Annotated in this window: 293 protein-coding genes, 2 tRNA genes, 3 rRNA genes and 3 pseudogenes (1 of these 301 cut by a window edge); 129 read left to right on the forward strand and 172 right to left on the reverse strand. The window is 68.9% G+C overall.

The features are described 5' to 3' along the window. On the forward strand, window positions 1–658 hold the 3' portion of the coding sequence (locus CFREN_RS11310) for an isopenicillin N synthase family dioxygenase (protein ID WP_209651936.1). It extends 359 nt beyond the left edge of the window; only the last 658 of its 1,017 coding nucleotides appear in the window; the start codon falls outside the window, past its left edge; it ends in the stop codon at window positions 656–658. An 18-nt stretch (window positions 659–676) separates the two neighbouring features. On the opposite strand, the gene CFREN_RS11315 is transcribed toward CFREN_RS11310, so the two are convergent. The 4 genes from CFREN_RS11315 to purD form a co-directional block, all read right to left on the reverse strand. Then, window positions 677–1,357, reverse strand: a complete 681-nt coding sequence (locus CFREN_RS11315) for a potassium channel family protein (protein WP_246580228.1) — start codon at window positions 1,355–1,357, stop codon at window positions 677–679. Window positions 1,358–1,403: 46 nt separating this feature from the next. Then, on the reverse strand, window positions 1,404–2,783 hold the full coding sequence (locus tag CFREN_RS11320) for a TrkH family potassium uptake protein (RefSeq protein ID WP_246580229.1): 1,380 nt from the start codon (window positions 2,781–2,783) through the stop codon (window positions 1,404–1,406). A 33-nt stretch (window positions 2,784–2,816) separates the two neighbouring features. Next, window positions 2,817–4,001 (reverse strand): pyridoxal phosphate-dependent aminotransferase, encoded by a 1,185-nt coding sequence (locus CFREN_RS11325; protein WP_209651934.1) that lies wholly within the window; start codon window positions 3,999–4,001, stop codon window positions 2,817–2,819. 99 nt (window positions 4,002–4,100) lie between these two features. Then, window positions 4,101–5,387 carry a phosphoribosylamine--glycine ligase gene (gene purD / locus CFREN_RS11330; protein ID WP_209651932.1) on the reverse strand — a complete coding sequence of 429 codons (1,287 nt, stop codon included), beginning with the start codon at window positions 5,385–5,387 and terminating at the stop codon, window positions 4,101–4,103. Between the two features lie 840 nt (window positions 5,388–6,227). Between purD and CFREN_RS11335 the strand changes: the two genes are divergently transcribed. The 3 genes from CFREN_RS11335 to CFREN_RS11345 are packed head-to-tail and all read left to right on the forward strand — an operon-like array spanning window position 6,228 to window position 8,598. Next, window positions 6,228–6,638 (forward strand): HIT family protein, encoded by a 411-nt coding sequence (locus CFREN_RS11335; RefSeq protein WP_209651929.1) that lies wholly within the window; start codon window positions 6,228–6,230, stop codon window positions 6,636–6,638. Beyond that, on the forward strand, window positions 6,638–7,813 hold the full coding sequence (locus CFREN_RS11340) for an esterase/lipase family protein (RefSeq protein ID WP_224370517.1): 1,176 nt from the start codon (window positions 6,638–6,640) through the stop codon (window positions 7,811–7,813). Before CFREN_RS11335 ends, CFREN_RS11340 begins: the two co-directional genes overlap by 1 nt. Further along, window positions 7,810–8,598 carry an alpha/beta hydrolase gene (locus CFREN_RS11345; RefSeq protein ID WP_209651927.1) on the forward strand — a complete coding sequence of 263 codons (789 nt, stop codon included), beginning with the start codon at window positions 7,810–7,812 and terminating at the stop codon, window positions 8,596–8,598. The genes CFREN_RS11340 and CFREN_RS11345 overlap by 4 nt, the downstream gene beginning before the upstream one ends. A 33-nt stretch (window positions 8,599–8,631) precedes the next feature. Here the strand turns inward: CFREN_RS11345 and CFREN_RS11350 are convergent, their stop codons facing one another. The 6 genes from CFREN_RS11350 to CFREN_RS11375 all read right to left on the reverse strand — a co-directional run bounded on the left by CFREN_RS11350 (window position 8,632) and on the right by CFREN_RS11375 (window position 15,247). Further along, complete coding sequence (locus CFREN_RS11350) at window positions 8,632–10,371, reverse strand: pyruvate dehydrogenase (protein ID WP_209651925.1); 1,740 nt, start codon at window positions 10,369–10,371, stop codon at window positions 8,632–8,634. Window positions 10,372–10,499: 128 nt separating this feature from the next. After that, the gene (locus tag CFREN_RS11355; RefSeq protein ID WP_224370521.1) at window positions 10,500–11,336 is read right to left on the reverse strand and encodes a PaaI family thioesterase; all 837 of its coding nucleotides are present in this window, start codon (window positions 11,334–11,336) and stop codon (window positions 10,500–10,502) included. 105 nt (window positions 11,337–11,441) lie between these two features. Continuing rightward, a complete protein-coding gene (locus CFREN_RS11360; RefSeq protein ID WP_070520660.1) occupies window positions 11,442–11,864 on the reverse strand; it encodes an arsenate reductase/protein-tyrosine-phosphatase family protein in 423 nt (140 codons plus the stop codon). Window positions 11,865–12,082: 218 nt separating this feature from the next. Then, window positions 12,083–12,814 (reverse strand): hypothetical protein, encoded by a 732-nt coding sequence (locus tag CFREN_RS11365; RefSeq protein WP_209651923.1) that lies wholly within the window; start codon window positions 12,812–12,814, stop codon window positions 12,083–12,085. Between the two features lie 185 nt (window positions 12,815–12,999). Continuing rightward, window positions 13,000–14,874, reverse strand: coding sequence for an AMP-binding protein (locus CFREN_RS11370; RefSeq protein WP_141742981.1), 1,875 nt, complete (start codon window positions 14,872–14,874; stop codon window positions 13,000–13,002). Window positions 14,875–15,171: 297 nt separating this feature from the next. Then, window positions 15,172–15,247 (reverse strand) — tRNA-Thr (locus tag CFREN_RS11375). 213 nt (window positions 15,248–15,460) lie between these two features. Here CFREN_RS11375 and thrE point away from each other — a divergent pair. From thrE to CFREN_RS11395, 4 genes are all read left to right on the forward strand, one after another. Continuing rightward, window positions 15,461–17,062: a threonine/serine exporter ThrE gene (gene thrE / locus CFREN_RS11380; protein ID WP_070520655.1), complete on the forward strand. Its 1,602-nt coding sequence runs from the start codon at window positions 15,461–15,463 to the stop codon at window positions 17,060–17,062. Between the two features lie 208 nt (window positions 17,063–17,270). Next, a complete protein-coding gene (locus CFREN_RS11385) occupies window positions 17,271–17,630 on the forward strand; it encodes a hypothetical protein (RefSeq protein WP_209651922.1) in 360 nt (119 codons plus the stop codon). Between the two features lie 5 nt (window positions 17,631–17,635). Further along, complete coding sequence (locus CFREN_RS11390; protein WP_209654502.1) at window positions 17,636–19,135, forward strand: alpha,alpha-trehalose-phosphate synthase (UDP-forming); 1,500 nt, start codon at window positions 17,636–17,638, stop codon at window positions 19,133–19,135. A gap of 32 nt (window positions 19,136–19,167) precedes the next feature. Then, entirely contained in the window at window positions 19,168–19,629 is a 462-nt protein-coding gene (locus CFREN_RS11395) for a hypothetical protein (RefSeq protein WP_209651920.1), read from the forward strand. A 10-nt stretch (window positions 19,630–19,639) separates the two neighbouring features. Here the strand turns inward: CFREN_RS11395 and hsaB are convergent, their stop codons facing one another. Next, the gene (gene hsaB, locus CFREN_RS11400; RefSeq protein WP_083291303.1) at window positions 19,640–20,197 is read right to left on the reverse strand and encodes a 3-hydroxy-9,10-secoandrosta-1,3,5(10)-triene-9,17-dione monooxygenase reductase subunit; all 558 of its coding nucleotides are present in this window, start codon (window positions 20,195–20,197) and stop codon (window positions 19,640–19,642) included. Between the two features lie 70 nt (window positions 20,198–20,267). On the opposite strand from hsaB, the gene otsB reads away from it, so the two are divergent. Beyond that, window positions 20,268–21,047, forward strand: coding sequence for a trehalose-phosphatase (gene otsB / locus CFREN_RS11405; protein ID WP_070520699.1), 780 nt, complete (start codon window positions 20,268–20,270; stop codon window positions 21,045–21,047). Between the two features lie 12 nt (window positions 21,048–21,059). Here the strand turns inward: otsB and CFREN_RS11410 are convergent, their stop codons facing one another. Beyond that, the gene (locus tag CFREN_RS11410) at window positions 21,060–22,196 is read right to left on the reverse strand and encodes a LacI family DNA-binding transcriptional regulator (protein WP_224372199.1); all 1,137 of its coding nucleotides are present in this window, start codon (window positions 22,194–22,196) and stop codon (window positions 21,060–21,062) included. 147 nt (window positions 22,197–22,343) lie between these two features. Here CFREN_RS11410 and CFREN_RS11415 point away from each other — a divergent pair, with 147 nt between their 5' ends. From CFREN_RS11415 to CFREN_RS11425, 3 genes are read left to right on the forward strand one after another with little or no spacing between them, the layout of a single operon-like run. Further along, complete coding sequence (locus CFREN_RS11415) at window positions 22,344–23,342, forward strand: metal ABC transporter solute-binding protein, Zn/Mn family (RefSeq protein ID WP_209651915.1); 999 nt, start codon at window positions 22,344–22,346, stop codon at window positions 23,340–23,342. Further along, complete coding sequence (locus CFREN_RS11420; RefSeq protein WP_209651913.1) at window positions 23,343–24,044, forward strand: metal ABC transporter ATP-binding protein; 702 nt, start codon at window positions 23,343–23,345, stop codon at window positions 24,042–24,044. A gap of 20 nt (window positions 24,045–24,064) precedes the next feature. After that, window positions 24,065–25,042: a metal ABC transporter permease gene (locus CFREN_RS11425; RefSeq protein ID WP_209654500.1), complete on the forward strand. Its 978-nt coding sequence runs from the start codon at window positions 24,065–24,067 to the stop codon at window positions 25,040–25,042. A gap of 107 nt (window positions 25,043–25,149) precedes the next feature. Here CFREN_RS11425 and rlmB read toward each other — a convergent pair whose 3' ends face one another. Both rlmB and cysS read right to left on the reverse strand, forming a co-directional pair. After that, complete coding sequence (gene rlmB / locus CFREN_RS11430) at window positions 25,150–26,097, reverse strand: 23S rRNA (guanosine(2251)-2'-O)-methyltransferase RlmB (RefSeq protein WP_070520635.1); 948 nt, start codon at window positions 26,095–26,097, stop codon at window positions 25,150–25,152. Between the two features lie 124 nt (window positions 26,098–26,221). Then, a complete protein-coding gene (cysS, locus tag CFREN_RS11435) occupies window positions 26,222–27,625 on the reverse strand; it encodes a cysteine--tRNA ligase (protein ID WP_209651911.1) in 1,404 nt (467 codons plus the stop codon). Between the two features lie 353 nt (window positions 27,626–27,978). Here cysS and CFREN_RS11440 point away from each other — a divergent pair, with 353 nt between their 5' ends. Then, window positions 27,979–29,400 (forward strand): HNH endonuclease signature motif containing protein, encoded by a 1,422-nt coding sequence (locus tag CFREN_RS11440; RefSeq protein ID WP_209651909.1) that lies wholly within the window; start codon window positions 27,979–27,981, stop codon window positions 29,398–29,400. A gap of 20 nt (window positions 29,401–29,420) precedes the next feature. Here CFREN_RS11440 and ispF read toward each other — a convergent pair whose 3' ends face one another. Genes ispF through CFREN_RS11455 form a run of 3 tightly spaced genes read right to left on the reverse strand, consistent with a single transcriptional unit; the run spans window position 29,421 to window position 31,239 of the window. Further along, window positions 29,421–29,921: a 2-C-methyl-D-erythritol 2,4-cyclodiphosphate synthase gene (gene ispF, locus CFREN_RS11445; protein ID WP_209651907.1), complete on the reverse strand. Its 501-nt coding sequence runs from the start codon at window positions 29,919–29,921 to the stop codon at window positions 29,421–29,423. A 1-nt stretch (window position 29,922) separates the two neighbouring features. Next, a complete protein-coding gene (ispD, locus tag CFREN_RS11450) occupies window positions 29,923–30,657 on the reverse strand; it encodes a 2-C-methyl-D-erythritol 4-phosphate cytidylyltransferase (protein ID WP_209651905.1) in 735 nt (244 codons plus the stop codon). Window positions 30,658–30,669: 12 nt separating this feature from the next. Next, window positions 30,670–31,239: a CarD family transcriptional regulator gene (locus CFREN_RS11455; RefSeq protein ID WP_070520623.1), complete on the reverse strand. Its 570-nt coding sequence runs from the start codon at window positions 31,237–31,239 to the stop codon at window positions 30,670–30,672. Window positions 31,240–31,409: 170 nt separating this feature from the next. Between CFREN_RS11455 and CFREN_RS11460 the strand changes: the two genes are divergently transcribed. From CFREN_RS11460 to disA, 3 genes are read left to right on the forward strand one after another with little or no spacing between them, the layout of a single operon-like run. Next, window positions 31,410–32,159, forward strand: a complete 750-nt coding sequence (locus tag CFREN_RS11460; protein WP_209651903.1) for a hypothetical protein — start codon at window positions 31,410–31,412, stop codon at window positions 32,157–32,159. Between the two features lie 5 nt (window positions 32,160–32,164). Then, a complete protein-coding gene (gene radA, locus CFREN_RS11465) occupies window positions 32,165–33,547 on the forward strand; it encodes a DNA repair protein RadA (RefSeq protein WP_209651901.1) in 1,383 nt (460 codons plus the stop codon). Window positions 33,548–33,566: 19 nt separating this feature from the next. Then, on the forward strand, window positions 33,567–34,613 hold the full coding sequence (disA, locus tag CFREN_RS11470) for a DNA integrity scanning diadenylate cyclase DisA (protein WP_246580141.1): 1,047 nt from the start codon (window positions 33,567–33,569) through the stop codon (window positions 34,611–34,613). Window positions 34,614–34,625: 12 nt separating this feature from the next. Here the strand turns inward: disA and CFREN_RS11475 are convergent, their stop codons facing one another. Further along, a complete protein-coding gene (locus tag CFREN_RS11475; protein WP_209651897.1) occupies window positions 34,626–35,291 on the reverse strand; it encodes a hypothetical protein in 666 nt (221 codons plus the stop codon). 5 nt (window positions 35,292–35,296) lie between these two features. Beyond that, a complete protein-coding gene (locus CFREN_RS11480; RefSeq protein ID WP_209651895.1) occupies window positions 35,297–35,920 on the reverse strand; it encodes a carbonic anhydrase in 624 nt (207 codons plus the stop codon). Between the two features lie 45 nt (window positions 35,921–35,965). Between CFREN_RS11480 and CFREN_RS11485 the strand changes: the two genes are divergently transcribed. Both CFREN_RS11485 and CFREN_RS11490 read left to right on the forward strand, forming a co-directional pair. Next, complete coding sequence (locus CFREN_RS11485; protein ID WP_280528208.1) at window positions 35,966–36,877, forward strand: HhH-GPD family protein; 912 nt, start codon at window positions 35,966–35,968, stop codon at window positions 36,875–36,877. A 67-nt stretch (window positions 36,878–36,944) separates the two neighbouring features. Next, the gene (locus CFREN_RS11490) at window positions 36,945–38,204 is read left to right on the forward strand and encodes a lipase family protein (protein ID WP_209651891.1); all 1,260 of its coding nucleotides are present in this window, start codon (window positions 36,945–36,947) and stop codon (window positions 38,202–38,204) included. Between the two features lie 4 nt (window positions 38,205–38,208). Here CFREN_RS11490 and CFREN_RS11495 read toward each other — a convergent pair whose 3' ends face one another. The 3 genes from CFREN_RS11495 to CFREN_RS11505 form a co-directional block, all read right to left on the reverse strand. Further along, window positions 38,209–38,754 (reverse strand): pirin family protein, encoded by a 546-nt coding sequence (locus CFREN_RS11495; protein WP_244979476.1) that lies wholly within the window; start codon window positions 38,752–38,754, stop codon window positions 38,209–38,211. A gap of 175 nt (window positions 38,755–38,929) precedes the next feature. Beyond that, on the reverse strand, window positions 38,930–39,100 hold the full coding sequence (locus tag CFREN_RS11500; RefSeq protein ID WP_209651886.1) for a DUF4236 domain-containing protein: 171 nt from the start codon (window positions 39,098–39,100) through the stop codon (window positions 38,930–38,932). A gap of 1 nt (window position 39,101) precedes the next feature. Next, window positions 39,102–41,816 (reverse strand): ATP-dependent Clp protease ATP-binding subunit, encoded by a 2,715-nt coding sequence (locus CFREN_RS11505; RefSeq protein WP_209651884.1) that lies wholly within the window; start codon window positions 41,814–41,816, stop codon window positions 39,102–39,104. Window positions 41,817–42,034: 218 nt separating this feature from the next. Here CFREN_RS11505 and mgtE point away from each other — a divergent pair, with 218 nt between their 5' ends. The 5 genes from mgtE to CFREN_RS11530 all read left to right on the forward strand — a co-directional run bounded on the left by mgtE (window position 42,035) and on the right by CFREN_RS11530 (window position 49,103). Continuing rightward, a complete protein-coding gene (gene mgtE, locus CFREN_RS11510; RefSeq protein WP_209651882.1) occupies window positions 42,035–43,444 on the forward strand; it encodes a magnesium transporter in 1,410 nt (469 codons plus the stop codon). Between the two features lie 129 nt (window positions 43,445–43,573). Then, entirely contained in the window at window positions 43,574–44,299 is a 726-nt protein-coding gene (locus tag CFREN_RS11515) for a flagellar basal body-associated FliL family protein (RefSeq protein ID WP_209651880.1), read from the forward strand. A 127-nt stretch (window positions 44,300–44,426) separates the two neighbouring features. Next, the gene (ald, locus tag CFREN_RS11520; RefSeq protein WP_209651878.1) at window positions 44,427–45,530 is read left to right on the forward strand and encodes an alanine dehydrogenase; all 1,104 of its coding nucleotides are present in this window, start codon (window positions 44,427–44,429) and stop codon (window positions 45,528–45,530) included. Window positions 45,531–45,697: 167 nt separating this feature from the next. Beyond that, on the forward strand, window positions 45,698–47,548 hold the full coding sequence (locus CFREN_RS11525) for an AMP-binding protein (protein WP_209651876.1): 1,851 nt from the start codon (window positions 45,698–45,700) through the stop codon (window positions 47,546–47,548). Window positions 47,549–47,678: 130 nt separating this feature from the next. Then, window positions 47,679–49,103 carry a purple acid phosphatase family protein gene (locus CFREN_RS11530; protein WP_209651874.1) on the forward strand — a complete coding sequence of 475 codons (1,425 nt, stop codon included), beginning with the start codon at window positions 47,679–47,681 and terminating at the stop codon, window positions 49,101–49,103. A 156-nt stretch (window positions 49,104–49,259) separates the two neighbouring features. Here the strand turns inward: CFREN_RS11530 and CFREN_RS11535 are convergent, their stop codons facing one another. Continuing rightward, a complete protein-coding gene (locus CFREN_RS11535) occupies window positions 49,260–50,471 on the reverse strand; it encodes an acyl-CoA dehydrogenase family protein (protein WP_209651871.1) in 1,212 nt (403 codons plus the stop codon). A gap of 36 nt (window positions 50,472–50,507) precedes the next feature. Further along, the gene (locus CFREN_RS11540; RefSeq protein ID WP_070520578.1) at window positions 50,508–51,932 is read right to left on the reverse strand and encodes an acyl-CoA dehydrogenase family protein; all 1,425 of its coding nucleotides are present in this window, start codon (window positions 51,930–51,932) and stop codon (window positions 50,508–50,510) included. Window positions 51,933–52,281: 349 nt separating this feature from the next. Between CFREN_RS11540 and CFREN_RS11545 the strand changes: the two genes are divergently transcribed. After that, window positions 52,282–53,478, forward strand: coding sequence for a metallophosphoesterase family protein (locus tag CFREN_RS11545; protein ID WP_244979475.1), 1,197 nt, complete (start codon window positions 52,282–52,284; stop codon window positions 53,476–53,478). A 61-nt stretch (window positions 53,479–53,539) separates the two neighbouring features. Here the strand turns inward: CFREN_RS11545 and lysS are convergent, their stop codons facing one another. From lysS to CFREN_RS11560, 3 genes are all read right to left on the reverse strand, one after another. Continuing rightward, entirely contained in the window at window positions 53,540–55,090 is a 1,551-nt protein-coding gene (gene lysS, locus CFREN_RS11550) for a lysine--tRNA ligase (RefSeq protein ID WP_035124204.1), read from the reverse strand. Between the two features lie 4 nt (window positions 55,091–55,094). Further along, a complete protein-coding gene (locus CFREN_RS11555) occupies window positions 55,095–56,213 on the reverse strand; it encodes a carbohydrate kinase family protein (RefSeq protein ID WP_209651869.1) in 1,119 nt (372 codons plus the stop codon). A 115-nt stretch (window positions 56,214–56,328) separates the two neighbouring features. After that, window positions 56,329–58,470 (reverse strand): PhoX family protein, encoded by a 2,142-nt coding sequence (locus CFREN_RS11560; RefSeq protein ID WP_070520567.1) that lies wholly within the window; start codon window positions 58,468–58,470, stop codon window positions 56,329–56,331. Window positions 58,471–58,700: 230 nt separating this feature from the next. Between CFREN_RS11560 and CFREN_RS11565 the strand changes: the two genes are divergently transcribed. Further along, window positions 58,701–60,380 carry a dihydroxyacetone kinase subunit DhaK gene (locus CFREN_RS11565; protein ID WP_209651867.1) on the forward strand — a complete coding sequence of 560 codons (1,680 nt, stop codon included), beginning with the start codon at window positions 58,701–58,703 and terminating at the stop codon, window positions 60,378–60,380. Window positions 60,381–60,416: 36 nt separating this feature from the next. Here the strand turns inward: CFREN_RS11565 and CFREN_RS11570 are convergent, their stop codons facing one another. The 16 genes and pseudogenes from CFREN_RS11570 to CFREN_RS11645 form a co-directional block, all read right to left on the reverse strand. Next, complete coding sequence (locus tag CFREN_RS11570) at window positions 60,417–60,656, reverse strand: helix-turn-helix domain-containing protein (protein ID WP_052054514.1); 240 nt, start codon at window positions 60,654–60,656, stop codon at window positions 60,417–60,419. Continuing rightward, window positions 60,656–61,372, reverse strand: coding sequence for a hypothetical protein (locus CFREN_RS11575; RefSeq protein ID WP_209651864.1), 717 nt, complete (start codon window positions 61,370–61,372; stop codon window positions 60,656–60,658). Before CFREN_RS11575 ends, CFREN_RS11570 begins: the two co-directional genes overlap by 1 nt. A 505-nt stretch (window positions 61,373–61,877) precedes the next feature. Beyond that, window positions 61,878–62,303, reverse strand: coding sequence for an aspartate 1-decarboxylase (gene panD / locus CFREN_RS11580; protein ID WP_035124213.1), 426 nt, complete (start codon window positions 62,301–62,303; stop codon window positions 61,878–61,880). 347 nt (window positions 62,304–62,650) lie between these two features. After that, a pseudogene (panC, locus tag CFREN_RS11585) lies at window positions 62,651–63,508 on the reverse strand (pantoate--beta-alanine ligase); the annotation flags it as partial. 108 nt (window positions 63,509–63,616) lie between these two features. Further along, window positions 63,617–64,522 (reverse strand): Rossmann-like and DUF2520 domain-containing protein, encoded by a 906-nt coding sequence (locus CFREN_RS11590; RefSeq protein ID WP_209651862.1) that lies wholly within the window; start codon window positions 64,520–64,522, stop codon window positions 63,617–63,619. 7 nt (window positions 64,523–64,529) lie between these two features. Next, on the reverse strand, window positions 64,530–65,849 hold the full coding sequence (locus CFREN_RS11595; protein ID WP_209651860.1) for a DUF6779 domain-containing protein: 1,320 nt from the start codon (window positions 65,847–65,849) through the stop codon (window positions 64,530–64,532). After that, window positions 65,846–66,352 (reverse strand): DUF3180 domain-containing protein, encoded by a 507-nt coding sequence (locus CFREN_RS11600; RefSeq protein WP_209654495.1) that lies wholly within the window; start codon window positions 66,350–66,352, stop codon window positions 65,846–65,848. Before CFREN_RS11600 ends, CFREN_RS11595 begins: the two co-directional genes overlap by 4 nt. A 5-nt stretch (window positions 66,353–66,357) precedes the next feature. Beyond that, complete coding sequence (gene folK / locus CFREN_RS11605; protein ID WP_209651858.1) at window positions 66,358–66,900, reverse strand: 2-amino-4-hydroxy-6-hydroxymethyldihydropteridine diphosphokinase; 543 nt, start codon at window positions 66,898–66,900, stop codon at window positions 66,358–66,360. Beyond that, on the reverse strand, window positions 66,897–67,283 hold the full coding sequence (gene folB, locus CFREN_RS11610) for a dihydroneopterin aldolase (RefSeq protein WP_209651856.1): 387 nt from the start codon (window positions 67,281–67,283) through the stop codon (window positions 66,897–66,899). Before folB ends, folK begins: the two co-directional genes overlap by 4 nt. Before the next feature lies 1 nt (window position 67,284). Beyond that, window positions 67,285–68,253 (reverse strand): dihydropteroate synthase, encoded by a 969-nt coding sequence (folP, locus tag CFREN_RS11615; RefSeq protein ID WP_483400419.1) that lies wholly within the window; start codon window positions 68,251–68,253, stop codon window positions 67,285–67,287. A 5-nt stretch (window positions 68,254–68,258) separates the two neighbouring features. Continuing rightward, window positions 68,259–68,891 (reverse strand): GTP cyclohydrolase I FolE, encoded by a 633-nt coding sequence (gene folE, locus CFREN_RS11620; protein WP_083291660.1) that lies wholly within the window; start codon window positions 68,889–68,891, stop codon window positions 68,259–68,261. Continuing rightward, the gene (gene ftsH, locus CFREN_RS11625) at window positions 68,888–71,518 is read right to left on the reverse strand and encodes an ATP-dependent zinc metalloprotease FtsH (RefSeq protein ID WP_083291658.1); all 2,631 of its coding nucleotides are present in this window, start codon (window positions 71,516–71,518) and stop codon (window positions 68,888–68,890) included. The genes folE and ftsH overlap by 4 nt, the downstream gene beginning before the upstream one ends. Before the next feature lie 108 nt (window positions 71,519–71,626). After that, on the reverse strand, window positions 71,627–72,211 hold the full coding sequence (gene hpt / locus CFREN_RS11630; protein ID WP_070523321.1) for a hypoxanthine phosphoribosyltransferase: 585 nt from the start codon (window positions 72,209–72,211) through the stop codon (window positions 71,627–71,629). 147 nt (window positions 72,212–72,358) lie between these two features. After that, a pseudogene (gene tilS / locus CFREN_RS11635) lies at window positions 72,359–73,399 on the reverse strand (tRNA lysidine(34) synthetase TilS); the annotation flags it as partial. A 34-nt stretch (window positions 73,400–73,433) separates the two neighbouring features. Next, complete coding sequence (locus CFREN_RS11640) at window positions 73,434–74,711, reverse strand: amidase family protein (RefSeq protein WP_209651852.1); 1,278 nt, start codon at window positions 74,709–74,711, stop codon at window positions 73,434–73,436. A 124-nt stretch (window positions 74,712–74,835) separates the two neighbouring features. Continuing rightward, window positions 74,836–76,332 (reverse strand): D-alanyl-D-alanine carboxypeptidase/D-alanyl-D-alanine-endopeptidase, encoded by a 1,497-nt coding sequence (locus tag CFREN_RS11645; RefSeq protein ID WP_209651850.1) that lies wholly within the window; start codon window positions 76,330–76,332, stop codon window positions 74,836–74,838. A gap of 104 nt (window positions 76,333–76,436) precedes the next feature. On the opposite strand from CFREN_RS11645, the gene CFREN_RS11650 reads away from it, so the two are divergent. Then, window positions 76,437–76,910: an inorganic diphosphatase gene (locus tag CFREN_RS11650; RefSeq protein WP_070521532.1), complete on the forward strand. Its 474-nt coding sequence runs from the start codon at window positions 76,437–76,439 to the stop codon at window positions 76,908–76,910. A gap of 237 nt (window positions 76,911–77,147) precedes the next feature. After that, complete coding sequence (locus tag CFREN_RS11655) at window positions 77,148–77,618, forward strand: carboxymuconolactone decarboxylase family protein (RefSeq protein ID WP_070521535.1); 471 nt, start codon at window positions 77,148–77,150, stop codon at window positions 77,616–77,618. Window positions 77,619–77,621: 3 nt separating this feature from the next. On the opposite strand, the gene CFREN_RS11660 is transcribed toward CFREN_RS11655, so the two are convergent. The 4 genes from CFREN_RS11660 to CFREN_RS11675 all read right to left on the reverse strand — a co-directional run bounded on the left by CFREN_RS11660 (window position 77,622) and on the right by CFREN_RS11675 (window position 81,972). Further along, a complete protein-coding gene (locus tag CFREN_RS11660) occupies window positions 77,622–78,704 on the reverse strand; it encodes an ABC transporter ATP-binding protein (RefSeq protein ID WP_209651848.1) in 1,083 nt (360 codons plus the stop codon). Window positions 78,705–78,749: 45 nt separating this feature from the next. Next, window positions 78,750–80,078, reverse strand: coding sequence for an ABC transporter substrate-binding protein (locus CFREN_RS11665; RefSeq protein ID WP_244979473.1), 1,329 nt, complete (start codon window positions 80,076–80,078; stop codon window positions 78,750–78,752). Between the two features lie 134 nt (window positions 80,079–80,212). Continuing rightward, window positions 80,213–81,049: a carbohydrate ABC transporter permease gene (locus CFREN_RS11670; protein ID WP_209651846.1), complete on the reverse strand. Its 837-nt coding sequence runs from the start codon at window positions 81,047–81,049 to the stop codon at window positions 80,213–80,215. Beyond that, window positions 81,046–81,972, reverse strand: coding sequence for a carbohydrate ABC transporter permease (locus tag CFREN_RS11675; RefSeq protein ID WP_224370576.1), 927 nt, complete (start codon window positions 81,970–81,972; stop codon window positions 81,046–81,048). Before CFREN_RS11675 ends, CFREN_RS11670 begins: the two co-directional genes overlap by 4 nt. Before the next feature lie 228 nt (window positions 81,973–82,200). Here CFREN_RS11675 and CFREN_RS11680 point away from each other — a divergent pair, with 228 nt between their 5' ends. The 3 genes from CFREN_RS11680 to CFREN_RS11690 all read left to right on the forward strand — a co-directional run bounded on the left by CFREN_RS11680 (window position 82,201) and on the right by CFREN_RS11690 (window position 87,196). Next, window positions 82,201–82,494 (forward strand): rhodanese-like domain-containing protein, encoded by a 294-nt coding sequence (locus CFREN_RS11680; RefSeq protein WP_209651842.1) that lies wholly within the window; start codon window positions 82,201–82,203, stop codon window positions 82,492–82,494. A 143-nt stretch (window positions 82,495–82,637) separates the two neighbouring features. Then, window positions 82,638–83,222, forward strand: coding sequence for a MarR family winged helix-turn-helix transcriptional regulator (locus tag CFREN_RS11685; RefSeq protein ID WP_224370578.1), 585 nt, complete (start codon window positions 82,638–82,640; stop codon window positions 83,220–83,222). Then, window positions 83,219–87,196: a Pls/PosA family non-ribosomal peptide synthetase gene (locus CFREN_RS11690; protein ID WP_209651839.1), complete on the forward strand. Its 3,978-nt coding sequence runs from the start codon at window positions 83,219–83,221 to the stop codon at window positions 87,194–87,196. The genes CFREN_RS11685 and CFREN_RS11690 overlap by 4 nt, the downstream gene beginning before the upstream one ends. 150 nt (window positions 87,197–87,346) lie before the next feature. Here CFREN_RS11690 and ppk2 read toward each other — a convergent pair whose 3' ends face one another. Beyond that, a complete protein-coding gene (gene ppk2 / locus CFREN_RS11695; protein ID WP_035120693.1) occupies window positions 87,347–88,246 on the reverse strand; it encodes a polyphosphate kinase 2 in 900 nt (299 codons plus the stop codon). Window positions 88,247–88,396: 150 nt separating this feature from the next. Between ppk2 and CFREN_RS11700 the strand changes: the two genes are divergently transcribed. Then, complete coding sequence (locus CFREN_RS11700) at window positions 88,397–88,873, forward strand: DIP1984 family protein (protein ID WP_209651837.1); 477 nt, start codon at window positions 88,397–88,399, stop codon at window positions 88,871–88,873. Between the two features lie 361 nt (window positions 88,874–89,234). Then, window positions 89,235–90,551, forward strand: coding sequence for an ISL3 family transposase (locus CFREN_RS11705; RefSeq protein WP_209651834.1), 1,317 nt, complete (start codon window positions 89,235–89,237; stop codon window positions 90,549–90,551). A 130-nt stretch (window positions 90,552–90,681) separates the two neighbouring features. Here CFREN_RS11705 and groL read toward each other — a convergent pair whose 3' ends face one another. Continuing rightward, window positions 90,682–92,307: a chaperonin GroEL gene (gene groL / locus CFREN_RS11710; protein ID WP_209651832.1), complete on the reverse strand. Its 1,626-nt coding sequence runs from the start codon at window positions 92,305–92,307 to the stop codon at window positions 90,682–90,684. A 238-nt stretch (window positions 92,308–92,545) separates the two neighbouring features. On the opposite strand from groL, the gene CFREN_RS11715 reads away from it, so the two are divergent. The 8 genes from CFREN_RS11715 to CFREN_RS11750 all read left to right on the forward strand — a co-directional run bounded on the left by CFREN_RS11715 (window position 92,546) and on the right by CFREN_RS11750 (window position 101,627). After that, complete coding sequence (locus tag CFREN_RS11715) at window positions 92,546–93,976, forward strand: dipeptidase (protein ID WP_209651830.1); 1,431 nt, start codon at window positions 92,546–92,548, stop codon at window positions 93,974–93,976. A 357-nt stretch (window positions 93,977–94,333) separates the two neighbouring features. Beyond that, window positions 94,334–94,843 carry a 2-isopropylmalate synthase gene (locus tag CFREN_RS11720; protein ID WP_371327342.1) on the forward strand — a complete coding sequence of 170 codons (510 nt, stop codon included), beginning with the start codon at window positions 94,334–94,336 and terminating at the stop codon, window positions 94,841–94,843. A gap of 100 nt (window positions 94,844–94,943) precedes the next feature. Continuing rightward, on the forward strand, window positions 94,944–97,922 hold the full coding sequence (locus CFREN_RS11725) for a Na+/H+ antiporter subunit A (RefSeq protein WP_209651828.1): 2,979 nt from the start codon (window positions 94,944–94,946) through the stop codon (window positions 97,920–97,922). Further along, a complete protein-coding gene (locus CFREN_RS11730; RefSeq protein ID WP_209651825.1) occupies window positions 97,919–98,416 on the forward strand; it encodes a Na(+)/H(+) antiporter subunit C in 498 nt (165 codons plus the stop codon). The genes CFREN_RS11725 and CFREN_RS11730 overlap by 4 nt, the downstream gene beginning before the upstream one ends. Next, the gene (locus tag CFREN_RS11735) at window positions 98,406–100,091 is read left to right on the forward strand and encodes a Na+/H+ antiporter subunit D (RefSeq protein WP_281420817.1); all 1,686 of its coding nucleotides are present in this window, start codon (window positions 98,406–98,408) and stop codon (window positions 100,089–100,091) included. Before CFREN_RS11730 ends, CFREN_RS11735 begins: the two co-directional genes overlap by 11 nt. Further along, window positions 100,088–100,876, forward strand: coding sequence for a Na+/H+ antiporter subunit E (locus CFREN_RS11740; protein WP_209651821.1), 789 nt, complete (start codon window positions 100,088–100,090; stop codon window positions 100,874–100,876). Before CFREN_RS11735 ends, CFREN_RS11740 begins: the two co-directional genes overlap by 4 nt. Continuing rightward, a complete protein-coding gene (locus CFREN_RS11745; RefSeq protein ID WP_052054194.1) occupies window positions 100,876–101,271 on the forward strand; it encodes a monovalent cation/H+ antiporter complex subunit F in 396 nt (131 codons plus the stop codon). Before CFREN_RS11740 ends, CFREN_RS11745 begins: the two co-directional genes overlap by 1 nt. Further along, window positions 101,271–101,627 carry a monovalent cation/H(+) antiporter subunit G gene (locus CFREN_RS11750; protein ID WP_209651818.1) on the forward strand — a complete coding sequence of 119 codons (357 nt, stop codon included), beginning with the start codon at window positions 101,271–101,273 and terminating at the stop codon, window positions 101,625–101,627. Before CFREN_RS11745 ends, CFREN_RS11750 begins: the two co-directional genes overlap by 1 nt. Before the next feature lie 273 nt (window positions 101,628–101,900). On the opposite strand, the gene CFREN_RS11755 is transcribed toward CFREN_RS11750, so the two are convergent. From CFREN_RS11755 to CFREN_RS11770, 4 genes are all read right to left on the reverse strand, one after another. Further along, window positions 101,901–103,097 carry a glutamate--cysteine ligase gene (locus tag CFREN_RS11755; RefSeq protein ID WP_209651816.1) on the reverse strand — a complete coding sequence of 399 codons (1,197 nt, stop codon included), beginning with the start codon at window positions 103,095–103,097 and terminating at the stop codon, window positions 101,901–101,903. 139 nt (window positions 103,098–103,236) lie between these two features. Next, window positions 103,237–103,836, reverse strand: coding sequence for a hypothetical protein (locus CFREN_RS11760; protein WP_209651814.1), 600 nt, complete (start codon window positions 103,834–103,836; stop codon window positions 103,237–103,239). A gap of 106 nt (window positions 103,837–103,942) precedes the next feature. Then, window positions 103,943–104,713 (reverse strand): LytR C-terminal domain-containing protein, encoded by a 771-nt coding sequence (locus CFREN_RS11765; protein WP_209651812.1) that lies wholly within the window; start codon window positions 104,711–104,713, stop codon window positions 103,943–103,945. Between the two features lie 122 nt (window positions 104,714–104,835). Further along, window positions 104,836–105,189 carry a DUF3263 domain-containing protein gene (locus CFREN_RS11770; RefSeq protein WP_209654489.1) on the reverse strand — a complete coding sequence of 118 codons (354 nt, stop codon included), beginning with the start codon at window positions 105,187–105,189 and terminating at the stop codon, window positions 104,836–104,838. A gap of 102 nt (window positions 105,190–105,291) precedes the next feature. Between CFREN_RS11770 and CFREN_RS11775 the strand changes: the two genes are divergently transcribed. From CFREN_RS11775 to CFREN_RS11790, 4 genes are all read left to right on the forward strand, one after another. After that, window positions 105,292–105,909, forward strand: a complete 618-nt coding sequence (locus CFREN_RS11775; protein WP_070523445.1) for a peptide deformylase — start codon at window positions 105,292–105,294, stop codon at window positions 105,907–105,909. Further along, window positions 105,906–106,982, forward strand: coding sequence for an N-acetylglutamate synthase, CG3035 family (locus tag CFREN_RS11780; RefSeq protein WP_209651809.1), 1,077 nt, complete (start codon window positions 105,906–105,908; stop codon window positions 106,980–106,982). The genes CFREN_RS11775 and CFREN_RS11780 overlap by 4 nt, the downstream gene beginning before the upstream one ends. Window positions 106,983–107,145: 163 nt before the next feature. Next, window positions 107,146–107,610, forward strand: a complete 465-nt coding sequence (locus tag CFREN_RS11785; RefSeq protein ID WP_209651807.1) for a hypothetical protein — start codon at window positions 107,146–107,148, stop codon at window positions 107,608–107,610. 6 nt (window positions 107,611–107,616) lie between these two features. Next, window positions 107,617–108,159: an RNA polymerase sigma factor gene (locus CFREN_RS11790; RefSeq protein WP_209651805.1), complete on the forward strand. Its 543-nt coding sequence runs from the start codon at window positions 107,617–107,619 to the stop codon at window positions 108,157–108,159. A gap of 203 nt (window positions 108,160–108,362) precedes the next feature. On the opposite strand, the gene CFREN_RS11795 is transcribed toward CFREN_RS11790, so the two are convergent. Genes CFREN_RS11795 through CFREN_RS11805 form a run of 3 tightly spaced genes read right to left on the reverse strand, consistent with a single transcriptional unit; the run spans window position 108,363 to window position 113,714 of the window. Next, window positions 108,363–110,381, reverse strand: coding sequence for an Hsp70 family protein (locus CFREN_RS11795; RefSeq protein WP_209651803.1), 2,019 nt, complete (start codon window positions 110,379–110,381; stop codon window positions 108,363–108,365). A 34-nt stretch (window positions 110,382–110,415) separates the two neighbouring features. Next, complete coding sequence (locus CFREN_RS11800; protein ID WP_244979471.1) at window positions 110,416–111,858, reverse strand: dynamin family protein; 1,443 nt, start codon at window positions 111,856–111,858, stop codon at window positions 110,416–110,418. Next, complete coding sequence (locus CFREN_RS11805; protein WP_209651801.1) at window positions 111,858–113,714, reverse strand: dynamin family protein; 1,857 nt, start codon at window positions 113,712–113,714, stop codon at window positions 111,858–111,860. The genes CFREN_RS11800 and CFREN_RS11805 overlap by 1 nt, the downstream gene beginning before the upstream one ends. A 199-nt stretch (window positions 113,715–113,913) precedes the next feature. Here CFREN_RS11805 and CFREN_RS11810 point away from each other — a divergent pair, with 199 nt between their 5' ends. Beyond that, window positions 113,914–114,771, forward strand: a complete 858-nt coding sequence (locus tag CFREN_RS11810) for a hypothetical protein (RefSeq protein ID WP_209651799.1) — start codon at window positions 113,914–113,916, stop codon at window positions 114,769–114,771. A 193-nt stretch (window positions 114,772–114,964) separates the two neighbouring features. After that, window positions 114,965–115,459: a hypothetical protein gene (locus tag CFREN_RS11815; RefSeq protein WP_239253186.1), complete on the forward strand. Its 495-nt coding sequence runs from the start codon at window positions 114,965–114,967 to the stop codon at window positions 115,457–115,459. A gap of 18 nt (window positions 115,460–115,477) precedes the next feature. Here the strand turns inward: CFREN_RS11815 and CFREN_RS11820 are convergent, their stop codons facing one another. After that, a complete protein-coding gene (locus CFREN_RS11820) occupies window positions 115,478–116,179 on the reverse strand; it encodes an RDD family protein (RefSeq protein WP_209651796.1) in 702 nt (233 codons plus the stop codon). A gap of 126 nt (window positions 116,180–116,305) precedes the next feature. On the opposite strand from CFREN_RS11820, the gene CFREN_RS11825 reads away from it, so the two are divergent. After that, the gene (locus CFREN_RS11825; RefSeq protein WP_209651794.1) at window positions 116,306–117,103 is read left to right on the forward strand and encodes an exodeoxyribonuclease III; all 798 of its coding nucleotides are present in this window, start codon (window positions 116,306–116,308) and stop codon (window positions 117,101–117,103) included. A gap of 4 nt (window positions 117,104–117,107) precedes the next feature. Here CFREN_RS11825 and CFREN_RS11830 read toward each other — a convergent pair whose 3' ends face one another. Next, complete coding sequence (locus tag CFREN_RS11830) at window positions 117,108–117,791, reverse strand: ArsR/SmtB family transcription factor (protein WP_070523469.1); 684 nt, start codon at window positions 117,789–117,791, stop codon at window positions 117,108–117,110. Window positions 117,792–117,955: 164 nt separating this feature from the next. Here CFREN_RS11830 and CFREN_RS11835 point away from each other — a divergent pair, with 164 nt between their 5' ends. Continuing rightward, a complete protein-coding gene (locus tag CFREN_RS11835; protein WP_209651792.1) occupies window positions 117,956–118,924 on the forward strand; it encodes a DMT family transporter in 969 nt (322 codons plus the stop codon). Here the strand turns inward: CFREN_RS11835 and CFREN_RS11840 are convergent. Continuing rightward, window positions 118,857–120,059, reverse strand: a complete 1,203-nt coding sequence (locus CFREN_RS11840; protein WP_209651790.1) for a multidrug effflux MFS transporter — start codon at window positions 120,057–120,059, stop codon at window positions 118,857–118,859. The two genes, CFREN_RS11835 and CFREN_RS11840, sit on opposite strands and share 68 nt — an antisense overlap. Before the next feature lie 100 nt (window positions 120,060–120,159). Here CFREN_RS11840 and CFREN_RS11845 point away from each other — a divergent pair, with 100 nt between their 5' ends. Beyond that, a complete protein-coding gene (locus CFREN_RS11845) occupies window positions 120,160–120,675 on the forward strand; it encodes a MarR family winged helix-turn-helix transcriptional regulator (RefSeq protein ID WP_070523477.1) in 516 nt (171 codons plus the stop codon). Between the two features lie 6 nt (window positions 120,676–120,681). Here the strand turns inward: CFREN_RS11845 and CFREN_RS11850 are convergent, their stop codons facing one another. From CFREN_RS11850 to thiE, 4 genes are read right to left on the reverse strand one after another with little or no spacing between them, the layout of a single operon-like run. Beyond that, window positions 120,682–121,518, reverse strand: coding sequence for a thiazole synthase (locus CFREN_RS11850; RefSeq protein WP_209651788.1), 837 nt, complete (start codon window positions 121,516–121,518; stop codon window positions 120,682–120,684). 4 nt (window positions 121,519–121,522) lie between these two features. Beyond that, window positions 121,523–121,732: a sulfur carrier protein ThiS gene (thiS, locus tag CFREN_RS11855; RefSeq protein ID WP_070523480.1), complete on the reverse strand. Its 210-nt coding sequence runs from the start codon at window positions 121,730–121,732 to the stop codon at window positions 121,523–121,525. Between the two features lie 26 nt (window positions 121,733–121,758). After that, window positions 121,759–122,847, reverse strand: coding sequence for a glycine oxidase ThiO (gene thiO, locus CFREN_RS11860; RefSeq protein ID WP_209651786.1), 1,089 nt, complete (start codon window positions 122,845–122,847; stop codon window positions 121,759–121,761). After that, entirely contained in the window at window positions 122,844–123,623 is a 780-nt protein-coding gene (thiE, locus tag CFREN_RS11865; RefSeq protein WP_209651783.1) for a thiamine phosphate synthase, read from the reverse strand. The genes thiO and thiE overlap by 4 nt, the downstream gene beginning before the upstream one ends. Window positions 123,624–123,655: 32 nt before the next feature. On the opposite strand from thiE, the gene CFREN_RS11870 reads away from it, so the two are divergent. Next, window positions 123,656–123,970: a hypothetical protein gene (locus tag CFREN_RS11870; RefSeq protein ID WP_070523488.1), complete on the forward strand. Its 315-nt coding sequence runs from the start codon at window positions 123,656–123,658 to the stop codon at window positions 123,968–123,970. A 109-nt stretch (window positions 123,971–124,079) separates the two neighbouring features. Next, entirely contained in the window at window positions 124,080–124,796 is a 717-nt protein-coding gene (locus CFREN_RS11875; RefSeq protein WP_209651781.1) for an Abi family protein, read from the forward strand. A 36-nt stretch (window positions 124,797–124,832) separates the two neighbouring features. On the opposite strand, the gene CFREN_RS11880 is transcribed toward CFREN_RS11875, so the two are convergent. After that, window positions 124,833–125,345 carry an NUDIX hydrolase gene (locus tag CFREN_RS11880; RefSeq protein WP_209651779.1) on the reverse strand — a complete coding sequence of 171 codons (513 nt, stop codon included), beginning with the start codon at window positions 125,343–125,345 and terminating at the stop codon, window positions 124,833–124,835. Window positions 125,346–125,476: 131 nt separating this feature from the next. Here CFREN_RS11880 and CFREN_RS11885 point away from each other — a divergent pair, with 131 nt between their 5' ends. The 4 genes from CFREN_RS11885 (at window position 125,477) to CFREN_RS11900 (ending at window position 131,196) form a co-directional block, all read left to right on the forward strand. After that, a complete protein-coding gene (locus CFREN_RS11885) occupies window positions 125,477–127,078 on the forward strand; it encodes a GlnX family signal transduction membrane protein (RefSeq protein WP_209651777.1) in 1,602 nt (533 codons plus the stop codon). After that, entirely contained in the window at window positions 127,078–128,112 is a 1,035-nt protein-coding gene (locus tag CFREN_RS11890) for a glutamate ABC transporter substrate-binding protein (protein ID WP_209651774.1), read from the forward strand. The genes CFREN_RS11885 and CFREN_RS11890 overlap by 1 nt, the downstream gene beginning before the upstream one ends. Beyond that, complete coding sequence (locus tag CFREN_RS11895) at window positions 128,109–130,466, forward strand: serine/threonine protein kinase (RefSeq protein WP_209651772.1); 2,358 nt, start codon at window positions 128,109–128,111, stop codon at window positions 130,464–130,466. Before CFREN_RS11890 ends, CFREN_RS11895 begins: the two co-directional genes overlap by 4 nt. 61 nt (window positions 130,467–130,527) lie before the next feature. Continuing rightward, window positions 130,528–131,196 carry a L,D-transpeptidase gene (locus tag CFREN_RS11900; RefSeq protein ID WP_083291694.1) on the forward strand — a complete coding sequence of 223 codons (669 nt, stop codon included), beginning with the start codon at window positions 130,528–130,530 and terminating at the stop codon, window positions 131,194–131,196. 133 nt (window positions 131,197–131,329) lie between these two features. Here the strand turns inward: CFREN_RS11900 and CFREN_RS11905 are convergent, their stop codons facing one another. Together CFREN_RS11905 and pta are read right to left on the reverse strand one after the other, a co-directional pair. Next, the gene (locus CFREN_RS11905) at window positions 131,330–132,526 is read right to left on the reverse strand and encodes an acetate kinase (RefSeq protein ID WP_070523501.1); all 1,197 of its coding nucleotides are present in this window, start codon (window positions 132,524–132,526) and stop codon (window positions 131,330–131,332) included. A 3-nt stretch (window positions 132,527–132,529) separates the two neighbouring features. Then, the gene (gene pta / locus CFREN_RS11910) at window positions 132,530–133,843 is read right to left on the reverse strand and encodes a phosphate acetyltransferase (RefSeq protein ID WP_224372208.1); all 1,314 of its coding nucleotides are present in this window, start codon (window positions 133,841–133,843) and stop codon (window positions 132,530–132,532) included. 525 nt (window positions 133,844–134,368) lie between these two features. Here pta and CFREN_RS11915 point away from each other — a divergent pair. Then, window positions 134,369–135,733: an FAD-dependent oxidoreductase gene (locus CFREN_RS11915; protein WP_209651769.1), complete on the forward strand. Its 1,365-nt coding sequence runs from the start codon at window positions 134,369–134,371 to the stop codon at window positions 135,731–135,733. Between the two features lie 44 nt (window positions 135,734–135,777). Here the strand turns inward: CFREN_RS11915 and CFREN_RS11920 are convergent, their stop codons facing one another. The 7 genes from CFREN_RS11920 to CFREN_RS11950 form a co-directional block, all read right to left on the reverse strand. Next, window positions 135,778–136,500, reverse strand: a complete 723-nt coding sequence (locus CFREN_RS11920; protein ID WP_070523507.1) for a sirohydrochlorin chelatase — start codon at window positions 136,498–136,500, stop codon at window positions 135,778–135,780. After that, on the reverse strand, window positions 136,497–137,723 hold the full coding sequence (locus tag CFREN_RS11925) for a sulfate adenylyltransferase subunit 1 (RefSeq protein WP_209651766.1): 1,227 nt from the start codon (window positions 137,721–137,723) through the stop codon (window positions 136,497–136,499). The genes CFREN_RS11920 and CFREN_RS11925 overlap by 4 nt, the downstream gene beginning before the upstream one ends. Then, window positions 137,723–138,646 (reverse strand): sulfate adenylyltransferase subunit CysD, encoded by a 924-nt coding sequence (gene cysD / locus CFREN_RS11930; RefSeq protein WP_070523589.1) that lies wholly within the window; start codon window positions 138,644–138,646, stop codon window positions 137,723–137,725. The genes CFREN_RS11925 and cysD overlap by 1 nt, the downstream gene beginning before the upstream one ends. A 26-nt stretch (window positions 138,647–138,672) precedes the next feature. Continuing rightward, window positions 138,673–139,380, reverse strand: coding sequence for a phosphoadenylyl-sulfate reductase (locus tag CFREN_RS11935; RefSeq protein ID WP_244979470.1), 708 nt, complete (start codon window positions 139,378–139,380; stop codon window positions 138,673–138,675). Further along, the gene (locus tag CFREN_RS11940) at window positions 139,377–139,577 is read right to left on the reverse strand and encodes a hypothetical protein (protein WP_083291696.1); all 201 of its coding nucleotides are present in this window, start codon (window positions 139,575–139,577) and stop codon (window positions 139,377–139,379) included. The genes CFREN_RS11935 and CFREN_RS11940 overlap by 4 nt, the downstream gene beginning before the upstream one ends. Further along, window positions 139,574–141,250, reverse strand: coding sequence for a nitrite/sulfite reductase (locus tag CFREN_RS11945; protein WP_070523514.1), 1,677 nt, complete (start codon window positions 141,248–141,250; stop codon window positions 139,574–139,576). The genes CFREN_RS11940 and CFREN_RS11945 overlap by 4 nt, the downstream gene beginning before the upstream one ends. Window positions 141,251–141,411: 161 nt before the next feature. Continuing rightward, entirely contained in the window at window positions 141,412–142,347 is a 936-nt protein-coding gene (locus CFREN_RS11950; protein WP_209651762.1) for a sulfite exporter TauE/SafE family protein, read from the reverse strand. 99 nt (window positions 142,348–142,446) lie between these two features. Between CFREN_RS11950 and CFREN_RS11955 the strand changes: the two genes are divergently transcribed. From CFREN_RS11955 to CFREN_RS11965, 3 genes are all read left to right on the forward strand, one after another. Continuing rightward, window positions 142,447–143,835 (forward strand): FAD-dependent oxidoreductase, encoded by a 1,389-nt coding sequence (locus tag CFREN_RS11955; protein ID WP_209651760.1) that lies wholly within the window; start codon window positions 142,447–142,449, stop codon window positions 143,833–143,835. 56 nt (window positions 143,836–143,891) lie between these two features. Continuing rightward, window positions 143,892–144,395 carry a phosphoribosyltransferase gene (locus tag CFREN_RS11960; protein WP_035122316.1) on the forward strand — a complete coding sequence of 168 codons (504 nt, stop codon included), beginning with the start codon at window positions 143,892–143,894 and terminating at the stop codon, window positions 144,393–144,395. Window positions 144,396–144,634: 239 nt separating this feature from the next. Beyond that, a complete protein-coding gene (locus tag CFREN_RS11965) occupies window positions 144,635–145,759 on the forward strand; it encodes a class II histone deacetylase (RefSeq protein WP_209651758.1) in 1,125 nt (374 codons plus the stop codon). On the opposite strand, the gene CFREN_RS11970 is transcribed toward CFREN_RS11965, so the two are convergent. The 9 genes from CFREN_RS11970 to CFREN_RS12010 form a co-directional block, all read right to left on the reverse strand. Next, window positions 145,756–146,670 (reverse strand): helix-turn-helix transcriptional regulator, encoded by a 915-nt coding sequence (locus tag CFREN_RS11970; RefSeq protein WP_209651756.1) that lies wholly within the window; start codon window positions 146,668–146,670, stop codon window positions 145,756–145,758. The two genes, CFREN_RS11965 and CFREN_RS11970, sit on opposite strands and share 4 nt — an antisense overlap. Window positions 146,671–146,685: 15 nt before the next feature. After that, window positions 146,686–147,897 carry a formate-dependent phosphoribosylglycinamide formyltransferase gene (gene purT, locus CFREN_RS11975; RefSeq protein WP_209651753.1) on the reverse strand — a complete coding sequence of 404 codons (1,212 nt, stop codon included), beginning with the start codon at window positions 147,895–147,897 and terminating at the stop codon, window positions 146,686–146,688. A gap of 50 nt (window positions 147,898–147,947) precedes the next feature. After that, a complete protein-coding gene (locus CFREN_RS11980) occupies window positions 147,948–148,940 on the reverse strand; it encodes a nucleoside hydrolase (protein ID WP_209651751.1) in 993 nt (330 codons plus the stop codon). 124 nt (window positions 148,941–149,064) lie between these two features. Next, window positions 149,065–149,910, reverse strand: coding sequence for a metal ABC transporter permease (locus CFREN_RS11985; RefSeq protein WP_209651749.1), 846 nt, complete (start codon window positions 149,908–149,910; stop codon window positions 149,065–149,067). After that, window positions 149,903–150,616 carry a metal ABC transporter ATP-binding protein gene (locus CFREN_RS11990; RefSeq protein WP_070523525.1) on the reverse strand — a complete coding sequence of 238 codons (714 nt, stop codon included), beginning with the start codon at window positions 150,614–150,616 and terminating at the stop codon, window positions 149,903–149,905. The genes CFREN_RS11985 and CFREN_RS11990 overlap by 8 nt, the downstream gene beginning before the upstream one ends. Window positions 150,617–150,667: 51 nt before the next feature. Then, window positions 150,668–152,086 (reverse strand): metal ABC transporter substrate-binding protein, encoded by a 1,419-nt coding sequence (locus CFREN_RS11995; RefSeq protein ID WP_083291700.1) that lies wholly within the window; start codon window positions 152,084–152,086, stop codon window positions 150,668–150,670. Between the two features lie 51 nt (window positions 152,087–152,137). After that, the gene (locus CFREN_RS12000; RefSeq protein ID WP_209651746.1) at window positions 152,138–152,869 is read right to left on the reverse strand and encodes a ZinT/AdcA family metal-binding protein; all 732 of its coding nucleotides are present in this window, start codon (window positions 152,867–152,869) and stop codon (window positions 152,138–152,140) included. Window positions 152,870–153,170: 301 nt separating this feature from the next. Continuing rightward, window positions 153,171–153,314: a hypothetical protein gene (locus CFREN_RS12005; protein WP_168161404.1), complete on the reverse strand. Its 144-nt coding sequence runs from the start codon at window positions 153,312–153,314 to the stop codon at window positions 153,171–153,173. A 107-nt stretch (window positions 153,315–153,421) separates the two neighbouring features. Further along, window positions 153,422–154,711: an adenylosuccinate synthase gene (locus CFREN_RS12010; RefSeq protein WP_209651744.1), complete on the reverse strand. Its 1,290-nt coding sequence runs from the start codon at window positions 154,709–154,711 to the stop codon at window positions 153,422–153,424. 51 nt (window positions 154,712–154,762) lie between these two features. Between CFREN_RS12010 and CFREN_RS12015 the strand changes: the two genes are divergently transcribed. Then, a complete protein-coding gene (locus tag CFREN_RS12015) occupies window positions 154,763–155,587 on the forward strand; it encodes a hypothetical protein (protein ID WP_209651742.1) in 825 nt (274 codons plus the stop codon). Window positions 155,588–155,902: 315 nt separating this feature from the next. Here the strand turns inward: CFREN_RS12015 and CFREN_RS12020 are convergent, their stop codons facing one another. Together CFREN_RS12020 and CFREN_RS12025 are read right to left on the reverse strand one after the other, a co-directional pair. Then, window positions 155,903–157,258, reverse strand: coding sequence for an FUSC family protein (locus CFREN_RS12020; protein WP_246580143.1), 1,356 nt, complete (start codon window positions 157,256–157,258; stop codon window positions 155,903–155,905). Beyond that, entirely contained in the window at window positions 157,255–157,665 is a 411-nt protein-coding gene (locus CFREN_RS12025; RefSeq protein ID WP_070523600.1) for a DUF3151 domain-containing protein, read from the reverse strand. Before CFREN_RS12025 ends, CFREN_RS12020 begins: the two co-directional genes overlap by 4 nt. Window positions 157,666–157,885: 220 nt before the next feature. Here CFREN_RS12025 and CFREN_RS12030 point away from each other — a divergent pair, with 220 nt between their 5' ends. After that, window positions 157,886–158,290 (forward strand): helix-turn-helix domain-containing protein, encoded by a 405-nt coding sequence (locus CFREN_RS12030; RefSeq protein ID WP_070523536.1) that lies wholly within the window; start codon window positions 157,886–157,888, stop codon window positions 158,288–158,290. A gap of 48 nt (window positions 158,291–158,338) precedes the next feature. Then, window positions 158,339–159,352: a DUF3039 domain-containing protein gene (locus tag CFREN_RS12035; protein ID WP_209651740.1), complete on the forward strand. Its 1,014-nt coding sequence runs from the start codon at window positions 158,339–158,341 to the stop codon at window positions 159,350–159,352. Window positions 159,353–159,361: 9 nt separating this feature from the next. Here the strand turns inward: CFREN_RS12035 and CFREN_RS12040 are convergent, their stop codons facing one another. The 7 genes from CFREN_RS12040 to CFREN_RS12070 form a co-directional block, all read right to left on the reverse strand. Further along, a complete protein-coding gene (locus tag CFREN_RS12040) occupies window positions 159,362–160,276 on the reverse strand; it encodes an ornithine cyclodeaminase family protein (protein WP_070523542.1) in 915 nt (304 codons plus the stop codon). Then, window positions 160,267–161,478: a glycoside hydrolase family 76 protein gene (locus CFREN_RS12045; protein ID WP_209654483.1), complete on the reverse strand. Its 1,212-nt coding sequence runs from the start codon at window positions 161,476–161,478 to the stop codon at window positions 160,267–160,269. The genes CFREN_RS12040 and CFREN_RS12045 overlap by 10 nt, the downstream gene beginning before the upstream one ends. Before the next feature lie 63 nt (window positions 161,479–161,541). After that, on the reverse strand, window positions 161,542–162,225 hold the full coding sequence (locus CFREN_RS12050; protein WP_070523548.1) for a TrmH family RNA methyltransferase: 684 nt from the start codon (window positions 162,223–162,225) through the stop codon (window positions 161,542–161,544). Beyond that, complete coding sequence (locus CFREN_RS12055) at window positions 162,222–163,022, reverse strand: lysoplasmalogenase (RefSeq protein ID WP_209651738.1); 801 nt, start codon at window positions 163,020–163,022, stop codon at window positions 162,222–162,224. The genes CFREN_RS12050 and CFREN_RS12055 overlap by 4 nt, the downstream gene beginning before the upstream one ends. A gap of 2 nt (window positions 163,023–163,024) precedes the next feature. Further along, window positions 163,025–163,579 (reverse strand): orotate phosphoribosyltransferase, encoded by a 555-nt coding sequence (gene pyrE / locus CFREN_RS12060; RefSeq protein WP_209651735.1) that lies wholly within the window; start codon window positions 163,577–163,579, stop codon window positions 163,025–163,027. Further along, entirely contained in the window at window positions 163,576–165,234 is a 1,659-nt protein-coding gene (locus CFREN_RS12065) for a TtfA family protein (RefSeq protein WP_209651733.1), read from the reverse strand. The genes pyrE and CFREN_RS12065 overlap by 4 nt, the downstream gene beginning before the upstream one ends. 25 nt (window positions 165,235–165,259) lie before the next feature. Continuing rightward, window positions 165,260–166,087, reverse strand: a complete 828-nt coding sequence (locus tag CFREN_RS12070) for a sulfurtransferase (RefSeq protein ID WP_209651731.1) — start codon at window positions 166,085–166,087, stop codon at window positions 165,260–165,262. Window positions 166,088–166,156: 69 nt separating this feature from the next. Here CFREN_RS12070 and CFREN_RS12075 point away from each other — a divergent pair, with 69 nt between their 5' ends. Then, entirely contained in the window at window positions 166,157–166,966 is an 810-nt protein-coding gene (locus CFREN_RS12075; RefSeq protein ID WP_209651728.1) for an SDR family oxidoreductase, read from the forward strand. Between the two features lie 498 nt (window positions 166,967–167,464). Here the strand turns inward: CFREN_RS12075 and clpB are convergent, their stop codons facing one another. After that, window positions 167,465–170,062, reverse strand: a complete 2,598-nt coding sequence (clpB, locus tag CFREN_RS12080) for an ATP-dependent chaperone ClpB (RefSeq protein WP_035122349.1) — start codon at window positions 170,060–170,062, stop codon at window positions 167,465–167,467. A 253-nt stretch (window positions 170,063–170,315) separates the two neighbouring features. Between clpB and CFREN_RS12085 the strand changes: the two genes are divergently transcribed. After that, a complete protein-coding gene (locus CFREN_RS12085; protein ID WP_209651726.1) occupies window positions 170,316–171,596 on the forward strand; it encodes an FAD-binding oxidoreductase in 1,281 nt (426 codons plus the stop codon). A gap of 37 nt (window positions 171,597–171,633) precedes the next feature. Then, on the forward strand, window positions 171,634–172,527 hold the full coding sequence (locus CFREN_RS12090) for a fructose bisphosphate aldolase (protein ID WP_168161406.1): 894 nt from the start codon (window positions 171,634–171,636) through the stop codon (window positions 172,525–172,527). 89 nt (window positions 172,528–172,616) lie between these two features. On the opposite strand, the gene CFREN_RS12095 is transcribed toward CFREN_RS12090, so the two are convergent. Next, entirely contained in the window at window positions 172,617–173,456 is an 840-nt protein-coding gene (locus tag CFREN_RS12095) for a carbon-nitrogen hydrolase family protein (protein WP_209651724.1), read from the reverse strand. A 120-nt stretch (window positions 173,457–173,576) separates the two neighbouring features. Between CFREN_RS12095 and CFREN_RS12100 the strand changes: the two genes are divergently transcribed. Continuing rightward, window positions 173,577–173,870 (forward strand): hypothetical protein, encoded by a 294-nt coding sequence (locus CFREN_RS12100; protein ID WP_209651722.1) that lies wholly within the window; start codon window positions 173,577–173,579, stop codon window positions 173,868–173,870. Further along, a complete protein-coding gene (locus CFREN_RS12105; protein ID WP_209651719.1) occupies window positions 173,852–175,288 on the forward strand; it encodes an alpha/beta hydrolase in 1,437 nt (478 codons plus the stop codon). The genes CFREN_RS12100 and CFREN_RS12105 overlap by 19 nt, the downstream gene beginning before the upstream one ends. A gap of 68 nt (window positions 175,289–175,356) precedes the next feature. Here the strand turns inward: CFREN_RS12105 and CFREN_RS12110 are convergent, their stop codons facing one another. The 4 genes from CFREN_RS12110 to dnaK form a co-directional block, all read right to left on the reverse strand. Further along, on the reverse strand, window positions 175,357–175,698 hold the full coding sequence (locus CFREN_RS12110) for a heat shock protein transcriptional repressor HspR (RefSeq protein ID WP_239253106.1): 342 nt from the start codon (window positions 175,696–175,698) through the stop codon (window positions 175,357–175,359). A 141-nt stretch (window positions 175,699–175,839) separates the two neighbouring features. Beyond that, entirely contained in the window at window positions 175,840–177,051 is a 1,212-nt protein-coding gene (gene dnaJ / locus CFREN_RS12115; protein WP_209651716.1) for a molecular chaperone DnaJ, read from the reverse strand. Between the two features lie 43 nt (window positions 177,052–177,094). After that, complete coding sequence (gene grpE / locus CFREN_RS12120) at window positions 177,095–177,718, reverse strand: nucleotide exchange factor GrpE (protein ID WP_070523575.1); 624 nt, start codon at window positions 177,716–177,718, stop codon at window positions 177,095–177,097. A gap of 2 nt (window positions 177,719–177,720) precedes the next feature. Beyond that, window positions 177,721–179,568 carry a molecular chaperone DnaK gene (dnaK, locus tag CFREN_RS12125; protein WP_209651714.1) on the reverse strand — a complete coding sequence of 616 codons (1,848 nt, stop codon included), beginning with the start codon at window positions 179,566–179,568 and terminating at the stop codon, window positions 177,721–177,723. 528 nt (window positions 179,569–180,096) lie between these two features. Here dnaK and CFREN_RS12130 point away from each other — a divergent pair. From CFREN_RS12130 to CFREN_RS12140, 3 genes are all read left to right on the forward strand, one after another. Beyond that, window positions 180,097–183,570 (forward strand): (Fe-S)-binding protein, encoded by a 3,474-nt coding sequence (locus tag CFREN_RS12130; RefSeq protein WP_209651712.1) that lies wholly within the window; start codon window positions 180,097–180,099, stop codon window positions 183,568–183,570. Window positions 183,571–184,085: 515 nt separating this feature from the next. Continuing rightward, a complete protein-coding gene (locus CFREN_RS12135; RefSeq protein ID WP_209654482.1) occupies window positions 184,086–185,327 on the forward strand; it encodes a pyridoxal phosphate-dependent aminotransferase in 1,242 nt (413 codons plus the stop codon). A gap of 12 nt (window positions 185,328–185,339) precedes the next feature. Continuing rightward, a complete protein-coding gene (locus tag CFREN_RS12140; RefSeq protein WP_244979469.1) occupies window positions 185,340–186,761 on the forward strand; it encodes a YibE/F family protein in 1,422 nt (473 codons plus the stop codon). Window positions 186,762–186,787: 26 nt separating this feature from the next. On the opposite strand, the gene CFREN_RS12145 is transcribed toward CFREN_RS12140, so the two are convergent. Then, window positions 186,788–188,131, reverse strand: a complete 1,344-nt coding sequence (locus tag CFREN_RS12145; RefSeq protein WP_070520421.1) for a UDP-glucose dehydrogenase family protein — start codon at window positions 188,129–188,131, stop codon at window positions 186,788–186,790. Between the two features lie 764 nt (window positions 188,132–188,895). Continuing rightward, the gene (dcd, locus tag CFREN_RS12150; protein ID WP_070520406.1) at window positions 188,896–189,468 is read right to left on the reverse strand and encodes a dCTP deaminase; all 573 of its coding nucleotides are present in this window, start codon (window positions 189,466–189,468) and stop codon (window positions 188,896–188,898) included. Window positions 189,469–189,621: 153 nt separating this feature from the next. Between dcd and CFREN_RS12155 the strand changes: the two genes are divergently transcribed. The 6 genes from CFREN_RS12155 (at window position 189,622) to CFREN_RS12180 (ending at window position 195,846) form a co-directional block, all read left to right on the forward strand. After that, window positions 189,622–189,695 (forward strand) — tRNA-Gly (locus CFREN_RS12155). A 163-nt stretch (window positions 189,696–189,858) separates the two neighbouring features. Then, complete coding sequence (locus CFREN_RS12160; RefSeq protein ID WP_209651710.1) at window positions 189,859–190,380, forward strand: GyrI-like domain-containing protein; 522 nt, start codon at window positions 189,859–189,861, stop codon at window positions 190,378–190,380. A 132-nt stretch (window positions 190,381–190,512) separates the two neighbouring features. Beyond that, window positions 190,513–191,118, forward strand: a complete 606-nt coding sequence (locus tag CFREN_RS12165) for a class I SAM-dependent methyltransferase (RefSeq protein WP_209651708.1) — start codon at window positions 190,513–190,515, stop codon at window positions 191,116–191,118. A gap of 142 nt (window positions 191,119–191,260) precedes the next feature. Further along, complete coding sequence (locus CFREN_RS12170) at window positions 191,261–191,767, forward strand: universal stress protein (RefSeq protein WP_209651706.1); 507 nt, start codon at window positions 191,261–191,263, stop codon at window positions 191,765–191,767. A 270-nt stretch (window positions 191,768–192,037) separates the two neighbouring features. Continuing rightward, on the forward strand, window positions 192,038–192,232 hold the full coding sequence (locus CFREN_RS12175; RefSeq protein ID WP_070520400.1) for a DUF2613 domain-containing protein: 195 nt from the start codon (window positions 192,038–192,040) through the stop codon (window positions 192,230–192,232). A gap of 23 nt (window positions 192,233–192,255) precedes the next feature. Continuing rightward, window positions 192,256–195,846, forward strand: coding sequence for a DUF3367 domain-containing protein (locus CFREN_RS12180; protein ID WP_209651703.1), 3,591 nt, complete (start codon window positions 192,256–192,258; stop codon window positions 195,844–195,846). On the opposite strand, the gene CFREN_RS12185 is transcribed toward CFREN_RS12180, so the two are convergent. Further along, window positions 195,756–197,036: an acyltransferase family protein gene (locus CFREN_RS12185; protein WP_209651701.1), complete on the reverse strand. Its 1,281-nt coding sequence runs from the start codon at window positions 197,034–197,036 to the stop codon at window positions 195,756–195,758. The two genes, CFREN_RS12180 and CFREN_RS12185, sit on opposite strands and share 91 nt — an antisense overlap. Window positions 197,037–197,129: 93 nt before the next feature. Here CFREN_RS12185 and pgfA point away from each other — a divergent pair, with 93 nt between their 5' ends. Together pgfA and CFREN_RS12195 are read left to right on the forward strand one after the other, a co-directional pair. Then, window positions 197,130–198,284: a cell envelope lipid trafficking protein PgfA gene (pgfA, locus tag CFREN_RS12190; RefSeq protein ID WP_209651699.1), complete on the forward strand. Its 1,155-nt coding sequence runs from the start codon at window positions 197,130–197,132 to the stop codon at window positions 198,282–198,284. A 162-nt stretch (window positions 198,285–198,446) separates the two neighbouring features. Further along, window positions 198,447–200,231, forward strand: coding sequence for an MmpA family trehalose lipid delivery protein (locus CFREN_RS12195; RefSeq protein ID WP_209651697.1), 1,785 nt, complete (start codon window positions 198,447–198,449; stop codon window positions 200,229–200,231). Here CFREN_RS12195 and CFREN_RS12200 read toward each other — a convergent pair. After that, entirely contained in the window at window positions 200,221–201,381 is a 1,161-nt protein-coding gene (locus tag CFREN_RS12200; RefSeq protein ID WP_209651694.1) for a glycosyltransferase family 4 protein, read from the reverse strand. The two genes, CFREN_RS12195 and CFREN_RS12200, sit on opposite strands and share 11 nt — an antisense overlap. A 101-nt stretch (window positions 201,382–201,482) precedes the next feature. On the opposite strand from CFREN_RS12200, the gene CFREN_RS12205 reads away from it, so the two are divergent. The 4 genes from CFREN_RS12205 (at window position 201,483) to CFREN_RS12220 (ending at window position 207,303) form a co-directional block, all read left to right on the forward strand. Continuing rightward, window positions 201,483–202,352: a class I SAM-dependent methyltransferase gene (locus CFREN_RS12205; protein WP_209651692.1), complete on the forward strand. Its 870-nt coding sequence runs from the start codon at window positions 201,483–201,485 to the stop codon at window positions 202,350–202,352. 178 nt (window positions 202,353–202,530) lie between these two features. Continuing rightward, window positions 202,531–203,766 carry an acetyl-CoA C-acetyltransferase gene (locus CFREN_RS12210; protein ID WP_209651690.1) on the forward strand — a complete coding sequence of 412 codons (1,236 nt, stop codon included), beginning with the start codon at window positions 202,531–202,533 and terminating at the stop codon, window positions 203,764–203,766. Window positions 203,767–203,824: 58 nt separating this feature from the next. Beyond that, window positions 203,825–206,029, forward strand: coding sequence for a 3-hydroxyacyl-CoA dehydrogenase NAD-binding domain-containing protein (locus tag CFREN_RS12215; RefSeq protein WP_070519827.1), 2,205 nt, complete (start codon window positions 203,825–203,827; stop codon window positions 206,027–206,029). A gap of 455 nt (window positions 206,030–206,484) precedes the next feature. Continuing rightward, window positions 206,485–207,303: a GDSL-type esterase/lipase family protein gene (locus CFREN_RS12220; RefSeq protein WP_209651688.1), complete on the forward strand. Its 819-nt coding sequence runs from the start codon at window positions 206,485–206,487 to the stop codon at window positions 207,301–207,303. Between the two features lie 141 nt (window positions 207,304–207,444). On the opposite strand, the gene CFREN_RS12225 is transcribed toward CFREN_RS12220, so the two are convergent. The 6 genes from CFREN_RS12225 to CFREN_RS12250 form a co-directional block, all read right to left on the reverse strand. Next, on the reverse strand, window positions 207,445–208,659 hold the full coding sequence (locus tag CFREN_RS12225) for a globin domain-containing protein (protein WP_070519831.1): 1,215 nt from the start codon (window positions 208,657–208,659) through the stop codon (window positions 207,445–207,447). A gap of 185 nt (window positions 208,660–208,844) precedes the next feature. Next, window positions 208,845–209,285 carry an RrF2 family transcriptional regulator gene (locus CFREN_RS12230; RefSeq protein WP_209651686.1) on the reverse strand — a complete coding sequence of 147 codons (441 nt, stop codon included), beginning with the start codon at window positions 209,283–209,285 and terminating at the stop codon, window positions 208,845–208,847. 346 nt (window positions 209,286–209,631) lie between these two features. Beyond that, window positions 209,632–211,470 (reverse strand): phosphoenolpyruvate carboxykinase (GTP), encoded by a 1,839-nt coding sequence (locus tag CFREN_RS12235; RefSeq protein ID WP_209651683.1) that lies wholly within the window; start codon window positions 211,468–211,470, stop codon window positions 209,632–209,634. A 110-nt stretch (window positions 211,471–211,580) separates the two neighbouring features. Then, window positions 211,581–212,063, reverse strand: coding sequence for a DUF6802 family protein (locus CFREN_RS12240; RefSeq protein ID WP_209651681.1), 483 nt, complete (start codon window positions 212,061–212,063; stop codon window positions 211,581–211,583). Between the two features lie 37 nt (window positions 212,064–212,100). Further along, window positions 212,101–213,120: a hypothetical protein gene (locus CFREN_RS12245; protein WP_209651679.1), complete on the reverse strand. Its 1,020-nt coding sequence runs from the start codon at window positions 213,118–213,120 to the stop codon at window positions 212,101–212,103. Further along, window positions 213,117–213,650 (reverse strand): hypothetical protein, encoded by a 534-nt coding sequence (locus tag CFREN_RS12250; protein WP_209651677.1) that lies wholly within the window; start codon window positions 213,648–213,650, stop codon window positions 213,117–213,119. The genes CFREN_RS12245 and CFREN_RS12250 overlap by 4 nt, the downstream gene beginning before the upstream one ends. Window positions 213,651–213,818: 168 nt before the next feature. On the opposite strand from CFREN_RS12250, the gene trmB reads away from it, so the two are divergent. From trmB to CFREN_RS12280, 6 genes are all read left to right on the forward strand, one after another. Continuing rightward, window positions 213,819–214,691, forward strand: coding sequence for a tRNA (guanosine(46)-N7)-methyltransferase TrmB (gene trmB, locus CFREN_RS12255; protein WP_371327313.1), 873 nt, complete (start codon window positions 213,819–213,821; stop codon window positions 214,689–214,691). After that, entirely contained in the window at window positions 214,688–215,344 is a 657-nt protein-coding gene (locus CFREN_RS12260) for an NYN domain-containing protein (RefSeq protein ID WP_209651675.1), read from the forward strand. Before trmB ends, CFREN_RS12260 begins: the two co-directional genes overlap by 4 nt. 7 nt (window positions 215,345–215,351) lie before the next feature. Continuing rightward, complete coding sequence (locus tag CFREN_RS12265; RefSeq protein WP_209651673.1) at window positions 215,352–217,934, forward strand: MMPL family transporter; 2,583 nt, start codon at window positions 215,352–215,354, stop codon at window positions 217,932–217,934. After that, the gene (locus tag CFREN_RS12270) at window positions 217,931–219,100 is read left to right on the forward strand and encodes a lysylphosphatidylglycerol synthase transmembrane domain-containing protein (protein WP_209651671.1); all 1,170 of its coding nucleotides are present in this window, start codon (window positions 217,931–217,933) and stop codon (window positions 219,098–219,100) included. The genes CFREN_RS12265 and CFREN_RS12270 overlap by 4 nt, the downstream gene beginning before the upstream one ends. Before the next feature lie 65 nt (window positions 219,101–219,165). Next, complete coding sequence (locus tag CFREN_RS12275) at window positions 219,166–219,519, forward strand: DUF3054 domain-containing protein (protein ID WP_209654478.1); 354 nt, start codon at window positions 219,166–219,168, stop codon at window positions 219,517–219,519. 114 nt (window positions 219,520–219,633) lie between these two features. Beyond that, complete coding sequence (locus CFREN_RS12280) at window positions 219,634–221,235, forward strand: peptide MFS transporter (protein WP_209651670.1); 1,602 nt, start codon at window positions 219,634–219,636, stop codon at window positions 221,233–221,235. Window positions 221,236–221,345: 110 nt separating this feature from the next. Here CFREN_RS12280 and CFREN_RS12285 read toward each other — a convergent pair whose 3' ends face one another. From CFREN_RS12285 to CFREN_RS12335, 11 genes are all read right to left on the reverse strand, one after another. Next, the gene (locus tag CFREN_RS12285; RefSeq protein ID WP_209651668.1) at window positions 221,346–222,074 is read right to left on the reverse strand and encodes an RDD family protein; all 729 of its coding nucleotides are present in this window, start codon (window positions 222,072–222,074) and stop codon (window positions 221,346–221,348) included. Window positions 222,075–222,202: 128 nt separating this feature from the next. After that, a complete protein-coding gene (locus CFREN_RS12290; protein ID WP_070519405.1) occupies window positions 222,203–223,753 on the reverse strand; it encodes an acyl-CoA carboxylase subunit beta in 1,551 nt (516 codons plus the stop codon). Between the two features lie 5 nt (window positions 223,754–223,758). Further along, complete coding sequence (gene pks13 / locus CFREN_RS12295) at window positions 223,759–228,726, reverse strand: polyketide synthase Pks13 (RefSeq protein ID WP_209651666.1); 4,968 nt, start codon at window positions 228,724–228,726, stop codon at window positions 223,759–223,761. A 33-nt stretch (window positions 228,727–228,759) separates the two neighbouring features. Then, the gene (locus CFREN_RS12300) at window positions 228,760–230,595 is read right to left on the reverse strand and encodes a FadD32-like long-chain-fatty-acid--AMP ligase (RefSeq protein ID WP_070521902.1); all 1,836 of its coding nucleotides are present in this window, start codon (window positions 230,593–230,595) and stop codon (window positions 228,760–228,762) included. A 480-nt stretch (window positions 230,596–231,075) separates the two neighbouring features. Then, complete coding sequence (locus CFREN_RS12305; RefSeq protein ID WP_209651664.1) at window positions 231,076–231,996, reverse strand: cutinase family protein; 921 nt, start codon at window positions 231,994–231,996, stop codon at window positions 231,076–231,078. A gap of 5 nt (window positions 231,997–232,001) precedes the next feature. Beyond that, complete coding sequence (locus CFREN_RS12310; protein ID WP_083291482.1) at window positions 232,002–232,565, reverse strand: DUF732 domain-containing protein; 564 nt, start codon at window positions 232,563–232,565, stop codon at window positions 232,002–232,004. Continuing rightward, a complete protein-coding gene (locus CFREN_RS12315) occupies window positions 232,562–234,631 on the reverse strand; it encodes an alpha/beta hydrolase-fold protein (RefSeq protein ID WP_209651661.1) in 2,070 nt (689 codons plus the stop codon). Before CFREN_RS12315 ends, CFREN_RS12310 begins: the two co-directional genes overlap by 4 nt. Before the next feature lie 518 nt (window positions 234,632–235,149). Then, entirely contained in the window at window positions 235,150–236,184 is a 1,035-nt protein-coding gene (locus CFREN_RS12320; RefSeq protein ID WP_209651659.1) for an alpha/beta hydrolase, read from the reverse strand. A 416-nt stretch (window positions 236,185–236,600) separates the two neighbouring features. Continuing rightward, on the reverse strand, window positions 236,601–237,569 hold the full coding sequence (locus tag CFREN_RS12325; RefSeq protein ID WP_209654476.1) for a decaprenyl-phosphate phosphoribosyltransferase: 969 nt from the start codon (window positions 237,567–237,569) through the stop codon (window positions 236,601–236,603). Between the two features lie 89 nt (window positions 237,570–237,658). Then, complete coding sequence (locus CFREN_RS12330) at window positions 237,659–238,240, reverse strand: phosphatase PAP2 family protein (protein ID WP_224370741.1); 582 nt, start codon at window positions 238,238–238,240, stop codon at window positions 237,659–237,661. Window positions 238,241–238,301: 61 nt separating this feature from the next. Then, a complete protein-coding gene (locus CFREN_RS12335; RefSeq protein WP_209651655.1) occupies window positions 238,302–240,308 on the reverse strand; it encodes a glycosyltransferase in 2,007 nt (668 codons plus the stop codon). A 354-nt stretch (window positions 240,309–240,662) separates the two neighbouring features. Here CFREN_RS12335 and CFREN_RS12340 point away from each other — a divergent pair, with 354 nt between their 5' ends. Beyond that, a complete protein-coding gene (locus CFREN_RS12340) occupies window positions 240,663–242,666 on the forward strand; it encodes an N-acetylmuramoyl-L-alanine amidase (RefSeq protein ID WP_209651653.1) in 2,004 nt (667 codons plus the stop codon). 135 nt (window positions 242,667–242,801) lie between these two features. On the opposite strand, the gene glf is transcribed toward CFREN_RS12340, so the two are convergent. Continuing rightward, window positions 242,802–244,004 (reverse strand): UDP-galactopyranose mutase, encoded by a 1,203-nt coding sequence (gene glf / locus CFREN_RS12345; RefSeq protein ID WP_209651650.1) that lies wholly within the window; start codon window positions 244,002–244,004, stop codon window positions 242,802–242,804. Between the two features lie 367 nt (window positions 244,005–244,371). On the opposite strand from glf, the gene CFREN_RS12350 reads away from it, so the two are divergent. Then, the gene (locus tag CFREN_RS12350; protein ID WP_246580144.1) at window positions 244,372–246,639 is read left to right on the forward strand and encodes an N-acetylmuramoyl-L-alanine amidase; all 2,268 of its coding nucleotides are present in this window, start codon (window positions 244,372–244,374) and stop codon (window positions 246,637–246,639) included. A gap of 93 nt (window positions 246,640–246,732) precedes the next feature. Here the strand turns inward: CFREN_RS12350 and CFREN_RS12355 are convergent, their stop codons facing one another. The 4 genes from CFREN_RS12355 to CFREN_RS12370 form a co-directional block, all read right to left on the reverse strand. Then, window positions 246,733–247,554: an HAD family hydrolase gene (locus tag CFREN_RS12355; RefSeq protein WP_209654474.1), complete on the reverse strand. Its 822-nt coding sequence runs from the start codon at window positions 247,552–247,554 to the stop codon at window positions 246,733–246,735. Window positions 247,555–247,638: 84 nt separating this feature from the next. Beyond that, window positions 247,639–248,562 (reverse strand): lysophospholipid acyltransferase family protein, encoded by a 924-nt coding sequence (locus CFREN_RS12360; RefSeq protein WP_209651645.1) that lies wholly within the window; start codon window positions 248,560–248,562, stop codon window positions 247,639–247,641. A gap of 3 nt (window positions 248,563–248,565) precedes the next feature. Continuing rightward, window positions 248,566–249,843 carry a serine--tRNA ligase gene (gene serS / locus CFREN_RS12365; RefSeq protein ID WP_209651643.1) on the reverse strand — a complete coding sequence of 426 codons (1,278 nt, stop codon included), beginning with the start codon at window positions 249,841–249,843 and terminating at the stop codon, window positions 248,566–248,568. Window positions 249,844–249,969: 126 nt separating this feature from the next. Beyond that, window positions 249,970–250,620 carry a LysE family translocator gene (locus CFREN_RS12370; RefSeq protein WP_209651641.1) on the reverse strand — a complete coding sequence of 217 codons (651 nt, stop codon included), beginning with the start codon at window positions 250,618–250,620 and terminating at the stop codon, window positions 249,970–249,972. 165 nt (window positions 250,621–250,785) lie between these two features. On the opposite strand from CFREN_RS12370, the gene CFREN_RS12375 reads away from it, so the two are divergent. Both CFREN_RS12375 and CFREN_RS12380 read left to right on the forward strand, forming a co-directional pair. After that, window positions 250,786–251,868 (forward strand): septum formation family protein, encoded by a 1,083-nt coding sequence (locus CFREN_RS12375; RefSeq protein ID WP_209651638.1) that lies wholly within the window; start codon window positions 250,786–250,788, stop codon window positions 251,866–251,868. An 83-nt stretch (window positions 251,869–251,951) separates the two neighbouring features. After that, complete coding sequence (locus CFREN_RS12380) at window positions 251,952–252,296, forward strand: metallopeptidase family protein (protein ID WP_070521868.1); 345 nt, start codon at window positions 251,952–251,954, stop codon at window positions 252,294–252,296. A 26-nt stretch (window positions 252,297–252,322) separates the two neighbouring features. Here CFREN_RS12380 and CFREN_RS12385 read toward each other — a convergent pair whose 3' ends face one another. Further along, window positions 252,323–253,099 carry a histidine phosphatase family protein gene (locus CFREN_RS12385; RefSeq protein ID WP_209651636.1) on the reverse strand — a complete coding sequence of 259 codons (777 nt, stop codon included), beginning with the start codon at window positions 253,097–253,099 and terminating at the stop codon, window positions 252,323–252,325. Beyond that, window positions 253,096–254,031: a prephenate dehydratase gene (gene pheA / locus CFREN_RS12390; protein ID WP_070521913.1), complete on the reverse strand. Its 936-nt coding sequence runs from the start codon at window positions 254,029–254,031 to the stop codon at window positions 253,096–253,098. The genes CFREN_RS12385 and pheA overlap by 4 nt, the downstream gene beginning before the upstream one ends. 37 nt (window positions 254,032–254,068) lie before the next feature. Here pheA and CFREN_RS12395 point away from each other — a divergent pair, with 37 nt between their 5' ends. Together CFREN_RS12395 and CFREN_RS12400 are read left to right on the forward strand one after the other, a co-directional pair. Then, window positions 254,069–255,520 (forward strand): amidase family protein, encoded by a 1,452-nt coding sequence (locus CFREN_RS12395; protein WP_070521865.1) that lies wholly within the window; start codon window positions 254,069–254,071, stop codon window positions 255,518–255,520. After that, the gene (locus tag CFREN_RS12400) at window positions 255,517–256,314 is read left to right on the forward strand and encodes a CPBP family intramembrane glutamic endopeptidase (RefSeq protein WP_070521862.1); all 798 of its coding nucleotides are present in this window, start codon (window positions 255,517–255,519) and stop codon (window positions 256,312–256,314) included. Before CFREN_RS12395 ends, CFREN_RS12400 begins: the two co-directional genes overlap by 4 nt. 65 nt (window positions 256,315–256,379) lie before the next feature. On the opposite strand, the gene CFREN_RS12405 is transcribed toward CFREN_RS12400, so the two are convergent. The 3 genes from CFREN_RS12405 to CFREN_RS12415 form a co-directional block, all read right to left on the reverse strand. After that, window positions 256,380–256,970, reverse strand: coding sequence for a M23 family metallopeptidase (locus CFREN_RS12405; protein ID WP_209651634.1), 591 nt, complete (start codon window positions 256,968–256,970; stop codon window positions 256,380–256,382). A gap of 320 nt (window positions 256,971–257,290) precedes the next feature. Further along, window positions 257,291–258,751 (reverse strand): hypothetical protein, encoded by a 1,461-nt coding sequence (locus tag CFREN_RS12410; protein ID WP_070521856.1) that lies wholly within the window; start codon window positions 258,749–258,751, stop codon window positions 257,291–257,293. A 36-nt stretch (window positions 258,752–258,787) separates the two neighbouring features. Next, entirely contained in the window at window positions 258,788–259,615 is an 828-nt protein-coding gene (locus tag CFREN_RS12415; protein WP_209651632.1) for a fructosamine kinase family protein, read from the reverse strand. Window positions 259,616–259,683: 68 nt separating this feature from the next. Here CFREN_RS12415 and CFREN_RS12420 point away from each other — a divergent pair, with 68 nt between their 5' ends. Then, entirely contained in the window at window positions 259,684–261,162 is a 1,479-nt protein-coding gene (locus tag CFREN_RS12420) for an LCP family protein (RefSeq protein ID WP_244979468.1), read from the forward strand. A gap of 41 nt (window positions 261,163–261,203) precedes the next feature. Here the strand turns inward: CFREN_RS12420 and CFREN_RS12425 are convergent, their stop codons facing one another. The 4 genes from CFREN_RS12425 to CFREN_RS12440 are packed head-to-tail and all read right to left on the reverse strand — an operon-like array spanning window position 261,204 to window position 266,308. Continuing rightward, entirely contained in the window at window positions 261,204–262,133 is a 930-nt protein-coding gene (locus CFREN_RS12425; RefSeq protein WP_209651630.1) for a DUF5926 family protein, read from the reverse strand. 49 nt (window positions 262,134–262,182) lie between these two features. Continuing rightward, window positions 262,183–263,214, reverse strand: coding sequence for a glycerophosphodiester phosphodiesterase (locus CFREN_RS12430; protein ID WP_209651628.1), 1,032 nt, complete (start codon window positions 263,212–263,214; stop codon window positions 262,183–262,185). Continuing rightward, entirely contained in the window at window positions 263,214–264,317 is a 1,104-nt protein-coding gene (locus CFREN_RS12435) for a hypothetical protein (RefSeq protein WP_209651626.1), read from the reverse strand. The genes CFREN_RS12430 and CFREN_RS12435 overlap by 1 nt, the downstream gene beginning before the upstream one ends. Next, complete coding sequence (locus tag CFREN_RS12440) at window positions 264,314–266,308, reverse strand: pyruvate kinase (RefSeq protein WP_209651624.1); 1,995 nt, start codon at window positions 266,306–266,308, stop codon at window positions 264,314–264,316. Before CFREN_RS12440 ends, CFREN_RS12435 begins: the two co-directional genes overlap by 4 nt. A 209-nt stretch (window positions 266,309–266,517) precedes the next feature. Here CFREN_RS12440 and CFREN_RS12445 point away from each other — a divergent pair, with 209 nt between their 5' ends. After that, window positions 266,518–267,294 carry a 2'-5' RNA ligase family protein gene (locus CFREN_RS12445; protein WP_244979467.1) on the forward strand — a complete coding sequence of 259 codons (777 nt, stop codon included), beginning with the start codon at window positions 266,518–266,520 and terminating at the stop codon, window positions 267,292–267,294. 76 nt (window positions 267,295–267,370) lie between these two features. Here CFREN_RS12445 and CFREN_RS12450 read toward each other — a convergent pair whose 3' ends face one another. Next, window positions 267,371–268,339 (reverse strand): L-lactate dehydrogenase, encoded by a 969-nt coding sequence (locus CFREN_RS12450; RefSeq protein WP_209651622.1) that lies wholly within the window; start codon window positions 268,337–268,339, stop codon window positions 267,371–267,373. A gap of 257 nt (window positions 268,340–268,596) precedes the next feature. On the opposite strand from CFREN_RS12450, the gene CFREN_RS12455 reads away from it, so the two are divergent. The 3 genes from CFREN_RS12455 to CFREN_RS12465 all read left to right on the forward strand — a co-directional run bounded on the left by CFREN_RS12455 (window position 268,597) and on the right by CFREN_RS12465 (window position 271,152). Beyond that, window positions 268,597–270,429, forward strand: a complete 1,833-nt coding sequence (locus CFREN_RS12455) for an alpha/beta-hydrolase family protein (protein ID WP_244979466.1) — start codon at window positions 268,597–268,599, stop codon at window positions 270,427–270,429. Between the two features lie 160 nt (window positions 270,430–270,589). Further along, window positions 270,590–270,760: an antitoxin gene (locus CFREN_RS12460; RefSeq protein ID WP_083291475.1), complete on the forward strand. Its 171-nt coding sequence runs from the start codon at window positions 270,590–270,592 to the stop codon at window positions 270,758–270,760. 188 nt (window positions 270,761–270,948) lie between these two features. Next, window positions 270,949–271,152 carry an antitoxin gene (locus CFREN_RS12465; protein WP_070521833.1) on the forward strand — a complete coding sequence of 68 codons (204 nt, stop codon included), beginning with the start codon at window positions 270,949–270,951 and terminating at the stop codon, window positions 271,150–271,152. Window positions 271,153–271,199: 47 nt separating this feature from the next. Here CFREN_RS12465 and msrA read toward each other — a convergent pair whose 3' ends face one another. Continuing rightward, window positions 271,200–271,817: a peptide-methionine (S)-S-oxide reductase MsrA gene (gene msrA / locus CFREN_RS12470; protein ID WP_209651611.1), complete on the reverse strand. Its 618-nt coding sequence runs from the start codon at window positions 271,815–271,817 to the stop codon at window positions 271,200–271,202. A 323-nt stretch (window positions 271,818–272,140) separates the two neighbouring features. Here msrA and CFREN_RS12475 point away from each other — a divergent pair, with 323 nt between their 5' ends. Beyond that, the gene (locus tag CFREN_RS12475; protein WP_209651608.1) at window positions 272,141–272,743 is read left to right on the forward strand and encodes a superoxide dismutase; all 603 of its coding nucleotides are present in this window, start codon (window positions 272,141–272,143) and stop codon (window positions 272,741–272,743) included. Between the two features lie 590 nt (window positions 272,744–273,333). On the opposite strand, the gene CFREN_RS12480 is transcribed toward CFREN_RS12475, so the two are convergent. Next, window positions 273,334–274,719 carry a GntP family permease gene (locus CFREN_RS12480; protein WP_070521597.1) on the reverse strand — a complete coding sequence of 462 codons (1,386 nt, stop codon included), beginning with the start codon at window positions 274,717–274,719 and terminating at the stop codon, window positions 273,334–273,336. After that, window positions 274,720–275,268 carry a gluconokinase gene (locus CFREN_RS12485; protein WP_070521600.1) on the reverse strand — a complete coding sequence of 183 codons (549 nt, stop codon included), beginning with the start codon at window positions 275,266–275,268 and terminating at the stop codon, window positions 274,720–274,722. Between the two features lie 204 nt (window positions 275,269–275,472). Here CFREN_RS12485 and CFREN_RS12490 point away from each other — a divergent pair, with 204 nt between their 5' ends. Next, window positions 275,473–276,339, forward strand: a complete 867-nt coding sequence (locus CFREN_RS12490; RefSeq protein WP_244979465.1) for a crotonase/enoyl-CoA hydratase family protein — start codon at window positions 275,473–275,475, stop codon at window positions 276,337–276,339. A 41-nt stretch (window positions 276,340–276,380) separates the two neighbouring features. Here CFREN_RS12490 and CFREN_RS12495 read toward each other — a convergent pair whose 3' ends face one another. Then, on the reverse strand, window positions 276,381–278,195 hold the full coding sequence (locus CFREN_RS12495; RefSeq protein ID WP_246580145.1) for a TM0106 family RecB-like putative nuclease: 1,815 nt from the start codon (window positions 278,193–278,195) through the stop codon (window positions 276,381–276,383). 99 nt (window positions 278,196–278,294) lie between these two features. Between CFREN_RS12495 and CFREN_RS12500 the strand changes: the two genes are divergently transcribed. Together CFREN_RS12500 and CFREN_RS12505 are read left to right on the forward strand one after the other, a co-directional pair. Further along, window positions 278,295–279,047, forward strand: a complete 753-nt coding sequence (locus CFREN_RS12500) for a DUF6474 family protein (protein WP_070521606.1) — start codon at window positions 278,295–278,297, stop codon at window positions 279,045–279,047. Window positions 279,048–279,254: 207 nt separating this feature from the next. Further along, on the forward strand, window positions 279,255–280,955 hold the full coding sequence (locus CFREN_RS12505; RefSeq protein ID WP_070521609.1) for an alkaline phosphatase D family protein: 1,701 nt from the start codon (window positions 279,255–279,257) through the stop codon (window positions 280,953–280,955). 158 nt (window positions 280,956–281,113) lie between these two features. On the opposite strand, the gene CFREN_RS12510 is transcribed toward CFREN_RS12505, so the two are convergent. Beyond that, window positions 281,114–282,430, reverse strand: a complete 1,317-nt coding sequence (locus tag CFREN_RS12510; protein WP_070518955.1) for an ISL3 family transposase — start codon at window positions 282,428–282,430, stop codon at window positions 281,114–281,116. A 322-nt stretch (window positions 282,431–282,752) separates the two neighbouring features. Here CFREN_RS12510 and CFREN_RS12515 point away from each other — a divergent pair, with 322 nt between their 5' ends. Both CFREN_RS12515 and yidC (CFREN_RS12520) read left to right on the forward strand, forming a co-directional pair. After that, window positions 282,753–283,106: a histone-like nucleoid-structuring protein Lsr2 gene (locus CFREN_RS12515; RefSeq protein ID WP_209651606.1), complete on the forward strand. Its 354-nt coding sequence runs from the start codon at window positions 282,753–282,755 to the stop codon at window positions 283,104–283,106. Between the two features lie 145 nt (window positions 283,107–283,251). Further along, a complete protein-coding gene (yidC, locus tag CFREN_RS12520; RefSeq protein ID WP_209651604.1) occupies window positions 283,252–284,613 on the forward strand; it encodes a membrane protein insertase YidC in 1,362 nt (453 codons plus the stop codon). Here yidC (CFREN_RS12520) and CFREN_RS12525 read toward each other — a convergent pair. Further along, a complete protein-coding gene (locus CFREN_RS12525; RefSeq protein ID WP_070522968.1) occupies window positions 284,555–285,166 on the reverse strand; it encodes a TetR/AcrR family transcriptional regulator in 612 nt (203 codons plus the stop codon). The genes yidC (CFREN_RS12520) and CFREN_RS12525 overlap by 59 nt on opposite strands. A gap of 382 nt (window positions 285,167–285,548) precedes the next feature. Here CFREN_RS12525 and CFREN_RS12530 point away from each other — a divergent pair, with 382 nt between their 5' ends. Continuing rightward, window positions 285,549–286,526 carry a PDDEXK-like endonuclease domain-containing protein gene (locus CFREN_RS12530; RefSeq protein ID WP_209651602.1) on the forward strand — a complete coding sequence of 326 codons (978 nt, stop codon included), beginning with the start codon at window positions 285,549–285,551 and terminating at the stop codon, window positions 286,524–286,526. A gap of 224 nt (window positions 286,527–286,750) precedes the next feature. Here the strand turns inward: CFREN_RS12530 and CFREN_RS12535 are convergent, their stop codons facing one another. The 3 genes from CFREN_RS12535 to CFREN_RS12545 form a co-directional block, all read right to left on the reverse strand. Continuing rightward, window positions 286,751–287,044 carry a GlsB/YeaQ/YmgE family stress response membrane protein gene (locus CFREN_RS12535; protein ID WP_070522962.1) on the reverse strand — a complete coding sequence of 98 codons (294 nt, stop codon included), beginning with the start codon at window positions 287,042–287,044 and terminating at the stop codon, window positions 286,751–286,753. A gap of 243 nt (window positions 287,045–287,287) precedes the next feature. After that, window positions 287,288–288,190, reverse strand: a complete 903-nt coding sequence (locus tag CFREN_RS12540; protein WP_070522960.1) for a universal stress protein — start codon at window positions 288,188–288,190, stop codon at window positions 287,288–287,290. 122 nt (window positions 288,191–288,312) lie between these two features. Beyond that, window positions 288,313–289,371 (reverse strand): LLM class flavin-dependent oxidoreductase, encoded by a 1,059-nt coding sequence (locus tag CFREN_RS12545; RefSeq protein WP_342356248.1) that lies wholly within the window; start codon window positions 289,369–289,371, stop codon window positions 288,313–288,315. Window positions 289,372–289,388: 17 nt separating this feature from the next. Here CFREN_RS12545 and CFREN_RS12550 point away from each other — a divergent pair, with 17 nt between their 5' ends. The 3 genes from CFREN_RS12550 to CFREN_RS12560 are packed head-to-tail and all read left to right on the forward strand — an operon-like array spanning window position 289,389 to window position 293,914. Beyond that, complete coding sequence (locus CFREN_RS12550) at window positions 289,389–290,405, forward strand: pseudouridine synthase (RefSeq protein WP_246580146.1); 1,017 nt, start codon at window positions 289,389–289,391, stop codon at window positions 290,403–290,405. A gap of 45 nt (window positions 290,406–290,450) precedes the next feature. Beyond that, on the forward strand, window positions 290,451–291,215 hold the full coding sequence (locus tag CFREN_RS12555; RefSeq protein WP_209651600.1) for an ABC transporter ATP-binding protein: 765 nt from the start codon (window positions 290,451–290,453) through the stop codon (window positions 291,213–291,215). Continuing rightward, window positions 291,212–293,914, forward strand: a complete 2,703-nt coding sequence (locus CFREN_RS12560; RefSeq protein ID WP_209651598.1) for an ABC transporter permease — start codon at window positions 291,212–291,214, stop codon at window positions 293,912–293,914. The genes CFREN_RS12555 and CFREN_RS12560 overlap by 4 nt, the downstream gene beginning before the upstream one ends. A gap of 98 nt (window positions 293,915–294,012) precedes the next feature. Here the strand turns inward: CFREN_RS12560 and CFREN_RS12565 are convergent, their stop codons facing one another. From CFREN_RS12565 to CFREN_RS12585, 5 genes are all read right to left on the reverse strand, one after another. Then, window positions 294,013–294,468, reverse strand: coding sequence for a DUF2871 domain-containing protein (locus tag CFREN_RS12565; RefSeq protein ID WP_209651596.1), 456 nt, complete (start codon window positions 294,466–294,468; stop codon window positions 294,013–294,015). A gap of 204 nt (window positions 294,469–294,672) precedes the next feature. Continuing rightward, window positions 294,673–294,789: ribosomal RNA gene (rrf, locus tag CFREN_RS12570) — 5S ribosomal RNA — on the reverse strand. A 159-nt stretch (window positions 294,790–294,948) separates the two neighbouring features. Then, a 23S ribosomal RNA gene (locus CFREN_RS12575) occupies window positions 294,949–298,032 on the reverse strand. 369 nt (window positions 298,033–298,401) lie between these two features. Further along, window positions 298,402–299,922, reverse strand: a 16S ribosomal RNA gene (locus CFREN_RS12580). The 16S, 23S and 5S rRNA genes sit together here, the layout of an rRNA operon. Before the next feature lie 430 nt (window positions 299,923–300,352). Next, window positions 300,353–301,555: an MFS transporter gene (locus CFREN_RS12585; protein ID WP_209651594.1), complete on the reverse strand. Its 1,203-nt coding sequence runs from the start codon at window positions 301,553–301,555 to the stop codon at window positions 300,353–300,355. A gap of 150 nt (window positions 301,556–301,705) precedes the next feature. Here CFREN_RS12585 and CFREN_RS12590 point away from each other — a divergent pair, with 150 nt between their 5' ends. Continuing rightward, window positions 301,706–303,214: an NYN domain-containing protein gene (locus CFREN_RS12590; RefSeq protein WP_209651591.1), complete on the forward strand. Its 1,509-nt coding sequence runs from the start codon at window positions 301,706–301,708 to the stop codon at window positions 303,212–303,214. A gap of 109 nt (window positions 303,215–303,323) precedes the next feature. On the opposite strand, the gene CFREN_RS12595 is transcribed toward CFREN_RS12590, so the two are convergent. Beyond that, window positions 303,324–304,271, reverse strand: coding sequence for a PspA/IM30 family protein (locus CFREN_RS12595; protein WP_209651589.1), 948 nt, complete (start codon window positions 304,269–304,271; stop codon window positions 303,324–303,326). A 173-nt stretch (window positions 304,272–304,444) separates the two neighbouring features. On the opposite strand from CFREN_RS12595, the gene CFREN_RS12600 reads away from it, so the two are divergent. Further along, window positions 304,445–305,524, forward strand: a complete 1,080-nt coding sequence (locus CFREN_RS12600) for a serine hydrolase (RefSeq protein WP_209651587.1) — start codon at window positions 304,445–304,447, stop codon at window positions 305,522–305,524. A gap of 71 nt (window positions 305,525–305,595) precedes the next feature. Here CFREN_RS12600 and trxA (CFREN_RS12605) read toward each other — a convergent pair whose 3' ends face one another. From trxA (CFREN_RS12605) to CFREN_RS12650, 10 genes are all read right to left on the reverse strand, one after another. Further along, window positions 305,596–306,030 carry a thioredoxin gene (gene trxA, locus CFREN_RS12605; RefSeq protein WP_209651584.1) on the reverse strand — a complete coding sequence of 145 codons (435 nt, stop codon included), beginning with the start codon at window positions 306,028–306,030 and terminating at the stop codon, window positions 305,596–305,598. 161 nt (window positions 306,031–306,191) lie between these two features. Continuing rightward, window positions 306,192–307,046 (reverse strand): fumarylacetoacetate hydrolase family protein, encoded by an 855-nt coding sequence (locus CFREN_RS12610; protein WP_070523842.1) that lies wholly within the window; start codon window positions 307,044–307,046, stop codon window positions 306,192–306,194. Continuing rightward, window positions 307,043–308,215, reverse strand: coding sequence for an acyltransferase family protein (locus CFREN_RS12615; protein ID WP_209651582.1), 1,173 nt, complete (start codon window positions 308,213–308,215; stop codon window positions 307,043–307,045). Before CFREN_RS12615 ends, CFREN_RS12610 begins: the two co-directional genes overlap by 4 nt. 167 nt (window positions 308,216–308,382) lie before the next feature. Then, window positions 308,383–309,912: a replicative DNA helicase gene (gene dnaB / locus CFREN_RS12620; RefSeq protein ID WP_070523836.1), complete on the reverse strand. Its 1,530-nt coding sequence runs from the start codon at window positions 309,910–309,912 to the stop codon at window positions 308,383–308,385. Window positions 309,913–310,499: 587 nt separating this feature from the next. Further along, complete coding sequence (rplI, locus tag CFREN_RS12625; protein WP_070523833.1) at window positions 310,500–310,952, reverse strand: 50S ribosomal protein L9; 453 nt, start codon at window positions 310,950–310,952, stop codon at window positions 310,500–310,502. Between the two features lie 60 nt (window positions 310,953–311,012). After that, a complete protein-coding gene (locus CFREN_RS12630; protein ID WP_070523830.1) occupies window positions 311,013–311,606 on the reverse strand; it encodes a single-stranded DNA-binding protein in 594 nt (197 codons plus the stop codon). 100 nt (window positions 311,607–311,706) lie between these two features. Beyond that, window positions 311,707–311,994, reverse strand: coding sequence for a 30S ribosomal protein S6 (gene rpsF, locus CFREN_RS12635; protein ID WP_209651580.1), 288 nt, complete (start codon window positions 311,992–311,994; stop codon window positions 311,707–311,709). 255 nt (window positions 311,995–312,249) lie between these two features. Continuing rightward, window positions 312,250–312,429, reverse strand: coding sequence for a hypothetical protein (locus CFREN_RS12640; protein WP_232247031.1), 180 nt, complete (start codon window positions 312,427–312,429; stop codon window positions 312,250–312,252). A 148-nt stretch (window positions 312,430–312,577) separates the two neighbouring features. Continuing rightward, the gene (locus CFREN_RS12645) at window positions 312,578–315,004 is read right to left on the reverse strand and encodes a transglycosylase domain-containing protein (RefSeq protein WP_425321477.1); all 2,427 of its coding nucleotides are present in this window, start codon (window positions 315,002–315,004) and stop codon (window positions 312,578–312,580) included. Window positions 315,005–315,030: 26 nt separating this feature from the next. After that, complete coding sequence (locus tag CFREN_RS12650; RefSeq protein WP_035121674.1) at window positions 315,031–315,402, reverse strand: DUF5318 family protein; 372 nt, start codon at window positions 315,400–315,402, stop codon at window positions 315,031–315,033. Between the two features lie 179 nt (window positions 315,403–315,581). Between CFREN_RS12650 and CFREN_RS12655 the strand changes: the two genes are divergently transcribed. From CFREN_RS12655 to CFREN_RS12670, 4 genes are all read left to right on the forward strand, one after another. Beyond that, the gene (locus tag CFREN_RS12655) at window positions 315,582–316,664 is read left to right on the forward strand and encodes an inositol-3-phosphate synthase (RefSeq protein WP_209651578.1); all 1,083 of its coding nucleotides are present in this window, start codon (window positions 315,582–315,584) and stop codon (window positions 316,662–316,664) included. Between the two features lie 342 nt (window positions 316,665–317,006). Next, complete coding sequence (locus CFREN_RS12660; protein WP_209651576.1) at window positions 317,007–317,498, forward strand: MarR family winged helix-turn-helix transcriptional regulator; 492 nt, start codon at window positions 317,007–317,009, stop codon at window positions 317,496–317,498. 103 nt (window positions 317,499–317,601) lie between these two features. Then, window positions 317,602–318,513: a universal stress protein gene (locus CFREN_RS12665; RefSeq protein ID WP_209651574.1), complete on the forward strand. Its 912-nt coding sequence runs from the start codon at window positions 317,602–317,604 to the stop codon at window positions 318,511–318,513. Window positions 318,514–318,671: 158 nt separating this feature from the next. Then, the gene (locus tag CFREN_RS12670) at window positions 318,672–319,088 is read left to right on the forward strand and encodes a hypothetical protein (RefSeq protein ID WP_209651571.1); all 417 of its coding nucleotides are present in this window, start codon (window positions 318,672–318,674) and stop codon (window positions 319,086–319,088) included. Between the two features lie 580 nt (window positions 319,089–319,668). Here CFREN_RS12670 and leuS read toward each other — a convergent pair. Together leuS and CFREN_RS12680 are read right to left on the reverse strand one after the other, a co-directional pair. Beyond that, window positions 319,669–322,602: a leucine--tRNA ligase gene (gene leuS / locus CFREN_RS12675; protein ID WP_209651569.1), complete on the reverse strand. Its 2,934-nt coding sequence runs from the start codon at window positions 322,600–322,602 to the stop codon at window positions 319,669–319,671. A 67-nt stretch (window positions 322,603–322,669) separates the two neighbouring features. Beyond that, complete coding sequence (locus tag CFREN_RS12680) at window positions 322,670–324,442, reverse strand: ATP-binding protein (RefSeq protein ID WP_209651567.1); 1,773 nt, start codon at window positions 324,440–324,442, stop codon at window positions 322,670–322,672. 239 nt (window positions 324,443–324,681) lie between these two features. Between CFREN_RS12680 and CFREN_RS12685 the strand changes: the two genes are divergently transcribed. The 6 genes from CFREN_RS12685 (at window position 324,682) to CFREN_RS12710 (ending at window position 334,391) form a co-directional block, all read left to right on the forward strand. After that, window positions 324,682–326,253: a type I restriction-modification system subunit M gene (locus CFREN_RS12685; protein WP_209651565.1), complete on the forward strand. Its 1,572-nt coding sequence runs from the start codon at window positions 324,682–324,684 to the stop codon at window positions 326,251–326,253. Further along, window positions 326,250–327,380 (forward strand): restriction endonuclease subunit S, encoded by a 1,131-nt coding sequence (locus CFREN_RS12690; RefSeq protein ID WP_209651563.1) that lies wholly within the window; start codon window positions 326,250–326,252, stop codon window positions 327,378–327,380. The genes CFREN_RS12685 and CFREN_RS12690 overlap by 4 nt, the downstream gene beginning before the upstream one ends. Before the next feature lie 112 nt (window positions 327,381–327,492). Further along, window positions 327,493–331,203 (forward strand): DEAD/DEAH box helicase family protein, encoded by a 3,711-nt coding sequence (locus tag CFREN_RS12695; RefSeq protein ID WP_209651560.1) that lies wholly within the window; start codon window positions 327,493–327,495, stop codon window positions 331,201–331,203. 54 nt (window positions 331,204–331,257) lie between these two features. Beyond that, a complete protein-coding gene (locus CFREN_RS12700; RefSeq protein WP_209651558.1) occupies window positions 331,258–331,917 on the forward strand; it encodes an SdpI family protein in 660 nt (219 codons plus the stop codon). Window positions 331,918–332,091: 174 nt separating this feature from the next. Beyond that, a complete protein-coding gene (locus CFREN_RS12705) occupies window positions 332,092–333,087 on the forward strand; it encodes a bile acid:sodium symporter family protein (protein WP_209651556.1) in 996 nt (331 codons plus the stop codon). A gap of 191 nt (window positions 333,088–333,278) precedes the next feature. Continuing rightward, window positions 333,279–334,391, forward strand: coding sequence for a DUF695 domain-containing protein (locus CFREN_RS12710; protein ID WP_209651554.1), 1,113 nt, complete (start codon window positions 333,279–333,281; stop codon window positions 334,389–334,391). Window positions 334,392–334,676: 285 nt separating this feature from the next. Here CFREN_RS12710 and CFREN_RS12715 read toward each other — a convergent pair whose 3' ends face one another. The 4 genes and pseudogenes from CFREN_RS12715 to CFREN_RS12730 all read right to left on the reverse strand — a co-directional run bounded on the left by CFREN_RS12715 (window position 334,677) and on the right by CFREN_RS12730 (window position 338,066). After that, a complete protein-coding gene (locus CFREN_RS12715; protein ID WP_035121659.1) occupies window positions 334,677–335,027 on the reverse strand; it encodes a branched-chain amino acid transporter permease in 351 nt (116 codons plus the stop codon). Window positions 335,028–335,179: 152 nt separating this feature from the next. After that, window positions 335,180–335,857, reverse strand: a pseudogene (locus CFREN_RS12720) (AzlC family ABC transporter permease); the annotation flags it as partial. A 55-nt stretch (window positions 335,858–335,912) separates the two neighbouring features. Then, window positions 335,913–336,476 carry a YqgE/AlgH family protein gene (locus CFREN_RS12725; protein WP_246580230.1) on the reverse strand — a complete coding sequence of 188 codons (564 nt, stop codon included), beginning with the start codon at window positions 336,474–336,476 and terminating at the stop codon, window positions 335,913–335,915. A gap of 174 nt (window positions 336,477–336,650) precedes the next feature. Further along, window positions 336,651–338,066: a CCA tRNA nucleotidyltransferase gene (locus CFREN_RS12730; protein WP_070523853.1), complete on the reverse strand. Its 1,416-nt coding sequence runs from the start codon at window positions 338,064–338,066 to the stop codon at window positions 336,651–336,653. Window positions 338,067–338,181: 115 nt separating this feature from the next. Here CFREN_RS12730 and CFREN_RS12735 point away from each other — a divergent pair, with 115 nt between their 5' ends. The 8 genes from CFREN_RS12735 (at window position 338,182) to CFREN_RS12770 (ending at window position 349,691) form a co-directional block, all read left to right on the forward strand. Continuing rightward, a complete protein-coding gene (locus tag CFREN_RS12735; RefSeq protein WP_209651550.1) occupies window positions 338,182–339,303 on the forward strand; it encodes an NUDIX hydrolase in 1,122 nt (373 codons plus the stop codon). Between the two features lie 23 nt (window positions 339,304–339,326). Continuing rightward, window positions 339,327–342,041 carry a hypothetical protein gene (locus tag CFREN_RS12740; RefSeq protein WP_209651548.1) on the forward strand — a complete coding sequence of 905 codons (2,715 nt, stop codon included), beginning with the start codon at window positions 339,327–339,329 and terminating at the stop codon, window positions 342,039–342,041. After that, window positions 342,034–345,654, forward strand: a complete 3,621-nt coding sequence (murJ, locus tag CFREN_RS12745; RefSeq protein ID WP_209651546.1) for a murein biosynthesis integral membrane protein MurJ — start codon at window positions 342,034–342,036, stop codon at window positions 345,652–345,654. The genes CFREN_RS12740 and murJ overlap by 8 nt, the downstream gene beginning before the upstream one ends. A 74-nt stretch (window positions 345,655–345,728) precedes the next feature. Then, window positions 345,729–346,370, forward strand: coding sequence for an RNA polymerase sigma factor SigM (sigM, locus tag CFREN_RS12750; RefSeq protein WP_246580147.1), 642 nt, complete (start codon window positions 345,729–345,731; stop codon window positions 346,368–346,370). Beyond that, window positions 346,367–347,026, forward strand: a complete 660-nt coding sequence (locus CFREN_RS12755) for a hypothetical protein (protein ID WP_141742937.1) — start codon at window positions 346,367–346,369, stop codon at window positions 347,024–347,026. Before sigM ends, CFREN_RS12755 begins: the two co-directional genes overlap by 4 nt. A 109-nt stretch (window positions 347,027–347,135) precedes the next feature. Beyond that, complete coding sequence (gene trxB / locus CFREN_RS12760) at window positions 347,136–348,071, forward strand: thioredoxin-disulfide reductase (protein WP_209651541.1); 936 nt, start codon at window positions 347,136–347,138, stop codon at window positions 348,069–348,071. Between the two features lie 38 nt (window positions 348,072–348,109). Then, window positions 348,110–348,433 (forward strand): thioredoxin, encoded by a 324-nt coding sequence (trxA, locus tag CFREN_RS12765; protein WP_209654462.1) that lies wholly within the window; start codon window positions 348,110–348,112, stop codon window positions 348,431–348,433. Between the two features lie 70 nt (window positions 348,434–348,503). Continuing rightward, window positions 348,504–349,691, forward strand: a complete 1,188-nt coding sequence (locus CFREN_RS12770) for an N-acetylmuramoyl-L-alanine amidase (RefSeq protein WP_209651539.1) — start codon at window positions 348,504–348,506, stop codon at window positions 349,689–349,691. Here CFREN_RS12770 and CFREN_RS12775 read toward each other — a convergent pair. From CFREN_RS12775 to rpmH, 8 genes are all read right to left on the reverse strand, one after another. Continuing rightward, window positions 349,649–350,659: a hypothetical protein gene (locus CFREN_RS12775; RefSeq protein WP_209651537.1), complete on the reverse strand. Its 1,011-nt coding sequence runs from the start codon at window positions 350,657–350,659 to the stop codon at window positions 349,649–349,651. The genes CFREN_RS12770 and CFREN_RS12775 overlap by 43 nt on opposite strands. A gap of 9 nt (window positions 350,660–350,668) precedes the next feature. Then, complete coding sequence (locus CFREN_RS12780; protein WP_209651535.1) at window positions 350,669–351,958, reverse strand: ParB/RepB/Spo0J family partition protein; 1,290 nt, start codon at window positions 351,956–351,958, stop codon at window positions 350,669–350,671. Window positions 351,959–351,972: 14 nt separating this feature from the next. Further along, window positions 351,973–352,899 (reverse strand): ParA family protein, encoded by a 927-nt coding sequence (locus tag CFREN_RS12785; protein WP_070519615.1) that lies wholly within the window; start codon window positions 352,897–352,899, stop codon window positions 351,973–351,975. A gap of 280 nt (window positions 352,900–353,179) precedes the next feature. Then, window positions 353,180–353,782, reverse strand: coding sequence for a 16S rRNA (guanine(527)-N(7))-methyltransferase RsmG (gene rsmG / locus CFREN_RS12790; protein WP_244979582.1), 603 nt, complete (start codon window positions 353,780–353,782; stop codon window positions 353,180–353,182). Between the two features lie 543 nt (window positions 353,783–354,325). Continuing rightward, the gene (gene yidC, locus CFREN_RS12795; protein WP_209651531.1) at window positions 354,326–355,534 is read right to left on the reverse strand and encodes a membrane protein insertase YidC; all 1,209 of its coding nucleotides are present in this window, start codon (window positions 355,532–355,534) and stop codon (window positions 354,326–354,328) included. Window positions 355,535–355,597: 63 nt separating this feature from the next. Then, a complete protein-coding gene (gene yidD, locus CFREN_RS12800) occupies window positions 355,598–355,906 on the reverse strand; it encodes a membrane protein insertion efficiency factor YidD (RefSeq protein WP_083291200.1) in 309 nt (102 codons plus the stop codon). After that, window positions 355,869–356,243, reverse strand: coding sequence for a ribonuclease P protein component (gene rnpA, locus CFREN_RS12805; protein WP_070519619.1), 375 nt, complete (start codon window positions 356,241–356,243; stop codon window positions 355,869–355,871). Before rnpA ends, yidD begins: the two co-directional genes overlap by 38 nt. Window positions 356,244–356,258: 15 nt before the next feature. Beyond that, entirely contained in the window at window positions 356,259–356,396 is a 138-nt protein-coding gene (gene rpmH, locus CFREN_RS12810) for a 50S ribosomal protein L34 (RefSeq protein WP_035121629.1), read from the reverse strand. Window positions 356,397–357,131: the final 735 nt, after the last annotated feature.

Genomic DNA, 357,131 nt, shown 5'->3' on the forward strand with positions numbered 1-357,131 from the left:
CCACGACTACGAAATCCTCATCGGGCCGAACCTCTGGCCGGAGGAACTCCCCCGCTTCCGCGAGGCGATCATCACGTACCGCGAGCGACTCCACGACGTCGCCCGCTCCCTGCTCCACGAGTGGCTGGCGGCCCTCGGGCAGGATCCCGGCGCCCTCGACGACGCCTTCGCCGACCCCGACACGCTGATCAAGGTGATTCGCTACCCCGGCCGCTCGGAGGACGAGGGCCGCCAGGGCGTCGGCGCGCACAAGGACTCCGGCATCCTCACTCTCCTGTTGCTGGCGCCGGGCAGCACGGGACTGCAGGTGAAAACGGACTCCGGTTGGCGCGACGTGCCGCCGCGCGAGGGCAGCCTGGTGGTCAACATCGGCGAGATGCTGGAGCTGGTCACCGACGGATACCTCAAGGCCACGGTCCATCGCGTGCTGTCGCCGGAGCCGGGTACCACGCGCCTGAGCATCCCCCTGTTCTTCAACCCGAATTACTCCGCCACCCTCGAGCGCCTGCCCCTGCCCGCCGAACTGGCCCGCGAGGCGACGGGGTACCGCAGCACCGACGATGACGTGCTGCACCGGACCTACGGGAAGAACACCCTGAAGTTCCGGGTGCGCTCCCACCCCGACGTCACGGCGAAGCACCACCCTCACCTGCTCTGAGCGGGTGTCCGCCGCCTCTCACCTCCGCGCGGCGAACTTCTCCAGTTCGTCGACGGGCCCGGCGGCGATGACGAGGTCACCGGCCCGGAGCACGTCATCTGCGATGGCCCGTCGGAAAGCCTCGCCGCGCGGGCGGATGGCCAGGATCTGCACCGGGGAATCGCCGCGGGCGTTGACCTCGCCGACGCGGTGGTCGAGCACGGACACCGGTGGCGCGATCTTCGCCACGGCGAAGCCCCGCTCGAATTCGGCGTACTCCTGCACCTTGCCGCCCATGAGGTGGGCCACGCGCCGCCCCATGTCCGACTCGGGTCGGATGACGTGGTGCACGCCGATCTGGCCGAGGATCTTCGCGTGCGCCTGGTTGTCCGCCTTCGCCCAGACGCTGGGCACGCCCATGTCCACGACCGCCGAGGCGGTGAGCACCGACGCCTCGATGTTGGATCCGATGGCGATGACCACGCGCCCCGCGTCCGCGACCCCCAGTTGGCGCAGCGCCTCGGGGTTGGTGGTGTCGGCGGTGACCACGTGGTCGAAGGTGGTCGCGCATTCCTGCACGACCCGGGGGTCGGCGTCGACGCACAGCACTTCGACGCCGCCGTCGACGAGTTCTTCGCCGAGGGCCTGGCCGAAGCGGCCCAGGCCGAGGATCACGACGAGTCCCGAGCCCGGCTCGGAGCGGTGTCCGTGGTGGGACACGGATTCGGCGGTTTCGTCTGCCGCGCGGTGTCCGCGGCGGAATGCGTTAGCCAATGAAGGGACTCTCTTCCGGGAAGTCGTACAGGCGGTCGCGGCTGCGGGCGGCCAGCGCGGTGGCCAGCGCCAACGGGCCGACGCGCCCGGCGAACATGAGCGGGATCAGGATGAGTTGGGCCGCCACCGGCAGTTGAGCGGTGATGCCGGTGGACAACCCGACGGTGGCGAATGCGCTGACCACCTCGAACAGGATCTGGTCGGAGGTGAATTGCGGCGCGAGGATCAGCAGCGCCATCGTCGCGGCGACGACCAGGGTCAGGCCGGCGGTCAGCACGGCCAGGGATTGCCTGACGACGCGTCCGTTCAGGCGTCGGCCGTGCGAAACCACGGAGGGGTCGCCCCGCACTTCTGCGATGATCGCCGCGATGAGCACCGCCGTGGTGGTGATCTTCACTCCGCCGGTGGTGCCGCCGGAGCCGCCGCCGATGAACATGAGGATGTCCGTGCCCAGCAGCGTCGCCGGGCTGAAGTCCGCGTAGTCGACGGCGTTGAAGCCTGCGGTGCGGGGGCTGACCCCGGCGAAGAACGCGTTGAGCAGCCGGACCGGCCAGGAGCCCAGATGGCCCAGCGCCCCGTTCCATTCGCCCAGCGCCACGAGCGCCGTGCCGGCGGGCACGAGGATCGCGATGCCGATGAGCGTGAACCGGGCGGTCAGGCTCCAGCGTCGGCGCGGACGGCCGTCGATGCGGGCGCGGAACCGGCGGGCTATCTCCAGCAGCACGGGGAAGCCGAAACCGCCGATCATCAGCGCGAACGCCAGCGGCAGCAGGATCCACGCGTCGGCGGCGAAACCGATGACGTTGTCCGTGTACAGCGCGAATCCGGCGTTGTTGAACCCGGAGATGGCGTGGAAGACGCCCTCCCACGCCGCACGCCCCCAGCCGTAGCCGTACCCGACGTGGAAACGCACCGTGAGCACAGCCATCACCAGCGTTTCGACGAGCAACGTGAACAGCACGGTCGCCCGTACCACCCACGCGACTTCGCCGAGGTCGATGCCGCGGCCCTCCGCAGTCGCGCCCAGTCGGCGCCGAAGTCCCAGACGCCCGGCGGTGAGCAGGGCGAGCAGGGACGCCATCGTCATGAAGCCGAGGCCGCCCAGCTGGATCAGCGCCATGATGGTCACCTGCCCGGCGGCCGACCAATGCGTCGCGGTGTCCACCGTGATCAGGCCCGTCAAGCACGTCGCCGACGTGGCGGTGAACAGTGCGTCGGACAAGGGTGTCGATGCGCCGGACGCCGACGACCAGGGCGCGGCCAACAGGGCCGTGCCGACCACGATGACCCCGAGGAAACCCAGGGCCACCGCCATGGTGGGGCGCAGGTGCCTGCGGCGCCGCCCCACGCTCAACGTGATGCTCACCGCGATGACGTTAGACCCGTCGCGGACGCAAGGGAAGAGCTATTTTCCGTTGAATTCGCCGATGCGCCGACAGGCCTCGGCCATATCCTCCGTCGATCCGGCGAAGCACAGCCGCACCCACCGGTGGCCGGACACGGTGTCGAAGTCGACGCCCGGCGCGACGGCGACTCCGGTGGCGTCGAGAAGCCCCCTCGCCCAGGTCAACGAATCATCGGTGAGGTGCGAGACGTCGGCGTAGATGTAGAAACCCCCGTCCGGCGGGGCGAACGTGCCCAACCCGGCGTCGGGAAGCCGCTCGATGAGCAGTTCGCGGTTGGCGGCGTAGCGGCGCACATGCCCGTCGAGCTCGGCGATGGACTCCGGGTGGAACGCCTCGATGGCCGCGACCTGCGACACCGCGGGCGGGCACACCGTCAGGTTCGCCGCCAGCCGGTCGCAGGGGCCGCGCAGCCATTCGGGGATGATCAACCAGCCGACGCGCCACCCCGTCATGGAGTGGTACTTGCTCACCGACCCCACGACGACGGCGGCGTCGCTGAACTCCCGGGCGCTGACGCATTCGCGGCCGTAGGAAATGCCGTGGTAGATCTCGTCGCTGACCAGCAGGACGTCGTTTTCCTCGCACCAGCGGGCGATGCGTCCGAGCTCGTCGGCGTCGATGATGGTGCCGGTCGGGTTGTCGGGGCTGGTCACGATCACCGCCCGCGGCGTCCGCTCCAGCCCTTCGAGCAGTTCGACGGTGAGCTGGAACCGCGTCTCCGGCCCGCAGTCGATCTCCACGACGTTGGCGCCCAACGCCTTGAGCGTGTTCCGGTACGCCGGGTACCCCGGCCGCGCCAGGACGATGCCGTCGCCGGGATCCAGCGCCGCCAGGAACAACGTCACGAACCCACCGGACGAGCCCGTCGTGACCACCACGTCCTCCGGCTCCACCGCCCGGTACGTCCGCGCTCCGTCGGCTCCCCCGCGCGCGGCCATCCGCCGGTTGTGGTCATCGGCGATCGCGCGCTTCAACTCCGGAATGCCGGTCGCCTCGGTGTACCCGAGAATCTGCGACCCCACCGCCGACTGCACCGCCTCCAGCGCCCGCCGCGGCGCGGGCGTCGACGGCTGCCCCGCGCACAGGAACAGCGCGTCGCCATGCGTCCGTTGCCTTTCCTGCGCCGCCGCCAACACATCCATCACGTGGAACGGGGCTACGTCGGACCGCTTCGAAGGCATCATGACCCCAGCTTATCGCTGCATGACGCCGCCCCCGTCCCCAGGTTGCACGACCCGGAGGCGGGGGCGTCGTCAAGCAAAAAACGGCGCGGGCGCCGACCGTCACTCCGGAATGGTGATGCGACCCTCCACCGCAGGCAGCGCAATGTCGGTACGGTAGTGCGAACCCTCCAGCTCAAGGGTCGGCAGCACAGCGTAGGCGCGCTCGCGGGCCTCCTCCAGCGTCGCGCCGACGCCGACGACGTTGAGCACCCGACCACCCGACGACACCAGGTTGCCCTCCTCGTCGCGGGCCGTGCCGGCATGGAGCACGCCCTCGGCCTCGCGGCCCGGCTCGGCGCCGCCGATGACGTCGCCCGTGCGGGTGTCCTGCGGGTAGCCCTTGGCCGCCAGCACCACCGTCAGCGCGTAGCCGTCGCGCCACTCCAGCTCCGGCTGCTCCGCCAGCGTGCCCGTCGCCGCCGCGTACAGCACCTGGGCCAACGGCGACTCGAGCAGCGCCAGCACCGCCTGCGTCTCCGGATCACCGAAACGGCAGTTGAACTCCACCACCGACGGGCCGTCCGCACCCCACGCCAGCCCCGCGTACAGCAGACCCTGGAACGGGCAACCCCGGGCGACCATCTCCTTGGCCACCGGCACGCACACCTCATCGACGATGCGCTGCACGCCGTCGTCCGGCAGCCAATCCAGCGGGGCGTAGGCGCCCATGCCGCCGGTGTTCGGACCCTCGTCGTTGTTTCCGACGCGCTTGTGGTCCTGCGCCGGCTGCAACGGCACCACCGTCTCACCGTCGACCAGGCAGAAGAGGCTGACCTCCGGGCCGTCGAGGAAGGACTCCAGCAGCACCGGGTTGCCCGCGGCGAGGACGTCGACGGCGTGGGCGCGCGCGGCGGCGCGATCCGGCGTGACCACCACGCCCTTGCCCGCGGCCAGACCATCGTCCTTGACCACCCACGTCGGGCCGAAACGGTCGATGGCGGCGTCGATGTCGGCGTCGGACGCGCCCGGCTGAATGGCCTCCGCATGGGCGGTCTTCACGCCCGCCGCGGCCATGACGTCCTTGGCGAACGCCTTCGACCCCTCGATGCGGGCGGCATCCTTGTTCGGGCCGAACACCGGGTATCCCTTCTCCCGCAGCGCATCGGCCACGCCCGCCACCAGCGGAACCTCCGGGCCGATCACCACCAGATCCGGGTCGATCTCATCCGCCAACGCGGCGCACGCGGCCGGGTCGTCGACCTGCACCGGATGCATCGTGGCCAACTGGGACATGCCGGCATTGCCCGGCGCGACGTGCAGATCGGACTCGCCGACCTGCGGGTCCTTGCTCATGGCGTAAAGGAGGGCGTGCTCGCGGGCACCGGAACCGATAACGAGGATGCGCATGCCCGTGATTCTACGCACCAGGTCGCGGCCCACATTTCCGGCTCCCCCGCCGCCACCGGCCGCCCGCGCACTCCCCCCATGTGCCGCGGGCGGCCGCCCGTCGGGTGAGCGGCCCGGTTTTCGGCCATCCGGCGAGATTCCCCCATCATCTCCGGACGCCGACCGGGCGGTGTCCGCGACCGATCCCCGTCTTCGACCATCGCTCCCCCGGCGCATGGCCCATCGAGGAATCCGTCGCGCTTTCCCCTCCCGAAGCGCGGGTGCCCCACCCCCGGGTCACGCCCCGGCGGCGACGTGCGGTGGACGGTTCCCATCCGGTCACCGCCGTATGCCGCCGGGGCTTCTCGCACCCGCCGCGACCCTCTTACCTCGGTCGCCCCACTGGCTCACCCCGCGGACAATCTTGTCCGCACCGACTGATCGGCGCATGCGATCGACGGGGGCGATTACCCCCGCCACTCCGGTTCCGTCACGGTGGCGGCACGCATTCCACCTCAAGCACCCATCGCGCTAACCGATCGGCGCGATTCCCGCACGTCAATACCCCGCACTGCGACTTCATACTGCAGTTTTGCTGCAAAACAATTCACGGAGACACCCCCGAATTAGGTGTCCGGCACCGCCCGAATTCACACACGCCCCACCGGCCACCACGCACATACCGGGAAAGAAGGCCGCAAAGCCACGCAGACGGGCCGTCGTCACGCACAACGAAGCACCGCGAATGGGGCCGCGAAAAATACCCCCGCAGAACGAATTACACGGACGTGGTTCACCGCCGCCCGCGACCGGGCACGATTGCCCTGCACCCGCCCCGGGTTCGCCGCTACCCTGGGCGGCATGAGCACCGTCTTCACGAAGATCATCAACGGCGAACTGCCCGGACGTTTCGTCTACCGGGACGACAAAGTCGTCGCCTTCCTGACCATCGAGCCGGTCGCCTACGGCCACACCCTCGTCATCCCCGTCGAGGAAGTCGACAAGTGGACCGACGCCGACCCCGCCCTGTGGGCCCACATGAACGAGGTTGCGCAGAAGGTCGGCCAGGCCGTCGTCGAGGCGTTCGACGCCCCGCGCGCCGGCTACCTCATCGCCGGCTTCGAGGTCCCGCACGCGCACATCCACGTCTTCCCGGCCTCCGACATGAGCGGCTTCAACCTGGCCAACGTCAACCGCGACCCCGACCCCGCCAAAATGGACGAGGCCGCAGACAAGCTCCGCAACGCGCTGGGAACCACGGAACTGGCGTAATGGCCGACCAGAACCCGCAGGTCCCCTACGCCACGTACCGCACGCGGCGCGGGATTTTCGAGGATGATTGGCGGGCGACCGTGTCGCCGCAACGCCCGTGGCCGATCGTGCTGCTCCACGGCACCGGCCACGCCAAGGGGGTGTGGGAGGACCTCGGGGCAGAACTGCGCAAAGACGGTTGGGCGGTGTTCGCCCCCGACTACGGCTACCGGGCGACCGGGCCGCTGACGGAGTCGATGGACCAGCTCGCCGCGTACATCCGGCAGGTGCTGGCCGCCACGGGCGGGCGGCGCGCCATCATCGTCGGCCATTCGCAGGGCGGACTGCTGGCGACGCTGCTGTCGTTCCACCACCCGCAGATCACACGGCACGTCGTGTGCCTGGCCGCACCCAACCACGGCACTTCGCTCGGCGGCGTCGCATCCGGGCTGCTGAAGATCCCGGGCACGAAATCGCTGGTCAACAACTTCGTGCAGAGCTACTGGGGACAGTCCGGCCTCGAACAGCTGACGGGATCGCCGCTGCTGGAGGACATCGCGCAACGGGACGTGACCGCACCGGGCGTGACATACACGTGCCTCGCCAGCCGCACGGACCAGCTGATCAACCCGCCGTCGTCGTGCTTCCTCGACGACGGCGGGCAGGGAACGGTCGACAACATCTGGGTGCAGGACCGGTTCCCCCAGGCGGTGGTGCTCCACGAGCACGTGGCCACCGACCGCCGCGTGCGGGCGCTGGTGCGCGAACAGCTGCTGCTGCTGGTCAACGAGTCGTTCACGGGCGGCGCGTTCGTCGCCGATGGAAATGACGACGACGGCGACGGCGGCGCCGGGGCCAGCTCGGATGAGCGGGCCGATGCGATGCGCGAGGAGTTCGGCGGCGACGACTCAAACGACGGTGGCGGCGGACCGAACTTCGCGTCTCTGCTGTCGGCGCTGATGTACCGCGAGGGTTTCGCCGAATGGGCCGAACGGTCGGGCTTCGCGGAATGGGCCGAGCGGGCGGGCTGGTCGGGTCTGCAACAGCTGACCGAACCGAAGGGCACGGGCCCGAAGTTTTCGTGGAACTGGGGTGACGGCTCCGATTCCCGCGACGGCAGTGGCGAGGATGACGGCGACGCCGACGACGCCGCCGATGGCACCGCCGACGATCCGGACGACGCAGCCGACCGGTGAAGCCGCTGCTGCTGGCCTTCCCGCCGACGGGTTTCATCCCCGACGGCGTGCTCGACGTCTCGGCCGCATCCGCCGCCCCGCTCGCCGAGCCGCCGACCGCACCACCCGTCGTTTGCCTGCACGGGACGGTGGCCAACGGCGGCAATTGGGCGGCGTTGGCGCAGTTGTTGCTCGCACGGGGGCGTGTGGTGGTGACACCGACGTACGGCAATCGGGGCACGGCGCCGCTGGCGGACAATCGTGCGGAGGTCACCCGCATCGTCCGCCGCACCCTCGAGTTGACGGGTGCCGACCGGGTGGACCTGGTCGGGCACTCGCAGGGCGGACTGTTGGCGGGTCTGGTGGTCGCGGATGCGCTTGACGACGACGTCGTCCGCCGCGTCATCTGCCTGTCGGGGACTCACCGCGGGGTGCGCATGCCCCGTGGGGTGCCGATGTCGGCGATCTCGGCGACATTCGGGCCCGCGTTGGCCGATCAGGTCCGCCTTCGACGGCAGCTGCTCGCCGGGTCGGGGCTCCCCGAGGTCGCGCGGGCGGTCCGCGACCGCCTCAACGCAGACGGCGCCGCCGGCGGCACCGTTGGCGATGGTGCCCGGCTACCCCGGTGGTTCGACCTGGTCAGCGACGCCGACCACGTCGTGCCGCCCGACTGCGCGCTCACGCCCGACGAATACCCGGGCGCGACGACGATCCGTCTGGAGGACCGCCTCGGCCGCGGGGTGGCCCACCACCTGCAGCCCCACGACCGCGGCGTCGCCGGGCTGGTCGCGGAGCTGCTGGGCTGAGGTCGGCGCCCGCCCCTTTCGCCCCCTCCCCTTCTAAGGCCGGGGAATGTTGCGCAGGTTGGTGCGCGCGAGTTCGACCATCTTGCCCACGCCGCCGTCGAGGACGGTGCGCACGGAGGCCTTGGTGAACCCGGCGACCTGCTCGAGCGAAATCTCCGGCGGAATCGACAGGGCGTCGGCGTCGGTGACGACGTCGACGAGCACCGGCCCGTCGAATGCCAGGGCGTCGGCGAGCTGCTCGCGCAGGCGCGTCGGGTCGGTGATGCGCACCGACCGCATGCCCAATGCGGAGGCGACGGCCGCGTAGTCGACGTCGTCCTGGTCGGTGCCGAAGTCGGGCATGCCCTCGACGAGCATCTCCAACTTCACCATGCCCAGCGACGAGTTGTTGAACACGATGGTCTTCACCGGCAGGCCGTTGCGACGCACGGTGAGCAGTTCGCCGAGCAACATGGACAGGCCGCCGTCGCCGGACATCGAAATCACCTGGCGGTCGCGGTCCGGGCCCTGGGCGCCGATGGCGTGCGGCAGGGCGTTGGCCATGGTGCCGTGGCGCCACGAACCGAGCACCCGGCGGCGGCCATTGGGGGTGATGTAGCGGGCGGCCCACACGTTGCACATGCCGGTGTCGACGGTGAACACCGCGTCGTCGTCGGCGAGTTCGTCGAGCACGCGGGCGACGTACTCGGGGTGGATGGGGGTCTTGTCCTCGATGCCGCTGGTGTACGCCTCGATGACGTGCTCGAGCTGGCGTTCGTGGTGGCGGAGCATCTTCACCAGGAAGGAGTCGTCGGTTTTCTCGGCGACGAGCGGCAGCAGGGCGCGGACGGTTTCCCCGACGTCGCCGTGGACGGGGTGGGCGACGGTGGTGCGGCGGCCGAGGTTGGCGGCGTTGGCGTCGATCTGCGCGACGTTCTTCGTCGGCAGGAAGTCGGTGTAGGGGAAATCGGTGCCGATCATGATGAACAGGTCGGCGTCGTCCATCGCCTTCTGCAACCCGCCGTAACCCAGCAGGCCGGACATGCCCACGTCGTGGGGGTTGTCGTGCTGGATGATCTCCTTGCCGCCGAGCGAATGCCCGACGGGCGCGTTGAGGCGGCGGGCCAGCGCGAGCACGTCGTCGCGTGCGCCGGCGGCACCCGCGCCGACCATGAACGTCACCGTGTCGGCGTCGTTGATGGCCCGGGCCAGGTCGTCCACCTGGGCGGGGTCGGGCTTGACGACGCCTGCGGCCGGCACGATCGTCGACCCCAGGGCGGGCACGTCGACGGCGTCCTCGGCCGCCAGATCACCCGGCATGACCAGCACCGACACGCCATTTCCCGCCATCGTCGACTGGATCGCCCCGTGCAGGACCTTCGCGCCCTGCTCGGCCGAATTGACCATCTCGCAGTAGCCGGAGCACTCGCCGAAGATCTGCTCCGGGTGCGTCTCCTGGAAGAAGGAGGACCCGATCATCTGCGACGGGATGTGCGATGCGATCGCCAACACCTTGGCGCCGTTGCGGTGCGCGTCGTAAAGCCCCTGGATCAGGTGCGTGTTGCCGGGGCCGCACGACGCGGCGCACACCGCCAACCCACCCGTGATCAGCGACTCCGCACCCGCGGCGAACGCGGCGGACTCCTCGTTGTGGACGTGCACCCACTCGATGTCGTCGCTGCGGCGCACCGCGTCGACGACCGGGTTGAGGCTGTCGCCGACCAACCCGTAAATGCGCCGCACCCCCTGCGCCGCGAGGGTCTCCACCAGTTGACGTGCGTAGTTTCCGCTCATGCCGATCCGCCTTTCGCTCGTATCCACTGCACGGCACCGCATGATCCGGCCAATGGTGGTGACCGGCATTCATCGGTGTTCGCCACCGTACTCTCGACGGCGAATTCCCGCAGTGGGACGAAAGGCTGTCAGTACTTGCCCAGCGACTCCCGGGCGTCGATGACCTCGGCACGCAGCGACATCGCGGCGGACCCCGGATTATCGGACGTCAACGCCTCGATGACGACGTCGGGCAGCCCCGCCGCCCGGTAGTCGTCCAGCGTCACCGCACCGTACTCGAGCACCCCGTCGAGCCACGCGACGGCGCGGGCCTCGGGTCGCACGCATCGACGGGCCATGCGCTCATGCTCGGTCAACAGCTCGCGGTGCTCCGCCCCACGCAACCCCAGACGGGCCAGCGTGCGGCCCGCGGCGATGAGGTTCTCGCCCGCGACGTGCTCGATCTGCGCCGGATTCGGCGGCGGCTTGCCCACGCCCCGCCGGCGCACGTACAGGTCCTGCTGCCCGATGCCGACGATCCCGCCGTCCTTGTCCCGGATGACGGACGTGTAGGGGACGACCGTCGAAAAGCCGCCCTCGGTCTCCGCCAGGATCTGCTCGATCAGCTCATCACTGGCCTCCACGTCCAGGTAGGCGCCGCGACGACCCGGTCGGATGTACTCGAACGAACCCGTACGCGTCCACGCCTCGTAACGGTCGACGCCCAGGCGCTGCATGACCAGCGTGCCGAAAAGCACATCCGTCATGGAAAACAGCGTGCCGCCGAACGCCGCACCATGCATGTTCGCGTTGAGGCGATTGAGGCGCAGCTCCAGATGACCCCGCGACCAGTCATCCGCGATGTGCGTGATGCGGATGCCCATCGCGATCAGCGGCGGCCACGCATTGAGCAGATGGCGCAGACGGTTGGGCGTCAGCTTCGTTCCCGCGGCGTTGACGAGCACGCGACGGAGAGATGGTCCCATTTTCATGGGTACCCAGCGTAGGCTACGCGACCGTCACCCGAGGCGAAGGGGCCGAAATCACGGGCCGACGGACGGAAGGAAAGGCGGGACGCCGGTGTCGACGCCTCAGTGGGCCGTCGGATCGTCGCCGAGCTCCTTGAGCACGCCGATGATCCGCTCGCGCAGATCGTCGCGCAGCCGGCGGTAACGCTCCACGCCGCGAATGCCGTCGTCGGCGGGATCGCGGATCTCCCAACGCTGCGTGGCGACGTCCGGGGCGACGTGATCGGAAACGTCGATGTCGCCGAGCACGACGACGACGTCGGCGCGGTCGGCCAACGACGCGGTCAACTGCAGCGGATCACCGTCGCAGCGGGCCCCGATCTCGGCGCACGCCAGGCGCGCGTCCTCGTCCACGCCGCGATCGTCCGGGTCGACGTCGATGCCCGCGGAAAAAACCGTCACGGAGGGGGCGACGTGGCGCGTGAGCCCCTCGGCGATGCGCGACATCCCCATGTTCGATCCGCTGACGTACAAGATCTCCGACATCTTTACGCACCCTGCCTTCCGCATGATCGGAATATTCGGATTCCCCGTGCGGGCGCATGTCGCCGCAGCGGTGGCGGCGGAGACGGTGCCGGTGCGATGCCGGTGCGATGCCGGTGCGACGACCCCCGGTCGCCCCCTTCCGTCCGCGCCCCAGCATAGGTGCTTTCGACATGTGCAGCACCCGGAGCAGCCGGCGCGGGGAATCGGGTGCGGGCGAGTTACGGCTCCGCGGACCAGAGGGTGACGATCGACCCGTCTTCGGCGGTGCAGCGCAGCACCTTCTCCGCGACCGGACGGCACCGGTAGGCGTGGCCGGCGGCGTTGACGTCGCGGGCGGTGCCCAGCAGATCGCCGTCGCCGTCGGCCATGATCAGCGCGCCGGTCAACCGCAGCGCGTCGGCGCACAGGCGCTCGGAGTCGGCTGCGGTGGCGTCACCGTCGGCACCGGCCTCGAGGGTCACGCCCACGTGGCTGAGGCCGAACCCATTGCCGGTGAGGCACACCAGGACGTCCTCGCCCTCGATCTCGATGACGTCGCCCTGCACGGCGTAGCCGGTGCGGCCACTGCTGCCCTTGCCGGACTCGGGGGTCGGCGAAGGAGCATCGGCTCCACCAGCACCGGCGTCACCGGCACCGCCGCCGTCACCGGAATCGCCGTCGGCATCGGCCGCGCCGCCATCGCGTCCCGCCGAGGACCCCGGCGCCGACGATCCGGACGACGAGGAGCCGAAGAAGGTGGACTCGTAGGCGACCTCCGAAGCGTCGTCGGCGCCGCCGGAGTTCTGCCCCACCGCGGCCCCGACGAAGAACCCGCCGCCGGCGAGCACGAGGGCCCCCAACACCGCGCCCACGACGGTCCGCGCCGTACGACGCCCGCCGTCAACGCCGTCGGCCGCCGAAATGACTGCGGGCTTCCTGGCGATGATGTTGTCAGAGTCGTTGTCCGACATGCGTCCTCCCTGGTTCTCGCGCCGGCGGGGTGGGGTCGTCACCCCACTTGAGCACGCTCCAGCTTACGCCAAAACCAATAACGGAAGAAACGCAAGTGACGGATGTGACCAACGAAAGCCCTCCCCCGAGCGCACGAAACACCTCCGGCGATCGGGGAAGGGCGGCCGTCGTCAAGCAAAAACGGCTAATCCTTCTCCCAGTACTCCCGCTCGCGGCGCAGCTCCACCGGAGCCTCCGGATCGGTCTCCGCCTCCGGACGCGCCAACTCACTGTTGCGCAACTCGACGCGACGGATCTTGCCCGACGCCGTCTTCGGCAGATCGTCCGAGAACTCCAGACGACGCACGCGCTTGAAACCGGCCAGACGCTCGGCGGTGTGCGCCATGATCGACTTCGCCGTCTCCAGGTTCTCCTCCGCGCCCGCGGCCAGGCGGACCACGCCCTTCGGCACCGCCAACCGCAGCGGATCCGGCGACGGAATCACCGCCGCCTCGGCCACCGCCGGATGCTCCAACAGCACCGACTCCAACTCGAACGGCGAAATCCGGTAGTCCGACGCCTTGAACACGTCGTCGATGCGCCCCTCGAACGTGATGTAGCCGTCCTCGTCACGGATGCCCCGGTCACCCGTGTGATAGTGCCCGCCGAACATCACCGCGCCCGTCTTGTCGGCGTCCTCGTGGTAGCCCGGCGTCAGGAACAGCGGATGGCCGTCCATGACCACGCAAATCTCGCCGTCATCGACGAGCTCGCCGGTCTCCGGGTCGACCAGCACGATGTCGACGCCCGGACAGGGCCGCCCCATCGACCCCGGACGCACCGCCTGGCCCGGCGAGTTGCACACCAGCGCCGTCGTCTCCGTCTGCCCGTACCCGTCGCGGATGGTCACGCCCCAGTCCCGCTCCACGCGGGCGATGACCTCCGGATTCAGCGGCTCGCCGGCGCCGAGGGCCTCGCGGGGCACGCGGGACATGCCCGTCATGTCGGCCTGGATGAGCATGCGCCACACCGTCGGCGGCGCGCAGAACGTGTCCACGCCGCAACGCTCGAGCTGGCCCATCAACGCGCCGGCCTCGAAGCGGTCCGTGTTGTAGATGAAGATGCACGCCTCCGCCGACCACGGCGCGAACACCTGCGACCACGAATGCTTCGCCCACCCCGGCTGCGAGATCGACATGTGCACGTCGCCGGGCTGCACGCCGAGCCAGTACATGGTGGTCAGCGTGCCCACCGGGTAGCTGGCGTGGGTGTGCGCGACCAACTTCGGCTTCGACGTCGTGCCGGAAGTGAAGTACAGCAGCAGCAGATCATCGGGGCGGGTCGGACCGTCGGCTTCGAATTCGTCGGAGGCGATGTAGGCCTCGTGGAAGTTGAGCACCGGGATGGCGGGCATGCGGCCGTCGCCGGTCATCGGCTCCTCGTCCTCGTCGGCGGCCAGCAGGATGACGTCGCTGTCCGCGGGAACGTCGGCGAAGCGGTCCAGGTAGCGGCGGGAGGTGACGGCCATCTTGACCCGCGCGCGCTCCAGACGCTCCGGGGTTTCGGCGGCGGGCAGCTGGATCGACGCGGGGCTGACGACGGCGCCGAGCTTCATCGCGGCGAGCAGCGTCTCCCACAGCTCGACCTGGTTGTCCAGCATGAGCATGATGCGGTCGCCGCGACCGATGCCGAGGCTGCGCAGGTGGTTGGCCACGCGGTTGGAGCGGCGGCGCATGAGGTCGAAGGAGTAGATCGCCTCGGAGCCGTCGGGCTCGACGATCCACAGCGCCGGCTCGGGGTTCTGGTAGGCGATGACGTCGAACCAGTTGAGCGCCCAGTTGAAGTCCTGCAGTTCAGGCCATTCGAAGGCTTCGCGGGCGCCGTCGTAGTCGGTGCGGGTGGCCAGCAGGGTGTCGCGGGCGGCGCGGAAGGCCTCGCTGTCGCGGGTGTGGCCCGGGGTGCTCAGGCGGTCGTCCTTTTGCTGCGGCGCCTGCACCCGCTTGGGGTGGCGGGGCTGATGCGGGGCTCCGAAGTGGGCGGTGCGATCGAGGCCGGGGGCGGGGGATGCGGAAGCGTTCATGTCGGGTCCTTGAGCGTGAGGCGGTGGGGCCGGACGCCTTGCCGGACGGTGACCCGCCAACGTGGCGCGGATCACAGGCAGTGCGTGGCGAACAGTATTAGGTGAATCCCCATTAACCGGCAAGGTTTCGTTCACTGAACTGTTTTCGGGGGTGGACCATCAATTACCGACGAGTGAAAAGTGTCCCAGGTCACACGTTTTTTGCTTTACGACGCCCGCCTCTCGACGGGGGTGCCCCACCGTGGCAGACCGAAACGAATGCAGACCGGGACGATCACCGTCCCGGCCTGCATGCTTTGGGGCCGGAGACGGGACTTGAACCCGCAACCATCCGCTTACAAGGCGGGCGCGCTGCCAATTGCGCCACTCCGGCATGAAACGGCATTCTACCCGGTCGCACCATCGCCCCGGGGACGCACCCGCATCCGCACTTCGCCCACGTCAGCGGGCCGCGGTCACCGCCCCGACCGGGCGGGTGTCTACGGGCGAATGCGCATGTAGACTCCCCGCGACGCGGAACCACCCGCCACTAAGACGCGACGAGACACGGGGATCCCCACCACGGGACCCCCGGGGACGGAGGAACATGGCCGAGGACCAGCAGGCGACCACCGCCGCGGCGATCCCCGGATTCGCCGGAGCGTTCCGCACCAAGGTGCGCAACGCCCTGTTCGGACCCCAGTCGACGGTCGACCTCGTCCAGTCGACCCGCACTCCCCTGCCCCTCGCCCCGATCGACTACACCGACCCCGACCAGGTCACGTCGGTGCTCGACCTCGCCGCCCAACTCGGCGGGCTGCTGCTGTCCTGCGGCTCCGGCAACTCCGACACCGTCCTGCAGATCAAAGCCGTGACCTCGGCCTACGGCCTCACCCGAGTGCAGGTCGACATCACCCTGACGTCCGTGACGGTCTACCACCTCATCGGCGCCCGCCGAACGCCGGTGACCGCCATGCGCGTCGTCGACGCCCCCTCCGTGGACTTCCACCGACTGCGCAACGTCGACAAGCTGCTCCGCGCCATCCGCGGCGGCCAGGTCTCCCTCGACGACGCCATCGAACGCGCCGACGCAATCGAAAACGCCCCTCCCCTGTACCGGCTGCGCATCATCTACCTCGGCTGGGCCGCCATGGCCGCCGCAGTGTCGATCCTGCTCGGCGGCAGCGCCCTCGTCGGGGCGATCGCGGCGGTGGTCACGGCGATCATCGTCGCCACCATCGGCGAACTCAACGTCCGGGCGTTGCCACCGTTCTTCCAGAACGCCACCGGCGGATTCATCGCCACCTTCATGGCCGCCCTCGCCTACGCGGGGGCGACGTGGGCGGGCATCGAGATGCAACCATCGCGCGTCGTCGCCTCCGGCATCATCGTCATGCTCGCCGGCCTCACGCTCGTCCAATCCCTCCAGGACGGCATCACCGGCGCCCCCGTCACCGGCTCCGCGAGATTCTTCGACACGATGCTGCTCACCGGAGGCATCATCGCCGGCATCGCCATCGGCTTCGAAGTCACCGCCTTCATCGGCATCCCCCTACCGCCCATCGGCGCCGCCGCCGACCCCAACTTCACCCAGTCCACCGTCCGCGTGCTGGCCGGAACCGCAGCCAGCGTCGCCTTCGCCCTGGCCTCCAACGCAGGCGGAAAGGCGCTCGCAGTCTCCGGCGCGACCGCCCTGATGGGCTCGATGCTCTACTACTGGATGCTCCTGCCCGTCGGCGTCCACCCCGTCGCCGCAGCCGGCGCCGCCGCCACCGCAGTCGGCCTCGCCGGCGGCCTGCTCTCCCGCCGCTCCTCCATTCCCCCGCTGGTCACCGCCATCGCCGGCGTTACCCCCTTCCTGCCCGGCATGGCCATCTACCGCGGCCTCCACGCCCTGCTCAACGGCCAACCCCTCAACGGCTTCACCGCACTCGCCGCCGCCCTGGCCACCGCCACGGCACTGGCCGCCGGCATCGCCCTCGGCGAATGGCTGGCCCGCCAGATGCGCCGCCCGCCGAGCCTGATCCGCCACGGCGACGTCAAACGCCCGAAGGTCCAGCGCCGTCGCCGCCGCCAAGCCGCCGGCACCGACTCCGCCGACGGCACCGCCAACCCCACCGACCCCCGCACGCGCCTCAGCCGCAGCGCCCGCGCCAAATTCGGCCGCCGCTACGGACGCGCCCCCGGCGACGACGGCGTCGAGTGGTAACACGCCGAACGCGAACCCGACGGACGTCGCAAAGCAACGAAGCCACGCGAGCCGCAGGCGAGAAACCGCCCGGCTCACCCCGGAAAGCCCACCTTGGTACACTGGAAGGCCTGTAATGGGGCCACCGGCGAGGCGGACGACCGGACCCCGGGGGACGAGCCCGACCCCACCCGAACCATTCGCAGACCGCCACGAGCCAGGAGGATCCGTGCCACCCAAGGTCACCGACACCCGCACCGCCCAGAACGAGGCACTGCACCAGGTCGAGGCCGAAACGGCGGCGGGCGCGCGACGAATCGTCGCGACGTTCTCCGATGACTTCCACGACTGCGTCACCCTCATGTGCATGCTCGGCGTCGAACCCGAGGGCCTGAACTACAAGAAGGTCCACGAAGAGCACCTCGAGGCCACCGCCCCGAAGACCGCCAAGCGCACCCGCAAGTCGACGAAGAAGGCCGCCAAGAAGACCACCAAGAAGACGACGGCGAAGAAGACCACGAAGAAGACGACGGCCAAGAAGGCCACCGCCAAAAAGACCACCGCCAAGAAGACCGCGAAGAAGGCGTGACCCCCATGGGCCGCGAACGCTCGGACTTCGTCGTCGTGGCCAACCGGCTGCCCGTCGCCCCCGTCGACGACCCGACGGCCCCCGGCGGCGTGCGCTGGGAAGCCAGCCCCGGCGGCCTGGTCACCGCACTCACCCCGGTGCTGCTGCGCAACAACGGCGCCTGGGTCGGCTGGGCCGGCAGCGTCTCCGACGCACCCGACGCCCCCGACGTGCCCGAGGCCATCGACACCGACGAAGGACTCCACCTCTTCCCCGTCGAACTGACCGCCGACGAGCACGAAAAGTTCTACGAGGGCTTCTCCAACGCCACCCTGTGGCCGCTGTACCACTCGCTCATCGTCGCCCCGACCTACGACGGCGACTGGTGGGAGTCGTACCGCGAAGTCAACCTCCGCTACGCCGAAGCCGTGTCGCGCCGCGCCGCGGACGGCGCCACCGTGTGGGTGCAGGACTACCAGCTGCAGCTGGTGCCGGGCATCCTCCGCCAACTGCGCCCCGACCTGACCATCGGCTTCTTCCTGCACATCCCCTTCCCGCCGTCGGAGATCTTCCGCCAGCTGCCGTGGCGCGAGGAAATCGTCCGCGGGCTGCTCGGCGCCGACGTCATCGGGTTCCACCTGGACACGTGCGCTGACAACTTCCTCGACCTGTGCCGCCGCGTGTCCGGCGAGGCCGGCTCCCACACGGGACTGCCCGACACCCTCTCCGTGCACGGCCGATCGTCGGTGCGCACGGCCACCGGGTCGATCACCGCCCCGGACGGCCGGACGGTGCGGGTGGGGTCGTTCCCCATTTCCATCGATTCCGGCGACGTCATCGCCAAGGCCGCCGACGCCGACCGTGACGGCGTCCGCGCGCTGGCCGGCGACCCGCGCACGCTGCTGCTCGGCGTCGACCGGCTGGACTACACGAAGGGCATCCTCGTGCGGCTCGAGGCATTCGAGTCGCTGCTGGAATCGGGTGCGCTGGATCCGTCGGAAAGCGTCCTGGTGCAGGTGGCCACCCCGTCACGCGAACGCGTCGACGACTACCGCCGCACCCGGGCCCGCGTGGAACACGCGGTCGGGCGCATCAACGGCCGCTTCGGGTCGCTGGGCCGCCCGGTGATCCACTACATCCACCGGCCCGTTCCCTTCGACCAACTGCTGGGCCTGTACGCGGCCGCCGACGTCATGCTGGTCACCGCGCTGCGCGACGGCATGAACCTGGTGGCCAAGGAGTACGTCGCCTGCCACCCCGACGGCACCGGGTCGCTGGTGCTGTCCGAGTTCACCGGCGCCGCCACGGAGCTCGACGGCGCGCACCTGTGCAACCCGCATGACCTGGAGTCGGTGAAACGGGCGATCATGGCGGCGGTCAACTCCCTGGAGCACCACCCCGACGACGCCCGCGACCGCATGGCGCGCCTGCACGCCCAGGTCCGCGACCACGACGTCGACCTGTGGGCCCGCAGCTTCCTCGACGAGCTCACCCGCGCCCACGAAGCTTCGGAGGCCGGCCGATGAGGCGGGCCGGACGCGCGATCGCCGTTTTCTGCGTGACGACGGCCACCGCGCTGGGTCTGGCGGCGTGCGGCGCCGGAGACGGCCCGGGTGAAACCGCCGACGACGGCGTGGGCGGAGACGAGCGGATCGTCGGCAAGCGCTGGCAGGTCACCGAGGTCTACGACGACCCGACGCTGCCCCACGGGGTGCCGGAGGGCACCGTGCCGCCGGTGATCGTGTTCGGCCGCGAGTCGTACACCGGCGACGGCGCGTGCGGCTCGTTCCAGGGCACGCTGACCTGGCGCGACCGCGGCATCGTCCACGTCGGCGAGCCGGAGACCGTGCGCGAGACCGGCTGCGACGCCGCGGCGCGGACCTACGACGAACGCCTGCGGGCGCAGCTGCCCGGCGAATTCGTCGTGGGCGCCCCCGACCCCGACCTGCGGATGACCGCCGTCGGCGACTACCCCGCCGGCGAGGCCGCGCCCGGGTGGGCGGCGGTGTCGAGGGGATAGCGGAGCCGGGCTACACCGAGGGGCGCTGGCGCCAGCTCTCGCCGGCCGGGGCGTCCTCGCCTGCGGCGACGACGTTGGCGTACGACCCGCGATGGTACAGCAGCGGCCGCGAATCCGACCGATGCCCGATCTCGGCGACGGCGCCGACGACGATGAAGTGGTCGCCAGCCTCGTGGACCGCCTCGATGGTGCAGTCGATCCACGTGGCGCAGTCGCGCAGCAACGGGTTGCCCAGGTCGGAGCGGATCCACTCGCCGTGGGCGAACTTGTCGGGGCCGCGGCGGCCGAACGCGGCGGACACGTCGCGCTGGTCCTCGGTGAGCACGTTGACCGAAAACCGACCGGTCGCCTCGATGCGGGGCCACGACCGCGACGTCTTCATCACCGTGAACAGCACCAGCGGCGGGTTCAGGCTCAGCGAGGAAAACGACTGGCAGGCGAAACCGACCGGTTCGCCGTCGTCGGAGGCGACGATGGTCACGCCCGTCGCGAATTCGCCGAACGCCTTGCGGATGGACATCTCGTCGAACGTCTCCATGGGGGCGGGGCGGGGGTCGGTGTGCGTCATGGGCCGCACTTTACCCATGGCCGCCTCCAACCGCGCCGCCGGGGCGGGACCGTTGCGTAGGCTGGGTGACGTGAGCAACAAGTCACCGTCCCAGTCCGCCATCGACGCCGTCGCTTCGGCCGACACCGTTTTGGTCGCGCTCGACTTCGACGGCACCCTGGCGGATCTCGGCGACGACCCGATGGCCGTGCGCCCCCGCGAAGGCAACCTCGAGCTGGTGTCGCGCCTGTCCGCGCTGCCCCGCACCGAGGTGGTCATCCTCTCCGGGCGGCAGCTGCGCGACCTGCGGTACCTGTCCGGGATGGAACACGTCGCCCGGCTCGTCGGCAGCCACGGCGCCGAACCTCAGGACGGACTGGCCCTGTCGGAGGCGGAGTCCGCGCTGCTCGAGGCCGTCGACCTGCGGCTGCGCGAAGTCCTCGCCGACGCCGACGACGATCGGGTGTGGGTGGAGCGCAAACCCGCCGCCCGCGTCCTCCACGTGCGGCTGCTGGAGGATGCCGTGCGCAAGCGCCGCGTCCTCGACCACGCCATGTCCTTCTTCCGCCCCATCAAGGGCGTCCACGTCACGGAGGGCAAGGACATCCTCGAGCTCGCCGTCCTCGACGTGACCAAGGGCAGCTACCTCGAGGCCGCCCGCGCCGAATACGGCGCCGACGCCGTGCTGTTCATCGGCGACGACGTCACCGACGAAACCGCCCTGCGCTGCCTCACCCACGGCGACCTGGGCATCAAGGTCGGCTCCCCCGACGACGGCCCCAGCGCCGCGAAGGCGTTCCTGCCCGACACCGCGGCCGTGACCGAATTCCTCCGCCGGTTCGCCGACGCCCGCGAAGCCCAGGTCTCCTAGTGTCCCGGCCTCCTAGTTTCGCGGCACACCCGTCGTCCTGCCCGCCAGGAACTCCGTGGGCAAAATGACCTTCGTTTCCCCACCCGACAACGCGGCGCCGGCGGCACGGCCCTTGTCCCGGTTGGGCTGGATGATCGTGGTCACGCCCATGTGGCGGGCAATGTCGATGCCGTCGAACCCCGTGACCGACAGATCCTCCGGAACCCGGATGCCGTTGTCCCGCGCATACCGCAGCACCCCGAGCGCCTGCGTATCCGTCGTGCACACCACCGCCGTGAGATTCGGGTGGGCGGTGAGCAGCTCACGGGCCGCGTCGTAGTTGTTGGCGGGGTCGTTGAGGTGACGCTCGACGATCGGCACGTCCGCCGCGTCGACACCCGCCTCCGCCAGCGCCTCCAACGCACCCTCCACGCGCGACCGCTGCACGTGATGACGCGCCCCCGCCAACCGCTCGGCCGTGACCGCACCATCATTCCGCCGCCGCGACAACCGCACCGACAGCACGCCCACCTCGCGGTGCCCCAACTCCGTCAAATGCCGCACCGCCGGCTTGATCGCCTCACGATCGTCGATGCCCACGAACGGCACCCCCTCCACGCCCGTCGGCTGATCGCAGATCACCGTCGGCAACCCACGCTCCAACACCGCCCGCAGGAAGGGATCGTCCTCCGCCACCGAATACACGACGAAAGAATCCACCACCGCCTGGCGGATCAACAACCGCGGATCCGACCCCACCGGCGAAGGGCCTTGCGACGAGCCGTCGTCACGCACATCCCCGGACTCCCCCTCCGCCGACGACGCCGGAATGACCAGCAACGAATCCCCGCGGCGCCCGCACTCCTCCGACAGGCCCGCCAAAAAATCCACCGACGCCGGATCATCGAACGCGAAAGACAACTGCTCCGTGAACAACACGCCCACCGCACCGACCCGACGCATCCGCAAACTCCGCGCCATCGGATCCGGCCCCGGATACCCCTGCGCCTCCGCCTGCGCGAGAATCCGCTCCCGCAACTCCGGCGACAACTGATCCGGCCGGTTGTACGCGTTCGACACCGTCGTCCGCGACACCCCCAACTCCGCCGCGATCGACGCCAACGTGCCCCGGGAACGACGGCCCCCACGCCGGGCCCCGCCTCGGACCACCGGCGCCGAACGGCCCGAACCGGACTCGGACGGGTCTGCGGAATCTTCGATGCGCACGCACTTGAATGTACTCGAAGCCCCGGATCGCCGGACCCCACCACAAACCCAGTTGGCAATGGTTTTCATTGTCGCGTTAGGATGCGCCCCATGAAAAACCCCTTCCTCCGCTCCGCCCTCGCCGCCGCAGCCACCGCGGGCCTGACCATGGGCCTCACCGCCTGCTCCGACGACGGCACCACCGACGCCGCCGGCGATTCCGACGACGTCGTGAAGATCGTGACCTCCACCAAGGTCTGGGCCGACGTCGCAGACGCGGTCGTCGGTGACGCTGACGGCGTCGAGATCCAGCCGATCATCGAATCCAACGACCTCGACCCGCACTCCTACCAGCCCACCGCCGCCGACATGGCGCTCGTCGAACAGGCCGACGTCCTGCTCGCCGGCGGCGGACACTACGACGCCTGGCTCACCGACGCCGCCTCCTCCGACTCCTCCGCGATCATCCTCACCGCCATCGAAGGCGACGGCTTCGACGGCCACGGCCACGGCGAGGACGATCACGGGGACCACGACCACGACCACGCCGCACACGAGGACGAGGACGAGGCCGAAGCCGACGACCACGCCGGCCACGACCACGACCACGGTCATGACCACGAGGTCAACGAGCACATCTGGTACAACACCGACGCCGTGACGTCCCTCGCGTCGACTCTCGCCGACGAAATCAACGCCCATTGGGATCTCGACGCATCCGACGAGGACGTCGTCAAGCGCATGGAGGACATCGAGGACCGCAAGGCCGACCTGCCCTCCGCGAAGACCGCCCAAACCCACCCCCTCGCCGACGACATCATCGCCGACACCAAGATCGAGGACATCACCCCCGAGGGCTACCGCTCGGCGACCCTCAGCGAATCCGAGCCCGCCGCCGCCGACGTCGCGGAAATGCTCGAGCTCATCGAATCCGGCGACCTCGACTTCCTCATCGACTCGCCCCAGACCCGCAACCACGTCTCCGAGCGGCTGATGCAGGCCGCGCAGTCGAAGGGCCTGCGCATCATCAACGTCTACGAGTCGCCGGACTCCAACGAAAACTTCTTCGATCTGTACGACCGCATCCTCGACTCCCTGGAGAAGAAGTAGGTGCATCCGCTCACCTTCGCCGGCGCGGCCGTCGCACCGCTGTGGTCCGACCTCGACCTGCAGGTCCGGCCCGGGGAATTCCTCGCGGTGCTCGGCCCGAACGGCGTGGGTAAGTCGACCCTGATCGGCGCCGCCCTCGGCACCCGCAAACTCACCGCCGGCACCGTCCGCACGGCGTCGACCGTCGGGTACATCCCGCAGCAGCGCATGTTCGACCCCGACCTGCCCATGCGCGTCCGCGACCTCGTGGGGCTCTCGTCCGCCCATGGCGTGTTTCGCCGCAGCCCGTCGCGCGCCCGCATCGACGAGGCGCTGGCCGAAGTCGGTGCGGAGGGCATCGCCGACCGTCGCGTCGGCACCCTGTCCGGCGGCCAACAGCAGCTGGTCCGGCAGGCGCAGGCCATGGTCAACGATCCCGCGTTGCTGCTTTGCGACGAGCCCCTCCTCAGCCTCGACCCCGCCGCCCAGCGAGCGGCCGTGGAGCGGCTCGACCGGCGCCGCCGCCTGCACGACACCGCCGTGGTCTTCGTCACCCACGGCATCAACCCGATCCTGGGCTACTGCGACCGGGTCCTCTACATCACGCCGCACGGGCACAGGGTCGGGCCCGTCGAGGAGGTCATGACGTCCGAAACCCTGTCCGAGCTGTACCGCACCGAAATCACCGTAGCGACCGTCGGCGGAAAGCTGGTGGTGGTCTGATGGGCGGAGCGATGGGGTGGATGAACACCTTCGTGGCGGACACCCAGACGTTGCTCAACGTCGGGTTCGTCCAGTCGGCGTTGATCGCCGCGGCGCTGCTGGGCCTGGTGTCCGGCGTGATCACTCCGTTGGTGGTCATGCGCCAGATGAGTTTCACCGTGCACGGGACGTCGGAGCTGGCGCTGATGGGTGCGTCGGCGGCGCTGCTGGCCGGGGTCAGCGTCGGCGGCGGTGCGATCGTCGGTTCGGTGTTGGCCGCCGTGGTTTTGGCCTTGTTGGGGATGCGCGGCGGCCAGGACGCGATCGTCGGCGTGGTCTTGAGTTTCGGCATGGGCTTGTCCGTTTTGTTCATCCACCTGTATCCCGGGCGCACGACCACCGCGTTCGCCTTGTTGACCGGCCAGATCGTCGGCCTGTCCAGCGCGTCGGTGTGGTTGTTGGCCGGCGTGGCGGCGCTGGTGATCACCGTGGTGGCGCTGTTCTGGCGGCCGTTGCTCTTCGCGTCGGCGGACCCCGTGATGGCGGCGGCGTCGGGCATCAACGTCCGGGCGATGTCGGTGTTGTTCGCCGTGCTGATCGGCCTGACCGCCGCGCAGGGCGTGCAGATCGTCGGCGCCCTGTTGATCATCTCCCTGGTGATCACCCCGGGCGCCGCCGCCGCGTACGTCACCGCGTCGCCCGTGAAGGCGGTGGTGCTGTCGGTGATCTTCGCCGAGGTCGCCGCCGTCGGCGGTGTGATCCTGTCGCTGGCGCCGGGCATGCCGGTGAGTGTTTTCGTGACCACGATTTCGTTCGTCATCTACCTGGTCTGTCGCTTCCTCGGTTGGTACCGGGGCCGTGCCGCCACCCGCGACGAGGTCTCCGCCGGCCGTTGGGCCTCTCCCCCGACGGCCCCGACTGCCCCTACTGGCTCGGCTGCCCCGGCCATCCCAGATGGGCCGACCGGTGGCCCCCTCGATGACCACCCCGATTGGGCAGGGCGCCATCCCGCTCCCTGATCCCCCCTTCCTTCACTCCGAGTCGTGCCCCCACTCCACCCCGCGCCGGGGCCGGCCGATTGTCCCTGCGCTCTGGTTCGACCTCCTTCGACCTATTTCGCCGCGGTCTACTTCGACGCGGCCGCCCGGCGCTGGCGCGCGAACTCGCTCAGCGTCACGCCCGCCGCAACCGACGCGTTGAGCGATTCGACCCATCCCGCCATCGGGATCGACATGATCGTGTCGCAGGTCTCCCGGACCAGACGCGACAGCCCCTTGCCCTCCGAGCCGACCACAACCACGGTCGGGGTCGTGCCGTCATAGGTGTCCAGGGTGTGCTCGCCACCGGCATCGAGGCCGACGACCTGGTAGCCCGCCTTCTGGAACTGCTTCAGCGAACGCACCATGTTCGTCGCCCGCGCAACCGGCAGTCGAGCGGCCGTACCGGCGGAGGTACGCCACGTGACGCCCGTGACCGCCGCGGACCGCCGCTCGGGAATGACCACGCCATGCCCGCCGAAGGCGGCGGCCGAACGAATCACCGCACCGAGGTTGCGGGGGTCGGTGATGTTGTCCAGGCACACGATCAAGCCGGGTTCGCCGGAGTCGACGACCTTTTCCAGCAGATCCTCCACCGCCATGTACTTGTACGGCGGGATCTGCAGGCCGATGCCCTGATGCAGCGAGTTGCCGGTCATCCGGTCCAGTTCATGTCGCGGAACCTCGCGAATCGGAATGGCCCGATCGTTGGCGATGCGCACGGCCTCCTGCAGCCGCTCATCGTTGTCCGTGCCCAGCGCCACGAACAGGGTGCTGCCCGGGACCTTGGCGTGCAGGCACTCGACGACTGGGTTGCGTCCGACCACGAGCTCGGTGCCGTCCGACACCTTCTCGTGGCGGCCTTGGTCACGGCGGCGCTTCTGCTGCGCCTGCTTGTAGGCCTTGTGGTAGACCCGGTCCTCCGCCTTCGGGGTCGGCCCCTTTCCGCGCAGGCCTCTCTTCTGCCCGCCGGAGCCCCCGGCGTCCTTCTTGTTCGACTTGCGCACCGCGCCCCGTCGCTGGGAATTGCCCGCCATCGTTCAGCCTCTCGCCTTCGTCGCGTTCGCCGCGTTCGTTCCGGTTGTCGTCATCGTTCCGTGTGGCCGTCGTTTCATGCGGCCGTCGTTTCGCGTGATGCCCGTTACCCTCGGCCGTTTCCCGTCAGTCCCCCAGCGACCACTTCGGCCCGTCGGCGGTGTCGGTGACCGTGATGCCGGCTTCGGTGAGACGGTCCCGCACGGCATCTGCGGCGGCCCAGTCCTTCTCCGCCCGCGCGGTCTTGCGCGCCTCCAGTTCATGGCCGACGAGAACACCCAGGGCGTGCATCGCCTTGTCGTCATCGCCTCCTGACGCGGCCCACTTCTCCGACAGCGGGTCGAATCCCAGCACGGACGCCATGGCCCGCACGGATCCCGCGGTCTTCTTGGCCTCCACGTCATCACCGTCGGCAAGCAACTGGTTGCCCGCGCGGACCGCATTGTGCAGCTCGGCCAGGGCCCGCGGCACGGCGAGGTCCTCATTCATGGCGGCGTCGAAAGCCTCGGTGCGCTCGCCGATCTCGACCTCACCGAACTTGTCCGCGGCGCGATTGAGGAACGCCTCGATGCGCCGGTAGCCTGCGGCGGCCTCCTGCAGCGCCTCCTCCGAGTACTCCAGCACCGAACGGTAGTGGGCGCTGCCCAGGTAGTACCGCAGCTCGACGGGGCGCACCAGCTCGAGGATGTGCGGCACGGACAGCACGTTGCCGAGAGACTTCGACATCTTCTCGCCGGACATCGTCACCCAGTGGTTGTGCATCCAGTACCGCGCGAAACCGTCGCCGGCCGCGTGCGACTGGGCGATCTCGTTCTCATGGTGCGGGAACTGCAGATCCAGCCCGCCGCAATGGATGTCGAACTCACCGCCGAGGTAGTAGGTCGCCATCGCCGAGCACTCCAGGTGCCAGCCCGGCCGGCCATCGCCCCACGGAGTCGGCCACGACGGCTCACCCGGTTTGGCGGACTTCCACAGCGCGAAGTCGTGCGGCCCCCGCTTGCCCGGGGAATCCGGTTCACCCTGCTCCATTTCATCGACGCGGTTGCCGGACAGCGCTCCGTAGTCGCCGCCCTCCGAAGACGCCCACGCATCAACGTCGAAGTACACGTTGCCGTCGACGTCGTACGCGTAACCGTTGTCGATCAGCCGTCGCATGTACTCGACCATCTGCGTCACGTGGCCGGTCGCACGCGGCTCGACGCTCGGCGGCAGCACGCCCAGCTGGTCGTACGCCCAGGTGAACTCGCGCTCGTAGGTGGAAACCCATTCCCACCAGGGGCGACCGTGCTCGGCGGCCTTGGTCAGGATCTTGTCGTCGATGTCCGTCACATTGCGCACGAACGCGACGTCGAGCCCCTGCGCCAGGAGCCAGCGCCGAAGAATGTCGAACGCGACGCCCGAACGCACGTGGCCGATGTGCGGCATCGCCTGCGGGGTGGCTCCGCACAGGTACACGGAAGCGTGCCCCTCGCGGATGGGCTCGAAATCTCGCAGCTCACGGGTGGCGGTATCGAAGATTCGGAAGTTCACGCCCCTGAGTGTAGCGGTCGCGCGGGAGTCTCCCGAACACTTGCGCGGCGCATGACCGGGGATCTCGGCTGCTGGGACGACAGTTGTTCACCCGCGGTTCGCGGGGCGTTCGATAAGGAGCATTTACCCCGCAGGCATCAGCTATCGGTGCGCGTGAACAGATTCGCTTTACGACGATCATGCGCCCCTTTCGCCACTTGCGCCCCAATTGTCACCCATCCAAAAGCGACCGCCAAACACCGAATGAACGTTCGATTAATTTCCGATTCGCACTTGCGAGCGACCGCAACTGCCCTTAACATCGGAGCCAGAGAATCCGGCATGCGCCATACAGCGAGGGGGGACGGGCGGCCATGGACGACAAGATCAGCAGGCGAATCAACGACCGGAGCGGACTGACGGGCAGGGCACAGGCCACCACCGAAGAGTTCATCGCATTGTTGACGACAGCCACTGAAGCGCTGACCGTGCTCGCCTATCTGTACGAATCAAGCGAACTGGCGGCAGCCACTCTGATGCGGCTCATGCCCGCGCTCAAGAGGTTCGAGACTGCGCGACGCGGGCTCGCGGTCATCGACGCGCGGATAACGGCAACGGTGGCAGCCGAGCAGATGTCGCGAGTGCTGGGGACGACGCGTCCCGACGACTTCCTCGTCGAAGAGCTGAAACTGACGCGACACGAGGCAACGACGCGGGTGCGGGCATCCGCTTTCCTCAGCGAACACCCGGAGATCACCGCATCCGCCCACGCCGCCCTCCGCGCCGGCAACATGACCATGAAAGGCATCTCCGACATGGCGAAGGAACTCGACGCACTGGACGACCGGGTGGAACGGACCCCAGCGGATATCGCCGACGAAGTGATCGCCCGCTCCCCCGCCCACGGCCCGCATGGAGCTGGCCCGCTGTGCCGCGCACTGGTGAAGGAACACAACAAATGCTTCCCGCGGGATCCGAATGCGGCGCACCGGAAACGCAGGCTGAGCGTCGGCAAGCAAGATGGGGACGGCGGAGCCAAGATCAACGGATACCTCGACGCGGCGACCCTGGCGCTGCTGGAAGCATGGCTGCTCGCACACGGCGTGAAGAAGGGAAGCCACGACGACGGACGGACACCGGCCCAACGCAATGCGGACGCGATGGACCTGGCCCTGCGGGCGGCGCACGAGGCCCGCCCGCGGGTCAAGGGCAAACCGATGTGCACGGTCATCGCCGCGCTGAACGCCGACGACTTGGCGGCGGCAACCGGAACATCCCCGAAAAACCAGCAATCACCACCGATACACCGGCCGGCGACGCACCCCACCCGCGTCACCGTGAAGGCGGGTTCCGGCATCGAGCTGGGACTGATCGACCTGCTGAGGCTCGGGCTGTCAGAGGAGATGTACGCCGCAGTATTGGACCCGGACGCACCGACCGTGGATGCGCAGCTGAAACTCGGGCGAACGAAGCGGTCCGCGACGCTGGAACAACGTATCGCTCTGCAACTTCTCGACGGCACCTGCCAGCACCCGGGTTGCCGACGGCCACCTGATGCCTGCGACGCACACCATCTCGTCGCCTGGCTGCTGGGCGGAGGCACGGACCTGGAAAACCTGACCCTGCTATGCCGGCGACATCATTCCGATAACGACGACACTCGGGCGGATCCGCGGCGCGGACACATGACGCCCAGGACGGAACACCCTCGAGGCCGAACCGGATGGGCCCGACCGGCCGGACCGGACGGAACGCGCCAAGTTCGCTTCAACAACCGGAGCGGAGCCGCGGCATGAGGGCGCAGATCGGGGCGGAACTACTCCGCGTCGGCCCTCTTCCAGACGACCGCGGTACCCACGGCGGCGACGCCTTCGCCGCGACCGGTGAAGCCCATGTGGTCGGTCGTCGTGGCGGACACGCTGACCGGGGCGCCGATGTAACCGGACAGGACCTTCTCGGCCTCCTCGCGGCGCGGCCCCATCTTCGGGCGGTTGCCGATCATCTGGGCCGCGGCATTGCCGATGACGAAACCGTTGTCCTCGAGCAGCTGGCGACACTCCTTGAGCAGCTGCTCCCCGGAAACGTCGTCGTACTCGGGCAGACCGACGCCCACGAAACTACCGAGGTCGCCGAGGCCGGAAGCGGAAAGCAACGCATCGACGATGACGTGGGCCACGACGTCACCGTCGGAATGGCCCTCGCACCCGTTCTCCCCCTCGAAAAGGAGGCCGGCCATCCAGCACGGCTTCCCCTCCTGAACCTGGTGCGCGTCCGCGGCGATGCCCACGCGCGGAATGATGATGGGTGCGTCGGTCATGTCATTCTCCGGAAATCTCGAACTCGGTGGACTCGGCCTCTTCGGCGATCTGCGTCGCCAACGCCAAGTCGAGCGGGGTGGTCACCTTGAAGGCCATCGGGTCGCCCTGGACGACGTGGACCGGGACCCCGAGACGCTCCACGAGGGACGCGTCATCGGTGGCGTGCCGGGCTTCATCGGCGGGACGGTTGAAGTGATCCTCGTACGCACGGCGCAACAAGGGCAGGCGGAACCCCTGCGGAGTCTGCACCGCACGGAGGGAAGAACGGTCGGGAGTGCCCACGACCACATCGCCTGCGACTTCCTTGATCGTGTCCGCGACCGGAAGGACGGGAATGACCGCGTCACTGCCCCCGAGGACGGATCGAACGACGCGGGCGATCATGCCCGGAGGAGTCAGGGCGCGAGCGGCGTCATGCACCAGGACGACGCCGTCATCGGGCATGGTGCGCATGCCCTCCCAAACGGAATCGATGCGCTCTCCACCGCCGACGATGAACTCGACGTCGGTGCGAATCCGGCCGGCGGCTTTGGCCCGGCGGAAAAGCTCACGGGCATACCCCATCATGTCGTCGGAGACGATGACGGCGATGTCGTCGACGGCCTCCGACCGCTCGATCGCCGCGACGGAACGTTCCACCAGGGAACGGCCGCACAGCTGGACGTACGCCTTGGGGATGGGCTCCCCGAGCCGCGTGCCGCGACCGGCCGCGGCGACGAGGGCGGTGACCCGCATTCCCACCGGGGCCTAGGCCTCGGCGTCGAGGTCGACCGCGTCCGCAGCCTTGGGCTCGGCGGAGTTGGCGGCCTCGTCGGCCAGCGCCTGGTGACGCTCGATGGTGGCCTCGATGCGGGCGAACAGCTCGGTGGTCTTCTCCTCGTCGACGCCCTCGGCAAGGGAGAGCTCACCGACCAGCACCTGGCGGGCCTTGCTCAGCATGCGCTTCTCGCCGGCGGACAGGCCACGGTCCTGATCGCGGCGCCACAGGTCGCGGACGACCTCTGCAACCTTGTTGATGTCGCCGGAACCGAGGCGCTCCTGATTGGCCTTGTAGCGACGCGACCAGTTGCCGGCTTCCTCGACGTCGGTCTCGCGGAGAACGGAGAAAACCTTGCGCAGCCCCTCCTCGCCCACGACATCGCGCACGCCGACCAGTTCGGCGTTCATGGCCGGAACCTGAATGTTCAGGTCACTCTGCAGAATCTGGAGGACGAGATACTGAACGGGCTCCCCGTTCAGTTCGCGCTCGATGATCTGCTCGATCTTCGCGGCCCCGTGATGCGGGTAGACGACGGTATCGCCGACGCTGAATTCCATGTGGTGTCCACGCCCCTTTCAACGGCCCTCCACCCTATCATGACCCCCCTGCAAAGTACCGCTAGTATGAGAAGAGCCTTTGAGGACACTAAGGTGGGTTCTCAACTGCAGAACCCAGTTTTTCAGACCCCAATCCTCAAGTTGCCCTAGATGATGGAGGACACGAACTCATGACCCTCAAGTCGGTTGTCCGCCGCGGTGCCCTCGCCACCGTCGCCGCCGCTTCCGCCGTTGCGCTCGCCGCCTGCGGCGCCGGCCAGATTTCCCAGACCGCCAACCAGGTCGCCGCCGTCGACGGCGCGCAGAACGTCCAGGAGGCCATCCCGGGCGGCATCGCCATCCGCGACGCGCACATCGTCGTCGACCCGGACACGGGTGACGCGGCGCTGAAGTTCTCCGCCACCAACCAGGAGCGCTCGAACGACGCCGCCTACACCCTCCGATCCGTCGAGGTCGAGGGCGCGGGCAAGGTCGACCTGACCCCGGTCACCTCCACCAAGAACTACGAGTCCGCCGCCGACGGTGACCTGGCCATCCCGCGCGACTGCCAGCTGGTCGCCGACTACGCCGGCGCCGTCGAGCAGTACTCCGAGGTCGCCGAGCACAACGCGGCGTGCATCACGTACGTCGCCACCTCGCTGGACGCCGAGACGCTGGTGGGCGACAAGGCCACCGCCGCCGGCGAGAACCGCAACGTGACCTTCACGTTCGATGGCCCGGAGGGCACCGAGACGATCGAGATGTTCGTGACCATCTCCGCCTACGTCCCGGAGGCCGGCGCGGTCGACCGCGGCGCCGACGGCCTGGCCGAGGGCGCCGAAGCTGCCGAGGCCTCGAAGCCGGCCAACGGCGCTGCCACCGACGCCGACGCTGACAGCCCGGCGGCCGAGCAGGCCGTCGGCCAGATCAACCAGCAGTAGGCTCCGTGGCGAAGGGGCCGTCCTACCGCTGCTCCGCCTGTGGCTGGCGGGCGTCCAAGTGGGTGGGCCAGTGCCCTTCGTGCGGGGAGTGGGGTTCTTTGACCGAGGCCGCGGAACCGGCCGGACGATTGCGTTCGGCCGGGTCCGCGGTCTCTTCCGCGTCCGGGCCGCCGGCGGTCGCGGCGACGCCGATCACGGGGGTCGATCCGGGGTTGGCGAAGGCCGTGCCCACGGGCATCGGCGAGTTGGACCGGGTGCTGGGCCGCGGCGTGGTGCCCGGGTCGGTGGTGTTGCTGGCGGGCGAGCCGGGGGTGGGCAAGTCGACGCTGCTGCTGGAGGTGTCGTACCGGTGCGCGTCGGGTGAGCTGGGTCCGGCGCTGTACGTGACGGGCGAGGAGTCGGTGGGGCAGGTTCGGCTTCGCGCGGAGCGGACGGGGGCGCTTCACGACGATTTGTATCTCGCCGCAGAGTCCGACGTCGGGGAGGTCATCGAGCAGGCGTTGGCGGTGAAGCCGGGGCTGCTGGTGGTCGATTCGGTGCAGACGATGCAGGCCGCCGGGGTCGAGGGCACTCGGGGCGGCGTGGCGCAGGCGCGGGCGGTGACGGCGGCGTTGACGGCGCTGGCGAAGGAGTCGGGCATCGCGGTGCTGCTGGTGGGGCACGTGACCAAGGACGGCACGGTCGCGGGGCCGAGGACGATGGAGCACCTGGTCGACGTGGTGCTGAACTTCGAGGGTGACCGGCATTCGGGGCTGCGGTTTTTGCGGGGCCTGAAGAATCGGTTCGGCGCCACCGACGAGGTGGGGTGTTTCGAGCAGACGGCCGACGGCATCCGGGAGGTCGAGGATCCGTCGGGCCTGTTTTTGCATCACCGCTCCCCCACCCCGGGTACGGCGGTGACGGTGGCGATGGAGGGCCGTCGGCCGATGTTGGCGGAAGTGCAGGGCTTGGTGGTGTCGGGCGAGGAGGCGAAGGGCAACCGTCGCAACGTGTCCGGCCTGGATCAGCGGAGGGTGCCGATGGTCGCGGCGATCGTCGCGCAGCACGGCCCGGACATGCGGGGGTTGGCGGCGCGGGAGCTGTACGTGGCCACGGTGGGCGGCATGACGTTGGTGGAGCCGGCGTCGGACCTGGCGGTCGGGGTGGCGTTGGCGTCGGCGGTGCGGCAGCGGCCGGTGCGGGAGAACATGGTGGTCATCGGCGAGTTGGGGCTGGCCGGGGAGGTTCGCCGTGTCCCCGACATCGGGCGGCGGCTGAAGGAGGCGGCGCGGATGGGCTTCACTCGCGCGGTGGTGCCGGCGGAGACGGATTCGTCGCTGGCTCCCCGGGGGCTGTGGCTGGTGCGGGTGGGAACCATCGCGGAGGCGATCGACACGGCCCTGGATTAGGTGGCGGTAAGCTGGCGTGGTGTCCGAACTGAGCCATGACCTGCTGAAAACCCTCGCCCCGGGGACCGGTATCCGCGACGGGCTGGAGAGGATCCGCCGGGGGCGGACGGGCGCGTTGATCGTGCTCGGCTTCGACGATGACATCGAGGCGCTGTGCGACGGCGGGTTCGAGATCGACGTGGCGTTCGCGCCGACGCGGCTGCGGGAGCTGTGCAAGATGGATGGCGCGGTGGTGCTGTCGACCGATGGCACTCGCATTCGGCGGGCGAACGTGCAGTTGGTGCCGGATCCGTCGCTGCCGACGGACGAGTCGGGGACGCGGCACCGGTCGGCGGAGCGCACGGCGTTGCAGACGGGGGTGCCGGTGATTGCGGTGTCGCAGTCGATGAACATCATCACGGTGTATGCCGATGGGGTGCGGCATGTGTTGAAGGATTCGGCGGAGATTCTGTCGCGGGCGAATCAGGCGCTGGGTACCGTCGAGAGGTACCGGGCGCGGCTGGACGCGGAGTCGGAGGAGCTGTTCGAGGCGGAGATGGCGGGGTTCGCGTCGGCGTCGGAGGTCGTGGGGGTGCTGCGGTTGTCGGAGTTGCTGCGGCGGGCGGCGCAGTCGGTGTCGCGGGACGTGGTGGCGTTGGGGTCGGATGGGCATCAGCTGGACGTGCAGTTGCGGGAGCTCGTCGCCGACACGGCCCCCGATGCGCGGTTGTTGCTGCACGATTACCTGGTCACGGCTTCGGGGCTTCCCGACGAGGCCGACGTGGACGCCGCGTTGGCGGGTCTGGCGGAGTTGCCGGATCCGGATTTGCTGGGGCCGAGGGCGGTGGCGCAGGTGTTGGGATTCCCGACGGACGCGGAGTCGTTGGACGAGCGCGTCGATCCGCGTGGTTATCGTGCGCTGGCGCGGGTGCCCCGGATGCAGTATTCGCTGATGGACAAGCTGGTGGCGCGGTTCGTGACGTTGCCGTCGTTGTTGCGGGCGCAGACCGAGGATTTGGCCGCGTTGGAGGGCGTGGGCCCGTTGTGGGCGCGGCACGTGCGGCAGGGGTTGGACCGGTTGACGTAGCCGGGCGGCGGGTCAGCGGATGTTGAACGTGTAGGGGTCGGAGTTGCGGTCGCCTACGAGACCGTAGACGAGGTAGCTGCCGGAGCCGACTTCCTGTCGGTCGGATTCGGTGCACTTGCCGGGCGCGGAGCTCTTGCGGGACCAGTTGACGTCGTAGACGGCTTCTTCGCCGGCTTCGATGGTTTCGGTGCCGCTGCCTTCGGAGTCGTGGCAGTCGAGGTCGGACCAGATGCGTTCGTAGGTGACCATGTCGTAGACCTCGAAGCGGAGGGTGTCTTCGTCGAGGTCGATTTCGCAGTCGCCGCCGGTGGGGTTGGCCAGGGTCAGGGCGAAGCGGGGGTTGGTGGCGCCGTAGTTGGGGCTGTCGGCGGTGACGGTGAGGATGAGGTCGCCGAGTTCGCAGGTGTCCTTCGCCGCGGCTTCGGAGGTTTCGGCCGTGTCGGTGGTGGTGTACGGCTCGGAGGAGTGTTTGCCGGGGGCGGAGGTGTTTTCGACGCCGTCGTCGCGGGTGACGGTGACCGGTTCGCTGGTGTCGGCCGCTTGGTCGGTGTCCTGGTCCGAGCCGCCGGCCACCCATCTGATGATGCCCGCGATCACGAGGATCAGGGCGAGCAGCAGAACCAGCGCGGCGATTCGCCGGCGCCGGTAGATCTCGGGGGGCAGCGGTCGGTTGGTCACGCCATTCAGACTAGCGGGTCGTCGCTGACTCCCTTGGTCACGACGACTTCGGCGCGTCCGTCGCCGAGGTGGTAGCGCATGCCGACGACGCCGACGGTGCCTTCGGCGAGGCGGGTTTTGATTTCGGGCGACCGGTCGATGATGTGGTTGACGATTTCGCGGACGTGGCGGCGTTCGAGTTCGTCGGAGGTGTTTTGGCCGTCCTTGCGGGCGGCGAGGAGGGAGGGGGTGACCTTTTCGACGAGGACGCGTTGGAATCCGCCGGGCAGGTCGCCGCCGTCGAGGGCGGCGTGGGCGGCTTTGACGGCGCCGCAGGATTCGTGGCCGAGGACGACGACGAGGTTGACGCCGAGGGAGTCGACGGCGAATTCGAGGGACGCCAGTACGGACAGGTCGGTGATGTGGCCGGCGGTGCGGATGACGAAGACGTCGCCGAGGCCTTGGTCGAAGATGATTTCGACGGGGACGCGGGAGTCGGAGCAGGACAGCACGACGACGGCGGGGTTTTGGCCGGCGGTCAGCTTCTCGCGGCGGGAGGGGTCCTGGTTCGGGTGGGCGGAGTGGCCCGCCATGAACCGGCGGTTTCCCTCGAGCAGTTGCTTCCAGACTGTTTCAGGGGTGCGTGGCATACGATCCATTGTGCTCGTAGTTCGCAGAATGGAGTGAATCGTCTTTTGAAATCAACGCATTCCGGGGGTTCGTCGGCAAGCGGGGATTGGCGGGGTGGCCTCGTGGATTGGTTTCGGGTCAATGCCCGGGATTTGCCGTGGCGGGAGCCGGGTACGTCGGCGTGGGGGGTTTTGGTCAGTGAGGTGATGAGTCAGCAGACGCCGGTGGCGCGGGTGGCGCCGGTGTGGCGTCGGTGGATGGGGTTGTGGCCGGGGCCGGAGGAGTTGGCGGCGGCGCCGGCGGATCTGGTGCTGCGGGAGTGGGGGAAGTTGGGGTATCCGCGGCGGGCGTTGCGGTTGCGGGAGTGTGCGGCGGTGATCGTCGCGGAACATGGGGGTCGGGTGCCGTCGGATGTGGGGGCGTTGTTGGCGTTGCCGGGGGTCGGGGATTACACGGCGCGGGCGGTGGCGGCGTTTGCGTTCGGGGCGCGGACGCCGGTGGTGGATGTGAATGTGCGGCGGGTGTTGCGGCGGCATCGGCAGGGGGTGTTTTTGCCGGGTCCGCATAGGCGGGCGGATTTGGATGTGGTGGAGGGGTTGCTTTACGACGATCCGTCGGCTGCGGCGGAGTTGTCGGTGGCGTGGATGGAGTTGGGGGCGACGGTGTGCCGGACGTCGCCGGCGTGCGGTGAGTGTCCGGTGCGGGGGTCGTGTGCGTGGGTGGCGGCGGGGTCGCCGGGGCCGTCGGAGGAGGAGTTGGCGGCGGCGAAGCGGCGGGTGCAGAAGTTCGAGGGCACGGATCGGCAGGTGCGGGGGAAGTTGTTGGATGTGTTGCGGGGGTCGGAGTCGCCGGTGGAGCGGGCGGTGCTCGATGCGGTGTGGCCGGATGCGGCGCAGCGGTCGCGGGCGTTGTTTTCGCTGCTCGATGATGGTTTGGCGGTGCAGGAGGCCGATGGCCGGTTTCGGTTGCCTCGGTAGGGCGCGGCGGGCGGCGGTGTTCGAACGGCATGGTCGGGTGGTCCGGGCGGGAGGATAGGCTGGCGTCATGAGCGCTTCGATGGTGGCGGGTGGCCCGATGCGGCGCCGCCTGGTCGCGGCGTTGCTGGTGGTGGTGGCGTGTTTCGGGGTGGCGGCGTGTTCGGGTGGCGGGTTCGAGGGGGCCGATGCGGGGCGGGCGAAGCCGCCGCCGGTGGTGCGGGAGCCGGGCACGGTGGTCACGGAGATGCCGTTGTCGGTGGAGTCGCCGAGCGTGGCTGCGGCGCGGAGGATCGTGTACGCGTCGACGGATGCGCATGGGGCGTCGAACGTGGTCAGTGGTTCGGTGTTGGAGCCGACGGCGAAGTGGACGGGTGATGGGCCGCGGCCGTTGTTGGTCATCGCCCCGGGGACGCAGGGGTCGGCGGATAATTGTGCGCCGTCGTTGACCATGCAGTTCGGCACCGCTCCCCCGCCGCCGTCGACGCATTTCCTGGATTTGGGGTGGGCGGTGGCCATCACGGATTACGAGGGGTTGGGCACTCCGGGCGGGCACACGTATCTGGTGCGCGAGGCGCAGGGGCATGCGGTGCTCGATGTGGCGCGGGCGGCGGAGTCGTTGTTGCCGCGGGAGTCGGAGGAGGCGGAGGAGGCGACGCCGATCGCGCTGTTCGGGTTTTCGCAGGGCGGTGCGGCGACGGCTGCGGCGGCGGAGTTGGCGGCGGAGCATGCCCCGGAGCTGAACATTCGGGCGGTGTATGCGGGCGGGGTTCCGGCGGATGTGCCGTCGACGGCGGAGGAGATCGACGGGTCGGCGTTGTCGGGCGCGATGGGGTATGCCCTCAACGGGCTGGTCACGGCGTATCCGGGGGTCGGCGAGGAGGTCACGGCGATGCTCGGGGAGGAGGGCCGCAGGTTTCTCGACGACACCGCCGCCCAGTGCGTCGGCGCGACGTTGGCGTTGTGGGGGCACCGCGATTCCTCGGATTTCACGCGCGACGGGAAGTCTTTTGCGCGGCACCTGGGTTCGGAGGCCGGGCCGGGGTTGAGGGCGGCCGTCGACAAGCAGAGGTTGGGTACGGTCGCGCCGGAGATACCGGTGTTCGTGACGCACAACGTGCAGGATGACGTGATTCCCGTCGAGGGTGCGCGGCGGCTGGTGCGGGATTGGTGCGAAGCCGGCGCGAACGTGACGTACGTGGAGGTCGACGAGGATCTCGGCGAGGCGTCGCATGGGCTGGCGTGGCAGCTGACGCGGGATGAGTCGTTCGGGTGGTTGGTCTCCGTGATGGGCGGCCCGGATGCCCCGGGGGCGGAGGGGACGTGCTGAGGGGCTACTTGTTGCGGCGCGGACGGAGTTTCACCGACGGCATCGGCGGCGCCGGGATCCGGTCGATTTGGGCGCGGGTGGGTTCGCCGTCGAAGCCGGGGTAGCCTTCGACGACGCCGAAGCGGGAGGCGCGGGTCTCGACGTTTTCCCAGTCCTCGCGGGCGGAGCGGACGGCGGATTCGTCGTCGCCGACGAAGTTCCAGAACATCAGCAGGTCTTCGCCGTAGGGGTCGCCGGCCAGGAGGATCAGGACGGCGCCGTCGCGGCCGGCGGTGATGGTCGCCTCGGAGACGACGGCGCGGGTGGTGAAGTGGTGCAGGCCGCGGTCGGCGTGGCGCACCCGGCCGGAGAACAGCCACGTACAGGTGGCCAGGTGGGTGTGCGGGTGCGGGGCGATGTCCATTGCGGGTTCGGTGGGACCGAAGTGGTCGGCGAAGATGAAGGGGCCGACGCTGGTGCGCTCGATGTGCGGCAGGGTGCGGCGCACGGTGATGGAGCGGTAGCCGCCGAGGGGGACGTCGCGGGGCTCGAGAACGGCCATTGTTGTCATATCACTCATTGTGCCGGAGCAACCGCCGCTCGGCCAGGCTTTCCGGCTTCCCGTCCGCCCCATGACACCCGACCGCACACGCGAAAAGCGCGGCTACGCATCCAGTGGATGCGTGCCGCGCTTTCAGGTTCCCCGGGGGCTTTGCGACGACCAGGTGGGCGTCGTCAAGCGCCTATTACTTCCAGCGGCCCCGGAAATTCAGGCCCTTGCCCAGGCGGACGGAGAATCCGCCGCGGCTGTTGACGGTCACCGGCCCGATGCGCTTCGAACCCGAAACCCCGGACTTCGACCAGTTGAGCCAGGAATCCTTGCCGACCTTGGTGCGCTTGCGGAAGTAGATCCCCATGTCAGGCGTCCTTCCCGGCGTCGCCCTCGGCGCCCTCGGCACTCTCGGAGCCGGACTCGCCGTACTTCTCCTTCAGCGTCGCCTCCTCGATCGCGGCTTCGGCGGCGTCGATGACGTCGCCGGCGCCGGAGTCGATGGTGCCCTCGGCGTTGCCCATGGCCTCCAGGCCGTCGAGCTCGTCGGGCACGTCGGCGCCGTCGGTCGAGGTGGTGGTGAAGGTGAACGTGGCGTCGGTGCCCTCGGACTCGCCGTCCCAGCCGTCGACGTCGACGCGGACGGTCTCGCCCATGCCGATCTGGCCGTACAGGATCTTCTCGGACAGCTGGTCCTCGATCTCGCGCTGAATCGTGCGGCGCAGCGGGCGGGCGCCCAGCACCGGGTCGAAGCCGCGCTTGGCCAGCAGGTTCTTCGCCTTGTCGGTGACCTCCATGGTGATGCGCTTTTCCTTCAGCTGCTCCGACACGCGGGCCAGCATCAGGTCGACCATCTCCACGATCTCCTCGCGGGACAGCTGCTTGAACACCACGATCTCGTCGATGCGGTTGAGGAACTCCGGACGGAAGTGCTTCTTCAGCTCGTCGTGGACCTTGCCCTTCATGCGCTCGTACTGGCCGTCGGCGTCCTGCTCGCCGACGCCGGAGAAGCCCATGCCGACGGCCTTCGAGATGTCCTGCGTGCCCAGGTTCGAGGTGAAGATGAGCACCGTGTTCTTGAAGTCGACGACGCGACCCTGCGCGTCGGTGAGGCGACCGTCCTCGAGGACCTGCAGGAGGGTGTTGTAGATCTCCTTGTGGGCCTTTTCGATCTCGTCGAACAGCACGACGGAGAACGGCTTGCGGCGGACCTTCTCGGTGAGCTGGCCGCCCTCCTCGTAGCCGACGTAGCCCGGAGGAGCGCCGAACAGGCGGGAGGCGGTGAAGCGGTCGTGGAACTCGCCCATGTCGATCTGGATGAGCGAATCCTCGTCGCCGAACAGGAACTCCGCCAGCGCCTTCGACAGCTCAGTCTTACCGACGCCGGACGGGCCGGCGAAGATGAACGAACCGGACGGGCGCTTCGGGTCCTTCAGGCCGGCGCGGGTGCGGCGGATGGCGCGGGACACGGCCTGCACGGCCTCGTCCTGGCCGATGATCCGCTTGTGCAGCTCCTCCTCCATGCGCAGCAGGCGCGAGGACTCTTCCTCGGTGAGCTTGAACACCGGGATGCCGGTCCAGTTGGCCAGCACCTCCGCGATCTGCTCCTCGCCGACCTCGGTGATGGTGTCGGACTCGCCGGAGCGCCACTTCTTCTCCTTCTCGCGGCGCTCCTCCCCCAGCTTGCGTTCGGTGTCGCGCAGGCCGGCGGCCTTCTCGAAGTCCTGGGCGTCGATGGCGGCTTCCTTCTCGCGGCGCACGTCCGCGATCCGGCCGTCGATCTCCTGCAGGTCCGCCGGGGCGGTCATGCGCTTGATGCGCATGCGGGCGCCGGCCTCGTCGATGAGGTCGACGGCCTTGTCCGGCAGGAAGCGGTCGTTGATGTAGCGGTCCGACAGGGTCGCCGCGGCGACGAGCGCCTGGTCGGTGATGGACACGCGGTGGTGCTGCTCGTACTTGTCGCGCAGGCCCTTGAGGATCTCGATGGTCAGGTCGACGCTCGGCTCCGGCACGTTGACCGGCTGGAAGCGGCGCTCCAGGGCGGCGTCCTTTTCGATGTGCTTGCGGTACTCGTCGAGCGTGGTGGCGCCGATGGTCTGCAGCTCGCCGCGGGCCAGCTTCGGCTTCAGGATCGACGCGGCGTCGATGGCCCCCTCGGCGGCACCCGCGCCGACGAGGGTGTGGATCTCGTCGATGAACAGGATGATGTCGCCGCGCTGGTTGATCTCCTTGAGCACCTTCTTCAGGCGCTCCTCGAAGTCGCCGCGGTAGCGGGAACCGGCGACGAGGGAACCCAGGTCGAGGGAGTAGAGCTGCTTGTCCTTGAGGGTCTCGGGCACGCGGCCGTTGACGATGTCCAGGGCCAGGCCCTCGACGACGGCAGTCTTGCCGACGCCGGGCTCGCCGATGAGCACCGGGTTGTTCTTCGTGCGACGCGAGAGCACCTGCATGATGCGCTCGATTTCCTTCTCTCGGCCGACGACCGGGTCGAGCTTGCCTTCGCGGGCGGCGACGGTGAGGTTGCGGCCGAACTGGTCGAGCACCAGCGAACCGGCCTGGTGGTTGCCGTCGGCGACGCGCTGGCCGGAGGTGGCGCCCACGGGACGCTGCTCCGGGCCGCCGCCGGCGCCGTCGGAGTCGCCGCCCTGGAAGCCGGACAGCAGCTGGATGACCTGCTGGCGCACGCGCGGCAGGTCGGCGCCGAGCTTGACCAGCACCTGCGCGGCGACGCCCTCGCCTTCGCGGATCAGACCGAGCAGGATGTGCTCGGTGCCGATGTACTTGTGGCCGAGCTGGAGGGCCTCGCGCAGCGAGTACTCCAGGACCTTCTTCGCCCGCGGGGTGAACGGGATGTGCCCGCTGGGCGGCTGGGCGCCGCGGCCGATGATGTCGACGACCTCGGAGCGCACGGCTTCCAGCGAGATGCCCATGGACTCCAGGGCCTTGGCGGCGACGCCGTCGCCCTCGCTGATGAGGCCGAGCAGGATGTGCTCGGTGCCGATGTAATTGTGGTTGAGCTCGCGTGCCTCGTCCTGCGCCAGGACGACGACGCGCCGGGCGCGGTCGGTGAACCTCTCGAACATCATTCTCCTCGGTGTCGTCCGGAATCCATATGACGGTTTCACTGAAGCTTAACGACGGCTCGCCCGCGTTTCGTCCCTTCGGGCGTACGCCCATAGCGAACAGGGCCTGAACTGGAGTTTAACGGCGGCCCCCGATCCACGCCGACTCGTCGCAAAGCAGCCGCGGGTTGCCGCGCATCCGCCCCCGCCCGACGTGCCGTGCGGATAGTGTCTGGGGCATGGCCTCTTCCCACACCGGACTCGAGTTCGACGTTCTCGCCGACCACCTGGCGCTGATGCTGGCGCAGGAGGATCTCGTCTCGATCGAGAAGGTGATCCGCGACATGTCGCCGTCGGATCTGGTCGACGTCCTCGAGCGCGAGGACCCCGACGACCGGGCGATCATCTACCGTCTGCTGCCGCGCGAGGTGGCGGTGGAGGTGTTCGAGCGGTTCTCCCCGGGCATGCGCGCGGACCTGCTGACGGGGTTGCGCGACGAGCACGTCGTCGGCGTTTTCGAGCACCTCGACCCCGACGACCGGGTGTCGCTGGTCGACGAGCTGCCCGCGACGGTGTCGGCGAAGCTGTTTTCGGGCCTGTCGGAGAAGGAGCGGGCGCTGACCGCGCCGATCCTCGGCTACCCGTCCGGAACCATCGGGCGTCACATGTCCACCGAATACGTGCGACTGCGGCCGGGGATGACGCCGCGGGAGGCGTTCGACCACGTTCGCGCCAGCGGCGACGGCGCGGAGACCGTGTACCTGCTCATGGTCACCGACGACCACCGCCGGCTCGAGGGCGTCGTGGGAATGCGGGACCTGATTTTCGCGCTCGACGGGGATTCGGCCGACGGTGATTCGCGTGACGACGACCCCGCCGCGGAGCCGATCACCGTGCGGGACCTGATGAAGTCCCCGGAATCCGTGACGGCGTCGGAGGACGCCGAGAAAGCGGCCCGCCGGGCGGTGCGCACCACCCACCTGGTCACGCCCGTGGTCGACGAGGAGAACCGGCTGATCGGCATCCTCACCGTCGACGACGCCAACCGCATCATCGACCGCGCCGACGAGGAAGACGCCGCCCGAGCCGGCGCGTCCGAGCCGCTGGACCGCCCGTACCTGATCACGTCGGTGACCACCCTGGTGCGGTCGCGCATCGTGTGGCTGCTGGTGCTGGCCCTGTCGGCGATTCTCACGGTGCAGGTGCTGGAGATGTTCGAGGACGCCCTGGCCACGGTGGTAACGCTGTCGCTGTTCATCCCCCTGCTCACCGGCACCGCCGGCAACACCGGCTCGCAGGCCGCGACGACCGTGACCCGCGCGCTGGCCGTCGGCGAGGTGCGGCTGCGCGACACGTGGAAGGTGGCGTGGCGCGAGGTCCGCGTCGGACTGACCATGGGCGTGCTGCTCGGCATGATCGGCGCCGTCGTCGCGGGGCTGGTCTACGGCATGGACTTCGGGCTGATCATCGGCCTGACGCTGGTGTCCATCTGCACCATCGCAGCCACCGTCGGCGGCATCATGCCGATGGTCGCCCGCGCCATCAAGGCCGACCCGGCGGTGTTCTCGACGCCGTTCATCTCCACGTTCTGCGATGCGTCCGGTTTGATCGTGTACTTCCTCATCGCGAAGGCGGTGCTGGGGATCTAGGGCGGTTGCCCTGTGCCGCACCCCCGATCGTCGGAGTTTTCGGAAACCCCGAACTGCGGTGGCGGAGAAAACCACTAAATTGTGCGGGTAGCAAAACCCGGTTCAACGCGACGAGTCCCGGAGAGAGACATGAGCAACGACGCACCCGATTTCGACAACCGCTACCAGGGCGGCGCCTCCGGTGGTTCCCCCCAGTCGCCCGATTACGGCAACCCGTGGCCCAATGCGAATGGCGGCTCCGACGCACCCGCCGCCAAGGGGTCGGACGAATCTGCGGGCGCGCGGGACGCGGGGAAGTCCACCGCCGACAAGTCGAAGCTTCCGCTCATCTCCCTGGCCGTCGTGCTGGCCATCGCGGTCATCGCGGGCGGCTTCTGGGCGTTGTCGGGCAAGTCCTCCGATGACTCGGACGGCGAGGACGTCGGTAGCCTCCAGGCCGAGAACGCGCGCCTGAATTCGGATAACGACAGGATCCGCGAGTTGGAATCCGATCTCGAGGCCGCGCAGACCGACAAGCAGACGGTCACCGACCAGCGCGACGCACTGATCAGCGCGTTCGGCGGCGTCAATCCCTGTTCCGTCACCAACTTCGGAACTCCCGAAGGCACGCACTGGGGAGATTCCCCCGAAATGGGGCTGGGCTGCTCCTACACAAAGGAGGGCAAGACCACCCTGGTCGTGACGGTGGCCTCCGGCACCCCCACTTCCTACGGAGAGTTCATTAAGAACCACGGCGAAGAGGGCTACATGCTGTCGTCGAGTTACGGCAAAATGGCCGTCTACGTGTGGCTTGCGGGGTCGGGGTCGGAGGCCGAACAGAAGGCGCACGAGATCATGGAGTGGCTCACCACGTGACCCGGCCCGGCGCGGAGTGCCCCGCATCCCCCTGTTGGTGATCCGGGCCCCGCTCGCGCCATGATTGGGGGAAGACCAATCGCCGGGCCCCTCCGCCCGGCGAGCCGCCACGGACCAGGAGTCACCAATGCGCATCGGAATCCCCCGCGAGATCAAGAGCGGCGAGCATCGCGTCGCAGCGAGCCCGTCGGGGGTGGCGACGCTGACCCGGGCCGGGCATGAGGTGCTCGTGGAGGCCGGCGCCGGCGAAGGTTCGTCGATGCCGGATCAGGCCTACGTCGACGCCGGGGCAACGATCGTCGACACCGCCGCCGAGGTGTGGGCGAAGGGCGATTTGCTGCTGAAGGTCAAGGAGCCCATCGGCCCGGAATTCGACCTCATGCGGCCGGATCAGATCCTGTTCACCTACCTGCACCTGGCGGCCGCCCCGGAGTGCGCGCGGGCGCTGCTCGACGCGGGCACGACGTCGATCGCCTACGAGACCGTCACCGACGATTACGGCGAGCTGCCGTTGCTCACCCCGATGAGCCAGGTCGCCGGCCGTCTGGCGGTGCAGGTCGGCGCGTACCACCTGATGGGCCATTTCGGCGGCCGCGGCATTCTGCTGCCCGGCGTGCCCGGCACCCGCCCAGCGCGCGTGACGGTCATCGGCGCCGGCCAGGTGGGTGCCTCCGCCGTGGCCATGGCGCATGGCCTGCGCGCCGACGTCACCGTCCTCGACCTGAATCCCCGCGCCCTCAAGCGCATCGACGACATTTACCGGGGCACCGTCGACACCGTTTTCTCCACCGCCCACGAGATCGAAAGGGAGCTGCTGGAGTCCGATCTGGTCATCGGCGCGGTGCTCGTGCCGGGCGCGAAGGCCCCGACGCTGGTGCCCGACGAGCTTGTGGCCCGCATGAAGCCGGGGTCGGTGCTCGTCGACGTGGCCATCGACCAGGGCGGTTGTTTCGAGTCGTCGCGGCCGACCACCCACGATGACCCGGTGTTCAAGGTCCACGACAGCCTCTTCTACTGCGTGGCGAACATGCCCGGCGCGGTGGCCAACACGTCGACGCAGGCGTTGGCCAACGCGACCCTTCCCTACGCTCTGGCCCTGGCCGAACACGGTTGGCCGGGTGCCGCGAAGGTCATGCCGGGGCTTTCCGACGGACTGATGACCCACGAGGGCGCCCTGCGCAACCGGCCCGTCGCCGAAGCCCTCGATCTGGACTACGTCCCCGCGCAGTAGGCCACCTTCCGGATGCCGGCCGCTGGGCGCGGCGGCCGGGCCGTCGTCAAGCAAAAAGGCCGCCCCGGAGAGATTCGGGAGCTTTTCCCGCGAAAACCCTCCCAGTGACGAAGGTCACGTATAAGGTTCATTTCCAGAAGGAACCCATACGAGGAGGCCCGAGCCAGATGTCCGAGAAGATCGACGTCCACGCGACGACCAACGCGCACACCGCCGACGTCGGCGCCGCGGAGAAGTTCCGCATCCGCGCCAAGCACTCCCTGCGCGGCACCACCGACCTCATCAAGGGTCTGGCGCCCGTGACCAAGGCCGGCGTGCTCGGCGCCATGGGCCCCGCCGCCATGGGCAAGGCCGCCAACTCGATCTACCGGTGGGACTTCCTGCCCTCCGGCCTGCTCGGCATCGCCGCAGCCCGCGACCCCCACCACACCGCCATCATCGACGACGGCGGTTCCATGACCTACTCCGAGTTCCACGACAACGCCAACCGCCTGGCCCGCGCCCTGCGCCACGGCGACATCCGCCCCCGCGACCGCATCGGACTGCTGTGCCGCAACCACCGCGGCTTCCTGCTCGCCCTGTGCGCGCACGGGCGCCTCGGCACCGACCTCGTCCTGCTCAACACCGGCGCCTCCGCCGAGCAGACCCTCGCCGTCATCCGCGAGCAGAAGCTCGACTTCCTCTTCATCGACGAGGAATTCACCCACCTGCTGCCCGAGAACTTCGACGACTGCCCCGTCGCCGTGTCCTGGCTCGAGAATTACCAGGACGCCTCCTGCGTCCGCGAAGGCTGGACGTCCATGCGCGAAATGCTGCGCACCGCCCCGCCGGAGTCCTGGCCCACCGCCGACCTGCCGACCCGCCCCCGCCGCGGCCGCGTCATCGTCCTGACCTCCGGCACCACCGGCACCCCCAAGGGCGCCCGCCGCCCCGAGCCGAAGTCCTGGATGCCGGCGTCGTCGATCATGAGCCGCATCCCCCTGCGCCACAACCGGCCCGCGTTCCTCGCCGCGCCGCTGTTCCACACCTGGGGCTTCGCCACCGCCCAGCTGTGCATCGCCCTGCGGTCGACCATGATCCTGCGCCGCCACTTCGAGCCGTCCGACGCCCTGCGGATCATCGAAGCCCACAACCCGCACACCATCTTCCTCGTGCCCACCATGCTCCAGCGCATGCTCGAGGTCATGCCCGACGACTACGACGTCGCCGGCTCCCCCCTGGAGGTCATCGCCTCCTGCGGTTCGGCGATCCCGGAGCACGTGGTCAAGCAGGCGCTCGACCGCTTCGGCCCGGTTCTCTACAACCAGTACGGGTCCACCGAGGTCAGCTGGGCGACCATCGCCACCCCCGCCGAGCTCGCCGCCAACCCGACCACCGCGGGCCGCGCGCCGCTGGGCACCCGCATCTCCATCCGCGACGACGAGGGCAACGCCCTGCCCGAGGGAGAGACCGGCCGCATCTTCGTCGGCAACGGCATGCTCTACGAGGGATACACCCGCCCCGGCGCCGACAAGGAGATCATCGACGGCATGGTCTGCACCGGCGACCTCGGCCACCTGGAAAACGGGATGCTCTACATCTCCGGCCGCGAGGACGACATGATCGTCTCCGGCGGCGAGAACGTCTTCCCCCGCGAGACCGAGGACGCCCTGTCCGAGCTGCCCGGCGTGCGCGAATGCTGCGTCTACGGCGTGCCCGACGAGCGCTTCGGCCAGGCTCTGGTGGCCTGGGTCGTGCGCGACGACTCCCCCGAGGGTCGCGAGCTTGACGACGAGGCGATCCGCTCCCACGTCAAGCAGCGCCTCGCCCGCCACTCCGTGCCCCGCGAGACCGTGTTCATGGACGAGTTGCCGCGCAACGCGGTCGGCAAGGTCGTGCCGCGGATGCTGCCGAAGCCGTGGGAGGGTGACAACGCCGCTGATGCCGCCGCCGCGACCCCCGCCCCCGCCGCGGCCGCCGCCACCGCCGCCTCCGGTGACCAGCTCGTCGGCCAGGATCGTCTCCGCCCGGCCGGCTAGTCCCGCGCACCCCGAGGGGTGGTTTCCTCCGCACGATGAAACACCATGTCATCATGTGTTCACGCGGAGGAGACCACCCCTTTATCGTGGCGTGACCGAGCCGTCATCATCGCAGGTTAGCGTGCGTTTCATGACGATTTCACGCCGCGCGTTCCTTTCCGCTGCCACTCTCGCGGCGGGCAGCCTGGTGCTCGCCCGCCCCGCTTCCGCCCTTCCCGAAGGTCTCCCGCCGGGGTTGATGCCGGGGTCGCTCGACCCCGCCACGATCGAGGGCGGCATCCAGGCCGCCGACCTGGAGGTCGCGACGGTCACCGACACGTCCGTCGCCTTCACGTGGGCGACGTATGCGCCGGGCGTCCTCACCCCGTACGGGTTGGCGCAGCCGACGGTCAACGCCGGCGAGGAGGTCCTGATCGGCCCGGCCGACGGCGGCGCGATGACGGTGGTCCACGCCGATGACACGCCCCGCGGCTACCACCACGTGATCGTCGACGGCCTGGAGCCGGGCCGCGCGTACCGCTTCGAGTGCCGTTCGAACGGGGTCCGGGCCGTCCCGTCGCTGGCGACCACGCACCGCCCGTCGTCGCCCGAGATGACCGGCACGTTCACCACGTTGACCCCGCCGCCGGGCCGTTCGCTGGGCACGATCGCGATCACGAACGACACGCACATCGGCAAGCCGTACCACGACGGCATCAAGATCGAGGGCATCGGCCTGCGGGAGGCCGAGGGCGCCCGCCGCTTCCCGACGATGCAGCTGGAGGAGCTGCTGGCGGGCGTCGCCGGCACATCGGCGGCGGCGATCGTGGTCAACGGCGACTGCACGGACGGCAACTCCGCGGAGCAGGCGGCCGAGTTCAAGCGGATCATGGACGGTTTCGGCGCTCAGAACTCCCGCTGGTTCGCCACGCGCGGCAACCACGACAACTACGAGCCGGGGTCGACGAGCGCCCGCGGCGACATGGCGGAGGTCCCGGACCACTTCGGCACCGTGGGCCCGGCCCGCCAGCAACATTGGGCGGCCCACGTCGGAGAACTGCGCCTCATCGGCATCGACTCGTCGACGGTCCACGACGACGGCGGGTACATCTCCCCGGAGCAGCTGGATGCGGTGCATACGGAGTTGCTTGACGACGCCGACCGTCCGACCTTCGTCTTCGCGCACCATCCGATCACCCGCGATGCGGCGTACACCAACGCCGGCGGCCCGGGCTTCATCGTTCCGGAGGATCAGGCCCGTCGCCTGCAGGACTCGTTGGCGGGCACGCCGGGTGCCGCGGCGATGTTCGCGGGGCACACCCATCGCACGCGCCGCGGCCGCGCGGACGTCGGTCACGTGGACTTCTGCGAGCGCGGGGCCTGCCTCGGCTACCCCGGCGGTTACACGCTTCTCGACGTCCGCGAAGGCGGTTACATGGTCACGTTCCACCGCACGCCGGCGCGGGAGTCGCTCGATTGGTCGGCGCGGACGCGCTGGTCGCTGCTGGGCTTCGAGCCGGAGTACATGCTGGGCTCGGTGGACGACCGCAACTACTCGGTGCACCGCGGCTTCTGACCCGGGCCCGCTTTCCGACGGTTCCGATCCGACGAGTGTGCGCCCCGGGGCATGGGGCGCACACTCGTCGTTTCGTCAACCCGGTCGCCGTCGTAAAGCGAAAGGCCACGGCGGGCACGCGCATGGCGCCCTCCGTGGCCTATCGGGGTGTCGTCGTTACTTGAGTTCCTTGGAGCTCAGGCCCAGCACGCGGCGGGCGACGACGAGCTGCTGGATCTGCTGGGTGCCCTCGAAGATGTCCAGGATCTTCGAGTCGCGGGCCCACTTCTCCAGCAGGTTGCGCTCCGAGTAGCCGTACGTGCCGGCGAGCTGGACGGCGCGCAGGGTCACGTCGGTGCCCATGCGGCCGGCCTTCGCCTTCGACGCGGACGCCTCGAGGGTGTTCGGCTGCTTGTTGTCGGCCATCCACGCGGCGCGCAGGGCCAGCAGGTACGCGGCCTCCCAGTCGGACTCGAGCTTGATGTACTCGGCCACGGCGGCGTGCTGGGTGTGGGCGGGCTTGTCGTAGTCGATCTCCAGGCCGGCCTCCTCCAGGATGCGGCGCAGCTCCTCCAGCGCCGCACGGGCGACGCCGATGGCCATGCCCGCCACCAGCGGACGCGTGTTGTCGAAGGTGGCCATCGCGCCGGCGAAGGACTTCTTGACGTCGATCTCCGGGGAACCCAGCAGGTTCTCGGCCGGAACGCGGACGTTGTCCAGGCGCAGCACCGCGGTGTCGGAGGCGCGGATGCCCAGCTTCTCCTCCAGGCGCTCGACGGTGAAGCCCGGGGTGCCCTTCTTCACCAGGAAGGACTTGATGGCCGCGCGGCCCAGGGACTTGTCCAGGGTCGCCCACACCACGACGGAGTCGGCGCGCTCACCGGAGGTGACGAAGATCTTCTCGCCGTTGATGACGTATTCGTCGCCGTCCTTGCGGGCGGTCGTCGACACGGCCGACGAGTCGGAGCCGAACGACGGCTCGGTGATGGCCATCGCGGCCCAGGTCTTGCCGAAGCTCTCCAGCTGCTCGTCGGTGGCGACGGCGGCCAGCGCGGAGTTGCCCAGACCCTGGTACGGCAGCGACAGCGTCAGGCCGACGTCGCCCCAGCAGGTCTCGATGACGTTGAGCAGCGACGCCATGTTGCCGCCGTTCTTGACGCCGGTGCGCTGCTTCTTCTTCTCGTCGCCACGGCCGCCGGACGCGCCGGAGAAGGCGTTGCCGCCGTCGGCCATGCCGTCCATCATCGACGCCAGGGTGTCGAGCTCACGCGGGTACTCGTGCTCGGCGAGATCGTACTTACGGGAAATGGGACGGAAGATCTCCGCCGCGGCCTGATGCGCCTGAGCGGCGCCCGCCCGGAGGAACTTCGGCAGTTCGAGGTTGATCATTTCGGATCCTCTTTCAAATCTGAAGTGTCTGGCGGTTTACAGGACGACGATGCCTTCTGCGACGCCGACGGCGCGCAGATCGCGGTACCAGCGCTCGACCGGGTGCTCCTTGACGAAGCCGTGGCCGCCGAGCAGCTGGACGCCGTCGGAGCCGATCTTCATGCCCTTCTCGGTCGCGAAGTTCTTGGCCAGCGCGGCCTCGCGGTCGAAGCGGCGGCCCTGGTCGGCGCGGGAGGTGCCGCGCAGCAGGATCATGCGCAGGCCGTCGAGCTCGATCTTGATGTCGGCGACCATGAAGGCCACGGCCTGGCGGTGCGAGATCGGCTCGCCGAAGGCCTCGCGCTCGTTGACGTAGGGCACGACGTAGTCGAGGATCGCCTGGCTGGTGCCGGCGGCCAGCGCGGCCCAGCCGAGGCGGGAGCGGCGCAGAACGTCGCGGTACTCGATCTCGGCCTGCTCCGGGGAGATCTGCTCGCCGCCGAGGATGGCGTCGGCGGGGACGCGGACGTCCTTGAGCACGAGGCGGCCGAGCGCGGCGCCGCGAACGCCCATGGACGGGTCGGCCTCGACGTGCAGGCCCTCGGTGTCGGACTCGACGATGACCAGGGCGGGGCGGCCGTTGAGGTTGACGCCGACGATGAACAGCTCGGCGGCACCGGCGTTGGGGACCATCGACTTGACGCCATTGAGGACGATTTCGTTGCCCTCGCGGCGGCCGGTGGTCTCCGGCTCCAGCGGGTCGAAGAGGGGGCGCGGCTCGGAGAGGACGACGGCGGCGGCCGGGACGTCCTCGCCGGCGAAGGCCGGAAGGTAGGTCTTCTGCTGGGCGTCGGAGCCGTGGGCGGTCAGCGTCGCGGCGACGCCGGCGGGGGCCAGCACGGTCAGGGCGAGGCCCATGTCGCCGTAGGCGAGGGCCTCGGCGACGAGCGCGTTGGTGGTGACGTCCTCGCCGGTGGCGATGCCCTCGAAGGACTCGGGGACGTTGATGAGGGAGACGCCGAGCTCGGCGGCCTCGGACAGGAGGGTCTCCGGCGGGGTGGCCTCGTGGTCGCACTTGGCGGCTGCGTCGCGCAGTCGGGACTCCGCGAACTCCTTCACCGTCTCGACGATCATCTGCTGATCTTCGGTCGGGGTGAGGTCGAAGAGCTTCTTCGACGGGGTCTTGGCCGGTTCGGCGGAGGCGGCGTCGTCCGGGGCGGCGGCCTGCGCGTCGCGCGCGGGGCGCTGCGGCTTGCCGGAGCCGGCGACCTTCTTGAACTGGCGGTTGGCGGCGCCCAGGGTCTTGAACCCGGACTTGGTGGACTGGTAGATCACGCGGTCGATCGTCGGCTGGAGGTCGTACTTCTGGGCGAAGTCGGAGCCGGTGATGGACGTGATGAACCGCATTGCCGCACCAATGGCGTCTCGGCCCGGGTTGTTGCGGCCGACGGTCGAATCCTCGCGGTTCTTCTTCTCGCTCATGGGTTCATGGCCTTTCGAGTCAGAACTGTTACTGGCATAACGATAAAGCCATCTCGTGATCGTTGTCACATCTTTCGGCGGATCCGCCCCAATATTGGCACTATTGCCGCCCCCGTAATGCACCCCCGCAAAACACGAGGTCAACGTCATATTTCGCTTTACGACGATCCCGGGAAACGGCGTTATCGCAGGTATGCCGCGTACTGCCGTCGTTTCATGACCCTTCGTACGCGCCGAGCGACCGTGCTTCCGCCGATGCGAATGGGTTCACCCGAAGGCGACACCGATGCCAACGACAGGACACGTGGCGTCCACCTTTCGTTTGCCTCCGGTCGTTAGCGTCCGGTTCATGGGCACTGAAACGAGCGTCGGCTACACCACCGGAAGCGTCGGAAGCACCGTCGGATCAGGTGCCGGGCCCGGCGCACGCCCCATCAGCAGGCGGGCGGCGCTGGCCGGAGGTGCCGCGGGCATCGGCGCGCTGCTGGCGGCGACCGTGGTCCCGAAGGCCCGGGCGGCGCGCACCGGCGGCATCGAGGCCACCGACCTGGAGGTCGTCACCGTCACTCCGACCTCGGTGACCTTCGGTTTCGCCTCCTACACCGCGCCGCATCCGGCCTACGGCCCGTTGCGCCCGACCGTCCCCACGCTCGGCGAGGTCGCGTTGGCCCCGGCCGATGACCCGATCGTCGCCGCCGATCCGGTGGGTTCCGAGGCCATCGCGGGACCGGCCGGTTCCTGGATCCGCCCCGGCATGCCGGACCTTCCGGTCGTCGCCTCGAGCGATTCGGAGACGGGCTTCCACTTGATCACCGTCGACGGTCTGGAACCCGGCCGGGAGTACGTCTTCGAGTGCCGATGCGACGGCGTGCCGGCCACTCCGGGGCTGATGACCACGAACAAGCCGGACTCCCCCGAGGTGTCGGGGCGCATCACCACCCTGACTCCCCCTCCGGGCGAGCACGTGGCCACCATCGCGGTCCTCAACGACACCCACATCGGCGAGGAAAAGCACGGCCTGATCCTCGGCGATTTCCCCGAGGCGATCGTGCAGGAACCGGGCCTGCCGCCGTTTCCCGAGGTCATGTTGGCCGCGGCGCTGGCCGAGATCCGCGATCGCGGCGTCGGGCGCGTCTTCGTCAACGGCGACACCACGTCCGAAGCACGACCGCACGAGATGTGGCGCACCGACGTCGGTGGCCTGCGGGTCATCGGCCTGGACTCGTCCATGCTCGACGAATCCGGCGGCCGCATCGAGGACGACCAGTTCGCCGCCCTCGAATCCGAGCTCGCCGCCGACGCGGCGACGAACGTCGATTTCGTGGAATTCGGTTCCGCCGCCGGCTACCCGGGCGGATACACGCTCATCCACCTGCACACGGGCGGCTACCGGGTGAACTTCCACCGCACCGGTTCCCCCGAGGCGCTGCACTGGTCGTCGCGCTCCCGGTGGGCGATGTACGGACTCAACCCCGAGTACACCCTCGGCTCCACCGCCCACCGCAATTACGTCGTCGAACGCGACCTGTCGGGTCTCGCCCCATAACGCGAAAACGACGGACCGGCGCGAACGCCGGGCCGTCGTCAAGCGAATCCGTGCAGCGGACCTAGTTCTGCTCGGGCTTCACGATCGGGAACAGCACCGTCTCGCGGATGCCCAGGCCGGTGAAGGCCATGAGCAGGCGGTCGACGCCCATGCCCACGCCGGTCGTCGGCGGCATGCCCTGTTCCATGGCGTGGAGGAAGTCCTCGTCGAGGACCATCGCCTCATCGTCGCCGCCGGCGGCCAAGCGGGCCTGGTCCTCGAAGCGCTCCCGCTGGATCACCGGGTCGACCAGCTCGGAGTAGCCGGTGGCCAGCTCGAAGCCGCGGACGTACAGGTCCCACTTTTCGGTGACGCCCGGCTTGGAGCGGTGCTGGCGGGTCAGCGGGGAGGTCTCCACCGGGAAGTCGCGGACGAAGACCGGGCCGTCGAGCTGGTCCTCGCACAGCAGCTCCCAGATCTCCTCGACGAGCTTGCCGTGGCCCCACCCGGCGTTGGCGGGCACCTCGAGGCCGATGACGTCGGCGATGGCCGTGAGTTCCTCGACGGTCGAGTCGATGGTGACCTCCGGCTGGCCCGGGAACTTCCGGGCGAGGGCCTCGTTGAGGGAGGGATACATCTCCAGCTGCTTCCACTCGCCGCCGAAGTCGTACTCGGTGCCGTCGGCAAGCGTCACCGTCGTCGAGCCGAACACGGCGACGGCGATTTCCTGGATGATCTCCTGCACGGTGCGGGCGGAGTCGTCGTAGGTGCCGTAGGCGTCGTAGTACTCGAGCATGGCGAACTCCGGCGAGTGCGAGGAGTCGATGCCCTCGTTGCGGAAGTTGCGGTTGATCTCGAAGACCTTTTCCAGACCGCCGACGACGCAACGCTTGAGGTACAGCTCCGGCGCGATGCGCAGGTACAGGTCCAGGTCCAGCGCATTGGAGTGCGTGACGAACGGGCGGGCCGCGGCGCCGCCGTGCAGGGTCTGCAGCATCGGGGTCTCGACCTCCAGGAAGCCGCGGCGTTCCAGCGCGTGGCGCAGTTCGCGGATGACCTTCACGCGGGTGATGGCGTTGGCGCGGGCCTCCGGGCGCATGATCAGGTCGGTGTAGCGGTGTCGGACGCGCTGGTCCTCGCTCATGTCGGAGTGGGCGAACGGCAGGGGGCGCAGCGCCTTCGACGCCATGGTCCACTCGGTGGCCATGACGGACAGTTCGCCGCGGCGCGACGCGATGACGCGGCCGGTGATGATGACGAAGTCGCCCATGTCCACGTCGGCCTTCCAGGCGGCCAGCGCATCCTCGCCGACCTCCTTCAGGCTGAGCATGGCCTGCAGCTGGGTGCCGTCGCCCTCCTGCAGGGTGGCGAAGCACAGCTTGCCGGTGTTGCGCACGAAGATGACACGGCCGACGACGGTGACCACGTCCTGGGTCTCCTCGCCCGGCTCCAGGTGGCCCCACTGGTCGCGGACCTGCGCCAGCGTGTGGGTGCGCGGCACCTCGACCGGGTAGGCCTCGACGCCGGCGGCGAGCAGCTTGGCGCGCTTGTCGCGGCGGATGCGCAGCTGCTCGGGCAGGTCGGTGGCGGACTTCTGGTCCTGGTTGGCGGTGGTGTTCTTCGCGTCAGTCACGGTTTCACAGGGTAGCCCACCGCTTTACGACGGCCCATCCGGGCGCGCTGCACCCGTCGCCCCGGGGTGCGGCGGTCAACCCAATTCGGCCGCCGTCGGGGGGGGTCGCGCCCGGACGGGACACGGTGATCGCCGCCGCCCGGACCGCACGGTCGAGGATCGGGGCCCACTGTTCCGGGCCCCATGCGCGGACGACGTCGGCCGGCGACGCATCAGAGGGGGCGTCGTGGGAGGTGCGGTCGGCGGTGCGGTCGACGTCGTGCAGTCGGGCATCGATCTCGGCGACGATCGTGCCCATCACGGTGTCGCCCGCCCCGATCGTGTCGGCGACCTCCACCGTCGGCGCCGCCATCGTCGCCGCCCCGCCGGGGGTGAACGCCGTCGCGCCATCCGGGCCCTCCGTCAGCACCACCGCGCCGCCGAACTCCACGGCGATCTCCGAGCAGGCACGGTGGACGTCGAGGCCCGGGTCGTCGTAAAGCCACGCCAAATCCGCGTCGGAGAGTTTGAGCACCGTGACGTGCGGCAACCACGACCGGAACCGCTCCCGGTACCGGGCGGGGTCGGAGATGATGGCCGGGCGGACGTTCGGGTCGAGCGCGACGACGCGGCCGCGGTCTGCCTCACGGAACAGGATGGTCTCGTAGACCGACGCACCCGGCTCGAAAACCAGCGAACACGTGCCCAGGCACACCACGTCGGCGTCGATCGGCCCGGGGTCGGCGACCAGCCGGTCGGCCGAGCCCGCCCAGTGGAAGTCGTAGGTCGCCGACCCATCCGCGTCGATCTGCGTCACCGCCAGCGTCGTCGGTTCGCCGCCGCGCTGCACATGGGCGACGTCGACGCCCGCCCCTTTCAGTCGCTCCAGCCCGGCGCGGCCGTAGGCGTCGGTGGACACCCTCGACAGGAAGGCGACGTCCGCCCCCTGGCGGCCCGCCGCGATGGCGACGTTGAACGGACCGCCACCCAGGTGCGGGCGCAGATCGGGGCCCGCCGGCGCGGTGCCCGTCGCACCGGCCGCCTCCCCAGCCCCGGCGGCGCCGCTGTTTCTTCCGTCGCCACCCGGCCCCGTTCCCGCCACGGGCACCAGGTCGACCAACATTTCTCCGCCAACGACGATCATGGCCCCACCTTAGAGAAGGTGGGGCCATGAACGGGAGCTCATCGACGCGCGATCATCGTGGCGTCACGCCGGGTTCACGCAGCGTCACGCCGGGATGGCGCGCATCGGACGCCGTTTAGACGCCGATCTTGCCGCCGTCGGACTTGACCACCTGCACGACGGCCGGACGCGGCTGGGCGTCGCCGCCCTCGGGCCAGTGCGAGATCGGGTTGTCCGGGGTGGCGTCGTCGTCCTCGCCCGGGTGCTGGACGTTGACCATGACGCGGTTGCCCTCGACGATCGGGCCGCAGGTCTCGGCGCCGACCGGCACGGTGAGGAAGCACTTGACCTCGCCGCGACGCTCGCCCTCGACGGCGACGGCGTACAGGCCGTCGTTGGAGTCCAGGGCGTTGCCGTCGGTGGAGATCCACAGGTTGCCGTACTCGTCGAACGCCAGGTTGTCCGGGCAGGAGATCGGCGAGACCGACTCCTTGTCGAAGCCGCCGAAGTAGGAGTACGCCTCCTCCGGGTCACCGCAGACGAGCAGCAGGTTCCACTTGCCGGTGGTGCCGGCGTGGTCGTCCTCCATCTCCAGGACGAGACCGTTCTTGTTCTCGGTGACCGGGGCGACCTCGGTCGGGCCCTCGTAGGGACGGCCGGCGCCGTCGGTCTCCTGGTCGATCTTGTTGTCCTGGACGCCCTCGTGGCCGCCCTCGGCCATGCCGCGGTACTTGTTGTTCGTCAGCGCGGCGTAGACCTTGCCGGTCACCGGCGACGCCTCGACGTCCTCCGGGCGGTCCATGCGGGTGGCACCGACCTTGTCGCCGGCCAGGCGGGTGTAGATGCAGACCTCGGCGGCGTCCATGCCGTCGACGTGGGACTCGCCGGAGCCGTCGGCCTTTGCGGTCATCAGCGGGATCCACTCGATCTCGCCGTCGAACTCGCCGTCCTCGGGCAGCTCGCCGGAGCCGTCGATCTCGTCCTCCGGGGAGTTGCCGTGGAACTTGGCCACGTACAGGGTGCCCTCGTTGAGGATGCCCATGTTGTGCTCGAGGTCGCCCTCCTTGACCTTGCGCGAGGAGACGAACTTGTAGATGTACTCGAAGCGCTCATCGTCGCCCATGTAGCAGACCACGGTGCCGTCGTCGGTGACGTGGATCTGGCCGGCCTCGTGCTTGAAGCGGCCCAGAGCGGTGTGCTTGACCGGGGTGGACTTCGGGTCGGACGGGTCGATCTCGACGATCCAGTAGAAGCGGTGCGGCTCGTTCGGCTCCTTGGAGACGTCGAAACGATCGTGGTACTTCTCCCAGCCACGGTCGGACAACTCGTTCTTCAGGGAGTAACGGGAGTACTTGTCCAGCAGGTCCTCGTCATCGACCTTGTCGACGCCACCGAAGTACTGGTCGACGTTCTCCTCGCCGGAGAGCATCGTGCCCCACGGGGTGATGCCGCCGGAGCAGTTGTTGAAGGTGCCGATGACCTTCTTGCCGGTCGGGTCCTCCTTGGTCTTGAGCAGATCATGACCGGCGGCGGGGCCGGTGACGGTGAACTCGGTGAAGCCGGTGATGCGGCGGTTGAGCTCGTGGCCCTTGATCGGCTTGAGGAAGCCCTTGTCGTCCTCCTCGACTGCCAGCACGGTGTGGCCGTGGGCGGCGATGCCGATGTTGACCTGCTCCTCGGTGGTCTTCTCGACGTCCCAGTCGCGGAACATCATCGGCTCGGTGGTGTACTCGTGCGAGCAGACGTAGACGAGGGTGCCGTCGGCGGCCTCGAGGACGCCGGCGAAGTCGTTGTTGAAGCCGAACTGCTTCTTCTGGGCCTCGGCGGTCTGCTTGTCGAAGTCCCACTCGGGGGCGCCGTCCTCGACTGCGTCGCCCCAGGCGATGAGCACGTTCTGCTCGTAGCCCTCGGGGACGACGACCTCGTCCTTCTCGTTGGGCTCGACGACCGGGAAGCGCATGCCCTCGAGAGACTCGCCGCCGCCGTTGCCGTTGTCGCCATTGCCGCCGCCGTTGCCGGTCGCACCGCCGTTGCCATCGTCGGAGGTGCAGGCGGCCAGCAGGGACGCGCCGCCGAAGGCGACGGTCGCGGCACCGCCGGCCTTGAGGGCCTGGCGGCGGCTGTAGGCGCGCTTGGCGACGTCCGCGAAGTACTCGTTGGTCGAGAACTCGTTGGGGGCGTCGTCACGGCAGGCGTTGCCGCACTTGTACGTGCAGGTCAGGGAACTACGGGACGACGCGAACGGATTCTTCAGCAGGTTCTTGCGGGTCAGCGCCACTGCGCACCTCATTCATTTCTCGGCTGGATTCATGGGGTGGGCCCCGCCGCCAAAGGAGGTACGGCAGGACCCGGGCACCGGGTACGTTAGGGGCGGCGGGTGGCGCTGCGGTGAGTCGAAGGTGACGCCGAAGTTAACGCTCGGTGATGATTCGCATCGACGGGAACTGCCACCGTCGGCCCTTCCGCCGAACCCTCGATTGACCGGCGATTCACCAGTACCGTCGTGGCATGGGTGCATTCTTCGACGACGCAACGACTCCGTACCGACTGGGCCTGGCCGGAATGGTCGCCGGTCGCTCCGACATCGCCTGGCGCGACCGGGGATTTCTCGAACTGACCGACCGCGATGGCGGCGTCGCCGTCATTTCGGGCGGCGGCTCCGGGCACGAACCGCTCCACGCCGGTTTCCTTGGCAAGGGCATGTTGCACGCCGTGTGTCCGGGGCACATCTTCACGTCGCCGAATGCGCGGCAGATCCTCGAGGCCACCCGCGCCGTCGACGATGGCTCGGGCGTCGTCCACGTGGTGAAGAACTACACGGGCGACGTCATGAACTTCGGCGTCGCCGCCGCGCTCGCCGCGGAAGAGGGCATTCGGGTGGAGACCGTGCTCGTCGGCGACGACGTGGCGACCGATCTCGACGACGACGGCGAAAGTGACGGAGACAACGGCAACGGAGGCGGAGCCGACTCCGACGACGGCTCCGGCGGCTCCGGCGGCCCCGGCCGTCGCGGGACGGGGGCGACGATCCTGGTGCAGAAGGCCTGCGGGGCCGCCGCGGCACGGGGCGCGGACGTCGAGGTCGTCGCCGATGTCGGCCGCAACGTCGCCCGGCGCGCCCGGTCGATCGCGATGTCGTTGGGCGGTGCCCGCACGCCCGGTTCGGAGGAGTCGTTTTCCCTGGAGGACGATGAAGCCGAGTTCGGCGTCGGCATCCACGGGGAACGGGGCGTCGACCGGCGCAAGCGGATCGACGTCGCCGACGCGGTGGCCGAGATGATCGCCGAGATCCACGAGGCCGCGGGCTCCCCCGATCGCGTGCTGGTCCTGGTCAATGGGCTTGGCGGCATCGCCGGCCTGGAGCTCTCGGCGATCCTCGCCCTGGCCTGCGGCGAGTTGGAGGAGCGGGGCGCGGTCGTCGAGCGGACGATGTGCGGCGACTACATCACCGCCTGGGACATGGCGGGGTTCTCGCTGACGGTGCTCGGCGTCGACGATGATCTCCTCGACCTGCTCGATGCCCCGACGGACGCACCGGCATGGGATGCGCCGGTGCCGTATGCGGGCGTGCCCGAGATTTCCGAGGCCGCGCTCGAGGAGTTGCCCGCCGCCGATTCGGGCCCGCGGCAGCCGGAGTTGTCGGCGTGGATCGAGCGGGTGCTGGACGCCTTCGACGAGTTGACGGCGTTGGACCGGAAGGCCGGCGACGGTGATTTCGGGGTGAACATGCGCGAGGCGCTCGGCGCCTTCGACCTGCCGTTGCGAGGCACCGTCAGCGAGGTGCTCCACGCGGTGGGCGAGTCGTACCTGGTGCGGGCCGGCGGCACGTCCGGGGCGGTGTTCGGGTTGTTCTTCGAGAAGATGGGCGCCAAGGCTGGCGACGCCGAGTCGTTCGCCGACGTCGATGTCGCGGCCGTCGTTCGCGCAGGCCTCGATGCGATCGTGGAGTTGGGTGGCGCGAAGGTCGGCGACGGCACCGTCGTCGACGCCATCGAACCGGCCGTGTTGGCTCTGGAGGACGGTGCGACCGCGGCGGAGGCCGCGTCGGCGGCGGTCGAGGGCGCGGAGGCCACGGCCGATCAGGTGGCGGGCAAGGGCCGCGCCAGCTACGTCGGCGAGGCCGCCAAGGGAGTCATCGACCCGGGCGCGCTGATCATGGGCTGGTTCTTCGAGGAACTCGCCCGCTAGCCGGAGTCCCGGCCGGATTCGCCTGCGGTTCGTGCTTTACGACGGCTCGACGGTGAACAGGTCGCCCGGGGAACACGACAAGGCGTCGCAAAGCAACGTCAACGTGGAAAACCGGACGGCCTTGGCACGGTCGTTCTTCATCACCGACAGGTTCACGGTGCTGATGCCGACCATGTCGGACAACGCCCGCAGCGTCAGCCCCCGCTCCTCGAGCAGACGGTCGAGGTGACAGCGGACGCGATGCCCGTCGGGGGCGGGAGATTCGGGCGGGACCATCAGACCAGACCCTCCGTGTCGCGCTCGAGGACGCTGGCGCGGCGAATGGCGACGCCGACCAGCGACAGCGTCATCACCAGCACATACAGGACGATGAAGTCGTTCGTGTCGAGCGCCGGAATGCTCATCCACGGCCGCCCCAGATCGCGCAGCACCATGTTGCCGCCGAGCATGCCCACGAAACCGGGCACGAACATGTAGAACAGCAGCGCCCACGACATCGCCGCCACCCACCTGTAGGAACCCAGCGTGAAGAAGTCGCCGCGCAGGAAATTCCGCGTCAGCCCCGCCCCGCAGAGCACCACGACCAACAGCGCCGCGACGGCCAGCCAGTGGGCGGTCCACAGGAAGTTGGCGGCGCCGTCGGAGATGAGATCGCGGGCGACGGCGCGACCGTTGTCGACCGCAGCATCGCCGGCGACGCGTCCGACCTTGCCCGGCACTCCTTCCCCGCGAGTGAACGGGCGCAGCGCGTAGCCGAGCAGGAGAAGCAGCGCCAAGCCCAGCGCGAAGGCAGTGGCGTAGATGTCCCGGCGATCGCCGCGCGGCGACCTCGCCTTCGGGTAGCGGCGCTCGCGAGGTTCGCGGTCGCCGCCATCCATGTCGCGGCGCGGGTCGGGTCGCGGACCACGGCGGCCGCCGGAGTGCGGATCGGGGCTCGGGCCGGGTCGCGAATCAGGGTGTCGGCGTCGGGATTCGTCGTTCCAGGCGGACATTGTGGCCTCCTCTGACCTTGAGGTGAGAGTATCGAATATCGATACCCTATCGACATTCGTTACCCTAGCGGCCATCGTCGAGGAGCGCAACGATTTTCGTTACGTTTTTCCGAATCGCCCTTCCCCGACACCACCCCGACGCCTCCCCTTCTCCCAACCCTTCCCGGCCAGTCCCCTAAAACCCCGCGAATCCCCGCGAACCCCCGCGAATCCCCCAAACCACGGGGTCCAAAACACGGGGTCACCACCGCCCCCGTGGTTTAGGGCCGAAAAACGACCGACCCCGCAGTTTGGACCCCGTGGTTTGGAAAGCTCGCGGCCGACCCCGCAGTTTGGACCCCGTGGTGTGCGGATACGGCGGCGGGCGGGCGGGCGGCCGGGAACGACGAAACCCGCCGTCCACGGCGGGGCGGCGGGACGGCGGGCGTCGTCAAGCAAAAACGGAAAAACCACCGGCGACCGCAACCACCCGGAACCACCCGGGCCGCCGGTCATCGACCCTCGACTACCCCGAAAACTCGTCGGGCTTGCGGGGATCCCACAGGCCGGAACCGACCGGCACGTTAGCGGGATCATCGCCCTCGGTGACGATGCGGTTGTTCTCGTCGACGAAGATGACGTGCGGCTTCCGCGACCGCGCCTCCTCGTCGGTCATCATGCCGTAGCCGATGATGATCACCAGGTCACCCGGCGAAATCAGTCGCGCGGCGGCACCGTTGATCGAAATGATCCCCGAGCCGCGCTCACCGGTGATGCAGTACGTGGTCAGGCGATTGCCGTTGTCGATGTCGACGATGTCGACCTGCTCGCCCTCGAGCAGATCGGCCGCCTCCATCAGGTCGGCGTCGATCGTGCAGGAACCGACGTAATGCAGATCGGCCTGCGTCACGGTGGCGCGGTGGATCTTGGACTTCAGCATCGTGCGGAACATCAGCGGCCTCCCTCGGTCGCAGTGCCGGATCCGGTGACGTCGGAATCGGCGGGGTTGGAATCGGCGGATTCGGATTCGGGGCGGGCGGTCGCGGCGCCGTCGCCCTCCGAAGCCGGACGACGCACCGTACCACCCTCGGCACCGTCGGCGCGAGAATCCGCTCCCCCCGCGGCGAATCCGGCGTCGCGCAGACCGTCGCGGGCTTCGCGGGCCTCCCGCTCGGCGCGGACCTCGTCGACGCGGGCCTTGAGCTTCTTCAGCTCGGCCATCTCCTCGTCGGTCAGCGGCTGGTCGTCGAGGCCGGCGGCCGACAGCGCGGCCTGGGCGATCTCGCGCTCCCGCATGTCGCCGAGCACCACGCCGACGTTGTCGATCAGTCGAGTCGCCCCGACCTTCGCCGCCACGAGCAACCGCGCCTCTCCTTCCTCGGGCGCGGGGCCCAGGCCGGCGCCGCGCAGCTCGAGGTAATCGACGTCGACCTCGGGACGCTCGGCGAGCACGGCCCGCGCGGTCGACAACACCGCCTCGGCACCGTGGTCGCCCACGTGCGCGCCGGCGATCAGCGCCGCCGACAGGGTCACGGCCAGCTCGCGTTCCTCCTCGGAGAGGTAGCGGTTGCGGGAGCTCATGGCCAGGCCGTCGGTCTCGCGGATGACGGGCACGCCGTGCAGCTGCACCGGCATGTTCAGGTCGGTGACCATCTGCTGCATCAGCGCCAGCTGCTGGTAGTCCTTTTCGCCGAAGACGGCGTCGGTGCAGTTGGTGATGTTGAACAGTTTGTTGACCACGGTCAGCGCGCCGGCGAAGTGTCCGGGGCGGGTGGCCCCTTCGAGTTCGTCGGCGAGCGGGCCGGGCTGGACGGTGGTGCGGAACCCGTTGGGGTACATCTCGCGCGCGGTGGGGGCGAAGACGAGTTCGCAGCCGATGGCCTTGAGCTTGGCCACGTCGTCGTCGAGGGTGCGCGGGTAGGCGTCGAAGTCTTCGCCTTCGCCGAATTGCAGGGGGTTGACGAAGATGGACACGACGACGACTGCGCGCGGCAGCGATTGTGCGGCGCGGACGAGTTCGAGGTGGCCTTCGTGCAGGGCGCCCATGGTGGGCACGAGCACGACGGGTCGCCCGGTTTTGCGCATGGCGCGCGTGACCTGCGAGATGCCCGCGATGGTGTCGTGGACGGTGATGTCTCCGGCGGTGTAGCCGCTCACGTTTCCTCCGAAAATGCGCGAACGCCCGTCTGACGTTCGTGGTGCGTCCCCCCGAGGGGTCCCGGGGGAAACTCCCGATAGACGGTAGTCCCCCGGCCGCAGTCGATCCTAGTCGGCCCCGGTGGGCCGGTCGTCCAGTTCGCGCAGGAGGTGGGTGGATCCCTTCATTTCGGCGATGCGTCGGGCCAGTGCGCGGTAGGCGGGGGTTGCGCGGGGCAGTTCGTCGTCGATGACGTTGAGGTGCTTTACGACGGTGCCGGCGTCGTCGCGGGCCGCCGGCCCGGTCAGTGCCCGCGGGCCCCACTTCAGTGCGTTGTCCAGCGAGGCTTCCAGCAGCGGCCCGAGGAGGGCGGCCGCCTGGTCGCGGGCGGCGCCGGGCGAGTGCGTGGCCGACGGGTCGCCGCCGTCGGAGATGGCGCGGGCGAGGAGGTCGACGGCGTCGGCGACGACGGCGCCGAGGTGGTTGGAGCCGTGGGCCATGGCCGCGTGGTACAGCGGGCGGCGGCTTTCCGGGATGGGGATGGCGCGGCCGCCGATTTCGGAGATGAGCAGTTCGGCGACGGTGCGGGACAGTTCGTCGCCGACGGTGACGCCCCACGGGCAGCCGGTGAGCCGGTCGGTGTCGTCGGGCACGCCGGCGAAGGTCATGGCCGGGTGGGCGGCGATGGTCAGCGCACCGGTCAGGGCGATGGGGTCGAGGACGGCGCGGCCGCGGGAGCCGGCGACGTGGACGACGATGCGCCCGGCCCCGACGTGCGGCACGATCTGCTCGACGACGTCGGGCAGTTCGGGGTCGGGCACGGCCAGGATGATGAGTTCGGCGTCGCGGGCGGCGGAGACGACGTCGGTGATGCGGGCCTGGGGCAGGCGCAGCGCAGCGCGGGCGCGGGAGGCGTCCGATCGGGCGACGGCGGCGGTGACGGCGTGGCCGGCGCGGGCGAGCGCTTCGCCCACGGCGGTGCCGACCGCCCCGGCGGAAATGACGGCGACGGTGAGTCGGGGGGCTCCCGGCACTGGTGGTCTACTCCCCGGCTTCCCGGCGCTCGCGCATCTGGGCGAGCAGCTCGGCGACGGTCAGGCCGCCTTCGTGGTCCTCGGCGCGACGGCGGCCGCGGCGACCGGACGGGGCCGCGTCGGCGGGAGCGTCGGACTGCTCGCCCTGCGGGGCCGACTCGGGCTGCGGGGCCGGTTCGGCCTGCTCTGCCTGCTCGGCGTGCGTGCCCCAGGCAGCGCGATCATCGCGCGCGGCATGGGCGGCGTAGGTGCCCGGCTCGGTGATCTTCGGAGCGTCGGCGGTCGCGGCGTCGGAATCGGCCTGCTCGTCCTCGACGCGCGGCAGCACGGCCGTCGGGCGGGACTCGGCGGCGTCGGGAGCGTCCGGGGTCTCCGGGGCTTCGTGGGCGCCATGAGCACCGGGGGCGGGGCGGAACTGGCTCTTGGTCTCGGCCTTCTCCTCCGACTCGGTCTGCCACGGCACGGCCTTGAAGGAACCGGTGTTGAAGCCGCCGCCGAAGGTGTGGCCGGGCACGCCGTTGTCCACGACGGGCACGTCGACCGGCTCGCGGCCGTCCTCTTCGCGGGACTCGAAGGCCTCCTTTTCGTCCCACTCCTCGGGCACGCCGGGCACCGACGGGCCATGCGGACCGTGGTTGGTGTGGGAACCGACCGAACCGTTGGCGGTGGCTTCGGCGCGGTGGGCGGTGGCGCGCGGCTTCGGGCGCTGGTGCGACTCGGGATCCTTCAACGGCGACGACGACGGCGCGTCGAGCTCGCGGAGGCGTTCGGCGCGGGCGCGCAGGGCGATGCGTTCCTCGTCGAGGTCGGCGCCGAGCAGTTCGGCGAGATGCTCGCGCAGCGCGACGATCTCGGCGCGCAGCTGGGCGATGGTGTCGTCCGACTTCGCGTCGAGGGAGTCGAGGTAGTTCTGCTCGAGGATGAGCTCCTGCTCGCGGTGCGTGGCCAGCTCGCGGTCGAGCTCCAGGCTGTGCATGACCTCCAGGTCGGCGATGCGCTCGCGTTCGGCGGCGAGCTGGCGGCGGTAGCGGGTGACCAGCAGGGCGCCGATGACCGCGGCCCACAGGCCGGCCAGCACGGCGATCTTCATCCAGCCGGTGGAGTCGGTGAACAGCATCACGACGCTGGCGATGACGGCCAGCGCGATGAGCGCCACCATCATCCCCGTGGCCACCTTGTCGGTGGTGTCACCGTCGCCGGCCGCGACGGGGCGGTCGGCGGAGGCGGTCCCGTCGGAGTTGTCGCCCCACTCCTCGACGCGCCCCGAGTCGGCCACGTCCGAGTGCTGCCCGTTTCGGTCCACGTCGAAATCCTCCGGTTGAGTCATGTCCCCCAGCCTACCGACGGCGGAACGGGTTCCCCTCCCGACGCGGCGGGCGGGTCGTCATCCGGGGGAACCTGGCACGATCGTTCGAGCCACAATCCGCCGGCCGCGAGGGCCACGCCGCTCACGGTGCCCACCACCAGGACGGGGCCGTCTTCGGCGGCGGCGGCCAACTCCGCCCAGCGGGGAATCGCCCACACGAGCGCACCGGCGTACAACCCCGTGAGCACGGCGCCGAGCCACGCCGACGCGGTGCCGACGATCAGCCACCTCGCCATGACCAGGGGCTGGATCTGGCTGGAGTCCTGGCCGACGCGGCCGTCGTCGAGCGCGAAGCGGATCCGGCGGGCGGCGGCGACGCACGTCACGGCGAGCACCCACGGAAACAGCAGGTCCCACCAGCTGCGCGGGCCGATGTCGCCGTGGAACCGCCCGTAGAGCAGGTATCCGGCCAGCGCGAACACCAGCGCGGCGACCAGCAGCGACGCCGGCGGCGTCGGCTTCATCTGGTTCACGGCCCCCACCCCCGCGGGTCGCGGCGCACGGCGGCGACGTCGTCGGCATCGAGCTTTGCGACGAGGTCCGCCACCGCCTCCCCGCCCAACCTGGCTCCGGGATCGGCGTCCAACCACGGGACCAAAACGAAGGCCCGATCCCTGGCATGGGGGTGCGGCAGGGTCAAAACCGGGTCGGCGGAGACGATCTCGCCGTCAACGACCTCCCGGTCGGGCGCCGGGGAGGCCGGGGCGTCGTCAAGCGGGACGACCTGGACCACGTCGACGTCCAACGTGCGCGGACCCCACCGCACCTCCCGGACGCGGCCCGCCGCATTTTCCAGCGACTGGCCGAAACGCAGGAGCTCCAGGGGCGTGCGGTCGGTCTCGACGATGAGGACGGCGTTGAGGAAGTCGCCCTGCTCGACGCCTCCCCACGGGGGCGTGGAATACACGGCGGAACGGGCGACGGTGACGTCGGCGAAGGCGTCGGCCACCGAGCGCAGCGCCGCCCGGGCATCGCCCAGGTTCGCGCCGATCGACAGCACCGCCCGAATCATCGACGCGTCTTCCTCGACCGGCGCGCCGTCACCGCGACGTCGCCGAACTCCAGCGGAATCGGCGCCTGCGGTTTGTGCACGGTCACCTCGACCGCGTGCAGCAGGAGCGCCCCGTCATCGTCGGCGGCGAAGATCTTCTCCGCGATCTCGACGGCCACCGTCTCGATGAGATCGCGCGGCGGCCCGGCGATGACGTCGTGCGCGATCCGGGCGACGGCGCCGTAATCGACGGTGGCGGCCAGATCATCGCCGGCTGCGGCGGCGGAAAAATCGAGCCACAGGGTCACGTCGCAGATGAAGTCCTGGCCATCGCGCTTCTCATGGTCGAAGACGCCGTGGTTTCCGCGGACCTTCAGGCCGGTCAGTTCGATGCGGTCGGCCATCTCAGCGCCCCTCCCCCTGCACCATCGGCTTGTTGCCGCCGCCGACCGGGTAATCGCCGTCGGCGGTGACGCCCGCGGGCGCACGACCGGCGGTCCAGGCGGCGGCGACGTGGACGGCGTCGCGGCTGGCGGCGGCCTCGTGGACGCGCACGGCCCACGCCCCGGCGGCCGCGGCCAAGGCGGAGATCGCCGCGGTGGCGTCGTCGGCGTCGCGCGGCGGACGCGGCCGGCCATCGACGACGGTGGCGGTGAACCGCTTGCGGCTCGCACCGACCAGCACGGGCAGACCGTCGGCGACGAGGTCGGGCAGCGCGTGCAGCAGCGCCCAGTTGTCGTCGGCGTTTTTGGCGAAGCCCAGGCCGGGGTCGACGATGATCCGCTCGGTCGGGATGCCCGCCGCCACCGCCCGATCGGCGAGGCGGCGCAGGTGGTCGCGGACCTCGGGGACGATGCCGCCGGCCGACGGCTCCGCGCGCCCCGACGCCGATCCGAAACGGTCGGTGCGCCAGTGCATCAGGCACACCGGCACCTCGCCGGCGGCGCAGACGTCGAGGATCCGGGGGTCGGCGAGACCACCGGAGACGTCGTTGATGAGCGCCGCACCGGCCTCGATGGCGGCATCGGCGACGGAGGCGCGCATGGTGTCGACGCTGACCGGGATCCCGGCGGCGGCGAGCTCGCGGACGACGGGCACGACGCGGCCGAGTTCCTCCTCGGCGGCGACGCGCACCGCACCGGGGCGGGTGGATTCGCCGCCGACGTCGATGAGGTCGGCGCCGTCGGCCAGCAGCCGGTTGGCGTGGGCGACGGCGACGGCCGGGTCGTTCCACATCCCGCCGTCGGAGAAGCTGTCCTCGGTGACGTTGACGATGCCCATCACCAGGCAGCGGTCGCGCTCCGGCAGGGTCGGGTGGCCGGGTCGAGCGGGCTGTGCGAGCTGAGTGGGCTGTGCGGGCTGAGTGGACGCCATCGCGATCAGCGCCCCGTGATCAACGACATCGCCTCGGCGCGGGACCGGGCGTCGGACTTGAACCCGCCGCGCACGGCCGAGGTTATGGTCGTGGCGCCGGGCTTGCGGATGCCCCGCATGGCCATGCACAGGTGCTCGCATTCGATGACGACGATCGCCGACGTCGGCTGCAGCTTTTCGACGAGCGCGTCGGCGACCTGCCCGGTCAGGCGTTCCTGAACCTGGGGGCGCTTGGCGTACAGGTCCACCAGGCGGGCGAGCTTGGACAGGCCGGTGACGCGGCCCTCGGGGCCGGGGATGTAGCCGATGTGGGCCTTGCCGAAGAACGGCACCAGGTGGTGCTCGCACGTCGAGTAGATCGGGATGTCCTTGACCAGGACCAGCTCCTGGTGGCCCTCGTCGAAGGTCTTCTCCAGGACCTCGGACGGGTCGACGTGGAGCCCGGCGAAGACCTCGCGGTAGGCGCGGGCCACGCGGGCCGGGGTTTCCCGCAGACCTTCGCGGTCGGGATCCTCGCCGACGGCCAGCAACAGCTCGCGGACGGCCGCTTCGGCGCGGGCCCGGTCGAACGTGCCGGAGTCGGCGTGGTCGGCGGCGATGTCCGGGTGGACCTCATCGTCGCGGTGGTCGTAATTCATCGCGGGTCCTCCATTCCGCTGGTGCCCGCATCGGGGGTCTCGTCGGGGCGCGGCGGCGTCGGTTCGGAGCCGTCCGTGGCTCGGTGCCGGCCGCCACCGGAACCGGGCTCGGGGATGCGTCGCGTCGGCTCGGAGTCGGCGCCGAGCGGGCGGCCCTCCGGCGCCTCGTCGCGCGTGTCCGGGGTTTCCCGGTGCTCCGGCTGCTCGTGGTCGGGCAGGCGGAAACCGCGCGGCTCGTCGGCCTGCCCCGGGTTCTCCCACCCGGACGGTGCCGGGTAGTTCGCCGTTCCCGGATGCCCGCCGGGCGTTTTGTTCCAGCCCTGCTGGCCAGACTGGCTCCAGGGTCCCTGCTGGCCCGGCTGTCCCGGCTGGCCCTGTTGACCGGGCTGGCCCGGCTGTCCCTGCGGCCCGAACGAACCGGGACGGCCGTAGGGGGCCTGCGGACCACGCGGGCCGTTGGCCGGCGGCGGCCACCCGGGCACGGTCCAATCGGCCGGCGGCGGGGTGCCGCCGTAAACCGGCACGGAGGGTCGGCCGGTCTGACCCGGCAGCCCCTTCGGGCCACCCGGTGCGGCGGGGTTGCCCGGACCGGCGGCACCGTCGCCGTCTCCGGCACCCTCACCGGCACCCGACGGGCCGTCCTGACGGCGCGGGCGAACCGGCGCGAAGATGTTCTCGCGGCGCGGCGGCTCTTCGCCGCGCTCGATGGCCAACTCGACCGGAGTCTTCACCGGCTCGCGGCCGTCGCGCGGGTGACGCTGATCGGTGTCCAGGAAATCCAGGCGCTCCCGGATGCGGACGTCGGTGAACATCGCCTCCAGGTCCGGACGGCGCAGGGTCTCCTTCTCCAGCAGCTTCTCGGCGAGCAGGTCGAGGGTGTCGCGGTTTTCCCTGAGAATGTCGTACGCCTCGTCGTGCGCCTTCGAGATGAGCCCCCGCACCTCCTCGTCGATCTTCGCCGCCACCGCGGGCGAGTAGTCCAGGGTCCCGGAGCCGCCGCGACCGACGAACGGGTCGCCAGCCTCCTCGCCGTATTTCACCGGGCCCAGCGACGCGGTCATGCCGTACTCGGTCACCATCGCCCGGGCGATCTTCGTCGCCTGCTCGATGTCGGCCGACGCGCCCGTCGTCGGCAAGCCGAAGACCAATTCCTCGGCGGCACGGCCGCCCATCGCGAACACCAGGCGCGCGAACAGCTCGGGCAGGTTGTACATGCCCTTGTCGTCCTCGGGCACCGTCATCGCGTGACCGCCGGTGCGGCCGCGGGCGAGGATGGTCACCTTGTACACGCGCTCGATGTCCTTCAACGCCCACGCGGCCAGGGTGTGGCCGCCCTCGTGGTACGCCGTGACCTTCTTCTCCTGCTCGGAAATGACCTTCGACGTGCGGCGCGGGCCGCCGACGACGCGGTCGACCGCCTCCTCCAGCGCATCGGCGGTGATGATGTCGCCGTTGACGCGGGCGGTGAGCAGCGCCGCCTCGTTGAGCACGTTCTGCAGATCGGCGCCCGACATGCCCGCGGTGCGCTTGGCCAGCGACTCCAGATCGGCGTCGGGGCCCAGCGGCTTGTTGCGGGCGTGGACCTCGAGGATCGCCTTGCGGCCGGCCAGGTCGGGGGCGCCGACGGGAATCTGACGGTCGAAACGGCCCGGACGCAGCAGAGCCGGGTCGAGGATGTCCGGACGGTTCGTCGCCGCCATGATGATGACGCTGGAGCGGTCCGAGAACCCGTCCATCTCGACGAGCAGCTGGTTGAGGGTCTGCTCGCGCTCGTCGTGGCCGCCGCCCATGCCGGCGCCGCGCTGGCGGCCGACCGCGTCGATCTCGTCGATGAAGATGATGCAGGGGCTGTTTTCCTTGGCCTGGTTGAACAGGTCGCGCACGCGCGACGCGCCGACGCCGACGAACATCTCCACGAAGTCGGAGCCGGAGATCGTGTAAAACGGCACGCCCGCCTCGCCCGCCACCGCACGGGCCAGCAGGGTCTTGCCGGTGCCGGGCGGGCCGAACAGCAGCACGCCGCGCGGGATCTTCGCGCCCAGCGCCTCGTAGCGGGCGGGGTTCTGCAGGAAGTCGCGGATCTCGTCGAGTTCCTGCACCGCCTCGTCGGCGCCGGCGACGTCGTCGAACGTGTTGGTCGGCTCCTCCTTGTTCAGCAGCTTCGCCTTGGAGTTGCCGAACCCGAACATGCCGCCGCGGCCGCCCTGCATGCGGCTGAACAGCCACATGATCAGGACGAAGAAGATCAGCATCGGCAGCAGGAACCCGAGCGTGGACATCAGGAACGAGTCCTGGGTGACCTTCGTCGTGTACTTGTCCATGCCCTCGGCGCCGGAGACCTTCTCGAAGATCCGGTCGGAGGCCCGCGCCGGGTAGTTGGTCATGACCTCCTTGACGTCCTCGGTCTCCTCGACCTCGATGCCCTCCTTCAGCGTCAGGCGCAACCGCTGCTCGCGGTCGTCGATCTGCGCTTCGGCGACGTTGCCTGCGTCGATCTGCTGCAAGGCGATCGACGTGTCGACCTCGCGGAACGACCGCGTGTCATCGGTGAGGGTGGTCACCGCGAAGATGAGGAGGAGGAAGATGCCGACGATGCCGGCGGTCCGGAAGACCTTGTTCTTGTCCATTGAGGGGCGTGGCCTTGGCTTTCTCGGGTTCGGGGGCCGTGTGCGACGCGACCGCCGCGGCGGGGTGCCGCGGCGGGTTCGTCGTGAAGCGGTGTTCTGGCTCTGGTTCTAGCTCTGGTAGACGCGCGGATGCAGCGTGCCGACGTACGGGAGGTCGCGGTAGCGCTCGGCGTAATCCAGGCCGTAGCCGATGACGAACTCGTTGGGAATGTCGAAGCCGATGTCGGCGATGTCGAGCTTCGCCCGCAGGGCGTCGGGCTTGCGCAGCAGGGTGATGACCTCCAGGGACCGCGGGTTGCGGTTGCGCAAGTTCTTCACCAGCCACGACAGGGTCAGGCCGGAGTCGATGATGTCCTCCAGGATGATGACGTCGCGACCCTCAATGTCGCGGTCGAGGTCCTTGAGGATGCGCACGACGCCGGACGACGACGCGGAGTTGCCGTAGGACGACACCGCCATGAACTCCATCTGGGTCGGGCATTTCAGCTCGCGGGCGAAGTCCGTCATGAAGAACACGGCGCCCTTGAGCACGCCCACGAGGATGAGGTCCTCCTCGGCGTCGGCGTGGGTTTCGTTGACGCGGGCGGCCATCTCGGCGATGCGCGCGCGCAGTTCGGTCTCGGAGATCAGGATGGCTTCGACGTCGTCCCCGTACGGGTTGTCGGGAACGTTGAAGTCCTTGACGTCATGCATGCGGTCGTCCTTTCCGCGCTGGCGCGCCGGCGGTTGCTGCCCGGGATCCCTGCTCCGATCGTGCGGGGATCCCTGCGTGGTTGGGGCGGGGCCGGTGCAACCCCGCGACACTGCCAGAGTGCCACCTTTTCGGTGCACCTCCAACCTGCATCCCGGCTGATCGGGGGTTTCCGCCGGGGGCAGGGCGACGCCGCCGCGGCCTCGGTGGTCGCCGACGAGCCGGTCCAGCGCCCGGACGTGGGCGGTGGTCAGGGCCGATGCGCCGTTGGCTTCGGCCCATTTTTTCAGGATGCGGGTGCGCACGGCGTCGGGTTGCGTGACGACGACGCCGACGTCCAGGTCGACCGCCGTGCCGTCGGGGCCGCCGTGGCCCGCCTGCGCCAACGCATCGTCGGCGAGGGAGTCGAGGACGGCCGAATCGGCGCGGACGAGGTCTGCGGTGCGCGCGAGGTTGGCGGCCACGCCCGGACCGAGAAGCTCCTCCAACATGGGCAGGGCGGTGCGGCGGGCGCGGACGCGAGCGTGGCGGGGGTCGTCGTTGTGCGGGTCGTGCCACGGCTCGAGGCCGAGTTCGTCGCAGGCGGCTTCGGTGTCGGCGCGGCGCAGGGCCAGCAACGGGCGGAGCACCCGGACGCCGTCGTCCCACGTGCGGTCGGGCGCCATGCCGGACAGGGCGGAGGGGCCGGCGCCGCGGGCGAGGCCGAGCAGCACCGTCTCCGCCTGATCGTCGAGGGTGTGGGCCAACAGCAGCGGGGCGTCCGCCCGGTGGGCGACGGCGTGGAGCGCGGCGTGGCGGGCGGTGCGGGCGGCGGCCTCCGGCCCCTGCCCCGCCCCGTCGGTGCCGCCGGGCACGTCGACGCGGACGACGTCGGCGGTTGCGCCGAACCCCCGCGCCGTCTCCGCCGCGCGGCGGGCGACGTCGGCCGAACCTTCCTGCAGCCCGTGATCGACGACGACCGCGTGCACCGACTCCGCGCCGATCCCCGCCCCCAGCGCCTCCGCAGCGCACGCCGCCGTCAGGGCCAGGGAATCCGCCCCTCCGGACAACCCCACCACCACCCGGGGCACCCGGGTGTCGCCGAAGCGCGGACCGTCGTCACGCACGAGCCCGCCGAACACTGGCCGCACGGCCCGCCGGACCCGCAGAAACGCGGGACTGCGGCGGGGCCAGAACGGGGCGGCGGTCATGCGGTCAGGCTACCGGGCACGTCGCGCGGACCGACTACGCGCCGCCGCCGACGACCCCACCCGCCGCGATGCGGTCCATCGCCGTGAGCAGCACGCGCTCCTGCGTCATGCGGGCGACCACCTGCACCGGCACGCCCGTCACCGGCTCGACGACGACGCCGGCCGGGAAGCCCAGCAGGTTCCACACGGACACGAAGGGCGCGAACCGCATGTTGGCGAGCATGTTCGCCGACCACGGGCGCGAGTTCCACGGGCCGGTCGACGGCGGCTCGGTGGCCAGCGCCGGGGTGATCAGGACGTTGTCGCCCGGCAGGAACTTCTCCATCTTCGACCGGGCCCGCACCACCTGGCGGTCGGAGATCGACCAGCGCAGCGATCGGCCGATGCGCGCGTGGACGCGGTTGCGCCACTCCAGGTGGTCGGGCATGCCCTCGTCGGCCAGCGAATCGGCCACGCCGGCCGACCAGCGGGCGAGCATCGGCAGCGGGTTGAGCGGGTACGGCGCCTTGGCCTTGCGCACGGGGAAACCGGCGTCGCCGAGGGTCTTCGCCGCCTGGCGCGCCGCCTCCTTCCATTCCTCGCGCGCCCCGAAACCGGCCACCGGCGACGACAGGTCCAGCATCGCGCCGAAGTTCTCCGGCAACGGGGCGCCGACGGCGTCGACGTGACCGAGAGTCAGCTCCCGCATGAGCAGCGTCAGGTCGTCGTTGTCCTGCGCGATGACGCCCTGCACCGCCATGCCGTACCAGTCGTTGCGTCCGTTGCGACCCGGGACGATGCCGGGCGTCGACTTGATGGTGGACAGGTTGCACGCCGCCGCGGGGATGCGCAGCGATCCCATGCCGTCGTTGCCCTGGGCGAAGGGCACCATGCCCGCCGCCACCGCCGCCGCGGCACCTCCCGAGGACCCGCCGGGCGAGAGCCCCGGGCGGACCGGGTTGCGGGTGATGCGGCCCGGCGCGTCGGTGGTGCCCCACGTGCAGAACTGCGGGTTGGCGGTGGTGCCCACCGGGATCGCGCCCGCCTGCACCAGGCGCTGGACCACGTCGTTGTCGCGGGCGGTGTTGTCCTTCAGGGCGAAGGGCACGCCGGCCAGGCCCAGGTCGGCGAGGTCCGGGCGGGCGGCCAGTTCGCGGGCCTCGGAGATCGCCCGGTCGGCCCACACCTCCGTGAAGGCGTTGACCGCCCCGTCGACGGCGGCGATCCGATCGAGGGATTCGCGCACGGCCTCCTCCGGGGTCATCCGCCCGGCGCGCACGCGGGCGGCGATGTCCCGGGCGGTGGGCTGGGGCAGCGGCTGGATGTCGTCCATCGTCTCTCCTGGGTGTCGGTGTTTGGGCCCACCGTAGACCAGTTCGTTTCACTCACGATTGCTTTTCGACGGATACGTGGAGCGCCAGATGCGCGAAAACGCGAGCGGTCGGGAGGTGACGGGGTCAGGCGATGTCGTGGAGGCCCGTCGCCGCGGCGTCGGCGGCGGCGCGGGCGGGCAGCAGCGACGCCTCGTTGGAGAGCAGGACGAACGTCAGCACGACGCCGCCCTGCGTCACCGTGTACCCGGCCAGCGCGGAGGTGCCGTCGAGCGTGCCCGTTTTGGCGCGAACCCAGCCGGCGCCGTCGGAGCCGGAGTATCGCTCGGCGAGGGTGCCGGAGACGCCGCCGACCGGCAGCGCGTCGAGCAGCGGGCGCAGCTTCGCGGTGAGCTCGTCCGCATCGTCCGCTCCATCACCTTCGGCCGCTCCGGTCCCTTCGACCCCGTCGATTCCCGGGTGCCGGCCGGTAGCGGCGAGCAGCACCCGATCGAGCTGCGCGGGGGTGACGCGGTTGTCCACGCTCAGGCCGCTGGAGTCGGCGAGGTTCGCGGCACTGGAACCGGTGTTTTCCAACGCCAGCCCATGCTCGGCCAGGACGTCGGCGACTGCCTTCGCCGCGCCGGCGAAATCGGGGGTCAGGCCACGCGAGACGGCCACCTCGCGGGCCAGCGATTCGGCCAGGACGTTGTCGGAACGGGTCATCATCTGGTGCACCCGCTCGGACAACGGGGCGGACTCGACCTCGGCGAGCACCTCGGGTTCGCCGCCGAACCTCGACTGCGCGGTCTCCTCCGGCGCCAGCACCTCGACGTTCGCCACCCCCATGGCGGTCGCGAGGGCCTGACCGGCGCCCGCGGCGGGCTCCGGGGTGCGGCGCGCATCCTCGCGGTCGAGCGACAGTCGGGCACCGTCGACCATCACCGGCTCAACCGGCGCGATGTACCCGTCCTCGATGCCGTCGCGCTCCCACGTGGAATGGAAGGTGTCGCGGAACAGCGAACGATCGACGTAGACGGTGGACGCGCCCGCATCCTGCGGCACCGGCTGCCCCTCGGCGACGCCCAGCGAGGCGCGGACCTCCTCGGCGATCTCGGCGATCGACGCGGCCCCCGGATAGAAACCCGCGCCGTCGACGCTCAGCGTCGGATCCCCCGCACCGACCAACACCACCCCGTTCTGCTCCGGGTAACGCACCACCCGGGTGGCCACGGTCTTGTCGTGGTCGAGCTCCAGCAGCGCCGCCGCGGCGGTCAGGATCTTCAGCGACGACGCAGGCCGCGACGGCTCCGCCGACCCCTGCTCCCACAGCACGTCGCCCGTCCGCGCCGACGACACGACCGCCGTCAACCGCCCCAGCGCCGGGTCCTTCGCGGCGGCGTCCATCACGGCCGCCACCTGCGCCGCCAACTCCGACTCGTCGGCGATCGGCTCCCCCGACGAACCGTCGTCAAGCTCCTGCGACGCGCCCGCCGCCCGCAACGGAGCCTGCACGCCCGGGACCTGCGGAGCCTCCGCCACCGTCACCCGATTCGCATTGACCGCCATGCCCGCCACCACGATCACGCACACCACGACGGCGAACGCGGCGATGGACAACATCCACCCGACGGTACGGCTCACGGGGCTCCTCCGGAGGTATGGGCAACGGCAACGACTAAGATGGATCCACTGTAGGCGCCCGCGCCGGCGCATCGCACGACACCACACCAGAGGAGCAGTCCACAATGACCATCGAGGTCACCATCGAGATCCCGAAGGGCCAGCGCAACAAGTACGAAGTCGACCACGAGACCGGCAAGGTCTACCTCGACCGCTACCTGTTCACCCCCATGGCCTACCCGGCCGACTACGGCTACATCGAGGACACCCTCGGCGAGGACGGCGATCCGCTGGACGCGCTGGTCGTGCTGCCGGAGCCGGTGTTCCCCGGCGTCATCGTCAAGGCCCGCCCGGTCGGCGTGTTCAAGATGACCGACGAGGCCGGCGGCGACGACAAGCTGCTCTGCGTCCTCGACGACCCGCGCTTCGACCACTTCCAGGACCTCGGCGACATCTCCCAGTTCACCCTCGACGAGATCGAGCACTTCTTCGTGCACTACAAGGATCTCGAGCCGGGCAAGGAGGTCTCCGGCTCCGGTTGGGGCGACAAGGCCGAGGCCCAGCGCATCCTCGACGAGGCCATCGAGCGCCACAAGTAGGCGTCTCCCCGGGGCTTGCCGTCCTGAGGGACCGGCCTCGGGATCACCCGCCGCATTCCATCGCGAATGCGGCGGGTTTCGCCGTTTTCGGGCGGGGGTATCCGGGCCGGGGGCGGCGCACCCCCGGGGAAATAATGCCCCGGGGGGTATGATTGACGCAGTCGAAGGCGGCGCACCCGGAACCCGCGCCGCCCCACTCACCACTCCCCGCTCCCCCACTCCCGAAAGGACCACGCGATGAGCGACACCACCATGGACCGACTCCCCCTCGGCGACGTTTTCAAGGAGGCTTGGAAGGCCCAGGCAGCCCAGACCCAGGCGATCTGGAAGAAGGCCGAGGAACTCGGCGTCGGCCGCGACCTCATCGAATTGGTCTACGTCCGCGCGTCGCAGATCAACGGCTGCGCGTTCTGCCTGGACGTCCACGTCCGCGAAGGCCTCAAGGCCGGCCTGAGCACCCTGAAGCTGTCGGTCACCCCGGCGTGGCGCGAGGCCGGCGCGGTGTACGACGACGTCGAGCGCGCCGCCCTGACCATCGCCGAAACCGCCACCGACCCGGTCGCCGCGCACGACAACGTCGAAGAGTACGACGCCGCCCGCGCGGTGCTGGGCGACGACAAGGCCGCGTTGCTGGCCTGGGCCGCGATCTGCATCAACGGCTGGAACCGCATGCACGCCCTGAGCCGCACGCCGGTCGAGGGCGCGTAGCGGTCAGTCGCTGATCCGCTCGCCGGACTCCCCGTCGAACAGGTAGATCCGGCGGGCGTCCGGCACCACGCGCAGCCCGTCGCCCGCAGCGACGCCGTGACCGCGGTCGCGACGCACGGCGATCTTCTCGCCGCCCTTGCCGACGCCGTGGACGATCGACTCCGCGCCGAGCTCCTCGACCTGGGTGACGTCGATGGTCACGCACTGGTCGGCGGGATGCGTCCCATCCGCGTCGACCGCCACGTCTTCCGGACGGAAGCCCACGGTGACGCGGCGGCCGTCGTCCTGCCGCGCCCCCAAGGGCACGACGGCGCCGCCGTCGAGAACCACGACGTCGTCGCGGACCACGCCCGGCAGCAGATTCATCGACGGCGATCCCATGAACCCCGCGACGAAGGCGTTGACCGGCCGGTCGTACAGCACCGCGGGAGTGTCCACCTGCTGCAGGACGCCGTCGAGCAGCACGGCGACGCGGTCTCCCATCGTCATCGCCTCGACCTGGTCATGCGTGACGTAGACGGTGGTGGTGCCCAGGCGCCGCTGGAGGGCCGAAATTTCGCCGCGGGTTTCCACCCGCAACTTCGCGTCGAGGTTGGACAGCGGCTCATCCATGCAGAACACCGCGGGTTCGCGGACGATCGCACGTCCCATCGCCACGCGCTGACGCTGGCCGCCCGACAGTGCCGCGGGCTTGCGGTCCAGGAGATTCTCCAGCTGGAGGATGCGGGCGGCTTCCTTCACGCGCTGCTCGATCTCCGCCTTGGGCACCTTCTGATTCCGCAGCGCGAATCCCATGTTCTTCGCGACCGTCATGTTGGGGTACAGCGCGTAATTCTGGAAGACCATGGCGACGTCGCGGTCCTGGGGGCGAACGTCGGTCGCGTCGAGCCCGCCGATGTGGATGCTGCCGCGGTCGACGGGTTCGAGCCCCGCCAGCATCCGCAGGGACGTCGACTTGCCGCAGCCCGACGGTCCGACCAGCACCAGGAACTCGCCGTCGGCGATGTCCAGGTTCAGGGAATCGACGGCGGGCTTGCCGTCCTTGGCGTAAATGCGCGTGGCTCCGTCGAAGATGACGCCCGCCATGTTTCCTCCTCGTTGTCTTCTCTTGTCGCCGAAATACCCGCCGAACTACAGGTGCGGCTCGATGTCGCGCTCGTAGGCGGTGGTCAGCTCCTCCTCGAGCGACGACAGGGTCGGCTCGATGGCGGCGCCGGTGAGCAGGATGGTCTCCAGCGCGTCGCCGATCTTGCGGTCGCCGTTCGGGATGAACACGCGGGCGTTGTCCTGCGGTCGGGTCTGCGGCAGCTGCTCGACGGCGGTGCGGAAGTTCGGGTTTTCGTCCATGAACTTCTTCTGCTCCGGGTCATCGACGGCGTCCTTGCGCACCGGCATGTAGCCGACGTTGCGGGACCAGTACGCGGTGTTTTCGGTGTTGGTGATGAAGTCGATGAACTTCGCCGCGTTGTTCTGGCGCTCCTCGGAGATGCCGGCGGGGATGGCCAGGCCGGCACCGCCGGTCGGGCAGCCGCCGTCGCCGTTGGGGTTGGGCAGGAAGGCGGTGCCGACCTCGAAGTCGGCGGTGTCGTTGATGCCGGCCAGGTCGCCGGTGGAGGCGACGATCGAGCCGAGCAGGCCGGTGCCGAATTCGTTGGCGAGGTCGTTGGACACGGTCGCCCAGCCGTCGTCGACGGTGGACTTGAGCCACTCGACGGCGGCGATGGTCTCGGGGCTGGTCAGCTTCATGTCCCAGCCGTCGGAGTAGGCGCCGCCCTTCGTCCACAGCGGGCCGGAGAAGGTCCAGGACAGGTAGTCGACGGCGTTGCCCCAGCCGTGGGCGCGTTCGCGGCCGGACAGCTTCTTCTGCAGGGTCTTGCCCCACTCGGTCATCTCGTCCCAGGACTCGGGGCCGCGGTCGGGCAGGCCGGCTTCCTTCCACAGGTCCTTGTTGTAGTAGAACAGCGGCGTCGATCGGGCGAACGGCATGGCGAAGTGCCCGTCGTTGAGCGCGTAGTCCTCGTAGAGGCTGTCGACGTAGGTGGAGGTGTCCACGCCGGCGCGCTCGGCGACCTCGTCGATGTTGGCGATCTGGCCGTTGAGGGCGAAGTTGAACCACCAGACGTCGGACAGGACGACGACGTCGGGCAGGTCGGTGCCGGACAGGGCGGCGTTGAACTTCTGGCCGAGTTCCTCGTAGTTCTTGCCGCCGTCGACGAGGCGGACCTTGAGGTCGGGGTTTTCCTTCTCGAAGCGGGCGATGAGCTCCTCTTCGATGGCCTTCGAGCTGGCCGGGTGGTTGGACCACCAGACGATGGTGTTCGGGTCCCCCTCTGCACCACCGTCGCCGCCGCCGGTGCCGGCGCATGCGGTGAGGGCGGCGCCCGCGCCGGTCAGGCCCAGCAGCGCGAGGAAGGTGCGGCGGTTCATGCCGTTCGGGGTGCGGTTGATGCGGTCGTTCATCGTGGTTCCTTTCGGGGCGACGTCCGGGAGGCGTCGTCGTCAAGCAAAGTGGTGCGGGGTTTTCGAGGTTTTCGGGCTTTGCGACGCCCGCGTGGGCGGGGCAGGACCCGGGAAGGTCGGTGCGGCGGCGGTGGTCATCCCTTCACCGCACCCGACGTCAGGCCCTTGATCATGTATTTCTGCAGGGCGAGGAACAGGAGCAGGACGGGGATCATGGTCATGATCGTCGCCGCCATGACGGGCCCCCAGTTGGAGACGCCATCGTTGTTCTGGAGCATGGTCAGGCCCACCGGCAGGGTGGCCGACGCTTCGGTTTCGGCCATGAGGAACGGCCACAGGTACTGGTTCCACTCGTTGACGATGGTGATCATCGAAAACGCCACGAGCGTGGGCAGCGAGATGGGCAGCAGCACCTGGAACAGCAGCCGGAACGGGCCGGCGCCGTCCATCCGGGCGGCTTCGACGATCTCGTGCGGGATGGACATGAAGTGGTTGCGCATGAGGAACGTGCCGAAGGCGATGCCCGCCAGCGGGATGATGATGCCCTGGTAGGTGTCGCGCCAGCCCAGCTGGCTGACCAGCGCGTAGTTCGAGATCACGGTGACCTCGCTGGGCACCATCAGCGCCGAAATGACGATGATGAAGACGAGGTTGCGCCCCGGGAAGCGGAGGATCGCCAACGCGTAGGCCGAGATCACGCCGAGGACGATCTTGATGGTGCACAGGATCACCGTGATGATGATCGAGTTGCGGAAATACGCGAAGAAGGGCACCCGGTCGGTCGCGTCGGCGTAGTTCTGCGGGTACCACTCCTCGGGGAACCAGCGGACCGGGATCGAGTAGATGTCGCCGTGCTGCTTGAGGCTGGCCAGGACGATCCAGATGAGGGGCAGGCCGATGAAGGCCACCGCCAGGGCCATGCCCAGGTAGCCGACGATGCGCCAGACGATGCCGCGTTCGGTGCCGATCATGCCCGCATGTTCTCCTTGTCCATGTAGCGCACCTGGATCAGCGTGACCACCAGGAGGATGAGGAACAGGATGGTCGCGATGGTCGCGCCGTATCCCGCCCGGAAGTTGACGAAGGTTTCGTTGTAGACCTGGAACACCAGGGTCGTGGTGCCGTTGCCCTGCGGGCCGCCGCGGGTCATGGTGTTGATGATGTCGAACACCTGCACCGAGTTGAGGGTGACGGTGATCGACAGGAAGAACGTGGTCGGCCGCAGCTGCGGCAGCGTCACGCTGCGGAATCGGGTCCAGGCGCCGGCGCCGTCGATGGCGGCGGCCTCCGACAGGTCCCGGCTGAGCCCCTGCAGCGCCGCCAGGTAGATGACGAAGGTGTAGCCGAGGTTCTTCCAGACGAAGGTGAACGTCACCATGAACAGGGCCCACGACGGGTTCTGGTAGAAGTTCGGGCTGTCGACGCCGATGCGGCCGAGGAGGTCCTGGACGAGACCGAAGGTCGGGTCGAAGACGAATTGGAAGGCCACGCCGATGGCGGCGCCGGAGATGACGAAGGGCGCGAAGACCATCGACCGCACGGCGTTGCGGCCGCGCAGTTTCTGGTCGAGCAGCAGCGCCAGGATGAGGCCCAGGACCATCGATCCGATCACGGCGAAAAAGGTGAAGACGACCGTGTTGAACAGGATCTTCGGCGTGTCGGCGCGGGTCGCCCATTCGACGTAGTTGTCGAAGCCGATGAAGGTCGACGTCGGCGACGAGATGTTCCAGCTGAAGAAGGACAGCCGGATGTTGTCCAGCAGCGGCCGGTAGGTGAAGATCGCCAGGAGGATCAGGTTGGGGGCCAGGAGTGCGGCCGCGAGCAGCCATTCGCGCCTGCGCGCGGTGCGGGCTTTGGCCTCGAGCCCTGCTTGATCGATCCCGTTGTTTGCCACAATTGGCCAGTCTGTTCCGCTCAAGTGAAATCCACGCAACGGGCGGATGAACATTGGCGGGCAAGTCGGCGACCCACGATGAAACTCCGGTGCCATTCACATCACCATCCGCGCCACCATCCCCACCCCGCAGCCTTCAACCGACGACCCCGCCCCACGGCCGCCCATCGCGGCGCGCCACCATCCCCACCCCTCCCCTCCTCGACCCTTCCCCCTACAATCGGCGCCATGGAATTCATCCCCGTCAGAGAAGTTCCCGACGACGCGCAGATCATCGACGTCCGCTCGAAGATGGAGTGGGACGAGGGCCACCCCGTGGGGGCGGTGCACATCCCGATGGAGGAGATCCCCTCGCGCTACGGCGAGTTCGATTTCGATCGCGACATTTACCTGATGTGCAAGTCCGGCGGCCGATCGGCGCAGGTGTGCCGATGGCTGGAGATGAACGGCATCGACGCGATCAACATTTCGGGCGGCATGATCGACTGGGAACATGCCGGTCGCCCGATCGAAAAGGGCTGACCGGCCGCCCGGTTTCGGGCACTTGTTGCGTCACGACGGACCGTCGTAAAGCGGCCCACCCTGCAGGTTTGCCCCCGACGACATCGTTTCGGTGGGGGCCTCCCCATTATTGGCCCGATCACTCATGTGCCTATAATGGGTGCATGCCAACGAAAAAAGATTCCCGAGATGTCCGCTCGGGCCCGATCATGCCCGGGGCGGTGACCTCAACTGCGGCGTGGGCGGTTCAGTGCCTGGACGCCCGGCTGCGGACCGCGATCGACGGCGTCCTCGCCGACCGCGCCACCGACCTCGCGCTGACCGTGCGCGGGTACTGGCTGCTGGAGGCCATCGGCCCCGCCCCCGCCCACTCCCAGAGCGAATTGTGCGACCTGCTGGGCATCGACCGGTCCGACATGGTCCGACTGGTCGACGTCCTCGAAGGCGCCGACCTGGTCGAGCGCGTCCGCGACACCGCGGACCGTCGCCGCCAGCTCATCGGCCCCACCACCGTCGGCGCGACGCTGCGCGATTCCATCCGCGACGGCATCGCCGACGCCGAGGCCCGCGTCTTCGCCGACGTTCCCGCCGCAGCGCGCGAGGCCCTCACCGCCGCGCTGAGCGCACGGCCCTCCGATGAGGGAGAATCCCCGGATGGGCGCGACACCGCGGCCGCCGCCCCCGAACCTCCGAAGAAACAGAAGAAGAAGCGGAAGAAAAAGAAGAAGAAGGGTGGCAAGCGCCGGTGACCGACCTCGCTGATCAGATTCCCTCCCAGTACCTGCGCGGAGACCTGGCCGCCCCCGAACGCACGCTCATCGACATCCTGCGGGCCACCGCCGCCGAGCATCCCGAAGCGGCTGCGCTCGACGACGGCGACGTGGTGATGACCTACTCCGATCTCCTCGCCGAGATCGACGAGACCGCCGCGTGGCTGGGGTCGAAGGGCATCGGCGCAGGCGACCGCGTCGGCGTCCGCATGCCGTCGGGCAGCCGGGAGCTCTACGTCGCCATCCTGTCGATTCTCGCGGCGGGCGCGGCCTATGTGCCGGTCGACGCCGACGACCCGGACGAACGCGCCGAGATGGTCTTCGGCGAAGCCGGCATCGCCGCCTGGTTCGGCGCCGACGGCCTGCACCTCACCCCGGGGCACGTGGCCGCGGAGCCGGCCCGCGAGCCGACGCCCGACGACGACGCGTGGATCATCTTCACCTCCGGGTCGACGGGCAAGCCGAAGGGCGTGGCGGTCACGCACCGCAGCGCCGCGGCGTTCGTCGACGCGGAGTCCCGCCTGTTCCTGGCCGATCATCCCGATGGTCCGCTGGGCCCGGAGGACCGGGTCCTGGCCGGCCTGTCGGTCGCGTTCGACGCGTCGTGCGAGGAAATGTGGATCGCCTGGGCGCACGGTTCCTGCCTGGTTCCGGCGCCGCGGTCGCTGGTGCGGTCCGGCATGGACCTGGGCCCGTGGCTGATTTCGCGGTCCATCACGGCGGTGTCGACCGTCCCGACGTTGGCAGGCCTGTGGCCCGCCGAGGCGTTGGATTCGGTGCGTCTGCTCATCGTCGGCGGCGAGGCCTGCCCGGCGGAGCTGGTCGAGCGCCTGTCCACGCCCGAGCGCGAGGTGTGGAACACCTACGGCCCCACCGAGGCGACGGTCGTCGCCTGCGCCGCGGAGCTCAAGCCCGGCGAGCCGGTGACCATCGGCGTGTCGTTGGACGGCTGGGATCTCGTGGTCGTCGACGGCGACGAGACGCCGGTGGCCGTCGGCGAGGTCGGCGAGCTGGTCATCGGCGGCGTCGGCTTGGCCCGCTACCTCGACCCCGAGAAGGACGCCGAGAAGTACGCGCCGATGCCGTCCATCGGTTGGGATCGGGCGTACCGCACCGGCGATCACGTGCGGCTGGAGCCGGAGGGCCTGCATTTCGTGGGCCGCGTCGACGATCAGGTGAAGATCGGCGGCCGCCGCATCGAGCTCGGCGAGGTCGAGGCGCACCTGGCGGCGTTGCCGGGCGTGACCCAGGCCAGCGTGCAGGTGCGCCAGACCGCGGGCGGCCAGGACATTCTGGTCGGTTACGTCGGCGCCGGCGGCGATGCCGCGAACGTCGATCCGGAGGCGTCGCTGGAGCGTTTGCGCGCCGAGATGCCTGCGGCGATGGTGCCGCGTCTGCACGTCATGGACGAGTTGCCGGTGCGCACGTCGGGCAAGGTCGACAAGGCTGGCCTGCCCTGGCCGTTGCCCAACGACGGCGCCGGCGACGCCGATGACGCCGAGTTGGCGGGCATGAACCCGATCGAGGCGTGGTTGTCGGGCATTTGGGCGGAGGTTCTCGCCGTGCCCGCGCCGGGTCCGGCGGCGGATTTCTTCGCCCTCGGCGGCACGTCGTTGGCCGCGGCGACGGTGGTGGCCCGCATGCGCGAGCGTGCCCCGCAGGTTGCGGTGCGCGATCTCTACGATCACCCGCGTCTGGGTCGGCTCGCCGAAGAGCTGGAGTCCCGCGGGTTGTCGCTTGACGACGGTTCGTCGGAGGGTACGGCGGACGCCGAGCCGAAGCGCGTCGTCAAGCCCGTGCCGCGTTCGACCCGCCACGCCCAGTCGCTGTCCATGGTGCCGCTGCAGACCATCCGCGCGGCGAAGTGGATGACGTGGCTGGCGGTGCTCAACGCCATCGCCCACGGGCTGGGGTCGCAGTTCGCGCTGCCCGTGCCGTGGTGGCTGGCGGTGGTGCTGGCGGTGCTGTTCATCACCCCGCTGGGCACGCTGCCGCTGACGGCGCTGGCCACCCGCGTGCTCATGCGCGGAGTGACGCCCGGCGATCACCCGCGCGGCGGAAAGGTCCACATGAAGCTGTGGGCCGCCGAACGGCTCGCCGACGCCTCGGGGGCGCGCGGGGTCGGCGGCGCCCCGTGGATGCTGTGGTACGCCCGCGCGCTGGGCGCGACGGTGGGAAAGGGCGTGTCGTTGCACACCCTGCCGCCGGTGACCGGCTTCATCGAATTCGGCGACTACTCTTCCGTCGAACCGGAGACGGACATCTCCGGGTACTGGGTCGACGGCGACGTCGTCCACGTCGGCCACATCACCATCGGGGCCGAGGCCCGCGTCGGCGCGCGCTGCACCCTCATGCCGGGCACCGTCATCGGCGAGGCCGCCCACGTCGAGGCCGGCTCGTGCGTCACCGGAGTGAAGAAGGTCAAGGCCGGCGCCCGCTGGTCGGGTTCGCCCGCCCGCAAGGTCGGCCGGCCGAAGCGCCGCTTCCCCGTCGAGGTTCCCCCGCGCCGCGCCCACTGGCTGCCGATCTACGGCCTCTCCGCGCTGATTTTGGCCCTGGTGCCGGTGTCGGCGCTGGCCGCGGCCGCCGCGATCATCGGGTTCGGCGCGTCCTCGGCGACGACGTGGCCCGGCGCGATCGGCCTGGCCTTCGTGTGGACCGCGCCCGCCGCCATCGCCGCATTCGCCGTGTACGCGCTGCTGACGCTGATCCTCGTGCGACTGCTGTCCATCGGGCTCAAGCCCGGCGTGCACCCCGTCCGATCCCGGGTGGGCTGGCAGGCGTGGGCCACCGAACGCCTCATGGACGCCGCCCGCACCGACCTGTTCCCCCTCTACGCCTCGCAGCTGACCCCGTGGTGGCTACGCGCGCTGGGCGCGGAGGTCGGCCGCGACGCCGAGATCTCCACCGCCGTGGTGCTGCCGAAGTTCACCGACATCCGCGAGGGCTCCTTCCTCGCCGACGACACCATGGTCGGCGGCTACGAGCTCGGCGGCGGGTGGATGCTGCTCGAGCAAACCCGCATCGGCCGCCGTTCCTTCCTGGGCAACTCCGGCATCGCCGGGCCCGGCCGCAAGCTGGGCAAGAACTCCCTGGTCGCCGTACTGTCGTCGACGCCGAAGAAGGCCAAGGCCGGGTCGAACTGGTGGGGTTCCCCGCCGGAGCGCCTGCGCCGCGTGACCGTCAAGGTCGACGGCGGCGAGGACCGAACCTACAGCCCGGGCTTCGGGGTGAAGGCCGCCCGCGGTGCGGTGGAGACGCTGCGCCTGCTGGCCCCCGTCACCTCGCTGGCCCTGGCCGTGCTGGTCCTGCTGGCGATGCAGGGCACCGCCCTGGGCGTCGCCTCCCTCATCGGCGTCGGCTCCGGCCGGGAACTGCCGTCCCTCCTGCTCGGCCTGGTCGCCGCGTGGTTCATCGGTTCCCCCGTGCTGCTCATCGCCGGCATGCTGGCGATGCTCATGACCGTCGCCATGAAGTGGATCTGCGTGGGCACCCACGAGAAGGGCGAGCACGCCCTGTGGAGCCGCTTCGTGTGGCTCGACGAACTGCAGGACACCTTCGTCGAAACCGTCGCGGCCCCCTGGTACCTCGTGCCCGTCACCGGCACCGGCGGCATGAACCGCGCGATGCGCTGGCTCGGCGCCGACATCGGCCACGGCACATGGCTCGAGTCGTACTGGCTGCCGGAAACCGACCTGTGCCACATCGGCGAAGGCGCCACCGTCGGCCGCGGCTGCGTGGTGCAGACGCACCTGTTCCAGGACCGCGTCATGAGCCTCGACACCGTCGAACTCGCCCCGGGCGCCACCCTCGGCCCCCACTCCGTCGCGCTGCCGGCCTCCCGCCTCGGCGAGTCGACCACCATCGGCCCCGCGTCGCTGGTCATGCGTGGCGACGTCGTCCCCGCCGACACCCGCTGGCAGGGCAACCCCATCGAGCCCGTGAAGGAATAAGGGACAGAGAACGGGAAGCCACCCGGGAGCCCAGGCGCCCGGGGGACCCCGGACCTCGAACCCGAATAGCGAAACCGGCCCCCGCACCGAATGGTGCGGGGGCCGGTTCGTCGTCAAGCGGCATGCAGGCCCGGAACGGCCCGAACGAAATCAGTCGCCGATCTGATCGCGACCGCGCAGCACGATCTTCGGATCCGGCTCGCCCACGAGCTCATGATCCTTGTTCGTGTACTCGAACTTCGACAGCACGTAACGCATCGCGTTGATGCGGGCACGCTTCTTGTCGTTGGACTTGATGGTGATCCACGGCGACTCGTCGGTGTCCGTGTAACGGAACTGCTCCTCCTTCGCGCGGGTGTAATCATCCCAGCGATCCAGCGACGCCAGGTCCATCGGCGACAGCTTCCACTGACGCACCGGGTCCACCTGACGGATGGCGAAACGCGTGCGCTGCTCCTTCTGGGTCACCGAGAACCACAGCTTCGTCAGCGAAATGCCCGACCCCAGGATCATGTTCTCCAGCATCGGCACCTCGCGCAGGAACTCCGCGTGCTGCGACTCCGTGCAGAAGCCCATCACGCGCTCCACGCCCGAACGGTTGTACCAGGAGCGGTCGAAGAACACGATCTCGCCCGCCGCCGGGAAGTGCTGGATGTAGCGCTGGAAGTACCACGACGTCGACTCACGCGGCGACGGCTTCTCCAACGCCACCGTGCGGGCGCCACGGGGATTGAGGTGCTCGTTGAAGCGCTTGATGGTGCCGCCCTTGCCGGCGGCGTCGCGCCCCTCGAAGAGGATGATGTGCTTCTGCCCGGTCTCCTTGGTCCAGTTCTGCCACTTCAGCAGCTCGATCTGGAGCGCGCGCTTGACCTTCTCGTACTCCTTGCGCGTCATGCGCTCGTCGTACGGGTAGTTCTCGCGCCACGTCTGCACCGGCGCGCCGGACGGGGTGATCAGCACCGGATCGTCCTCGTCGGAGTCGTCGACGACGTAGCCCTCGGTCGCCGCCAAATCGACGATGTGGAAGTCCTCTTCGTTCGTGTCAGCCATACCTCATATCCTACTGAACATCGCCACCGCGCGTCCCCCATGCGGGTACCCTTACCAGCAATTTCCCGGCAGCCCATGTTTCGCGCCGCCGAAATCGGGGAAACGCGGCGAACAATGACCGTCGGCGAACGCCGGGCGTACGATGTGGGCATGCTGTTGTCCGAAGCTCTCGCCGCGCGGTCGGAGGTCGCCGACCGTCTCAACGAAATGAATCGACGCGTCGCGATGGTCGCCCAAGTTCAGGAAGGCGACGACCCCGACGAGGACCCGCAGGCCCTCATCGCCGAAGCCGAACGCCTGATGGAGCGTTTCGAATGGCTCGTGCGCTCCATCAACGCCACCAACTCCGCCACCGCCTTCGACGGCGGGACGCTCAGCGACGCGCTGGCCAAGCGCGACCACCTGCTCAAGCTGCGGCGGTTCTACACCTCCGTGGCGGACGAAGCCTACGGTCGGCAGAACCGGTACTCGGCCTCCGAAATCCGCTTCGTCTCCACCGTGGACATTCGGTCGTTGCGCAAGAAGGCGGACCAGGCCGCGAAGGAGCACCGAGCCCTGGACACCCGCATCCAGCAGGTCAACTGGGCCACCGAACTCATCGAGGCCGACGGCAAGCGGGCCGAGTAAAGTAGCCCGCAGAACTGAATAAGTCGGTAGTTGCATCCGGATCGTCGGCGAGCGCGAAGGCCCGTCTCCGGCCCATGGAGACACCACGATCACTGCCCTGTATTGAGGCCGCAGGGAAATTTTTTCACGGACGGTCCTCGTCACCATTTACACGGGCACGGTTCATCGTTCATTTTTCACCACCGTGCGCTGAGGCATCCGATGCAACGAGGGTGGGTTCGGGGACTTATAACGGCTCATCCGGATCTGGAGTGCGTAATTAGCGGGAAGTGATATGTCGGGGTGGCACAACATGTAGGGGCCCTGGCCGGTACAAGATGAGAGTTACCACACAACCATCTGACCGAACCAGGACCCTACGATGCAGCCTACGTTCAACCTCGTCGCCGACACCATTTGCCGCACCGCGGAGCTGGGATTAACGATCACCGATGCCGCGGATGCCGGCGAGTTCACGGTCATCAGTGCTCGTCCCATCGACTCCTGCGACAAGTGCCCGGGCTGCGGACACACAGGCCGGCTGCGTGATCACGTCGTGCGCCGGCTGACCGATCTTCCCGTCGTCGGCTTCCCCACCAGGTTGCAGGTACGCGTGCCGCGGTTCCTGTGCCTGAATCAGTCCTGTGCCCAGCGGATCTACCAGGGCGAACTGGCCTGCGCCGAACGCGGGCGCACCGTCACTCGCCGGGTGACCCGCTGGATTCTGCAACGGTTGGCGATCGACAAAATGGGTATCTCCGCCACCGCCAAAGCCCTGGGCTTGGGCTGGGACCTGGTCAACGACCTCGCCCTGGATGCCTGCCGGCACCTGGTCTATGACGACCCCGGCCACCTTGCCGGGGTACGCGTGCTGGGCGTGGACGAGCACGTGTGGAAGCACACCCACCGGGCCGGTGAGCCGGACTCGTTCGTCACCGTGCTCGTCGACATCACCCCCGTCATCGACGGCGCCGGACCGGCCCGGTTGCTGGACATGGTCCCGGGTCGTAGCGCCGCGGTACTGAGCGATTGGCTCGGCCAGCGTGGGCAGGGCTTTCGCGACCGGGTCGAGGTTGTCACGATGGATGGGTTTGCCGGCTACGCCACCGCCACCAAACAGGCCCTGCCGCGGGCGCAGGCGGTGATGGATCCCTTTCACGTGGTGCACCTGGCCGCCGACAAGTTGACCGTGTGCCGGCAGCGCCTGCAGCGGATGACCACCGGGCGGCGGGGCAAGAAAAACGATCCGTTGTATAAGAACCGGAAAACCCTGTTGACCAGGATTGACTTCCTCACTGATCGACAGCATCGGCGACTCGAGCAACTGTGGGCCACCGACGAAGACTACGTGGCTTTGGAGGTGACGTGGTCGGTGTATCAGCAGATCATCGCCGCCTATCAGTACCCGAAGAAAGCCGAGGGCAAGAAGCTGATGCAGAAGGTGATCAGCACGCTGCGTTCATCGACGATGCCGAAGGGGTTAGAGGAGATTAAGCAGCTGGGAAACACGCTGTACCGGCGCCAGAAGGACGTGCTGGCGTATTTCGATATCGGCGCGTCCAACGGGCCCGTCGAGGCGATCAACGGGCGCCTGGAGCATCTGCGCGGCATCGCTCTGGGGTTCAAGAACCTCGGGCACTACATCTTGCGATCCTTGATCCACTCCGGACAGCTGCACACCAAGATCAACGCACTCTAAATCCTGAAGAGCCCTTATAACTTCCGTCACACGGGACTTCGATCACGTGGGACGACAAAAGCGCCGCCGGGGAATCATTCCCCGGCGGCGCTTTTTCGGGCTGGCCACGCGGTGGCCGACGGACTTGCGCTTAGAAGCCCATGCCGCCCATCTCGTCGCCGCCCGGCATGGCCGGCGCAGCCGGCTCCGGCTTGTCGGCGACGACGGCCTCGGTGGTCAGGAACAGAGCCGCGATGGACGCCGCGTTCTGCAGCGCCGAGCGGGTGACCTTCACCGGGTCGTTGATGCCGGCGGCCATGAGGTCGACGTACTCGCCCGTGGCGGCGTTGAGGCCCTCGCCCTTCGGCAGGCCCGACACCTTCTCGGACACGACGCCCGCCTCCAGGCCGGCGTTCAGGGCGATCTGCTTCAGCGGGGCGGCCAGGGCGGCGCGGACGATGCGCACGCCGGTGGCCTCGTCGCCGGACAGGCCCAGCTCGTCATCGAGCACGTGGGCGACCTGCAGCAGCGCGGAGCCACCGCCGGCGACGATGCCCTCCTCGACCGCGGCCTTGGCGTTGCGGACGGCATCCTCGATGCGGTGCTTGCGCTCCTTGAGCTCCACCTCGGTGGCGGCACCGGCCTTGATGACGGCGACGCCGCCGGCCAGCTTCGCCAGACGCTCCTGCAGCTTCTCGCGGTCGTAGTCGGAGTCGGAGTTCTCCAGCTCGGCGCGGATCTGGTTGACGCGGCCCTCGATGGAGGACTGGGCGCCGGCACCCTCGACGATGGTGGTCTCGTCCTTGGTGACGACAACCTTGCGGGCGCGACCCAGCAGCGGCAGGTCGGCGGTCTCCAGCGACAGGCCGACCTCCTCGGAGATGACCTGGCCGTCGGTGAGGATGGCCATGTCCTGCAGCATCGCCTTGCGGCGGTCGCCGAAGCCCGGGGCCTTGACGGCGACGGACTTGAAGGTGCCGCGGATCTTGTTGACCACGAGGGTGGACAGGGCCTCGCCCTCGACGTCCTCGGCGATGATCAGCAGCGGCTTGCCGGTCTGCATGACCTTCTCCAGCAGCGGCAGCAGGTCCTTGATGTTGGAGATCTTGGCGGAGACCAGGAGGATGTACGGGTCCTCCAGGACGGCCTCCTGGCGCTCCAGGTCGGTGGCCATGTAGCCCGAGATGTAGCCCTTGTCGAAGCGCATGCCCTCGGTCAGCTCGAGGTCCAGGCCGAAGGTGTTGGCCTCCTCGACGGTGATGACGCCTTCCTTGCCGACCTTGTCCATGGCGGTGGCGATGAGCTCGCCGATGGCCGGGTCGCCGGCGGAGATGCCGGCGGTGGCGGCGATCTGGTCCTTGGTCTCGATGTCCTTGGCGGTGGCCAGGAGCTCGGCGGTGACGGCCTCGACGGCCTTCTCGATGCCGCGCTTGATGCCCATCGGGTTGGAGCCGGCGGCGACGTTGCGCAGGCCCTCGGAGACGAGCGACTGGGCCAGGACGGTGGCGGTGGTGGTGCCGTCGCCCGCGACGTCGTCGGTCTTCTTGGCGACCTCCTTGACCAGCTCGGCGCCGATCTTCTCGTAGGGGTCCTCGAGCTCGATCTCTCGGGCGATGGACACGCCGTCGTTGGTGATGAGCGGGGCGCCCCACTTGCGCTCCAGGACGACGTTGCGGCCCTTGGGGCCGAGCGTCACCTTGACGGCGTCGGCCAGCGTGTTGAGGCCCGTTTCGAGGCCGCGGCGGGCCTCTTCGTCGAATGCAATGATCTTGGCCATGAGGCTGCGATCCTCCGTTTGGTGGTCGACGACACTTTGACGGTGCTGGCCCGGCGCCCGCGACGGCATGCGGTCGCGGGAAGTGTCACCCGCGGCCTCGACCGGCCCAGCTGTTTCATTTCACGTTGTTGGCACTTGCTCAACGCGAGTGCTAATCCCCGTTTCTAGCACTCGCCCCCTGCGAGTGCAAGATGTGGGCGCCGTGGCCGACCGGGCCGACGCGCCTATGCTGGCGCCCATGAGCGATACCGCGCAGCAGAACCCGAACGCCCCGTCCCCGGACCTCGTTTCCGCGATCCGCGCGAAGGTCGAGGCGGATGCGGAGACCATCAAGAAGGAATTGACGGAGCTCGTCGCGTTTCCGTCGGTGCACGGCGAGGAGGACACGAAGCAGGCGTGCCGCGATGCCGCCGCCCATGTGGTGGAACTGTTCGCGGATGCCGGCGTGGATCTGGATTCGCATGTGACGGTCGACGGTTCCATCGCACTGACCGGTCACATCCCGGCTCCGGAAGGCCGCCCGACGGTTCTCCTCTATTCCCACTACGACGTGCAGCCGGCGGGCGACGTGTCGGAGTGGACGGCGGATCCGTGGACCCTCGACGAGCGCGATGGCCGGTGGTACGGCCGCGGCACGGCGGATTGCAAGGGCAACGTGGTCATGCATCTTGCGGCGTTGCGTGCGTTGCGGGCGCTGCGGGCGCTGCGGGAGCTTGACGACGACCCGGCGTCGGCGGTGGAGCTGCCGGGGATCCGGGTCGTGGTCGAGGGCTCGGAGGAGCGGGGTTCGGCCGGGCTGGAGGACCTGACGCGCACGCGGCCGGAGCTGTTCGCCGCCGACGTCATCCTCATCGCCGACGTGGGCAATGTGGCGGTGGGCCGTCCGACCCTGGTGACCACGTTGCGCGGCACCGCCGACGTCGACGTGACGCTGGAGACGCTGGCGGGCCCGGTGCACTCCGGCATGTTCGGCGGCGCCGCGCCGGATGCGCTGGCGGCGATGATGCGCCTGCTCGATTCCCTGCGCGACGACACCGGGGCGACCCGCATCGACGGCCTCGACTGCGATCAGACGTGGGAGGGCCTGGGCTACGACGCCGACACCTTCCGCGGCGACGCCGGCGTGCTCGACGGCGTCGATCTCGTCTCCGACGGCTCGGACGCCTCGGTGGCGGATCTGACCTGGGCGCGCCCGGCGCTCATAGTCACCGGCATCGACTGTCCGCCGGCCACCAACGCCGTCAACGCCATCCCTTCGAAGGTCACCGCGCACCTCAACCTCCGAGTGCCCCCGGGCATGGACCCGCAGGAGGCGCAGGACAGGCTCGTCGCCCATCTCGAATCCCACGTGCCGTGGAACGCACGCATCGACATCCGGCGGGACGTCCTCGCGTCGTCGTTCAGCGCCGACGTCGAAGGCGGCGTCGTCAAGCACGTCGAAGCCTGCCTGGCCGCGTCCTACGGCCGCGAAACGGAACGCATGGGAGAAGGCGCGTCGATCCCGCTGTGCGCGACTCTGCTGGACGCCGTGCCCGACGCCGACATCGTCCTGTACGGGGTCGAGGAGCCGCAGTGCCGCATCCACTCCTCCGACGAGTCCGTCGACCCGCGGGAAATCCGCGACATCGCCGTCGCCGAAGCCCTCATCCTGGCCACCATCGGCCGCTGAGTCCGCAGAGGCCACGCTCCGGACGGCCCACCCGCACACGCCCGCGACCTGCGCCACACCCCGTTACGGGTGGAGCCCGGGTGTGATGTGGGGCACCTCCATTTGACGAGATTTGTTGCGGCCCACCCCCGAGGTGTTCTACGGTTGCCGACATGCAGAAGAACATTCGAATTACGCGAGTAGCGAAGGCTACGAGCCCCGGTGGAGGCATGGACTGACCCCTCCACACGGGGTCTCTGGCCGCTACACACCCACGCATCCATGGGTCGGTCCACCACCAAACTCTTCTTCTCAAGATTTTTCGAAGGACCGCACAGAATGTTCACCGCCCGCACCCACAAGAACACCTCGACGACGATGACTTATAGCGGGAAGCGCCCCTCCGCCCGGCCGGAGACGACCACCCGCACCTTCACCGAGGATCCCTTCCGCGCCCGCTTCGGCCACCGCCTGCCCCGGGGCCTGCGGCAGGAAGCGCGGGGCATGGACTGGCGCACGTTCATGACCACCTACTCGCCGACCGGCGGTTCGCTGGCCATCCGCGAATTCACCTCCGTCAAGGGCCTGGCGGGACGCTCCACCTACCGGGCGTCCATCACCACCGGCCGCGGCACCGACGCCGAGCGCACCGACATCCGCGAGGTCACCGCGATGGGGCCCGTCTCCGCGGTGACGAACCTGATGGCCGACGCCGGCTACCGCGTCGAAATCCTCGAGTTCCACCAGTTCGAGATCTTCGAGGCCACCGCGACCTTCCTGTACGCGACGCACAACAACAGCTCCGTCTGGACCATGGGCTTCGGCACCACCCCCGAGGCGTCGACCATGACCGCGATGACGTGCGCGGCCAACCGCCTGCACGGCTAGGTCGCCCCCTCCCCGGTCCCCGACTTCCGCATCACCCTCGGCGTTCGTCGAGGGTGATGTTTGTTGCGGACACGTACACCTTTTCAGCATTATTGGAGGAGTGACCGTCCTCCTGTGCCTCCTCATCGCCACCGCGACGCTGGCACCGTGGACGATTCGCCGACTGGGCTGCCGCGGATTTCCGCTGCTGGCCCTCCCCCTCGCGGCGGGGGCCGCGTGGACCGGTTCCCACCTGGTGCGCCATGCACTCGCCGAAACCGGCTCCGGACACCCCGTCCTCGTCGAGCGTTTCGAGTGGATGCCCGCAGTCCACCTGGACATCGTGCTCCGGCTGGGCCCGTTGGAATCGCTGTTCGGCACCCTGGTGCTGACCGTTGGCGTTCTCGTCCTGGTGTACTGCGGCGGATATTTCCACGACCCGCCACCCGGCAAGCGCCGCCGCCTCGGCTCCTTCGCCGCCCAAATGGTGCTGTTCGCCGCCGCCATGTACGGCCTCGTCGTCTCCGACAACATGCTGCTCATGTACGTGTTCTGGGAGATCACGTCCGTGCTGTCGTTCCTGCTGGTCGGTTACTACGCCGAGCGCGCCTCGTCGCGGCGCTCCGCCGGCCAGGCGCTGCTGGTGACCACGCTGGGCGGCCTGGTGATGCTCGTCGGCATCATCCTCATGGGTCACACCACCGGGTACTGGGAATTCTCCGCCCTCACCGCCCCCGGCGCGCTGTCCTGGGCAGAGCTCCACGACCCCGCCATCGCCACGGCCGTGGTGCTGCTGGTCCTCGGCGCGCTGACCAAATCGGCGATCGCCCCCTTCCACTTCTGGCTGCCCGGCGCGATGGCGGCCCCGACGCCGGTGTCGGCGTTCCTGCATTCCGCGGCGATGGTGAAGGCCGGCGTCTTCCTCGTCGCCCGCCTGTCGCCGACGTTCGGCGCGACCACCACGTGGCACCTGGCGATCATCCCGCTGGGCCTGGTCACCATGGTCATGGCCGGGTGGATGGCGTTGCGGCAGAAGGACCTCAAGCTGGTCCTGGCCTACGGCACGGTGTCGCAGCTGGGCTTCATCATCACCGTGACGTCCATCGGCACCCGCGCGGCGATGCTCGCGGCCCTGGCGCTGACGCTGGGCCACGCGATGTTCAAGGCGACGCTGTTCATGATCGTCGGCGCCATCGACCACACCACCGGCACGCGCGACGTGCGGCAGCTGTCGGGCCTGGGCGCGCGCCGCCCGCAGATGTTCATCATCGCGGGACTGGCCGCCGCGTCGATGGCGGGCGTGCCCCCGCTGTTCGGTTTCGTGGCCAAGGAGGCCGCCCTCGACGCGGTGCTCCAGGCCGAGCCGCTGCGCAGCATGCCCGGCGTGTTCACGGCCATCGGCCTGGTCGTCGGTTCGGTCCTCACCGTGGCCTACTCGCTGTATCTGATGCACGCGGCGTTCGCCACGAAGCCGTCGACGCACGCGTCGGGTGGCGGCATCTCGCAGGCGGTGGCGGACATGCAGCGGCCGAGCCCGCTGATGCTCGCCCCGGCGTGGCTGCTGGCCCTCGCCGGCGTGGTCACCGGCGTGCTGCCCCGGATCTACGACGCCGCGATCCGCCCCTACCTTTCCGAGGCCTTCCCGAAGGTCCCCGATGATTCCCACCTGGCGCTGTGGCACGGATTCAACGTGCCGCTGATGCTCACGGGGGTCATCCTGCTGACCGGTCTGATCATGCACTGGCAGCGCAAGCTCATCCGCGAGCTGCAGTTCGAGAAGCCGGCGCTGGGCGACGCCGACGTCGCCTACGACTGGATCCTCGACATGGCCCGCCGCCTGTCGCTGCGCGTCACCGCGTTCACGCAGCGCGGTTCGCTGCCGCTGACCGAGGCGACCATTTTGGGCGTCTTCATCCTCCTGCCGATCTCCGCGCTCGTCCTGGGCGGGCGCGACGACCTGCGCATGGAGCTGTGGGACACCGCCCCGCAGGGTGCGGCGGCGCTGCTGATCATCATCGCGGCGCTGGCGTCGACGCGGATGCGCAACCGTCTGTCCGGCGTGATCATGGTGGGCGTGACGGGCTACGGGCTGGCGCTGGTCTTCGCCCTGTACGGTGCGCCGGACCTGGCGCTGACGCAGCTGCTGGTGGAAACCATCACCATGGTGGTGTTCGTCCTGGTGCTGCGCACTCTGCCGCCGAAGACGTCGGATCAGCCGACCGGCCTGGAGCGCTCCCGCGCGTGGCTGGCCGTCGCCGTCGGCTCCACCGCCGCGATCATCGGCGCGTTCGCCATCGCCGCCCGCTCCAAGGCCCCGGTGTCCGACCCGATTCCGCGCATCGCCCTCGAGGAGGGCCACGGCGCCAACGCCGTCAACGTCCTGCTCGTCGACATCCGCGCGTGGGACACCTTCGGCGAGATTTCGGTGCTGGTCATCGTGGCGGTGGGCATCGCCTCGCTGGTGTTCCGCACGCACACGGTGCACAACCTGCCGCGCGTCACCACGCGCCGCACGCGTCGCGAGCGCAACCCGCGTTGGCTGTCGACCTCCGGGTCGCAGGTCGATGCCGGTCGCCGACCGCTGATGGTCGAGGTGTCCACTCGCTTCCTGTTCCCGTCGATGATGGCGCTGTCGCTGTACCTGTTTTTCGCGGGCCACAACGCACCCGGCGGCGGTTTCGCCGGCGGACTGGTGGCCTCGCTGGCCATCACCCTGCGTTACCTGGCCGGCGGCCGGTGGGAGCTGGCCGAGACGATCCCGTGGTCGACGGACAAGATCCTGGGCTCCGGCCTCGCCGCAGCGGCACTGGCGGTGTTCTGGCCGATGCTCATCGGCTGGCCGCCGTTGTCGAGCCTCGTCGTCGACCTGGAGCTGCCGCTGATCGGGGACATGCACCTTGTGTCGCCGCTGCTCTTCGACCTCGGCGTCTACCTCATCGTCATCGGCACCGTGACGTACATCCTGCGCAGCCTCGGCGGCCGCATCGACGTCGAGACCGACCGCCGCGCCGAACGCGCCCGCTCGAGGCGCGTGACGCTGACCAAGCTGGGGCGCACGCGCCAGTTCCGCTACAAGTCCGGGAAGGAGGCCGCGAAGTGATCATCAATTTCGTGCTGCTGGCGACGGTGGCCGTGCTCATCGCGACCGGCGTGTACCTGTTCCTGGACCGCGCCATGACGAAGATGCTCATGGGCGCCCTGTTGATGGGCAACGGCATCAATCTGCTCATCCTCATCAGCGGCGGCGGGCCCGGTTCCCCGCCGATCTGGGGCCGCGAGTCGCTCCCCTACTCGGAGACCGCCGATCCTCTGCCGCAGGCGTTCATCCTCACGGCGATCGTCATCACGATGGGCCTGTCGGCGTTCCTGTTGGCGCTGGCCTACCGCCAGCACCGCTACCGCGTCGGCGATCACGTCCAGGACGACCGCGAGGACCAGTTCGTCGCGATGCGCCGCCCCGACGACCCGTCCGCGGCTCCCGACCATGACCGGTCGGACGACCCGACGACGGGCCGCCCGACCGAAGCCGGCGACCAGTTCGGCCCGGCCAGCTTCGAGAAGCCCGTGGAGGAGGACGATTCCGGTGACGACTGAGCAACTGATCCTCTTCCTCATTCCCATGCCGGTGCTCATTCCGGCGGTCACCGCCGGAGTGGCCCTGCTGTTCTCGCGCCGCCCGCGCCTGCAGCAGCTGCTGAGCATCGCGGCGCTGGTGCTGCTGCTCGTGTTGTCCGTGTGGCTGGTGTACCTGGTGCAGGTCCACGGCATCCGCACCGTCCAGGTCGGCGGCTGGAATTCGCCGATCGGCATCACGCTGGTCGCCGACGGCCTGTCCACGGTCATGATCGCCGTGTCGCAGCTCGTCCTTTTCGCGGTCCATTGGTTCGGCATCGGGCAGGGTATCCGCGACGGCGACGACGACGACCCGATCTCGGTGTTCGTGCCCACGTACATGCTGCTCAACATGGGCGTGTCGATGGCCTTCCTGGCCGGCGATCTGTTCAACATGTACGTCGGTTTCGAGGTGCTGCTGCTGGCGTCGTACGTGCTGCTGACGCTGGGTGCTTCGGCGTCGCGCATCCGCGCGGGCGTGAGCTACGTGATGGTGAACCTGCTGTCGTCGATGGTGTTCCTCATGGCCATCGGCTTCGTCTACGCGTCGGTGGGCACCGTCAACTTCGCGCACGTGTCCATCCGCATGGAGGAGCTGCCGTCGGGCACCCGGACGGCCATCTTCGCCGTGCTGCTCGTGGCGTTCTCGGTCAAGGCGGCGGTGTTCCCGCTGTCGTCGTGGCTGCCGGACTCCTACCCCACCGCCCCGTCGATGGTCACCGCGGTGTTCGCGGGCCTGCTGACGAAGGTCGGCGTGTACGCCATCATCCGTTCCCGTTCGGTCATGTTCCCCGACGGCGCCCTGGATGAGGTGCTCATGTGGGCGGGCTTGGCGACGATGGTGATGGGCATCCTCGGCGCCATGGCCCAGAACGACATCAAACGTTTGCTGTCGTTCACCCTCGTGTCGCACATCGGCTACATGATTTTCGGCCTCGCCCTGGGCAACGAGCTCGGCCTGTCCGGCGCCATCTTCTACATGGTCCACCACATTCTGGTGCAGACCGCGCTGTTCCTGGTCGTCGGTCTCATCGAGCGCCAGGCCGGATCGTCGTCGCTGCGGCGACTCGGCAGCCTGGCCAAGGCCTCCCCGCTGCTGGCGATCCTGTACCTGATCCCGGCGCTGAACCTGGGCGGCATCCCGCCGTTCTCCGGGTTCCTGGGCAAGATCATGCTCATCGAGGCCGGCGCCCAGGTGGGCACCCCCACCGCGTGGGTTCTCGTCGGCGGCGCGATCCTGACGTCCCTGCTGACCCTGTACACCATGGTCATCGTGTGGTCGAAGGCCTTCTGGCGCGACCGCTCCGACGCCCCCGAGGGCGACACCGCCCTGGCGCGCGTCTCCCCGCTGCGCGAAGACACCCGCGTGGTGTCCCTGTCCGAGCGCGAGGACGTCGGCCGCATGCCCTTCGGCATGGTCGCCCCGACGGTCTTCCTCGTCGCCGCATCCGTCGCCGTCACCGTCCTGGCCGGCCCCCTGTCGGTCATCTCCGACCGTGCGGCCGCCAACGTCTCGGATGTCGACGGCTACCGCGCCGCCGTCCTCGGAGTCACCGGCTACGACGACCCGAGCGCCCTGCCCGAACCCGGCCGGACCCTCAACCCGACCGGCGCCGACGGCGTACCCGGGAATTCCGCCGAAGAGGAGGAACAGTGACCGTCGACAAGCGAAACACCGACGCCGCCACCCGCAGCCGAAGCGACAAGCGCCGCGAACGGCGACCGTCGTTCATCCTGTTCACGTGGATCGTGATCATGTGGCAGCTGCTCTGGGGCGAAGTCACCTGGGCCAACATCTTCGGCGGCATCGGCGTGGCGCTGCTGATCTCGATCTTCGTGCCCATGCCGCGACTGCCCGTCGGCGACATCCGGGTCGACTGGCCCGCCATGATCACCCTGTTCGCCACGTTCATCGTCGATTTCATCGTCGCGTCGTTCACCGTCGCGTACCTCGCGCTGCGCCGCCAGGACCCGCCCCCGTGCGCCGTCGTGGAAATCCCGATGCGCACCCGCGACGACCTGACCCTCGCGTCGGCCATCGCGCTGATCAACCTGCAGCCCGGCGGCCTGGTCATCGACATCGACAACCGCCGCAAGACCGTCACCATGCACCTGCTCGACGGTTCGTCGACCGGGCGCATCGACAAGACCGTCGCCCAGCTCGCCCGCCTCGAGCGGCAGGTCATCCGGGCCTTCGAAAGCCGCGAGATCGACGACGAACCCATGGTCGGAAGCCTCGGCCATGATCACGCCGTCATCCACGGCTCGACGAGGGCCAGCGGGGCAACCGACGCAACCGACGCGACCGGAGCGACCACGGTGGCCGAAGCGACCACGGTGGCCGAAGCGACCGACGCCACCACGGCTCACGGCGTCGCCGACGCCGGGACGGCTCACGACGCCGCCGACGCCGCCGACTCGCCGGCGCGGAAGGAGGACTGATGGACCCGCAGATCTACACCACCTTGCTGACCGTCACCGCGGGCCTGTACTTCGTGGCGGCGCTGACGGCGCTGGGGCGGCTGCTCGCCGGCCCGAACTCGATGGACCGGCTGGTGTCGCTGGAGTCGATGATCGCGATGACGCAGGGCATGCTCGCCGTGTACATCGCCTGGTCGATGGACACGTCGGTGGCGTACGCGATGCTGGTCATCGCGCTGCTCGGTTTCATTTCGTCGCTGTCGGTGGCGCGGTTCCGCGTGCCCGATCAGCGGCCGAAGGCGACCGCGCGCGGGGGTTCGCGTGATGCGGCGAGGGAAGCCGCCCGCGACGCCGCCCAGCAGGCGGTCCGCGAGGCCGATCTCAAGCACGTCGATGAGAAGGAGGACCATTTCTGATGCTCTTCGTCGACATCCTTTCCATCACCCTCATTCTCGGCGGCGGGTTCTTTTGCCTGGCCACGGCGATTGGGTTGGTGCGGTTCCGCGGCACGATCGATCGCATGCACGCGTCGACGAAGCCGCAGACGCTGGGCCTAACCATGACGATTCTCGGTGCGGTGCTGCACATTTTCGCCAATGGTGGCGGTGGCGTCACGGTCAACGGCGATTTGGGCATGATGGTGCTCATCGTGTTGTTCGCGCTGACGACGTCGCCGATCGTCGGCAACCGGCTGGGGCATGTGGCGCAGAAGGAGGGGCTCATCGACCGGGACGCGTTGTCCCGCGACGATGAGAGCGAGCCGCGGTTCTAGCTTTTTGCTTGACGACGGCCCCTCTCCCCGCCGTCCGCCCTCCACGCCATCGCGGTGTGGAGGGCGGCGCGCTTTCCGCCCACGAATGTGCGCAAACCGGGCCGCAGCGCACACTCGTCAGATCTGCAGCCCCAACAACCCCGACGAATGTGCACAAATCGGGCCGCAGCGCACACTCGTCAGATCTGCAGCCCCAACAACCCCGACGAATGTGCACAAATCGGGCCGCAGCGCACACTCGTCAAATGTGCAGCCCGCCAACCGCGGGGCTACCTACGCCTCCAGGGGCTTGCCCGCAGCCATCTCGCGCACCGCCAGATCCACGGCCGCGACCCACGGGCTGTGGCCGAGTTTCGCCTCGACGGCCAACACGTCCTCTTCCTCGGCAAGCGACGGCAACGCCCCCGCCCGACCAGCCGCCCGCCGCTGCCGCTCGTACCCGGCGCCGCCGCGGATGATGTCGCGCACGCCCTCGAGCTCTTCGGCGCACCCCAGCCTCTCGGCGATGGGCGCCAGGCGCGCGAGCAGGTCCTTCAAGTCGTCCTTCACCCAACGCTCGTTGGTGTCGCGGTCGACGATGATCAGGGCGTCCATGCCGTATCGGCAGGCGCGCCACTTGTTTTCGTCGTTATGCCAGTACTGCAGGGACGGCAGCTGGGCCCCGTGGTCGAGCATGTCGTCGTAAAGCACGACCAAGCAGTGGGTCAGGGCGACGATGGAGGCGAGCTCGCGCATGTTGGAGACGGCGTCGGCGACGCGGACCTCGATGGTGCCGTACTTCGAGGCGGGCCGGATGTCGATGTGCATGGAGCCGGTGTGGTTGATGACGCCGGATTTCCACTGATCGGCCATGTACGACTGCCAGGAGTCCCAGTCGCGGATGTCCGGCGGCAGGCCGGCGGTGGGCAGCTGGCGGTACAGGAGGGTGCGGTTGGAGGCGTAGCCGGTGTCTTCGCCGTTCCAGCCGGGCGACGACGCCGACAGGGCGAGCATGTGGGGCAGGTTGACCAGGAGGGCGTTGATGATGGGCCAGACGCGGTCGGCGGAGCGGACGCCGACGTGGACGTGGATGCCCCAGATGATCATTTGGCGGCCCCACCATTGGGTGCGGTTGATGATCTCGGAGTAGGACGTCTTTTCGCTGACGCGTTGTCCGGTGCCGCGGGAGAAGGGGTGGGAGCCGGAGGACCAGACGTCGACGCCGAGTTCGTCGGCGGCGGCGCGGACCATGTCGAGTTGTTCGCCGAGGTCGCGCATGGCGTCGTCGACGGTGTCGCAGACGTCGGTGACGAGTTCGACGGTGTTGGCGAGGAATTCGCGTTGGATGCGGTGGTCGGGGTGGTCGCGGGTGATGATGTCGAGCGCTTCGGCGGCGCAGGGCACCAGTTCGCGGGTGTCGCGGTCGACGAAGGCGACCTCCCACTCGACGCCGAGCGTGTGGCGGGGTGAGCCGGCGAATTCTTCGATCATTCGCTCATTTCACCACAGGTGGTGGCGGGTGGCGGGACATGGCCCCGGTTGGGCGGGTTTCGCACTCGCCGTCGGGTGCTTTACGACGACGCCGACGTGGTAGTCGTCGGGCCGGTCGGCGCACTCGCCGTCGGGTGCTTTACGACGACGCCGACGTGGTGGTCGACGAGGCGCTGGTCGAGGAGGTCGCGCTGGTCGACGAGGTGGTCGGTTCGGTCCAGTCGACGCTTTTGCCGCAGGCCAGGACGGTGTCGTCGGAGTCGGCGAGGACGACGGTGGAGAAGGAGTCGACGTCGGTTTCGACGGGGGTGCCCCAGACCTTGGCGGCGCCGTCTTCGGCGTGGATTTCGCCGATGACGCCGAGGCCTTCGTCGGTGTCCTCGCCGACGCCGGGGCAGCCGGAGGAGCCGCGGGCGATGACGCGGTAGGTGCCGTCGTCGAGGGCGGTGAAGGCGATCTCCTCGTCGGACAGGCCGAGCCAGCCGTCGGCGGACATGACCTTGACGTGGCCGAGGATGTGGGAGCGGCCGTCGTCGGTCATGCGGACGAAGTTGTAGGAGCCTTCGCGTTCGTCGAGTTCGGGGGCGTCGGGGTCGACGCTGACGGCGGCGGTGCTGGTGGTGGCGTCCGTCTGGTCCCCGCCGTCGCCGTTGCCGTCGGAGCCGCATGCCGCCAGGGCCAGCGCGGAGGCGGCCAGTGCGACGAGGGCGGGGACGGTGCGGTTGGTGCGGGGGTTCATGGCGTGGCGGTCTCCATCCTGGGTTCGCGGCGGGCGTGATCAGACTACTCGCCCCCGGGTCCGATCGCGGTGTCGGGCCCGGGGGCGGGTGGAGGGGTGACCGAGGTCAGTGGTTCGCGTCGGCGGCGGTGACGACGACGATGCCGCCGGGGGCGTTGGCGAGGCGGTCGTCGCGGGGTGCGACGTCCCAGCCGTTGGCGTGGGCGATGTCTTCGGCGGCGGCCTTTTCGGCGTCGTCGTCGGGGGTGTAGTGGACGGTGGTGCGTGCCCACACGCCGACTTCGCCTTCGGCGGCGTTGCCGGTTTCGCCGCGGCCCCAGCCTTCGCGGGCGAGGTCGTCGGAGACGCGGGCGGCGAGGCCCGGTTCCTCGGAGTTGTTGAGGACGGTGATGTGGAAGTCGCCGCGGTTGATGTCGGAGTGCTCGCCGTCGGCGCCCTCGTCGGCGTCCTCGTCGGCCCCGGGGGCGGGGGCTGCGGCGTCGGGGCGGCCGTCGGCGCCGGCACCGGCTTCGGCGTCGGGGTTCATGCCGGGTCGCTGGCCGGCGGGGGCTTCGGCGACGGTGCCGGCGTCGTCGCCGGTGCCGTCGTTTCCGGCGCGGTCGTTGCTCCATGCGTAGAGGCCCCAGCCCATGAGGCAGACGCCGATGAAGATGCAGATCATGGCCAGGCCGCGCAGGGGCATGCCGCCGCCGGTGTCGGTGGGGCGTTCGTCGTCGCGGAAGTCGTCGTCGTGGTCGTCGTACTCGCGATCGTCGCGGTAGTCGTCGTAGTCGGCGGCGTCGGCGGCGGGGGCTTCCCGGTGGTCGTCGTCCCAGTCGTCGGGGCTGCGGTGACGGCCGGGGCGGGGGAAGTTGCTCTGGTCATGTACGTCGGTCACGTGTCCATGGTAACGACCGAAAGCCCTAACTGTTAAGTAAAGGTTGAGGCAGCTGTGGCGGATGGGATTCCTGATCGCCCCTTTCCTCCCCCGAGTTCGCGCCACGCCCCCGCGAGCGGGCTTTACGACGAACCGTCGCGAAGCCTCTGCAGCCTGTGCACCGTGACGGGGTCGGCCGCCTCCGCCTCGGGGGTGCCCAGCAACAGGTTGAGGCGCTGGTGATAGCGCACGGCGCTCATGCCGAACTCGGTGCGGATGGCCTCCTCGCGCCGGCCTGCCTGGCGGGGCCCGCGCCGCACGATGGTCGACCAGCGCCGTTCGAAGGCCAGGGCGCGGTGGAGGAAGTCCTCGGCGGCGCTGCCGCTCTCTGCTCCCCCGCTCCCGGCTTCCCCGGTTACCGAGTCGTCGGTACCCGCGTGGACGTCGCCCGCGTCGGCGGTGCCCGCGTCAGTGATGTTTCCGTCCTCCCCGTCCATCCCTCCACTAAAGCACGCGGCGCGGCAACTCGGCCCGCACCCCGGCGCACGCGCCACGGGGACGGGCGTCATCGCCGTCGGCCCCGGCGGTAGGCTTTCCCCATGACCATCCTGCCCATCGTCGTTTGCGGCGATCCCGTCCTGCACAACCCGACCCGCCCCGTCGACGGCGACGTGTCGGACCTGTCGGAGCTGATCGCCGACATGTACGAGACCATGGACGCCGCCAACGGCGTCGGGTTGGCGGCGAACCAGGTGGGCCGCGACCTGCGTCTTTTCGTGTACGACTGCCCGGATGAGTCGGGCGAGTTCCAGCGCGGCTGCGTGATCAACCCCGTGCTGGAGACCTCGGAGATCCCGAAGAGCATGCCGGAGGACGACGGCTCCGACGACGAGGGCTGCCTGTCCGTGCCCGGCCTGAGCTTTCCGACGGCCCGCGCCGAACACGCCACCGTCACCGGACTGGATGAGCACGGCGAACCCGTCACGGTCGTCGGCACCGGCCTGTTGGCGCGCTGCCTGCAGCACGAGGTCGGCCACCTCGACGGCTTCCTCTACACCGACGTGCTGACCGGCCGGTGGAAGCGCCGCGCGAAGAAGGAGATCAAGCGCGCAGGATGGACCGAAGGCGGCATCACGTGGACGCCGGGAGTCGACGAGGACCCGTTCGGCCACGACGAGCCGAATTCGCTGGACAAGGGCCGGGCCGACGACGCATGAGCCTCCCCGAGTACCCCGACACCCCCGGCCTGCCGGCATCGCGGTGGGGCGCCGGCGACATCGAGGTGGGCCGCCGCGTCATCGTGCGCCGCGAGTTGACCCCGGAGGAGGCCGCCGCCTCGGGGAAGAAGGTCACCGACGTCATCGGCCGCGTCGAATCGGTGGACCCCTTGGTGGTGCGGCCGACGTCGAAAAGCAGCGACCGCCCGGACGGGACGCCGGCCGAACCCGTCGACTTCACGGACCACAAGGTGCTGGTGGTCAAGGCGCTGCCCGACCTCGTCGTGCGCAACTCCGACATCCGCGCGGTGGAGACCGCCACCGCGAAGGCGTTTCCCGGCATCGAGCACCGGTGGGCGGGCCAATGGCTGCTGCGCGCCGGCGACGGCATCACCGAGCGGTCGAACTCCGCGCTGCCGATCGGGCCGGCCGCGGGCACGTCGCCGGTGCCGCTCGACGACATCCGTGACTTCTACGCCCGCCATGGGCTGCCGGTGCGCATCGCCGTGCCCGACCGGATCTGCCGGCCGGCCGAGCAGCTCGTCTCCGGCGAGGGGTGGGAGATCGGGCCGGAGATCATCGTCATGACGCGGTCGGCCGACGACCTGCCCGAGCCGGTCACGCCGGAGTCGCTGCCCGGCATCCGCGCCGAGGTCCTCGACCAGCCGGACGAGCAGTGGCTGGCGTTGTACCACTTCCGGGGCAGGGCGCTGCCGCGGCGGGCGTTGCAGCTGCTTCGCGACGACATCGACGGACGGATGTCCTTCGGCCGCCTGGTGCTCGACGACGGCGACGGCGGGGCGCGGACGGTGGCCATCACCCGCGGCACGCTCACCGAGTCCGGCGACGGCCGGCGCTGGCTCGGGTTTTCCGCGGTGGAGGTCGCCCCCGATCTGCGGCGCCGGGGCCTGGGCACGTTGATGGGCCTGCACATGATGCATTGGGGTGCGGCCAACGGCGCCGACGAGTGTTACCTGCAGGTCGTGTCGGGCAACGAGGCCGGCATCGCCCTGTACCGGAGCCTGGGGTTCGGCGAGCATCATCGCCACCGGTACGCGGTGTGGAACGGCTGAGTGTGGAGCGGCTGAGTGTGGAACGGCTGAGCGCGTCCGCGCCGGAGTGGCCCGGTGCCGGGAACATTCGGGGCGGTCGCCGCATCTCATCTGCGACGGTCCATGAGTTCCGTCCCTTCGGGGGCGGTTCGTGGAATAATTCTCCTCCAGAAAGGGAGGTGCCATGCTCGACGACAACCAGCTCGATTTGAACCTGGCCGAATCCGCGCCCATGCACCTCGATTCGGATTTCTTCGACGGGATGCTCGATTACGCGTTCAGCGCCGATGCCCATGACGTCGACGATTCCATCGTTCCCGTCGATGCTGCGGCCGATGCGCCGGGCGACGAGGATCTCGATTCCATTGCCCTGGCCGACGACGCCGCGGATCCGCTTGACGACGCCGACGTGGATCCCGCCGCGCTTCCGGCGTCGCGCGGCGGGGACGGTGACGACGTCTACGGCGCCATCGATGATTTGCCCGGCGACCTCGACGGCTCCCCCGCAGGTGACGGCGGTGATCTCGGCGACGGCGCCGACCTCGACGGCATCGGCGATATCGACGGCCTTGATGTGGGTGCGTCGGACGGCGGGGACGTTGATCCGTTGCCGGGTGTCGGCGACGCCGATTCCGGATTGGAGTGGTGAGTCGGAATGAGCCGTGATCGCGATGTGGAGCTGGACCTGGTCGCCCGTGCCCGGGAGGGGGATTCCGGGGCGTTTCGGGAGCTGGTGTCGCCGCATCGCGATCATTTGTGGGCCGTCTGCCTGTCGATCACGTCGCATCGTCAGGATGCCGAGGATGCGCTGCAGGATGCTCTCATCGCGGGGTGGCGCAATCTCGATCGGTTCGAGGGGAATTCGCGTTTTTCCACGTGGATGCACCGCATCACGGCCAATGCCGCGTTGATGCTCGTGCGCAGGCGTCGCGACACTCCCGACGCCGACGCCGGTGATGACGAGGTCGATCGGGCGCCGGGGGTGTCCGAGCGCGTGACCACGGTCGAGGTGGTCCGGGCCGCGTTGGCGACGTTGCCGCCGGAGTTCCGGGAGGCCGTCGTGCTGCGCGAGTACGCCGACTTCACTTACCAGGACATCGCCGATCATCAGGGGGTTGCGGTGGCGACGGTGAAGACCCGCCTGAATCGCGGTCGCTCGAAGTTGAAGGCGGCGTTGGCGGAGGCGGGCGTCGGCTGAGAGAAGCTGACGCCGACCCCGTGGTTTAGCGATGCGGCGGACCGGTCGCGTCGCCGGACCAGAGCACGCGGCATCAGAGCACGGGGCGGTCGGTGTAGAGCACGTTGAAGCGTCCTGGGCTTCGTTCCTGCCTCAGCTAAGGAAGAAACCAAACCCAGGACGCTTCACGCTGCGCTTGCGGGTTAGAGCCCGCTACGCCTGAGCTACATCAAATCGCGCTTGGTGAGGAAGTCCCGCGCCTCCTGCTCGGTGTCGAAATGCCCGGACTGGTACACGTACTCGCCGGGGTTGTCGACGTAGAAGAAATACGAGAACGAATCGGTCACGTACAGGTAGATGGCCTTCTCATCGTCTTCCACCAGCGTCTCCAGCTCGGAGGTGGACATGCCGGCGGCGTTGCGCACCGCCTCGACGATCTCCATGCCCGGTGCAATGTTGGCGATGGTCAGGCCATCGCGGCTGTTGACCCAGGAACCGTAACCGCACAGGTAGCCCGGCACATTCTCCGCGCCCACGCCCAACCGGATGGAAGACTCGGTGGCGCTGCACTGGTTCAGCCCGTCGCCCAAGCCGTCCGGCAGGTGATCGAGAACCGCGAGGGTGCCGGTCTCGTAGTCCGACCGATCCGGCATGGGATCCGGCCACGGCGGGTACGACTTGTCGGAGCTGCCGCTGGCCGACGTGGTGGTTTCCCCACCGTTGCCGCCACCGCCGTCGCCGCCGTCGCCGCCGGACAACAGCGCCCACGCGCCACCACCGACGATGAGCAGCGCCACCACCGCGCCGATGGCGATGAGCGGCGTCTTCGAGCCACCCGACCCGCCGGACTTCGAACCAGACGAACTGGGCACCGCCCCGAACTGCTGCATCTGCCGCGTCTGCTGGTGCTGCTGAGGCTGCGGCTGCTGGGGCGGCCGGCCGTAGGGGTTCGGCGGACCGGCCTGCTGCTGCGGCGCCGTGTACGGCTGCTGCGGCATCTGCGGCTGCTGCCCCTGCCACTGCTGCGCCTGCCGCGGCTGCTGCTGGGCATCGGCCTGCGCCGACGGAGTCGGCGCCACCGGAGCCACCGCCATCGGGCCCGCACCCGCGGCGACCGCGCCCGGCGCGACCCACGTGGTCACGCCCGCAGCGACGTCGTCGGCACGGCGCGTCGGCCCCATGAGCGCACCGCGGCTGACGACGGTCTTCGGGTCGTCGAGCGTGGCCACCTGGCACAGTTCACCGAGACGGTCCTGGATGTACGGGATTCGCGCGGAACCACCGGTCAGGTACAGCGGCGTCGACGGATCCGGGCGCAGGCCCGCGTCGAGCAGCGTGGCGCGGGTGACGTCCAGCGCGCGGTCGACGTCGGGCTTGATCAACTCCTCGAACTCGCCGCGAGTGAGCATCAGCGTCGTCTCACGACCCTGCGCGGCGACGGTGATGGTCGCACGCGGCGCCTCCGACAAAACCTCCTTGGCCGTCTTGATCGCCCGGTCCAGCGCCAGCGACGGGCCCGTCGCACCCGAACGAAGGGCGCGCAGCAGCTCGGTGTCGTTCTCCTCGAGCTCGGCCTCCACCCACGACCGGATGCGTGCATCGAGGGTGCGACCGCCCAGCGAATTGTCGCCGCGGGCGGCGATGACCTGCAACGAACCATCGGCCGTCGGCGTCAGCACCGCCACGTCCAAGGTGCCGCCTCCGAGGTCGAACACGGCGACCTTCTGCCCCGGCGCCAACGGACGCTTGAAGGAGTACCAATACGTCGCCGCCCGCGGCTCCGACACCAGCGACATGCGGCGACGCTCGATACCCGCGCGCTCCGCGCCCTCGATGAGCCGCATCAACTCGGCCTGCCCCCAGCCCTCGGGGTGGGTCAGCACGACGTCATCCGGCATGGAACCACCGGAGAAACGGCGGGCCCGGTCGAGAACCGAACCGATGACCGCACCGATGACCTCCGACACCGGCGTGTTCGTGCCGGCCAGCAGCACGCTGTCCGACCCCACGGCACGCTTGGGCTCCGGAAGGAACGCGTCGGGCCGCGACTCCGCCTGGTTCATCGCGACGTGGCCGACCATGAGCCCCTGGCCATCGGCGAAAACGGCCGACGGCAACAGGTTGCCGTTGTGCGACAACGCCAACGCCTCCGCGGGCGGCCCATCCTTGCCCGCCCCCGCCGGACGATGCGCGGCGGCCGTGTTGGACGTTCCGAAGTCGATGGCCAAGCGCCAACCCGACATGGTCCCGTTCCTTTCGTCTACCTCAACGATTCGATCAGCTTAACAGCGTTGACACCATCGTGATCAGTCGAACGCGAGAGTCTTCCTCCGCCGCAGATCGTCCCAGAAGGCCCATCCGCTGCAACTCGTCGTACATCTCCCGGGCCCTCTGACGCACCTGCGAGGGATCGGCCGCAGCCGGCAAACCCACCCTCTCGGCGGGGTTCGACCCGGTCAAGGCGTCGTAAAGCAAAGGCATGAGCACCGAATCCGGCGACGTCGCCGCCAACCCCCGGTACGCGGTGAAGAGCATCACCGGCGCCATCGCCGGCTGATTGACCAACACACCGTGGATGTGCCGCACATGGGCCGACAGCTCATGGGAATAGCCGAGCAACTCCAGCTGGTGCAGCAGGCGGGCGGCGCGGCCCAACGCCGCATACCGCAGCAGGCCACCCTCGAGGACGCGGCGCAGGCGGGCGACGCCGGACCGGTCCTCCAACCATTCGTTGAGCGCCACCGCACCCTGCGCCGCCACACCCGCGCCCCGCACGACGCCGTACTCGCCCAGCAAATCGAGGGCCCGGTCCCGCAACCCCGCGTCGATGCGCTGCGGGGCCTCGGCCTCGAGCTCCTCGACGAGATCCTCCGAATCCAGGCGCCCGAGCTGCGCGACGGCGCGCGCCACCGGCTCAGTCACCCGGCCCGTCGCCGCCGACTCCGCCATCAGGCCCGACACCGGCACGACCTCGCCCATCAACGACCCCAGCCGACCGCGCAGCACACCGCAGTACCGCTCGGCGTGCTCGATCGGGTCGCGGCGGCCGAACGCGCCCTCGCCGAAGGAATCCGCGCGGGCCAGCACGCCGATGGTGTTGAGCGGGGTGAAACCCAGCTTGCCGATGAACTCCCGCTCATCCATGCGTGGCGACGAGTCGAACAGGAACACCGCCGCATCGGCGTCGACCGACGCATCACGCGTCTGGGCGTAGCCGTCGATGAGCGCCCGCTCGGTGGCGTCGCGGTTTTCCACGGTCAGCGTGGCGATGCCCGGGGTGTCGATGATGGTCATCCGCTCCACCGCCGCCGACGGCAGGAACCGCTCGACGAAGGCGACCTCCGGCACGGGACGGCAGACGTCGACGAGCACCCCGTCATCGAGGATGCCCCGGCTGCGCACGCCGTCGTTGCCCACGACCTCCGCCCGCGACGGGGCACCGTAGCGGAAGACGGTGACGGCGTTGGTCGTCTCCAGCGTGCCCGTCGCCGCGACGTTTTCACCGATCAGCGCGTTGACCAGGGTGGACTTGCCCGCCTTGAGCCTGCCGACGATGAGCACCCGAGGCGGCGAAAACAGGATCCGGCCCAGACGATTGGCGTGGTCGGGCAGATCGCCGCCGCCGGAGGCCAGCGCGTGGAGCGCCTGGTCGATCTCGTGCGTCACCGGATCCATCGACGGCTGCTGCATCTGCCCGGTGTGCGTGTTCCCCATGTTCATCAGCGCCCCACTCCCCGCAGCGTTCCGGCGGAGGTGGCGAGATCCGCGCGGACCTTGGCGACGATTTCCTTGTTCCGGTTGAGTCTGGCCAGCGTCTGCCGCCGCTCTTCCTCCGAGGCGCGGGCGGTGGCGCGGGCGTCTTCGATGCGGCGTTTGAGTTCGTCGCCCTCGCGACGCAGGCGTGCCCGGTAGCGCAGCACGATTTCGGTGCGCACGGTGGTCACCAGGGTGTCGATGTTGCGGTTGACGCTCATGCGCAGCGCCGCCACGGTCTCGCGCGTCCAGGTGACCAGGTGCTGCTTGCCGTTGCGCATCGCCCGGTAGGCCATGTTCACGCCGAGCCATCCGCCGCCGATGACCGCCGCGGGCAGGGCGATGGTGGCCAGGCCCATCGCCGCCAGCGCGCCGCCGCCGGCCGAGGCGATGGCGGGGCCGGAGATGATGCCCAGGGTGAGCATGCTCGGGTCGAGGAGGTTTTCGGTCTTCGACGCGACGGAATGCCGACCGTCGCCTGCGCCGCCGGGGGCGATGCTCAGCAGCGCCGCCCCCGCCATCGCCTCCCATTCGTGGTCGTCGCCGAACAGGGCGTTGGCCTCGCGGCGCAGCACCTCCAGCTGCCGGTTGACGGTCGACTCCGCCGCCGCGGACAGTTCCTCTTCGATGCGGGAGGTGAACACCTGCGGCTTCGACCGCAGCACCTTCATTCCGGAGTTGTTGATGGTGCGGATCCAGTGCTCGCGGATGCGGTCCATCTCGGCGTCGAAGTTGGCCATGATTGATTGCCTTGCGACGGAGATGTTGCGGGACAGGATCTGCTCCCACTCCTGGCCGTGGTCGCGCAGTCGGCGCAGTTCCTCGCGTCGCGCCTCGAGCTCGGGGACGACCTCTTCGGCGCGGTCGACGGCGGCGATGTCGGCGTCGATGGACGCGGCGACGCCTTCGAGCGCGGATTCGGCCATGGACAGCGCCGCCACCTTCGACAGCAACGCGCCCCGGGCCATTTCGGCGGCGATGTGGGCGCGCAGTTCGGCGACGCCGGAGGTTTTTTCCACGCGGGCGCGGCGATCGGGGTCGGCCATCTCCGCGGCGTCGACCGCGCGCAGGCTGGACACTCCGATGACGGGCACGTCGCGGCCCAGGTGCTCGCGGATGAGGCGGCGGTCGTCGTCGACGATGGCCCGCCAGCGGCGCAGGTTCTTGTCGGTTTTCGTCACCGCGACGACGACGGATCCGGCCGCCTGAGCCGCGCGGGCGAGGATGTCCATCTCCGGGGCGGTGATCGGCGTCGTGGCGTCGCACACCATGAGCAGCACGCCGGCGCCGCGGGCGCGTTCGAGCGCGATGTCGATGGCCTCCCGGTCCAGGCCGCCGGCGCCGGGGGTGTCGATGAACAGTGCCCTGGGCACGTGGTCGCCGGCCACGCGGACGGTGACGCCGGTGGGCAGTTCCGGGGTGTCGGGGTCGGAGACCCGGGCGCCGTTCATGGTCGTCCACTCACGCAACTCCGACAGCGGCGCCCGTTCGACGTAGTCGCCGAAGTTGAGGTCGATGACCTCGGTGTTCTCGTCCGACCGCAGCACCTGCACGGGAACGGAGGTGCACACGTCGACGTCGACGGGCAGCAGGTCGCGGGCGCCGGCGATTGCGTTGATCACGGAGCTTTTGCCGCGTTTGACCTCGCCGACGACCACGACGGTGCCGCGCAGGGTGGTGTCGGCCCACGTGCGGCGAATCGCTTCGGCCGCGTCGGCGTGCCCGTATCTGTCGAGGACCTTCAGCGCCGAGGACACGGTTTTCGCGGCCGATTCGACTTCGCGCCGCAGCGCGGTGCGCGCGTCTGCCTGCGTCGCCGTCATGTGCTTCCTCACGTAGGGGTCGATGGGGTCTGCCGCTCTCGGGGCATTCGTCATCATAGAAGGTGCTCCGGAAAATGATGCCCCGCGAAGATTGGTCGTGGATAATTTCCGGCGACGGGAACATTCCGCGAACCCGCCGCATCTCATCGTCGAACAACGCGGAAGACCACCGCACACGCGACCCGAGAGGATCAGGAAAATGTCCGGAAACGACAACCCCGCCGACCGCAACAACCCCGCCGACAACGCTCCCGCCGACGCCATCCCCGAGGACAAGGCCGTGCCGGCCGACGCCGCCGCCCCCGAGTCGGGCCTGGGCATCAGCCTGGACGAGGTGCTGGAGGAGTCCGCCAACGACGCGATGTCGGCGTCGGATTTGGACGGCGACGGCTCGATCGACCAGATCGTGCTGGACCTGGACAAGGACGGCTACGTCGACACCATCGTCACCGACATGGACGGCGACGGCGAGGTCGATTCCATCCAGATCGACACGACCAATGACGCGATCCTGGACACGACGCTGTCCAGCACGGAGGAGGTCGACGCGTTCCTCGACCAGGGCGCCGCCCCCGACGTTCCCCCGGCCGCTCCCGCCGCCCCGGCCGCCCCGGGCCCGGAGCGCGCGGCGGACGTGGACGCCGTCGACTACGACGTCTACGGCCAGGTGGAGGGCCCGGACATCACGATCGATCTGGACGCGGCGGAGGTCGTCGGGGCGACGGACACCACCGGCGATGGTGAGGTGGACACGCTGTCCCTGGATCTCGACGGCGACGGCATCGTCGACGCGGAGGCGCGGGGTGCCGACGGCGAGAACTTCTCCGAGCTGCACGTGGACACGTCCGGCGATGGCCGCATCGATCACGTGTGGTCGGACACGGATGGCGATGGCACGATGGACACCCTCGAGATCGACCGCGACAACGACGGCTACTCGGACATCCGGTACACGGACACCGATGGCGACGGCATCGTCGACATCGTGGAGGAGGATCCGAACTTCGGTGGCGCGGACGATCCGGTCGATCCGGGCGCCGACGGCCTGCAGGTGTAGTCCGGCCGGTTTTCACGGCATCTCGTTGCTTTGCGACGCCCCGGCGTCCCCGCTTCTTCGGCGGGGGCGCCGGTTTTTCGTCGTAAAGCAGGAACTTTCGCGGCGGCTAGCGGGAACTTTCGGGGCTGTCGGCGCATCTCATCCGTGAATGCGCCACAAGGCGACGGCCCAACTTTCAAGGAGCGGAAGAGAAATGTCGGACAACACGGTTTTCACGCAGTTCATCGAGAATCTCCGCGGCGACGACGCCGGCAAGGACGTGCCCGAGCAGTCGACGCCCGGGCAGGCCTGCGGGGAGTCGGGAACCCCCGAGGCTCCCGAAGTCGGCGCCGTGCCGCTCGGGGACATCGACGACATCGTCGATTCGGTGGATCCGGAGATGGTGGTGACGAAGTCGGACCTGAACCGGGACGGTGCGATCGACGAGCTGTCCATCGACCTCGACGGCGATGGCGTCGCCGACGTCACCATCGCCGATTACGACGGCGACGGGGTGGTCAACAGCGTCGATTACGATCTCGACGGCGACGGGGAGGTCGACGCCCGCGCCTACGATTTCGACGGCGACGGCGTGGCGGATTCGATCCTGTACGACACCACCGGCAACGGCGAGTTCGACACCCGCCACCATGATTTCGACGGTGACGGCATCGTCGATTCGATCAGCGTCGACCCCGGCGCCATGTGATCGGCCGGGGCGGGGAGGCTACTTCTCCTTCTTCTCCGTCACCCGCGTGCCGACGGCCCGTTCGTGTCCTCCGCGACCGAGCGGGTCGTTTCCCGCGCTCAGGCCGATCCAGGCCATCATGGCCAGGCTGATCATCCAGCCGAGGCCGGGGATCATGGACGGCAGGATCCACAGGTTGCGGCGAAGTCCGTCGGTGCCGGAGACGGGCAGGCCGTTGGGGCCGCTCATGTGCAGGCCGAAGATGTGTTTGCCGGGCGAGCCCTCGAAGACGGCGTCGCCCATGGCGCGGTAGCCGTAGAAGCCGGCGGGCCCGGCGAAGATGGCTGCGACGGCGCCGTAGGCCCATGCGTCGGGCGGGCCGAATGCGCCGAGCAGCACGAGGATGACGCCGAGCAAGCCCGCATAGACGATGGCGTCGACGAACAGGGCGCCGAACCGTGTGCTCAGCGGCGCGTTGACGGCGTCGGGGTCGTAGCCCAGCGCTTCGGCCGCGGCGACGGTGGCCGGGGTGATGTGGGGGTTGCGGGGCACGCCGAGCAGCGGGTGGTCGGCCGGCACGGGGGTGCGGGCGACGTGGGGCGCGGGGGTCGGCGCCGGGCCCGGTACGGGCGCGGGGACCGACGGAGTCGCGAACGGGTTGACGTCGAAGGGGTTCGCGTACGGGTCGGTGGACGGGTTGACCGACGTGGTGGGGTCGCCCTGGTTTCGCTCGTGTTGCATTGCGGTCGTCGTCCTTCCGTCGCGCGCCGGTGTCACCCCGTCCAACGTCGCAGGTGGCGCGATTGTTCCCGGAGCGATCGTCCCGGCGCGCGTCGCCTCGTCCGTGCCGCCGGGTACGGTTGCCGCATGCGTATTTGCGTCTGGAACGTCAATTCGGCCCGCACTCGCCTGGAGCGCATGGTGGGCGTGTTGGAGCGGCATGCCATCGACGTGTTGGCGGTGCAGGAGACGAAGTGCCGGGATGATCAGTTCCCGGCGGCGCGTTTCGAGGAGCTGGGCTACGAGGTCGCCCATCATGGGCTCAACCAGTGGAATGGCGTGGCCATCATTTCGCGCGTCGGCATCGAGGACGTCGAGGTGGGGTTCCCGGGGCAGCCGGGGTTCACGAAGGATCAGGAGCTGGAGCAGCTGGCGGAGGCCCGGCACATTACGGCGACGTGCGGGGGCGTGCGCGTCCACAGCGTGTACGTGCCCAATGGTCGTGCGGTGGGTGATCCGCATTACGACTACAAGCTTCGGTTTTTGGAGGCCCTGCGCGATGCGGGCCGTGCCGCGCTTGACGACGATCCGGCCCACAAGGCCATGATCGGCGGCGATTTCAACATCGCCCCGCGTGACGAGGACGTGTGGGACATGGCGTTTTTCGACGGCAAGACGCATGTCACGGGCCCGGAGCGGGCGGCGTTCGAGGCGCTGCAGGAGGCGGGTTTCCGTGACGTGACGCGCCCGCGCACCGAGGGCGAGTGGACGTATTGGGATTACCAGCAGCTGCGGTTCCAGAAGCGCCAGGGCATGCGCATCGATTTCCAGTTGGCGTCTCCGGCGTTGGCCGACACCGTCACCGGCGCGTTCATCGACCGTGAGGAGCGCAAGGGCAAGGGCGCGTCGGATCACGCTCCGGTCGTCGTCGACTACGACGTGTAGCCGACTACGCGGTGTAGAACTCGGCGAAGATCGCCTCGCCGGCGGAAGTCACGGCCAGTTCGCGGGATCCGGGGACGCTTTCGACGAATCGTTTGGAGATCAGTCCCTGCAGCAGCATCGCGCCGAGGGCACCGGCGAGGTGTTTGTCGCCGTGGCTCCAGTCGTCGCACATGAACGACCGCTTTCGGCCTGCGGGCAGGCCGGTGAGTCCCGCGCCGAGCCGGGCGAAGCATTTTTCGGCGTTGGGGCCGACGTCGACGACATCGCCGTCGACGACGATGGCGCGCTTGTCGACGAGTCCGCGGGTGAGTTTCACGCCGACTTCTCCGGCGAGGTGGTCGTAGCAGGACCGCGCGTGCGCCAGCCCCGAGTCGGCGTCGAGGGCGGGGTATTCGGGGGCGAGTCCGGCAGCGCCGAGCAGCGATGCCACCACCTCGCCGACGCGGGGGTCGGCGAGGCGGTAGGTGGCGGTGCGGCCGCTGCGGGTAACGCCGACGATGCCGGCGTCGCGGAGTCGTTTGAGGTGGTTGGACAGCGTCGATTCCCCGACGCCGAGTTGTTCGGCCATGATCCGCACGCGGGATTCGCCCTCTTCCAACAGCAGGCGGAGGATCATCAGCCGCACCGGCGAGGAGCATTCCGCCGCGATCGACGCGGCGAAGGCCAGGCCGTCGTCTTCGGTCTTCATGGCGGCTCCTTCTCCTCTTTCCTTCGTCCTCCTCGCCCCGCAGGGTCTGCGACGGGCGTTTGGGTTCCCCTCCCCCGCATCGGGGGACGGTCGCGTCCTTTTCACCTGGAACGGTAGACGCGCACCGTTTCGTCATGCAACCTTGCTTCACACTTCAGCAAACAATGAAGTATCGACGAAAGGCCGCCATGCAATCCGACTCCCGATCCGCCGCCCCGGCTTTCCACGGGCGGCCGATGATCCGTTTCGCCGTCCTCGCCGCAGTCTGGGCCACGCTATGGTCCGGTGCTTTCGCGGCGACGAAGATCGCCGTTTCCCAGTCGGCCCCGATGACGGTCGTCGCCATCCGCTGCACCGTCGCCGGCGCGCTGATGGTCGCGTTGTCGTGGCGGGCGACGGGCGGACCGCCGAAGAAGGGGCTCGGCGGGCTCATCATCGTCGGAGTCCTCAACAACACCGGCTACCTCGGGTTGATCGCCGCGGCGCTGCCCCACGTGTCGGTGGGCATGGCGGCGATACTCACGTCGACGATTCCCATCGTGGTGCTCGTCATTTCGGCGTTGCAGGGCGAGCAGCTGCGGATGGTCCAGTGGGCGGGGTGCGTCATCGGTTTCGTCGGCGTGACCGGTTCGGCGTTGACCCGCCTGGGTTCCGGCGACACCACGGGCGGCGGCATCGCCATCGGGTCGGCGGCGGTGGCGTGCCTGATCGCGGGCACGGTGCTCACGCCGAAGCTGGTTCCGCCGGGCAGTCCGTGGATGTCCACCGGCGTCCAGAGCCTCGCCGGCGGTCTGCCCCTGGCCGTCGGGGCCCTCATCTTCGACGGCGCCCCGGATTTCACGCCGCGGTTCTTCATCGCGGTGGCCTACCTCATCATCGGCGCGTCGGTGTTCGGCATGACGTTGTGGTTGATGATCATCCGCGAATTCGGTCCGGAGCGCGCCGCCGCCGCGCATTTCCTGCCGCCGCTGGTCAGCCTCGGGTTGGGTGTGGTGCTTCTCGACGAGATCCCGTCGGTGGCCGCAGTGGTCATGTGCGCGCCGGCGGCCCTGGGCGTCTACCTGGCTACGCGGCCTCCCGCTTCACCGCCCACGCGACACCGAGCAGGGCGACGGCGGCCGAGCACGTCATGACGGTGCCCATGGTCACCGCGGCGTCGGCGCCGAGGCCGACCAGCGGGGAGATGGCGCCGGCGACGACGAACTGGCCCGCGCCGAGCATGGCCGACGCCGCACCCGCGCGCCGCCTGGCCAGGCCCGTCGCGAGTGCCGTGGCGTTGCCCATGATGAAGCCCATCGCCCCCAGCGCCACCATCAGCAGCGGAGCGATGATCCACACAGTGGGGTGCAGGTGGGCGTCGGCAAGCAAAAACACGGACACCGCGAGCAGCGCCACGATGCCGGCGGCCAGCAGGCGCCGCGGGTCGACGGTGTTGACGATCCGCGCGCTGATCGCCGAACCGAGAACGATCATCGCCGACGACACGGCGAACAGCAGCGAATACGTGCCGACGCCCAACCCCAGCTGGCCCTGCATGACGAACGGCGAGCCGGAGATGTAGGCGAACATCGCACCGAAGCTGAACCAGAAGGCGATGACGTAGCCGAGGAAGCCGCGGATTTTCACGACCTCCGCGATGCCGCCGAACAGCCCCCGCAGGCCACCGGCACTGCGGTTTTCCGCGGGCAGGGATTCCTTGACGACGGCGGCCAGCACCACCAGGGCCGCGACGTTGAACACGCCCATGAACACGAAGATCGAACGCCAGCCGAAGGGCACCAGCAGCAGCGCGCCGATGATGGGGGCGAGAATCGGGGCGACGCCGTTGATGAGCATCATCAGGGAAAACGCCCGGGCCGCGGACTTGCCGGCAGCCAGATCCGCCACCACCGCGCGGGCCAGCACCACGCCCGCGCCGCCGGCGATGCCGTGGACGAACCGGCCGCCCCACATCACCCACACGTCCGGCGCGACCGCGCAGACGAACGCCGCGACCGCCGCCAACAACTGGCTGCCCAACAGGAGGCGGCGCCGCCCCATCGAGTCCGACATCGGGCCGATGAAGAACTGGCCCAGCGCCATGCCCGCCATGAACAGCGTCAACGTCAGCTGCACGCCAGGCTGATTCGTGCCCAGATCCCCCGCCATGAGCGGGAAGGCCGGCAGGTAGGTGTCGATCGACAGCGGGCCGGCCATCGTCGCCAAAGCCAGGGCCGCCAGGAGCGACAGGGGGACGCCCCCGTTTTTCCCGTCGATTTCCGCACGCATGTAACACACGACTTTCTACACTGAATATATAGTTGAGGGACTATTCCGGACCCCGCGGCCAGACCGCGGCGACCCTGGATCCGAGAAAGGAAAGTACACCATGGTTTCCGCTTCTCCCGCCGAGAACCCGGACTTCGACGAAGAGACGAAGGAAAACGTCCGACGCATCGCGATCGGGGTCTACGACTTTCTGGCCGCCACGCGCCGCCTCGGAGAGCGACCCAACCAGCGGCTCGACATTTCGCAGTCCGAGATGGAGGTCCTGCACTTCATCTCCACCCACCCCGGCTGCGGCGTGTCCGACATCGCGCGGCTGCGTTTCCTGCGCCCGTCCAACGTGTCGGCCACCGTGCGCCGCCTGCTGGACAACAACCTGATCAAGCGCGAGCACAACGCCGTCGACCGCCGCGCCCAGGACCTGTACGTCTCCGAAACCGGCAGCGCCCTGCTGGAGCAGATGATCGGCCACTGGGGTGCCATCATCGAACGCATCGTCCGCACCATGAGCCCCGACGAGGTGCGCCGCCTGGCCAAGGCCGTGCCCCCGCTGATCAAACTGGCCGAGCACTCCGAGACCTTCGTCGAGGAGCACCAGAGGCGGCACGAGACGTTTTAGGGGCTGCTACCCCAGGTCCTCGTAATCCGGCGACGACGCCAGGGCCCACGAGCGCTTGGGGATCCGCCCGGCGCGGTACGCCAACCGCCCGGCGGCGACGCCGTCGCGCATGGCGGCGGCCATGAGCACCGGGTCCTTCGCGCGGGTGACGGCGGTGGCCAGCAGCACGGCGGAGCAGCCCAGCTCCATCGCCCGCGCCGCGTCCGACGCCGTGCCGATGCCCGCGTCGCAGATGACGGGCACGCCGGCGCGTTCGACGATCATGCCCAGGTTGTGTTCGTTGAGGATTCCCTGCCCCGTGCCGATCGGCGCGGCCAGCGGCATGACCGCCGCGCAGCCGATGTCTTCCAGCCGCTTCGCCAGCGCCGGGTCGTCGTTGGTGTACGGCAGGACGGTGAAACCGTCGTCCACCAGCTGTTCGGCGGCGTCGACGAGTTCGAGGGCGTCGGGAAGCAGGGTCCGGTCGTCGGCGATGACCTCCAGCTTCACCCACGACGTGCCCAGGGCCTCGCGAGCCAGCTGCGCGGTGAGCACCGCCTCGCGTGCGGTGCGGCAACCGGCGGTGTTCGGCAGCGCCTCGATGCCCAGCTCGTCGAGCAGACTCAGCACGCCCGTGCCGCCGCCGGAGTCGACGCGACGCATGGCGACGGTGGTCAGCACCGTGCCCGACGCCTTCAACGCCTCGCCGAGCACCGCCTGATTCGCCGCGCCACCGGTGCCCATGATCAGCCTGGAGCCGAACTCGCGGCCGGCGATGACCAGCGGATCGGAGGTGGCGCCGACGGTGCCGTCGACGGTGGCGTCGACGTGTGCGCCGCTGCGGGAGTCGGCCTGCGCCGCCATGCCCCTACCCTCCCTGGACCGCGGTGAGCACGTCGATGGCGGACGGCTCGAGCTCCCCGACGGTGGAGCCCCACCGCTCGCGCGGCAGGACGACGCCGTCGACTGCGACGGCCACGCCACGGGAACCGCCGGCGACGTCGTCGACGATGGCGGCGATGGTGGCGTCGGCCGCGAGCTCGCGGTCGGCGCCGTTGACGGAAACGGTGCTGGTCATTGTGTCCTCGTTGCTTGATTCGATGCTCATGAACGGAAACGGTTCGGGTCCGCGCTCGCCACCTCGGGCAGCGGTTCGCCCTCGACGATGCCGCGCACGGCGTCGGCGGTGACCGCGGCCAAAAGGATACCGTTGCGCCCGTGGCCGCAGGCGGCGACGACCCCCGGCCGCACCTCGCCGATCAGCGGCACGTTGTCGGGCGAGTACGGCCGCAGCCCGGCGGAGACTTCGGCGAACGCGTAGTCGTCGATGCCGGGGAACACCATCGCCGCGTCGTCGAGCAGCGTCCGCGTCCCGCCGGCCGTCGCCTCCAGGTCGTGGCCGTGTTCGTATTCGGTCGCGCCGACGGCCAGCCCCCAGCTTCTGGGCACCAGGTAGCAGGGCCTGCCGTGCACGCGGGCGCGGATGGTGCGTTCGGGCCTGCTTTCCGACGACCCGCGTCGACGCAACCGCAGCACCTCCCCCTTGACCTCGCGAACGGGAACGTCGATCAGTTCCGCCGACCCCGCCCCGGCGGCGACCACCACGACGTCGGCGCCGACGCCCTCGCGCAACTCGTCGACGTCGGTGACGGTGCCGAGCACCCTGTTCACGCCCAATTCGCGGCAGGCGGCGCCGAGCTTCGACAGCAATTGACGGTTGTCGACGCTCCACTCGTCGTCGCACACCACCGCACCGCGCAACACCGGGGCCAGCGACGGCTCCAAGGCGCGCAGCTCGCGGCGGGTCACCCGGCGCAGCACGCCCGGGTAGTGCTCCTCGGTGGTGGCCACGATCGACTCCACGTCGGCGGCGTCGGCCGCATCGATGCCGGCGAGCACCGTGCCCCGTCCGGTGAGAATGCCCGACTGCTGCGTCGGCACCCCCTCCAGGTCCTCGAGCAGCGGCAGCCACCGACGCAGCGACGCGGCACCGAGGTGCAGCATCGCCTCCTCCCCCGGCCACGCCTCCGTATACGCACCGAACATGCCGCCGGCGACCCAGCTCGGGCCGGTCGCCGCACTCGGCGCCTGCAGCGTCACGCGATGGCCGGCGTGGGCCAACCGGAAGGCCGTGGCCATCCCGATGACGCCGTTGCCGACGACCGCGACGTGCAACGAATCGTTGGCGCTCATCGCGCGTCCTCCCCGGCGACGTCCTGCCCGCCGACGGACTCTCCGCCGACGGCCGCCCGCAGCGCCGCCGCATTCGCCCGCAACGCCTCATCATCGGCCGCACCGGTCAGGGCGCGCACCACCACGAGCTTCGATGCACCGGCCGCGGCGACCTCCCCCGCATTGGAGGGGTCGATGCCGCCGATGGCGAAAAAGGGATGCGCGTCGCCGTCGTCACGCACCACGCCCGCCGCGTGCCGGACCAGATCCAACCCCGCAGCCGGACGCCCCGGCTTCGTCGGGGTGGCCCACACCGGACCGGTGCAGAAATAATCCAGATCCGGATCATTCGCCGCCGCATCGACCTGACCCGCGTTGTTGCAGGACTTGCCCAACAACATGTCCGGGCCGATGAGCCGCCGGGCCACCGCCACCGGCAAATCCTTCTGCCCCGTGTGCAACACATCCGCACCGGCGGCCACGGCGATGTCCGCCCGGTCGTTGACCGCCAGCAACTTGCCGTGACGGTCGGCGACCTCGCGCAGCACCGCCAGCGCCGCCAACTCCTCCGCGGCCTCCATCGCCCCCAGACTCCGCTCGCCTGCGGACCCCTTGTCGCGCAACTGAATGATGTCCACCCCCGCCGACAACGCCGCATCGGCGAACCGGGCCAACTCCCCGAAATCCGGATCGATGTGACGGCGGGCATCCGTGACCAGGTACAACGAGGCCCCCGCGAGCGTCGCTCGGCGCCCGGCGCGCGGCCCGGAAACCCCTTCCGAAACATTGTTCAACATGCGCCCAGCGTAGCGCGGATACTCTGGGCCGCATGGACATGAAGTTGAAGAAGGCCGAAGACGTCAAGACCGCCCCGCTCATCGCGACGGGCCTCATCGGCGGATGGCTCACCGCCCGCGAAACCGGCATCCGCCCCCTCGGCGGCGTCATCCTCGCCGCAGCCGGCATCTACTCCGCCCGCACCTGGTACGCCCGCAAGGGCCCCCTGGCCACCGCCGGCCTGCTCGGCGCCTACATCGGCGCATTCGGCGCCTCCCACCCGGCCGCCAAGAAGATCGGCGCCTGGCCCGCCGTCCTGTCCGTCACCGCGGTGGCGTCGGGACTGGCGGCGATCGCTGATCAGTAGGTTCGCAGAAAACAAGCAGCCCCGGGAGCGCAAGCTCCCGGGGCCACCGAAAAGGAATGGCAATCGGCCTACGCCGACGCTCACTGATTGCGAGAGTACCACCACAGTGATGACAGGCCAACCAGAGCTCGAGAAATTCCTGGGAAGTGCGCGCTTCGCGCCGTACCTCACTGAAGCACACGGAAACATCGATCGGGCCCAGGAACTCTATCGATGGAACAACGAGCTTTCGGGCGCGGTCCATGCTCAGCTGTCTCACGTGGAAATCCTGACCCGAAATGCAATCGACGCTGCACTTGCGAATTGGTGCGGGTCCTTGAACCCAGGCCACGACTGGACGGCCCACCAACAAACTCCGACGCTGTTGTACGACCTCGGCGGCGACGCCATAAGGAGGGCCAGACGGGATGCAAAGCGCGAAGCAGCAAAGCGCCCTCACACTCATCCCCGCCACGGCGCAGTCGCCAATCACGACGACATCGTCGCGCAATTGACCTTCGGGTTTTGGCCCCGGATTTTAGGCGCGACAGATCCAAGCCTGACTCCGAAGGCGAAGACTCTTTGGACCGACGCGCTTTGCCAGGCGTTTCCGAACGCCTACACCAGCGATAAAGGCCGGGAATACGTCGGCAAGAGGCTCGAGCGGCTCCGGCAGCTACGAAACCGCGTTTCACATCATGAGAACCTCCTGCGCGTGAATCTCAATGACCGCATGAAAGACGTTGCCACGGCTTTGAACGCTATCGATCCCAACTGCGCATCCTGGGCCTTTCAGGGCAGCCGCGTCCGCTCCGTTGCCCGCGCAGATCCCCGGAACTTCTGGTGACCCCCTCCTAATTGCCGAATACCCGAAACCAGGCGGCTACGTGGCCTCCGGTACCCCGCGCAGCAGTTCCTCGGCCCGGCGGCGCACTCCCGGCCAGGACTCCGCGAACGCCGGCAGCAACGGCAGGTCGGCGACCTCATCGAAGGGCACCCACCGCAGCTCCAGCGATTCGGCATTGGGGAACGTCTCCAACTCGCCGTCGGCCACGGCGTAGACGGTCGTGTACGTCCAACCGCCGGCGAGCTCGGGGCGCTCGGGATCGGCCGGGAACGGCCCCGCGGTCACCTCGGCCCCGAGGACCCGCACCTGATCGGCCGTGATCCCGGTCTCCTCCTCCGACTCGCGCAACGCGGCCTCGGCGGCGGTTTCATGCGAATCGCGGGCGCCGCCGGGCACCCCCCACGTCAGCGGACACGACGTCCACTCCGCGCGATACTGCATGAGCACCCGACCGCCGGGGGCAAACAGAAGCAACCCCGCGGCGCCGAGTTTCCCCCACAATCGGGAGCCATCGGGGCCCGCGGCCCAGCCATTGCCGTCGTGAAGCATGGCCCCAGGGTACGCGGTCGCCGACGCCCCCCTCCCTGTGGTTTGCCTCACAAGGCATCGGGACTAACATCTGCACCAGAGTTGCCCCACGCTCGCGGGGCCGGATCTGCACCGACGGGAGGCGACGCGCAATGGCCGCAGATGCCGCCGACAAGCGGCGCCGTCCCCGCAGAACCAGGTTCACCGGCCGCCGCTCCCCCGGGGGCACCGAACTCGGATCGACGGCCCCGTCATCTGCGACGGCCGACGCTTCCGCAACGGCCACGGCACCCAAGACATCCGACGCACCCGCAACACCCGAATCGACGCCGCAGCCCGCCTCCGGCGACCCGCGGTGGACGCCGTCGACGACTCAGCCGCCGCAGACCTCCCCGCAGGACCAGCGCGACGCCGACGAACGCCTCGACGACCTCGAGCTGGGCACCGGCACGACGACGTTCGGTTCGATCGTCGGCGAACGCATCGCCCCGGCGCTGGAACTGCCGCGCCGGACCCTGTCCTTCCTGCTGACGTCGCCCGGTCGGCTGACGTTGGCGGCGGTGGTGCTCATCGTCGCGATCCTCGCCGCGGGCCTGTCCATGTCTCAGTCGGCGAGCAACAGGCAGCAGCAGCTGGCCACCGTGTCGTCGGCGTCGGAACCGCAGGCCAACGCGGCGCAGAACCTGTACTCGGCGCTGACCATCGCCGACGCCTCCGCCAACACGTCGTTCAGCCGCGGCGGCCTCGACAGCGCCCCCGAACTGCGGCAGCGTTACGACGACGCCATCGCACAGGCCACGCTCGCCGGAACCCGCGCGGCGGCCGGAATCACGGACGTCGACGGAGAGTCGATGGAACACATCGCCACCGTGCAACGGCTCATCCCCGTGTACACCGGCCTGGTCGAAGCCGCCCGCGCCAACGCCCGCCAGGGCCATCCCGTGGGCGTGGCCTACCTGGCCGAAGCCTCCGGCCTGATGCGCAGCGACATCCTCCCGGCCGCGGCCGCACTGTACGAGGACACCAGCCAATCCGTCGCCGACGACCGGGCGAAACTGACCGGCCTGCCGTGGGTGCCGCTGTCGGGACTGCTCGCCGCCGTGCTGATGCTGCTGTTCGTCCAATGGCGCATGACCCGCCGCACCGGGCGCCTGTTCAACACCGGCATGACCGCGGCGACGGCGCTGATGGTCATCGCGTTTCTGGCGGTGCTGCTCGCGCCGATGCTGTCGTGGAGCGGGTCGGCGACGTTCGGCGGCTCCTACTCGCCGGTGCAGACGCTGACCGAAGCGCGCATCACCGCGCAGCAGGCCCGCGCCGCCGAAACGCTGACCCTGGTCCGCCGCCAGCCCGGCGAAGTCGCCGCCTTCGAAGAAGCGGCGAAGAAGATCGACTCCCTCATCGAGGAATCCGGCCAAACCGGCGAAGGCGCCGAGCACGCGAAGGAATCGCTGCAGGAGTGGCGCAAGGGCCACACCGAAATGCGCGCCCGACTCGACCGCGGCGACTACGCCGGCGCCGTGGAGGCGGCGACGGTCGAAGGCGCCGAACCGCACTCGTCGGCCGACGCCTTCGGCGAACTCGACGCAGCGCTGCAGTCGGCGATCTCCGACGCCCGCCTGGACCTTCGCCGCAGCCTCGAAGACGCCCGCCAATCCTCCGCCGCCCTGTCGGCCCTGGTCACCCTGCTGTCCCTCGGTGCGGCGATCTGCGTCGTCCTCGGCTTCCGCCACCGCCTGATGGAGTACCTGTGATGCGACTCCGCCGATTCCGCGCCCCCTTCCCCGCCCCCGCACGAGCGGTCGGCGCCGCGGCCGCCGCGACGCTGCTGACGCTCACCGCGTGCACCCCGCAGGCCCCGCTGGTCGACGACCCCTACAACGAGATCATCGAACGCGCCTCCGGCGGCACTCCCCTGCCCCCGGAAGCCCGCTACGAGAAGGCCGACACCCGCCCGGCGAACCTGCCCGACGGCGCGGCCACCCCGCCGTCGCCGACCCCGGCGACCGGCCCCGTCGAAGAACGTCTGCCCGACATCATCGACCGCGGGCGCATCATCGTCGGCGTCGACCAGTCGCTGAACCTCCTCGGCTTCCGCGACGCCTCCACCGGCGAACTCGCCGGCTTCGAAGTCGCCCTGGCCCAGGAAATCGCCCGCGACATCTTCGACGACCCCGACGCGGTGGAATTCCGCTACGTCGACTCCACCGAGCGCATCGAGGCCCTGAGCAGCGGCCGCGTCGACGCGATCGTCCGCACCATGTCGCTGACTCCGGAACGCGAGGCCGTCGTCGACTTCTCCGCCCCCTACCTCACCGCGCGAGCGGGCATCCTGGTCCCGGCATCCGGTTCCGTCGACGAAACGGACGAGATCTCGTCGGCGGCCGACCTCAACGACCGTCGCGTCTGCGTCGCCGCCGAGTCCACCCCGGAGGAAATCGTCCGAGCCGAGGCCCCCGGCGCGACGCTGCTGCTGGTGCGCAGCTGGTCCGACTGCCTGGTGGCCATCCAGCAGCACCAGGTCGACGCGGTGGTCGCCGACGACACCATCCTGGCCGGCATCAACGACCAGGACCCCGGCACCACCATCGTCCGCCGGGGCCTGAGCACCGAAAGCTACGCGGTGGGCGTCGCCGACGGCAACGTGGCGCTGGCCGCCCAGGTCAATCTGACCATGGAACGCATCCGCGCCGACGGCACCTGGCAACAGCTCTACGACACCTGGCTCGGCGCCTTCCTGCCCGGAGGCCAACAGCCGGTGGGCATCTACCGGGAGGAGGACCGATGACCGACCGCGACGAATCCGCCCCCGCCACCGAGTCCGTCCCCGCGACCGAAGCCGTCGCCTTCGACCCCTTCGCCGACGATTCCGAACCCGGCACCGTCGCCACGCCATTCGACCCCTTCGCCGACGACGACGATGACGACGACTGGCCCACCGGCTCGTCGTCAAGCGGAACGACCACCCCCGTCGACCCGTCCGCCGAATCCCACCGCCGCGCCCTGGACACCTTCCGCGCCCGACGCGGCCGCGCCCGCCAGGGCCGCACCGTCGCCGACGGCATGGTGCAGCTGCCGTTCATCCCGCCGACCGACCCGCTCGACGCCGTCATGTCGCCGGAGAAAATCGCCGCCACCGGCAAACCCACCCCGACGCTGACGTCGGGCGACCTCGTCGCCGGCCAATACGAAATCGCCGGCCCCATCGCCCACGGCGGCCTCGGCTGGATCTACCTGGCCAAGGACCACAACGTGTCCGACCGCTGGGTCGTGCTCAAGGGAATGATGGCGTCGTCCAACGAACGCGACCTCGCCGTCGTGCAGGCCGAACGCGAATTCCTCGCGGAGATCACGCACCCGGGCATCGTGAAGATCATCAACTTCGTCGAACCCTCCGACGGCGAGACCGGCTTCATCGTCATGGAGTACGTCGGCGGCCCGTCGCTGCGGCAGCGCCGGCGCGCCCAGCCCGACGGCGTCATGCCCGTCGACATCGCCATCGGCTACGTCCTGGAACTCCTGCCGGCCCTGGACTACCTGCACTCCCGAGGCGTGGTCTACAACGACCTCAAGCCCGACAACGTGCTCATCACCGAAGACCAGGTCAAGCTCATCGACGTCGGCGCGGTCACCGGCATCGGCGCCTACGGCCACATCTACGGCACGCCCGGCTTCCAGGCCCCCGAGGTCGGCCGCACCGGCCCCACGGTCGCGTCGGACATCTACACCGTCGGCCGCACGCTGGCGTCGCTGATCACCGACCTGCCGGCGACCAACGGCGTCTACGACCCCGGCCTGCCCACGCCGATGGAGGAACCCATGTTCCGCCGGTACCTGTCGCTGTACCGGCTGCTGCTACGCGCCTGCAACGAGGACCCGGATGCGCGTTTTGCCAGCGCCGACGACATGGCCATCCAGCTCACCGGCGTGCTGCGCGAGATCCTGGCGGTGCGCGACGGCGTGCAGTACCCGCACATCGGCTCGCTGTTTTCCCCGCAGCGTTCGACGTACGGCACCAAGCACCGGGTGTTCCGCACCGATCAGCTGGTCGACGGCATCGCCCGCGACGTGATCATCACCCCCCAGGAGATCACCGCCGCCCTGCCGGTGCCGCTGGTCGACCCGACGGACCCGGGGGCTCGGCTGCTGTCGGCGTCGTCGTTCACGGAGCCCGGCGAACTCATCGACACCCTCACCGCCGCCATGCGCGACCCGGAGAATTCCACGTCGGTGGAGATTCCCCTGGCCATCGTCCGCGCGCAGCTGGACATCGGGTCCACGGAGGAGGCCCGCGACGATTTGCGGGCGGCTCCCCCGCGTCTGCGCAAGGACTGGCGGTGGGGCTGGTACGCGGGCATCACGGAATTGCTTCTCGACGACTACGACTCCGCCCTGGAGTCCTTCAACCGCGTGTTGACCATGTTGCCGGGCGAGCCGGCGCCGAAGCTGGCGTTGGCGGCGACCCTGGAGCTGCTGCAACAGCGGGCGGGGATCTCCCATCAGCAGGTGCTCGATCCCGTCACGGCGCGGGCGGTGGCGAACCTGGACCGGCAAATGGAGGACATCCCCGAGTCGATGCTGCGGCACCTGACGGATACGTGGACCACCACCGCCGCCGATCCGGTGTGCATGCGGTTCCACGCCACCCGCCTGTACGCGATGGTGTGGGCGACGAACCCGTCGACGGTGTCTTCCGCGTTCGGCCTGGCGCGCCAGTTGACGGTGGAGGGCCAGCAGGAGATGGCGATTTCCATGCTGGACCGGGTGCCGGCGGCGTCGCGGCATCACCGGCTGGCGAAGTTGACCACCATCCTGCTGCTGACCTCCGGCGCCCCGGAATCGTTGACGGAGTCGCGCATCCGCCGCGCCGCCCGTCGCCTGGTGGAGCTGCCGACGAACGAGCCGCGGATGGAGCAGTTGCGCATCGCCGTCATGGTCGCCGCCCTGAATTGGCTGCGCGCCAGCGGGTTGGATCATGCGGCCAGCCGCAACGAGCTTTTCGACGTTCCGTTCACCGTGGCGGGTCTGCGCGCCGGCCTGGAGGAGGGTCTGCGGCAGTTGGCCAGGTCGTCTCCGTTCCCCCGCCACAGGTACCGGCTGGTGGACATGGCGAACCTGATTCGGCCGCGCACCTGGCGTTGATCCCCACCCCCACGGTTTTCTCGGCTTTTGCGTTGGTCGTCGGCCCAGTAGAGTGCGCTCCATGACCGGAAAGCACCGCAAGCCCTCCCGCCTCCGCCGCGTGGCGCGCACCGCCGCGCCGCTGGCGGTCATCGCCGGCCTCGGCGTCACCCCGTCCGTCGCGGGCGCCCAGCCGCTGCCCGACTTCGGTTCCTCCGACGCGCTGCCGCAGGCCCCGACGCGCGCCGACATCGACGGTTTCATGGACCGCGCCCAGGTTCCGGGCGAGATCCGCGACGCCGTGGAGCCTTTCCTGCCGCCGGCCGAGCCCCAGCCGGCTCCCGCCCCGGCCCCGGCTCCCGCCCCGGCGCCGCAGGAGCGCGCCGCCGACCTGCCGCCGGAGTCCCCGTGCCCGGAGACCGCCCGCGCCTGCGTCGACCTGGCCGGCAACCGCACCTGGCTGCAGCAGGACGGCAAGCTGCTCTACGGCCCGACCATCATGTCGCACGGCAAGCCGGGCCAGGAGACCCCGAAGGGCACCTTCACCGTGACCCGCAAGGTCAAGGACGAGATCTCCTACGAGTTCAACAACGCCCCGATGCCGTACGCGGTGTACTTCACCAACAACGGACACGCGTTCCACCAGGGCTCCACGGACGTCCAGTCCGCCGGCTGCGTCCGCCTGCCCCACGACGCCGCGAAGTTCTTCTTCGAGAACCTCCAGGTCGGCGACGTCGTCTACATCTACTAGGACGACACCGCACGAAGGAAAACCCGCCGGATCGAATCCGGCGGGTTTTTGCTTTGCCCACGTCTCCTGGAATCCGCCCCGCGACCACGCGGAGTCGCGGGGCCGCGGGAGTGCGAAGCCGCTTCGGGGCCGACTACTCGGCGTAGGCCATGGCGTAGCGGGCGATGGCCAGCTCCTCGTTGGTGGGGACGACCAGAACCTTGACCTTGGAGTCGTCGGCGGAGATGACGCGCGGGCCGTCGTTCGGACCGGCGTTGCGCTCCGGGTCGATCTTGATGCCGAAGTTCTCCAGGTCCGCCATCGAGTCCCTGCGGATGCCCACGTGGTTTTCGCCGACGCCGGCGGTGAACGTGATGGCGTCCAGGCGGCCCAGGATGAGCATGTAGGAGCCGATGTAGCGGCGCAGCTGGTGCACGTACATCTGGTAGGCCGCCCAAGCGTCCGGGTCGTTGTCGTCCATGCGCTCCTGCAGGATGCGGAAGTCGTTGACGCCGGAGACGCCCTTCAGGCCCGACTGGCGGTTGCACAGGTTGTCGATCTCGTCGATGGACATGCCCTGGCGGTACAGGTGGAAGATGATGCCCGGGTCGATGTCGCCGGTGCGGGTGCCCATCATCAGGCCGGCCAGCGGCGTCATGCCCATGGAGGTGTCCACGGCCTGGCCGCCGCGCACCGCCGCACACGACGCGCCGTTGCCCAGGTGCAGCGTGATCTGGTTGACCTCGTGCGGCTCCTTGCCCAGCAGCTCCGGAACCTGGCCGGACACGTACTCGTGGCTGGTGCCGTGGAAGCCGTAGCGGCGCACCGAATTCTCGGCGGCGACCTCCGCGTTGAGCGGGTACAGCGCCGCAGCCGGCGGCATGTCGTGGAAGAAGCCGGTGTCGAACACCGCGACGTGCGGCACGTCCGGCAGCAGCGCGCGGGCTTCCTCGATGCCGACGATGTTCGCCGGGTTGTGCAGCGGCGCCAGCGGAATGAGGTCGCGGATCATCTCGATGATCTGATCGTCGATCAGCTGCGGCTTGGAGAACAGCTTGCCGCCGTGGACCACGCGGTGGCCGACCGCGGCGATGTCCACCGAATGCGGGCCGCAGTCGTTGTCGTCCATGAGGGCGAAGGCCTTGTCCAGGCCGTCGGCGTGGTCGGAGATCGGCTCGGTGACCTCGATCTTCTCGCCGTTGACCTTCAGCACGATGGTGCCGTTGTCCTCGCCGATGCGCTCGACGAGACCCGACACGTACGGCGGCTCGGTGGCGTCCTTCGACGGATCGACGAGCTGGAACTTGATGGACGAGGAACCCGAGTTGACTACGAGGGCGTGACGCGACATGGCTTAGTTACCTCCTGCCTGGATGGCGGTAATGGCGACGGTGTTGACGATGTCGGCGACCGTCGCGCCGCGCGACAGGTCGTTGACCGGCTTGTTCAGGCCCTGGAGGATGGGTCCGATGGCGAGGGCGCCGCCGCAGCGCTGGGCGATCTTGTAGCCGATGTTGCCGGCGTCGAGATCGGGGAAGACGAAGACGGTGGCCTTGCCCGCCACCGCGGAGTCCGGCATCTTCTTCTTCGCGGTCGAGGGGGAGATCGCCGCATCGAACTGCAGCGGGCCGTCGACCAGCAGCTCCGGATCCAGCTCCCGGGCCTTGGCCAGACCCGCCTTGACGCGGTCGACGTCCTCGCCCGTGCCGGACTCGCCGGTCGAGTAGGACATCATGGCCACCCGCGGCTCGATGCCGAAGTTCGCGGCGGTTTCCGCGGACACCACGGCGATCTCGCCGAGCTGGTCCGGCGACGGCTTCGGCAGCACCGCACAGTCGGCGAAGCCCCACAGACGGTCATCCATGACCATGAGGAACAGCGACGACACGGTCGACGCACCCGGCTTGGTCTTGATGATCTGGAACGACGGCTTGATGGTGTGCGCCGTGGTGTTGGCCGCACCGGAGACCATGCCGTCGGCGAGCCCCTTGTGGATCATCATCGTGGCGAAGTAGGAGATGTCGTTCATGGTCTCGCGCGCCTCGTCGAGCGTGAGGCCCTTGGACTTGCGCAGCTCCGCGAACTCCTCCGCAAAAGGCTCCAGGTGCTCCGAGGTCGTCGGATCCATCAGCGTCGCCTTCGACAGGTCGAGGCCGAGCACCCGGGCGCGGTCGCGGACGAACTCCGGGTCGCCCAGGATGGTCAGGTCGCAGATGTCGGCGGCCAGCAGCTCGTCGGCGGCGATGAGGATGCGGTCATCCTCGCCCTCCGGCAGCACGATGTGACGACGGTTCGCCTTCGCCTGCTGCAGCAGCCACCACTGGAAGCGCTGCGGCGTCATGATCACGTCGACCGGCGCCGAGACGGCGGAAGCCAACGCGTCGGCGTCGTCAAGCGCAACCACCGGCACGTCCAGCTTCGGCGCCTCTCCCACCTGCCCGGTGAGCACCACGGCCAGCGGCACCGCGTACCGCGCCCGCAGCTCGGCGACGGCCATGCGGATGCGGGTCAGCGCGGCATCGTTGGAGCAGCCCTCCCCATCGGCGACGAGAACCACGCCGGAACCGGTGACGGCGGCGACGCGGGCGTCGAAATCGAGGTTGCCGGTGGCGGTGAGCACCATCGCCTGATCGCCGGAGGCCCGCTCGGCCTCGACGGCGGTGACGATCTGACCGAGGGCGTGGTCCGGGTTGCCCACGACCTCATCGGCCGTCGCACCACCCGGGCCGCCCACCGCGTGCACCAGACGGGCGCCGCCCAATGCGGCGGACACCGCCTCGATGACGTCACGGTGGTCGCCGGCCTGATCGACGGAGGTGACGAGCACCGCCGTCGCCGCGTTCGAGTTCTCGGTCACGATGTGCGTCCTTTCCCATGCGCCGGGCTGGGCGCACGCCTGTGGACCCGGATTCCGATTCGCTGGCGCAAATCCCGGGATTTCAGTGAGTCATGATTCATTCCCTGCCGCGATTGTGAGTCACCTTACATAGCGGACGCAATCGCCGATGGCGCGCGGGTACCCCTGTAAGCCAAAATTTTTAGTATCTCCGCACGAATCGACCCCGGCCCGTGACCAGAGTCACACCCGAAAACACTCCGGGTTAGGTTCACCTCACCCAACGTGGTGGTTCCCGGACGACCCCATTAGAATGGTGCGGACATCACTCCCCGAGAAAAGCAGGTTCCACTGAGCATGTCCCGTCCCCTTCGCGTCGCCATCGTCGGTTCCGGCCCCGCCGGGGTCTACGCCTCGGATGCCCTCATGAAGTCCGGGCGCGAGGTCAGCATCGACCTGTACGAGAAGATGCCCGCGCCGTTCGGCCTGATCCGCTATGGCGTGGCGCCGGACCACCCGCGCATCAAGGGCATCATCCGGAGCCTCCACCGCGTCCTGGACAAGCCCGAGGTCCGCCTCATCGCCAACGTCGAATTCGGCAAGGACATCACCCTCGACGAGATGAAGGAGCTGTACGACGCCGTCGTGTTCGCCACCGGCGCCGTCGGCGACCGCGACCTGGACGTGCCCGGCGCGGATCTCGAGGGCCACCACGGCGCCGGCGAGTTCGTCGGCTTCTACGACGGCAACCCGCTGTTCAAGCGCGACTGGGACCTGTCGGCCGAGTCCGTCGCCGTCGTCGGCGTCGGCAACGTGGGCCTGGACGTCGCCCGCATCCTGGCCAAGACCGGTGACGAGCTGCACGTCACCGAGATCCCGGACAACGTGTACGAGTCCCTGCGCACCAACAAGGCCCGCGAGGTCCACGTGTTCGGCCGCCGCGGCCCGGCGCAGGCGAAGTTCACCCCGCTGGAGCTCAAGGAGCTGGACCAGTCCCCGACCATCGAGGTCGTGGTCAATCCCGAGGACATCGACTACGACGCGGCGTCGGAGTCGAACCGCCGCGAGTCGAAGATCGTCGATCAGGTGTGCTCGATCATCGAGAACTACGCCATCCGCGAGCCGAAGAACGCCCCGCACAAGCTGTACATCCACTTCTTCGAGTCGCCGGTGGAGATCCTCGGCGAGGACGGCAAGGTGTCGGGCATCCGCACCGAGCGCATGGAGCTCGACGGCAGGGGCGGCGTCCGCGGCACGGGCGAGTTCACCGATTGGCCGGTCGGCGCCGTCTACCGCGCGGTGGGCTACCGCTCGGATGCGCTGCCGGGCATTCCGTTCGACGACCGCAAGGCCGTCATCCCCAACGACGGCGGCCGCGTGCTGGAGGGCACCGACGAGGGTGCCGAGCACATCACGGGCCTGTACACGACGGGCTGGATCAAGCGTGGCCCGGTCGGCCTGATCGGCAACACCAAGGGCGACGCCAACGAGACCGTCGCGAACCTGCTGGAGGACTTCGACGCCGGCAACGTCTTCACCCCGTCGAAGCCGGGCGAGGACGAGGCGCTGGCGTTCCTGGAGTCCAAGGGCCTGCCGTACGTGACCTGGGACGGCTGGTACTCCCTGGACGCCGCCGAGCGGAAGCTGGGCGAGGCCGAGGGCCGCGAGCGCAAGAAGATCGTCGAGTGGGACGACATGGTGGAGGCCTCCCGCGGCGAGTAGCCGCCCGGCGTTCCCCGGTCCTCCCCGACCGCCCGCGTCCGCGCTTATGCGTGGGCGCGGGCGGGCGCCTTTTCCAGCCACCGCGCGACCACGACGTCGGCGAGCAGCTCCCCCAACGGTTCGCCGCAGGTGACGCCGGGCAGGCCGGCGGCGCGGTCGACGACCCGGTCCCACAGCAGCCCGGGGGCGGTGAACAGGGGCAGGATGACGGTGCCCCGGCTTTTGCGCGTGACGACGAGCCCGTCGACCGCCGATGCCGCCGAGGGCTGCCCGGAGCCGACGGAAAACGCCGCCCGCACGGTGCCGGGGAGCATGCCGTCGAGGTCGGCGGCGACGCGGTGGACGGCGTCGTTGGCGGCCTGATCGCCGGAACCGACCGCGACGAGGAGCACATCGTCGCGGGGGTCGGCGGCGGTGGCCAGGAACGACCGGACGACCGCCTTCTTCACCCCGGCGCCGAGACCGATGCCGTCGCGGACGTCGAGGCGCACGCCGCTGGCCTCCTGCGCCGCAGCGGCCTGCGCGGGCAAGTCGACGGTGCGGTGGAACGCCTCGGTGAACAGCAGCGGCACGATCACGGCGTCGCGGATGCCGCGGGCGGCGAACTCGTCGCACAGCGCACCCAGCGACGGATCGATGAGCTCGAGCCACGCCACCCGCACCTCCTCGGCGGCCACCCGGCCCCGGATGGCCCCGGCCAACGCGTTCAGGCACGGCTCGGTGCCCGGGTGCCGGGAACCGTGGGCGACGAGAATGAGCGCGGTCACCGCACCAGACCCGCCGTGAGAGTGTCGCCGGTGCCCGGCTCGACCAGCAGGAACGCACCCACGCGGCCGCCGACGCGGTAGCGCTCCACCGGCAGGGGCTGCGCCACCTCGACGGTGACCTCGGCGACGTCGTTGGCCGACAGCGAATCGGCCACGCCCGTCGGCTCACCGGTCTCGATGTCGATGAGCGCATCCACCGAGGCGATGCGGCCGCGGACCAGCGCCGCACCGTAACGCACCTCGACGACGCGGCCCACGGCCAGCGGGGCGTCGGCCAGCTGCACGGCGACGGCGGGAAACCGCCGGACGTCCTCCGGGCGCTCGCCCCCGGAGATGAGGTCGCCGCGGGCCAGGTCGAACTCGGCGTCGAGGCTCAGCGCGATGGACTGTCCCTCCGTCGCCGATTCGACGTCCTCGCCGGCGACGGTCAGGCGGCTGACGCCGGCGGTGCGCCCGCCGGGCAGCCCGACCGTGTCGCCCACGGCCACCGACCCGGCGGCGACGCGTCCGGCGTAGCCGCGGTACTCGGTGGCGGCGTCACGGATGACGTAGTCGATGGGCAGGCGGAAATCTCCGGCCTGCCCCTGACCGGTGTCCAGGTCCTCGAGGATCTCCAGCACGCTCGGCCCGCCGTACCAGGGGGTGTGCTTCGAACGGTCGACGATGTTGTCGCCCACGAGAGCCGACACGGGCACCACGCGGACGTCGTCAAGCGACAACCGCTCGGCCAGCGCGCGGACGTCGGCCTCGATGGCCCGGAAGGCCTCCTCGGAGTAATCCAACAGGTCGATCTTGTTCACCGCCACGATGACGTGCCGCACGCCCAGCAGCGACGCGACGGTGGCGTGGCGCTTGGTCTGCTTCACGACGCCGTTGCGGGCGTCGACCAGCACCACGACCGCATCCGCCGTGGACATGCCGGTCACGGTGTTGCGGGTGTACTGCTCGTGGCCCGGGCAGTCCGCGAGGATGAAGGAGCGTGCGTCGGTGGCGAAGTAGCGGTACGCCACGTCGATGGTGATGCCCTGCTCGCGCTCGGCGCGCAGACCGTCGACCAGCAGCGACAGGTCCGGGGCGCCCTGGCCGCGGGCGGCGGAGGTGGCGGCGACGGCCTCGTACTGATCGGCGAGGATGTTCTTCGTGTCGTGCAGCAGCCGGCCGACGAACGTGGACTTTCCGTCGTCGACGGAGCCGGCGGTGCACAGGCGCAGTGCGGTGGTCATCAGAAGTAGCCTTCCTTCTTGCGGTCCTCCATCGAGGATTCGGACAGTTTGTCGTCGGCGCGGGTCGCACCGCGCTCGGTCAGCGTCGACGCGGCGATCTCGGCGCGGATGTCGGACAGCTCCGTCGCCGTCGACTCCACCGCACCGGTGCAGCTCATGTCGCCGACCGTGCGGTAGCGGACGGTGCGGACCTCGACGGTCTCGCCGTCGCGGGGGCCGCCCCACTCGCCCGGCGCGAGCCACATGCCGCCCCGGTTGAACACCTCGCGCTCGTGGGCGAAGTAAATCGACGGCAGCTCGATGCCGCGGGCCTCGATGTAGGCCCACACGTCGGCCTCGGTCCAGTTGGAGATGGGGAACACGCGCACGTTCTCGCCCGCGGCGTGGCGGCCGTTGTACAGGCCCCACAGTTCCGGGCGCTGGCGGCGCGGGTCCCAGCCGCCGAAGGAGTCGCGCACCGAGAAGACGCGCTCCTTCGCGCGGGCCTTCTCCTCGTCGCGGCGGGCGCCGCCGAGGACGGCGTCGTAACGGCGCTCGGCGATGGTCTCCACCAGCGGCACGGTCTGCAGCGGGTTTCGGGTGCCGTCGGCGCGTTCGGTGAGCACCCCGGAGTCGATCCAGTCCTGGACCTTCGCCACCCGCAGGGTGATTCCCGGCTGGGCGGCGATCTTGTCGCGGAAGGCGATGACCTCGGGGAAGTTGTGGCCGGTGTCCACGTGCAGCAGCTCCAGCGGAATGCCCGCCGGCGCGAAGGCCCGCTTGGCCAGCTCGAGGACCAGAACCGAGTCCTTGCCGCCGGAGAACAGCAGGGCGGGACGGTCGAACTGGCCGGCGGCCTGCCGGATGATGTCGATGGATTCCGCCTCCAGTTCGGCGAGGCGCGGGTCGAGGGCCGTGGTGGTCGTGGTGGTGGTCGTGGTCATGGTGTTGTCCTTCGTCTGGGTCCGGGTCACGTGTGCAGTCCGCATTCGGTCTTCTCCGCCCCGGCCCAGCGGCCCGAGCGGGGGTCGGCGCCGGGGGCGACGCGCCCGGTGCAGGGGGCGCAGCCGATGGATGGGAAACCGGCCTTGGTGAGGGGATGGATGATCAGGTCGTTGTCGGCGATGAACCGATCGACGTCCTCGTCGGTCCAGGCGGCCAGCGGGTTGAGCTTGATGCGGCCGGTCTTGTCGATCTCCAGCACCGGCGTCTTCGCCCGCGTCGGCGCGTCGACTCGCTTGAGGCCGGTGACCCAGCCCTCGTACGGCAGCTTCATGCGGCCGAGCGGTTCGACCTTGCGCTGCAGGCAGCACGCGGTCACGTCGGTCCGGTACAGCTCCGGCACCGCGTCGTCGGCGGGGGTGACGGTGATCAGGCGGTTGTCGTACCGCTCGTCGACGTCCGCCGCCACCCGCAGGGTCTCCGGGAAGTGGTAGCCGGTGTCCAGGAAGATCAGGTCGGCGTCGGGGGCGTGGCGCGATGCCAGTTCCGCCAGCACCGTGTCCTGCATCGACATGGTCACCGCCAGCGGGGTGCGCAGGTGCTCGGCGCCCCATTCGAGGATTTCGCCGGCGGTGCGGCCCTCCAGCGAGGGTCCGTGGTCCAACGCCAGTTCCAGCAGGCGGCGGGCGGTGGCCGGGTCGGCGAGGACGTCCGTGTCCGGTGCGGTGGTGGTCATGCGACTCCCCTTTCGACGTGTCCGTGGAGTTTGACGGTGAACACCCGGCAGCATTCGCGGCATTGCCAGGCGTAATCGGTTTCGGCGTCGGGCCAGAGCTCTTCGCCTCCGCAGTACGGACAGTGCATCACCGCACCGCGGTTCGGGTTCGGGTGCGCGCTCCGGCCCGAGATGCCCAACTTCGCTTCGCCGCTCACTTCAGGTCCTCCTCCGCCGCGCGGGCGACCCAGTGGCGGAACTGCTCGCCTTCGGTGCGCTGCTCCTTGTAATTGACGATGACGCGCTCGATGTAGTCGCCGAGTTCCGCCGACGTGACCTTGTGGCCGCGCAGCTTGCGGCCGAAGTTCGCGTCGAGGCCCAGCGCACCGCCCAGGTGCACCTGGAACCCCTCGACCCGATTGCCGTCCTCGTCGGTGACGATCTGCCCCTTCAGGCCGATGTCCGCGATCTGCGTGCGGGCGCACGCGTTCGGGCAACCGTTGAGGGAGATGCCGATGGGCACGTCCAGATCACCGATGCGCTCCTCCAGCTCACCGACCAAATCGATCGCCCGAGTGCGGGTGGTCACCAGCGCCAACTTGCAGAACTCCAGGCCGGTGCACGAGATGATGCCCCGTCGGAAAGCGGACGGATTCGCCGACAACCCCAGCTCATCGAGCTCCGCGACGAAGGCATCCACCTGATCGCGCTCGACGTCGAGGAACACCAGCTCCTTCATCACCGTCGTGCGCACCCGGCCCACGCCGTACTTCTCCGCCAGATCCGCCAACTTCACCAGATCCGACCCCGGCACCCGGCCCACCGCCGGCTTGACGCCCACGTAGAACTTCCCGTCCTTCTGCTCGTGCACGCCGACATGGTCGCGATCACGCTCCCACGGCTCCGGGGCGGGGCCGTCGTCAAGCGAATAACCCAGGTAGTCGTCCTCCAGCACCTGACGGAACTTCTCGATGCCCCACTCGGCGACCAGGAACTTCAGACGCGCCCGCGTGCGCAGCCGGCGGTAACCGTAATCGCGGAAAATGCGCGCGACACCCGCCCACACCTCCGGCACCCGCTCCAGCGGCACCCACGCGCCCAAACGCTGACCCAGCATCGGGTTCGTCGACAGGCCGCCGCCGACCCACACGTCGAAACCGGGCCCGAGCTCCGGGTGGTTCACGCCGACGAACGCGACGTCCTGCACCTCATGCGTGACGTCCAGGCGCGGGCTGCCCGACACCGCCGACTTGAACTTGCGCGGCAGATTGTTGAACTCGTCGGTGGACAGGTACTCGTCCTTGATGCGGCGAATCGCCGGAGTGCCGTCGATGATCTCGTCGGCCGCCACGCCCGCCACCGGGGAACCCAGGATCACGCGCGGCACGTCGCCGCACCCGAAGTGCGTGTCCAGGCCCACGGCCTCCAGACGATCCCAGATCTCCGGCATGTCCTCGATGCGGATCCAATGCAACTGCACGTTCTGCCGGTCGGAAAAATCCGCCGTGTCACGCGCGAAATCACGGGAAATCTCGCCGATCGCCCGCAGACCCGCCGTCGTCGTCTGGCCGCCGTCGAGGCGGATGCGCAGCATGAAGTACTTGTCCTGCAGCTCGGCGTTGGTCTTCACGCCCGTGTGCTCGCCGCCCAGATCCTGCTTGCGCTGGGTGTACAGGCCGATCCACTTGAAACGCGGAGCCAGGTCCTCCGCCGGGATCGAATCGAAGCCCTCCTTGGCGTAAATGTCGCGCACGCGCTGCTGGACCGCCAGGCCGGCGTCCTCCTGCTTGATGCGCTCGTCGTCGTTGAGCGGTTCGCGGCCGTCGATGAGCCACTGGCCCTGCGGCTTCTTCACCTTCGGGCGGCGGGTGGTTTTCGTTGCGGTGGTCATGGGTGAATTCCTCGTTGCCTAAATGAGTGCGGTGTTTGAGGGATTGCGGTGTTTTAAATGAGTGCGGCGCCGGAACATGACGCCGTCACATGGGGGCTGGATTTTCTAGACTGATCGGTCTTTTAGCGCTCGGGCGGTTCAGATTTTCAGGAGCCGGACAGTCACCGCCCGGCCCGTGCCGCACCGGTCTTCGCCGGCTCGCCTTCGCCCGCATCGCCCTTTTCCTCGACCGGATCGAGCGTGACCCGGTGGCGCAGCCAGGGCAGCGTGTCGTGGCTGCGCGACCAGACGAGGATCACGGCGACGACCGCGACCCACCCGAGCAGCAGCGGCGTGACCGTGCCGAACAGGGTCCGCAAGTTCAGCAGCACCAGCACGCCGCCGATGACGATGCCCAGCGTCCGCGGATTGATGCGGCCGACGAGGAACGCGGCGATGGGCGCGGCGAGCACGCCGCCGACCAGAAGGCCCAGGATGGGCAGGGTGTGCTCGGCGAATTCCTCGCGCAGCAACGGCAGGAAGCCGAGCGTCGCGGCGACGGTGACCAGGAACTCCGCGGCGGAGACGGTGCCGATGATCTTGCGCGGCTGGTCCGCCCCGGCGCTGAGCATCGTCGACGTGGTCACCGGCCCCCAGCCACCGCCGCCGGTGGCGTCGAGCAGGCCGCCGGCCAGGCCCAACGGCCCCAGCTTGGACAGGCCCCACGACGCGGCGGCGGCGTTGCGGCGCGGCGGCAGGAAAGCGAATCGAACGAGCACCCACAGACCCAGGGCCAGCAGGATCGTCGAGGTGACGGGCTTGGCGGCGTCTCCGTCGAGGCTGGACAGGAAGGTCGCTCCAAGGAACGCCCCGATCGCGCCCGGCACGCCGAGCCGCAGTGCGCGGCCCCAGTCGACGTTGCCGAATCGCCAGTGCGACGCACCCGAAGCCAGCGTCGTGCCGACCTCGACCACGTGCACGACCGCCGAGGCGGTGGCCGCGCCGGTGCCGGACAGGATGAACAGAGTCGTCGCCGTCACGCCGAAGGCCATGCCCAGCGTGCCGTCGACGAGCTGGGCCCCGAGGCCGATCAAGACGAACAGAACGATTCTTTCCATGGCCCGAACACTAGACAGGCCGGTCTGTTCGATGTCGGGTTCGTGTCACCGTGAATCGAACCCCGGGATTTTCCGCCGCAACCCGGATCATCGGGAGCCATGACCATTCCCAACATCGACTCCCGCCCGCTGCGCGTCGCCGTCATCGGCTCCGGCCCCGCCGGCATCTACGCCTCCGACGCCCTCCTGAAGTCGGGCCACCCCGTGTCCATCGACGTCATCGAGCGCCTGCCCGCCCCGTTCGGCCTCATCCGTTACGGCGTCGCCCCGGACCACCCGCGCATCAAGGGCATCATCAAGAGCCTGCACCGCGTCCTGGACAAGCCCGGCGTCCGGCTGCTGGGCAACGTCGACGTCGGCCGCGACGTCACCGTCGCCGAACTGGAGAAGCTTTACGACGCCATCGTGTTCGCCACCGGCGCCACCGGCGACCGCGACCTGAACATCCCGGGCGCCGACCTCGACGGCCATCACGGCGCCGGCGAGTTCGTCGGCTTCTACGACTCGCACCCCGAATTCGCCCGCTCGTGGGACCTCTCGGCCGAGTCCGTCGCCGTCGTCGGCGTGGGCAACGTCGGCCTGGACGTCGCCCGCATCCTGGCGAAGACCGCCGATGAGCTGCTGCCCACCGAAATCGCCGACAACGTCCACGACGGCCTGTCCGCCAACGCCGCCCGCACGATCCACGTCTTCGGCCGCCGCGGCCCCGCCCAGGCGAAGTTCACCCCGCTGGAGCTGAAGGAACTCGACCACTCCCCCACCATCGAGGTCGTCATCGACCCGGAGGACATCGACTACGACGCCGCCTCGGAGCAGTCCCGCCGCGACTCGAAGATCGTCGACCAGGTGTGCTCGATCATCGAGAACTACGCCATCCGCGAGCCGAAGGGCGCGCCCCACAAGCTCCACATCCACTTCTTCGAATCCCCCGTCGAGCTGCTCGGCGAGGACGGCAAGGTCACCGCCATCCGCACCGAGCGCACCGAACTCGACGGCGAGGGCGGCGTCCGCGGCACCGGAAAGTTCACCGACTGGCCGGTCGGCGCCGTCTACCGCGCCGTCGGCTACCGTTCCGACGCCGTGCCGGGCGTGCCCTTCGACGACGACCGGGCCGTCATCCCCAACGACGGCGGCCGCGTCGACGGCCGCACCGGCCTGTACACCACCGGCTGGGTGCGCCGCGGCCCCGTCGGCCTGATCGGCAACACCAAGGGCGACGCCAACGAAGTCGTCGCCAATCTCCTGGCCGACTGGGAAAACGGGGTGCTGTCGCCGGCCGACGAGCCGTCGGAAAGCGCCGTCGACGACTTCCTGGACGCCCGCGGCATCGAATACGTCACGTGGGACGGCTGGTACGCCCTGGACGCCGCCGAACGCGCAGCCGGCGCCGCCGAGGGACGCGAGCGCAAGAAGATCGTCGAGTGGGCCGACATGGTCCGCCACGCGCGCGGCCACGCCGGCGTCCCGGTGGCCACCGTCACCGGATAGGGCACCCGCGGGGAGCTGGGCGGCGGCGAGGCACCCGGGGCCGCTAAAGTTGGTTCATGGCTTACCATGCGGATTCAACGGATCTTCAGCAGAAGGAAATCCTCACCTGGGAGGGGTTCGGCGACGCCTCGCGCGAACTGGCGCAGACCATCGCCGATGACGGCTACGAGCCGGAGGTCATCATCGCCATCGCCCGCGGCGGCCTGGTCGCGGCGGGCGCCCTGAGTTACGCGCTGGGGGTGAAGCTGTCCGACGCGATCAACGTGGAGTTCTACACCGACGTCCACGAGACCCTGCCGGATCCGATCCTCCTGGAGCCGCTCCTCGACGTCGAGTCGATCGCCAACCGCCGTCTTCTCGTCGTCGACGACGTCGCCGATTCGGGCCGCACCCTGAAGCTGGTGCTCGACATCCTGTCCGAGCCGGGCGCAGAGGTCCGTTCCGCCGTGCTCTACGAGAAGTCCGCCTCCGTGGTGAAGCCCGACTACGCCTGGCGCCGCACCGACGAGTGGATCGTCTTCCCGTGGTCGGCCGAGCCCCCGGTGACGCCGAACGCGTAGGTTTTTCGCCCGGCCTCGTGCCGGGCCCCTTTTTTACCCCGCCCCCTTTTTTTGCTTGACGACGGCCCGCCGTCCACGCGGACCGCCGCAAAGCGGGGGCACCCCTCCGCTAATCCACCGACACCGACACCGCCGCAGGGCGGGAAGACTGGGATTCAGTGTTTTTGCGGTATCCGCCAACGGGCCGCCACTCCTACGGTTGTTTTTGCCATCGGAAGCAACATCGAAGGAGCATCACCATGGCACGAAACGTCGGATACCTCTGGGACGCCCTCTACGGATGGGTCGACACCGGCAGCGGAGGTTTCACGCCCGCGGACCCCGCCGTCGGACTCCAGCCCATCGGCCACCACGTGGCCCACCCGGACACCAAACGCCGCTTCCACGAAGCCGTCCAGGTCTCGCCCCTGCGCACCCACCTCACCACCCTCGAGGCCCGCCCCGCGGAAGAAGCCGACCTGCTCCGCGTGCACGACGCGAAGCACGTCGAATCCATCAAAACCCAGTCGGACAACCCCAAGGGCGGGGATGCCGGCGACGGCGCCACCCCCTTCGGCAAGGGCGGATACGACATCGGGCTCCTCGCCGCCGGCGGCGCCATCGCCGCCACCGAAGCCGTCGTCGACGGCACCGTCGACACCGCCTACGCGCTCATCAACCCGCCCGGACACCACGCGGAACGCGCCCGCGGAATGGGCTTCTGCCTTTTCAACAACGCCTCCGTCGCCGCCGCGTACGCCAAGGAAAAGCTCGGGCTCAACCGGGTCGCGATCGTCGACTGGGACGTCCACCACGGAAACGGCACCCAGGACATCTGGTGGGAAGACCCCTCGGTCCTGACCATCTCCCTGCACCAGAACAAGTGCTACCCGCCCGAGTCCGGCTTCCGCGAAGACAACGGTGAAGGCGCCGGCGAGGGGGCCGCCCTCAACATTCCCCTGCCTCCGGGCAGCGGCAACGCCGTCTACGAACTCGCCATGGCCGACGTCGTGGTCCCCGCACTCCGGGCCTTCGAACCGGAGCTGATCATCGTCGCCAGCGGCTTCGATGCCTCCGTGATGGATCCGCTGGCACGGCAGATGGTGACGCAGAGCGGATTTAAGACGCTGACCGCCCAGATCATGGCCATCGCCGACGAGGTGTGCGGCGGCAAGGTCGTCTTCGTCCAGGAAGGCGGCTACAGCCCGTACTACCTGCCGGTCTGCGGAATCGGCGTCCTGGAGACCCTAACCGGAAAGGACAGCGGCTTCGGGGACCCCTTCGGCGTGCTGTTCTCCACTCAGGGCGTCGACGATCTCTTCGACCACCAGCGCGAGGAAGTCGCGGAGGCGGCCAAGCTCGTCGCGAAGGTCCCGACTCCCTAACGCACCGTTCCCGGGCGGCCGCGAGCGATTTCGCGAAGCGGCGCCCACCCCGGGTGCGGCACATACAACCCCGCGCCCAACGCGATGACCACGGCCTCCAGGCGGCTTTCCGCCCGGAGGCGCCTTCGCATCGAGCTCACGTGAGACTGGATGGTGCGGACGCTCAGATGAAGTCGGCGCGCCGCTTCACCGTCCGACGCACCACAACACAACGTGCTCAGCACCGCCAATTCCTGCCGGGACAAACCCGCCACGGCATCTGCGGCCGCGGGGCGCGCCTCGACCCGCCCGGGTTGGGTAATTCCGACCTCCACCAGGACATCCCCCACCCACCACAGGTGCTCGACGAACGCCAACGGCGAGCGCTGAAACTCCCTGAGGTGCCGCACGAAGTCGTCGTCCGCGAGCAGCTCGTCCTCCAGGCCGGACTCGTCGGACACCGGCCACTGCCGTTCCCCGGGATCCGGCATCAAAGCGATCAACTGCCCCAACAAACCCGACACCGCCAACGCGGCCCGCCGGGGCGCCCCCTCGAAGGCGCGGGGCTCGCGGCTCGAAAAGTGCGCAAGGCCAATCGGCGCCGACGCCGAGAACAACTCCAGCGTCATCCCTTCCGCGTATCCCTCCTCCGAAAGATGATCCCGGAACAGCGGCGACGACGTGAACCCGCTCCGGATCCCCGAGGTCGAAATCGTCGGAGGCAGGGGAGCGTCGTCACTCACATGCTGGGTGAATCCGCCCGACGTCTTCAGGGGGAACATGTGGGCCAGGGCCCATGCGGTGTTCGACGAGTACCCGACGCGGAAAAGCTCTCTCGGACGCCTCCCCCGTTCGACGCGCAGCAACTGCGCTGCGTCGAATGGGATCAACGGCTTGAGCAAGCCGAACGCCGATTGCAGCTCCCCGACCATGAGGGCCCCGCCCCGCTAGTCCACCGACACCGACACCGCCGCGGCCGCGCGCGCCGCGTTCTCCCGGGCGGAATCGACGTCCTCCGCGGTGGACACGACCACGCCCATGCGGCGGCGGTCGTGCGCCTCGGGCTTGCCGAAGATCCGCACGTCGGTCTCGGGAACCGCCAGGGCGTCGGCAAGCCCCGAATACGTCGGGGCGGGACCGTCGCACTTGCCGTACACCACGGCCGACGCGCCCGGAGACGTCAACGTCACGTCGATGGGCAACCCCAGGATCGCCCGCGCGTGGAGGTCGAACTCGGAGCAACGCTGCGTGCCCATCGTCACCAGGCCCGTGTCGTGCGGGCGGGGGCTGACCTCGGAGAACCACACGTCATCGCCGCGGACGAACAACTCCACGCCGAAAATGCCGCGGCCGCCGAGCGCACCCGTGATGCGGGCCGCCACCGACCGGGCGTTGTCCAGTGCGACCTGCGACATCGGCATCGGCTGCCACGACTCGACGTAATCGCCGTCGACCTGACGGTGGCCGATCGGCTCGCAGAACCACGTCGCCGGCTCCCCCGTCGCCGGGTCGATCGAGCGGACGGTGAGCAGCGTGATCTCGTAATCGAAGTCGACGAACCCCTCCACGATGACACGCCCCGACGACACGCGGCCGCCGCTCATCGCGTAATCCCACGCGGCGTCGACGTCGGAGGCGGTGCGAACCGTGGACTGGCCCTTGCCGGACGAACTCATCACCGGCTTGACCACGCACGGCAGCCCGATGTCCTCCACGGCGGCGACGAACTCCTCGCGCGTCGACGCGAACCGGTAGCGCGACGTCGGCAGCCCGACCTCCTCGGCGGCGAGCCGGCGGATGCCCTCGCGGTTCATGGTCAACTGCGCGGCACGGGCGGTGGGGATGACGGTGACGTCGCCGGCTTCCTCCAGCTCCACCAGCGCGTCGGTGGCCAGGGCCTCGATCTCGGGGACGATGAAATGCGGCCGCACCTGCGCCACCAGGGCCTTCACGGCGTCGGCGTCGGTCATGTCCAGCTCGTACCAGAAGTGCGCGACCTGCTGGGCGGGCGCATGGGCGTACCGGTCGGCGGCGTGCACCTCGACGCCGAGGCGCTGGAATGCGATGGCCACCTCCTTGCCCAGCTCGCCGGAACCCAGCAGCAGCACCCGCGTCGCGCCGTCGGTGTACGGGGTGCCGGTGGAAGTGGGGGTCAGCATGGGAACTCCTGTTTCGCGTGGGTCGATTGCCGCGTGGGGGTCGGTTCGCCTCAGTGGTTTCGGTCCTGGATCCATCCTAGGCGCAGCACCCGGTCGAATTCGGCGTGCACGTGGGCCGGGTCGACGTGCTTTACGACGATCGTCTCCCGGCCTTCACCCCCGTCGCCGTCGGTGCGGGCGATGGCGCCGCGGTCGCCGGCGACGGCGCGGAGGGTCATGGTCTCGGTGGTCGTTTCCACGGTCCCGCAGGCGACCATCGCCGCGAAAAGGTCGTGGACCTGGGCGAGGTAGCCGATGCCCTGGCCGCGGTGGAAGCCGAAGTAGAAGCGCAGCGCCTGCGCCACGACGTCGCCGAGCTCACCCGGGATCGCCCAGCGCTCGATGTCCTCCGGCCGGACGATGATCGTCTCGGTGACGTCGAGGGGGCAGAGGGTGAGAGGCGCAGGGGTCAGAGGCGAGGGGCTTGGCGAATCGGAGGCACGATCCCGCTGCGGTGCGAACACCTCGGCCACCGCGTCCGGGTCGACCCAGAAATTCCATTCCGCGGTGGGGGTGGTGTTGCCGGGGTGGTCGACCGCCCCGCCCATGACGGTGACCCGACCGAACTTCGTCGTCAGCTCCGGAAACCGCGCGGCGGTGGTCAGCGGCCCGGTGACGAGCAGGTCGGCGGGACCGGCGTCGAGCGCGATCGTCCAGGCGCCCGGCGCGGCACCGGTGGCGTCGCACGCCTCCACCGCGGCACCGGCCGACGGCGGGCGGGCGAATCCGAGGCCGAACTCGCCGTGGGTTTCCGGGGTGGTGGTCAACGGCACCTTCAGCGGCGCACCGAACCCCGCGGCGACCGGCACGTCGGAACAGCCGCACAGATCGAGGATCCACCGCGAATTGCGGGACGCCTGGCACACGGTGGTATTGTCGGCGGTGGTGGTCACGGCGGCGAGCTCGATCTCACCCGCCCGATGCAGTCCGGCGAGGTAGATCAGGGCGAGCATGTCGTCGATGCCGGTGTCGACGTCGGCGACGAGGCGGCGGATTTCGGTCATGCGCCAACCCTAGCCACCCGCGGCGAACCGGCGCCCGAACAGCGCCCGACCGGTGCCCCGACCGGCCCCGGGCCAGTGCACGACCGGCACCGGACCAACGCCCAGTCCTCTTGCCTCGCGAGAGCTACGTCGCAAGCGCCGGAACGGTGACGGCGGACCGTCGTGAAGCGGGACGGATCTTGCGGAACAACGCCGTCAACCCCATGCCCAACACAGCGGTGACCACGATCGCACCACCCGGGCGGACGTCGACGGAGTAGGAGATGACCAGGCCGGTCATGGTGTACACGACGCTCGCCGCAATCGACAGCCAGAACGACTGGGCGTAGCTGCGCGCGACAATCAACGCCGTCGCCACCGGCAACACCATCAGCGACACCACCAGCAACGCACCGATGACCTTCACCGCCAACGCAACCGTGATCGCGGCCAGGGCGGTGAACACGGCGTTGACCACTCCGACGCGATTGCCGGCCAGACGCGCCAAAATTGGGTCGACGACCATGTCCAGCAAACTGCCGTAACACACCACGCTCGTGGCCACGACCAGCGCGAACACCACGGCGGTGAGCCAAACATCGGCCTCGGTGACCGCCGAAATCGAACCGAAGAGGTACGAGTCGAACGAGCGCCCCGACGGCGCCAAATCCGACAGGATCACCGCCACGCCGAGCCCCGCGCTCAGCGTCACGGCCGTGGCCATGTCGCCGTAGTGCGGAAAACGCTTGCGGATGCCCTCGATGACGAACGCACCGAGCACCGCCACCGCGATCGCGCCGATGACGGGATTGAAGCCGGCGATGAGGCCCAGCGCGACACCCGCCAACGACGTGTGCGACAACGCGTCGCCCATCATCGACGTCCGCCGGTTGACCATCACGATGCCGATCAGCGGAATGGCGATGGCCAACATCAGGCCGACGACGAGGGTGCGGCGCACGAAAGCGAATTCGACGATCAAATCAAACATGGCGCAGCAGCCCTTCCTCCATCACGTACACCGAGTCCACGTTCATGTGCCCGGTCACGGTCTCCAGTTCGTGACTGACCATGACGATGGTCAGCCCGTTCTCGTCCCGCAGGCTCTGCAGCTGCCGGAGGAATCCGGCCAGGCTTTGCTTGTCGACGCCCACCGTGGGCTCATCCAGGACGAGGAGCCCCGGATCGTCGACGAGAGCACGGGCGATGAGGACGCGCTGCTGCAACCCGCCGGACAGCTCGCCGAAGGGCACGCGCGCATACTCGCCCAGGCCCATGTGGTCGAGCAGTTCGTCGGCGCGTTCGTAGTGGCGGCGGCGCGGAATCTTGACGAAACCGAAGTCGCGGGCCAGTCCCTGGACAACGAGCTCCCGGGAGGTGATCGGGAACGAAATCTTGTTGACGACGTTCGTCTGGGGGACGTAGCCGATGCCGCTCAGGCTGCGCCGGTTCGGCGCCCCGGTGCCGGCGAACGTCTCCTCCCCGAACAGCCGGACGTCGCCCGCCGTCGGACGGTTCTGGCCGATCAGGATCTTCAGCAGCGTCGACTTGCCGCAGCCGTTTTCGCCGGTGAAGGCGGCCACCTCGCCCGGCGCGACCGTCAAATCGACGCCGCGCAGGACGGGGAACGCACCGTAGGCGAACTCGACGCCGCGGGCCTCGATGACCGGACCCGCCGACGTTTCGCTAATGCTCATGACAACTTTCCCACACGCTATTTCGGTGATTCATGCACTTTCGGTGGCACGCTATTTCAGTGACTCGTACAGGTTTTCCAGGTTCATCCGCATGAAGTCCACGTAGCCGAGGCCGTCCACGTCGGATTGGCCGACTTCCGACGGATCCACGTACTCCATCGACGCCAACGGCAGGGTGCGGCCGCCGACCTCGTCGGCGATGGTCTTCGCCGACTTCTCCTCCTGGCCGTACTCGTAATAAATGATCTCGATGTCCATCGCGCGGACGGTGCGGATGGTGGTGATCAACGAACGCAGCGACGGCGCATCCGTCGAGGTCAGACCCTGCACCGGGTGCTGCGTCAGCTCGAAGTCGCGCGCCAGGTAGCCGAAGGCGTTGTGGCCGACGACGAAGTCGCGGCGGGAGACGGTCTTGAACCGCTCCCTGTACTCGGCCTCCAACGTGGTGATCGAGCTGACGAACGTGCCCTTCTGACGGCGAATCTCGTACTCGTCGTCGGGACGCAGCTCCACGAGCCGCTCGGCGATGGCGTTGGCGTAGCGTTTCGCATTGATCGGCGACATCCACGAATGCGGATCGAAGGAAATTTCGTCGGTGGCGGAGGATCCGCCCTCGATGACCGGCTGCATGACCAAAGGCTCGCGGTCCTTGTAAAGGTCATAGGACAAAATGTCCTCGCTGACGCGATCGGCCACGAACACCCACTCCCCGTCGTCGGGCACCGTGAACGTCACTTCACCCGACTCGTGCCCCATGCCGATGGAGTAGGCCCGATCCGGCTCGACGTCGATGTTGCGCCGCTGCGACACCGCGTCACCGGTTTCGCCGAGCGCCGCGCGACCCCGTTCCACGAGCTCCTTCTGCGAGGCATCCCCGTCCCTCGGGAAGAACGCCACCCGCATGGAGTCCTCGTGAGTGTGACCGAAGACGATCGAGTACGTCTCCCCCGCCTGCAAGGGGGTCGACGCCATGTACTGGAACTCGCCGAGCGCCGCCGCCCCTTTGTAGGTGATGAGCTCCACGTAATCGGAGAGGTTCAGCACCGGCACATGCGGCACGGCCTCCCTGACCTGCGGCAACCACGGCTCGAGGTTCGCGCCGTTGACCACCAGCAGGTCCGCCCGGGAGAGTTTCTGAATGTCCCGCGGCGTCGGCTCCCACAGATGCGGTTGCCCGCCGACCGTCATGAAACTGCGGACCTCCGCAATGTCCCCGGCGACGTTCGCCACGATGTCGGCGACCGGGAAGAAGGAGCCGTAGATCAGCGGACGCTCGTCGGCGGACTCGTCGGAAAGCGCGGATTCACCGACGCCGGCGGCATCACCGCCCGCGTTCTGCGCCGGAGGGGCGGCGCACGCGGCCAGAAGAATGGCCGCGACGACCCCCGCCACCACGACGAAAAGGCGCCGGGCGGCGGGAACGAGTGCGCCGGAGATTCCGGCGAAGAGCGGTCGAATGGTGCTCGGCATCGTTGAAACCACGTCTCGGGGAGCTGGGGGATCTAGTGGATCTGGGGGGATCTAGTGGTCGTGGTGGACCACGGACTCGACGATCTGGTCCTCGGTTGCGGTCTCCGGATCCACGAACGTCGGGTACCAATCGTCGGACTGGCCCTGCATGGACGGGTCGAGGATCTCCTCGATGCTGCTGCCGTAGCGCATGTGGAAGTGCGCCAGGGCCTCCTCGCCGTGCAGCGGCATCAGGGCGATGTACTCGTGGTCGGCGTCACCCTCGGCCTTGAAGATGAACCAGGTGAACTCGTGCTGGTCGGTCTTGACGTCGAGGGCCTTGTCGAAGGTGTACTTCACGGCCTCCTCGCCCGGATTGTCCAGGTCCATCGCGGACTTCACGAAAGTGATCTCGTCCTCGTCGACGACCAGCGCCTCGAAGTCGGCGCCGCGGCTCTCCTCCAGTTCGGCGAGCATCTCGTCGGTGGTCTCGCCGTGCTCCTCGGCCGCCTCGTCCATGGCCTCCCGGACGAAGTCCTCTCCGAAGTAGGAGTTGAAGCCGCGGAAGGAACCGTTCCAGTCGGACAGTGAAGCCTTCTTGGTGCTCTCGGTCACGCCCTCGCCGTACTCCGAGGCGGTGGCGGCCTCCGAGGCGGTTTCCGATGCCATTGCGCTTGCCGACGACGCGGCCTCCGAGGCGGTCGACGCGGCATCGGGGGTGTCGTCGCCGGAACAAGCGGCCAGGGTCAGCGACGTGGTGACGACCAGGCCCGCGATGACGGCCGAGAACTTCTTGGCGTGCATGTGCGTACTCCTTGTTGAAAATCGAAGCAGAGATCGAACAAAGGCAACGCTAACTCGCTGCATAACGGTTGCCTAGCCTTACCTGCCAACGGGGGTGGCGTGAGGCCCGGCCAGCCACCCGAGTTCGTCCGGCAACCCGGCCCCCCCCTGAACCGCTCCGTCAAACCACCCGAAAACTCGAAAGCCGAGCCCGGCGCACCCTCGACGGGGCACGCGAGACTCGGCCATGGCCGGTTTTCGGGGTTGGACGCCGGCACCTCAGCGCCGTGACGGAACCGGAAAAAGGATGGTCGTCCGGGAGTTACCCCTCGTACTTCTCCGGCAGCTCGCCGCGATATGCGTAATCCGAACCATCCCAGTAGAACGGCACCGGAACGTTGTACTGATCCGCGAACGCCAGAGGATCACCGGATTCCAGGAATGCCTTCGTGTCGTGGACGCCCACCTCGACTTCGTCGGCGCGGAAGAACCCCGATCGGACTCCCCGCCATCGACGGTCGGCCTGGGCGCACCTTCACGCTCTCAACATACCGGGGCGCCGCGACCAGCTGACTAGCTGTCCATCACGTCGTTGATCACGATGGTCTGATCACGGCCCGGGCCGACGCCGACGTAGGAGATGCGGGCACCCGAAAGCTCCTCCAGGCGGTTCAGGTAATCCTTCGCCTTCTCCGGCAGCTCGTCGAACGTGCGGCAACCGGTGATGTCCTCGTCCCACGCCGGCATCGTCTCGTAAATCGGAACGGCATGGTGGAACTCCGACTGCGTCAGCGGCATCTCGTCGTGGCGCACCCCGTCGACGTCGTAAGCCACGCAAATCGGAATCTCGCCGATGCCGGTGAGCACGTCCAACTTGGTCACGAACAGATCCGTGAAACCGTTCACCCGCGCGGCATAACGGGCCAGCACCGAGTCGTACCAGCCGCAGCGGCGCTTGCGGCCCGTGTTGACTCCGACCTCGCCACCGGTGGTCTGCAGGAACTCGCCCCACTTGTCGAACAACTCCGTCGGGAACGGGCCCGCACCCACCCGCGTCGTGTACGCCTTGATGATGCCCAACACGCTGGTGATCTTCGTCGGTCCGATGCCCGAACCCACGCACGCGCCGCCCGCCGTCGGGTTCGACGACGTCACGAACGGGTAGGTGCCATGGTCGACGTCGAGCATGGTCGCCTGGCCGCCCTCCATGAGGACGTGCTTGCCCTCGTCGAGCGCCGTGTTCAGCTCGTACTCCGCGTCGATGATCATCGGGCGCAGCCGATCGGCGTAGCCCATGAAGTACTCGAAAACCTCGTCCGGGTCGATCGCACGCCGGTTGTACAGCTTGACCAGGATCTGATTCTTCTGCGCCAACGCCGACTCGATCTTCTGGCGCAGGATGGACTCGTCGAGAATGTCCTGCACGCGCAGGCCGACGCGACCGACCTTGTCGGAGTAGGTCGGGCCGATGCCGCGACCCGTCGTGCCGATCGCCCGCTTGCCCAGGAACCGCTCCGTGACGCGGTCCAGGGTCTGATGGTACGGGGCGACCATGTGGGCGTTGCCGGAAATGCGCAGACGGGAGGCGTTCGCACCACGGGCCTCGAGGCCGTCGATCTCATCGAACAGCGCCTCGAGATTGACCACGCAACCATTGCCGATGATCGGCAGCGCGTTCTCCGACAGCACGCCGGCGGGCAGCAGCTTCAGCTCGTACTTCTCGCCGCCGACGACGACCGTGTGGCCGGCGTTGTTGCCGCCGTTGGGCTTGACCACGTAATCCACGCGGCCGCCGAGGATGTCGGTCGCCTTGCCCTTGCCCTCGTCGCCCCACTGTGCGCCCACCACGATGATTGCGGCCATGCCATTCACTCCAACAAGTCGGTTGATAAAACCCCCGGCTAGTGTAGTCGCATGCGGATTCTGGTGTTGCGATGCGGTGTCGGCGACATGCCCCTCCTGCCCGGGCGGCGTGACTTGGCGTTCCTCGACGACGTCGCAAAGCAAGTCCTGCCGCACGACGACAATCCCACGCCCGACGAAATCGCCAAAGGCAAGGAAGTCCCCCACCTCGGTGCCCCGCGGCCCGCGCCGCAGCGTCCGAGCGAACCGGTGCGCGTCATCGTCGTCGGGCCCGACGCGTCGCTGGCGGCGGTGGTCACCCACCTGATGCGCCGCAACCTGCTGTGGTTCGAGGTCGCGCACGTGCCCACCGCGCCGTCGCCCGCCGCGACGAACTGGGGCGTCGAAGGTTCCGGCGAGCATGGCCTGTCCATGGAGGAGGCCGAGTCCCGTCCCGTGCGCCCCGTGCCGTTGATCCGCGACGACACCGGCCAGGCGATCGTCGGGTTCGCGCTGCTCACCGAGCCGGGCATCGAGGGCACGTCGTCGCGTGGCGGCCTGCACGGCGAGGTGTGGGTCGACAGCGTCGAGTTGTTCTCCGGCGTCGCGCACGGCGTTCAGGTTCGTCCCCTGCCGGACGCGCCGGGGCTGGTCGCGGCCGAGTTGCCGCCGCCTCCGCAGCGTCGTCGCGGGTTGTTTCGCACGATGCTTTCCGACGACGACGGCCTCACCGACATGGCCGGAAACCCCCGCGCGCTCCATGAACCGGTGACGGGCCGGGCAGTGCAGGCGGGCGGCCCAGGGTTCCGGTACGTCCGTGATGGCGTCGAGGCCAAGAAGCCGCGGGAGAAGACCACCATTTACCGGCATCTGCTCGATTTGCAGCTGGTCCGGTAGACGGCCGGGGCAGCCACCCCACAACCGTGCGACGCAGCACCCTTACCCTCACCCTCCGCCGCAGCGTCCCCCACCCCGCCACCGATGCGCCCGCCGGCGAATACGACAAATGCAGCCTCACGCCAGATGAACGCCGGTAAAAGCCCAGGACGCAAAAACACGAGGCTGCATTTGTCGAGCAACGCCCCCGCGGGGCCCGGATTCGCCGGGGCGGCCGCACCTATCGGGGCGAGATCGGCCCGCCGGCGGGGGCGCGGGGCGCGGATTCGCCGGGGCGGCCGCACCTATCGGGGCGAGATCGGCCCGCCGGCGGGGTCAGTCCCCGTCCTCGTCGAGATCCCACACCTCCGGCGGCATCGCCGGCCGCGGCACCGTCGGCGGCAACGCGGCCACCGCCGACAAACGCGACAGACCGCACACCTGCAGCAAGTCGACCACGAGCGACCGGCACTGCGCGAAAATCACCACCTCCGACAACGACGCATCCTCCACGACCGACGGACGCATCCGGGCCGCGAGAATCCGCAGCTCCCGAATCGCCGCCTCGGGCGTCACCGGCTCCGCATCCTCCTCGCCCGACACCGCCGCGAACGTCGCCGTCTTCGAATCATCATGCGGCAGCTCCCCCCACTCGGGGATCTCGGCGAGAGACGGGGCGTCGTCAAGCAACCTGCGAACCGTATGCGCCGACTGGCTGACCCCCATCACCAGCGCGATCAACTCGTCGGACGCCGTGACGTTGTCCTCCGTCGCCGTCATCGCCCGCCGCGCCAGAACGCGAATGTTGCGCAACGCATTGTCCACCGGATGCACCAGCCGCGCCAACGACCGGAACTGCCGGCGGTGACTCCACAGCAACGGCGACAACTGCACCTGCTCGACGCCATCGGCGACGGTCCGGTCCATCAACGTCACATCCGCCTGCGACGCCCGCGCCACCTGCAAACCCGCGCGGATGCGATCGGCATCACGATCCTCCAGCCCACGGGCGACGTCGTAGAGGACGTCGGCGCCCAAATCCAGCACCGTCGCCACCGTCCGGCGGGCCTCCGACACCGGATTACGCGGAAGCAACGCCATGACCACCACGCCGATGAGACCGCCCACCAGGGCGTCGATCATCCGGTCGTAGGCCAGCGTCGACCCCGGCGGCATGATCGTCGCGATGAGCACCGCCGACGACGCCGCCTGATTGACCACCAACGGCCCGCGGCCGACGAACACGCCGATGATCATCGCCACCAGCACGCCGACCGTCAGCTGCCACACCCCCGGCCCCAACACCGAGAAGATGACGTCGCCCACGCCGACGCCCAACGCCGCGCCGAGCACCAGCTCCAGCGAAAACTTCAGGCGCGGCCCCTCGACCATGACGTTGAGGCCGATGAACGCCGCCATCGGGGCGAAGAACGGATTCTCGTGGCCCAGCACGTCCAGCGCGAACCAGTACGCCAGGCCCGCGGCCAGCGCCGCCTGGATGACCAGCAGCCACCGCGTGCGCAACCGCTCAACGCCATGGAGGAACCGGGTGCGCGGGCGCATGCGGCGGCGCAGCGCCATTGCGGCACGGGACGCCGGGTGCCGCAACGCCTCCAGGTATTCGGTGGCGTCGAGGCCGACGTCGCGCGGGGTGCGGCGGTCGTACCCGCCGTGGTCGTCGCCGGTGATCACAGGTTCGTGGCGGCCACCGCGGACTGGTCGCAATCCTGCAGCAGGGCGAGGCAGCGGTCGTATTCGTCGTCCTCGCCGATGGCGCGGGCGGCCTTCGCCAGCGCCGAAATCGCCCGCAGGACGCCGCGGTTGGGTTCGTGCGACCACGGCACGGGGCCGAAGCCCTTCCAACCGTTGCCGCGCAGCAGGTCGAGGCCGCGGTGGTAGCCGGTGCGGGCGAACGCGTAGGCGGTGACGTCTTCGCCTCGGCCCAGCGCCGCTTCGGCGAGGTCGGCCCAGGCGGCGGAGTCGCGCGGGCAGATGCGGATGACTTCGTCGGCGGGCTTGCCGGCGGCGCGGGCGGCGTCGGCGTCGGCGAAGGCGGGCAGGTGCACCGGGGGCGGCGCCATCATGTCGTTGAGCTTCATGTCGACCACTATGCCAGCGCCGACGGGCCGACGAGGGCGGCGACGATCCGGCTGTGGACGATGCATGCGGCACAGCTGTGGACAACCCGCATCACCAGTTGATGTTTTTCTGCCGATCAGTAAAATCATCTACGTCATTCAAATCATCTGCACGCGGCTCACGGCCCACTTCCTCCACCATCTCCGCATCATTCACCTCATCATTTAAAGAAGGCTTCTCATGCACACCACCGAACTGCGCGCGACTGCGGTCGAGACCACCGAACTCTCCGAGCTGCGAGCGTTCGCGCAAGCACTGCCTCAATCCCAGCTTCGCGTCATTCTGGAAAGCCTGGCTGCGAGTGTCGAAGCTGGCGAAGACCTGGCCCTTCTCGAGCTGAGCTCGGAGTTCACCCCCAATGAGGCGGCGAAACGCCTGAATGTGAGCCGTTCGTTCTTGATCAAGCTCATGGACGCGGGTGAACTCCCCTTCCATCACGTTGGACGCGATCGCCGCATCCTGGCCCGCGACATCGTCGCTTTTCAGAAGCAGCGCGAAAGCGACACTCGCCACTTCGTCGAACAGCGCTCACGACATCGGGATGCTCGCGCAGCAGCCATCAACGAGATGATGGACCTGGTGTAAGGACCAACTCCCGAGGAGCGATCCGCAGCACCCGATACCATCATCTCCATGAGTGTCATGCGCCGCCCACGCCCTACCCTCCGCGTTATCCGAGAGGACCTCACGGAGAGCTGGGAAGACCCGGGGATCCGCAGCCTCGCACCCAACGAACTTAGCCCCCTCGCGGACTTGCCCCATCCATTGCTTCGCTCCATCTCCGACCACTGCGCAGATCTTGATGACGTCAGAGAAGCGGGCAAAGGCTGGATCCGGTCCACCCCTCCAGAGTTCCGTTTGCGCGAGATCCGCATGAGCCAGTACAGGGCTGGCATTTGGGTGGATGATGGTGGGACACCTTGGATTTGCACGACCGGGCTCGCCAAAGGCAACCACGAGGACTACGAAGACTTTTACCGTGTTCGCGAGCGCACCCTCAAAAACGATGGACCAAGAACGCTTCGACCAACCGACGAAGATCGCCTCTTGCTCAAACGGGAGTGGGTTGCCGAGACACTGACCAAGCACGAACTTCGGCTTCAACGCGAGATCACCGCAGCTCTCCACGAGTTGACCGATGACAACGGCGGCGATCGTAGACTCCAGGTCCCCAACCCCCTGCACGAGATCAATCCCGAAAAGCAACCGAACGAAAAGCTATTCGAGATGCAGATTTCCATCGCCTTCGACGAGAAGTTGGGCAGCGTCGAAATCACCGCGAATTTCGTCGGGGACGTGCACTCTCAAGCGGGACGATCACTCAAAGCCCATGCCCTTTTGACCATTGAACGGCACGAAAACCCGAGGGTCACGGTGTACAAGGAGTTCCACGAGTTCATCATCGAGATCGAACCGTGGTTGCGGCATTTGGCGGACTTGGAAGAACTCAATGCGCGTTGCCAGGCGGTAGACACCCTTCCACCGCAGTCCTCACATTTCCTGCACAAGCCGGATATCGCGGACGGAACGGTCAACGGCGGCGCCCGACGCACCCTGTGCGGAATGTTCATCGTTCCGTTGAAGGATCCCGGAGACCTTCCCGTGTGCCCCAAGTGCGCGGAGTGGCACGCCTTGCTCCCTGAGTAGCCGGGGGCGTCAGGTGCGGGCGAGGATTTCCACGGCGACGGCGAGGTCTTCCCAGCTCATGCCGGCGGTCTTGAACACGATGGGCGCATCGGCGGCGGCGAGTTCCCGCGCCAGGCCTTGCTTGACGACGACGTCCCGGAACTCCGTCCAGTCGCCCCGTCGCAGATGGCCTTCTTCGACGGCGAGCAGCACGTCGCCGCATTCGGTTTCGGCGACGTGGCCGTCTTCGACGATGACGCGGGCGCGGCGCATCAATTCGCCGGGGAGCTCGCGCTTCTCGGGATGGTGGGCGCCCATGGCGACGACGACGGCATGGTCGGCGACGTCGGCGTCGTCAAGCACGGGCTCCGACGCCGAGGTGGCGCAGACGATGAAATCCGCGTCCGCCGGGAGTTCCGTGGCCACCGTGTGCGGCACGTCGCAGTCGATGTCGCGCGGGGTGCGGACGACGAAGGTGACGTCGACGCCCTCGCCATCCGGCCCCTCGCCGAACAGCTCCACCGCGCCGAGCGCATGGTGGACGGCCTGGGGGCCGGAGCCGACGATGGCCACCCGCAGCGGCCGGTCGGAGTCGTGCCGCGCCGCCACGATCTCCAGCACGCCGGCGAACGACACCGCCGGGGTGCGCACGTCCGTCAGGGCGGGCCCGTCGATCAGGGCGACGGGGGCCAACGACGGGCCGTCGAAAAGCAGGTACGCGCCTTGGATCCACGGGTCGCCGCCGACCGTGAGCAGCTTGACGCCGGCATGGTCCCGCGACGTCGACGGCATCCACAGCAACTGGCCGCCGGAGGGAACGTCGGCACCGCCGCGCGGAATGTCCGCCGCCGGGTCGAGCCCGTCGAGCAGAGCCTCGCGCAGCACGTAGGCCGCGCGGCCGACGGTCATGGCGGAACGCACCGCATCGGAATCGATTACTCGCATGAGGACCCCTTCCCCGGGTTCGACGAAAATCCGGAGCCTTCGGAATCGAGCTTCCGGCGGGCGTCATCGCCCACGCGGGCGGCGGCCTCCATGAGCATCCACCCCGACAACTGCACCGACAGGTCGCGCTCGCGGATGGCGCCCTCGCGCACCGCGCCGGCCACCGACGCCGCCACCAGGCCACCGGCCTGCGGGAACGTCGCGTCCTTCGTCCAATCCGCCGGGAACAACGGCAGACCATCGACTTCGAGACGGTGCTGCCACGCGCTGTTGGCCGTCGCCAGCACCAGACGGCGGGCGATGCGGGAGGCCGCGCGATCGGTGCGACCATCCGCCGGCAGCCGCACCGCCGCATCCGCCATGTAACGCATGAGAATTCCGTTGAACAGGCCGCCGTCACCGCCACCGCCGCCCTTGATCACGCCCTCCGGCGTCGCCATGTCCTTGGCCACCGAATGGATGAGGGTGTGCAGGCGTGTCAGGTACCGCGTCGACGCATCCCGGTCGCCGCGTTCGCGCAGGGCCAGGGCGACCTCCAGGCACGCGCCGATCATGACGCCCTGGTTGTACGTGTACCGGCCGCGCTCGACCTCGACGCCGCCCATGGACAGACGCTCGCCGTCGAGGATCAGCCCCGAATCGTCGACGAGGTTGTCGAAGACCCAGTCCACCAGCGCACAGGCCTCGTCCAACCGGCCCGCACGCGCGAAGGCGATGGCCGCCGGGCCGTTCGACGGCACGTTGAAGAACACGTCGCCCTCCCGCCACGGCAGCACGCCCGTCGACGGGTCGATGCCCTCCACCAGGGCATGCAGCAGCCGCCGCGTGGTGCCGCGCGCACCCCGACCGAGCTGCCCGGCGCGCCCCAGGGCCAGCACCATCCACGCGCGGTCGTCGTAGTACTTGTTCGACGCCAGCGGCGACAGGTTGCGGAGGCGGATGCCGCGGATCGTCGCCTGCACCGCCTTCGACTTCTCCCGCGACGGCACGCGCAGGGCGGCGTCGATGAGGCAGTCGAGGTAATGCGCCTGCCACCAGTAATGCCAGGTGAAAAACGCCTTGTGCGCCACCGGGGCGGGCCACGACGGCACCGCCAGGTTCGTGCCCGGCAGCCCCCACAGACGGGCCGCATGCCGGTCCCGGATCGCCTGCTCCGCGACATCGGCGCGGTAGGCCCAGTTTTCGGCCTCCGCGGGGGACATTCTGGTCACCACGTGGCACTCCTCTCCGGTCAATTCACGCTCATACTACGTGTCCGCCCGGATTCACCACGCGTCTTCGAGGTGCGCATGCGTTCGAATCCACGCATGCATGACGATCCCCGCCGCGACCCCGGCGTTGATGGACCGCGTCGACCCGAACTGGGCGATGGACACGGTCATGTCGGCGGCCCGCCGCGCCGTGTCGGTCACGCCCGGCCCCTCCTGCCCGAACAGCAGCAGGCATTCGCGCGGCAGCTCGGCGGTCTCCAGCGGCACCGATCCGGGCACGTTGTCGACGGCGATGACGGCCAGGCCTTGGTCGCGGGCCCAGGCGACGACCTCGTCGACGGTGTCGTGGTGGTGCAGGTGCTGGTAGCGGTCGGTGACCATCGCGCCGCGCCGGTTCCAGCGTCGCCTGCCGACGATGTGCACGGCCGCCGCGGCGAAGGCGTTGGCGGTGCGTACGACGGTGCCGATGTTGGAGTCGTTTTCGAAGTTCTCGATGGCCACGTGCAGCGGATGGCGGCGCGCGTCGATGTCGGCGACGATCGCCTCCCTCGTCCAGTAGCGGTAGGCGTCGACGACGTTGCGGCGGTCGCCGTCGTCGAGAAGCTCCGGGTCGTATTTCGGGTCCTCCGGTCGCGGCTGGCCGGGGTGTTCCTCTTCCCATGGGCCGACGCCGACGCGCGGCCGACCCCACTCGGTGGGGCCGGGGGCGGCGTCGGCGGGCGGGTTGTCCGCGGTCACTTCCGACCGAGCTCGAGGATGCCGTCGACGAGCAGCAGCTGGGCGGCGGTGTAGGTGTCCATGACGCCGGCGTCCAGGAGCTTGCCGACGACGCCCTCCTCCCCCACCAGCGCGCGCAGCATGAGCAGCGCGTCGGAGACGAGGAAGAGATTGCCGCCGTGCCCGATGCCGAAGCGCGGGTCGGTCTTGGCCAGATCTCCACCGGGCTCGACGTCGGCGGACAGGCCGTCGACCAGGGTCGAGTCGTCGCCAAGCATGGAGGTGCCGGCGAGCAGGAAACCGTAGCCGGCGGCGGCCGGCAGCAGGTCGGGGCGGGTGAACGCCGCGCCCACCGTCGACGCGGCCCACAGCGGGTAGCGCGTCAGGGCGCGGAAACGGTTGGGGCGGGCGCCGGCGTCGTGGAGCAGCGCGATGTACGCCAGCTGGTTGCCCGTGAACGCTGCGGCGCCCTTGTTCAGGTCGTTCTTGCGCGGCATGAGCACGAGGTCGCCGATCCAGCCGGCGGTCAAGCCGATGAGCAGGCCGGCGGTCACGGCGGGCCGGGTTTCGTGGCGGCGGCGCACCACGGAGGCGGCCAGCAGCGGCATGAGCAGCGTCTTCGACACCTTGCGGGACTTTTCCGCGCCCAGCGCCGAGGACACGACGTTGACGGCCGCGGCACCGACGTAGGCGGCGCGCTCGGGCTCGCGGGTCGCGCGGGACACGGCGGCGACCAGCGCGCCGGCGCCCTCGATGGTGCGGCGGACCGCGGCCTGTTTGAAGGTCTCGGTGCCGGTCTTTCCGGTCGTGGCGGCCATGTCTACTCCAATCCCAGGTCGGTCAGGCCGAGCAGGAAGCGGTATTCCAGCCCCTCGGCGCGGATGACGTCGGCGGCGCCGGTGTCGCGGTCGACGACGGTGGCCACGCCCACGACGTCGGCGCCGGCGTCGCGCAGGGCGGCGACGGCGGTCAGCGGCGAGTTGCCGGTGGTGGTGGTGTCCTCGACGACGAGGACCTTCTTGCCCACGATGTCCGGGCCTTCGATGCGGCGCTGCATGCCGTGCTTCTTGGCTTCCTTGCGCACGACGAACGCGTCGATGGGGCGGCCGGCGGCGTGCATGACGGAGGTGGCCACCGGGTCGGCGCCGAGGGTCAGGCCGCCGACGGAGACGTAGTCCCAGTCGGCGGTGAGTTCGCGCAGCAACTCGCCGATGAGGCCGGAGGCCTTGTGATGCAGCGTCGCGCGGCGCAGGTCGACGTAGTAGTCGGCTTCCTTGCCCGACGACAGCGTCACGCGGCCGTGGACGACGGCCAGCTCCTTGACCAGTTCGGCGAGTTCCGCGAGTTTCGTTGCGTCTACCTGGGGGTTGTTCATGACCGGTCGTCCTTTTCTGCTTCTGTTTCTGCTTCGGCTGCCGCGTCCGCGTCTGGTGCGGTGGCCCCGTCGGTGGTCGTGTCGGTTGCCGTTTCGGTTTCGTCTTCCGCGTCGGCGGTCGCGTCGCCGAAGATCCCCGCGGGGCCGGAGTCCGGGCGGATGATGCGCCCGCCGGTGACGGTGGCCCGGCTGTGCTCCGGGTCCTCGCCCAGGGCGGGCAGGTCGGCGCCGGATTCCCCGAGGTCCCGGAAGTCACCGTCGCCCATTCGCTTGCCGACGGATCGCGTGGGCGTTTCCAGCGGGTGGTCCGAGGCGGTCGGAGGCGTCCAGGCGGGTGCTTCCTCGGCGGGTTCGGCGACCGCCGTGGCCGGGGTCGGGGTCGTCGCGGCCGAGGGGTCTGGCAGGGGGCGCAGGTGCCCCGGGGCCGCGGTGTCGGCGCCGGCTGCGCGGGCGACGTCGTCGGCCGTCGGGCGGGTGGGGTCCCGGTGGGCGGCATCGAGTTCGCCGATGGATCCCGGCGACGGGGGCAACCGGCGGGCGATGTCGCCGAATCCGGCCAACGGCGTCAGCGCCGCGTCCCATTCGCCGGGGCCGGAGCCGTCGGCGAACGCGGCGATGGCCCATTCGCCCTCCGCCCATACGGCGGTGATGGACTCCGGGATGTCGCGCAGCACGCGGTGCGCGCGGGAGTCGAAGATGCGGTGGATGACCTCGGGGTCGGTGGCGGAGACGGTCACGTCGTCCTCCACCCCGACTTCGGGCAGGTCGGTGCGGCCGTCGCGGGAGAATTCCATGATCTCGTCGGAGGGCACCGGGCGGCGCAGCGCCAGCAACGTCACCCCGCCGATGTCGCACAGGTGCATCTCGCGGCCGTGGGCGAAACCGCTGACCACGTCGCGGGCGTCGCCCTCGGGCACGCGGCTCCACCACGACGCGATTTCAGTGTCGATCTTGCTGAAGTCTGCATTGCGGTCCAGCGCCCACGCCTTGCGCGCCCGGCGCGCCGCCAGCCCGCCCAGCGGACCGAGGTGCCGGAGATCGGCCCGGGTGGGAAACCTCGGCACGAACGACGGGCGCAAACGACGGCGGGGTGCGGCGGCGGGCTCGTCGCCGAGATCCAGGGGCTCATCGTCGGGGTCGGTGGACTCGGCCACGTCAGACTCAGCCCCGGACGCCTCTTCGGGAGCGGTCTCCGGCTCCGCCTCTACCGCGGTCTCCGGCTCGATGTCCGTGTCACGCTCGAGCTCAGGCGCAGCCGCAGTCTCGGGCTCGGGCCCCGACTCAGCCTCGTCCTCGGTCTCTGTGTCAGCCTCGATCGCGGTCTCGGGGTCGGGTTCGATCTCCGCTTCGCGCTCGACTTCGGACTCAACTCCGGCCTCCGTCACGCTCGCGGTTTCGGGCTCGGCCTCAATTTCCGTTTCGACTTCCGCCTCGACCGCGGCTCCGGGCTCATCGACCGGCCCAGACCGGGGCTGCTGCCTGCCGTCCGTTTCCGGCGTCTCCTCCATCTCCCCCGACCCGGAGGCCGTCTCCGCGGGCACCGACGAGACGTCGTCACGCGACGACGCGCCGGACCTGCGGCGCGAATCCAGGACGAACAACGCCGCCCCCGCGCACAGCAGCGCAATCCCGAGGAGAATGAAGAGATAAGTCATCGTGGGAACAGTCTATGCCGCTCCCTCACAGGCGGACGATGGGCCGCGCCGGATCACCCGCCCACTTCGACCAACCGCCGACGAACAACGACGCACCCGGCAAACCCGCATGGTGCATCGCCTGAACGAACAACGACGCGTGCAGACCCGAACCGGAGTACACGGCGACTTGCTCACCCGACGTCACGCCGATCTCGCCGAGCAACGCGCGGATCTCCTCCGCAGGCAGGAACTCGCCGTCCTTCTGCAGCGCACGGGCCGGAAGGTTCACCGCGCCCGGGATGTGGCCGGCCTGCAGATCCAGCCGCTCGGCGCGGCCCTGGAAACGCGCCGGCTCACGGGAATCGACGAGGATGCCCTTGTCCGGCCACGCGGCGACCTCGTCGACGTCGACGACCGGCAGGTTTCCCTCGGTGACGGTCATGTCGCCCGGCTGGGGCAGATTGCCCGGACCGCCGGCGGTGGCGAAACCCTCGGCCTCCCACGCCCGCAGACCCCCGCCGAGCACCTTGACGTCCTTGATGCCGGCCCACGTCAGAATCCACCAACCGCGCGACGCCAGCAGACCATCGCCCTTGTCGTAGAGGACCACCTCGTGGTCGTCGGTCAGGCCCCACCGGTCGACGGCGTCCTGGACCCGCGCCAGCTCCGGCAGCGGGTTGCGGCCATTGGCCCGGTCCGGGATGCCGACCAGGTCATACGTCGGATCGCAGAACAGCGCCAGGGGAATGTGCGCCATGGTGTAGTGGTCGTAGGCCGACCGGTCGCGCGACCATCGGACGTCGATGACCGCGGTGCGGCGGCCGGATTGGATGCGACCGTGGAGATCCCGTGCGGAGATGCAGGTGCTCATACCGGAGAGCCTAGAGGCGAACCGCCGAATCCGCCGCGCCGCAAGCGCACGGGCCGCTAACCTGGCGTCATGAACCACACGAAGCGCACCGCATTCATCTCGGGCGCGGCCCAGGGCATCGGCCGGCGCACCGCGGAGATCCTCCTCGACCGCGGCTGGACCGTGGGCGTGTACGACATCTCCGACGACGTCGCCTGGGCCGAGGGCCGACCGGGGGCGGTGACCGGGCACCTGGACGTCCGCGACGCCGACGAGTGGCGCGAGGCGCTGCGGTCCTTCGCGGAGGCCGCGGGCGGCGGCATCGACGTGCTCGTCAACAACGCCGGCATCCTCTACGGTGGCGCGTTCGAGGACGCGGACACCGACGTCGACGAGCGCATCATCGACGTCAACGTCAAGGGCGTGGCCTACGGCGCGAAGCTCGGCCTGCCGTACCTGAAGGAGTCCCGGGGCCAGCTAATCAACCTGGCGTCGGCCGCGGCGATCTACGGCACCCCGGACATGGCGACGTACTCGGCGTCGAAGTTCGCGGTGCGCGGCCTGACGGAGGCCCTGGATTACGAGTGGCGCCCCCACGGCATCCGCGTCGCCGCACTGTGGCCGCTGTTCGTGGACACCGGGATGCTGGACGGGGTGGCCACCACCGGCACGTCGCGCCTGGGCATCCGCCTCACCGCCGATGACGTGGCCAAGGCGGTCGTCGACTGCATCGACGCCGGGTACCGCGACGGCGAACGCCACACCCCCAAGCCCGCCAAGATCCACTACCCGGTCGGCCTGCAGGCGAAGCTGCTGTTCGCCGGGTCGTTCATGTCGCCGCCGTTCCTCACCCGCTTCGTCAACGGCAAGCTGACCACGAAGCGCAAGATCGGCTTCTAACCGCGGTCGGCCCCGGTCAGCGCTGCCGACCCCGGCCGATTACGGTCGGCTGGGCCGTGCCATGCGGCGACGCTTTACGACGGACCCCACCCGTCAAGCACCCGCCTGCGACAAGGGGCCGACGATCTCGCGGACGTGCTCGATCGCCCCGGCGAGGAACCCCTTGGCGAAACCGGGGTCGGTCAAGATGGAAATGATGATGTCGAGCATCCAAACGTCCTTTCATCGCGTGGTCGACCACGAGAAGTAGCACGTGAAACGGATGAATCCGGGGAACCACGGCCGTCCGTTCGAACGTGGCGGTGTTTCCGGACCGGTTGACGTTCACGGTGGAGAAGCAGGGGCGACGAAACGACGGGGCATGAGAAAGCGGGCCGGGTGCCTCCACCCGGCCCGCTTTCGCGTGCACTTCCAACATGCACTTCCAATCAGGTTCCCGGCTGCTCAGCCGGGCGGCGGGCCGTCGTCAAGCAACGCACCCGCCGGCAGCCGCGCCAGCTACTCCGCGGTGCGGGGCTCACCGCTTTCGTCGTAGCCCACGATGCGCAGGCCCGGCTCGTCGGCACCCGCGTCCTCGGCCACGGTCACCGCAACACGATCACCGTCACGGACGTCACCGGCGAGCAGACGCTTGGCCAGCTCGTCCCCGATGGCCTTCTGCACCAGGCGACGCAGCGGACGGGCACCGTAGGCCGGGTCGTAGCCACGCTCGGCCAGCCAATCCAACGCCGCATCGTCGACGTCGAGCACCAGACGACGCGCCGCCAGCCGGGCCGCCAACTGCGCGACCTGAATGTCCACGATGCCGCGCAGCTGCTCCTTCGACAGGGCATCGAAGATCACCACGTCATCGAGACGGTTGATGAACTCCGGCTTGAACGCCGCCTTCACCGCCGCCATCACCTCGTCGCGGCTGCCGCCGGCGCCCAGGTTCGACGTCAGGATCAGGATGGTGTTGCGGAAGTCCACCGTCCGGCCCTGCCCATCGGTCAAACGCCCCTCGTCCAGGACCTGCAGCAGCACGTCGAAGACATCCGGATGCGCCTTCTCCACCTCGTCGAACAGCACGACGGTGTACGGACGACGACGCACCGCCTCGGTCAGCTGACCACCGGCATCGTGACCGACGTACCCCGGAGGGGCACCGATCAGACGCGCGACGGAATGCTTCTCGCCGTACTCCGACATGTCGATGCGCACCATCGCACGCTCATCGTCGAACAGGAACTCCGCCAGCGCCTTCGCCAGCTCCGTCTTGCCGACGCCCGTCGGGCCCAGGAACAGGAAGGAACCCGTCGGACGATCCGGATCCGCCACGCCCGCCCGGGAACGGCGCACCGCATCGGAGACGGCCACCACGGCCTCCTCCTGACCGACGACCCGCTCGCCCAGGACCTTCTCCATGGACAGCAGCTTCTCGGTCTCGCCCTGCATCATCTTGCCGGCCGGAATGCCCGTCCAGGCGCTGACGACGTCGGCGACCTCCTGCGGCGACACCTCCTCGTTGAGCATCGACTCGCCCTGCGACTCCTCGACCGCGGTCTCGGCCTCGGCGAGCTTCTTCTCCAACTCCGGGATGCGGCCGTAACGAAGCTCCGCGACGCGACCGTAATCACCTTCGCGCTCAGCCTTCTCCGACTCCGTGCGCAGCGCGTCCAACTCCTCGCGGACCACGCGGACATCGTCGATCGACGACTTCTCGTTCTGCCAACGCGTCTTCAACTGCGTCAGCTTCTCGCGCTCGTCGGCGAGCTCCTCGCGCAGCTTCGCCAGACGCTCGGCGGAGGCGACGTCGGTCTCCTTCTCCAACGCCATCTCCTCGATCTCCAGGCGACGCACGATGCGCTCGGCCGAGTCGATCTCCTCCGGAGAAGAGTCGATCTCCATGCGCAGACGCGACGCGGCCTCGTCGACCAGGTCGATGGCCTTGTCCGGCAGGAACCGCGACGTGATGTAGCGGTCCGACAACGTGGCGGCGGCGACCAGCGCGGAGTCAGTGATGCGCACGCCGTGGTGCACCTCGTACCGCTCCTTCAGGCCACGCAGGATGCCGATGGTGTCCTCCACCGACGGCTCGCCGACGAAGACCTGCTGGAAACGACGCTCCAGCGCCGCGTCCTTCTCGATGTACTTCCGGTACTCGTCCAAGGTCGTCGCACCGACCAGACGCAGCTCGCCGCGGGCCAGCATCGGCTTGATCATGTTGCCCGCGTCCATCGAACCGTCGCCGGTCGCGCCGGCGCCGACGATGGTGTGGATCTCGTCGATGAAGGTGACGATCTGCCCGTCGGACTCCTTGATCTCGTCGAGCACCGCCTTCAGGCGTTCCTCGAACTCGCCGCGGTACTTCGCGCCGGCGACCATCGAACCCAGGTCGAGGCTCATCAGGGTCTTGCCCTTCAGCGACTCCGGCACGTCGCCCGCGACGATGCGGCGGGCCAGGCCCTCCACGATCGCCGTCTTGCCGACGCCCGGCTCACCGATGAGCACCGGGTTGTTCTTCGTGCGGCGCGACAGCACCTGCACCACGCGGCGGATTTCCTGATCACGGCCGATGACCGGATCGATCTTGCCCTCCCGGGCGCGGGCCGTCAGGTCCGTCGCGTACTTCTCCAGCGCCTGGTACTGACCTTCCGGGTCCTCGGTGGTCACCTTCCGGTTGCCGCGCACCGACGTCAGCGCGCCCTTGAGCGCCTCCGGCGTCGCACCGGCGTCCTGCAGCGACTTCGCGACGTCGGACTGGCCGGTGGCGATGCCGATGAGCAGAATCTCGGTCGACACGTATTCGTCGCCAAGCTCACCCGCAAGCTCCTCGGCCGCGGTGAGCGCATTGAGCGCATCGCGGTTGAACTGCGGGTTCGCCATGTTGGAGCCCTGCGCGCTCGGATAACCGGACACGATCTCGCGGGCACGGGTCAGCGCGCCGGTCGGCTCCACGCCGGCGGCGGTGAGCAGCGGCGCGGCGATGCCGTCCTCCTGCTCCAACAGCGCCACCAGCAGGTGCGCCGGGCGGATGTCGGGGTTGCCCGCAGCGGACGCGGACTTCAGCGCCGCCTGCAGGGCCTCGTTCGTCTTGGTGGTCGGGGTGAACGACATGGTCCTCGTCCTTTCGTGGGATGTTCGTACATGAGTCGATCGCGCTCAACCCTGTTCCGGGATTGCCACGATCCTAGCCATTCATGCCGTATAACGCGCCCAGACTTGAGCGTGTTCCACTCAAGTCTGCGAAACTCGGTGATTTACATCACACGACAGCGTCGAATCGGGCAGTCGTCCGGCAATCAACCGACCTCTTCCACCCCCCCCACCCTCTTCTCCGCCCCAGGTTCGCGTGCCACACTGGTCGACCATGGAACGAACCCGCCGCCTCATGCGCGCCGCCGCCGCGTTCGGGCGGCAAGCGCCGACCATCGGCCCCGAAGCCTTCCGGCGTCTGCTCGACGCCGAACCGCGCTTCCGCCACATGTTCGGCGGCTCGAAGACGGCGCTGCGGGACCAGTTCATGTCCGCCCTGTCCACGGCCCTCGTCACCCGCGCCGACGTCGGCCGTTTCCCCGCCGCAACCATCCGACGCCTGGAGCAGCTGGCCCGCGAGAACAGGAAGTTCGGCGTCGCCCCGCGCGACTACGCCACGTTGGCCGAGCATCTGCTCGACGTTTTCGGCGAGCGCCTACCCGCCGGCCCCGACTCCGGCGCGCAGGTAGACGCATTGCGCGAGATCCTCGACGAGGCCATGTCCCTCATCGCCGCCGCCGCAGTGGAGGCCGACCGCACCGACGGCCCCGCCACGTACGTCGGCCGGGTTCTCGAGGTGCAGCGCCGCACGCGCGACATCGCCATCATTCGCGTCCACTGCCCCGAGCCGATCCCGTTCACCGTCGGCCAGCACATTCCCATCCGCTCCCCGTTGGCGCCCGGCATTTGGCGCGACTACTCCCCGGCCGTGCCGCCGAATCCGGAGGGGCTGCTGGAGTTTCACGTCCGCATCGTCGACGGCGGCAAACAGTCGCGGCCGCTCGTCGTCGCGTCGCGCCCCGGCGACGAGTGGGTTTTCGGAACCCCGCGCGGCGACCTCGGCCGGGTCCTGGACGAGTACCGCGGTCCGCTTGACGACGACCCGCCACAGGGCCGTCACCACCTTCCCGAACCCGAACGCCGCGAATTGCTCATGATCGCCGGCGGCACCGGCCTCGCCCCGCTGCGCGCCATGATCATGGAATCCGCCGACTTCCCCTCGCCGCCGCCGATCCACCTCATCTACGGCGCGCGCACGCCGGGCGAACTGTACGACCTGCGGACGGTGTGGGAACTGGCGCGCAACCTTCCGAACCTGACGGTGACCACCGCCGTCGAAAAGCGAAACGACGCGCCGCTGACCGACCCCGGCCCGTTCAGCTTCCACCCGAACGCCCCCCTGCCCAGGTTGGGGGTGGCCGCCGACGTCGCCGCACGCATGCACCGCGGGGGCGAACTGGCCGGAAAAACCGTGCTCATCGCCGGTCGCGGCGAGATGATCAAGGCGACGCGTCAGCGCCTGGTCGCGGCGGGTGCGGATCCCCGGTTCATCCACCATGATCCCGTGGCCGAAACCACCGTCGCCCGGGAAGCGGGTTTTCCCGTCCTTGACTAGGCTTATGGCGAACACCCTTCCCGACGAAAGGACACGCATGAACGCCATTAACCCGGAGCAGGCCAAGCAGATGACCGAGGGCAAGGGCTTCATCGCCGCCCTCGACCAGTCCGGCGGATCCACCCCGAAGGCGCTCGGCCTGTACGGCGTCACCGAGGACCAGTGGAGCTCCGAGGACGAGATGTTCGACCTGGTCCACGCGATGCGCACCCGCATCATCAAGTCCCCGTCGTTCAACTCCGATCACATCATCGGCGCGATCCTGTTCGAGCAGACCATGGACCGCGACATCGACGGCATCCCCACCGCGCAGTACCTGTGGGAGAAGAAGGGCATCGTCCCGTTCCTGAAGACCGACAAGGGCCTGGCCGACAAGGCCAACGGCGTGCAGCTGATGAAGCCGTGCCCGGGCCTGGACGAGCTCCTGGAGCGTGGCGTGGCCAAGGGCATCTTCGGCACGAAGATGCGTTCCTTCATCGCCGAGGCGAACGAGGCCGGCATCAAGGAGAACGTCGAGCAGCAGTTCGACTTCGCCAAGCAGGTCCTGTCGCATGGCCTGATTCCGATCGTCGAGCCCGAGGTGGACATCCACGCCGCCGACAAGGCCGAGGCGGAGGCCATCCTGCTCGACGAGATGATCAAGCACCTCGACGCCCTCCCCGAGGACCAGCAGGTCATGATCAAGGTCTCCATCCCCTCCGTGGATGGCTTCTACACCCCGCTGGTCGAGCACCCCAAGTGCATGCGCGTCGTGGCCCTGTCCGGCGGCTACTCCCGCGAGGAGGCCAACGAGCGCCTCTCCCGCCAGCCCGGCATGATCGCCTCCTTCTCCCGCGCGCTGTCCGAGGGCCTGTCGGCCCAGCAGTCCGACGAGGAGTTCGACGCCACCATGGCCGAGTCCGTGAAGGGCATCTACGAGGCTTCGCTGTAAAGCGCGCCGCGTCAGACGAGTGACGCCCCGCCCCGGTTCTTCCGGGGCGGGGCGTTCGTCGGTTTCGCGGCTTCTTGCGGACGCGGCCCCTACTTGCGGATTTCCAGCACCGGGATGGATGTGCGGATGCGGGCGACCTCGTCGAGGTCGATGTCGGCGATGATCAGCTGCGGGTCGAACCCGGCCTTGGCCACGACGTCGCCGTCGGGGGTGGACAGGATCGAATGGCCGACGCCGACGGGTCCCTCGGGCTTGCCGGCCTTGGCGGCGCCGCCGGGGCGGGCGGCGTCGACGGCGGCGACGAAGCACGTCGAGTCCAGGGCGCGGGCGGCGACGAGGGCCTCCCATTGGCGGACCTTGCCGGGGCCGTCGTTCCACGACGCCGGCAGGGCGATGACTTCGGCGCCGCGCCGTGCCAGTTCCACGAAGTGCTCGGGGAAGCGGATGTCGAAGCACGTGGCCAGGCCGACGCGGACGGTTCGGCGGACCTCGCCGCCTCCGACGGGCACGTCGATGATCACCGTCTCCGCGCCGGGGGCGACGGTGTCGGATTCGCGGAACCCGAAGGCGTCGAAAAGCCTGATCTTGTCGTAGTGGGCGTCGACGTCGGGTCCGGTGGCCAGCAGGGTGTTGTGCACGCGGTGGATGGTCTTGCCGTCGCGTTCGACGACGTCGGCGGGGCGGAACATGCCGAGCACCACGGTGACGCCGGCATCGGCCGCGGCGGTGCGGACGGCCGTGGCGAAAGGCCCGTCGAGGGGTTCGGCGACGGTGTCCAGGCGGCCGGTGTTGAAGGCCTTCATCGTGGCTTCGGGGAAAACGACCAGGTCGGCCCGGGCGTCGGCGGCGCGGACGATGACGTCCTTGACCGCGCCGAGGTTCTCCTGGGGTTCCGCGGACAGTTCCAGCTGGGCGAGTGCGATGCGCATGTGCCCGACGGTACCGGGGTTCATCCACAGGTGGGGCGGTCTGCGGATCCATCCACAATCGGACCGTTTCCGGCGGCCGTCCGGGGTGCGCGGGCGCGCGTCGCCGGTGATCCTGCGGGCATGGAGGACACGGGGATGACGGTGAGTCCGGCTGCGCTGCGCGAGGTGGGCGAACGGTTGGCGGTGCAGGGCCATCGCGTGCGGGGGCTGGGTTTCCTGCTTGACGACGACGCGGAGATGACCGGGTCGCGGACCTGGGGAGAGTTGATGCACGGCGTAGTGCTGTGGCGGGAGGAACTCGCGGTGGAAGGCGGCGCCGTCGAAGACTTGGGGCTCGACGCGGAGGCCATCGCCACATGCGTCGAGGACTGCGACGAGGTCAACTGGGGTGCGCTGTGTCCGACATCGCGATGATCCTGGCGTGGCAGCCGGCCGATTTCGAAAAGGCGGCGCGGTCGTGGCGGGGCGCGGGCAGGCGGTTGGCGGAGGCCGCGGACACCATCGCGGAGGCTTTCGATGGGGTCCCCCTCACGCATCTCGACGGGCCGATCCGGCGGGAGGGCGAGGCGGCCGTGGTGGATCGGGCGGGCCGATTGCGGCGTGACGCCGGTGCGCTGGGCAGGTTCGCCGATGAACTCGACCGGGCCTGCGGGCGGATCACTCTGGCGCAGAAGAACCTGGCCCGGGCCATCGCCGAGGCGGAAGACGACGACTTCATCGTCGACCGCGCCACCGGCAGGGTGCTGTCCGGCGGGGCTCGGGCGACGAGCATCGCCGACGTCGGCGGCACGGCACGGGGGCTCGGCCACCACCGGAGGAACATCGCGATCCAGGTGGAACAGGCGCTCAAGGCCGACGAACGCTCCGCCGCCCAACTGCGCGCCCAGTTCCCCGCCGGCGCCCACCTGTCCACGCCGGGCCAGCCGCTCGGGCGGGTCGAAGGGTCGGCGGGGCTGCCGCCGTTGCAGGCCGCGGAAGTCGACCGGGTGCGGGAGCGGTGGGGATACGACGTCGGACGGGACGTCGAGGTGCTGGACACCGCCCCCGGGACGACCGCCGTGGCCGTCGGGGATCCGCGCACCGCCGAGCACGTCATCACCATCGTCCCGGGCACCTCGTCGACGGCCGAGGAATTGGCCGGGCACATCGAGCGGGCCCGATGGCTCCACGGCCCCGACGTCGCCGTGGTCGCCTGGACGTACGACGCTCCCCCGGGCCTGGTCAGCGCGGCGAGCAGCACTTACCACGAACGGGCGGCCACCCCGCTCCAGATGTTCCAGGCCCAGCTGGCGGACAACCCCAACGCCAAGCTCAGCGTCATGGGGCACAGCTACGGTGCGACGGTGGTGGCTCAGGCGACGCGGGGCCACGGACTGCACGCCGACGCAGTGGTGCTGGTCGGGTCACCGGGGGCCGGGCCGGGGATCCGCGACGTGCGGGACATGCGCCTGAACCGGCGCGACGGCACACCGCACCATGTCAGCGAAAACGGCCACCGCGTGGTGGCGGTGACCTCGCCGGATGACCCGATCAGGTTCGCCGGCGCATCGCCCGTCCACGGTGCGGACGTGACCACCCGGTGGTTCGGGGCGAACCGGATGGACATCTCCGATGCGGTGAAGGCGAAGGGACGCAACGGGTGGGATCTGCCCGGAAAACTGAAATCCCACACCGACGACTACTTCCCCGACCCGGATTTCCGCGACCGGCTGGAACAAAAGATGTCGACGATCCCAGGCTCCGGCCCCGGGACCGGAGCCGCGACCGGAACCGGGACCGTAACCGGAACTGAGACCGGCACCGGCCATTCCTCCGGCTCGCCGACGCGATGAGCCCCGCCGGCACGGGGCCGACGGGGCTCATTCACTGCGGACGGGCCGCGGGCGGGATCGCAGCGCGTTTAGTCCGAGCTGCGGCGGCGACGCTTGCGGGGCTCCCACATCACCACGGCGGTGGACCGGGGGACGTGGACGATCTCGCCGCGCGGGCGGCCGCGGCGGGCCTCCGCCTCGGCGAGTTTGGCGCGCAGGGCCTCGTTTTCGTTCTCGAGCTTCTCCACTCGGGCGTTGAGCTCGATGATCGACTTGATGCCCGCGAGGTTGACGCCCTCCTCCTGGGACAGACGCTGGATCTCGCGGAGCAGCGCCACATCCCGCGGGGAGTAACGGCGGCCGCCGCCGCGGGTGCGCTGCGGCGTCACCAACCCCAGGCGGTCGTAATTGCGCAGCGTCTGCGCGTGCATGCCCGCCAGGTCCGCCGCCACCGAGATGACGTACACCTCGGTGCGGGACTCGGCGCCGGCCTCCGCCCGCCCGGTGTGCTCGGCGCGTCCGGCCGCTTCGGCGGGGTCGGTGCGGGTTTCTCGTGCGGTCACGGCGCTCGCCTACTTCGCACCGGCCCAGCCGTCGCGCGGGTTGAACCCGCTGGCGCGCTCGGCCTCGACGTAGGAACGCAACGCCGACGTGGCGGCGTCATCCAGATTCGACGGCACCTGCACCCGCACGGTGACCAACAGGTCACCCGGAGTGCCGGACCGCTTGGGCACGCCACGACCGCGGACGCGCAGCGTACGGCCATCGGACGTTCCGGCGGGAACGCGGACGCGAACCTTGCCGTCCAACGTCGGCACCGTGATCGTGCCGCCCAGCGCCAGCTCGCCGAAGCTCACCGGCACCGTCACCTCCAGATCATCGCCCGTGCGGGTGAAGATCTCGTCGGGGCGGACGTGGACCTTGACGAACAGATCGCCGGCCGGACGGCCGCGCAGACCCGCCTCGCCCTGGCCCGCCAAACGGACCTTCTGGCCATCGACGACGCCCGCGGGCACCCGCACCGTGATGGTGCGGCGCCGCGTGGTCACGCCGGTGCCCGAACAATCGCCGCAGGGATCCTCGATCTTCGTGCCCTGGCCGGCGCAATCCGGGCAGGGAGACGAAAACCCGAAGGCTCCGCGCTGCTCGTTGGTGAAGCCCGACCCGTGGCAGGTGCCGCACGTCACCGGGTGAGTGCCCGGCTTCGCGCCCGACCCGTGGCACGTGGTGCACGGCGACGGATTGGTCAGCTGCAGCGGAATGGTCACGCCCTTGGCGGCCTCGCGGAAATCGAGGGTGATCTCGGTTTCCACGTCGGCGCCGCGACGCGGCCGAGCGGCTCGACCCGCCCCACCGGCGCCGCCACCGCCACCGCGGTTGACGAAACCATTGAGGAAGTCGCCGAAACCACCGCCGCCACGGCCCTCGCCGAAGATGTCGGAGACGTTGAAATCAAAGCCCCCGGCCCCTCCGGGACCGCCCGGCTGGCCCGTCGAAAAGCCGCCGCCGAAACCGCCGCCCGCGCCCGGGAAGCGGAACCCGCCCCCGGCCAACGCGGCCCGCAGTTCATCGTACTCGCGGCGCTTGTCGGCGTCGCCGACGACGGAATACGCCTCGGAGATCTTCTTGAAACGCTCCTCGGCCTTCACGTCACCGGGATGCGTGTCCGGGTGATTCTCCCGGGCAAGCTTGCGGTACGCCTTCTTGATCTCGTCTTGGCCAGCGGACTTGGAGACGCCCAAGTCCGCGTAATAGTCCTTGTCCGCCCATTCACGCTGAGTCATCGGACATCTCCTCCTTCCGTGGTTGCCACCGGACCGGGGCCGGTCAGGCGGGGTCGGCGATGATGACCATCGCCGTGCGGATCAACCGCTCGTCCAAGCGGTAACCCTTGCGCAGAACATCGCCGATGACCTTGTCGTCGCCGGTCGACGTGTCCTGCACGGCCTCGTGGATCTCCGGGTCGAACTCGTCGCCCGCGGCACCGAACTCGGTGACCTTGAGAGTGGTGAGGGTGTTGCGGAACTTGTCCGCGAACGCCTTCAGCGGCCCCTCGGCGGCCAGGTCGCCGTGCTGCTCCGCCCGGTCGAGGTCATCGGCCAGGTTCAGCAGCTCACCGGCGACGGACGCCTTGGCCAGCTCACGGTCGAGCTGACGGTCGCGATCCACGCGACGCCGGTAGTTGGCGTACTCGGCGGACACGCGCTGCAGGTCCTCGGTGCGCTCGTCGAGCTCCGCCCGCAGGCGCGACGCCTCATCATCGATGTCGCCGGCGTCCTCGGCCACGACCTCGGCCTCGACCACATCGGCGTCGGCCTGCGCGGCGGCGTCCGCGTCGACGGCACCATCGAAGGCGGCGTCATCGACGCCTTCGGCGGAGGCCGCCTCGGCGGGCCCGGCGTCCGGACCGGCGCCCCGGTCGGCGAAGGGGTTGTCGGTCGGATTCGTCATTCTTACTTGTCCTTCTCGTCCTCGTCGACGACCTCGGCATCCACGACGTTGTCGTCGGCGGCGGCGTCACCGGCCCCGCCGGCGTCGGCCTGGGTCGCGCCCTGCGCGGCCTCGGCCTCGTAGATCGCCTTGCCCATCTCCTGGGACTCGGTGGACAGCTTCTCCACCGCGGTCTTGATGGCCTCGATGTCGGTGCCCTTCAGCGCCTCGTCGACGCCCTTGGCCGCCTCCTCGACGCGGTCCTTGATGTCCTGGGACACCTTGTCCTCGTTGTCGGTGACGAACTTGCGGGTCTGGTAGACCATCGACTCCGCGGAGTTGCGGACCTCCTGCTCCTCGCGGCGCTTGCGGTCCTCCTCGGCGTGGGCCTCGGCGTCCTTGATCATCTGGTCGATCTCCTCCTGCGACAGGCCGGAACCGTCCTGGATGGTGATCGTGGACTCCTTGCCGGTGCCCTTGTCCTTGGCGGTGACGTGGACGATGCCGTTGGCGTCGATGTCGAAGGTGACCTCGATCTGCGGCACGCCGCGCGGCGCCGGGGCGATGCCGCCGAGCTCGAAGGAGCCGAGCAGCTTGTTGGCCGCGGCCATCTCGCGCTCACCCTGGAAGACCTGGATCTGCACGGAGGGCTGGTTGTCCTCGGCGGTGGTGAAGGTCTCCGAGCGCTTGGTCGGAATGGTGGTGTTGCGCTCGATGAGCTTGGTCATCACGCCGCCCTTGGTCTCGATGCCCAGGGACAGCGGGGTGACGTCGAGAAGCAGCACGTCCTTGACCTCGCCGCGCAGGACGCCGGCCTGCAGGGCGGCGCCGACGGCGACGACCTCGTCCGGGTTGACGCCCTTGTTCGGCTCACGGCCGCCGGTCATCTCCTTGACCAGGTCGGACACGGCGGGCATGCGGGTGGAACCACCGACGAGCACGACGTGGTCGATGTCCGACACCGGGATGTCCGAGTCGGCCAGCACCTGCTGGAACGGCTTGCGGGTGCGGTCGAGCAGATCCTGGGTGATCTTCTGGAACTCGGTGCGCGACAGCGTCTCCTCGAGGAACAGCGGGTTCTTCTCGGCGTCGACGGTGATGTACGGCAGGTTGATGCTGGCCTGCTGCGACGAGGACAGCTCGATCTTCGCCTTCTCCGCAGCCTCGCGCAGACGCTGCAGGGCCATCTTGTCCTTGGTCAGGTCGATGCCCTGGGCCGCCTTGAACTTGTCGACGAGCCAGTCGACGATGCGCTGATCCCAGTCGTCGCCGCCCAGCTTGTTGTCGCCGGCGGTGGCGCGGACCTCGACGACGCCGTCGCCGATCTCCAGCAGGGACACGTCGAACGTGCCGCCGCCCAGGTCGAAGACCAGGATGGTCTGGTCCTTGTCGCTCTTCTCCAGGCCGTAGGCCAGGGCCGCCGCGGTGGGCTCGTTGACGATGCGCAGGACGTTGAGGCCCGCGATCTGGCCGGCTTCCTTGGTGGACTGGCGCTCGGAGTCGGAGAAGTAGGCCGGCACGGTGATGACCGCGTCGGTGACGTCCTCGCCCAGGTAGGACTCGGCGTCACGCTTGAGCTTCATCAGCGTGCGCGCGGAGATCTCCTGCGCGGTGTACTTCTTGTCGTCGATGTCGATGCTCCAGTCGGTGCCCATGTGGCGCTTGACGGAGCGGATGGTGCGGTCGACGTTGGTGACCGCCTGGTTCTTGGCCGACTGACCCACCAGCACCTCGCCGTTCTTGGCGAAGGCGACGACCGACGGGGTGGTGCGCGAACCCTCGGAGTTCGCGATGACGACGGCTTCGCCGCCCTCCAGCACCGACACGACGGAGTTGGTGGTGCCCAGGTCGATACCGACTGCACGTCCCATGATTGATGTCCTCCTGTTTGCGGGGCCGGTTCGCGACCCACGTTCGTTTGTTCTCAGTTGCTTGACGTTGACGTTAAGCGTCCGGGGCTCAAGTTTGCCGAAGGGCCCGATTCGCGTCAAGCTCGGGAGCCCTCTTCTTGAGTGCCATCCACTCAACCTTGCACCCAGCACAACGGACGCCTTCCCAAAGTTGTTCCCACCAGACTCAACTTTTGCATGTGATTCGCATCACACCCGATTTTCGCGGCCACCCCTCGCCTCCCCACGCCGCCCCCATTGCTTTACGACGACCCGCCGTCACGCGGATCGTCGTAAAGCGCGTAAGGCAAACACCGGATGACATTAAGTCATGAAAATGTGCGCAAAATCTCCACCAGCGGGACTTCACGCACCCCGACCCCCATTTGCGATACCCGTTCGACCTGCCATGACGCTCGTGATATACCTCACAAGAGAACTATTTACGTCCACCCGTCACCCACGGGCGGACACTCAGCCATTGTTCACGCCGACACTGTTAGGAACGTCATGAGCGTGCTTCATCTCGCAGCCGACACCGCCGGCGATGCCGTGACCTCGAACGGGTTCACCATCACCGTCGGTTTCATCGGCCTGCTGCTGTCCCTGCCCTGCTGGTTCGTGTTCATCAAGGGCTTCGCGCACATGGTCCGCACGATCATGGTCGGCCAGAAGACCTACGGACACACCGGCGAATGGGGTGCCCGAATCTGGACCACGATCAAGGAGATCGTCGGCCACACCAAGATGGCCAAGAAGCCCGGCGTCGCCGTGGCCCACTGGTTCGTCATGGTCGGCTTCCTCCTCGGATCCCTCGTCTGGTTCGAGGCGTACATCCAGACCTTTTGGCCCGCCGGCGGCTGGCCGATCCTGAAGGACCTCGCGGCCTGGCACTTCATCGACGAGCTGCTGGGCCTGGGCACCACCCTGGGCATCCTGACGCTGATCATCGTGCGTCAGACAAACCTGGGCAAGGAACGCCTGAGCCGCTTCTACGGCTCCAACGCCAAGGCCGCCTACTTCGTCGAGGCCGTCGTCCTCATCGAGGGCCTGGGCATGATGTTCGTCAAGGCCGCCAAGCTGGCCACCTACGGCGACGGCACCGTCCACTGGACCGATTTCGTCACCGGCTGGATCGCCAAGATCCTCCCCGCGTCCCCCGAGTTCGTGTCGATCATGGCCCTGATCAAGCTGCTGTCCGGCATGGTCTGGCTGTTCGTCGTCGGCCGCAACCTCACCTGGGGCGTCGCCTGGCACCGCTTCCTCGCGTTCGCCAACATCCTGCTCAAACGCAACGCCGACGGCTACAACGCCCTCGGCGGCGCCAAGCCGATGACCTCCGACGGCGAGATCCTCAACCTGGAGGAGGCCGACCCCGAGGTCGACTCCATGGGCACCGGCGTGGTCACCGACCACTCCTGGAAGGCCCTGCTGGACTTCACGTCCTGCACCGAGTGCGGCCGCTGCCAGGAGCAGTGCCCGGCGTGGAACACCGCCAAGCCGCTGTCGCCGAAGCTGCTGGTCAACCAGCTGCGCGACCACGCCTACCAGTCCGCCCCGTACCTGCTGGCCAACAAGAAGGCCGGCGTCGAGGGCGAGGAGGCGGCCGAGGCGTCGCCGCTGCTGACCCTGCCGCTGGTCGGCGAGGGCGACGCCGGCGTCATCGACCCGGACGTCCTGTGGTCCTGCACCAACTGCGGTGCCTGCGTCGAGCAGTGCCCGGTCGACATCGAGCACATCGACCACATCGTCGACATGCGCCGCTACCAGGTGCTCGTCGAGTCGGACTTCCCGACCGAGCTGGCCGGCCTGTTCAAGAACCTCGAGACCAAGGGCAACCCGTGGGGCCAGAACGCCTCCACGCGCGCCGACTGGATCAACGAGGTCCGCCAGGATGGCGTCGTCGTGCCCGTGTGGGGCGAGGACGTCGAAAACTTCGACGACACCGAGTACCTCTTCTGGGTCGGCTGCGCCGGCGCGTACGACGACAACGCCAAGAAGACCACCAAGGCCGTCGCGGAGATGCTCTACACCGCGGGCGTGAAGTTCACGGTCCTGTCGCAGGCCGAGGGCTGCAACGGCGACTCCGCTCGCCGCGCCGGCAACGAGTTCCTGTTCCAGATGCTGGCCGAGCAGAACATCGAGCAGCTCGGCGAGGTGTTCGAGGGCGTGCCGCCGAAGCAGCGCAAGATCGTCGTGACCTGTGCGCACTGCTACAACACGTTCAAGAACGAGTACCCGGAGCTCGGCGGCAACTACCAGGTGGTCCACCACACGCAGCTGCTGAACCAGCTGGTGCGCGAGAACCGTCTGCAGCCGGTCGCCTCCGGCCAGGGCCGTCAGGTCACCTACCACGACCCGTGCTTCCTGGGCCGCCACAACAAGGTCTTCGAGGCGCCGCGTGAGCTGATCGGCGCGTCGGGCGCGAACCTGGTGGAGATGCCGCGCAACAAGAACACCGGCTTCTGCTGTGGTGCCGGTGGTGCGCGCATGTGGATGGAAGAGACCATCGGCCAGCGCATCAACGTCAACCGCACGGAAGAGGCGGTGGCGACCGGCGCGTCCGCCATCGCGATCGGCTGCCCGTTCTGTAAGACGATGATGTCCGACGGCGTCAACAACGTCGTCGAGGATGACGACAAGAAGCCCGAGGTTGTGGACATCGCCCAGATGATCCGCGATTCCGTGCTTGTCGACGGTGCCCTGCCACCGGCCCGCGAGCCCGAGTGGCTGCAGCAGCCGGAGCGCGGTTGGGTCGACACCGAGGCCATCGAGGCCGAGGAGCGCGCCCGCGCCGAGGAGGAGGCCGCCAAGAAGAAGGCCGCCGAGGAGGCCGAGGCGAAGAAGAAGGCCGATGCCGCGAAGAAGGCCGCCGCCGGTGGCGCGGCCGGTGCCGCCGCCGCTGGTGCCGGTGCGGCCGCCAAGGCCGGTGCTCCGGCACCGGGTGGTGCGCCCAAGCCGGGCGGTGCCAAGGGTGGTGCCCCCGCCCCGGGCGGTGCCCCCAAGCCGGGCGGTGCCCCCAAGCCGGGCGGTGCCCCCGCCCCGGGCGGTGCGCCCAAGCCCGGTGGCGCCAAGGCCGGTGCTCCGGCGCCGGGCGGTGCGCCCAAGCCGGGTGGAGCCCCCGCCCCGGGTGGTGCGCCCAAGCCCGGTGGCGCCAAGGGTGGTGCTCCGGCGCCGGGCGGTGCGCCCAAGCCGGGTGGAGCCCCCGCCCCGGGTGACGCTCCGGCGCCGGGCGGTGCGCCCAAGCCGGGTGGCGCCAAGGGTGGTGCTCCGGCGCCGGGCGGTGCGCCCAAGCCGGGCGGTGCCCCCGCCCCGGGTGGCGCCAAGAAGGGTGCCCCGGTTCCGGGTGGCGCCAAGGCCGCCGCCCCGACCGCCCCCGCCGCAGCCCCCGAGGCCGAGGTTCCCGCCGAGCCGCAGGCCGAGGCCCCGAAGACCGCCGGTGGCGCGCCCGTCCCGGGTGGCGCTCGCCGCGGTGCTCCGGTGCCGGGCGGTGCCCGCAAGGCCGCTCCGGCCGCCGCTGCCCCTGCCCCGCAGGCCGAAGAGTCGCCGGCTGAGGAAGCCCCCGCCGAGCCGACCGAGGCTCCGCAGGAGGCCCAGGCCGAGCAGCCCGAAGCCGAGGCCACCGCCGCCGCAGAGCAGCCGACCACGTCGCGCGGCGTGCCGCTGCCGGGTGGCGCCCGCCGCGGTGCCCCGGCGCCGGGCGGTGCCCGCAAGGCCGCTCCGGCCGCCGCAGCCCCGGCCCCGCAGGCCGAGGAGACGCCGGTCGACGAGGCTCCGTCCGAAGAGGCCCCGGCTGAGGAAGCCCCGCAGGCCGACACGCCCGCCGACGCGCCCGCCGAGCCGGTCGAGGAGACCCCCGAGGCACCCGAGGCCGAAACCCCGGCCGCCGAGGCCCCGGCCGCTCCCGCCGCCCCGGCCACCGACATGCCCCGCAACGACAAGGGCGTCCCGCTCCCGGGATTCTCGCGGCGCAACGCCCGGTGATGACGTGACCGGGACGTCGTAAAGCATCCCGGAAAAAGCGAAGGAGGAGGTTCCACCCGGAACCTCCTCCTTTCGCATGCGCCCCGACCACTACGCGCGCACGAATCGCCCGAAACGACTCACCGCGCCCTGGGCAAACGCCGCGAAAAGTGAGTCGTTCTGGGCGATTCTCCGCCAACCGACGGGCCCCGCGAAGCCACCCCGGCCGACACCCGGACCACCGGAACACTTCTCCCCGGGTCACCCGAAGTGGCAGACTCTAACGCGTGAACAACCAGAAGCGCCCCCAGGACCAGCCGGGCAACCCGGACACCGCCAACCCCGCGACCGACGCGACCGCCGCCCCCGCGCCCACCGCCGACGCCGCCGCAACCGCCGCTTCTGACGCCGCCGACCACGCCACCGCCCCCGACCCCGCCGAGGTCAAGGAAAAGGCGCTGCGCAAATCCGCCGAACTGCTGCGCGCCGCCCGCGCCGAACAAACCCGCGCCGCCCGCGTCGCCCAACGCCGCGGCATGGACCACCCGCGCCGCACCCCGCTGAAGCCCCTCGACCAGTCGTCGAAGCTGCGCAACGTCCTCTACGACATCCGCGGCCCCGTGTCGACGCTGGCCGAGCAGATGGAGGCCGACGGCCACCGCATCATGATGCTCAACACCGGCAACCCCGCGAAATTCGGCTTCGACGCCCCCGACACCATCGTCCAGGACATGGTCCGGGCGCTGCCGCACGCGCAGGGCTACTCCGAGTCGAAGGGCATCTACTCGGCCCGACGCGCCGTCGTCACGCGCTACGAAATGGACCCCACCTTCCCCCGCTTCGACGTCGACGACGTGTGGCTGGGCAACGGCGTGTCCGAACTGATCTCCATCGTGACGCAGGCGCTGCTCGACGAAGGCGATGAAGTCCTCATCCCCGCCCCCGACTACCCGCTGTGGACCGCCGCGACGACGCTGGCCGGCGGCAAACCCGTGCACTACCGCTGCGACGAGGAACAGGACTGGGCGCCGGACCTGGAGGACATCCGGTCGAAGATCACGGACCGGACGAAGGCGATCGTCATCATCAACCCGAACAACCCGACCGGCGCCGTGTACGGCCGGCAGGTGCTGGAGGGCATCGTCGACATCGCGCGCGAACATTCGCTGCTGCTGCTGTCCGACGAAATCTACGACCGCATCCTCTACGACGACGCCGAGCACATCTCGACGGCGTCGCTGGCCCCGGACCTGCTGTGCATCACGTTCAACGGCCTGTCGAAGACGTACCGCGTCGCCGGCTACCGCGCCGGCTGGATGGTGCTGACCGGTCCGAAGCGCCACGCGGAGGGTTTCATCGAGGGCATCAACCTGCTGGCGTCGACGCGCCTGTGCCCGAACGTGCCGGCGCAGCACGGCATCCAGGTGGCGTTGGGCGGCTACCAGTCCATCGAGGATCTGATCCTGCCGGGCGGGCGGCTGCTGGAGCAGCGCAACGTCGCGTGGGAGGGGCTCAATTCGATTCCGGGCGTGAGCTGCGTGAAGCCGATGGGCGCGATGTACGCGTTCCCGAAGCTGGACCCGGAGGTCCACGAGATCCACGACGACGAGAAGCTGATGCTCGACATCCTGCGGGAGGAGAAGATCCTCATGGTCGGCGGCACGGGCTTCAACCTGCCGACGCCGGATCATTTCCGCATCGTCACCCTGCCGTGGGCGCGTGAGCTGCGGGAGGCCATCGAGCGCCTGGGCAACTTCCTCGCCAGCTACAAGCAGTAGGGGTTTTTCGACATGGGGCGGCATTCGCGGGTAGAGGTTTCTTCGCTTGACGACGGCCCGTCGTCACGCAGGTCCGGCGCGGAGGCGTCGGCGGGCGGCGGGACGTCGGGCGGGGCGATGGCGCGGCGGGTGTTGGCCGCGTTCCTCGCCGTCGCCGGCGTCGCAGCACTGGTGGGGTTGGCGGTGCTGTGGCCCCGCGGCGAAGCGCCGGAGCCGGGCCCGGGTTTCCGCGATTCGCAGTCGATGGCGGCGCAGTCGTACCCCGGGCGCGTCGCCGGCGTGACCACGGGGGCGTGCGGGTCGCCGGATGCGGGCGTGGCCTTCGACGAAACCCCGCAGCCGGCGCCGCAGCTGCCGCAGGCGCCGCAGGCGCCGGGCGTGCCCGCACCGTCGGCGGATCCCGGGGCTGCCGAGGCGCCCGGGGCGGCGGGAGCAGCGGGGATGCCTGGGGCGGCGGGTGATCTGCGGCGCGAGTGCGACCTGGTGATCATCGACATCGACGGCGGCCCGGACGAGGGGCGCCACACCCTGCTGGAAATGTCGGGCCAGCCCGGCGAGCCCGAGCTCGAGGAGGGCACGAAGATCCACCTGACGTCGCACGCCATCGGCGGCGACCAAACCCGTTACGCGTTTTTGGACATCAACCGCGCCACGTCCGTGTGGGCGTGGGTGGCGGTCACCGCGCTGGCCATCGTCGTCGTGGCGGCGTGGCGGGGCGTGCGCGCCATCGCCGGCCTGGTGCTGACGCTGGCCGTCGTCGGCTTCTTCCTCATCCCCGCGTTGCTGCGCGGCGGCCCGCCGGTGGCGCTGTCGCTGGTCACCGGCGCCGTGGTGCTCTTCCCCGTCATGTTCCTCGTCCATGGCGTCAACTGGAAGTCGGCGGCGGCCCTCGGCGGCACGCTGACCTCGTTGGCCGCGGCGGCGGGGCTGGCGCATCTGGCCATCGGCGGCGCGGATCTGCGGGGGCTGGCGGATGATTCGAACCTGCTCATCCAGCTGTACCTGCCCGCCGTCAGCGTCACCGGCCTCATGCTCGCGGGCTTCATCGTCGGTGCGCTGGGCGTGCTCAACGACGTCACCATCGCCCAGGCGTCCACCGTCACCGAACTCGCCGAAGCCGACCCGGACGCCGGGCCGCTGGAGCTGTTCGCGTCGGCGATGAGGGTGGGCCGCGACCACATCGCGTCGATGGTCTACACGCTGGTGTTGGCCTACGTCGGCGCCTCGTTGCCGATGACGCTGCTGCTGTCGGTGGCGGAACGCCCGCTCATGCAGGTGCTGACCTCGGACATCGTCGCCACCGAATTGCTGCGCTCGGCCATCGGCGCCCTCGGCCTGACGCTGGCGGTGCCGGTGACCACGGCGATCGCGGCGGTGACGGCCCAGGTCAGGGAACAGGCGAACGCCCCGGCTCAGGCGAGGACCCGGGCTTAGACGGGCACGGGCTTAGGCGCCCGTCGTCAGTTGCCGCGCCCCAGGCAGGTGACGTCCCAACCGGCGGCGCGCCACTCGTCGACGGGCAGGCAGTTGCGGCCGTCGATGAGCTTCTTCGCCGCCACCCACTCCCCCGCGGCCACCGGGTCGAGGTTCCGGAACTCGTCCCACTCGGTGGCCACGGCGACGATCTCCGCGCCATCGAGGGCATCGGCGACGGACTCGCGGTAATCCAGCGTCGGGAAGACCTTGCGCGCATTGTCCATGGCCTGCGGGTCATACACCCGCACCGCCGCACCGGCCAGCGACAGCGAACCGGCGATCGACAGCGCCGGAGAGTCCCGGACGTCGTCGGAGTCCGGCTTGAACGCCGCACCCAGCACCGCAACCTGACGGCCCAGGACATTGCCGCCGAACGCCTGCTTGACCAGGCCGACCGCCTTCTCGCGGCGGCGCATGTTGATCGCGTCGACCTCCCGCAGGAACGTCATCGCCTGGTCGGCGCCGAGCTCGCCGGCACGCGCCATGAACGCGCGGATGTCCTTCGGCAGGCAGCCGCCGCCGAAGCCGAGACCCGCGTTGAGGAAGCGACGGCCGATGCGCGGATCCATGCCGATCGCGTCGGCGAGCACCGTGACGTCGGCGCCGGTGGTCTCGCAAATCTCGGAGACCGCGTTGATGAACGAGATCTTCGTCGCCAGAAACGCGTTGGCCGACACCTTGACCAGCTCGGACGTCGCCAGGTCGGTGACGATCATCGGGGTGCCGCGGTCGAGGATCGGGGCGAAGCACTCGCGGGTCGCGGCCTCGGCGCGGGTCGAGTTCGCGCCCAGGCCCAGCACCATGCGGTCCGGTTCGAGGGTGTCCTTCACCGCATGGCCCTCGCGGAGGAACTCGGGGTTCCACGCCAGGTCGACCGTCGCGACGGGCTCACCGTCGCCGGAGCGGGCGGCGATGAGCGCGTCGGCCCGCTCCTGCAGCCGCTGCGCCGTGCCCACCGGCACCGTCGACTTGCCCAGGATCACGTGGTCGCCGGTGATGTGCTTGGCCAGCTCGTCGATGACGGCGTCGACGTACCGCACGTCGGCGGCGTTGGAGCCCTTCACCTGCGGGGTACCCACCCCGACGAAATGCAGTTCGGCGAACTCTGCGGCCTCGTCGTAGTCCGTCGTAAAGCGAAGGGCCCCGGAGTCGACGTGCTTGCGCAGCAGCTCGGGCAGGCCCGGCTCGTAAAACGGCACGCGCCCCTGCGACAGCGCTTCGATCTTGGCGGGGTCGACGTCGACGCCGAGGACTTCGTGCCCCAGCTCGGCCATGCACGCGGCATGGGTCGCGCCCAAATATCCGGTTCCGATGACGGTCATACGCATACCGGCCAGTATGAAATACCTTGCGGCGCACCGCGAGTTGACGACTGCCCCCGTTTTCCGCCCCCACCAGCATTAACTGCCCGTTCACCTATGCATCACCGGAGCATTACACAGGCGGCCCCGGCAGTTCATCGGGCAGGGCGGGCGCGTCGGAAAGTACTGCCACCGCTTCGCGAATCCGCAGGTCGGCATTTTCCGGCGCCGCAGATTGTTGGGTTTGCCACCGCCCGCGCCGCACCGAACCCCGCGCCGCACCGAACCCCGCGCCGCACCGTGCCGCACTTCCGCGCCGCACCACGCACCGCACCGAAGCTTCGCGCCAGCCCCTCCGCGCCACGAGCCGGCCAGAGCACGTCCAATTCGACAAATGCAGCCTCACACCGAATGAACGGCGGTAAATACCCAGGTGGCGAAATCGCGTGGCTGCATTTGTCGTATTCGCAGCGGCCCGACGGCGACCCAGCGGCGGTTGGACGACGGCGCGTGAGGTTGTCGCACGCGCAGCAGACCGGCGGCGACTCAACGGTGGGTCGACGGCGGTTCGACGGCGGCGCTTCTGCTTGCGTCTGCTTTACGACGGCCCGGCCGCCCGCCAACCCCACCAAATCGCATCGGCGCCCGCCTTCCCGTCGCCCGAAGGGAAGGGGCGGACGTCGGTGAGGTCGACCGTCGTCAAGCAAAGCCCGTCAAGCAAAGCCCGGCGCGCAGGCGAGCGAACCCGTCAACGCCGCAGCCGCCACGGCAAGGAACACCGCACTACCCGACTAGCGGAAGTTCAGGTACGCCTTCGACGGCGTCGGGCCACGCTGCCCCTGGTACTTCGAACCCAACGCCCCGGAACCGTAGGGCACCTCCGCCGGCGAAGTCATGCGGAACAGCGCCAACTGCCCGACCTTCATGCCCGGCCACAACGAAATGGGCAGGTTCGCCACGTTCGACAGCTCCAACGTGATGTGCCCCGAAAAACCCGGGTCGATGAAACCCGCGGTGGAGTGCGTCAGCAGGCCCAGGCGCCCCAGCGACGACTTGCCCTCCAGGCGACCGGCCAGATGCGGCGGAATGGTGAACTTCTCCAACGTCGACGCCAACACGAACTCGCCCGGATGCAGCACGAACGCCTCGTCCCACGGCACCTCGCGCAGCGTGGTCAGCTCCTCCTGCGGCAACTTCGGATCGATGTGCGTGTACCGCGAATTGTTGAACACGCGAAAAAACTGATCCAGGCGGACGTCAATCGACGACGGCTGGATCATCTCCTCGTCCAACGGCTCAATGCCCAGGCGGGCGTCATCGTCGGACGAGAGGGCGGCGCGGATGTCACGGTCGGAAAGCAGCACGCCACCACCCTACAGCCAGGGCGACGGAACACCGGCGGGCCGTCGCAAAGCATCCGGAACCGCAGCAGCCGGGGCTTTTGTCGGCCAGCCCCGCCGCGGTGCTACATTATGGGCGGAAAGAGATCGCCGACACCGACGGCGACCGTCCTTCTCGCCGATGTAGTTCAATGGTAGAACTCCTGCTTCCCAAGCAGGCGGCGCGGGTTCGATTCCCGTCATCGGCTCCACGAAAAGCCCCCGACCTGCGACAACAGGCCGGGGGTTTTCGCATTGCAGGGGTCGAAACCCGCGCTACCCCACATAATCCCCACTCATTGGCCCGCGACCGACGCAGTGCGAGCGTGCCTTTCCGCGCTCCCACCGGGGTTTATCGCGCGTATTCTCGACGCCATGACCGACCCGCGCCGCCCCACCGACGCCACCTTCACCATCGACGAATCGCGCGCGGTGCCCACCGCCGTCGTCCGCGCCTCCGACATCACGCAGGACGACGTCGCCCCGCTTTTCGACGCCGCCTTCGGCGCAATGTTCCCCGCCCTCGCCGCCGTCGGCCAATCCCCCGCCGGAGCCCCGTTCGCCCTGTACCCGCGAGCCGCCGACGACTGGAGCCGATTCGACATCGAAATCGGCGTGCCGCTGCACTCACCGCTGGCCGACACCATCGCCGCGCCGACCGCCGACGGCCGCAACCTCGCCGTCGAACCGTCCGAACTTCCCGCCGGCAAAGTCGCCTCGACGCTGCACCGCGGCGACTACGACGGCCTCGGCCCGGCATGGCGAAGCTTCACCGACGAACTCGTCGCCGCCGGCCACACCCCGACCCTGCCCCGCTGGGAGGTCTACCTCACCGCGCCGACGCCGGACTCCGACCCGGCGGACGCGAGCACGGGGATGAACACCCGCGTGGAGTGACGCCGGGACGACTGCTGCGGCGACTGCCGCGTGCGACCGCCGCGAGCGACCGATGCGGGCGACTGCTGCGGTCACGCCACGCGCAGCCGCAGCGACGCAGGGCGCGATACCCCGTCGGGTATGGTCGCGGGCATGGACAGTCACGGCTGGGACCAGCGATTCACCGACAACCCGAACCACTTCGGCACGGACCCGAACACGCTGCTGAAACGGCACGTCTCCGGACTGGCTCCGGGCACCGCCGCCGACGTCGGCTGCGGGCAGGGGCGCAACACCGTCTGGCTGCTCGACCGCGGTTGGGACGTCACCGCCGTCGACTTCTCCGAGGTCGCGCTGCGCCACACCCGCGAGGCCGCGCAGGCCGCGCGGGAAACACAGGAACCGCAGACCGCCGGCACGACCCCCGCCTTGACCACGGTGCAGGCCGACGTATCCGAGTGGCGGCCGACGGACACCTTCGACCTGGTCGTCGCGGCGTATCTGCATCTTCCGTCGGAGAAACTGCGCGCCACCTGGCGGCACCTGGCCACCGTCACCGCCCCGGGCGGCACCCTCGTGGCCATCGGCCACGACCGCGCCAACCGCGGCAACGGCCCGAAGGATCCGGACGTTCTCTTCCATGCGGACGACGTCGTCGCCGCGCTGCCGGACACGTGGACCGTCGACGTCGCCGAAGCCGTCGACCGCGGCGAAGGCTCCATCGACGCCCTCGTCGTCGCGACGGCGCCGCACACCTGACGCCTCGCTTCTCCCGCGCGACCACCCCGGCGGCGGCCGGCGAGCGCGCTTCCCGCACGCAACATCCCGCGCGCAACCGCGCCACGGCCCGCCCCTCCGGGGTTAACCTGGAAGGGACACGTCAGCCAGAAGGAGACACCCGATGCCCGACGACCGCACCCCCGCCACCCCCGACGCCGCCGAGCGGCCCGATTCGATGCTCATCGCCTACGACGGTTCCGACGAGGCCCGTCGCGCGATCGAGTGGGCCGGTTCGCTGCTGTCGGTGCGCACGGCGTACATCCTCACCGCCTGGGAGCCGCTGCAGCGTCAGGCCGCCCGCACCGCCGGGGCGTCCGGGATGATGCAGCCCGATTGGGATTCCAGCGTCGCCGACGACGATCCCGCCCACGAGGAGGCGAAGCGCATTTGCCGCGAGGGCGTCGAGATCGCCGCGTCGGCGGGCTTCACCGCCGAGCCGTACCTCGTGGAGTCGGAGACGACGATTTGGTCGGCGATCGTCGATGCCGCGCGGGATCTCGACGCGGGCGTCATCGTGTCGGGCACGCGCGGCAATTCGGGCCTGCGGGGCCTGTTGTCGTCGTCGACGGCGGATGCGGTGCTCAAGAACGCGGGTCGCCCGGTACTCATCGTTCCGCCGCCGAAGTAGTTCGGACGGGTTGCGTGACGACGGCTCGTCGTCACGCATGAAAGGCCGAATCGTGCGCCACGGCCACTGGGCGCGCATGCGTTGCGGAAGTGGCGTACGGTGCAGAAGTGATGGCTGCGGGGTTCGGCGAACGGTAACGGCCCGACAACGAAGGGCCTCCTCACCTGGGGTGACCCGAAACTTCCCCCGATTTCGCCGAAACTTCCCCCCGGCGCCAACGATGGTCTACAGTTGCGACCATTCCCAGAACACTTACTTCGAGGAGTGAACATGCCCTACGAAAACGAGTCGGAGCAGCGCCGCACGTTGGGCCCGGCCATGGCCAGTGCCCTTGTCGGTGCTCTCCTCGGCGGCGCCATGATCTTCGGCGTCGCGCAGGTCACCCAGGAGTCCGAGATCCCCGAGGCGCAGGCCGTCTCCGCGGATGAGGCCCTGATGGGCGGGGTCGAGTACGGCGAGCGCTGATCGCGCACCCTTACCGTCCCGCCATGCCCGCCGCCGATCAACGCACGCCCACGCGCGCCTTGGCCGGATGGTGGGCATTTCTGTGTCTGCTGGCGTTCATCCAGGCCCCCGGCCGGATCGTCGCCGACACCAAACATGACCTGACGGCCAACCCCGGCGGCTTCCTCGAGCGGTCGCTGAGCATGTGGTCCGAGGTCATGCCGCTGGGCCAGCTGCAGAACCAGGCCTACGGTTACCTTTTCCCGCAGGGCGCGTTTTTCGCGCTGTTCGACCTGCTGCCCGATGCGGTCTGGCCCGATTGGCTGACGCAGCGCCTGTGGTGGTGTCTGCTGCTGTGCCTGGCCTTCACCGGTTTCCTCCGGGTCGCGGAGGTCGCCGGCATCGGGTCGCGGTCGTCGCGGATTCTCGCGGCGCTGCTCTACGCGCTGTCACCGCGCATCCTGACCACCCTCGGCGCGATTTCGTCGGAGGCGTGGCCGGTGGCGCTGGCCCCGTGGATCCTGCTGCCGCTGCTGGCGGTGGCGCGCCGGCCGGAGGCGGTGGGCTGGAAGTTCGCGGCCCGGGCGGTGCTGTTGTCCGGGCTGGCGGTGCTGTGCACGGGCGCCGTCAACGCGGTGGGCACCGCCGCAGCCTGCGTCCCCGCCGCCCTGGTCCTGGTGTTCACGGGTTTTTCGGGGCCGCGCCGCAAACGGGCGTGGGCGATGTTCGCCGGTTGGCTCGCCGCCTGCGCCGCGGTGAGCATCTGGTGGATCGTGCCGCTGCTCATGCTCGGTTCCTACTCGCCGCCGTTCACCGACTACATCGAGTCGTCGGGCGTGACCACCCGGTGGCTGAACCTCGGCGAGACGCTGCGCGGCGCGACGTCGTGGGCGCCGTTCGTGTCGTTGGAGCGCGTCGGCGGCAATGCGATCGTCTCGGAGCCGATCCTCATCCTGGCCACGATGGCCGTCGCCGCGATCGGCCTGGTCGGCCTGGCGATGGGGTCCATGCCGTGGCGCCGCGCATGGTTGCTCCTGGCGTTGGTGGGCCTGGCGTCGATGGCGGCGTGGACGGATCCGTTCGCGCCCCTGGGCGAGTGGGGGCGTTCGCTTCTCGACGGCCCGCTCGCCGCGCTGAGGAACCTGCACAAGATGGATGCGACGCTGAGGCTGCCGTTGATGCTGGGCGTCGCGCATGCCACTGCGCTGTTGCCGTGGCCGGGGTCGATCCGCGGCGGGGACGGCCGGGACGGCGCGGACGACACGAAGAACGCGCGGAAGGAGCTGCTGGACAAGTGGCTCCATCCGGAAAAGCACCGGTCGGTGGTCGCGGCGATGCTCGTCCTCGTCGTCGCGGCCGGCGCCACCGCCCCCGCGTGGAGCGCGCGCCTGGCCCCGACGGGCGCCTACGACCGGGTGCCGTCGCATTGGGTCGAGGCGGCCGAGTGGCTCGACGACAACGCCGGCGGGGCGCGCACGCTCATCGCCCCGGCCATGCCCTTCGCCGACATGGACTGGGGTTTCACCCGCGATGAGCCGCTGCAGCCGCTGGTCGACGTGCCGTGGGTCGTCCGCGACGCGGTGCCGCTGGTGCCGCCGGAGGCGATCCGCGGCCTCGACGGCGTCCAGGATCAGCTCGACCGCGGCGAGGGCGTCGAGTCGCTGGCCGCGACGCTGCGCAACCAGGGCATCGGCTATGTGCTGGTGCGTTCGGACGTGCGGCCGTTCAACCGCGGCACGAGCCTGCGGGATCTTCGCGCCACGCTGGAGGCATCGCCGGGCATCGAGCGCGTCGCGGAATTCACCCACGGCGGCGACGACGCCCCGAAGGGCGCGGTGTCCGGCACCCCGCCCGTCGCGGTGACCATCTGGGCCGTCGACGGCGGCGCCGACGCGTTGGCGCCGCGCATGGTGGAGACGTCCTCGGTGCCGCTGGTGTCCGGCGGCCCGGAGGTGCTGGCCCGCCTCGACGAAATCGACCGCGACGCGCCGGTGCGCATGCTCCACGGCGAGTCCGCAGGCACCGTCACCGACACCCCCACCCGCCGCGGCCGCAACTACGGCGAGGTCCGCGGCGCGGTCTCCGGCATCCTCGACGCGGACGAGGACCCCGGCGTGACCAACGCCGTCGCCGACTACCCGGTCTCCGGCATCGCCGAGACGCAAACCGGCACGGGCCGCGCCACGCTGAAGGCGTCGTCGTCGGCGTCCGACCCGTACAACGCCGGCGGCGCCCGCCCCGAGCATTCGATCAACGCCCTGGTCGACGGTGATCCGACGACGTGGTGGGAGCCGCGCGCCGGCACGGGCGGGCAGGCCGAGTGGATCGAGATCGTGCCCGACGAGCGCCTCGACGGCGGTCGGCTGACCATCACCGGCGCCGTCGTTCCCGCGCAGGTGCAGATCCGCGCCGGCGGCGCCTCCACGTCGAAGGCGCTGACCCCCGGCGAACCGGTGACCATGCCGCTGCCTCGCGTGGCGGGAAGCTCGGGCGCCTCGGACGGGGGCACCGACCCCGACGACGAGAAGTCCCGCGCCATCCGCATCATCGCGACCAGCGCCCCCGCGGGGTTCGCGCTGTCCGAGATCAAGCTGGAGAACTCCGCCGGCGAAGACGTCACGCCGGTCCGCGTCCCGGTCGTCCCGGACGCTTCTCCGCTGGTGCAGCGCTGGGCGTTCGGCCAGGAGATCGACGAGGGCCGGATGCGCCGCGCCTTCACCGTTCCCGAGCCGACGACGGTGACCGTCGACGCCGACACGTGCCGCACCGGACTCGACGATCCGTGGACCGAGCTCGACGACGAGCCCCTGGCCTGCGGCGATTCCGTCGATCTGGAACCGGGTCTGCACGAGATCAGCTCCCGGGCCCGCTGGGTGTCGCTGACCGGCGCGGACTTCATCGCGCCCACCCGCGAGCAGCAGGCCCCGGAGGTCGTGGCGGACTTCGCCGCTCCGGCCTCCGGCGCGTCCACCGAGATCGGCTCCGGCACCGTCGCCGCCGCCGACGCCGACCGCATCATCTACCGACCGGTCTCCGTCAACCCGGGTCAGGTGGCCACCATCGACGGCCGCGAACTCGAGCCGGTCACCGTCAACGGGTGGCAGCAGGGCTGGGTCGTTCCGGCAGGTGTGGCGGGCACCTTCACCATCGACTTCCCCGCCGCCGCGACCTGGCGCACCGGCATCGTCGCGGGCGGCGGCGTGGCGGCATTGTTCGCCCTGCTCGCCGTGGCCGTCGGTTGGGCTTGGCGACGCCCGCCCACCGACGCGACCGGCCCGGGCGCCGCGCAGCCCGCACCCGATCTGGCCCGCGCCACCACCGCCGTCGCCGGATTCGCCGTCGCCTGGCTCGTCGCCGGACTCCCCGGTGCCGCAGTCGCCGCAGTCGTGACCATGGCCGGCGTGAACCTGGCCCGACGGTTCGGCGCGGAGACCGTTCGTCGTCAAGCAATTGCCGCGACCGCCATCCTGATGGGAATCGGCGGCATCATCCTGGCCCGCGACGCATGGCCCGGCTCGGCCTACGCCGGATTCTCATGGCCGCTTCAGCTGGTGCTCACCGGCGCGCTCGTCCTCGCATCATTCGCCCAGACCCTGCCCAACCAGCGGCGGGCGGGCTCCTCCACCAACGCGTAGGACGCCGCGGCCATCGGAATGGTCAGCGCCACCGTCACCAGCGACACCGCCAGAATATGACCGTCGAAGATGCGCACCCCCAACAGCGGGAACGCCACCGACAGCATGGCCATGTGCCACAGGAAGATTCCGTACGACCAGCGGCCCAACGCCTGCATGATCGGGTGCGTCAAAAACTTCGATTCCGGGGCCAGCGCCCACGGGCCGATGATCGCCGCACCGAAGACGAAACCGCACCACGTCCGGCGCAGGAACTCCCAATTCGTCAGCTCCACCAGGCCCTCCGGCCCCATCCACGCGGCCAACCACAGCGAGGCGACGGCCAGTCCGATCCACACCCAGCGCATCCGCGCGAACCGCTGCGCCGTGGCCAACGCCCCGCGGGCGCGCTCCGACTCCGAACCCGCCAACGACTCGACCTCCGCCAGGATCATGCCCGCCGCGAACCACGAGAAGTACGCCACCGGCTGAATGTGCGGATTCACCCCCTCCGGGTACGGCAACGGCAACCACACCCACCCGAAGCTGAGCACCGACAACCCCAGCAGGCACAGAATCCGCGTGCCCTGGCGGCGCATCGGATCCAGGCCCCGCAACGCGATGGCGAACAACGGCAGCGACACGTAGAACGCCACCTCCACCGACAGCGACCACAGGTGAGTCAGTCCGCCGTGCAGCGAATCGGCGAAAAACACCTGCGTCAAGGTCAGGTTCGTCAGCCACGTGCGCAGATTCGCGCCCTCGCCCACCGGCAACGCGACGAGCACCACGACCACCAGCACCCAATACGCCGGCAGAATGCGCGCCGCTCGCTTGCGGTAGTACTTCGCCCACCCCGACGCCGACGACCCGCGCTCGCCGCCGGTGCTTCCGTCCCGGCGACGCCGCCACACCACGCCGCCCTGCCCCGCCCGGTGGCTGCGCCACAGCAGGAAACCCGACAGCGTGAAGAACACGGCCACGAAAAAGTCGAACCGGCCGAGCATCCGCTCCCACATCGCGCCGACGTCGTGGCCGGTCTGGAAAGCGACGTGCGTGCCGATGATCCCCAACGACGCCACGGCCCGCAAACCCTCCAACGCCGGCAGAAAGCCGGGACGGAAGGCGGGCCGAAACTCCGGCACGGCCTGGCCGGAGAACGCGCTTTCCCCCTGGTGGGGGGCGTTTTCCTGATTCACTCGGACGGTCATTCCCGGATAATATTCGATTTTTACGTACCTTTGTTTCGGAACCTGCTAGGTTTTGCACGAGAAACCCGCAAGACGTAAGGGAAATCACTGCTCATGGCTAAAAGAAGTCTCGCCCACCTGCTGGTCATCATCGGCGCCGCGCTGATCGTCATCGCGGTCCTGCTGCCGACCTTCCTCGTGCCCCGACTCAGGGTAATCCCCCTGGACACGGTCAGCACCACCGCCACCGAGGTCTATGAGGGCACTCTGCTCGACTCCGGCGCACTCGCCAAGGGCGAGCCAGTCGAACCCCGCAAGAACGATCCGCGCTGCGAGACCGAGGAGGAGGGCGCCACGCTGCCGCTGCACTGCTTCATCAACGATGAGGTGCCGCTGATGTCCTCCCGCCACGTCCGCGTCGAGGAGCCCGCCGACCACGAGCGCGCCACCCTCGAGGCCGGCACCGTGATCCTCCGCGAGGACCGCGACGAGCCGCGCAACCTGGTCAACGCCACCATCGACCGCATCACCCTGGACCGCTCCACCGCGTTCCCGGTGGATGAGCCGATTTCCTCCATCGCCGGCGGCGCGCCGGGCCAGGAGGGCGCCGACGAGCCCGTGCAGTTCACCCGCCCGGGCATCCAGTACCAGTTCCCGTTCAGCGCGGAGAAGAAGTCGTACCCGTACTACGACGCCGTCGGCCTGGACCTCTTCGAGATCGACTTCGTCGAGGAGGAGAAGCAGGACGGCGAGACCGTCTACAAGTACTCGATGACGCTTCCGCCGCAGAACCTGTACGAGAACACCAAGGCCCACGCCACCCAGGGCGGCCGTGAGCTCACCGAGTCCGACGAGTCGATGCTGGCGTCGCTGCGCCTGAAGTTCCCGGCCGAGGTGTGGGGCCTGGAGGGCGACGACGACGTCGAGATGGACCGTTACTACACCACCACCCGTACCGTCCGCGTCGAGCCGACCAGCGGCATGATCGTCAACGGTCACGAGGAGATCTTCCAGTTCTACGCCCGCGATGACGAGGAGGCCGCCGAGATGGTGACCGAGGAGGGTCGCGCGAAGGAGGCCGAGGAGCGCAACCGCACCGCGCTGGATTTCGTCGGCCAGTGGAACGAGGAGACCAAGAAGAACCAGATGGCGAAGGCGAAGGACGCCAAGTCCAGCCTGAAGATGGCCGGCACGATCGTGCCGTGGATCTTGGGCATCGTCGGCCTGATCCTGGTCCTGCTGGGCATCCGCACCCACCGCCGCTCCTAGTCGGCGCCCCGGGCTCCGCCCGGTCCACCGTTCCCGCAGGGTTTTCCGTCCGCTCACCGGTTGTCGCCGGTGGGCGGGCGTTTTTTCGTTTTCGTGCTTCGCGACGTCCGCGTCCCGGCCATCCCGGGCCCGTCGTCGGGGCGCCCCGTTAGACTTTGCCCCGTGGACACTTCCGTGGCGAGGGCCGAGCGAACCGGCCAGTTGATCGTGGTCGGGTGGACGTTCATGCTCGTCGCGGCGGTGACGTGGCCTTTCGCGACGCCGGGGATGCCGTTGTTGCGGGACATGGTGGTGCCGCCGCATCCGGCGTCGACGGATGCCGCGTGGGGGTTGGGCGAGTCGGCGGCGCGGGCCGCCCCGCAGGATGCGTTGTTGGCGTTGGCGGGTGGTTTCACGGACGCGGGCATGGTCATGCGCCTGCTCATGTTCGGCGCGTTGACCATCGGCGGCGTGGCCGCGGCGGAGTTGGTGCGCCGGGTGCTGGGCGCCGGGGTGGTCGGTCAGATCGCGGCGGTGACGATGCTGCTGTGGAACCCGTACGTCGTCGAGCGGCTGTTGCAGGGGCAGTGGTCGCTGGTGCTGGCGATGGCGTTGTTGCCGGCCATCGCGTTGACGTCCATTGCCGCGGCGCCGTGGTGGCGGGCGTCGGCGATGGCGGTCGCGGGGTTGACTCCCACCGGCGCGTTGTTGGGCCTGGGCGTGGCGCTCGTCGCGGCGCGCACGTGGCGGGACCGGCTCGTGGCCCTGGTGACGGGCGTCGTCGTCTCCGCCCCGTGGCTGGTGGCCACGGCGCTCGGGGCGGGGGCCGGCGGCGCCGATGCCGCGGGCGCCGGGGCGTTCGCCGCCCGGGCGGAACGGTGGGTGGGCACCCTCGGCGCGGTCGCGGGACTCGGCGGCATCTGGAACCGCCAGGCCGTGCCCGATGCCCGCGAAACCGGGCCGGCGGCGTTGGCCGTCGTCGCGCTGCTGGCGTTGTTCGTCGTCGGCTGGCGCATGGCGTGGGGTTCGCGGACGGCCAAGTCGCGTGCGGCCGGGTCGGGTGCCGCCGGTCGCCTCGCATCGGATCGCCGCCGCCTCATCGTGCTGGCGGTGGCCGCGGTGCTCGTGGTCTCGGCGATGGCGACGCCGCCGGGATTGGCGCTGATGTCGTGGGCGCTGGAGACCGTGCCCGGCGCGGGTTTGTTCCGCGACGCCCAGAAATGGGTGGCGCTCGCGGTGCCGGGGTACGTGATCCTCGCCGCCGCCGGCGGGGAGGCCATCGCCCGGCAGATCCCCGATCGTCGGGGCTGGCTGGCCACGATCTTCGCTGTCGCGGTCGTCATCGCCGCCGTGCCCGACCTGCCCCGCGCCGTCGCGCCGCTGCGGCCCGTGGACCCGTGGCCGGGGTGGAATGCGGTGTCGGGACTGGTCGCGATGGACGACTCGGCCGTGGCTGTGTTGCCCGCCGGCCCGTACCGCATCATCGACGGCCGCCCCACCTACGATCCGGCCGTGAAGATCCTGCCCGCCCCGGTGCTGGCCACCGGTGACCTGGTGGTGTCCGGCACCCGGGTCGGGGGCGAAGGCACCACCGCCGCGACGGTGGAGGCGACGCTGCTCGACGCACCCGACGACGCGGTGGAGATCCTCCGCGCCAACGGCGTCGCCTGGGTGCTGGTGGAATCATCCCCCGGGGAGCTCGGCGATTCGGCCCGCGTCCTGGACCGGCTCGAGCTCGTCTACTCCGATGCGCACCTGGCGCTGCACCGGGTGCCCGGCGCGATCGCCCCCGTCGACCACGCCGATCGAACGCCGGCGTGGATCGCGCTGGCGGCGTGGGCGGCGATGGCTCTGGCCGGTCCGGCCGGTGGCCTCGCCCCCGGTTCTCGTCGGGACCGGACTCGCCGTGCTCCCGACCGCCGCACGCCGCCCCCGAGCATCCGCGGTTACCCGGGCGTCACCGCTTGACGGCGACGTCGGAAAGCACCTGCTCCACCGCGCGGGCCGTGGCGTCCCAACTGAACGTCTCCGCGCGCTTCTTCGCCTCCGCGCCGAGGAACGCACGCAGGTCCGGGTCCCCGACGATGGACCCCACGGCCTCCACGAGCCCGGCCGGGGTGTCGGCCAGCAAGCCGGTGACCCCGTCGACGACGGAATCCTGCAACCCCGCCGACGAGCGGTAACCGACCGTGGGCACGCCATGCTGGGCGGCCTCGATGACGGCCAAACCCCACCCCTCCTTGCGCGACGGCATCACGTGAACGCAGGCGCGGGAGAGGATGAGGTGCTTTTCCTCCTCCGACACCTGGCCATGGAAGACGACGCGATCGGCGATGCCCTGCTTCTCCGCGTAGGCGAGCAATTCGTCGCTCCACCAGCCCGAACCGACGACGTCGAGCACAGCATCGGGGTAGGTGGGGTTGATCGCGGCGATGGCGTCGATGGCGTGCTCGATCTGCTTGTGCGGCACCAGCCGCGACAACGTGACCAGGCGCGGCCCCCCGTCGACGGCGCACGGATCCTGCGAGACGGTCCGCTCCGCATCGACGGCGACCTCGGGGACGGGATCGACGCCGTTGCGGATGATGGAGATCCGATCCCCCTCGATGCCGAGCCCCTGCAGATCATCCGCGCTGGGCCGCGACACCGTGATGTACCGGCAGGACCGCTGCACCGCCGGCGCCAACGACGACTCGATGAACCAGCCGACCATGCCCACCAGCTTGCCCGCCACCGGCCACTGCTCGCGGTGGCAATGGTGGGTGAGCACGACCGTCGGCCGCCCGGAGAACACGGACGCGAAGAACGGGATGCCGTTTTGGGTGTCCAGCACGACGTCGGGCCGGCCGCCCAGCGCGCGGGCGATGGGGCCCAGGCCCACGCGGGCGGCGAGCATCGCACCCCACGCGCGGACGTAGACGGAAAAATTGCCGCCGCCGCGGGAATAACGCACCCCGGCCCGCTCGGACTTCTTCGGCGCACCGGGGTAGGCGGCGGTGCGGAAAACCACGCGATGCCCCTGCTCGGCGAGGTGTTCGGCGACCCGCTCGAGGTAGCGTTCGCTGCCGCCGCCTTCGGGATGGCCGGTGTCGCGCCAGCACAGCAGCAGAATCTTCATGGGGTGCAACCATAATCCCCGGCCCCGGCGCCCACGGCGGGTTCCGGGCTTTTCCCCCGGCCCGGCCCCCGGTCGGGTGACGGTGCAATAGGGTCGAAGACGTGAGTTTCACGCCGCCCGCGCTGTCCGAATTGCGCTCCCACTGCACCCTCCGCCGCTCCTTCGGCCTGCTCGACGACTTCAAGTACGAGCAGACCGACCCCGACCGCTTCTACGGTCACCTCGCCGAGGACACCGTCGCGCTGCTCGAGGGCATCGCCGCCGGATCCGGGCTGACGCGATCCGGCGGCGCCCGCGTGACGACGGCCGACGCGACCACGCGAACGTCGTCAAGCCGGGAAAAGACCGGGAACAAGACGGCCTCTCCCCTGGCGGGGACGCGAATCCTCGACGTCGGCGGCGGACCGGGATACTTCGGCCGGGCATTCGCCGAACGCGGCGTGGAGTACTACACGTGCGAACCCGACGTCGGCGAAATGGCGGCGGCGGGCATCCGACTCGACTCCTCCGTGCGCGGATCCGGGCTCGACCTGCCCTTCCGCGACGGGGCGTTCGACCTGACGTACTCGTCGAACGTCGCCGAACACGTCGCCGAACCATGGCGCATGGGCCGCGAAATGCTGCGCGTGACCGCACCCGGCGGACTGGTCGTCTACTCCTACACCCTCTGGTACGGGCCGTTCGGCGGCCACGAAATGGGGCTGACGCACTACCTCGGCGGTGACCGCGCGCGCCGGATGTACGAAAAGAAGCACGGCAAGCGCCCCAAGAACTACTACGGCGAGTCCCTGTTCGAAGTCGGCTGCGCCGAAGGCCTGGCCTGGGGCCGCGAAATGCAGCGGGCCGGCCACGCCGAACTCCTCGCCGCATTCCCCCGCTACCACCCGTGGTGGGCATGGTGGATGACCAAGGTGCCGGTGCTGCGCGAGGTCGGAGTGTCCAACCTCGTGCTCGTGCTGCGGAAGAAGTAGCAGAGGAAGCAGCGGGACAAACACCGGAGGAGGCGGATCCGCCAGCGGTTTCGGGGATTTCGGGGGCACCCGACGCACCGGCGGACGCGGTTAATTGAGCGGACCCGTGGACACCTTCACATATGTCGTTATAGTGACATGAGACACTCTTCGCCGACATGTGAGGACACGACACACCATGACCAACGCCAACATCCCCGCGGGTGGCGAGGCCTTCATCTACGAAGCCATTCGCACCCCCCGAGGCAAGGGCAAGAAGGACGGCTCCCTCCACGAGGTGCGCCCCCTGACCCTGCTCGTCGGACTCGTCGAGGAAATCCGCCGCCGCAACCCCGGCCTCGACGAAGAACGCATCAACGACATGGTCATCGGCTGCGTCACCCCGGTCGGCGACCAGGGCGCCGACATCGCCCGCACCGCCGCCCTGGCCGCGGGACTGCCGAACCGCACCGCCGGCGTGCAGATCAACCGCTTCTGCGCCTCCGGCCTGACCGCCATCAACCTGGCCTGCGCCAAGGTCCGCTCCGGCATGGACGAGCTCGTCCTCGCCGGCGGCGTCGAGTCCATGTCCCGCGTGCCCATGGCCTCCGACGGCGGCGCCTGGGCCATGGACCCGCAGGAGTCCTTCGCCACCGACTTCGTGCCGCAGGGCATCTCCGCCGACCTCATCGCCTCGCTCGACGGCTTCACCCGCGAGCAGCTCGACCAGCTGGCCGTCAACTCCCACGAGCGCGCCAAGAAGGCGTGGGACGAGGGCCGCTTCAAGGACTCCGTCGTGCCGGTCGTCGACCAGAACGGCCTGACCATCCTCGACCACGACGAGACCGTCCGCCCGGGCACCACCGTCGAGTCGCTCAGCGGCCTGCGTCCCTCGTTCGCGCAGATGGGCGAGCTCGGCGGCTTCGACGCCGTCGCGCTGAAGAAGTACACCCAGCTCGAGCAGATCAACCACCTGCACCACCCGGGCAACTCGTCCGGCATCGTCGACGGCGCCGCCCTGACCCTCGTGGGCACCGAGAAGGCCGGCTCCGACATGGGCCTGACCCCGCGCGCCCGCATCGTCGCCACCGCCGTCAACGGCGTCGAGCCGACGATCATGCTCACCGGCATCGAGCCGGCCGTCCGCGAAGTCCTGGCCAAGGCCGGCCTCGGCGTCGACGACATCGACGTGTGGGAGATCAACGAGGCCTTCGCGGCCGTCGTCCTCCACGCGCAGCAGAAGCTGGGCATCCCCGACGAGAAGCTCAACGTCAACGGCGGCGCCATCGCCATGGGTCACCCGCTCGGCGCCACCGGCGCCATGATCACCGGCGCGGCCATCGACGAGCTGCACCGCACCGGCGGCCGCTACGGCCTGATCTCGCTGTGCATCGGCGGCGGCATGGGCGTGGCCACCATCATCGAGCGGGTCTAGGCCCGATCTCGCTTTCCGGAATCAACCGACAAACACAGGGATACAGGGAGATCACCACATGACCGACAACATGTTCCGATGGGACCTCGCCGACGACGGCATCGTCACGCTGACGATGGACGACCCGAATGCGCCCGTCAACACGATGAACAAGACCTTCCAGGACGACTTCCGCGCCACGGTCGAGCGTCTGGAGAAGGAGCTCGCCGACGGCCCGGAGGCGGCCGGCATCAAGGGCATCATCCTGGCCTCGGCCAAGAAGACGTTCTTCGCCGGCGGCGACATCAAGCAGATGTCGCAGGTCGGCCCCGAGGACGCCCAGATGATGTTCGACATGGTGCAGCACATGAAGGAGTCGCTGCGCCGCGTCGAGAAGCTGCCGGTGCCCGTCGTGGCCGCCATCAACGGCGCCGCGCTCGGCGGCGGCCTCGAGGTCGCGCTGGCCGCCAACCACCGCATCGCCGCCGACGCCCGCGGCTCGAAGATCGGCCTGCCCGAGGTCACCCTCGGCCTGCTGCCGGGCGGCGGCGGCATCACCCGCGTCGTCCGCATGATCGGCATCCAGGACGCGCTGATGAAGGTCATCCTCACCGGCGCGCAGATGAACCCGGCCAAGGCTCTCAAGGTCGGCCTGGTCGACGAGGTCGTCGCCCCCGACGAGCTCCTGGACCGCGCCCGCGCGTGGCTGCTGTCCGACGACGCCGTCGCCGAGCAGCCGTGGGACGTCAAGGGCTTCAAGATCCCGGGCGGCGACCCGAAGACCCCGAAGTTCGCGATGAACCTGCCGTCCTTCCCGGCGAACCTGACCAAGCAGCTCAAGGGCAGCCCGATGGTCGCCCCGCGCCGCGCCATGCAGGCCGCGGTGGAGGGCGCCCAGGTCGACGTCGACACCGCGCTGACCATCGAGTCCCGCTACTTCACCGAGCTGGTCTGCGGCTCCCAGTCGAAGAACATGATGCAGGCGTTCTTCTTCGACCTGAACCACTGCAACGGCGGCGGCTCCCGCCCGCTGCAGGCCGACGGCACCCCGTACCCGAAGACCGAGTTCAAGAAGGTCGCCGTCGTCGGCGCCGGCATGATGGGCGCGGGCATCGCGTACGTGTGCGCCAAGGCCGGCATGGACGTGGTGCTCAAGGACATCTCCCTGGAGAACGCCGAGCGCGGCAAGAACTACTCGGAGAAGCTCGAGGCGAAGGCCCTGGAGCGCGGCCGCACCACGGAGGAGAAGTCGGCGCAGCTGCTGGGCCGCATCAAGCCGACCGACTCCTACGACGATCTTTCCGACGTCGACCTGGTCATCGAGGCCGTGTTCGAGAACACGGAGCTCAAGCACAAGGTCCACGCCGAGATCGAGGCCGCGGTGCCGGAGACCTGCATCCTGGGTTCGAACACCTCGACCCTGCCGATCACCGAGCTGGCGTCCCACGTCAAGCGCGAGAAGGACTTCATCGGCCTGCACTTCTTCTCCCCGGTGGACAAGATGCAGCTGCTGGAGATCATCTCCGGCGACAACACCGACCCGGCCGTCCTGGCCGCGGCGCTGGACTTCTCGGTGCAGATCCGCAAGATCCCGATCGTGGTCACCGACTCCCGCGGCTTCTACACCTCCCGCGTCATCGGCACCGTGATCAACGAGGCGATCCGCATGGTCGCCGAGGGCTACGAGCCGGCGACCGTCGAGGCCGCCGCCCGCCAGGCCGGTTACCCGGCGGCGCAGCTGCAGCTGGCCGACGAGCTGAACCTGAAGCTGATGAAGAAGATCAGCGAGGAGAACGCGGCCGCCGCCCGCAGCCGTGGCGAGACCATCGACGACGGCGGCGTGTCCACCCTGGTCAACCGCATGCTCGACGACTTCGACCGTCCGGGCAAGCTCGAGGGCCGCGGCTTCTACGAATACGACAACGGTCGTCGTCAGGGCCTGTGGGACGGTCTGCGCACCGAGCTCGGCGCCGGTTCCATTCCCGCCGAGGACGTGGTCCTGCAGGATCTCATCGACCGCATGCTGTTCATCGAGGCCGTCGAGACCCAGAAGTGCTTCGACGAGGGCGTGGTCCTGCACGACGCCGACGCCAACATCGGTTCGATCTTCGGCATCGGCTACCCGGCGTGGACCGGCGGCACCCGTCAGTTCATCAAGAACTACGACGGCGTCGGCGCCGATGGTTCGCCGCAGCGTGGCGTGGAGGGCTTCGTCGCCCGCGCCGAGGAGCTGGCCGCGAAGTACGGTGAGCGTTTCGCTCCGCCGGCGTCGCTGAAGGGCTAGTCCCGAACCGCCCGCCACCGTCGGGCCGGGCGCCCCCTCCGGGCGTCATCCGGTGTCGGCGGCGGCCGTTGAACCGGCCATCCGCATCATGCGGGTGGCCGGTTTCGTGGTTGGCGCGACCGTGCCCGCCCCCTCCGCCCGCGCTTTCCGGAGCCGCGTCGGATCTCCGTTCCCCTGCCACGGTCGCCATGGGGCGGTACACTCACCCCATATGCCCCATGCACCACATCTGGCGCACAGGGCGATTTCAATCACATACGTCACACGAGTTTTTGCTTGACGACAGCCACCCGAGAACCCACGCCACTCGGGTTTACGCCTCGTCGTAAAGCAAAAACCAGCTGAGAGACTTTCTCATCCGACTTTTATAACGGCACGGCAACGATTAAGCTGTGCATGTTGTTATCGCGGCCGGAACCACCCGGTCGCTTCGTCGTCACCACGAAGGCAGCCCCATGCGAATCCGTTCCGTTCTGGCCACTCTCGCCGCCACCGCCGTCGCCGCCGTCACCCTGCCGATGGCCGCGCAGGCCGCGCCCGGAAACACCGTCGTCTTCGGCGACTCCCTGCCGGCCAATCCGACCCTCGGCGACTGGCTGACCGCCAAGGGCGCCCCCATCCCGGGCGGCCGCGTCAACGAGATGGGCTGCGGCACCGACTTCCTGTTCTCCAACGCGGTCGGTGCCGCCAACAACACCCCCGTCGCCGACTACACCTGCGCCGGCTCCTCCTTCCGCACCGGCGGCATCCCGATCTCCGAGCAGATCAACCGCGCCACCGCCACCGGCGCACTCGACCGCGGCACGCGCGAGGTCGTCATCCTCGCCGGCGCCAACGACACCTACCCGTACATCGCCAACGAGCGCATGCCCATGCCGCAGATCCAGGAGAACCTCCGCGTCGCCGCCCGCGACGCCATCAACCAGATCAAGCACGTGGCCCCGCAGGCCAAGGTGAAGATCGCCGGCTACCCGACCGTCTCCGGCCCCAACGGCGAGGTCTGCCTGATCAACACCGGCGGCGTCGGCGTGCCGACCCCGGCCGTCAACCTCCGCGAGATCGAGGACGGCCTCGACGCCGCCCTGGCCCAGGCCGCCGGCGACACCGGCGTCCAGTTCGTCAGCCTCAAGGCCGCCACCGCCGACCACGGCACCTGCGACGCCGACAACTGGGTCGTCGGCGTCATCGACGACAGCATCGGCGACTACAACCTGTTCGTCCACATGACCAACCACGGCGTCCAGGTCGCCGGCGACCACGTCGGCCGCGCCTAAATAGGGTCCGCGCACGCTCCCGGAACCGACGACGCCGGGACGCGTGCGACGCGAAACAACCCGCCATCCGAAAGGACGGCGGGTTCTTTCATGCCCTGGGAGCCGCTTGGGTTCCGGCGGCCGCCCCCACGGCTTCACCGCTTACGCGTCGAGCAACCAGTCGTTGGGGCTGAACAGCTCGAAGTGGATGCGCGAACGGTCGACGCCACGCTCGGCGAGCTGTTCGCGGACGTGCTGCAGGAAGCCGTTGCCGCCGCAGATGTAGAACTCCGCATCCTCGGGCAGCTCGACTCCTCCCCCGGCGGACAGGTCCATGAACTCCGGTTCAATCCAGCGCCTCTCCGCGCCATTGGCCAACGCGGACACGGCGGCGGTGCGCTCGGCGGCGAGCACGTCGGCGGCCTCCGAACGGTCGGCGTGGACGGACAGCACCCGGCGCGGCGAATCGTTCGCGGCGAGGTAATTGAGCATGCCGACCATCGGGGTGGCGCCGATGCCGGCGGAGACCAGCACGACCGGGGCGTCGGACTCGGTGTCCAGCACGAGGTCGCCGGCGGGCAGCGAAATCTCGATGTCGTCGCCGACGCGGACGTCGTCGCACAGCTTGTTGGAGACCTCGCCGGCCGGCAGATTGGCCGCCTCGTCGGCGCGGACGCGGCGAACGGCGAACTTCAGCACGCCGTCGCCGGGGACACCGACCAGGGAGTACTGGCGCAGCTGGCGCGCACCGTCGGACATGGTCTGGCGCACGGAGATGTACTGACCGGGAGTGAAGCCCGGAAGCTCGCCGTCCTTGCCACGCACGCCGAACACGACGACGTCGTCGCTCAGGTCATCGCGCGAGACGACCTCCGCCGCACGGAAGACGTCACCGGGTTCAACGCCGGCTTCGTCGTAAAGCCCCTTTTCGAAGTTCACCAGCACCCTCTGCATTTCCAGGTACACCGCATCCCACGCATCGCGGACGGCGCCCTGGAACACCTCGGGCGTCAGAATCTCCTCGATCGCATCGAAAAGGTGCTTGTGCACGATCGGGTACTGCTCTTCGACGATGCCGACCGACAGGTGCTTGTGGCCGATGCGCGCCAGCAGCTCCTCGGGCGCCGGGGCCTCCGGGTCGACGAGCGTGGCGGCGAAGGTCGCGACGGAGGCGGCGAGCGCCTTCTGCTGCGCGCCCTGCTTCTGGTTGCCGCGGTTGAACGTGTCGGCCAGAAGCTCCGGGTGGGCGGCGAACATGCGGCGGTAGAAGTTCGGGGTGATGTCGCCGATGTTGGCGCCGACGACGGGCAGGGTCTGACGGATGATGTCCGCCTGCTCGTCGGTGAGTCCGTTCTTGTTGACGTCGATGGTGGCCATGGGTGCTCCCTTGAGAGGGTCGTGATCAGGGTCGACGACCACGCTAGCACTAATTGCGCATTTGGTTTACGCATTAGCCGGAGCAGGGGTGTCCCCGAGGGGTTTCCCACCGAAAAACGGCAGGTCATTGCTTTGCGACGCCCACCCCAACCCCTTCGACCGCCCACCCCGGCGCGGCCGGGAAGCTAACTCGCCGACGTGCGGGTGCCCAACGGCAGCAACGCCCCGGCCCCGCCGACGGGCACCAGTTCGCCGATCGTGATCGGGTCGAGGTGCGAGAAAAACGCCTCCTGCGCCCCGGCCAGCGCACCGCGCAGCTTGCACTCCGGCAGCAGCGGGCATTGCGTGCCGACGCAGTCGACGACCTCGCCGCCCTCCAGCTCGCGCAGGATCCGACCAACGGAACGGTCGAGCGCACCGTCGGCCAGGTAGATGCCGCCGTAGCGACCCTTCACGGCGGTGACCAACTCCATCTCGACGAGTTTGGTCACGACCTTGGACACGTGCGCACGTGACGCATTGAGCTCATCGGCCACCGCCCCCGCAGTGAACTTTTGTCCAGGCTCCCCCGCCGCCATCCGCATGATGATCCGGAGACTCAAATCGGAGAACATCGTGAGCTGCATGTCGGACACACCCTCTCTCGTCACGAAAGCGGACGTTGCGCCGAACCGAACGGCTCGTGAGGTCCCGTGCGTTCAGGTTCGGCCGATCTTTCGCCTCCCACGAGTTTATCGGAACACCACCTGCGCAAATGGATGCGGGTACGTCGACTCGGTCACGCGGTGATTCGGCGTCCGTGCGGCACGTCCACGCACGGGCTCCGGGCACGGCCCATGCGACACCAGACGGCGCGGCCGGCGCGAAACACGAAGCGCCCCTCCCCCACCGGCATTGTGCCGGCGACGGGAGGGGCGCTGCGGGACGCGTGCGGTGAACCCGGGCAACGCCCGGGATCGGTGAGCGCGAACTCTACTTCTTGGCCTCGCGCTCCTTGATGCGGGACTTCAGGGCGTCGAGCTCGTCCCACATCTCCTGCGGCACGCGGTCACCGAGGGACTTCAGCCACTCCTCGTTGTCCGCGAGGTCGCCCTGCCACTTCTCGGCCGGCGCCTTCAGGGCCTCCTTGACGTCCTCGATCGGGGTGTCCAGACCGGTGAGGTCCAGGTCCTCGGCGCGGGCGGTGTAGCCGACGACGGTCTCCTTGGCCTCCACGCGGCCCTCGATGCGGTCGATGATCCACTTCAGGACGCGCGAGTTGTCGCCGAAGCCCGGCCACAGGAAGCGGCCGTCGTCGCCGCGGCGGAACCAGTTGACCAGGAAGACGTGCGGCATCTTGTCGCCGCCCTTCTTGCCCATGTCAACCCAGTGCTGCAGGTAGTCGCCGACGTTGTAGCCGATGAACGGCAGCATGGCCATCGGGTCGTGGCGCAGCGAACCGACCTTCGCCTCGGCGGACGCGGCGGTCTGACCGGAAGCCAGGGTCGCGCCGATGAAGGTCGCGTGGTTCCAGGACAGGGCCTCGGTCACCAGCGGCACGGTGTCGGGGCGACGGCCACCGAACAGGATGGCGTCCAGCGGGACACCCTTCCAGTCGTTGAACTCCGGCGCCGCAACCGGGCACTGGTCGATCGGGGTGCAGTAGCGGGAGTTCGGGTGGGAGGACAGCTCGTCGGACTCGGGGGTCCAGTCGTTGCCCTTCCAGTCGATGAGGTGCTCCGGCTTGCCCTCGAGGCCCTCCCACCAGACGTCGCCGTCATCGGTGAGCGCGACGTTGGTGAAGATGGAGTTGCCCTTCTCCAGGGTCTTCATCGCGTTCGGGTTCGAGTCGTAGTTGGTGCCCGGGGCGACGCCGAAGAAACCGTTCTCCGGGTTGACGGCGTACAGGCGGCCGTCGTCGCCGAACTTCAGCCACGCGATGTCGTCGCCGACGACCTCGGCCTTCCAGCCCTCGATGGTCGGGGTCAGCATGGCGAGGTTGGTCTTGCCGCAGGCCGACGGGAAGGCGGCGGCCACGTGGTAAGCCTTGCCGGACGGGTCGGTCAGCTTCAGGATGAGCATGTGCTCGGCCATCCAGCCCTCTTCCTTGGCCATGACCGAGGCGATGCGGAGGGCGTAGCACTTCTTGGCCAGGATGGCGTTGCCGCCGTAACCGGAGCCGTAGGACCAGATCTCCTTGGTCTCCGGGAAGTGCGTGATGTACTTGGTCTCGTTGCAGGGCCAGGTCGAGTCCTCGTCGCCCTCGTTCAGCGGCGCGCCCACGGAGTGCAGGGCGTGGACGAAGTCGCCGTCCTTGCCGATCTTGTCCAGCGCGTCCTGGCCCATGCGGGTCATGATGCGCATCGACAGCACGACGTACTCGGAGTCGGTGAGCTGCACGCCGAGCTTCGGCGACGGGTCATCGATGGGGCCCATGCAGAACGGGACGACGAACATGGTGCGGCCCTTCATGGAACCGCGGTAGTGCTCGGTCATCTCCGCCTTCATCTTGGCCGGGTCCGCCCAGTTGTTGGTCGGGCCGGCGTCCTCCTCCTTCTCGGAGCAGATGAAGGTGCGCGACTCGACGCGGGCGACGTCGGCCGGGTTGGAGCGCGCCAGGAAGGAGTTCGGGCGCTTCTCCTCGTTGAGCTTGATGAACGTGCCCTTGTCGACCAGCTCCTGGGACAGGCGATCCCACTCCTCGCGGGAACCGTCGGCGAAGACGACCTTGTCCGGCGTGGTGAGCTCTGCAACCTCGGCGATCCAGCTGAGCAGCTCGGCATTCTCGGTCGGGGCCTGACCCTGCAGACCCGGGATGGAAGGTGCGGACATCTGTACTCCTGACTGTGGGTTTCGCGTCTCGTTATCAGACTACCGGCGGATTCCGAAAAGCGCTGCCGACGAGCATGAGACGAACCCCACAGCAGCCGTTTCGCGAATGCTCATGCCCATCGGCCCCGTTCACCCCGCTCCCACTCGTGAACCCCCCAGGTCGCCGGAGTTTCCCGCTTGTCGATGCCATCGGGATTCACCCCCGAAGGGGTGGCCCCGGAACTTCCGTCGGCCCCCGCCGACGTCGCCGACGATGCCGTCCACGTCTCGTAGGTCCCGTCGAACAGCACGGTGGTGACGTGGTCCACGGTCCCGTCGCCGTCGACGTCGGCGTAGATGCTCAATCCGCGGTCGTCGGCGAGCGTCACGGAATCCGCGATCCCATCGGCGTCGACATCCCCGGTGCCCGGGCCGAGATCGAAGTACTCGCCGCCGATCTCCAGGATCATTCCGCCGGTCGCACCCGCCGCACCGGCGTCGGGGCCGCCGATCGCGTCGAGTTCGCCGAGCCCGCACGCGGTCGTCGGCCACTCGACCCCGCCGACGCCTCCGCCGATTCCGCCCATCGGTGTTTCCACGTTCATTCCCTCCATGTCCGTTTCCTCCAATTCCTTCGTCGGTTCCGCCCCGTCATTTCCCGGTCTCCGCCCGCAGCGCCGCCGCGAGGTGCCGGGCCCGCCAACCGTCCGGGGGCGGTCGGGATTCGGCGCGCAACATGGCGGCGATGTCCCGGTCCCATGTGCGCCGAACCCTGGCCAGGTGCGCGGCCACCCATCCCGCGCGATCCCGGGCGATCCGCCTGCGTCTGCCGGCGATCACCAACGACGCCGCCAACGCGACACCCGCCACCGCCGTCACCGCGGCAACCGCCCACGCCGGCAGTCCCGCCCACTGCAGGAGCCCGCCGAGCATCCCGCCCGCGCCGAGCGCCGCGCCCAGCGTCAGCAGCCCCACCCCGACGTCCGTGAAGATCCCCGGCTTCGGCGGTTCCGGCGCCGTCGGCGTCTCCGGCGGCCCGGGCAGTCCCAGCGTCTCCGCGACGGTCACCGCCGCCCGCGCCACCGCCTCATCGACCTCCTCGGGCGACGTCGGCGGCGTACCGCGGCCGATCCCCTCCAGCGCGTCGGCGATCGCGTGCGGCATGGTCGCCTTCCGCTCCCTCAGTTGCTTGTCGACGGCCCGCGCCCGCCCGGCGCGATCGGCGGACAATTGCGCCGCCAACAACGCCCGCCGACGTTGACCCGGCGTCGGGGTGATCGGCCGGGCGGGTCCCTCGGCGAGGAGTTTCAACGTTCTGGCCATGGTGGCGTCGAGGGGCCCGACGGCGACGTCGACGTGAATGGCGTCGCGCCACTGGTCGAGGCACCCCGCAGCCGGGCCCGCACCGGACCCCGCCCCCGCACGGCCATCGAGGTCCAGTCCGACGGCGCAACGCCCGGTCGCCCCCGACACCGCCTCCACCAGGTCGACGTCGCCGCGATCCGGCGGCACCCGCCCGTCGACGAGGACGAGCACCACCGGGGTCCGCCCGTCGACGAGTCGCACGCCCGCCGCCTCCAACGCCGATGTGTCCGCCCATTCGGCCGCCGGGCCGGTCCGGGTCACCTCCAACGGCGGCGCATCCGTCCTCTCCCCGCCCGTCCCCGTCACGGCCACAGCAGATCCTCCAGCTCGTCGCGCACCACCGGGTGCGCCACCGCTATCCGGGCCACGCCCCTTTCCAGCCGCCCCGACCGCACCTGCGCCAACACCGTCGGCGACGTCAGCTCCGCCACCGCGGCGATCACCTCCGACACGGCCGGACCACCGGGATCGGCGGCGTCGTCAAGCGAAATGCCCCGCCCCGCACGCCCCCGGGGATGGACGACCACCTCGCCCGGCCGCGCAACCGCCCCCGGATCGTGCGACAACGTCACCACCGCATCCGCGTCGACGCGCGGCGCGGCCCCCTCATCGGCGAGAATCCGCCACCGCCCCCGCGCCGTCGGATGCCGCCGCAACGACGCCGCAACCCCCTTCGCACCGATGCCCGCCGGCCCGCGCACCGCGATGACCGGTGGCCCCGACGCCGAATCGAGCAACTCCGCCATGTCCACCGCCGCGGCCTCGCCGACGCCGGCATCCGCCAACCAATCGACCACCGCCGCCCACAAACGACCGTCCCGCACCGACTCGCCCATCCCCGGTTCCCCCGAATCCGCCCGATCCCCCTGATCCGAACGCGCCCAGTAGACCACGGGCGCCCCGCACCGGCAACAGATCCGGTACCCGCCACCCGCCGTTCACGCGCCCGCGCGCGGGCGAATCACGCGCGCGGGATTATTGACCCCGCCCTCCCGTCGTGAACAATGGGAGCGATGACTAATACTGATACCCCTGATACGAACGACGCCGCCGGGGGAGGCGCGGATTCCGCGACCCCCGACACGGCGTCCGGCACCGGCCGCGTCCCCGACTTCGGCAAGGGCGCCCTGCCCTACGGCCGCCCCATGCAAACCGAATTCGACGACGGCCTCGACTACCCGCGCATCGGCGGCGTCAGCTTCCGCCGCGGCACCCTCACCCCCGGCCAGTCCGCCATCTGGGACGAACACTGGGACCGGGTCGGCACCGTGCTTTCCGACGACGTCATCGACGTGGACGCCTGGTTCGGCCGCCCCGGCCCCACCATCGTCGAAATCGGCTGCGGCACCGGCACCTCCACCGTCGCCATGGCCCCGAAGGAAGCCGACCACAACATCATCGCCGTCGAGCTGTACAAGCCCGGACTGGCGAAGCTGCTGTCCGCCATGACCCGCGAAGGCGTCGACAACATCCGCATGGTCCGCGGCGACGGCGTCGAAGTCCTCCAGCGCATGATCGCCCCCGAATCCCTCGACGGCGTCCGCCTGTTCTTCCCCGACCCGTGGCCCAAGGCCCGCCACCACAAGCGCCGCATCCTCCAAAGCGGCACCCTGCGGCTCATCGCCTCGCGCCTCAAGCCCGGCGGCATCTTCCACGCCGCCACCGACCACGCCGGCTACGCCGAATGGATCGACGAACTGCGCGACGTCGAACCCGCCCTCGAACCCATGCCGTGGCCGTGGCCCGAGTCGCCGATGCTGCTCGACCGACCCACCACCAAGTTCGAAAACCGCGGCCTCAACCTCGACCACGACATCCACGAATACGTCTGGCGCAAGCGCGACACCGCGGGCGCGACCCGAGAGGACGACCGATGAGCGGCACCCACCACTACGCCGAATCCCCCGAGACCACGCCCACCCTGCTGCTGGTCTGGGACGCCCCGAACATCGACATGGGCCTGGGCGCCATCCTCGGCTCCCGCCCCACCGCCGCGCACCGCCCGCGCTTCGACGCGATCGGCCGCTGGCTCGTCGAACGCACCATGGACTTGTCCGACGAGGTGGGCACGCACATCGAACCCGAGGCGACCGTCTTCACCAACATCGCCCCCGGCAGCGCCGACATCGTGCGCCCCTGGGTGGAGGCGCTGCGCAACGTCGGTTTCGCCGTGTTCGCCAAGCCGAAGATCGGCGACGACTCCGACGTCGACCCCGACATGCTCGCCCACATCCGGCGCCGTCGCGACGAGGGCATCCTCGAGGGCGTCGTCGTCGCCTCCGCGGACGGCCAGAACTTCCAGGACATGCTCGAGGAGCTCGAGCACTCGCAGATCCCCACCACCGTGATCGGCTTCCGCGAGCACGCCGCCTGGGCCGTCAACTCCGGGATCATCGAGTTCATCGACCTCGAGGACATCCCCGGAGTGTTCCGCGAACCGCTGCCGCGCATCGACCTGGAGAACCTGCCGGACGAGGGTGCCTGGCTGCAGCCGTTCCGTTCGCTCATGTCCCTGCTCAAGGAGCGCTGACCCGCACATGTTCTACCGATGGGGAGCCTTCGCGTACCGGCATCGCGTCATCACGCCGCTGGTGCTGGTCGCGGCCCTGCTCGCGTTGTTCTTCTTCTCCGGGACGAAGCTGGAGGACCGCCTCGACCAGGAAGGCTGGGACGACCCGGGGTCGGATTCGACGGCCGCCGCGATGCTGGAGGAGGAGACGTTCGGCCGCGACAATTCCGGCGACGTCGTCGTCCTCGTCGACGCGCCCGACGGCGCCACCGTCGACGACCCGGAGCTGACGCAGCGGGTCAACGACCACTTCGCGCGCCTGCAGGCGGAGAACCCGGAGTACATCGCCCACGTCACCAGCTACTTCGCCAACAACCAGGCGGTGATGGCCACCGAGGACAAGCAGACCGCGTTCGTCGCCATCGGCCTGACCGGCACCGGCAACGACGTGCTGAAGAACTACCGCGCCATCGAGGACCAGCTGCCCATCGAGGGCGTGGACATGGAAATCGCCGGCGCGACGCCGGTGGCCGGCGCCCTGGATTCGGGCATGGCCGACGACATTTGGCGCGCCGAGCTGATCGGGCTGCCGATCGTCGCGCTGCTGCTGCTCATCGTCTTCGGCGGCGTGGTGTCGGCGTCGATGCCGCTGATCGTGGGCATCCTGTCCATCGCCGGTTCGCTGGGCATCCTGTCGATGCTGGCGTCGGTCACCCAGGTCAACGCCTTCGCGCAGTCCGTCGTCACGCTGCTGGGGCTGGGCCTGGCCATCGACTACGGCCTGTTCATGGTGTCCCGGTTCCGGGAGGAGATGGCCGAGGGGGTGCCCGTCCCCCGGGCCGTGGCGAACACGACGGCGACGGCCGGCAAGACGGTCGTGTTCTCCGCCGCGATGGTCGCCGTGGCCCTGTCGGGACTGCTGCTGTTCCCGCAGGCCTTCCTGAAATCCGTGGCATACGGCGCGATGTCCGCGGTCGGTTTGGCCGCGCTGCTGTCGCTGACGGTGCTGCCGGCGCTGTTCGGCCTGCTGGGCCCCAACATCGACAGGTGGAGCGTCCGCCGCGCGGGCCGCACCCGCGAACAGTCGATGAACTCGGTGTGGGGCCGTATCCCCGCGTGGGCGATGAAGCACGCGACGGCGGTCACCATCGCGGTGTCCATCGGCCTGCTGGCCCTGACGCTGCCGCTGATCGGCATCAAGTTCGGCGGCATCAACGAAACCTACCTGCCGCCTGCGAACGAAACCCGCACGGCGCAGGAACGCTTCGACGAGAACTTCCCGACGATGCGCACCGACCCGGTGAAGCTGGTCATCGAAGACGGCGGCAATCCGCGCGCCGTCGGCGAGATCTACCAGCGGGCCAACGAGGTCGCGGGGCTGACGGACCGGTTCAAGATCGCGCAGCCGACGAAGGACGGCGTGACGGTCCTGTCGGCCGGCATCGAGAACAGGGAGGACGGCACGCGCATCGTCGAGCAGCTGCGCGGCATCGACGTGCCCGACGGGGCGACGGTCTTCGTCGGCGGCACCCCGGCGATGGAGGTGGAGTCCATCGAGGCGCTGTTCGACACCCTGCCGTGGATGATCCTCTACATGGTCGTCGCCACGTTCATTCTCATGGCTCTGGTGTTCGGTTCGATCATCCTGCCGGCGAAGGCCGTGATCATGACTGCCCTGGGCCTCGGCGCGACGCTGGGCATTCTTACGGCGATGTTCGTCGACGGCGTCGGCGCGGGCCTGTTCGGCTTCACGCCGGGGCCGCTGATGAGCCCGGTGCTGGTGCTGATCATCGCGATCATCTACGGCCTGTCCACGGACTACGAGGTGTTCCTGGTGTCCCGGATGGTGGAGGACCGCGACGCCGGCGCCGCCACCCCGCACGCGATCCGCTTCGGCACGGCGAACACCGGCGGCATCATCACCGCGGCGGCGCTGATCATGATCGTCGTCGCCGGCGCGTTCGGGTTCTCCGACATCGTGATGATGAAGTACATCGCCTTCGGCATGATCGCCGCCCTGTTCCTCGACGCGACGATCATCCGTCTGCTGCTGGTCCCGGCGGTGATGAAGCTGCTCGGCGACGATTGCTGGTGGGCCCCGCGCTGGGTCAAGCGTTTGTCGGCGCACCTGGGGCACGGTTCGGCGGCGCCGGCTCCGGTGGCCCGCGTCCCGGCGATGGCGGGCGCTCCCGCCGAGGCGCATGCCGACGGGCTTGACGACGGGCTTGCCGACGAGCATGCCGGGCGGTTCGACGAGGCCGGGCTCGCCCGAGGCGACGCCCCCGCCGCCGCGTCCACGGCGCCCGCGGTGCCCGCCATGCCGGAGCGCACCGAAACCGGAGAGCCGATCTACGAGGGCGAACTCGTCGACGACGACCCCGCGGCCGGGTTCATCGGCCACGACCCGGACGACGACCTCGTCGCGCGCTACGCGGGCGACGGTGCCGCCGACGACGGCTACGGCGACGCGGTCCCCGACGACGAACCCATCCAGGTGCCCGAGGGCCGCCTGACCGTGCGCGACATCATGTTGCGCCTGGAGTGGGAGAAGCGCGAGGCCCTGGGCCCCGGTTCCCCCGGCCCCGATTCCGGGACGGCTGATAACCGATGAACCGCATGCGCGACGCCGCCCGCACGGTGACGTCCGCCGCCTCGGCGTCGTGGATCCGGTGGGCGCTGACCCTCGTGATCCTCGGCGTCGCGCTGTGGTTCACGCTCCAGAACCAGGACAGCGTCGTCGACGGGTGGCGGACCTTCCTCCGCGCCGACTTCGGCTGGGTTCTGTTCTCCGCCGCGATGGTGGCGCTGTCGCTCTACTCGATGGCGGAGGTCATGCGCCTGCTGCTGCGCGCCGCGGACGTTCCGGTGACACGCCGCGCCGCCAATTCCCTGGTGCTCGCCGCCAACTCCTGGTCCGTGTCCGTGCCCGGCGGCATCGCGTTTTCCACCGCCCTGCAGGTGCGCCGGCAGCTGAAGTGGGGCGCATCGCCCGTCGTCATCAGCTGGTTCATCCTGCTGTCCGGTGCGCTGAGCTTCCTCGGACTCGCGACCCTGTCCCTCGGCGCCCTGTTCTTCATCAGGGGCGACGCCCCGGTCCGCCTCATCGCGGCGGGAGTGGCGGTGCTGGGTCTCACCGGGCTGCTGTGGTGGTTCTCGCGCAACACGGCCATGATCGAAACCGTCGCAAAGCCCCTGCTCAAGACGTTCAACGCCATCCGCCGCAAGCCCGCGGAGGAAGGCGCGGCGAAACTGCGGGCCACCATCCGCCAGCTGACCAGCGTCCGCCTGGGCCCGGTGCGCCTGATCATCGTCTTCGCGTGGTCCTTCACCAACTGGATCACCGACGTCATCTGCCTCTACGCCGCCATGCGCGCCGTCGGCGTCGACGACGTCGCCGTCAGAACCGTGGTCATGGCGTTCGTCTTCAGCAAGGTCGCCGGCTTCATCCAGGCCACCCCCGGCGGCGTCGGCCCCGTCGAAGCCGTGCTCACCGGCACCCTCATCGCCTCCGGCATGGTCGGCACCGACGCCGTGGCCACCGTCCTCATCTACCGGCTCGTCTCGTTCATCCTGCCCGCCGCCGTCGGCTGGATCGTCTACCTCGTCGACTACGGCGGCGACCGCCGCAAGGACGTGGAAGCCGACGCCGCGGACGACCCGACGGACGGAGCCATGGGTGGGGCGATGGGCGGGCCAATGGACGGGGCCCCGTCCGGCACGACCGACGGCACGGCGGATAATGGAAACCGACCGGCCGGCGACCACCGACCCGACTGACCGAACCACGAACAGCAACACGCACAGCAACAGGAGCAACAGTGTCCGCCACCCGCACGATCGCCATGGACTTCTTCGCGATCTTCGCCTTCGCCGTACTCGCCCGCGCGGCGCACAACACCGAAGCAGACCCGTTCACCCTGACCAACATCCTGGACACCCTGTGGCCCTTCCTCATCGGCGGCGCCATCGGCCACGCCATCTGCGCCGGCGCGAAGAAGGACCCGCTGCCGGTGGCTCCCGGCGGCGTCATCGTGTGGCTGGCCACCGCCGCCACCGGCCTGATCATCTGGGCCCTGCGCAACTCCGCCATGCCGCACTGGTCGTTCATCATCGTCGCCACCGTCATGAGCGGCCTGCTGCTGATCGGCGTCCGCCTGCTGGCCAAGGCCCTGTTCAAGGAGCGCACCACCGCCTGAGCCCGACATCGCGGCGCGCGCCCCGACCCCCGCGCCCCGATCCCCGCGCCCGGAGGCCGACGAGCCTGCGGGCGCGGTTTTCCATTCGGCCGACATCGGCGAATAATCGGACGCATGGCACATTCACCTGACTCGACCGGGGACGCATCCTCTCCCGGTCCCGATGACCGCCCGGAGGCCGACCAGCCGACCGCCGCACCGGACCACTCCGGCGGCGGCCGCACCTCGCCGGGGACCACCGTCGACGGCGGAGCGGACGCCGCCTCCGACAAGGAGCGGACGTTCTTCGGCCAGCCCTGGGGCCTGGCCAACCTGTTCGGCGTCGAGATGTGGGAGCGCTTCAGCTTCTACGGCATGCAGGGCATCCTGCTGTACTACATGTACTACGCCGTCACCGACGGCGGCTTGGGCATGAACCAGGCGGTGGCGACGTCCATCGTCGGCGCCTACGGCGGCCTGGTCTACATGGCGGCGCTGATCGGCGCCTGGATCGCCGACCGCCTCCTCGGCTCGGAGCGGACCCTGTTCGCCTCCGCCGTGCTCATCATGATCGGCCACATCTCGCTGGCGGTCGTCCCCGGCGTCACCGGCCTGGCCATCGGCCTGGTCTGCGTCGCCCTCGGCTCGGGCGGCCTGAAGACCACCGCGTCGGTCGTCCTCGGCCAGCTGTACTCCCGCGAGGACACCCGCCGCGACGCCGGCTTCTCCATCTTCTACATGGGCGTCAACATCGGTGCCCTGTTCGGCCCGCTGCTCACCGGCTGGATCTGGGGCATGAAGGGCTTCCACTGGGGCTTCGGCCTGGCCGCCATCGGCATGGCCATCGGCCTGGTCCAGTACGTGCTCATGCGCAAGTCCACCATCGGCGCCGCCGGCCACGAGGTGCCGAATCCGCTGCCGAAGTCGAAGTACGCGCCGACGCTGATCGGTGCGGTCGCCCTCGTGGTCGTCGCCGTCGCCCTCGTCGCCACGGGCATCGTCCCGGTCGATTCGCTGGCGACCATCGTCACCGTGCTGGCGGCCGTCGCGGCGGTGGTGCTGTGGACCCAGATGTACACCTCGGAGCGCACCACGGCCGTCGAAAAGCATCGTCTGATCGCGTTCATCCCGATGTTCGTCGCCGGCGTGCTGTTCTTCGGCATTTTCCAGCAGCAGTTCACGGTCATCGCGATCTACTCGGATCAGCGTCTGGACCGCATGATCGGCGGCTTCGAGATCTCGCCGACGTGGGTGCAGTCGATCAATCCGATCTTCATCATCGTCTTCTCCGGCATCTTCGCCGCGATGTGGACGAAGCTGGGCGACCGCCAGTGGTCGTACCCGGTGAAGTTCGGCGTCGCCAACATCATCATCGGCGTTTCGCTGTTCTTCTTCCTGCCGTTCGTCGGCGGCGGACCGAACTCGACGCCGCTGCTGGTCATCGTCTGGATTCTGTTCCTGTTCACGATGGGCGAGCTGATGCTGTCGCCGGTGGGCAATTCGCTGGCGACGAAGCTGGCGCCGGCCGCCTTCCCCACCCGCATGTTCGCCGTGTGGATGATGGCGGTTGCCATGGGCACGTCGCTGGCCGGTGTTCTGGCCGGGTACTACCACCCGGAGGACGCGTCCGCGGAGTCGAATTTCTTCATCGTCATCGGCGTGCTGTCGATCGCCATCGGCGCCGCCCTGATCCTGGCCAAGAAGTGGATCGTCGCCCGGTTCGAGGGCGTCCACTAGGTTCCCCCGACCGTTCCCTCCTCGACCACCGGCGCCCATTTGGGGGCGCACGAAAAGGGCCGGCCCGTCGCAGTTGCTTTGCGACGGGCCGGCCCTTTCGTCGTCGACCGTTACCGGCGGACCACGGCGGCATCGGCCATGCGGTCGTGCCAGGCGCGGCCCTGCGGGTCACCGCTGATGGATACGCCGACGAGAATCGGGACGATGATGCCGACCGCCGGGATGAGGCCGCCGAGGTTCCAGAGGTTGCGCATGAAGGAACGGCCGAAGGTGAGGTTTCCGCCGGTGTGGACGTCGATGACCTTCCAGCCGAGCAGCTTCTTGCCCGGCGTCGCGCCCCAGGAGCTCTCGCAGATCGCGTAGTACAGCGGCTTGCCGATGAGGGTGAAGGCTCCCAGCAACGCCCACCCGAGGAACGGGATCGCGGCGAGGATGAGGAGCGGAATGAACATGAGGACGATGAAAATGATCGCGTCCAGGATCTGCCCGCCCCACCGCGGCAGGGCGGACACGCCCGCACCCGACACCGGGAGGGTCTTCTCGCCGATCGGCACGCCGCCGTGGCCCGCCGCGCCGTAGGCCTGCATCGGCTGCTGTGCGTACGGCTGGATCTGGCCGTAACCCTGCTGCGGGTAGCCCTGTTGAGCCGGCTGGCCGTAACCCTGCTGGCCATACCCGCCCTGGCCGTAGTCGGCCTGGCCATAGCCCTGCTGGCCGTAACCCTGCTGCCCGTAGCCGGCCTGACCGTATGGATTGGCCGCTCCCTGGCCGTACCCCGCCTGACCGTAGGGATCGTTGCCGCCCTGGGGGCCGAAGGGGTTGTCGTACGGGTTGGTCATGACGATCAGCTCCTCGAATCGTTTTGGACACGCAAAGCCTAGCGCCGAGCGCGGAAAAGTCGCGCCTCGGGGGCCGTCCGCTCGTTCGAAACCTCCCCCGAAAGAACGACTCCCCGCCGACTCCGGGCCTACATCGGGGCGATTTCGCGCTTCTTGCGCGCCTGCGGCATCTGCTTGTCGCGAAGCTGGTCGAGCGCACGACGCAACTGCACGCGCGTGTCCGAAGGCAGGATCATCGCGTCGACGTAGCCGCGCTCCGCCGCGACGTACGGGCTGGTCATGTTCTCGTTGTAGAAGTCCATGAACATCTTCTTCATCGCCGGCTGCTGGTCCTCGGGGACCTCGGCGAGCTGGCGGCCCTGGATCATCACCACGGCGGCTTCGGCGCCCATCACGGCGATCTGCGCCGTCGGCCACGCGAAGTTCAGGTCGCCGCCCAGGTTCTTCGAACCCATCACCGCGTACGCGCCGCCGAAGGCCTTGCGCACGATGACGGTCACCTTCGGCACGGTCGCCTGCGCGAGCGCGAAACCGAGCTTGGCGCCGCGGTGGATGATGCCCGACTTCTCCTGCTGCACGCCCGGCAGGTAGCCCGGGGTGTCGACGACGTAGACGATCGGGATGTCGTAGGCGTCGCAGATGTTGGAAAACCGCGATCCCTTGTCCGAGCAGTCCGCGTCGAGGCAACCGGCCAGGTGCATCGGCTGGTTGGCCAGCACGCCGACGGTCCGGCCGTCGACGCGGGCGAAGCCGGTGATCAGGTTCGGGGCGTAGTCCGGCTGGACCTCGATGAAGTCCTCGTCGTCGAAGATCCTGGTCAGGACCTCCATCATGTCGTAACCGGCGTTGGGGTCGTCGGGGATGATGGTGTCCAGCGACCGGTCGCGGTCGGTGATCTCGTCGGACGGCGCCCAGTACGGCGGCAGCGGCTCGTGGACGGAGCTGGGCAGGCGGTCCAGCAGGTCGTGGACGTAGTTGAAGGCGTCTTCCTCGTCGTCGGCGACGTAAGAGACGTTGCCGTTGCGGGCCTGCTGCTCGGCGCCGCCGAGCTCGGCGGAGCTGATGTCCTCGCCGGTGACCGAGCGGATGACCTCGGGGCCGGTGATGAACATCTCGGTGCGGTCCTTCACCGCCACCAGGAAGTCCGTGGTCACGGGCGCGTAGACGGCGCCGCCGGCGCACTTGCCCAGCAAAATGGAGATCTGCGGCGACTGCCCGGACAGGGGCAACTGGCGGCGCGAGATCTCGGAGTACATGGCCAGCGACGTCACGGCGTCCTGGATGCGGGCGCCGCCGGAATCGTTGATGCCGATGACCGGGCAGCCGACCTTGGTGGCCAGGTCCATGAGGTCGCAGACCTTCTTGCCGAAGGTGACGCCGACCGAACCGCCGTAGACCGACTTGTCGTGCGCGTACACCGCCACCGGTCGGCCGCCGATGCGGGCGGTGCCGGTGACCACGCCATCGCCGTAGGGGGCGTCTTCTTCGCCGGGGGTGCGGCCGAGCTGACCGGTCTCCACGAACGACCCCGCGTCGACCAGGCGGGCGATGCGCTGGCGGGGCGTGGTCAGCCCCGCCGCGTCACGGCGTGCCTTGGCCCGCTCGCTGCCCGGATCCTGTGCCTGCTTGAGGCGCTCCTTCAGGTCGGCGAGCTTTTCGGCGGTGGTGTTGAGAGTCAATTCGATTACTGTCCGTTCCGGGATTCGGTGTCCAGGTCGTCGAGCCGGTCCCCCAGCCAGGAACCGACCTTGGAGATTTCCGGTTCATCGACGATGGCGAGGTGATCGCCGCACAGGTGCACGATCTCCAAATCGTCGACGATAGCCGACCATCCGCCATCCTCATCAATCGTCGCGTAGCGCGGCTCGAGTTCGATGGCGCCGTCGTGCATCCGCTCGGCGCGGAAAAGTACGACGGGCACGTCGACCTCGGCCCAGCGGGTCATGTCCAGCTGATCGAGGATGCGGTTGTCCACGAAGGACGCGCGCTGGTGCTCGAGGACGCCGCCGGACAGCCCGTGCTGGGTGGAGTCGGCGGTGGCGAGGAACTGCTCCAGCATGGTCAGCAGCCCTTCCTCGCCCTGCTGGTCGAGCAGGTCGTGGGGCACCGGGATGTCCAGGCCGTAGGTCCGCTTGGCGAAGTCGGCGTAGCGATCCCAGCGGGCGTGCATCTCCTCGGGGGTGTCGGGCACCTTCTCGGAGGGCTGGACGGTGTCGAGCAGCACGATCTGCGCGACGTCGATGCCGGAGTCGCGCAGCTGGTGGGCGACTTCGTAGGCCAGGGCGCCGCCGAAGCTCCAGCCGCCCAGGATCACCGGCCTGCCGTCGGCGCGGTCCCGGATGTCGTCCAGGTAGGCGGCGGCGCGGTCGGTGAGCTCGCCCTCGCGGCGTTCGACGCCGTAGACGGGGACGTCGGCGGGCAGTCGGCGGGCCAGGGGCTGGTACACGGCGGAGGATCCGCCGGCCGGGTGGAAGAGGAACACGGCGGGCTTCGTCGACCCTTCGAGGCGTTCGCGCAGCACGCGGATGTTGCCCTCGACCTCGACTTCGAGGTGGGGGCGCAGCGTTTCGGCCAGATCCGCGATCGTGTCGGCGGCGCGGACGTCGTCTGCGGTGATGTCGGCGCCCGCCCGCTCCGACAGGCGTGCGGCGAGGGCGTCGACGGTGGCGTCGTCAAGCGCGGGCAGTTCGTCGGTGACGCCGCCGGCGGTCGTGCCGACCACGGTGGCCCAGGTGCCGAACGCCATGCGCTCCGAGGCGTCGCGCGGCGGCACGTTGATGCCTTGCTTTGCGACGCCCGCCTCCCGGCCGGACGTCGACTCGGCGCCCGCGGCCGGGGCCTCCTCGGCGCCAGCGGCGTCGGAGTCGTCGGAGGCATCGTGGGCCTCGGCGACAAGTTTCTCGACCAGGGCGATGACGTCGGCGACCGACGCGTCGCGAAGCGCCTGCACCTGCAGCGGCGGGATGGAGAAATCGTGCTCCACGCGGTTCTTGATGCGCATGCCCATCAGCGAATCCAGGCCGAGGTCGATGAGCGGCAGCTCCAGCGGCAGATCGTCGACGTCGTAGCCCATCGCTTCGCCGACGATGACGCGCAGATGCGTCTCCACCGGCACACCGGACTCCGGAGACCAGCCGGGCTCCCCGTCCGTTCCCGCCGCGCCCGCGGCGGTGGGCATGCCCGGGGCGGCCGGGGTGCGGTTGACCGCGCCGAAACCGGCGGGCGCGCCCGCGGCGGTCGACTCGGCGCCGACGGTGCCGGCCGGGGCGCCTGCGGCGGAATCGGCGGAGGAGCCGGTGGCTGCACCGGCACCCGACCCGGCGGGAACGGACGCGACGCCGGCCTTGGCCAGCAGCTCCGTGGCGTCGCCGTCGACCGTGTACACCGAAATCACTGCGCCGCCGGGGTGGCGAGAGACGATCGTCGTCAGCTCACCGGACGCCGGCAGCGCGCCGGCCTCCTCGACGGCCAGGATCGTCGCACCGGGCACGGCGTCGGCGATGGCCGCATCGATGATCGCGTGAATCGACGGCGCGATGGCCGCGTCACCCGCGTAGGCGACATCGCCGCCGGGCAGGGTCGTGCGCGATCCCGGCAGCTTGCCGCGGCCACCGGACATCGGGCGCGCGGACGTCCAGAAACGCTGGTGGCGCCAACGCATGCCCGGCAGATCCGCGTACGCACCCGGGCCGGCCAACGCCGACAGGTCGATGTCGTGGCCGTGGGCGTACAGCGTCGCGCACGCCGCGGCGAGCGACTCGCCCGCGGGCTCCTTGCGCTTGGCCAGGTGCACCAGCTGCGCATCCGGCAGTCCGGCGGCGAACGCCGTGGCCATCGTCGGCATGAGCGCCACCGGGTTCGGGGCGAACTCGACGAACGTGCTGTAACCGGCCGCGCAAGCGCGGGACACCGCATCGGCGAACCACACGGAGTGGCGGGTGCAGCGCACGAAGTAATCGGCGTCGTGGACGACGTCGCCCGGCTGATACGTCACGCCCCGGTCGACGGAGCTGAACAACGGCACCGACAGCGGGGTCGGCTCGACGTCCGAGCACTCCGACCACAGCTCCCCCAGCAGCGGGTCGAGCGCGGACGTGTGCCCCGCGCCCTTCACCGCCAGCGGGCGGGCCATCTTGCCCTCGCCGGTGAGGTGCTCCACCAGCGCGGCGATGGCCGGCTTCGGGCCGCCGACGGTGGTCATGGTCGGCGCGGCGTAGACCGCCGGCTCGACGCCGGCGAACTCCGGATGCGCGGCCAGCAGCTCGTCGAGCTCGTCGACGGACAGCTCGACCATCGCCATGCCGCCCTGCTCGTCCTCCGCGAGCATCGACTCGCCCTCGCCCATCAGATGGGAGCGGGCGCACGCGATGCGCATCGTCTCCTCCAGGGTCAGGCCGCCGGCGGCGTAGGCCGCGGCGATCTCGCCCATGGACATGCCCACGACGGCAGCGGGCTCGGCGCCCAGCGCGCGCATCATGTCGGTCTGGGCGACCTGAATGGCGGTGATGCCGATCTGCGCGGTCTCGAGGTCGTAGGTGCGCTCGTCGTCGGCGATGATCTCCAGCAGCGACCAGCCGACCGAATCGACGATGATCTCGTCGCACTTGGCCATGGTCTCGGCGAACACCGGCGACAGGGCCAGCAGCTCCTTGCCCATCAGGCGGTGCTGCGAGCCGAAACCCGAGAAGATCCACACCGGCCCCTGCGCCAGCGGAGCGTCGGCCGAGACGATGCCCGGACCCGACTTGCCCTCGGCGACGCGGCGCATGCCCTCGATCGCCGAGGCGACGTCGGTGGCGGGCACGACCGCCTTGGACCGACCCCGCGACCGCGACGCCAGAGTTCGCGCGACGTCGCCCAGATCCACCTTCGGGTTGGCCTCCAACCAGGATGCGAGGTCCTCGGCGGCCATGCGGCGGCGCGACGGCAGCAGACCGGACACCGGCAGCAGCGCGGGCATCCCGGCCTCGCGGGCGGCCGCGGCGTCGATCGGCGCGGTCGCCTCCTCCTGCGGCGGCGCCGCCGGCGGGGACGTCAGCACGATGTGGGCGTTGGTGCCGCCGAAGCCGAACCCGGAGACGCCGGCGACCTTGTGGCCGGAGTACTCGGGCCACTCGCGGGGATCCTCCACGACCTCCAGGCGGCCGCCCTCGAAATCGATGTACGGGTTGGGGCCCGCGTAATGCAGCGACGGCGGCAGGACGTCGTTGCGCATGGCCAGCACGACCTTGATCACGCCGGCGACGCCCGCGGCGGCCTCGGTGTGGCCGAAGTTCGTCTTGGCGCTGCCCAGCAGCGTCGGATTGGCGGCGTCACGGCCGCGGCCGAGCACCGTGCCCAGCGCGGAGGCCTCGATCGGGTCGCCGAGGATGGTGCCGGTGCCGTGGGCCTCGATGTAATCGACGTCCTGCGGACGGATGCCGGCATCGGCGTAGGCGCGGCGCAGCACGTCGACCTGCGCATCCGGGTTCGGCGCGGTCAGCCCGTTGGAACGGCCGTCGGAGGTGACGGCGGTGCCCTTGATCACGGCCAGGACGTCGTCGCCGTCGGCCTCGGCGTCCTCCAGCCGCTTGAGCACCACGACGCCGGCGCCCTCGGCGCGGATCATGCCGCTGGCGTCCTCGGAAAACGCGTGGATCGCACCCGTCTTCGAGAACACCCCCAACCGGCCGAACGACAACGTCGCATGCGGCGACACCAGCAGGTTCACGCCACCGGCCACCGCCGCATCGGCATCGCCGTCGCGCAACGCCCGCACCGCCTGATGGATGGACACCAACGACGACGAGCACGCCGTATCCATGGTGATCGACGGCCCGCGGAAGTCGAACGCGTAGGAAATTCGGTTGGACAGAATCGACGGCGACGTGCCGGTCATCGCGTACGGGTGCGCCGCCGACGGATCGGCCGCCATGAGCATGGCGTAGTCGTTCGTCGTCGCACCCATGAACACGCCCACGGCCTCGCCGCGCAACTCCGACGCCGGCAGATGCGCGTTCTCCAGCGCCTCCCACGTCAGCTCCAACAGGATCCGCTGCTGCGGGTCCATGTTCTCCACCTCGAGCGGCGACAGCCCGAAGAACTCGTTGTCGAAGCCCGCGACGTCGTCGAGGTACCCGCCGCGGGTGTCGCACTCGGCGATCTCCGCGGCGATGTCCGCATCACCGTCGAACTCGGACCACCGGCCCTCCGGCAGATCACCGGTGCCGGCGCGGCCCGAGACCAGCAGATCCCACATTTCGCCGATGTTCCGGGCACCCGGATACCGGGCGGCCATGCCGACCACGGCGATGTCCATGTCGGTGAGCTTCTCGTCGCGAAGCCGACGCGACCGCGCGGCCTCCTCGCCCGTCTGCAGCGCGTCGTACGCCGAATCATCCGGGTTTTCGACGTCGCCCTCGATCAGCCGCACCGCGAGTTTGTCGATCGTCGGGTACTCGTAGGCGATCGTCGCATCGAGCCGCACGTCCAGCAGGCTCTCCAACTCACCCGACAGGATGACGATGTCGCGGGAGGACAGGCCGAACTCCTCCATCGGCCGTTCCGGCGTGACTTCCTCCGGTGTCAGACCGGTGGTGGTGATCACCCAGTCGCGCAACCAATCGCGCATCTGGGCGACCGTCATGCCGGATCGTCCCTTGTTGTCATCCATCGTGGGCTGTGTCCTTAACAAATAATTCGCGGGTTAGTCGAAACCGCCGGCGAGGTAGGCGGCGCGGGCCACTCGTCGCGCGATCTTACCGGCAGACGAACGCGGAAGTTCATCGATGCCGACGACGCGGACGTCGTCCGGCTGAATGCCGTGCGCCTTGGTCACGGCGGCGCGGATGGCGTCGATCGCCTCGGCGTCGCCGGACTCCTCGCGGCGGAAGTCGCGCTCGGCGACGATCACCAGCTTCTCGACGTCGTCGCCCTCCACCGAGAAAGCCGCGACGACGGCCGGACGCACGTGGTCGGACGCCTGGGTGACCGTGACCTCGATGTCCTGCGGGTAGTGATTGCGGCCGGCGATGACGATGAGGTCCTTGATGCGGCCGGTGATGTGGATCTCGTCGTCGAGGAAGACGCCCAGGTCGCCGGTGGCCATCCACTTGGCGTCGTCGGCCACCCCCTCCGCGCGGGAATCGACGTCGCGGCGGGCGGCGAGCTCGTTGCCGAACACCTTCGCCGACTGCTCCAGGTCGGTGAGGTAGCCCAGCGGAATGTTGTCGCCGTGGACCCACATCTCGCCGACCACGCCATCCGGCAGCTCGGTGCGCGTCTCCGGATCGACGACGATGAGGTTCTGCGGCTTGGCCACCGAACCATTCGACATCAACGGCACCGCATCCGGGGTATCCGGCTCGACGCGCTCCGGGCGGCCGTCGTTAAGCGAATCACGGTCGACCCAGGTCACGCGCGGACGCTCGGGCCCCTGCGGAACCGCGACCAGCAGCGTCGCCTCGGTCAGGCCGTAGCCCGGGCGGATGGCGTTGGACGGCAGGCCGAACTTCTCGAAGTTGGCGCGGAACTCGCGCGTCGCCTTCTCCGTCACCGGCTCCGAACCGACGATGAGGCCGTCGACGTTGGACAGGTCCAGGGTCCCGCCCTCCTCCGGCACCGCGAAACGGTTGGCCAGCTCCAGCGCGAAATTCGGCACGACCGTGTACACGTTCACGTCGTCGTCGCCACGCTTGTTCAGCTGGTCGATCCAGCGCTTCGGGTGCTGGATGAAGTCGCGCGGGGTCATCAGATCGAACGGCAGGCCCAACGCCGTGACGAACGCGCCGAGCACGATGCCCATGTTGTGGTGCAGCGGCAGCCACGTAACCAGGCGCAGCGGCAGCTGCAGGTGCGCCGCCGACAGCACCTGGAAGACGTTCGACAGGATCGACCGTCCGGCGATGCGGACGCCCTCCGGGGTGCGCGACGAGCCCGAGGTGAACAGCAACACGGCGTCCTTCTCCAGCTGCGGCGCGTACTTGGCGTCCTCGGCCGGCGAGACGTAGTTGTCGGCCAGCGAATCCGGCAGCGCGTCGACCGTGAGCACGCGGGGGCGCTCGGCGGCCGGCTTGTCGGCGAAGATGGAGCGAACCGCGGCGGCCGAGCGCTTGTTGGTCAGCACGACCTTCGGCTGGGCGGCTTCGAGGACCGCGACGAGGTGGTCGCCGTGGCCGGGCTCGGTGGGGTCGTACAGCGGCACGGCCACCTGGGCGGCGTACTGGGCGGCGAGGAAGCCGAAGAGGTACTCGGGGCTGTTGCCCATGAGCAGCGCGACGCGGTCGCCGGGTTCGCCGACCTGCTGGAGGCGGGCGGCGACGGCCTTGATGCGGCGGTTGACCTCGGCGCGGGTGTAGGTGACCAGCTCGCCGTCGCGGGAGTTGGAGTAGTCATGGAAGGTGACCTGCTGAAGGTCGAGTTCGCCCTTCATCGTGTTGATCTGCCACATCATTTCGGACAGGTTCGGCACGGACATGTCGTCGGGGAAGGCGAAGTTGCCTTCGGCGTCGATGAACTGGCCCATCAGCATGCTCAGGTCCATGGTGCTCCTCTGGTGTTTCTTCGTCTGCGGTGGTTTGTCGGGCCGGAGGGTCTTTACGTTACCGACCCGTTATTTTTCGGGATGGCGACGCGCCGCCGGTCGGCGATCGGGACCGTCGGCGGGGGTCACGCTAGCGTAAGTTACTTTCGCCGATGAAAATCGTAGGCGTCCGGCGTGCCATAAGTCACGTTACGGATGTAAGCGGGTGTGACTACTGAGGCTCAACGGTACGCGAGTGAAGCTTGCTTGACGACGCCCACCTGGTGCCCGGTGACGGCCCCGACGCCCGTCACGCCCCCTCCCCGCCCACCACATGCGCCACACCCCACTCGGCGAATGTCATAACGTGTTTTGATCTGCAATGAGTCGGCTGATTTGTTGCATTTCAGCCGTCAAATCGGGAAAGTTTCGTCCGAATCTGCAACAAATCCGCCGACTAAATGCGGATCAAGTTTTACCCGCACCGACCGCCCCGGCGGACTACCCGTTCGCGGCGAGGGCACCGTCGATGAGGCCGCGGGCCCAATTCTCCGTCCACGCGACGGCGGTGGTACCCGGGATGACGTCCGGATTCTCGGCATACGTCGCATGCACGCCGTTGGCGGCGACGAGCTCCTGCGCCCGCGCCACCGCGTCGCCGATGCCGGGCGGCGCGTCGCACACAGTGTCGCCGGGCGCGCAAATGTCCTGCACCCGGTCGTTGAGCTCGCCGAAGCCCTCTCGCCCGCCGCGCATCGTCGCACCCGGCACGATCGGCTGCACCAGCAGATTCACCGGCGCGAGCGCGACCTCCGCACCGACGCCCGCCACGGGGTTTCCGGGGACGACGCCCTTTCCCGCTTCACGACGGCCGTCGGCAAGCAAGGCGACCCCCAACACCCGCTCGGCCGGAACCGGACCATTGCCGTTGCCGATCAGCGCCGCCATGTCCCCCATGATCACCGCGCCCTGGGAAAAGCCCATGAGCACGAAATCGGTCAGCGGGCAGTCGGCGTGGGTGGCGGCCATCTCCTCGTGGATGCGGGCGCGCCCCTCGGCCTGCGAATCGTCGTAGGTCATCTCATGCTGGGCCTGGACGTTCCGGAACTGGGCGGTGTACGGCACGGTCCACACCTTCACGTCGTCGGGCGCGTACGACTCCTGCAACGGCGCCGAGGCCTTGAGGATCAGCGAATTCGGGTTCGCCGTCGGGTGGATCGGGTCGTCGTCGGCCCGCGATTCCCACGTGCCGGGCGCGGCGATGACCTCCACCGCCGGGCACCACTCGGGCTGTTGGGCCTGCGGGGACGGGTCCGGCATGCCGGGCTCGCCCACCTGCGACTGACGCAGCCACTGCCCCACGCCGGCGACGATGGCGACGACGAGGACGATGACGGCGAGCAGGGTGAGCGTTTTGCGCATGCCCGTTAGCAATACGCCGATTCAGCCGCTTTCGCAATCGACTCGGCCACGGCGGCTTCGTCGTCGTCGGTGCGGTCCTGCGCCACGATCTGGCCGGCGACGGCCTCGACGACCGCCGCGTCGGCGTCGCCGCCGGTCTCGGATTGGGCGCTGCAGTGGACGTGGCCGGCTGCGATGAGCTGGTCCTCCGTGCCCTCGACGTCGATGCCGTCGTCGATGAGCGCGTCGAGGAAGTCCTCGTCGTCGCGGGACAGCGGCATGCGGCCGTCGGGGGCGGAGCTGGCGCGGGTGGCGCCGGGCTCGGTGATCTCGCGCTCGCCCCTCGCGCGGGTCGTGGTCGTCGACGATTCGGAGGTGCTCGTCGCCGAGCTGGACGCGGAGCTGGTCTCCGACGTCGTGGCGTCGGCGGAGGTGGTGTCGGTGACCTCGGACGATTCGACGGTCGAGCCGCCGCACGCCGCGAGGGTCAGGGCACCGGCGCCGATGAGGGCGAGCACCGCCGCGCGCGCCCGGCCCGGCTTACCGGTGCCGCGCGGCGCGCCGGTCTTGCGGGGCGTGACGGCGCTCATCGCGCAGCCTCCTCGATGTTGCCGTTGATCTGCCGGATCCAGCCGCCCTGGAACTCCTGATCCAGGCCGCCGGCCGGGATTTGCTTCTGCGGGCCGACCGGGTAGCCGAACGGACCGTTCTCCCAGCCGGTGGAGCCCCAATGGTCGGAGATGTCGCCGGCGGGGACGCCGTGCGCACCGGATTCCGGGGACCAATAGATGGCGCCGTGTTCGAAGCGCTGGAACTTGCCGTCGCGCAGATCCATTTCGCCGCTCACGGGGAAGCCCATCGCGCCCTCGGGGCCGCCGCCGGCGCGGTAGGCGGCGCCGATCGCGCCGAGCACGATCTGCGGCGCACCGTTGGCCGACTTGACGATCTGCCCGCCCTGGAAGTCCTGGACGACGCCGCCGGGGATGTCGCGGCGGTCGGACGTCGGGTAGCCGAGGCGGCCCTTCTCCCAGCCTTCGTCGCCCCAGAGGTTCATGAAGTCGCCCATGACCAGGTGCGCGCCGGTTTCCTGGGTCCAGTAGATGGAGCCGTGCTCGAAGTGGACGAAGCGGCCGTCGCCGTCGGGCGTGGACATTTCGCTGGTCGTGGGGTAGCCCAGCGGCGACGACGGTCCACCGACCTCGTGGTAGCGGGCGCCGATGCGGCCCCACACGAACTGGGCACCGGTGCGCGGGTGCCAGTAGGCGCGGCCGTTGGTCAGGTCCTGCGCGCGGCCCCCGTCGGCGGTTTCGTATTCGGGCGACAGGCAGGTGCCCAGGTTGTCGAAGCCCTTGATGCGCTCGGCGATGTCTCCGCCGATGACGCAGTTGGCGCCGCGGTCGTCGTCGGAAAGCTGCAGGGCGTCGGCGAGCTGCGGCCAGGCCTGGTTCATCTCGAACTGCCAGTACGGCCAGGAGTGGGTGCCGGAGTCGCGGATCTTCAGCGTGACGGGGACGTTGGCGGCGCGGGCGCGCTGGGCGAACGTCTCGGTGGTCATGCGGGAGATGACTTCCAGGCCGAAGCCGGCGGTGTTGGCGGGCAGGCCGGGGAAGTCCGCAGACGGCTCGTCCCATTCGCCGGTGTTGCCGCTGCCGGCGGAGGCGTACAGCGAGATGCCCTTGAGCTTGTCGACGTTGGACTTCGGGTCGTTTTCCTTCCAGCGCGGCGAGTCGACCGGCCCCCACATCTTGGTGGCGTCGTAGCCGCTGGCTTCGCGCATGGCCTGGCCGATGGCGGCGGGCATGCCGCGGGAGGCGGTGTCCAGGTAGCCGGAGAAGCTGCCGGCGAAGCGGAACAGCTCGGGGTGGTGGGAGGCGAGGTTGAACGCGGCGGTGCCGCCCATGGACAGGCCGACGACGGCGCGGTCCTCGTTGGCGCGCCAGCCTTCGCGCAGGACGGGGACGAGTTCGTCGATCAGGAAGGTTTCCCACTGGTAGTTCTTGCCGTTGTCGGGCTCGTTCCAGTCGGTGTAGAACGACGATTCGCCGCCGATGGGCATGGCCACGATGACGTTCTTGTCGGCGTAGTAGCGCTCGATGTTGGTTTCGAGGGTCCAGCCGTTCCAGTCGTCGCGGGCGCGCATGCCGTCGAGGTGCCAGATGGTCGGGAAGGTGCGGTCGGGGTCGCGGTTCCAGTCGCGGGGCAGCAGCAGGTCGACCTTGACGGGTTCGCCGGGCATGGCGGCGGAGTTGATGTGCAGCATGACGCGGCGTTCGGTGAGCCACTGCACCTTTTCCACCGAGACGTCGCCGGGCAGGTTCGGCAGGTTCTGTTCGGTTTCGCGGATGGGCGACGGCTGGCCGTTGGCGCCGGGCACGGGGGTCCACAGGGAGGACTGCAGCGGCTGGGCGGTCTCGTCGTCGGCGGTGCTTGACGACGTCGCGTCTTCTTCCCCGGCGGCGGGGTCGGCGGGTGCGGTGTCGTCGGCGGGCGTCGACGTGCTCGTCGCGGGGGCGGAGGTGCCGGTGTCGTCGGCCGCGGGCTCCGCGGGGGACGCCGTGGCCGGCGCTCCGGTGAGCGTCATGGCCAGCGGGATCGCCGTGAGGGCGGCGAGCACCCGGGTCCAGCGGCCCCGGGGGGAGTGTGCGGTATCTCGCATGATGAGGGCTTCCCCTTACAAGTAAACGTGTCGTCTGAGGTCGTGTCCGCCGTTGGTGCGCGGGTGCGCGCGTCGGGCGGGTGCCGTGCGCGGCCGTCACCGCGCGTCGCCGTGGCGGCCGTTCGGCGTTCGCCGTCCGGGAGTTCCCCTCTCCCGGCGGGCGGTCGCGTCGCGGCCTCCGCTTCGACCTTGATTCTTACCCGGGCGCGGGTCGCATTCCTGCGCGACGCGCCCTAAAGCTCAGGCTTAAGTTCAACTTTAGGGTTTGGGGCGGCAAAACTCCACGTGGCCGTCCGGCGCCGCCCCCGACGGGCAGCACATTCGACGAGTGTGCACGGCAGCCCCCATGCCGCACACTCGTGGCCTCCCGACGGGCAGCACATTCGACGGACGTCGTCACGCACGCCCGGACACGCGAAAACCCGCCCCGACACATGGTCGGAGCGGGCTTCGATGCGCTCTTCTCTCCCGGCCCGCCGTCGCACACGAGGAGCGGCGCGACGACTGCCGGCGGGAGACTAAACCCCCAGGGCCGCCTTGATGTGCGGGCGGGCCTTGGCCAGGTCCTGCTCCCACAGCGACCAGGCGTGGATGCCATCCGGGCTGTAGTGCATGATCGGATCCAGGCCGAAGGCGCGGGCCTCCCCCTCGAACGCCACGGTCGAGGCGCGGGACAGCCCCTCCAGGGCGATGCCCATGCCGATCTGCGGCAGTTCGGACGGTGCCCCCAGAAGCGCTTCCGGCGAGCTCCAGTGCGACGGGTACCCGTTGGCCGAGGCGATGAACATCGGCAGACCGCGCATCTTGTGCAGGTTCATGGACGGATCGTTGCGGACGTGGCCCGGGGTCGGGACGCCCGGAGGGCCCCACATCGCGGTCGGCTCGTAACCCTGGTCGATCTGCGAGCCGGCGATGGCCGTGGACATCACCGGGTTGGAGACCTGGAAGTAGCCGGAGAAGACGGACACCTGCTTGAACTGGTCGCGGTGGTTGTACGCCAGCGACATCGCGGCGGAACCGCCCATGGACAGACCGGCGACGGCGTTGTTGTCGCGGCGGGTCTGGAAGTGCTGCTCGAGGTAGACCGGCAGTTCCTGGGTCAGGAAGGTCTCCCACTTGTAGTTGCGGATCTCGCCCTTGGAGTTGACGGCCGGGCGGTTCCAGTCGGTGTAGAACGACGCTTCGCCGCCGACCGGGATGGCCAGGGTGAGGTTGTCGTGTTCGAACAGGCGCGGCGCGTTGGCGGTCCAGACGTACTCGGACCAGTCGTCGCGGGCGCGCAGGCCGTCGAGGAGGTACAGGCCGGGGCTGTTGGGGTGGATGCCCGGGCGGACGTGGACGGTGATGTCCTTGCCCATGGCTTCGGAGTACACCCTGCAGTACTGCACCCAGTAGTTGTAGGTGTCCCATTCGCAGCCGGGGCGCAGCCAGCCGCGGTGGGCGTTGGCCTCTTCCGGGGCGGCGAACTGCATCATGCCGAAGATGGTGGCCACGGCGACCATCGCGGCGACGATCTTGGCCTTCCACCCACGAGCAATTGCGGTGAAGCTCATGTTTCTCCTCGTTGACGTTTCAGTCTGCCCGCCGCACCGCGAAGCAATCCGGTGTTCCGCGTCGGGTCGAGCCTGCGGGGATACCGGGAAATTCGGGGTGGGGCGCACTTTCCGATGGGTTCATCGGGCACGTGGCCGATAACGTTACCGTTCCGCGACCATTTCTCAAACCGTTATCAGGGGTCTTTCATGCGGCGTCCCCCCGCCGGGTGTCCCGGATTGGTTCGCGGGGCAACGTTTCCCGTGTTCATGCTTGACGACGAGCACAGGAGCGTATCGCCGACCACCGGTGCGACGGCATGAAAAAGTGGCCGCGACCACCGTCTGCGAGACGAAGGTCACGGCCACCGTCGGCGCCGGATGTCCGTCGGCGTCGGGTGATCGGCGGCGCCGGAAGTTCCACGACGCCGGATGCTCTACAGCATGGGCACGGCGTACACAGCGATTCCGATGGAGATGATCCACAGCAGCGCCAGCGCCTGCAGCGCCCGGTCGTGCAGGGCGATCTCGTCGGGGCTGCCGGCGGTGCCGCGGTCGACGTCGGCGGCGTAGCGCAGGATCGCGACGGTGAACGGGACCATGGAGATCTGGTACCAAACGGCGGCGGTGCCGCCGGCGCGGTTGCCCATCTCGAAGCCCCACAGGGAGTACGCCAGCACGACGGCGGTGGCGGACAGGGTCCACACGAAGCGCAGGTACGTGGCGGTGTAGCCCTCGAGGGACTTGCGGATCTTCTTCTGCGACCGCTGGGCCAGCAGCAGTTCGGCGTAGCGCTTGCCGGCGGCCATGAACAGTGAGCCGAACGCCGCGACGAGCAGGAACCACTGGGACAGTACGATCGACGCCGCCACGCCGCCGGCCATCGCGCGCAGCATGAATCCGGAGCTGACCAGGGCGATGTCGATCACCGGCTGGTGCTTCCAGCCGAAGCAGTAGCCCAGCTGCAGCGCGATGTACGTGGAGACCACGATGGCCAGACCCGGGCCGGACGACGCCGTGAAGGACAGGCCGACGGCGGCGACGATGAGGACCACCGCCATGACGTAGGCCATGGTCACCGGCAGCACGCCAGCGGCGATGGGGCGGAAGCGCTTGGTCGGGTGGGCGCGGTCGGCCTCTACGTCGCGGGCGTCGTTGATCAGGTAGATCGACGACGCCGCCAGGCAGAACACGATGAAGGCGATGAGCACGTCGATGAGCGTGCGGGTGTCGGTCAACGCCTCGGCGCCGGCTGCGGCGGGTGCGGCGATGACCAGGACGTTCTTCACCCACTGCTTGGGGCGCAGCGCCTTGTACATGCCGTCGAGCAGGTTCTTCGGCGGTTGCCCCTGCGGGTGCGAGGGCTCGTCGATGCCGTAGGTGTGCGGCTCGGAACCCAGATTCAGGCCGTCGCGGCGGTCATCGCGCACGGCACCGCCGGCGGCCCGTTCGGCGTCGGCCGCCGCCGGATCGGGATTGTTCACGCGGTCGTCGGTCACTTGGCTGTCCTTCCGTCTGCGGCGGTCGCCGCCCGGTCCCCGTCGCCGGGGTCCCCGAGGATTTTGTCCGTGATTGTCGCCGTCGTCCAGCCGAGGGCCGCCCCGGCGAGAACGTCCGTCGGATAGTGCACTCCGAGCACCAGCCGCGACAGCATGATCGCGGGCACCCCCGCCAGTGGCGCGGGGCCGAAGCCCATGCGCGACATTGCGACGAGTGCGGCGGTGGTCGAGGTGGCGTGGGACGACGGGAAGCTCAGCTTCGACGGGGTGCCCACGCCGACCCGGACGCCCGGGTGGTGGGGCCGCTTGCGGCGCACGATGCGCTTGATGACCACCGACGCGGCGTGCGACGTGAACGCGGAGACGCCCACGACGGCCCAGCCCCGGCGACGCTCGGCGTCGACGGCCGCGCCGAGGGCGGCCAGCCCCATCCAGCCGGCGGCGTGCTCGCCGAAGAAGCTCATGGCTTTCGCCGCCGGCAGCACGCCGGGCACGTCGGTGATGGTGTCCTGGATGGACTTCAACAAAGCCACTTCACCGGTGACGGGCGGGATGATCACGGTGTCGTCTGCGTCCACGCCCACTGCATCGGCCGTCCCGACGGCACCGTTACCCCGGTGCGCACCCGGATGGCGGACGCTACTGCTGTTCGAAGACATCGGCCCACCTCTCGCGGCTGGTCAACTCGGGGTGCGCGTCACGGTAGCGGCGGCGCATCTCGTCGAAGCGCTCGGCGACCTGCTTCTGCAGCGCACGCGATTCACCGAGCAGCTTCTTCGCCTTGTCCCGGTCGCGCTGGCGGAACACCACGCCGCGGCCGTCGGCCGTGGTCACGGTCGCGCCGTCGACGCGGGAGAGGGAGAACCAGCGCGCCTCGAGGGGCGACAGATTCGCCTGCGGGGTCTCGTGGTGCACCGGATCGTGCGGGCGCAGGCTGTGCAGCAGACCCTTGGCAAGCCACACGGACTTTTTCAGCGGAGCGAGGCGGCCGCCGATGTCCTTGACCGGCACTCCCGGGATGCCGCTGGGCCGGGGCAGGTCGCCGGCGGTGGGCAGCACCCGGGCGTCGGGGAAGTCCTTGCGCAGGGCGTTGATCCGCGGCAGGGAGGTCTCCAAGATGTCGAACAGCCGCTCGGGGCCGGCGAGGAAGTCCTTCATCGCCTCGTTCTGGATGGCGACGGTGGAGTACTCGAGGCACAGCAGATGCTTGGCGGTGGCCTTCTGCATCGACCGCACGATGCCGTCGACCGACCCGTCGTGTTCGAGCGCGGCGACGATGAGTCGGTTGCGCAGGTGGAAGTAGGCCTGCCAGTCGATGGCGTCGTCCTTGTCGGACCAGGCCATGTGCCAGATGGCGATGCCGGGCCAGGTGGCGGTCGGGTAGCCGTGCCTGCCCGCGCGCAGGCCGTACTCGGCGTCGTCCCACTTGATGAACAGGGGCAGCGGCTGGCCGATCTCCTGCGCGACGACGCGCGGGATCAGGCACATCCACCAGCCGTTGTAATCGACGTCGATGCGGCGATGCAGGTCCTTGGAGTCGATGGTCTCGCCGGTGGCGTTGACGCCGTGCTCGCCGCGGTCGCGCAGCGGATGGGCGTGGAAGTCGTGGTCGTAGTGGACGTGCGGGGCCGAGGTCCACATGAAGTCGTGGCGGCCGACTATTTCGCCCATTGAATGCAGGTGACTGCGTTCCTGCAGGTTGAGCATCTGCCCGCCGACGAGCATCGGGGACTTGGCGAAGCGCCCGACGGCGACGGCGCGCAGGATCGAATCGGGCTCGATGGCGATGTCGTCGTCCATGTAAAGGATGAACGGGCTGTCGGTGGCGCGCTCCGGATCGGAGTCGGAGCCGCCGAGGGCCTCGTACATGATGCGCGAGTAGCCGCCCGAGCCGCCCAGGTTGCCCTGCGGGAACATGCGCAGGCGGTCACCGAAGTGCCGGGCGACGGCCGGGAAGCCGGGCTCGTCGGCGGGGTGGCGGGTGCCCTGGTCGGGCATGAGCACCGCGTCGATGATGCCGTCGACCTTGGGGTCGGAGGACAGCGCCTCCAGTGCGGCGACGGCGTCTTCGGGGCGGTTGAAGGTGGGGATGCCCACGGTCACGCGGGCTTCGGGCGCCGGGTGCACGGATCCGTCGGGGTAAGTCTGGTCCGGCGCGGCGATGGGCGACCACCACGCGGCGGAGTGCACCGTGACGTCGGTTTCGCAGGTCAGGTCGAACCAGATCCAGCCGCCGTCCTCGAAGGGGGCGAGGGAGACGGGGATTTCCACGATCGACCGCTCCCCCGGGTTCGCGGGGTCGCCGGCGAGTCGGCCGGTCACGGCGATGCGGCTGCCGTCGATCTTGGAGCGGTACACGTCGACGCGGGCGACGCCCGACAGTTCGATGCGCAGGATGACCTCCTGCAACGACGTCCAGCGGCGCCAATAGCTGGCGGGGAAGGCGTTGAAGTAGGTCTCGAAGCTGACTTCGTCGCCGGCGGTGACGGAGGCTTCGGTCCGCGACGCCGCGACGACGCGGGCGGCGTTCGTTTCCGGTTCGACGAGGTACAGGGACCGCACATCACGCGGCTCGCCCGGCTTGGGAAGCAGAATCCGCTGCAGTCTTTCGACGGCGAGGCTTCCGGTCTGGACGTCTGTGCTCATGGGGGGCATCACGGCTTTCGGGTCGACTCGTAACTGGTCGGTCACTTACCCCGAATAGTAACGGCGGCGCCGGTGGCCGTCGGCATTGACGGGCCGCGGGGCGCGGTGATGGCGGTCATGTCCACATCGGGGGGCTGGCTCGCCCCTCCGCCGCACCACCCGCCGCCGGACACCCCCGGGCCGGCCCGGAGACGAGAAACGGCGTTTCACCGCGCCTTTCACGGACAGCCGCAATCGATCGACGAAACCTTTCACGGAAACGTGACGCGGCGAGCTGACAATCAACAGCCACACGAGTAACATTCGCCCCACCAATGCCGTTTCGTCTCATTTTTCTCAGTTTGGAGTGCTCTCTTGCCGACTCGTAGTCGCATCAATTCCACCGCGATCGGCCGTCGCCCCTTCCTGGCGGGACTGGCGGCGACCACCGCCGCCGCGTCCACCGTGGCCATCGCGAATTCCGACGTCGCGGGCTCCGGCCTGCGCCTGCTGGAGACCCCGGCCCCCGGCCCCGTCGACGTGCACCTGGCCACCCAAGCACTGTCCGACGCCGCCGCCGTCGTCGTCGACGACGCCGCCCTGGCCACCCGGGGCCTGATCGAGGCCCTGCACCCCAACCGTGGCCTGGTCAAGGAACTGCGCCACGACCGCGAATTCTCCATGTTCGCCCTGACCTGGCGCGACGCCCCCGAGGTGACCGCCTTCTTCCGCGCCGAACGTCCGGACGGCACCTGGTCCGAGTGGTACGCCGCCGACGCGCAGAACGCCCCCGGCAACGAGGGCAACGGCCTGCTGGGCACCGAACCGGTGTACGTCGGCCGCACCACCGCCGTACAGGTGTCCACCATCGGGCTCAACGTGTTCGGGGAGAACCTCGACGACCTCATCGACGTCGTCAAGCGCGCCGGCGCCGGCGACTTCACCGGCCTGGCCGACCTTCTCGGCCCCGTTGCACTGCACGACGTGCAGGGCGTGTTCATCGACGGCGGCGTCACCCCCGACGGCATCGACCCCATCGCCGACGACTCCGACGTCACCGGCATGCCGCGCGTGATCACCCGCGCCGGCTGGGGCGCCGACGACTCCAAGCGCCCCTCCGTCGTCTACGACGACGAATTCCGCGGAACCTGCGTCCACCACACCGCCGGCGCGAACAACTACTCGCAGGCCGAGGCCCCCGGCATCGTGCGGGGCATTCACAAGTACCACACCGTCACCCGCGGCTGGACCGACATCGGCTACAACGCGCTGGTCGACAAGTACGGCAACATCTACGAGGGCCGCTACGGCGGGCTGACCAAGAACGTGCAGGGCGCCCACGCCGGCGGCTTCAACTCCGGCACGTTCGGCATCTCGATGATGGGCGACTACTCCACCGTCCATCCGACCACCGCCATGATCAACTCCGTCGGCACCATGATCGGCTGGCGCATGAAGGTCGGCGGCGTCAAGCCGATCGGCAAGACCACCTTCACCGCCGGCGGCCACTCGACCTCCAACTGGTCGCGGGGCCAGCAGGTGACGCTGAACAACATCTTCGCCCACCGCGAGGTCGCCTACACCACCTGCCCGGGCAACTCCGGCTACGCGCAGATGGACCGCATCCGCCAGATCGCGCAGGCGAAGTTCGACGGCCTGTCGGGCGGCGTCATCGCCAACGAGCGCCCCGAGGGGGCCACCGACATCCGCGCCGACCTGCCCAACGGCGGCGACACCATCGGCGGCGACAACTCCAGCCTCGGATCGCTCATCGACGGTCTGGACCTGCCGCCTGAGGCCGCCGCGGCCATTCCGGCCCTGCAGGCGATGGCCGAGGGCGAGCAGGTGGACACCTTCTCCGGCGGCCGCAGCATCCTCGCGGCGTCGCTGGGCCTGGCCGGCGCGCCCGGCCTGGGCAACGACGCCGAGTCGGTGCTCGGCGCGGTCGGCCGCAACGCCGATCAGGGCCCGGCGCTGGCGGACATCCCCGTGCAGGTCGAGCCGACGACGACGATCGACGGCGACGACGAGTTCGCCGTGGAGTGGCGGGCGGTCACCGACGGGTACGGCGACGTCCTCGGCCAGCCGCTGACGGGCGTGCAGCAGGGCGCGACGGTGCCGAACGACACCGGCGTCGCCGACCCGGTGCGCTACGTGAAGTTCGAGCGCGGCATCATCGTCGCCTCCAACGCCACCGGCGTCCACGCGATCTGGGAGGAGATCGCCGAGGCGTGGGCGAAGCAGGGCTTCGAGATCGGCCGTCTCGGCGCGCCGACGACCACGCAGGCCCCGAACTGGGGCGCCGACCGCGCCGATTTCCAGGGCGGCAGCGTCACCCGCGACGGCATCACCCGTGCCGTCAACGTCGCCCTGGCGTAGCCGACGGGAGACGATGAAGGAGCTTTACGACGGCTCGGCGTGGAGGCCGGGACGTCGTAAAGCTCCTTTTCGTTCGGCACGAGCCGGGGCCGAAGCCCCGTGCCCGCAGGCACGCCGAGCGCGGGGAAACCAGGCCTAGTGGCCGCGCTCCTGCTCGAGCGCCACGCCCTCGGTGAAGTACGGGACCAGCTTGTTGTCCACCATCGTCAGCGCCGACGCGATGGCCATGTGCATGTCCAGGTACTGGTAGGTGCCCAGGCGGCCACCGAAGAGCACCTTGTTGTCGCGGGCTTCGGCGGCGGCGCGCTCGCGGTACTTGCCCAGCATCTCGCGGTCGTCCGGGGTGTTGATGGGGTAGTACGGCTCGTCGTCGCCCTCGGCGAAACGGGAGTACTCCTTCATGATCACCGTCTTGTCCGACGGGTACGAGTCGCGCTCCGGGTGGAAGTGGCGGAACTCATGGATGCGGGTGTACGGCACGTCCGCGTCGTTGTAATTCATCACCGGGGTGCCCTGGAAGTCGCCGGTGGGCAGGACCTCCGTCTCGAAGTCGAGGGTGCGCCAGCCCAGGTGACCCTCGGAGTAGTCGAAGTAGCGGTCCAGCGGTCCGGTGTAGACGACCGGGGCGTCGGGGCTGGCGGCGCGCAGCTCGTCGCGGACGTCGAACCAGTCGGTGTCGGTGACGACGTCGATGAGCTCATGGTCGGCCATGTTCTCCAGCCACGCGGTGTAGCCCTCTACCGGCAGACCCTCGTAGGTGTCGTTGAAGTACCGGTTGTTGAAGGTGTAGCGCACCGGCAGGCGGGTGATGTTCGACGCCGGCAGGTTCTTCGGGTCGGTCTGCCACTGCTTGGCGGTGTAGTCGCGGACGAACGCCTCGTACAGGGGGCGGCCGATCAGCGAGATCGCCTTCTCCTCCATGTTCTCGGCCTTGTCGGCGTCGATTTCGGAGGCCTGCTCCCGGATCAGCGCGCGGGCCTCGTCGGGGCTGTAGTACTTGCCGAAGAACTGCGTGATCAGGCCCAGACCCATGGGGAACTGGTAGGCCGTGCCGTCGTGCATGGCGAAGACGCGGTGCTGGTAGCCGGTGAAGTCCGTGAAGCGGTTGACATAGTCCCACACGCGCTTGTTGGACGTGTGGAACAGGTGCGCGCCGTACTTGTGCACCTCGATGCCCGTTTCGGGCTCGGCCTCCGAGTAGGCGTTGCCGCCGATGTGGTTGCGCCGCTCGACGACGAGCACGCGCTTGCCCAACTGCTCAGCCATGCGCTCAGCGACGGTCAGCCCGAAGAAGCCCGAGCCGACGACGAACAGGTCATACGTGGTGTCAGTGTTCACGGCCGTCAGCCTAACGGGTGCGGCGGTCGGGATCGCGGCGACGGGCCGGGCAAGGCGGGGCGCGGTGCGCCACGGCGGGCGCGACGGGCCGTACGAACCGGGCGTGACGGGCCGCGCGAGACCGCCGGACGTCGACCCCCTGACGCATCAACAACTATGGACAACATCCGTAACATTGGTAACATTTGCAACTGATTGCACATCCGTCACAGGTTGCGCATGCCCGAAATCCTCATGACCTGCGGCAACCGGCCATCGCAACGGGCCCGACGGAGCACCTGCACCCGAACTCTGGAGTCACACCTTGTTGAACCGACGACGAATCAGCGCCCACTCAGGTGCGCGGAAGCCGCTGATCTTCAGCGTCGTGTCCGCGCTCATCGCCGCGCCGCTGGTCGCCCTCGGCGGCACCGCGGCCATCGAACTCATCGAGGACAACGGCCGCGGGCCGGTCGACGTCCTCGTCGACAAGGTCGCCCTGTCCACGGGCTCGTCCGTGCTCGTGGAAGACGCGGCCATCGCCACCCAGTCCGTCGCCGACGAGCTGCACCCCAACCGCGGCGTCGTCAAGGAACTGCGCCGCGACGAGGAATTCTCCATGTTCGCGCTGACCTGGACCGGCTCGGCGGACGTGGCCAGCTACTTCCGCGCACTGCGTCCCGACGGCACGTGGTCGGAGTGGTACAGCGCCGAACCGCACTACCCCGCCGAGGGCCAGGGCAACGGTCTCAACGGCACCGAGCTCGTCTTCGTCGAGCCGACCACCGCCGTGCAGATCTCCACCCACGGCCTCAACGTCTTCGGCCCCGGCTCCGGCGTGACCGTCGACGACATCGAGGGCTCCTCCGATCTCACCGACGAGGAGCGCAGCCGTCTCGAGGACTACCTCGGCGCGGGCAGCTCCGGCGGCGGTGATGCCGACACCGGCGACGTGACCGGCAGCTCCGAAGACCGGGGCGCCGCAGCGACCGACGCGGCCACCGGTTCAACCGAGGGCGCCAACGGCATCACCGTCAACGACCTGCCGGCCTGGCGCGACATCGAAGCCGTCAACGACGAGGTGCCGCTCGACGACGTCGAGGCGGTCTTCATCGACGGCAACGTCCAGGAGGGCGACGGCATCGACCCGATCGTCGACGCGAAGAACCTGACCGGCATGCCGCGCGTGATCACCCGAGCGGGCTGGGGCGCGAACGAGAACAGCCGCTGCCGCAACGCAACCTACGACGATTCGATGAAGGCGACGACGGTCCACCACACCGCCGGCTCGAACAACTACAGCGAGGCGCAGGCCGCCGGCATCGTCCGCGGCGTGTACCACTACCACGCCCAGACGCTGGGCTGGTGCGACGTGGGTTACAACGCGATGGTCGACAAGTACGGCAACATCTACGAGGGCCGTTACGGCGGCCTGGACAAGAACGTCCAGGGCGCCCATGCGGGCGGCTTCAACAAGAACACCTGGGGCATTTCGATGCTGGGCGACTACTCGTCCGTCCAGCCGACCCAGGCGATGATCAACTCCGTGGGCAACATGCTCGGCTGGCGCCACAAGGTCGCCGGCGTGGACCCGAAGGGCACCACGACGCTGACCTCCGCGGGTTCGCACTACGCCAAGTACCCGTACGGCACCCAGGTGAAGCTGCCGAACATCTTCGCCCACCGCGACGTCGGCAACACGACGTGCCCGGGCAACGCCGGCTACGCGCAGATGGACAACATCCGCTCCATCGCGGACAAGAAGTACAAGTCCCTGAACAGGGGCAACATCGTCAACGAGGCGCCCAGCGGCGGCACCGACATCACCATCGCCGGTACGGACACCGGCACCGGCAACACCGACGACGGAACGACCGAGGGCAACCGACCCGGCACGGGCGAGGGCACGGACAACACCGGCGGCGCCACCACCGGCGGAAACGGCACCGGCACCGGTACGGGCACTGGCACGGGCAACACCGGCGGTGGCGCCACCGACGACGGAACGATCGGCGGAAACGGCACCGGCACCGGTACGGGCACCGAAGGCTCGGGCTCGTCCGGCGGCAGCGGCACGGGCACGGGCACCGACGACTCCGGCTCCGTGTCGGAAGACGACGCCCTGACCGTCATTTCGGGCGCCCGCTCCATCCTGGCCGCGGCGTTCGGTGTCCTGGGCACGCCGGGCCTGGGCGAGACGTCCGACGCCATCTTCGCGGCCGTCGGAAAGTCCGTCGAGGAGGGCCCGTCCATCGACGACATTCCGGTTCTGGTGGAGAAGATCCTGGAAATCGACGAGAAGAACGACCTCGCCGCGGAGTGGGCCAGCGTCGTCGAGCAGTTCGGCGATGTCCTGGGCCCGGCGCAGTCCGGCGTCCAGAACGGTGCGACGGTCGCGAATCCGCAGGGCCGCGCCGACACGCTTCGCTACGTGAAGTTCGAAAACGGCATCATCACCGATTCGCACTCCACCGGCTCGGTGGCGCTGTGGGGCGAAATCGCAGACGCCTGGGCCAAGCAGGGCTTCGAGGTCGGAGACCTGGGCGCCCCGACGTCGACGCAGACGATCGAGGACGGCGTCGAGAAGGCCGAGTTCCAGGGCGGAACGATCACCTTCGACCCGGCGACCGGCAAGGTCTCGGTCGACCTGAAGTAAGCGTTGGCCGGGTGGCGCCCGCCGCATGGCGTGCGCACCCGGCTTCCGCGCCCGCCGCATGGCGGGCGCTTCAGTGCTTTTCGACGCCGGCGACTAGAACCAGCGCTCGAGCACCCGCGCGACGCCGTCGTCGTCGTTTGTGGCGGTGACCTCGTCGGCGGCCCGTTGCACCTCGGGCACCGAGTTGCCCATGGCGACGCCCAGGCCGGCCCAACGGATCATTTCGATGTCGTTGGGCATGTCGCCGAAGCACACCACGTCGGAAGCGCCCGCGCCGACGAGCCCGGCGAGTTCCTCCAGCCCGGCGCGTTTGGTCACGCCCGGCGCCGACACCTCGATGAGCCCCTCGGGCATGGAGTAGGTGACGTGCGCCAGGTCGGCGGGAATATGCGGCGCGATGATGGAATGCAGCTCCGCACTGGCCATCCCCGGGTTGCTGAGCAGCATTTTCGTGGCGGGCTCGGACATCATCTCGGTTTCCCCGCAAATGCCGTGCTCGGTCGACTCCCACGCGTGGGCGTAGGCGGGCCCGACCACGAACAATTCGTCCGATGGGTCGAGGGCGGAACGCCCGGCGCGCTCGACGGCGACGCCGACGGGCCCGATGTCGGCCATCGCGGATCGCGCGATGGCGACCACCTCGGCCTGCACCTCCGGCGCAAGGCTGTGGTCGGCGAGCACGACGTCGCGCCCGGAGTCGTACAGCACCGCCCCGTTGCCGCAGACGCACACGGGCCGCACCGGCAGTTGTTCCAGCACGGGCTGCAGCCAACGGGCCGGTCGCCCGGTGGCCAGCGTCAGCGGCACGCCGCGGCGGATCATGCGGCCGATGGCCCGCTTCAGGCGCGGCGACACGCGATCCCGTGAATCGAGCAGGGTGCCGTCGATGTCGGAGGCGACCAGCAACGGCGGCAGCTCCCCCGTGCCGTACGACCGCCCCTCTCCCCCTGCAGCGGCGGCCGCGTCGGAGCCACGGGGAACCTCGGTGGTCACGTCGGGTCAGCGCTCCCGGGGTTCGGGGGCGGTGCCGTCGCCCGCATCGCCGTCGCCGCCGGGCCGCTTGCCTTCCCGGGCGAGCTTCGCGTCGCGCTTGGCGATGCGCTCCAGCCGCTCCTTCTCGTCCATCTCGTCGGCCTCCTCCAGCGTCGGCGCGGAACCGCCGAGCGAGGCGGGCAACCAGTAGGCGCCGGGCTCGTCCCCGTACCGCTCGATGTAATCGGCCCGCAGGGCGGCCAACTGTTCGGCCATGGCGTCGTGAAGCCTCGCGGTGTCCGCGGCGGCATCGCCCGTAGTGCGGATCGGCTCGCCGACGCGAATCCAGATGGGAACGTTGACGCGGCCGAGGTTCTTCTTGCGACCCTTGGTCCACACCCGCTGCGAACCGAAGATCGTCACCGGGACCAAAGGCACCTCGGCCTCGTCCGCCAGGCGTGCGGCACCGGTCTTGAACTCCTTGATTTCGAAGGACCGCGAGATCGTGGCCTCCGGGAAAATGCCCACCAGGGCACCGGCGCGCAGTCGGCGCACCGCCTCCTCGTAGGCGCCGCGACCGGCGAGACGGTCGACCTCGATGTGCTTCATCGCGCGCATCAGGGGGCCGGCGTACTTGTTGTCGAAGATCTCCTTCTTCGCCATGAAGCGGATCAGGCGGCGGCCGTTGAGGAACGCCGGGATCCCCGCGTAGACGAAGTCGAAGTACCCGGTGTGATTCACCGCGACCATCGCGCCGCCGTCGACGGGCATGTGCTCCGCGCCGTCGACGGTGATGTCCAGGCCCTGGAAGCGCATGTAGGCGATGGCGACGGGCAGGGTGATCCGCCCGTAGAGCACCTCCTTCGCCTCATCGGTCAGTGGGGCCGGCCGGAAGGACTTCGGGACGGCGAATCCCCGGATCTTCGTGTAGTTGAACGCGTCGAACGCCATTCGTCAGCCCTTCTTCTTCGGGTTGGCCACCGGCTCGAGGACGTCGCGGCCGACGAACGGGCGCAGCGCCTCGGGCACGACGACGGATCCGTCGGCGCGCTGGTTGTTCTCCAGGATGGCCACGAGCCAGCGGGTGGTGGCCAGCGTGCCGTTGAGGGTGGCGCAGAACTGGGTGCCGCCGTTGTCGTCGCGGTAGCGGGTCTTCAGGCGCCGGGCCTGGAAGGTGGTGCAGTTCGACGTCGACGTCAGCTCGCGGTAGGTGTTCTGCGTCGGCACCCACGCCTCGGTGTCGTACTTGCGGGCGGCCGACGAGCCGAGATCGCCGCCGGCGACGTCGATGATGCGGTAGGGCACCTCGACGGCGGCGAGCATGTCGCGCTCCATGTCCAGCAGCTTCCGGTGCTCGGCCTCGGCGTCCTCCGGCTTGCAGTAGGAGAACATCTCCACCTTGTCGAACTGGTGGACTCGGAGGATCCCGCGGGTGTCCTTGCCGTAGGACCCGGCTTCGCGACGGAAGCAGGACGACCAACCGGCGTAGCGGATGGGGCCGTCGGACAGGTCGATGATCTCGTCGGCGTGGTAACCGGCGAGGGCGACCTCGGAGGTGCCAACCAGGTAAAGGTCGTCCTCTTCGAGGCGGTAGACCTCGTCGGCGTGCGCGCCGAGGAAGCCGGTGCCGGCCATGGTTTCGGGGCGGACGAGCACGGGCGGGATCATCAGCTGGAAGCCGTGCTCGGTGGCCTTCTGGGCCGCCAGGTTGAGCAGGCCGAGCTGCAGCATCGCGCCGGCGCCGGTGAGGAAGTAGAAGCGGGAGCCGGACACCTTCGCGCCGCGCTCCATGTCGATCAGTCCGAGCGATTCGCCGAGGTCGAGGTGGTCCTTCGGCTCGAAGTCGAACTCGGGGACCTCGCCGACGTGCTCGAGGACGATGTAGTCGTCTTCGCCGCCCGCCGGGGCGCCGGCGACGATGTTGCCGAGCTTCATCTGCAGCTCGTGGACGGCGGCCTCGGCTTCGCGCTGCTCGTTTTCGGCGTCCTTGACGCGGCCGGAGAACGCCTTGGCCTCCTCCAGCAGGGCGGGGCGCTCTTCCTTGGAGGCGGCGCCGATCTTCTTGCCGAATCCCTTGTGCTCGGCGCGCAGCGCGTCGGCGTTGGCGATGGCGTCGCGGCGGCGGGCGTCGGCGTCGAGCAGCTCGTCGACGAGGGCGGGGTCTTCGCCGCGGGTGCGCTGCGATTCGCGGACGACGTCGGGATTGTCGCGGAGGAATTTCAGATCGATCACGTGCCCAGGGTACCCGGAGGAGGTCGGCGTTCACCGGCAACCGGGGAAAGGCTGCTTTGCGACGGCCCCTCCCCCGTCTCCGGCCCCGTGCCCGGGGCGTGCCGGGGAGCCATCGGCCGACTGCGATCAGGTCAGCGTCGTCAAGCCCTGCCAGACGAAGGAAACGCCCATCACGGCGAAAACGACGCCCGCCACCAGATCGATCCACGGTCCCGCCGACACCATGCGGCGCACCACCGGCTCCGTCGACACCGTGACGGCGATCAGCCCGAACCACAGCACCGACGTGATCACCAGCGCCGCGATGTAGACCACCTGCACCCACCACGGCGCGCCGACCGGCATGAACTGCGACAGCACCGCCGCGAAGAAAAGGACGATCTTCGGGTTGGACAGATTCGTCAGCAGTCCCTGTCGGTACGCCCCGCCGAGGCTGCCCAACGGCGCCACGCCGACCGCCGCCACGCCACCGGCCTGCACTTCGCGGATGCCGCGGACGCCCCCGACGAGCATCCGCACGCCCATGTACGCCAGGTACGCGCCACCGACCAGCTGGATGCCGCCCATCAACGCCGGCTGCGACGCCAGCACCGCGGCCACGCCCACCACCGTCAGCGTCACCCACATCGTCGCCCCCGTGACGACGCCCGCCACCGCCGCCAACGCATGCTTGCGCGACCGCGTGGCCATCCGCAGGATCAGGAAAATGTCCGGCCCCGGCGACGTCATGCCCGCGACGTGGAGTCCCAGCATCGCCGTCAACGCAGCCCAGTTCATCGCGCGCGGCGTCCCGCGGCGACGCCGGCGACCGCACGGCAACGGCGGCCGGGGGCCCACGACACCCCGAAAGTGGGGGACGGACGGGAAATCAGGGGCGAAACGAGCATGGCGGAGAGCATAGCGGTGCCTGCCCGGGTACCCGAGTGATGCACAATGAAGGGGATGGCTGAGCGACGTATCAAAAACGGCATGCGCGACGGGTGGGGCCTGCGGGTCACCTCCGTGGCGATGCTCGTCGGCGCCGGACTGACCGCCTGGTGGCAGAGCCCCTTCGACGCCCCCGAGCCGGAGTCGACCGGCGTGAAAAGCGACACCACGGTCGAGGACGTCGACGCGGCGGCGTTCACCAACGCCAACGTCGGCGACTGCCTCACCTGGGACATCGCCGACGACGGCACGGTGAGCAACTTCGTCGTCGTCGACTGCAAGCAGGAGCACCGCTTCGAAGTGGCCGGCCGCGTCGACCTGCGCAACGTCGAAGCGTGGATCGGCGATTTCGGCGACGACGCCCCCGAACCCGACCAGGACGCCCTCCTGCAGCTGCGCGACTGGGTCTGCCAGGATCCCGTCGTCGCGTACATGGACGGCAAGCTCGACCCGTCGGGCCGATTCGTGCCCGCCCCGATCCTGCCGCCCAGCACGTCGTGGGCCGAGGGCGACCGCACCATGCTGTGCGGCCTGCAGCCCACCGCGCCGGACGGTTCGCCCACCCAGGTTTCGGGCCGGGTCAAGGAGGCCGATCAGGCCAACGTCGTCGACGTCGGCGAATGCGTCGCCCTCGACGATTCCGGCGGTCTGCTGCCCGTCGACTGCGCGGAGCCGCATCTGCTCGAGGCCGTCGGCGTGTTCGACCTGCGCGACACTTTCCCCGACCGCACTCCCACCATCGAGGAGCAGAACGAGCACCTCAACGAGGCCTGCGTTGCCGCCGCCGAGGAGTACCTGGGCGGCGAGGAGGCCCTGTACCAGTCGACGTTGCTTCCGTTTTGGATGAGCATCGCCCCCGAGGCCTACGAGGCCGGCACGCATTCGGTGAACTGCTGGTTGATGAAGGACAACGGCCAGGACGGTTTCGCGTCGTTGGCGGGGTCGGCGAAGGGCGAGTTCACCATCAACGGGGAGCCGAAGGTCGACCCGCCGCCGCGCAATCCGCTGCGCGAGGAGGGCGATCCGCCGCAGCAGACCGCGCCGGGTGCGGGTGCGCCGACGGGCACCGTGGACGGGTCCGGGGCAACGGGATACTAGGCCGGTGCGGGGCGGGCCGGTCGTGCTTGACGACGATCCGCGCGTGCCCCGGTCGGCCGATGGATCGCAGAAGAGGTGACACCGTGATCGACGTTTCCGAAGAGCGTTTCGACGAGCTCGTCGACGAGGCCATCGACCTCATCCCCGACCAGTTCCTGGATCTGATGGGCAACGTGGTCATCCTCGTCGCGGCCCGCAACCCCGAGACGCCGGATCTTTTGGGCCTGTACGAGGGAGTGCCCCTGACGGAGCGCCAGGCGAACCATTGGGGGCCGCCGGATTGCATCCACATCTACCGTGAGGCGCTGCTCGACTATTGCGCCTCGGAGTCGATGCTGGTGGAGCAGATCCGCATCACGGTCCTCCACGAGGTGGGGCACTTTTTCGGCATGGACGAAGACGACCTCGACCGCCTCGGCTACGGGTAGGCGGCGCCGGGGGAAAGCGGCGCGGCCTACTGCTCCTCGGGTTCGTGGTGCAGCTCCCCCCAGCGGGCCAGCGTCCAGGAGCCGACCTCGTCGCCGTCGCCGGCGTCGACGTCGCGCACCAGTTCCACGCGCGCGGCGTTGGGCAGGGGGTTGTCGAAGACGAACTGGCCGTCGATGCCCGACAAATGCTGCGCGATCAGGCGGATCGCCGCACCGTGGCTCACCACGGCGATGTTGCGGCCGGCGTCGGCCGAACCGGCGGCGTCGGCGGAATCGTGGCCTTCGGCGACCAGTTTCCGCAGCACCGGCAGGTAGCGGGAGAGGACGTCGTCGGCGGATTCACCGCCGGGGATCTTCGCGGCGGCGTCGCCGTGGAGCCAGGCGTGGAAGACCTCCATGAAGCGGCGGTGGGCGTCGAAGTCGCTGCGGCCCTCGATCTCTCCGGCCTGGACCTCGTGCAACCCGGCCTCGTGACGCAGGCGCACGCCCGGGCCCGCCAGGTGATGCAGCCCGGCCACCGCTCCCGCGCCGGTCTGGCGGGCGCGCAGCGCATGGGACGTGACGATCTCCGTCAGCCGGTCCCACGACGGCAGCAGCACCCGGCCCAGGCGCCGCGACTGGATGATGCCCTGGTCGGTCAGCGGGGCGCCCGGCAGCGCGGTGTCCAGGATCCGGGCGATGTTGGCGTGGGTCTGACCGTGGCGGATGAGGATCAGCCGGTCCCGGCCGCGGTGCGCCCGCCCCACCGACTCGTCGAGCGAGTGGTCCTCTCCTGCGGCGAAGTTGCCGTCGAACGTGGTCATCGTCGCTTCCCTTCCTTCAGTTCGGCCACCCAGGCCAGCGCGTCGGCGACGTCCGGCGGTCCGACGTCGATGCTCGAGGTTCCCTGCGCGGCGGGCCACGAACCGAGGAAGCGCAGGTCGGCGGCCCGCAGGTGCAGCGCCGCCAAGGCCGATGCCACCGCCGGATCGTCGATGTGCCCGGCGACGTCGATGTGGAACCGGTAGGTGCCCATCAATTCTCGCGTCGGCCGGGATTCGATGCGGGTGAGGTTGATGTCGCGCACGGCGAATTCGTTCATCGCGCGCATGAGCGAGCCGGGCTCGTTGCGCAGGGTGAAGCAGACGCTGGTGCGGTCGACGCCGGTGCGCGGGGTGGGCACGCCGGGGCGCCCGACAAGCACGAATCGGGTGCGGGCGCCGCGGACGTCGGCGACGCCCTCGGCGATGGCCGCCAGGCCCAGCAGCTCCCCGGCCCGGGCGGGCGCGGCGCAGGCGTCGTGGACGCCGTCGGCGACGAGGTGGGCGGCCGCTGCGTTCGAGGATGCCGAGTGCACCTCCACGCCGGGCAGATTCGCGTCGACCCACTGCTTGACCTGCGGGTAGGCGACGGGGTGGGTGGCGAAGCTTTTCACCGACGCCGGATCCGTGCCGGGGCGGACGAGAATGGAGAACTCCACGCCGATTTCGGTTTCGCGGTAGATCTGCAGCTCCGGGCCCAGCGCCAGGGCGTCGAACGTGGGGGTCACGGCACCGTCGACGCTGTTTTCGATGGCCACGCAGGCGAAGTCGGCGTCGCCCCTGCGCACGGCGGCCAGCGCGGCGCCGGGGCTGTCGACGGGCACGGTGTCGACGGCGCTCTCGCCGGCGGGGTCGATTTCGCCGCGGCGGGCCATCGCCAGCAGGGCCGCCTCGGTGAAGGTTCCGGCGGGGCCCAGGTAGGTCACGGTGGTCATGCCCACCAGCCTAAGTGTGCGGATAGACTTTCGCCCCATGATCGTCGAACCCCCCGTCACCAACGCCGGCCGCGGTGCCGCCCGCAGCGCCGGGAGCATCGTCGCGGCGGTGACGGCGGGCGAGGAGTCGGCGACCGAATTGGCGTCGCGGGCGGTCGACGCCCTGGTGGGCCGCCCGGAGGACACGGGCGTGGCCACGTTGACGTCGAATCTGGCGGAGGTAACGGCGGCTGCGGTGGACCGGCGGCTGCGCGACCCTTCCGCGCAGCGCGCGTCCGGGCCGGGTTCGCGTGACGACGCCCGCCGCCTGACCGGTCTGCCCGTCGCCGTCAAGGATCTGTACCCGATCAGCGGGGTGACCTGCACCCTCGGGTCGTCCCGGTTGGCGCGGACCGCGGAGCACACGGCGGATCCGGTGGTTCGCCTGCTGGCCCGCGGTGCGACGATTCCCGCCACGACGGCGACGTCGGAGATGGGTGCGACGGCCTACACCGAGCCGACGGACCTGCCCGCGCCGGACAATCCGCTGCGTCCCGGGCGCACGCCGGGCGGGTCGTCGGGTGGTTCCGCCGTGGCGGTGGCGTCGGGTGCGGTGGCGGCGGCGTTGGGATCCGACGGCGGCGGTTCCATTCGCGTTCCGGCGGCCTCGTGCGGGCTGGTGGGTTTGAAGCCGGCGCACGACATCCTCGGGGGGCGTTTGGCCACGGCCGGTTTTCTGACGCGTTCGCTTGACGACGCCGCCCTCCTGGCCAACCTGCCCTCCCCGTCGCAGTCGCCGACTCGCGACGACGCTGGACGGGTGGCCGGACCGCGCACCGGCCACCTGCGCATCGGGGTGACGGTGGCGCCGTTCCATGCCGAGGTCGCCGTGGCGCGGCATTGGCGCGATGCCGCGCTGGCCGCCGCGGACCGCCTGTCCGACGCCGGGCACGAGGTCGTGGAGGTCCCCGCGCCGTATCCGCCGGAGGGCCCGGATGTTTTCCATACGTTCACAGAGGTCATGACGTATTTCGCGTCGCGGTTGCCGGACGACGATTTCTCGTCGATGGTCCGGTGGATCCGCGAGCGCGGCTCGATCGTCTCCGATGACGTCGCCGCCGGACACCACCGCACGCGGTTGGGATTGGGCGCGGCGATCCGTAACCGATGGGACGTCGATGCGGTGGTCACTCCGACGCTCGCGTTCGATCCGCCGCCGATCGGGCATTTCGCCGCGATGGAGCCGCAGGACAACTTCCTGGCGCAGACCGAGTGGACTCCGTGGCTGTCGCTGTGGAACCTCACCGGCTGGGCGGGGCTGTCGGTGCCCTTCGGCGGCTCCGGGGCGTCGGTTCACCTCGGGGCGGTGCACTGCGACGCGGCCACGCTGCTGCGTCTGGCCGCCGACCTGGTGGACCCGCTGGCCGATCTTCACTCCATCGAACGCGACCTGGCCGACCGACGCCGGGGGCTCTCCGGGCGCCGCCGGGACAACGGCGTGGCGCGATGACGGAGGCGTCGTCACGCGGCAACCGCACGCCAACGCCGCGCCGGCTCAAAGCGGAGATCCTGGTCGTGCTGGCCGTGACGTTCGGCACTTCGGCCCTCAGCGCGATCGTGCGGCTCATCGGCGCCCTGGTCGGGGGTTCGCTGCGGGATCAGCCGGTGTCGCTCAACGATGCGCTGGCGGATGACCCGTGGTTCAACGGCGCGCTGCATCTGGTCCGCATCGTCGGACTGCTCGCGTGGGGCGGTCTGGCGTGGTACCTGCTGCGCGCCGACGGCATCCGGTCCATGCCCGGCCGCATGCGCGCCGGTGATTGGGCGTGGGGCGCGGGCCTGGCGGCGCTGATCGGCATCCCCGGGCTGGCGTTGTACGTCCTCGGCGTCGCGGCGGGATTCGGCAGGCCGATCGATCCGGCGGCGATGGGCGTCACCGCCGTCACCGTCGTGCCGCTGCTGGGTTGGGCCGCGGCGAATGCGGTCGCAGAAGAGTTCGTCGTCGTCGGCTGGCTGGTGGTGCGGTTGCGGCAGTTGTGGGGCGGGGATTTGCATGACGACGCCCGCCTGACGCGCAGAACCGTCGCATCGATCATCGCGGCGTCGGCCCTGCTGCGCGGGGCGTACCACCTGTATCAGGGCGTGGGCGCGGGGGTCGGCAACGTCGTGATGGGCGTCGTCTTCGCCGCGTGGTTCCTGCGCACCGGACGCGTGTGGCCGCTGGTCATCGCGCATTTCCTCATCGACGCCGTGGCGTTTACCGGATACCCGCTGGTGGCGCCGTGGCTGGAGTCGCTGGTCTGACTCCCGTATCCCGATGGCGGCCGACCGGGCCCCGGAAGTAGTCGGGCTCCAGAAGTAGTCGGACCCTAGAAGTAGATGCCGTGCTCGGCGAACCACGGCTCCGGGTCGACCGGGGTGCTGCCGTCGGGGTGAATCTCGAAGTGCAGGTGCGAGCCGGTGGAGTGGCCGCGGTTGCCCATGCCCGCGATGTACTCGCCGGCGCCGACGGTCTGGCCGACGCTGACGCTGAGGGTTTCCATGTGACCGTAGACGGACACGGAGCCGTCGTTGTGGCGGATGCGGATCCAGTTGCCGAAGCCGGAGGCCGGTCCGGAATCGATCACGGTGCCGGACATGACGGCGTAGATCGGGGTGCCGACGGAGTTGGCGATGTCGATGCCGTTGTGCATGCGACCCCAGCGGGGGCCGTAGCCGGAGGTCAGCTCGCCGGCCGCGGGGCGCACGACGGTGTTGGTCACGGCGGCCGGGGCCATGTCGGTGTTGAAGGTGCCGTCGACGACGTCCTGCACGATCGAGCCGACGCCGGGCATCGGGGCGGCGCCCGCGGCGGGAACGCTGCCGGCGGTGGCGATGCCCGCGAAGGCGGCGATCATCGCGATGTTGCGCTTGGCGATCTTCAGGGAGCTGACCTTGCGGTGACGTCCGGTGTAACCCATGAGTTGACTTTCTGATCGTTGAGGAGCATGTCGTGAAGGACGGTTCGTAACCGCCCCGTTATCAAGTCGTGATCACCGTAGGGTCGAGCCGGGGACATGTCCACCTTCTGCGCGGAACCGTGAAAATTCGACCACCCCCGCCGAAATGTGCCCGCCGCAGAAACCAACCGGCACGTGCGAAAACGCCGTCAGATAACGAAAAGATCACATCCCCCCGGGTGAATGCCGCTCACTAAACGCCGCTTCATCACGGCCCGGTAACGGTACGCAAAACCCGCAAATGGCCCCTGACCTCATGTTTCACATGCGTCACATGCGCCTCAGGAGTGGTCGTCGATTGCGCCTCGAATCCGCTCCTGCAACGCCCTGCCCGCACGACGCACCGTCACCGCGGCCTTGGTCAACCCTTCGACGACCGGATGAACCGGATACGCCACCTCGACCGTCGCGGCCTTCGCCACCCGGTTGCTCTCCACCGCCGCGTCCGAGATCCCCGGGCCGGGCTCGGCGACCGCGACGTCGTCAAGCGAAACCACCGGCCACCGGCTGCCAGCCGCCACCACCGACCCATGCTTGACGGAGTAGTAGCCGTGCACGTGCACGTCCAGCGCCACACCCGACGCGCCGCGCGCCGCCGCAATGAGATGCGGATGAAAACGCGTGGTCAACCACCGCTGGCCCGGCCGCGCCGGCAGGCCCCGATCCCACAACTCCGCGAAACGCACCACGTGCGCCCCCTCGGCCAGATCCGGGGCACGATGCTCGATCCGGTGCCACACCCGCACATCGACGTGCGGAATCGCCTCGACCACCGCGATATCGCGACCGGACACCGGGCGCCCGTCGACCTCCCAACCGCGCAACACATCGATCACGGCGTCGGCGAGGGCGGCCGCGGAGTCCTCGGTGACAGGGGCCTCGGCCACGGAGTTATCGCCGGACTCGTGGGACTCACGGGACTCGTCGGTCCCGCCCTCGGCGTCACGGCCCGCGAGCAGATCACCCTGCAGGCACAACACGATCGGCCGCGCCCGGCCCGGCGTGCCCTCCCCCGCACCGAGGCCGTTGTCCTCCAGGTCGCCGGAGGCGAGCACCACCCACGCGTCATCGCCCGAGTACGTAATGCGGGTGGCGGCCCCCGAAGCCTCCGCACCATCACCGCCGACCGCGGCCCGCGCGATGGATTCCGACGCCTCGTCGCGCACGTCGATGAGGTCGAAGCGGGGCCAGATGCGGTGCATCGACTCGTCGTAAAGCCCCGCCGGCGCCAACCCCATGCCCGTGGCCAGCAGCCGCACCGCGCCCCGACCCCCGCGGGCGGCCCGCGATTGCTCCGCGACGGCCGACGCCGCGGCGAGGACCACCGACTTGTCGGGCCAGATGTCGTTGACCCAGCCGCCGCCGAGGGCGTGAATCGTCGACGCCGAGCGCAGCAGACCCAGCCCGGCCTCCAGGTGCGGTGCGACGGTGCCGAGGACGCGATGGTCGACCGCCGCCTCCTCCGCCCGGCGCGCCGCATCCGCCCAATGCCGGTCGCCCTCCGGAATGCCGTGGCGGGCGGCCTCGGCCAGGCGGAACAGCGTGTCCGTCACGGTCAGCCGCGGGTGCAGCCCCGCATGCAGCACGCCGACCATCCCCGGATCAGGGCAATCCAGCACGACGCGCGACCGCGGGCGACGCCGCGCCAGGGTGCGCAGCCAGGCCGCGGCGATGTACTCGTCGCCGAAATTCGGGTGGCCCGTCGGCGCAACGAGATAGATGACGTCATCGTGGGCGTGCATGCCCCAACGGTACGTGCGCCGCGGGCCTGCGCCGGGCTACGCGTACCGTTTCGCGATGTTCAGCGCCTGCCCCGCGTACCCGCCGCCGAAAAGCACCGCATGCATGAGCACCGCATAGAGGCGGTGCAGCGGCGCCCGTTCCTCGCGGCCCGGCAGCGGGTGAACCGACTCGTAGCCGGCGATGATGTCGTCGAGGTGCGGCGTCCCGAACATCCCGAGCATCGCCAGGTCCTCCTCGCGGTGTCCTCCGTGCGCGGCGGGGTCGATGAGGATCGCCCCGGCGTCATCCCACATCAGGTTGCCCCACCACAGGTCGCCGTGAACGCGGGCGGGGGCTTCGTCGTCGTCGAACTCGCCGTCGAGCAGCTTCTCGATGAGCCGCTCGAACACGGCCAGTTCCGACGGCGCGTAACAGCCGGGGCGCCGGGCGAGTTCGGCGACGGCGGGGGCGATGCGGTCGTGGGCCCAGAATTGCCCGAATCGCGTGCGCGGCGTCAGTCGCATGGTCCGGGGGTCGTCGAGCGGCCCGAACCAGCCGTCGCGTTCCCACCCCTCGGGCGGCGCGCCGAATGCGGGGGCTCCGGCGTCGTGCGTGCGGGCGAGGGCTTCGCCGAACTCCCGCGCCTTGCACGCCGACGCCCGCCCCGCCGAGATTTTGCGCAGAACCAGCTTGTTGCGGCCCACCTCGACGACGTCGACGACCCGCGCTCCGCCGTCGGCTTCGGGCTCCTTCAGCCATCGCAGGCCGGCGGCTTCGAGGGCGAAGAACCCGGCGGGCGCACCGGGGCGGGCCTTGACGTGGGTGGCGTCTGCGGCTTTCGCGGCCGGGCGTTCCCACCCGGTTTCGGAGCGTTTCGCGAACATGGGTACAGGATAATCGCGTCCCGGCGCCCGTTATCCCCCATCCCCGACCTGCCCTATTGTCTTTAGCCATGGATGGAAGCGATCAGCCCCGCGACGACCGCGAGATCGTGCGCGGCCGCGACGGCAAGCCCCTGCGCGACAGGTACGGCCGTCCCATTTACCGGCGGTCGGCGCAGCCGCGCCGCGATGCTTCCCCGGCCGATGACCGGCGGCAACGCTTCTCCGGGCGTCCGCGCACTCCCGAGGGATACCTGACCCGGGCCGACGTCGAGGAGCTGCGCCGCCTGCGCGAACGGGGCCTGCGCCCCGGCGAGGGCCGTCACGCCGAACCCCGCCGGCGCCCCGCCCCTTCCGATGCGCCGCCACGCCGTCCCCGCTCCTCCGACACCCGGGTGTTCCAGCGGCCCGACGATCTCCGCGGCGACCGCCCCCTCTACCGGGGCCAGGACGATCCCCGCTTCCCGCCCCGCGGCTACGACCCCGACCGCGGCTACTCCGACCACCCCGACCGGCCCCGCGGCGATCGCACGCGCCGGCTCGACGATTACGACGCCCGCGACGACGCAGCCCGAAGGCGTGGACGTGGACGTCGCAAAGCACTGGACGACGGACGCCGACCCGACCGCCGCCCCCGCAACCGCAGGCCCCGCAACCTCGGCTTCACCATCAAATCGTTCCTGCTGGTGCTGCTCCTCGTCGCCGGCGCCGGCGCAATGTGGGTCGACTTCAACCTCAACCGCGTCGACGCATTCCCCGACGGAGACCGCCCCGGACGAACCATGGCCAGCAACTGGCTCATCGTCGGCTCCGACTCCCGCGACGGACTCACCGACGAAGACGCCGCCAACCTCGCCACCGGCGCCGGCGACTTCGGCCAACGCACCGACACCATCATGATCGCCCACTTCCCCCTCGTCGGAAAGGGCCGCCTGGTGTCGCTGCCCCGCGACTCCTACGTCGACATCCCCGGGTACGGGCAAAACAAGATCAACGCCGCCTACTCCTTCGGCGGCGCCCGACTCCTCGCCGAAACCATCGAGCACAACACCGGCATCCGCATCGACCACTACGCCGAAATCGGCTTCGGCGGATTCGCCTCCATCGTCGACGCCATGGGCGGCATCGAAATGTGCCCCACCGAGGCCATCCAAGACCCCCTCGCCGGCCTCGACATCGACGCCGGCTGCCAGAAATTCGACGGCGTCACCGGCCTCGGCTACGTCCGCACCCGCGCCACCGCCCAAGGCGACCTCGACCGCGTCGCCCGCCAGCGCGAATTCATGGGTGCGATGGTCGACCGCGTCTCCTCCCCCGCCGTGTGGCTCAACCCCTGGCGCTGGTACCGCCTCGGCTCCACGGGCGCCAAGGCCCTCACCGTCGACTCCGGCGACCACGTCTGGCACCTCGGATGGCTGATGCTGCGGATGGCGCTGGGCACCGAATCCGAGACCGTCCCCACCGCCGGGACCATGGACACCGGGCACGCCGGCAACGTCCTGCTGTGGGATGACGCGGCGGCCCCCGCCTTCTTCGACGAATTGAAGTAGGCGGGGACGGAGCGGTTCGGCCGGACGTGGCCCGACGTGGCCTACCGGATGGTGACCTGACGCGACACGATGGTGTCGCGGGACTTCCGCTCGTCGGCGGTCAGCGGCGCGTCGGAGGCCAGCGCCTTCTCGATCCGCGCGGCGGCGTCGGCGATGACCTCGCCCCACGAGTCGTGGGCGACGGTGTTGTCCAGGTCCCAGACCGGCACGAGGACGCCGTCGGTGCGGAACACGCCGGCGAACTTGGTGCCCTCGCCCATGCTCAACCGGTCGGCGGCGTGGACGCGGGCCAGGGCGTCGAGCAACTGCCGCTCGTCCTCGCGGCGAATCCAGCGGATGTGCGCGCGCTCGCCCGGGTCGATCCACCACACGGCGCCGGGGACGTCGAGGTCGAGGCGGTGCGACGGCATGATCGAGTCGTTGGCGACGGCGAGGTTCTGCTGCACCAGCTGGGTGCGTTCGACGCCGGCGGGGATCCACCATTCAAAGTCCTGGTGAACCTCGAGGTCGTCGAGCGTGACGCCGGTGAGGATGTCGCCGAGCGCACCGCCGTCGGTGCCGTCGACGGCGCTGTCGAGCTGCTGCCCGTCGTCGGCGTTGCGGGCCCATTCGAGGGCGCGGGCCAGGTCGGCGGCGGCGTCGTTGGAACGCGACTGGGTCTGCATGGCCACGTAGGCGGCGCCGCCCTCGGAGGTGGCCCGGGTCAGCGCGGCGATGCCGCCCGGAAGCACGGTGCACAGGTGGATCGGGCGCTTGGCGCCGGCGACCTCGGCGGGCACGGTGGCCGACGGGGCGAACTCGCGCAGGGCGACGAGATCGGCTTCGGCGTCGAATCCGGCGAACGGCCGGGGGTTTCCGGCGAGGCGTTCGCGTTCGGCGGCACGGGCGGCGAGCTTGGCCTGGCGGCGGCTCATCCCCTCGGGCACGTTGACGTCGGATGCGGCACGGTTCTTACGAGACTTTTTTCCCACGGCCCCAACATACTTGCAGCGGCGGCCGGGGCGGTGGTGCGGGCCCGGGTCAGTGGGAGGTTCCGGTCCCCGGCTTTGCGACGGTCCGCGTGACGTCCTCCGGCCGCAGGGAATCGCGGTCGAAGTCGACGGCGTCCTCGGGGCGCAGGCCGGTGTCGCGCTGGGCGAGCGGCACCTCCGGCGACGAGTCGTCCGCCCCGAAATCGCTGAGCGGGGTGCCCTGCGCTTCGGCGGTGGCGGTGTCCTGGGCGGCGATGAGGTCGGCGGCCCGGTGGGCGCGTTCCGCCCGGGCGGCGCGGGCCTCGCGTTCGCCCATGCCGGAGGTCATCGCGGCGGTGGTGGCGGCGTCGAAACCGCCGACGCGCGGCATGGAATCCAGTGCCTTGCGGGCGCGGGCGGGCCAGTCGGTGGCCAGCCAGTCGATGCCCCGCGCCTTGGCGTAGGTGACGTCGACGTCGGTCTTGGCCAGCCAGCAGTACAGCGGCAGGTTCCACGACATCATGCCCATCGGGTCGCGGCGGGCGCCGTACATGTCCACGCCCATCGCGGTGGGGCCGCCGAGGTAGCGCTGCATGGCGGTGCGGGCGCCCGGGGCCTTCACCAGCTGGATGCGCTCCAGGTCCGGCAGCATCTCGCCGACGGCGTTGATGGACCGGGCGGCGAAGCTGATGATCCTGGTCCGCGGGTCGCGGTCCAGGCCGAAGTGGCGGAGACGCTCCCGCAGCACGCGCTCGGTGCGCAGGCCGGTGGACACGGGGTGCTTGGTCTCGATGAACAGTCCGATCTCCGGGTTGGCGACGGCGAACTCGAGGAACGTGTCGAACTCCAGCACCGGCTGCGGCTTCTCCCACGTGCCGGCGTTGAGACGGCGGATCTGCTCCAGCGTCGTCGCGCCGACCGCGCCGGAACCGTCGGTGGTGCGGTTCAGGGTGCGGTCGTGCATGCAGATCAGGTGACCGTCGGCGGTGAGGCGGATGTCGCACTCGACGCCGTCGGCCCCTTCGGCGACGGCCGCCTCATAGGCGCCGATGGTGTGTTCGGGGTGGGCGCCGGAGGCTCCGCGGTGGGCGATGATCTCCATCAGGGCTTCTCCTCGTGCACATCCCGGTACAGGGACGTGATCGCGTCGTCGATGGGCGGAGTGATGGTCTTCGGGGTGCGCGAACGTTGCGCGGTGATCAGGCCGCGCGACCAGAACGGCTCCGCCGCCGCGCGGGCCCGGGCCCGCCGCTCGGCGCGCTCGGCGGCCACCTCCGGGTCGACGTCTTCGTCGTCCGCGTCGGCGTCGTCGTCAAGCGCCGCGGCCAGCGCATCATCTGCGCCGGGCACCAGGCGCCGCGGATCCGGCGGGGCCAACGCCCGCGCCAACGCCCCGACCGCCGCCGCCGACGCGATGGCCGCGATGGTGGCCAGCACGCCGCTGCGGAACACGTCCAGCGCCGTGGTGCTCAGAAACGCCGACACCAGCGTCAACGGCCACAACACGCAGGAGACGAACCACGCCCACTTGCCGGGCCCGCGCACGCCCGTCTCCGCGAGAATGACCACCGGGCCGGTGATGTTGCGCCCGGGCCACAGGTGCATGGCGGTGATGGTCTTCGGGCTGCGCGCCAGCGGCGGCCGCCACTGCCGCGCCCGCTCCGCCAACGCACGCAACGTCGCGATGCCGTACGCGCCGAGCACGCCGGCGGCCACGACGGCGGCGAAGTACAACAGCGACGACACCGGCCCGAGCAGCAGCGACGGCACCGCGCTGCCGGCCGGCGACTGATAGCTGCCCCACGTGGCGAACGTCCCGAGACCGAACAGCCCGGCCGTTGCCACCGCCCACGCCCGGGCGGCCGCCGCACGACGGCGCGCGACCTCCTGCGGCTCGGGCTTCGGCGGCACCTGGTACGGGGTGAAGCCGCTCATCGGGATCGGCGCCGGCACGGGCCCCGGCACCGGACTGCGCGGGTGAATCGAACCGCTGATGGGTCGCGGCCCCTGCCCGTAGCCGCCCGGCACGTCGTGGTTGATGTGACCGGTCACGGACCCGCGGCCGAACGCAGGCGGCGGCGGAGGGGTGCGCGGCACGCCCCAATCGCCTGCCCATTCGCCGTTGCGGTGCAGACCCGGATTGCCCGGCCCCGGCGCTGCCGGGCCCCGCTGGTCCGGGCCCGGTCCCTTCACTGCGCCGGTCATCGCGTTTCACCGTCCCAGGAGCGGATGCGGCGCAGCATGATGCGGTTCTTGCGCTGCGAGCGGCCCATCTTCTTGGCCAAATCGTCCAGGATGACGATGGCTTCGGTGATGTGCGGGCCCTTGTTCAGCATGACGCACTCGGCGCGCAGCGCGAACGCGGCATCGGTGATTTCGGCGCGGGCGGGCAGGCCGGACTTGGCCAGCGATTCGAGGACCTGGGTGCCCAGGATGGTGGGCACGCGGGCGGCCTGCGCGAGCGCGAGGATCTGGCCGGGCACTTCGCCCATGCGCTGGAAGCCGAGTTCCACGGCGAGGTCGCCCCGGGCGATCATGATGCCCATGTTGGCGTGGCGCATGCCGGCGACGAGGATTTCGGGGAGGTTCTCGAAGGCCGGGATGGTCTCGATCTTCAGCACGATGCCCAGGTTGCGGGAGCGTTCGGCCAGCTCGGCGTTGCCCGCGGCCTCGTACTCGGCGGCGATGGTCTCCAGCTCCTCGAGGACGTGTGCGACGTCCTCGGGCGTGCGGATGAAGCTCACCGCCGCCACGTTGGCGTTTTCCGCTACGAAGCGCAGATTCTCGGCGTCTTCCTCGGTCAGCGCGGGCACCGGCAGGTCGGTGGTGGGCAGGTTGATGCCCTTGTGGCCGGCCAGGTTCTGGCCGCCCGGCTTGGCCCGGGTGACCTTCAGGCGGGCTTCGTGGTGCTTGACGACGTCCACGTCCCCGGCATCCGCCGACTCCACGTCGGCCGACCCATCGGCGGCGCCCACGGAGACGACCTCGGCGGCGATGGCGCCGTCGTCGAAAAGCACCGGCTGGCCGACCTGCAGCGCGGCGACGGCTTCGGGCAGGGTGCACGACAGGCGCGGCACCTCGCCGCTTTCCTGCCGCGGCACCGACTCGACGGTCTCGGAGGTGATGATCATCTCGTCGCCCACCTCGAACCGCAGCTTGCGGGTCACCGGCGGCACGCCCGTGGCGCGGGTCTTCTCGTAGTCGTGGCGCAGCAGGGTGCCGTCGGCGATGTAGGCGTTGCGGTTGCCCTCGGCGAGCACGCCGCCGTCCTCGACATGGGTGACGGTGAAATGGCGCTTGGCCGAGCGGTTGTCGTGCAGGGTGATTTCGCTGCCGACCTCCAGGTTCGCCAGCCATCCGGCGTCGACGGTCAGCGGCAGGGCCGGACGGCCGGGCAGACCGGCGGGCACCGGGGCGGGCAGCGACGCCACCGCGCCGTCGCGCGACTCGTCCGGGTCCTCCGGACCACCGGGACCGCCGAGGTCGACCACGCGCGGCGTCAGCCACAGCTTCGCCGGGGTGAGCACCGTCCCCGCGTCATCACGGGTGGTTCGGGCGCGACCGACCTTCGGGCCATCGGCGACGGCGCCGGTGCGGATCTTCGGGCCCGCCAAATCCATGGACACCTCGATGTCCCGGCCGACCTTCTGCGCGGCGTCGTTGACGTTGGCGATCATCTTCCGCCACGCCTCCGGGCCGTCGTGCGCGCAGTTGATGCGGGCGACGTCCATCCCGGCCTCGGCGAAACCGACCACCAGCTCGGCGTCGTCCGCGGCCTCCGACGGCAGGGTCACCATGATCCGGGCCGGCACGCCCTCGCGCTCGATGCCGAACAGGCGATCCGAGTTGGCGTCGAGCGCGACGTCGGCGGCGTCGTCGCGCGCGATGATCGCGTCGACGTCGGTGTCCAGCTCCTCGCCGATCAGCGCCCGCAGCACCGCGCGCGCGATGACCAGGCGCCCGTACACGCCGGACTCGGCGGTGGTCAGGCTGGTCACGCCGAGGTCGTGCAACCCGTTCTGCAGCTCCCGGATGTCGATGGTGCGCAGGTGCGCGTACTGCAGCAGGTTCTCGGCGCCGGCGCGGTGCTCCGGGTGCACGCCCGCCAACGTGTCCGCCGCGTCGGCGCTGACGCGGTCGAGCTGCCCGATCAGATCGTCGAGCTGCTCGATCAAGGGCCGGACATCGTGATGCATGGGTCTGGTTCTCCTCCCCCACCTCCGCGGCCGTCGGCGGGGCGCCGAACCCCCGATGCGACGACCGATCAGCGGACGCGGGAATTCGCCTGGCGGATCGGTATGCGTCAATCATGACCGCGCCGCCGGGAAAGCGACACCTCAAACGGCGTTTCTTTCAAGGTTTCACCGAGAATTCACCTTCCGCTCACTGCGGCTACGGTGACGGCATGAGATTGTTCGCGTCGATTCGTCCGCCGGAGGAGGTCCGGGAGCACCTCGTCACGGCGCTGCGCCCGATTCGAGACGACAATGGCCCGCTGTTGAGGTGGACCGATCCCGACCAGTGGCATCTCACCGTGGCGTTCTACGGCGAACGTCCGGACGGTTCGGTCGACGAACTGGCCGAGCACATCGCCGCCGCCGTGGCGACCACGCCGACCCCGCCCGAACTGGACCTGCATCTGCGCGGGGCGGGCAGCTTCTCGGGGCGGACGCTGTGGATCGGCGTCGGCGGCGACGTCGCGCCGTTGCGTCACCTGATGGCCGCCTGCGCCCACGATCCCTTCGCCGCCGACGACGATCCCGACCCCGATGATCCGTCCGCCGTTCTTTCGGGCGGCTCCGGTTCCCGTCGCTCCGGTTCCCGCGGCTCGCGGGCCGACGACCAAACGGAACGTCGTCGCGCCCACCTCACCGTGGCGCGTCTGCGTGCCCGCGAGCAGGGCGGGCGTCGCGATGACCGCCGGTCTCACCGACGGAGCGCGTGGGCCGGGGATCGCCGTCGCGGCCGGTTCGGCGACCGTGCGGGTCGCGACCTCGCCCGCCCCGCACGGCATGATGGCGCGACGTTGCTTCACGACGTCGTCCACGCCCTGAGCGTGTACGCGGGCCCGACGTGGTCGGCCACGGAGATCGAGCTGGTCAGCTCACGTCTCGGCGAGGGCCGTTCCGGCGGACCGTTGCACGAGACGGTCGCGACCATCCCCTTCGCCCCCGGCCGCTGATCTCCGTCTCGCGGGTGCGCCCCTTCATCCCGGCCCACCCGCACTCCGAGGCGCACCCCGCTGCGGGGCATGCCCGCTACTGCGGGACGTACTCGCCGTTCTCCCAGAACGGATCCTGGATCTCGCGGAGGGTGGCGACGGACTTGTCGAACTGCTCGGACTCGTAATCGTCGAGCTCGAGTTCGACGACGCGGCGGATGCCCTTGCGGTTCACGATCGCGGGCGTACCGATGTACATGTCCTCGTGCCCGTACTCGCCGCGCAGCAGCGCCGACACGGGGAGGGCGACTTCCTGGTTCTGGAAGATCGCGCGGGTGATGCGCGCCAGACCCATGCCGATGCCGTACGAGGTCGAGCCCTTCGCGTCGATGATCTCGTAGGCCGCGTCGCGGGTGCGGATGAAGATCTCCTCGAGTTCGTCGTGAAGCTCGGGATTCCTCTCCAGCTTGCTGCGCAGCCCGACGCCGGCGATGTTCGCCGACGACAGGACCGGCAGTTCGGAGTCGCCGTGCTCGCCGACGATGTACGCGTGGACGCTCATGGGCGACACGTCGAAGTACTCGCCGAGCATGTAGCGGAAGCGGGCGGTGTCGAGCACGGTGCCCGAACCGATGACGCGGTGGGCGGGCAGGCCGGAGAACTTCCAGGTGGCGTAGCTGAGGATGTCGACCGGGTTGGTGGCGACGAGGAAGATGCCGTCGAACCCGCTGGCCATCACCTCGTCGACGATGGACTTGAAGATGCGCATGTTCTTGTCCACCAGCTGCAGGCGGGTTTCGCCCGGCTTCTGCGCCGCGCCGGCGCACAAGACGACGAGGGCGGCGTCCTCGCAGTCGGCGTAGGTGCCGCGGGTGACCTTGGTGCGGGAGGGGGCCCAGACGACGCCGTGGTTGAGGTCCATGACGTTGCCCCCGGTCTTGCGTTCGTCGATGTCGATGATGGCGAGGTGGTCGACGATGCCCTGGTTGACCAGTGCGTAGGCGTATGCGACTCCGACGTCGCCGGCACCGATGAGCACGACCTTGTTTCCGGCGGAGACCTTCATGGTTTCGTCCTTCCGGGGCGCGTCGGCTGGCTGTGCGGCAGCGGTTGCACTGCGACGAAAAGTCCGTTCTCGCCCCAACGGTTGTGTACCTAAGTCCGATTATGCCCGTTCGGGCACCGGTTTCACCAGGGGCGTGGCCGGTGACCCCGGACACACGCACGGTAACCGCTGCACGACGGTCCCGCTCGGCGACCGCGACGGCCGATTCGCCCCCGAGCCGACGGAAATTCATTGTTCCGTCTGACAATATGAAGAGCATGGATTTCCTTCGCGCCCTCAAGCCGGTGACGCGGCTCCGCGAGGCGCGCATGCGCGAGGCGGCCGCCCGCGAAACCGCCCGCGCGGCGAGTGCGGGGTTGCCCATCCGCCGAAGCGCACGTCCATGGCTGGGCATCCCGTCGAATCCCGGCCTCGTTGGCGCGGAGATCGCGTCGTGGGCGGCGTTCAGCCCGTCGCTCATGCCCCGCCCCTGGGGATCGACGGCGATGGTGTCCTTCGGCGCGCAGCTCGCCGGCCACGTCGTGGGCGTCGCCGTCGGCTACGGGTACCGCCTGGCCGACGCGCGGATCCGCCGGACCCAGCTCGGCCGGTTCGCGCCGTCGGTCGGCACGGAGAGGGCCATCGCACTGGCCTGGCACGGCTCGATGACCGCGGTGACGGCCGCGGTGTGGTGGCGGTCCATCCAACACCAGCGGTCCATCGGCGGCCTGGTGGGCATGGACGCGCTGTCGTCGGCCCGCGCGCAATTCGGCGGCACCGTCCTGGCGTCGGCGGCGTACCTGACCACCCAAGGCCTGACGTTCGCCGCCGAGTTCGCCTTCGACCAGCTCCGCCGGGTCATCCGCCCGTGGGTTCCCCGCGGCGTCGCGCCCGTGACCGCCGGCATCGTCGTCGGCGGAGGCCTGGGGCTGGCCGTCGACAAGCTCGTCGTGCGCCGGACCATCGAGCGCGTCTACCGCAACGCGCACCGCGTGAACATGCGGGTGCTGCCGGGCCGCGCGCAACCGTGGGAACCGGAACGCTCGGGCAGCCCGTGGTCGCTGGAACCGTGGCACGCGCTGGGCGCGCAGGGCCGGGCGATGGTGTCGGACGGGCCGCGCGCACGCGACATCGCGGCGGTGACCAAACGCGCGCCGCACGAGGTGACGGAACCGATCCGCATCTACGCGGGCAAGGTGCGCGGGCGGTCGCTGAAGTCGCAGACGGAGCTCATCATCCGCGAGATGCACCGCACGGGGGCGTTCCGACGGGATCACGTGGTGGTGCACGTGACCACCGGCACCGGCTGGATTCCGCCGTGGAGCCTGATGGCGGTGGAGTTCTTCACCGGCGGCAACTGCGCGCAGATCGGGCTGCAGTATTCGGATCTGCCGTCGCCGGTGGCGTGGCTGGCCGACCACGAGACGCCGCCGGCCGCCGGTCGGGCGATGTTCCGCCGCATCCGCGAGGAGTGGGAGCGCCTGCCGGAGGGGGACAGGCCGATGCTGCTCATCGCGGGCGAGTCGCTCGGCGGTTTCGGCGGCAACGGGGCGTTCGACGACGCAGAGGACATGCTCGCGTCGGTGGACGGCGCCCTGTGGACGGGGACGCCGCAGTTCACGCCGATGTGGAAGGAGCTCACCCACACGCGCGACGCGGGTTCGCCGGAGATTGCGCCGGTCATCGACGGCGGGCGGCACATCCGCTTCGCCACGCGCCCGCAGGAACTGTGGGAGACGTTCGGCGGCGAACCGCTGGGCGAGTGGGAGCATCCGCGGGTGGCGTATCTGCAGCACGCGTCGGACCCGATCGTGTGGTGGGATTATCCGCTGGCGTGGCGGCGGCCGGATTGGCTGCGGGAGCGCCTGGGCCGGGACGTGTTGTCGGCGGTGCGGTGGTTCCCGGTGGTGACGTTCCTGCAGGTGCTCATCGATGGCCTGGTCAGCGTCGACGTGGGCGACGGGCACGGGCACCGGTATGAGGCGGAGGCGTTGCCGGCGTGGGCGGCGATCCTGGGCCTCGAGCTTGACGACGACCGCGCGGGAGCGGGCGGCGTGCGATTCAAGAGGATCGCGAAGTGGGGTCGGCGCAATCTCCCGCCGAAGGCGTGACGGCCGGATCACGGGACCCGACGGGCAGGACACGCCTCGGCAACAATCCGGTTACGACGGCTGCGCTGACGCTACCGCGTACGTAACGTGGTTCACGTCCAGAGGGCTGGACGGGCCTGCGAGCTCGTGCGGTCACCACGACCACGAAAGGAAGCGACACATGGGAATCTTCGACAAGGCCAAGCAGTTCGCCGACGACAACCCGGACAAGGTGAACCAGGGCATCGACAAGGCCGGCGACATCGTCGACGAGCGCACCGGCGGCAAGCACTCCGAGCAGGTGGACAAGGCCCAGGACGCCGCCCGCAAGCACCTCGGCGGCGACGAGTAGCAAAACTTCCGGGCCGAACGCCCGGCGGCGGTCGACGCCGCACATCAGAAAAGACGCCCGTTTCCCGGCGATTGGCCGGGCGACGGGCGTCGCCGCATACAAGAGACAAGTCGCGTACATGAGACAATGTGGGCATCCGCGACGGCGCCGCGATCCCGGGCCGCGCACGACCACGAAAGGTACCCACCATGAGCCTCATCGACAAGGCCAAGAAGTTCATCGACGACAACCCCGACAAGATTCGCGAGGGCATCGAGAAGGTCGGCGACGAGATCGACAAGCGCACCGGCGGCAAGTACGCCGACAAGATCGACCGCGTGCAGGATGAGGCCGCCAAGCGCCTCGGCGATGACGCCTCCGCCACCCCGCCGCGGGACGAGCCCGCGAAGTAAGTGCGTTACGACGGGCCGTCGTCAAGCACGAGCAACCCCGGGCCCGCTCAGCCGCAGGTCACGCCCGTGGCATGGACCGGGCAGTACCCGTTGGGATTCGCCTCCAAATAGCCGCGATGGAAGGGCTCGGCGACCCAAAAACGGCCCGTCGGCGTCTGATCCAGCGGCGTCACCTCCGTGGTGATCGGCCCGAACCCGGCCCGCGCCAGCCGCGGCGCGTAGGCCTCGAGGGTGTCGGCCGTGATGCGCGCCTGCTCCTCGTTCAGCGGGAACACCGCCGACCGGTACTGCGGGCCGATGTCGTTGCCCTGGCGGTCGCCCTGGGTGGGGTCGTGATTTTCCAGGACCAGCCGCAGCAGCTGCGCGAAACTCGTCCGCTCCGGGTCGAACACCGCCAGCACCGACTCCGTGTGCCCCGTCCGCGCGCCGCACACCTCGCGGTACGACGGCCGCATCGTCGCCCCGCCCGCGTAGCCCGGCAGGGTCGTCCACACGCCCGGCGCGTTCCACAGCAGCTTTTCGACGCCCCAGAAACAGCCGGCCGCCACCACCATCGCCTGATGCCCATCCGGCCACGGCCCGCCGTACGGGGTGCCCAAAACCAGGTGCTCGCCGACGACGTGGCCGCCGTCGTCGAGGATGTCGGTCGGCGTGAATGCAGTCATGGGCGCGAGGATACTCGGTGGCCCGCGCGTCGGGAAGGGCCGTGCGACGGGGATGTTCGACGTGGCGCACGCCGGAAAATGGCCGTGCGACGGGGATGTTCGAACGGTCGGGCCGACCCGAATCCGCGAACGCGGGTACCGTCGCTTACGAGCGCCCGGTGACGTGGGCCACTCGCGGGCGGCCAGCCCCGGCCGCGAAGCCCGAATCACATGGTTCGCCTATCGCCCACGGCGAATTACGCATAACTTTCCTTGCGTAATTCGGCGGGATGGGTACCATCGGGTGTCACAAGCTAAATCGACTTTCCAAGGAGGACTCACCCATGGCCGTTTACGAGCTGCCGGAACTGGACTACGCCTACGACGCCCTCGAGCCGCACATCGCCGCCGAGATCATGGAGCTGCACCACAGCAAGCACCACCAGAACTACGTCAACGGCGCCAACGCCGCCCTGGAGAAGCTGGAGGCCGCGCGCAACGACGGCTCCATCGCCGGCGTCGTCACCGCGTTTTCCAAGGACCTCGCGTTCAACCTGGGTGGCCACACCAACCACTCCATCTTCTGGAAGAACCTTTCCCCGAACGGTGGCGGCGAGCCGACCGGTGACCTCGCCGAGGCCATCAACCGCGACTTCGGTTCGTTCGAGAAGTTCAAGGATCACTTCTCCGCCGCCGCGCTGGGCCTGCAGGGCTCCGGCTGGGCCGTGCTGGGTTACGACCACGTCGCCGGCCGCCTCGTCGTCGAGCAGCTGACCGACCAGCAGGGCAACATCTCCGCGAACCTGACCCCGCTGCTGATGCTCGACATGTGGGAGCACGCCTTCTACCTGCAGTACAAGAACGTGAAGGCGGACTACGTCAAGGCCGTCTGGGACGTCTTCAACTGGGATGACGTCGCGGAGCGTTTCGCCAAGGCTTCGGCCTAAGTTTCACGCCGGGCCCGGGGTTTTCCGGGCTTGGGCGGGAGGTTGCTTGACGACGTTCATCGCGTCGCGGGTCGGCCTCTTCGTACTCCCCGGCGGTCGGCTGCAGAAGTCGGTCGTCTGGTGATGCAGCCCGTCCCTCCGTCCGCTCGTTGCGGTCGGCGGGGCGGGTTTCGTGTTTCCGCGGTCAGGCTCCCCGCCGCCCCGCCGAACCCAACCCCCGCCCCGCCGACTCTCCTCCGCCACGCCGCACCCCCATCGCCGTAACACCCCTCACTGCGGGAGTTATCCGACAAATGCAGCCACGGGATTTCCCTTCCTGGGCTTTTACCACCGTTCACTCGACGTGAGGCTGCATTTGTCGAATTCACGGCCTACCCAGCGCGCGCCAACCCGGGATTCGCCCGTTCGGGCGGATTCGAGACCTCCGCAGTGCTCGCCGACGCCGGTTTCACCCCTTCACGGGCGGACGAGAGCCGGCGCCCAGCAATGCGGGCGCCCCACACACCACCCGGGCACTCCCCCACCCGAGCGCGCCCAACATTGCGGCTGGAAGGGGAACCGGCGGGCGTCGTCAAGCAAGAACCGAACCGTCAGACAAGCAACCCCAGCAGCAGCACCGACACCAGGCCAACGACCGACAGGATGGTCTCCATCAACGACCACGTCTTCAACGTCTGCGGCACCGTCATGCCGAAATACTCCTTGACCAGCCAGAATCCCGCATCATTGACGTGCGAGAAGAACACCGACCCGGCGCCGATCGCCAACACCATCAGGGCCGTCGTCACCGGATCCAGCCCCGCCGCAATGGGCGACATGATGCCCGCGGCGGTGATCGTCGCGACGGTCGCCGACCCCGTGGCCAGGCGAATGAACACCGCAACCAACCACGCCGCCAGCAGCGGGGAAATCGCGGCCCCATCCAGCCAATCGCCGATGACGTCCGCAACACCCGACGCGACGAGCGTTTCCTTGAAACCACCGCCCGCGCCGACGATCAGCAGAATGCCCGCGATGCCGGCGAACGACGCGCCGACCAGATCGGACACCTCTTTCAGCCCACGGCCACCGCGCAAGCCCAGCACCGCCATCGCATACAGTGACGTCACCAGCAGCGCGACCAGCGGCATGCCCAGGAACATCAGCAACCCGTGGACGGCGTTGCCCTCGCCGCCGGCCCACACGGTTTCGACGAGCGTGCGCAGCAGCATCAGCACAACGGGAAGCAGAACGACGGACAGCGACACGGCGACGCCGGGCCGATGCTCCTCCGGCACGGGCTCGCCGGTGGTGAAGGTGTCGGGGGCCTCGATCGGGACCCACTTGGCCATGAACTTCGCGGACACGGGCCCCGCCAGGATCACGCAGGGCACGGCGACGATGAGGCCCAGGCCCAGCGTCACGCCCAGGTTCGCGCCGAGGGCATCGATGGCGATGAGCGGCCCGGGGTGCGGCGGCACCAGGCCGTGCAGCGCGGACAGGCCGGCCAGGGCGGGGATGCCCAGCAGGATGACGGGCTGGCGGGCGCGTTTCGCGGCGAGCATGACGACGGGGATGAGCAGGACGACGCCGACCTCGAAGAAGAGCGGGATGCCGATGATGAACGCGAGCGCCGCCATCATCCACGGCAGTTTTTGCGGCGTGGTGCGGTGCAGGAAGCCTTCGACGATGGCGTCGGCGCCGCCGGATTTCACCAGCAGCGTGCCGATGATCGCGCCCAGTGCGATGAGCACGCCGGTGCCGCCGACGGTGGAGCCGACGCCGGCGGTGAATGCGGTGAACGTGTCGGTCAGCGCGATGCCGGCGGTCAGCGCGAGCACGGCCGAGCCGAGCATCAGCGCCAGGAACGGGTGGACCTTGCCCCAGACGATCAGCGCGACGATTGCGGCGATGCCGACGAGTGCGGCGGTGATCAGCTGCGTCGGCCCGGCCGTGGTCAGCGGTTCGTCGGCGGCGAGGAGCATGGTGGCGTTCATTTATGCGTCCTTTTCGTCGGATTTGCTTTGCGACGGCGCGATCCCCGCGTAGGCGAAACCGGCGTCGACGATCTCGCGCGGGGTGCCGGCGAGGTCGACGGTTACGCCGTCTTCGTCGTCCTGCAGCTGTTCGAGGTCGGCGTATTGGCTGGGGAGGAGGGACGCGGGCATGAAGTGGCCCTTGCGGTGTGCGAGACGCTCTTCGATGACCGATGCTTCGCCGTAGAGGTGGACGAAGACGACGCGTCCTTCTGCGCCGCGGAGGATGTCGCGGTAGGAGCGCTTGAGCGCGGAGCACGTGACGACGGTTCCGGCGCTCGTGCCCTCGGTCGCCCGGTCGGTCATCCAGTCGCGCATGGCTTCGAGCCAGGGGCGGCGATCGTCGTCGTCGAGCGGGTGCCCGGAGGCCATCTTGTCGATGTTGGCCTGCGGGTGGAATTCGTCGGCTTCCGCGTAGGGCCAGCCGGTCAGGTCGGCGGCCAGTTCGGCTGCGGTGGTCTTTCCGCATCCGCTGACGCCCATGAAAACCAAGTGGATGAACGGGTTCATGATCGAATGATATTCCCTCAAAAGGAAAAGCCATAACGGTTTTTCCAATGCCGCATTTCATGTGGCGATTATCACTTCGATGCGTCCTTTCCGGGTGGGGCCGGTTATGTGGGGACGCGTGCTCGAACGGGGGCGCGCGTCTTCCGGCGCCCGATGTTTCCGGTTCTCGCCCGGGCTGCGGCCGAACGGGCTAGTTTCGCGGGCATGACCCACGCCAATGACGCACGGATTTCCACTTCGCCCGTCACCGTCGAGTACGAGCACCTCGACGGCGGCGCCAAGGTCGCGGTGGTGTCCCTGAACCGCCCCGCGAAACTCAATGGCCTGACCATGGCGATGTTGCGCGGCCTCGACGATGCGGCGAAGACGTTGCGCCGCGACCGCGATTTGCGGGGCGTGATTCTCGCGGGCGAGGGCGCGTCGTTTTGCGCGGGCCTGGATTTCGGGTCGGTGCTGAAGAAGCCGATGGACATCGTCCGGGCGTTCGCGCCGAATCCGCTGGCGGGCGATGGTACGAATCTGTTCCAGCGGGTGTGCTGGGAGTGGCGCCGGCTGCCGGTGCCGGTGATCGCGGTGGTGCAGGGGCATTGTTACGGCGGTGGGGTGCAGTTGGCGTTGGGCGCGGATTTCCGGGTGACGGCCGCGGATGCGCGTTGGTCGGTGTTGGAGGCGAAGTGGGGGCTCATTCCGGACATGTCGGGGGCGCGTACGTTGGCGGATCATGTCGGTGCGGAGCAGGCTCGTTGGTTGACGATGACCGGGCGTGAGTTGTCGGGCGCGGAGGCGGTCGAGGTTGGGTTGGCGACGGAGGCGGTTGATTCGCTTGACGACGCCAACGTGCGTGCCCGGGAGATGCTCGTCGAGTTGTTCGGTCGTTCGCCCGATCAGTTGGCGTCGACGAAGGCGTTGTTCAACAGGGCGTGGCGGTCGCCGCGGGCGACGTTCCGTGCGGAGCGTTTCGAGCAGGCCAAGTTGTTGCTCAGCGAGAATGCGGCGCGGGCGCGGGAGGCGGCGTTGAAGAAGCGGCCGCCGAATTTCGTTCGCCGGGGGACGTGGGCGTTCAGGGGCTGATTCGCTGGGCGTTCGCCCCGGAGCGGCCAGGTGCCGCTGCGTTAGTCGATGTCGCGGTTTTCCAGGTCGCGCACGTTGGGGATCTCGTCGACGGCACGGCCGGAGTCGAGCCATTCGCGGACGGCGGCGGTGGATCGGCAGTCGTCGGCGTTGTAGCGCAGGAGTTTGGCGCGGGCGTCGGCGGGGTTGAGGCCGCCTCCGGTGCCGCCGCCATCACCTGCACCGTCGACTGCCCCCGCGCCCGCGCCGATGCCGACGGCGTCGCGGTAGAAGGACAGTGATGCTTCGCCGTCGGCGTCGTCGTCGCGCCACGTGAATCCGGCCATGGGCGCCACGACTTTCAGTCCCAGTCCCGCGGGGCTGATCAGTTGGCGTTTGGTCACGCGGAACAGGTCGACCCATTCGTCGGAGGAGATGAATCGTTCGATTTCGGCGATGTCGGGGACGGCGATGATGCGGGCGGGTGCGCCGGCCTCCGTTGCATCCCCGGCGACGACGAACTCCATGCCGGCGAACCTCTTCGCCGAGTGCCGCAGCCAGTGGTTTTCGCCTTCGGCGGCCCAGCAGTAGACGCGGAAGGTGCGCCCGGCGGCGTGTGCGGCGGCCCGGCGCGCCATGAGCCAGTCCCAGAAGCGGGCGAAGTTTTCGGCTTCCGCGTCTCCGCCGAGCCCGGCCGGTCCGGGTGGCGCCCAGGTCACGTGCGAGACGTATCCGTCGTCGGGCGTCCATGCGCCCCACAGGTATGCGCCGTGGCCGGGGTAGGCCTCGAGGTCGACGTCGATTTCCACGTCGGCGCGGGGTGCGCTGGTTTTCTCCACGCGCAGGGCGGCGGGTTCGCCGAAGACGGACAGCAGCGCCAGGTGCCGGTGTTCGCCGGCGCCGTCGTCGCGGGCGAGTTGGCGGATGGTGGTGATGCCGGCTTCGCGGTATTCGTCGCCCCGGTTGCCGGGCAGCAGCAGGGAGATGTCGTCGGCGGCGCGCAGTTCGTCTTCGCAGGCTTCGCGCCATCGGCAACTGCGGCATTCGCGGATTTTCCGGGGCGCCAGGGGCCATTGGCCGATGCGCCATTCGTTGCCGTCGATTTTCGGCGCGGGCGGCGACGGTTCCCCGGTTTTCGTTTCGCTTGACGACGACGTGGCCGCCTCATGGCGTTCGATCGCGTGGATGGTGGCGCGGGCTCGTCGTAAAGCGGTGCGGTACGCGGCGACGCGCGGCCCTTCGTCGACGATGACCACTCGCGTCGGGTCGGCGCCGATGCCCCCGACGAGGCCGCAGGACGCGCCGAGCCGGTGGAGCAGGGCGGCGGCCTGGCCGAGTTGGACCGCATCGGCGGCGTTGTGGCGCAGCTTCAGTTTTTCGTCGACGACGATGCTCGTGCGCAGCGGCCGACCCAGCACGCCCGGGCGGCCGAGGCGGGCGACGGGGAGGATGCGGGCGGCTTCCGTGCGGCGGCGGCGCGGCTCCAGCAGCTTGTGCGCGGCGATGATCACCGGCAGGTAGCCGTCGCCCAGGCGAACCAGCAGGTCGGGGCGGGATTCCTCGGCGATGCCGGAGAATGCGCGGTCCCCCGGCGGGCGCTCGTGGCGCAGGACGGCGCCGACGATGAGGTCCGCGCCCGCCGCGATCGCCTCCAACGTCGCCAGATCCGCGTCCGGACCCGGCGCGATGACCGTCGGATCCGGCAGCCCCGCGATCACCGACGCCCGGTGATGCGCCCCCAACTCGGCGCGCCGGCGGGCGGATTCGGAATTACCCGGGCGCCGCGGCCCCGCCATGCGATCGCGGACCAGCCGGTACCGGCACCCGACCAAATCGGGCCCGGTCACCGGCTGCGGGACGGTATCCTCGGTGTTCACGATGCAACCAGGGTATCGCCCGGCGGAAACCGGGGTTAATCTGGTTGCGCGACAATTCACGCACGATTCCGCAGACTCCGAACGCAGATTAGGGATTCCATGAGCTTCTTGGGCGACTACCGCGACCGCCGCCGCGAAATGAAACTGAAGCTGAAGGCCGCCAAGGCCAAGGCCAAGGAGGACGCGAAGCACGAGGCGAAGCTGAAGGACAAGGCCTACCGCGATGGCCGCAAGGCCGCCGAAGCCGAACGCAAGCGCAACGCGAAGGACGCGAAGAAGGAAGCCAAGCGCAACGCGAAGCTGGACAAGCGTGCGGCGAAGCGGGCCGAGAAGATCCGCAAGGCCGGCTGGAAGGACGAGCAGAAGGCCCTCAAGGCCAAGCACAAGCACCAGGAGAACGTTGCGGCGAAGATCCTGGAGCAACAGCGCAACCAGGGCCTGACCCGCGAGAAGGCGAAGGGGTGGGTCGGCGCGGCGCGCCTGCTGGTCCCGGTGGCGCTGCCCCTCGGTTACCGGCTGATGACGTTCGTGCAGAACCGCGGCCAGGACGCCGCCGCACGCAAGTTCGGCGTGACCGGTGACGCGGTGGCCCGCCACCACGGCTACGGCGCTCCGCTGCGCGCCCGCGTCGAGGGCATCCGCGGGTCGCTGGATCGTCTGGAGAACTCCAAGGTGTCGGGCACCGTGGGCTTCATCAAGGACGCGCGCAACCGCCTGGATCTGCTGGTCGACGCCATCGAGACGGCCGAGCACATGACCCCGGACCAGCGTCGCCGCGCCCACGTGTCCATCTCCGCGGAGCTCGACGGCATCGACTCGGAGATCATGGACAAGATGGGCCTGACCGCCTAGTTCGGGTCACCTGTAGCCGGAGCTGCGGCGTCCGGCCGGGACAGCGGCGCCCGGCCGGAGCCGTGGTCGCCCGTCGGGAGCGGCGGCCACCCGTCGGGAACCGCAGGTGTACGGAAGATGAATCTTCCATGAAATCCCCCCTCAATGGGGTACCTCGGAACCGTTACCAATTGGTGATACACCAATAGGGACAGTGTCATGTAGTTCATGACTTCCGCCCACGGCTCCTCACCCGCGTCGCCGACCCCGTCCCGCCGCACCATCCTCAAGGCCGGTGCCACCACCGCCGCGTTCGTCGGCACCTCGACCCTTGCGGGCCGATTCACCGCCTCAGCGCAGGAGGCAGCCGGGGACGCCGCCGGCGGCGGCCACAACGTCTTCCAGCATGGCGTCGCCTCCGGTGACCCGCTGCCCACCTCCGTCCTCCTGTGGACCCGCGCCACCTCCCACCCCGGCGACGTTCCGGGCGCGGAGGCCGGCACCGCCGTGAAGCTGCGCTGCGAGGTCGCCACCGACGATTCCTTCGGCACCATCGTCCTGTCCGGCGAGGCCGTCGCCGAGCCCGCCCAGGACAACACCGTCAAGCTCGACGCCACCGGCCTGCGGCCCGACACCTGGTACAGCTACCGATTCACCGTCGCGGAGGGCGACTACGCCGGCCAGGTCTCCCCGGTCGGTCGCACCCGCACCGCCCCCGACGCCAACGCAACGCCCGACAAGCTCGGCATCGCCCTGACCTCCTGCGCGAACTGGGAGGCGGGCTACTTCTCCGCGTACCGCGACATGGCGGACAACCCCGACGTCGACATCATCATGTGCGTCGGCGATTACATCTACGAGTACGAGCGCGGCGGCTACACCGGCAAGACCGGCGCCATCCGCGACCACGAGCCGCCGCACGAGATCGTCTCCCTGTCGGACTACCGCCGCCGCTACGGCCACTACCGCACCGACAAGGACCTGCAGGCCGCCCACGGCGCCAAGCCGTGGGTGGTCACCTGGGACGACCACGAGGTCGCCAACGACACCTACAAGGACGGCGCCGAGAACCACTCCCCCGAGACCGAGGGCGACTACATCGCCCGCCGCGACGCCGCCATCCAGGCCTACCTGGAGTGGCTGCCGGTGCGCGCCACCACGTTCTCCGAGGGCGGCCACCTGTACCGCGCATTCACCTACGGCACCCTGGCCGACATCACCATGCTCGACCTGCGCACCTACCGCGACAAGGCGCCCGAGTTCATCAAGATCGGCGAGACCGACGACCCGAACCGCACCATGCTCGGCTCCGAGCAGATGAACTTCCTGCTCAACCGGTGGACGAGCTCGGCCGCGACCTGGAACCTGGTGGGCAACTCCGTCATGTTCACCCAGGTGCTCATCCCGCCGCTGGACCCGCAGACCTCCGGCGCCATCACCGAGCTGCTCGGCCTGCCGCAGGACGGCGTCCCGTACAACTCCGACCAGTGGGACGGCTACGCCCACGAGCGACGCAAGCTCATCGGCGAGATGTCCGGGCGAAATCTGGACAACGTCGTGTTCCTCACCGGCGACATCCACTCGTCGTGGGCGTGCAACGTGCCCGTCACCCCGGGCCGCTACCCGGCCGACGGCATCGCCGCCGCCGAGATCGTGTGCACCTCCGTCAGTGCGTCGAACATCGACGACATCGTGAAGCTGCCGCAGCGCAACGCCATCTCCCAGACCGCCGAGCAGGCGCTGATGGCCGCCAACCCCTACGTCGAGTGGATCGAGTTCGACCACCACGGCTGGGTCAACGTGCAGGTCCGGCCCGACGAGATCCTCGCCGAGTACCGCTTCGTCGAAGACAAGACCATCCCCGACCAGCCGCTGTACACGCCGGCGGTCTACCGCGTGAAGCGCGGCGAGGGCGTCTCCCCGGCGTAAGCCCCGGACCCGCCCCGGAAGGCACCTCGGGCCCCGGACGTCGTCATCGAGACGTCCGGGGCCTTTTCGCGTGCGCATCGTCGACATTTTGGCATGACGACGAAAGCTCAATGTGGCGCCATATCATTGCTTTTCCCAGATAACCGGCTCTTCAGGATTTAGAGTGCGTTGATCTTGGTGTGCAGCTGTCCGGAGTGGATCAAGGATCGCAAGATGTAGTGCCCGAGGTTCTTGAACCCCAGAGCGATGCCGCGCAGATGCTCCAGGCGCCCGTTGATCGCCTCGACGGGCCCGTTGGACGCGCCGATATCGAAATACGCCAGCACGTCCTTCTGGCGCCGGTACAGCGTGTTTCCCAGCTGCTTAATCTCCTCTAACCCCTTCGGCATCGTCGATGAACGCAGCGTGCTGATCACCTTCTGCATCAGCTTCTTGCCCTCGGCTTTCTTCGGGTACTGATAGGCGGCGATGATCTGCTGATACACCGACCACGTCACCTCCAAAGCCACGTAGTCTTCGTCGGTGGCCCACAGTTGCTCGAGTCGCCGATGCTGTCGATCAGTGAGGAAGTCAATCCTGGTCAACAGGGTTTTCCGGTTCTTATACAACGGATCGTTTTTCTTGCCCCGCCGCCCGGTGGTCATCCGCTGCAGGCGCTGCCGGCACACGGTCAACTTGTCGGCGGCCAGGTGCACCACGTGAAAGGGATCCATCACCGCCTGCGCCCGCGGCAGGGCCTGTTTGGTGGCGGTGGCGTAGCCGGCAAACCCATCCATCGTGACAACCTCGACCCGGTCGCGAAAGCCCTGCCCACGCTGGCCGAGCCAATCGCTCAGTACCGCGGCGCTACGACCCGGGACCATGTCCAGCAACCGGGCCGGTCCGGCGCCGTCGATGACGGGGGTGATGTCGACGAGCACGGTGACGAACGAGTCCGGCTCACCGGCCCGGTGGGTGTGCTTCCACACGTGCTCGTCCACGCCCAGCACGCGTACCCCGGCAAGGTGGCCGGGGTCGTCATAGACCAGGTGCCGGCAGGCATCCAGGGCGAGGTCGTTGACCAGGTCCCAGCCCAAGCCCAGGGCTTTGGCGGTGGCGGAGATACTCATTTTGTCGATCGCCAACCGTTGCAGAATCCAGCGGGTCACCCGGCGAGTGACGGTGCGCCCGCGTTCGGCGCAGGCCAGTTCGCCCTGGTAGATCCGCTGGGCACAGGACTGATTCAGGCACAGGAACCGCGGCACGCGTACCTGCAACCTGGTGGGGAAGCCGACGACGGGAAGATCGGTCAGCCGGCGCACGACGTGATCACGCAGCCGGCCTGTGTGTCCGCAGCCCGGGCACTTGTCGCAGGAGTCGATGGGACGAGCACTGATGACCGTGAACTCGCCGGCATCCGCGGCATCGGTGATCGTTAATCCCAGCTCCGCGGTGCGGCAAATGGTGTCGGCGACGAGGTTGAACGTAGGCTGCATCGTAGGGTCCTGGTTCGGTCAGATGGTTGTGTGGTAACTCTCATCTTGTACCGGCCAGGGCCCCTACATGTTGTGCCACCCCGACATATCACTTCCCGCTAATTACGCACTCCAGATCCGGATGAGCCAGATAACCTCGACGGCGAAGTGCGCCACCATTAATGGTCAAGATTCTAAGAATCGACTGAACATGCGGCCGACGTAGACACCCGCACCAATGTCCTGGTATAAAATGCGACATTGGACGAACATCAATCCCCAGATGGCGCATCGGAGTCAGAACCATGACTTCCGCACCATCCCAATGACGAAGGTTCATCATATGGCGCGCAAGGAAGTTATCCAGTACATCGACGACCTCGACGGCACCACGCTGCACGAGGATGACGTCAAGGTGGTCCGTTTCGGATACCAGGGCCGCAATTACTACCTCGACCTCTCCGCGGCCAATGCGGAGAAGTTCGACCAGATGATCCGCCCGTACGTCGACAAGGCGCACGCCGACGATTCCGCTCCGGCCACCCGCGCCCGCCGCGGATCCAACCCGAATTCCACCAAGCAGCGCGAGCGCAACCGGATCATCCGCCAGTGGGCGAAGGACCGGGGCATGACCGTCGCCGATCGCGGCGCCCTGCCGAAGGCCATCATCGACGAGTACGAGGCCGCGCACTCCTGATCCGGCCCCACCGGACCGCACGGCCCGCTCCCGCCACCAAACCCCGGGGCGCGGCCCCGCCCGACCACCCGCACCCGCCAGCCCCGCCCGGATCGTCCCGGGCCGGGCTCGCGGGTGCCGGGCACGTGAAAGGGGATGGCTTCCGTTGCTGGAACCCCTGGTCTTCCTCATTTCGGGGATCCTCAAAGCCTGGCATCTGATCATCGCGGCGGTGCCGGGCGTTTCCGTGTCCGCGGCCTGGACCGCGTCGGTGATTCTCCTGCTGATCACCGTTCGCCTGGCGCTTTTGCCCATCGCCTATCAACAATTGTTGATGGGCCGAAAAACGGTCAATTTGCGCCCGCAATTCGCGGCGATCCGCGAAAAGTACTCCCGCAGCATCGAACCGAACGCGGCGAAGTACCAGAAATGGGCGATGCAGGAGCTGCGGGAACGCAACGGCATCAGCACGTGGACCGGTTTGATCCCGCCGCTGGTGCAAATCCCCGTCTTCATCGGCCTTTTCCGGATGCTGCGCCGCATGGCCAATGCCGGGGCGCACGGTTCCGAGGGGGTCACCGAAAGCGTCGGCTTCCTCAGCGGCGACGAAGTCCGCGAGTTCACCTCCGCCACCTTCGCCGGCGTTCCGTTGCCCGCGTACATCGCCATGCCCGAGGCGCAATTGGCGGAACTGGACACCACCTTCGCCGACGTCTTCGCCGTGTGCGCCCCGCTCATCGTGGCGGCGGCGACGTTCACGGGAATCAACATGGCGATTTCGATCAATCGCCTCAGCCGCACCCTCGACCACGGCTCCCGCTTCATGCGCGGCACCTACAAATACATGGTCACCATGACCTTCTTCGCGGTGTCGTTTCCCCTGTTCTTCGGTTTCCTCGGCCCCGCGCCGGTGGCGATCGTCGTCTACTGGGTCTGCAACAACCTCTGGACCATGAGCCAGAACGCGATCATCACGATCATCCTGGAACGCCGCCACCCGCTCACCGCCGAATTCAAGGCGCTGCGCGACCACACCCGCGATGCCCGGCGCGACGACCGCTCCAAGAAAGCGAAGGGCCGTCGTGAAGCGCGAAGCTCCCGCTGGCGCGCGCTCGCCAGCACCATCCGCCAACCTTCCCGCCGCACCGAGTTGTGGGACGCCCACCGCACGTTCCTCGCCGACCGCGACGCCGCGGCGAAGGCCGTCACCGACCGGCAACGCGCGCAGCAGGCGAAGATCCACCAGACCCGCCAGCTCGCGCGGCTGCTGCGGGCCGACTCCCAGGGGCGCCTGCCCAATCTCGAGGGCAACACCCGCATCAACGAAGCGTGGCGCCGGTCCGCGCCCCCACCGGACGACGCCGACGGCCAGCCCGGCGACGACCGGATCGTCGGCAAGCTGGGGAAGGTCGCCGTTCGCATGACGCTGGCGAAAGACGACCAGGTCCGACGCCGCACCGGCGGCCGCCTCAGTGCTCGGCGTAAACCAGGTCGCGGGCGAGGTCGCGGGCCGTCTGCAGGGGCGTGAGGTCCTTCGACATCTTCGAGCCGGCCAGCCCGCCGTCGAGGTAGAGCATCAGCATGTTGGCGTGGAGTGACGCCTGGTTGCATTCCTTCTCGGCCAGCAGTTGCCGCAGCGTGTCCCACACCCACGTGCGGTGGGCGACGACGGCGGCGCGGATCTCCTCCTCCGACTCGGTCGCCGGATTCGGGTACTCCGACGCGGCGTTCTGGAAATGCGATCCGCGGAAGCCGATGGTGGGTTGTTCGGCGATGCACTGGTCGAAGAACGCGAGGATCTTCTCCTCCGGCGTGTCCAGCGTGTCCGCCCGCGCCTCCCATGCGGCGCGCCATTTCTGGTCGAGGTCTTCCAGGTAGGCGATGACGAGCTTGTCCTTCGACCCGAACAGCGAGTAGAGGCTGGCCTTGGCGACGTCGGCTTCGCGCAGGACGCGGTCGATGCCGATGACGCGGATGCCTTCGTTGGCGAACAGCTCCGTGGCGGAGGTCAGGAGTCGGTCGCGCGGGCTCGGGCGGTTGCGGCGCCGCCCCCGCGTCTTGCCGGTCGTCGCGTCCGCCACGTCGTGCTCCCGTCCCTTCGCCTCGTTTGCGCCTGACCTGCGCGGTGCTCGTCCTGCGGTGGTGATGTGCATCACCGCCGCACCGAGTGGTCAGACTGGTCAGTGCGGCCGAGCTTTCACCCGAGTTTACAGCCACGCCGCCCCGCGGGGAGGGTTGCCCGCCACTTTTCGCGGCTTGGGCTCCCGGTTGCGGTGCGCGCCGCGCTGTTGCCGCTTCTTCTTGCTTGACGACGTCCGCGTGGAGGCGGCGGCCGTCGCAAAGTACTGCCACCGTCCCGCAAACAGCCTGGTCGCGATTTTTCGGCGGGCCGGAATGTCGACTTTCTCACCGGCGTATCCGTCGCCGAGCGGAACTGGCCCGACCGTGCCACGCTAAGTGGCCATGGGGGGAAACATCGACCATTTGCCATTGCCGACGTGCGGGGCCACCCGCGCCGAACTGCTCGCCGACGGGTGGACCGACCGGACGATCAAGGCCGCGATGCGCGCCGGCCGGCTCGTGCGCATCGGCCGCGGCTGGTACGCCACACCGCCGACGATCCAGGAAGCGAAGTTGTCGCTGGTGACGCGCCTGAACCCGTCGGCGGTGCTGTCGCATCGGACGGCGGCGTGGCTGCACGGGTTCCGAAAGTCGCCGCCGGACGTGCTCGACGTCATCGTTCCGCGCAGCATCACCGCGCTGCAGGGGGCGGTGGTACACCGGCGGGAACCCGCGAACACCGTCGTCGCCATGATAGACGGGTGGCGCGTGACCGGGGCGGCGCAGACACTGGCGGATCTCATGGCCCCGTCGCAATGGGGCGAGCGGCTGACGGCGACGATCGTCGACGGCACCTTCCCCACCATGGCCAGCCGCGCGGCGCTGCTCGCCGAGGCGCGCGAACTGAACCACCCGCGGGCGTCCGCGCTGGTCACGCTGCTGTCGTGGGCGCCGGAGGGGGCGCGGTCGAACGTGGAGCGCCGGGTGGCGCGGGCGCTGGAGCGGCTGGGCTTCATCGTGGTGCTCGACTACGCCATCGGCCCGTATCGCTTCGATCTGGTGCATGTCGGGGCGCGGCTGGTCATCGAGTTCGATTCGGAGAAGTACCACGCGACCGTCGAGGCGTTCCGCCACGACCGGGCCCGCCAGAATCTCGCCGTCCGCCGGGGCTGGGGTTTTCTGCGGTACCACGACTTCGACGTCACCCATCGGTTCGACGTCGTGGTCGCCGAGATCGCCGCGACCATCCGGGAGCGCATGGGTGGGGTGCGCGTCGAGTCGGATTGGGATCGTCTGCCGTGTTGGGAGCTCTACGAGGCCCTGCACTGGGCGCATGCGGAGTCGTTCGCGGCGGACTTGGGGCTGCTTCGGCGGGAGTAGAGGCGCGGAGCGGGCAGTGCCGGTGAGAAAGTCGACATTTCGGCCGGCCGAAAAATCGCGACCAGGCTGTTTGCGGGACAGTGGCAGTACTTTGCGACGGCCACCGCCTCCACGCGGGCGTCGTGAAGCATGAAGCTGCGCGGGAACCGCGGCAGCGCATGAAAAAGCCCGGGCCCTTCCGCGAGGAAGGAAACCCGAGCCGAATCGCGTGGCGCGGAAAGCGCTTAGCGGCGCTTGGTCACCAGACCCACGATCCACAGCAGGATCACCGCGCCGATGAGGCAGGTGATGAAGCTGAAGATGAGGCCACCGCCCTCGACGTCGAAGCCGAGCGCGCCCAGCAGCCAGCCGCCGAGGAAGCCGCCGATGATGCCGACGATGATGTTCAGGACGACGCCCATCGATGCGTCCGTGCCCATGATCTTCGAGCCGATCCAGCCTGCGAGACCACCGACGATGATCCAGCCGATGAAGCCGAGGGTCGGGGCGGTGGCGGCGAGGAGAAGAGTGTCAGTCATTGTTGTTTCCTTTCACGGGAGACGGAACCGTAATTCGGAACCGTCGTTCACCGGTTCCACCCCAGTGTAAACGATATGCACCCAAAGTGGCAGCCCGGGCCGCTAACGATTCGGGAACGATCCCGGCATCCCCGACGCACCCCGCCTTCGTCGCCCCGAAACGCCGACGGGCGGGGCGGGACCGTGGCGCGAAACCCATCGATCCCGACCCCGCCCGGGAGTCCTCCGTCGGCCGCTTCCGCCTTACTTCGGCAGCGAATCCGGCCGGACGACCATCATCGGGCACGGCGCGGCCTGCAGCAGCGCGCGCGACGTGGACCCGAGCAGCATGCCCTTGAAGCCGCCGCGGCCGTGCGAGCCGACGACGAGCAGCTGGGCACCCTCGGACGCGTCGGCCAGGGCGCGCACCGGGCGGTCGCGGGTGACGACCTTGGTCACCTTCACGTCCGGGAACCGCTCCGACCAGCCGGCCAGGCGCTGTCCGAGCAGGGCGTTCTGCTCCTCCTCGACGACCTGCCACTGCTGCTGGGCGGCGGACAGGCCGGCGAGCGACGCCTGCACCTGCATGTCCATCCAGGTGTGCACGGCGATGAGCTCGGCGCCGCGGGCTTCGGCCTCCTTGAAGGCGTTTTCGATGGCCTTCTGGGACACGCCGGATCCGTCGACGCCGACGACGACGGGGCCGTACTTGGTTTCCTCGGTGACGGCGTTGTCCTCGCGGACGACGACGACCGGGCACGACGCGTGCGACACGACGGCGGCCGACACGGATCCCATGACCATGCCGGACAGTCCGCCGAGGCCGCGGGAGCCCATGACGATCATGGTGCACTGCTCGGACAGGTCGAGCAGCATGTCGATGGGGCTGCCTTCTTCGATCTGGTGCGAGACGTCGACGTCGGGCATGTAGTCGATGGCGACCTTCTTGGCCTCCTCGATCTTCTCGAGCGTCTCGGCTTCGAGGTCCTCGTAGAGTTCCTGCGGCGGGACCATTCCTTCGGCGTACAGGAACTGCGGCATGGAGTAGCTGCTCACGAGGCGCAGCGGGATGCCGCGTTTGACTGCGGTGTTGGCCGCCCACTTGGCTGCGGTCTTGGACGCATCCGAACCGTCGACGGCGCAGACGATGATGTCTTGTTTGGGCATTATGCCCCTTCCTCCTTGGGCGGCGGCCGCTGTCGGCTTCCGCCTCTCTTGTGCACGTCCACCACCCACGCTACCCCCGTTTCGGCTGCTTTACGACGACTGCCCTCGGGGATTTTCGGCGGTCAGGTGAGCCAGGCCTCCCCCAGTCGCCGGATGGAGTCGATGCGGACGCTCGGGTCGTGGGAGTAGGTGACGGTGATGATTTCGTCGGCGCCGGTATCGGCGGCGAACTGGTCGAGACCTGCGGTGACGTCGTCGGCGGTGCCGTGGAAGGAGCAGCGGAGCATGGTCTGGACGCGTTGCCATTCGAGCATGGTGGCGCCGGCTTCGGGGTGGTCGACGGGTTGGGGCAGGGGTTTGCGGGCGCCGCCGCGGCCGAGTGACAGGAACATCTGCTGGATGACGGAGAATTCGCGGCGCGCCCGTTCCGCCGTGTCGGCGACGAGGACGTTGGCTGCGACCATGACGTGCGGTTCGGCGATGGTGGCGGTGGGTGCGTCGGCGTTGAACGAGTCGCGGTAGACCTCGAGCGCTTCGGCGAGCTGGTGCGGTGCGAAGTGGGAGGCGATGGCGAATGGCATGCCGAGCACGGCGGCGACGGACGCGCCGGCGGTGGTGGAGCCGAGGACGTACATGGGCACGTTGGTGCCCTGGCCGGGGTAGGCGACGATCTTCGCCTCGGGGCGCACGGGCCCCAGGTACCGGACGAGGTCGCGGATGTCGGCGGCGAAGTCGACGACGTCGGATGCTCCGCGCCGCAGTTCCCGGGCGGTCGACGGGTCGGTGCCCGGCGCGCGGCCGAGTCCCAGGTCGATGCGGTCGGGATAGATGGTGGCCAGCGTGCCCACGTCTTCGGCCACCCGCAGCGGCGCGTGGTTGGGCAGCATGATGCCGCCGGAGCCGACGCGGATGGTCGACGTCGCGCCGGCGATGTGGCCCATCAGCACCGTCGTCGCCGACGACGCGATGTTCAGGGTGTTGTGGTGCTCGGCGACCCAGAACCGCTTGTAACCCGAGGTTTCGGCGGCACGGGCGGCCTCCACGGTGGCCGCGATGGCCTCGGCGGCGGTCGACCCGGCCGACACGGGCACGAGGTCGAGGACGGACAGCGGTGGACGAGATCGGCTCATGCCCTCGTTGTACACGACGCCCCGGATCGCGCCGCCGCCTCCGACGGTCACGTTGTTACGATCCTCCCGTGCCCACGACCCCTCCGCCCGCACGCCGCCGTCGCCGCCGCCTGGCGCCGCTGCCGATTCGCGACGGGCTCAATCCCTCCCGCGTCCGCGCCCCCGGTGCGCCGGGGGATGCGCCGGTCACGGCGATGGATCTGGTCACCGCCGCGGTCGAGGGGCAGACCCACCGCCACCCGGATGACGGTCCGGCCACCGTCGCCGCCCGTTTCGCCGAGGGCGCCGTCGTCGACGCCAACGCCCGCCCCCTGGCCCCGGACGCGCCGCTGCGCCCCGGCACCGACATCTGGTTCTACCGGCTGCCCGCGCCGGAGCCGACCATCGCCGGGCCGATGCCGATCCTCCACCGCGACCGCGATCTCGTCGTCGTGGACAAGCCTCCGTTTTTGGCCACGACGCCGCGCGGCCGCCACATCACCGAGTCCGCCGTGGTCCGCCTGCGCCGCGAACTCGACGACGGCGACCTCATCCCCGCGCACCGCCTCGACCGTCTGACCTCGGGCGTTCTCGTCTTCGTCGCCCGGCCCGAGGTCCGTGGCGCGTACCAGGATCTCTTCGCCGACCCGGGCGCCGTCGTCAAGCATTACGAGGCCCGCACGCGCCGACCCGCACCCGGCGAACTGCCCGACGCCCCGTTCACGCTGCGCACGCGGCAGGAGAAGACCCGGGGGATCCTGCAGGCCCGCACGGTGACCGGCGAACCCAACGCGATCACCGTCGTCGAGGACGTTTCGCTTGACGACGGCCACCCGGGGCCCGGAACCGCCCTATGGCGGCTGCGGCCGATCACCGGACGCACCCACCAACTGCGGCTGCACCTGCATGACCTGGGCTTTCCCATCCTCGGGGATCCGCTCTACCCCGACGTCCTGCCCGCCGACGCCGAAGACCCCGCCCGCCCCATGCACCTGCTGTGCCGCGAACTGTCCTTCGACGACCCCACCACCGGGCGACGCCGCACCTTCCGCAGCCGGCGCGGGAGCCCCACGTGGCGGCGACCCGACATAATGGGGAACATGTAACCGACCGGCACCCCGGCCGGCGCGCAACCGCACGGAAGGTCACACATGTCCGTACCCGACACCCCGGGCACCGCAACCCCGAAGGAGCCGGCCGCCCGCGCGATCGGCCTGACCAAACGCTACGGCGCCGGAGACACCGCCGTCACGGCGCTCGACACCGTCGACGTGGAATTCGGCCGCGGCGAATTCACCGCCATCATGGGCCCCTCCGGATCCGGCAAGTCGACCCTCATGCACTGCATGGCCGGCCTCGACACCGCCACCTCCGGCGAGGCGCGCATCGGCAACACCGAACTGTCCGCCCTGTCCGACAAGGAGATCACGGCCCTGCGCCGCGACCGCCTCGGCTTCGTCTTCCAGTCCTTCAACCTCGTGCCCACGCTGACCGCCGCCGAGAACATCACGCTGCCCGTCGACATCGCCGGCCGCACCGTCGACCGGGAATGGTTCGACTCGATCACCTCCCGACTCGGCCTGACCGGGCGACTGTCGCACCGCCCGTCGGAACTGTCCGGCGGCCAGCAGCAGCGCGTCGCCTGCGCCCGCGCCCTCGTCGGCAGGCCCGAGATCATCTTCGGCGACGAACCCACCGGCAACCTCGACTCCAACTCGTCGCGCGAAGTGTTGCAGATCCTGCGCACCGCCGTCGACGACCTGGGGCAGACCGTCGTCATCGTCACCCACGACGCCAAGGCCGCAAGCTACGCCGACCGCGTCATCTTCCTCGCCGACGGCCGCATCGTCGACGAGCTCCGCGACCCCGACACCGACGCCATCCTCAACCGCATGGCGCGCATGGAACAACAGTGAGCGCATCCTTTTCGACCATGCGGCGGGTTTCCGTCCGAAGCCTCGCCGCCCACAAGATCCGCTTCGCCCTGACCATCCTGTCCGTGGTGCTGGGCACCGCGTTCATCTCCGGCGCATTCGTGTTCACCGCATCGCTGAACAAGGCGTTCGACGGCGTGCTGGCCACCGCCTACGACGGAATGGACGTCGTCGTCGAATCCCCGTCCGGCACGCCCGGCATGGACCGCGACACCGTCGACGCCATCGAGGCCGTCGACGGCGTCGGCGCACTCAACGTCAGCGCGCGGGCGGCCAGCGTCATCATGACCGGTTCCGACGGCAAGCCCATCCAGACCGGCGGCGCCCCCGCCCAGGGCCTGCCGTACTACGACGACGCCGAGGCCGTCGGCCCCTCCACCACGTTCACCGAAGGCAACCCGCCGCGGGGCCCCGACGAAGTCGCGGTCAACGACACCGCCGCCGAACGCGGCAACGTCGGCGTCGGCGACACCGTCACCGTGGTCACCGGCTCCGACCGGGCCGACGTCACCATCTCCGGCGTGTACCAGCTCGACGGCGACGTCGCGGGCTGGTTGGGCGTCCTGTTCCCCGTGGACACGTGGATGAATCTCTACACCGACGGCGAACACGTCGATCAGGTGGTGCTCGCCGCCGCCGACGGCGTGGATCCCGGACAGCTGCGCGACCGCATCGCCGCCGAGTTCCCCGACCTGGAGGTCGACACCGGCGCCGCGCTCGCCGAACGCGACTCCGAGCAGATTTCGCAGGCGCTCGGGTTCGTCAACTACTTCCTCGTCGCCTTCGGCCTCATCGGTCTGCTGGTGGGCACGTTCATCATCTCCAACACGTTCTCCATGCTGGTGGCGCAGCGGACCAAGGAGTTCGCGCTGCTGCGCGCCCTCGGCGCGTCCCGCGGGCAACTCACCGGTTCGATCGTGATGGAGGCGATCGTCGTCGGCCTCATCGGCTCGCTGCTCGGCGTCGCCGCCGGCTTCGGCCTGTCGCAGTTGTTGTACGCGGCCATGGGCGCCTTCGGGTTCGACATGCCCGGCAACGGGCTGACCGCCACGCCGGCGGCCGTCGTGGTGCCGCTCGTCGCCGGGTTGCTCATCACCGTCCTCGCCGCGTGGGCCCCGGCCGCCCGCGCCGGCGCCGTCCCGCCGGTGGAGGCCATGCGCTCCGGCGACCAGGGCTCCGACCCGAAGCTGCGGGTCCGCACGATCGCCGGCGCGGTGCTGGCGTTGCTGGCCGTCGGCTTCATCGTCTGGGCGCTGCAGTGGACCGACGGCGACACCGGTCCCCGCGCCCGCCTCGTCGGCTATGGTGCGGTCGCCTCGATCGCCGCGATGTGGCTGGCCGGCCCCGCGCTGTCGATTCCGTTGGTGGGCTCTCTCGGCGGCGTCATCGGTGCGCCGTTCGGGGCCGTCGGAAAGCTGGCGTCGACCAACTCGCGCCGCAACCCGCGGCGCACGGCGGCCACCGCGTTCGCCCTCACGCTCGGCCTGGCGCTCGTCGCGTGCGTCGGCATGCTCGGCTCGACGATGAAGGGTGCCATCGACGACTTCATGGACGAGAACTTCGCCGCCGACTACGTGCTCAGCCCGCCGATGATGGCCCACGTGGCCATGCCCGACGGCGTGCGAGGTGCGGTCGCCGACGTCGACGGCGTCACCGACACCGCCACCGTCTACCTCGGCGCGGTGCAGGTCATCGACGCCGACGACCCGGGGGAGATGGCGCAAGCGCAGGCCACGATCGCCGACGGCGGGGGCGCGACCGGCCCAGGAGGCGCGGGCGGCCCCGGCGGCGGCTCCTTCCTCGACGGCGATTACGGCCGGTGGTATTCGGCGGACACCATCGCAGGTTCGCTCGACTTGGCCGCGCCCGATGCCGGTGCGGTGATCTCCGAGTCGGTCGCCGAAGAGCGCGGCTGGGAGCTCGGCCACCCGGTCGGAGTGGTCTCCCCGATGGGCATCATCGACACCGAGGTCACCGGCATCCACTCCGACATCGACGGCGAGGGCGGCATCACCCTGTCGCCGTCGATCCTCGACCGGGCGGGGGCATCGCGCGCCATGCTCACCCCGATGCAGATCTACGTCGGGGTCGAGGGCGGATCCGCCGATGCGCGAGCCGCGGCGCTCGACGACGGAGCCGATGCGTCCGAACGCGACGACTACATCGACGCCGACCGGGTCGAGTCGTTGCGCGGCCCCCTCGAGGAAGCCGTGGCCCCGTATCTCATCGTACAGGTGCAGGATCGGGAGGAGTTCGGCGGCGTCGCCGCAGCCTCCGTCGATGCCCTCCTCGGCATCGTGTACGCGCTGCTCGGGTTGGCGGTCGTGATTTCGATCCTCGGCATCATCAACACCCTGGCCCTGTCGATCATCGAGCGGCGCCAGGAGATCGGCATGCTCCGCGCCGTCGGCATGCAGCGCTCCGACATTCGTCGCATGGTTCGCCTGGAGTCGATGCAGATTTCCATCTTCGGCGCGGTGGTCGGCGCGTTGCTGGGCCTTGGCCTCGGGTGGGCGTTGCTGACCGTGCTTTCCGACGAGGGACTCGGCACGATCGTCGTGCCCTGGGGGTTGCTGGCGACGGTGCTCGTCGGCGCCGCGATCGTCGGCGTCCTCGCTGCGGTCTGGCCAGCGCGGAAGGCGGCCAAAACTCCGCCGCTCGCCGCCATCGCCGACGAATAGGCGCGACGCACGTACCCACGAAACGACGATCCGCCCCGGCTCTGGTGAGCCGGGGCGGATTCTTGGCGGATGCGACGAAAGCTAGGCGGATGCGGCCCTTAGGCGGAAGGTGCGGGATTCGTCGCGGCCTTGGTTTCGTCGAGTTCGACGCGGCGAATGCGCTTGCCCAGGATCATGAAGAACATGATGAATGCGATGGTGAGCAGAATGTGGCCCAGGCCGGCCATGCCGGACCACATGGCGCCCCACGCGTCACCGTTGCCGGTGGTGTGCACGATGCCGTTGGCGAGCATGAAGCCAATGGTCCACACGAGGGCGATGTTATGGACGATGAACCAGGCGTTGAACGACTTGTGCGCGCTGAGACGGAACAGCTTCTCCAACGCGAGGGCGATGAGGAAGAAGAACGTGCCCAACACGAGCAGGTGCGTGTGCAGGGTGTTCAGCTGAGAGGTTTCGACGGCATCGAAGACGCGGGTCCACTCGCGGTAGAAGACTCCGGCGAAGAGTCCGAATCCGAGGTACGTGGCGGCGGCGATGTAAAGCTTTCTCATACCTCCCACCCTATTCGCGCCGACCGAAAACGTCGATCTACCTGCGGTTATCACCCCGATGACGGGTCAATCAATAGTTGGGGACGCCGGGCCCTCAAACGAACAGCGCCTCAAAACAAGCCCCAGAAATGCGTGAAGCGTGGTCCCCGCCAACCCCCACAAAAGGGAATCAGCGGAAACCACGCTCCACACAAACAAGTTATTGGCCGGCAGTGACCTACTCTCCCACACCCTCCCAGGTGCAGTACCATCGGCGCAGGTGGGCTTAGCTTCCGGGTTCGGAATGGGACCGGGCGTGACCCCACCGCTATAACCACCGACACGATCTACGGGAACACACCAACCACACACACCAACCACCACAGGTGGCCAGCGGGGTCGGGGGTGCTGTCCCAGACGCTGGATAGTGGACGCGAACCAAAACCTTGGTCCTTCTCGTTACTCGTAGAAAATGTCAACCGCACACCCCACAAAGAGATGTGTGTGTTGTTGTTTGGTCTATTAGTACCGGTCACCTCAACACGTCACCATGCTCACAGTTCCGGCCTATCAACCCCGTCATCTACAGGGGACCTCAAACGAAACCTGATCTTGGAACAGGCTTCCCGCTTAGATGCTTTCAGCGGTTATCCCTTCCGTACGTAGCCAACCAGCAATGCTCCTGGCGAAACAACTGGCACACCAGAGGTACGTCCGTCCCGGTCCTCTCGTACTAGGGACAGCCTTCCTCAAGTTTCTACGCGCGCGGCGGATAGAGACCGAACTGTCTCACGACGTTCTAAACCCAGCTCGCGTGCCGCTTTAATGGGCGAACAGCCCAACCCTTGGGACCTACTCCAGCCCCAGGATGCGACGAGCCGACATCGAGGTGCCAAACCATCCCGTCGATATGGACTCTTGGGGAAGATCAGCCTGTTATCCCCGGGGTACCTTTTATCCGTTGAGCGACACCGCTTCCACAAGCCGGTGCCGGATCACTAGTCCCTACTTTCGTACCTGCTCGACCTGTCAGTCTCACAGTCAAGCTCCCTTGTGCACTTACACTCAACACCTGATTGCCAACCAGGCTGAGGGAACCTTTGGGCGCCTCCGTTACTCTTTGGGAGGCAACCGCCCCAGTTAAACTACCCACCAGGCACTGTCCCCAACCCGGATCACGGGCCAAGGTTAGATATCCAATACGATCAGAGTGGTATTTCAACAACGACTCCACCCCAACTGGCGTTGAGGTTTCACAGTCTCCCACCTATCCTACACAAACCGAACCGAACACCAATACCAAGCTATAGTGAAGGTCCCGGGGTCTTTTCGTCCTGCCGCGCGTAACGAGCATCTTTACTCGTACTGCAATTTCGCCGGGTCTGTGGTTGAGACAGCAGGGAAGTCGTTACGCCATTCGTGCAGGTCGGAACTTACCCGACAAGGAATTTCGCTACCTTAGGATGGTTATAGTTACCACCGCCGTTTACTGGGGCTTAAATTCTCCGCTTCGACCCACAAAGGATCTAACAGGTCCTCTTAACCTTCCAGCACCGGGCAGGCGTCAGTCCGTATACATCGACTTACCCGTCTTCGCACGGACCTGTGTTTTTAGTAAACAGTCGCTTCCCTCTATTCTCTGCGGCCACGCAACGCCGTCCGCCGCAACGGGCATAGACATCACGCGGCCCCCCTTCTCCCGAAGTTACGGGGGCATTTTGCCGAGTTCCTTAACCACAGTTCACCCGATCGCCTTAGTATTCTCTACCTGACCACCTGTGTCGGTTTGGGGTACGGGCCGCACAACCACTCGCTAGAGGCTTTTCTCGGCAGCATAGGATCACCAACTTCCCCACAACGGGTACGCATCACGTCTCACCACACACGCAGCCCGGATTTACCTGGACTGCCGGCTACACGCTTACACCACCATCCATCAGGTGGCACGGCTACCTTCCTGCGTCACCCCATCACTTGGCTACTACCAGATCAGGTCCCCTGCATCCACAACCAGACACCACCCAAAAGGGCAATGAAAGGACGCTTCAGGAGGGTTAGTATCACTGATTCACCATGGGCGCGATTGCGCGGGTACGGGAATATCAACCCGTTGTCCATCGACTACGCCTGTCGGCCTCGCCTTAGGTCCCGACTCACCCTGGGAGGATTAACCTGGCCCAGGAACCCTTGGTCATCCGGCGGAGGAGGTTTCCACTCCTCATTCGCTACTCATGCCTGCATTCTCACTCGCGTCCACTCCACCACAGGTCACCCCGCAGCTTCACAGCCGAACACGACGCTCCCCTACCCAGCAACACAAAGTCACTGCCGCGGCTTCGGCGGTATGCTTGAGCCCCACTACATTGTCGGCGCAGGACCACTCGACCAGTGAGCTATTACGCACTCTTTCAAGGATGGCTGCTTCTAAGCCAACCTCCTGGTTGTCTTCGCGATCCCACATCCTTTTCCACTTAGCATACCCTTAGGGGCCTTAGCCGGCGATCTGGGCTGTTTCCCTCTCGACTACGAAGCTTATCCCCCGCAGTCTCACTGCCGTGCTCTCACCTCACCGGCATTCGGAGTTTGGCTGATGTCGCTAAGATGATAGTCCCGCTAAACCAACCAGTAGCTCTACCTCCAGGAGGAAACACACGACGCTGCACCTAAATGCATTTCGGGGAGAACCAGCTATCACGGAGTTTGATTGGCCTTTCACCCCTACCCACAACTCATCCCCTCAGTTTTCAACCTAAGTGGGTTCGCGCCTCCACAGAGTCTTACCTCTGCTTCACACTGGCCATGGGTAGATCACCCCGCTTCGGGTCCAGGACACGCCACTGACAACACACTAGTTAGTATTCGCTTTCGCTACGGCTACCCCACACGGGTTAACCTCGCGACGTGCCGCTGACTCGCAGGCTCATTCTTCAAAAGGCACGCCATCACCCCACAAAAGGAGGCTCTGACGGATTGTAAGCACACGGTTTCAGGTACTATTTCACTCCCCTCCCGGGGTACTTTTCACCATTCCCTCACGGTACTATCCGCTATCGGTCACAGAAGGTATTCAGGCTTACCGGGTGGTCCCGGCAGATTCACAGCAGATTCCACGAGCCCGCTGCTACTCGGGGACAAACGCAACCAACAGACCATGGCTTTCACGTACCGGGCTCTCACCGTCTACGGCAGGCGATTCCACGCACTTTCCGCTAACCACAACCAATGCTGGCGCACAGCTGGCAGACCATGCACACGTAAACCCCACAACACCACACACGCAACCCCTGCCAGGTATCACACGCATGCGGTTTAGCCTCATCCGCGTTCGCTCGCCACTACTAACGGAATCACAATTGTTTTCTCTTCCTACGGGTACTGAGATGTTTCACTTCCCCGCGTAACCACCAACCAGACTATGAATTCATCTGACGGCGACCGCCCACAACGACGGCCAGGTTTCCCCATTCGGACACCCTCGGATCAACGCTTAGTTGGCAGCTCCCCGAGGCATTTCGCAGCCTCTCACGTCCTTCATCGGCCTCCTGATGCCAAGGCATCCACCGTGTGCCCTTACAACACAACACACAAACGACCAAACAGAATAAACTGTTATGGAACAAATCTACAGAAAAATCAAGATGCTCGCGTCCACTATCCAGTTCTCACACAACACCACCAGAAACCACACCAACCACACACGCGTGACCAGCAGGCAACCAGCGCCCCAAGGAAAAACAAACCACCAACCCCACACACCAACCACCAGGTTGACGCACAAGGCAGCAGACGGTGTCTTCCCAGACACCCGACAGCGCACCGACATACCCTTGCAAACACTTTGTGTCAAAGACCGCACCATGCGGCCGGCAAGCGTCCACCCAAAAAACGCGACCCCCACCAGCGTCCACAGGACAACCAGCACAAGGGGCCGACTTAACAAAACAAACTCCTTAGAAAGGAGGTGATCCAGCCGCACCTTCCGGTACGGCTACCTTGTTACGACTTCGTCCCAATCACCGATCCCACCTTCGACAGCTCCCCCCACAAAGGGTTGGGCCACTGGCTTCGGGTGTTACCGACTTTCATGACGTGACGGGCGGTGTGTACAAGGCCCGGGAACGTATTCACCGCAGCGTTGCTGATCTGCGATTACTAGCGACTCCGACTTCACGGGGTCGAGTTGCAGACCCCGATCCGAACTGAGACCGGCTTTAAGGGATTAGCTCCACCTCACGGTATCGCAACCCACTGTACCGACCATTGTAGCATGTGTGAAGCCCTGGACATAAGGGGCATGATGATTTGACGTCATCCCCACCTTCCTCCGAGTTGACCCCGGCAGTTTCTCACGAGTCCCCACCATCACGTGCTGGCAACATAAGACAAGGGTTGCGCTCGTTGCGGGACTTAACCCAACATCTCACGACACGAGCTGACGACAACCATGCACCACCTGTATACGAGCCACAAGGGAAACCACATCTCTGCGGCGATCCCGTATATGTCAAGCCCAGGTAAGGTTCTTCGCGTTGCATCGAATTAATCCACATGCTCCGCCGCTTGTGCGGGCCCCCGTCAATTCCTTTGAGTTTTAGCCTTGCGGCCGTACTCCCCAGGCGGGGCGCTTAATGCGTTAGCTACGGCACAGAAGTCGTGGAAGACCCCTACACCTAGCGCCCACCGTTTACGGCATGGACTACCAGGGTATCTAATCCTGTTCGCTACCCATGCTTTCGCTCCTCAGCGTCAGTTACTGCCCAGAGACCCGCCTTCGCCACCGGTGTTCCTCCTGATATCTGCGCATTTCACCGCTACACCAGGAATTCCAGTCTCCCCTACAGTACTCAAGTTATGCCCGTATCGCCTGCACGCCCGGAGTTAAGCCCCGGAATTTCACAGACGACGCGACAAACCACCTACGAGCTCTTTACGCCCAGTAATTCCGGACAACGCTCGCACCCTACGTATTACCGCGGCTGCTGGCACGTAGTTAGCCGGTGCTTCTTCTCCATCTACCGTCAGAAAACCTTCGTCGATGGTGAAAGGAGTTTACAACCCGAAGGCCGTCATCCCCCACGCGGCGTCGCTGCATCAGGCTTCCGCCCATTGTGCAATATTCCCCACTGCTGCCTCCCGTAGGAGTCTGGGCCGTGTCTCAGTCCCAATGTGGCCGTCCACCCTCTCAGGCCGGCTACCCGTCGCCGCCTTGGTAGGCCATTACCCCACCAACAAGCTGATAGGCCGCGGGCCCATCCCACACCGAAAAAACTTTCCACCACATCCTCACGATGCGGTCCTATCCGGTATTAGACCCAGTTTCCCAGGCTTATCCCGAAGTGCGGGGCAGGTCACCCACGTGTTACTCACCCGTTCGCCACTCGTGTACCCCAGCAAGCTGGAGCCTTACCGTTCGACTTGCATGTGTTAAGCACGCCGCCAGCGTTCGTCCTGAGCCAGGATCAAACTCTCCACAAAAGCTATTTCAGTGAAAAGCTCAAAACCGGCAAAACAAACGACAAACCAACCACACGGGCTGGCCTGGCATTCATATCCGAAAAAACAAGTGCACCCACCCCGACAGGGTGAAGGAGCAGGCACACAAAAACAGGTTGAAAAGAAAGAGCAACCAGAAACTCCTGGCACTCACCAAATCAACACAAAATAAAGTACATCGGCACACTATCGAGTTCTCAAAAAACACACGCACACCCACAACAACCAGGCACACCCAGCGCCGCAAGCAGCAAGAGAAGAACTTACCACACCCGGAATCTGCCGCGCAAACGGCTCGAACCGGAATGTTTCTCGCTCTTCCCCCAGCCAGTGACCCGATCACCTTGCGGTGTCGGTCTCGCTGACCACCAGAACATTACACACGCCGCGCCGAACAAAGCAAAACGCCAGGTCACAACGCAGATCGGCGCTCACGACCCACACCCAACGAACGCCCCGCACCCACCGCGGAGGCCCCGAGCACCAATCCCGACAGCACGAACACCACGGCGACGCCGGCGCTCGCGGCGAGCGCACCCGCACCCGCCGGCAACACCACCTGCGTCAGACGGTTGCCCATGAGTCGCACCGACAGTGCCATCGCCTTATCGGTGGCGGGAACCAACGACGACACCCACGTCATGGTCATGGGCATGACGAAGCCCCACGCGAAACCGCACACTCCCGTCGCCACCGCCAGCAGCCACGCCTGACCGAGCCACGGCGTCACCACGAGCGGCACCGCCCCGGCGGCGATCGTCGCCACGAGCACCCGATCCCGGTCGACCCGCGCCAGCGCCCACGGCATCAACGCCCGCGACACCACGGCCATGCCCGACCTCGCGGCGAGGATCATGGTCACCTCGCCGACGGACAATCCCATTTCCTGGCCGAGCACCGGCATGTAGGCGGTGAGCAAGTCGATGGCGACGATGACGGCAATCGAGGCGGTCATCGCCGCCGGCATTCCGGGCAACCGGAGCATCTGCGACACCGGAACATGGGCGGGCGCCCCTTCCGCCGGCTGCTCCACCCCGGGGACGAGCCGTCGGAAAGCAGACGCCACCGGCCAGCCCGCGACCAGCGCCACGGCACCCAACCCGGTCAACGCGAGCAACGCCGGGGTCGTGTCCACTCCCCCGTCGCTCTGGCCACCGGCGGCGATCCACCCCGAAAACGCGATGCCGAGCAGCTGCCCCACCGAAATGCCCAACGTGAAGTAGGCGAACAGGGAATCCAGGCCCGTCGTCGTGCCGCGCAACCGCGACACCATGCCCTGCGCCGCGATGAGCGTGGTCATGTGCGCGAACCCCAGCGCCACGTACCCCGCCAACAACACGGCCAAGCCCCCGGACCAGGCCATCACCGCCGTGGCGACGACGGTGGCGACGAGCCCGGCGCGCATCACCGCCGGGGCGTGGCCATCGTCGACCAACCTCCCCGCACGCAGCGCGATGAGCAGCGGCACCAGCGAAAACGCCGCGGTGAACACGCCGACGGTCGCCGCGTCGCCGCCGAAGTTCAGCACACGGTAACTCAGCAACACGCGGCCGCCGTTGAACACGGACTGCCCGACGACGGTCACCGCCACGAGCATCGCGAACCACCGTTTCACCCGGCCCGCCACCTTCCCGCGCTCGACTCCCGCACCGGCCGTGGTCAACGGTACCCCTGGCGCGATTCGGACACCGCCCGGCGAAATTCATGCATCCTGGGACGTGACGGAATCTGACTTTCTTTAGCAATGAACGGATTGAAGGAGCCCATGCTTGAACGCACATTGGTGTACGTCGACACGTCTTACCTGCTCGCCAGTTTTTACAACTCGTGGGAGACCGGGGCCCGCGGGCAATTGGAAATCGATCTCAGAGAGGTGGTGCATGTTCTCGACCGAATGATCACCCAGCAGCTGGGGCAGCCGGTGCAGCGGCAGCTCTGGTACGACGGCATCCCGGAGTCGGGGCCGCACCGTTATCAACGTTCCCTGCGCACGATCGACGGCGTGCAGTTGCGGGCCGGCCAGCTGATCGAATGGGGCGATCGCCGCACGCAGAAGGCCGTCGACACCCGGCTGGTGGCGGACATGGTGCTGGCGGGCGTGCGCGGCCAGGCGTCCGACATCGTCCTGGTGTCGGGTGACGCCGACATGTTGCCGGGTGTGACGGAGGCGTCGAATTCAGGCGTGCGCGTCCATCTTTACGGCTTCGGCTGGGATTCGATGTCGTCGGCGCTGCGCCATGCGTGCGATTCGACGACGATCCTCGATCCGCGCGAGGATTTCGCCGAATCCATGCAGCTCAACGTGCTGGAGGGCCCGTTGCCGCCGATCGTGCGCGACAAGCCGCTCGGCGATTGCGAACCCCCGGAGGAGCAGGGCGCCACGGAGGTTCCGGACACCCGGGTCACGCCTCCGGGGACCGCGCGTGACGACGAGTCGTCGGCCGGTGATTCGGCGGCGGAGGACCCGGAGTCGACGGGCGCCACACCGACCGCGAAGGCCGCCGCGCCCAAGGTGGCGGCGGCCGAAGCGGCGGCGAAGGCCGGCGCCCGGGAGATCCCCGCGCAGGCCGAGCATGCGGCGGCGGAACGCGCGGGCGTGGGCGGTTCTTCGCCGGCGCCCCGCGACCCGGTGGAGGCGATGGCCGCGGTGGCCGCCGCTGCCGCCGCGGCGAAGGCCGGGGAAAAGTCCTCGGAAGGCGCCGATGGTTCTGCCGCACCGGAGGCCGAAGCGGTGGCCGGCAAGTCGGCGACCGACGGCGGCGACTCCGCGCACGGCGATACGGCCGACGCCACGACGACGACCACTGACGCCGCTTCCGACGATGACGCCGGTCAGGACGGTGCGGCGGGCGTCGCCAAGCAACCGGAGGCGAACGAGGCCAAGGCCGAGACGCCCCCGAAGCCCAGCAGCCCCCGCCCCAACCCGTCGATGATGGCGCCGCGCCGCAAGCTGCGATCCCGCTACGTGCCGCTGCCCAACGAAGTGTGGGCGTCGGCGGGCTTCCAGTCCCCGTTCGACGTCGGCCAGCAGTACGCCCTGTGGTGGTACGAATCCGCCGCCACCGACGCCCAGCGCGACGAGGCGCACCTGCTGTCCGGCGGCGGCCTGCCCCCGGAAATCGACCGCCCCCTGCTGCAGTTCGCGTGCGAAACCCTGCACGAATACACCCTCACCGACGCCCAGCGCGTCAACCTGCGCGACGGCTTCCACGCCGGCATCCGCGGCGTGCTGCTCAACCGCCGGAACAACCCCTCCGGAGACAAGAAGAGCTGACCGGACAAGGCCCGATGGACACGGGAAAACCGCGGGGACCGATCGGTCCCCGCGGTTTTCGCATGTCCGGAGCCACCGCAGGTCGGCGCCGGATCACACCGACCCCCGATCAGGCTCGGGGCGAACCCTCGCCCGCGGCGGGATCGTCGAACGTCACGTCGGCGTCGTCGACCTCGGTCGGGGCATCGAAATCATCGGTCGAGAAGGGGTTGCCGGTCGGCACGCCGTCGGCCGGGGCGGACGCGGCGTCCACACCATCGGCGGCACCGTCGGCACCATCGGCGCCGGCCTCGAGCTCGCCCGCGGTGCCCGCGTCCAGCTGCCCGGCGCCCGACTCCTGCGCCATCTGCGCGCGGATCTCCGCCAGACGGGCGTCGGCGCGCGCGTCGGCACCGGAGGCCTCGATCTCGGCCATGCGGGCGGTGTGGGAATTCTGCGCCAGCTCCTGGGCGCCGAGCGCATTGGCGTAGCGGGACTCGATCTTCTCGCGGACGCCGTCGAGCGTGGGCACGTTCGGGTCGTTGGCGATGCCCTCCATGCCCTCGAGCGTGCGCGAGGTCGTCTCCTGCAGCTTCGCCTGGTCCGCCTGCGACTCCAGCTCGCGGATCTCGGTCTTCAGCTGTTCGTAGCGCATCTGCGACTGCTTGGCCTGCTGCTGCGCCTCCTCGGCGGCGCGGACGGCCTGCACGTGCATCGTCGAGGTCTGCTCGATCTCGCTTTCCACGCTGACCAGCTGGGACGCGAAGATCTCGGCCGTGTTCTCCAGCTCCTGGGCCTTCGCCGCATCGCCGGCGGCGCGGGCGTTGTCCGCCTGCTGCACGGCCGCGCGCGCATTGTTGGTGAGCTTGTCGCGCTCCTTCTGCAACCGCGACAGGGTCATCTCCAGCTGGTTGCGGTTGCCGATCACCGACGCCGCCTGCTGCTGGATCTGGCGGTGCTGCTCCCGCGCGGCCTCCGCCGCCTGGTGGATCTGCACCTTCGGGTCTGCGTTGTCCTCGATCTTCTTGTCGAAGGAGGACATCATGTACTTCCAGCCCTTGCTGAACGGATTCGCCATGTCGCGAGTCTCCTCTCGGTGTCGTCCCCTTCGGATCCTACGTAAAACCCGCCGGACTCCGCCGGGTGCACTCCATTAACCCTGGGCTTCGGCGACGGGCTGCGGCGACGGCTGCCGCGACGACGCTCGCCTTCGGGCGAAGCCCGCGAACGCGCCGGGTAATGTCTTCGATCATGTTCAACCCCAGGTTCCGGGGCCGGCGCATCATCGCCGCCTCCGCCTGCGCGGCCCTTTTCGCGGTCGCCGCGCCCGTCGCCGTTCCGACGACGCCCCTCTTCGATGCCCCGGTGGCCGCTGCCGTCGGCGACGACAAGTCCGACCCCACGATCCCCGAGCCGACGACGGACGTCGGCAAGGAAATTCGCGCCCGCATGGACGAAGCCACCGAGACCGTCACCGACGGCGGCGGAACTATCGGCATGGCGTTCCTGGACCGCGAAACCGGCGAGGTCGTCTGCAACGAGCAGTGCCTGGACCCCTTCGCGCTGGCCAGCCTGTCGAAGGTCTTCATCGCCGAGGTCGTGGGCTACACCAACTACGAGCGCCCCGCCCGCGGCAAGATCGAGGCCGGCACGGGCGACATGCCGGTCGAGGGCAACGCCGACGCGATGCTTCGCGACGACATGATCCGCTACTCCGACAACGAGGCCACCAATGCGCTGTGGGGCCGCTACGGCGGCACGAAGATCATCGACAGCGTCACCGAACGCTACGGCCTGTCCGACTCGACGATCCCCAATTCCGACTGGGGATCGACGATGTCGTCGGCGGCGGACATGGTGACCTTCTTCGACGGCCTGCTCTCCGGCGAGGGCGGCCTGTCCGAGGTCGAAACCCGGTACCTGGTGCAGCTGATGTACTCACTGCCCCGGTACTCCTACGGCAACTCGGACCAGAACATCGGCCTGCGCGCGGCGCTGCCGGACGAGTTCGTGGGCGTCAAGGGCGGCTGGGTCGACCCGAAGATCCGCACGTCGGCGGGCTTCTTCGGCGAGGACGACCGCTACGTCATGGCGGTGTTGTCCCGCCACGTGTCGCCGGATGATTTCACCGCGGCGATCGCGCACGTGTTCCCCGAGGGCGGCACGGCCATCGAGGAACGCGGCGACGAGGCCATCGAACAGGCCGCGGCACCCGGCACGGCGACGGCAGCGGCGGCCGACCGCGGCTCGACGGCCCCGTGGGTCCTCGGCTTGCTCGTCGCGACCGCCGCGGGCTTCGGCCTCGGTTGGTGGACGCGCCGCGGCGCCTGACGGTTTCCCCGCCGGCACCCGCCGGCTCCAGCGACCGCCCGCGACCGCCCGCAGCCGACTGCGGCCCGTCGCTACTTCTGCTCGGCGTCGCCGCGCGCGGCCTCGTCGGCGGCCATCTGTTCCTCGATCTGGCGGCGCACGTCATCCATGTCCAGCTCGCGGGCCTGGCGCAGCAGGTCGTCGAGAGCCTGGGCGGGCAGCGCACCGGCCTGCTGGAACAGCAGGATGCCCTCGCGGAAGAGGAACAGGGTCGGGATCGACTGGATGCCCAGGGCGGCGGAGATCTCCTGGTTGGATTCGGTGTCGAGCTTCGCGAACACGGCGTCGTCGTGCTGCTCGGAGACCTTCTCGAAGATCGGGGCGAACTGGCGGCAGGGGCCGCACCACTCGGCCCAGGCGTCGACCAGGACGATGTCGTTGTCCTGGATCGTCTGGGCGAAGGTTTCGTTGGTGACGTCAATCGTTGCCATGAAGAGGCTTCTCCTTTGTTGGTTCCCGCGGGACATGCGCCCACGCGCGGTGCCGCTTCCCGGCACGCCCCGAACAACACGCACACCCCGCAGGGTATTCCCGGGGTGTTGTGCTTGACGACGTCCCGGCCGAAACACTTCACCTTCGGAAGGTCCCGGCACCGCATCGGCGACCCGGTGGGCATCTGCCCCGGACGCTACCGGATGCGCAGGATGTTGCGCTGTTCGCCCAGGCCATCGATGGCCACGCGAATCTCCTGCCCGTCGCCCAGGTACGTCTTCGGGTTCATCCCGTGGCCGACGCCGGCGGGGGTGCCCGTGGAAATGACGTCACCGGGGTTCAACTGCACGAACCGCGACACGTAGGCCACCAGGGCAGCCGGGGGGAACACCAGGTCCGCGATCGGGGCGTCCTGGCGCAGCTCGCCGTCCACCCACGTCCGCACCCGCGCGGTGGCGGCGTCGAACTCGTCGGGCGTGGCCAACCACGGACCGAACGCGGAGGTGCGCTGCAGCGTCTTGCCCTGCAACCACTGCTGCGTGGCGTACTGGGCATCGCGCTGCGTGAAATCGTCGAGGATGGCGTACCCCGCGATGCGGGAGGCCGCCTCGTCCTCGTCGACGCGGTAGGCGGTCTCGCCGATGACGACGGCCAACTCCCCCTCGTAATCGAGGGCGCCGGCGGCGTCGGCGTGGACCATCAGGTCATCGCGCGGACCGGCCAGGGCGTCGGCGAACTTCGCGAACAGCGTCGGCACATCCGGACGCTCATGGCCCATCTCGTCGATGTGCGCGGCGTAGTTGAGGCCGACGCAGAAGATCTTGCCCGGGCGCGGAATCAACGGCGCCAGCGCCCACGCCGACTCCGCGACCACGCGGTCGGGATCGAGTCGATCCGGATCGAGATCGGCCAGCGCCGCCTCGGCCCGCTCCCGCCACCCCTCCTGCGCCAGCAGCTCACCGACGCACGAGGCGTCGAGAAGCACGGCGGAACCGTCGGCCAACGCCGCAGCCCGGGTCGAACCATCGATGCGCAACGTCGCCAGCTTCATCGGCGCTCCTTCTCAATCTCTCCGGCCGCAATCTCTTCGGCCCGAACCGGGACAGACGGGGCGGGCCGGTCCTCGGCGGGCGTCGTCAAGCGCACGAACCACGCCGGACGCTTGAACAGCCACTCGCCGCCCACCCGCAGAATCAGGAAATGCAGGCCCAGGCACAACGCCGCCGAAATGACGGTCGCGATCACCGGCTGCCCCGGCAGACCCGGATCCTCCATGAGGAACTGATCCGCCACGATCGCAAGGATCGCCAGCATGGGAATGTGCATGAGGAACACCGGCAACGTACGACGGCCGATCTTCGTGAACGGCGCCGCCACCGCCGTGCCCTGCAACATGGCCATGATGTTGACCGCCGCGAAAATGCCCGCCAACGACAGGAACAGACGCACGAAGCCCTGATTGCCCGCGTTGAACGACGGGAACGTCAGCACGACCCACGCCGCCACGATCACATACGCCGCCACCGACCCGACCAGGAAACCGATCGGACGGCGATCAACCATGCGGAAAATGTACGACGCGCCGTAAATGCCCAGCAGGTAATACACGTACATCTTGGTCACGAAATCCCACGACCAACTGATCCCCGCAAACGGCGCCCACACGTTGATCGCCCCGGCGACCGCGATCTGCACCGCCGGGGGGACGTTGCGGGTGGCCTTGGACAAGATCGCGAACAACGCCAGCGCCCACAGGAACCACAGGTACGACGTCGGCTCCACGAACGCGTGCAACGAGTTGTACAGCAGCGAACCCCAATTGGCGGGGTCGAGGATCCGCGGCGCGGCCGTCAAGCCCACCTCGGTGACGTGGGACCGGGGCAGCAGCGCCATCACCAGATCGCGCAACGGCACCCACAGCACGTACAGCCAGACCATCACCCAGATGCGGCGATTGGCCAGCTTGTGCCACGACTCCGACAGCGCCCTGCCGGCGAACAGCCCTGACAGCAGGAAGAACAGCGGCATGCGGATCGGCCCGAGCACGTAGTTCACGTCGGCCCAGATGCCCGTCGAGTAACCGTGGTTGGCCAACTCCGTGATCGCATGGCCGAGCACCACGAGGAGGATGCACAGCCCCTTCGCGGCGTCGACCCAATCGACGCGCGGGCGTGACTTCGCCGGCGCGCCGACCGAGGTGGCAGCTGCGGTTCCCGCCAAAGAATCCTCCCGTTCGGTCCGCGCCCGCGCCGGCCCGGATGGGGTGGCGCGGGCGCTCGAAAATCGTTCCCGTCGTTGCGGGTAAGGCAGTTTACCCACCCTGACCAGGAGTTGGAAGGCGGCGTGAGCGGAAACACCCCCACCGCCGGGCCGTGACGGGCCCCGATCTACTGCTCGTGGGCCATGTTGACGAACCGCGAGTAGCGCAGCTGATTGGCCACCGTGACGGTGCCGATGGGGCCGCCGCGGTGCTTGGCCAGGATGATGTCGGACTCGCCGGCCCGCTCGTGCTCGAGCTCCTGGGAGTCCGGGCGGTAGAGCAGCATAACCATGTCGGCGTCCTGCTCCAGCGAGCCGGATTCGCGCAGGTCGGCGACCTGAGGCTTCTTGTCCGTGCGGGCCTCGGGCCCACGGTTGAGCTGCGAAATCGCGATCAGCGGCACGTCGAGTTCCTTGGCCAGCAGCTTCAGCTGACGCGAAAACTCCGACACCTCCTGCTGACGGGATTCGACGCGCTTGCCGGAGGACATCAGCTGCAGGTAGTCGACCACGATCAGTTCGAGGTCGTGCTTCTGCTTCAGCTGGCGGGCCTTGGCGCGGATCTCCATCATGGTCAGGTTCGGCGAGTCGTCGATGAACAGCGGCGCCTCGCGTATCTGCTCGGTGCGCTCGACCAGTTTGTTCCAGTCGCTGGCCTCCATGTTGCCGGAGCGCAGCTTGGCCAGGTCGATCTCGGTCTCCGCCGACAGCAGGCGCATCATGATCTCGATCTTCGACATTTCCAGCGAGAAGATGACGCTGGTCTTGGCGTGACCGATGGACGCCGACCGCATGAAGTCCAGGGCCAGGGTGGACTTGCCGACGCCCGGGCGCGCCGCGATGATGATCATCTGCCCGCCGTGGAGGCCGTTGGTGAGCTCGTCGAGCCGGTGGAAGCCGGTGGGCACGCCCTGCGCCAGGCCGCCCTGCTGGGAGATGAGGTCGATCTCCTCCAGCGCCGGATCCATCAGCTCGGACATCGACGAATAGTCGGCCTTCTCCGAGTCGCGGCCGACGCCGAAGACGATCTGCTGCGCCTGGTCGACGAGCACCTCCGGCTCCGAGTCCTCGGCGCCGGCGTAGCCGAGCTGCACGATCTGCGTGCCCGCCTCCACGAGCCGACGGATGGTCGCCTTCTCCGCGACGATCTTGGCGTAGTAATGCGCGTTGGCCGCCGTCGGCACCATCGCCACCAGCGTGTGCAGGTACGGCGCGCCGCCGATGCGCTCGAGGTCGCCCAGGCGGTCCAGGCGGCCGGCGACGAGAATCGGGTCGATCTCCGACGACTCACCGTACAGATGCAGGATCGCCTCGTAGATGGTCTGGTGCGCCGGCCGGTAGAAATCCTCCGGCTTCAGCAGTTCGTAGACGTCCGCGATGACGGTGGGGCTGAGGAGCATGCCGCCCAGGACGCCCTGCTCCGCCTCGATGTTGTGCGGCAACTGACGCCCGAAATCGAGCCCCCGGGCGGCGTGCTCGCCGCGCGCCCGATCTCCCCTGCCGCCTCCGCGCCGAAAGCTTCCGGACGCTGCCCCGCCCTGCGACGGCCCGCCACCGGAAAAACCACCGTCGGAGTCATCGGGCTCCGGGGGCGGGGGCACGTCGTCGTAGGACGCCGAGTACGCCGCGTCGTCCGCCGATTCCCGTGGCTGGCTCATGTGCTCCGCTCCCCTTCTCCTCCATGTCATGTCCGGGGTTCCCGGGGCCATCTCGGCCCCGCATCCGGGTCCCGCCACAGGCTACCCCGCGGTCCGGAAAACCCATCGTTCCCGGTGTTCGACGACACCGCTTTCGCCGGCGTTCCCACAGAGTTATCCACAGGCTTTGTGGATAACCCTGGGGAGCGATTGTTAACGGAACGTGAATCCCCAGGCCGAGATGTGGAGCACCAGCTCCGCCTGCCCGGCTCCCATTGCCATGACCAGCATCAACGGGAAACCGCCCAGGTCACAGGGGTTTTCCCGAAAGTTCCCCGCCTTCGGGGGTGGCGCCGAACGCGTTCTTCCCGCCCCGCGTTGCCACCGGAGCTTCATCTTCGCGTCGTCTTCGGCACTGGCTGACGGTGGTGTCCTGCGGAAACTCTCCAAGGGTTTGTCCACAACTTCGTCAACCACCATCCGCAACCCCTCCCCCGCGCACCGCGCCGCCCCGGAAAACACCTCCGGCCCCGCCCGAAGAATCGGGAGGGGCCGGGGTGCGCTGTTGTCATTGGGCCGGGTGACCGGCCGCCGTCATGGGCCGCGAATTACGCGGCGACGACCTCCACGGAAACATGCGCGGTGATCTGCGGGTGCAGCGCGATGTCAACGGTGTGCTTGCCGAGGGCCTTGATCTGGCCGGCGGCGAGCTGCACGGCACGCTTGTCGATGGCCTGGCCGGACGCCTTGCGGACCGCGTCCGCGACGTCGGCGGCGGTGACCGAACCGAACAGCTTGCCCGTCTCGGACGCCTTCACGGCGACGGAAACGTTCTCGAGCGCGTCGAGCGTGGCCTTGACCTCGCGAGCGTGGTCGAGGTCCCGGATCTCACGGGCCTCCTGGGCACGGCGAATGCCCTCGATCTGCTTCTCAGCACCGCGGGTGGCCACGATGGCCAGGCCGCGGGGAAGCAGGTAGTTACGTCCATAGCCGGCCTTGACCTCGACGATGTCACCGGGGACACCGAGCTTGTCGACGGCGGCGGTGAGGATCAGCTTCATGATCCCTGCCTTTCGCTGGATATTTCTAACGTCGGATAGGTGTGATCGCGTGGGACCGGATCAGAAGGGCGGCTCGTCGCCGCCACCGAAGTCGCCGGACTGGGGAGCGGAGTTCCACGGATCCTCGGCCGGCTGACCGCCGCCGAAGCCCTGGTTGCCTCCGCGGCCGCCCTGGCCGCCGAAGTTGCCCTGGTTGCCGCCACCCTGGTTTCCGCCGCCGAAGCCGCGTCCACCCTGGTTGCCGCCACCGAAGCCCTGGCCGCCTCCGCCGCCCTGACCGCCGGAGCGGGGGTTGCGGGTGACCTGGGCGGAAGCGAACTTCAGGGACGGGCCGACCTCGTCGACCTCGATCTCGTAGACCGTGCGGCGCTCGCCCTCGCGGGTTTCGTAGCTCCGCTGGCGCAAGCGGCCCTGCACGATGACGCGCATGCCCTTGCTCAGGGTCTCCATCACGTTTTCCGCCGCGTCGCGCCAGATGTTGCAGGTCAGGAAGAGCGCTTCCTGGTCCTCCCACTGGCCCGAGTCACGGTTGAAGGCGCGCGGCGTGGACGCCACGCGGAAGTTGGCCACGGCCGCACCCGACGGGGTGTAGCGCAGCTCCGGGTCGGCGACGACGTTGCCGACCAGCGTGATGGGGGTCTCTCCCTGTGCCATGGTTCGCTCCTGTTCTGGTTGGGCGATGTTTTTCGGTGACGGGTGCGTGTGCCCGCCATCCTACGGTCCCATGCGGACCCCGCGGGGTCCGGCGGGATGGTTAGCGATCGCCCCGCAGCACCTTGGTGCGCAGGATGGAGTCGTTCAGGTTGAGACGACGGTCGAGCTCCAGCACGGCGGCCGGCTCGCAGTTCAGGTTGAGGACGACGTAGATGCCCTCTTCCTTCTTCTCGATGGGGTACGCCAGGTGGCGCTTGCCCCAGATGTCCACCTTCTCGACTTCGCCCTTTTCCTTGCGGACGATGTCGAGGTACTTCTCCAGGGACGGGCCGACGGTGCGTTCATCCAGCGACGGATCGAGGATGATCATGACTTCGTAGTGACGCACGGACCTCATCACCTCCTATGGTCTAGTTCTTCGTGTTTCGGCCACGGGAGGCGTTCGACGAAGGGCGGCGTCGCGGTCGTGTCCGCGGTGCGCGCAGCATCCGTCCCCCACGTGGCAGGAGGGTCGTTGCGTCAGGCAACCTGGCCAGGGTAGCCCATGCGGAAGCCCCGCACATAATCGCTATGTGCGGGGCCAGGGGTTCTTTGCTTGACGACGGTCGGTGCCGGGGGCGTCGGGCCTCAGGTCACTGTGCCGTCATGATCCGCTTGCCGCGTGGAAGACGGCGATGATGACGGGCACCACGGTGGCCATGGCGAAGGCTCCGATCACCAGCCCCCAGACGAGGCGCCGGGACCATTCGTACATGAAGCCCCAAAAGGCCGCGCCGAAGAGAAGGAATCCGACGAAGACGCTCGCCATCGTCAGGATCAGCATGCCGCTCAAGTCATTCATCCGTTACTGGGTCGTGGTCGTGTGCCGGCCGCCCATCGGGGCCGGCGGGAACGTCGAAGGGCCGCCGGTGCATTCCGGCGGCCCTTCCCGGGGCCGTCGTCACGGCGCCGGTGTGGCTCGGTACAGCGCGTCAGTTGTCGGGGGCCGGTTCGGGTGCGGGCTCGCCGCCGCCTCCGCCGCCTCCGCCGTTCTGGTCGCCTCCGTCACCAGGGGCCGGGAAAGGGAGCAGATCACCGATTCCGCCGCCTCCGCCACCGGGGATGGGAATGTCCGGTAGTTCGGGTTCCGCCGGAGCTTCTTCCTCGGCGGTTTCCTCCGCCGTCTCGCCTCCGTCGTCCTGGCTCGGCGCGGCCGGACCACCACCACCGCCGCCCCATGCCGGGGCGCCGGCCACGCCGGCGATGGGCTTGGGCGAGGTGAACGTCTCCCAGTCGGCGTTGACCAGGGCGTTGTCCATCGTGTACTTCCACAGGTCCGACGGGGTGTGGGCACCGTACATGACGCCGCCGTAGGCGTTGTACAGGGCGGATCCGTCGACGTTGCCGACCCACACGGCGGTGGACAGCTGCGGGGTCGCGCCGATCATCCAGGCGTCCTTGTTCAGCCCGGTGTCGCCGAGCTGGGTGGTGCCGGTCTTCGCGGCCGACTGACGTCCGCCGGCCAGCGCGTGGTTGTTGTACGAGGCGATCGGCTTCATGGCGTCGATGACGTTGGTGGCCACGGCCTCCGAGACGCGGCGGTCTCCATCGCCGGTCTCGCGCTCGAAGAGGACCTCGCCGTTGACGGTTTCGACCTTTTCCACGAAGTGGGTCTGCTGGTAGACGCCATCGTTGGCCAGGGTGGCCAGGCCGACCGCCATGTCCAGCGGGCGGGTCTCGTACTGGCCCAGGGCGATTCCGTCCAGGGACTCGCCGTTTTCCTCGACGAGGGTGTGCTCGATGCCCGGGATGGACTCGGCGATGCCGAGGCGGTGGGCCATCTTCGCGGTGTCGGTCGGACCGTTCTTCAGGTCACGCTGCAGACGGATGAACGGGGTGTTCAGCGACTGCTTCAGGGACTCGGAGATCGGGCACACGCCGCAGGACGCGCCGCCGGCGTTGTACATGGTCACGTTGCCGGACTGCACCGGCGCCGAGGAGTACTGGGCGGACAGCGGGATGTCCTGGTCCAGGGCCGCGGCGAGCGCGAAGATCTTGAACGTCGAACCGGTCTGCAGGCCGGAGTTGGCGTAGTCCCATCCGTTGGGGTCGTCGCCGCCGTAGTAGCCGCGCACGGCGCCCGTGCCCGGTTCGACGGACACGATGGCGGTGCGCAGATCCTCGGAGAAGAGGTAATTGTCCACCGCGTCGAGGGCGGCCTGCTGGACGTCCGGGTCGATGGTGGTGGTCACGCGCAGGCCGAGGGTGTTTACCTCCTGCTCGGTGATGCCCTCGCGGTCGAGTTCGGCGAGGACCTGCGACTTGATCATCGCGGCGGGACCGGGCTCGGGCGCCTGCTGCGGCACGAGCGCAGGATCCAGCGTCTCGGGGTACGCCTGGGCGTCGCGGTCGGCCTGGGAGAGCACGCCCATTTCGACCATGCCGTCCAGGACGTAGTTCCAGCGCTGCTCGGCCTCGGGGCGGTTCGTCCACGGGTCCAGCGCGGACGGGCGCTGGATCGACGCGGCGAGCACGGCGGCCTCGGCGGCGGTGAGCTCGCCGACCGGCTTGTCGAAGTACGCCTCGGAGGCGGCGGCGATGCCGTAGCCGTTGCGGCCGAAGTAGATGGTGTTCAGGTACGCCTCGAGGATCTCGTCCTTCGACCACTCGCGCGCCATCTTCGCCGACATGACCAATTCCTTGGCCTTTCGGGTGACGGTGCGCTCGTTGCCGACGACGGCGTTCTTCACGTACTGCTGGGTGATCGTCGAGCCGCCGCCCGCGGACGGGTTGCCGGTGACGACGCCCCATGCGGCGCGCGCGTACCCGCTCAGCGAGAAGCCCGGGTTGGTGTAGAACTCGCGGTCCTCCGCCGCCAGCACGGCGTTGCGGACGACCGACGGCACCTCGTCGAGCTCGACGGCGCGGCGGTTGCCGGCCTCGGGCACGATGCGGGCGATTTCGTTCTCGCCCGTCTTGTCGTAGATGACCGCGATCTGGTCGTTGAGAAGCTCCTCCGGCTCCGGAACGTCCGTCCCCACGTAGGCGATGCCGAAGATCACCAGCGGGAACATGATGATGAGCGCGGCGGCCGCGGCCAACCACGCCCAGATCGCGCGGCGTCGACCGCCCTTTTCGTCCACATCGTCGTCTTCCTCCACGGCGTCGCCGTAGTCGTCGTCGCCGTAGGCGTCGGCGTCGTAATCGTCGGCGTCATGGGCGTCGTAGTCCCCGGGGCCGTAGCCGCCGTCCACCCCGAAGGACTGATCCTTCGCGGAATCGGCGACGCCACCCGCGCCGGCGGCACCGTCCGCCCCGTCACGCCCGGCGCCGAAGGCGGAGTCGTCGTCCCACCATTCGCCGCCGGCGGATCCGGGATCACCGGGTCCGCTCGCGTTGTCTCGAGGATCCTTGCTCACGGGCTCTCTCCAAATCGGTTATTACGTCAATCTGCGTCGGCCGTCGTCGCCGTCGCGGTGCGGACCCTGAAGTTCCACCGGCAGTCGGGGCACACTTCAACCGTCTGCACGGTGCATGGTCCACGCTCGGCGACCACATGGGCCAGTTCGGAGGCACCGCAGGCGGTGCCGGAACGATGCCCCAGGTTCTCTCCGAAAATCCAGGATACGAGTCGGAGGTCCCCGGTGCGACAAAGCGGGCACTTCGCGTCGCCGGGCACCCCGTGGAATCGCGCGGCCGCGACCAGCCTGGGGTCGGCGTCGCGCAGCTTCGCCGCGGGCACCTCCCCGTTCCGCCAGCGCGCCAGCTCCGCGTTGCGGGCCAACGTGTGGTCGACTTCATCGCGCCACCTGATCACGCGGTCAGATTAGCAGGCACCCTCACCGGATCACCCCCTCTTTATCGGTTCACCTTCGCCCCCACCGCGTTCCGAATGCGGTCCGCCGATGAAATGGGTATAGCGTCAGCACATTGGGGTACGGGCCGGATCCGGGCGCCGTTCCCGCACCGAAATTCGATTCAAGGAGACCGCATTCCATGAGTTCCGTTCGCGTTGCAATCGTCGGCGTCGGCAACTGCGCCTCCTCGCTCGTCCAGGGCGTGGAGTTCTACCGTGACGCGAAGGCGGGTGACGACGTCCCCGGCCTGATGCACGTTCAGTTCGGCGACTACCACGTTTCCGACGTCGAGTTCGTCGCAGCCTTCGACGTGGACGACAAGAAGGTGGGCAAGGACCTGTCCGAGGCCATCAACGCCTCCGAGAACTGCACCATCAAGATCGCGGACGTTCCGACCCTGGGCGTCGAGGTCCAGCGCGGCCCGACCCTCGACGGCATCGGCAAGTACTACGCGGACACCATCGACGAGTCGGCGAAGGAGCCGGTCGACGTGGTCCAGGCCCTGAAGGACGCCGAGGTCGACGTCCTCGTGTCCTACCTGCCGGTCGGTTCCGAGCAGGCCGACAAGTTCTACGCCCAGTGCGCGATCGACGCGGGCGTGGCCTTCGTCAACGCGCTGCCGGTCTTCATCGCCTCCGACCCGGAGTGGGCCAAGAAGTTCGAGGACGCCGGTGTCCCGATCGTCGGCGACGACATCAAGTCGCAGGTCGGCGCGACCATCACCCACCGCGTGATGGCGAAGCTGTTCGAGGACCGCGGCGTCCGCCTGGAGCGCACCCTGCAGCTCAACGTCGGCGGCAACATGGACTTCAAGAACATGCTCGAGCGCGAGCGCCTGGAGTCGAAGAAGATCTCGAAGACCCAGGCCGTCACCTCGAACCTGTCCGGCCCGCTGGCCGGCCTGATCGACGACCGCAACGTCCACATCGGCCCGTCGGACTGGATCGACTGGCTGGACGACCGCAAGTGGGCGTACGTCCGCCTGGAGGGCAAGGCCTTCGGCGAGGTGCCGCTGAATCTGGAGTACAAGCTCGAGGTGTGGGACTCCCCCAACTCGGCGGGCATCATCATCGACGCGCTGCGTGCCGCGAAGATCGCCAAGGACCGCGGCATCGGCGGCCCGATCCTCCCGGCGTCGGCCTACCTGATGAAGTCCCCGCCGAAGCAGATGGGCGACGACGTCGCGCGCGCCGAGCTGGAGAAGTTCATCTCCGGCGAGTAGTCCGCCGCGGCCGCGTCGTCCGGCATCGCGTCGTTTCGCCTTGCGGCTTTGCGACGCCCGCCTGACGGCGTCCGGCCTCACGGCGCCGCGTTGCGAAATCCACCTTCGCAACGCGTGTCACGCCCACCCACAAACCGTTACGCCCGTTACAGGGGTGTAACGGTTTTTCGCGTTTTCACCCCCGCGGAACCCCGTGCCCCAGGTCACTGGAAGCCGTCGTAAAGCACTGACCTGGGACGATGCCACACACAACCCCGCGCAGAATTAAATTTTCATAATAACTAGGGTTGTATGACTATTTTGCACTGGGAATTACGGCGTCATCTTCGCTACTATTGCCCCATGACCGATTCGAATCAGGCCGCGAACGGCGCGGCGGGCGCCATGACCCCCATGGACCTGGCCAAGGAGATTCGCCCCCTGCTGACCCGGGCCGAGCTGCTCTACAGCCGCCGCTCCGAAGAGTCGCAGCTGAGCCGCGCGCAGCTCTCCATCATGATGACGCTCGACGCCCTCGGCCCCTGCCGCATCAACCAGCTCGCGCAGGCCGAGGCCATCCGCATGCCCACCGCCTCCAACGCCGTCCACCACCTCGAAGACGCCGGCATGGTCGCCCGCGTCCGCGACACCAAGGACCGCCGCGGCGTCCGCGTCGAACTGACCGAGAAGGGCGTCGCCGAACTGCGCCGCGTCTCCACCGAACGCGACGAGCAGATGGCCAACATGTTCAAGTCGCTGTCCCCCGAGGAACTGCAGGTCGGCGCGACTCTCGTGCCCATCCTCAAGCGCATGCTGGAGTCCTACGGGGAGGACCGGGCTACGGGAGCCGAGTAAACGGCGACTAGTCTTGAGGGTGGAACGTTAAGGTGGATGTTGACGAGCACCCGTCAAGCACCCGCCACGAGCCGCGAACCGGCTCAGCCCTCAGGAGGATCGCATGCCGCATAGCCCGCTTCGCGTTTTGATTGCGTGGCGACCGGGCCGCAATGGCACCGAGGCAATGAATTGCGCCGCCTGGTTGGCCCGGACCTGCGAAGTGCGCATCCGCGTGGCCACCGTCCTGTCGCGCGGCTGGCCGCTGACGTCGCTGGCCCGGCTGTCCGACCACGACTCCTGGGTGGAGCGGGAGGGCCGCAATTCCGAACGGTCGGCGCGTGCCGCATGGAAGGCGGCGGGCATCAGCAAGGGCATGCTTGACGACGAGCCCTTCGTCAGCGTCGAGGCCTCATCGGAGGCCACGGCGTTGACGCGGATGGCCGAAGATTTCGGCGCCGACGTCATTCTGCTGGGCAGCGAAGCCCACTCCCCGACCGGTCGATTCCGCGCCGGATCCACCGCCGATGCGCTGCTGCATTACTCCCCCATCATGCTGGGGTTGTCGCCGCGCGGTCGGCGACTGTCGAAGAACGGCGTGACCAGGGTCAACGTGTCGTACATCGACACGCCCCAGTCGCACACGGCGCTCAAGCGCGCCGCAGAGTGCGCCATGCGGTGGGACGTGCCGCTGCGCCTGCTCGCCTTTACGCCCCGCGGCGCGACCATGTATCCCACCGAGGACGGCTTCGGCTCGTCGACGGATCTGATGATCGAGTGGCGCGAGCAGGCGCTGGCCCTCATCGACCGCGGCATCGACCGCGCCCACACCCAGTACCCCGACCTTCACCTCGAAGTCGACGTCGGCTGCGGCCACGGCTGGGATGAGGCGCTGAGCTCCCTGAAGTGGAAGAAGGGCGACCTGCTGATTCTCGGGTCGTCGACGCTGGGACCGTTCGGGCGGGTGTTCATCGGCTCGTCGACGAACCAGATCGTCCGGCACTGCCCCGTGCCCACCTTCATCACGCCGGCCTAGGGTGCCGTTCATCACGTCGGCCTAGGGAGCTGGCCCGGTGACCGGGAGGCGGGCCGTCGTCACGCAACGAACGGCCAACCCACCCACCGGCACCTCACGGCTAACGCGGCCACGTACACGGCGCCGGATCGATTTCGCGGGTTGCGTATGGTGATGGCATGCACGACGACCAGGATCTCGGCCACCCCGACGACGACCCGCTGAAGCGGCTGCAACGCAGGGAGTACTCCTGGCGCCCGGCCGTGAAGTACGCGGGCGCGGTCATCGGCGCGACGTTCCTGACCGCGATCATCATCGGCGTGATCAGCGCCGTCATGGGCGGGCCCATCTGCGACGTCGGCGAGCACGTGTTCATCTGCTCGCGGTGGGCGGAGCTGGCCTTCCCGCTCGTGCCCGGGGCGGTCAGCCTGATCGGTGCGCTCGGCTGTTTCTGGATCACGTACCTTCGGTGGCGGTCGTTCGGCAACTGGCGTCCGTGGCTGGCCATGTGCTGGGTGCTCATGCCGTGGACGTTGGCGTGGATGACGTCGACGTTCTCCATCGCCCTGTTCGGCGTCGAGGGCGGGATTCCCTGATTCGACCGTCGTTGACCCGGCCGTCTTCGTCCATCGTTGACCCGACCGTCTTCGTCCATCGTTGACCCGACCGTCGTTGACCCGGCCGTCTTCGTCCATCGTTGACCCGGCCGTTGCGCAGGCCATTCAATTAGGTCGGATCCGATCGCCCAAAACGACTCTGGCACGCTGCTCGCGACCTGGGGTTTTCCGACACCGAGGTGAGTCGTTTTGGGCGATTTTCCCTTCGCTAACCGTTGGCCCAGGAAGAGCCACCCGACCCCCTGACGGAAAACCATTCGACGGCCACAGAAGGGCCAGCCGAATCGCCCAGCGAAAGCCATTCGACGGCCACAGAAGGGCCAGCCGACCCGCCCAGCGAAAACCATCCGACGGCCACAGAAGGGCCATCCAATTCGCCCTTGGAGAGCTATCCGACGGCCACGAAAGCACTATCTGGGAATGGGCCAATGATTGGCACGCGCCAATCATTGGCCCATTCCGTGAATATCGACCACAGGCGAGGTAGCCGGATAACACCCTGACCTGCGGTAATCAGATCGTGGGTGCCGGCCAATCAGTTACGGGGTTCGCCGCGGCCCTACTTCTTCACCACGACGTTGACCATCTTGCCCGGCACCACGATGACCTTCGCCACCGTGCCCTCGGCGGTGTGCGCGGCGACCTTCTCATCGGCCAGCGCCGCCGCCTCGACATCCTCGCGCGACGCATCCGCCGCCACAGTCACACGCGACCGCACCTTGCCGTTGACCTGCACCGGCAACTCGATGGTGTCGTCGACGAGCCACTTCTCGTCCGCCACCGGCCACGGCCCATGCGCCAACGACTCGTCGTGGCCCAAACGCGCCCACATCTCCTCGGCGATGTGCGGCGCCACCGGGCCGAGCATCAGCACCAGCGGCTCCACCGCAGCACGCGGCGCGCCGGCCGTGCCGTACTCCTTCGTCAGGTAGTTGACGTACTCGATCAACTTCGCCACCGCCGTGTTGTCGCGCAGCTCGGCGTAATCCCCGGTCACTCCGTCGACGGTGCGGTTGAGGGCCTTGAGGTCGTCGTCGTCAAGCGCCGCATCGGTGACGGACAGCCCGCCCGTCGCCTCATCGACGACCAGACGCCACGCGCGCTGCAGGAAACGCTGCGCGCCCACCAGGTCCTTCGTCGCCCACGGCCGCGACGTGTCCAGCGGCCCCATGGCCATCTCGTAGACGCGCAGGGTGTCGGCGCCGTAGTCGTCGCACACTTCGTCGGGGGAGACGGCGTTCTTCAGGGACTTGCCCATCTTGCCGTACTCCTGGAAAACCTCCAGGTCCGCGCCACCCTCGCCGGCGCCCGGGATGAAGAACTTGCCGTCGCGCTCGACGACGTCCGCCGCCGGCTGGTACACGCCACGCGAGTCGGTGTACGCGTACGCCTGAATGTAACCCTGATTGAACAGGCGGCGGTACGGCTCCTTCGACGTCACGTGGCCGAGGTCGTACAGCACCTTGTGCCAGAACCGCGAGTACAGCAGGTGCAGCACCGCGTGCTCGACGCCGCCGACGTACAGGTCGACGCCGCCCGGGTCGCCCTCGCCGTGGAGCTCCGGTCGGGGGCCGGTCCAGTACCGCTCGTTTTCGATGTCGCACAGGGCGTCATCGTTGTTGGGGTCGATGTAGCGCAGCTGGTACCAGGAGGATCCGGCCCAGTTGGGCATGACGTTGGTGTCGCGGCGGTACTTCTTGGGGCCGTCGCCGAGGTCGAGCTCGACGTTGACCCAGTCGGTGGCCTTGGCCAGCGGCGCCTGCGGCTCGGTGTCGGCGTCGTCGGGGTCGAAGGTGACGGGCTTGTAGTCCTCGACCTCCGGCAGCTCGACGGGCAGCATCGACTCGGGCAGCGGATGCGCCACGCCGTCCTCGTCGTAGACCACCGGGAACGGCTCGCCCCAGTAGCGCTGGCGGGCGAACAGCCAGTCGCGCAGCTTGTACTGCGTGGTGCCGCGGCCGGTGCCGTTGGCTTCGAGCCATTCGATCGTGGTGGCCTTGGCGTCGGCGAGGCCGAGGCCGTTGATGTCCAGGCCGTCGTCGTTGGCGGAGTTCACGGCCTTGCCTTCGCCGGTGAAGGCTTGCTTGACGACGCCGCCCTCGCCCTTGAGCGGCGCGACGACTTCGCGGATCGGCAGGCCGAAGGCGGTGGCGAATTCGTGGTCTCGGTCGTCGTGGCCGGGGACCGCCATGATGGCGCCGGTGCCGTAACCGGCGAGGACGTAGTCGGCGATGAAGACGGGGATCTGCTCACCGGAGACCGGGTTGGTGGCGTAGGCGCCGGTGAAGACGCCGGTCTTCTCCTTGTTTTCCTGGCGCTCCAGGTCCGACTTGGAGGCGATGGAGCGGCGGTAGGCGGCGACGGCGGCGGCGGGGGAGTCCTCGCCGAGGGCCCAGCGCGGGTCGACGTCGGCGGGGTAGGAGTCGGCGACGAGTTCGTCGACGAGGTCCAGCTCCGGCGCCAGCACCATGTACGACGCGCCGAACAGAGTGTCGGGGCGGGTGGTGAACACCTCGATGGGGCGGGCCGAGCCGTCGGCGGCGGTGGCCTCGAAGACGACTTCGGCGCCGCGGGACCGGCCGATCCAGTTGCGCTGCATGGACTTGACCTTCTCCGGCCAATCCAGCAGGTCCAGATCGTCGACCAGACGGTCCGAGTAGGCGGTGATGCGCATCATCCACTGGCCCAGGCGCTTGCGGAAGACGGGGAAGTTGCCGCGCTCGGAGCGGCCCTCGGCGGTGACTTCCTCGTTGGACAGCACCGTGCCCAGACCCGGGCACCAGTTGACCATCGAGTTGGAGCGGTACACCAGGCGACGGGCCTCCAGGGCGCGTTCGCGCTCCACGCGGTCCAGGTCGGCCCAGGTGCGGCCGGCGAACTCGTCCGGCAGGGCGACGTCGCCTGCCGCGTAGGCGTCGACAAGCTCCTCGATGGGATGCGCCTTGCCGTCGCGTTCGTCGAACCAGGAGTTGTAGATCCGCAGGAAGATCCACTGCGTCCAGCGGTAGTAGTCGGTGTCCGTGGTGGCGAACGCGCGGCGCTTGTCGTGGCCCAGGCCCAGGCGGCCGAGCTGGCGCTCCATGTTCGCGATGTTCGCCTCGGTGGTCACGCGCGGGTGGGTGCCGGTCTGCACGGCGAACTGCTCAGCGGGCAGGCCGAAGGCGTCGTAACCCAACGTGTGCAGCACGTTCGCGCCACGCATGCGGTGGAACCGGGCGAACACATCGGTGGCGATGTAGCCCAGCGGGTGCCCGACGTGCAGGCCCACGCCCGACGGGTACGGAAACATGTCCTGCACGAACAGCTTGTCCGCCGGCAGCTCGGCCCCGTCGGCCGGCGCGAGGTCGCCGACCGGGTTGGGGGCGTTGAAGGTGCCGCGCTCAGCCCAACGCTTCTGCCAGGTCGCCTCAAGCTCGGCGGCGACGGCCGGGGTGTAGCGGTGGCCGGTTTCGGGGGCGGTGGTGCTGTTGTCGGTGTTCCCGCTGTTGGTCATGGGTACACAGCATAGTGGGCGGCGCGGACGGCGTTGGACGGAGGTGGGGAGCGTGGCTGGCGCCGCCTTACGTCGCCCTTTCGTTCGCCGCCGATTTGGCCAGCAGGTAGGCGCGGTTCCGGCTCGACGGGGGAGCGGTGGGGATGATCAGTCCGGCGTCGACGAGCCCGCGAAGATGGTTGCGCAGTGCTCCGACCGACATGTCGATTCGCTCGGAGAGCTGGCGAACCGTGCGAGCGTCGGTTGAGGACAGAAGCTGGAGGATTTCCCGCTGGCGTTCGGTGAGGTCGGGGTGGTCGGCGAACAGCACAAGCCCGTAGCGTTCGCTGCCCGGGCCCGATGTACTGACGATCTCCAAGAGTCCCTGATTGACCAACGCATTAAGCTCGATTCGTGCGTCGTCGGAGTCGATGCCCAGCTGATTACGGAGATTGTGCGCGGTGACCACGCCCATATCCTTGGCCAGCACCAAAGCAATCTGCTGGTTGGGATTGACCGCGTCGGCAGCTCCGCCGACGTAGTCCTTCAGCCACCGTTGGGTTTCGGGGTTGAGCAGGCCGAATCGGTGGATAACGACGGTAAAACGGCCGATCTGGGCGTTGAATTGCGGCTGCGCCATGCCTTTGCTGGCAAGGACCGCGATCATGCGGCGAATGCCGGAGCCCTGGCTTTCGGCGATGGCACGGCCATCGGCGTCGGTTGCCCTCATCATCAGTGCCTTGAGCGTAGGGTTGCGGGATTCGGACACGCCTTCGGTGAGATTGTCCACCGTGCGCCCGCCCCACAGGCCGCCGGGGTTAGAGACCTCCACTCGATCCGGGTACACGTCGACGGCGATCTGGGAACCTTGGCCCACTTCACCGTAATCGCGGTGGATGACGGCGTTGGCGATGGCCTCGCGGAGCACGACCTCGGGTATTTCCGGTTCGCTGATCACACCGGTGCCGGATTCCACGGAGGTGGTGCGCAGGTTCCGCACTACGGTGTTGACGGCATCGTCGATGGCCACCGGCATGGCACCGTCGCAGATCTTCCGATCGAGGAATCGAATTCCCGTCGGGTCAGTCGATTTCTCGCGTCCGGGGTGCACCACGACGTCGATGAACAGCTGGTCGTAGAACTGCTGGGGGTACTTTCCGAGCACTAGCAGACCCGCCAAGATCACGTTGCCCGCTTTGTCCGTGGCGTTGAGGCGGCTGAGCATCTCTTCATTGGTGGTGATGCCGTCGAGCTGACGGGACTGCAGGCGTTTGATTTGTCGCTTCACGCCGTCAATGGCGTCGCCGTCGAAGTCATCGATGGTCGCGTCCGGAACTGTTTGCCGGTCACTGATGTCCGCGCCCCCGAGTCCGCGCAGCTCGGCGATCTGGTAGCTGTTCAGCCGGTGGTCCGCGTCGACGATGCGGATATAGGAACCCTTGGGCATGCCAACGTCGGAGAGGAAGCAGGGCATATGGCGGATGAGGAACGGGTCTTCACGCATCGAATGGATGCGCAGGGCAATGAATTCACCGGCATCACCAAGGTCGACGTAGTCGATTTCATAACGGGGTATCGGCGTGACTTTGGGGTCGGCTTTGGCGCTCGCCTCCAGGCCAGCTTTCAAGCGCTGCATGACCTGTTCCGAGTTGAACCCTTCGGTGACCGTCCAACCTTTCCCCTCGTCGACGCCGAGCAGGAGCAGTCCACCGTCAGCGTTCGCGAAGGCGGAGACGGTTTCCCAGACGGCACGGTCGACTTTCTCGCGGACGCGCTTGGCCTCGAGTCGAGCGCCTTCGCGGCTTCCCGCGAGGAGTGCCTGATGCGCGGCTTTAGCGGCAACCGTCAGTGACTGACCCATGGCTTCACTTTAGCAACTGACGATCATCACTGCCGTAACTGACGCTGTCACTGTAGAAACTGAGCCGCTCACTACATGAAGTGATGGCCTCAGTTGCCACACTGATCATGACTGAGGAGACTGAGGGTGTAAGTGACCGCTAGCGACGGTGCATGAGGAGTGTCTCCCTTCGGACACGATTTCGACGCTTAACAACGTCTGCTGCCAGGTGTTCCGTTCGGGCCCGTAGGATCGTCGGCATGATTACTGGCGCGCTGAAGAACCAGGTAGACGACATTTGGAACGTTTTCTGGTCCGGGGGGATCTCAAATCCCATCAACGTCATCGAGCAGATGACCTACTTGTTGTTCATGCGTCAGCTGGATCTGCAGCAGACTGAGGTCGATCAGAAGAGGGAACTGGGCGTACCCGTCGGCGACGATGAGGACATCTTCACGACTGAGGACGAGCAGAAGCTCCGCTGGCACCGGATCATGGAGCTGGGCGATCCCGAGGCGATGCACAAGCTCGTGTCCGGCGAGGCCTTCGCATTCATCCGAAACCTTGGCGGGTCGGGGATGCAACAGCACATGCGGGGGGCAATGTTCGGCATCAACAGCGCGGCGACGCTAAGGCTGGCGATGGAGAAGATCGACGAGCTGGATCTGAAGAACAAGGATCTGGCCGGCGATCTGTACGAGTACATGCTGTCGAAGCTGACCACTGCGGGCACCAACGGCCAGTTCCGCACGCCCGGTCACATCATCGACCTGATGGTGGCACTGATGGATCCGACGTTCGACGACCGCATCATCGACCCTGCATGTGGTACCGCCGGTTTCCTCGTCGGTGCCGCCGAGTGGGCGAAGGACGCCGGGCAGGGCAGCGGCAAGGCTTTCATGACGAAGGCGAACCGCGATCATTACGAGTCCGACATGTTCCATGGCTACGACTTCGACGCGACCATGGTGCGCATCGCGGCAATGAACATGTTCATGCACGGCATCGAGGAGCCGAACATCGCGTACCGCGATTCGTTGCTGCCGCTGCCGGACGAGCACGAAGCAGAGACTTACTCGTTGGTGCTGGCGAACCCGCCGTTCGCCGGCAAAACGGCACAGGATCTGGATCTCGGCTTGGAGAAGGTCATCGGCGCGCCGACGAAGAAGACGGAGCTGCTTTTCATCGCGCGATTCCTGAACTTGCTCAGTGTCGGTGGTCGCGCTGCCGTCATCGTCCCGGAAGGTGTGCTGTTCGGCTCGACCAGAGCGCACAAGAGTCTGCGGAAGCAGCTGGTGGAGAAACATGATCTGCAGGCGGTGATCAAGCTGCCATCCGGGACGTTCAAGCCGTACTCGGGTGTGTCGACGGCGATTCTCTGCTTCACCAAAACCGGCACCGGTGGCACGAAGGACGTGTGGTTTTACGACGTACAGGCCGATGGCTTGTCGTTGGACGACAAGCGCACTCCGTTGCTCGATCCGAATTTGCTCGGGCCGATCCCAAGAACCGTACCGGCCGAGGGGCACGGAACTGGCGAGCCGGTCGAGCTGACCAACGAGCAGCTGGCGATAAACAACTTGCCCGATGTTCTCGCTCGTTTCCAGCGGCGCCGTGGTTCGGAGCGGGGTCGTGAGCGCACCGAGCAATCTTTCACGGTTCCCGCCAAGGAACTCGCGGAAAACGACTACGACCTGTCCATGAACAGGTACAAGGAAATCACTTTCCAGGCGGAGGAGACTCGAGACCCGCTCGAGATCATCGCCGAGATCGAGACTCTCGATGAGCAGATCTCCGGAGCCCTGGCTGCGCTGAAGGAGGAGCTGAAGTGACTGACTGGACCTTTTCCGCACTCGGCGATGTTTGCTCGGTAAATCGACGCATAAAAAAGTACGACGACCAGACCCCTGTTTCTTTTGTCGGCATGGCAGAATTAGACGAGGAAGCAGCTCTTGCGATCCCGCGGGAAGATGGCACATTTGCTGACTATAAAACGGGATATACCCTCTTTTCCGACGGCGATATCCTCGCGGCAAAGATCACTCCCTGCTGGCAAAATGCAAAAATAGGTATCGCCAACCTCAATCACCCGAACGGGGTGGGTTCGACTGAGTTTCATGTTCTAAAACCTAGTCCCGACCTTGATTCGAGATATCTTCTCCACTACCTCAGGCGCCCAGCGCTGATTTCCGAAGGAGAGGCGCGAATGACAGGCAGTGGCGGGCAACGTAGAGTTCCCGCTAACTTCCTTGAAAAGTTGCCGATCCCCCTTCCGCCCCTCGACGAGCAGCGGCGGATTGCGGACATCCTTGACAGGATTGCAAAATGCCGCCAACATGTCCAAAATGCCATGGACGCAGCCACGCAATTCTCCGCCGCTTCTACACTACTGGCCAGCCAAACCATTCCTTTCGGCGAGATCGCCACGATACGATCGGGAACCAGAAATCCGACAATCCCAGAAAATCGCGATTACCCGCACGTCGCCCCCGACAATATAACGCCACAAAGTGGGAGAATCATCAATGTGAAATCAGTTACTGAGGATGGGGTGACGAGCGGCAAATATAAGTTCAACAACGGCGACGTTCTATACTCAAAGATACGCCCCTATCTCAACAAAGTTTCCATCGCACCATTTGATGGACTGTGCTCCGCAGATATGTATGCAATGGAGCCGAAAGAGGGGTATACCGCACAATTCGTCGCCGAAGTACTTCAGTCGGCCTCATTCTTAACGTACGCCGCAAAGAACTCAGGTAGAGCTTCAATTCCAAAGATCAACCGTAGAGCGCTTTTATCTTTCCAAATTCCTACACCCACCCAAGAAGCGGTATCGACGATTTCAAGAACACGACTGATTCGAGACGAGCTGATCAATACATATGGGAAGAAGGCGGAGAAGTTCGACGAGCTCTACAACTCCCTCGCCACCCGCGCCTTCGCCGGAGAGCTGTAGGAGCAACAACACGTAGCCGTTCCGCGTGGCCGAGCGCTCCAGGAGCACCCGGCCACTACAATTGTTTTTCAACGGAATGTCTCGCCGCCCCGGAAAAACCAAGGAAGCAACCATGAGCACGCCCACACCCCTGCCGAGCAACTTCGGGTTCCTCCACCAGGTGTGGCCGCAGCTCACCGACGACACCCGCCACGCCGAAGCCAACGCCCTAACCAACCCCCGTGGCTCCGGCTTCCACTCGCGCCGCGTCCTAGAAATGCTGGTCGCCCACATCACCGAAGTTCTCGACGCGACCGATCCCTACACCTCAACCCTCAATGACCGTCTGAACAATCCAACATTCAGGACGGCTGTACCACCAGCGATCCTGGATAAGATGCACGTCGTCCGCAAACGCTGCAACGACGCCGTCCACGATTCCGGACGCGCCTTCACACCGCGGACGGCCACCCGCGTACTCCAGCATCTCTTCGACATCGCGCTGTGGGCGGCCAACAACTACGCCCTCCCGCTGAGTAGCTTCACCGACGTTCCCCGGTTCGACACCGCTCTGCTCGAAGCTCATCCCCGTCGTCACGCACAAACGCAAGAGCAACTGCAGCGCCAAGCCGAAATGATGGAACGGCGCGAGGAAAAGCTCGACGCCCAAGAAGAAGAACTCGCCGCATCCCGCCTGCTCCTCAGCGAAGAGCAACGCAAAGCCCGCGAAGAACGGGAACGGCTCGCCCGCGAAGCCGCCCGTTTCCAACGCCGCCAAGCCGAGCAAGCCGAGCGCCAAGCTCAGACAGAAGCGGAGCACGCAGAGGCACTGGCCGAACTCGACAGGCTCAAAGCCGAACTCGACCGCAAGCTCCGCAGCCTCGACGATGCGCAGCGCGACGAGATCGTCGCAGGCCGCAGCCGAACGCCGGAGGTCGACACCTCCGCACGCTTCGAAATCGACGAAGCCACCACCCGCACCGACCTCATCGACCCGATGCTCGCCTCGGCTGGGTTCTCCACCGAAGCCGGCAACCTCATCCGCGAACGCCGCATCACCGGCCTGCCCACCGACACGTTCCCATCCGGCACCGGCTACGCCGACTACGCATTGCTTGGCGACGACGGCCGCATTCTCGGCATCGTCGAAGCCAAGAGGACGGCAACCTCCCAAACCGCCGGGCACCAGCAGGCCCAGCTCTACGCCGACGGCATCGAAGCCGAAACCGGCCTGCGCCCCGTGATCATGTACACCAACGGCCACCAGATCTGGCTGTGGGACGACGCCTCATCGATCCCCGGCGGCGGCACCGGGTACCCGCCCCGCGAGATCGAGGGCTACCCGACACCCCGAGAACTGCGCCGCATGGTTCTGCGCCGCACCATGCGCCAGCCCCTGGCCGAACACACCGTAGACACCAGCATCGCCGGCGGCGATGGGCGCGACTACCAGGTCGACATGATCCGCGGCATCACCGAACGCCTCACCGCAGGCCACCGCCGCGCCCTGCTGGTCATGGCCACCGGCACCGGCAAAACCCGCACCGCGATCGCCTTGGTCAAGCTGCTGCAGCAGGCCAACTGGGTCCGCCAGGTGCTTTTCCTGGCCGACCGCACCGACCTGGTGCGACAGGCCGCCGGCGAATTCGCCAAACTCCTGCCCGATACCCCGTCGGTGAACCTACTGGACAACCGAAACGGCGACGGCTCGATTCATTTGTGCACGTACCAGACGATGATCGACATGATCGACGCCGATTCACCGGGCGGCGCACGCTTCACCCCATTCGACTACGACCTGATCATCATCGACGAAGCCCACCGCTCCGTCTACAACCGCTACGGGCGCATCTTCGAGTACTTCGACTCCTTCCTCATCGGTCTTACCGCCACGCCGCGCGAGGAGGTCGACCACAACACCTACCGTCTGTTCGACCAGCTCGACGGGGAACCCACCGGCAGCTATTCACTCCAACAGGCGATCGACGATGGCAACCTCGTGCCCTTCCGCGTCTTCCAGGCGCAGTCGCGCATCCTCACCGGGGGAGTGCGTTACGACGAACTGTCACCCGAAGAACAAGCCGCCTGGGACGACGCGGAATGGGGCGTCGACGATGGCGACGCACCACCCGAGGAAATCACCGCCCCCGGCATCAACGTCCAGCTGTACAACCGCGACACCATCGACAAGGTCTTGTCCACCGTCGTCACCCACGGCATCCGCGTCGCCGGCGCCGACCGCCTGGGCAAGACCATCATCTTCGCCCGCAACCAGAAACACGCCGACCTCATCTACGAGCAGTGGGCCACCAACATGCCCACCTCCGGCGGTAACGACGCCGCCGTCATCACCCACCGCGCCAAAAACCCGTCCGCGCTCATCGACCGGTTCAAGGACCCCGACTCCGGGCTCAACGTCGCCATCTCCGTCGACATGCTCGACACGGGCATCGACGTGCCCGAAGTGGTTAACCTGGTCTTCTTCAAGCCAGTATTCTCGCCCACCAAGTTCTGGCAGATGATCGGCCGCGGCACCCGCCTGCGCCCGAATCTCTTCGGCGAAGGCACCGGCGACGGGACGACGGATAAAAGAGAATTCTTCATCTTCGACTTTTTGGGCAACTTCGAACGCCTCGCCGCCGGCTCACCCACCGCGACCACCACCGGCTCCGGCCAAAAGTCCCTGACCCAACGGCTCTTCCTGCGTCGGATCCACCTGCTGGCCACCCTCCAAGACGACTCCCGACGCCACGAACTCCAATCAGAGCTGGAGGAATTGCTCCGCCGGATGATCGAGACGGTGCCGTCGTCAAGCATTCTCGTGCGCCCCGAAGACCGCCCCGTCATCGAACGCTTCCGCACCGCCGGCGCCTGGGCCCGCATCGACGCCACAACCATGGCCGCAGCACAAGACCACCTGGCCCACTTGCCGTTCGCAGCCTCCGGTGACCAGGAGGACGCCAAACGCTTCGACTACCTCATCGCCGGAATGCAACTGCAACTCGCCGCGGAGGGCACCATCGCCGACGGCACCGCACTGGACGCCTCCGCCCTCGGCCCCGACTGGACCAGCGGTCGCGAAAGAATCGTCGCGATCGCCACCAACCTTTCCCAGAAAACCAATGTCGAAGCCATCGCACGCCACGGCGATCTCCTGGAGGAACTGCAAACCACCACCTGGTGGGACCATGCCACCATCGACGAGTTGGAAACCGTGCGGAGAAGCTTGCGCGACCTCGTCCAATACGTCGACCGCGGCAAACGCAACGCCGTCGTCACCGACTTCCAGGACGAAATGGGCGAGCTGGTCGAGATCCCCAATGAAACCGGCAACCCAATCGGCCCGATCCTGCCCATCGAAGAGTCCGTCATCGAACGCAAGGTCCGCCAAGCACTGGAAGCGCACTTCGACTCGATCGCCATGAAGAAGCTGAGGTCGGCGAAGCCACTGACGGCCACCGACGTCGCCGCGCTCGAGCAGATCCTCGCCTCCATCGAAGTCGAAGGCGTCGACCAACTCCGCAAGCGCATGGGCGACAAACCCTTCCCCCGGTTCCTGCGGGAAATCGTCGGCCTCGACGAAGGAGCGATGCGCGAACGGTTCGCCGACCTGCTGGCGTCATCCGTGCTGTCGACGACGCAGGCCGGGTTCATGCGGCTGATGATCCGGGGCCTGTCCGAAAACGGGTCGCTTAGCATGGCCGAACTGTTCGAAGCGCCCTACAACGACCACGGATCGCCCGTCGACGTCTTCGACGGCAACATCGCCACCGTCACCGACATCCGCGACCGTTTGAGGGACATCGACGCCACTGCGGAGGTGATCGAACCCGATCACGGCTGACCGCCCGCGACCGCTGTTTTCGCCGCCGCGCCCCATGCCCCTAAACTGGTGCGCATGATCGTGATTCCGGTGATTCTGCTGGTCGTGGCGCTCGTCGTCGCCGTCGTGGCGGGCCTGGCGTGGTCCGCGAAGCTGCCGGGCAACGGGTACGTGGGCATCCGCGCCCCCGAGGCCCGCAAGTCCCGCAAGAACTGGGACATCACGCACCGCGTCGCCGGGCCGCCGTGGGCCGTGTCGGCGCTGGCGTTCGCCGGGGCGGCGGCGCTGGCGTTCGTGGCCATCCAGCCGAATGCGTCGGGTTGGATGTGGCTGTGGGTCGTCGTGACGGGTCTGCTGGGGCTGGCGATGCTGGGCGTCGGCGGCGCCATCGGTTCCCACACGATCGCGCTTTACGACGCCAAGAAGTCCGCCGAATCCGGGTCCGACGGATGTTGCTCGTCCGGCGGCTCCTCCGACGCGGGCTGCGGCTGCGGTTCCGACGACGCGACGGCCTGCGACACCAACACCGCCGCCGCAGCGCCCCGTGATCCCTCCGCCGACTGCGGCGTGACCGGCGGCTGCGGCTCCTGCGGCCTCAACGGCATGTGCGAGGACGGCAACGCCACCTTCGGCTCCGCCAACGACCGCACCGCCGGCGACACCGCCGCCAATCGCTCCGCCGCCGTCGATCGCGACGCTCTGCGCCGCGCCGCCCGCGCGAACGACGGCGAATAGGGGAGAGGCCGGGCCGTCGCAAAGCAAAATGGACAAACCCACCTCGAATGACTTAACCCACCCGTTGCAGCGGGTGGGTTTGCTCATTCGGGGTGGGTTAACGCATCGATGCGCCCGGCCCCGAAACGCCGGAACCCTCCCGCCCACCCAGAACAGGGGATAACCTTGTTCCCCATGTGGAACCGTCTGCGCTCGTGGCGCCCCGATCCCCTGATCGTGATGATCATCCTCGCCGTGATCATCGCCATCTTCCTGCCCGCACGCGGCGCGTTCGCCGAAGGCTTCGGCATCGCGACGAAAATCGCCATCGGCCTGCTGTTCTTCCTCTACGGCTCCCGCCTGAGCCCCCGCGAAGCACTCGACGGCCTGAAACACTGGCGCCTGCACCTGACCATCCTGCTGCTGACGTTCGTGCTGTTCCCCATCATCGGGCTGGCGCTCAAACCCCTGGACTGGGTCCTCGCACCCGGCCTCTACCTGGGCATTCTGTACATGACGCTCGTGCCGTCGACGGTGCAGTCGTCGGTGAACTTCACGTCCATCGCCCACGGCAACATCGCCGGGTCCATCGTCAGCGCGTCGGCTTCGAACCTGCTGGGCATCGTGATCACCCCGGTGCTGGTGATGCTGCTGATGTCCACCGGCGACGGCGTCAAGGTCGACGGGTCGGTGTTCCTGGACATTTCGCTGCAGCTGCTGCTGCCGTTCGCGCTCGGCCAGGTGCTGCGGAAGTGGACGCTGAAGTTCGCGGCGGCGAAGGCGACGAAGAACGTCGACCGCATCTCCATCGCGATGGTCGTCTACGTCGCGTTTTCCGAGGGCATGGTCGACGGCATCTGGTCGCGGGTGCCGGTGACGGACATCATCATCCTGTGCGTCCTGTCGGTCGTGCTGGTCGAGTTCATGCTGCGCTTGTCCGGGTTCATCGCCCGCCGCGCCGGCTTCGATCGCCGCGATCGCATCGCCATCCAGTTCTGCGGTTCGAAGAAGTCGTTGGCCACTGGCCTGCCGATGGCGGCCGTGATCTTCGGGTCGGGTGGTGCGGGCGTGATCATCCTGCCGCTGATGATCTTCCACCAGATCCAGCTGATGATGTGCGCCGTCTACGCCGCCAAGTGGGGCAAGGAGTACGAGGAACGGGAACGCGCCGCCGCGGAGGCCCCGGCCTGACGCGTGGACGGGGGCGCGGGTGGGCGCATCGGCTGCGGGCCGGTGCGCCTTCTTCATTTTCTGCTTGACGACGGCGATTCCGCCGCGGTGGGCCCGAGCCCGGGAGGGTGGCTCGGCCTGAGAGATGGCGTCGCGTCACGTAGCGTTGTCGAAAATGACCGTGTCCGTCGACGAGAAAAGGGGAGTGCCACATGACCGATACGCCGGGAACCGCCGGGAGCACCGGAGATGCCGGGGCCGGGGCCGGGGCGGGGCGTGATGCCGCCGCCGTGCGCGACGGGGCGATCGCGGCGTTTTGGGATTGGTGGGTGGCCGAGGGGGCCGATCGCCTCGACGCGGCGTTCACCGGTGGCGCGGATTTCGGCGGCGGTGGTTTCGGTGAGGCCGGGCCGGTGGACATTCAGGCGGAGGTCGGGCCGCGGATCGCCGCGATCGACGAGCGTCTGGTGTGGGGTTTCGGCGCGGGTGAGCCGTTTTCGCGGCATTTGCTGACGGTCACCGCGGCCGGCGATCCGCAGGTGCGGCACATCGCGCGACGTTGGTTGGATGCGGCGCCCGACGACGGTCCGGTGTGGTCCTTCACCGATCTGCGCACCGCGGAGCCGGTGTCGACGGTGACGTGGGCGGGCCATGAGATCGATCCGGCCGAGGCGCGCGTGGCCGTCGAGGCCGGCCGGGGCGTGGTGGACGTGCGCCTGTTCCACCCGGTGTTCGCGAACTTGGCCGCGGCGGGCGAGGAGGGGGAGCGCGACGTCGCCCACGTCGGGTTCATGTTGTTGCAGTTGGCGTTGGGCGAGGAGGATTTCGGGCTGTGGCTGCGGTCGTTCGCCTTCGCCGCGGAGGAGCCCGAGGGGGCGATGCCGTTGGCGGATCTGCCGGGGTTCATCGACCAGTTGGCCGGCGCGTGCCCGCGGTGGTTGACGCTGCAGGGCCTGGCGGACGGCAAGCCGGTGATGGTGGGCACGCGGGCACCGTTGTCGCCGCTGATCGGGCCGTTGTTCACGCGGCATGTGGTGGTGCAGTTGCTGTTCGCCGACGTGCTCGACGACGGCCAGGCGGGGGAGTCTTCGGCGAAGGCGTTGAAGGATTTCGGCGACGATGCGATGGCCACGCTTGCCGACGACGGCATGGTCGTGGCGGCGGAGACGGCCGACGGCATGCGTTTGCTGCACTTTTACGTCGACCCGGAGACCGATGCCACGGAGCGTCTGGCGAATTTGGTGGACACGTGGACGGAGGGTGACCGCGAGATCGTGGCGGCCGAGGATCCGGCCTGGGAGCGGGTCGGCCACCTCCGGGCCTGAGCCCCGGCCACCCACGGGCATCGACCACCGACGATCGCTGGGCACCCGCGGGCACGGGCCACAAGCGATCGCTGGCCATCCGCGGGCACGGGCCACCGGGTGCGTCAGCAAGGGGCCCAACGACCTGGGCTTATGTCATAACGTGTTTTGATGCGCATTCAGTCGGCTGATTTGTTGCAAAAAAGCCGCGAAAACTCCGGATTTGAGCCCTGAATTGCAACAAATCCGCCGACTAATTGCACATCAAGTTCCATCGCCCGGCGCGAGCTCAGAGGTGGGGCCGACTCAAGCGACGACGTTGACCAACACCACGTACAACGCGGTACCGACCAGAATGCTCAGCGCGGCGTTGCGCCTCCACACGTGCAACGCCACCGTCACCAGCAGAGCCAGGGGAGCGGCCCACCACCCGCCCGGGTCGCCCGCATCACCGCCGCCGATCATGCCCATCCGGTCGACCAGCGTATACGCCACCAACGCCACCATGACGCCGACGGGCATGGTCACGCCGAGAAACCTCACCAACTCCGACCCGCGGAGCACCCGGATGAAGGCGAACGGCGCCCATCGCAACGCGACCGTCACCGCGCCCATCACCACCAGGGACGCCACAACGTAACCGGGCTCGGGCATCATGACTCCTCCCCACGGTCGCCGGACTCGAGGCCGCCGGATTCCGCGCCGCCGGATTCCGGGCCGCCGGTCCCCGCGCCGCCGGACTCACGACCATCGGCGGCCAGCCGGCCGGAGGCGCCGCGGTCGGCGTCGTCAAGCGAAACCGCCCCAACCCACCGCATCGCGCGATCCAAGCGCGGCGACCACACCCGCGCCAACAACAGCCCGAAATACAGCACCAACCCGATGACCAGCATCTGCCCCGGATTAACCAACCACCCCACCCCGACGCACGCCAACGCCGACAACGGCAACGACCAATCGCGGTTGACGCGGAAAGCATCCATCGCCAACACGGTGAACAGGGCGGTCAAGGCGAACTCGAAACCCACCAGCCCCTCCGGCAACGTCCGGCCCGCCAGCGCCCCGACGATGCCCGGCACAACCCACAACAGCTGGCAAAACACCTGAATCGTCAGCAACCGCGCACCCGTCAACGGCGGCGCCCCGGGCGGCCGCGCAGACGCGATGGCATACGACTCATCCGTCAACGCATACGTCGAATACGCACGCCCAACCCACCCGCGGATCACGTCGCGCGGAAACGTCAGGCCGTAGAAAATGTGCCGGAAGTTCACCATGAACGCCGTCACCGCCGACCCCAGCAACCCGGTATGCGCCATGACCAGGCCAACCGCCAGGAACTCCATCGACCCGGCGTACACCAGGACCGAAAACACCGGCGTCCACCACCACTCGAACCCGGTCTGCGTCACCAGCACGCCGAACGCCAGGCCCAGCGGGATCAGCCCCAGGCCGACGGGCCACGCCTCCGCGATGCCTCCGCGCACCGGATGAGGGTCGACCTCCGTCGACCGCGCCTGACGACGGCCACCCTCCCGCCCGTCAGTTGTCACGGACGTCCACGGGGTAGGTGGAGTACAGCGGCAGCGGCCACGGCTGGCGGCGCATGACGTCGCCCCACACGTCGGCGGCGCCAGGCGCGAGGACGTCGCTGGGCAGGGCGGGGGCGACGTACCAGTCGCCGCGTTCGATTTCGTCGTGCAGTTGGCCAGGGGACCACCCCGCGTAGCCGGCGAAGAGGCGCGCTCCGTCGAGGTGGCCACCGACCTCCGACGGTTCGACGCCCAGGTTGACCAGGGCGAACCGGTGGGCGATCTTCTCCAGCAGGGGGGCTCCGGTGGCCTCGTCGAGCTTGTCGGGCACGTCGACGCCGTTGCGCAGCACGCCGACGCACACGGGCTGGGTCTGGTTGACCGGCCCGCCGACGTAGACGACCGGCGGCTTCGACATCAGGTTCGCCCACGGTTCGAGGACGTTGTGCACGGGCGTCTGCGACCGGGTGGTCAGGTCGACGCCGAGGGTGCCGGCTTCGTCGTGCTCGATGAGGAACACCACGCTGCGGGCGAATTCCGGCGACTCCATGCCCGGGGCGGCGACGAGCAGCATTCCCGCGGCGGGGTCGTTGCGCTCGAGACAGTTGAAAAGGCGGTCTCCGAAAAGGTTTTCCTGCTCCACTCCGCCCATTATGCCCGCCGGGGCCGATCAATCCAGTGGCCGGTCGGTCGCGGGCCGGGAGCGGAGGTCGGTGCGGGCCAGCCGTCGCGGGGCAGTCGCCGCGGCTCAGCCCTCGCGGTCGACCCACCACTGCTTGAGTTCGAGGATGGCGTCCTCGCGCTCCAGCGGGCCCTTGTCCAGGCGGACGTCCTTCATGTGCTTCCAGGCGGCGCCGACTTCGGGGCCGGGGCCGATGCCGAGGATTTCCATGATGTCGTTGCCGTCGAGGTCGGGCCGCACTTTGGCCAGGTCTTCGGCGGCGGCGAGTTCGGCGATGCGGGCTTCCAGGTCGTCGCAGGCCCGGGCCAAGCGGGCGGCTTTACGACGGTTCCGCGTGGTGCAGTCCGCCCGGACGATCTTGTTGAGCTTGTCCAGCAGGGGTCCGGCGTCGGTGGCGTAGCGACGCACGGCGGAGTCGGTCCAGGCGGAGTCGCCGTAACCGTGGAAACGCATGTGCAGGTAGACGAGCTGCGAGATGTTCTCGGTGACGCGCTTGGGGTACTTGAGCTTGCGCAGTCGGCGGCGCACCAGTTTGGCTCCGACGACTTCGTGGTGGTGGAAGGAGACGTTGCCGTTTTCGGTGAACGAGCGGGTGGCGGGCTTGCCGCAGTCGTGCAGCAGCGCCGCCCAGCGCAGTTCCAGGTCGGGTTCGCCGGGCTCCTCTTGTTCGATGGCCTGGCGCATGACCTGCAGGGAGTGCTGGTAGACGTCCTTGTGCTGGCGGTGCTCGTCCTGGGTCATCTTCATGTCCGGGATTTCCGGCATGACGTGGTCGGCCAGGCCGGTGTCCACCATGAGGTCGATGCCGGCGGACGGGTCGGCGCCGAGGATCATCTTGTCCAGCTCCATGGCCACCCGTTCGGCGGTGATGCGGAGAATTTCGGCGTTCATGTCCTGCATCGCCGTGCGGACGCGGTCGGAGACGGTGAAGCCCAGCTGCGAAGTGAACCGGCAGGCGCGGAGCATGCGCAGCGGGTCGTCGCCGAAGCTGACCTCGGGCGGGCCGGGGGTGTCCAGGACGCCGGCGACGACGTCGTCGAAGCCGCCCAGGGGGTCGCGGAAGGAGCGGGTCCCGTCGCCGTGGAGTTCGACGGCGATGGCGTTGCAGCGGAAGTCGCGGCGGACCAGGTCACCTTCGAGCGTGTCGCCGAAGGTCACCTCCGGATTGCGGCTGACCTGGTCGTAGACGTCGGCGCGGAAGGTGGTGATCTCCACCTGGCGGCCCTTGTTCTCCGCGGACACCGTGCCGAAGTCGATGCCGGTGTCCCACGTGGTCTCGGCCCACTCGTCGAGGATTCCGGCGACCACGTCCGGGCGGGCGTCGGTGGTGAAGTCGAGGTCGTTGCCCAGTCGGCCCATCAGCGCGTCGCGCACCGATCCGCCCACCAGATAAAGGGAATGCCCGGCGTCGGCGAAGGCCTTGGCCAGGGGGGTGAGCAGTTCCGCCTCCCGGCCGATGGCCTGGTCCGCGACGGCGAGCATCGCGGTGCGCTTGATCTCGGGGTCGCCGTGGTCGGGGGTGCGCTGGGGAGTCGGGGCATCGGTCACGTGCGACACATTACCCGCAGGTTCACGGCGGCCCGGTAGTCTGTGAGGAATGAGCGATGCCGAACGGAACGAGGGGACGGCGGGGCCGCAGCGTCGGCGCCGCCGCCGTTCGCGTCGGCGCAGCGGCCGCCCGCAGGACGGTGGCCAGGGAACCAAGCGGACCACCGGTTCCGGCGGCGATTCGGCCGGAGGCGCGGCCAAGGGTGGCGCGAAGAGCGGCTCCAAGGGCTCCGCGAAGAACACCGGCGGCAACAACGGCAAGTCCGGCGGCAATTCGGGTTCCGGCTCGGGTTCTCGCCCTAACTCGGGTTCCGGGTCCGGCTCCAACCAGGGATCGGGTTCGGGCAATCGCTCGCGCCGCCGCCGTCGCGGTGGTCGCGGACGTGGCTCCGGCGGCAGCCGCAACACCACCGGAACCGCCAAGAACACCGCGAAGAACACCCAGACCGACGACACCGGCTCCTCCGGCGGCGGCGCGTCCCGATCCGGCGGCGGCTCCCGATCCGGCTCGTCCCGCTCGGGCGGAGGCTCGTCACGGCCGAATTCGAAGTCGGGGGCCGGTCGGGGATCCCAGCGGCGTCGTCAAGCAAACCAATCCAAGGGCCGCCCCGGACGCCGGCCCTCCGGAAACCGCCCGGCCCAGCGCGGCGGCGACCAGCGCGACCGGATGCGCACGTCCATCGAAACCTCCGCCGGCGGCCTCGTCGTATCGGGCCTGGCCGAAGCCGTCCGCGACGACGGCACCGTCGACCTGTCGCGCATCTACGTCGCGCTGATCGGCCGCCTCGACCGCCGCGGCCGCCTGCTGTGGTCCATGCCCAAGGGCCACGTCGAACCGGGCGAAGCGCACGACACCACCGCCGAACGCGAGGTGTGGGAGGAAACGGGCATCCGCGGCGAGGTCATCGCCGAACTCGGCGTCATCGACTACTGGTTCATCTCCGACGGCACGCGCATCCACAAGACGGTGCACCACCACCTGCTGCGCTACGTCGACGGCGACCTCAACGACGAGGACCCCGAGGTCACCGAGGTGACCTGGTTCCCCGCATCGTCGCTGGTCGAACGCCTGGCGTACGCCGACGAGCGCAAGCTGGCCCGGCGCGCCCACGACCTGCTGCCGGACCTGGCCCGGGCGGAGAAGGACGCCGGAAGGGCGACTCCGCGGTGACGGGGCGCGGGGGGCGCCGTACGGTGCGGCTGATCGCGACGGCGGCGACGGGTGCGCTCGCCCTCGTCGCCGCGCCGGTCGCGCCGGTGGGGCCGGTGGGGCAGCTGGGCCCGGTGGGGGCGCTTCCGGAGGCCGCCGCCGCGCCACCGCCGTGGCCGATCGACCCGGCGGATCCGTCGATTTCGTCGCAGTGGGGGGCGGATGCACAGCGGGTGGCCGCCCGCAGCCCGCTGAAGCTGCAGATCAAGAACGTCACGCCGCAGAATCCCGAGGTCGGCGGCGATCTGAACATCCGTTTGACGGTGGAGAACACGTCCGACGAGGCGGTGAACGACGTCATCATCCGCACGCAGCGGGCCGAAGCGCTGGCCGGTGCCGCCGATGCGCGGCTGGCGATGGCCGCACCCGAGCAGACGTTCGGGGTCGCCACCGCCTTCGACGATGGTTTCGATCTCGCGGCGGGGGAATCGCGCACGGTGACCCTGTCGGTGCCGTTGTCGGCTCCGGCGCCGGAGGGGTTGGGCATCGACGCCGCGGGCGTGTACCCGGTGCTGGTCAACGCGAACGGGCGGCCGGGCGACGACATCGACCAGTTCCTCGCGGAAACGCGGATGTTGGTTCCGGTCGATTCTTCGCTTGACGACGCCGACGCGGACGCCGAGGGGCCCGCCGGGTCGGGAGATGGCGAGGGGTCGCGGGCCGATGCCGATGGCCGGGAAGGGGCCGACGGCGCGGACGGGCGACGTGAGGCACGCGACGGGTCGGCCGATCCCGCGCCCGTGTCCCTGGTCTGGCCGCTGGCCGCCGACATTCCGCTGGTGCCGGGGGAGACCGGGGAAGCGCCGGTGCGGCCGGAATTGATCTTGTCCGGCGAATCGCTGGCGTCGGAGATGCAGGCCGGTGGGCGCCTCGACGTGTTGCTCGGGGCGCTGGAGTCGGAGTTGGCGGGAGAAGACGGCCCCGCGCTGCGGGAGTCGACGTGCGTCGCCGTCGATCCCGAGCTCCTCGACGTCGCCGACCGCATGCGCGACGGTTACCGCATCGGCGGCGAACGCCCCAGCCCCGTGGAGGACAGCACCCGGCTGCGCGACTCGTGGGGCAGCGGGAACGACCTGAGTCTGCGGGAGGGCCAGGGCGCCGAAGCGGCCGGGGCGTGGCTCGACCGGTTGGCGGCCGTCACCCGCGACCTGTGCGTGGTGACGCTGCCGTGGTCCGGCGCCGAAGTCAACGCCGTCGCCGCGACCGGCGATCCGGAGCTGGCCACCGAGGCCCTGGCCATGGGCGATGCGGTGGTCGAAAGGGTCCTGGGCCGGGATGCGCTGCCGTCGACGATCATTCCGCCCGAGGGATACCTCGACGCCTCGTCGGTGGCGGTGACCGCGTTCGGCGACACGTCGTCGCCCGTCGACGGCTCCGCCGCCTTCGAAGCCCTCAACGCAACCGGGGAAACGGGGCCGAACGCGGGGAACGACGGCGCCAACGGCGACGGCAACGATGAGGCCGCCGCCGACGCCGATGCTCCGGGCGCCGCGGGGACGTCGCCGGTGACGTGGCCCCCCGCCGCCCCGCGGACGACGACGCTGGTGGCCGCCAACTCCCTGACCTTCGGCGACGGCAGGATCGCCCGCCCCGGGGAAACGGCCGAGATCGGGCCGGGCTCGTCCGCGTTCGCCCTGCCCGTCCCGCTGTCCTCGGCGTTGGCCGCCACCGGATCGGCCCCCGAGGTCGCCGGGTACGCCGCCGTCGCCGGAAGGTTCGACCTCGCCGCCGATTCGGGCGTGGCCCGGATGCAGACGGTCGTGGGCACCCTGCGCCAGGAAATCGCCGACGCCTCCGTCGGCGTAGGCGAAGCGGGGGCGGCGCCGGTCGTCGCCATGCCCCCCGCCGGCTGGTCGGTTTCCGGCGATGACGCGCGGACCCTGCTGCGGGCGATTGCGGCTACGTTCGACGACGGCATCGCCGAGCCCGTCGCTCTCGGGGATGCGCTGGCCCGCTCCGGTGCCGAGCATTCCGTCGGACCCGCGCAGACGTCGTCGCCCAACCCCGATCCGGGGGCGGTGTCCGGCACCGAGGTCAGCCGCGCGGCCCAGCAGTCCCGGTACCTGACCGACTTGACGACGATGATGGCCAACGATGACCAGGTGGCCCTGACTCGCCACGGGTTCACCCAACCGATGCGTCGCGACGTGCTGCGCTCGATGACCGGCATCGGACGACGCAACGCCTCCTCCCACATGCGCCACGCCGAGAAGGCGGGCCGGACGATGGCCGGCATGGGCGAGATGCTCCAGCAGCTGCGGGATTCGGTGTCGCTGGTGGCGCCGGGCGGCGTCTACACCCGCGCGACCGACCTGTCGCCGGTGGTCATCGTGGGGCGAAACGGCCTGCCGCTGCCGGTTCCCGCCTTCGTGCGGGTGCAGGTCAGCGACTCCGAACGCATCGGCCGCCACGAGGCTCTCCTGCCGGCGAAGGGGTCGTTGACGCTTCAGATCAGCCCGGAAGATCCCGGCCCGAACGTCGACCGCGAACGCCAGAACCAGTTGCACCTGTGGCTGGAGACGCCGGACGGGCAGCGGATTTCCGCCCCCGTGGAGATCGTCGCCCGCACCGGGCCGACCACCCGGACGCTCATCATCGGGTCGGTGGCGCTGACTTTGGTGGTCGGGGCGTTCGCCCTGTGGCGCGCGGGTCGATTCGAAGGAATCCGTCGCATTCGGACACAATGGGGGCGTGACTGAACCCGACGCGCCACATTCCGGGCAGCGCGGCCGCATTCGCCGGCCCGCGCCTCCGGCGCCTTCTCCCGCGCCCCGCACCGCACCCGCGGCACGGCGCGAGGAGCAGGCCCCGATCCTGAATCGCCCGCCGACCGGCGGCGGCCACCCCGGCTCACCGGGCGGGCCGTCCACCGCGGCGGGCACCGCCGGTTCCGGGGCGGGGACGACCGCCTCCGGCACGGCGGCGGGCACCATGACCCGCGCCGCCGACACCTCGCCCGGCGGCTCCGCGAGTTCGGGCTCGGCGAACGCGGCCGGTGCGTCGAAGGACTCCGGCAAGACCAGCGACGCCGACGTCGTCCGGTCGACGGGCTCCATGGCCATCGCGACGCTGTTTTCCCGCATCACCGGGTTCCTGCGCAACGCGCTGATCGGCATCACGCTCGGCCCGGCGGTGGCGTCGGCGTTCAACGTCGCCAACACCCTGCCGAACCTCATCACCGAGATCGTCCTCGGTGCGGTCCTCACCTCGCTGGTGGTGCCGGTGCTGGTGCGCGCCCAGAAGGAGGACGCCGACGGCGGCGCCGCCTTCGTGCGCCGGCTGCTGACGCTGTCGCTGACCCTGCTGGGCACCGTCACCGTCCTGGCGGTCATCGCGGCACCGATATTGACCAGGATCAGCCTCAACGCCGACGGCAAGGTCAACGTCCCGCTATCGACGTCGTTCGCGTTCCTGTTATTGCCGCAGATCGTCTTCTACGGCATATTCTCGCTGCTCATGGCGGTGCTGAACACCAAGGGGGTGTTCAGACCGGGGGCGTGGGCGCCGGTGGCCAACAACGTGGTGGCCATCGCGACGCTCCTGCTCTACTGGCTGCTGCCCGGTTCCCTCCCGGAGGACCACCCGGGCACGATCACGGACCCGCACATTCTGCTGCTGGGCCTGGGCACGACGTTGGGCGTGGTTATCCAGGCGCTGATCATGATCCCGCCGCTGCGGCGCCTGGGCATCGATCTGCGCCCGCTGTGGGGCATCGACGACCGCATCAAGCAGTTCGGCGGGATGGGCATCGCCATCGTCACGTACGTGGCCATTTCGCAGGCCGGCTACATCGTCACCACGCGCATCGCGTCGACGGCGGATGCCGCGGCGCCGACGGTGTACCAGCAGTCGTGGCTGCTGTTGCAGGTGCCCTACGGCATCGTGGGCGTGACGCTGCTGACGGCGATCATGCCGCGCCTGTCGCGCAACGCCGCCGACGGCGACGACAAGGCCGTCGTCCGCGACCTGTCGGTGGGCACGCGCCTGACCATGATCGCGCTGATCCCCATCGTGGTGTTCTTCACGGCCTTCGGCGTGCCCATCGCCAACGCCCTGTTCGCCTACGGGTTCTTCCCGAAGGAGACGGCGGACATCCTCGGCTGGACGCTGTCCTTCTCTGCGTTCACGCTCATCCCGTACGCGTTGGTGCTGCTGCATCTGCGCGTGTTCTACGCCCGCGAGGAGGCGTGGACGCCGACGTTCATCATCTTCGGCATCACCCTGGTGAAGGTGACGCTGTCGATGCTGGCGCCGCTGATGGCGTCGCGCACGGAGCTCGTCGTGGTCCTGCTGGGCGCGGCCAACGGTTTCGGTTTCGTCGCCGGCGCGATCATCGGCGGATGGCTGCTGCGCAGGACGCTGGGCGATCTGCGCAGCCGTGAAGTGCTGAAGACGTGCGCGTGGGCGCTGGGCTCGGCGCTCGTCGGCATTGCGGTGGCGATGGCGTTGGATTCGTTCGTCATCGGCGATCCGCTGGACACCCTCGGGTCGATCGGCGCGCTGCTGCGCGTGGCGGTGTCGGGCGTGCTGTTCCTCGTCGTCGCCGGCGTGGTCCTGTCTCGTTCGCCGCTGCCGGAGGTGCGCACCCTCGGCGGTTTCCTGGGTCGCATCCCGGGTCTGCGCCGCTTCGCCCCCGCGCCGGCCGACGCGGACGCGGCCCTCGAGTCCGACGACGCCGACGCCGCGATCGTCGGCGCGGCCGTTGGTGGTCCCGTGGCGGCGGCCGGCGAGAACGCGGCGATGGCGTCGGAGGGCTTCACCGCCTCGCCGATGCTGCCGCCGATGCCGTCGGAGGCGTCCCGTCCGACGCGTTTCGTCCCCGGCGAGATGGTCTTCGGCGGCCGGTACCGGTTGCTGTCGGAGGAGGGGTCCCGCCCCGGCGTGCGGTTCTGGCGCGCGGTGGATCGGTCGGGTCCGGTGCGCACGGATGCGGACGGAAAGAAGCTTCACGACGAGGTCGCCCTGACGTTCATCGACACGCTCACGGCACCGCACGTCGGTTACACGGCGCCGGGCGCCGCAGTGAAGATCGCGGAGGCCACCAAGGCGCTGCGCCGCGTGGAGGGCGTCGGTCTGGCGCGCATCCGTGCGGTGCACCTGGGTCGCACGGACATCATCGTGGCGGCCGATTGGGTGCCGGGCATTGCGCTGTCGGCGGTGGGCGAAGGCACCAACGCCGACGCGGCGGCCTTCGCCGTGGCCGATCTCGCGGAAGCGGCGGGCCGCGCCCATGGCGAGGGCATCGTCCTCGGCGCCGATGATCTCGACCGTCTTCGCGTCAGCGTCGATGGCCGGGTGGTGCTGGCGTTCCCGGCGCCGCTGCCGGAGGCCACTCAGGACGAAGACATCGAGGTCACCTGCCGCGCCCTGTCCTCGCTTCTCGACGGCTGCCGGCACGTGCCCGCCGACGTCCGGGTGATTCTCGACGACGCTTCCCGAAGCGCGTCGGCCGATCGCGCGTGGGGCGAGTCGTCGTCAAGCACGGACGAGCGGGACAACGAACGGGACGACAACGACTCCGCCGACGCCGCCGATCCCGCCGGCGACCGCAACCGCGGCTTGGTGATGGCCAACCGCCTGCGGGAAGCCGCCCTCGGCCCCGACTCGGGCCAGCTGCGGGTCATCGCCGAAGACGCCGACGTGCCGGACACCCCGGCGCGACTGAAGCAGGTCACCTCGACCACGCGCGGGCGGCTGTGGGGCTCCGGCGCCATCGTCGTCGGCATGGTGCTGGTGGTCGCGCTGATCCTCGCCGCCGTGTTCGCGTGGCTCAACCGCTCCGAGGACTCGCCGCTGACGCCGGACTCGGTGCGCCGCGGATCCGAAGCCGCCGAACGGGCCCTGCCGCGCGGACCGATCACCATCGACGACGTCGCCGAATGGCAGGCGACCAACCCCAACCCCCTCGCGGGCCCCGACGACCCCTACGGCGCGGAGCTGGCCATCGACGGCGACGAGGACACCGCCTGGACGACGTCGGTGTACAACGCGCAACTGGGCACCGGGCCCACCGCGTTCAAGGAGGGCATCGGCCTGGTGCTCACCTTCGAGCAGGACGCGACGCCGCGGTTCGCGGAGATCCTCGGCTCGCCCGGCGCGATGGTCGAAATCCGGTCCATCCCGGCCGATCTCGCCGAAGCCGGCACCGGTGATCTCGAGGAGACGGAAGTGCTCGGGCGGGGTCGACTCGGCGACGACGAGACCACCATCGAGCTGACCGACGCCCCGAAGGGCCGCCACCTGCTGATCTGGGTCACGAAGCTGCCCATGCCGCAGGCCGCCTCCATCGCGGAGGTCACCGTCGAGCGGTGACCGCGGCGGCCCGGGCCCGGGTGCCCGTCCGTCCCCGAATGGCGCGCCCGCTCCGGCCGTGGTGGGATGGGCGCGTGAACTTCGGGGGGAGGGTCACCGCGCCGACGGCGTTGGTCGACCGGGGAAACACGGATGGAGCCGGGTCTGCGCCGGGGGGTGGCGCGCCACCGGATGATCGCGGGGATCTCGAGCTGCTCACCGCGCACCTGGCCGGTGATGCGCGGGCGTTCCCGGCGCTCGTCGACAGGCACGAACGGCAGTTGTGGTGGACGGCGAAGCGGCACTCGCGCACCGATTCCGACGCGGCCGACGCGATGCAGGAGGCCCTGGTCAAGGCCCTGCGCAGCGCAGCGTCGTTCCGCCGCGACTCGTCGGTGGCCACGTGGCTGCACCGCATCGTGGTCAACTGCTGCCATGACCGGATGCGGGGGCGTCACGGCCCTCCCGACGGGGTGGTGGACGATCGCGTCGCGCCCGCGCCGGTCGAGGCGTGTGCCGGGGATCCCGCGCTGGCCGTGGTGATGCGCCAGGCGATGGCGCGCCTGCCCGAGGAGCAGCGGCTCGTCATCCTCGAGGTCGACGTCATGGGCTGGCCGCTCGCCGACGTCGCCCGTCGGCTCGGCATCCCGGAGGGCACGGTGAAATCCCGCCGCTCCCGCGCCCGCGCCACCCTGCGCCGCCAGCTGCGCCGCCTGGAAGCGGAGGTCGCCCGATGAACCGCCCACTCCACGACATGCGTTCCGACGCATCCCTCGACGACGATTCGCTCGAGTGCCTCGCCGCGTCGTTGCTTGGCGACGAGGCGCCGCCGCCGAGCGTTCACTCGGCATGGCGACGGGACCATGCGGACGGCGGCGACGCCGATTCGGCGACGGTGGCGCGCCCACCGTTCGGGTCTTCGTTCGGTGGGTTTGCCGCTGCCGCCGCGGCCGCGATCGTGCTCCTCGCCGGAGGCATCTGGGTCACGGCACCCGGCGCCGACCGCTCCCCGGGCGGGGAAGCGGGGGACGGGCCGTCGTCAAGCAGGATCGCGCAGCCGGAGGAAACGCGGCCCGCAGCCGGCGGAAGCGAGTCCGCCCAACCCGAGATCGACCTGGCCGCCCTCGGCCCCGCCGTCGCCGACGCCATGGGGGCCGTCGACCTCGGCGGACTGGTCGACCCCGCCCTGGCCGAAGCCTGCCTGGCCGAACACGGCGAACGCGCCGACGCCCTGCTCGGTGCCGCTCCCATGGCCCACGGCGACCGGGTCGGGCAGCTTTTCGTCCTGTCGACGGGAATGCACGGGCAGGTGACGGTGTTGTTGACCGTGAACACCTGCGGAAGCGAACCCGAGGCACCCGTCGTGCACGAGACGATCGGGCGGCCCGGGTAGGCTGCCGCTCGAGACGACGACGCGGACACCGCCGGGCGACCGGCCGGCCACGACCGCGCCGAACACGCGAAAAGCCACGTCAGATGGCACCCACCAGGAGGAACGAAGAATGTCCGACACCATCCACGACGTCATCATCGTCGGGTCCGGTCCCGCCGGATACACCGCCGCCATCTACGCCGCCCGCGCCGAGCTCGCGCCCGTCGTGTTCGAGGGCGTCGAGTTCGGCGGCTCCCTGATGACGACCACGGAGGTGGAGAACTTCCCCGGCTTCGCCGAGGGCATCCAGGGCCCCGAACTCATGGACCAGATGCGTTCCCAGGCCGAGCGTTTCGGCGCCGACCTGCGCATGGACGACGTCGACCGCATGGATCTGACCGGCGACGTGAAGTCCGTGTGGGTCGGCGACGAGGAGCACAAGGCCCGCACCGTCATCCTCGCGACGGGCGCCGCCCCGCGATACCTGGGCGTCCCCGGCGAGAAGGAGCTGCTCGGCCACGGCGTCAGCTCCTGCGCCACCTGCGACGGCTTCTTCTTCCGCGACCACGACATCGCCGTCATCGGCGGCGGCGACTCGGCGATGGAGGAGGCGACGTTCCTGACCAAGTTCGCCAAGTCCGTCACCATCGTCCACCGCCGCGAGGAGTTCCGCGCCTCCGCGATCATGCTGGAGCGCGCCCGCGCCAACGAGAAGATCCGCTTCGCCACCAACAAGGTCGTCGACGAGGTCGTCGGCGACGGCTCCGTCAGCGGCCTGAAGCTCAAGGACACCGTGACCGGCGAGATTTCCGAGCTGCCCGTCACCGCCATGTTCGTCGCCATCGGCCACGACCCCCGCTCGCAGATGGTCGCCGACCAGGTCGACGTCGACGAGTCCGGCTACGTCAAGGTGGCGTCCCCGTCGACCCGCACCTCCCTGCCGGGCGTCTTCGCCGCCGGCGACCTCGTCGATTCCCACTACCAGCAGGCGATCACCGCCGCCGGCACCGGCTGCACCGCCGCCATCGACGCCGAGCACTACCTGGCCTCGCTGGACCAGGCCTGATACAATTAGCCAAATAATCGACGCATACTTTTAGGAGAATCATGTCCGTCGTCCACGTCACCTCCGAGAATTTCAAGGCCACCGTCATCGAGTCCGACAAGCCCGTGCTCGTCGACTTCTGGGCCGACTGGTGCGGCCCCTGCCGCAAGCTGAGCCCCGTCATCGAGGAGCTCGCCGCGGAGATGGGCGACCAGGCCGTCATCGCCAAGTGCGACATCGAGGCCGAGCGCACCCTGGCCGCCATGTTCCAGATCATGTCCATCCCCGCGCTGCTCATCTTCAAGGACGGCCAGAAGGTCGACGAGATCGTCGGCGTCAAGCCGAAGGCCGAGATCCGGCAGAAGCTTGAAGCTCAGCTCTAACTGGTAGCGTGTGAACGTGTGCGACCGACACGTCGCACCGATTCGAGCACGTGAAGGAAGGGGACGCCCGGTGCGGGAGTATCTGCAGGTGGGGGAGCGATCGCCGCGTGTAGCGGAGGTGCGCACCGCGCTGGCCAGACTTGGCCTCATGCCGGGCTACGCCGGGGACGCCGTCCAGCAGGACTCTCCGCAGTGGAGCGGCGACGACGACCTGTTCGACGAAGAGCTGCGGGCCGCCCTGCTGGCCTTCCAGCAGTCCCGCGGCATCTACGCCGACGGCGTCATCCGCGACTCGACCCTGAAGACCCTGCGCGAGGCGTCGTACGTTCTCGGCGCCCGTGTGCTGTCTCACGACCCCCTTGCGCCGATGACGGGCGACGACATCGGCAAGCTGCAGGGCATCCTCCAGGAGCTCGGTTTCTTCGACACCCGCGTCGATGGCCACTTCGGTCCGCTCACCGATGCTGCGGTGCGCGAGTACCAGCTCAACTACGGCCTCGAGCCCGACGGCATCTGCGGGCCGGTCACCTTCCGCGCCCTGAGCTACCTCGGCCGCCGGGTGACCGGCGGATCGCACGTCGCCATGCACGAACGCGAGCGGGTGCGCGCCGCCGGCCCGAAGCTGTCCGGCAAGCGCGTCGTCATCGACCCGGGCTGCAGCAACGCCGACCCCGGCATGACCGTCGAAGGCCCCTACGGCCCGATCACGGAGGAGGAGATCCTCTGGGACCTCGCCTCCCGCGTGGAGGGACGTCTGGTCGCCGCCGGCGCGGAGACGATTCTGTCGCGTCCGCGCACCGCCGACCCGTCGATCGAGGAGCGGGCCGAGATGGCCAACGCCTTCGGCGCCGACGTCATGATTTCCCTGCGCGCCGACCGGTACCCCAACGAGCGCGCCTCCGGGTTGGCGACCTTCTACTTCGGGTCGATCGTCGGAAACAGCTCGATTCTGGGCGAGCAATTGTCCGGCCTGATCCAGCGCGAAATCGTCGCCCGCACCCCGCTGGTCGACTGCCGCACGCACGCCCGTACGTGGGATCTGATGCGCCTGACGCGCATGCCCACGGTCGAGGTCGTCGTCGGTTACCTGACCAACCCGCAGGATGTCGCGGTGTTGACGTCGCCCGACCAGCGCGACCAGATCGCCGAGGCCATCGTCGTGGGCGTGAAGCGCCTGTACCTCACCGAAGAGGACGATCAGCCGCTGACCGGCACCTACAGCTTCGTCGAGCTCCTGGAAGCCGAGAAGGACGCGTAGAATTGCGCGGCCACCAGCTGGTCGAGGGCATCCGTGACGGCGGCGGCCCAGTCCAGATCGGGGTCGATGTCGCGGCGCAGACGCGGGTGCGTCGGGTGGGGCGCGACGACGGTGAATCCCGAATTGATGAGCACCCGCGTCGGGATGACGTCGCCCGCCGCATGATTGATCGCGCCGAGGGCCGTTGACTCGCAGCGGTGCGGCGTGCGGGGCGCGTCGACCGACTGGAGGATCGACTCCGTGAGCGACATTTCCTCGCGCGGGATGGCGTCCTCGCCGTCGTCGCCGCCGCCGGAGCAGCCGAACGCCTCGACCGCGCGGATGCCGCGGCCGGCGAGATGGGTGACGGCGGCGTCGATCAGAGCCTCTTCGGCGCCGCGGTCGGCCATGACGGGGTCGATGTGCAGGCTCGTGAGCATGACCGCGTCCGGGGATATCGGACCGGTGGGCATGGACCGCGACGTCGGGGCGTAGCGCGGGGGACCGAACAGCAGGGTCGCCGTGACCGGCTGGCCGTACGCCTCGGCGATGCTGAATCCGCACAGGCCCCAGTCGACGAGAACGCGGTTGAGCCACAGTTCCTTTTCGAGCTCGGCATCCATGGCCTCACGCGTGCGGTTGCCGCCTCCATCCGGACCCGGCGGACCCAGCGGAGCCGGCGGACCCAGCGGAGCCGGCGGGTCGGGCGGGCTCAGCGGGTCCAGCGGATTCAGAGGCCCCGAGGAGCCTCCGGCTGGCGCCACCGGGTCTTGGTGTGCGTCGCGCCCTCCGGGGCGCTGTGGGCCATGCTGGAGGCCCATTTTGCGCCAGGGGTTGCCGACGACGCGGTTCGGATCCGCGACCGGCCCGTCGCCCGACGACGGCGGCGTCTGTTCGGGCGCGATCTCCCAGAACAGGCTGCGCATGGTGTCGGGGTGAATCGAGCGGCGGTCCGCCAGGTCGATCGGGCCGATGAATCCGGGGGACATGGCAGGGACCTACTGATCCTCGCCCGGGTCGCCGATGAGCGACATGATGCGGTCGAAGTCGGCGAGATCCCCGAACTCGATGACGATCCGCCCCTTCCGCTTGCCCATGGTCGCCGACACCTTCGTGTCGAACGTGTCGGACAGTCGGTCTGCCCACGTCGTCAGCTTCTCGGGCTGGGGGAGTGGTTCGCGCTTGCGGCGGATGCCGGCGTCCTCGCCCCGGTTGATGAGCGTGACGGCTTCTTCCGTCGCGCGCACCGACAGCCCCTCGGCGATGATGCGGTCGGCGAGCATCGATTGGTCGGCGGTGCCCGTCTTGATTCCGAGCAGGGCGCGCGCATGCCCGGCGGTGAGCACACCGGCGGCGACGCGTCGCTGGACGTCTACGGGAAGCTGGAGGAGCCGGATCATGTTCGTGATCGCCGGGCGGGACCGCCCGATGCGGTCGGCGAGTTCCGCCTGCGTCACGTCGAACTCCTCGAGGAGCTGCTGGTACGCCGCGGCCTCTTCGAGCGGATTGAGTTGCACCCGGTGGATGTTCTCCAGGAGGGCGTCGCGAAGCATGGACGAGTCGGAGGTCTCGCGGACGATCGCGGGAATGGCGTCGAGTCCGGCAAGCTGACTGGCCCGCCAGCGACGCTCGCCCATGATGATCTCGAACTCGGGCTGCTCGGCCTTCGGATCCTTGGCCCGCGCTTCCTCGAGCGTCTTCGCCCGTACATCATCTCCGATGGGGCGGACGACGATCGGCTGCATGAGCCCGAACTCGCCGATCGAATGAGCGAGTTCCCGCAACGGCTCTTCGTCGAAGACCTCGCGCGGCTGCCGCGGGTTCGGAACGATGAGCGGGATGGGGATCTCACGGTACGACGCGCCAATGTCCGAGGACCGGTATCCGACGCCGGCTTCGACGGCTTGCTCCGAGCCCTCCGGTCCGCTCCCTCCCGCAGTGCCACTGGTTTCGCCGCGGACGGATCCCTGTGTTTCACGTGAAACATCAGCACTTGCTTGACGACGATTTGCCGTTTCGTCACTGTGACGTTTCATAGGTGACCCGCCAGTCGAGCCATATTCGTCACTGTGACGCTTCTGGCTCGAATCGCGTCTCATCGTATTGCGGCCGGCGATGCGATCGGCCTGAGCGAGGCCGGACGAATCCGGTCGCCGTGACTTAGGGCCGAAGATGATGTCCGCGGCATTATCGCCGACGGCCGGATTCTGCTCCGGGGCAGTCGGGATGAGAGCGGCCAAGCCGCGACCGAGACCGCCGCGACGGGAGTCCTTCTTGTCCTGCGCCATGGTTCGTCCTTCAACTAGTGGTTCTCGGGAGCGACGCCGATGGCACCGCTGGTGGGGGAGGGGAGGTAATCGCCGCGGCCGGCGAGTTCCTTCGCCGCGTCCATGTACGCCAGCGCGCCCCTGGAACCCGGGTCGTAGCTGATGATCGTCTTGCCGTAGCCCGGAGCCTCCGACACCTTCACCGAGCGGGGGATGACGTTGCGCAACACCGCATCGCCGAAGTGACGCCGCACCTCGTTGGCGACCTCGTCGGCGAGCTTCGTCCGACCGTCGTACATGGTGAGCAGCACGGCGGAAATGTGGAGATCCGGGTTGAGGTGCTGGCGGATCATCTGCACGTTGTTGAGCAGCTGCGTGACGCCTTCGAGCGCATAGAACTCGCACTGGATCGGAATGATCACCTCGGATGCCGCGGTCATCGAATTCAGAGTCAGCAGACCCAGCGACGGAGGGCAGTCAATGATCAAGTAGTCGAAGCCGTGCTCTTCAAGAAACTCATCCGTGATCGCCTGCCGCAGTCGACGTTCACGATTGAAGAGGTTGACCAATTCGATTTCCGAGCCGGCGAGATCCAGCGTCGCCGGAATGCAGTAAAGGTTCTCGTTCTCCGGCGACTGCTGCATCGCCTCCGCCGGTTCGACCTCGCCGATCAGCACCTCGTACGTGGACACGGTGCCACTTCGATGGTCCACGTCGAGAGCCGTCGAAGCGTTTCCCTGCGGATCGTTGTCGATCACGAGCACCTTGAGCCCGTGATGAGCCAGCGCAGAGGCGAAGTTCACCGCCGACGTGGTCTTGCCGACGCCACCCTTCTGATTCGCGAAGGCAATTCGGCGGGTCTTCTCCGGCTTGGGCAAAGTCGGCCGGTTGGGCCCCTTCACCTGAGCGGCGCGCCGCGCGGCAGCTGCAATCGGCGAATCTTCCCACGATTTGCGGGCCATCAAACATCCCTTCGCGTCCGGAACGAGTCCGGGTAATCGACCACTTTCATCCAGGTCCACATGCGGGCAGGGCCTCGACGAGGCGATACCCCCGGCGGGCCCAACGTACGGGACTTACTCTAGTCCTTCTGCCGGATCGCCCTCAACGGACAGACGACGGGAAGGAACGCACGCCATGGTTTCACGTGAAACCAAGCCGGCGATGAGCTTTCAGACGACTCGTCCTGACGGTCTCGACGGCATCGATGTTTCACGTGAAACTGAGGCCGCCCCTACCCAGTCAGACTTTTTGGATCTTCACTACGTAAGTCGGAGTGTCGAGCACTTCTGCACCGATCTCGACGATGACAGGGTTCTTTCCCTTCGCCTTGCGGATGAGGTTCGCGTCCCTTTCGATTTCTTCAGCCGCGGAGGAGCCCTTCATGGCGATCATCTGTCCGCCCGGCCGAACGAGGGGGAGGGACCACCCGGCAAGCTTCCCGAGAGGCGCGACCGCCCGAGAGGTGACGACATCAACGAGGCCCACTTCCTTGCGGACGACCTTCTCTTCGGCCCGACCCCGAATGACGGTGACATTCTCCAAACCGAGGTCCTCGACGACTTCGTTGAGGAACGTCGTACGGCGCAGCAGAGGCTCGATCAAGATGACGGAAACATCCGGACGAGCGATGGCCAAGGGGATCCCGGGGAGACCCGCACCGGATCCAATGTCCGCGACCGTCGCCCCCTTCGGAATCACATCCGCCAAAGCAGCGCAGTTGAGGATGTGCCGATCCCACAACCGGGGGACCTCGCGTGGGCCGATCAAACCACGGACGGTCGCATGTTCGGCAAGCCACGAATGATATTGATCGGCAAGATCACTGCGATCACCGAACGCCATCTGAATCGCCGCATCTGGACGCGTGGCGACATCACCGGCAGAGTTGGCCTCTTCTGCTCCGGCAGCTTTCGCCGAAGCAGCGTTGTCGTTATTCTCCGTCATGTGTTCTCCACCATTCTTACTTCGTCCCACTTCCATCCCGACTCCGGTTGCGTTGCAGCGCAGTGAAGTGCCGACGTTCTTCCCGGTGTCCGTGCTCGATCATCGGCGGCCCGGCCGGACCACGCGTCGATGTTTCACGTGAAACCCCAACCTTGTGCCGAAATTCCAAATCACATCGGTGTCATTTAACTTGGGCCCGCGAGCGTTGCGGCCGCCGCAACGCGCTTGGTCGTCGACGCGAGCCGCCCAACCGCCGACTCGAGTCGCGAACTCACGACCCGACGTCCCGAAGCGACCGTCTCATCTCGAATATGACGTTCCCCAGTCTACGGGCGGACAGAGAGGGAGGGAGCGATGGGTCGGAGCCATGAACACAAGAAAGCGCCCCACCGTGGTGGTGGGGCGCTCTTCTTTCTTGGCGTAGACGGTTGCCGTCAGCGGCTACTTTTTGCCTTTGCGGTTCTTCCTGCTCTGTTTCCGCTTACCCGTTGCGGGCTTCTGTCCCGGGGCCGGCTTCGACGGCTGAGCGTTGGACTCGGAACCGGAGTTGGCTCCGGCCCCGGACGCCTTGGCATCCGAGGGGGCGCCGGACTTGTCCACGGCGGCCTCGGACGTCTGGGTCGCCTTGGTGGCGGGGGAGTCGGGGAGGTGGCCCTTCTTCGCGGCCTTCTTGCCGCCCTTCTTCGGGTTCACCGGCTTGACGCCGACCTTGGGGGCCAGCTGAGCCTGCGACAGACGCTTGGCCTCCTTCTCGGCCTCGATCTCGGCCGCTTCCTCGCGGTCGATCTTGGCGAAGATGTACTTCTGCTGGAAGTAGGTCCACACGTTGTAGGTGACCATGTAGACGAGCAGACCGATGTGCCACAGGAAGCCGGTGGCCAGAATCATGATGGGCATGAACCAGAGCATCATCTTGTTCATCATGTCCATCTGCTGGCCCATCATGCCCTCCTGCTGCTGCTGGAGACCGGCGGCCTGACGGCGCTTGGTGCGGGCGATGGACATCCGGGCGTTGAAGTGAATCATCGCCGCGGAAATGATCATCAACGGAATCGCGACGATCATGATGTCGGTGCGGGTGAAGTCCGCGGGGTCACCCGGAGCGGTGAAGGCCGCGTACTGCGATTCGTCCATGCCGACCGACGCCGACAACGGAGCGTTGAACACGCGGGCGAGTAGGAACGACTGAACATCCTCGACGCCGAAGAAGTAGTTCGGGGTATTCCAGTTGTCGTCGACGCTCATGGAGGACTGTCCCACCGAGCCGGCGCCCGTGCCGGTGCGGTTGAACGAACGCAACACGTGGAACAGGCCGAGGAACACCGGCATCTGCACGAGCAGCGGCAGACAGCCGGCCAGCGGGTTGACGCCCATCTCCTTCTGGAGCTTGCGCATCTCCAGGGCCTGGGCCTGCTGGTCGTTCTTGTATTTCTTCTTGATCTCGGCCATCTTCGGCTGCATCTTCTGCATCTTGATGGCGGATCGCTGCTGCTTGAGCATCGGCTTGATGAGCAGGATTCGGATGGTCGCCACCAGCAGCATGATGGCGAGCACCCAGGAAATTCCCGAAGCCGGGTCCAGGAACAGGCCGAAGGCCTGATGCCAGAACCAGAGTACGACCGAAATCGGCCAATAGACGAAGTTAAGCACGGTCTGGTGTTTCTCCTGTCGTGGGGGATTGCGGCCGTCTACGCGTCAGCCTCGGCAGCCAGGTTACCCGTGCATCTTTCGCCACCAGGTACCCAGGCCGGGATAGGTGCGGGGCACGGGATCCCAACCACCGGGATGCCAGGGAGCGCACCGCACGATCCGCAAAAAGGTCAGCCACAGGCCGCCGATCGCGCCGTATCGTCGGACGGCTTCGAGCCCGTAGGCCGAGCACGTCGGTTCGAAGCGGCAGGAACCGGTTGCCTTGGCGGGGGAGATGCGCCGGCGATAGAAGAGGATGGCGCGTTCGACGAGCCGGGTGGCGGGGCCCCGGTCTTCAGCGTCGGGTAGCTCGTGCGAGTGCCTTGCGCACATCGGTCGCCAACTCCTCGCTGGTCGCCGTGGCCGAAGCGGGCAGCGCCCGAATGACCATGTCCACGGTGGACGGGACGTCGTCAAGCACATCCATGACCACGTGCCGAAGCTTGCGGGTCACGGCATGCCGGACCACCGAATTGCCCACCGCCTTCGATACGACGAAACCGACGCGCGGACCCCCGAAACGGGAAATCTGCGCGTCGGCATCATCGCCACCGTCGCCGGCGGCATCAAGATAATGCAGGACGATCGTCCTGCGACCGAACCTGCGACCCCGACGGACCGTGACGGAAAAATCTCCGGAACGGTGCAGCTTGTGCTGCGCGGGGAGCACGATTCGAGTCCGCGATCAGGCGGACAGGCGGGCGCGGCCCTTGTTGCGGCGGGCGGCGACCACGGCGCGGCCCGAACGGGTGCGCATGCGGGTACGGAAGCCGTGCACGCGGGCACGACGACGGTTATTCGGCTGGAACGTCCGCTTCGACACGGGTGACACTCCTAGGGATTCAGGGCCCGGGCCGGACAGCCGGCGACCTGGCCAAACGATTGATTTCACACCCTCCGCCGGAACCGGCCGACGTGACCGGACGTTCCCTGCGACGGGCCCGCTAGGCGCAGCACCCGGAAACGACCGAGTCCCGCGCAGATGCGGTGAACACACCGGCGACCCTGGGCGCACCCGGGGTCGCGGATATGACAGACCCGATCAGGGTACGTGGAGCGGGGCCGCCAATACAAATCCTGCGTCGCCCCGCGCGTCGCCTCGAGCGGACCCGACACGCGACGCGACCTGTGTCGTTGTCGAACGATCCACATGAATTCACATGGCCGCGGAAGCATACAACTGTGGATAACTATCGTCACTCGAGTAACATACGACCTGCGCGTTCGATGTAACTTCGCAGGTCAGGCGGTTGCAAAACCCCCGAGTTCTTGCGGCCCAAGGGTGTGGATAGACTGTTGAGAAACCAACGCCGAGAAACGCTCCACACCTGTGCATCGACGTGTGGAAGTCCTGGCCATCGGGCCACGACGGTGTGGAACGAAATCCCACAACCGAACAGCCCGACCGGAGCACCCGACCTCCACCCCCGCCAATCGGCGCACCATCGACGACGACGCTCGCGCACCCCTGTGGCGTCGGCGCTGAATCGGGAACGGCCCGCCGACCGACCCGGCGGGTTACGCTGACCGTCCGAACCAACCCAGAAGGACCACCGAG

This window comes from Corynebacterium freneyi, from assembly GCF_030408835.1.
Lineage (GTDB): Bacteria > Actinomycetota > Actinomycetes > Mycobacteriales > Mycobacteriaceae > Corynebacterium > Corynebacterium freneyi.

Excerpts from the sequence above, each read along its gene's own strand:
- CFREN_RS12090 (WP_168161406.1), top strand. The coding sequence starts at position 171,634 with ATGAACGCCATTAACCCGGAGCAGGCCAAGCAGATGACCGAGGGCAAG.
- CFREN_RS11360 (WP_070520660.1), bottom strand. The coding sequence starts at position 11,864 with ATGTCGGAGATCTTGTACGTCAGCGGATCGAACATGGGGATGTCGCGC.
- CFREN_RS11355 (WP_224370521.1), bottom strand. The coding sequence starts at position 11,336 with ATGGGACCATCTCTCCGTCGCGTGCTCGTCAACGCCGCGGGAACGAAG.
- CFREN_RS11540 (WP_070520578.1), bottom strand. The coding sequence starts at position 51,932 with ATGAGCGAGAAGAAGAACCGCGAGGATTCGACCGTCGGCCGCAACAAC.
- CFREN_RS11500 (WP_209651886.1), bottom strand. The coding sequence starts at position 39,100 with ATGGGGATCTACTTCCGCAAGCGCACCAAGGTCGGCAAGGATTCCTGG.
- CFREN_RS12455 (WP_244979466.1), top strand. The coding sequence starts at position 268,597 with ATGGATTTCCTTCGCGCCCTCAAGCCGGTGACGCGGCTCCGCGAGGCG.
- CFREN_RS12500 (WP_070521606.1), top strand. The coding sequence starts at position 278,295 with ATGAGCTTCTTGGGCGACTACCGCGACCGCCGCCGCGAAATGAAACTG.
- CFREN_RS12680 (WP_209651567.1), bottom strand. The coding sequence starts at position 324,442 with ATGGGTCAGTCACTGACGGTTGCCGCTAAAGCCGCGCATCAGGCACTC.
- CFREN_RS12590 (WP_209651591.1), top strand. The coding sequence starts at position 301,706 with ATGCTTGAACGCACATTGGTGTACGTCGACACGTCTTACCTGCTCGCC.
- CFREN_RS11515 (WP_209651880.1), top strand. The coding sequence starts at position 43,574 with ATGAGCAACGACGCACCCGATTTCGACAACCGCTACCAGGGCGGCGCC.
- CFREN_RS12240 (WP_209651681.1), bottom strand. The coding sequence starts at position 212,063 with ATGGAGGGAATGAACGTGGAAACACCGATGGGCGGAATCGGCGGAGGC.
- CFREN_RS12475 (WP_209651608.1), top strand. The coding sequence starts at position 272,141 with ATGGCCGTTTACGAGCTGCCGGAACTGGACTACGCCTACGACGCCCTC.
- CFREN_RS12025 (WP_070523600.1), bottom strand. The coding sequence starts at position 157,665 with ATGAAGCTCAACGACATGATGGCGCCGCCCCCGGTGCACCTGCCCGCC.
- clpB (WP_035122349.1), bottom strand. The coding sequence starts at position 170,062 with ATGTCGTTCACCCCGACCACCAAGACGAACGAGGCCCTGCAGGCGGCG.
- CFREN_RS11900 (WP_083291694.1), top strand. The coding sequence starts at position 130,528 with ATGACCGGAAAGCACCGCAAGCCCTCCCGCCTCCGCCGCGTGGCGCGC.
- CFREN_RS11895 (WP_209651772.1), top strand. The coding sequence starts at position 128,109 with ATGACCGACCGCGACGAATCCGCCCCCGCCACCGAGTCCGTCCCCGCG.
- ispF (WP_209651907.1), bottom strand. The coding sequence starts at position 29,921 with ATGACCGACGCACCCATCATCATTCCGCGCGTGGGCATCGCCGCGGAC.
- folP (WP_483400419.1), bottom strand. The coding sequence starts at position 68,253 with ATGGCGTCCACTCAGCCCGCACAGCCCACTCAGCTCGCACAGCCCGCT.
- CFREN_RS12180 (WP_209651703.1), top strand. The coding sequence starts at position 192,256 with ATGCCCGCCGCCGATCAACGCACGCCCACGCGCGCCTTGGCCGGATGG.
- CFREN_RS11505 (WP_209651884.1), bottom strand. The coding sequence starts at position 41,816 with ATGTTCGAGAGGTTCACCGACCGCGCCCGGCGCGTCGTCGTCCTGGCG.
- CFREN_RS11805 (WP_209651801.1), bottom strand. The coding sequence starts at position 113,714 with ATGACGGCGACGCAGGCAGACGCGCGCACCGCGCTGCGGCGCGAAGTC.
- CFREN_RS11545 (WP_244979475.1), top strand. The coding sequence starts at position 52,282 with ATGGGCACTGAAACGAGCGTCGGCTACACCACCGGAAGCGTCGGAAGC.
- CFREN_RS12450 (WP_209651622.1), bottom strand. The coding sequence starts at position 268,339 with ATGAAGGTCTCCGCCGGAAACAAGGTCGTGCTCATCGGTGCCGGCGAC.
- ald (WP_209651878.1), top strand. The coding sequence starts at position 44,427 with ATGCGCATCGGAATCCCCCGCGAGATCAAGAGCGGCGAGCATCGCGTC.
- CFREN_RS12410 (WP_070521856.1), bottom strand. The coding sequence starts at position 258,751 with ATGCACGCCCACGATGACGTCATCTATCTCGTTGCGCCGACGGGCCAC.
- CFREN_RS12085 (WP_209651726.1), top strand. The coding sequence starts at position 170,316 with ATGGAACGAACCCGCCGCCTCATGCGCGCCGCCGCCGCGTTCGGGCGG.
- folK (WP_209651858.1), bottom strand. The coding sequence starts at position 66,900 with ATGATTCGGGCGGTGCTGTCGATCGGCGCGAACCTGGGCGATGCCCGG.
- folB (WP_209651856.1), bottom strand. The coding sequence starts at position 67,283 with ATGGCCGACCGCATCGAACTGACCGGCCTGAAGGTCCGCGGAAACCAC.
- CFREN_RS11780 (WP_209651809.1), top strand. The coding sequence starts at position 105,906 with ATGAGCCTCCCCGAGTACCCCGACACCCCCGGCCTGCCGGCATCGCGG.
- CFREN_RS11490 (WP_209651891.1), top strand. The coding sequence starts at position 36,945 with ATGAGCGCTTCGATGGTGGCGGGTGGCCCGATGCGGCGCCGCCTGGTC.
- CFREN_RS12360 (WP_209651645.1), bottom strand. The coding sequence starts at position 248,562 with ATGGCGTTCGACGCGTTCAACTACACGAAGATCCGGGGATTCGCCGTC.
- CFREN_RS11950 (WP_209651762.1), bottom strand. The coding sequence starts at position 142,347 with ATGGAAAGAATCGTTCTGTTCGTCTTGATCGGCCTCGGGGCCCAGCTC.
- CFREN_RS12310 (WP_083291482.1), bottom strand. The coding sequence starts at position 232,565 with ATGAGCGCCGTCACGCCCCGCAAGACCGGCGCGCCGCGCGGCACCGGT.
- CFREN_RS11755 (WP_209651816.1), bottom strand. The coding sequence starts at position 103,097 with ATGATCGAAGAATTCGCCGGCTCACCCCGCCACACGCTCGGCGTCGAG.
- CFREN_RS12485 (WP_070521600.1), bottom strand. The coding sequence starts at position 275,268 with ATGAACCCGTTCATCCACTTGGTTTTCATGGGCGTCAGCGGATGCGGA.
- CFREN_RS11370 (WP_141742981.1), bottom strand. The coding sequence starts at position 14,874 with ATGAACGCTTCCGCATCCCCCGCCCCCGGCCTCGATCGCACCGCCCAC.
- CFREN_RS12510 (WP_070518955.1), bottom strand. The coding sequence starts at position 282,430 with ATGCAGCCTACGTTCAACCTCGTCGCCGACACCATTTGCCGCACCGCG.
- CFREN_RS12755 (WP_141742937.1), top strand. The coding sequence starts at position 346,367 with ATGAACCGCCCACTCCACGACATGCGTTCCGACGCATCCCTCGACGAC.
- CFREN_RS12540 (WP_070522960.1), bottom strand. The coding sequence starts at position 288,190 with ATGCCCAAACAAGACATCATCGTCTGCGCCGTCGACGGTTCGGATGCG.
- CFREN_RS12775 (WP_209651537.1), bottom strand. The coding sequence starts at position 350,659 with ATGTCCCCCGGATTCATCGGCCCGATCGACCTGGCGGACCGCCGCTCG.
- CFREN_RS11650 (WP_070521532.1), top strand. The coding sequence starts at position 76,437 with ATGACCATCGAGGTCACCATCGAGATCCCGAAGGGCCAGCGCAACAAG.
- CFREN_RS11960 (WP_035122316.1), top strand. The coding sequence starts at position 143,892 with ATGGCTTACCATGCGGATTCAACGGATCTTCAGCAGAAGGAAATCCTC.
- CFREN_RS11760 (WP_209651814.1), bottom strand. The coding sequence starts at position 103,836 with ATGAACCCCCGCACCAACCGCACCGTCCCCGCCCTCGTCGCACTGGCC.
- trxB (WP_209651541.1), top strand. The coding sequence starts at position 347,136 with ATGTCCGACACCATCCACGACGTCATCATCGTCGGGTCCGGTCCCGCC.
- CFREN_RS12175 (WP_070520400.1), top strand. The coding sequence starts at position 192,038 with ATGCCCTACGAAAACGAGTCGGAGCAGCGCCGCACGTTGGGCCCGGCC.
- folE (WP_083291660.1), bottom strand. The coding sequence starts at position 68,891 with ATGAATTACGACCACCGCGACGATGAGGTCCACCCGGACATCGCCGCC.
- CFREN_RS12140 (WP_244979469.1), top strand. The coding sequence starts at position 185,340 with ATGGGGCGGCATTCGCGGGTAGAGGTTTCTTCGCTTGACGACGGCCCG.
- CFREN_RS11825 (WP_209651794.1), top strand. The coding sequence starts at position 116,306 with ATGCGTATTTGCGTCTGGAACGTCAATTCGGCCCGCACTCGCCTGGAG.
- CFREN_RS12250 (WP_209651677.1), bottom strand. The coding sequence starts at position 213,650 with ATGGGCGAGTCGGTGCGGGACGGTCGTTTGTGGGCGGCGGTGGTCGAT.
- CFREN_RS11790 (WP_209651805.1), top strand. The coding sequence starts at position 107,617 with ATGAGCCGTGATCGCGATGTGGAGCTGGACCTGGTCGCCCGTGCCCGG.
- CFREN_RS11795 (WP_209651803.1), bottom strand. The coding sequence starts at position 110,381 with ATGTCGGGTTGGCGCTTGGCCATCGACTTCGGAACGTCCAACACGGCC.
- dnaJ (WP_209651716.1), bottom strand. The coding sequence starts at position 177,051 with ATGACTCAGCGTGAATGGGCGGACAAGGACTATTACGCGGACTTGGGC.
- CFREN_RS12440 (WP_209651624.1), bottom strand. The coding sequence starts at position 266,308 with ATGCATCACGATGTCCGGCCCTTGATCGAGCAGCTCGACGATCTGATC.
- CFREN_RS12055 (WP_209651738.1), bottom strand. The coding sequence starts at position 163,022 with ATGGCCGCCACGACCGGAAAGACCGGCACCGAGACCTTCAAACAGGCC.
- CFREN_RS11945 (WP_070523514.1), bottom strand. The coding sequence starts at position 141,250 with ATGACCACCGCAACGAAAACCACCCGCCGCCCGAAGGTGAAGAAGCCG.
- CFREN_RS12275 (WP_209654478.1), top strand. The coding sequence starts at position 219,166 with ATGGACTTCTTCGCGATCTTCGCCTTCGCCGTACTCGCCCGCGCGGCG.
- CFREN_RS11925 (WP_209651766.1), bottom strand. The coding sequence starts at position 137,723 with ATGACCACCGCACTGCGCCTGTGCACCGCCGGCTCCGTCGACGACGGA.
- CFREN_RS12070 (WP_209651731.1), bottom strand. The coding sequence starts at position 166,087 with ATGAGCACCTGCATCTCCGCACGGGATCTCCACGGTCGCATCCAATCC.
- CFREN_RS11785 (WP_209651807.1), top strand. The coding sequence starts at position 107,146 with ATGCTCGACGACAACCAGCTCGATTTGAACCTGGCCGAATCCGCGCCC.
- CFREN_RS12405 (WP_209651634.1), bottom strand. The coding sequence starts at position 256,970 with ATGGGTTACACCGGACGTCACCGCAAGGTCAGCTCCCTGAAGATCGCC.
- CFREN_RS12420 (WP_244979468.1), top strand. The coding sequence starts at position 259,684 with ATGGATGGAAGCGATCAGCCCCGCGACGACCGCGAGATCGTGCGCGGC.
- CFREN_RS11530 (WP_209651874.1), top strand. The coding sequence starts at position 47,679 with ATGACGATTTCACGCCGCGCGTTCCTTTCCGCTGCCACTCTCGCGGCG.
- CFREN_RS12225 (WP_070519831.1), bottom strand. The coding sequence starts at position 208,659 with ATGGCCACCATCGACGTCAACAAGAACGGACTCACCGACGAGCAGGCG.
- CFREN_RS12065 (WP_209651733.1), bottom strand. The coding sequence starts at position 165,234 with ATGACTTATCTCTTCATTCTCCTCGGGATTGCGCTGCTGTGCGCGGGG.
- CFREN_RS12735 (WP_209651550.1), top strand. The coding sequence starts at position 338,182 with ATGAGCGATGCCGAACGGAACGAGGGGACGGCGGGGCCGCAGCGTCGG.
- CFREN_RS11640 (WP_209651852.1), bottom strand. The coding sequence starts at position 74,711 with ATGGACGACATCCAGCCGCTGCCCCAGCCCACCGCCCGGGACATCGCC.
- CFREN_RS11575 (WP_209651864.1), bottom strand. The coding sequence starts at position 61,372 with ATGTCCGCCTGGAACGACGAATCCCGACGCCGACACCCTGATTCGCGA.
- CFREN_RS11970 (WP_209651756.1), bottom strand. The coding sequence starts at position 146,670 with ATGGTCGGGGAGCTGCAATCGGCGTTCGGCTTGCTCAAGCCGTTGATC.
- CFREN_RS11570 (WP_052054514.1), bottom strand. The coding sequence starts at position 60,656 with ATGGTCCCGCCCGAATCTCCCGCCCCCGACGGGCATCGCGTCCGCTGT.
- CFREN_RS12665 (WP_209651574.1), top strand. The coding sequence starts at position 317,602 with ATGCCGCATAGCCCGCTTCGCGTTTTGATTGCGTGGCGACCGGGCCGC.
- CFREN_RS11415 (WP_209651915.1), top strand. The coding sequence starts at position 22,344 with ATGAAAAACCCCTTCCTCCGCTCCGCCCTCGCCGCCGCAGCCACCGCG.
- CFREN_RS11830 (WP_070523469.1), bottom strand. The coding sequence starts at position 117,791 with ATGAAGACCGAAGACGACGGCCTGGCCTTCGCCGCGTCGATCGCGGCG.
- CFREN_RS12160 (WP_209651710.1), top strand. The coding sequence starts at position 189,859 with ATGACCGACCCGCGCCGCCCCACCGACGCCACCTTCACCATCGACGAA.
- CFREN_RS12260 (WP_209651675.1), top strand. The coding sequence starts at position 214,688 with ATGAGCGGCACCCACCACTACGCCGAATCCCCCGAGACCACGCCCACC.
- CFREN_RS11955 (WP_209651760.1), top strand. The coding sequence starts at position 142,447 with ATGACCATTCCCAACATCGACTCCCGCCCGCTGCGCGTCGCCGTCATC.
- CFREN_RS12415 (WP_209651632.1), bottom strand. The coding sequence starts at position 259,615 with ATGTTCGCGAAACGCTCCGAAACCGGGTGGGAACGCCCGGCCGCGAAA.
- CFREN_RS12530 (WP_209651602.1), top strand. The coding sequence starts at position 285,549 with ATGGGGGGAAACATCGACCATTTGCCATTGCCGACGTGCGGGGCCACC.
- cysD (WP_070523589.1), bottom strand. The coding sequence starts at position 138,646 with ATGACCACGACCACCACCACGACCACCACGGCCCTCGACCCGCGCCTC.
- CFREN_RS11965 (WP_209651758.1), top strand. The coding sequence starts at position 144,635 with ATGGCACGAAACGTCGGATACCTCTGGGACGCCCTCTACGGATGGGTC.
- CFREN_RS11840 (WP_209651790.1), bottom strand. The coding sequence starts at position 120,059 with ATGCGTGCGGAAATCGACGGGAAAAACGGGGGCGTCCCCCTGTCGCTC.
- CFREN_RS12185 (WP_209651701.1), bottom strand. The coding sequence starts at position 197,036 with ATGACCGTCCGAGTGAATCAGGAAAACGCCCCCCACCAGGGGGAAAGC.
- CFREN_RS11390 (WP_209654502.1), top strand. The coding sequence starts at position 17,636 with ATGGGCCGCGAACGCTCGGACTTCGTCGTCGTGGCCAACCGGCTGCCC.
- CFREN_RS11680 (WP_209651842.1), top strand. The coding sequence starts at position 82,201 with ATGGAATTCATCCCCGTCAGAGAAGTTCCCGACGACGCGCAGATCATC.
- CFREN_RS12215 (WP_070519827.1), top strand. The coding sequence starts at position 203,825 with ATGACCGACAACATGTTCCGATGGGACCTCGCCGACGACGGCATCGTC.
- CFREN_RS12045 (WP_209654483.1), bottom strand. The coding sequence starts at position 161,478 with ATGTCCCCCGCGGAGGCCGAAAACTGGGCCTACCGCGCCGATGTCGCG.
- CFREN_RS11850 (WP_209651788.1), bottom strand. The coding sequence starts at position 121,518 with ATGGCGGCGCAGGCCGACTCCCGCAGCGGCGCACACGTCGACGCCACC.
- CFREN_RS12705 (WP_209651556.1), top strand. The coding sequence starts at position 332,092 with ATGTGGAACCGTCTGCGCTCGTGGCGCCCCGATCCCCTGATCGTGATG.
- CFREN_RS12035 (WP_209651740.1), top strand. The coding sequence starts at position 158,339 with ATGAGTGTCATGCGCCGCCCACGCCCTACCCTCCGCGTTATCCGAGAG.
- CFREN_RS11990 (WP_070523525.1), bottom strand. The coding sequence starts at position 150,616 with ATGAGCATTAGCGAAACGTCGGCGGGTCCGGTCATCGAGGCCCGCGGC.
- CFREN_RS11815 (WP_239253186.1), top strand. The coding sequence starts at position 114,965 with ATGTCGGACAACACGGTTTTCACGCAGTTCATCGAGAATCTCCGCGGC.
- CFREN_RS11820 (WP_209651796.1), bottom strand. The coding sequence starts at position 116,179 with ATGCAACACGAGCGAAACCAGGGCGACCCCACCACGTCGGTCAACCCG.
- CFREN_RS11685 (WP_224370578.1), top strand. The coding sequence starts at position 82,638 with ATGCCAACGAAAAAAGATTCCCGAGATGTCCGCTCGGGCCCGATCATG.
- CFREN_RS12370 (WP_209651641.1), bottom strand. The coding sequence starts at position 250,620 with ATGAACTGGGCTGCGTTGACGGCGATGCTGGGACTCCACGTCGCGGGC.
- leuS (WP_209651569.1), bottom strand. The coding sequence starts at position 322,602 with ATGACCAACAGCGGGAACACCGACAACAGCACCACCGCCCCCGAAACC.
- CFREN_RS12710 (WP_209651554.1), top strand. The coding sequence starts at position 333,279 with ATGACCGATACGCCGGGAACCGCCGGGAGCACCGGAGATGCCGGGGCC.
- CFREN_RS11770 (WP_209654489.1), bottom strand. The coding sequence starts at position 105,189 with ATGGACGGGGAGGACGGAAACATCACTGACGCGGGCACCGCCGACGCG.
- CFREN_RS12075 (WP_209651728.1), top strand. The coding sequence starts at position 166,157 with ATGAACCACACGAAGCGCACCGCATTCATCTCGGGCGCGGCCCAGGGC.
- CFREN_RS12265 (WP_209651673.1), top strand. The coding sequence starts at position 215,352 with ATGTTCTACCGATGGGGAGCCTTCGCGTACCGGCATCGCGTCATCACG.
- CFREN_RS12480 (WP_070521597.1), bottom strand. The coding sequence starts at position 274,719 with ATGAACGCCACCATGCTCCTCGCCGCCGACGAACCGCTGACCACGGCC.
- CFREN_RS11525 (WP_209651876.1), top strand. The coding sequence starts at position 45,698 with ATGTCCGAGAAGATCGACGTCCACGCGACGACCAACGCGCACACCGCC.
- purT (WP_209651753.1), bottom strand. The coding sequence starts at position 147,897 with ATGCTGACCCCCACTTCCACCGGCACCCCGTACACCGACGGCGCGACG.
- CFREN_RS12535 (WP_070522962.1), bottom strand. The coding sequence starts at position 287,044 with ATGACTGACACTCTTCTCCTCGCCGCCACCGCCCCGACCCTCGGCTTC.
- CFREN_RS12505 (WP_070521609.1), top strand. The coding sequence starts at position 279,255 with ATGACTTCCGCCCACGGCTCCTCACCCGCGTCGCCGACCCCGTCCCGC.
- CFREN_RS12465 (WP_070521833.1), top strand. The coding sequence starts at position 270,949 with ATGAGCCTCATCGACAAGGCCAAGAAGTTCATCGACGACAACCCCGAC.
- CFREN_RS12220 (WP_209651688.1), top strand. The coding sequence starts at position 206,485 with ATGCGAATCCGTTCCGTTCTGGCCACTCTCGCCGCCACCGCCGTCGCC.
- CFREN_RS12145 (WP_070520421.1), bottom strand. The coding sequence starts at position 188,131 with ATGCGTATGACCGTCATCGGAACCGGATATTTGGGCGCGACCCATGCC.
- thiE (WP_209651783.1), bottom strand. The coding sequence starts at position 123,623 with ATGTTGAACAATGTTTCGGAAGGGGTTTCCGGGCCGCGCGCCGGGCGC.
- CFREN_RS12445 (WP_244979467.1), top strand. The coding sequence starts at position 266,518 with ATGAGATTGTTCGCGTCGATTCGTCCGCCGGAGGAGGTCCGGGAGCAC.
- CFREN_RS12315 (WP_209651661.1), bottom strand. The coding sequence starts at position 234,631 with ATGCGAGATACCGCACACTCCCCCCGGGGCCGCTGGACCCGGGTGCTC.
- CFREN_RS11905 (WP_070523501.1), bottom strand. The coding sequence starts at position 132,526 with ATGTCGCGTCACGCCCTCGTAGTCAACTCGGGTTCCTCGTCCATCAAG.
- CFREN_RS12600 (WP_209651587.1), top strand. The coding sequence starts at position 304,445 with ATGTTCAACCCCAGGTTCCGGGGCCGGCGCATCATCGCCGCCTCCGCC.
- CFREN_RS12515 (WP_209651606.1), top strand. The coding sequence starts at position 282,753 with ATGGCGCGCAAGGAAGTTATCCAGTACATCGACGACCTCGACGGCACC.
- mgtE (WP_209651882.1), top strand. The coding sequence starts at position 42,035 with ATGGCCTCTTCCCACACCGGACTCGAGTTCGACGTTCTCGCCGACCAC.
- CFREN_RS12000 (WP_209651746.1), bottom strand. The coding sequence starts at position 152,869 with ATGCACGCCAAGAAGTTCTCGGCCGTCATCGCGGGCCTGGTCGTCACC.
- CFREN_RS12165 (WP_209651708.1), top strand. The coding sequence starts at position 190,513 with ATGGACAGTCACGGCTGGGACCAGCGATTCACCGACAACCCGAACCAC.
- CFREN_RS11890 (WP_209651774.1), top strand. The coding sequence starts at position 127,078 with ATGCGACTCCGCCGATTCCGCGCCCCCTTCCCCGCCCCCGCACGAGCG.
- CFREN_RS12095 (WP_209651724.1), bottom strand. The coding sequence starts at position 173,456 with ATGCGCATCGCACTCGCCCAGCTGGAACTGTCCGCGGAACCCCAGGAG.
- thrE (WP_070520655.1), top strand. The coding sequence starts at position 15,461 with ATGGCCGAGGACCAGCAGGCGACCACCGCCGCGGCGATCCCCGGATTC.
- rplI (WP_070523833.1), bottom strand. The coding sequence starts at position 310,952 with ATGAAGCTGATCCTCACCGCCGCCGTCGACAAGCTCGGTGTCCCCGGT.
- pgfA (WP_209651699.1), top strand. The coding sequence starts at position 197,130 with ATGGCTAAAAGAAGTCTCGCCCACCTGCTGGTCATCATCGGCGCCGCG.
- CFREN_RS11835 (WP_209651792.1), top strand. The coding sequence starts at position 117,956 with ATGAAGTATCGACGAAAGGCCGCCATGCAATCCGACTCCCGATCCGCC.
- CFREN_RS12660 (WP_209651576.1), top strand. The coding sequence starts at position 317,007 with ATGACCGATTCGAATCAGGCCGCGAACGGCGCGGCGGGCGCCATGACC.
- CFREN_RS11800 (WP_244979471.1), bottom strand. The coding sequence starts at position 111,858 with ATGAACATGGGGAACACGCACACCGGGCAGATGCAGCAGCCGTCGATG.
- CFREN_RS12700 (WP_209651558.1), top strand. The coding sequence starts at position 331,258 with ATGATCGTGATTCCGGTGATTCTGCTGGTCGTGGCGCTCGTCGTCGCC.
- ftsH (WP_083291658.1), bottom strand. The coding sequence starts at position 71,518 with ATGGACAAGAACAAGGTCTTCCGGACCGCCGGCATCGTCGGCATCTTC.
- panD (WP_035124213.1), bottom strand. The coding sequence starts at position 62,303 with ATGTTCCGCACGATGCTGAAGTCCAAGATCCACCGCGCCACCGTGACG.
- CFREN_RS12280 (WP_209651670.1), top strand. The coding sequence starts at position 219,634 with ATGGCACATTCACCTGACTCGACCGGGGACGCATCCTCTCCCGGTCCC.
- CFREN_RS11325 (WP_209651934.1), bottom strand. The coding sequence starts at position 4,001 with ATGATGCCTTCGAAGCGGTCCGACGTAGCCCCGTTCCACGTGATGGAT.
- CFREN_RS12270 (WP_209651671.1), top strand. The coding sequence starts at position 217,931 with ATGAACCGCATGCGCGACGCCGCCCGCACGGTGACGTCCGCCGCCTCG.
- CFREN_RS12110 (WP_239253106.1), bottom strand. The coding sequence starts at position 175,698 with ATGCACGCGCAGACGCTGCGCAATTACGACCGCCTGGGGTTGGTGACG.
- CFREN_RS11460 (WP_209651903.1), top strand. The coding sequence starts at position 31,410 with ATGACCCTCAAGTCGGTTGTCCGCCGCGGTGCCCTCGCCACCGTCGCC.
- CFREN_RS12460 (WP_083291475.1), top strand. The coding sequence starts at position 270,590 with ATGGGAATCTTCGACAAGGCCAAGCAGTTCGCCGACGACAACCCGGAC.
- CFREN_RS12200 (WP_209651694.1), bottom strand. The coding sequence starts at position 201,381 with ATGAAGATTCTGCTGCTGTGCTGGCGCGACACCGGCCATCCCGAAGGC.
- CFREN_RS11885 (WP_209651777.1), top strand. The coding sequence starts at position 125,477 with ATGGCCGCAGATGCCGCCGACAAGCGGCGCCGTCCCCGCAGAACCAGG.
- CFREN_RS11555 (WP_209651869.1), bottom strand. The coding sequence starts at position 56,213 with ATGATCGTCGTTGGCGGAGAAATGTTGGTCGACCTGGTGCCCGTGGCG.
- CFREN_RS12010 (WP_209651744.1), bottom strand. The coding sequence starts at position 154,711 with ATGGCCGCAATCATCGTGGTGGGCGCACAGTGGGGCGACGAGGGCAAG.
- hsaB (WP_083291303.1), bottom strand. The coding sequence starts at position 20,197 with ATGACGCACACCGACCCCCGCCCCGCCCCCATGGAGACGTTCGACGAG.
- yidD (WP_083291200.1), bottom strand. The coding sequence starts at position 355,906 with ATGTGCGCAAGGCACTCGCACGAGCTACCCGACGCTGAAGACCGGGGC.
- CFREN_RS12555 (WP_209651600.1), top strand. The coding sequence starts at position 290,451 with ATGTCCGTACCCGACACCCCGGGCACCGCAACCCCGAAGGAGCCGGCC.
- CFREN_RS11915 (WP_209651769.1), top strand. The coding sequence starts at position 134,369 with ATGTCCCGTCCCCTTCGCGTCGCCATCGTCGGTTCCGGCCCCGCCGGG.
- CFREN_RS11845 (WP_070523477.1), top strand. The coding sequence starts at position 120,160 with ATGGTTTCCGCTTCTCCCGCCGAGAACCCGGACTTCGACGAAGAGACG.
- CFREN_RS11480 (WP_209651895.1), bottom strand. The coding sequence starts at position 35,920 with ATGCCACGCACCCCTGAAACAGTCTGGAAGCAACTGCTCGAGGGAAAC.
- CFREN_RS11670 (WP_209651846.1), bottom strand. The coding sequence starts at position 81,049 with ATGATCGGCACCGAACGCGGCATCGTCTGGCGCATCGTCGGCTACCTG.
- trmB (WP_371327313.1), top strand. The coding sequence starts at position 213,819 with ATGGGAGCGATGACTAATACTGATACCCCTGATACGAACGACGCCGCC.
- CFREN_RS12695 (WP_209651560.1), top strand. The coding sequence starts at position 327,493 with ATGAGCACGCCCACACCCCTGCCGAGCAACTTCGGGTTCCTCCACCAG.
- CFREN_RS12595 (WP_209651589.1), bottom strand. The coding sequence starts at position 304,271 with ATGGCGAATCCGTTCAGCAAGGGCTGGAAGTACATGATGTCCTCCTTC.
- thiS (WP_070523480.1), bottom strand. The coding sequence starts at position 121,732 with ATGACCAGCACCGTTTCCGTCAACGGCGCCGACCGCGAGCTCGCGGCC.
- rsmG (WP_244979582.1), bottom strand. The coding sequence starts at position 353,782 with ATGGCGTTCGGTGATCGCAGTGATCTTGCCGATCAATATCATTCGTGG.
- CFREN_RS11425 (WP_209654500.1), top strand. The coding sequence starts at position 24,065 with ATGAACACCTTCGTGGCGGACACCCAGACGTTGCTCAACGTCGGGTTC.
- CFREN_RS11700 (WP_209651837.1), top strand. The coding sequence starts at position 88,397 with ATGCTGTTGTCCGAAGCTCTCGCCGCGCGGTCGGAGGTCGCCGACCGT.
- CFREN_RS11810 (WP_209651799.1), top strand. The coding sequence starts at position 113,914 with ATGTCCGGAAACGACAACCCCGCCGACCGCAACAACCCCGCCGACAAC.
- CFREN_RS12040 (WP_070523542.1), bottom strand. The coding sequence starts at position 160,276 with ATGCGAGTAATCGATTCCGATGCGGTGCGTTCCGCCATGACCGTCGGC.
- CFREN_RS12640 (WP_232247031.1), bottom strand. The coding sequence starts at position 312,429 with ATGCTGATCCTGACGATGGCGAGCGTCTTCGTCGGATTCCTTCTCTTC.
- msrA (WP_209651611.1), bottom strand. The coding sequence starts at position 271,817 with ATGACTGCATTCACGCCGACCGACATCCTCGACGACGGCGGCCACGTC.
- dnaK (WP_209651714.1), bottom strand. The coding sequence starts at position 179,568 with ATGGGACGTGCAGTCGGTATCGACCTGGGCACCACCAACTCCGTCGTG.
- CFREN_RS12375 (WP_209651638.1), top strand. The coding sequence starts at position 250,786 with ATGGCTGAGCGACGTATCAAAAACGGCATGCGCGACGGGTGGGGCCTG.
- CFREN_RS11745 (WP_052054194.1), top strand. The coding sequence starts at position 100,876 with ATGGACCCGCAGATCTACACCACCTTGCTGACCGTCACCGCGGGCCTG.
- CFREN_RS12490 (WP_244979465.1), top strand. The coding sequence starts at position 275,473 with ATGACCCACGCCAATGACGCACGGATTTCCACTTCGCCCGTCACCGTC.
- CFREN_RS12685 (WP_209651565.1), top strand. The coding sequence starts at position 324,682 with ATGATTACTGGCGCGCTGAAGAACCAGGTAGACGACATTTGGAACGTT.
- CFREN_RS12135 (WP_209654482.1), top strand. The coding sequence starts at position 184,086 with ATGGACCACCCGCGCCGCACCCCGCTGAAGCCCCTCGACCAGTCGTCG.
- CFREN_RS11665 (WP_244979473.1), bottom strand. The coding sequence starts at position 80,078 with ATGAACGACCGCATCAACCGCACCCCGAACGGCATGAACCGCCGCACC.
- CFREN_RS11335 (WP_209651929.1), top strand. The coding sequence starts at position 6,228 with ATGAGCACCGTCTTCACGAAGATCATCAACGGCGAACTGCCCGGACGT.
- CFREN_RS12335 (WP_209651655.1), bottom strand. The coding sequence starts at position 240,308 with ATGAGCACAGACGTCCAGACCGGAAGCCTCGCCGTCGAAAGACTGCAG.
- hpt (WP_070523321.1), bottom strand. The coding sequence starts at position 72,211 with ATGCATGACGTCAAGGACTTCAACGTTCCCGACAACCCGTACGGGGAC.
- trxA (WP_209651584.1), bottom strand. The coding sequence starts at position 306,030 with ATGTCCCGCGGGAACCAACAAAGGAGAAGCCTCTTCATGGCAACGATT.
- CFREN_RS11875 (WP_209651781.1), top strand. The coding sequence starts at position 124,080 with ATGACAGGCCAACCAGAGCTCGAGAAATTCCTGGGAAGTGCGCGCTTC.
- CFREN_RS11880 (WP_209651779.1), bottom strand. The coding sequence starts at position 125,345 with ATGCTTCACGACGGCAATGGCTGGGCCGCGGGCCCCGATGGCTCCCGA.
- CFREN_RS11455 (WP_070520623.1), bottom strand. The coding sequence starts at position 31,239 with ATGGAATTCAGCGTCGGCGATACCGTCGTCTACCCGCATCACGGGGCC.
- CFREN_RS12670 (WP_209651571.1), top strand. The coding sequence starts at position 318,672 with ATGCACGACGACCAGGATCTCGGCCACCCCGACGACGACCCGCTGAAG.
- CFREN_RS11715 (WP_209651830.1), top strand. The coding sequence starts at position 92,546 with ATGAGCGATACCGCGCAGCAGAACCCGAACGCCCCGTCCCCGGACCTC.
- CFREN_RS11705 (WP_209651834.1), top strand. The coding sequence starts at position 89,235 with ATGCAGCCTACGTTCAACCTCGTCGCCGACACCATTTGCCGCACCGCG.
- CFREN_RS11340 (WP_224370517.1), top strand. The coding sequence starts at position 6,638 with ATGGCCGACCAGAACCCGCAGGTCCCCTACGCCACGTACCGCACGCGG.
- CFREN_RS11935 (WP_244979470.1), bottom strand. The coding sequence starts at position 139,380 with ATGACCACCACCGCACCGGACACGGACGTCCTCGCCGACCCGGCCACC.
- CFREN_RS12320 (WP_209651659.1), bottom strand. The coding sequence starts at position 236,184 with ATGAGCTTCACCGCAATTGCTCGTGGGTGGAAGGCCAAGATCGTCGCC.
- CFREN_RS11595 (WP_209651860.1), bottom strand. The coding sequence starts at position 65,849 with ATGACTCAACCGGAGGATTTCGACGTGGACCGAAACGGGCAGCACTCG.
- CFREN_RS12230 (WP_209651686.1), bottom strand. The coding sequence starts at position 209,285 with ATGCAGCTCACGATGTTCTCCGATTTGAGTCTCCGGATCATCATGCGG.
- CFREN_RS12285 (WP_209651668.1), bottom strand. The coding sequence starts at position 222,074 with ATGACCAACCCGTACGACAACCCCTTCGGCCCCCAGGGCGGCAACGAT.
- CFREN_RS12300 (WP_070521902.1), bottom strand. The coding sequence starts at position 230,595 with ATGGACCTGAGCATGCTGATGGGCCAGTTCATCGACGCCGAAGGCAAC.
- pks13 (WP_209651666.1), bottom strand. The coding sequence starts at position 228,726 with ATGGATGACAACAAGGGACGATCCGGCATGACGGTCGCCCAGATGCGC.
- CFREN_RS12435 (WP_209651626.1), bottom strand. The coding sequence starts at position 264,317 with ATGACCGGCGCAGTGAAGGGACCGGGCCCGGACCAGCGGGGCCCGGCA.
- CFREN_RS12305 (WP_209651664.1), bottom strand. The coding sequence starts at position 231,996 with ATGCGCAAAACGCTCACCCTGCTCGCCGTCATCGTCCTCGTCGTCGCC.
- CFREN_RS11600 (WP_209654495.1), bottom strand. The coding sequence starts at position 66,352 with ATGAAGCCGACGCCGCCGGCGTCGCTGCTGGTCGCCGCGCTGGTGTTC.
- CFREN_RS11995 (WP_083291700.1), bottom strand. The coding sequence starts at position 152,086 with ATGCCGAGCACCATTCGACCGCTCTTCGCCGGAATCTCCGGCGCACTC.
- CFREN_RS12785 (WP_070519615.1), bottom strand. The coding sequence starts at position 352,899 with ATGGCCCGCAAATCGTGGGAAGATTCGCCGATTGCAGCTGCCGCGCGG.
- CFREN_RS12395 (WP_070521865.1), top strand. The coding sequence starts at position 254,069 with ATGATCGTCGAACCCCCCGTCACCAACGCCGGCCGCGGTGCCGCCCGC.
- CFREN_RS12030 (WP_070523536.1), top strand. The coding sequence starts at position 157,886 with ATGCACACCACCGAACTGCGCGCGACTGCGGTCGAGACCACCGAACTC.
- CFREN_RS11440 (WP_209651909.1), top strand. The coding sequence starts at position 27,979 with ATGGACGACAAGATCAGCAGGCGAATCAACGACCGGAGCGGACTGACG.
- CFREN_RS11495 (WP_244979476.1), bottom strand. The coding sequence starts at position 38,754 with ATGACAACAATGGCCGTTCTCGAGCCCCGCGACGTCCCCCTCGGCGGC.
- pyrE (WP_209651735.1), bottom strand. The coding sequence starts at position 163,579 with ATGAACAACCCCCAGGTAGACGCAACGAAACTCGCGGAACTCGCCGAA.
- CFREN_RS12610 (WP_070523842.1), bottom strand. The coding sequence starts at position 307,046 with ATGAAGCTGGCGACGTTGCGCATCGATGGTTCGACCCGGGCTGCGGCG.
- CFREN_RS11720 (WP_371327342.1), top strand. The coding sequence starts at position 94,334 with ATGACTTATAGCGGGAAGCGCCCCTCCGCCCGGCCGGAGACGACCACC.
- CFREN_RS11985 (WP_209651749.1), bottom strand. The coding sequence starts at position 149,910 with ATGTTTGATTTGATCGTCGAATTCGCTTTCGTGCGCCGCACCCTCGTC.
- rlmB (WP_070520635.1), bottom strand. The coding sequence starts at position 26,097 with ATGGCGGGCAATTCCCAGCGACGGGGCGCGGTGCGCAAGTCGAACAAG.
- groL (WP_209651832.1), bottom strand. The coding sequence starts at position 92,307 with ATGGCCAAGATCATTGCATTCGACGAAGAGGCCCGCCGCGGCCTCGAA.
- CFREN_RS12015 (WP_209651742.1), top strand. The coding sequence starts at position 154,763 with ATGCGGATTCTGGTGTTGCGATGCGGTGTCGGCGACATGCCCCTCCTG.
- CFREN_RS11350 (WP_209651925.1), bottom strand. The coding sequence starts at position 10,371 with ATGAGCGGAAACTACGCACGTCAACTGGTGGAGACCCTCGCGGCGCAG.
- CFREN_RS12565 (WP_209651596.1), bottom strand. The coding sequence starts at position 294,468 with ATGAGAAAGCTTTACATCGCCGCCGCCACGTACCTCGGATTCGGACTC.
- CFREN_RS11870 (WP_070523488.1), top strand. The coding sequence starts at position 123,656 with ATGGACATGAAGTTGAAGAAGGCCGAAGACGTCAAGACCGCCCCGCTC.
- dnaB (WP_070523836.1), bottom strand. The coding sequence starts at position 309,912 with ATGAGCCAGCCACGGGAATCGGCGGACGACGCGGCGTACTCGGCGTCC.
- CFREN_RS11775 (WP_070523445.1), top strand. The coding sequence starts at position 105,292 with ATGACCATCCTGCCCATCGTCGTTTGCGGCGATCCCGTCCTGCACAAC.
- CFREN_RS12780 (WP_209651535.1), bottom strand. The coding sequence starts at position 351,958 with ATGGCGCAGGACAAGAAGGACTCCCGTCGCGGCGGTCTCGGTCGCGGC.
- CFREN_RS12235 (WP_209651683.1), bottom strand. The coding sequence starts at position 211,470 with ATGTCCGCACCTTCCATCCCGGGTCTGCAGGGTCAGGCCCCGACCGAG.
- CFREN_RS11660 (WP_209651848.1), bottom strand. The coding sequence starts at position 78,704 with ATGGCGGGCGTCATCTTCGACGGAGCCACGCGCATTTACGCCAAGGAC.
- CFREN_RS11750 (WP_209651818.1), top strand. The coding sequence starts at position 101,271 with ATGCTCTTCGTCGACATCCTTTCCATCACCCTCATTCTCGGCGGCGGG.
- grpE (WP_070523575.1), bottom strand. The coding sequence starts at position 177,718 with ATGACGAATCCGACCGACAACCCCTTCGCCGACCGGGGCGCCGGTCCG.
- CFREN_RS12630 (WP_070523830.1), bottom strand. The coding sequence starts at position 311,606 with ATGGCACAGGGAGAGACCCCCATCACGCTGGTCGGCAACGTCGTCGCC.
- CFREN_RS12100 (WP_209651722.1), top strand. The coding sequence starts at position 173,577 with ATGGAGGACACGGGGATGACGGTGAGTCCGGCTGCGCTGCGCGAGGTG.
- CFREN_RS12210 (WP_209651690.1), top strand. The coding sequence starts at position 202,531 with ATGACCAACGCCAACATCCCCGCGGGTGGCGAGGCCTTCATCTACGAA.
- CFREN_RS12385 (WP_209651636.1), bottom strand. The coding sequence starts at position 253,099 with ATGACCACGTTCGACGGCAACTTCGCCGCAGGAGAGGACCACTCGCTC.
- CFREN_RS11655 (WP_070521535.1), top strand. The coding sequence starts at position 77,148 with ATGAGCGACACCACCATGGACCGACTCCCCCTCGGCGACGTTTTCAAG.
- CFREN_RS11565 (WP_209651867.1), top strand. The coding sequence starts at position 58,701 with ATGGGTGCATTCTTCGACGACGCAACGACTCCGTACCGACTGGGCCTG.
- CFREN_RS12430 (WP_209651628.1), bottom strand. The coding sequence starts at position 263,214 with ATGGAGATCATCGCCCACCGCGGAGCCTCCGGCGCCCACCCCGAACAC.
- CFREN_RS12130 (WP_209651712.1), top strand. The coding sequence starts at position 180,097 with ATGAGCGTGCTTCATCTCGCAGCCGACACCGCCGGCGATGCCGTGACC.
- CFREN_RS12730 (WP_070523853.1), bottom strand. The coding sequence starts at position 338,066 with ATGCTCGCCGTCGCGGACCAGGCCATCGGCCGGGAGGCGGAACTGCTC.
- CFREN_RS12655 (WP_209651578.1), top strand. The coding sequence starts at position 315,582 with ATGAGTTCCGTTCGCGTTGCAATCGTCGGCGTCGGCAACTGCGCCTCC.
- ispD (WP_209651905.1), bottom strand. The coding sequence starts at position 30,657 with ATGCGGGTCACCGCCCTCGTCGCCGCGGCCGGTCGCGGCACGCGGCTC.
- CFREN_RS11980 (WP_209651751.1), bottom strand. The coding sequence starts at position 148,940 with ATGACCGAAATCCGCCGCCTCGTCGCCGACGTCGACACCGGCATCGAC.
- ppk2 (WP_035120693.1), bottom strand. The coding sequence starts at position 88,246 with ATGGCTGACACGAACGAAGAGGACTTCCACATCGTCGATTTGGCGGCG.
- pheA (WP_070521913.1), bottom strand. The coding sequence starts at position 254,031 with ATGACCACCGTGACCTACCTGGGCCCCGCCGGAACCTTCACCGAGGCG.
- CFREN_RS12400 (WP_070521862.1), top strand. The coding sequence starts at position 255,517 with ATGACGGAGGCGTCGTCACGCGGCAACCGCACGCCAACGCCGCGCCGG.
- CFREN_RS12170 (WP_209651706.1), top strand. The coding sequence starts at position 191,261 with ATGCCCGACGACCGCACCCCCGCCACCCCCGACGCCGCCGAGCGGCCC.
- thiO (WP_209651786.1), bottom strand. The coding sequence starts at position 122,847 with ATGAGCGCCAACGATTCGTTGCACGTCGCGGTCGTCGGCAACGGCGTC.
- CFREN_RS12715 (WP_035121659.1), bottom strand. The coding sequence starts at position 335,027 with ATGATGCCCGAGCCCGGTTACGTTGTGGCGTCCCTGGTGGTGATGGGC.
- CFREN_RS11365 (WP_209651923.1), bottom strand. The coding sequence starts at position 12,814 with ATGTCGGACAACGACTCTGACAACATCATCGCCAGGAAGCCCGCAGTC.
- CFREN_RS11535 (WP_209651871.1), bottom strand. The coding sequence starts at position 50,471 with ATGATCAACCTCGAACTGCCGAAGTTCCTCCGGGCGGGCGCCGCTCAG.
- purD (WP_209651932.1), bottom strand. The coding sequence starts at position 5,387 with ATGCGCATCCTCGTTATCGGTTCCGGTGCCCGCGAGCACGCCCTCCTT.
- CFREN_RS12725 (WP_246580230.1), bottom strand. The coding sequence starts at position 336,476 with ATGCTGCTCGTCGCCGCCCCGGGCATGGAGTCGCCGGAATTCGCCCGC.